This window comes from Candidatus Insignibacter tubulum, from assembly GCF_056790205.1.
Genome location: NZ_CP199715.1, coordinates 403,699 through 865,071, shown reverse-complemented (window position 1 = coordinate 865,071; position 461,373 = coordinate 403,699). Strand labels below are relative to the sequence as shown.

General features: G+C 30.5%; 377 protein-coding genes, 18 tRNA genes, 3 rRNA genes and 7 pseudogenes (2 of these 405 cut by a window edge). 208 read left to right on the top strand and 197 right to left on the bottom strand.

The features are described from left to right. From ligA to queA, 3 genes are all read right to left on the bottom strand, one after another. Nucleotides 1-1,889, bottom strand: the 5' portion of a protein-coding gene (ligA, locus tag ACUBP5_RS03620; protein WP_482168277.1) for an NAD-dependent DNA ligase LigA. Its footprint begins 145 nt before the window's first position; the window shows 1,889 of its 2,034 coding nt (coding positions 1-1,889); it begins with the start codon at nucleotides 1,887-1,889; its stop codon lies beyond the left edge, outside the window. Nucleotides 1,890-2,433: 544 nt separating this feature from the next. Then, complete coding sequence (rlmN, locus tag ACUBP5_RS03615) at nucleotides 2,434-3,501, bottom strand: dual-specificity RNA methyltransferase RlmN (protein WP_482168276.1); 1,068 nt, start codon at nucleotides 3,499-3,501, stop codon at nucleotides 2,434-2,436. 16 nt (nucleotides 3,502-3,517) lie between these two features. Continuing rightward, nucleotides 3,518-4,579 carry a tRNA preQ1(34) S-adenosylmethionine ribosyltransferase-isomerase QueA gene (gene queA / locus ACUBP5_RS03610; protein WP_482168275.1) on the bottom strand — a complete coding sequence of 354 codons (1,062 nt, stop codon included), beginning with the start codon at nucleotides 4,577-4,579 and terminating at the stop codon, nucleotides 3,518-3,520. Nucleotides 4,580-4,981: 402 nt separating this feature from the next. Between queA and ACUBP5_RS03605 the strand changes: the two genes are divergently transcribed. From ACUBP5_RS03605 to rrf, 5 genes are all read left to right on the top strand, one after another. Next, nucleotides 4,982-6,509, top strand: a 16S ribosomal RNA gene (locus ACUBP5_RS03605). A 107-nt stretch (nucleotides 6,510-6,616) separates the two neighbouring features. Further along, a tRNA-Ile gene (locus ACUBP5_RS03600) sits at nucleotides 6,617-6,690 on the top strand. A gap of 11 nt (nucleotides 6,691-6,701) precedes the next feature. Continuing rightward, nucleotides 6,702-6,775: transfer RNA gene (locus tag ACUBP5_RS03595), tRNA-Ala, on the top strand. 55 nt (nucleotides 6,776-6,830) lie between these two features. Further along, a 23S ribosomal RNA gene (locus tag ACUBP5_RS03590) occupies nucleotides 6,831-9,711 on the top strand. Between the two features lie 53 nt (nucleotides 9,712-9,764). Beyond that, nucleotides 9,765-9,874 (top strand): 5S ribosomal RNA (gene rrf, locus ACUBP5_RS03585). The 16S, 23S and 5S rRNA genes sit together here with 2 tRNA genes alongside, the layout of an rRNA operon. Nucleotides 9,875-9,919: 45 nt before the next feature. Here the strand turns inward: rrf and ACUBP5_RS03580 are convergent. From ACUBP5_RS03580 to ACUBP5_RS03545, 8 genes are all read right to left on the bottom strand, one after another. Continuing rightward, the gene (locus ACUBP5_RS03580) at nucleotides 9,920-11,641 is read right to left on the bottom strand and encodes a ribonucleoside-diphosphate reductase subunit alpha (RefSeq protein WP_482168274.1); all 1,722 of its coding nucleotides are present in this window, start codon (nucleotides 11,639-11,641) and stop codon (nucleotides 9,920-9,922) included. A gap of 6 nt (nucleotides 11,642-11,647) precedes the next feature. Beyond that, the gene (locus ACUBP5_RS03575; protein ID WP_482168273.1) at nucleotides 11,648-12,619 is read right to left on the bottom strand and encodes a ribonucleotide-diphosphate reductase subunit beta; all 972 of its coding nucleotides are present in this window, start codon (nucleotides 12,617-12,619) and stop codon (nucleotides 11,648-11,650) included. A 1,447-nt stretch (nucleotides 12,620-14,066) separates the two neighbouring features. After that, on the bottom strand, nucleotides 14,067-14,573 hold the full coding sequence (locus ACUBP5_RS03570) for a DUF192 domain-containing protein (RefSeq protein ID WP_482168272.1): 507 nt from the start codon (nucleotides 14,571-14,573) through the stop codon (nucleotides 14,067-14,069). Then, nucleotides 14,570-15,445, bottom strand: coding sequence for a prolipoprotein diacylglyceryl transferase (lgt, locus tag ACUBP5_RS03565; RefSeq protein WP_482168271.1), 876 nt, complete (start codon nucleotides 15,443-15,445; stop codon nucleotides 14,570-14,572). Before lgt ends, ACUBP5_RS03570 begins: the two co-directional genes overlap by 4 nt. A 32-nt stretch (nucleotides 15,446-15,477) precedes the next feature. Then, entirely contained in the window at nucleotides 15,478-15,684 is a 207-nt protein-coding gene (gene yidD / locus ACUBP5_RS03560) for a membrane protein insertion efficiency factor YidD (RefSeq protein ID WP_482168270.1), read from the bottom strand. A gap of 1,106 nt (nucleotides 15,685-16,790) precedes the next feature. After that, a complete protein-coding gene (metG, locus tag ACUBP5_RS03555) occupies nucleotides 16,791-18,839 on the bottom strand; it encodes a methionine--tRNA ligase (RefSeq protein WP_482168619.1) in 2,049 nt (682 codons plus the stop codon). 150 nt (nucleotides 18,840-18,989) lie between these two features. Continuing rightward, entirely contained in the window at nucleotides 18,990-19,754 is a 765-nt protein-coding gene (locus tag ACUBP5_RS03550) for an exodeoxyribonuclease III (protein ID WP_482168269.1), read from the bottom strand. 9 nt (nucleotides 19,755-19,763) lie between these two features. After that, nucleotides 19,764-21,446, bottom strand: coding sequence for a DUF6909 family protein (locus ACUBP5_RS03545; protein WP_482168268.1), 1,683 nt, complete (start codon nucleotides 21,444-21,446; stop codon nucleotides 19,764-19,766). 86 nt (nucleotides 21,447-21,532) lie between these two features. On the opposite strand from ACUBP5_RS03545, the gene rsmA reads away from it, so the two are divergent. Together rsmA and ACUBP5_RS03535 are read left to right on the top strand one after the other, a co-directional pair. Continuing rightward, nucleotides 21,533-22,294, top strand: a complete 762-nt coding sequence (gene rsmA / locus ACUBP5_RS03540; protein ID WP_482168267.1) for a 16S rRNA (adenine(1518)-N(6)/adenine(1519)-N(6))-dimethyltransferase RsmA — start codon at nucleotides 21,533-21,535, stop codon at nucleotides 22,292-22,294. 56 nt (nucleotides 22,295-22,350) lie between these two features. Then, nucleotides 22,351-23,235, top strand: a complete 885-nt coding sequence (locus ACUBP5_RS03535) for a bifunctional 5,10-methylenetetrahydrofolate dehydrogenase/5,10-methenyltetrahydrofolate cyclohydrolase (RefSeq protein WP_482168266.1) — start codon at nucleotides 22,351-22,353, stop codon at nucleotides 23,233-23,235. A gap of 615 nt (nucleotides 23,236-23,850) precedes the next feature. Here the strand turns inward: ACUBP5_RS03535 and hisIE are convergent. From hisIE to hisG, 8 genes are read right to left on the bottom strand one after another with little or no spacing between them, the layout of a single operon-like run. Continuing rightward, on the bottom strand, nucleotides 23,851-24,480 hold the full coding sequence (gene hisIE / locus ACUBP5_RS03530; protein ID WP_482168265.1) for a bifunctional phosphoribosyl-AMP cyclohydrolase/phosphoribosyl-ATP diphosphatase HisIE: 630 nt from the start codon (nucleotides 24,478-24,480) through the stop codon (nucleotides 23,851-23,853). Beyond that, nucleotides 24,477-25,253: an imidazole glycerol phosphate synthase subunit HisF gene (gene hisF / locus ACUBP5_RS03525; RefSeq protein WP_482168264.1), complete on the bottom strand. Its 777-nt coding sequence runs from the start codon at nucleotides 25,251-25,253 to the stop codon at nucleotides 24,477-24,479. The genes hisIE and hisF overlap by 4 nt, the downstream gene beginning before the upstream one ends. Before the next feature lie 6 nt (nucleotides 25,254-25,259). Further along, nucleotides 25,260-25,979 (bottom strand): 1-(5-phosphoribosyl)-5-[(5-phosphoribosylamino)methylideneamino]imidazole-4-carboxamide isomerase, encoded by a 720-nt coding sequence (gene hisA, locus ACUBP5_RS03520; protein WP_482168263.1) that lies wholly within the window; start codon nucleotides 25,977-25,979, stop codon nucleotides 25,260-25,262. Between the two features lie 13 nt (nucleotides 25,980-25,992). Next, nucleotides 25,993-26,586, bottom strand: coding sequence for an imidazole glycerol phosphate synthase subunit HisH (gene hisH / locus ACUBP5_RS03515; RefSeq protein WP_482168262.1), 594 nt, complete (start codon nucleotides 26,584-26,586; stop codon nucleotides 25,993-25,995). Beyond that, nucleotides 26,583-27,722 carry a bifunctional histidinol-phosphatase/imidazoleglycerol-phosphate dehydratase HisB gene (gene hisB / locus ACUBP5_RS03510; RefSeq protein WP_482168261.1) on the bottom strand — a complete coding sequence of 380 codons (1,140 nt, stop codon included), beginning with the start codon at nucleotides 27,720-27,722 and terminating at the stop codon, nucleotides 26,583-26,585. Before hisB ends, hisH begins: the two co-directional genes overlap by 4 nt. Next, nucleotides 27,719-28,792 (bottom strand): histidinol-phosphate transaminase, encoded by a 1,074-nt coding sequence (gene hisC / locus ACUBP5_RS03505; RefSeq protein WP_482168260.1) that lies wholly within the window; start codon nucleotides 28,790-28,792, stop codon nucleotides 27,719-27,721. Before hisC ends, hisB begins: the two co-directional genes overlap by 4 nt. Before the next feature lie 35 nt (nucleotides 28,793-28,827). Then, complete coding sequence (gene hisD, locus ACUBP5_RS03500) at nucleotides 28,828-30,111, bottom strand: histidinol dehydrogenase (RefSeq protein WP_482168259.1); 1,284 nt, start codon at nucleotides 30,109-30,111, stop codon at nucleotides 28,828-28,830. A gap of 16 nt (nucleotides 30,112-30,127) precedes the next feature. After that, the gene (gene hisG / locus ACUBP5_RS03495; protein ID WP_482168258.1) at nucleotides 30,128-30,982 is read right to left on the bottom strand and encodes an ATP phosphoribosyltransferase; all 855 of its coding nucleotides are present in this window, start codon (nucleotides 30,980-30,982) and stop codon (nucleotides 30,128-30,130) included. Between the two features lie 984 nt (nucleotides 30,983-31,966). On the opposite strand from hisG, the gene hflX reads away from it, so the two are divergent. The 10 genes from hflX (at nucleotide 31,967) to ACUBP5_RS03445 (ending at nucleotide 44,402) form a co-directional block, all read left to right on the top strand. After that, the gene (hflX, locus tag ACUBP5_RS03490) at nucleotides 31,967-33,199 is read left to right on the top strand and encodes a GTPase HflX (RefSeq protein WP_482168257.1); all 1,233 of its coding nucleotides are present in this window, start codon (nucleotides 31,967-31,969) and stop codon (nucleotides 33,197-33,199) included. 216 nt (nucleotides 33,200-33,415) lie between these two features. Further along, nucleotides 33,416-35,824: a heavy metal translocating P-type ATPase gene (locus ACUBP5_RS03485; protein ID WP_482168256.1), complete on the top strand. Its 2,409-nt coding sequence runs from the start codon at nucleotides 33,416-33,418 to the stop codon at nucleotides 35,822-35,824. An 88-nt stretch (nucleotides 35,825-35,912) separates the two neighbouring features. Next, nucleotides 35,913-36,032, top strand: a complete 120-nt coding sequence (ccoS, locus tag ACUBP5_RS03480) for a cbb3-type cytochrome oxidase assembly protein CcoS (RefSeq protein WP_482168255.1) — start codon at nucleotides 35,913-35,915, stop codon at nucleotides 36,030-36,032. Between the two features lie 43 nt (nucleotides 36,033-36,075). Continuing rightward, nucleotides 36,076-38,289 carry a cytochrome-c oxidase, cbb3-type subunit I gene (gene ccoN, locus ACUBP5_RS03475; protein WP_482168254.1) on the top strand — a complete coding sequence of 738 codons (2,214 nt, stop codon included), beginning with the start codon at nucleotides 36,076-36,078 and terminating at the stop codon, nucleotides 38,287-38,289. 17 nt (nucleotides 38,290-38,306) lie between these two features. Then, on the top strand, nucleotides 38,307-38,483 hold the full coding sequence (locus ACUBP5_RS03470; protein ID WP_482168253.1) for a cytochrome oxidase: 177 nt from the start codon (nucleotides 38,307-38,309) through the stop codon (nucleotides 38,481-38,483). 5 nt (nucleotides 38,484-38,488) lie between these two features. Beyond that, nucleotides 38,489-39,346, top strand: coding sequence for a cbb3-type cytochrome c oxidase N-terminal domain-containing protein (locus tag ACUBP5_RS03465; RefSeq protein ID WP_482168252.1), 858 nt, complete (start codon nucleotides 38,489-38,491; stop codon nucleotides 39,344-39,346). 173 nt (nucleotides 39,347-39,519) lie between these two features. Then, nucleotides 39,520-40,932, top strand: a complete 1,413-nt coding sequence (gene ccoG, locus ACUBP5_RS03460; protein WP_482168251.1) for a cytochrome c oxidase accessory protein CcoG — start codon at nucleotides 39,520-39,522, stop codon at nucleotides 40,930-40,932. 4 nt (nucleotides 40,933-40,936) lie between these two features. Further along, entirely contained in the window at nucleotides 40,937-41,389 is a 453-nt protein-coding gene (locus tag ACUBP5_RS03455) for a FixH family protein (RefSeq protein WP_482168250.1), read from the top strand. Next, nucleotides 41,332-42,126 carry a sulfite exporter TauE/SafE family protein gene (locus ACUBP5_RS03450; protein WP_482168249.1) on the top strand — a complete coding sequence of 265 codons (795 nt, stop codon included), beginning with the start codon at nucleotides 41,332-41,334 and terminating at the stop codon, nucleotides 42,124-42,126. The genes ACUBP5_RS03455 and ACUBP5_RS03450 overlap by 58 nt, the downstream gene beginning before the upstream one ends. 8 nt (nucleotides 42,127-42,134) lie before the next feature. Beyond that, nucleotides 42,135-44,402, top strand: a complete 2,268-nt coding sequence (locus ACUBP5_RS03445; protein WP_482168248.1) for an NADP-dependent malic enzyme — start codon at nucleotides 42,135-42,137, stop codon at nucleotides 44,400-44,402. A 598-nt stretch (nucleotides 44,403-45,000) separates the two neighbouring features. Here the strand turns inward: ACUBP5_RS03445 and pnuC are convergent. From pnuC to ACUBP5_RS03415, 6 genes are all read right to left on the bottom strand, one after another. Next, nucleotides 45,001-45,612, bottom strand: a complete 612-nt coding sequence (gene pnuC / locus ACUBP5_RS03440; RefSeq protein ID WP_482168247.1) for a nicotinamide riboside transporter PnuC — start codon at nucleotides 45,610-45,612, stop codon at nucleotides 45,001-45,003. Between the two features lie 3 nt (nucleotides 45,613-45,615). Next, nucleotides 45,616-46,233, bottom strand: coding sequence for a 4'-phosphopantetheinyl transferase family protein (locus ACUBP5_RS03435; RefSeq protein ID WP_482168246.1), 618 nt, complete (start codon nucleotides 46,231-46,233; stop codon nucleotides 45,616-45,618). 75 nt (nucleotides 46,234-46,308) lie between these two features. Next, complete coding sequence (locus ACUBP5_RS03430; RefSeq protein ID WP_482168618.1) at nucleotides 46,309-46,407, bottom strand: hypothetical protein; 99 nt, start codon at nucleotides 46,405-46,407, stop codon at nucleotides 46,309-46,311. Beyond that, nucleotides 46,404-46,766 (bottom strand): regulatory protein RecX, encoded by a 363-nt coding sequence (locus ACUBP5_RS03425; RefSeq protein ID WP_482168245.1) that lies wholly within the window; start codon nucleotides 46,764-46,766, stop codon nucleotides 46,404-46,406. The genes ACUBP5_RS03430 and ACUBP5_RS03425 overlap by 4 nt, the downstream gene beginning before the upstream one ends. Before the next feature lie 512 nt (nucleotides 46,767-47,278). Beyond that, a complete protein-coding gene (locus ACUBP5_RS03420; protein WP_482168244.1) occupies nucleotides 47,279-48,046 on the bottom strand; it encodes a zinc ribbon domain-containing protein in 768 nt (255 codons plus the stop codon). 5 nt (nucleotides 48,047-48,051) lie between these two features. Next, on the bottom strand, nucleotides 48,052-49,155 hold the full coding sequence (locus ACUBP5_RS03415) for a Nif3-like dinuclear metal center hexameric protein (RefSeq protein WP_482168243.1): 1,104 nt from the start codon (nucleotides 49,153-49,155) through the stop codon (nucleotides 48,052-48,054). Nucleotides 49,156-49,481: 326 nt separating this feature from the next. On the opposite strand from ACUBP5_RS03415, the gene lipA reads away from it, so the two are divergent. Further along, a complete protein-coding gene (gene lipA, locus ACUBP5_RS03410) occupies nucleotides 49,482-50,390 on the top strand; it encodes a lipoyl synthase (protein WP_482168242.1) in 909 nt (302 codons plus the stop codon). A gap of 203 nt (nucleotides 50,391-50,593) precedes the next feature. On the opposite strand, the gene ACUBP5_RS03405 is transcribed toward lipA, so the two are convergent. Beyond that, a tRNA-Ala gene (locus tag ACUBP5_RS03405) sits at nucleotides 50,594-50,667 on the bottom strand. 298 nt (nucleotides 50,668-50,965) lie between these two features. Here ACUBP5_RS03405 and ACUBP5_RS03400 point away from each other — a divergent pair. Next, on the top strand, nucleotides 50,966-51,391 hold the full coding sequence (locus ACUBP5_RS03400; protein ID WP_482168241.1) for a SufE family protein: 426 nt from the start codon (nucleotides 50,966-50,968) through the stop codon (nucleotides 51,389-51,391). A 153-nt stretch (nucleotides 51,392-51,544) separates the two neighbouring features. Here ACUBP5_RS03400 and ACUBP5_RS03395 read toward each other — a convergent pair whose 3' ends face one another. Beyond that, nucleotides 51,545-52,291 (bottom strand): enoyl-CoA hydratase/isomerase family protein, encoded by a 747-nt coding sequence (locus ACUBP5_RS03395; RefSeq protein ID WP_482168240.1) that lies wholly within the window; start codon nucleotides 52,289-52,291, stop codon nucleotides 51,545-51,547. Between the two features lie 386 nt (nucleotides 52,292-52,677). Between ACUBP5_RS03395 and ACUBP5_RS03390 the strand changes: the two genes are divergently transcribed. Then, a tRNA-Leu gene (locus tag ACUBP5_RS03390) sits at nucleotides 52,678-52,761 on the top strand. A 468-nt stretch (nucleotides 52,762-53,229) separates the two neighbouring features. Then, nucleotides 53,230-53,772, top strand: a complete 543-nt coding sequence (locus ACUBP5_RS03385) for an NAD(P)H-dependent oxidoreductase (protein WP_482168239.1) — start codon at nucleotides 53,230-53,232, stop codon at nucleotides 53,770-53,772. 25 nt (nucleotides 53,773-53,797) lie between these two features. Here ACUBP5_RS03385 and ACUBP5_RS03380 read toward each other — a convergent pair whose 3' ends face one another. Then, the gene (locus ACUBP5_RS03380; RefSeq protein ID WP_482168238.1) at nucleotides 53,798-54,427 is read right to left on the bottom strand and encodes a thiamine diphosphokinase; all 630 of its coding nucleotides are present in this window, start codon (nucleotides 54,425-54,427) and stop codon (nucleotides 53,798-53,800) included. A gap of 68 nt (nucleotides 54,428-54,495) precedes the next feature. Then, nucleotides 54,496-55,168: pseudogene (gene lptB / locus ACUBP5_RS03375) on the bottom strand (LPS export ABC transporter ATP-binding protein). Between the two features lie 1,643 nt (nucleotides 55,169-56,811). On the opposite strand from lptB, the gene folE reads away from it, so the two are divergent. The 17 genes from folE (at nucleotide 56,812) to ppk1 (ending at nucleotide 78,584) form a co-directional block, all read left to right on the top strand. Continuing rightward, nucleotides 56,812-57,402 (top strand): GTP cyclohydrolase I FolE, encoded by a 591-nt coding sequence (gene folE, locus ACUBP5_RS03370; protein WP_482168237.1) that lies wholly within the window; start codon nucleotides 56,812-56,814, stop codon nucleotides 57,400-57,402. Nucleotides 57,403-57,448: 46 nt separating this feature from the next. Continuing rightward, nucleotides 57,449-59,221 (top strand): cysteine--tRNA ligase, encoded by a 1,773-nt coding sequence (gene cysS, locus ACUBP5_RS03365; protein ID WP_482168617.1) that lies wholly within the window; start codon nucleotides 57,449-57,451, stop codon nucleotides 59,219-59,221. 323 nt (nucleotides 59,222-59,544) lie between these two features. Next, on the top strand, nucleotides 59,545-60,654 hold the full coding sequence (atpB, locus tag ACUBP5_RS03360) for a F0F1 ATP synthase subunit A (RefSeq protein WP_482168236.1): 1,110 nt from the start codon (nucleotides 59,545-59,547) through the stop codon (nucleotides 60,652-60,654). Between the two features lie 36 nt (nucleotides 60,655-60,690). Beyond that, nucleotides 60,691-60,918, top strand: a complete 228-nt coding sequence (atpE, locus tag ACUBP5_RS03355; protein ID WP_482168235.1) for an ATP synthase F0 subunit C — start codon at nucleotides 60,691-60,693, stop codon at nucleotides 60,916-60,918. A 53-nt stretch (nucleotides 60,919-60,971) separates the two neighbouring features. Beyond that, the gene (gene atpF, locus ACUBP5_RS03350; RefSeq protein ID WP_482168234.1) at nucleotides 60,972-61,460 is read left to right on the top strand and encodes a F0F1 ATP synthase subunit B; all 489 of its coding nucleotides are present in this window, start codon (nucleotides 60,972-60,974) and stop codon (nucleotides 61,458-61,460) included. A gap of 15 nt (nucleotides 61,461-61,475) precedes the next feature. Further along, entirely contained in the window at nucleotides 61,476-62,018 is a 543-nt protein-coding gene (gene atpH / locus ACUBP5_RS03345) for an ATP synthase F1 subunit delta (protein WP_482168233.1), read from the top strand. Nucleotides 62,019-62,044: 26 nt separating this feature from the next. Then, nucleotides 62,045-63,628, top strand: coding sequence for a F0F1 ATP synthase subunit alpha (atpA, locus tag ACUBP5_RS03340; protein WP_482168232.1), 1,584 nt, complete (start codon nucleotides 62,045-62,047; stop codon nucleotides 63,626-63,628). An 8-nt stretch (nucleotides 63,629-63,636) separates the two neighbouring features. Beyond that, nucleotides 63,637-64,494, top strand: a complete 858-nt coding sequence (atpG, locus tag ACUBP5_RS03335; protein ID WP_482168231.1) for an ATP synthase F1 subunit gamma — start codon at nucleotides 63,637-63,639, stop codon at nucleotides 64,492-64,494. Between the two features lie 496 nt (nucleotides 64,495-64,990). Further along, the gene (trpS, locus tag ACUBP5_RS03330; protein ID WP_482168230.1) at nucleotides 64,991-65,959 is read left to right on the top strand and encodes a tryptophan--tRNA ligase; all 969 of its coding nucleotides are present in this window, start codon (nucleotides 64,991-64,993) and stop codon (nucleotides 65,957-65,959) included. 358 nt (nucleotides 65,960-66,317) lie between these two features. Next, a tRNA-Ser gene (locus ACUBP5_RS03325) sits at nucleotides 66,318-66,404 on the top strand. 849 nt (nucleotides 66,405-67,253) lie between these two features. Continuing rightward, complete coding sequence (locus tag ACUBP5_RS03320) at nucleotides 67,254-68,231, top strand: polyprenyl synthetase family protein (protein WP_482168229.1); 978 nt, start codon at nucleotides 67,254-67,256, stop codon at nucleotides 68,229-68,231. Nucleotides 68,232-68,368: 137 nt separating this feature from the next. Then, nucleotides 68,369-70,681 (top strand): type I DNA topoisomerase, encoded by a 2,313-nt coding sequence (gene topA, locus ACUBP5_RS03315; protein ID WP_482168228.1) that lies wholly within the window; start codon nucleotides 68,369-68,371, stop codon nucleotides 70,679-70,681. 100 nt (nucleotides 70,682-70,781) lie between these two features. Beyond that, the gene (locus ACUBP5_RS03310; protein WP_482168227.1) at nucleotides 70,782-70,997 is read left to right on the top strand and encodes a hypothetical protein; all 216 of its coding nucleotides are present in this window, start codon (nucleotides 70,782-70,784) and stop codon (nucleotides 70,995-70,997) included. A 1,134-nt stretch (nucleotides 70,998-72,131) separates the two neighbouring features. Continuing rightward, nucleotides 72,132-75,155, top strand: a complete 3,024-nt coding sequence (gene secDF / locus ACUBP5_RS03305; protein WP_482168226.1) for a protein translocase subunit SecDF — start codon at nucleotides 72,132-72,134, stop codon at nucleotides 75,153-75,155. Nucleotides 75,156-75,219: 64 nt separating this feature from the next. Continuing rightward, nucleotides 75,220-75,489 carry a Sec-independent protein translocase subunit TatA/TatB gene (locus ACUBP5_RS03300; RefSeq protein ID WP_482168225.1) on the top strand — a complete coding sequence of 90 codons (270 nt, stop codon included), beginning with the start codon at nucleotides 75,220-75,222 and terminating at the stop codon, nucleotides 75,487-75,489. A 112-nt stretch (nucleotides 75,490-75,601) separates the two neighbouring features. Continuing rightward, on the top strand, nucleotides 75,602-76,069 hold the full coding sequence (locus tag ACUBP5_RS03295) for a phosphatase PAP2 family protein (RefSeq protein ID WP_482168224.1): 468 nt from the start codon (nucleotides 75,602-75,604) through the stop codon (nucleotides 76,067-76,069). A gap of 442 nt (nucleotides 76,070-76,511) precedes the next feature. Next, nucleotides 76,512-78,584, top strand: coding sequence for a polyphosphate kinase 1 (gene ppk1 / locus ACUBP5_RS03290; RefSeq protein WP_482168223.1), 2,073 nt, complete (start codon nucleotides 76,512-76,514; stop codon nucleotides 78,582-78,584). A 271-nt stretch (nucleotides 78,585-78,855) separates the two neighbouring features. Here ppk1 and rpsA read toward each other — a convergent pair whose 3' ends face one another. The 4 genes from rpsA to aroB form a co-directional block, all read right to left on the bottom strand. Further along, on the bottom strand, nucleotides 78,856-80,676 hold the full coding sequence (gene rpsA, locus ACUBP5_RS03285) for a 30S ribosomal protein S1 (RefSeq protein ID WP_482168222.1): 1,821 nt from the start codon (nucleotides 80,674-80,676) through the stop codon (nucleotides 78,856-78,858). Between the two features lie 266 nt (nucleotides 80,677-80,942). After that, nucleotides 80,943-81,395 (bottom strand): RsmD family RNA methyltransferase, encoded by a 453-nt coding sequence (locus tag ACUBP5_RS03280; RefSeq protein ID WP_482168221.1) that lies wholly within the window; start codon nucleotides 81,393-81,395, stop codon nucleotides 80,943-80,945. A gap of 135 nt (nucleotides 81,396-81,530) precedes the next feature. Further along, a complete protein-coding gene (gene gyrA / locus ACUBP5_RS03275) occupies nucleotides 81,531-84,008 on the bottom strand; it encodes a DNA gyrase subunit A (RefSeq protein WP_482168220.1) in 2,478 nt (825 codons plus the stop codon). Nucleotides 84,009-84,060: 52 nt separating this feature from the next. Beyond that, entirely contained in the window at nucleotides 84,061-85,146 is a 1,086-nt protein-coding gene (aroB, locus tag ACUBP5_RS03270) for a 3-dehydroquinate synthase (protein ID WP_482168219.1), read from the bottom strand. Between the two features lie 877 nt (nucleotides 85,147-86,023). On the opposite strand from aroB, the gene priA reads away from it, so the two are divergent. The 3 genes from priA to ACUBP5_RS03255 all read left to right on the top strand — a co-directional run bounded on the left by priA (nucleotide 86,024) and on the right by ACUBP5_RS03255 (nucleotide 90,578). Further along, nucleotides 86,024-88,504 carry a replication restart helicase PriA gene (gene priA, locus ACUBP5_RS03265; protein WP_482168218.1) on the top strand — a complete coding sequence of 827 codons (2,481 nt, stop codon included), beginning with the start codon at nucleotides 86,024-86,026 and terminating at the stop codon, nucleotides 88,502-88,504. A gap of 56 nt (nucleotides 88,505-88,560) precedes the next feature. After that, the gene (locus ACUBP5_RS03260; RefSeq protein WP_482168217.1) at nucleotides 88,561-89,181 is read left to right on the top strand and encodes an O-methyltransferase; all 621 of its coding nucleotides are present in this window, start codon (nucleotides 88,561-88,563) and stop codon (nucleotides 89,179-89,181) included. Between the two features lie 80 nt (nucleotides 89,182-89,261). Beyond that, nucleotides 89,262-90,578, top strand: a complete 1,317-nt coding sequence (locus ACUBP5_RS03255; protein WP_482168216.1) for an NAD(P)/FAD-dependent oxidoreductase — start codon at nucleotides 89,262-89,264, stop codon at nucleotides 90,576-90,578. Here ACUBP5_RS03255 and ACUBP5_RS03250 read toward each other — a convergent pair. The 4 genes from ACUBP5_RS03250 to dnaN all read right to left on the bottom strand — a co-directional run bounded on the left by ACUBP5_RS03250 (nucleotide 90,559) and on the right by dnaN (nucleotide 96,308). Next, nucleotides 90,559-91,611, bottom strand: coding sequence for an isochorismate synthase (locus tag ACUBP5_RS03250; protein WP_482168215.1), 1,053 nt, complete (start codon nucleotides 91,609-91,611; stop codon nucleotides 90,559-90,561). The genes ACUBP5_RS03255 and ACUBP5_RS03250 overlap by 20 nt on opposite strands. 13 nt (nucleotides 91,612-91,624) lie before the next feature. Continuing rightward, the gene (locus tag ACUBP5_RS03245; RefSeq protein WP_482168214.1) at nucleotides 91,625-92,041 is read right to left on the bottom strand and encodes a PaaI family thioesterase; all 417 of its coding nucleotides are present in this window, start codon (nucleotides 92,039-92,041) and stop codon (nucleotides 91,625-91,627) included. A gap of 683 nt (nucleotides 92,042-92,724) precedes the next feature. Continuing rightward, on the bottom strand, nucleotides 92,725-95,145 hold the full coding sequence (gene pheT, locus ACUBP5_RS03240) for a phenylalanine--tRNA ligase subunit beta (protein WP_482168213.1): 2,421 nt from the start codon (nucleotides 95,143-95,145) through the stop codon (nucleotides 92,725-92,727). A gap of 32 nt (nucleotides 95,146-95,177) precedes the next feature. After that, nucleotides 95,178-96,308, bottom strand: a complete 1,131-nt coding sequence (gene dnaN / locus ACUBP5_RS03235) for a DNA polymerase III subunit beta (protein WP_482168212.1) — start codon at nucleotides 96,306-96,308, stop codon at nucleotides 95,178-95,180. Nucleotides 96,309-97,308: 1,000 nt separating this feature from the next. Here dnaN and aspS point away from each other — a divergent pair. The 4 genes from aspS to thrC all read left to right on the top strand — a co-directional run bounded on the left by aspS (nucleotide 97,309) and on the right by thrC (nucleotide 104,603). Beyond that, nucleotides 97,309-99,066, top strand: a complete 1,758-nt coding sequence (aspS, locus tag ACUBP5_RS03230; protein WP_482168211.1) for an aspartate--tRNA ligase — start codon at nucleotides 97,309-97,311, stop codon at nucleotides 99,064-99,066. A gap of 775 nt (nucleotides 99,067-99,841) precedes the next feature. Further along, nucleotides 99,842-102,292, top strand: coding sequence for a bifunctional aspartate kinase/homoserine dehydrogenase I (thrA, locus tag ACUBP5_RS03225; protein WP_482168210.1), 2,451 nt, complete (start codon nucleotides 99,842-99,844; stop codon nucleotides 102,290-102,292). A gap of 21 nt (nucleotides 102,293-102,313) precedes the next feature. Then, nucleotides 102,314-103,249, top strand: a complete 936-nt coding sequence (locus ACUBP5_RS03220; protein ID WP_482168209.1) for a homoserine kinase — start codon at nucleotides 102,314-102,316, stop codon at nucleotides 103,247-103,249. A 40-nt stretch (nucleotides 103,250-103,289) separates the two neighbouring features. Next, the gene (gene thrC / locus ACUBP5_RS03215) at nucleotides 103,290-104,603 is read left to right on the top strand and encodes a threonine synthase (protein WP_482168208.1); all 1,314 of its coding nucleotides are present in this window, start codon (nucleotides 103,290-103,292) and stop codon (nucleotides 104,601-104,603) included. A gap of 13 nt (nucleotides 104,604-104,616) precedes the next feature. On the opposite strand, the gene ACUBP5_RS03210 is transcribed toward thrC, so the two are convergent. After that, nucleotides 104,617-105,876 (bottom strand): DNA recombination protein RmuC, encoded by a 1,260-nt coding sequence (locus ACUBP5_RS03210; RefSeq protein ID WP_482168207.1) that lies wholly within the window; start codon nucleotides 105,874-105,876, stop codon nucleotides 104,617-104,619. Between the two features lie 701 nt (nucleotides 105,877-106,577). Here ACUBP5_RS03210 and ACUBP5_RS03205 point away from each other — a divergent pair. Both ACUBP5_RS03205 and ACUBP5_RS03200 read left to right on the top strand, forming a co-directional pair. Beyond that, nucleotides 106,578-107,639 (top strand): NADH:flavin oxidoreductase/NADH oxidase, encoded by a 1,062-nt coding sequence (locus tag ACUBP5_RS03205; RefSeq protein ID WP_482168206.1) that lies wholly within the window; start codon nucleotides 106,578-106,580, stop codon nucleotides 107,637-107,639. Nucleotides 107,640-107,832: 193 nt separating this feature from the next. Continuing rightward, nucleotides 107,833-110,289: an alpha-ketoacid dehydrogenase subunit alpha/beta gene (locus tag ACUBP5_RS03200; protein ID WP_482168205.1), complete on the top strand. Its 2,457-nt coding sequence runs from the start codon at nucleotides 107,833-107,835 to the stop codon at nucleotides 110,287-110,289. On the opposite strand, the gene ACUBP5_RS03195 is transcribed toward ACUBP5_RS03200, so the two are convergent. Next, on the bottom strand, nucleotides 110,286-110,696 hold the full coding sequence (locus tag ACUBP5_RS03195) for an NUDIX domain-containing protein (RefSeq protein WP_482168204.1): 411 nt from the start codon (nucleotides 110,694-110,696) through the stop codon (nucleotides 110,286-110,288). The two genes, ACUBP5_RS03200 and ACUBP5_RS03195, sit on opposite strands and share 4 nt — an antisense overlap. 1,020 nt (nucleotides 110,697-111,716) lie before the next feature. Here ACUBP5_RS03195 and ACUBP5_RS03190 point away from each other — a divergent pair. From ACUBP5_RS03190 to ACUBP5_RS03180, 3 genes are all read left to right on the top strand, one after another. Beyond that, on the top strand, nucleotides 111,717-113,009 hold the full coding sequence (locus ACUBP5_RS03190) for a UDP-N-acetylmuramoyl-tripeptide--D-alanyl-D-alanine ligase (protein ID WP_482168203.1): 1,293 nt from the start codon (nucleotides 111,717-111,719) through the stop codon (nucleotides 113,007-113,009). A gap of 99 nt (nucleotides 113,010-113,108) precedes the next feature. Further along, nucleotides 113,109-114,113 carry a pyruvate dehydrogenase (acetyl-transferring) E1 component subunit alpha gene (gene pdhA / locus ACUBP5_RS03185; protein ID WP_482168202.1) on the top strand — a complete coding sequence of 335 codons (1,005 nt, stop codon included), beginning with the start codon at nucleotides 113,109-113,111 and terminating at the stop codon, nucleotides 114,111-114,113. 60 nt (nucleotides 114,114-114,173) lie between these two features. Next, nucleotides 114,174-115,418, top strand: coding sequence for a dihydrolipoamide acetyltransferase family protein (locus ACUBP5_RS03180; protein WP_482168201.1), 1,245 nt, complete (start codon nucleotides 114,174-114,176; stop codon nucleotides 115,416-115,418). Nucleotides 115,419-115,687: 269 nt separating this feature from the next. Here the strand turns inward: ACUBP5_RS03180 and ACUBP5_RS03175 are convergent, their stop codons facing one another. From ACUBP5_RS03175 to ACUBP5_RS03155, 5 genes are all read right to left on the bottom strand, one after another. Next, nucleotides 115,688-116,725, bottom strand: a complete 1,038-nt coding sequence (locus tag ACUBP5_RS03175; RefSeq protein WP_482168200.1) for a DHH family phosphoesterase — start codon at nucleotides 116,723-116,725, stop codon at nucleotides 115,688-115,690. Nucleotides 116,726-116,727: 2 nt separating this feature from the next. After that, entirely contained in the window at nucleotides 116,728-117,249 is a 522-nt protein-coding gene (locus tag ACUBP5_RS03170; protein ID WP_482168199.1) for an IS1096 element passenger TnpR family protein, read from the bottom strand. A 71-nt stretch (nucleotides 117,250-117,320) separates the two neighbouring features. Continuing rightward, nucleotides 117,321-118,736 (bottom strand): CCA tRNA nucleotidyltransferase, encoded by a 1,416-nt coding sequence (locus ACUBP5_RS03165; RefSeq protein WP_482168198.1) that lies wholly within the window; start codon nucleotides 118,734-118,736, stop codon nucleotides 117,321-117,323. 7 nt (nucleotides 118,737-118,743) lie between these two features. Next, complete coding sequence (locus ACUBP5_RS03160) at nucleotides 118,744-119,322, bottom strand: L-threonylcarbamoyladenylate synthase (RefSeq protein ID WP_482168197.1); 579 nt, start codon at nucleotides 119,320-119,322, stop codon at nucleotides 118,744-118,746. A gap of 586 nt (nucleotides 119,323-119,908) precedes the next feature. Beyond that, the gene (locus ACUBP5_RS03155) at nucleotides 119,909-120,724 is read right to left on the bottom strand and encodes a 2,3,4,5-tetrahydropyridine-2,6-dicarboxylate N-succinyltransferase (RefSeq protein WP_482168196.1); all 816 of its coding nucleotides are present in this window, start codon (nucleotides 120,722-120,724) and stop codon (nucleotides 119,909-119,911) included. An 83-nt stretch (nucleotides 120,725-120,807) separates the two neighbouring features. On the opposite strand from ACUBP5_RS03155, the gene ruvX reads away from it, so the two are divergent. Genes ruvX through ACUBP5_RS03140 form a run of 3 tightly spaced genes read left to right on the top strand, consistent with a single transcriptional unit; the run spans nucleotide 120,808 to nucleotide 122,219 of the window. After that, entirely contained in the window at nucleotides 120,808-121,221 is a 414-nt protein-coding gene (gene ruvX / locus ACUBP5_RS03150; RefSeq protein ID WP_482168195.1) for a Holliday junction resolvase RuvX, read from the top strand. Further along, complete coding sequence (gene def, locus ACUBP5_RS03145) at nucleotides 121,218-121,784, top strand: peptide deformylase (protein ID WP_482168194.1); 567 nt, start codon at nucleotides 121,218-121,220, stop codon at nucleotides 121,782-121,784. Before ruvX ends, def begins: the two co-directional genes overlap by 4 nt. Before the next feature lie 6 nt (nucleotides 121,785-121,790). Continuing rightward, entirely contained in the window at nucleotides 121,791-122,219 is a 429-nt protein-coding gene (locus ACUBP5_RS03140; protein ID WP_482168193.1) for a DUF5606 family protein, read from the top strand. 21 nt (nucleotides 122,220-122,240) lie between these two features. Here ACUBP5_RS03140 and rplT read toward each other — a convergent pair whose 3' ends face one another. The 6 genes from rplT to ffh form a co-directional block, all read right to left on the bottom strand. Then, complete coding sequence (gene rplT / locus ACUBP5_RS03135; protein ID WP_482168192.1) at nucleotides 122,241-122,585, bottom strand: 50S ribosomal protein L20; 345 nt, start codon at nucleotides 122,583-122,585, stop codon at nucleotides 122,241-122,243. 47 nt (nucleotides 122,586-122,632) lie between these two features. Further along, the gene (rpmI, locus tag ACUBP5_RS03130; protein ID WP_482168191.1) at nucleotides 122,633-122,830 is read right to left on the bottom strand and encodes a 50S ribosomal protein L35; all 198 of its coding nucleotides are present in this window, start codon (nucleotides 122,828-122,830) and stop codon (nucleotides 122,633-122,635) included. A 4-nt stretch (nucleotides 122,831-122,834) separates the two neighbouring features. After that, entirely contained in the window at nucleotides 122,835-123,332 is a 498-nt protein-coding gene (gene infC / locus ACUBP5_RS03125) for a translation initiation factor IF-3 (protein WP_482168616.1), read from the bottom strand. A 75-nt stretch (nucleotides 123,333-123,407) separates the two neighbouring features. Continuing rightward, nucleotides 123,408-125,330, bottom strand: a complete 1,923-nt coding sequence (thrS, locus tag ACUBP5_RS03120) for a threonine--tRNA ligase (protein WP_482168190.1) — start codon at nucleotides 125,328-125,330, stop codon at nucleotides 123,408-123,410. 616 nt (nucleotides 125,331-125,946) lie between these two features. Then, the gene (gene glpK, locus ACUBP5_RS03115) at nucleotides 125,947-127,452 is read right to left on the bottom strand and encodes a glycerol kinase GlpK (protein WP_482168189.1); all 1,506 of its coding nucleotides are present in this window, start codon (nucleotides 127,450-127,452) and stop codon (nucleotides 125,947-125,949) included. Between the two features lie 558 nt (nucleotides 127,453-128,010). After that, on the bottom strand, nucleotides 128,011-129,360 hold the full coding sequence (gene ffh / locus ACUBP5_RS03110; protein ID WP_482168188.1) for a signal recognition particle protein: 1,350 nt from the start codon (nucleotides 129,358-129,360) through the stop codon (nucleotides 128,011-128,013). A 644-nt stretch (nucleotides 129,361-130,004) separates the two neighbouring features. Between ffh and gyrB the strand changes: the two genes are divergently transcribed. The 3 genes from gyrB (at nucleotide 130,005) to truB (ending at nucleotide 134,143) form a co-directional block, all read left to right on the top strand. Further along, on the top strand, nucleotides 130,005-131,951 hold the full coding sequence (gyrB, locus tag ACUBP5_RS03105; protein ID WP_482168187.1) for a DNA topoisomerase (ATP-hydrolyzing) subunit B: 1,947 nt from the start codon (nucleotides 130,005-130,007) through the stop codon (nucleotides 131,949-131,951). 822 nt (nucleotides 131,952-132,773) lie between these two features. Beyond that, nucleotides 132,774-132,995: a DUF3098 domain-containing protein gene (locus ACUBP5_RS03100; RefSeq protein ID WP_482168186.1), complete on the top strand. Its 222-nt coding sequence runs from the start codon at nucleotides 132,774-132,776 to the stop codon at nucleotides 132,993-132,995. Between the two features lie 440 nt (nucleotides 132,996-133,435). Next, a complete protein-coding gene (truB, locus tag ACUBP5_RS03095; RefSeq protein WP_482168185.1) occupies nucleotides 133,436-134,143 on the top strand; it encodes a tRNA pseudouridine(55) synthase TruB in 708 nt (235 codons plus the stop codon). Here the strand turns inward: truB and ACUBP5_RS03090 are convergent. From ACUBP5_RS03090 to ACUBP5_RS03060, 7 genes and pseudogenes are all read right to left on the bottom strand, one after another. Beyond that, nucleotides 134,126-134,632, bottom strand: coding sequence for a ribosome maturation factor RimM (locus ACUBP5_RS03090; RefSeq protein ID WP_482168184.1), 507 nt, complete (start codon nucleotides 134,630-134,632; stop codon nucleotides 134,126-134,128). The two genes, truB and ACUBP5_RS03090, sit on opposite strands and share 18 nt — an antisense overlap. 147 nt (nucleotides 134,633-134,779) lie before the next feature. Continuing rightward, a pseudogene (rpsP, locus tag ACUBP5_RS03085) lies at nucleotides 134,780-135,109 on the bottom strand (30S ribosomal protein S16); the annotation flags it as partial. A gap of 341 nt (nucleotides 135,110-135,450) precedes the next feature. Continuing rightward, nucleotides 135,451-135,798: a hypothetical protein gene (locus tag ACUBP5_RS03080; protein WP_482168183.1), complete on the bottom strand. Its 348-nt coding sequence runs from the start codon at nucleotides 135,796-135,798 to the stop codon at nucleotides 135,451-135,453. Further along, nucleotides 135,779-136,225 carry a hypothetical protein gene (locus ACUBP5_RS03075; RefSeq protein WP_482168182.1) on the bottom strand — a complete coding sequence of 149 codons (447 nt, stop codon included), beginning with the start codon at nucleotides 136,223-136,225 and terminating at the stop codon, nucleotides 135,779-135,781. The genes ACUBP5_RS03080 and ACUBP5_RS03075 overlap by 20 nt, the downstream gene beginning before the upstream one ends. A 62-nt stretch (nucleotides 136,226-136,287) precedes the next feature. After that, entirely contained in the window at nucleotides 136,288-136,758 is a 471-nt protein-coding gene (locus tag ACUBP5_RS03070) for a hypothetical protein (RefSeq protein ID WP_482168181.1), read from the bottom strand. After that, nucleotides 136,712-137,662, bottom strand: a complete 951-nt coding sequence (locus ACUBP5_RS03065) for a hypothetical protein (protein WP_482168180.1) — start codon at nucleotides 137,660-137,662, stop codon at nucleotides 136,712-136,714. The genes ACUBP5_RS03070 and ACUBP5_RS03065 overlap by 47 nt, the downstream gene beginning before the upstream one ends. Before the next feature lie 37 nt (nucleotides 137,663-137,699). After that, nucleotides 137,700-138,728 (bottom strand): annotated as a pseudogene (locus tag ACUBP5_RS03060) (glycosyltransferase family 117 protein). 129 nt (nucleotides 138,729-138,857) lie between these two features. Here ACUBP5_RS03060 and ACUBP5_RS03055 point away from each other — a divergent pair. Next, nucleotides 138,858-138,928, top strand: a tRNA-Gln gene (locus ACUBP5_RS03055). A 33-nt stretch (nucleotides 138,929-138,961) separates the two neighbouring features. Here the strand turns inward: ACUBP5_RS03055 and ACUBP5_RS03050 are convergent. Further along, the gene (locus ACUBP5_RS03050) at nucleotides 138,962-139,438 is read right to left on the bottom strand and encodes a thermonuclease family protein (RefSeq protein WP_482168179.1); all 477 of its coding nucleotides are present in this window, start codon (nucleotides 139,436-139,438) and stop codon (nucleotides 138,962-138,964) included. Nucleotides 139,439-140,385: 947 nt separating this feature from the next. Between ACUBP5_RS03050 and ACUBP5_RS03045 the strand changes: the two genes are divergently transcribed. Beyond that, a complete protein-coding gene (locus ACUBP5_RS03045; RefSeq protein WP_482168178.1) occupies nucleotides 140,386-140,514 on the top strand; it encodes a hypothetical protein in 129 nt (42 codons plus the stop codon). 41 nt (nucleotides 140,515-140,555) lie between these two features. After that, nucleotides 140,556-142,055, top strand: a complete 1,500-nt coding sequence (lysS, locus tag ACUBP5_RS03040) for a lysine--tRNA ligase (protein ID WP_482168177.1) — start codon at nucleotides 140,556-140,558, stop codon at nucleotides 142,053-142,055. A 302-nt stretch (nucleotides 142,056-142,357) separates the two neighbouring features. Here lysS and ACUBP5_RS03035 read toward each other — a convergent pair whose 3' ends face one another. After that, entirely contained in the window at nucleotides 142,358-142,915 is a 558-nt protein-coding gene (locus tag ACUBP5_RS03035) for a thioredoxin family protein (protein ID WP_482168176.1), read from the bottom strand. A 421-nt stretch (nucleotides 142,916-143,336) separates the two neighbouring features. On the opposite strand from ACUBP5_RS03035, the gene lipB reads away from it, so the two are divergent. Beyond that, nucleotides 143,337-144,050, top strand: coding sequence for a lipoyl(octanoyl) transferase LipB (lipB, locus tag ACUBP5_RS03030; protein ID WP_482168175.1), 714 nt, complete (start codon nucleotides 143,337-143,339; stop codon nucleotides 144,048-144,050). Nucleotides 144,051-144,263: 213 nt separating this feature from the next. Here the strand turns inward: lipB and hisS are convergent, their stop codons facing one another. Both hisS and ACUBP5_RS03020 read right to left on the bottom strand, forming a co-directional pair. Next, a complete protein-coding gene (gene hisS, locus ACUBP5_RS03025) occupies nucleotides 144,264-145,664 on the bottom strand; it encodes a histidine--tRNA ligase (RefSeq protein ID WP_482168174.1) in 1,401 nt (466 codons plus the stop codon). Nucleotides 145,665-145,897: 233 nt separating this feature from the next. Next, nucleotides 145,898-147,268: an Nramp family divalent metal transporter gene (locus tag ACUBP5_RS03020; RefSeq protein ID WP_482168173.1), complete on the bottom strand. Its 1,371-nt coding sequence runs from the start codon at nucleotides 147,266-147,268 to the stop codon at nucleotides 145,898-145,900. A 126-nt stretch (nucleotides 147,269-147,394) separates the two neighbouring features. Here ACUBP5_RS03020 and ACUBP5_RS03015 point away from each other — a divergent pair, with 126 nt between their 5' ends. The 8 genes from ACUBP5_RS03015 (at nucleotide 147,395) to ACUBP5_RS02980 (ending at nucleotide 159,531) form a co-directional block, all read left to right on the top strand. Then, nucleotides 147,395-148,057 carry a metal-dependent transcriptional regulator gene (locus ACUBP5_RS03015; protein WP_482168172.1) on the top strand — a complete coding sequence of 221 codons (663 nt, stop codon included), beginning with the start codon at nucleotides 147,395-147,397 and terminating at the stop codon, nucleotides 148,055-148,057. Between the two features lie 351 nt (nucleotides 148,058-148,408). Then, nucleotides 148,409-149,791, top strand: a complete 1,383-nt coding sequence (mnmE, locus tag ACUBP5_RS03010) for a tRNA uridine-5-carboxymethylaminomethyl(34) synthesis GTPase MnmE (protein ID WP_482168171.1) — start codon at nucleotides 148,409-148,411, stop codon at nucleotides 149,789-149,791. A gap of 824 nt (nucleotides 149,792-150,615) precedes the next feature. Then, nucleotides 150,616-152,865: an ATP-dependent helicase gene (locus ACUBP5_RS03005; protein WP_482168170.1), complete on the top strand. Its 2,250-nt coding sequence runs from the start codon at nucleotides 150,616-150,618 to the stop codon at nucleotides 152,863-152,865. A 520-nt stretch (nucleotides 152,866-153,385) separates the two neighbouring features. Then, complete coding sequence (locus ACUBP5_RS03000) at nucleotides 153,386-154,012, top strand: DUF4290 domain-containing protein (RefSeq protein WP_482168169.1); 627 nt, start codon at nucleotides 153,386-153,388, stop codon at nucleotides 154,010-154,012. After that, entirely contained in the window at nucleotides 153,999-155,300 is a 1,302-nt protein-coding gene (murA, locus tag ACUBP5_RS02995; protein WP_482168168.1) for a UDP-N-acetylglucosamine 1-carboxyvinyltransferase, read from the top strand. Before ACUBP5_RS03000 ends, murA begins: the two co-directional genes overlap by 14 nt. A 163-nt stretch (nucleotides 155,301-155,463) precedes the next feature. Then, complete coding sequence (locus ACUBP5_RS02990; protein ID WP_482168167.1) at nucleotides 155,464-156,687, top strand: bifunctional folylpolyglutamate synthase/dihydrofolate synthase; 1,224 nt, start codon at nucleotides 155,464-155,466, stop codon at nucleotides 156,685-156,687. Between the two features lie 49 nt (nucleotides 156,688-156,736). Continuing rightward, a tRNA-Val gene (locus ACUBP5_RS02985) sits at nucleotides 156,737-156,811 on the top strand. A 425-nt stretch (nucleotides 156,812-157,236) separates the two neighbouring features. Next, a complete protein-coding gene (locus tag ACUBP5_RS02980; RefSeq protein WP_482168166.1) occupies nucleotides 157,237-159,531 on the top strand; it encodes an inorganic phosphate transporter in 2,295 nt (764 codons plus the stop codon). Between the two features lie 344 nt (nucleotides 159,532-159,875). Here ACUBP5_RS02980 and ACUBP5_RS02975 read toward each other — a convergent pair whose 3' ends face one another. Further along, a complete protein-coding gene (locus tag ACUBP5_RS02975; RefSeq protein ID WP_482168165.1) occupies nucleotides 159,876-160,394 on the bottom strand; it encodes a CvpA family protein in 519 nt (172 codons plus the stop codon). Nucleotides 160,395-160,480: 86 nt separating this feature from the next. Between ACUBP5_RS02975 and ACUBP5_RS02970 the strand changes: the two genes are divergently transcribed. Together ACUBP5_RS02970 and pheS are read left to right on the top strand one after the other, a co-directional pair. Next, a complete protein-coding gene (locus ACUBP5_RS02970; protein WP_482168164.1) occupies nucleotides 160,481-160,882 on the top strand; it encodes a hypothetical protein in 402 nt (133 codons plus the stop codon). Between the two features lies 1 nt (nucleotide 160,883). Beyond that, nucleotides 160,884-161,903, top strand: a complete 1,020-nt coding sequence (gene pheS, locus ACUBP5_RS02965; protein WP_482168163.1) for a phenylalanine--tRNA ligase subunit alpha — start codon at nucleotides 160,884-160,886, stop codon at nucleotides 161,901-161,903. A 963-nt stretch (nucleotides 161,904-162,866) separates the two neighbouring features. Here the strand turns inward: pheS and ribD are convergent. Beyond that, nucleotides 162,867-163,901, bottom strand: coding sequence for a bifunctional diaminohydroxyphosphoribosylaminopyrimidine deaminase/5-amino-6-(5-phosphoribosylamino)uracil reductase RibD (gene ribD / locus ACUBP5_RS02960; protein WP_482168162.1), 1,035 nt, complete (start codon nucleotides 163,899-163,901; stop codon nucleotides 162,867-162,869). Between the two features lie 665 nt (nucleotides 163,902-164,566). Here ribD and ACUBP5_RS02955 point away from each other — a divergent pair. Then, nucleotides 164,567-165,523, top strand: coding sequence for an outer membrane beta-barrel protein (locus ACUBP5_RS02955; protein ID WP_482168161.1), 957 nt, complete (start codon nucleotides 164,567-164,569; stop codon nucleotides 165,521-165,523). A 169-nt stretch (nucleotides 165,524-165,692) separates the two neighbouring features. On the opposite strand, the gene lepB is transcribed toward ACUBP5_RS02955, so the two are convergent. Together lepB and dapB are read right to left on the bottom strand one after the other, a co-directional pair. Further along, on the bottom strand, nucleotides 165,693-167,204 hold the full coding sequence (lepB, locus tag ACUBP5_RS02950) for a signal peptidase I (protein WP_482168160.1): 1,512 nt from the start codon (nucleotides 167,202-167,204) through the stop codon (nucleotides 165,693-165,695). 26 nt (nucleotides 167,205-167,230) lie between these two features. Further along, nucleotides 167,231-167,941 (bottom strand): 4-hydroxy-tetrahydrodipicolinate reductase, encoded by a 711-nt coding sequence (gene dapB, locus ACUBP5_RS02945; RefSeq protein WP_482168159.1) that lies wholly within the window; start codon nucleotides 167,939-167,941, stop codon nucleotides 167,231-167,233. A 1,723-nt stretch (nucleotides 167,942-169,664) separates the two neighbouring features. Here dapB and ACUBP5_RS02940 point away from each other — a divergent pair. The 3 genes from ACUBP5_RS02940 (at nucleotide 169,665) to ACUBP5_RS02930 (ending at nucleotide 170,619) form a co-directional block, all read left to right on the top strand. Beyond that, entirely contained in the window at nucleotides 169,665-169,916 is a 252-nt protein-coding gene (locus ACUBP5_RS02940) for an LptF/LptG family permease (RefSeq protein WP_482168615.1), read from the top strand. Between the two features lie 140 nt (nucleotides 169,917-170,056). Next, the gene (locus ACUBP5_RS02935; protein ID WP_482168158.1) at nucleotides 170,057-170,398 is read left to right on the top strand and encodes a hypothetical protein; all 342 of its coding nucleotides are present in this window, start codon (nucleotides 170,057-170,059) and stop codon (nucleotides 170,396-170,398) included. Further along, entirely contained in the window at nucleotides 170,341-170,619 is a 279-nt protein-coding gene (locus ACUBP5_RS02930) for an LptF/LptG family permease (protein WP_482168614.1), read from the top strand. Before ACUBP5_RS02935 ends, ACUBP5_RS02930 begins: the two co-directional genes overlap by 58 nt. Nucleotides 170,620-170,870: 251 nt before the next feature. Here ACUBP5_RS02930 and ACUBP5_RS02925 read toward each other — a convergent pair whose 3' ends face one another. Beyond that, nucleotides 170,871-172,385: a trypsin-like peptidase domain-containing protein gene (locus ACUBP5_RS02925; protein ID WP_482168157.1), complete on the bottom strand. Its 1,515-nt coding sequence runs from the start codon at nucleotides 172,383-172,385 to the stop codon at nucleotides 170,871-170,873. Between the two features lie 102 nt (nucleotides 172,386-172,487). Between ACUBP5_RS02925 and dapF the strand changes: the two genes are divergently transcribed. The 4 genes from dapF (at nucleotide 172,488) to ACUBP5_RS02905 (ending at nucleotide 177,401) form a co-directional block, all read left to right on the top strand. Continuing rightward, nucleotides 172,488-173,267: a diaminopimelate epimerase gene (dapF, locus tag ACUBP5_RS02920; protein ID WP_482168156.1), complete on the top strand. Its 780-nt coding sequence runs from the start codon at nucleotides 172,488-172,490 to the stop codon at nucleotides 173,265-173,267. A gap of 404 nt (nucleotides 173,268-173,671) precedes the next feature. Next, nucleotides 173,672-175,339, top strand: coding sequence for an apolipoprotein N-acyltransferase (gene lnt / locus ACUBP5_RS02915; RefSeq protein ID WP_482168155.1), 1,668 nt, complete (start codon nucleotides 173,672-173,674; stop codon nucleotides 175,337-175,339). A gap of 73 nt (nucleotides 175,340-175,412) precedes the next feature. After that, nucleotides 175,413-176,039 carry a recombination mediator RecR gene (recR, locus tag ACUBP5_RS02910; RefSeq protein ID WP_482168154.1) on the top strand — a complete coding sequence of 209 codons (627 nt, stop codon included), beginning with the start codon at nucleotides 175,413-175,415 and terminating at the stop codon, nucleotides 176,037-176,039. 87 nt (nucleotides 176,040-176,126) lie between these two features. Next, nucleotides 176,127-177,401, top strand: a complete 1,275-nt coding sequence (locus ACUBP5_RS02905) for a dihydrolipoamide acetyltransferase family protein (RefSeq protein ID WP_482168153.1) — start codon at nucleotides 176,127-176,129, stop codon at nucleotides 177,399-177,401. Between the two features lie 277 nt (nucleotides 177,402-177,678). Here ACUBP5_RS02905 and ACUBP5_RS02900 read toward each other — a convergent pair. Then, nucleotides 177,679-177,752 (bottom strand) — tRNA-Ile (locus ACUBP5_RS02900). Nucleotides 177,753-178,146: 394 nt separating this feature from the next. Here ACUBP5_RS02900 and rbfA point away from each other — a divergent pair. Further along, a complete protein-coding gene (rbfA, locus tag ACUBP5_RS02895; RefSeq protein ID WP_482168152.1) occupies nucleotides 178,147-178,506 on the top strand; it encodes a 30S ribosome-binding factor RbfA in 360 nt (119 codons plus the stop codon). Between the two features lie 3 nt (nucleotides 178,507-178,509). Beyond that, nucleotides 178,510-179,724 carry an ABC transporter permease gene (locus tag ACUBP5_RS02890; protein ID WP_482168151.1) on the top strand — a complete coding sequence of 405 codons (1,215 nt, stop codon included), beginning with the start codon at nucleotides 178,510-178,512 and terminating at the stop codon, nucleotides 179,722-179,724. On the opposite strand, the gene ACUBP5_RS02885 is transcribed toward ACUBP5_RS02890, so the two are convergent. Continuing rightward, a complete protein-coding gene (locus ACUBP5_RS02885) occupies nucleotides 179,703-180,791 on the bottom strand; it encodes a M42 family metallopeptidase (RefSeq protein WP_482168150.1) in 1,089 nt (362 codons plus the stop codon). The genes ACUBP5_RS02890 and ACUBP5_RS02885 overlap by 22 nt on opposite strands. Before the next feature lie 630 nt (nucleotides 180,792-181,421). On the opposite strand from ACUBP5_RS02885, the gene menA reads away from it, so the two are divergent. From menA to ACUBP5_RS02865, 4 genes are all read left to right on the top strand, one after another. Then, nucleotides 181,422-182,309, top strand: a complete 888-nt coding sequence (gene menA / locus ACUBP5_RS02880; RefSeq protein WP_482168149.1) for a 1,4-dihydroxy-2-naphthoate octaprenyltransferase — start codon at nucleotides 181,422-181,424, stop codon at nucleotides 182,307-182,309. A 43-nt stretch (nucleotides 182,310-182,352) separates the two neighbouring features. Further along, entirely contained in the window at nucleotides 182,353-183,054 is a 702-nt protein-coding gene (locus ACUBP5_RS02875; RefSeq protein ID WP_482168148.1) for a metal-dependent hydrolase, read from the top strand. Nucleotides 183,055-183,134: 80 nt separating this feature from the next. After that, nucleotides 183,135-184,103 (top strand): o-succinylbenzoate synthase, encoded by a 969-nt coding sequence (locus ACUBP5_RS02870; protein ID WP_482168147.1) that lies wholly within the window; start codon nucleotides 183,135-183,137, stop codon nucleotides 184,101-184,103. Nucleotides 184,104-184,117: 14 nt separating this feature from the next. Then, nucleotides 184,118-185,143 (top strand): acyl-CoA synthetase family protein, encoded by a 1,026-nt coding sequence (locus ACUBP5_RS02865; RefSeq protein WP_482168146.1) that lies wholly within the window; start codon nucleotides 184,118-184,120, stop codon nucleotides 185,141-185,143. A 13-nt stretch (nucleotides 185,144-185,156) separates the two neighbouring features. On the opposite strand, the gene ACUBP5_RS02860 is transcribed toward ACUBP5_RS02865, so the two are convergent. Beyond that, entirely contained in the window at nucleotides 185,157-186,380 is a 1,224-nt protein-coding gene (locus ACUBP5_RS02860; RefSeq protein ID WP_482168145.1) for an NADP-dependent isocitrate dehydrogenase, read from the bottom strand. A gap of 499 nt (nucleotides 186,381-186,879) precedes the next feature. Between ACUBP5_RS02860 and typA the strand changes: the two genes are divergently transcribed. Together typA and pncB are read left to right on the top strand one after the other, a co-directional pair. Further along, nucleotides 186,880-188,682: a translational GTPase TypA gene (typA, locus tag ACUBP5_RS02855; RefSeq protein ID WP_482168613.1), complete on the top strand. Its 1,803-nt coding sequence runs from the start codon at nucleotides 186,880-186,882 to the stop codon at nucleotides 188,680-188,682. A gap of 115 nt (nucleotides 188,683-188,797) precedes the next feature. Continuing rightward, entirely contained in the window at nucleotides 188,798-189,973 is a 1,176-nt protein-coding gene (gene pncB, locus ACUBP5_RS02850) for a nicotinate phosphoribosyltransferase (RefSeq protein WP_482168144.1), read from the top strand. Nucleotides 189,974-190,930: 957 nt separating this feature from the next. Here the strand turns inward: pncB and rpmH are convergent. Beyond that, complete coding sequence (gene rpmH / locus ACUBP5_RS02845) at nucleotides 190,931-191,086, bottom strand: 50S ribosomal protein L34 (protein ID WP_482168143.1); 156 nt, start codon at nucleotides 191,084-191,086, stop codon at nucleotides 190,931-190,933. 506 nt (nucleotides 191,087-191,592) lie between these two features. After that, entirely contained in the window at nucleotides 191,593-191,982 is a 390-nt protein-coding gene (locus ACUBP5_RS02840; RefSeq protein WP_482168142.1) for a hypothetical protein, read from the bottom strand. 1,696 nt (nucleotides 191,983-193,678) lie between these two features. Between ACUBP5_RS02840 and ACUBP5_RS02835 the strand changes: the two genes are divergently transcribed. From ACUBP5_RS02835 to ACUBP5_RS02795, 9 genes are all read left to right on the top strand, one after another. Beyond that, nucleotides 193,679-195,067: a bifunctional UDP-3-O-[3-hydroxymyristoyl] N-acetylglucosamine deacetylase/3-hydroxyacyl-ACP dehydratase gene (locus ACUBP5_RS02835; RefSeq protein WP_482168141.1), complete on the top strand. Its 1,389-nt coding sequence runs from the start codon at nucleotides 193,679-193,681 to the stop codon at nucleotides 195,065-195,067. Between the two features lie 276 nt (nucleotides 195,068-195,343). Continuing rightward, nucleotides 195,344-195,907 carry an elongation factor P gene (gene efp, locus ACUBP5_RS02830; RefSeq protein ID WP_482168140.1) on the top strand — a complete coding sequence of 188 codons (564 nt, stop codon included), beginning with the start codon at nucleotides 195,344-195,346 and terminating at the stop codon, nucleotides 195,905-195,907. 310 nt (nucleotides 195,908-196,217) lie between these two features. Further along, the gene (sucD, locus tag ACUBP5_RS02825) at nucleotides 196,218-197,090 is read left to right on the top strand and encodes a succinate--CoA ligase subunit alpha (RefSeq protein ID WP_482168139.1); all 873 of its coding nucleotides are present in this window, start codon (nucleotides 196,218-196,220) and stop codon (nucleotides 197,088-197,090) included. 616 nt (nucleotides 197,091-197,706) lie between these two features. After that, entirely contained in the window at nucleotides 197,707-198,375 is a 669-nt protein-coding gene (locus tag ACUBP5_RS02820) for a ZIP family metal transporter (RefSeq protein ID WP_482168138.1), read from the top strand. A gap of 77 nt (nucleotides 198,376-198,452) precedes the next feature. Next, nucleotides 198,453-199,085 (top strand): peroxiredoxin, encoded by a 633-nt coding sequence (locus ACUBP5_RS02815; protein ID WP_482168137.1) that lies wholly within the window; start codon nucleotides 198,453-198,455, stop codon nucleotides 199,083-199,085. 120 nt (nucleotides 199,086-199,205) lie between these two features. Beyond that, nucleotides 199,206-200,546 carry a tRNA (N(6)-L-threonylcarbamoyladenosine(37)-C(2))-methylthiotransferase MtaB gene (gene mtaB, locus ACUBP5_RS02810; protein WP_482168136.1) on the top strand — a complete coding sequence of 447 codons (1,341 nt, stop codon included), beginning with the start codon at nucleotides 199,206-199,208 and terminating at the stop codon, nucleotides 200,544-200,546. A gap of 460 nt (nucleotides 200,547-201,006) precedes the next feature. After that, nucleotides 201,007-201,984 carry a 6-phosphofructokinase gene (gene pfkA / locus ACUBP5_RS02805; RefSeq protein ID WP_482168135.1) on the top strand — a complete coding sequence of 326 codons (978 nt, stop codon included), beginning with the start codon at nucleotides 201,007-201,009 and terminating at the stop codon, nucleotides 201,982-201,984. A 22-nt stretch (nucleotides 201,985-202,006) separates the two neighbouring features. Continuing rightward, a complete protein-coding gene (gene gap, locus ACUBP5_RS02800; RefSeq protein WP_482168134.1) occupies nucleotides 202,007-203,011 on the top strand; it encodes a type I glyceraldehyde-3-phosphate dehydrogenase in 1,005 nt (334 codons plus the stop codon). A gap of 90 nt (nucleotides 203,012-203,101) precedes the next feature. Beyond that, nucleotides 203,102-204,019 carry an ATPase gene (locus tag ACUBP5_RS02795; protein ID WP_482168133.1) on the top strand — a complete coding sequence of 306 codons (918 nt, stop codon included), beginning with the start codon at nucleotides 203,102-203,104 and terminating at the stop codon, nucleotides 204,017-204,019. Here the strand turns inward: ACUBP5_RS02795 and ACUBP5_RS02790 are convergent. After that, the gene (locus tag ACUBP5_RS02790) at nucleotides 203,977-204,420 is read right to left on the bottom strand and encodes a type I restriction enzyme HsdR N-terminal domain-containing protein (protein WP_482168132.1); all 444 of its coding nucleotides are present in this window, start codon (nucleotides 204,418-204,420) and stop codon (nucleotides 203,977-203,979) included. The genes ACUBP5_RS02795 and ACUBP5_RS02790 overlap by 43 nt on opposite strands. Nucleotides 204,421-204,448: 28 nt before the next feature. On the opposite strand from ACUBP5_RS02790, the gene holA reads away from it, so the two are divergent. From holA to mdh, 27 genes are all read left to right on the top strand, one after another. Next, a complete protein-coding gene (holA, locus tag ACUBP5_RS02785; RefSeq protein WP_482168131.1) occupies nucleotides 204,449-205,462 on the top strand; it encodes a DNA polymerase III subunit delta in 1,014 nt (337 codons plus the stop codon). Between the two features lie 194 nt (nucleotides 205,463-205,656). Beyond that, nucleotides 205,657-206,598 (top strand): thioredoxin-disulfide reductase, encoded by a 942-nt coding sequence (gene trxB, locus ACUBP5_RS02780; RefSeq protein WP_482168130.1) that lies wholly within the window; start codon nucleotides 205,657-205,659, stop codon nucleotides 206,596-206,598. 349 nt (nucleotides 206,599-206,947) lie between these two features. Then, nucleotides 206,948-209,032: a phosphate acetyltransferase gene (gene pta / locus ACUBP5_RS02775; protein ID WP_482168129.1), complete on the top strand. Its 2,085-nt coding sequence runs from the start codon at nucleotides 206,948-206,950 to the stop codon at nucleotides 209,030-209,032. Further along, the gene (locus ACUBP5_RS02770) at nucleotides 209,029-210,222 is read left to right on the top strand and encodes an acetate/propionate family kinase (RefSeq protein ID WP_482168128.1); all 1,194 of its coding nucleotides are present in this window, start codon (nucleotides 209,029-209,031) and stop codon (nucleotides 210,220-210,222) included. Before pta ends, ACUBP5_RS02770 begins: the two co-directional genes overlap by 4 nt. 17 nt (nucleotides 210,223-210,239) lie before the next feature. Then, nucleotides 210,240-214,586 (top strand): DNA polymerase III subunit alpha, encoded by a 4,347-nt coding sequence (dnaE, locus tag ACUBP5_RS02765; protein WP_482168127.1) that lies wholly within the window; start codon nucleotides 210,240-210,242, stop codon nucleotides 214,584-214,586. A gap of 131 nt (nucleotides 214,587-214,717) precedes the next feature. Further along, on the top strand, nucleotides 214,718-216,463 hold the full coding sequence (locus tag ACUBP5_RS02760; RefSeq protein WP_482168126.1) for an argininosuccinate synthase domain-containing protein: 1,746 nt from the start codon (nucleotides 214,718-214,720) through the stop codon (nucleotides 216,461-216,463). Further along, a complete protein-coding gene (gene argC, locus ACUBP5_RS02755) occupies nucleotides 216,456-217,427 on the top strand; it encodes an N-acetyl-gamma-glutamyl-phosphate reductase (protein ID WP_482168125.1) in 972 nt (323 codons plus the stop codon). The genes ACUBP5_RS02760 and argC overlap by 8 nt, the downstream gene beginning before the upstream one ends. A gap of 11 nt (nucleotides 217,428-217,438) precedes the next feature. Continuing rightward, entirely contained in the window at nucleotides 217,439-218,581 is a 1,143-nt protein-coding gene (locus ACUBP5_RS02750; RefSeq protein WP_482168124.1) for an aspartate aminotransferase family protein, read from the top strand. Next, entirely contained in the window at nucleotides 218,574-219,668 is a 1,095-nt protein-coding gene (gene carA / locus ACUBP5_RS02745; protein WP_482168123.1) for a glutamine-hydrolyzing carbamoyl-phosphate synthase small subunit, read from the top strand. Before ACUBP5_RS02750 ends, carA begins: the two co-directional genes overlap by 8 nt. Then, a complete protein-coding gene (gene carB, locus ACUBP5_RS02740; RefSeq protein ID WP_482168122.1) occupies nucleotides 219,665-222,898 on the top strand; it encodes a carbamoyl-phosphate synthase (glutamine-hydrolyzing) large subunit in 3,234 nt (1,077 codons plus the stop codon). Before carA ends, carB begins: the two co-directional genes overlap by 4 nt. Then, nucleotides 222,899-223,855 (top strand): Rossmann-fold NAD(P)-binding domain-containing protein, encoded by a 957-nt coding sequence (locus tag ACUBP5_RS02735; RefSeq protein WP_482168121.1) that lies wholly within the window; start codon nucleotides 222,899-222,901, stop codon nucleotides 223,853-223,855. It abuts the gene before it with no gap. After that, the gene (gene argB / locus ACUBP5_RS02730) at nucleotides 223,855-224,631 is read left to right on the top strand and encodes an acetylglutamate kinase (protein ID WP_482168120.1); all 777 of its coding nucleotides are present in this window, start codon (nucleotides 223,855-223,857) and stop codon (nucleotides 224,629-224,631) included. Before ACUBP5_RS02735 ends, argB begins: the two co-directional genes overlap by 1 nt. Further along, nucleotides 224,622-225,692: a M20 family metallo-hydrolase gene (locus tag ACUBP5_RS02725; RefSeq protein WP_482168119.1), complete on the top strand. Its 1,071-nt coding sequence runs from the start codon at nucleotides 224,622-224,624 to the stop codon at nucleotides 225,690-225,692. The genes argB and ACUBP5_RS02725 overlap by 10 nt, the downstream gene beginning before the upstream one ends. Before the next feature lie 69 nt (nucleotides 225,693-225,761). Beyond that, complete coding sequence (trxA, locus tag ACUBP5_RS02720; RefSeq protein ID WP_482168118.1) at nucleotides 225,762-226,082, top strand: thioredoxin; 321 nt, start codon at nucleotides 225,762-225,764, stop codon at nucleotides 226,080-226,082. A gap of 67 nt (nucleotides 226,083-226,149) precedes the next feature. Then, nucleotides 226,150-226,223: transfer RNA gene (locus ACUBP5_RS02715), tRNA-Asp, on the top strand. Between the two features lie 587 nt (nucleotides 226,224-226,810). Continuing rightward, entirely contained in the window at nucleotides 226,811-227,641 is an 831-nt protein-coding gene (locus ACUBP5_RS02710) for a prephenate dehydratase (RefSeq protein ID WP_482168117.1), read from the top strand. Next, nucleotides 227,638-228,792, top strand: coding sequence for a pyridoxal phosphate-dependent aminotransferase (locus ACUBP5_RS02705; RefSeq protein ID WP_482168116.1), 1,155 nt, complete (start codon nucleotides 227,638-227,640; stop codon nucleotides 228,790-228,792). The genes ACUBP5_RS02710 and ACUBP5_RS02705 overlap by 4 nt, the downstream gene beginning before the upstream one ends. Before the next feature lie 447 nt (nucleotides 228,793-229,239). Further along, on the top strand, nucleotides 229,240-230,340 hold the full coding sequence (locus ACUBP5_RS02700) for a chorismate mutase (protein WP_482168115.1): 1,101 nt from the start codon (nucleotides 229,240-229,242) through the stop codon (nucleotides 230,338-230,340). A gap of 565 nt (nucleotides 230,341-230,905) precedes the next feature. Beyond that, nucleotides 230,906-232,519, top strand: coding sequence for an acyl-CoA carboxylase subunit beta (locus tag ACUBP5_RS02695; RefSeq protein ID WP_482168114.1), 1,614 nt, complete (start codon nucleotides 230,906-230,908; stop codon nucleotides 232,517-232,519). A gap of 126 nt (nucleotides 232,520-232,645) precedes the next feature. Beyond that, the gene (gene clpB, locus ACUBP5_RS02690) at nucleotides 232,646-235,249 is read left to right on the top strand and encodes an ATP-dependent chaperone ClpB (RefSeq protein ID WP_482168113.1); all 2,604 of its coding nucleotides are present in this window, start codon (nucleotides 232,646-232,648) and stop codon (nucleotides 235,247-235,249) included. A gap of 443 nt (nucleotides 235,250-235,692) precedes the next feature. Then, complete coding sequence (gene prfB, locus ACUBP5_RS02685) at nucleotides 235,693-236,781, top strand: peptide chain release factor 2 (protein ID WP_482168112.1); 1,089 nt, start codon at nucleotides 235,693-235,695, stop codon at nucleotides 236,779-236,781. Between the two features lie 143 nt (nucleotides 236,782-236,924). After that, nucleotides 236,925-238,316, top strand: a complete 1,392-nt coding sequence (locus ACUBP5_RS02680) for a type III PLP-dependent enzyme domain-containing protein (RefSeq protein WP_482168111.1) — start codon at nucleotides 236,925-236,927, stop codon at nucleotides 238,314-238,316. Between the two features lie 2 nt (nucleotides 238,317-238,318). Next, on the top strand, nucleotides 238,319-239,170 hold the full coding sequence (gene speB, locus ACUBP5_RS02675; protein ID WP_482168612.1) for an agmatinase: 852 nt from the start codon (nucleotides 238,319-238,321) through the stop codon (nucleotides 239,168-239,170). A gap of 15 nt (nucleotides 239,171-239,185) precedes the next feature. Further along, complete coding sequence (cmk, locus tag ACUBP5_RS02670) at nucleotides 239,186-239,878, top strand: (d)CMP kinase (protein WP_482168110.1); 693 nt, start codon at nucleotides 239,186-239,188, stop codon at nucleotides 239,876-239,878. 26 nt (nucleotides 239,879-239,904) lie between these two features. Further along, nucleotides 239,905-240,636, top strand: a complete 732-nt coding sequence (gene fabG / locus ACUBP5_RS02665) for a 3-oxoacyl-[acyl-carrier-protein] reductase (RefSeq protein ID WP_482168109.1) — start codon at nucleotides 239,905-239,907, stop codon at nucleotides 240,634-240,636. A gap of 11 nt (nucleotides 240,637-240,647) precedes the next feature. Further along, the gene (gene menD / locus ACUBP5_RS02660) at nucleotides 240,648-242,348 is read left to right on the top strand and encodes a 2-succinyl-5-enolpyruvyl-6-hydroxy-3-cyclohexene-1-carboxylic-acid synthase (RefSeq protein ID WP_482168108.1); all 1,701 of its coding nucleotides are present in this window, start codon (nucleotides 240,648-240,650) and stop codon (nucleotides 242,346-242,348) included. A gap of 543 nt (nucleotides 242,349-242,891) precedes the next feature. Continuing rightward, nucleotides 242,892-243,848 (top strand): malate dehydrogenase, encoded by a 957-nt coding sequence (mdh, locus tag ACUBP5_RS02655; protein WP_482168107.1) that lies wholly within the window; start codon nucleotides 242,892-242,894, stop codon nucleotides 243,846-243,848. Between the two features lie 165 nt (nucleotides 243,849-244,013). On the opposite strand, the gene ACUBP5_RS02650 is transcribed toward mdh, so the two are convergent. The 4 genes from ACUBP5_RS02650 to panB form a co-directional block, all read right to left on the bottom strand. Continuing rightward, entirely contained in the window at nucleotides 244,014-245,258 is a 1,245-nt protein-coding gene (locus ACUBP5_RS02650; protein WP_482168106.1) for an AI-2E family transporter, read from the bottom strand. Nucleotides 245,259-245,309: 51 nt separating this feature from the next. Continuing rightward, nucleotides 245,310-245,534 (bottom strand): FtsB family cell division protein, encoded by a 225-nt coding sequence (locus ACUBP5_RS02645; RefSeq protein ID WP_482168105.1) that lies wholly within the window; start codon nucleotides 245,532-245,534, stop codon nucleotides 245,310-245,312. 131 nt (nucleotides 245,535-245,665) lie between these two features. Next, nucleotides 245,666-246,277 (bottom strand): uridine kinase, encoded by a 612-nt coding sequence (udk, locus tag ACUBP5_RS02640; RefSeq protein WP_482168104.1) that lies wholly within the window; start codon nucleotides 246,275-246,277, stop codon nucleotides 245,666-245,668. A gap of 221 nt (nucleotides 246,278-246,498) precedes the next feature. Then, complete coding sequence (panB, locus tag ACUBP5_RS02635; RefSeq protein WP_482168103.1) at nucleotides 246,499-247,317, bottom strand: 3-methyl-2-oxobutanoate hydroxymethyltransferase; 819 nt, start codon at nucleotides 247,315-247,317, stop codon at nucleotides 246,499-246,501. A gap of 509 nt (nucleotides 247,318-247,826) precedes the next feature. On the opposite strand from panB, the pseudogene rfbB reads away from it, so the two are divergent. The 4 genes and pseudogenes from rfbB to secA all read left to right on the top strand — a co-directional run bounded on the left by rfbB (nucleotide 247,827) and on the right by secA (nucleotide 253,528). Continuing rightward, a pseudogene (gene rfbB, locus ACUBP5_RS02630) lies at nucleotides 247,827-248,839 on the top strand (dTDP-glucose 4,6-dehydratase). 48 nt (nucleotides 248,840-248,887) lie between these two features. Beyond that, nucleotides 248,888-249,760 (top strand): glucose-1-phosphate thymidylyltransferase RfbA, encoded by an 873-nt coding sequence (rfbA, locus tag ACUBP5_RS02625; protein ID WP_482168102.1) that lies wholly within the window; start codon nucleotides 248,888-248,890, stop codon nucleotides 249,758-249,760. A gap of 182 nt (nucleotides 249,761-249,942) precedes the next feature. Then, nucleotides 249,943-250,164, top strand: coding sequence for a DUF2795 domain-containing protein (locus ACUBP5_RS02620; protein WP_482168101.1), 222 nt, complete (start codon nucleotides 249,943-249,945; stop codon nucleotides 250,162-250,164). A gap of 73 nt (nucleotides 250,165-250,237) precedes the next feature. Next, nucleotides 250,238-253,528, top strand: a complete 3,291-nt coding sequence (secA, locus tag ACUBP5_RS02615) for a preprotein translocase subunit SecA (RefSeq protein ID WP_482168100.1) — start codon at nucleotides 250,238-250,240, stop codon at nucleotides 253,526-253,528. 713 nt (nucleotides 253,529-254,241) lie between these two features. Here secA and rpe read toward each other — a convergent pair. Both rpe and ACUBP5_RS02605 read right to left on the bottom strand, forming a co-directional pair. Further along, nucleotides 254,242-254,889, bottom strand: a complete 648-nt coding sequence (gene rpe / locus ACUBP5_RS02610; protein ID WP_482168099.1) for a ribulose-phosphate 3-epimerase — start codon at nucleotides 254,887-254,889, stop codon at nucleotides 254,242-254,244. Between the two features lie 13 nt (nucleotides 254,890-254,902). After that, nucleotides 254,903-255,718, bottom strand: a complete 816-nt coding sequence (locus tag ACUBP5_RS02605) for an enoyl-ACP reductase FabI (protein WP_482168098.1) — start codon at nucleotides 255,716-255,718, stop codon at nucleotides 254,903-254,905. 177 nt (nucleotides 255,719-255,895) lie between these two features. Between ACUBP5_RS02605 and ACUBP5_RS02600 the strand changes: the two genes are divergently transcribed. Next, a complete protein-coding gene (locus tag ACUBP5_RS02600) occupies nucleotides 255,896-257,161 on the top strand; it encodes a citrate synthase (RefSeq protein ID WP_482168097.1) in 1,266 nt (421 codons plus the stop codon). A gap of 80 nt (nucleotides 257,162-257,241) precedes the next feature. On the opposite strand, the gene ACUBP5_RS02595 is transcribed toward ACUBP5_RS02600, so the two are convergent. The 5 genes from ACUBP5_RS02595 to idi all read right to left on the bottom strand — a co-directional run bounded on the left by ACUBP5_RS02595 (nucleotide 257,242) and on the right by idi (nucleotide 259,305). Next, complete coding sequence (locus tag ACUBP5_RS02595; protein ID WP_482168096.1) at nucleotides 257,242-257,439, bottom strand: hypothetical protein; 198 nt, start codon at nucleotides 257,437-257,439, stop codon at nucleotides 257,242-257,244. A gap of 216 nt (nucleotides 257,440-257,655) precedes the next feature. Beyond that, entirely contained in the window at nucleotides 257,656-257,844 is a 189-nt protein-coding gene (locus ACUBP5_RS02590; protein WP_482168095.1) for a hypothetical protein, read from the bottom strand. Nucleotides 257,845-257,895: 51 nt separating this feature from the next. After that, on the bottom strand, nucleotides 257,896-258,138 hold the full coding sequence (locus ACUBP5_RS02585) for a hypothetical protein (RefSeq protein ID WP_482168094.1): 243 nt from the start codon (nucleotides 258,136-258,138) through the stop codon (nucleotides 257,896-257,898). 345 nt (nucleotides 258,139-258,483) lie between these two features. Then, nucleotides 258,484-258,648, bottom strand: a complete 165-nt coding sequence (locus ACUBP5_RS02580) for a TRAM domain-containing protein (protein ID WP_482168093.1) — start codon at nucleotides 258,646-258,648, stop codon at nucleotides 258,484-258,486. A 132-nt stretch (nucleotides 258,649-258,780) separates the two neighbouring features. Next, nucleotides 258,781-259,305, bottom strand: a complete 525-nt coding sequence (idi, locus tag ACUBP5_RS02575) for an isopentenyl-diphosphate Delta-isomerase (protein WP_482168092.1) — start codon at nucleotides 259,303-259,305, stop codon at nucleotides 258,781-258,783. Between the two features lie 65 nt (nucleotides 259,306-259,370). On the opposite strand from idi, the gene ACUBP5_RS02570 reads away from it, so the two are divergent. After that, complete coding sequence (locus ACUBP5_RS02570; protein WP_482168091.1) at nucleotides 259,371-260,606, top strand: cation:proton antiporter; 1,236 nt, start codon at nucleotides 259,371-259,373, stop codon at nucleotides 260,604-260,606. 141 nt (nucleotides 260,607-260,747) lie between these two features. On the opposite strand, the gene htpG is transcribed toward ACUBP5_RS02570, so the two are convergent. The 5 genes from htpG to ACUBP5_RS02545 all read right to left on the bottom strand — a co-directional run bounded on the left by htpG (nucleotide 260,748) and on the right by ACUBP5_RS02545 (nucleotide 268,247). Further along, entirely contained in the window at nucleotides 260,748-262,625 is a 1,878-nt protein-coding gene (gene htpG / locus ACUBP5_RS02565) for a molecular chaperone HtpG (RefSeq protein ID WP_482168090.1), read from the bottom strand. 86 nt (nucleotides 262,626-262,711) lie between these two features. After that, a complete protein-coding gene (gene miaA / locus ACUBP5_RS02560) occupies nucleotides 262,712-263,629 on the bottom strand; it encodes a tRNA (adenosine(37)-N6)-dimethylallyltransferase MiaA (protein WP_482168089.1) in 918 nt (305 codons plus the stop codon). A gap of 279 nt (nucleotides 263,630-263,908) precedes the next feature. Continuing rightward, nucleotides 263,909-264,970, bottom strand: coding sequence for a chorismate synthase (aroC, locus tag ACUBP5_RS02555; protein WP_482168088.1), 1,062 nt, complete (start codon nucleotides 264,968-264,970; stop codon nucleotides 263,909-263,911). 86 nt (nucleotides 264,971-265,056) lie between these two features. Further along, nucleotides 265,057-266,739, bottom strand: a complete 1,683-nt coding sequence (locus ACUBP5_RS02550; RefSeq protein WP_482168087.1) for a DEAD/DEAH box helicase — start codon at nucleotides 266,737-266,739, stop codon at nucleotides 265,057-265,059. 152 nt (nucleotides 266,740-266,891) lie between these two features. Continuing rightward, nucleotides 266,892-268,247, bottom strand: a complete 1,356-nt coding sequence (locus ACUBP5_RS02545; RefSeq protein ID WP_482168086.1) for an MATE family efflux transporter — start codon at nucleotides 268,245-268,247, stop codon at nucleotides 266,892-266,894. Between the two features lie 372 nt (nucleotides 268,248-268,619). Here ACUBP5_RS02545 and prmC point away from each other — a divergent pair, with 372 nt between their 5' ends. Next, nucleotides 268,620-269,492: a peptide chain release factor N(5)-glutamine methyltransferase gene (gene prmC, locus ACUBP5_RS02540; RefSeq protein WP_482168085.1), complete on the top strand. Its 873-nt coding sequence runs from the start codon at nucleotides 268,620-268,622 to the stop codon at nucleotides 269,490-269,492. Nucleotides 269,493-269,760: 268 nt separating this feature from the next. Here the strand turns inward: prmC and ACUBP5_RS02535 are convergent, their stop codons facing one another. The 6 genes from ACUBP5_RS02535 to ACUBP5_RS02510 form a co-directional block, all read right to left on the bottom strand. Beyond that, complete coding sequence (locus ACUBP5_RS02535) at nucleotides 269,761-270,636, bottom strand: sigma-70 family RNA polymerase sigma factor (RefSeq protein ID WP_482168084.1); 876 nt, start codon at nucleotides 270,634-270,636, stop codon at nucleotides 269,761-269,763. A gap of 79 nt (nucleotides 270,637-270,715) precedes the next feature. Further along, nucleotides 270,716-272,848 (bottom strand): polyribonucleotide nucleotidyltransferase, encoded by a 2,133-nt coding sequence (gene pnp / locus ACUBP5_RS02530; RefSeq protein WP_482168083.1) that lies wholly within the window; start codon nucleotides 272,846-272,848, stop codon nucleotides 270,716-270,718. Between the two features lie 84 nt (nucleotides 272,849-272,932). After that, complete coding sequence (gene rpsO / locus ACUBP5_RS02525; RefSeq protein ID WP_482168082.1) at nucleotides 272,933-273,202, bottom strand: 30S ribosomal protein S15; 270 nt, start codon at nucleotides 273,200-273,202, stop codon at nucleotides 272,933-272,935. 325 nt (nucleotides 273,203-273,527) lie between these two features. Further along, a complete protein-coding gene (locus tag ACUBP5_RS02520) occupies nucleotides 273,528-274,058 on the bottom strand; it encodes a ribonuclease H family protein (RefSeq protein ID WP_482168081.1) in 531 nt (176 codons plus the stop codon). 6 nt (nucleotides 274,059-274,064) lie between these two features. Next, complete coding sequence (locus tag ACUBP5_RS02515) at nucleotides 274,065-274,811, bottom strand: lysophospholipid acyltransferase family protein (RefSeq protein ID WP_482168080.1); 747 nt, start codon at nucleotides 274,809-274,811, stop codon at nucleotides 274,065-274,067. Nucleotides 274,812-274,980: 169 nt separating this feature from the next. After that, nucleotides 274,981-276,132 carry a M14 family zinc carboxypeptidase gene (locus tag ACUBP5_RS02510; protein WP_482168079.1) on the bottom strand — a complete coding sequence of 384 codons (1,152 nt, stop codon included), beginning with the start codon at nucleotides 276,130-276,132 and terminating at the stop codon, nucleotides 274,981-274,983. A gap of 628 nt (nucleotides 276,133-276,760) precedes the next feature. Between ACUBP5_RS02510 and lon the strand changes: the two genes are divergently transcribed. From lon to ACUBP5_RS02495, 3 genes are all read left to right on the top strand, one after another. Next, nucleotides 276,761-279,166, top strand: a complete 2,406-nt coding sequence (lon, locus tag ACUBP5_RS02505) for an endopeptidase La (protein WP_482168078.1) — start codon at nucleotides 276,761-276,763, stop codon at nucleotides 279,164-279,166. 43 nt (nucleotides 279,167-279,209) lie between these two features. Beyond that, nucleotides 279,210-280,442 carry a diaminopimelate decarboxylase gene (gene lysA / locus ACUBP5_RS02500; protein ID WP_482168077.1) on the top strand — a complete coding sequence of 411 codons (1,233 nt, stop codon included), beginning with the start codon at nucleotides 279,210-279,212 and terminating at the stop codon, nucleotides 280,440-280,442. 420 nt (nucleotides 280,443-280,862) lie between these two features. Beyond that, nucleotides 280,863-280,948, top strand: a tRNA-Ser gene (locus ACUBP5_RS02495). Between the two features lie 461 nt (nucleotides 280,949-281,409). Here the strand turns inward: ACUBP5_RS02495 and ACUBP5_RS02490 are convergent. The 4 genes from ACUBP5_RS02490 to recF all read right to left on the bottom strand — a co-directional run bounded on the left by ACUBP5_RS02490 (nucleotide 281,410) and on the right by recF (nucleotide 284,475). Then, nucleotides 281,410-281,685, bottom strand: a complete 276-nt coding sequence (locus ACUBP5_RS02490; protein WP_482168076.1) for a hypothetical protein — start codon at nucleotides 281,683-281,685, stop codon at nucleotides 281,410-281,412. A gap of 186 nt (nucleotides 281,686-281,871) precedes the next feature. Further along, complete coding sequence (locus ACUBP5_RS02485; protein ID WP_482168075.1) at nucleotides 281,872-282,120, bottom strand: hypothetical protein; 249 nt, start codon at nucleotides 282,118-282,120, stop codon at nucleotides 281,872-281,874. A 940-nt stretch (nucleotides 282,121-283,060) separates the two neighbouring features. Continuing rightward, a complete protein-coding gene (locus ACUBP5_RS02480) occupies nucleotides 283,061-283,387 on the bottom strand; it encodes a DciA family protein (RefSeq protein ID WP_482168074.1) in 327 nt (108 codons plus the stop codon). Further along, nucleotides 283,384-284,475 carry a DNA replication/repair protein RecF gene (gene recF, locus ACUBP5_RS02475; protein ID WP_482168073.1) on the bottom strand — a complete coding sequence of 364 codons (1,092 nt, stop codon included), beginning with the start codon at nucleotides 284,473-284,475 and terminating at the stop codon, nucleotides 283,384-283,386. Before recF ends, ACUBP5_RS02480 begins: the two co-directional genes overlap by 4 nt. 115 nt (nucleotides 284,476-284,590) lie before the next feature. Between recF and ACUBP5_RS02470 the strand changes: the two genes are divergently transcribed. The 6 genes from ACUBP5_RS02470 (at nucleotide 284,591) to ACUBP5_RS02445 (ending at nucleotide 290,806) form a co-directional block, all read left to right on the top strand. Continuing rightward, entirely contained in the window at nucleotides 284,591-285,313 is a 723-nt protein-coding gene (locus tag ACUBP5_RS02470) for a tetratricopeptide repeat protein (RefSeq protein ID WP_482168072.1), read from the top strand. A gap of 5 nt (nucleotides 285,314-285,318) precedes the next feature. After that, nucleotides 285,319-285,801: a 6,7-dimethyl-8-ribityllumazine synthase gene (gene ribH, locus ACUBP5_RS02465; protein WP_482168071.1), complete on the top strand. Its 483-nt coding sequence runs from the start codon at nucleotides 285,319-285,321 to the stop codon at nucleotides 285,799-285,801. A 31-nt stretch (nucleotides 285,802-285,832) separates the two neighbouring features. Continuing rightward, nucleotides 285,833-287,638 (top strand): DNA mismatch repair endonuclease MutL, encoded by a 1,806-nt coding sequence (gene mutL / locus ACUBP5_RS02460; protein ID WP_482168070.1) that lies wholly within the window; start codon nucleotides 285,833-285,835, stop codon nucleotides 287,636-287,638. After that, the gene (locus ACUBP5_RS02455) at nucleotides 287,635-288,336 is read left to right on the top strand and encodes a rhomboid family intramembrane serine protease (RefSeq protein WP_482168069.1); all 702 of its coding nucleotides are present in this window, start codon (nucleotides 287,635-287,637) and stop codon (nucleotides 288,334-288,336) included. Before mutL ends, ACUBP5_RS02455 begins: the two co-directional genes overlap by 4 nt. Nucleotides 288,337-288,640: 304 nt before the next feature. Then, complete coding sequence (locus ACUBP5_RS02450) at nucleotides 288,641-289,342, top strand: LOG family protein (RefSeq protein ID WP_482168068.1); 702 nt, start codon at nucleotides 288,641-288,643, stop codon at nucleotides 289,340-289,342. Between the two features lie 309 nt (nucleotides 289,343-289,651). Then, nucleotides 289,652-290,806 (top strand): acyl-CoA dehydrogenase family protein, encoded by a 1,155-nt coding sequence (locus ACUBP5_RS02445; protein ID WP_482168067.1) that lies wholly within the window; start codon nucleotides 289,652-289,654, stop codon nucleotides 290,804-290,806. A gap of 22 nt (nucleotides 290,807-290,828) precedes the next feature. Here ACUBP5_RS02445 and prfA read toward each other — a convergent pair whose 3' ends face one another. Together prfA and ACUBP5_RS02435 are read right to left on the bottom strand one after the other, a co-directional pair. Continuing rightward, nucleotides 290,829-291,908, bottom strand: coding sequence for a peptide chain release factor 1 (gene prfA / locus ACUBP5_RS02440; RefSeq protein ID WP_482168066.1), 1,080 nt, complete (start codon nucleotides 291,906-291,908; stop codon nucleotides 290,829-290,831). Nucleotides 291,909-292,613: 705 nt separating this feature from the next. Next, entirely contained in the window at nucleotides 292,614-293,009 is a 396-nt protein-coding gene (locus ACUBP5_RS02435) for a DUF4293 family protein (protein WP_482168065.1), read from the bottom strand. Nucleotides 293,010-293,180: 171 nt separating this feature from the next. Here ACUBP5_RS02435 and rho point away from each other — a divergent pair, with 171 nt between their 5' ends. The 10 genes and pseudogenes from rho to ACUBP5_RS02385 form a co-directional block, all read left to right on the top strand. Continuing rightward, on the top strand, nucleotides 293,181-294,782 hold the full coding sequence (gene rho, locus ACUBP5_RS02430; protein ID WP_482168064.1) for a transcription termination factor Rho: 1,602 nt from the start codon (nucleotides 293,181-293,183) through the stop codon (nucleotides 294,780-294,782). A gap of 186 nt (nucleotides 294,783-294,968) precedes the next feature. Further along, on the top strand, nucleotides 294,969-296,366 hold the full coding sequence (locus ACUBP5_RS02425; protein WP_482168063.1) for an anthranilate synthase component I family protein: 1,398 nt from the start codon (nucleotides 294,969-294,971) through the stop codon (nucleotides 296,364-296,366). Next, a complete protein-coding gene (locus ACUBP5_RS02420) occupies nucleotides 296,367-296,951 on the top strand; it encodes an anthranilate synthase component II (RefSeq protein WP_482168062.1) in 585 nt (194 codons plus the stop codon). A gap of 3 nt (nucleotides 296,952-296,954) precedes the next feature. Continuing rightward, nucleotides 296,955-297,941 (top strand): anthranilate phosphoribosyltransferase, encoded by a 987-nt coding sequence (gene trpD, locus ACUBP5_RS02415; RefSeq protein ID WP_482168061.1) that lies wholly within the window; start codon nucleotides 296,955-296,957, stop codon nucleotides 297,939-297,941. Between the two features lie 14 nt (nucleotides 297,942-297,955). Next, a complete protein-coding gene (gene trpC, locus ACUBP5_RS02410) occupies nucleotides 297,956-298,735 on the top strand; it encodes an indole-3-glycerol phosphate synthase TrpC (RefSeq protein ID WP_482168060.1) in 780 nt (259 codons plus the stop codon). A gap of 4 nt (nucleotides 298,736-298,739) precedes the next feature. After that, nucleotides 298,740-299,165 carry an META domain-containing protein gene (locus ACUBP5_RS02405; protein ID WP_482168059.1) on the top strand — a complete coding sequence of 142 codons (426 nt, stop codon included), beginning with the start codon at nucleotides 298,740-298,742 and terminating at the stop codon, nucleotides 299,163-299,165. A 4-nt stretch (nucleotides 299,166-299,169) separates the two neighbouring features. Beyond that, the gene (trpF, locus tag ACUBP5_RS02400; RefSeq protein ID WP_482168058.1) at nucleotides 299,170-299,781 is read left to right on the top strand and encodes a phosphoribosylanthranilate isomerase; all 612 of its coding nucleotides are present in this window, start codon (nucleotides 299,170-299,172) and stop codon (nucleotides 299,779-299,781) included. Then, on the top strand, nucleotides 299,778-300,971 hold the full coding sequence (trpB, locus tag ACUBP5_RS02395; RefSeq protein ID WP_482168057.1) for a tryptophan synthase subunit beta: 1,194 nt from the start codon (nucleotides 299,778-299,780) through the stop codon (nucleotides 300,969-300,971). Before trpF ends, trpB begins: the two co-directional genes overlap by 4 nt. Further along, on the top strand, nucleotides 300,968-301,732 hold the full coding sequence (trpA, locus tag ACUBP5_RS02390; protein WP_482168056.1) for a tryptophan synthase subunit alpha: 765 nt from the start codon (nucleotides 300,968-300,970) through the stop codon (nucleotides 301,730-301,732). Before trpB ends, trpA begins: the two co-directional genes overlap by 4 nt. Nucleotides 301,733-302,123: 391 nt before the next feature. Further along, a pseudogene (locus tag ACUBP5_RS02385) lies at nucleotides 302,124-302,259 on the top strand (lipoyl synthase); the annotation flags it as partial. Between the two features lie 138 nt (nucleotides 302,260-302,397). On the opposite strand, the gene ACUBP5_RS02380 reads toward ACUBP5_RS02385, so the two are convergent. The 3 genes from ACUBP5_RS02380 to rplU form a co-directional block, all read right to left on the bottom strand. Then, nucleotides 302,398-302,472: transfer RNA gene (locus ACUBP5_RS02380), tRNA-Arg, on the bottom strand. Nucleotides 302,473-302,544: 72 nt separating this feature from the next. Beyond that, nucleotides 302,545-302,796, bottom strand: coding sequence for a 50S ribosomal protein L27 (gene rpmA / locus ACUBP5_RS02375; protein ID WP_482168055.1), 252 nt, complete (start codon nucleotides 302,794-302,796; stop codon nucleotides 302,545-302,547). A 72-nt stretch (nucleotides 302,797-302,868) separates the two neighbouring features. Next, on the bottom strand, nucleotides 302,869-303,195 hold the full coding sequence (rplU, locus tag ACUBP5_RS02370; RefSeq protein WP_482168054.1) for a 50S ribosomal protein L21: 327 nt from the start codon (nucleotides 303,193-303,195) through the stop codon (nucleotides 302,869-302,871). A gap of 304 nt (nucleotides 303,196-303,499) precedes the next feature. Here rplU and ACUBP5_RS02365 point away from each other — a divergent pair. Further along, nucleotides 303,500-303,572: transfer RNA gene (locus tag ACUBP5_RS02365), tRNA-Arg, on the top strand. Nucleotides 303,573-303,930: 358 nt separating this feature from the next. Here the strand turns inward: ACUBP5_RS02365 and ychF are convergent. Beyond that, nucleotides 303,931-305,022: a redox-regulated ATPase YchF gene (gene ychF, locus ACUBP5_RS02360; protein WP_482168053.1), complete on the bottom strand. Its 1,092-nt coding sequence runs from the start codon at nucleotides 305,020-305,022 to the stop codon at nucleotides 303,931-303,933. Between the two features lie 61 nt (nucleotides 305,023-305,083). After that, nucleotides 305,084-307,279, bottom strand: coding sequence for a RecQ family ATP-dependent DNA helicase (locus tag ACUBP5_RS02355; protein ID WP_482168052.1), 2,196 nt, complete (start codon nucleotides 307,277-307,279; stop codon nucleotides 305,084-305,086). Between the two features lie 504 nt (nucleotides 307,280-307,783). Between ACUBP5_RS02355 and tatC the strand changes: the two genes are divergently transcribed. Beyond that, entirely contained in the window at nucleotides 307,784-308,578 is a 795-nt protein-coding gene (tatC, locus tag ACUBP5_RS02350) for a twin-arginine translocase subunit TatC (protein ID WP_482168051.1), read from the top strand. A 9-nt stretch (nucleotides 308,579-308,587) separates the two neighbouring features. Then, nucleotides 308,588-309,154, top strand: a complete 567-nt coding sequence (locus ACUBP5_RS02345; protein ID WP_482168050.1) for a Smr/MutS family protein — start codon at nucleotides 308,588-308,590, stop codon at nucleotides 309,152-309,154. A 114-nt stretch (nucleotides 309,155-309,268) separates the two neighbouring features. Here the strand turns inward: ACUBP5_RS02345 and ACUBP5_RS02340 are convergent, their stop codons facing one another. Further along, complete coding sequence (locus ACUBP5_RS02340; protein ID WP_482168049.1) at nucleotides 309,269-310,597, bottom strand: OmpA family protein; 1,329 nt, start codon at nucleotides 310,595-310,597, stop codon at nucleotides 309,269-309,271. 52 nt (nucleotides 310,598-310,649) lie between these two features. Next, nucleotides 310,650-311,108 (bottom strand): SsrA-binding protein SmpB, encoded by a 459-nt coding sequence (smpB, locus tag ACUBP5_RS02335; protein WP_482168048.1) that lies wholly within the window; start codon nucleotides 311,106-311,108, stop codon nucleotides 310,650-310,652. A 55-nt stretch (nucleotides 311,109-311,163) separates the two neighbouring features. Between smpB and ACUBP5_RS02330 the strand changes: the two genes are divergently transcribed. The 3 genes from ACUBP5_RS02330 to ACUBP5_RS02320 are packed head-to-tail and all read left to right on the top strand — an operon-like array spanning nucleotide 311,164 to nucleotide 314,721. Beyond that, complete coding sequence (locus ACUBP5_RS02330; protein ID WP_482168047.1) at nucleotides 311,164-312,801, top strand: ABC-F family ATP-binding cassette domain-containing protein; 1,638 nt, start codon at nucleotides 311,164-311,166, stop codon at nucleotides 312,799-312,801. A gap of 36 nt (nucleotides 312,802-312,837) precedes the next feature. After that, nucleotides 312,838-313,692: a transketolase gene (locus tag ACUBP5_RS02325; RefSeq protein WP_482168046.1), complete on the top strand. Its 855-nt coding sequence runs from the start codon at nucleotides 312,838-312,840 to the stop codon at nucleotides 313,690-313,692. Between the two features lie 57 nt (nucleotides 313,693-313,749). Further along, nucleotides 313,750-314,721: a transketolase family protein gene (locus tag ACUBP5_RS02320; RefSeq protein WP_482168045.1), complete on the top strand. Its 972-nt coding sequence runs from the start codon at nucleotides 313,750-313,752 to the stop codon at nucleotides 314,719-314,721. Between the two features lie 283 nt (nucleotides 314,722-315,004). Here ACUBP5_RS02320 and argS read toward each other — a convergent pair whose 3' ends face one another. Both argS and ACUBP5_RS02310 read right to left on the bottom strand, forming a co-directional pair. Next, a complete protein-coding gene (argS, locus tag ACUBP5_RS02315; RefSeq protein WP_482168044.1) occupies nucleotides 315,005-316,777 on the bottom strand; it encodes an arginine--tRNA ligase in 1,773 nt (590 codons plus the stop codon). A gap of 36 nt (nucleotides 316,778-316,813) precedes the next feature. Continuing rightward, nucleotides 316,814-317,884, bottom strand: coding sequence for a branched-chain amino acid aminotransferase (locus tag ACUBP5_RS02310; protein ID WP_482168043.1), 1,071 nt, complete (start codon nucleotides 317,882-317,884; stop codon nucleotides 316,814-316,816). A 532-nt stretch (nucleotides 317,885-318,416) separates the two neighbouring features. Here ACUBP5_RS02310 and ACUBP5_RS02305 point away from each other — a divergent pair. Further along, entirely contained in the window at nucleotides 318,417-319,178 is a 762-nt protein-coding gene (locus ACUBP5_RS02305) for a type III pantothenate kinase (protein ID WP_482168042.1), read from the top strand. A gap of 281 nt (nucleotides 319,179-319,459) precedes the next feature. Here ACUBP5_RS02305 and ACUBP5_RS02300 read toward each other — a convergent pair whose 3' ends face one another. The 3 genes from ACUBP5_RS02300 to ACUBP5_RS02290 all read right to left on the bottom strand — a co-directional run bounded on the left by ACUBP5_RS02300 (nucleotide 319,460) and on the right by ACUBP5_RS02290 (nucleotide 321,758). After that, nucleotides 319,460-319,882 carry an HIT family protein gene (locus tag ACUBP5_RS02300; RefSeq protein ID WP_482168041.1) on the bottom strand — a complete coding sequence of 141 codons (423 nt, stop codon included), beginning with the start codon at nucleotides 319,880-319,882 and terminating at the stop codon, nucleotides 319,460-319,462. Continuing rightward, on the bottom strand, nucleotides 319,883-320,359 hold the full coding sequence (greA, locus tag ACUBP5_RS02295) for a transcription elongation factor GreA (protein WP_482168040.1): 477 nt from the start codon (nucleotides 320,357-320,359) through the stop codon (nucleotides 319,883-319,885). It lies immediately after the preceding gene. A gap of 523 nt (nucleotides 320,360-320,882) precedes the next feature. Continuing rightward, nucleotides 320,883-321,758, bottom strand: coding sequence for a NifU family protein (locus tag ACUBP5_RS02290; protein WP_482168039.1), 876 nt, complete (start codon nucleotides 321,756-321,758; stop codon nucleotides 320,883-320,885). 599 nt (nucleotides 321,759-322,357) lie between these two features. On the opposite strand from ACUBP5_RS02290, the gene ACUBP5_RS02285 reads away from it, so the two are divergent. Next, a complete protein-coding gene (locus ACUBP5_RS02285) occupies nucleotides 322,358-322,684 on the top strand; it encodes a nucleotide pyrophosphohydrolase (RefSeq protein ID WP_482168038.1) in 327 nt (108 codons plus the stop codon). Between the two features lie 9 nt (nucleotides 322,685-322,693). Further along, nucleotides 322,694-323,944: a 3-phosphoshikimate 1-carboxyvinyltransferase gene (locus ACUBP5_RS02280; RefSeq protein ID WP_482168037.1), complete on the top strand. Its 1,251-nt coding sequence runs from the start codon at nucleotides 322,694-322,696 to the stop codon at nucleotides 323,942-323,944. 93 nt (nucleotides 323,945-324,037) lie between these two features. Here ACUBP5_RS02280 and ACUBP5_RS02275 read toward each other — a convergent pair whose 3' ends face one another. Further along, nucleotides 324,038-324,667, bottom strand: coding sequence for a C40 family peptidase (locus ACUBP5_RS02275; protein ID WP_482168036.1), 630 nt, complete (start codon nucleotides 324,665-324,667; stop codon nucleotides 324,038-324,040). Between the two features lie 459 nt (nucleotides 324,668-325,126). Here ACUBP5_RS02275 and rpsT point away from each other — a divergent pair, with 459 nt between their 5' ends. The 4 genes from rpsT to metK all read left to right on the top strand — a co-directional run bounded on the left by rpsT (nucleotide 325,127) and on the right by metK (nucleotide 328,071). Further along, nucleotides 325,127-325,399: a 30S ribosomal protein S20 gene (gene rpsT / locus ACUBP5_RS02270; RefSeq protein ID WP_482168035.1), complete on the top strand. Its 273-nt coding sequence runs from the start codon at nucleotides 325,127-325,129 to the stop codon at nucleotides 325,397-325,399. Between the two features lie 4 nt (nucleotides 325,400-325,403). Further along, nucleotides 325,404-325,475, top strand: a tRNA-Glu gene (locus ACUBP5_RS02265). Nucleotides 325,476-325,553: 78 nt separating this feature from the next. Continuing rightward, nucleotides 325,554-325,967, top strand: a complete 414-nt coding sequence (locus ACUBP5_RS02260) for a hypothetical protein (RefSeq protein ID WP_482168034.1) — start codon at nucleotides 325,554-325,556, stop codon at nucleotides 325,965-325,967. Nucleotides 325,968-326,817: 850 nt separating this feature from the next. Beyond that, nucleotides 326,818-328,071: a methionine adenosyltransferase gene (gene metK, locus ACUBP5_RS02255; RefSeq protein ID WP_482168033.1), complete on the top strand. Its 1,254-nt coding sequence runs from the start codon at nucleotides 326,818-326,820 to the stop codon at nucleotides 328,069-328,071. 181 nt (nucleotides 328,072-328,252) lie between these two features. Here metK and ACUBP5_RS02250 read toward each other — a convergent pair whose 3' ends face one another. From ACUBP5_RS02250 to asd, 7 genes and pseudogenes are all read right to left on the bottom strand, one after another. Then, nucleotides 328,253-329,245, bottom strand: a complete 993-nt coding sequence (locus tag ACUBP5_RS02250) for a glucosaminidase domain-containing protein (RefSeq protein WP_482168032.1) — start codon at nucleotides 329,243-329,245, stop codon at nucleotides 328,253-328,255. A gap of 711 nt (nucleotides 329,246-329,956) precedes the next feature. Beyond that, a complete protein-coding gene (locus tag ACUBP5_RS02245; protein WP_482168031.1) occupies nucleotides 329,957-330,070 on the bottom strand; it encodes a putative porin in 114 nt (37 codons plus the stop codon). Nucleotides 330,071-330,131: 61 nt separating this feature from the next. Next, complete coding sequence (locus ACUBP5_RS02240) at nucleotides 330,132-330,281, bottom strand: putative porin (protein ID WP_482168611.1); 150 nt, start codon at nucleotides 330,279-330,281, stop codon at nucleotides 330,132-330,134. A gap of 110 nt (nucleotides 330,282-330,391) precedes the next feature. Then, nucleotides 330,392-330,853: a putative porin gene (locus ACUBP5_RS02235; protein ID WP_482168030.1), complete on the bottom strand. Its 462-nt coding sequence runs from the start codon at nucleotides 330,851-330,853 to the stop codon at nucleotides 330,392-330,394. A 154-nt stretch (nucleotides 330,854-331,007) separates the two neighbouring features. Next, nucleotides 331,008-331,376, bottom strand: a pseudogene (locus ACUBP5_RS02230) (putative porin). A gap of 727 nt (nucleotides 331,377-332,103) precedes the next feature. Next, entirely contained in the window at nucleotides 332,104-332,901 is a 798-nt protein-coding gene (locus ACUBP5_RS02225; RefSeq protein ID WP_482168610.1) for a TrmH family RNA methyltransferase, read from the bottom strand. Nucleotides 332,902-333,024: 123 nt separating this feature from the next. Further along, nucleotides 333,025-334,026, bottom strand: coding sequence for an aspartate-semialdehyde dehydrogenase (gene asd, locus ACUBP5_RS02220; RefSeq protein WP_482168029.1), 1,002 nt, complete (start codon nucleotides 334,024-334,026; stop codon nucleotides 333,025-333,027). 232 nt (nucleotides 334,027-334,258) lie between these two features. On the opposite strand from asd, the gene ACUBP5_RS02215 reads away from it, so the two are divergent. Beyond that, nucleotides 334,259-335,119: a YicC family protein gene (locus tag ACUBP5_RS02215; RefSeq protein WP_482168028.1), complete on the top strand. Its 861-nt coding sequence runs from the start codon at nucleotides 334,259-334,261 to the stop codon at nucleotides 335,117-335,119. After that, nucleotides 335,119-335,688, top strand: a complete 570-nt coding sequence (gene gmk / locus ACUBP5_RS02210) for a guanylate kinase (RefSeq protein WP_482168027.1) — start codon at nucleotides 335,119-335,121, stop codon at nucleotides 335,686-335,688. Before ACUBP5_RS02215 ends, gmk begins: the two co-directional genes overlap by 1 nt. 1,005 nt (nucleotides 335,689-336,693) lie before the next feature. On the opposite strand, the gene clpX is transcribed toward gmk, so the two are convergent. From clpX to ACUBP5_RS02195, 3 genes are all read right to left on the bottom strand, one after another. Continuing rightward, nucleotides 336,694-337,926 carry an ATP-dependent Clp protease ATP-binding subunit ClpX gene (clpX, locus tag ACUBP5_RS02205; RefSeq protein WP_482168609.1) on the bottom strand — a complete coding sequence of 411 codons (1,233 nt, stop codon included), beginning with the start codon at nucleotides 337,924-337,926 and terminating at the stop codon, nucleotides 336,694-336,696. Nucleotides 337,927-338,039: 113 nt separating this feature from the next. Continuing rightward, nucleotides 338,040-338,708, bottom strand: coding sequence for an ATP-dependent Clp endopeptidase proteolytic subunit ClpP (gene clpP, locus ACUBP5_RS02200; protein WP_482168026.1), 669 nt, complete (start codon nucleotides 338,706-338,708; stop codon nucleotides 338,040-338,042). A 55-nt stretch (nucleotides 338,709-338,763) separates the two neighbouring features. Next, nucleotides 338,764-340,089, bottom strand: a complete 1,326-nt coding sequence (locus tag ACUBP5_RS02195) for a trigger factor (RefSeq protein WP_482168025.1) — start codon at nucleotides 340,087-340,089, stop codon at nucleotides 338,764-338,766. 278 nt (nucleotides 340,090-340,367) lie between these two features. Here ACUBP5_RS02195 and ACUBP5_RS02190 point away from each other — a divergent pair, with 278 nt between their 5' ends. Genes ACUBP5_RS02190 through ACUBP5_RS02170 form a run of 5 tightly spaced genes read left to right on the top strand, consistent with a single transcriptional unit; the run spans nucleotide 340,368 to nucleotide 344,273 of the window. Further along, nucleotides 340,368-341,807 carry a lipopolysaccharide biosynthesis protein gene (locus ACUBP5_RS02190; protein WP_482168024.1) on the top strand — a complete coding sequence of 480 codons (1,440 nt, stop codon included), beginning with the start codon at nucleotides 340,368-340,370 and terminating at the stop codon, nucleotides 341,805-341,807. After that, nucleotides 341,800-342,240 carry a dUTP diphosphatase gene (gene dut, locus ACUBP5_RS02185; protein ID WP_482168023.1) on the top strand — a complete coding sequence of 147 codons (441 nt, stop codon included), beginning with the start codon at nucleotides 341,800-341,802 and terminating at the stop codon, nucleotides 342,238-342,240. The genes ACUBP5_RS02190 and dut overlap by 8 nt, the downstream gene beginning before the upstream one ends. A gap of 14 nt (nucleotides 342,241-342,254) precedes the next feature. Then, entirely contained in the window at nucleotides 342,255-343,262 is a 1,008-nt protein-coding gene (locus tag ACUBP5_RS02180; protein WP_482168022.1) for a sugar phosphate nucleotidyltransferase, read from the top strand. A gap of 48 nt (nucleotides 343,263-343,310) precedes the next feature. Next, on the top strand, nucleotides 343,311-343,997 hold the full coding sequence (locus ACUBP5_RS02175) for a murein hydrolase activator EnvC family protein (RefSeq protein ID WP_482168021.1): 687 nt from the start codon (nucleotides 343,311-343,313) through the stop codon (nucleotides 343,995-343,997). Nucleotides 343,998-344,039: 42 nt separating this feature from the next. Continuing rightward, nucleotides 344,040-344,273 carry a Sec-independent protein translocase subunit TatA/TatB gene (locus ACUBP5_RS02170; RefSeq protein ID WP_482168020.1) on the top strand — a complete coding sequence of 78 codons (234 nt, stop codon included), beginning with the start codon at nucleotides 344,040-344,042 and terminating at the stop codon, nucleotides 344,271-344,273. Between the two features lie 529 nt (nucleotides 344,274-344,802). On the opposite strand, the pseudogene ACUBP5_RS02165 reads toward ACUBP5_RS02170, so the two are convergent. The 3 genes and pseudogenes from ACUBP5_RS02165 to sucC all read right to left on the bottom strand — a co-directional run bounded on the left by ACUBP5_RS02165 (nucleotide 344,803) and on the right by sucC (nucleotide 350,840). After that, nucleotides 344,803-347,329, bottom strand: a pseudogene (locus ACUBP5_RS02165) (ATP-dependent Clp protease ATP-binding subunit). A gap of 620 nt (nucleotides 347,330-347,949) precedes the next feature. After that, nucleotides 347,950-349,620 (bottom strand): DNA polymerase III subunit gamma/tau, encoded by a 1,671-nt coding sequence (gene dnaX / locus ACUBP5_RS02160; RefSeq protein ID WP_482168019.1) that lies wholly within the window; start codon nucleotides 349,618-349,620, stop codon nucleotides 347,950-347,952. 14 nt (nucleotides 349,621-349,634) lie between these two features. Then, nucleotides 349,635-350,840 (bottom strand): ADP-forming succinate--CoA ligase subunit beta, encoded by a 1,206-nt coding sequence (gene sucC, locus ACUBP5_RS02155; protein WP_482168018.1) that lies wholly within the window; start codon nucleotides 350,838-350,840, stop codon nucleotides 349,635-349,637. 80 nt (nucleotides 350,841-350,920) lie between these two features. Here sucC and ACUBP5_RS02150 point away from each other — a divergent pair, with 80 nt between their 5' ends. The 5 genes from ACUBP5_RS02150 to ACUBP5_RS02130 all read left to right on the top strand — a co-directional run bounded on the left by ACUBP5_RS02150 (nucleotide 350,921) and on the right by ACUBP5_RS02130 (nucleotide 353,799). Beyond that, complete coding sequence (locus ACUBP5_RS02150; protein WP_482168017.1) at nucleotides 350,921-351,094, top strand: hypothetical protein; 174 nt, start codon at nucleotides 350,921-350,923, stop codon at nucleotides 351,092-351,094. Beyond that, entirely contained in the window at nucleotides 351,042-351,722 is a 681-nt protein-coding gene (locus ACUBP5_RS02145) for an ABC transporter ATP-binding protein (RefSeq protein WP_482168016.1), read from the top strand. Before ACUBP5_RS02150 ends, ACUBP5_RS02145 begins: the two co-directional genes overlap by 53 nt. Then, complete coding sequence (locus tag ACUBP5_RS02140) at nucleotides 351,719-352,483, top strand: TIGR02757 family protein (protein ID WP_482168015.1); 765 nt, start codon at nucleotides 351,719-351,721, stop codon at nucleotides 352,481-352,483. The genes ACUBP5_RS02145 and ACUBP5_RS02140 overlap by 4 nt, the downstream gene beginning before the upstream one ends. Nucleotides 352,484-352,546: 63 nt before the next feature. After that, entirely contained in the window at nucleotides 352,547-353,215 is a 669-nt protein-coding gene (locus ACUBP5_RS02135; RefSeq protein ID WP_482168014.1) for an alpha/beta hydrolase, read from the top strand. A gap of 20 nt (nucleotides 353,216-353,235) precedes the next feature. Then, the gene (locus tag ACUBP5_RS02130; protein WP_482168013.1) at nucleotides 353,236-353,799 is read left to right on the top strand and encodes a hypothetical protein; all 564 of its coding nucleotides are present in this window, start codon (nucleotides 353,236-353,238) and stop codon (nucleotides 353,797-353,799) included. A gap of 425 nt (nucleotides 353,800-354,224) precedes the next feature. Here the strand turns inward: ACUBP5_RS02130 and ACUBP5_RS02125 are convergent, their stop codons facing one another. The 5 genes from ACUBP5_RS02125 to ACUBP5_RS02105 all read right to left on the bottom strand — a co-directional run bounded on the left by ACUBP5_RS02125 (nucleotide 354,225) and on the right by ACUBP5_RS02105 (nucleotide 356,575). Continuing rightward, entirely contained in the window at nucleotides 354,225-354,398 is a 174-nt protein-coding gene (locus ACUBP5_RS02125) for a hypothetical protein (RefSeq protein ID WP_482168012.1), read from the bottom strand. 364 nt (nucleotides 354,399-354,762) lie between these two features. Then, complete coding sequence (locus ACUBP5_RS02120) at nucleotides 354,763-354,972, bottom strand: hypothetical protein (protein ID WP_482168011.1); 210 nt, start codon at nucleotides 354,970-354,972, stop codon at nucleotides 354,763-354,765. Nucleotides 354,973-355,498: 526 nt separating this feature from the next. Beyond that, nucleotides 355,499-355,936, bottom strand: a complete 438-nt coding sequence (locus ACUBP5_RS02115) for a hypothetical protein (protein WP_482168010.1) — start codon at nucleotides 355,934-355,936, stop codon at nucleotides 355,499-355,501. Next, nucleotides 355,864-356,139: a sugar phosphate nucleotidyltransferase gene (locus ACUBP5_RS02110; RefSeq protein ID WP_482168608.1), complete on the bottom strand. Its 276-nt coding sequence runs from the start codon at nucleotides 356,137-356,139 to the stop codon at nucleotides 355,864-355,866. Before ACUBP5_RS02110 ends, ACUBP5_RS02115 begins: the two co-directional genes overlap by 73 nt. A 124-nt stretch (nucleotides 356,140-356,263) precedes the next feature. After that, on the bottom strand, nucleotides 356,264-356,575 hold the full coding sequence (locus ACUBP5_RS02105) for a sugar phosphate nucleotidyltransferase (RefSeq protein ID WP_482168009.1): 312 nt from the start codon (nucleotides 356,573-356,575) through the stop codon (nucleotides 356,264-356,266). Between the two features lie 595 nt (nucleotides 356,576-357,170). Here ACUBP5_RS02105 and ACUBP5_RS02100 point away from each other — a divergent pair. The 5 genes from ACUBP5_RS02100 (at nucleotide 357,171) to pgi (ending at nucleotide 363,535) form a co-directional block, all read left to right on the top strand. After that, nucleotides 357,171-358,391, top strand: a complete 1,221-nt coding sequence (locus tag ACUBP5_RS02100) for an ammonium transporter (RefSeq protein WP_482168008.1) — start codon at nucleotides 357,171-357,173, stop codon at nucleotides 358,389-358,391. Nucleotides 358,392-358,633: 242 nt separating this feature from the next. Continuing rightward, entirely contained in the window at nucleotides 358,634-359,749 is a 1,116-nt protein-coding gene (locus ACUBP5_RS02095) for an Mrp/NBP35 family ATP-binding protein (RefSeq protein WP_482168007.1), read from the top strand. 8 nt (nucleotides 359,750-359,757) lie between these two features. Continuing rightward, nucleotides 359,758-360,003, top strand: coding sequence for a NifU family protein (locus tag ACUBP5_RS02090; protein ID WP_482168006.1), 246 nt, complete (start codon nucleotides 359,758-359,760; stop codon nucleotides 360,001-360,003). 12 nt (nucleotides 360,004-360,015) lie between these two features. Further along, nucleotides 360,016-361,845, top strand: a complete 1,830-nt coding sequence (locus ACUBP5_RS02085) for a 2-oxoacid:acceptor oxidoreductase subunit alpha (protein WP_482168005.1) — start codon at nucleotides 360,016-360,018, stop codon at nucleotides 361,843-361,845. 34 nt (nucleotides 361,846-361,879) lie between these two features. Beyond that, nucleotides 361,880-363,535: a glucose-6-phosphate isomerase gene (gene pgi, locus ACUBP5_RS02080; RefSeq protein WP_482168004.1), complete on the top strand. Its 1,656-nt coding sequence runs from the start codon at nucleotides 361,880-361,882 to the stop codon at nucleotides 363,533-363,535. Nucleotides 363,536-364,313: 778 nt separating this feature from the next. Here the strand turns inward: pgi and ACUBP5_RS02075 are convergent. The 3 genes from ACUBP5_RS02075 to ACUBP5_RS02065 form a co-directional block, all read right to left on the bottom strand. Beyond that, a complete protein-coding gene (locus tag ACUBP5_RS02075) occupies nucleotides 364,314-365,990 on the bottom strand; it encodes a glutamine--tRNA ligase/YqeY domain fusion protein (protein ID WP_482168003.1) in 1,677 nt (558 codons plus the stop codon). Between the two features lie 322 nt (nucleotides 365,991-366,312). Beyond that, complete coding sequence (locus ACUBP5_RS02070; protein ID WP_482168002.1) at nucleotides 366,313-368,643, bottom strand: transglycosylase domain-containing protein; 2,331 nt, start codon at nucleotides 368,641-368,643, stop codon at nucleotides 366,313-366,315. Nucleotides 368,644-369,198: 555 nt separating this feature from the next. Continuing rightward, complete coding sequence (locus tag ACUBP5_RS02065; RefSeq protein WP_482168001.1) at nucleotides 369,199-370,239, bottom strand: PSP1 domain-containing protein; 1,041 nt, start codon at nucleotides 370,237-370,239, stop codon at nucleotides 369,199-369,201. Between the two features lie 96 nt (nucleotides 370,240-370,335). Here ACUBP5_RS02065 and coaD point away from each other — a divergent pair, with 96 nt between their 5' ends. Continuing rightward, nucleotides 370,336-370,809 carry a pantetheine-phosphate adenylyltransferase gene (gene coaD, locus ACUBP5_RS02060; RefSeq protein WP_482168000.1) on the top strand — a complete coding sequence of 158 codons (474 nt, stop codon included), beginning with the start codon at nucleotides 370,336-370,338 and terminating at the stop codon, nucleotides 370,807-370,809. Nucleotides 370,810-371,050: 241 nt separating this feature from the next. Beyond that, a complete protein-coding gene (gltX, locus tag ACUBP5_RS02055; RefSeq protein ID WP_482167999.1) occupies nucleotides 371,051-372,583 on the top strand; it encodes a glutamate--tRNA ligase in 1,533 nt (510 codons plus the stop codon). On the opposite strand, the gene ACUBP5_RS02050 is transcribed toward gltX, so the two are convergent. From ACUBP5_RS02050 to ACUBP5_RS02035, 4 genes are all read right to left on the bottom strand, one after another. After that, the gene (locus ACUBP5_RS02050) at nucleotides 372,580-373,875 is read right to left on the bottom strand and encodes an aminopeptidase P N-terminal domain-containing protein (RefSeq protein ID WP_482167998.1); all 1,296 of its coding nucleotides are present in this window, start codon (nucleotides 373,873-373,875) and stop codon (nucleotides 372,580-372,582) included. The two genes, gltX and ACUBP5_RS02050, sit on opposite strands and share 4 nt — an antisense overlap. 252 nt (nucleotides 373,876-374,127) lie before the next feature. Further along, on the bottom strand, nucleotides 374,128-375,573 hold the full coding sequence (pyk, locus tag ACUBP5_RS02045; protein WP_482167997.1) for a pyruvate kinase: 1,446 nt from the start codon (nucleotides 375,571-375,573) through the stop codon (nucleotides 374,128-374,130). A 200-nt stretch (nucleotides 375,574-375,773) separates the two neighbouring features. After that, nucleotides 375,774-377,030, bottom strand: coding sequence for a beta-ketoacyl-ACP synthase II (fabF, locus tag ACUBP5_RS02040; protein WP_482167996.1), 1,257 nt, complete (start codon nucleotides 377,028-377,030; stop codon nucleotides 375,774-375,776). A gap of 39 nt (nucleotides 377,031-377,069) precedes the next feature. Then, nucleotides 377,070-377,330, bottom strand: a complete 261-nt coding sequence (locus ACUBP5_RS02035; protein ID WP_482167995.1) for an acyl carrier protein — start codon at nucleotides 377,328-377,330, stop codon at nucleotides 377,070-377,072. 1,050 nt (nucleotides 377,331-378,380) lie between these two features. On the opposite strand from ACUBP5_RS02035, the gene ACUBP5_RS02030 reads away from it, so the two are divergent. The 4 genes from ACUBP5_RS02030 to dnaG all read left to right on the top strand — a co-directional run bounded on the left by ACUBP5_RS02030 (nucleotide 378,381) and on the right by dnaG (nucleotide 382,294). Then, a tRNA-Met gene (locus ACUBP5_RS02030) sits at nucleotides 378,381-378,453 on the top strand. A 777-nt stretch (nucleotides 378,454-379,230) separates the two neighbouring features. Next, nucleotides 379,231-379,410 carry a hypothetical protein gene (locus ACUBP5_RS02025; RefSeq protein WP_482167994.1) on the top strand — a complete coding sequence of 60 codons (180 nt, stop codon included), beginning with the start codon at nucleotides 379,231-379,233 and terminating at the stop codon, nucleotides 379,408-379,410. Between the two features lie 46 nt (nucleotides 379,411-379,456). Next, nucleotides 379,457-379,771, top strand: a complete 315-nt coding sequence (locus ACUBP5_RS02020; RefSeq protein ID WP_482168607.1) for a protein-L-isoaspartate O-methyltransferase family protein — start codon at nucleotides 379,457-379,459, stop codon at nucleotides 379,769-379,771. A 612-nt stretch (nucleotides 379,772-380,383) separates the two neighbouring features. Beyond that, nucleotides 380,384-382,294, top strand: a complete 1,911-nt coding sequence (gene dnaG / locus ACUBP5_RS02015) for a DNA primase (RefSeq protein ID WP_482167993.1) — start codon at nucleotides 380,384-380,386, stop codon at nucleotides 382,292-382,294. Between the two features lie 283 nt (nucleotides 382,295-382,577). On the opposite strand, the gene ACUBP5_RS02010 is transcribed toward dnaG, so the two are convergent. Next, the gene (locus ACUBP5_RS02010; protein ID WP_482167992.1) at nucleotides 382,578-385,706 is read right to left on the bottom strand and encodes a cytochrome c biogenesis protein; all 3,129 of its coding nucleotides are present in this window, start codon (nucleotides 385,704-385,706) and stop codon (nucleotides 382,578-382,580) included. Between the two features lie 143 nt (nucleotides 385,707-385,849). Here ACUBP5_RS02010 and ACUBP5_RS02005 point away from each other — a divergent pair, with 143 nt between their 5' ends. After that, on the top strand, nucleotides 385,850-386,809 hold the full coding sequence (locus tag ACUBP5_RS02005) for a polyprenyl synthetase family protein (RefSeq protein ID WP_482167991.1): 960 nt from the start codon (nucleotides 385,850-385,852) through the stop codon (nucleotides 386,807-386,809). Nucleotides 386,810-386,840: 31 nt separating this feature from the next. Here the strand turns inward: ACUBP5_RS02005 and ACUBP5_RS02000 are convergent, their stop codons facing one another. Both ACUBP5_RS02000 and recA read right to left on the bottom strand, forming a co-directional pair. Continuing rightward, the gene (locus ACUBP5_RS02000) at nucleotides 386,841-387,614 is read right to left on the bottom strand and encodes an MBL fold metallo-hydrolase (protein WP_482167990.1); all 774 of its coding nucleotides are present in this window, start codon (nucleotides 387,612-387,614) and stop codon (nucleotides 386,841-386,843) included. A gap of 19 nt (nucleotides 387,615-387,633) precedes the next feature. Then, on the bottom strand, nucleotides 387,634-388,629 hold the full coding sequence (gene recA / locus ACUBP5_RS01995; protein WP_482167989.1) for a recombinase RecA: 996 nt from the start codon (nucleotides 388,627-388,629) through the stop codon (nucleotides 387,634-387,636). A 745-nt stretch (nucleotides 388,630-389,374) separates the two neighbouring features. Here recA and nth point away from each other — a divergent pair. Then, the gene (gene nth / locus ACUBP5_RS01990) at nucleotides 389,375-390,001 is read left to right on the top strand and encodes an endonuclease III (RefSeq protein ID WP_482167988.1); all 627 of its coding nucleotides are present in this window, start codon (nucleotides 389,375-389,377) and stop codon (nucleotides 389,999-390,001) included. On the opposite strand, the gene ACUBP5_RS01985 is transcribed toward nth, so the two are convergent. The 5 genes from ACUBP5_RS01985 to ACUBP5_RS01965 form a co-directional block, all read right to left on the bottom strand. Beyond that, complete coding sequence (locus tag ACUBP5_RS01985; RefSeq protein ID WP_482167987.1) at nucleotides 389,998-390,369, bottom strand: DUF3127 domain-containing protein; 372 nt, start codon at nucleotides 390,367-390,369, stop codon at nucleotides 389,998-390,000. The two genes, nth and ACUBP5_RS01985, sit on opposite strands and share 4 nt — an antisense overlap. A gap of 34 nt (nucleotides 390,370-390,403) precedes the next feature. Continuing rightward, nucleotides 390,404-391,330 (bottom strand): SPFH domain-containing protein, encoded by a 927-nt coding sequence (locus ACUBP5_RS01980; protein WP_482167986.1) that lies wholly within the window; start codon nucleotides 391,328-391,330, stop codon nucleotides 390,404-390,406. A gap of 26 nt (nucleotides 391,331-391,356) precedes the next feature. After that, complete coding sequence (locus tag ACUBP5_RS01975) at nucleotides 391,357-391,686, bottom strand: SUF system Fe-S cluster assembly protein (protein ID WP_482167985.1); 330 nt, start codon at nucleotides 391,684-391,686, stop codon at nucleotides 391,357-391,359. A 69-nt stretch (nucleotides 391,687-391,755) separates the two neighbouring features. Next, a complete protein-coding gene (locus tag ACUBP5_RS01970) occupies nucleotides 391,756-393,129 on the bottom strand; it encodes a M16 family metallopeptidase (RefSeq protein WP_482167984.1) in 1,374 nt (457 codons plus the stop codon). 51 nt (nucleotides 393,130-393,180) lie between these two features. Further along, the gene (locus ACUBP5_RS01965) at nucleotides 393,181-394,461 is read right to left on the bottom strand and encodes a M16 family metallopeptidase (RefSeq protein ID WP_482167983.1); all 1,281 of its coding nucleotides are present in this window, start codon (nucleotides 394,459-394,461) and stop codon (nucleotides 393,181-393,183) included. Between the two features lie 644 nt (nucleotides 394,462-395,105). Here ACUBP5_RS01965 and ACUBP5_RS01960 point away from each other — a divergent pair. The 6 genes from ACUBP5_RS01960 to ACUBP5_RS01935 are packed head-to-tail and all read left to right on the top strand — an operon-like array spanning nucleotide 395,106 to nucleotide 403,478. After that, nucleotides 395,106-396,446: a c-type cytochrome gene (locus ACUBP5_RS01960; protein WP_482167982.1), complete on the top strand. Its 1,341-nt coding sequence runs from the start codon at nucleotides 395,106-395,108 to the stop codon at nucleotides 396,444-396,446. 28 nt (nucleotides 396,447-396,474) lie between these two features. After that, nucleotides 396,475-399,591: a TAT-variant-translocated molybdopterin oxidoreductase gene (locus ACUBP5_RS01955; protein ID WP_482167981.1), complete on the top strand. Its 3,117-nt coding sequence runs from the start codon at nucleotides 396,475-396,477 to the stop codon at nucleotides 399,589-399,591. A 24-nt stretch (nucleotides 399,592-399,615) separates the two neighbouring features. Further along, nucleotides 399,616-401,016, top strand: coding sequence for an NrfD/PsrC family molybdoenzyme membrane anchor subunit (nrfD, locus tag ACUBP5_RS01950; RefSeq protein ID WP_482167980.1), 1,401 nt, complete (start codon nucleotides 399,616-399,618; stop codon nucleotides 401,014-401,016). Beyond that, nucleotides 400,997-401,533, top strand: a complete 537-nt coding sequence (locus ACUBP5_RS01945; protein ID WP_482167979.1) for a DUF3341 domain-containing protein — start codon at nucleotides 400,997-400,999, stop codon at nucleotides 401,531-401,533. Before nrfD ends, ACUBP5_RS01945 begins: the two co-directional genes overlap by 20 nt. Then, complete coding sequence (locus ACUBP5_RS01940; protein WP_482167978.1) at nucleotides 401,530-402,135, top strand: c-type cytochrome; 606 nt, start codon at nucleotides 401,530-401,532, stop codon at nucleotides 402,133-402,135. Before ACUBP5_RS01945 ends, ACUBP5_RS01940 begins: the two co-directional genes overlap by 4 nt. Before the next feature lie 20 nt (nucleotides 402,136-402,155). Further along, nucleotides 402,156-403,478 carry a hypothetical protein gene (locus tag ACUBP5_RS01935; protein WP_482167977.1) on the top strand — a complete coding sequence of 441 codons (1,323 nt, stop codon included), beginning with the start codon at nucleotides 402,156-402,158 and terminating at the stop codon, nucleotides 403,476-403,478. A gap of 665 nt (nucleotides 403,479-404,143) precedes the next feature. On the opposite strand, the gene ACUBP5_RS01930 is transcribed toward ACUBP5_RS01935, so the two are convergent. Beyond that, complete coding sequence (locus ACUBP5_RS01930) at nucleotides 404,144-405,661, bottom strand: GH3 auxin-responsive promoter family protein (protein WP_482167976.1); 1,518 nt, start codon at nucleotides 405,659-405,661, stop codon at nucleotides 404,144-404,146. Nucleotides 405,662-405,797: 136 nt separating this feature from the next. Here ACUBP5_RS01930 and ACUBP5_RS01925 point away from each other — a divergent pair, with 136 nt between their 5' ends. After that, nucleotides 405,798-406,502, top strand: a complete 705-nt coding sequence (locus ACUBP5_RS01925; RefSeq protein WP_482167975.1) for a DUF2797 domain-containing protein — start codon at nucleotides 405,798-405,800, stop codon at nucleotides 406,500-406,502. A 36-nt stretch (nucleotides 406,503-406,538) separates the two neighbouring features. Here ACUBP5_RS01925 and ubiE read toward each other — a convergent pair whose 3' ends face one another. Next, nucleotides 406,539-407,216: a bifunctional demethylmenaquinone methyltransferase/2-methoxy-6-polyprenyl-1,4-benzoquinol methylase UbiE gene (ubiE, locus tag ACUBP5_RS01920; RefSeq protein WP_482167974.1), complete on the bottom strand. Its 678-nt coding sequence runs from the start codon at nucleotides 407,214-407,216 to the stop codon at nucleotides 406,539-406,541. A gap of 195 nt (nucleotides 407,217-407,411) precedes the next feature. Here ubiE and ACUBP5_RS01915 point away from each other — a divergent pair, with 195 nt between their 5' ends. The 3 genes from ACUBP5_RS01915 to ACUBP5_RS01905 all read left to right on the top strand — a co-directional run bounded on the left by ACUBP5_RS01915 (nucleotide 407,412) and on the right by ACUBP5_RS01905 (nucleotide 410,099). Continuing rightward, nucleotides 407,412-408,494: a 3-oxoacyl-ACP synthase III family protein gene (locus tag ACUBP5_RS01915; RefSeq protein WP_482167973.1), complete on the top strand. Its 1,083-nt coding sequence runs from the start codon at nucleotides 407,412-407,414 to the stop codon at nucleotides 408,492-408,494. A 56-nt stretch (nucleotides 408,495-408,550) separates the two neighbouring features. Continuing rightward, nucleotides 408,551-408,814 carry a type B 50S ribosomal protein L31 gene (locus tag ACUBP5_RS01910; protein ID WP_482167972.1) on the top strand — a complete coding sequence of 88 codons (264 nt, stop codon included), beginning with the start codon at nucleotides 408,551-408,553 and terminating at the stop codon, nucleotides 408,812-408,814. Nucleotides 408,815-408,905: 91 nt separating this feature from the next. Continuing rightward, nucleotides 408,906-410,099, top strand: coding sequence for a putative sugar nucleotidyl transferase (locus ACUBP5_RS01905; protein ID WP_482167971.1), 1,194 nt, complete (start codon nucleotides 408,906-408,908; stop codon nucleotides 410,097-410,099). 9 nt (nucleotides 410,100-410,108) lie between these two features. Here ACUBP5_RS01905 and ACUBP5_RS01900 read toward each other — a convergent pair whose 3' ends face one another. Then, a complete protein-coding gene (locus ACUBP5_RS01900; protein WP_482167970.1) occupies nucleotides 410,109-410,825 on the bottom strand; it encodes an RsmE family RNA methyltransferase in 717 nt (238 codons plus the stop codon). Continuing rightward, nucleotides 410,825-411,850, bottom strand: coding sequence for a tRNA (adenosine(37)-N6)-threonylcarbamoyltransferase complex transferase subunit TsaD (gene tsaD / locus ACUBP5_RS01895; RefSeq protein WP_482167969.1), 1,026 nt, complete (start codon nucleotides 411,848-411,850; stop codon nucleotides 410,825-410,827). The genes ACUBP5_RS01900 and tsaD overlap by 1 nt, the downstream gene beginning before the upstream one ends. A gap of 59 nt (nucleotides 411,851-411,909) precedes the next feature. On the opposite strand from tsaD, the gene ACUBP5_RS01890 reads away from it, so the two are divergent. From ACUBP5_RS01890 to ACUBP5_RS01865, 6 genes are all read left to right on the top strand, one after another. Next, nucleotides 411,910-416,472 carry a translocation/assembly module TamB domain-containing protein gene (locus ACUBP5_RS01890; protein ID WP_482167968.1) on the top strand — a complete coding sequence of 1,521 codons (4,563 nt, stop codon included), beginning with the start codon at nucleotides 411,910-411,912 and terminating at the stop codon, nucleotides 416,470-416,472. Between the two features lie 128 nt (nucleotides 416,473-416,600). Beyond that, complete coding sequence (locus tag ACUBP5_RS01885; protein WP_482167967.1) at nucleotides 416,601-417,092, top strand: Lrp/AsnC family transcriptional regulator; 492 nt, start codon at nucleotides 416,601-416,603, stop codon at nucleotides 417,090-417,092. A gap of 1,140 nt (nucleotides 417,093-418,232) precedes the next feature. Beyond that, complete coding sequence (locus tag ACUBP5_RS01880; RefSeq protein WP_482167966.1) at nucleotides 418,233-419,639, top strand: HD family phosphohydrolase; 1,407 nt, start codon at nucleotides 418,233-418,235, stop codon at nucleotides 419,637-419,639. A 121-nt stretch (nucleotides 419,640-419,760) separates the two neighbouring features. Next, nucleotides 419,761-419,846: transfer RNA gene (locus tag ACUBP5_RS01875), tRNA-Ser, on the top strand. Between the two features lie 9 nt (nucleotides 419,847-419,855). After that, nucleotides 419,856-419,930, top strand: a tRNA-Pro gene (locus tag ACUBP5_RS01870). 15 nt (nucleotides 419,931-419,945) lie between these two features. Further along, a tRNA-Arg gene (locus ACUBP5_RS01865) sits at nucleotides 419,946-420,022 on the top strand. Nucleotides 420,023-420,314: 292 nt separating this feature from the next. On the opposite strand, the gene ACUBP5_RS01860 is transcribed toward ACUBP5_RS01865, so the two are convergent. Both ACUBP5_RS01860 and ACUBP5_RS01855 read right to left on the bottom strand, forming a co-directional pair. Beyond that, nucleotides 420,315-421,499 (bottom strand): pyridoxal phosphate-dependent aminotransferase, encoded by a 1,185-nt coding sequence (locus ACUBP5_RS01860; RefSeq protein WP_482167965.1) that lies wholly within the window; start codon nucleotides 421,497-421,499, stop codon nucleotides 420,315-420,317. A gap of 606 nt (nucleotides 421,500-422,105) precedes the next feature. Beyond that, a tRNA-Leu gene (locus tag ACUBP5_RS01855) sits at nucleotides 422,106-422,189 on the bottom strand. A 364-nt stretch (nucleotides 422,190-422,553) separates the two neighbouring features. On the opposite strand from ACUBP5_RS01855, the gene ACUBP5_RS01850 reads away from it, so the two are divergent. Then, nucleotides 422,554-423,714 carry a cysteine desulfurase family protein gene (locus ACUBP5_RS01850; protein ID WP_482167964.1) on the top strand — a complete coding sequence of 387 codons (1,161 nt, stop codon included), beginning with the start codon at nucleotides 422,554-422,556 and terminating at the stop codon, nucleotides 423,712-423,714. A 675-nt stretch (nucleotides 423,715-424,389) separates the two neighbouring features. On the opposite strand, the gene menB is transcribed toward ACUBP5_RS01850, so the two are convergent. Then, nucleotides 424,390-425,190, bottom strand: coding sequence for a 1,4-dihydroxy-2-naphthoyl-CoA synthase (menB, locus tag ACUBP5_RS01845; RefSeq protein WP_482167963.1), 801 nt, complete (start codon nucleotides 425,188-425,190; stop codon nucleotides 424,390-424,392). Between the two features lie 160 nt (nucleotides 425,191-425,350). On the opposite strand from menB, the gene ACUBP5_RS01840 reads away from it, so the two are divergent. Then, a complete protein-coding gene (locus tag ACUBP5_RS01840; protein ID WP_482167962.1) occupies nucleotides 425,351-425,770 on the top strand; it encodes a hypothetical protein in 420 nt (139 codons plus the stop codon). A 37-nt stretch (nucleotides 425,771-425,807) separates the two neighbouring features. Here the strand turns inward: ACUBP5_RS01840 and nhaD are convergent, their stop codons facing one another. The 5 genes from nhaD to rpsF all read right to left on the bottom strand — a co-directional run bounded on the left by nhaD (nucleotide 425,808) and on the right by rpsF (nucleotide 430,547). Beyond that, complete coding sequence (gene nhaD / locus ACUBP5_RS01835; protein ID WP_482167961.1) at nucleotides 425,808-427,100, bottom strand: sodium:proton antiporter NhaD; 1,293 nt, start codon at nucleotides 427,098-427,100, stop codon at nucleotides 425,808-425,810. A gap of 500 nt (nucleotides 427,101-427,600) precedes the next feature. Further along, complete coding sequence (locus ACUBP5_RS01830) at nucleotides 427,601-429,151, bottom strand: glycine--tRNA ligase (RefSeq protein ID WP_482167960.1); 1,551 nt, start codon at nucleotides 429,149-429,151, stop codon at nucleotides 427,601-427,603. A gap of 225 nt (nucleotides 429,152-429,376) precedes the next feature. Further along, on the bottom strand, nucleotides 429,377-429,847 hold the full coding sequence (gene rplI, locus ACUBP5_RS01825; RefSeq protein WP_482167959.1) for a 50S ribosomal protein L9: 471 nt from the start codon (nucleotides 429,845-429,847) through the stop codon (nucleotides 429,377-429,379). 19 nt (nucleotides 429,848-429,866) lie between these two features. Then, entirely contained in the window at nucleotides 429,867-430,169 is a 303-nt protein-coding gene (gene rpsR / locus ACUBP5_RS01820) for a 30S ribosomal protein S18 (protein ID WP_482167958.1), read from the bottom strand. A 12-nt stretch (nucleotides 430,170-430,181) separates the two neighbouring features. Next, the gene (gene rpsF, locus ACUBP5_RS01815) at nucleotides 430,182-430,547 is read right to left on the bottom strand and encodes a 30S ribosomal protein S6 (protein ID WP_482167957.1); all 366 of its coding nucleotides are present in this window, start codon (nucleotides 430,545-430,547) and stop codon (nucleotides 430,182-430,184) included. A 647-nt stretch (nucleotides 430,548-431,194) separates the two neighbouring features. On the opposite strand from rpsF, the gene ACUBP5_RS01810 reads away from it, so the two are divergent. Both ACUBP5_RS01810 and ACUBP5_RS01805 read left to right on the top strand, forming a co-directional pair. Beyond that, a complete protein-coding gene (locus ACUBP5_RS01810; RefSeq protein ID WP_482168597.1) occupies nucleotides 431,195-431,797 on the top strand; it encodes a LemA family protein in 603 nt (200 codons plus the stop codon). 374 nt (nucleotides 431,798-432,171) lie between these two features. Then, a complete protein-coding gene (locus tag ACUBP5_RS01805; protein ID WP_482168596.1) occupies nucleotides 432,172-432,954 on the top strand; it encodes a TPM domain-containing protein in 783 nt (260 codons plus the stop codon). A 743-nt stretch (nucleotides 432,955-433,697) separates the two neighbouring features. Here the strand turns inward: ACUBP5_RS01805 and ACUBP5_RS01800 are convergent. The 4 genes from ACUBP5_RS01800 to ACUBP5_RS01785 form a co-directional block, all read right to left on the bottom strand. Then, nucleotides 433,698-436,331 carry a valine--tRNA ligase gene (locus tag ACUBP5_RS01800; protein ID WP_482168595.1) on the bottom strand — a complete coding sequence of 878 codons (2,634 nt, stop codon included), beginning with the start codon at nucleotides 436,329-436,331 and terminating at the stop codon, nucleotides 433,698-433,700. 528 nt (nucleotides 436,332-436,859) lie between these two features. After that, entirely contained in the window at nucleotides 436,860-437,192 is a 333-nt protein-coding gene (locus ACUBP5_RS01795) for a hypothetical protein (RefSeq protein ID WP_482168594.1), read from the bottom strand. A 5-nt stretch (nucleotides 437,193-437,197) separates the two neighbouring features. Next, nucleotides 437,198-437,533, bottom strand: a complete 336-nt coding sequence (locus ACUBP5_RS01790; protein ID WP_482168593.1) for a phage holin family protein — start codon at nucleotides 437,531-437,533, stop codon at nucleotides 437,198-437,200. 42 nt (nucleotides 437,534-437,575) lie between these two features. Beyond that, a complete protein-coding gene (locus ACUBP5_RS01785; RefSeq protein WP_482168592.1) occupies nucleotides 437,576-437,851 on the bottom strand; it encodes a YtxH domain-containing protein in 276 nt (91 codons plus the stop codon). Nucleotides 437,852-438,762: 911 nt separating this feature from the next. On the opposite strand from ACUBP5_RS01785, the gene murB reads away from it, so the two are divergent. Together murB and ACUBP5_RS01775 are read left to right on the top strand one after the other, a co-directional pair. Further along, nucleotides 438,763-439,788, top strand: coding sequence for a UDP-N-acetylmuramate dehydrogenase (murB, locus tag ACUBP5_RS01780; RefSeq protein ID WP_482168591.1), 1,026 nt, complete (start codon nucleotides 438,763-438,765; stop codon nucleotides 439,786-439,788). A 426-nt stretch (nucleotides 439,789-440,214) separates the two neighbouring features. Beyond that, nucleotides 440,215-441,060 carry a purine-nucleoside phosphorylase gene (locus ACUBP5_RS01775; protein ID WP_482168590.1) on the top strand — a complete coding sequence of 282 codons (846 nt, stop codon included), beginning with the start codon at nucleotides 440,215-440,217 and terminating at the stop codon, nucleotides 441,058-441,060. Nucleotides 441,061-441,431: 371 nt separating this feature from the next. On the opposite strand, the gene eno is transcribed toward ACUBP5_RS01775, so the two are convergent. The 35 genes from eno to gpmI all read right to left on the bottom strand — a co-directional run. Then, nucleotides 441,432-442,721: a phosphopyruvate hydratase gene (gene eno, locus ACUBP5_RS01770; RefSeq protein WP_482168589.1), complete on the bottom strand. Its 1,290-nt coding sequence runs from the start codon at nucleotides 442,719-442,721 to the stop codon at nucleotides 441,432-441,434. A gap of 98 nt (nucleotides 442,722-442,819) precedes the next feature. After that, on the bottom strand, nucleotides 442,820-443,317 hold the full coding sequence (gene rplQ, locus ACUBP5_RS01765; RefSeq protein WP_482168588.1) for a 50S ribosomal protein L17: 498 nt from the start codon (nucleotides 443,315-443,317) through the stop codon (nucleotides 442,820-442,822). 10 nt (nucleotides 443,318-443,327) lie between these two features. Further along, a complete protein-coding gene (locus ACUBP5_RS01760) occupies nucleotides 443,328-444,323 on the bottom strand; it encodes a DNA-directed RNA polymerase subunit alpha (RefSeq protein WP_482168587.1) in 996 nt (331 codons plus the stop codon). Between the two features lie 28 nt (nucleotides 444,324-444,351). After that, nucleotides 444,352-444,966, bottom strand: coding sequence for a 30S ribosomal protein S4 (gene rpsD / locus ACUBP5_RS01755; protein ID WP_482168586.1), 615 nt, complete (start codon nucleotides 444,964-444,966; stop codon nucleotides 444,352-444,354). Between the two features lie 28 nt (nucleotides 444,967-444,994). Beyond that, a complete protein-coding gene (gene rpsK / locus ACUBP5_RS01750) occupies nucleotides 444,995-445,381 on the bottom strand; it encodes a 30S ribosomal protein S11 (protein ID WP_482168585.1) in 387 nt (128 codons plus the stop codon). Between the two features lie 35 nt (nucleotides 445,382-445,416). Further along, entirely contained in the window at nucleotides 445,417-445,794 is a 378-nt protein-coding gene (gene rpsM, locus ACUBP5_RS01745) for a 30S ribosomal protein S13 (protein WP_482168584.1), read from the bottom strand. 2 nt (nucleotides 445,795-445,796) lie between these two features. Then, the gene (rpmJ, locus tag ACUBP5_RS01740) at nucleotides 445,797-445,913 is read right to left on the bottom strand and encodes a 50S ribosomal protein L36 (RefSeq protein WP_482168583.1); all 117 of its coding nucleotides are present in this window, start codon (nucleotides 445,911-445,913) and stop codon (nucleotides 445,797-445,799) included. A 17-nt stretch (nucleotides 445,914-445,930) separates the two neighbouring features. Next, nucleotides 445,931-446,170: a translation initiation factor IF-1 gene (gene infA / locus ACUBP5_RS01735; protein WP_482168582.1), complete on the bottom strand. Its 240-nt coding sequence runs from the start codon at nucleotides 446,168-446,170 to the stop codon at nucleotides 445,931-445,933. 14 nt (nucleotides 446,171-446,184) lie between these two features. Continuing rightward, nucleotides 446,185-447,564 carry a preprotein translocase subunit SecY gene (gene secY / locus ACUBP5_RS01730; RefSeq protein WP_482168581.1) on the bottom strand — a complete coding sequence of 460 codons (1,380 nt, stop codon included), beginning with the start codon at nucleotides 447,562-447,564 and terminating at the stop codon, nucleotides 446,185-446,187. A 12-nt stretch (nucleotides 447,565-447,576) separates the two neighbouring features. Further along, on the bottom strand, nucleotides 447,577-448,026 hold the full coding sequence (gene rplO, locus ACUBP5_RS01725) for a 50S ribosomal protein L15 (protein ID WP_482168580.1): 450 nt from the start codon (nucleotides 448,024-448,026) through the stop codon (nucleotides 447,577-447,579). Between the two features lie 16 nt (nucleotides 448,027-448,042). Then, nucleotides 448,043-448,237 (bottom strand): 50S ribosomal protein L30, encoded by a 195-nt coding sequence (gene rpmD, locus ACUBP5_RS01720; RefSeq protein ID WP_482168579.1) that lies wholly within the window; start codon nucleotides 448,235-448,237, stop codon nucleotides 448,043-448,045. A gap of 3 nt (nucleotides 448,238-448,240) precedes the next feature. Then, on the bottom strand, nucleotides 448,241-448,765 hold the full coding sequence (rpsE, locus tag ACUBP5_RS01715) for a 30S ribosomal protein S5 (RefSeq protein WP_482168578.1): 525 nt from the start codon (nucleotides 448,763-448,765) through the stop codon (nucleotides 448,241-448,243). A 23-nt stretch (nucleotides 448,766-448,788) separates the two neighbouring features. Next, a complete protein-coding gene (rplR, locus tag ACUBP5_RS01710; protein WP_482168577.1) occupies nucleotides 448,789-449,139 on the bottom strand; it encodes a 50S ribosomal protein L18 in 351 nt (116 codons plus the stop codon). A 12-nt stretch (nucleotides 449,140-449,151) separates the two neighbouring features. Next, the gene (gene rplF, locus ACUBP5_RS01705; RefSeq protein ID WP_482168576.1) at nucleotides 449,152-449,700 is read right to left on the bottom strand and encodes a 50S ribosomal protein L6; all 549 of its coding nucleotides are present in this window, start codon (nucleotides 449,698-449,700) and stop codon (nucleotides 449,152-449,154) included. A 9-nt stretch (nucleotides 449,701-449,709) separates the two neighbouring features. Next, entirely contained in the window at nucleotides 449,710-450,111 is a 402-nt protein-coding gene (gene rpsH / locus ACUBP5_RS01700) for a 30S ribosomal protein S8 (protein ID WP_482168575.1), read from the bottom strand. Between the two features lie 21 nt (nucleotides 450,112-450,132). Next, nucleotides 450,133-450,402, bottom strand: coding sequence for a 30S ribosomal protein S14 (gene rpsN, locus ACUBP5_RS01695; protein WP_482168574.1), 270 nt, complete (start codon nucleotides 450,400-450,402; stop codon nucleotides 450,133-450,135). A 4-nt stretch (nucleotides 450,403-450,406) separates the two neighbouring features. Beyond that, nucleotides 450,407-450,958, bottom strand: a complete 552-nt coding sequence (rplE, locus tag ACUBP5_RS01690; RefSeq protein ID WP_482168573.1) for a 50S ribosomal protein L5 — start codon at nucleotides 450,956-450,958, stop codon at nucleotides 450,407-450,409. A 14-nt stretch (nucleotides 450,959-450,972) separates the two neighbouring features. After that, on the bottom strand, nucleotides 450,973-451,281 hold the full coding sequence (rplX, locus tag ACUBP5_RS01685) for a 50S ribosomal protein L24 (RefSeq protein WP_482168572.1): 309 nt from the start codon (nucleotides 451,279-451,281) through the stop codon (nucleotides 450,973-450,975). An 11-nt stretch (nucleotides 451,282-451,292) separates the two neighbouring features. Continuing rightward, a complete protein-coding gene (gene rplN / locus ACUBP5_RS01680; RefSeq protein WP_482168571.1) occupies nucleotides 451,293-451,661 on the bottom strand; it encodes a 50S ribosomal protein L14 in 369 nt (122 codons plus the stop codon). Nucleotides 451,662-451,667: 6 nt separating this feature from the next. Then, on the bottom strand, nucleotides 451,668-451,922 hold the full coding sequence (gene rpsQ / locus ACUBP5_RS01675; protein WP_482168570.1) for a 30S ribosomal protein S17: 255 nt from the start codon (nucleotides 451,920-451,922) through the stop codon (nucleotides 451,668-451,670). 20 nt (nucleotides 451,923-451,942) lie between these two features. Beyond that, the gene (gene rpmC / locus ACUBP5_RS01670; RefSeq protein ID WP_482168569.1) at nucleotides 451,943-452,134 is read right to left on the bottom strand and encodes a 50S ribosomal protein L29; all 192 of its coding nucleotides are present in this window, start codon (nucleotides 452,132-452,134) and stop codon (nucleotides 451,943-451,945) included. Between the two features lie 24 nt (nucleotides 452,135-452,158). Further along, nucleotides 452,159-452,581: a 50S ribosomal protein L16 gene (rplP, locus tag ACUBP5_RS01665; protein WP_482168568.1), complete on the bottom strand. Its 423-nt coding sequence runs from the start codon at nucleotides 452,579-452,581 to the stop codon at nucleotides 452,159-452,161. A gap of 15 nt (nucleotides 452,582-452,596) precedes the next feature. Then, complete coding sequence (gene rpsC / locus ACUBP5_RS01660; RefSeq protein WP_482168567.1) at nucleotides 452,597-453,301, bottom strand: 30S ribosomal protein S3; 705 nt, start codon at nucleotides 453,299-453,301, stop codon at nucleotides 452,597-452,599. A gap of 6 nt (nucleotides 453,302-453,307) precedes the next feature. Then, the gene (rplV, locus tag ACUBP5_RS01655) at nucleotides 453,308-453,709 is read right to left on the bottom strand and encodes a 50S ribosomal protein L22 (protein WP_482168566.1); all 402 of its coding nucleotides are present in this window, start codon (nucleotides 453,707-453,709) and stop codon (nucleotides 453,308-453,310) included. 7 nt (nucleotides 453,710-453,716) lie between these two features. Beyond that, complete coding sequence (rpsS, locus tag ACUBP5_RS01650; protein WP_482168565.1) at nucleotides 453,717-454,001, bottom strand: 30S ribosomal protein S19; 285 nt, start codon at nucleotides 453,999-454,001, stop codon at nucleotides 453,717-453,719. 9 nt (nucleotides 454,002-454,010) lie between these two features. Next, entirely contained in the window at nucleotides 454,011-454,835 is an 825-nt protein-coding gene (rplB, locus tag ACUBP5_RS01645; protein WP_482168564.1) for a 50S ribosomal protein L2, read from the bottom strand. A gap of 10 nt (nucleotides 454,836-454,845) precedes the next feature. Further along, nucleotides 454,846-455,136: a 50S ribosomal protein L23 gene (gene rplW / locus ACUBP5_RS01640; protein ID WP_482168563.1), complete on the bottom strand. Its 291-nt coding sequence runs from the start codon at nucleotides 455,134-455,136 to the stop codon at nucleotides 454,846-454,848. 7 nt (nucleotides 455,137-455,143) lie between these two features. Further along, nucleotides 455,144-455,773 carry a 50S ribosomal protein L4 gene (gene rplD, locus ACUBP5_RS01635; RefSeq protein ID WP_482168562.1) on the bottom strand — a complete coding sequence of 210 codons (630 nt, stop codon included), beginning with the start codon at nucleotides 455,771-455,773 and terminating at the stop codon, nucleotides 455,144-455,146. Beyond that, complete coding sequence (gene rplC, locus ACUBP5_RS01630) at nucleotides 455,764-456,390, bottom strand: 50S ribosomal protein L3 (protein WP_482168561.1); 627 nt, start codon at nucleotides 456,388-456,390, stop codon at nucleotides 455,764-455,766. Before rplC ends, rplD begins: the two co-directional genes overlap by 10 nt. 25 nt (nucleotides 456,391-456,415) lie before the next feature. Beyond that, nucleotides 456,416-456,721: a 30S ribosomal protein S10 gene (gene rpsJ / locus ACUBP5_RS01625; RefSeq protein ID WP_482168560.1), complete on the bottom strand. Its 306-nt coding sequence runs from the start codon at nucleotides 456,719-456,721 to the stop codon at nucleotides 456,416-456,418. Nucleotides 456,722-456,744: 23 nt separating this feature from the next. After that, on the bottom strand, nucleotides 456,745-458,844 hold the full coding sequence (gene fusA / locus ACUBP5_RS01620) for an elongation factor G (RefSeq protein ID WP_482168559.1): 2,100 nt from the start codon (nucleotides 458,842-458,844) through the stop codon (nucleotides 456,745-456,747). 2 nt (nucleotides 458,845-458,846) lie between these two features. Further along, nucleotides 458,847-459,323: a 30S ribosomal protein S7 gene (gene rpsG / locus ACUBP5_RS01615; RefSeq protein ID WP_482168558.1), complete on the bottom strand. Its 477-nt coding sequence runs from the start codon at nucleotides 459,321-459,323 to the stop codon at nucleotides 458,847-458,849. Nucleotides 459,324-459,354: 31 nt separating this feature from the next. Beyond that, entirely contained in the window at nucleotides 459,355-459,735 is a 381-nt protein-coding gene (rpsL, locus tag ACUBP5_RS01610; RefSeq protein WP_482168557.1) for a 30S ribosomal protein S12, read from the bottom strand. Nucleotides 459,736-460,088: 353 nt separating this feature from the next. After that, nucleotides 460,089-460,892, bottom strand: coding sequence for a type I methionyl aminopeptidase (gene map, locus ACUBP5_RS01605; protein ID WP_482168556.1), 804 nt, complete (start codon nucleotides 460,890-460,892; stop codon nucleotides 460,089-460,091). 332 nt (nucleotides 460,893-461,224) lie between these two features. Then, nucleotides 461,225-461,373, bottom strand: partial view of a 2,3-bisphosphoglycerate-independent phosphoglycerate mutase gene (gpmI, locus tag ACUBP5_RS01600; protein ID WP_482168555.1) — the end only. It continues 1,378 nt past the right edge of the window; the window shows 149 of its 1,527 coding nt (coding positions 1,379-1,527); the start codon falls outside the window, past its right edge; its stop codon occupies nucleotides 461,225-461,227.

The following is a 461,373-nucleotide window of genomic DNA, read 5'->3' as shown; positions in this document are numbered from 1 at the left end:
TTACTTACTCCCTTATAAATAATACCACCATGCTCAATAATCATTTGTTCAGCTGTTTCTCTAGTAAAATGAGAGAGTTTCCCAGTAAATAAAAAATATTTTCCGCTTATAAATCCTTTATTTACAATAATTTTTTGATTTTTTACTTCAAAATTTAAACCAGCTTTTTCAAGTCTTTGAATAAGTTTAATATGCTGAGGTTTTGAGAAATACAGTCGTAAGCTTTCAGCAATTTTTTTGCCTACATCTTTAATAACAGTTAATTCTTCATAAGTAGCGTTTATTATAGATTTCATGTTTTTGAAATGAAAAGCTAGCTTATATGAAAGGACCTTACCTATATAACGTATACCAAGAGCATAAAATACTCGTTCAAAAGGTATGTCTTTAGAATTATTTATACTCTGAATAATATTATACGCAGTTTTTTCAGCCATACGTTCAAGGGGAAGTATTTGTTGATAGGTTAATTTATATAAGTCTGCTACATTTTTAAGTAAACTAGCTTTATAAAATAGTTCAATAGTCTCTATACCTAGACTTTCTATATTCATAGCTTTTCTACTTACAAAATGGTTAATTTTACCTTTAATTTGTAAAGGACAATTGTCTTCATCGGTGCAATAATAGACCGATTCTTTAGGCTTCTTAATTAAGGATGCGCCACAAGCAGGACATACTCTAGGATAAACTACAACCTTTGCCTCATTAATTCTTTTATCTATGTTAATAGCTACTACTTTAGGAATAACTTCACCTCTTTTTTCTATAAAGACATGGTCACCATAATGCAGATCCAATTTTTGAATAATATCTTTGTTATGTAAAGAAGCTCTTTTAACAATTGTGCCTTTAATCAATATGGGCTTAAGATGAGCTACTGGCGTGACAGTTCCTGTGCGACCAATCTGGAAACTTACATCTATGAGCTCGGTGCAAACACGTTCAGATGGGAATTTATAGGCTATAGCCCAACGAGGAGATTTTTCCGTGTAATCTAATAAAGCTTGCTGATTATAAGAATCTACTTTAATTACTACTCCATCAGTTTCATATGGGAACTCATGCCGTTTTTCTCCCCAATATTCTATAAAACTAAATACTTCAGTAATATTTTTACAAAATTTTCCCGATAAAGGAACTTTAAATCCCCATTCTCTAGCTTTTTTAAGGGACTGATATTGTGTATAAAATGAGAGATTATCTCCTTTGATTTCGTAGATTAGACAATCTAAAGGTCTTTTAGCAACTTCTGCACTATCTTGTAATTTAAGTGTTCCACTGACTGTATTCCTAGGATTAGAATATGGAACTTCTCTTTTCTCTATAAGTTCTTTATTCATTTTTTCAAAACCTTTTAAGGGAAGGATAATTTCGCCGCGTACCTCTAATTCACTAGGGATTTTTCCATAAAGTTTCAATGGGACAGAACGTATAGTCCTGACATTAGAAGTTATCTCATCACCTTGTTGGCCATCTCCGCGCGTAACAGCGTGACATAAACTACCATTTTTATAAATAAGATTAATAGAAACTCCATCATATTTAAGTTCGCAAACATATGAAGGAGGATTTATAAGAGTTTTTAAAATATGTTTTTCCCATTCAATGATTTCTTGTTTACTATATGCATTATTTAGAGAATACATCCTGTATTTATAGATAAATATGGGAAATTTTTTAATAAGCCCTCCTCCTACCCTTTGCGTAGGGGAATTTATACTTTTAAATTGAGGGTATTGATTCTCAAGTTTAGCGAGTTCACGTATTTTCATATCAAACTCTATATCAGATATGATAGGCTGATCTAGTACATAATAATTATGATTATGCTTAAGGAGTTCATCGCGAAGCGCGTTTATTTTATTAAAAATATACGTTTGATCCACAGATAAAAAATATTATTAGAATTTAAAGATAAGATGGTCAGATATAAAATTTAATAAAAATATTAATTATTTCATACTCTTTATATAAAATCTAAAACATGTTTAAAGTGAGAAAAATAACTAGTTTATCATTAATCTTATTGAAGATAGATTATATAATCTATAACTGTAGCTTATGTAGATTCTCTATGAATAATCTTGAAAGATTTTGTATCTTTTTTTTACAAAAAAAAAGAAAACCGTAATAATTTAGAATCTTACGTATACCTAAAAATAAAAAACTTTAATTATAAATTAAAGCTTAATAAATAAGATGATTATTTTTTAAAATTAAAATTTTATTTTTTGATATATAAGTAGTTTTAAAATTTTTTATGATATTTATTTAAAATTATACTTAACTTATTTTTATCATTATAAAAGTTTTCTTATAATATTTCTTTAAGAGAAAGTATTTCATAATAATATTGTTTAATAGTATAAATAGTACATATTTTTTGATTAGCTGCTAATAATTTCGTTCTTTTTATAAAAAGAACGAAATTTATAAATTAGATAATGTAGTTAAGGCCTGTTTATTAGCAAGTTGCCCACAGGCTGCATAAATATCTTTACCTCTACTACGACGTATATTTACTAATATGCCATTACTTTTAAGGATGTTCATGTATTGTTGTATTTTTTTCTCATTTGCTTTTTTAAATTTTGTTTCTCCGATTGAGTTATATTCTATTAGATTTACTTTAGAAGGAATCATTTTACAGAATTTTACCAGTGTTATAATATCTTCTTGTTGATCATTAATGCCTTCCCATATAATGTATTCAATAGTAATCCGATTCTTTGTTTTTGTATACCAATATTTTAAAGAGTCTAGTAATTCTATAAGAGGGAAATTCTTGCTAAAAGGCATAATTTTATTTCTTATTTCTTCCCTAGCTGAATGTAAAGAAAGGGCTAGTTTAAAGTCCGGGTTATTATTAGCTAACTTTCGGATCATTTTTGGGATACCTGAAGTGGATAAAGTAATACGACGTGCGCTAATATGCAGATTTTTACAAGTTATAATTTTTTCAATGGCTTCTATTATATTATTGTAATTTAATAAAGGTTCACCCATACCCATAAATACGATATTACTTAAAGCTTTTTTAAAATACTTTCTACTTTGCTCATCTAGAATTTGTACCTGGTCATATATTTCTCCTACTTCTAGATTTCGCATAAGTTTTAGTTGAGATGTGGCACAGAAAGTACAATCTAAACTACAACCCACTTGTGAAGATATGCAGCCAGTAAAACGATTTGTAGCAGGAATTAATACTGATTCTATATTTTTCCCATCGTATAACTCAAGTCTGTTTTTTAATGTGCCATCTATACTAGATTGGACCTCTTTTAATTCTAAGGATTGTATGTAAAATCGCTCTTCAATTTTTATTCTTAAATTTTCTGGAAGATTACTCATCTTCTGTATTTCTTTAACATTTTGATGCCATAACCATTCATATATTTGCCTTGCCCTAAATGGTTTATCATTAAATTCTTTAATAATCAATTGGATTTGCTCTATAGAGAGTTTACGTAAATCTGTCCTAATAGAATTAGACATTCAAACAAATATATAATTACAATATAAGCATAGCATCTCCATACGAATAAAATTGATATTTTTCCTTTATAGCTGTTTCATAAGCTGTCATAGTTAAGTTATATCCTGCAAAGGCTGAAATCATTATTAATAAAGTAGATTTAGGCATATGAAAATTGGTAATCATACAGTTAGCAATATTAAAATTGTAAGGTGGAAATATAAATTTATTTGTCCAACCATGAAAGGGATTTAAACGATTGCCCACTGATACAGAAGTTTCTATAGTTCTCATTACTGTAGTCCCTACTGCACACACGCGTTTTTTTTGTTCGATACCTACATTAATAATTTCACAAGCTTTTGGATGAATATGACATTCTTCGGAATCCATTTTATGTTTAGAAAGATCTTCTACTTCAACTGTAGCAAATGTTCCTAATCCTATATGTAAGGTGATCTCAGTTAATAAGATCCCTTTAATTTCAAGTCTTTTTAATAAATGTTTAGAAAAATGTAAGCCAGCTGTCGGGGCTGCTACCGCCCCTTCTTCTTTAGCATATATAGTTTGATAGCGTTCAGTATCATTTTTGTCTACAGATCTTTTGATATACTTAGGAAGAGGAGTTTCCCCTAGATTTCTAAGTTGTTTTTGAAATTCTTCATAGGTATTATCTGATAGAAAACGAAGTGTTCTACCCCTAGAAGTCGTATTATCTATGACTTCTGCTACCAAGGTGTTAACATTTTCAGAGTCCCCGCCAAAATAGATTTTGTTCCCGATACGTATTTTCCTTGCTGGATCTACAAGTACATCTAAAACTTTATTATTACGGTCTAATTCTCTTAATAAAAAGACTTCAATTCTTGCTCCCGTTTTTTCTTTATTTCCATATAATCTTGCTGGAAATACTTTAGTGTTATTGAGAATAAGGACATCCCCCTCGTTAAAGTAATTAATAAGGTCTTTGAAAAATTTGTGTTCTATTTTCCCTGTTTTTCTATCAATAACCATTAATCGTGCTTCATCTCTTTCTTGAGAGGGCCTTTCTGCAAGGAGTTTTTCCGGTAACTCAAAATCAAAATCAGAAGTTTTCATCTATTAATATTGTAAATTATTTTTTTAGCAAATATACAATCCTATTAAAACTAGAATAAAAAATCTTGATTATGAATATAATAAGTTCTATTTATTATAAATATTTAAGTTTATATTTTTTACTGTGTCAAAAAGTAGTTTTCTTGTATATTCGTATATTTTAAGAACTGATAAAGAAATTTCTTCAGTTAAAGAAGAGGTTTTTAAGACTCGTATATTTAGTATTAAAAATATTTTGTTGAATAAAAAAAAATATCTTACATTTGCAATATTGATTTAAAGAAGGATGATTTATTATTAATTAAATCATAGGTCGTTCATTTAAAAAAAAAACTAAAGTTTAAAATAATAAATAAGAGCCTTGTGTGTTTACTTGAGGAAGATTACCTTCTAATTACAATAACAACGAAGAGTTTGATCCTAGCTCAGGATGAACGCTAGCGGCGGGCTTAACACATGCAAGTCGAGGGGCAGCGTAAAATAAGTTTACTTATTTGGCGGCGACCGGCGAACGGGTGCGTAACACGTATGTAATCTGCCTTTTGCTGGAGCATAGCTCGGAGAAATCCGAATTAATACTCCATAGTATAAGATATCCGCATGGATATCTTATTAAAGTTTTTTATGGCAAAAGATGAGCGTGCGTCCGATTAGTTAGTTGGTGAGATAATAGCTTACCAAGACTTCGATCGGTAGGGGGCCTGAGAGGGTGATCCCCCACACTGGTACTGAGACACGGACCAGACTCCTACGGGAGGCAGCAGTGAGGAATATTGGTCAATGGAGGAAACTCTGAACCAGCCACGCCGCGTGCAGGAATAAGGCCTTATGGGTTGTAAACTGCTTTTGTATGAGAATAAAACTTTTTACGTGTAAAAATTTGAAGGTATCATACGAATAAGTGTCGGCTAACTCCGTGCCAGCAGCCGCGGTAATACGGAGGACACAAGCGTTATCCGGATTTATTGGGTTTAAAGGGTGCGTAGGCGGTTTATTAAGTCAGTAGTGAAATCTTGCAGCCTAACTGCAAAATGGCTATTGATACTGGTAAACTTGAGTAAGGTTGAGGCAACTGGAATGTGTGGTGTAGCGGTGAAATGCATAGATATCACACAGAACACCGATTGCGAAGGCAGGTTGCTAAACCTTTACTGACGCTGAGGTACGAAAGCGTGGGGAGCAAACAGGATTAGATACCCTGGTAGTCCATGCTGTAAACGATGATCACTAGCTGTTGGATTTATTTTCAGTGGCCAAGCGAAAGTGATAAGTGATCCACCTGGGGAGTACGATCGCAAGATTGAAACTCAAAGGAATTGACGGGGGCCCGCACAAGCGGTGGAGCACGTGGTTTAATTCGATGATACGCGAAGAACCTTACCAAGGCTTAAATGTGCTACGAATAAACTGGAAACAGTTTAGTCTTCGGACGGAGTACAAGGTGCTGCATGGTTGTCGTCAGCTCGTGCTGTGAGGTGTTGGGTTAAGTCCCGCAACGAGCGCAACCCCTATTGTTAGTTGCCAGCGGGTAATGCCGGGAACTCTGACAAGACTGCCGATGTAAGTCGAGAGGAAGGTGGGGATGACGTCAAATCATCACGGCCCTTACGTCTTGGGCCACACACGTGCTACAATGGCCGGTACAGAGAGTTGCCATTGGGCGACCAAGAGCTAATCTTTAAAGCCGGTCCCAGTTCGGATTGGAGTCTGCAACTCGACTCTATGAAGCTGGAATCGCTAGTAATCGCGTATCAGCCATGACGCGGTGAATACGTTCCCGGGCCTTGTACACACCGCCCGTCAAGCCATGGAAGTCGGAGGTGCCTAAAGTCAGTGACTGTAATAAGAGCTGCCTAGGGTAAAATCGATAACTGGGGCTAAGTCGTAACAAGGTAGCCGTACCGGAAGGTGCGGCTGGAACATCTCCTTTTTCAGAGAAAAGTTATTTTCTAAGGGTAAGCACATAAGGTTTTTATTTTTTTTATAATATATTTCCTACAAAGGAATAAAACGAAGCCATTCGACTTCTTTTTTAAGAGTCTTGTAGCTCAGTTGGTTAGAGCGCTACACTGATAATGTAGAGGTCCGCGGTTCAAGTCCGCGCTAGACTACGCGAAGAGAAGGGGGATTAGCTCAGCTGGCTAGAGCGCCTGCTTTGCAAGCAGGAGGTCATCGGTTCGACTCCGATATTCTCCACAAAAAGTTCTTTGACATATGAAATTAACAAATGAATCTATATTTTTTTGATATAGAAAAACAAATTAAGAGCGCATGGTGAATGCCTTGGCTATGAGAGGCGATGAAGGACGTGGTAAGCTGCGATAAGCTGCAGGTATCGGCAAACACGATTTAATCTGCAGATTTCCGAATGGGGAAACCTTCCATATTGAAGATATGGAATCATCTTTATTGATGAAGCAAACCTAGGGAACTGAAACATCTAAGTACCTAGAGGAAGAGAAAACAAAAGTGATTCCGTAAGTAGCGGCGAGCGAACGCGGAAAAGCCCAAACCATTAAAGTTTAGGCTTTAATGGGGTTGTAGGACTACAATGTGAACTGAAATTTTGTAGTGGAATGATTTGGAAAATTCAATCATAGAGGGTGAAAATCCCGTACATTAAACATATTTCTATCTAGTAGAAATCCTGAGTAAGGCGGGGCACGTGAAACCCTGTTTGAATCTGCCGGGACCATCCGGCAAGGCTAAATACTCCTCATAGACCGATAGTGAACTAGTACCGTGAGGGAAAGGTGAAAAGTACTTCGAATAGAAGAGTGAAATAGTACCTGAACCCATGCGCTTACAAGCGGTCGGAGCCCTTTCGTAGGGTGACGGCGTGCCTTTTGCATAATGAGCCTACAAGTTAATTTCACTGGCAAGGTTAAGCAGTTCAGCTGTGAAGCCGGAGCGAAAGCGAGTCTTAATAGGGCGAAGTAGTCAGTGGTATTAGACGCGAAACCGAGTGATCTACCCATGGGCAGGTTGAAGCTATGGTAGTACATAGTGAAGGACCGAACCGGTTGACGTTGAAAAGTCTTCGGATGACCTGTGGGTAGGGGTGAAAGGCTAATCAAACTCGGAGATAGCTCGTACTCCCCGAAATGCATTTAGGTGCAGCATTATGTTAAGTATTATAGAGGTAGAGCTACTGATTGGATGCGGGGGCTTCGCCGCCTACCAATTCCTGACAAACTCCGAATCCTATAATATGTTTCATGGTAGTGAGGGCATGGGTGCTAAGGTCCATGTCCGAGAGGGAAAGAACCCAGACCAACAGCTAAGGCCCCTAAGTATATACTAAGTTGATCAAAACAAAGTTCGCTTGCATAGACAGCTAGAATGTTAGCTTGGAAGCAGCTATCCATTTAAAGAGTGCGTAACAGCTCACTAGTCGAGCGAGCGAGCGTGGATAATAATCGGGCATAAGTATATCGCCGAAGCTATGGGATCAAAAAAGATCGGTAGGGGAGCATTGTAAATGACGTCGAAGCTGTTTTGTAAAAAACAGTGGAGTTTTTACAAAAGAAAATGTAGGTATAAGTAACGATAATGCGGATAAGAAATCCGCACACCGAAAGACCAAGGGTTCCTCAGCTATGTTAATCAGCTGAGGGTTAGTCGGGGCCTAAGGCGAATCCTAAAGGTATAGTCGATGGATAAGCGGTTAATATTCCGCTACTTGCTTTTATTGCGATGGGGTGACGAAGTAATGAAATCGTCGCGTGCAGACGGAATTGCACGTTAAAATAATCGGGTATAACATATATAGGCAAATCCGTATATGTTGCTCAGTTATGATAGTACCATAAGCCTTCGGGTGCGTGGATAGTACGGCTAAAAACTTCCAAGAAAAACCTCTAAGCTTCAGATAAAAGCAACTCGTACCAAAACCGACACAGGTGGTCAAGGAGAGAATCCTAAGGTGCTCGAGTGAATCACGGCTAAGGAACTAGGCAAAATAGACCTGTAACTTCGGAAGAAAGGTCGCCTTCCTTTTGGGAAGGCCGCAGTGAAAAGATCCAGGCGACTGTTTATCAAAAACACAGGACTCTGCTAAATCGAAAGATGATGTATAGGGTCTGACACCTGCCCGGTGCTGGAAGGTTAAGGAAGAGGGTTAGATCTTTGATCGAAGCTCTTAACTGAAGCCCCAGTAAACGGCGGCCGTAACTATAACGGTCCTAAGGTAGCGAAATTCCTTGTCGGGTAAGTTCCGACCTGCACGAATGGTGCAACGATTTGGATACTGTCTCGGCCGTGAGCTCGGTGAAATTGTAGTATCGGTGAAGATGCCGATTACTCGCAATGGGACGAAAAGACCCTGTGAACCTTTACTATAGCTTCGTATTGACTTTGGATAAATAATGTGTAGGATAGGTGGGAGACTTTGAAATATTGTCGTCAGGTGATATGGAGTCGTCCTTGAAATACCACCCTTTGTTTATCTGAAGCCTAACTTGGCAACAAGGACAGTGCGTGGTGGGTAGTTTGACTGGGGTGGTCGCCTCCAAAAAGGTAACGGAGGCTTTCAAAGGTACCCTCAGCACGCTTGGTAACCGTGCATAGAGTGCAATAGCATAAGGGTGCTTGACTGTAAGACTTACAAGTCGAGCAGGTACGAAAGTAGGATATAGTGATCCGGTGGTTTCCGCATGGAAGGGCCATCGCTCAAAGGATAAAAGGTACTCCGGGGATAACAGGCTAGTCTCCCCCAAGAGCTCTTATCGACGGGGAGGTTCGGCACCTCGATGTCGGCTCGTCACATCCTGGGGCTGGAGAAGGTCCCAAGGGTTAGGCTGTTCGCCCATTAAAGTGGCACGCGAGCTGGGTTCAGAACGTCGTGAGACAGTTCGGTTTCTATCTATTGCGAGCGTTAGAAGCTTGAGTGGACCTGACTCTAGTACGAGAGGACCGAGTTGGATGAACCTCTGGTGTATCAGTTGTGTTGCCAAGTGCATAGCTGAGTAGCTATGTTCAGATGAGATAAGCGCTGAAAGCATATAAGCACGAAACTCACCACAAGATTAGGCTTCTTATAAGAGACGTTGAAGATTACGACGTTGATAGGCTATAAGTGTATAGGCAGTAATGTCATAGCTGAGTAGTACTAATTTCTCATAGTTTTCCATTGACAAGAGTATAGTTTTTATTTGTTAATTCGTATGTTAAAAATATATAAAATTTGGGTGACTAATGCAACGGTGATCACCTCTTCCCATCCCGAACAGAGAAGTTAAGACCGTTAGCGCCGATGGTACTAGATAAAACTGGGAGAGTAGGCGGTTGCCCGTTTTTTTTTATAAAAAAAGCCTCTATGCAGAGGCTTTTTTTATTTTATTAACTCTCACATAATAAACATTCTGAATATAAATCTCGCATTTTAGTTTCCGCACGTAATATACTTTCGCTTCTATAATAATAAAGGCTTTTTAACCCATTTTTCCAAGCTTCTATATGTACTTGATTAATAAATTTTGCCGGTGCATTTTGAGGAAAGGCTAAATTAATACTTTGAGCTTGATCTATATAATTCTGGCGAAGGTTTGCTTGTCGTATCAATTCTAATTGATTAATCTCTTTAAAGCATTTAAAAACGTTTTTTTCTTTTTCACTAAGAGCTTCAATATTTTGACAAGATCCTTTTTCACTAACAATATGATCCCATATTTCAGGAATATTTAGCTCTTTTTGTTTTAATATAGCCTCTAATTGAGGGTTTTTGCGAATATACATTCCTTTAGAATCATCATCTATATATATATTGGCTGCAATAGGTTCTATACCCTGTGAAAGGCCACCTGCTAGTTTTGCAGAACTTCTATTAGGTGCAATTGCTGTTAATGTAAGATTACGTTTGCCTGTACCTTTAGTCCATTTAGATTCTCCGTATATCTTAGCAAGATAAATGGTAGCTTTTTGAGCTTCCATTTGGATTTTTCCAAAAATTTTTTTTGTCAAAGCATTAGCTTGTAAAGAGATAAAAGGTATCATTTTTGATTGCAAATAAGAATGCCATCCCAATGATCCTAATCCTAAGGCTCGACTTTTTTCAGCAAAACGAACAGCATCTTCTATTCCTTTTATATAACGCCCTTTTTCAATAAATTCTTGAATTACAGCATCAAGAAACAGTATAGCGTAAAGGATTACATCTGTATCTTTCCATTCATCATATTTGTATAAATTCATTGAAGAAAGACAACAAACTAAAGTATGGGTTTCATCTGTAGGAAGCATAATTTCTGAACAAAGATTACTATGCCATATTCGAAGGTTATTTTCTTTCCAATTTTTAGGAATATTTTTATTAGCATTATCAATAAAGAAAAGATAAGGCTCACCTGTTTTTACACGCTTTTTAAGCGTATTAAGCCATAATTCTCGTTCATATCCTTCTTGTTTTATTACTTTTTCCATGAATACATCTGAAATCACGGTTCCTTGATGGATATTATGACATTGGCGATTTACATCGCCTTTAGGTTCTCTTATTTCTAAAAAATGAGCATACTCTCTATGTTCAATATCTAAGTATATAGCAACAGCTCCTCTACGCGTACGACCTTGTTTACTTGCAACAATAGTGCTATCATAAGATTTGATAAATGGGATAATTCCATCGGAAGTCCCTAAATCCCCTTCTTTAATCAAAGCCCCAGTTGGGCGCACTTTGCTGAAATCATAGGCTGTGCCTCCCCCATGTTTACTTAGTATAGCCATTTCGAGATTTTTTCGATAAATCTCATACATACTATCTCCTATACGACTTGAAAAACAACTGATGGGCAGACCTTTCCCTGTTCCTAGATTAACCATTACAGGAGTAGAAGGGATTAGCCATCCTCTCCAAAAAATGTCAAAAAACTTCTCTTCGAGAGAGGAATCTTTATGAATTCTAGCAGCAGTTCCTGCAATTCTTTTATAGGCTTCAAAGGGAGTTTCATCTTTTAATAAGTACCCTCCTTTTATGGTATTTAAATAAAGTTCATTATTTCCCCAAAGTGGGAAATCTTTTTCAACTTGCCATCCCATTTTTTTAGCTATAGGGTGTGTCTTCATAAAGCTTTAAAACAGATTTGCTGTATTCCAATCCATATTAGGCTTGCTATAGCCTGTTTCTCTATTGTCAAAAAAGTCGGTTTGTTGCTCACCAGATACAGTAATATAAAACCAGTTCATTTCTTCTAATAGTTCATAATGTATTTTATATTTCTCATTAAGACCAAGCTCAAGTAGCTTTCTATTAGCACGATCTTTCATAAAGTTTTTAAGTTGTAATTTATTTATTGTCGGCAGATCTCCTCTTTTAAAAATCTGATCTATAAATAAAAATTCATTATTTAATGTTAACTCAATCCCTTCATAAATAGAATTCTCTATAGATCCTAATAGGGGACTATTTTCTTTACAAAGAACTCTAAATATTTTACAACCTGCTTCTGAATGCAATGATTCATCTCGTATAGAAAAGATCATCTGCTGTCCGATCCCTTTTAAACGATTTGATTTCCTAAAGGAAAGAAGGACCGCAAAGGAAGAAAAAAGCTGAACACCTTCAGCAGCAGCTGAAAATAAAGCTAAACTTCTTGCAATAATTTCTAACGGATAATCTTGATTTTTATCATAACGTATATCCATTAGCATACGTAGTTTTTTCATCGTTACCTCATCCTCAAGAAAAGCATCAAAATCATCTAAACCTAAGGTGTCATTTAAATAAGAATAAGCTGTGGCATGTATAGTTTCAAAAGCTCCAAAAGTCTGTGCCATAATTTTAATTTCAGGTACAGGGAACCATTCAGGTACCATTGCAGACCAATAATTTCCTACTTCAGTTTCAGTTTGTGTAAAGCCCTTTAAAATCTCACCTATTACAGATTTTTCTTTTTCAGAAAGATTCTCATTCCAATCTTTTACATCAGATTGCATATTAATCTCTGTATGAAGCCAGTGAGCGTTCTGTTGTTTAAACCAATAATCATATGCCCATTGATATTCAAAAGGTTTAAAGGCTAAACGTTCTTTGGTAATACTCATAATATTTTAGTAAATATTTAACTATTTTATTGATTTTTTTTCACAGAATAAGTTTTATATTGACATAATTTTATATATAACTATATAATTACAAAAAACCTATTTTTGAAAGAAACAAATTTATTGTTTCTTTCAAAAATAAATGATGTTGATATCCTAAATTTATTTGCATGTATTATCAATAAATTCAGGTTACTAAAATGGGGTTAATCTCTTCATCTAAATGCTAATCTAATATGGCTTTGTAATTGATGCTAATTTAGTGAAAGAGCTTTTAGTATTTTTTTAATAGAGTATTTAATATCACTTATCTTTTTAGTGATACTTATTATAATTTTTTATAAAAATATATAAGTCCTTGAAATATACTTTCCTATTTAAAATTTATCTTGCATTCTCTCATATATATCAAAAACAATGGCCTACCTAAATTCGTAACTTAATATAAGAAAAGTATTACTATGCTTGATTTAAGCTCTTATTATTTTTTTAGAGTTCTTTTCTATTATTTAGAGCTAATAACAAAATTAATGAATATTGATTCATAAGATATACTTGAAGAATACCATTAACTTTAGTTAGGTAGTAACTATAAGATAACCTATGAAGTAAACCTATTTTTTTATTGTTATATATTTAAAAAACATCTCTAACTAAATATTTCTTATTAAGAGGTATTTCTCAAATTGTAGATGTGGTATATAGAATTTCTTTCATATTCCATATAAAAATATAGAATAATAATATTTGTATTAACAAAAATTAATAAAAAACTCAAAATATATCAAAGGATTTGATTTTATCTAGGTTTTTTAACATATTCCCTATTTCTACTAAATAAAAAAAGTATATACTTAATAAAGTAAGTAAAATATTTCTTTAATAGGACTATTTATGAAAAATCTTTTAGGATCTATTTTTTAACAAAAATAGATAACCGTTTATATGAAAGGATCAGATTTTAATATTTATCTTATTAGCTAAGATTATCTATCATTTATATTACGTATTAATAATATATATTTATTAAACTATTATCTATAAATGAGAATAAAGAGAATTAATTAAATTTATAAAATATTTTTTTATCATACTATCATCTTTTTTAGTACTATTTTTAACGTGTTTTACTAACAAAATTTATTATTAGAAGTGATATTCGTTTAATTTTTATATGTAAATATTTTATTACTAACAGAATTTTAAGATTACATATATTTTCCTAATTTTTAATCACGTTGATTAACAAAATTGAATCTAATATTGATTTTTTATCAAAAAAAATAAGCAATATATTATATAATAAGTTATAATAATAAAATCTTTGTGAATAAATCTAACTATTATAATACTAGTTACTCTTATAGATTAGCTAACTGTTAAAAAAATAACTTTCTGATACTTTTATGAACAGAAAATCATATTTAATAATTCTAAGCAATTATTCCTAATGTGTATAATTTTCTTTTAAGTATATTTTTGTTATACCTTCTTTTATTCCCCATTTATCAGCCATTCCACCGTTCACTTCAAGTACGAATTTTACAGGGCCTTTAGAGGGCGTGACCATATTTTCTGAGAAAGCTGGAACGTCCCTTGCGATGTTCAATACCGTACAATCTTCTTTTATATAAATTATATCTAATGGAATACGTGTATTTTTCATCCAAAAATTACTCTTCTCTGATTTATCAAATATAAAAAGCATACCAAAGTTTTCATCCATAAAGGAACGATACATCAACCCTTGACTCCACTGAGCATTATTAGTGGCGAGTTCAACATCTAGTTTTTTAATGAGGATATTGCCATTTTTTAAAAAAAGTTCTCCATTTTTAATAAACTTTATCTCTATATTTTGATTTTGTGTTATCGATGACTCTGGAATATTTGTCTTTTGACAACTTGTAAATAATATACTAACAAGAAATATTTCTGAAAATATAGTTTTCATGATATGTTAAATTTTCTTCTGCTAGCGCTTAATATAAGATAGATCCCTGTAATTATAAAAGGAATGCTAAGAAGTTGGCCGGTATTCAATATTGTTGTATAAAGCATCTCTTTTCCTTGAGGTTCTTTAACAAATTCAATTAAAAATCTTATTGACCATAGTAGTATAAAAAACAATCCAAAAATATAGCCTAAAAAATATTTTTTATCCGTTTTTAGATATATGAAATAGATTATGATAAAAATGCATAGATATCCTAAAGATTCATATAGTTGGGCTGGATGTCTAGGAACTAATTTACTACCATATTCTGAACTCATTTGAACAAATTTTATTCCCCAAGATAAATTTGTAGGTTTCCCTACAATTTCAGAATTGAAAAAATTACCGATACGTATAAACGCTCCTCCTAAAGCAATAGGTATACAGATTCTATCACATATCCATAAAAAGGGTTTTCGAAGAATAAACTTATTATAGAACCAACTTGAAATGATTAACCCCATTGTAGCGCCATGACTTGCTAATCCATGATAACCTATAAATTCATAACCTTTTAAAAGACCTAGAAAATAAGATTTTTTATCTTCTCTAACAGGGAATATAGCTTCTATCCAATGGTCCTTATAATAAGGAAAATTATAGAAAAACACTTCTCCTAAACGAGCACCTATAACTGTTCCCAATATGGAATAAAGTAGCAATGGCTCGAGATATTTTTTATTTATTCTTTCCCTATGATAGATTTGACTCAAAATATTCCTACCGCATAAAAATGCGATTATGAAAATAATACTGTAGACGTGTATCGTAAAATAGGGGATTTCTATTATTTTAATAGGATCCCATATTATATATTGAAAATTAATCATTTATAAATATTTTTACGTAATGGGCTATAACCTTATTTACTCCAAGGATGACAACAAAAAACTCTCTTGAGTCCTATAAAAAATCCATAAATTCCATGCGCTTCTAAAGCTTGCATAAAATAGGTGGAACAACTTGGCACAAAACGGCAATTCTTTCCAATCCATGGAGAAATTATCCATTGATACAGTCTTATTGAGACAATAAAAGGCCATATAATTATTTTTGCAAAAGTGCTCATTTTTTAATAAAAATAGTTTTTTTATAGTTAAAATATTCAATTCTTGTCAAGAAGTAATTAATAATATCTTTTTTAGATTAAAATATATAGGCCAAATTTATAAGATTACATATAAAGTCAAGTCATATATTTTATATGTAATCTATAGAATTATTACAAATATTATTTATATAAACTAGCTTTCCTAAAATATTTTTTGGGTCTTTATTAGTACAAGCAACAAACAATTAGCTCCTCTTTGCTAAATGAGATTCTAAAAAGGAATTCTTATTCAAAATGTGGTAGTGATAAATTCCAGATTAAAAAGAAGTCTGAGAATTTATTGAAAAATAAAAAGTTCGCTATCTCCTTTCTTAATTAATATTCCAATGCTTTTTCTCAATAAAATATACTAACACCTTAATAAGATCCAAAGATTATTTTTATATAAGTTAGTAAAGTGAATATAAAATTGATTAAAGGTTAGCCTTAACTTAACCCTGCGTTATCCCTAGTTTTGTTTTTTAGTTATCAATTTTATATACTATTCACATTAACTAATTAGTAAGAATAATATACTAAATTTTTCTTCTTCAAGTTAAGAAAGAATAATTTTTAGGTTGTTATACTTATATAAGTAAAAGATTTTTTTTTAAAAAAAAAGTGGATTAAATTAGGTTAAAAACTAGTATAATACTTATCATAATACCTATTCCATAATCTTTGAAGGGTAAATAAAATTTCAAGTAATTCCTAAATAAGGAACTTCTTGAATCAAGAAATAGATTTTACTAAAAAACAATATTGTTAAAAGTATAATAAAATTTTAACAAAAAGAAGAAAGATCCTCTTCGAGAGGAGATATTATTTCTTTAGAAGATTTATTACTTTCTGTAACAGAATATAGAAAAATATTCTCTTATATAAAAAAAATAATAGTTTTTTATTAAGTTTGTTTCTAATTTAGAATTAAAAATATGTGATGATACTCCTTAAAATGTGTTTATTAAGCATATAAATAAGAAAAATTTTTCTTATAGTATTTATTTTTTTAAGTTATTAGCTTTTATATTATTTCATCTCTTTCTCTCTTATAGAATATTTTTTTTCTTAAAGTAAAGAACTAATTAATTTATATAAGCCCCATTTTCTACTTGTTCTTCCGGTACTATAAACACAAGTTTTTTGTTAGCATTTTTAGCCATTAACAGCATTCCATTGCTTTCAATTCCTAGGATTTTACGCGGTACTATATTTGCTACTATCGTTACCTGTTTCCCGATAATTTCCTCAGCGCAAAAGCTATCGGCAATACCTGATACGATGGTGCGAACGTGAGTTCCCATATCTACCTTAATTTTTAGTAGTCGAATAGATTGATCTATTTTTTTAGCATCTATTATAGTACCTGAACGTAGATCAATCTTTAAAAATTCTTCAAAGTTTACATAAGAAGAAATTTCCTGAGTAGAATGGTTTTTCTCTGAATGGACAGACTCTTTCATAAGTTTTTTTCGTTGTTTATCAATAGCTAAATTTTCAATTTTTTCAAATAATAACTCCGGTTCTCCTAGCAGGTGTTGAGGTTTTAACCATTCCGTAATTTGTAAATTATCCCATGGAATAGGAGAAAGTCTAAGCATCTTAATTAATTTTTCATAAGTTTTAGGCATAAAGGGTTCAGATAATTGGGTAAGTACCCCGGCTATTTGCAAGGATATATATATCACGGTTGATGTCCGTTCATAATTTTGATTATGCGTCTTCCATGGTTTTTCGTCAGACAAATATTTATTCCCGATTCTTGCAATTTTCATGAATTCGTTCAAAGCATCCTTAAATCTATAATTTTCTATTAAATCTCCTATGCGTCTAGGAAACTTTTTTAAATTTTCAATTATCTGATAATCATGCTTATTAAATGCTTTTGGTACAGGTACTTTATTAAAGAAATATTTTTTAGTGAGTACACCGGTACGATAAATAAAATTTCCCAATGTTCCAACCAATTCTGAATTATTATGTTTCTGAAGATCTTTCCATACGAAATTATTATCTTTGTTTTCGGGCATATTAGCAGTTAATACATATCTGAGTACATCCTGTTGACCGGGGAAATCGTTAAGGTATTCATGCAACCACACAGCCCAATTTCGCGAAGTTGAAATCTTTTCATTTTCCAGATTTAGGAATTCATTAGCGGGGATATTCTGGGGAAGTATATAATCACCATGCATTTTAAGCATAATAGGGAAAATAATACAATGAAATACAATGTTATCCTTCCCAATAAAGTGGATTAGCGAGGTGTCCTTATCTTTCCAGTAAGATTCCCAATTTATCCCTTGGATTTCAGCCCATTCAATTGTTGAAGAGATATATCCTATGGGGGCATCAAACCATACATATAATACTTTCCCTTCAGCTCCTTTAATAGGCACAGGAATGCCCCAGTCTAAATCACGAGTGACTGCGCGAGGTTTTAATCCATCATTAATCCATGATTTAGCTTGTCCATATACGTTAGTTTTCCAATCTGTTTTATGTTCTTTTAAAATCCACTGTATAAGAAAATCTTCGTATCTATTTAACGGTAAATACCAGTGCTTAGTATTCTTAAGAATAGGTCTATTCCCGCTGATAGCTGATCTAGGTTCGATTAGTTCCTCAGGACTGAGAGTACTTCCGCATTTTTCGCATTGATCACCATAAGCATTTAAATTTTGACAAATCGGGCAAGTCCCTATTATATACCTATCAGCTAAAAATTGAGAAGTTTTTTCATCGTAATATTGCTTAGAAGTTTTCTTTACAAAAACTTTTTTCTGATAAAGTTTTTTAAAAAAATCGCTTGCTACTTTATAATGTATGTCAGATGAAGTCCTTGAATAATGGTCAAAAGAGATGCCAAATTTTTCAAAACTCTTTTTGATCATAAAATGATATTTATCTACTGCTTCTTTAGGGCTTATCCCCTCTTTTTTAGCACGTAAGGTAATGGGGACTCCATGTTCATCAGAACCACAAATAAATATCACCTCTTTTTTTTTAGAGCGAAGATAACGCACGAAAATATCTGCCGGTATATATACCCCTGCTAGATGCCCAATATGAATTGGCCCATTAGCATAGGGAAGAGCTGCAGTAACAGTATAGCGCCTTGCTTTATTATTCATTAAAAGAGTAATTAAAAACCTATTCAAATTTAGCAAAACATTTTTGTTGAAAAATATTTGCCTATTATTAATAATTTTTATTTAAAAACTTATTGACCTTCAAAAAGTATAAGAATTATATTTTCATCTCTTCCCCTCTAAAATATCAAATTAAAATTGAATTTCTAGCCAAGTAGGACAATGATCAGAGTGATTCACTTCAGCTAAAATAAAGGCTTTCTGCATGTATAGCCGTATAGGCTCGCTTACCATTTGATAATCAATACGCCAACCTTTATTTCTAGCACGTGAATTATTCCTATAACTCCACCAGCTATAATGATTACCCTCACTTACGAAGTGTCTAAAACTATCTGTAAAACCTGATTTGATAAAACGACTTAACCATTTACGTTCAACAGGCAAAAAACCTGAAATATTTGCGTTTCTTATGGGATCATGAATATCTATATTCTCGTGACAAATATTATAATCTCCACAGATTATTAACTTAGGATAAATCTTTTTTAGCTCTTGAATATAGTCATAAAAATCTTCCATAAATTGGAATTTAAAGTCTAAACGAGTTTCCTTATTTGAACCCGAAGGAAGATAAAGGCTTATAATAGAGCATTCTTTAAAATCTGCACGCAATACCCGTCCTTCGATATCCATATAATCTATACCTGTTCCATATTCTATATGCATAGGAGATTCCCTTGAAAGAAGGCCTACACCGCTATACCCTTTTTTTTGTGCAGGGAACCAGTATTGGTAATAGCCTAAATCATCAAAAGCTTTGGTTTCTATCTGGTCAATATCCGCTTTGATCTCTTGTATACAAAACACATCGGGTTGTAATATATTTATCCAATGGAGTAACCCTTTTTTAATCGCTGAACGGATACCATTAAGATTATAACTAATAATTTTCATAAATTAATCTTATTTTCTCAAAAGAATTTGTTCAAGGATTTTTTGTGTAATCAAATAGGTAGGTTTTACTCCATTTAGGCCTAGGCCTCCTGAGGATAAAGTACTCCCGCTTTCGAGTGGATTATCTGAAGCGTAGTAAGCATATCGCAATATCACATTCTCATAAAGATTTCTTCGAATATGTATAGCTGATTGAATCGCTTTTTGATAATGAGCGCCTTCCATTTCCAAGCCTATAGCCTTCCAGCTTGAATTCTTAAAATATTTTAATAGGTCTTTATTCTGCAGAGAAGTCCCTAATACGGTAATCATTAACCCCTCGAAAACTCCAAGACGAACGCCCTTAAAATCATTACCTGAGAGAGAATTTTTTATTGGATAATTATCTGCAGATCCCTCAAATATATGTGCATGAGGGATCATAATATCTCCTTTTTTGCCATTTAATATACCTGCTTTCCCCATGACAGATATTGATTTAATATTCATTCTATATGATAGCTTTTCATTTTTAAAAGGTTTTAAAAGCTCATCCATTATCTCATAGGCTTGCTCACCAAAAGCATAGTCTATGACAATAAGTAGATCTTCTCTATGGGGCTTTTCTATGTATTCAAAGACAGTTTCGTTAAGATCTACTTTCTTTAAATCGATAATCTGAACATTAATATTAGCTCCTGAGCAATCATTAATGATAATAGTCCCATTGGTTTCTGCATATTTTAAAACTATTTGACGTAGATCATGATTCCCAGTTTGACTAAGTTTTTTGTAAATTTCTAGATTGCTTTTATTTTTAAAATCTCTTCCTAACGCCTTACGTGCGTATATACTGTTAATTACTCCATGCATATTAGCACTAATAATATGTAGTCCACGAGATAGTTCGTGCTTTTTTTTAAGCATCTTTTTAAGATTATCAGCCCATACTTCGCCATAGAAATGATGCCCGATACGTTCACGAAGCGTAGGACTAAATGAAATCAGGCGTTTTTTATCACGTAACGATTCATTGATGCTAAGTTGCCCTAGATAATAAATAATTTTAAAAAACTGTTTTTTATTATGATTCTTAGAAAAATGTGCTTCGGCTTCTAGAGTTTCCTGAAAAGTACGTCCAAGCAAAGTACATAAGTGAATCAGACCTATATTTCTTTCTTTTATAGAAAGAGTTTTATCATTTAAAACAATATGTTCAAGGAATTCCCATTCACGTGAGATTTTTTTAGTGTTTTTTGTATAGGCTTTATTCATAATCTTTTGCCCCTCTATGAATAGAAAAGTCAAATGGGTAAGTAAATCATATATTTCTGAACGACCACGAGTAATTTCAATATTCATCTGATGTTCATCGATTCGATAGCAATTCCTACGTCTTTTTGGAGGTATAATAGTCTGGAAATGAGTATGTAAATAGCTTTCATATGTAGTTAAATGAATATATTGACAACTTTCTATCCCTAGAGGGAGTCGATCCATAATATATATTAATCCTTTTAGTTCGACCTTTTCTTTATCTATTAGATCTCCATAAATTTCAGGCCGAAGTAGTAATAAGAGATCTTTTAGACTTTGCCCTGAAGAACCGTTAGGTTTATAAGAGCCTCTATTAAAAAGATAACGCATAGTTACTTGTAAGCGCTCTATAGCATTGCTCGATTGTTTAGCTTTAGATAAAGAAGGCCTAGACATAATATTATGGATATCTTACAAATTTAATCTTTGTTGTTTATTATTTTATTTCTTTACTATATTTATGTTATCTGTGTTAAAGAGATATGTTAAACGTTTATCCTAAAAAACATCTAGGTCAGCATTTTCTTACTGATCATAATATTGCTAAAAAAATTGTAAAAAATCTTTCTTTTAGATCTTACTCTTGCGTAGTGGAAATAGGGCCGGGTATGGGAGCCCTAACACGATACCTTATTAAGAATACTTGGGATCTTTTTTTGATAGAAATTGACAAAGAAGCAGTAAGTTATCTTCAAAAAGAATTTCCTTTTCTTCAGTTGCGTATAATACAAGAGGATTTTTTAAAGTGGAACCCTTCTTTTCCCTCTTTTGCTATCATTGGCAATTTCCCTTATAATATTTCTTCACAAATTCTATTTCGAGTTTTAGAATATCGTAATTCTATTCCTGAGTGTGTAGGCATGTTTCAGAAGGAAGTAGCTGAGCGAATAATGGCTAAATCTGGTGGAAAAACTTATGGAATTCTTTCAGTTTTAATCCAAACTTTTTATCAGGTGGATTATCTTTTTACTGTTAGTGAACAAGTATTTTTTCCACGACCTAAAGTAAAATCTGCTGTGATCCGTTTTTATAGAAAATCTCCTATGCCTAAGCTAGCAGAAGATATTTTTTTTAAAATAGTGAAAAGCGCTTTTAATCAAAGGAGGAAAAAACTCCGAAATGCCCTTAAGCCTTTGAAATTACCATATTCATTTTACGAAATACCTATTCTAGATCAAAGGGCAGAGCAACTTTCTGTAGAGGAGTTTATCGAACTAAGTCAAAAGGTAGAATTTATTAAATAATTTTTTTTTTAGAAAAAAACTCTCTTTACCTTTATTGTTATTAAAAATCTCTGTATATGACCAAGCTTCTTGATGGAAATGCTTTAGCCTATGAGTTTCGTAAAGAGATTAGCATCGAGGTAAATCACCTAAAAAAATCAGGTTATGATCCGCCACATTTAGTAGCAATTTTGGTTGGTAAAGATCCAGCTAGTTGGACTTATGTTCGCAACAAGATAAGAGATTGTCAGGATGTAGGCTTTCGCTCCTCGCTAAAGCAATTGTCCGAAAATGTTTCCCAAGAAGATTTATTATTTATTATTCACGAACTTAACTGCGATAGATCGGTAGATGGTTTTATCATACAACTCCCCTTACCTAACCATATCGATACACAAAAAGTAATATTAGCCATTAATCCAGATAAAGATATTGATGGGTTTCATCCGATGAATATAGGGAAAATGATACTTGGTATAGAAACTTTTTTCCCTGCCACCCCTTTAGGAATTCTTAGCTTGTTCCAGAAGTATGCTATTGATGTACAGGGTAAACATACGGTTATTATCGGACGAAGTGCTATTGTAGGTAAACCTATGAGTATTCTTATGGCCCGTAAATCTATACTTGGTAACAGTACCGTTACACTTGTTCATAGCTTTACTCCTGACGTAGCAAAATTTACACTTCAAGCTGACATAATTATCACAGCCTTAGGTGTCCCAAAATTTTTAAAATCTAATATGATTAAAAAAAATGCTATAGTGATTGATGTAGGTATTACTCGTATGAAAGATAGTTTTTCTGTAAAAGGTTACAGATTAATAGGGGATGTTGATTTTGATAGTGTATATGGGAAGGCTTCATACCTTAGTCCGGTACCTGGGGGGGTAGGCCCTTTAACACGAGCTATGCTCCTAAAAAATACTTTATTTGCTTTAAATAGAAGAATAATATCTTGAATATAATCTTTACGGCTATTATAAATAAAGTATTACTAAATTATGTTATCTGTTATGGAAACTTTTATTTTCTAGATGGTTAGAAAATATTATATATAGAGAACTCTTTTTATCTAGACTTATGGTATTACTGCTAGTGTTAGTATTAAGAAGGTAACTATATAAGGTAACTATATTATTGCACTAAGAAGTATGTTTTTCCTTTATATTAAAAGATATTCGTAGATATGGGTTGTGTCCTTTTAATATATATATAATTGTTATTAAAGAATAACCCTTATAAAATATAATTTACTTATAGCAAAATTTTTAAAAGATAAACAGTAATGAGTCTTAATATCAAAGCTTTGCAATGTTAACTTATAAATAGTTATTTTTAATTAGATTTACTATTTAAATATAGTAAGAAATATATTCAGCCCTTCCTTTATATTTTTTTAGGTATAAGGGGTCTATCTGTTCAAAAACTAGTGTATCGAAAATAATCTGATTTATAATCGACTTGATTTTTTACAATTTTTAAATAAAACAGGGTAATAAATATGTAATATACTATATGTATTTCCGTTTATATATATGCAATTTTATAAGAATTAATTAACTTAATTAAAAAAACTAGAATGGGGCATGTGATTTATCTCTATTTTTGAGTATTTCTTCTACTTCTTTAAGTTTAAAGCCTTTTGCTTGTAGCAAAATTAAGTAATGAAATAAAAGATCAGCTGCTTCATTTAAAAAAAGATCTTTGCTCTCATCTTTTGATTCTATTATGAGCTCTACGGTTTCTTCTCCTACTTTTTGTGCAATTTGATTTATACCTTTATCAAAGAGCTGAGCTATGTAAGAATATTGAGATTTTTGTTTTTTTTTATCAGATATAATTCTTTCAAGTTGGCTCAAAAAACTATAATATTTTTCATTATTCTCATTCCAGCAGCTATCATTTCCTTTATGACAAACAGGACCTAATGGTTCAGCTTTGATTAACAGCGTATCTTTATCACAATCTAGCAGAATTTTATGAACAATTAAATAATGTCCACTTTTCTCTCCTTTTGTCCAAAGTCTTTTTTTAGATCGACTATAAAAAGTTACTTGAAGATTTTGCAATGTTTTCTGATAAGCTGCTTTATTCATATAGCCAAGCATAAGTACCTTTGAAGTATGATTATCCTGAATAATTGTGGGTAATAGACCTTCAGAGAATTTTTGAAAGTCGATAGTTTCTATAGAAGGTGATATCATTTTATACAAGTTATAACAGGGCGGATAGAAATACCTTTCTTTATTAGATATTGTTTTAAAGTCCAAATTTCAATTTCGTTGTAATGAAAAACAGTAGCAGCTAGAGCTGCATCAGCTTCTCCTTTTTTAAAAACATCGTAAAAATCTTCTAATTTACCTGCTCCTCCAGAAGCTATTATGGGAACAGAAAATTTTTTAGAAAATTCACAAATTATTTCTAATGAAAATCCATTTTTTGTGCCATCTTGATTCATCGAAGTTAGTAAAATTTCCCCAACACCTCGATCTATAGCTTCTTTAGCCCAATCGATGGCTCTTGTTAAAGTTTTTATACGACCTCCATTAAGGTAAACCCACCATTGTTTTTTCTCATAATGTATATCTATAGCTAATACTACACACTGACTTCCAAAGCGATGAACAAGTTCACTAATAAGTTGAGGCCTTTTAAAAGCGGCAGTGTTCACCGATATTTTATCTGCTCCAGCATTTAGTAGTATTTCCACATCTTCTATCGACTCGATCCCTCCTCCAATGGTAAAAGGAATGTAAAGTTCTCTTGCAATTTTTTTAACAAGTGGGGTAGTTGTTTCTCCCCTTTGCGATCTACTATCTCCAATATCAAGAAAAACTAGCTCATCTGCACCTTCTTCAGCATAGCGTATAGCTAGTTCTACAGGGTCCCCTGCATCTTTGAGTTGTTTAAAATGGATTCCTTTAACTGTTCTTCCATCTTTGATATCTAGACAAGGTATGATTCGTTTACTAAGCATTTATAATTAGTTTATAAAATTTTTTAGATCTGATAACGAAATCTTATTTTCATATAACGCTTTCCCTATAATTACCCCTTGACAACCTATAGCTTCTAATTCTTCTAGATCTTTTATTTGACATACTCCACCACTAGCAATTAATTTTAAATTAGGAAATTTTTCAATGATCTTTTGATAAAGATCTAAAGAAGGCCCTGATAAGATGCCATCTTTAGAGATATCTGTACAAAAAATTTGGGTTGCACCATCCTCCATTTTTTTATATATGAAATCCCATATGGGGATCTTAGTAATTTCGTTCCAACCATTAATGGCGATGTGTTCTTTTTTTACATCAGCCCCGAGAAGAATTTTTTCGCTTCCATAGCATCTGATCCAGTTCTTAAAGAGTTTAGGATTTTTTACAGCTATGCTACCTATACTAGCCATATAAGCTCCGCTTTCAAAAACCGCTTTTAGATCTTGATCACTCTGAATACCTCCTCCAAAATCAATTAATAAACGGGTATGGGTAACTAATTGTTCTAAAATATTCCAGTGAATAATTTTTCCTTGCTTAGCTCCATCAAGATCTACTAGGTGTAATCGTGAAATACCAGCTTGTTCAAAATGTAAAGCTACTTCTAGTGGATTAGAATTATATATTATTTTCCGGGTATAATTTCCTTGGCTAAGACGTACACATTTCCCATTGATAAGATCTATAGCTGGGATGATTTGCATCTTTTTAAGATTTTTATAATTTAATAAAGTTTTGGAGAATTTTTTGACCTTGTTTGCCTGATTTCTCCGGATGGAATTGCAAGGCATAAAAATTATCCTTTTGCAAAGCAGCGCTATAGGGGAAAAAATAATCTGTTGAGGCAACAGTATATAAATTTAAAGGTGAATAATAGCCATGTACGAAATATTGATAAGAGTTTTCTCCTATTCCTTTAAAAAGATCACCTTGGATATTAAAAAGTTGGTTCCAACCTACATGAGGTACTTTAAGTCTAGAATTAACTAATTGATTGAATTTTTTTATCGAAATATTAAAAATCCCCAGACAGGGAGTGTTGTTTTCTTCTGAATGAAGGCAGAGTACTTGCATCCCTAGACATATACCTAAAACAGGTTGCTTTAAATTAGTGATCACTTTATTAAGTCCTGTTTTATAAAAGTACTCCATGGCTGATTTAGCTTCTCCAACACCTGGGATCACTATTTTATCAGCACTTTGAATAATTTCTTTTTTTTCACTAACGATAGCTTGCAGACCAAGGCGTTCAAAGGCAAATAACACTGACTGTAAATTCCCAGCAGGATATTTTATAATCACAATCTTCATAAGATTCCTTTAGTAGTAGGTAACTGATCATTACAAGAATCGCGCTGAACAGCCATTCTCAAGCTTCGGGCGAAAGCTTTGAATACCGCCTCTATTTTATGATGTTCATTTATACCTTCTGCCCATATATTAATACTACAACTAGCTGCGTCAGCGAAGGATTTAAAGAAATGTAGAAACATCTCTGTAGGCACATCTCCTATTTTCTCACGGGAAAAATCAACTTTCCATACTAATTGACTCCTTCCTCCTAAATCCAGAGATACTCGTGCCAAAGAATCATCCATAGGTAAAAGAAAGCCATATCGCATTATGCCTTTCTTATCTCCCAATGCTTTTTTGAAAGCTTCACCAAGAGCAATACCTGTATCTTCAATAGTATGATGCTCATCAATGTATAGATCTCCATGTACTTTAATACGTAGATCGATCCCTGCATGACGACTGATTTGCTCAAGCATGTGATTTAGAAAACCTAATCCAGTATAGATTTCAAAAAACCCTTTTCCATCGATTTGGATTTCTATTTCTATCTCTGTCTCTTTAGTATTACGTATATAATGACAACGACGAAGACCAAATTTTAGATACGTATAAACTTCCTTCCAATGAATAGTCTCTAGAACAATAGAATCTTTTAGCTCCTCTAAAGAAACTTTAACCTCTTCCTGTCCAAGAAAAGTGTTCTTATTTAGCCATAAAGCTTTACACCCCATATTTTTAGCTAAAATCACATCGGTAAGTCTATCGCCTATAACAAAAGAATGGGAAAGATCATAAATAGAAGAAAAATAATCCGAAAGCATTCCTATGCCTGGTTTTCTCGTGGGAATATTTTCCTTTGCAAAAGTGCGATCTATACAGACGTTTGAAAAATGGACACCTTCTCCTTCAAAAGTTCGTATAATATGAGCATGGGGCACTTTAAATTTATCTTCTGGAAAACTTTTAGTTCCTAGACCATCTTGGTTAGTGACCATTACGAGTTCATAATCAAGCTCAGAAGCTATACGAGCCATATAGGAGATCGCTCCGGGATAAAAAATCACTTTTTCAAGTGAATCGATTTGATATTTCATAGGGATTTCTTCAACTAAAGTACCATCTCGATCAATAAACAATAGTTTCTTTTTCATGATTTTCGGTAATTTTCAAGAGCTTCTATAAGTAACTGGTTTTCTTGGTGAGTACCTATAGTAACCCGCAGACATCCTTCACAAAGGATCTCTTCTGAGCGATCTCTTAAGATAATATTTTTTTGAATTAGATAATTGTATATTTTTTTCGGATTATTAGTTTTAATAAGCAAAAAATTAGCTGAACTAGGATATATTTTCTCTATAATATCAGGAAATTGTAAAAAAGAATTCATTAAAAAAAATCTTTCTTTTTTCAAAGTTTGTATTTTTTCATTTACTAAGTATTTTGCTTCGATAGCCTTTATAGCTAGCTCTTGTGTAGAACCACTAAGGTTATAAGGCATTTTAACCTTATTCATCCATTGAATAATCTTTTTATAAGCTAAAGCAATACCTACCCGTATGGCAGCCATTCCCCAAGCCTTAGATAAGGTTTGTATAACGATAAGATTATTATAGTTATTTAATATTTCAATAAAGGAAGGTTTTTGGGAAAAATCTCGATATGCCTCATCAATAACTATAATACCTGTAAAGCACTCTAAAATCTTTTTAACGTCTTCTTGATAAAGATCATTTCCGGTAGGATTATTAGGTGAACATAAAAAAATTAATCTGGTATAGGTATTGATATTTGAGAGTATAGAAGGAAGATCTAATTGAAAATTTTTCTGAAGTGGAAAATTTCTTACTTTAATATTATTAATCTTTGCACATACTTCGTACATTCGATAGGTAGGAGGACATATAATGACATGATCCTTTCCAGGTCTACAAAATATTCTATAGAGCAAATCAATTACTTCGTCACTGCCATTTCCTAGAAAGATTTGATCAGGTGAAATGCCTTTTAAAGCGCTTATTTTTTCTTTGAGTTTTTTTTGGAGAGGGTCAGGATAACGATGATAATTATTTTTCAGAGGTCCTCCATAAGCATTCTCGTTAGCATCTAGATATATGTTAGAGAGGGAAGCGGGGCCTGTAAAATCTTCTCTTGCGGAACTGTAAGCCTTTAGCAAACGTATGTTTCTCCGTACAAGTCGGTCAATATTAAAATTATTACTCAATCTTTTTATCTTAATTCTAACTTTTTTTAAAGTTGTTATAATTTTAGACGCTTAGCAATAGCCTCCCAATGACCTATTAATCCTTCTCCTTCAGCCATATATTTTATAGTAGTTGAGAGGGTTTCTAACCCTTCTTTAGAAAGCTCTTGAAAAGTTATTTTTTTCACAAAACTCTCTGTTGAGAGACTATTATATGACCTTGCATACCCATTTGTAGGTAGGGTATGATTCGTGCCTGATGCATAATCCCCAGCACTTTCAGGAGAGAAATTCCCTAAAAAAACAGAACCTGCATTTTTCACTTTATCAGCCCATTTTTTAGGATTTTTACAATTGATGATTAAATGTTCTGGTGCATATGCATTGATAAGATCCATGCCTTCCTCAAAATCTTTTACTACAAGAATAAAAGAATTTTCTAAGGCTTTTAGAGCTATCGATGCTCTGGGAAGTTTAGTGATTTGTTTGTTTAAATGATCTAAAACTTTTCTGCACCAGTTTTCTTCATCACTTATTAACAATACTTGGCTATCTATTCCATGTTCAGCTTGTGATAACAGATCAGAAGCAACATAAGCAGGTGTAGCGGTGGTATCAGCTAGCACCGCTAATTCTGAGGGACCTGCAGGCATATCTATTGATATCCCTTCTTGTAGGATAAGTTTTTTAGCAGCTGTTACATAGGGATTGCCTGGACCAAAAATCTTATATACTAAAGGGATGCTTTCAGTTCCATAAGCCATAGCAGCAATAGCTTGTGCTCCGCCTATTTTATATATCTTTTTTATTCCTAATTTATCAGCAGCATATAACATAGCTGAAGATAGTTTCCCTTGTTCGTCTGGAGGGCTACATAATACAATATCCTTGCAACCAGCTAGTTTAGCGGGAATACCCAACATAAGTACAGTAGAAAAAAGAGGAGCCGATCCTCCAGGTATATATAAGCCTACCTTTTCAATAGGTATATTTTTTCTCCAGCATTGCACACCATTTGTAATTTTTATAATAGGTTCCTTTAGAATTTGATTCTGATGAAAGGATATGATATTATTGCCTGCCTCAAAAAGTGCCTTTTTTAAGTTTTCAGGTGTTTTTTTGTGAGCGTCGTCTATTTCTATCTGACTGACCTTAAAATCTTTCAGGGTTACTTTATCCCATTTTTCAGTATATCTCTTTAAGGCCTTATCACCTTGTTTTTTTACATCTTTAAGTATAGAACATACTTTTTTGGAAATTTTTATATTTCCTTGAATTGGTCTTTTGATAATCTCAAACCATTTTTCCTTAGCCGGATGAAGATAAAAGGGGATTTTCATAAAAAATAATTTTTCTTTATGGGATCATCTTTGTAATGGGTGATACCAGTAGATCTTGCGCTCCATATGCCTTAAGTTTTTCAATGGTGTCCCAAAGGTTCTTCTTTTGAATTACAACATGTACTGCTGTCCAATTTGGATCAGCTAATGGCAAAACAGTAGGGCTTTTTTCTCCGGATAGAAAATTCAATATATTTTCTAGATATTCATTGGGTGTATTCAACATTACGTATTTATTATTCCTAGCTCTTTTAACAGCTTGTATTCTAAATAATAAACGCTCTGCAAAGGACTTTCTTGAAAATTTTATACGTGGAGAGGCTATTAAAAGAGCTTCAGATTTTAAAACACATCCGATCTCATATAGACCATTTATAAAAAGAGTCTTACCGCTGCTTACCAGATCACAAACAGCATCAGATATACCAATACTAGGAGCTATTTCTACAGCCCCGCTAATAGTATGGATATCTGCTTTAATATACTGTTTATCTAAAAAATTTTTCAGAATATTAGGATAACTTGTAGCAATGCATCTATCAGCTAAATCCTCTAAAGTTTTATAATTAGAATTTTTTGATACGGCTATAGATAATCTACAATTCCCAAACCCAAGTTTTTCTTTAATATTTAATTTTATTCCCTTTTCTAAAAATACATTTCTCCCAACGATACCTAAATCTACAATATTATCTTCAAGGTATTTAGGGATATCATCATCACGTAAAAAAAATATTTCTAAAGGGAAATTTAAAGCAGTGCTTTTAAGTTTCTGATTTAAGTCCATATCAATTCCACACTCTTTAAGAAGAGTAATTGAATCCTCATGTAAACGGCCGGACTTTTGTAGAGCTATTCTAAGATGTTTCATAACGCATAATTAAAGATTACCTTAGATAAGGTCAAGCTTTAATTAAGATATTTTAAATTGATAAAAAAACTATATTTACAAATACCCATCGGTAACTTTTGATCAAAATAGGTATTGTTTACGATATATGTAACTTTGCTTTGTTACTAGCTTACGATAGCAAATCTATAAAATATTTTTTTAACAAGAATAACTCTTTTTTTAAGTCTGAAAGCTAGATTTTTTCTTTAGATATGCGTTTTATACATTTTGTTTTAGTTGAATATTTCAAAAAACCTATTGATATAAAATTGAGCTAAATAACTTAAAAATATTTAAGTTCATACTCTAAAGTATACATGTTACATTTTATATTATAACTCAACATTTTTATTAATATGAAAAATATTTTTTTATTGATAAAAAAAAAATAGCAAATATTTTTCATCATGACTAGAGTAGGTAAGAAGAGGGGAAGTTAATTAGCTAAAGCGTTTTTAATATCGCGAAAAATAAAATTTTAAGATTATTTTAATAATATTGAATGTAGGATAGAAAAAAAAAGTGTTGAGAGGCAGTTATTTTTTTTATTTTAATAAATTAACATTTTTATATTTTTTAACATTTTAGCAGTTAAATCATAGGGTATTTTAGTTCTTTTTATCTTTAAAATATTATCAATAACCCTTAATTTACAAGATTTTATGGAAAAAAAGAAAGAATCCTTTTTATGGAAAACTATATATAATTAAGTGATATCATTTATCTTCTTTGTATTTTATAATATATATTCTTTTTAAAAAAAATACTCTCTACAAAAAAGAGAGTTACAATTTTAATATTGCCTATATCATAAAATGATAAATGATATTCTTTTTATTTTTTGAAATTGATTTATTTCATCTAAATTGCCAATAGACTCTACTATAAACGTCTCTAATAACTATAGATGATTTATCCATTAAGTTTTTTAATAAAAACGTTTTTATATTGTAGATATATATAATGATAGAGAAAAAATGGACTCAATACAAGAAGGTGATACTAATTGGGTTAATCATTAATTTACAAAAAGATGAAAAATCACAAGATTCCCTCGATGAGCTGGAACTTCTTGCACAAACAGCACAGGCAAAAGTTTATGCTAGATTCACTCAAAGACTTAATTGTCCAGATACAAAAACTTTTATAGGTACTGGTAAGCTAAAAGAAGTTGCATTTTACGTAAAACAGTATTCAATAGATACTATCATTTTTAATGATGAACTTTCTCCATTACAATTGAAGAATCTAGAACGATTTCTTGATATAAGGATCATAGATCGTACTCAATTGATTCTCGATATTTTTGCTCAACGTGCAAGAACTTCTTATGCCCGGACACAAGTAGAACTAGCTCAATATAAGTATCTTTTGTCGCGTCTAACTCGTATGTGGACTCACCTTGAACGTCAGAGAGGGGGTATTGGGTTGCGTGGTCCGGGAGAGACCGAAATAGAAACGGATCGTCGCATGGTCCGTCAACGCATTGGGTTACTTCGTAAAAAACTATCAAATATTGATAAGCAAATGACTATTCAACGTAACCACCGTAATAAACTTGTACGAGTAGGCATTATAGGTTATACTAATGTTGGTAAATCTACTTTAATGAATAGTCTAAGTAAATCAAATGTTTTCACTGAAAATAAGCTTTTTGCTACTTTAGATACTACTGTTCGAAAAGTAGTTATCAAAAATATACCTTTTTTATTGTCCGATACAGTAGGTTTTATAAGGAAATTACCTACTTTGCTTATTGAGTCTTTTAAATCCACCTTAGATGAGGTTAGAGAGTCAGATATTTTACTTCATGTTGTAGATATATCTCATCATAGTTTTGAAGATCATATACAGTCAGTTAATGATACTCTTTCTGAGATTAAAGCTATCGGTAAACCTACAATTATTATTTTTAATAAAATAGATCACTATTATCTTACAAAAAAGACTGATTATGATATAGAAGATAAAACCAAAGAACCCGTTCCTTTTAATGAAGTGAGAAATTTTTTTTTGACAAAAAATATAGAGAATGCTATTTTCGTTTCAGCTCGTACAGGGCAGGGGATGATAGAGTTAAAGAAATTGCTCTATCAAAAGATAAAAGAATTACATATTCGACGTTTCCCTTATAATAATTTTATATATCCCATATATGATGAGGAAGAATATCAATCAAATCTCCCCCCTATTTAATCCTATTAATTCCAATTTTTGGAATCTCATCGTATTATATAATGATTTTTCTATATTGCTAATAGAAAGTAATTTTTTAATTCACTATAAGGTTAGGTGAATTGAAAAATAGTTCGTGGGTTCGTACTTTCGTTTTATAGACTAATTCTAAAAAATAGAAAATACTTTATAATAGAAAATTAATCCTTTGTTAAATGAATAAGAAAATTACTTTGAATGCTAAATTACAATTGTTTTCACTGTAATCAAGAAACTTTAGATAATCTACGAATCTTTGATAAGGTGTTTTGTTGTCAGGGATGTAAAACTGTCTACGAGATCTTATGTGAAAACGGCCTAGAAAAATTTTATGAACTTAATCATTCTCCAGGTGTTGCCCCTCATAAAAAAAATAGGCATCAATTTGATTTTCTTGATACAAAACACATTAGAGAAAAATTGGTTGATTTTGATGATGATCAAATTACCTCAGTATCCTTTTTCATACCTTCTATACATTGTAGCTCTTGTGTATGGTTATTAGAAAATCTACATAAAATACAAACTTCTATAGTTTGCTCAACAGTCAATTTTACTGCTAGAACTTTATCTGTGGTTTTTAAAAAAAAAGATTATACACTAAGTAGATTAGCCTATTTTATTAATTGTATGGGCTATAAACCGGTATTTAATCTAGAAAATATAGAAAAAAAAATATATAATGATAGAAATTTACTTTATAAAATAGCCATTGCTTTTTTTAGTTTTGCTAATAGCATGTTACTAGCTTTCCCTGAATATTTAAGTGATCATGATGATATTTGGCTAAGAAACAATCAATATTTTTTTCGCTTACTTATGATGTTCCTTTCTCTTCCGGTAATGTTTTACTCAGCTATAGATTTTTTTCGTTCAGCCTATAATGCTTTACTAAAAAAAAAATTACATATTGATGTGCCCATTGCTTTAGGCATGCTAGTCCTTTTTTTACGAAGTTCTTATGAAGTACTCCTAGATTTAGGAGCAGGTTATTTTGATAGTTTTTCCGGGTTAGTATTTTTTATGTTACTCGGACGAGCTTTCCAAATTAGGACTTATCGTTCTTTAGCTTTTGATAATGATTATAAATCATTTTATCCTATTGCTGTCACACGTATTAGGAATCAAAAAGAGGAAAATATTTTGTTATCTGATCTTCACAAAGGTGATCGTATTATTATACGTAATGAAGAAATAATTCCAGCTGATGTTATACTTATAAATGGTGAAGCATTTATTGATAATAGTCTTATTACTGGAGAATCATATTTGAAGTTATATAAAATAGGAAGCCGAATCTATGCAGGTGGATGTCAGCGAGGAGAAAGATTAGAAGTAGAAGTGATTAAGGAAGTTAATCAAAGTCGTCTGATCCAATTATGGAGTCATAAGGCTTTTAAAAAACCAAAAACGTACTTTGATACTCTAATTAATAGATGGAGTTATTACTTTACGTTAATTATAATAGTTCTTGCTGTTTTTGCAGGTTGTTATTGGTATTATTTTGATGAGGAGCACATTTTTCAAGTAGTCTGTGCAGTTTTAATTGTAGCTTGTCCTTGTGCATTAGCATTGTCTACACCTTTCACATTAGGGTATCTAATGCGAATCTTATCCCAAGATGGCTTTTATGTTAAAGATATTTCTACAATAGAACGTATAAGCAAAGTTGACGCATTAGTCTTTGATAAGACTGGAACTCTAACAGAGAGTGAAGCTGCGAAAATTGACTATAATGGGATTCCCTTAAATGAAATCCAACGTTCAGCTTTTGCTGCTTTATTTAGAAATTCTAGACATCCTCTTAGTTGTTCTTTATACTATCATCTAAAAAATGAATCATCTGTACGAAAAATTAACAATTTTCAGGAATTTCCTGCAAAAGGGTTACAAGCTTATGTAGATAACCTTTTAATAAAGGCAGGATCAGCTGATTATGTCGGATATATACAAAAAGAGATAATAGAAAATCGTACTCAAGTATTTATTTCTATAGAAAATCGTGTTTTAGGGTGTTTTATATTTTATCATCGTTACCGGCCAGGATTAAAAAATATTTTTAAATCTCTGATTTATGATTATCGGTTGTCTCTCCTTTCAGGAGATAATAATACTGAAAAACCTTTCTTAAAATCACTCTTAACTATAGATATCGAAATGTTATTTTGGAGGGACCCACAACAAAAGCTCGATTATATTAATCAATTACAGAAAAAAAATTATAGTGTAATGATGTTTGGAGATGGGCTAAATGATTCTGGCGCTCTTAAACAGAGCGATGTAGGCGTATCTTTATTTGAGAGCGTAAATAATTTCTCGCCTAATTGTGATGTGCTTATGAAAGCAACTAAATTTTATAAAATTCCTTATTTTTTAAAACTCTCTAAAATGGGTATTCGATTAGTCAAGATTTCTTTTTTAATTAGTTTATTATATAATATCATAGGTCTAACTTTTGCTGTAAGTGGTCATCTTAACCCAGTAATAGCAGCATTACTAATGCCTATTAGTTCAATATCTGTAATATTATTTTCTACCTCTTTTACTTGGATAGGAGCCTGGTGGTTAAGACGAAAAGTAAATTGGGATAAATATAAATATAAATAAAAGCCTAAATTTATTTACATTCTTTCATAATAATTAAATAAAGATTTTCAAACCTTATCTTTGTAATAATATGGATATATTGCTCTTGATGATATTAGCAAGCGTTTCTTTAGGAGTAGTTTTTTTGATTATATTCATAATCAATGTCAAAAATGGACAGTTTGATGAAGATGAATCTCCAGCTATAAGGATTCTTATAGATGACTAATTTTGTGAAAAAGAAAAAAAACTAAATTTTATAGTATACAAAAATGTATGTTCAAAAATTTTATTACGATAATCAAATCGTAAGAGCTTTTTTATATGCCACTATTTTTTGGGCGCTTGCTGGCTTTACGGGAGGGTTGGTTGTTGCTTTAATGCTTTTTTATCCCGAATTGCCGGAATTTCTCCTCGGAGAACATCTTAAAGATTCATTTGGTATGCTCGGCTATGGCCGTTGGCGAATGCTACATACTAATACGGTTATTTTCGCTTTTGTTGGCAATGTCATTTTCACCGGTTCTTACTATTCATTGCAGAGATTGCTTAAAACACGCATGTTTAGCGATATGCTTAGCTGGGTGCATTTCTGGGGATGGCAGCTCATTATTGTGTTTACCTGGATTACATATATTCTAGGAATAAATACGAGTAAGGAGTATGCTGAACATGAATGGCCTATAGATATTCTTATTGCAGTAGTTTGGATCCTTTACGGGATAAATATGATTGGAACTCTTTTTATAAGAAGAGTTAAGCATATGTATGTAGCGATATGGTTTTTCATAGGCACATGGGTAGCTGTTGCTATGTTGCATATTTTTAATAATCTTGCTATTCCCATAGCGTTAAATTCTCTAAAAAGTTATTCAATATATGCAGGAGTACAAGATGCCTTGGTCCAATGGTGGTATGGCCATAACGCTGTAGCTTTCGTATTGACTACCCCTATACTAGGGTTGATGTATTATTACATACCTAAGGCATCGGGACGTCCTGTTTTTTCTTATAAACTTTCAATAATACATTTCTGGTCACTTATATTTATTTATATATGGGCTGGACCTCACCATTTAATGTATACTTCTCTTCCAGGCTGGGCTCAGATGCTCGGAACGATTTTTTCTATTATGCTTATCGCCCCTTCATGGGGGGGTATGCTTAATGGATTACTTACCCTTAGAGGGGCTTGGGATAAGGTACGAGAGGATCCCATATTGAAATTTTTCGTTGTCGCAATCACCTGCTATGGCATGTCTACTTTTGAAGGCCCTATGCTGGCTACGAAGACTTTAAATTCTATTGGGCATTTTACTGACTGGATTATTGCTCATGTACATATTGGAACTCTTGGATGGAATGGATTTATGGCTTTTGGGGTTATTTATTGGTTAGTTAAGCGTCTTTGGAATACAAAACTCTATTCAACTGCATTAGCTAATATTCATTTTTGGTTTGGGATTTTAGGTATTATTTTTTATGTGATTCCTCTTTATTGGGGAGCTATAGTTCAGGCTGAAATGTGGAAAGAATTTAACCCTGATGGGACCTTAATGAATAAAAATTTTTTAGATACGGTAACTACTTTAGCTCCTTTTTATAAAATGCGTTTTATAGGTGGAAGTTTTTATCTGATAGGCACTTTTATAATGGTATATAACCTTTACCGCACAATTAGAATAGGACATTTCATAGCTAATGAACCTGCTGAAGCTATAAATTTGATGAATAGTTTTAAAAAGAAAAATGATAGCGGAAAATCTCACGAGTGGTTAGAGCGAAAACCTATACAGTTTACTATTCTATCTTTACTTGTAGTAGGGATAGGGAGTGCAGTTGAGATTATTCCTACACTCATAATTAAGTCTAATATTCCTACAATAACTAGTGTAAAACCCTATAGTGCTTTAGAACTCGAGGGGAGAGATATTTATATCCGTGAAGGTTGTAATGCTTGTCATTCGCAAATGATACGTCCTTTTAGAGACGAAGTAGTACGTTATGGAGAGTATTCTAAGGCAGGTGAATTTGTTTATGATCATCCTTTCCTTTGGGGGTCTAAACGTACAGGACCTGATTTAGCTCGCCAGGGAAGGAAAAATCCTAGTTCATGGCATTTTAAACATATGTATGATCCACGTTCTACTTCTCCAGGTTCCATTATGCCTAGATACTCTTGGCTGATCTACCGTCGATTAAATACTGAGGCTACATTAGCAAAAATGCTCACTATGGTAAAATTGGGAGTGCCTTATACAGCTGAGGATATTGATCATGCCTATAAAGATATGAATGCACAGGCCTCTAAAATAGTTGCGAGTATTTATAGCGAATCTCCCGATATTAAGGAACAAATCATTGCTCAGGAAAATCTTGAAGGAAAAAATTTTATCCCCCTTGAAAAGAGGGAAATCATAGCGCTTATTGCTTATTTGCAACGTATAGGTATAGATATTAAAGCTTCAAAAGTAAAAAATCCTTAGAACTGATAAATAAGAATATGATTGGATTTTTTAAAAAATATCTTAGTCAAGTCCCTTATGCTGATTTATTTCAATCACTAGTCTTGGTTATTTTATTTCTTATTTTTCTTTTTACAGTATTTTTTATTTGTCGAAAACCTGAAAAATACTACAATGAGATTAAAGATCTTCCTTTGAAAGGAGATGAAAAATAATCCTTATGAAACCTAGAGTTCCTGCTTTTATAACTATCCCTTTTGCTATTTTCGTTATAGCTTTTGTGCTTTATGTATTCTCTGGGGAGAATATAGTTCATTTTATTCCTTTGTCAATTATTTTTATCTCTTTAATTTTGCTATTGATATTAGAAGCAATCAATAAGTTAATTTATCATCAAAAGCTTAAATTTCTTCCTGAAGAAAAACGTAATAAACTTATTAAGCAAAATCAACAAAATTATTTTCTTAGACTCTACAAAAGTGGGTTCCTAGAGACTAAAGAACAAGAAGAAGATGTTATAGTTATAGATCATGGATTCGATGGGATTTTAGAGCTTGACAATAGATTGCCTTCTTGGTGGGTTAATTTATTTTATTTGACCATTATGGTTGCTATTGTTTATTTTTTCGCTTACTTATTCACTTATTTTGCACATCCTGAAAAAGAATATCAATTAGCTTATGATAAACAAATATCTGAGATACAAGCATATGAAAAATCCCGCCCTCAAGTGACTCTTGAAACAGCTCGCTTTGATGAAAATCTTATCGAACAAGGAAAGATACTGTTTAATGAAAACTGTGCTACTTGCCATGGAATCAATGCAAGGGGGAACATAGGGCCTAATCTTACTGATGACTACTGGATTAACAAAGAGGAAAAAAATTTATTTAAGAATATCTTTCATATAATATGGTATGGAAGTAAAAATAATCCCACAATGCGATCTTTTGGAGTATTAGGGGAGATCAAAGGAAATGACATACAAAAAATAGCCAGTTATATCTATTCTATCAATAGAAGCACTCAAAAACCGCCTAACAGTAAAGTCTCTGAAGGTAAAAAAGTAATCTGGTAAAATGCCAGGATAAATTCAAATGATTGAAAACAATTTATAGTTCCGAAAACTATACTATCTACGCTATAATCGTTTTTTAAAAAAATCTTAATATACATAATATCATTAATTTTAATAAAATCTTGATAATTATCTATAAAGTATTAAAAAAAATCATATAAAATCTTAATATAATGATTCAAAGTAAAGATTTTCGTGATCATATTAATACTATGGATCAAAGAGGCTTTCGTAAGTGGCTATATCCCCGAAAACCTAGGGGAAGGTACTATCGTAGGCGTACTGTTCTTAGTTGGGTTCTAATGTTATTTTTTTTCTCAGCACCTTTTATTAGGATACAAGGAGATCCTTTTATAAAATTAGATGTATTTAACAGAGAATTTTTCATTTTTTCATTTCATTTTTATCCGCAGGATTTCCCCCTTTTTGCCTTATTTACCATTATCACTATAGTATTTATAATCCTTTTTACAATAATATATGGTAGAATTTTTTGTGGTTGGTTATGTCCTCAAACCATTTTTTTAGAAATGCTTTTTCGGAAGATAGAGTATGCTATAGAAGGTGATAAAGGCGCGCAAGAGCGTTTAAATCGACAAAAGTGGAATAAGGTAAAAGTTAGAAAAAAACTCTTAAAATGGTTAATTTTTTCATTTCTTTCCTTATTTATGTCGTATGTATTAATTACTTATTTTCTAGGTTCCGATATGCTTTTTAAGGTTATAAAAGAAGGCCCATTAAAGAATTCAGGGGTATTCCTAGTGATTTTTATTAATGCATGCTTTATTTATTTCGTATATAGCTGGTTTAGAGAACAAGCTTGTACTTTGGTTTGTCCTTATGGACGTCTTCAAGGCGTTCTGATTGATAAATATACCATGGTAGTAGCCTATGATTATAAAAGAGGAGAAGGCATTGCTGGTCGTGCTAAGTTTAAAAAAGGAGAAAATCGTCAAGACCTAGGTAAAGGAGATTGTATTGACTGTAATCAATGTGTAGTTGTATGTCCTACAGGTATAGATATACGTAACGGTACGCAACTTGAATGCGTTAATTGTACTGCTTGCATGGACTCTTGTGATGAAGTTATGGATAAGATTGGTAAACCTCGTAAGCTTATACGTTATGCCTCGTCATATAACATTTCCACTCGTAAAAGCTTTCGATTTACATTTAATTTATTTGCTTATACGGCTGTTTTAATAGCACTTTTAAGTATACTTATTACACTTTTAGCTTTTAGGCCTCCGATAAAAGCTAAAATTTTACGTGTTCCTGGATCAGAGTATAGTATTCAAGGAGATAAGATTATAAATTTTTATGAATATACTATTATAAATAATAGTTCAAAAACTGTTAATTTACATTTTAAAATTCTTTTTTATAAGGGTGTAATATATTTGTTTTATGAGCAAAAAAGCATAAAATTACGAAAAGGAGACAACTATCATGGAAAGTTTAAAATCATACTCCCCAAAAAGGAAATTCATCAGACTAAAACAAATCTACGTATAGGGATATATGATCAGAGAGGATATCTTATAGAAGTTTATAATACGGTTTTTCTTGGACCATTTAAATTTTAAAATTATGAAAATACGATTTCGTTGGGAAGTTATTCTTACCACTGCGTTAGTGTTTTTTATAGGTTTTATACTCTATATAGCTTTCGTTCGTCTAGATGTAACTAGCCAGTTGGTTTCTGAACATTATTATGAAGAAGGAATGAGATACCAGGATATTATTAATGAACGAAATAATGCGGATGCTTTATCTGAAAAAGTATATATCGAAGTTTTATCTAAGGGTATAAAAATTCACTTTCCTAAAGTTTTTAGATCTTATAATACTAAAGGAAATTTAAATCTATTGCGCCCTTCTAACAAACTTTGGGATGTTAATATGATTCTTAATATAGATCCCCAAGGGGAATATCTTATTTCTGAGAAAGTACTTAAGATAGGTGAGTATGTTCTCCTTATAAGATGGGATTCTGGAATAAAAAAATACTTTATACAGCAGCCTATAATATGGAAACATTAGTTATTAGCGCAGCATTTATTTTAGGTGTAACTGGTAGTTTGCACTGTTTTGGCATGTGCGGCCCTATCGCCTTTGCTTTAGCTATAGACCGTAAGCAAAAATCAAAAATGTTCTTTCAGAATCTTTCATATCAATTAGGACGTATTTTTTCTTATACCCTCCTAGGGTTGGTTTTCGGTGCAGTTGGTTATGGTTTTTCTCTGGCTAGATTTCAAAAATTACTTTCAGTAATTTTAGGTATGACCATCATGATTTCCGTATTCATATCCGATAATTTTTTTACCAAAATCTATCATCTTAATTCTTATAGACGATTATTAAGTAAACTTCGTTTAGTATTAGGTTTTTTTATAAAGAAAAAAACTTTCTTGGGTCTTTTTATTACAGGCATTCTTAATGGGATTTTACCTTGTGGTTTAATTTATATCGCTCTTGCTAATGCTATAACTAACGGTAAAATATTTTATGGAGGAGTCTTTATGTTGTTTTTCGGTTTGGGTACATTACCTTTGATGTTTACTACAGTTATTTTAGGAAATTTTATCGGGATTCAGTTTAAGAAAAGAATATCAAAGTTCATGCTTATTATAGTATTTTTTGTAGGTACTTTAATATTACTGAGAGGTCTTCAGCTGGATATACCTTATATTTCCCCATCAAAAAACACCTTATATCTGCATAAAATACCCCCATTGAATGGGGAGGCATGTCATTATCAAAAACACGTTGTTAAATAATAATTATTATGAACAAAGCTGATCAGATTGCACAAGAAGCACTGGAATACCATAGTCGTTTCCCCGCGGGGAAAATTAGAATAGCTCCTAGCAAAAATTACAGCACTCAAAGAGATCTATCTTTAGCATACTCTCCAGGAGTAGCAGCCCCTTGTATGGAAATTTATAAAGATAATCAAAAAGTATATGAGTATACCTCTAAAGGTAATCTTGTAGCTGTCATCACAAACGGTACAGCAGTGCTAGGACTTGGAGATATAGGTGCTCTAGCATCAAAACCAGTGATGGAAGGTAAAGGGTTGCTATTCAAAATATTTTCCGGTATCGATGTATTTGATATTGAGATTTCAGAGTCTGATCCTGAAAAGTTTATTCAGGCAGTTAAAGCTATATCTCCTAGCTTTGGAGGTATTAATCTAGAAGATATTAAAGCTCCAGAGGCCTTTGAAATAGAACGTCGTCTTAAAGCCGAATTAAATATTCCGGTGATGCATGATGATCAGCATGGAACAGCTATTATTTCAGGTGCTGCGCTTATTAATGCATTAGAACTCGTAGGGAAAAAAACAGAAGAAATTAAGGTAGTAGTTAATGGCGCCGGAGCAGCAGCAATTTCTTGTACACGTATATATAAGCAATTAGGGGTTAAATCAGAAAATATCCTTATGTGTGATAGTAAAGGTGTTATTCGTATAGAGAGAAAAGATCTCAATAAAGAAAAGCAGGAATTTGCTGTTGATACTTCTATTGAATCTTTATCTGAAGCTCTTAAAGGGGCAGATGTATTTATAGGTCTTTCGATAGCAAATGTATTAAGTGAGAAAATGCTTTTAACTATGGCTAAAGATCCTATTGTATTTGCAATGGCTAATCCGGATCCTGAAATTCCTTACGAATTAGCCATAAAAATACGTCCTGATGCTATTGTAGCTACCGGGCGTAGTGATTATCCCAATCAGGTAAACAATGTATTAGGATTCCCTTATATATTTCGTGGAGCTCTAGATGTTCAAGCAACTACCATCAATGAAGAAATGAAATTAGCAGCTGTTTTAGCACTTGCTGATTTAGCAAAAGCTCATGTGCCTCAACAAGTAAACATTGCATATAACCAAAAAGATATTTCTTTTGGTCGTGAATATATAATACCGAAACCTTTCGATAATCGTCTGATTACACATATCGCCCCTGCCGTAGCTAAGGCTGCAATAGAATCAGGAGTAGCACGTAAAGAAATCACTAATTGGGATCTTTATAAGGAACATCTTCTCGATAGAATGGATAATACAGATAGCAAAATACTTCGAATGGTCCAAAATCGTGCCCGTTCTTATGCAAGGAGCATAGTTTTTTGCAATGGAGAGGAATATAGTGTGATTAAAGCAGCTCAAATCCTTAAACAGGAAGGTATTGCCCATCCTATACTTTTAGGGAAAAAAAATCGTATAATTCAGTTGATGAAAAATTATAATATGGACGAAGAGTTATGTATTATTGATCTTGAAAAACATCATAATAGAGAAAAAATAGAACGTTACGCTGATATTTTCTGGGAGAAAAAACAACGTAAAAGCATTACGCTTTATGATGCACGTAAACTTATGCAAACTCGCGATTATTTCGGCGCAATGATGGTAGATCAAAACGAAGCAGAAGTAGTGATAACAGGTTATTCAAGAAGTTTTTTCCTTAGTCTTAGGCCTATATTACAGGTTATAGGAAAATCCGAAAATACTCATAAAGTAGCTGGTATGATGATTTTACTTACTAAGTGCGGTCCTCTTTTTTTAGCAGATACTGCTATAATTCCTAATCCCAGTTCTAAAGATTTAGTTCATATAGCTCTTATGGCATCAAAAATGGTTAGGGCTTTTGATATAGAGCCAAATATAGCTATGTTATCTTTTCAGAATTTTTCTTGTTCTTCAAAGACTTCTAGAAAAGTGACCCGAGCTGTAAATTATCTGCATGAAAATTATCCAGATTTATCTGTAGATGGAGGGATACAGCCTGATTTTGCTTTAAATGAGTTACTAACTTTAGAAAAGTTTCCCTTTTCTAAACTGTCGGGTAAACGCGTAAACGTATTTATTTTCCCAAATTTAGACTCCGGGAATATTACTTATAAATTTATACGTGGTTTAGGAAATATACAGATGATTGGTCCATTAATGTTAGGAATGCGGAAACCAGCACACGTAATGCAGATGCAATCTAGTGTTGAAGAAATTGTACATCTAGCCTCTTTTTCAACTATGAATGTACAACTTATATAGAAAAACTATTTTATATGATTAGATATAAGTTTAATAAATCTTTTAACCCTTATTTTTTTATACAAAATATATTACAATAATAAGATGTTATACTAAAGAAATATGCATATAGCTTATTCTTATGTTAAGAATAAGCTATAAAAGTTTTTATATGTTTAGAGATATAAAATAAATCTATATTCTTAAAAGGATAGTTCCTAAGTCAACGATATACGAAAATATATTAAATACACAGTCTTAATATCTTAAGACATATAAACAAAACTATATAGAATACTATATTTTCTATATAGAAAATATAGTAAAACTTTATTTGTATTAAGCTTTTAGTAGATAGGGAAGCTAAAATATATAGTAGCATAATCAATGTAATATCCTTAAAAAAGGATCCCGCGTTATAAATTATCTAATCAAGAGAGGTATGATTAAAAACAACTATTTTATTACACTTAATCTTAAGTTTTTTCACTTAACACATGTGTATATTACATCTTAAGCCTTCCCCCTTATTGAGGGGGGATAGATTATCTTTTCTTATAGTTCTATTTTAATATAAAATATTTAAAAATAAATATTCTATTAAACTTCTTTAAGAAATTTAAGTAATTCTTTTCCAGAGAAAATAGCCACGGAAGGCTAAGCAAGTAAATATAGCAAATTGTATGCCAGTTATAGGTAATCCCTTTATAAAATAAAGGGGGACTGAAATACTATCACCTATAATCCAAAACAGCCAATTTTCAACCTTTTTTAAGGATAGCTGATACATACCTGCAAAAAACATTGGGGTTATAAAAATATCCATCCAGACATAGTTATAATTCATTTTACCAATGAAATAATAAATACCTGCTGTAAATAAGAAAGTAATAATCCAAAGAAGCGCAGTTTGACAGAGATCTTTTCGATTGGAAAAAGTTATGCAAATATTTTTATTAAGTCGATTTTTAGTGCTCCATTTATACCATCCATAAAGATTCATTAAGGTATAATAAATATTAATAATAAATTCTCCATAAAGAGAGTATATAAAAGTAATATATATGTATATACTTGAGCTTATAATGCCGGCTGGGTAAACCCCTATATGGACTTTTTGTGCTAAAATTACACTTATAATCCCCAATAATACAGCTATTATTTCCAGGACTATATTAATAAAATCAGATCCTTTATAAGGTTCTATAAAAAAATTAATAAAATCATTCATAATCTATAGTACATATACCAGACAAAAATCATTTATTTTTGTATAAAAAGCTTTATATTCAGTAACTTTAGCCCCATCTAAGGTATAGCAACGAATATATTCATCTTCTAATGAAAAAGGCATTACTCGATAATTTCTAGAAATATGACTTAGATTCCCTCCATTTATTTTGTAAAGACTTTCTTTAATCCCCCAAATGATATGTAAGTAATCTTTTATCTGATGCTTTTTAATAAAGTAAGCTTCTGAAAAGTGTAAAAATTTTTTGCTTATGTATAAAATTTTTTTTCCCGTTTCTTTTTCTAAATCTATACCTATTGCTTTTTTGCTTAATGCAACTACACCTCTCTCATAAGAATGACTCATAGATATATAAGGCCCTTTAGCTAAAAAGGGCTTCCCTTTACTATCATAAAAAACATCAGAATATTCACCAAGAGCTCTAAAAGCGCAATAAACAGCTAAAAATTCCAGTTGACGTTTAGGGGATCGATTCTCATATATTACCTTATTTCTCAAGCTCAACGGATATCTTGAAAAGATATCCTCGGGATTTTCATTAAAGTGCCATATAGCAATTTTTAGATGGTGGTTATTTATAATAGTTCTTATTAAGGGCATCCCTTTGATAGATAATCTTGACTTTTATAGGAAAGTAAATGTATTTAAATTTTCCTAAAATAGGAAAGTAAAAGTTTAATCCTTAATAGAAATATATTTTTTCAGGGCGTTATAAATAGATTCTTTTTCATGACCTTTTCTTAATAAAAACTGATAAACTTTTTGATATCTTATAAAAAGATTTTTCCCGTTAACAATATGGATTTTTTTTTTAATAAATTATTAAGAGCATTATTAAACGCTTTATTCCCTATTGTTTGAATTTCATTCTGAATGACTCTTTCCTCTACGCCTTTTAAACGTAGTTCCTGAATGATTTTTTTTCGACCCCATTGTCTATATAATAGTTTACCTTGAATAAATAATTTTGTAAAACGTTCTTCATTGAGTAAGTTATTTTTAATTAAATAATTTATAATTTCTTTTTTTTGAATTTCCTTTAATTCATAATTGTTTAATTTTTTATTAATATCCCAGTGACATCTTTCTTGATAATTACAGTAACGTACTAGATTTTTTTTAATATTTTCCAATTGTAGGATTTTTTTATAAAATATCATTTTATAGAAGAGGTGGAATAAAAAATATTTTTTTATTGTTCATATTAATGGAATTGATTTTATTAAAGTTTCTAGATTAGAATAGAAACATGTTATCTAACATATATATTATATGTCTGTTCACTTTTACGGTACAGTAATTTACTACATTAGTAGTAATAGTAATGTTTATAAAACATAAATTTAACCCAATTTCCTCCTTAAGATTAAGGCTATTTTCTCCTTTTATAGATATAAAATTTTATTAAAAAATTATGGATTATATGCTTAAAATAACGTAATTAAAAGGATTCATATAATTTATAATATAAAGACTTAAGAATTCATAAATCCACAGATAAATTTTAGGTAATTTTTTTTTTTGTTTATATCCCTCTTACTAAAATCTAATTATAATACCAAATATCTTAGTTGTTAAGATATTTATCTTTTCGACAATTAAAAAAGAAATATTAAGGATTAAATAATGCTCCAATTTTAGCATTCTACAAAATAATTTTTTGGCGTTCTTCATAAGCTAAGACTGCATCGATAAGTATACGACCACTATGTTCGTCAACCACTACTTTTTTTCGCTGAGCTATATCAAGACATTTTTGTGGAGGAATAGTAAAAAAAGATCCACTTGAGGCGCCTCTTTCTACTGGTACAACAGCAAGACCATTCTTTGCTCTAGATCTAATACGTTTATATAAATGTAATAAACGAGGATCTATATTCTTTGAAAGAATAAGAGATCTTTCTAGTAAATTACTATGTTGTCGTTTATGATCTTGTAAAATATGATCAAACTCTTTTCGTTTTTGACAAATATGCTTTTGTTTTTCTTTATAAAGAAAATCTAACTCTTTTATAAGTTCCTTTTTCTGATTAATAATAAGCTGAAACTCTTTTACTCTTTTATTAGCAAGCTCTATTTCAAGCTCTTGATATTCAATCTCTTTATTAAGATATCCAAGCTCTCGATTATTACGCACTTTATCTTGCTGAGTATGATATTTTTTAATAAGAGTTTCAGCATTTTTTATAATATCTTTTTTCTCTTGAATATTTTTTTCAAAAACCTCTATTTCTTGTTGAATTTCACAATTTTTAGATTGCGCGTTAGTTATCTCATTATCAAGCTGTTGTATCTCTATAGGTAGATTATCTATAAGTAGATTTATCTCATCTATACGAGAATCTATGAGTTGCAAATCATATAAGGCTCTAAGCTTTTCTTCTACATTTGTCTCGTGTAATTTAATAGACATATCCATTAATAAAAGTAATGTACCGGATTGGTACGCATATTTGATCGCAAAACAACAAATTTAGGAAATTTTTTTCTTAAAACATCTACAAGCAAATCTTTGGTGAACTGTTCAGATTCATAATGACCTATATCAAGAATAAAAATCTGATTATTAGCTTCAAAGAATTGATGATATTTAAAATCAGATGATATAAACGCATCTGCCCCTTTTTCCTTAGCCAAGGATAACGCAAAACTTCCTGATCCTCCTAATACAGCAATATTTTCTATAGGACGATTTAAAAAAGGAGAGTGCCGTATACAAGAGACACTCATGCGTTCTTTAACAAAACTTAAAAACATTTTTTCACTCAAAGGTTTAGATAAACGTCCTATTTTCCCAACTCCTATATCGCAATGATATAGATTATTACTTAACTCAAAAATCTCATAGGCTATTTCTTCATAGGGATGATTCACTAATAAAGATTTAATCACAGAGGATTCAAGATGAATCGGAAAAACTACATTTATGGAAACTTCTTTTTGGTGATGAAGTATCCCTCTTTTTCCATAAACGGGTAAGGATTGTTCGTTCCCCATAAAAGTGCCCCATCCGCTTACATTATAACTGCAACATTCGTAATTTCCTATACTACCTGCACCTGCTTTAAATAACTTTTCTCTTAACTCATCAGCACGTTCTTCAGGGACATAAGTGGTAAGTTTTTTAAGAACTCCCTTACGAGGTATAAGCACTTGAGAATCCACTAAATCTAACCGCTGACAAATATAATAATTTGTACCCTGAGGATGATTATCTAGATTAGTATGGATAACATAAATAGCAATTTCATATCTTAAAGCCATCATAACAGTACGCTCAGAAGAATTTATTAGCGTAAGTCGTTTTAACCCTTTAAAAATTACGGGATGAAAACTTACAATTAACCTACAACCCATTTCATAGGCCTCTTGTATCACAGATTCAGTAGTATCTAAAGTTACGAGAATTTTAGTGCTCGTCCAATTAGGATCACCTATCAGTAACCCTACATTATCAAAATCTTCAGCATATACTCTGGGCGCCCAAGAATCTATTATATTACAAATATCTCCAATTTTCACGAAAATTAAGGTTTTAAAAATTAAAATTAACTCTTATATAAACTATCCTAGTTTAACGAAAAGTTTATAATACTGCAGCAATTTTTTTTATATACCTATTAAAGAGAATAAAACCTCTCTATAAATCATATATATATATAAAAGTAATATATTAAATAATTTTCTAAAATTTTTAGAGATAAACATAACTGATATTTAAAGTCTACTCTTCTAGAGTAGAGAAAAAAATACGTAAAAATCTTATTAATCGGTAAATAATTTCTTTAAAACTTCATAAATTTGCTACTCTAGTCTATATCTTGATATATTCTATATGTTGTTTATATATGAGTGACTCTATAAAATATAATTTTTTATCGTCTGATAAGAACGAGATTATAGAAAAGCCCGTAATAAAAAAAAAACCTCATTGGATCCGCGTTAAGTTACCTATAGGAAATAATTATCAAAAACTACGTAATCTTGTAGACAATTATGAACTTAATACCATATGCCAAAGTGGGAATTGCCCTAATATAGGTGAATGTTGGACAAATGGGGTGGCAACTTTTATGATTTTGGGGAACATTTGCACAAGATCTTGTGGATTTTGCGCCGTAAAAACAGGACGTCCAGGAAAATTAAACTGGGAAGAGCCAGAAAAAGTAGCTCGCTCAATCAAACTAATGAAAATCAAACATGCTGTTATCACTTCTGTAGATCGAGATGACTTAAAAGATATGGGGGCTTTGTTTTGGAAAGAGACCATCCGTGCTATTAGACGTTTAAACCCTCAAACTACTATAGAAACACTTATACCGGATTTTAAAGGACAAATCCATCTTATCGATAAGATCCTTCAAGAACGACCTGAGGTAATTTCTCATAATGTAGAGACTGTGCGCCGGCTTAGTAGAAAAGTACGTGTTCAGGCAAAATATGACCGAAGTTTAGAAGTACTAAGATATATGAAAAAAAATGGTCAATCACGCATTAAAAGTGGTATTATGTTAGGTCTTGGAGAAAGAGAATTAGAAGTATTTGAAACTATGGAAGACCTTAAAAAGGTAGGAGTTGAAATTATTACTATAGGACAGTATCTTCAACCTACAAAAAAACACTTAAATGTAGAAGAGTTTATTACCCCTACACAGTTCAAAAAATACGAAAATGTTGGAATAAAAATGGGATTTCTATATGTAGAAAGTGGTCCTTTAGTACGTTCTTCCTATCATGCAGACCGTCACGTTAATTAGTTTTGTAATATCTAAAAAAGCATAAGAAATTTACAAAATTATATGATTAACTTTTATCTATTTCTATAGATCAATATCCAGCTTTACCATAATTACTATAAAATAGTATACTTTTAAAATGAGTTATTTTAAATATATGATGTGATATTTTATAACATTTTAAATGTTTTATTGCTTGTAGAATTGATAGTATTTAAATTAAGTGGAGACGATGGGGATCGAACCCACGACCTCTACAATGCCATTGTAGCGCTCTTGCCAACTGAGCTACGTCCCCTTAAGAAGGGGGAGTCTATATTTTTTAGTTTTTTATCTATGTAAATAGAGATATTATTTGTAAGAATATTTTTTGACTAGTTTATAATCTTATCTAAATCTTAATCCGCTAGATATTAAAATAGTATTATTTAATAATTATTTTAGGCAGGTTATTCCTATGTAATATATAGAAGCTTAGTGATAAGTTGCTAGTTAAAAATTTCATTTCATAATGTTTATTTTATATAAAAATCACCTATTTTTTTCTATAAATATAACCCTAATAAACTTCTTGTAAATTTGTTACAAAATAATAAATGGGACAAAAAGACATGCAAAAGGTTATTCAGGAGGTAGTTGAAGAATTTGCACTATTTGACGATTGGGAGGAGCGTTATGAATATCTTATAGAATTAGGTAGAAAACTCCCAAAAATGCCTAATAATTTGCGTATTCCAGATAATCTAATCCGAGGATGCCAAGCTAAAGTATGGCTTTATGCCTATAATAAAGAAAACAAAATTTTTTTTCAAGGTGACAGTGATGCTATTATTCCTAGAGGTATTATAGCTTTAATGTTACGGATCTATTCAGATCGATCTCCCGATCAAATTATTCATTCAGATTCTGAATTCTTGTCGAAGATTGGATTTAATTTATTCCTTTCTCCTATTCGCGCTAGCGGTATGGAAGATATTTTTAAACAAATTAAACAATACGCTTTAGCTTTAAAAGCGCAGTAATATATAAAAAATTTCTATTAGAAGATAGAAAATAAACAAGATCCTTACTCCTATAAAGATAAATCGTTTATATTTTAAATCCATTATAGATTTAAAATGATATTTATATATCATATAAAGTAAATATCTAAATTTAAACGGAAGAGGTATTCTTTATGAAAGTATTTTTTTTTGGGCACTTTGTCTTAAAGTGAGTTCAGCACTCAAACGTGCTCTTTTTTTTAAGAGTCTAACCCAATTATGGATATCCCCATAAAAAATAGATTTTATTTTAGCTATCGAAAAACTATCGCAGTTGGCTAAAAAATCAGCATGTTCTTTTAATATCTCAGATAAATCTTTTTCTGGATGGATAACATGGTCTACAAGACCTGTATTTTCACACCATATTGCCCCTTGCCATTTTTTAGGATGAAACGCAAGTTTCATATAATGAGCTTTCCCAATGCGATTAACAATTACAGGTTCGATTACTAAAGGCGCTAACCCTATTGAGAGCTCACTTAATCTAACTAAGATAGAAGAATTTCCGATAACACAATCACAAGCGGCTAATAATCCAACAGCCCCTGCAATGGCTTTTCCAGAGAACCCAGCTAAAATGGGTTTCTGAGATCTAATCATACTAATGAATAAATGAGAAAAATTCATAAAAAAAGCTATACCCTCTTCTAGATTCGAGATACGAGTGAGTTCATCGAGGGAAGCCCCTGAAGAAAAAATATCTGAGCTAGCACTTTGCAATACTATTGTTTGTATACATTCCTGTTCGCTTGCTTGATCAATAGCTTTTTTAAGATTTATCAGCTGTTCAGAGGAAAAGGCGTTTGCTTTAGGGTGAAAAAATTTAATCCAAGCTATACCTTCGCAATAATTAATACGTACATAAGGTTTGTCCATAAAACGGTATTGCAAAAAAACTAAAATTATTCCTTAAAAATCTAAATTCTACTGATTTTTGATAAATCTTGACAAGATATATTAATACAATAATAATAAAGTTTTAGTAAATAAAAAATATATCCTTCAGGATATATTTGAAAAAAAAAAGTTATTAATTATCATATAAGATATAATAAACTATATAAATCAATAATATTGTGATATATGTTGCTTTTTTAGTAAAAGCTTAGTTATTTATCATTATACACAATTAATATATTTTACATATTATCATAATTAGATTATCTACTTACTCACTAATCAGTATTAGTTATCTAAATACGTTGACTTAGAATTTTTTTTTGATAATTTTTTTAAAATAAGATACTTTTGTGATGTTTTTAGCCCATGTGGTGGAATTGGTAGACACGCCATCTTGAGGGGGTGGTATCCGGTAGGATGTGCTGGTTCGAGTCCAGTCGTGGGCACACTGTGCTATATAAAACTTTGATTAGCTTTTAATGAAGTTTTTGGAATATATAAAAGAAATTTTATTATCTGAGTGAATAGCATTCTTAATTTTTAAAAAAAAGGGAGGGGCTATTATATTTTTATATAGAGTCGATTTTAAGAAAAAACTTAGAATATTAAAATCTGTGTATATCTATATTCCTGGGTATTTAATTCCTTAAGAAGGAAATGGCATCATAACTTAATAGAACTTTCCTAAGAAAATATTACTTAGGATAAATCTAAAAATGGATCATTTTAAAAATGAAATAATAATCCTATATCTATTTTTAATAGTAATAGGCTTCTACAATTTTAAAAATTTATATCACTATATATAAAAAGATTACTAAATCTGATTATTATCATGATATATAACTATAAAAGTGTTTTTTCTCTGAAAAAAAAAATTACGCTAAAATCTTTAAAAGATACAAAAAATAACGATGCGAAAAAATACCCTGTTTTTATTTGCTTATCCTGAACTAAAGAATTCCATATCTAATAGAAGGATTAAAGAAAGCATAGCTTTGCTAGAAGGCGTTGAAATACGTTCCCTTTACGATTTATATCCCGATGGTCAACTTGATATAAATGTCGAGCAAAATTTGCTTATTAAAGCAGATTTAGTAATTTTTCAGTTCCCTATGTTTTGGTTCAGCACACCTCCTATTCTAAAAATTTGGCAAGATCATATCTTAACACCTGGGTTTGCCTTTGGCAGTGAAGAAAAAGATTTTAAATTAAAAGGTAAAAATCTATTACTTTCTTTTACTACAGGGGGAAACAAAGAAAAATATCACGCTGGGAATACCTATAACTATACTTTTGATGAACTTTTACGTCCTTTTCAAATGATGGCCTATTTCTGTAAAATGATGTATAGTGGATATATACAATCTAATGGAAGGCCTGCAGAGGCTAAAAAATTAGATAGGGAAATAACTAAACACATTACAAGATTGAGCACATTTATTAGAAATTTATAAAGGATTTTTTTTTAAAAAAAAAATATTAATGTTCTACAAATAGCAATAGTGAACCGGATTTATAATTTATTTTTACTTGGTTTTTAATGGCTCTATTACGTATACCTATTCGATGAGTAATATTGAGGGATTCATTATTAAGAGGATATTCTAATCCTTGCGTAATAATATCTCTAGCTTCTGGAAAAGGTAATAGAGAGATCAGTTTTTCTTTACAACCTTTAATTTTCGTAAATCTTTCAGCGAAAAAATAGCAATGGTATTTATCATAAAATCGTAATGATAGTTTTTGGCTATACTTGAATCCTGTAGAGAGATTTCCTAAAAAATGATCTTGTTCTTTACCGCTAGCTCCCCAGATATCTACATTTTTAAATCCTTCTTGATAGATAATTTGAAGTGCTTTTTCAAAATCTGTAAAATTCTGATCGGGAGTATGAATAAACTTAATATCATTTGTAAAATCAAGTATTTCAAGTGAGTCCCAATCTCCATTTACTACATCGGCACGTATACCTTTTTGTTTTAAATATTGATAAGCACCGTCAGTAGCAAATATTTTTTTATAGTCTCTCTCTTTTTCTTTAGGAAAGATAGAAGGAAGAGTCCCATTTATAAATAAAGCTATTTTAGGATCTTTATATCGGTGATTCATAAAAAAAATCAAGAATTTTTCTTAAAAATGAATTTATTATCTAGATAAACTTTTCTTGCTACAGGATCCTAAACTAATTCTTCAGCAGTTCCGTGTTTAAGAATATTACCTTCAAACATTAAATAAGTGCGATCAGTAATAGCAAGAGTATCCTGTACATTATGATCGGTAATGAGAATACCTATATTTTTCTTTTTGAGTAATGCGATAATCTTTTGAATTTCTTCTATTGATATCGGATCTATCCCTGCAAAAGGTTCATCAAGTATCAGAAATTTTGGATTTATTGCCACTAATCTCGCAATCTCAGTTCTCCTCCGTTCTCCTCCCGATAAAATATCTCCACTATTTTTACATATATGCTTTAAATTAAACTCTTGGAGAATTTGTTTAGTTTTTATTTTTTGTTCTTCTCGTGAAGAACGAGTCATTTCAAGAAGGCTTGAAATATTATCCTCAACTGAAAGTTTTCTAAAAATAGAAGGTTCTTGTGCTAAATATCCTACACCTTTTTGAGCACGTTTATACATAGACGTTAAAGTAATATTTTTTTTCTCCTAAAAATATTTTCCCTTCTGTAGGTCTAATTAAGCCTACAAGCATATAAAAACATGTTGTCTTCCCTTCTCCATTAGGTCCTAGTAACCCTACGATTTCTCCCTGATTTACTTCTAATGAAACATTTTTCACTATCTCTCTTCTTTTATAAACTTTACTTAAATTTTGGCCTATGAGTTGCATATGTCTCGTCTATAGAAGCTAAGATCATTATTAATGGTCTATATATAAATCTATGATATCAAAAGTAATAGTTAATCCCAATATATAAAAAACAACTCATTCAAAGCAAAAAATATGAGAAATTCCACGCTTTTTGAAATACTTACAAAGGTATAGCAACTAAATATACAACCCTAATACAAAAGAGATTATGAAGTTTTTTAATAAAGGGATTTCCCTAAATTTAGTTATTTTAAAGATTGGACAAAAATAAGTCAAACTAAATAGTCCCTACAAGAAAAATCAAGCTAAGCGTTTTGAAAAGAAAGTTGAATTTAAAATAAAGTGATAAGTAACGCTAGCTCTAATAAGAGCTAAGAAATTAATTTTACTAGAAATAAAGTTCAGATTTTGAATACATTTTTAACTTCTGGCTGAAAAATAAACTATGGTTGTTACATAAAAAAGTAAGCTTGATAACCAAAATAGTTTTTAGGTATTTCATTATCTCTTGTATATAGTTTGTTAAGGAAGTAATAGATATGCCTACCCAATAACTCGTTGCTAACGAAATAGATGTAAAGCTTATTATATTGTATATATAAATATTATTATAGAGTTTATTTAATATATCTATATTAACTAACTAGTCAGGAGAACCTAAATTTTTTTAAAAAAAATGTTATAAAACTTTATATTTCATATGAAAATTCTAAAAAGAGAATAAGTTATAACATATTTTAAGATTAAAATATAAAGAATTAGGGTAAAATTGGTAATTCTTTATCATATGAAAAGAAAGAAGTGCATCTAAAAATATATTAAAGTTTATGAATTACTATTTGATTTATATTTAAATTCTTAGGCCTTTTATTCACCTCATTTTCTATAGGTCTGTAGAAAAATATTTTTTTCCAGAAGACAAGTTTTTTTTGAACTATAACTAATAGTCACTTTCTTTTATTGTCCAATAATTCAGTAATTATAAAATAATGAGCAAATTAGCTATATATGAAAAACTTTTTTTCCTGAAAAGGAATTAAAACAAATCTAAACTTAGATATATAAAGTACTTTAATTGATTCCAAAGTGTTATAGAGATCTCTATTAGTAATTCACTGCATAAAAAAACCTTAGGTAAAAAAAATATACTTTTTAACTTTGAGTAATTTTTGATAAAAATTCTTTCTCTTCTAAGCACTAGTTTTCCTGATGATTATATGATGTGTTATATATACCTTTATTATTAAAATAAAATCGAGTGCCCTTAATGCTAATTATGTATGAAGTTTACTGCTATAAAGATTAATCAATTTTTTTAGAAATATTTTAACCCAAAGGTTATCCATTGATCGCTATTTTAACATAAATTATCTTTTTTAAAAAGATATATGATTAATATTCTTCACCATATTCTATATTAAAAAAAAGAATATAGCCTAAGTAAATAACAGATTATTGCATAATTTTATTCTTTTTTTTTTAAAAAAAAATTAACCCAATTATTTATAAATCTTAGAGTTTTAAAAAGTAAAAAACGGCCTCAATTTTATAACTTTGTTTATTTAGTTTTATTGCACATGGATAAATTAATAAACGTTTCTTACGACGGAGAAAAAACTTAGATTTTTCATATAATATATAGCAAGAGTAACGCATTCAAAATGGAAGATAAGGAAAAAATTCAACGCATAGAGTCTCATTTTAGAGAAATTATGAAAATACTTGGATTAGATCTTAAAGATGATAGTTTATGCAATACACCTAGGAGAGTAGCTAAAATGTTTGTAAAAGATATTTTTTACGGTCTTGATCCTGAACGTTTTCCCCAATCTTCTACTTTTAAAAATAAATATAAATACAACCAAATGCTTGTGGAAAAAAATATCGTACTCTATTCTACTTGTGAACATCATTTCTTACCTATAGTGGGACGAGCTCATGTAGGTTATATTTCTAATGGGAAAGTTATAGGACTTTCAAAAATTAATCGTATTGTTGATTACTATGCTAAAAGACCGCAAGTACAAGAACGTTTAACTATGCAAATTGTTCATTCTATACAAAAAATGCTAGGGACTCAGGATGTAGCTTGCGTAATTAATGCAAAACATCTTTGTGTAAACTCGCGTGGCGTTCGTGATATTGAAAGTAGCACCGTAACAGCTGAGCTCGAAGGAGTTTTTAAAACAAATGCAAACACGCGTAGAGAATTTTTACACTACATGGGAGCTAACCATTCATTTGGTCTATAAAAAAAATCAAAGATCTTTAAGTAATTATATTTTTACTAAATACATTATGCAAAATCAGCCTGTTAAGAAACAGGAAATAAGGTTATATAATTCCCTTAGCGGGGAAAAAGAAATTTTTAAGCCCATAGTGGATGGAACTGTTGGGATATATACTTGTGGACCTACAGTTTATAGTCAGGTCCATATAGGTAATTGTCGCACTTTTATTTCTTTTGATATAATAGTTCGCTATTTCAGGCATTTAGGCTATAAAGTACGTTATGTGAGAAATATCACCGATGTAGGACATCTCGAAGATGAAAGTGGAGAAGAAGGTGAAGATAAAATTTTGAAAAGAGCTCGTATTGAGTCTCTTGAACCTATGCAATTAGCACAGAAATACACTCGCAATTTTCATGATATGCTTTCTTTATTTAACGTTGAATATCCTGATATAGAGCCTACTGCTGCAGGTCATATCCCTGAACAGATTAAAATTGTCGAAAAACTTATTCATGATAAACTTGCTTATGAAATAGAAGGCTCTGTCTATTTTGATCTATGGGCCTATTCTAAACTGGTTAAGACTAATTTTGGATATAAAGAATACGGGGTTTTAAGCCGTCGAAAAATAGAAAATCTTTTAATCAATACGCGTACTTTAGAGGGCCAGAAAGGGAAAAAACACCCTCAGGATTTTGCTCTTTGGAAAAAAGCTTCTAAAAGCCATATTATGAAATGGTCCTCTCCCTGGGGGGAGGGCTTCCCGGGTTGGCATATCGAATGTACTGCTATGAGTAATAAATATTTAGGAGATGTTTTTGATATTCACGGGGGTGGTATGGATTTAAAATTTCCTCATCATGAGTGCGAATTAGCACAAGCACAGGCCGCTTTTAAAAAAAATCCTGTAAACTATTGGGTACATCCTAATATACTTACTCTAAACGGTTATAAAATGAGCAAATCAACTAATAATATACTTTTACCCTTACACCTTTTTAGTGGAAATACTTCTTTAAAAAAAACATTTCCACCTGAGGTTGTCCGGTTTTTTATGTTACAGGCTCATTACCGTAGCGTTTTAGATTTTTCAATTCCAGCTCTTATCATCGCAGAAAAAGGCTATTATCGCCTTATGAAGGCTTTCACAGATATAATTCATTTAAAACCAGATAAAGATAAAACTTCTTTGAAGTCTTATGACAAGACTGATTATTTTAATATCCATGCATGGAGACAGCGCTGCTATGATGCAATGAATGATGATTTTAATACTCCTCGTTTAATTGCTCATCTTTTTGAGATATGTCCCTTAATTAATTCAGTTTCACAAGGTAGAACCTCTTTAAGTTTGCCTAAACTAGATCTTTTGAAAACGACCATGCAAAATTTTATTTCAGAGATTCTTGCAGTAGATACTATCTTATTAAAATCATCCGTTTTTAATCAAGACTACTCTAAAGTAGAAATAACTAATAATATAGATTTTCCAAAAGGCATATTAAAAAAATCTTTAAGGAAGAAATTAGGCTTAACCAATTTTTCATCAGGTCATAGTTTAAAAAAAATTCCTGGAGATAATCTAGATGACTTTTTTATAAAAGATAATCCATTAGAATTCTATTCAATAAATAGTCATAAAATTGATTATGATGTTTTTAAGAAAATAGTTGATCTTCTCATAAGAACTCGTAATTATGTTCGTAAACATAAAAACTGGGCACTTTCAGATGAAATTCGAGATCAATTTTTATCACTAGGATATACTCTTTGTGATAATCCTGATGGCATTACAACTTTAAAAAAAACTCATATAGACTCTCCTGATTACTTTTAATATATAAAAAACATTATTGCTCTCTACACGTGTTATAAATCCCGTATAGGGAATACATATTTTTTTTTTAAAAAAAAGGTCATCAAAATCTCAAAAAAATCTAATGTTAATTTTTTATAAATGAACCACCCTTTGGGTTAACTATTAATTTTTTTTTTGGATAAAAATATTATATGATTTTAACAAAAAACAAAGTTATTACTGCTTCAATCATATAGTCTTCAATTAGATATTTTTTCTTCATTTATACAGATTTCCCTAGGCTTTTCATTAATTTCAAACTTATAAAATAAAACCATAAACAACTTAAAAAATTAATGAAAATGATTTTTTATTTATTAATTTTTGCAATTAAAAATGGTTTAAATTTACATACTTCAAAATTAGTTGCTTTGAAAGATAGTATTGTTATTTTTTCTTTCTTATTTGTATTTTTTGCTTTAGGCTATTCTAAATCTATCGATATAAGTCCCCATAAAGAAGATCGCTTGAATCCTGGTAAAATTATTCTTGAGCATATATGTGATTCACATGAATGGATTTTTTGGGGTAGTGGAGAGAGAATTGTAAGTCTTCCCTTACCTGTGATTTTATGGGATCAAGGCTGGCGTATATTTTTATCTTCTTCATTTAGATATGGCAGGGGAATAGTACATCATGCTAATTCTCATTACCGTATGGTTCATGAAAAAATCTACAAAACTAACTATTATGGATTTTTACATATAGATAATTCAGGACGAATTCTTAATAGTAAACCTATTGATATATCAATTACTAAAAATGTCATGGCTACTTTTTTATCTGTATTAATTATATGTGTTGTCTTTTTTAGGATGCCTTCCTCTTATAAGGAGTATCTACCTGGATCTTTATTGTATAAATTATTGGAAACTTTAGTGTTATTAGTAAAAGATGAACTAGCTATACCTAATATAGGTACTGAAAAATATCGTCTTTATCTCCCCTTTTTACTTACAATATTTTTTTTTATACTTGTTAATAATATTCTAGGATTGTTGCCTGCGGCTCCTAATGTTACAGGCAATATTAGCACTACATTGGTTTTATCGATAATGACATTTATAATAGTTAACATAACAGCAAAAAAAGCTTACTGGAAGGATATTTTCTGGATGCCTAACGTACCTATTCCTGTACGTTTTTTACTTGCGCCTATAGAGTTTGTAGGCATTTTTATAAAACCGCTCACTCTTTGCATAAGGTTATTTGCTAATATGACTGCGGGTCATATTATCATATTAAGTTTTATTTGCCTTATTTTTATTTTTAAAAGTATATTTTCTGCTGCGTTTGCTATCCCTTTTGCTTTGTTTATCTTAGCGCTTAAAATACTTGTAGCTTTTTTACAAGCTTTTATATTTACAGCATTATCTGCTTTATTTATAGGAATAGCTGTGAAAGATCATTAATTACATGAGATATAATATTAAATCAATACATTTATTATGGATGCTAATCTGACATACTCAGGTTTAGCTGCAATTGGAGCAGGTTTAGCCGCAATTGGAGCAGGGTTTGGAATTGGGAAGATAGGAGCCTCTGCTATGGAGGCTATAGCTAGACAGCCTGAGGCTTTTGGTAAAATACAAAGTGCTATGATTATAGCGGCCGCTTTAGTTGAAGGTGCTGCCTTATTTGGCATAGTTACTGCTCTTTTAGCTGTGTTTAAATAACTATATTCTTTAATATAACGTAAAATTGTGATTTATTTTTAACCAATAAGTATATGGATTTAGTTACGCCTTCTATAGGACTTATTTTTTGGCAAATAATTCTTTTTATTATTTTACTTTTTCTGCTTGCTAAATTTGCTTGGAACCCTATTTTACAGCTTATAGAAAAACGTCAAGAATACTTATTAAATTCGTTGCAATTGGCAAGAAAAACTCAACAGGAAATAAGTTCGTTTGAGAATGAAAAACAGAATTGGATTAAAAAAAGTCGTATAGAACATGATCTCCTTATTGAAGAAGCTAGAAATTTAAGTAATAAGATGATACAACAGGCTATAGAAAAAGCGCAAGGCGAATGCCAGAAGATGTTCCTTCAGGCAAAGGATAATATTGAAAATCAAAAAAAGTTAGCTTTAATTGATATTAAGAATTATATGGCTGATCTTTCTATAAAGATTGCTGAGAAGCTTATTAAAATAGAACTTAAACGAGATCAAGAACAAGAAAAGCTCATTTCTAATTTAGTTAATGATTTTAAATAGTTCCCTTAAAAAAAAGTGATACAAATTAAAATATCAAGGCATTATGCAAAAGCGATTTTTAATTTTGCTTTATGTACTAATGAGCTAGATCTCCTTTATAATGAGATAAGTCAAATTTTAACTCTTATTAATCAAAATGATAATTTATATTCTGTTCTTATAAACCCCTTGTTATCTACCGAGAAAAAAAATAGAATTTTACGTTTATTATTTAAGTCTTTTTCTAAAACGACGCTTAATTTTTTACAACTCATAAGTTTACATAAAAGGACTTCTCTATTAAAGATTATTGCAAAACTTTTCTTAAATGAGTATAGGTTAAAAAAACAATGGACAAAGATAAATATTATTACAAGCATACCCTTAAGCGATGAACTTGAGGGGATAATTATCAATAAATTATTTCAGAAAGAAAAAATACAAAAAAAATATCTTCTTTCTAAAGAAATAGACTCAAGTATTATTGGCGGTTTTATAGTCCGTATAGGGAGTAAAGAATGGGATATGAGTATTAGTGGAAAGATACGTAGACTACATAAAAGCCTCAAAGGATTATAAATATCTAAAAAAAAAACTGAATTTAAGTGATAGATATAAAAGCGGCTGAAATTTCAGCTATACTCAAAAAAGAATTGGCTAATTTTAGTTTCCGAGATCAGGTATTAGAAACTGGTGTGGTTCTACAGGTAGGAGATGGTATAGCACTTATTTATGGATTAGATAATATAGGTTATGGGGAGCTTGTGGAATTCTCTGATAGCAACCTTGAAGGTATTGTACTTAATCTTCAGGAGGATTATGTAGGAGTAGTCCTTTTAGGCCCATCTCAAAGAATTCGTCAAGGAGATCGCGTAATACGCACCAGACGCATTGCTTCTTTAAAAGTAGGAGAGGGTATGCTTGGCCGTATAATAAATACTTTAGGCCATCCTATAGATGGGAATGGCCCAATAGAAGGGCCTTTATTTGAACTTCCTTTAGAGCGTAAAGCCCCTGGGGTAATCTATCGTCAACCTGTATATGAACCCTTACAAACGGGGATAAAGTCTATAGATACTATGATTCCTATAGGTAGAGGTCAACGTGAATTAATTATTGGTGATCGTCAAACAGGGAAAACGACGATAGCTATAGACACCATTCTTAATCAGAGAGAGTTTTATGATAAAGGAGAACCAATCTTTTGCATTTATGTGGCTATCAGCCAAAAAGGATCAACTCTAGCAGGTATAGTTAATACTTTGGAAAAGTATGGTGCTCTAGCCTATACAGTAGTTGTAGCAGCTAATGCATCAGATCCTGCTCCCATGCAAGTATTTGCGCCCTTTGCCGGAACAGCTATAGGAGAATATTTTCGAGATACAGGCCGTCCCGCATTAATTATTTATGATGATCTTTCAAAACAAGCTGTAGCATATCGTGAGATGTCTTTGCTTTTAAGACGTCCTCCGGGAAGAGAAGCTTACCCAGGAGATGTTTTTTATTTGCATTCGCGTTTGCTGGAACGTTCTGCTAAAATCATACGAGATGATAAATTAGTGCTTTGTATGAATGATTTGCCTGATTCTTTAAAAGATAAAGTAAAGGGAGGTGGCTCACTTACAGCTCTACCTATTATAGAGACTCAAGCGGGTGACATATCAGCTTATATACCTACGAATGTAATTTCAATTACTGATGGACAAATTTTTCTTGATACCGATTTATTTAATGCTGGCACTCGGCCGGCAATTAATGAAAGTATATCGGTTTCCCGTGTAGGAGGGGCTGCACAGATCAAATCTATGAAAAAAGTATCTGGAACACTTAAACTTGACCAAGCTCAATTTCGTGAACTTGAGGCTTTCTCAAAATTCAGCTCTGATTTAGATCCAGCTACTTTAGCTATTATTAACAAAGGTAGACGAAATATAGAGATCCTTAAACAACCATCAAATCACCCTTATAAAGTAGAAGATCAAATAGCTATCATTTATGCTGGAGTCAAAAATCTTTTGGAAAATATACCTATTGAAAAAATTAATAAGTTTGAAAAAGAATATCTTTCTTACCTAAATCTTCATCATTCTTCAGTTATGAATTCTCTAAAAGAAGGATTTTTTGATGAGAAACTTACAAAAGTTCTTAAGAGTGTAGCTATCAAGATTAGCACTAAATATTTTACCTGAAAAACAGTATGACTAATTTAAAAGAAATACGGGGAAGAATTAATTCAGTAACTTCTATCATAAAGATCACTGGAGCTATGAAAATGGTTTCGGCAGCTAAACTTAAAAAAGCTAAAGAGGCCCTTTTAAAAATTCAACCTTATACTAAGAAAATAGAAGATTTAATAAATATTATCTCTTTTAAAAGAGATTTAGATAAAATTTCTTTTTTTTTTAAAAAAAATCAAGGTAAACCTAAATTAATTATTGCCGTTAGTTCCAACAGGGGGCTTTGTGGCGGGTTTAACGCATCGGTTACTAGAATGATAATTTCTCAGATGAACGCTTTTTTACCTACTCCTTATTTACTTACTATAGGTAAGAAAGCTAAAGAGATATTGGATACTCGTTTTTCAATTTATCAGGATTGCAGCACTCTCTTAGATCCTATTTCTTATTCTCAAGTATCTTTGCTTTGTGATACATTAATAAATAGTTTTATTCAAGGTTCCTTTCATTCGATCCAAGTAGTATATCATAAGTTTAAAACTGCAACTCTTCAGCAACTTATAACTGAGCAAATATTACCTATTACTATTTCTTCAAATACTTTAGGTAAGTCACAAACTAACTATTTAATAGAGCCTTCAAAAATATTTCTTTTTAAAAACCTCCTCTCTAAGAAGGTGAAGATTCATTTTTTCAATATACTTTTTGAATCTTATATCGCTGAACATAGTTCTCGTATGAATGCTATGCATAAAGCTACCGATAATGCCTCTTCACTTAAGAATGAATTATTTATTGCCTATAATAAAGCTCGTCAGGCAGCTATAACTAGAGAGATTCTTGAAATTATAGGAGGATCTGAAGAATCGCTTATTTAGAAATAAAGAAAAAACTAATAATAGATCTCTTGATTGAAAACTTAAAAAAAAAGATATCTAAAATCTTGTTAAAATTCTTATATCAAAATTTTTATCTATAAATTTTATATAGAAGTTTATTATCAATGAGATAGTTTCTAGATAAAACTTATGTATATACTTTAATATACTACTTTAAAGTAATGGATCTTACTATATTAAAATATATATATTTTTACTAATCTAGTATTAATAAATACTCTAAGAGAAAGGCTATCATTCATCCCGAACTATATTGTTATATTGTTAAAAATAATCTCTCTTCTGAGAAAAAAAAATAATCGTTCTGGACATTTTAGAATCTTATTAGTAAGAAGAAATCCAAATTTTTAAGGTTTTATTAGTAATTTTAATAAAGTATTTCCATAAAGAGAAGATTCTATTATAGACTTAGGAAGAGAGATTTTTAGTTTATTTACGCAAGCAAATTTTTCTATAAATTTTTAAATATTTAAAAATGCCGAGAATATTAACTGGAGTACAAAGTACTGGAGTTCCGCACTTAGGTAATATTTTAGGGGCTATTTTACCAGCTATTGAATTCTCACGTACTTACTCGGAGCCTTCTTTTATATTTATTGCAAATTTGCATTCGATTACTCAGATTAAAGATTCAAAAAGGTTAAAGGAAAATACCTATCAAGTAGCTGCTGCTTGGTTGGCATGTGGACTTAATACAGATAAAACAGTTTTTTATCGCCAATCTGATGTTCCCGAAGTTACTGAGCTTGCCTGGTATTTAAATTGCTTTTATCCTTATCAGCGTCTCAATTTAGCACACTCTTTTAAAGATAAAAAGAATTATCTTAAAGATATAAATTCAGGTTTAGTCACCTATCCTATGCTTATGGCTGCTGATATTCTTTTATATAAGGCTGATAAAATTCCCGTAGGGAACGATCAATTACAACATTTAGAAATAGCACGCGAAGTAGCTCAACGATTTAATAGCAAAATGGGAGAAATATTTTCGCTTCCTCAGGCTATAGTGACTAAAGATTTTTTATATGTGCCTGGTACTGATGGTCAAAAAATGAGTAAATCTAGAGGGAATATTATCAATATTTTCGCTTCTGATAAAGAACTGCTAAAACAGGTAATGAGTATTCAAACTAATAGTATCCCTTTACAAGACCCTAAGGATCCTAAAAAAGATATTATCTTTGCTCTTTATAAGAGGTTTGCTTCTCAAACTGAAATCTTTCGTATGAAAGAAAACTACCTTGCTGGAGGTTATGGTTTTATGCAAGCAAAAGGAGTTTTATATAACCTTTTATTAAAATATTTTGCTAAAGAACGTCAAAAATTCAATTATTATTTGCATAATAAATCTCTTTTAGATAAAATTCTTTTAAACGGAGCTCAATCAGCTTCCAAAGTAGCTAAACAAACCTTAAAACAAGTCCGTCATGCTCTAGGATATTAATAAAATTAGAGTAGTTATATATTTAAAGTTTTATTTGATATAATATCCATTATATAATCTTTTTAAATAGTTTTTTTAAAAAAAAATAGCTCTCTATATGAAAAATTACCTAGTAACTATTTATAATCTCAGTTTTAGAAAATGAATGTTGTTTTTCTTATATATCATATAAGAAACGTTACGGAATAATAGGAAGTTCTTAATTCTTTTAAGACCTAATATATTAGCCAATAAAAAAATAATTAATAATTTTATTATCAAACTTATTTTTTTACATTTAAATGATCTAATTAATATAAAAGAATAATCTTATCAAAAGGAAGAAAATAAAATGACTAAATTTTAGCTATGAAACTATGGAGAGATGGCCGAGCGGGTTAAGGCGCACGCTTGGAAAGCGTGTTTACTAGAGATAGTATCGAGGGTTCGAATCCCTTTCTCTCCGCACAGAGTATTAAAGTACTCTTTCCTAGAAAGAGTTAAATATACGTTAACATATACATTTATTCTTAATAAGATAAAATCTTTAAGTTCCTATTATTAATATTATTTACTCTAGTTTCTCCTATATAGTCTATATTAATATGATTATTTTATCGTCCAAATTCTTAAAATAATTAGAAAATAAAAATGTTGTCTATTTAATCATCATATTTTTTTTCTGATATTCTACAATAAGATAGAAATATTTTTCCCTGGTTCATAAATAAAGATATCTAGTTTTTTACATATAGTCTTTATAATAAGAACTCTTTTTATACAGGTAAGTATTTAGTCTAGGAAATATAAAAAACATAAGAAACAAGTATCTATAAAATTGTTATGTTTTGAGATAGGCATTAGTATTTTAGTTCAGTTGAGCTACTTTAATTTTTATCTCCTAAAATATCTTAGTTTATAATCTTGTTATTTTCCTCTTAAGTTTTTTTAAAAGATTAAATATTATAAGTTATTCATAGATTTTATTTTTGAGATATTTCAATCTTTGAAGTTAATTCTTTGATTTTTTTTACTAAAAAAAAATAAGAATTCTTATTATAAGAATTCTTTTAGAGTGAAAAAGCAAAATAATCCTATGAAATAAGAAATTAAATCTATCCCTTATCAAGGACATAACTTTTTTTTTTAGTAGATGACTAAAACTAGTCTTTATTTCTATCTCTTTTGATAAAAGAGACTAAAAAATTCCCATTACTAATAAAATTATACATAATATATAATTTTAGATTTTTTATGATAGTTAGATTTTATCAATCTAATCTATGATTTTGTAAAATATATTTTTTATATATAAATGAGTAAAATAATCGAAAAAATTCGTAGCCCCATTGCTGAAGAAATGGATTTGTTCGAAAAAAAGTTTTATGAACAAATGCATAGTAAAATAGTTTTTTTGAATAAAATTACTAATTATATTATTTATCGAAAAGGAAAACAGATGCGGCCTATGCTTGTCTTTCTCGTAGCTAAGATGCTTGGAAGCCCGACAGAAAAAACTTATTATGCTGCGGTTCTTATAGAACTGATTCATACTGCTACTCTAGTACATGATGATGTAGTAGATAATAGCTATATGCGACGTGGTTTTTTTTCTATTAATGCTCTTTGGAAAAACAAGATTGCAGTACTCGTAGGTGATTATCTACTCTCTCTAAGCATTATGATTGCTACAGAAAAAGACCATTCGGATTTATTAAAGATTGTTTCAAGGACTATAAAACAAATGAGCGAAGGGGAACTACTTCAGATGGAAAAATCTAGAAGACTAGATATCACTCAAGATGTTTATGAAAAAATTATACGATATAAGACTGCTAGCTTAATAAGCTCATGTTGTGAGTTAGGCGCATGTTCAGTAATATCAGATAAAAGTATACATACTCAAATACGTTATTTCGGAGAGTTTATTGGACTAGCTTTTCAGATTAAGGATGATCTTTTTGATTATGAGCAAACTTCTATAATTGGTAAACCTATAGGCCTTGATATAAGAGATCGGAAAATGACGCTTCCTTTGATTTATGTTATAGAAAAAAGTGATCTAAAAACTAGAAGATGGCTTATAGATTCTTTAAAAAATTATAATAAACGAAAAGATCGTTTGCAAGATATCATAGCACTAGTTCGTAAGCAAGGTGGGTTAAAATATGCTACCAAACGAATGAGTGAACTCTATAAAAAAGCTCTAGAAATACTTGATAAGTGCCCTGATAACCCTTCAAAAGAAGCTTTAAAATTAATGGCAAATTATGTAATACATCGTAAAAATTAAATAAAGATGATAACCCATATATAAAGGTTATATATGAAATATTTTTTTTTTAAAACATTGATTTTATGCAGTTTATTTATATGGAATAACATCATGTTAATTTTTAAATTTTATTTTTGTAGATATATTTAAATAAGATGGCAAAAAATCTAGTTATTGTTGAGTCGCCGGCAAAGGCTAAAACTATACAAAGTTATCTTGGGAAGGATTTTAAAGTAGCCTCAAGTTTTGGGCATATATCAGATTTACCTAAAAGAGGCATGGGTATAGATGTTAAAAACAATTTTAAACCTCTTTATACAGTGCCATCTGATAAGAAGGAAATCGTTAAAAAACTTCAATTTCTAATTAGCAAATCTGATACTGTATGGTTGGCTTCGGATGAAGATCGAGAAGGAGAAGCTATAGCCTGGCATCTTTACAAAGAGCTAAAAATAGCTGATAATAAATTTCGTCGTATTGTTTTTCACGAAATTACAAAGAAAGCTATTATACAGGCAATAGAAAATCCACGTGCGATCAATAAAAATTTAGTAGATGCACAACAAGCACGAAGAGTACTTGATCGTTTAGTCGGGTTTGAACTTTCTCCAGTGTTGTGGAAGAAAATTAAAACTGGGCTTTCGGCTGGACGTGTTCAATCTGTAGCAGTACGCTTAATTGTCGATCGTGAAAAAAATATACAATCTTTTAAAGCAGAAGAATTTTATAAAGTTAAGGCCCTATTCCTATCAAGGAAAGGAGAACCCTTTAAGGCGGAACTTGAAAGTACTTTTAAAAATAAAGAACTTTCAGAGACCTTTCTACAAAAATGTATAGATACTAAATTCAGCATTTACAAAGTTGAATTTAAATCTAGTAAGAAAAGTCCTCCGATGCCTTTTACTACATCAAGTCTTCAACAAGAAGCCTCTAAAAAACTAGGTTATTCCGTAGCATGCACGATGCAGGTAGCACAACAGTTATATGAAGAAGGATATATTACCTATATGCGTACAGATAGTTTAAATCTTTCAGAAGAAGCTATTATCGCAGCTAAAAATTATATTATTACTCAGTTTGGAGAAAAATATGTTCACGTAAGGAGATATACCACTAAAAATAAATCTGCGCAAGAAGCTCACGAAGCTATACGACCTACGGATATAAATAAACTCAAGGTAAGTAATAAAATAATGTGCCAGCGCCTTTATGAAATAATATGGGACCGAACACTTGCTGGACAGATGTCTGAAGCTCATTTAGAAAGGACTATTGTATATATTCATACACCTGATCCAGCTAATTTCATAGCTAAAGGGGAGACTATAAGCTTTGATGGTTTTTTAAAATTGTATAATGGGAATCAGGATACACTTACTGAAAACGAGCTTAAATACCAATTACCTAAACTTAAAGAAGGAGAAGTACTAAAGAATGAAAATATTACTGCTATACAACGTTTTACTAAACATCTTCCACGTTATGGAGAAGCATCATTGGTAAAGACCTTAGAGAAGCTTGGTATAGGGCGTCCTTCAACTTATGTTCCTATTATCTCAACCATTCAAAAACGTAATTATATAGAACTTTTAGATCTAGATGGTAAAGAACGCACTTACCAGATTTTAATGCTCATTAAAGGAAAAATTTTAAAAATACAAGAAAAAGAAATTGTAGGTACAGAGAAAAAAAAGCTTATCCCTACTGATATAGGAGTAGTAGTAAACAATTTCCTAGTAGAGAATTTTCAACAAATTCTAGACTATGGATTCACTGCTAAAGTAGAAAAAAGCTTTGATAAAATAGCTCAAGGGGAAGAGATATGGAATAAATTAATTGAAAGATTTTATTTTAAATTTCATTCAACGGTTGAAAATGTCACTAAAATAAGCGATAGGAGCTATGGAGAACGATTTCTTGGTATTGATCCTAAATCAGGTAAAAAGGTTTTCTCTAGGATCGGTAGATTTGGTCCAATAGTTCAAATAGGCCAAGTAGAAGACCAAGAAAAACCACGCTTTTCATCTTTGCTTAAAGATCAACATATAGATAATATTTCTTTAGAAGAGGCTTTGAAATTGTTTGAGCTACCTAGAAAATTAGGAATCTTTGAAAAAAAAGAAATAATAGTAAATATTGGACGCTTTGGGCCTTATATTAAATATGATGAAAATTTTATTTCAATCAAAGAAAAAAGCAGCTATTGCCCTTATAAAATTAATCTTGAACAAGCCATAGAACTTATTAAAGAAAAAGAAAAGGAAAACGAAAAAACTCTTATTAGATGTTTTCAACAAGTCAATCCACCAATAGAATTGGTCAAAGGACGTTTTAGCCCTTACCTTCGTCAAGGTAAATTCAATTATAAAATTCCTAAAAATGTTTTACCTGAAAATCTTAGTCTTGAAAAATGTAAAGAAATTATCCTTCAATCTGAAGTTAGAAAAGATAAAAGAAAAAAGAAATGATTATAGATTTTTTAGATTCAAAAAATCATATTTTAAAAACATGGCAATAGAATTCACATATTTTCTCACTATGTGATTCATTTATAGCTTTTGATGGAGAGTGATTGATAATGTAAGGTTAGCCTTGATTTCTATAGGAGAAAATAGAAATTATAAGGAAAAAGTAATCATATCTACTGATATGGATAAAATTAGGAGTGCTCTTTATAAATTATATATTGGTCATTGGAAAGAAAAAATATGGGATATGGGACATATCCCTAAGGGATCCTCTCCAGAGGATACCATATATGCTTTAGAACAAGTAAGCAAATAGTTTCTGAAAAAAAATATCTTACCCATATTTATTGGAGGAAGCGATTTGCTTACTTATGCACAGTATAGACTTTATGATGGACTTGATCAAGTTATGGAAGTGGTACGCGTGGAAATTGCTTTAATTTAGATATAAATAATTTAAGTTCTTTAAATTCATATAATCACTTGACTCATATTATGAGTTATAATACACAAAAGCTATTTAATTACTATCATCTAGCGTATCTTAACAAGATATACTGGGTTGAAAAATCGAATAAAATCCATAGGAATTTTTGGTTATCAATCTTCATGAGATATTTATGACCAAAGTGCAAAACTCATCGCATAAATGATATGGTATTTTATAGAAGGCTGTTTTCTTAAGATCTCCAGATAAGCCTTTCGATGATGAAAAAAATTATAAGCGCTAAATGGTGAAATTTTAGATCGCTGATGGAACAACTATAAAAGATATCAATAAAATGAAAAAGAGTTTTTTAGATCTCGAAGCTATAAATTTAAGATTATAATATTCTCTAAATGAGATTATTATTTTCACGTATATATAAGTGCCTATATTTAAATAATAAAATCATATAAATTATTATTAAATAAGATCTTAATTTATTGGAAATCATTTTAATATGGAATATATAATACTAATGTATATATCTAAGTATGAGATAAATTTTGCTCTAGGATAAACATCTTCTTTTTATAAGGCCTTAAAATGTATTTTACTTAATACATTTATAAAATTCATACAGATTAACTAAATATCTATTAAGTAAGATATTCTTTATGCTAAATTAGCATAAAGAATGCTAAATATTTCCTTTAGGAAATTTAAGATTATTAATTTATAATTAATTATAACATTAGGATATTATATCTTGTTAAGTAGAGTTTAATAAATATACTCTGAATTATAACACTTTTTTCTAAAAAAAAGAACCTTGATCAAGAATTTTCTATAATATAGAGGGGATACGGAAAGAATATATAAACTTTTTATCTGCTCTTATGTTAAACATAAGAAGATCTAAGTTTACTTTTACTTTATTTAAAAGTATTACTATAAAAATATTTTTTGTATGCTCTTAAGATTCTAAAGAATTATATTTGCTCGTTAACTCTAAACCGTAAGGTAATGAAGGGAAAAGGATTTGTTGCATTTACATCTATAGTATTTTCATTAATTTGTCTATATTATCTAAGTTTTACCTATTTTTCTTATAAAATAGAAAAGGAGGCTCTTATCTATGCTAAGGGAGATCCCAAAAAAGAGCAGCAGTATCTGGATTGGATCTCAAAAAAAAAACATAATTTTTTATTTCTTGAATATAATTATATAGATTCTAAAAATCGTGCACTCAATTTAGGCCTTGATCTTAAAGGAGGTATTAGTGTAATACTCGAGGTTCCTGAACGGGATTTACTTTTAAAAATCTCAGAAAATTCAAAGAATCCTATTTTTTTAGCTGCTATTAAAAATGCTGATTATATACAGCATAAAACTAATAGATCTGTAGATTATCTGAAATTATTTTTTACTGCTTTTCAAGATCAAAAAAAAAGATATAGATCTAATATTAACTTAAGCTCGATTGAAATATTTGGTAAGAAATCTCTAATAGATCAAATCAATTATGATAGTCCAGATGAGGATGTTGAAAAAGTTATACGGCAAAAAGTAGAATCTTCTATGGCTACTGCTTACTATGTTATTCGCTCGCGAATAGATAATTTTGGAGTAGTACAGCCTAATATACAACGTATAGAAGGATCAGGACGTATTTTAGTAGAACTTGCGGGTGTAAGAGACATAGAACGAGTTAAGAAATTATTACAGAGCACTGCTGAGCTTGAGTTTTATCAAGTATATAGACCACAAGAAGTATATAACTATTTTAAAATTCTTAATAAACGGTTTTTTCTTTCTCAAAAAGAACCTATTTCTACTCATTCTTCCTCTATACGAGTTATAAATAGAGTAGAGGAGATAATCAAAGAAAAAAAATCTGTTGAAGAAAAAACTTTAGATAAGACAAAGAATAAAACCTTTTTCGAATTATTAAATAAACAAGAAGCATTCCTTTCAAGCGATTTAGCTATTGTAGATGAGGAAAATATAAAGCATGTTAATGCAATACTTAACGATCCTATCGCTATACAGCTTAGACCTATTTATTTGCGAAATGTGAAATTTCTATGGTCAGCTAAACCAAAAAATATATATAAACAAAAAGGATCCGAACTAGACACTGGTAATAAAAGGCAATTTATTCTATTTGCTATCCGTACTCAAGCAGATGGTACCCCTGCTATGAGGGGAGATATAGTTATAAATTCTGAAAGATCTTTTGATCAATTTAATAATAAGGTTATAGTAAATATGCGGATGAATCCTAAAGGTTCCGCAGAATGGAGGCGTATCACCAGAGAAAATCTTGAAAAAAGAATTGCAATAGTTCTAGATAATATGGTTTATACAGCTCCGGTAGTTAATTCAGTGATTCCCGATGGGCGTTCGCAAATTTCAGGAGATTTTAGCCTACAAGAGGCAGATGATCTGGTTAGTGTGCTAAATGCCGGAAAATTACCTACTCCAGCTAAAATTATACAATCTGAAATAATTGGACCTTCACTAGGCAAAGAATCCATTCAGAGTGGCTTGAATTCTTCGCTTATTGCCCTAATAGTAGTGTTTATTTGGATGCTAATATATTATACTACAGCAGGTTTTTATGCTAACTTAGCGATTATTTTTAATCTTCTGTTCTTATTTGGTATACTTATTTCTTTAGGAGCAGTATTAACTCTTCCAGGAATAGCAGGAATTGTTTTGACGCTAGCTATGGCTGTAGATGCTAATATCTTGCTTTATGAACGTGTAAAAGAGGAGCTTCATAAAGGTAAATCTCTCAGAGAGGCCATTAATGAGAGTTACAGTTTTAGAGGAGCACTATCTTCTATTATAGATGGGCAGGTTACTACTCTTTTAACCGGTATAATATTATTCACCTTTGGTAAGGGGCCTATACAGGGTTTTGCTACTACTCTAATTATTGGAATTTTTACCTCTATCTTTTCAGCTATATGGTTGGCTAGATGGTTCATAGAATATCATTATTCAAAAGTTAAGCATATTTCTTTCTTTAGTAAATTTACTGAGTGTTTTTTTAAAAATATCCATTGGGATTTTCTCTCAAAACGTAGGTATGCTTATATTTTCTCTTCAATTCTCATGTTTATAGGATTAATCTCTATTTTAAGTCGAGGCTTAAATCTTGGAATAGATTTTATGGGTGGACGTACCTATATTATACGGTTTGATCATACTGTAATACCTGAAAAAATTACTGAAGCAATAAGTAAAATACTTATTGAGAATAATCAACCTTCATTACCTGAAGTAAAAGTATTTGGGAAAAATAATCAGTTAAAAATAACTACCAAGTACAAGGCAAGCGAAAATAATCCTCAAATTGACGATGAAATTGTAGGTAAGATCTATAAAGCTTTAAAACCCTATATACCTACATATTTAAGCTTACAAGATTTTAAAAACCCTAAAAATGAACAATCCATAGGAATTCTATCTTCGTTAAAGGTAGGCCCAACCGTAGCTAAGGATATTACCCAAGGAGCTTTTTTATCGGTGTTTTTCTCTCTTATAGGAATCTTTATTTATATTCTTATACGATTTAAGAAGTGGCAATTTAGCCTTGGAGCAGTAATCTCTTTATTACATGATGCCCTTGTAGTACTAGGAGTATTTTCTATATTTTATGGATTTTTGCCTTTCTCTCTAGAAATCGATCAAGCATTTATCGCTGCTATATTAACAGTAATAGGTTATTCTATTAATGATACTGTTATCGTTTATGATCGTATTCGTGAGTATATCAGTGAAAATCCACGAAGATCTTTTCGAGATATGACTAATGAAGCGATCAATAGTACATTAAGTCGTACAGTAAACACCTCTTTAATTACTATTTTTGTTCTTTTAGTAATTTTTATATTCGGTGCAGATACTATACGTAGTTTTACTTTTGCTCTTTTAGTAGGAATCGGTTTTGGGACTTATTCATCAGTTTTTATATCTGCTTCATTAATGTATGATTTTATAGAAATAGAACTAAAAAAAGCAAATAAAATTGTCTCTTGAGAAGAAATTAGAGAAGGTTATTTTTTTCTAAATTTTATAACTTTGGATGATGAAATTAGAATATATGCCTTTTTTGTTTATTAGTTTTGAACAAAGTTTTATTATACTTTTTATCGCTTTGATAATTTTTGGACCTAAGAAAATCCCAGAGTTTGCGCGCTCCTTAGGGCTTATATTAAGGCGTATTAGAAATATAAATCAAGAGATTAAGCAACAAATATGGGAAGCTTCAGAGGAAAGTGAGGATATAAAAAACAAAATGAAGCAAAATGTTAATACTATTACAAAAGAAATAGATCATAGTTTGACAGGTTCAATTAAGCGTGATGATTAAAATTATAACTTTTTTTAAATCCTCATTTTTATACTTTGATAAGTATCTGCTAATCTATATAAATCATCTAGGAGCGCCTTTTATGGATAATTTTTGGATATATCTTTCTAGTATGCAAAGTTGGATATCTCTTTATATTTTACTTATTCTTTTGTTTTATCATATATGGGGATGGGAAAAAACTTTTATTATTGTTTGTTTTATAGGAGTCCTCATTATAAGTACATATCAAAGTGCTGCTTTGTTTAAGCATCTCTTTAAGAGATATCGTCCTTGCTATGAGCCTGAATTAGCAGGTAAGATTATATGCTTTAATGAGATGTCTAATGGTTTATATGGTTTTTTTTCTGCTCACTCAGCTAATCACTTTGGCCTAGCTATATTTCTTATGAAACTATTTAGTAGTGTTGGGAAACATATTAATGTTATTCTTATTATATGGGCTTCACTTGTAGCTTATAGTCGTATTTATCTGGCAGTTCATTATCCTTCAGATGTATTTATTGGGATGTTAATTGGCTTTATTTTTGGCTATTTTTTTGGGAATATATATCTAAAAATATTAGGACATCCTTCATGATAAGAATTCCTTTTTCTATAGATTAGACTTTATTTTTTTTTGACTGGAAGAGCTTATCATCCTTTAGTAGGATTTAAATAATTATCATAATATGGATTTCTCATAGATGTTAGATAAATGAGGATATTAGACCGTATGCTATAATTCATTTATTTTTATTCATATTTTAAGACTTTATCTAATAAAGGGAAAGTATCTATTTAAATCTTTTTTTTTTAAAACATCTAAGAACTAATGCTCTTTCCTTATATAAATTATCTTAAAAGTGGAGATTATTGTTATTTATAATTTTCCCTTTAAACTATTCTGTAAATTACTTTGATATAGTATATCCCACAAATTATTTACCTACTTTTTAGTAGACTATTTATACATTTCAAAATCAGTGATTAGAAAAATAATCTGAGATTATATATATGAGAAAATAAATCAAATCCAATTTATGAGTTATAAGACAAATTTTTTTTCAAAAAAAGAGAAAAAAAATCAAATGTATATCAATCGCGATATTAGTTGGCTTCGTTTTAACGCTTGCACCTTACAAGAAGCAGAGGACCCTGAAGTCCCGCTTATAGAACGATTTCGTTTTTTAGGTATTTTTTCTAATAATCTTGATGAATTTTATAAGGTACGTTATGCAAGCATTCGTCGAGCAGCTTTGCTTAGGGACAAAAAATATAATAATATTGTTAATGATCAAGCTCCAAAGGATCTCCTTAAGGAGATTAACACTTTAGTAAAAGATCATATGGAGCATTTTGAATATCTATATCATCGTATTTTATGTGATCTTGAGAAAGAAAATATTTTTATAGTTACTGAGCATTCTCTTTCACAAGAGCAAAAATACTTTATAAGTGATTTTTTTCATGAAAAACTTAGTCACTTAATAGTGACGTTTATCTTAAATGATCTCAATGAATTTCCTCATCTTACTGATGATGCTTTTTATTTTGCGATAAAGATGTCATGCCCACATAAAAAATCAAAATATGCTCTTTTAGAGGTGCCTACTGATAGATTTTTACGTTTTATCCAATTGCCTTCTGATGTCTACTGTCAACATTTTATCTTCTTAGAAGATATCATTCGTTATCATCTTAAAGAGATATTTTCTATATTTTGTTTTGATAGCATCGATGCTTATGCTATCAAAATTACAAGAGATGCAGAACTCTCTATCGATAATGATCTTTCTAGGAGTTTCCTAGAAAAAATTGCTCGAAGTGTAGAAAAACGTAAGAAAGGTGCTCCTGTTCGTCTAACATATGATAAAAACATTCCTTATGACACCTTAGATTATTTAACAGGGAAAATGGAACTCGATGAATATGATAGCATGATTCCTGGTGGAAAGTACCATCATAGAAAAGATCTTATGAATTTCCCTACTTGTAAGAATTATCTTTGTTATGATAAGATGATCCCTTTATCACCTAAAGTTTTTGATTACGTTAATAGCTATTTTTCATTATTAGACGTTTCGGATCAACTTTTATGTACACCTTACCATAGTTTTTCGATATTTGTTAATTTTTTGCGCCAAGCTGCTATTGATCCGAAAGTACGTATCATTAAAATTACAATATATCGAGTTTCGGATGACTCTCAAGTGATGAATGCATTGATTAATGCAGCTCGTAATGGGAAGAGGGTGATAGTAATGATCGAACTACGTGCTCGCTTTGATGAAGCCCATAATATTTGTTATGCTAGAAAATTACAGCACTATGGAGCAGAAATAATCTTTGGTGTAAAAGGCTTAAAGGTACATGCAAAGATGTGTTATATAGAGCGTATTTCAAGGGGAATTCTTAAACAATATGCTGTTATTTCAACAGGAAATTTTAACGAGCAAACAGCCTCTTTTTATACCGATTTTACACTATTTACTTCCGATTTGCGTATTTCCAAAGAAATTGAAAAAGTTTTTGAATTTTTTGAGGCTAACTATAAGTCTTTTAATTACAAACACTTATTACTTTCACCTAATCAAATGCGTTCTAAATTAGAGATTTTAATTGAAGAAGAGATTAAAAACTCACAAAAAGGATTGCCAGCATATATTAATCTAAAGATGAATAGTCTATGTGACAGATCATTAATTGATCATTTATACAAAGCTTCAAAATCTGGGGTAAAAATTAGAATACAAGCTCGTAGCATTAGTTCACTTATCCCTAAACTATCTGGGATAAGTGAAAATATAGAAGCTATTAGTATTGTAGATAGATTTTTAGAGCACTCACGATTTTATTGGTTTGCTCATGGAGGAAAGAATCTTATATATATTTCTTCAGCTGATTGGATGTCACGCAATCTTGATTTTAGGGTTGAGCTCTCCGTACCTGTTTATGATCTATCTTTAAAAGATATTTTGATGAATACTTTTGAGTATTCTTTTAAGGACGATACTAAAAAAAGAAATTGGCCTAATTTGCAAAAAGATCGATCCAAACAGACTTATTTTCGTGCTCAAATTGAGACCTATCGTTTTCTTAAAAACACAAATTAAATCATAAAAGTTAATATATAAGAATCTAAAAATTTATATTCTCTAATTAAGAATCGTGACAATATAGAGATATATATTTTTAAAAAAATGACATTTACCTATACTCGTGTGTAAAAGTGTTTTAAACTAAAAAAATCATTCATGTAATGAAATTTATAATATTTTTTTATATATATCTAATAGGTTAAGTATTTTTTTTATAAAAGTATTAGTTGGTATAAAAAAAAGAAAAGGGATCAACATCCTTTCTTTTTTTTTATAAAAAAATATTTTAGCTATTATTTTTTTCCATTTGTATTTTTAATTGAGCAAGTTTATCAAGATCTCCTAAAGTAGACTTTTCAATTCGTTGTTTCTTTACTGCTTCTTCAACATGCTTCTTTTCTTCATCTTGAAATGTAAGAGTATGAGATACTACTATTCTCTTTAATTCTTTATTAAATTCTATAACCTTAAAAGACAATTTTTCTCCCTTTTTAGCGGGTGTTCCATCTTGTTTTTCAAGATAGCGTAATGGGACAAACGCATTAATATCCTCTTGATTTTCAAAATGGATAGTTGCACCTTTGTCAAATAAATCGATAATTGTCCCTATATGAAGACTTCCAAGAGTATATTTTCTCTCATAATTTTCCCAAGGGTTTTCACTTAACTGTTTATAACCTAGATTTAAACGTCTGTTATTTACATCGAGTTCGAGCACAACAGTTTCTATAGAATCGCCTATTTTAAAAAGTTCTGATGCATGTTTTACTTTTTTTGACCAGAGAATATCTGAATTATGCATCATCCCATCTACACCTTCTTCAAGTTCTATAAATATACCGTAATTAGTAAAATTACGTATGATGCCTGTATATCTTGACCCTATAACATATTTATTATCAATATTAATCCAAGGATCAGGTGTAAGCTGTTTCATACCTAACGACATTTTTCTTTCCTGACGATCAAGAGTGAGAATAATACCTTCGATGATATCTTCTATTTTTACAAAATCTTTTGCTAGTCTCAATTGACTTGACCATGATATTTCAGATACATGTAAAAGAGCTTCTACTCCTGGATTATTTTCTATTTCTACAAATGCTCCGTATTCTGTAATAGCTGTTACTCGCCCTTTTACTCTATCTCCGAGTTTTAGGGTTTCATCTAAACTCTCCCAAGGATGGGGAAGAAGTTGTTTAATCCCAAGTTGTATGCGGTTTTTTTCCTCATTAAAATCCAATATCACAACCTTCACCTCTTGACCTAATTTAAGTACTTCTGAAGGGTGATTGATACGTTTCCATGAAATATCGGTATGATGCACTAGTCCATCTACACCTCCCATATCGCAAAAAGCACCGTACCCTGTAATGTTTTTTACCATAGCCATAATGACTTGTCCAGGTTGGAGTTCTGACATGAATTTTTTCTTTTGTTTTTCAATATCTGCCTCTATAAGTGCTTTGTGAGATACTACGATATTTTTAAACTCATGGTTAATTTTTATAATTTTAAATTCCATAGTTTTATTGTAAGTCTCAGTAAAAAAAGCCTCAAAATTTGAAAGCGGCTTACGATCGATTTGAGAGCCCGGCATAAAAGCTTCTATATGATCAAGGACTTTAACAATCATTCCACCTTTAGTTCTACCAGTAACTTTACCTGTTATGATTTCACCATTTTTATAGGCTTCTTTAGCCCGCTCCCAAGCACGTAGAGTTTTAGCTTTGCGATAAGAAAGAATAAGTTGACCTTTATACTCGCGTTTTTCTACCATTACATCTATGATATCACCTACTTTAGGTTCAATATTATCGCGAAATTCGTTTAAGGAAATAACTCCCTCAGATTTAAAATTTATATCTACTATAACTTCTTTTTCAAGAAGCTTAGTTATTTTTCCTTTAAGAATTTCATGCTCATTTATAGTATTAAGATTTTCGTTATACAGAGCTCTTATTTTTTCTCTCTCTTGTATTTCTTCATATTTTATACCACTTTCATGAGCAATCCAGTCAAAGTACTCTAATGCAACATTTTCGTTATAATACCTATTTTTCTTAGATGTGATTTTTTGTTGAATTTCTTCTGTCTGTTCAGACATGTTATCCAGCGTGTTTTTGTATCCTGATCTGCAAGTCTCTTAGAATACCCCTATACAATAGGATAAAATAAGTAAAAATCAGAAGAGAGTTAAATTATATATTAAAGGTTTTTTTGTATTCACCTTCCTTTGAAGGAAGGACCTTTGCAAATTTAATTATTTTATTTCTTTTTGAAAAAAACTCATATATGTTTGTCCATATCTTCTTATGGAATGTAAGTAAGAAGGCATATCAGGAATAGTCCATCGTCCTGAATGTTCTAGTACTAAGCAACCTTTTTTTTTATCCAGTTTCTCCTATAAAGAATAAGATTAGTCAAATATTGTAATTTTTCATCTGAAAAAATATAAGGTGGATCAGCAAATATTATATCGTAAGCTTGTGAAGGATTTTTTTTTAGAAAAGTAAAAACATTCTCTTGAGAGATTTTACATTGCTTTGTAAGCTGAAATTTTTCTAAGGTATTTCGGATATATCTTATACAGTTATAATTGCTATCTATAGCTTGTATTTCTTGCACACCTCTTGAGGCGAATTCATATGTAATATTACCTGTTCCACTAAATAAATCTAATACTCTAATCTCTTTAAGATTCCATCTATGCGATATAATATTAAAAAGCCCCTCTTTAGCTCTATTAGTAGTAGGACGTATAGGGTTTTTTTTCAGAGCAAAAAGTTTTCTGCCTCTTAATTTCCCAGAGATGATAGAAGACATTATAGGATATATATTATAGTTAAGGTACTAATTTTTTTTTTTTACTAAAGTAGTGATTTTAATATTAAAATAAAGAAATAGATGATTTTTTATATTATAATTGATTTTAAAAGGTAAAAAAGTACTATATACTTTTTATTGTGAATCTTCTGTAAGATTGCTATTAAGTTTTATATCCTGAATAACTTTAGCCACTGCAGCAATCTCATCGCCTTTTCTTAAATCGATCAAACGTACTCCTTGAGTGGCTCTACCTATCACTCGTAAATCTGATACTGGTATACGAATGGTTATCCCTGACTTGTTGATAATCATTAAATCATTATTATCTGTCACATTCATAATTGCAACTAATTCACCTGTTTTTTTGGTAATGCTAATTGTTTTAACTCCTTTACCTCCTCGGTTAGTGATGCGGTAATCCTCTAAAGAAGAACGTTTCCCATATCCTTTTTCTGAAACTACTAGAATATCTTCTTTGTTCCTTTTTTCTACACATACCATACCAATAACTTTATCATACTTATCTTTTAAACTGATACCTATCACTCCTGAGGCCGTGCGGCCCATAGATCGTATCTTTTCTTGTGGGAAACGAATAGCTTTTCCACTTTTTATCGCGATAAGTATCTCGCTTCTTCTATTAGTAAGCTTTGCCTCAAGCAAAGTATCTCCCTCTCGTATACTTATGGCGTTAATCCCGTTTTGTCTCGGACGTGAATATTTCTCAAGGGAAGTTTTTTTGATAATACCCGCCTGGGTAATCATAATTACATCATGTTGTGATGTGTAGTTTGGATCGGTAAGGTTGCCGCTTAAAATAAAAGCCCTCACTTTATCATCCCGATTTATTTGAATAAGATTTTGTATTGCACGTCCTTTAAACGTCTTTGATCCTTGAGGAACTTCATAAACGCGGAGCCAAAAACATTTACCTTTTTCGGTAAAAAAAAGTATATACTGATGGTTTGTTGCTATGAGCAGATGTTCAACAAAATCTTTTTCTCGGGTGCCCGCACCACGATTACCTATACCTCCACGTAATTGTCGTTTGTACTCGGAGAGAGGTGTTCGCTTAATATAACCTGCATGAGATACAGTTAAGACTACCTGTTCATCAGCAATCAGATCTTCTATAGTTACTTCCCTTCCTGAATATTCAATTTGGGTACGACGCTCATCCTTAAATTTTTCTTTAATTTCAATTAATTCTTCTTTAATAATTTGCATTCTAAGGCGATCGTCCATAAGGATTTCTCTAAACTTTTCTATGGCTTTTAAAAGTTTGTTATACTCCTCTTTTATTTTTTTATGTTCAAGACATGTAAGGCGTTGCAATCGCATATCTAGAATAGCCATTGCCTGAACTTCAGTGAGTTCTAATTCTGTAATAAGTCCTTCACGAGCATGATTAGGATTTGTAGAGCTTTTAATTAAAGTAATCATATGATCTAGTCTATCTAGTCCAGTAAGAAATCCTTTTAAAATATGAGAACGTTCTTGTGCTTTTTTTAACGCATATTGCGTACGTCGGATTACGATTTCATGCCTATGATCTACAAAATAACGTATAAGATCTCTCAGATTAAGTTGCATTGGACGTCCCTTGACAAGTGCAATATTGTTTACGCTAAATGAAGTCTCAAGAGAGGTATACTTAAATAAATTATTTAATACTACATTAGGAACGGCATCTTGCTTGAGTAGATATACAATACGCATCCCCTCACGATCAGATTCGTCACGTATATTAAAAATCCCCTCTAGCTTCCCATCTTTAATTAAATCTACTGTTTTACTTATCATCTCAGCTTTATTCACTTGATAAGGGATCTCCTCCACAATAATACATTCTCTATTTTGAATTTCTTCAAATCTAACTTTAGCTCTTAAAATAATACGTCCACGTCCAGTGGAAAAAGCCTCTTTAACACCGTGATAACCATATATAATCCCTCCTGTAGGAAAATCCGGAGCCTTAATATATTGCATAAGATCTTCTACCTCAATAGTAGGATCATCGATATAAGCACAAATACCTTCTATACATTCACGGAGATTATGCGTAGGCATATTAGTAGCCATTCCTACTGCAATTCCTGATGATCCGTTTACCAATAAGTTGGGAATACGAGCGGGCAAAACAGTAGGTTCTCGCAGAGAATCGTCAAAGTTAAATTGAGTATCTACCGTTTCTTTTTCAATATCGTTAAGCATTTCCTCTGATATCTTTTGAAGACGAGATTCAGTATAACGCATAGCTGCGGCAGGATCGCCATCTATTGATCCAAAATTGCCTTGCCCATCAATGAGTAAATAACGCAAAGACCAATTTTGAGCCATGCGAACCATAGCATCATAAACTGAGCTATCTCCATGAGGATGGTATTTAGCGAGGACTTCTCCCACCACGCGAGCAGATTTTTTATACGGTCTACTTGATAGCATTCCTAATTCATACATGCCATAGAGTACACGTCTGTGTACTGGTTTTAATCCATCTCTTACATCAGGAAGAGCTCTTGAAACTATTACCGACATCGAATAGTCGATGTAGGAAGTTTTCATTTCATCTTCGATATTAATAAGTATAAGTTTTTCTCTGTCGATCATCTTTGATTTATAAATGTTTTTTTATACTTGGTTAAGTATAAAATGCTGTTCCCTATAAATTTTGCTTTTTTAAAGCTTTAAAACTCTCTTTAATAAGATTTTCTGGTATTTCATGGTCATAGCTGCATGTACCAATTTTTGAAAGTAAAGCAAAACGAATTTTACCCCTAAAATTTTTCTTATCATGATGCAAATGCAATAATATTTCTTCTAAATCGATATGATTAATTTCTGATAAGGGATATATACTTAGTAAAGTTTGAGTTATTTCTTCATATTCTGATTTTAAAAGTCCATTGATTTTCCATGAAAGCCAGGTCTCACAAACCATTCCTAATGCTACAGCTTCGCCATGTAAAAGGAGCTTATGAGTTTTGAGAAAACAACTTTCAATAGCATGTCCTATAGTATGTCCAAAATTAAGTATTTTTCGTATCCCCTTCTGTTCATAAGGATCTTTTTGGATAATATTATTTTTGATTTCAGTGGAAATCTTTATATATTTTCTTAAAATAGAAGATGAGTATTTAGATTGCTTTTTTATTATTTGCCAAAGATTTTTATCAGCAATTAGCCCATATTTAAAAATCTCAGCTATTCCGGATTTAAGCTCACGTTCAGGTAAGCTATTTAGGTAATTCTCATCAAGAATTACCATTTCTGGATAGGAAAATAACCCTATTTCATTTTTAAGGTGATCTAGATCAATTCCGGTTTTTCCTCCTATGGAGGCATCTACCATACCTAAAAGTGTAGTAGGGATATTTATAAAGGCTATACCTCGTTTAAAAACCGAAGCGGCAAATCCACCCATATCGGTAATAACTCCTCCACCTAGGTTTATTAGTAAACTATTTCGATCAATCTTCCATTGGCTTAATTTTTTCCATATGTCAATACAAGTGTCGATATTTTTTTCTCTCTCTCCTGCTTTAATACAAAGTATCTGTGCTTTTTGCCCCAAAAAAGGGATGTACTTGATTAAACGTGGTAGACATAGTATATGGGTTTGAGTATCTACAAGAATAGAAATATTTGAATATATACTTTCAGACTCAGCTATTATTTTTTCAAGTTCTCTGTAACCTTTTTCGTAAAAATATATCGGATAACAAACAGTCTTTGTAAAATCTTTCACTCTTATAAAGCTTTAGTGCTAAAATACGTATTTTTATTCTACGTATTTTTATTCTCTATCTTTAAGTTTATTAATTATAATAGAGAAAAATGGCCTTTTTAAAAATATTATTCATATTGTTTCTCAACTTAAATCTAATAGAGAATTGAGAAAAGAATATTGGTTTTTAAAATATAGTATTAAATAAGTTTATATAATTGATAAACCCCTACTATTTTAGTCAGTTTTGTAGTGGAAAAACTAATACATAGTATTTGAATATAGTAGCAAAATTAGAGCAAGTAAATATATAAAGAGTGCTTAATTCTTTCATTGAGGGGCAGGGCAAGAAGTTGATTTATATAAAATTTATTATTAAATACTTACTAGTTAATTTATCAACTTATCGACAAAAACCTTAGTTCTTATTTATCACTTTTCGCCACCTATATTTAGTCAAAGAAATAATAAAAAAATATAATAAAAATAAATACATCATATTCAATCCCCTAATAAATGTATCGATAAGATCGTATTGAATAATTTTTAAATGTACTTTAAAAGAAAATTTTATCATTTGGTTTAAAATAGTAAGAGATGCTTGTATGAGAAAAACGGGATCATATTAGATATGATGATACCATTAATCTTATTAAAGATATTACCGATAAAAATTATAATACTGCCTATATAGGATTAATGACATATAATCCTATATCTATGCTTTATATATCTTCTTCAATCAAAAAAGTTGTATCCTCTTCGCGAGAGTTTTATAAAAGAAAAAGGGATATATGAGTAAAATAGATAGAGTAAAATAGAAGAACGGGTTGTTAAAAATGCGTAAGTTTAATTGTAATACATTATTTAATAATTTAAAAAATAGTATTTTAATACAGTGAATTTTATCCGTTATTTTGTAGATCTTATATTGCCATTTTCTTTTGAAGGTCTTTTTACTTATAATCTGCAAGAGAATGATTTTAAAGTCATACAAATCGGTATGCGTTTAGCTGTACCTTTTAGGGGAAAGGGGTTATGTACTGGAATTGTTTTTAGAAAGCATACAAAAGTACCGGAACTCTATAAAACACGATCGATATACCAAATATTAGATAATCATCCTATTGTTACATTAGATCAACTTAAGCTATGGAAATGGATGGCTAATTACTACATCTGTAGTTTAGGACATATTTATCAAGTAGCCCTTCCAAGTGTTTTCAAATTACACAGCAAAACGCTTATTAGTAAAAGAAAAGAGATAAATCCTGAGAAAGAAATCCTTTCTGAAAAGGAAAAACAACTTTGGAGGGCTCTTGAAAGGGTAAGTAGTATTTCAGTTGATGAAATATCTAAACTTATAGAAAGCAAAAAAAGTACATTACCTCTGGTTAAAAAAATGTTGGATAGAGAATTAATTCAAATTCACGAAAGACTTATAGAAAAATATAAACCCAAAAAAGAGAAGTATATTTTTATACATCCTGAACTTGAGAAAAAATCAAAAAGACAAGAGCTATGGTCCGAGGTTTTTTCTAGGATTGAGAAAAGTCCTCGGCAAAAACAAGGTTTAATGTTTTTTCTTTCTTGCAAAGCTAAAGAGGATAATCCTATTAAACAGTCTGATTTTTTAAAAAAATCAGGTATTTCGCGAGAAGTTTTGCAAACTTTAATTGAAAAAAAAATTTTATTTAGTCAGACTTTATTTGTAGATCGTGTGAATAATCAAATTTCTTCTAACTCCTTATTAAAATCACCTGAGCTTACAGTAGCCCAACAAACAGCTTATGACGAAATAACTTGGTGTTTTAAAAAAATGGAAACGGTAGTTTTGCATGGAGTAATGGCTAGTGGAAAAACTGAAATTTATATTCGATTTATAGAAAAAACAATTAATCAAGGGAAAAACGTGCTCTATCTCTTGCCTGAAATTGCCTTAACTACTCAGCTTGTAATGAGACTTAGAAAGCATTTTGGGGTTCATATGGCTATTTATCATTCAAAAATTCATCAAAACGAACGTGCCGAGCTGTGGAAGAAAATTTTGTTAGGGGAATATTCTCTCGTTATAGGGGTACGTTCAGCACTATTTTTGCCTTTGTCTTCTCTTGGATTGCTTATTATTGACGAAGAACATGAAGCAGGATTTAAACAACAAGCCCCTCCCCCCTATTATCATACTAGAGATACTGCTTTGATGTGGGCAAAGATACAGGGGGCTAAAACTATTTTAGGTTCGGCTACGCCATCTTTAGAGACTCGATATAATGCTCAGATAGGCAAATATGCTTGGGTAAATTTAAAAGAAAGGTATGGTCTTAGTAAGCCTCCTGTTATAGAGTTGATTGATCTTAAAAAACAATATCATCGTAAATGTGTACGTGGTATTTTTAGCCAGGAACTCTTAACAGCTATTGAAGATACTATTAGAAAAAAAAAACAGTTTTTAATATTTCAAAATAGGCGAGGTTACGCTTCGATAATACAGTGTGAGATCTGTGGGTTTATTCCCGAATGCACTCATTGCGATGTTAGTCTTACATATCATCTTAATAGGCAAATTTTACTATGCCATTATTGTGGATATTCTCAGGCAAATCCTAATCATTGTTTTATGTGTAATAGTTTAAATCTTGATAATAAGGGGTTTGGGACGGAACAAATAGAAGAACAACTAAAATTGTTTTTCCCGAATATACGATTAAGCCGTATGGATACAGATTCTATGTATAAAAAATTTGCTTATGAAAAACTTATAGCTAAGTTTCAATCGAAAGATATTGATGGCCTTATAGGGACTCAAATGCTTGCTAAAGGCTTAGACTTTCAAGAAGTAATACTTGTAGGCATCATGCGTTCTGATCAGCTTTTAGCATATCCAGACTTTCGTGCAGAGGAGCGAACTTATCAAATGCTGAGTCAACTTTCTGGAAGATCGGGACGCCGTGAGTTAACAGGTCGAGTACTTATACAGACTTTTCAAAGTAATCATCCCATACTTAAAGAAGTGATTGAGCAAGACTATGAAAGTATGTGTCAAAGGATCTCTCAGGAAAGAGAGCGTTTTTTTTATCCTCCTTATAGTAGATTAATTGAGATTACCCTTAGTCATAGTAATATATCAAGAGTTTCTCTTGCTTCAGTAGAGCTTGGTAAATTACTCCGAATTTATTTCGGTCATCACTTATTAGGCCCTGAAACTCCTGCTATAGGACGAGTTAAAGATAAACATTTATCTAGGATGCTTATTAAGCTCTTACCCCAGAAAGAGATATTAGTAGGAGGACGCCATTATATTTGTAAAGCTCTTAAGAATTTTTATACTGTAAAAGCCTGGCGTTCTATTAAAGTTATCGTGAATGTAGACCCTATTTAAATTATATACTCTAATTATCAATAGTTATTTTTTATATTTAATATGTTTTATATAATATGGAAGAATATATTCTATCGAATAGTGAGAAAGAGCCATCTTTACTTAGGGCGCTCTCAAGAGAAACGCATTTAAAAACACTTAATTCAAATATGCTTAGTAGTCCTTATCAAGGACGTGTACTTAGTATGTTGGCTCGTTTGATTAAACCGATAAATATTCTCGAAATAGGGACTTTTACAGGTTATTCCGCGCTATCCTTAGCCGAAGGCCTTTGTCAAGAAAAAGGCAAACTTATCACTATAGATCGCAATGAAGAGCTTGCTTATATATCAGAAAAGTATTTTAAGGCTTCTAAATATTCCCATCAAATTCACCAAATTTTTGGTGATGCTCGTAAAGAAATTCCCGTTTTGATGGATATTTTTGATATAGTTTTTATCGATGCCGATAAGGAAAGTTATAAACATTATTTTGATATGGTGTTGCCTAAAATGAGAAAAGGAGGCTGTATTATATCTGATAATGTCCTGTGGCATGGAATGATATCAAAAAAAAATCTTCTTGATAAGAAAACTTCTGTTTTAGATTCTTACAATAAAAAATTACAACATGACCATAGAGTAGAGGCGCTTATTTTACCTGTTCGCGATGGGTTGAGCATAGCATTTGTAAAATAATTATTTATCATAAGATTTTTTATGATTATAATTAGATATAACTATGTTTTAACTTTGCATATGTTTTTAAACATAACAATATGAATATTCCTGAGAGTAGTTTGAAAAGAGTAATTATTATAGGTGCAGGATTTGCTGGGGTACAAATTGCTAAAAAACTCCGTAGAGATAAATTTCAAGTAGTTTTAATAGATAAAAATAACCACCATACTTTTCAGCCCCTTTTATATCAGTTAGCTACGGCAGAATTAGAGTCTAGCTCTATCGCGCGTCCCATACGGGCTATGATTAAAAAAACTAAAAATTTTCATTTCCGTCTCGGACATATACATCGTTTTGACCCTAATATCAGAAAAATATACTCTGACTCAGGAGAGGAATTATCTTATGATTATTTGATTATAGCTACAGGATCACAAACGAATTTTTTTGGAAATACAAGTATTGAACAACATGCCTTGCCCATAAAATGCGTTGCTGATGCTCTAAATTTACGTAATTTAATACTTCAAAGATTTGAGCGTGCTTTGTTTAGCAATGACGTTCAAGAGCGCAATCGTTTAATGACTTTTGTTATTGCTGGGGGGGGGCCTACAGGCGTAGAGCTTGCTGGAGCGCTAAGTGAACTTAAAAATTTTGTATTGCAGAAAGATTATCCCGACTTAGATATAAGTCAAATGGGGATTCATTTAGTTCAGGCAACCTCTTCTCTTCTTGATGGAATGTCTAAAAAATCAGCCGAAGTTGCACTATATTATTTGAAGAAACTCGGAGTTAACGTCTGGTTTAATTGTCCAGTAAAAGATTATGATGGAAATATTGTTCATATGGGGAATAAAACGATATCCTCCGCTAATCTTATATGGACAGCAGGCGTAAAAGGGGCTTTAATAGATGGATTCCAATCTAGTTCTATTGAACGAAATCGTCTAATAGTAGATGCTTTTAATAGAGTAAAAGATTATGATAAGGTTTTTGCTATAGGAGATATCGCAGCTATGAGAAATGATAAACATTTTCCTAACGCTCATCCGATGACTGTTCAGCCCGCTCTTCAGCAAGGAGCTACTTTAGTAAAAAATTTAAATAGCCTAGCTGATGGACAAAAGATGAAACCATTTCAATATATAGATCATGGATCTATGGCTATTATTGGACGTAACAAGGCTGTCTGCGATCTATATGGATTTACATTCAGAGGTTTTTTAGCATGGCTTACCTGGATGTTTATTCATTGGATTTACTTAACGGGATTTAGGAATCGAATAATAGTATTAATTAACTGGATAATTCAATATTTTCAACGTAATAAGAAGAGTATCCGTTTAATTATAAACTTATATTCTAAAGTTCAATCAAAGAATGAGAAGAATGATATTAAATTAGTGAAGAAGTAAAAACAAGTTGTGATAAGATATTTTCTATTTTAAGTTCGGTTTCAATCCATTCCTTATTAGGAATGCTTTTAGCCATAATACCGCTTCCGGCATAAAGCGTGATTTCTTTTTTATAAATTTTGGCGCAACGAAGGTTAACATATAGGGATATGTTCCCTTTATTCAAAATTCCGAGATATCCTGTATAGAAATCTCTTGGATGGCACTCATTATCTCTGATAAATTCTAAAGCAATATTTTTTGGGAAGCCACATATGGCAGGAGTAGGATGTAAATCTTTAATAAAATTATTAATATTAGTCTGTTTCCGAAATGAAAAGTTAATCAAGGTTTTTAAGTGCTTAATATGCCCTAAAATATAGCTTTTAGTATTATGTATAAAAATATTAGCGTGATAATTTTTTAGAATATTTTTAATATACTCGATGACTATATAATGTTCTTCTATTTCTTTTATATCCCATTGAGTTTCATTTTGATTGACTTTTATTGTACCTGCAAGAGCTACTGTCTGGAATTGATTACCTTCACTTTTTAATAATAATTCAGGAGTCGCTCCTATCCAAATACCATATTTAGTATCATACCATAAATATGTAAAAGCGTTAGGATAATTTACAATAAGATTTTGAAAGCTTTTTTTTATAAAAATCTTCTTCTCAAGAGAAATTTTTTTAATGCGTGATAATACTATCTTTTGGAGTTGTTCAGATTTAAGTTCTAAAAGTGCTTTTTGTATAATTTTTAAATACTCTTCCTGAATTTCTCCAAAAGAGTTAGAAAAATATAGATTGTTATGAATAAAAGATTCTTGTAGCTTTGCATAAAAAACTTTGTCAGGATAAATGTAAATTTTTTTTTCATGATTAAGAGTGCTGATAAGAAAACATTTTTTTAGCCCTTTAATTTTTGGGTTATGGATATAGAGTTGAAGTTTTTTACTTTTAGGTTCCCTAAAAATGACGAAACGTTTACTTTTTTGATAAGCTATACAAGCTTTCTTATAAAGATGTCTAAGTGATATTTTTTTCAACAGTTATCAATTTTTATCTAAATAAGATAATATTAGTCATTTTACAATAAGCTATAAGCAATTTATCTTCATCATGTACATTAATTTGTATTACGTGTGTGCTTCTACCTAGATGGAGCATTTTAGCTTGTGCAAATAGGATCCCTCTTCTCTTTGATCGTATATAACTAGCAGAAATTTCTATTCCCATTGCATACTGGATTTTTTTATCTATATAAAGTAATGAAAGCATACTAGCTGTACTTTCAGCAAGGACTACTATAGCTCCTCCATGTAAGTAGCCCATAGGTTGATGTACAACTGAATCAATAGGCATCCGTGCCAGCAAAAAATAGTCACCCCTTTTTATAAATTTAATATTAAGGGTTTCCATAAGTGTATTTTTGCTTAAGTTATTAATTAGTTTAAGCTCGCTTACGTAAGGATTCATAGAATAGATAAATTTTACATTTATAAATTTATAAAAACATACTTTTTAAGTAAAATGGGATCGAAATTATGCTATTCTTAATATTTATATTTTTTTTTAGATAAATATTTTATTATAAATACATTACTCTTAGTAAGAGGGGTAAAGCTATTTATCCTACCTTTATTTTAGGTACAAGCATATTTAATGAAGGCTTATGAAGCCTATTTTTTTTAGTATCTGTAAAAAGGGCTGATACAAAGAATTAATTCTTTGGAGTAGAAATACAAGATTTTTTTTTTTAAAAAAAGACTTTACAGTATAATATGCATTATTTCTTCTATAGCTAAATGAAAAAGAAAGTATAACTAAGTAATACAACTATTTCCAGTATTTAATATCAGCTTTTAGTATAGTCATTTTATGCTCTTTATACATAAAAACTGTTACTTCATAGTATTTGATCGTTTATATCACTTTTTAAGTAAAACAGTATATATAATATTTTTTTTATAACCTATTGTGATATAAATTTATGTGCCATCAACTGCAAATAGCAGCCTCATATAATGAGGTAAAAAATATAAATGCCCGTATCCTGTACGTAATAACATTACCTTGTTTATGGAATATAGAAAAAGTATTTATAATAGTGAATTATATGAATTCAACCCATATTATAAAGGTAGTTTTTTTGTAAATTATTATCTGAATTCCGCATCCAGAGTCTTACGAAGTATATAGCGAATGTTTCCCATAACTGTTTCTATACGATCATTAGTTAGCGTTTGCTTTGTATCCTCGAAATAAAAACTTAGTGCATAAGATTTTTTACCTATTGGGAGTTGATTCCCTGTGTATACGTCAAAAAGCTTTATATCTTTTAATAATGTTTTCTCCGTTTTTTGAATATTTTTACAGAGTTTCTCAAACGTTACAGATTCATCAATCAAAATAGCTAAATCCCTGCGTGCTTGCGGATATTTAGACGGGTTATAAATATGAGTTTTGTTTTCCTGAAAGATTTTAACTACTGATTCCCATGGGATCTCAGCATAAAATATTTGTTGATCTATATTGAAATGCTCTGATATCTCTTTTTTAACTTCTCCCATAATAGCTATAGTTTTTTCTTGACAAGTTATTAAAAGACCTTGCTGGAGCAGAGGATGTTTTATAAGTTGCTCATCAAGCATTTGGACACGATTCTTTTTTAGTAAAGCTTCCACAACGCCCTTCAATTCGAAGAATAAAAATGAATCCTTTGAGCTCAACCAATGTTCTCTTTGTCCCTTATTAGTGATAATAATAGATAAATAGGGAATTTCTATATATTTTTTATCCTTCTTAGTATAAGTTTTTCCCCATTCAAATAGTTTAAGAGAGGTATTTTTCCTACTGATATTATAATAAATACGCTCCATAAGGCCAAATAAAAGACTCTGGCGCAATACAGCTAGTTCCTCGCTTATAGGATTAATAATTTCAATAGCTTGATTTAAAGAATTATTTATAAATTTTTGATATTTATAATGTGTAAGTGATAAATTGATTACTTCGTAAAAACCTTGTGCACTTAATATCTTAGAACTGTTATCCTCTAGTTCCTCAGAAAGGGAGACATCTTGAGAAATTAAGGAAAAACGAAAATGTTCAGGCGTCTTTATTAAGTTATAACCATAAATTCTTAAAATCTCCTCAATCAAATCCACCTCACGGGTTATATCGACTCTATAAGAAGGGACAGAAACTATTAGTTTTTCTTTTTCTTCTTTAATAATAGATATCCCTAAAAGGAGAAGGATTTTTTTAATTTGTTTCTTAGGAATGATTTCGCCTATTAAATGATATATCTTTTCATAACGCAGCTTTATCCTTGCATTTTGCACTGGATTAGGATAAAGATCTATAAAATAATGTATCTTACTAGAAGTAGTTTCTCTAATTAAGAGAGCGGCCCTTTTAAGGGCGTATACTGTCTGTTCAGGATCAGTTCCTCGTTCAAATCTAAAGGAAGACTCAGTTTTTAATCCGTGTCTTTTAGCACTTCGTCGTATACTTACTCGATTAAAGCATGCACTCTCAAGAAAAATATTTTGCGTTTTTTGTGTAACACCTGAATTTAACCCTCCTAAGATCCCGGCTAGGCAAAGTGGTTTTTGAGCATCAAAAATTGTTAAATCTTCCTTATCAAGTATCCGTTCTACTGAATCTAGTGTCTTAAAATGTTGATTCTCTTGAGGAGTTTTTATATAAATAGTTTTGCCCTGTATAAAATCAGCATCATAAATATGAAGAGGTTGTCCAAGCTCATACATTACAAAATTAGTAATATCTACCAGGTTATTAATAGGCTGTAAACCTAAACCCTCTAAACGTTTCTTAAGCCAAAAAGGAGAATGAGTTATTTTTACCTCTTTAATTAAACAACCGCTATAGCGTATACATCGATCGGAAGATTTGATGTAAATAGAAAAATCTAACGCATCTTCTTTAAAAGAAAAATCTTTTACTTCAGGTTTGAGCAATTCAGCTTTATATCCTCTAGCTTTTAGAGCTAAATGCAAGTCCCTAGCTACGCCCCAGTGACTCATAGCATCAGCCCGATTAGGAGTAAGACCTATCTCAATAAGATAATCCTCATCTGCTTTAAAAAGTTTTGAGGCTAGAGTCCCAATAGGGATCTCACTATTAATTAATAAAATACTCTCTGAGTTATTTTGTATAGCTAATTCCCTAGCTGAGCAAATTATCCCTTGAGATTCTATACCTTTGATGATAGTCCCCTTTATATATGTTTGATTGCCGTTTCTGTCAAGTACGCAAGCGCCGATAAGAGCTACGAGTACTTTTTGATTCACCGCTAGTTCAGGAGCTAGACAGATAATTTGAACATCTTGGTTTTTTCCGACATCTACACGCGTTACTTTAAGATGATTAGCATTGGGATGTGGTATAAAAGATGTTATTTTTCCTACAACGACTTCTTTTAATAGTGTATTTGAAATTTGAAATTTTTCATAATTTTCCACATTTAGTCCGATATCAGTAAGTATTTGGCAAAGTTGATGAGGATCAAGATCAGAGATTAAATATTGTTTAAGCCAGTTATAGGATATTTTCATGAATTTTTTTCTCCTTTTAAAAGAAGATGATATTAGTAGTTATTGAGCATTATTGGCATTACCAACATAACAAGTTCTTCATCTTCTTCTTTATTTTTTAATGGTTTTAATAATCCAGCCTTTTCGGGAGTCGACATTTCAAATAAAATATCCTCAGTATTAATATGAGAAAGCATTTCTATTAGAAATTTTGAGTTGAACCCTATTTCTATATCCTTACCCGTATAATCGCAATTTAAATGTTCTTGTGCTTTATTTGAAAAATCAGTATCTTCAGCATACATTTGAAGTTTATTCCTACTGAGATTAAGGTGAATTTGGTAGGTGGACTTATTTGAAAAAAGTGTTATACGTTTGAGTGCGTTTAAAAACTCTGCGCGTTTAATACTTAGTTTTTTATCGTTATGTTTAGGTATAACCTTATCGTATTCAGGATATTTCCCATCAATAAGTCGACAGATAAGGGTTTTATCATTAAAAATAAACTGTGTGTTAGTTTCATTGTATTCTATAGTAACCTCTTCATCATCAAGCATATTTTTGAGTATTTGGAGTGGTTTTTTTGGAAGAATAAATTCGGTAGTTCGTTCGGTTTTTAAATTTTTTCTTACGTATTTTACTAACTTATGAGAATCGGTTGCTACAAAAGTAGCTCCCTCGGGATTAAACTGAAAAAGTACTCCAGTCATTGCTATCCTAAGTTCGTCGTGACTGCTGGCAAAGATAGTTTGATTAATAGCTTTTGCGAGCATTTTAGGTCTCATTGTTAAACGTATAGGTTGATCTAAGACAGGTGTTTTAGGGAACTCTTGCCAATTTTGTACTGCTAGTGAATAATTACCTTGTTCTACAGTTACTTCAAGATTATTTCTATCTTCTTTTAAAGAGATGGTAAGTGGCTGCTCGGTAAAAGTTTTTAACATATCAGTTATTAACCTAGCTGGAACAGCAGTTTTTCCTGAATTCTTTCCAGAGTTCTCTGACGTTACGTTTATATAACTGATTAAAGTAGTTTCTAAATCCGAAGCGGTAATTTTAAGCTCATTTTTTTCAAGTTCGAAAAGAAAATTATTTAAAATTGGCAATGCATTATTATTACTTACCACTGCGTTTAGCATATGAAGTTGTTTTAGAAGTTCTGAACTTGATACGATAAATTTCATGAAACTGAATTTGATTACAAATGTATTTAGTTTGTAAAATAAAGATTTCTTTTTTATACTACTTAAAAAATCTTACAAACTTAATTTATGCTCATAATCTTATAAAGTGAATTACATAAACTTAAAATTAGAAGTCTGCTCTTAATTTATAAATATTAAAAGTTATGTATATCAAGTATATTTTTTCTAAATATATCTTAAATAAGTATACAAGTTTTACAAATAGATCTTTCTGTAAGTATATACTTCTTAATTGAAGATTTCTATATTTCATATGTTATTGAAATATCTTTAATTAGGAAGTTTTACTAACTTAGTTTGTTATATAAATTTTACTTGTTTGATTTATCAGAAATATTTTTTAAAAATTTTATTCTAACATACCCTTTTAAATCTTACTAAAAGTCACTCAGCATTTATTTATCACATGTTTTTCTTTATAAGAAAATTTAAATTCACTCTTAGGAAGGGCTAGTAGAAATGCAAATTTTATATGTCATAAATAACTCTATATAATCATTAAATACTTTTTCATATTAGATACATCATTATAAAAAAGTATTTAATGATTATACTCTTTTTAAAAAAGAATAACTTTATTAAAGCATTGCTCTATTTTGTGTTTTGGAAAAATTACTATTTTAATTATCCTATTATGATTGAATAGTATTTTTTTTGCCAATTAGATGATTTTTTTTAGAATTAAATTTGTAATTACTTTTAGCTAAAAAAAAAATCATGATGTATCATCTGTTTTTTACACCAATTTTAAAAAGATCTGTTTTTTAAGAGTTTTTTTTATTTATTATTTAATTAAATTTCTTATTAAGAAAAAAAAATAATGCAAATAGGTTAAAAAAATATTTTTTTTATAAAATCTACTGTTTTTAGTATCTAAAAAATCTGATAGTTATTAAGGCCTATATAACTTTATATTAAGTTTATAACAGAAATCTAATTTTTATGTGATTATGACTTTCCTTAAAATATATATTCTAAAATGTACAGAACTCATGATTGTGGAGCGCTTAGTAAAGAGAACATAGGCGAAAAAATAGCTTTATGCGGCTGGATTCAATCTATAAGAAATCTAGGATCAGTGAGTTTTATAGATCTAAGAGATTATTATGGCATAACACAGTTAATCTTTTATAAAGGAGATCCGTTAAAGGTACAAGCTGATGAATTAGCGCGTGAATTTGTTATTCAAGTCCATGGAATAGTGGTAGAGAGAGCTTCTAAAAATTTAGAAAATTCTACAGGGGCTATTGAGGTTATAGTCTCTAAACTTAGAATACTTAATTCATCCCTTACACCTCCTTTTACGATAGAGGATCAAACTGATGGAAACGAACTTCTTAGAATGCGTTACCGTTATCTTGATATTAGAAGGAATCCCATAAAAAATAAACTTCTTTTACGTCATAAATTAGCTCTAGAAATCCGAAATTATCTCTCTAATTTTGATTTTATAGAGATAGAAACTCCCATGCTAATAAAATCTACACCTGAGGGCGCTAGAGATTTTGTTGTGCCTTCTCGGATGCATCCAGGACAGTTTTATGCCTTGCCACAATCACCACAATCTTTTAAACAATTGCTTATGATTGGAGGTATAGATAGGTACTTCCAAATTGTTAAATGTTTTCGTGATGAAGATTTGCGTGCTGATCGTCAGCCTGAGTTTACACAAATAGACTGTGAGATGGCTTTTGTTGAACAGGAAGATGTATTAATCTTTTTTGAAAATTTTATAGTTCATTTATTTCAAAAAATACGTGGAGTTAAATTATCTACTCCTTTTACCAGAATCTCTTATGACCAATCTATGCAGACATATGGCTCAGATAAACCTGATCTCCGTTTTAAAATGACTATCGAAACGTTGACTGATTTAGTCAAAGGTAGAGGGTTTACTCCTTTTGATACACAGGAGCTCACTATAGGTATAGTTGTTCCTAATATTGCATATTATACCCGAAAACAATTAGATGAGATCACCTCCTGGGTAAAAAAACCCCAAATTGGTTCTCAGGAGCTTTTTTGGGTGAAATATCTCGAACAAGAGAACTTTAAGTCATCTATAAATAAGTATTTTAGACAGGATGATTTTAAAACATGGGCTCACAAATTGAATGCTAAAGTGGGTGATGTATTATTTATACTTGCTGGGGAAACAAAAGAGGTGCAAAAACAGCTAGGCCAATTACGTTTAGAGATGGGTCGAAGACTTGGGTTACTTAATTCTGATAAATTAGCTCCATTATGGATTGTAGATTTTCCTTTACTTGAGGAAGAAGATAATGGGAACTATCGTGCTAAGCATCATCCTTTTACAGCTCCAAAAGAAAAAGATTTATTTCTTATAGAAAGTTCTCCACAAAAAGTATGTGCGCAAGCTTATGATCTTGTAATCAACGGGAGTGAGATAGGGGGAGGTTCTATTCGTATTTGTCAAAGCGAACTTCAAGAACATATTTTTTCACTATTAGGGTTTTCAAAGGAAAAAGCTTATAAGCGATTCGGATTCCTAATTGATGCTTTACGATATGGCGCACCCCCTCACGGGGGTATTGCTTTTGGGTTCGATAGATTAGCCGCTATATTAGCAAAAGATGAAAGTATACGTGATTTCATAGCTTTCCCTAAAAACAATTCCGGAAGAGATGTGATGATTGAGAGCCCTTCAATACTTGATACTGAACAATTACAAGAGTTAAGTTTGCATTTAAAAAAAGATATACCTATAGAGCCCTAAAATCAACACTTTCTTATGTCACATTTACTGTAAAAAGAATCTAGTTAGCAAAAAAAACTTATTTCCAATAGTAAAAATCAATTAGTATTTACTTTGCTTAAATAAAAAAGAAACTTATCAAAAAAAATGTCTATATGAGCTTATAGAAAAAAAAATAATAAAATATTATATTTACTAATACTTTAGTATCTCAAATAAATATTTTCCTAATATTATAAATATTTTAGATAAAACTTATGCAAGTTCTGATAGATCCTTTTTTAAGGATAAATTATTTAGTTTAAATCCCCTTTTATTATATTAATATAAAGAAAGTAAGCTTGCAAATAATTAAGGATTTAATTTTTTATACTGAATAGTATATAAAAAATATTTTCTTTTTAAAGAAAGTCTACAATTGTATTAGAGTAAATACAAAATACTTTTTTTTCATAAAAATTTTCAGGGTTCATCCCTTATCAAGATAAGGATAACATAATTAAGTTATTATAGTTTTAAAAACTAGTTTTGTTTTTTATATATAATCACAAGTCTAAAAATAAGGAACATAAATTGTAAATTATATATAAAAACTATATTTAAAAAATGATATCTTTCTGCTCTCTAAAAATTAACATTTTAGAATTTCTATTTATCAGGTATGATATTTAATAATAGATAAGAGTGAAAATTAAATTATAGAAAATATAAATTTTACTATACCTGTCTTTAATATTATTTATTATTAATAAATAAGAGCTGTTTTTTTATATTATTAAAAAATTACAAAATAAATATGAAAGTTCTTAAATTTGGTGGCACTTCTGTAGCAAACTCTAGTTCTATAGAACAAATATGTTATATTCTTAAAAATCGAAAGGTATCAACACCTTGTATAGTTATAGTTTCAGCTCTATCTGGTATTACTAATAAATTGATTAAATGTGGGAGATTAGCTGCTTCAAAGGATGAGAAATACCGCGTTCTGCTTCAAGATATCGAGATAAGACATATGAATGTCATACGTGAGTTATTCCCTATTGTCCGTCAAAGCGGATTAATTAGTCAAACAAAAAAATATTTTAATGAGCTGGAAGTTTTTTGCGAAAGTATTTTTCATTTACTAGAGCTCTCTAAACGTTCACTTGATAAAATTATGAGTTATGGAGAGCTTATTTCTTCTTTTATTATATATGAAAAATTAAAAGAATTGGGGCTAAAGAGTATTTGGAAAGACAGCAAAGATCTCATCGTTACCGATGAACGATACGGGAATGCACAAGTAGATTTTATTAACAGTTATCATCGTATTGAAGAATTTTTTTTGAAAATATCGTCTGACTATTATACAGTAATGCCTGGTTTTATAGCCGCTTCGATTACTCAAGAAACTACTACTCTAGGACGTGGAGGTTCAGATTATAGTGCATCTATTATAGCCGCAGCAATCAAAGCTGAAGCATTAGAAATATGGACTGATGTAAGCGGCGTTATGACTGCTGATCCAAAATTAGTTTCTCAAGCATTCCCTATTGAAAAACTTTCTTATAAAGAGGCTATGGAACTTTCCCATTTTGGAGCTAAGGTAATTTATCCGCCTACGCTACAACCTGCTATGGAAAGAAACATCCCTATTTTAATCAAAAATACTTTTTCTCCTCAAGAAAAAGGGACTTGCATAGATAAGTATGATAATCGGCTGATAAAATCTATGATTACAGGCATATCGGGTATGTCTGATATAGTTCTTATTACTTTAGAAGGAAGCGGTATGATAGGTATACCAGGTTATTCTAAACGTCTTTTTTCTGCTTTAGCATATCATGGGATTAATGTGATTTTTATCACTCAGAGCTCTTCAGAATATTCAATCACTTTAGGCATACAAAAAGACGATTTGATATTAGCTAAAGGTAGTATAGATAGTGAATTTGCTGAAGAAATTTACCAAAAGCGTCTTTTACCAGCTTTTGTGGAAAAAGATCTATGTATTATAGCTGTTGTTGGGGATGATATGAAAAACCGTCATGGCACCTCAGGTAGAATGTTTAGTGCTCTAGGTAAGAATAGCGTCAATATACGAGCTATAGCGCAAGGATCTACTGAAAAAAATATCTCGGCTGTCATTTCAAACAAAGACTTTAAAAAGGCTTTGAATACCCTTCACGAAACTTTCTTTGAAAAGCCCGCTAAACAAATAAATCTCTTTATTGCCGGTTTGGGACAAGTAGGGAGTAAGTTACTAGAACAACTACATAGTCAGAGAGACTATCTCTTAAAAGAACTTAAATTGCAAATACGAGTTATTGCTATTTGTAATAGTAAGAAAATGTATTTTGAAGAACTCGGAATAGATCTGAGAAACTGGGAAGAAAAAATAAAAGATAAAGAGCCAATGGTATTGGAAACCTTTATCAAAAAAATACGCTCACTCAATTTACGTAATAGCATTTTCTTAGATAACACTTCTAGTAAAGAAGTAGCCCAGGTATATGATCAGTTTCTTGCAAAAGGTATCGGCGTAGTCACCTGCAATAAAATTGCTTGTGCCTCTTCTTATACATTTTACAAAAACTTAAAAGATTTATCACGTTGTTTTACGGCTCCTTTCTTTTTTGAGACTAACGTAGGGGCAGGTCTACCTATCATAAGCACATTGAATGATCTAGTCCATAGTGGAGACAAGATTCATTTAATAGAGGCAGTTTTATCAGGAAGTTTAAACTTTATATTTAATACATATGAATCAAATCGTACTTTCGCCGACACCGTACGTGAGGCTCATAAAAAAGGATATACGGAGCCTGATCCTCGCATTGATTTAAGTGGTATAGATGTTATGAGAAAAATTCTTATTTTGGTTAGAGAGTGTGGAGAATCTATGGAATTAGAAGATATTGTGCAAAAAACCTTTCTTCCTAATGACTGTATAAAAACAAAAAGCTTAGAGGATTTTTATGAGGCTTTGACTCAAAATGAGGATCATTTTGTGAAATTGCGTGAAAAAGCCCAAAGTAAGGGGAACAGACTGCGTTTTATGGCTACCTATACTGATAAAAAAGCCTCTGTAAGCCTACAAGATATAGGTCCTAAGCATCCATTTTATGAACTCCAAGGAAAAGATAATATGATTCTTTATACGACACAACGCTATGCCCAACAACCTCTTGTTATCAGAGGTGCTGGTGCAGGCGCTGAGGTAACAGCCTCCGGAATATTTTCAGATATTATTAAAGCTTCCAGATAATATTCCCCCTCCCTTATATTTATGCAAAATTCCGTTAAAGTCTTTGCTCCTGCTACCATCGCTAATATTTCGTGTGGCTTTGATGTTCTAGGGATGGCTCTGGAAGGACTAGGTGATGAGATAATCATTAGGAAATCTAGGCAAACAGGTATATATATACATAAAATTCACGGCGCTGATCTCCCTAGAGATCCTAGTCGAAATGTGGTAGGAGTATCTATTCAGAGTCTTTTAAATCAATTACCTAATTTTGATCAGGGCTTTGAAGTAGAGATATTTAAAAATATTCATCCTGGAAGTGGTCTTGGTTCAAGTGCAGCTAGTGCAGCAGGCGCTGTAGTAGGTGCTAATGTTTTATTAAGTAACCCATTCTTACCTACTCAGTTAGTGCGTTTTGCTATGGAAGGAGAACGTTTAGCTAGCAGGAGCGCTCATGCAGATAATGTAACACCAGCTATTATAGGCGGGATCACTCTTGTAAGAAGTTATCATCCTTTAGATCTTGTTTCACTTCATACCCCCAAAGAATTATGGGCTACAGTTCTTCATCCGCAAATAGAAGTAAAAACTTCCCAAGCAAGAGAAATTTTGAAAAAAAACGTTCTTATGAGTAATGCTATTCGTCAATGGGCGAATGTAGGAGCATTAGTAGCAGGTCTTTATCAGGAAGATTATTCTCTTATCAGTCGTTCACTAGAGGACTTTATCGTAGAACCTGTGCGATCGATGTTAATTCCGGCTTTTCAAGAACTTAAAATTGAATGTAAAGCTTCCGGGGCTCTTGGTGGAGGTATATCAGGATCAGGGCCATCAGTATTTATGTTGAGTAAGGGAAGAGAAAAAGCTCAAATAATCGCCCAGTGTATGAATAAAGTTTATGCTAAACTAGATTTAGAGTATAATATATATATATCTTCTATTAATAACCAAGGAGTTAAATGGGAATTTATTGATTAATTCAATAATATTTTAAAAGCAAATAAAATTTTATAGAAATATGCAGTATCATAGCTTAAAAAATCCAAATCACCATGTTGGATTCCAAGAGGCTCTTATTAGAGGATTAGCACCGGATAAAGGTTTATATTTTCCTCAGAGCATTCCCAAACTTCCGAAACGATTTCTTAAAAATATTTATGATTATGAAATACATGAACTTGCCTTTAAGGTTATTTATCCTTATATTCAAAATGCCCTTAAAAAAGAGGTTATTTGGAAGATCATTGAAAAAACACTCACTTTCCCTTTTCCATTAACAGCTATAAGTGAAAACTTATATTCGCTTGAGCTTTTTCATGGACCTACTTTAGCTTTTAAAGATGTAGGATCTATGTTTATGGCAGGTTGCCTAGGTCATTTTCAAAAAAAAAATGATAATCCAATTACCGTATTAGTAGCTACTTCAGGAGATACGGGAGGTGCAGTAGCAAGGGGATTTTATAAGGTTCCAAAAGTAAAAGTAGTAATTCTATATCCGTCAAAAAAAGTAAGCGAGTTACAAGAAAAACAGCTAACTACTCTTGGGGAAAATATAGTTGCTCTGGAAATAGAAGGCAACTTCGATGATTGTCAAAATTTAGTTAAGCAGGCATTTCTTGATGAATCTCTACAAAAAAAATGCTTTCTTACCTCGGCAAACTCTATAAATATAGCACGGTGGTTGCCACAAATGTTTTACTATTTTATTGCGTATCGTAACTTAACTCATGAATTATCTAAAAAAAGACTTATTTTTTCCGTTCCTAGCGGGAATTTTGGAAATCTATGTGCAGGTATGCTAGCAGCTCAAATGGGACTTCCTATCGAGCATTTTATTGCCTCTACTAATAGTAATGATACAGTCCCACGCTTTATGAAAAGTGGGGTCTACTTGCCAAAGTCAGCAATAACTACCCTTTCAAGTGCAATGGATATATCAGATCCGAGTAATTTTGCAAGAATCTTACATTTGCATCCTAACTTAAAGGATCTTAAAAATAGGATGTCAGCTAGATCTTTTACAGATTTTGAGACGGTTGAAACTATGAAAAAAATTTGGGAGGATCAAGAATACATGCTTGATCCTCATGGAGCGGTTGCTTATCTTGGACTTAAGGAATATATAAAGGATAAAAATTTAGGAGAGAATACTATAGGAATATTTCTTCAAACAGCTCATCCAGTAAAATTCATAGATAGAATTCCTCAGGAATTATGTAATAAGATAGTTATTCCTAATATTCTGAAAACACTCCTAAAAAAGGATAAAAAAGTACAAAAGCTGTCTAATAATTATGAAAATTTTAGAGATTATTTGTTAAATATTAGTTAATCTTTTCTTAAGATTATTCCGGATTAGTAAGAAATTTTTGAGTTTTTATTGTCTCAGAACTTTCAATATTTTTAAGCTTTCTTTCAATGGCTCGTGTACGTTTTCCCATGACTTCTTCAAGTTGGGTTGAAGCTGTATGTAGATTATTTTGAGCTTTTTGAAGTAGGCCTCCAAATTTTTGGAATTCGGTCTTTACAGTACTAAGAATCTCCCATACCTGACTGCTGCGTTTTTGAATGGCAAGTGTACGAAATCCTATTTGAAGACTGTTAAGCAAAGCAGCTAAGGTAGAAGGTCCAGTAACTAATATTTTATAAATACACATTAACTCCTCTAATAAAGCAGCTTTTTTTACCACTTCTCCATATAGACTCTCGAAAGGCAGGAAAAGAATTCCAAAGTCTGTAGTATGCGGAGGTTCAATATATTTTTCATTTACTTCTTTTGCCATTTTTCTAAGAGTATTCTCAAGATTTTTCTGCGCTATCTTAATAGCACTATTTTCTGGATTGTCATAGGCTTGTTGTAATTGTTCATAAGCATCTTTAGGAAACTTCGCATCTATAGGAAGCCATATATTTGTTTTATTATCAGATCCGGGTAATTTTATAGCAAACTCTACTGTGAAAGAAGATCCTTTTCGAGTAGTGACATTCGCCTGATATTGTTCAGGCGCCAGTAGTTGCTCTAGTAGCATAGAGAGTTGCATTTCACCAAATCCTCCTCGCATTTTCACATTGCTGAGAATTTTTTTTAATCCTCCAACATCCTGTGCTAGATTTCGCATCTCACCCAACCCCTCTTGTACTGCCGATAGCTGTTTTCTTACAGTTTCAAAAGAACGACCTAGGCGTTCGTCTAAAGTTTTTTGAAGTTTTTCATCTACCATTCGACGCATTTCATCGAGTTTCCCACCTGTAATCAGGATAAGTTTTTCTTGTTCTTTTTCTAAATTATCTAACTTATCCCGTTGCATATCTTTTAATGTTTCGATATCTTTTCCCAGTTCTTCTGTGAGTTGTTGACGAAATTGCATTAATGACTCACTAAGTTCTTTTCTACTTTCTCTGGCGGAATCGTTAAATTCTTTGCGATGAAATGTAAATTCTTGTTTAAAGGAAGATTCTAGTTTGATTAAAAGATTTCCTATCATATCTACACCTTTAGAAAGACTCTGTAAAGGCATCAACTCTTTTTTTTGTAAATAATTAATGGAGACAAATATTAAGCATATCACTAATAGTGCTATAAGAATGTAAATAATTATTTCCATTTATTTTTGAATAAATATGATATTTGCCACAAAAAATATTTAGATGCAAAGATCTATATTTTTGATATGCTATAATTAGTAATTTATTCTTCTATATAAAAAATATACCCTGTTACAATACATAATACATATATAATATAAAAATTTCACTTAAAATACTATAATTATTTCAATTAGCGTTGTGAATTAAAAATCAATTCTTTACAATATTTATTAAATAAATTAGGATATATACCTTTCAAGTAAACCTTAAGTTAAATATATCTGATACTTAATCAGCAAGTTAGTATCTAATCAACTAGATCATTTTTTTTATTTTTTTAGATAGTTATTTTGATTAAAATTAGATAGTATTTTTTTATAATAAGTGAGATTTTATGTTAGTTTTTTTTTAAATGCTTAAGCTAAGCATAGGCCACTTAAAGTGATTTTTAATGAGTAAGTCTATAACCTGTAGATATTTTTTGCATTTTTTTTGCTAAAATATTATTTCTAATAGTTGATTTTTATAGTAGACTTTCTTTTACAAGGTATTAGACAATATATATATGATTAGAATATTTATAATGTATCAGAACATAAAATTAAGCTTAATTAAGAAAACACCATATTTTTGATAATTTTACATTCAAACAATTTTTTTTATGAGACTTTTTAAAAAAAAGTTAAATAATCTTATTTTTTTATTAAAAATTTCTGTTATGTCTATTTTATTTACTCCTTTGCAAATAAAAAATGTTCGATTGAAAAATCGTTTAGTTCAATCACCTATGTGTATGTATATGGCCAAAGAAGGTAGGGCTAGCTCTTGGCATTTTACTCATTACGGCACTCGTGCTATTGGAGGGATCAGTTCTATTGTTCTAGAGGCCACTGCTATTTCGCCTGAGGGCCGTATTACTCATGGGGATTTGGGTATATGGGAAGATGAGCATATAGAAGGTCTTTTAAAGATAACAAATTTTCTTAAAGAACAAGGAGTTATTCCTGCTATACAACTAGCACATGCTGGACGGAAGGCCTCTTGCGATCTTCCCTGGAATGGCGGGAAACAGCTAACTTTAGCTCAGAAAGGCTGGGAAACGCTTGCGCCTTCTCCTATCCCTTTCTATAAAAACGATCGTATACCTAGAGAAATTAGAGAAAGTGATATTTTAAAAATTTTAGACGATTTTAAATCGGCTGCTCTTAGAGCGCAACAAGCTGGGTTTGAAATTATAGAAATTCATGCTGCACACGGATATTTGCTTAATACATTTCTTTCTCCTATAACGAATATTAGATTAGATAAATATGGAGGTTCTTTTGATAATCGTATTTCTTTTCTCCTTCAAGTCATTGATAAAATACAAAAAGTATGGTCAAAAAACCAACCTCTCTTTGTGAGAATTTCCACGGTGGATTATAAAAAGGATAGTTGGACAATAGAGAATAGTTTGCGCTTATCTGATATACTTTCTCAAAGAGGAGTAGATCTAATAGACTGTTCGTCTGGTGGAGTATTTTCTAATGTTGATGCCCCTTTAGGACCGGCTTATCAAGTTCCTTTTTCAGAATGTATTAAACATCAAGTAGGAATACTGACTTCTGCTGTTGGTTTTATTGATCAAGCCTTTCAGGCTGAAGAAATACTTTTAAAAAAACAGGCTGATCTTATCTTTTTAGGTAGGAAGCTCTTACGAGAACCTTATTTTCCTTTACAGGCTGCGCGAGAGCTTGGTGTGAAAACACAATGGCCTTTACCTTATTTAAGAGCTTTATAAGTTTTTCTATGATATTCTTTTTTTTAATAACTAATCCCTATAATCGGGGAATTTAAATTATAGGAGTAAGTGTAGAAACGTATGGCTTATATTTAAGGGATAAACTAGTTTAGTATAAAATTTTATAAATCTATGATAGATCTTTTATCGAATTATTAAATTCGATTACTTTTAATATAGTAAAATATTTTTAATGCGATCAGAAGAACTACCAATCTATAATAATTTATCTTTTGAAGAATTTCGTCAATCAGTATTAAACGATTATCTACTCGCTTGCACTAGTAGAGAAATGAGTCTTCTTGGGCGTAAGGAAGTTTTAAACGGCAAAAGTAAATTTGGAATATTTGGCGATGGTAAAGAATTACCACAACTAGCAATGGCCCGTGTTTTCAAAGAAGGAGACTTTAGATCAGGATATTATCGTGATCAAACTTTTATGATAGCTATAGGGGCCCTTAAGGTAAAGGCCTTTTTTGCTCAACTCTATGCACATACCGATTCTAAAGTAGAGCCCTCATCTTCTGGAAGAATGATGACGAGTCATTTCGGTACGCCTTTATTAGATGAAAAAGGCCATTGGCTAATACTTTCAAAACAGAAAAACTCGATTTCTGATATTTCTCCTCTAGCTTCTCAGATTCCAAGATTACTCGGATTAGCTCAGGCTTCAAAAATTTATAAAAATTCTCCTTCTTTAAAATCTCATTCGCTGCTTTTTTCGAATGATGGTAATGAAATTGCTTTTGGAACTATCGGCAATGCAAGTACCTCTGAAGGTTTGTTCTGGGAAACTTTTAATGCCGCAGGTGTTCTTGAAGTTCCTATGATTATTTCAATATGGGATGATCACTATGGAATTTCAGTTCCTGGAAAATATCACAACATTAAAAAAAGTTTTTCTCAAATGTTAAGAGGCTTTAAACGTACAAGTTCTGAGCGGGGTTTTGAAATATTTTCTGTAAAAGGATGGGATTACGTTGCTTTAGTTGAAACATATGAATGTGCTGAAAAGATCGCTCGCGAAAAACACGTACCTGTATTGATCCATGTTACCCAGCTTACTCAGCCTCAAGGACATTCGACATCAGGCTCTCATGAACGCTATAAATCTTCTAAACGTCTTGAATGGGAACGTTCTCATGATTGTTTAAAAAAATTTCGTCAATGGATTCTTGATTTTGAACTTATAAATAATGAACAATCATTTAAAATAACTACTTGTGAAGTACTTAACCAGATAGAGATAGATGCTAAAGCATATGTTAGACAGGAACAAAAAAATGCTTGGATTGCTTTTCAAGAACCCTTTATCAGTTCTAAAAATACAGTTTTAAAGTTAATAAAAGATTTTTATGAACAAGTTTCTGATAACCATAACAAAAAGATACTATCGTCGATTTTAAAAAAACTAGATTCAATAATACATCCTAGTAAAAAAGGGTTATTTTCTGCAATCCGTAAGGCTATTTATCTAACTTCTTATGTTTCTGTTGATAAAAAGTTACCTCTTATTAGATGGTATCAAGAAAATCTAAAAATAGAAAAAGAAAATTATTCCTCTTATCTCTATAGTCGATCAAGTCTATCGGCTTCTAGGATTCAAGGAGTTGCTCCTGTTTATTCTAGCACATCTATGGAATTAGATGCTCGTATTATTTTAAGAGATAATTTTGATTTTTTACTTAAAAAGTATCCTCAACTACTAATTCTTGGTCAAGATGTAGGTAAGATGGGTGATGTCAACCAAGGGTTAGAAGGTCTTCAGATTAAATATGGTGAGATGCGTGTAGGAGATACAGGAATACGTGAGGCTAGTATGATTGGACAAGGAATTGGGCTCTCTATGCGAGGATTACGCCCTATTGTTGAAATACAGTACCTCGATTATATATTATATGCACTTCAATTAATGAGTGATGATATAGCTACTATGCAATATCGTACTAAAGGGAAACAAAAAACACCTATCATAGTCCGCACGCGTGGACATCGTTTAGAGGGTATTTGGCACTCAGGCTCTTTAATCGGGGGAATTATAAATTTTTTGCGAGGGATGTTATTTCTTGTTCCACGTAATATGACCAAAGCAGCTGGTTTTTATAATATGCTTATGGAAGCAGATGATCCAGCGCTTGTTATTGAATGTCTTAATGCGTATCGTGCCAAAGAAAAAATTCCTGAAAATATAGGGGAATTTAAAACACCTGTAGGACAAATTGAGTGTACTAGGTTAGGAGAAGATATAACTTTAGTTAGTTATGGTTCTACTTGGCATATTGTTATGGATGCTGCAGATGAATTAGGTCAAAAGGGTATAGCGGCTGAAGTTATTGATGTTCAGTCGTTAATTCCCTTTGACCTCTCGCATGATATTGTCAAAAGTTTACAGAAAACTCATCGTCTAGCTGTTATTGACGAAGATGTCCCAGGAGGTGCATCAGCTTATATCTTGCAAAAGATATTACAAGAGCAAGATGGTTATTATCAATTAGATAGTCAACCTATCACTATTACTGCTCAAGAACATCGCCCAGCTTATGGATCTGATGGTAATTACTTTTCAAAGCCTTCAGTTGAAGATGTAGTGGAAGCTGTTTACGCCTTAATGCATAAGGCAATCCCACAAAAATATCCTTTACTTTATTAAATGACTTTTAAAAGTTCAATCACTTTTTTATCCACTTCGAGCGTCATCATATCTTCTCTTAAATCTTTCAGGGCTATCCAGTGAAGTTTTTGTATTCTATTTTCCATTATCTGTAACGCATTTATATTATGTGTATAAACTTTATAATATACAGATATGAGTTGTTCATTTTTTATAAAGGATGAAGGTTGGAAAAAATCAGTCGTATAAAGATGTTGGTCAATCTTTATTTTCAAATTTAATTCTTCAAGGAATTCTCTTTGAATGGTTTCTTTAGGACCTTCACCGAATTCAAGGCCACCTCCTGGGAACTTAATAAGCATTTTACCAGCATAAGGTTCTTCAAGCAATAAAATTTTTCCTACTTCCTTAAGTATTCCATATACCCTTATATTAAATTGTTTCATAATTATATATGTTCTTATGCTATTAAGAGCTTATTTAACATTTCTTTTTATCTGATGAGTTCGATCATATTTTACAATAAATATTGTCATTTATAAACTTTTGTATATTTATCTATTTTGAATAGTAGATAAATAAAAGTTGACTGTTAATAGTTAATTTATAGAATTTTTAAAAATCATTGGAGATGAAATTCTTCCTATATAGGAAAAATCTATTTTTATAGTTACTTTTCTTATCCTCTAAAAGGAAACGTAAAAATATTTATACTAGTACTATATTTTTTTCTCTTAAGAAGAGATTTTTTTTAAATTATTAAATACATCAATTCCGTTAACATATTATTTAGCGTAATCTATACTTAGTATAAGAATCACTCTTATAATTAAGAATGTACTCTATCTATCATCAATTATCAGAGCTATTAGTATATAACATAACAAATTAAGGATAATAATTATTCTTAAATATCAAAGAGAAATTATATTGTAATAAAGACTTAATATTAAGTAATATTAAAATAAATTTCATTTTATAATTTTAGATAGGATCTAGAATTCTTTTAAACTATTTACCAATTATAAAAAACATAAAAAAAATGATCTAATAATATATTCTTTTCTTACATATACACAAAAAACCTCATTTTATAAAATCTCAATTTTAAAACCTGGATCTAACCCTTTTTTCTAAGGGTATAGAAGAGTATAATAGAAATGACTAAGGCTATTCCTAATTTTTTGTTAGGAATTTTAACATATAATTTACATGCCTTATAATTTTGGCTTTATATAGGAATAGATAAAATATTGTATCTCTTTGAGATAGATAATTGCCATTTATTAAAATAATTATCTAAATGTGGAAGAAAAACTTTCTTTCAAGTATATTGCAATAAGCAATATTTTGATCATAAAATATCCAAATTAATATGATATAGTTAGACAAGTGAAATATATAATATATATAGAAAGAAAAAATCTATACCACTAATTGATTTTTAATCATTTTATTTTGTTAGCATGTATACTAATATAAATATTTTATATAAACTTTTCTTAAAAAGTAAATCAGTCTTTATAGACAGTAGATATGTAATAAAAGGAAGTTTATTCTTTGCTTTAAGAGGGAATAGATTTGATGGAAACGATTTTATAGAAGAAGTACTTTCTAAAGATGCTCATGCAATCATTACAGATAATATTTATCTTACGTTCTCTTCCCAAGAGAAAATATTTTATGTTAAAAATGCAGTCTATGCTCTACAGCAACTCGCTAGTTATCATCGGACCCATTTCCATATTCCAGTAATTGCTATTGTTGGGAGTAATGGTAAAACTACTACTAAGGAGTTAGTAGCAACAGCGATTTCAAGAAAATATAAAACTCTTTTTACTGAAGGTAATTTAAATAATCATATTGGATTACCACTTACTCTTTTAAAGCTTTGTAAAACTCATGAAATAGCGGTGATTGAAATTGGAGCTAATCACCCTGGTGAAATTAAAACACTATGTAACATTGTACAACCCAATTATGGGTATATTACCAATTTTGGTAGTGCACATCTCGAAGGATTTAAAAGTAAGGAAGGAGTTATTAGAGCTAAATCTGAACTTTATGACTATTTAAAAAAACATGAAAAAATAGCTTTTGTCTGTGCTGATGATCCCCTACAAATGCAAAGGAGCGAGGGTCTTTCACGTTGTTTTTTTTCTAAAACTAAAAGTATAGGTGTAAAAATAGAGTTTTTAAAAAATACCGATAGGGGGGTATCTTTAATTTTTAATCAAATGCTTATTCAAAGTAATATATATGGAATTCATAATTTTACAAATCTTTCTGCAGCAATAGCTATTGCTGATTATTTTAAAGTTCCTATTGAGGAAATCAAAATATCTCTTGAAAGCTATTATCCATACAATAACCGTTTTGAGTTTTTAAAAAAGGGGTCATCGCATATATTTTTAGATGCTTATAATGCTAACCCAAGTAGTATGGAAGCAGCCATTGCTCATTTTGAATGTCTAAGAGGAAATAAAATTGCCATATTAGGCGATATGCTTGAACTAGGTATTTATTCATATTGGGAACATTTGAAAGTAATTAAAAGATTACAAAATACCGATATAGTCCAATTTTTTTTGGTAGGCCCAGCATTCTCAATGGCTGGAATTAATCAAGATAGGATACGATGTTTTGATAATAGCCATGCGCTTGAAGATTTTTTTAAAAAAAATCCTGTATATGCAGATTATTTTTTAATCAAAGGATCGCGAAAATGGGCTCTTGAAAAATTGGTATATCTTCTTTAGAGAGAAATGTGAGTTTGTGAAAAATATGAGTTTGTGAAAATGTGGTATAAGGCTTAACTTTGTAAGATCAATTCCTTGATATGACTTAAGTTATTTAAAATGAAGAAAATTACTAAGGATACCTACTTAAAATGGTTTACCGATATGTCTTTTTGGAGAAGATTCGAAGATAAATGTCGCTCACTATATCTTAAGCAAAAAATAAGAGGTTTTTTGCATTTATATAATGGACAAGAAGCTATCCCTGCAGGGTTGGCGCATGCTATGGATATAAATAAAGATCGTATGATTACTGCTTACCGATGCCATATTTTACCTATGGCTATGGGAGTAGATCCTAAAAAAATCATGGCTGAGCTTTGTGGAAAAATCACCGGTACTTCTCACGGTATGGGTGGCTCTATGCATATCTTTAGTAAAGAGCATCGTTTTTATGGGGGGCATGGTATTGTAGGAGGACAAATCCCTTTAGGGGCAGGTATTGCCTTTGCTGATGATTATTTTAATAGAGGTGTTGTTACACTTACCCTTATGGGTGACGGTGCTGTACGTCAGGGATCGCTTCATGAAACTTTAAATCTAGCAATGACTTGGAAACTACCAGTAGTTTTTATTTGCGAAAATAACCAATATGCTATGGGAACTTCTGTAGAGCGAAGTACCAACTTACAAGATATTTATAAAATCGGGTTATCTTATGATATGCCATCAGCTCCTGTAGACGGAATGGATCCTATTAAAGTAGCTGAAGCTGCTAATGAAGCTATAGAGCGAGCCCGTTCAGGTAATGGACCTACCTTCTTAGAAATTAAGACTTATAGATTTAGGGGCCATTCTATGTCAGACGCTGAACCTTATCGAAATAAGGATGAAATCGAACAGTATAAAAAACAAGATCCTATTTTAAGAGTAAAAGAAATTTTATTAAAAAATCAATGGGCTCATGAAAATCAACTTAATATAATAAATGAGCAAGTTAAAGAAAGAGTAGAGGAATGCGTTCGTTTTGCTGAGGAATCAGATTTCCCTCCGGTGGATTACATGTATGACTTGGTATATGAGCAAAAAAATTATCCTTTTTGGGATAGAGTATGTCATATTTAAAATCGGAACCATATTTAATAAGCTAAAATAGCCCCTAAAAATATAGAAATAAAAAAGCATATGGCAAAACTAATCACTATGCCTCGTTTGAGTGACACTATGGAAGAAGGCACCGTAGTAAAATGGCATAAAAAGCTTGGAGATAAAGTTTCTGAGGGTGATTTACTTGCCGAAATCGAAACAGATAAAGCCGTTCAGGAATTTGAATCAGAATACGATGGCTATCTTCTCCATTTAGGTGTACCTGAAGGTCATAGCGTTACTGTAAATAGTACATTAGCTATTATAGGACCTAAAGGGACCGAGGTAAAAAGTATTTTAACTTCTCTTAAAGCAAGAGATTCCGGAACTCAAGATCAAGTATATACTTTATCTCTAGATAAAGATAATATCTCTATAGAAAATAGAGTTACTAATGCCCAAGCTCGAATTTTAGCTTCACCTTTAGCTAAAAAAATAGCAAAGGAAAGGTCTATTTCGCTATCTGAAATTAAGGGGAGTGGCGAGAATGGCCGTATCATTAAAAGAGATATAGAAAAATATCAATTATACTCTCTGCCAGAAAGCCAAGATTTAAAATATTTACCTAAAAGAATACCTATTCCATGTCGTTATACATCTCAAGCTCATGAAGTTCCTAATTCATCTATGCGAAAAGTAATTGCTAAGCGTTTGAGTGAATCTAAATTTATCGCTCCTCATTATTATTTGATAATAGAAGTGGATATGCAGAATGCTATCGCCTCAAGAGAGGCTATTAATGCAAGTATAAAAGAGGGAAAAATATCTTTTAATGATATGGTGATAAAAGCTTCTGCTATGGCTTTAAGGGAACATCCTCAAATCAATACTTCATGGAAGGAAGATAAAATAATTTATCATAATGACATTAATATTGGAGTTGCCGTAGCTATTGAAAAACATGGTTTGTTAGTCCCAGTTATAGCTGGAGCTGATTATAAAAGTCTTCGTGAGATATCTTTTGAAGTAAAAGATAAAGCTACTCGTGCTAGATCAAGTAAATTGAAGATAGAAGAAATGAATGGAAGCACTTTTACGATTTCTAATCTCGGTATGTTTGGTATAGAAATGTTTACCTCTATTATTAATCAACCTAACTCCTCTATACTATCAGTAGGTGCTATTTTAGAAAAACCTATTGTAAAAAATTCTCAGATCATACCTGGAAATCTTATGAAACTTAGTTTAGCTTGTGATCACCGTACAATAGATGGAGCTATAGCAAGTGAATATTTACAATCTCTCAAGAGATTTTTAGAAAATCCCGTTATAATGATCGCCTGATAGGAAAAGAATTTTGTTTGAAAAATTATATGTTGATTCATTATTTGAGTTATATTTTTTTTATATAAAATAAGTAAGGTGTAGATCCACTCATAAGCAAATAAAATATTTTTTTTAATTTTTAAAATGTCTAGATTAAATTTCTTCACATAGAAACTTATGAAGCTATTAATTAAAAATTATTAGTATTATCTACTCTAGAAAAAATATATTAATTATGCTATTAAACAACAACTATAAATGTATTTAATAAGATAAAAATTATACTTTTAAAAAAGTTGCCCCCTATATAAAAGTAAAATATTTAAAAAACGTTCTAGAGTAGATTTTAAGCTTTCTTTTGAAATTCCACCCGCAGCATTTAGATGTCCTCCACCTTGAAAATGTTTACTAGCGAAACTGTTAACGTTAAAATCACCTTTTGAACGAAAGGAAATCTTTATAATTTTCTTAATACAATCTTCAATAAAAAGGACTGAAAAAGAAATGTTCTTTAAATTTAATCCATAGTTAACAAAACCTTCGGTATCCCCTTTTTGCAAATTATGATCTTGAATATCTCCTGAGTTTACACACATATAGGCTGTATTGTATTTAGAAAGAATTTTCATTCCTTTAAGGGCTTTTATTAATAATTTTATCCGTTCAGGAGTATATACAGCATATAATCGATCTTGCATCTCTGCTATATTTACACCTTTTTCTATAAGATGTGCAGCTATAATATGTGCCTCAGAAGTAACTGAGGGAAAACGAAAAGAACCTGTATCGTTAATTATAGCTGTATATAAACAGGATGCAATATCTTGATCTATATAATCTAGATGCCCCATCTGCTCTATTAATCTAAATATAAGTACTGCTGTAGCAGGGGCTGAAGGATCTGAAAGCATTAAATCAAAAGTATCTGGAGTAAGATGATGATCAATAAGAATTTTAAACGCAGGTGATGATTGTAAAAAAACATCTAGAGGCTTAACTCTTGAGAGGGTATTAAAATCGATAAGAAAAATAATGTCAGCCTGATAAATTTTTTCCTCTATCTTATTCATGCGCTCTTGAGCAAATACTATTACTTGATTAATATTTGGCAACCAATACAAAAAGTCAGGGAATCCAGTTGGAGAAATTATATTTACCTGATGCCCTAATTTTTGTAAGTAAATAGATAGAGCTAAAGAAGCTCCCATAGCATCTCCATCAGGATTTTTATGAGGTATAATAAGAAATTTTATAGACGGGCCATTAAATTTCTTTTTAAGATGAATTAAATGTTTTTTACAATTCAAAAAATTTTTATAACCCATGATTAAAGATTTTCCTCATAGTATTCTTCCTGGCTATCTTTTATCTGAAGACAGTTAAAAAAATTATCAAAATCCTGCTGTTCTACTATACACTTTTCTTTAGTAGAAGGAGTAAATATCTTTTTTATATTTTTTAATGGAATTTTTCCCTCTCTCTTTACTGTAAGAGGATAATTAAGCACAGGAGGTTTATTTAGAATTTCTACTAACTTGAGAAGGAAATATCGCATGTTAGTAAAATCATAAATGTATATAAGTTGAACTTCTTCTTTCCCTGAAAAGGCTTCTTTTATGTTTATATAAGTTATACTAATATATAGTTGATTATTAATATAATCTTCTATAGTAATCTTTTTAACTAAGTTAATATCTTTATCTACGTAACAAAAATATTCGAACTCTTGACTATATAAACTAAAGGGGCTTTTGATCCCCTCATGAAGATGCCAAAGTGTCTGATTATCTTTTATATCTATATAAATCTTTTCTTCAGTGTCCAAAGAAATTCGTATTCTATAAATCATTTATTTATATTTTGATTATAGCCAATTCATAAATCTTAACGAAGAGAGGAACATAAATATTACGATTCTATTTAATTCATTTGTTCAAGACCTAATTCTTTACCTTTTTTATACATAAAACAAAATATAGATTCACGATCGGTAGATACCTTCCCATCTAATATAGCTTCTTTTATAGCATTTTTTATAATACCTACTCTTGAAGAAGGGGGCAAGTTAAATATTTTCATGATCTCCTCTCCTGAGATAGGAGGTTGCCAATTACGTATCCTATCTTTCTCTTCAAGTTGACGAAGTTTTCTTTCCACTAATAGAAAATTATTATGATAACGGCGCTGTTTTTCTGGATTTTTAGTAGTAATATCTGCTTTACAGAGCAACATAAGATCATCTATATCTTCACCTGTATCAAACAATAATCTGCGTACTGCCGAATCAGTAGCATCATGACTTACTAAGGCTATAGGTCTAGAACTATATTGAATAATTTTTTGAATATATTTAATAGGTCGAGTTGGCAATTTAAGACGCCTAAATATAGTAGGAATCATACGAGCACCAACAAATTCGTGAGCATGGAAAGTCCAACCTGTATTAATTATATATTTTTTAGTAAGAGTCTTACCTATATCATGTAATAATGCCGCCCAGCGAAGCCATAAAAAATTCGATACCTTACTTATATTTTCGACTACTTCAAGTGTATGAAAAAAATTATCTTTATGAGAATATCCTTCTTTTTCTTGCACACCTTTTAATGCGCAAAGTTCTGGTAATATCATAGAAAGTAATCCAGTTTCATGTAAAAGATTTAACCCAATAGAAGGATTAGGGGAACACATAATTTTTTGAAATTCCAACATAATACGTTCAATAGAAACAACAGAAAGACGTTCACGATTCTGGCATATAGCTTTAAAAGAAGAAGCTTCGATAACAAAATTGAGTTCACTAGCAAAACGTATAGCTCGTAACATACGAAGTGGATCATCGGAATAAGTTATCAAAGGGTCTAAAGGAGTTTGAATAACCTTTTTTTGAATATCAGTTAACCCACCAAACGGATCTATTAAATTCCCATAATTATAGGCATTAAGACCAATAGCCATAGCATTAATGGTAAAATCTCTGCGATTTTGATCATCTATAATAGAACCATCTTCAACAATTGGATTTCTACTATCACTTCGGTAAGATTCCTTACGAGCACCCACAAATTCAATCTTTTGATCATTATATTTAAGCATAGCCGTCCCAAATCGTTTAAATATACTAATCTTAGGTTGAGGATTGAGATTTTGAGAAACTTGTATAGCTAATGCTATACCATTACCGGTAGTTACTACATCTATATCCCTAGATAATTTTTTACTGAGTAAAAAATCTCGAACATACCCTCCAATAACATAAACTTCTTGTTGAAGTTGTGAAGCTGAGCGGCTAATAGTATTAAATAGGCTTTTCTCAATAGCCTGGGTTAAATCCATAAAATTTTCATTTACGTAGTATCTCCCAGGGTTTATCTTCATAGCACCTTATAATGGTAGATAAACCACTTGTAGGAATTAATTGATCTTTTTGAGGCAAATCTACAATATAGTCTACCGCTTCCAAAATATCTGAACTAATCTGACTATAAGATAAAGGTGTAGGATCCCCTGAAAGATTAGCTGATGTAGAGGTCAAAGGACCCCCAAAGGTATTTATAAGTTCTCGGCAAAAAAGATTTTTTGTAATACGTACAGCTAGGGTGCCATCGTCAGCAGAAAGAGCAGAGAATATACCTATAGGATTATCGTAGACGATAGTTAAAGGATGAGAAAATTCTTCCATAAGTTGCCAAGCCTGTTTAGGTACTTTAACTATACGCTTGAGCATTTGATAAGAACTTACTAATAAAATTAGAGCTTTTTTAGGATCTCTACATTTTATTTTATAAAGTTTTTGGAGAGCTTTTATATAAAGTGGGTTACAGCCTATTCCACACACTGTATCTGTAGGATATAAAATGACACCTCCTCGCTTTAAAATATCATAACTTTTTGAAATCTCTTGTAAGAATTGATCAAGCATAATATAGTTTTTATCTTATTAAGATTATTATAACAACAATATTTTTTTTGTAAAAAAAATAAAGAGATTATCTAATTTTGAGAAAAAATCATAGATTATCTCTACATCTCTTAAGAGATAGTCAAACAACCTTATATTAAAGGGAGAAGATATAAACACATAATATATGTGTATATAACTAAAATATATAAAGTTTAACTAAATAAATCGAAAAAAGGCATCTATATCTAGAGATGGAAAAAATATGAATTTATTTTTGTCTAAAAGATCAAAAATAAATAAGAAACATTAGAAATGTTATAACCCAATAATTATTTAATAATAATATCATATTATTAATCTTTTTACCTATATAAAAAATTAGAGAGATTATTCCTCAATAATTATTAGAACTTATTAATTATCTTAAGCATATGATCTCTCAGAGAGAGAGAGATAGTAAATTAAGGGATCCATTTAAAAAAAAAATATATTCCTATAAAAGGGGAATCAGATTTACGATGTAGTTTTATCTAATTTAAACCCTAAAATATTAGGGAAACTACTATTATAATAGTAATTATGGATATAATGAAAATAAAAAGGACTAAACAGATAATTCATATTCACGAAGCACCTGGTTTAAAGAGGTCTTTTTATTAGTACTTTCTTTACGTTTCCCGATAATAAGAGCACAGGGTACTTGGTATTTCCCTGCAGGGAATAATTTGGGGTAAGTGCCTGGAATCACAACAGAGCCACCGGATATAATTCCTTTGGTTTCTATGGCGGATGAACTACTTACATCTATAATTTTTGTAGATCCCGTTAAAACTACACCTGCTGCTAAGACAGCTTCTCTTTCTACAAGGACACCTTCTACTATAATGCATCTCGAACCTATGAAAACATCATCTTCAATAATGACAGGAGCTGCTTGTAAAGGCTCTAAGACTCCTCCTATACCTACACCTCCACTTAAGTGAACACGTGCTCCGATTTGTGCGCAACTACCTACTGTAGCCCATGTATCTACCATAGAGTTTTCACCAATATAAGCTCCAATATTAACATAAGAAGGCATTAATATAACTCCTTTAGAGATATAAGACCCATAACGAGCAATAGCATTAGGTACTACACGAACGCCTTGTTTTTTATAATCCTTTTTTAAAGGAATTTTATCGTAAAACTCTAAAGGACCTAATTCCGTTTGTTTCATGTCCGATATGGTAAAATACATTAAAATAGCTTTTTTAATCCATTCATTAATATGCCAATTTCCCTTTGTAAACTCGGCTACTCTTAACTTTCCTATATCAAGTTGTGAAATAACTTCATATATTGTATCTCTAGTTCTAGATAATAAACGTTTTTCAGGATTTTCCCATGCGATTTCTATATATTTTTTCAGCTCTGACATCTTTATAAGATTTTTTACTACAAAAGTAAAAAAGCAAAAGATATACGAGTATATTTGTAATGCATATTTAAAAGAAAATTGAATTGTCACGCATATTAGCTATAGACTATGGAAGTAAAAGAACAGGATTAGCTATAACTGATCCGTTATCGCTTATTGCATCGGGATTAGAAACGATAGCTACTGAGGAATTGATATCTTTTTTTAAGAAATATACCGTTAAGGAATCTATACAAACTGTAGTAATTGGAGAACCAAAATTATGGAATAATCATCCTTCTTACATAGAGAAGGATATTCAAGAATTTATTAAAAAATTTTGTGATCAGTTCCCTGATATTCACATTGAACGTGTAGATGAAAGATTTACTTCAAAAATAGCTCAAGATACTCTAGTTATAAGTGGATTTAAAAAAAAAATACGGCGAAATAAAGAGATTATAGATAAGGTTAGCGCTATATTAATTTTACAAACATATTTGGATAAAAAAAAATGATTTTGCCTATCGCTCTATATGGAGATCCTGTATTGAGACAAAAAAATAAAGAAATTAGAGATTCCTTTATTGATTTAAAAAGCTTAATCTCCAATATGTTTGAAACAATGTATCAAGCTGATGGAGTTGGGTTAGCTGCACCTCAATTAAGTTTAAACATAAGATTATTTATAGTTGATACCTCTTCTTTTATAGGGGAAGATACTCTTGAGTTCATAAAACATTTTAAAAGAGTATTTATTAATCCTAAAATTATTAAAAGTCATGGCTCATGGAAATTTAAAGAAGGCTGCCTGAGCATTCCAGGAATCAGAGAAAATATAGATAGACCTGAATACATACAAGTAAAATACTATAATGAGAACTGGGAAAAATGTGAAGAAACCTTAAAAGGGGCGCCTGCAAGAGTAGTACAACACGAATATGATCATCTTGGTGGAAAATTATTTATCGACTATATTTCGCCTATGAAACGACAAATGATAAGTAAAAAACTAGAAAAAATTTCGAAAGGTATGATTCATCCTGAGTATAAAGTTAAATTTTATAAACAATTACGTTAACAAAATATGGATATATCAAAAATTATTAACATATCAGGGAAACCAAGCTTATATAAGCTTATTTCACAAACCCGAAATGGGGTTATAGTTCAATGTCTTACAGATAATAGACGTTTCCCTATCTCTTCTAAGAGTAAAGTAACTCTGATTGAAAATATTAGTATATATACTACTGATGGTAAAGAAGTTAGTCTAAGCGAAATTATAAAAAAAATAAGAGATAAAGAGAAAAATGGGGTTCCTTTAAACATTAAAGAAAACCATGAGATATTATACAAACATTTTAAAGAAATCTTACCTAATTGTAATGAAACCCGTCTTTATAAGTCGGATTTGAGGAAGATATATCGTTGGTATAATATCTTAAAAAATACTGGATTTATTCCTATGGAAAATCTTAAAGAAATGAAAGCAAATGATGAGGCATCCTCTTAAAAAAATGTATTTAAGATCTTATTATTTCACTTTTTCGACTACTGTCTTAAAAGCTTTTGGATGATTTAAAGCTAAATCAGATAGTACTTTACGATTAAGATTGATTTTCTTTTCTGATAGTTTTCCCATAAATTGGGAATAGGAGAGACCATATTCTCTAGCTCCAGCGTTAATCCGATGAATCCACAAACTTCTAAAGTCTCTTTTCTTTCTCTTGCGTCCTATATAAGAATACTGAAGAGCTTTCTCTACAGCATTTTTCGCTACGCTGAATACTTTACTCCGTGCCCCATAATAACCTTTAGCAGCTTTAAGTATTTTTTTTCTTCTGGCTTTTGCAGCTACCGCATTGACTGATCTTGGCATATTGATTTTTTCTTTTTAAAATAGAAGAGGTGAAATCTTATTTAAGATTAACCTACTAATAATTGTTTCCTTACATTTTTCTCATCAGCTTTTTCTACAATGGAAAAATGAGTTAAACGATGCTTGCGCTTAGTAGATTTTTTTGTCAATATATGATTTTTAAAAGCATGTTTTCTCATTATAAGACCGGTTGCAGTAAGCTTAAAACGCTTTTTAGCGCTAGATTTAGTTTTTAGCTTAAACATTATTTTATTTCTTAGGAGTTAAAATAAGGAACATTCGTTTCCCTTCCATATAAGGCATTTGTTCTACCTTTGCGAATTCTTCTAGATCACGAGCTAAACGCAGTAGTAATATCTCCCCTTGATCTTTATAGACTATAGAACGACCTTTAAAAAATACTAGAGATTTGACCTTAGAACCTTCTTCTAAGAACTTCCTAGCATTTTTTTTCTTGAATTCATAATCATGTTCGTCAGTTTGTGGACCAAAACGTATTTCTTTTACTGTTACTTTAGTTTGTTTAGACTTAAGTTGCTTTTGTTTTTTCTTTTGTTCATAAAGAAACTTTTTGTAATCAAGTATTTTACAAACAGGAGGATCTAGTTTAGGATTAACTTCTACTAAATCCAACCCTAAATCCTGAGCAATAACTAAGGCTTCGTCTATAGAGTATATACCATTCTGCACATTATCTCCTACAAGACGTATATCACGAACCGTAATACGGTAATTGATCCTATGAATATCTTGTTGATTTTTAGGCCGGTAATTAGATCTTTTTTTTAAAAATTTTTTCTGTAATGCGATGATTATCTGATTTTAATGATTATTTAATTGGGGCTTTATTAAAGCCAAAAAATCCTTTATAGGATAACCCCCTATATCTCCTTTTTTATGTTCTCTTACAGAGAGCGTATTAGAGCCCATTTCCCTATCTCCTAACACTATCATAAACGGAATCTTAGATATTTCTGCATCCCTAATTTTCTTGCTTGTTTTTTCATTACGGATATCGATAATAGCTCGAATAAAAAATTCGGATAGCAAATTTAAAATTTTTTTGGCATAAGTACTATGTTTTTCGCTAATTGGAAGGATTATTACTTGAACAGGCGCTAACCATAGTGGAAAATCTCCTGCTGTATGTTCTATGAGAATAGCTATAAATCTTTCTAAGGAACCAAGAGGCGCTCTATGAATCATAATAGGTCGATGCCATTGATTATCCTCTCCTTTATAATACATATTAAATCGTTCAGGTAGATTATAATCTATCTGAATAGTACCAAGCTGCCAACTCCTATCTAAAGCATCTTTAACGATAAAATCAAGTTTTGGCCCATAAAAAGCCGCCTCTCCGTAAACTATCTCTATAGGTAAATTTTTATTTTTTGCCGATTGAGTAATAGCGTTTTCAGCTTTTTGCCAATCATCATCTGAGCCTATATATTTATCAGGTGTTTTTAAGTCTCTAAGAGAAATTTGAACTTTGTATTTTTTGAATCCAAGGGATTCAAAGATGTATAGGACTAGATCTATAACGTTCTGGAACTCTTGTAAAAGTTGATCAGGTGTACAAAAAATATGTGCATCATCTTGAGTAAATCCTCGTACACGTGTCAGGCCATGTAGTTCTCCGCTTTGTTCATATCGATATACTGTGCCAAATTCAGCAAAACGTTTGGGAAGATCCCGATACGACCATTGCTGCGAACGATAAAGTTCGCAATGATATGGGCAATTCATAGGCTTTAACAAAAATTCTTCTCCTTGATTAGGGGTAGACATAGGATTAAAACTATCCTTTCCGTATTTAATCCAGTGACCTGAAGTTATATAAAGATCCTTATGTCCAATATGAGGCGTAATTACCATTTCATAGCCTACTTTTTGCTGTATACGTGTCAAAAATTCCTCTAAAGTTTTTCTTAAAGTAGTTCCTTTAGGCTTCCAAAGAGGAAGACCTATACCTACACGTTCTGAAAAAGTGAATAAGTCTAGTTCTTTACCTAATTTTCGATGATCACGTTTTTTAGCTTCCTCTATTTTAGAGATATACTCATCAAATTCTTCCTTTTTGGGGAAGGAAATCCCATAAATTCGTGTAAGTTGCTTATTTTTTTTATTACCACGCCAATAAGCCCCTGAAGTATTTAAAATTTTAATAGTTCTTATCCAAGATGTATTTGGTATATGACCTCCATGACATAAGTCTACGAAATCCTCATGACGACAAAAAGTAATTGTGCCCTCTTGAAGATTTTCTATAAGTTCAGTTTTATAAGGATTTTTCTTATAAAATTTTAATGCCTCAAGTTTGGAGACCTGATATACTTTAAAAGTTGATGCTTCTCTAGCGTGCTTAAGTATTAGAGCCTCAATCTTAGGAAAATCTTTTTCTGAAAAATTATCGTCATTTAGGTCAACATCGTAATAAAAACCATTCTCAATAGGTGGACCTATCGTAAGTTGAGCTTTAGGATATAGCTCTAAAATAGCTTGAGCTAACAGATGAGCTGAAGAGTGCCAAAAAGCTTTTTTGCCTAATGGATCTTGCCAAGTATAAAAAATAAGATGCCCATCTTCAGTTATTGGGATAGAGAGTTCTACTTGACGTTTATTAAACGTAGCAGATAATACTTTTCTAGCAAATGCTTTGTCTATATCATAAGCTATCTCAAATGGAGTTATCCCTGATAGATACTCCTTTATTCTTCCATTAGGAAATGTAATCTGAATCATTTATCTTATAGAAATCTATTTAAAAATTGCAAACATAAAACTATTAGTGATAGTCAAACTGTTTTTAAAATGATTTATCATTTTTTATAAATAAAGCAGTTTGTATACTATACCAAGAAGAGGATACCTAAATAGGGATCCAGGTTATAGGCTAATTGTAGGCTTATTATGTATTAGGAATAGGCATAAAACATTATACAATTCTTTAAACTTAAATTTTCGCATAGGATTAATAACATTTCTCCTATAAGAAATTCAACACTCTAAACTACTAATTCTATAGGTAAAGCATCTAAGGCGTCTAATTTCTTATGTATATTTTATCCTATACCATTTCAGTTATAGTAAAATAAAGTATAGAAAATACTAATATGAAAGTTTATATAATTTCGCTAAAAAAAAAATTAACCAGCAATTTTTAATTGCTTAGTTTAGATGCATTTCATTATAAGAAGTGGATACTATAATGGCAATAAAAACAGCTAATGCCTAGCCGATAGTATTTATCATTGAACTCGAGTCTTTCTGTTCGAAAAAATTCTACGTTTATCACTATACCATTTCCCAATATAATAAGTAATATAGTACCTACAAGTTCTAAATAAAAAAACACTAATTATATAATTTTTTTGGTATAATAGCTCCAAGATTGTGTAGCTTTTACTGCTGTAGACCAAGCACGTAAACGTTGAACACGATTAGGCATTTTCTTAGGGTTAAAAATATGTCCTATTCCCCATTGGGATTTAATTTCTTCAATGCTTGACCAATAACCTATAGCAAGGCCTGCTAAATAAGCAGCACCTAAGGCTGTAGTTTCTAAATATTTAGGTCTAATGACCTTAGTATCCAAGATATCTGCCTGAAATTGCAATAATAGTTTATTATTAGAACCGCCTCCATCGACACGTAATTCCTCAATAGAAATACCTGAGTCTATTTCCATAGCTTGCATAACATCCATGCTTTGAAAGGCAATACTCTCAAGTGCAGCACGCGTCAAATGAGCTGCGGTAGTCCTGCAAGTAATTCCTACTATAGTCCCCCGTGCATATTGATCCCAATAAGGCGCCCCTAACCCTGAAAAAGCAGGTACTAAATAGACACCTTGAGTGTCGGGGACTGAATTGGCAAATTTTTCAGATTCTGAAGATTTTGATAAAATATGCAACCCGTCTTTAAGCCATTGAATAACCGCTCCACCGATAAAAACACTTCCTTCAAGGGCATATTGTATTTCATCCTTGATTTTCCAAGCTATGGTAGTAAGAAGATTATTCTTAGAAAGAATAGGTTTATTGCCTATATTCATAAGCATGAAGCACCCTGTGCCGTAAGTATTTTTTACCATACCTACTTCAGTACACATTTGACCAAAAAGAGCAGCATGTTGGTCCCCAGCGATGCCTGTTATGGGTACTCTATGCGGTAGTATGCTAATATTAGTAACCCCATAGAACTCACTAGAAGACTTTACTTCAGGTAAAATAGATTTAGGAATATTAAAAAGTTCCAATAATTCTTCATCCCAGAAAAGGGTATTAATATTAAAAAGCATAGTTCTTGAAGCATTCGTTATGTCGGTAACATGCACTTGTTTATTTGTAAGGTTCCAGATAAGCCAAGAGTCTATAGTGCCAAAGGCTAATGTATCAGATTGAGCTTTTTCTCTTGCACCGGGAATATGATCTAGTAACCATTTAATTTTAGTAGCTGAGAAATAAGAGTCAATTATTAATCCGGTTTTTTCTCGAATCTTATTTATCCAGTGCTGTTTTTTAAGTATATCGCAATAATCAGAAGTTCTATGATCTTGCCAGACAATAGCATTATAAATAGGTTCGCCGGTATTTTTATCCCATAGCAATGTAGTTTCACGTTGATTAGTAACACCGATAGCTGCAATATTCTTATCATTTATGTTAGCTTTTATTAGAGATTCTGTGATAACAGCTGCTTGAGAAGACCAAATTTCTTTAGCATCATGTTCTACCCATCCAGGATGAGGATAGATCTGCTTAAATTCTTTTTGTGCTATAGAAATAGATTTACCAAATCTATCAAAAATAATTGCTTTAGAACTTGTAGTCCCTTGATCTAAGGATAAAATAAAATTATCCATATATATATTAAATTAATTTTTTACAATACTTAAAACTTATATCTTCTTCTAAAATTTGATTCTTTACAGGTTTAGCAAAAAATTAAACCGATGAGTTATGTTATAATAACTATTTTTATCTAAATACTATTTAAAATATATAAACCTGAATATTTATCTTTAGTTAAATAGATTATAATTATGCTAATTATGATCTATCTAGATATAATAAAAAATCTATTTTACAGTATACCTCTTATTAATTATATGATTAAATAATTACTATATAGATTATTAGTATCTTTTATAGATATTCTCAATATATAAAAAATCTAAGCGTTTAAACATCTTTCTCTATTGTCATTTAATAAAAACCCTAATCTCTTTGAGAAGAATCGTTTTGTCTCATTTATAGGGATCTGATATTTAACCCTATCCTTAAATTGTAAAGGAACTTTTAATAAATATCTTCCATAATATTATTATATTCATTTATTAAACTATATCTATGAAGTCAATGAAAAAATTGAAAAATATTAAATTTTACATAAAAAAAAGATATTTGTCTTTCTATATTTATTATTTCTCTACTATTTTACTACTTTTTATATGGGCTACATTTTTTAATAATTCCCTTCCTGAAGGAGTTTGCATTTGACGCATTAATTGGCTAATATGTTCAAATTGTTTTAATAAACGTTGTACTTGCTCAAATTTTGTTCCTGAACCTTTAGCGATTCTCTTTTTTCTATTTATATCGATGATTTTAGGATGCTTGCGCTCTTGAGGTGTCATGGAGTAAATAATGGCTTCAGCTGATTTAAACCCATCTTCTTCCAAATCAATATTCTTAGCTATCTTTCCCATACCTGGAATCATTCCTAATAGATCTTTCATAGGTCCCATTTTTTTGATTTTCTTAATTTCTTTAAGAAAATCATCGAAGCCAAAATTATTTTTAGCTAGATTTTTATAAAGTTTTCTTGATTGTTTCTCATCAAATTGCTCACGAGCCCTTTCTACTAGAGATAATACATCTCCCATTCCTAAAATACGATCAGCCATCCTTTTCGGATAAAATATATCTAGTGCATGCATTTTTTCACCATTGCTGATAAATTTAATAGGCTTATTCACTATAGCACGAATACTTAAAGCCGCTCCTCCTCTCGTATCTCCATCAAGTTTAGTTAGTATCACTCCCTGATAATCTAAAACATTATCAAATGCTTTAGCGGTATTTACCGCATCTTGCCCTGTTGTGGCATCTACTACAAAAAGAGTTTCGTTGGGATGAATATGTTCATGAATAGCTTTAATTTCATTCATCATAATTTCATCGATAGATAATCGGCCAGCAGTATCAATAATCATAACATCATAAGAGTGGGTATTTGTATATTCAAGAGCTTTTTTGGCAATTTGGAGTGGATTTTTACTTTCTTCTAAAGCAAAAATAGGGACTTGGATCCCTTCTCCTAAAATTTTGAGTTGCTCAATAGCAGCAGGCCTATATACATCCGCGGCTACTAAAAGAGGCTTTTTATGTTTTTTGTTTGCTAAAAAGTAAGCAAGTTTTCCACAAAAAGTAGTTTTCCCACTACCCTGTAACCCAGCAACTAAAATAATCGTAGGTGTTTTTGAGATATTAAGACTAATATTTTCACTTCCCATAAGCTGTATGAGCTCATCATGCATGATTTTAATCATTAATTGGCCAGGTTGCAATGAAGTAAGCACTTTCTCGCCCAAGGCTTTTTCTTTTACTTTATTAGTAAATTCTTTAACTACCTTAAAACTAACATCAGCATTTAATAGCGCGCGTCTTATTTCTTTGAGAGTTTCAGAAACATTAATTTCTGTAATTCTTCCTCTTCCTTTTAGGATATGAAAAGCCCTATCGAGGTGTTCTTGTAAATTATCAAACATTTTATTAAATTATAATATATAGCAAAACTAAGTAGTCTTTAAAAGATCATATAGAGATATGATATTTAGTATATAATAATGTTTTATTAATATCGTATAATGCCTTTCTTAACCTATGAGTTAAGAACTAAAATGCATTAACTAGCGTTATTTAATATATTTAATTAGTAATATCCTAAAGATGAGGATCATTATTAATTATATTCTAGGAGAAAAGCATTATCATATTTTTTTTTTTTAAAAACTAAAAATAGTAAAATAATCATATACCAGTAAAACAAAAAATAGATAGACGTAAGTAATCAACGTTTTAAGACTACTATAGTAAAATAAAATTCTAAAGATTCTGTGCTTCAAAGGAAATCTTGCTATCTTAGCAGGATATAATTATTCCAAGTGTTACTTAAGAGTAAAAAATAAAAGTCAATGTATATAAAAGTTTATTTAATCATATTAAAACACTAATTAAGTAAAGTATACGATTATATAAAAATCACAAAAATATAGAACCTCAAATTTTCTAATAACCATTAGAAAAATTTTACTGAGTTTTTATTTTTTTATATAAAAAGTGATATGAGAAAATCGTAGAGCAAAAAAAGAATAGTTAAGTTTCTAACTCAGGCACTTAAAAGCTCTATCTTATGGATAAAAAAATTCTCAATAATTATAATGCCGATAGTATTCAATCTCTAGAAGGAATTGAACACGTGCGACTTAGGCCTTCAATGTATATAGGTGACCTAGGTCTTAGAGGATTACATCATCTGGTTTATGAAGTAGTAGATAATTCTATAGATGAAGCCCTAGCAGGGCACTGTGATAAAATATGGGTGACCATTCATAGTGATAATTCTATTCGGGTACTTGATAACGGGCGAGGCATCCCTGTTGATGTTCATAAAAAAGAAGGTAAATCAGCACTTGAGGTAGTTATGACTAAAATAGGGGCCGGAGGAAAATTCGATAAAGGCTCATATAAGGTGTCTGGAGGTCTACATGGCGTAGGGATATCTTGCGTAAACGCTCTTTCAAGCTATCTAACTGCGAAAGTTTACAGAAATGGGAAAATATATTATCAAAAATATGCTTCCGGAAAAACAATAGATGAAATTCAAGTCATAGGAGAAACAGATCGACGCGGTACGGAAATACATTTTCAAGCCGATCATACAATATTTAAAGTTATCGAGTATAATTATGATATGCTAGCAGCTCGTTTACGAGAGTTAGCTTTTCTTAAAAAAGGCCTTTCTATATTTCTAAGTGATGAAAGAACCAACTCTAAAGAAATGGAGTCTCCTCGCAAGGAAACTTTTTTTTCGAAAGGAGGATTAAAAGAATTTGTCTTATTTATCGAAGGCTCTCGAGAATCTCTAATTGAAGAAGTTATATGTATGGAAGGCGAGCATGATAATATATCTGTTGAAGTTGCTATGCATTACAATACTTCATTTAATGAGAACATTTACTCTTATGTCAATAATATAAATACCCAAGAAGGGGGTACACATCTATCCGGATTTCGTAGAGCTCTTACACGCACATTAAAGAAATATGCTGATGAATCAGGAATTTTATCTAAAGAAAAAGTTGAAATTATAGGCGATGATTTTCGTGAAGGACTTACAGCAGTAATTTCAGTAAAAGTCATAGATCCTCAATTCGAAGGGCAAACGAAAACTAAACTAGGTAATAATGAAGTGAGTGGAGCAGTGGATCGGGTTGTGGGAGAAATGCTCAATATTTATTTAGAGGAACATCCATCAGAAGCCAAAAAAATTGTTGAAAAAGTACTTTTAGCAACAAGGGCGAGGCAAGCCGCAAAAAAGGCTAGAGAAATAATCCAAAGAAAAAATCCTATGAGTGGTGGAGGACTACCAGGGAAATTAGCTGATTGTTCATCAACTGATTCAAAAGCCTGTGAAATCTATCTAGTTGAGGGAGACTCAGCAGGAGGAACTGCTAAACAAGGACGTGATAGAGAATTTCAAGCTATATTGCCATTGCGAGGGAAAATACTCAATGTAGAGAAAGCTATGCAATATAAAGTATTCGAGAGTGAAGAAATAAGAAGTATATTTGCAGCCCTTGGAGTTTCTATAGGAACTGCAGAAGATAGTAAGGCTCTAAATACCGAAAAATTACGTTATTATAAGATTATAATTATGACCGATGCTGATATAGATGGAAGTCATATTTCTACACTTATATTAACTTTCTTTTTCCGATATATGAAAAATCTTATAGAAAATGGATACATTTATATTGCTACCCCGCCACTTTATTTGGTAAAGAAAGGTAGCAAACAGTTCTACTCCTGGGATGATAAAGAACGTGATAGGAGAATCATTGAAGAGTTTGGAGAAAACAAAGGGGTTAACATACAACGTTACAAAGGATTAGGAGAAATGAATGCTGGACAACTATGGGATACGACTATGAATCCTCAAAACCGTACGCTAAGACAGGTCACTATAGGAAACGCTACTGAGGCTGACCGCATATTTTCAATGCTTATGGGGGAGGACGTGTCCCCTCGTAGAGAATTTATCGAAAAAAATGCTGTTTATGCAAATATAGATGTGTAAAAAAATACAAATCAACTGATAATAACCTATAATTTTTCTCGGATATATTATATTATACCAGGCTTTGCTCCCTATTTACTATAGGGATGATATATAGATAGCTATTTATAACAAATTATTAGGGTTGTTAAGTTTATTGTTATTACAAACAATTTTTATTAAACTTTTCCATTAAAAAATGAGCTTAGATAAACTTAGCTAAATCCATTAGCTAGGTTAATTAAATTTTTTAATCTATATTAAAAATAATATATTATCATAAATATTAGGGAAGTATATAAATATTTGCTAGAAAGAATTATATTTTTCTGTAAAGATCCATTTGAGCTAAAATACATTCCCTTATCAATGGGGCTAACTATTAATTTTAAGATTATGTTCGACCTAAAATATTGCCTGATATTATTGAAGTACTTAGTAAGTAATACTATCATAGGTAAAAAATAGTATATCTAAAAAGATCCGATAGATAAAATATACTTAATAAGTATTAAAAAAAAAGGTTAGTTTATAAACTTTTTCTAATTAAAGTTTTTTAGGGGCATGTTATTATTATGCCATGATTTTTTAGCTCTCGTAGTTTATATATTTATAGATTAGTTATTTAAAACTTTTTTTCTTAAAAAAGGGTAGTTTACTTATTATAAATTCGTTACAAGTTTTTTTTTAGTAAGTATAAATATATTTATTTTCTTATTGAGTCCTTATTTCCCATGTTTGGGAATTTTAAACTTAAAAATACTAATTTTACCATTCATAAAAAAAAAATGTTAGGGGAATACTAAAAATAATTTTATTTTCAGAAAAAAAAACTATTACCTTATGTTAGTAGGGTTATTGCTAATAATTTTAGGATTTACACTTATGAGCGGAGCTAATGCTAATACAAATCCAGAAAATATTTATGATAAAAATTATTTTAATGAAACTATTTTTAGCTTTCGTCGCATAAGATTAGCTCCCTTTTTTATCATTATAGGATTTATAGTTCAAATTATATCTATTTTATTGCCTAATAACCCTACAGATAGTAAAAAAATATAAAATTATATAGTATTTTTTTCTAAAAAGCCTTTAGATAGTTTGTCTCTTTTACATGTTAGTAATAATGGTACTATCACTTTCTTTAAAAGAATTTTTACTAATTATTTATTGTCATAGTTATGATAATTTATAGTGATTTATTATATACTTATATATTGTAAAAGCCTATTTAAAACTGAGAGAAGTATTATATATATAAACTTGAGAATAATTAGGCTATATTTTTATTTTTTGTATATATACTACTATATTTAATAGATATCTCAAAAAAAACTTATAGACTTATCTTTAAAGGATTATATATTAAATATTCGACTATAAAACTTATAATTAAGTAATTAGAATTTTGCTAAAAAAAATGTTGTTAAATCTTTTTACTATTATTATATTGTATTTAAGAAATATTATATTTTTTACTTATTATTTAATACTATTTTTAAATGTCCTATTATAGAGCTGAATTTTTTCAAAAAGGTCAAGTTTTACTTATAGATAAACCTTTAGGATGGACATCATTTAAAGTAGTAAAAAAAATTCACTTTAAGATTTGTAAATTTTGTGATTTAAAGAAAATTAAAATTGGACATTCAGGAACTCTCGACCCGAGAGCTACTGGACTTTTAATTATATGTATAGGTAATGCAACAAAAAAAATCTCTAGTTTGCAAAACTACTCCAAAATTTATACTGGAAGGTTAAAATTAGGGGCTACTACTCTATCTTATGATACTGAAATGGAGGAAAATCATAAATTTCCCATTGATCATATTACAAATAAAGATATTTATGAAGCTGCGAAAAAATTTGTAGGTAAAACACAACAATATCCACCTATTTTTTCAGCGATCCAACAAGGAGGTAAGAGACTTTACCAATTAGCACGCAAAGGACTTGAAATACAAGTAAAACCTAGAGAGATAGAGATTTTTCAACTAAATATATCCTCTATAAATATACCCTATATCGACTTTATCGTACATTGCGCAAAAGGCACTTATATAAGATCTCTAGCTCACGATTTTGGCAAAAAACTTCAAAGTGGAGCTTATTTAATTATGCTAAGACGTGAGCAAATCAATGGATACTCAATAAAAGATGCCAATAGTGAGATTTTAACAAACTCATGGCCTTCAAATATAAAGATCTAATAACCCTTTCGGACAATTTAATAATATAAAACGTTTCTTATAATTTATCTCTACAATAAACTCTTTTACCATAGGAACCCATATTTGGACATCTTGAAACCTTAGTTCTAAAAGTTTCTGAGAAGATTGTTCATTAATTCCAATAAGAATCCCTACATGGCCTTTATGAATATCTTGGACGTTAAACCCTATGAGGGTTAGATCATCAGAACTCTTTTCAATTACAAAAGAGCTTTCTCTCTCTAGAGAGAGGTAAAGATAATGATGAGCTAAATCTTCTTTCTGAATATTATCTCCAAAAAATTGGATGAGTAAATGATCATTAGAAAATATCTTATAATCTTGAACAAAAAAAGGCACTTTAAGTGCATCGATATCTATAAATAAAAAAGGTTTATTAAAAGATTCAGTTATTTTAATACATTTTGTATGAACTATCCAGTATCCTTTTAAACCATGCCTACGAAGAATTTTTCCAAAAAAAAACACTTTATACGTTTTTATCAGGAATTTGCTCAATCATTAAATATACTTTTCTTAATATTATGTTTTTAATAAATTAAGATTAAATTTTTCAGCATCATCTGCATAAGTTTTTCACCTAAATTATTTTTTTTATTTTAACCCTTCTAAATTCTTATCCTTAATCCATTTCTGAAAACGTCTTTCAACTTCATCATTATTAAAAGCACCTTTTCTTGCGCCCTCAAGAAGATGCCTCTTATAGAGGACTCCCATACGGGAGAGTATAGATCTAGCTGTATGGGTAGGCTGAGCTCCTTTTTGTAACCAATAGATAGCTTTTTCGAGTTTTAACTTAACTGAAGCAGGACAAACTAATGGATTATAAGTGCCTAGTTTTTCAATGAATTTCCCATCTCGTGGTGCACGCGCATCAGCTACTACGATATGATAAAAAGGCTTAGACTTTCTTCCATGTCTTTGAAGACGAATCCTTGTAGGCATATAAATATTTTGTTTTAAGGAACATATCTTAAGTTAAGAGATAGCAAATTTATATAATTTATAAGAATTATATTAAATTATGTTGTTTTCTATATTTATTAATTTAGTCATATTATGAAAAGAGATTGTGCTATCTAAAGCTCCCATTCTTTATATTTCTGTTTTTTAGATGTAGTCCATAATACTAAGATAACGAGGTTTTTTTGTTATGAGCTTATATGTATCCCTAGTCTCTTTACATTTAAGGTTGATTCCATACAGAAATGTTTTTAGTTTTAAAACTTTCTTCTCGAAGAAAAGAAGAAAACTAGAATTTTTATTTCTGATATTTGCCTATTATTTTATTTATTATTTTCCTCTAAAACTACATCGTATCTTTCAAGTTTTGAAATTATACTATTATAAATAATGATTAAATTTTTTAAATCTTGATCATATAAAAAATAACCTGAGATTTTTCTAAACTTTTTTATGAGTTGCTTTATACGCAAATCTATTTGCCTACATGATTTCTTGAGATAAGAGATAGCTATTTTAGGATAGTTTATTTCAAAATAAGCTTGCGAGATTTCATCGGATAAAAAAGCATATTTATACATAGTGTGTAACATATCATTATGTATACAATATTTATGATTAATAGGCAATTCTAAATAATAATCTATTTCTTCAAGAAGATTTTTTTTCAAATGATTCTATAATTGTTTTTGCTTTACCTATATTTTTAATTCTTATATAGGAAGCGGCAATTTCTATTAGAGAAGAATGCTCTTCGTAGAGTTTTTGTGGGCTCTCTCTCTCGAGAAGATTCATAATTTCCTGAGCTTTTTGTTTTTTATCTTCAGCAATAAGAGCTCTAGAGGTCCTATTTACAGCATTTAGATATGTTAAGATATTACGACGACCATTATAATCCGTATAAGCTCGAGGATCTTTAAGATGGCCCCAGTGAAATTTTTTAATGATTTTATACATAGCCTCTGAATTTACGTATCCCCATTCTTCTTTAGCATTTTGAGGCGTTAGTATAGGTGCTAATTTGTAATGAAACCCCATATATTGAAGATAATTATTTAAATAAAGTGTATTAGCTTGATTATAAATTCCCCCCTGCACTAAAATATATAGGACGATCCCACTGATAATTAGCCAATATATCCAGTAGGATTAAATCATTTTTATTTAAAAAAAAAAGGTTGATTTTCTTTTACGGGAAATTCTAAAATAAGTTCCGAAACCATCCTATGAGCATCCTCAGGTGCTACGATTCCATTTTTAAGTACTGAATCTTTATTTACTGGAATGATGATTTTATTGGTAGGCAAAAAATCTATTTTTGATTCGTTATCTATTAGAAACTTCTTTTTAAGCATATGTTTTTTTTCATCATCTCTAACCAGCCATTCTATGGCTTCTTGAGCTGTAATAGTTTGATCTGAAGGAAAAATTGCTATGGCATATCGTGTGCCTTGACGGTAGTGCTTGTATTTAAGGGTCATAGTTATAGGGAGCGAGCGATTAAATTTCCGTTGTACCTGATCAATATTCCATGAAGCACCTAATAAAGTATAATTAAGAATGCGTACATCATTGCGATAATTTTCACTCTCTTGTAAAGACCATAGTGGATATGTATCGTATATCTCCATATACGAATAAAATAGACTGATTGCCCATAGTATCCAAATAATTTCTTGCAATATCCCTTGGTAAAGTTTGGTAAGAACGATCATGATCATCCCAATTTTGTTCTGCTATACGTATAGGAACAAAAATCAAAATTCCAAAAATTGTTAAAGCTAAGCTCAAAGAATGATTTTTTTCTTTAAAGCAATAAAAAATAGATACTACCCCTAATCCTATCCAAATAGCAAAGGCATAAAAAGCACTTACTAGAGCATAATCGCGTTCCCTAATTTCAAAAGGTTTTACGTTAGTATAAATGATAACTCCCACGCTAGTAAGCAAAAAAATAGACATTAGTACATAAAAATCTCCAAATTTTTTCCGTAACTGAAAGAACATCCCTGCAAATCCTAAAATTAGGGGTAGTCCATAGTAAGTATTATTTGCTTTATTATCCTGAAAATGTTTTGGAAAATTTTTCTGTACACCTAAATGTATCTCATCTATAAAAGAAATACCACTTTTCCAATTACCCTTAGTCACTTCATAATTTCCTTGTAAATCATTTTGACGTCCAACATAATTCCAAAAAAGATAACGCAAAAACATATAACCTATCTGATAATCAAGAAAAAATAATATATTTTGCCCTAAAGTAGGCTTTCGGTAAAGCTGTATCTTTTGATTTGTATATATATCTGTTCGGATATACGTTTTAGCCTTCCCAGTCATAGCCTGATAATTTTCTATGACTTCTGGTAAGCTGCTATACATTCTCGGGAAAATACCGAGATGTCTAGGATTAAATTTATAAGAAACCTGTTGATCGATAATTATATATTTTCCTGATTTTATATTTATTTCATAAATAGGTCCTTTTTCTTGATATCCGATAATACCCTCTTTATCTAAATAAGCCGTATACATTTCCCCGTATAATATAGGCCAGTTGCTATATTGTCCTTCACGTGTATAATAATTTCGTATGGCAATAGAAGTTATCTGGATTATTTAAATTAATAGGAGTATTAGCAGCGGCACGTATGGGAAATAAAATCCATGATGAAAAACCAATGAAACTATAAATAATGCAAAGAACTAGTATATTTAAAAAAACAAGTCCTTTTTTATGAGTGTATTGAATAAGGAAGGAAAAAAATAATATAATAAAAATAGAAACAGCTATAATTCCCGAATTAAATGGTAATCCTATAGTATTAACAAAAAAAAAAATTTCGACGTATCCAAATAACTTTATGATAAATAGGAATATTCCTTTAAAATAAAGGTATAAAATAACTAATAATATAAGATTAACTATAATAAAATTCTTCTTTGTAGGGATATAAATTTTATAATAATAGATTAAACCAAGTGCTGGTATTACCAATAATACCATAAAATGTACACCTACTGAAAGGCCAATGAGGAAACAGATCAGTAAAAGCCATTTACGCGAACTATAAGGATCTTTATCATTTTCCCAACGACACATTATCCATAAAAGAAGTGCTGTAAAAAACGATGCCATAGCATACACTTCTGCTTCTACCGCTAAAAACTAAAAAGTATCGCCAAACATAAAACTTAAAGAACCTATCACACCAGCGCTAAAAACAACAATTTGTTCAGCAAGTCCCATATGATATTTACCATTAATAGATAAGCTTTTGATTATGAGTTTACGAGCAAAATGCGTAATAGTCCAAAACATAAAAAGAATAGTAAAAGAACTGAAAAGTGCTGATTCTATATTGAGAATAAGAGCATATTTAGTAGAATTACCAAAAGCAAGGAGTGAAACTAGAGCGCCTATTAGCTGAAAAGTAGCTGCGCCTGGAGCATGTCCTACTTCTAGTTTTGTTGAAGAGGCAATATATTCTCCACAGTCCCAAAAACTTAATACAGGTTCAACTGTAGAAATAAAAATATAAGAGGATATAAAAAATAAAACCCAACCTAAAAGGTTATTGATTTTTCTAAAAGTTTCCATTTCTAGCAATTCATAGAAATAAAAATAAAATAAAAGATTCCATATATTTTTAAACTAAATATTAAGTAATTTTTTATTTGTAATAAAGTAAAAATAGTAATAACTTTGTTATTCTATGCCCTTATTTAAGGACCTGTAGTGTAACGGTAGCACAGCAGATTTTGGTTCTGTTAGTTAGGGTTCGAATCCCTCCGGGTCTACACTTTTTTACTCGGTTTATGAAATCTTAACTATTAATCCCTCTCTCTTTTTTTATTTCTTCCCCTCCATAAATAAGGATCAATAGGGTTATAATCACTCCATAGACCTTTACCTATTTCTTTAGCTCGATCTTGAAGATATTTATAATTCTCATTTTTCGAGAAATGCCATGTCCATGCAAGTCCTGCCTTTAGAAGTTCTTGTGCGAGATCTTTATTTTGATCGTAAAAGACATAACCAACGATACGGCCATATATATCGTTTTTTGTTTTTTTAACTTCAACTATCTTTCCAAATATTTGATAAGAAACGAATTGCTTAGATTTTATGCCAAATGCCTGTCCCTTTTCTGGGGCATCAATATCAGCTATTCTAATCTTGTAAAGATGCTTATCTTGTGTTAAAAGATAAAAGGTGTCTCCATCGAGAACTCTAACTACTTTTCCTCTAATTTGAGCTAGAACGATAAGAGAGAAAAAGAGCGCAAATAAGAAAATAAGTTTTTTCATTATATTTCAGCTTTATTTTCTTTTAACATAAAAAAAATAAACAATATAAAAAAGTCTTTCATAGTAGTATTTTATCGAAGGCTTATAGAGTGATAAAAATTGGTGGAATGTTTTTTATATCATTTTTATATCTATTTGCTAGTATATATAAAAATAAAACTCTGCACTACAGTTTATTTTCTTCTCTTTAATATACATATTAATAGGACATATTACATACTTAAATATTAGTATATAGGTTTTACGGTATGGTTATTTTTAAAATAATATCGCTTTTGACTAAACTTATATAAATCATATTCAATCAAAAAAAAATAATAAAAACATAATTAAGAATTTTTAAAACTATCTTATGATAAAAGATTATTAAAAAACAGTAATAAAAATTATAATATAATATCAGTATATTGCTTATCAAATAATACAGTTAATTAATATCAAAAAAAAACTATGAAATATTATAATGCTTTTAAGTTAATATTTATAATAAAAACTCTCAGCATTATTTATAGCTTTAGACACGGTTGTTTTTTTATATAAAAATATATATTAATACATGCTATAATTAGCAATTATATAAATTAAAATATTTAAGTGAAGTACTTTAGGCCTTTTTATAACTAATATAAATATCAGTAATAGTCTCAATTACTTCTTTAAATACTTATTCTTTAATTTAGAGGAAAAACATATTCTATTATTAATAGAAATGATAAAACTGCTAAAAAATAGAGATACACATTGTATCTTTTGTCAGTTACTTATATCTATCTATAACTAGATCCCTTCAATTATTTTTGAATTAAATCGAATTAAAAGATAAATCTAGTTTATATAAAATTATCTATTACAAATAGATAGACTTTTTTTTTATAAAAAAACCGGATTATTTAATTTTTTTTTTGAAAAACTTCCGTTATTTTTGAGCTATAAAATATATTCATCCTATGTCTTTATCTGAACAGGAGATCGTGCGTAGAAATAAACTTGAACAAATTCATGCGCTAGGCATAGAAACTTACCCATCATCGACTTATAATGTAAGTTCATGTATCAAATTTCTTGTTTTTTTTTGAAAAACTTCCGTTATTTTTGAGCTATAAAATATATTCATCCTATGTCTTTATCTGAACAGGAGATCGTGCGTAGAAATAAACTTGAACAAATTCATGCGCTAGGCATAGAAACTTACCCATCATCGACTTATAATGTAAGTTCATGTATCAAATTTCTTGTTAAAGATTATAAAGAAAATCAAAATGCGCGTATCGCAGGTCGTCTTATGCGAATAAGAGTTATGGGTAAAGCTTCTTTTGCTGAACTTGAAGATTATAGTGGATCAATACAACTTTATATCACCCGTAATAATATCTCAGAGAATTCTGAAAAAATAGCCTATAACGTCTTGTTTAAAAAATTACTAGATATAGGTGATATCATCGCAGTGGAGGGCTTTTTATTTAAAACCCGAATGGGTGAAATTACCTTGCATGTTCAAAATCTTAAACTTCTTAGTAAATCTTTAAGGCCTTTACCACAAGTAAAAACTGATGGGAATAATAAAATACATGATTCTTTTTCTGATACCGAGCAACGTTATCGCATGCGCTATGTAGATCTTATTGTCAATAAATCGATAAAAGAAATATTTATTAAACGAAGCTCTATTATACAATCAATTAGATGCTTTTTAAATAGACATGCTTATATTGAAGTAGAAACTCCTATACTTCAGCCTATTGCAGGAGGAGCAAATGCGAGGCCTTTTATGACTCATCATAACGCTTTAGATACTCCATTATATCTTCGCATCGCTAATGAGTTATATCTTAAGCGATTGATTGTAGGGGGATTTAACGGGGTGTATGAATTCGCTAAGAACTTCCGTAATGAAGGCATGGATCGGATGCATAATCCAGAATTCACGATACTTGAATTATACGTTGCTTATAAAGATTATTATTGGATGATGGATTTTATAGAAAGATTACTTGAGGAATTATATATTTCTTTCTATAGAAATACAGATATGAATATAAATGGTCAAATTATTTGCTTTAAAAGACCTTTCCCTCGTATACCTATTTATGAGGCTATCAAAAATTATACAGGCTTTGATATAAGCTATATGGATGAGGAATCACTTAAAGAAGTATGTAAAAAATTAGATATAGAAACAGATAAAACTATGAGTAAAGGTAAACTCATAGATGAAATTTTTGGAGAAAAATGTGAAAAACATTATATCCAACCTACATTTATCATCGATCATCCTATGGAAATGAGCCCGCTAGCTAAAAGACATCGTAAAAAAAAAGGATTAACTGAACGTTTTGAACTTTTTATTAATGGGAAAGAAATCGCTAATGCTTATTCTGAACTTAACAATCCAATTGATCAGTTAGAACGCTTTAAACAACAGTTAAAGTTAGCTGAAAAAGGAGATGCCGAAGCTATGTTTATTGACTATGATTTTTTACGTGCTTTAGAATTCGGTATGCCTCCTACTGCAGGTATAGGAATTGGTATAGATCGATTAGTTATGTTATTTACAGAACAAACTTCGATTCAAGAGGTATTACTTTTCCCACAGATGAGGCCTGAAAAAAAAGACTAGAATAATTGTTCTTATCATAAATTAATACTTAAAAATTAGCAATTAGGTTTTTACTTGCTATATTTATCTATAGCATAGATATTAATTAAATACATTTGAAATAAATATACTTGTATTGCATTTATATTAAAATTTAATATTATAAAGTATAATTTAGTTTCTTCTAGAGTTAATTTCTGCCATCTCCTCCCTATCATGCTTTTCTAATAACCTTAGAAAGGGCTTTAATTAACTGGTTTATTACAAATAAATAATCTCTGAATCTTTGAATTTTTCAGTTTTATTAATAATTAACTATACTATCAATATTTCCATTTTATATTACATCCCATGCTTGGTTTTTGCTTAACCGAAATTTTTTTACCGTTTAATAGTGCATCTATCGCTTTACGAAGATCTTTTCCTGTAACTTCAATTTGATTGCCTGGTCGTGAGTCATCTAGTTGTCCCCTGTAAACCAGGTTACCAGTAACGTTAAAGAGAAAAAAATCCGGAGTACAAGCTGCTTTATAAGCTTTAGCTATTTTTTGAGTTTGATCAAATAAATAAGGGAATGTATATCCTAAGCTCTGAGAAATTTTTTTCATCTCTCTAGGAGAATCCTCTGGAAAGTTTTCTATATCATTTGAATTGATTGCTATTATTGATAACCCTTTATCTTGATAATATTTACCTAAACATACGAGTTCTTTATTAATGTGTTTTACAAAAGGACAATGGTTACATATAAATAGAATAAGAGTGCCCTTATCAGAGGGAAAGTCTTGTAATGATCTTTTACCTCCCGATATAGGATCATAAAGCTCAAAATCTATAATTTTAGTTTCTAAAGGGAGCATAGTAGAAATCGTACGTGCCATATTATTGTTTTAATAGTGTAATGTAAAATACATTAAAATATAGTTTAGAAAAAAAAAATAATATACTTTTTTTATAATTTATATGCTTGCTTTTTCTATCTAATAGAAGTCTAATAGGAATTTTAGTGTTATTTGCTTAAAATAACACCTTTTTTTATAAAAACTTGTTTCTATTAGCAAAGAATTAAAAACTATATTATTATAAAGTATTTATATAGTTAAATTCAAATAAAAAAATATAATTAATGTGTAATATATTTATATGATATAAATACATAGTAATCTGCACTTAGCAGAGTGATATTTCATTACTATACTATACTTAGTAAGTATTTTATTTTCTAATTTAGAAGTATATAGTTAATAAAAAGATTTCTTCTTTTAGAAGAAAGTTATTATTAATAAAAATACTATGGGTAAAATGGGTAAAATTATTTGGACAGAAGATTTAGGAATCTCAGATTATCTAGAGGTTTGGGAATATCAAAAACGATTGTTTCAAGAGATGATTGATAAAAAGCTCCGTATTTACCCAATAAATTTTTCTTCTTTACAAACAACTGTTGGTCATCTTCTCTTTACTGAGCATTTTAACGTTTATACTTTAGGAAGAGGAGGAAAAGAGGATCATCTTTTACTATCTTCTGATGTTTTAAAAAAACTAGGAGCTAGCTTTTATAGAATTGATAGAGGAGGAGATATTACGTATCACGGGTTGGGGCAGATGGTGGTTTATCCGATACTTGATCTAGAATATTTTTTTAGAGATATTCATAAATATTTGCGTTTTTTAGAAGAAGTTATCATTCGCCTTTTGAACAACTATGGACTTCACGCAGAAAGATCACATAAAGAAACAGGTGTATGGCTAAATGTAGGTAAACCTTCTATGCGCAAACTATGCGCTATAGGCATTCGTATGAGCCGCTGGGTGAGTATGCACGGACTAGCACTTAATGTAAATACTGATATGAGTTATTTTAGATATATTATCCCTTGTGGGATTAAAGGGAAAGGCGTGAGCTCAATGCACTTAGAACTAGGTTATTCCATTTCTATGCATGAAATAGTTCAGAAGTTTAAAACTATTTTTCAGGAGGTATTTAAAGTATCTTGTCTTACAAGGTCTTTTTAAAGATATCTTTAAGAGTTTTTTTTTAAAAAAAAATGTTAATATTATACTATTTAGAGAAGAAGAGTCTGTATTAAGATAACAACGGTAAATATAATTTTTTAAGGCAAGAATGAATATTTTACTATCATCGGTTCTATAACTTTTAAAGTTCTTGATTTTATAGAGACTATTATCTACCCCTATAAAGGAACTACTTCAAATTTTATAAAACCTTTATTTCATAATCTCAAAATAATCCCTTGCTACTTGATCAAGAGTCTTATAGAGTGTTCGACTACCGTTTATAAGGTCCTTAATTAAAATAGCTCTATCATTAATTTCATTATCGTTGAGGAGTGCTATCCAACGTATTCCTCTTTTTTCAGCATACTTAAATTGTTTGCTTAATGAGATTGCCTTAGGATATAATTCTGAGGGAATATTTTTTTTTCTAAGGATCTGGATCTTACGTATAGATTCAAGAGCTTCTAACTCTCCAAAATTTGCAAATAAAATAGGCGGTATCTCTATTTTTTTTTTGTTAAAAAGATCAAGAATTTCCATTGCAAGATATATCCTATCAAGACCAAACGACATACCTACTGCTGAAAGATTTTTCATTCCAAAAATTTCGGTAAGTTTATTATAACGACCACCACCACCTATAGAATTAAAGGTTATATTCTCAGGTAAAATTTCGTACACAGTCCCAGTATAATAATCTAACCCTCTAGCGAGCTTTATGTTAAAGCATAATTTTGCACTTTTCATTCCGATCTCTTTTGTTTTTTTCCAAATAAAATCTAGCTCCTTTAAAGCCTTATTCCCTATTTTAGAGTGGATAAGAATTTTAGATAACCTTTGGTATTGGTCTTCAAAATCTGTGTTTCCTCTAAAGATTAGCATTAGTTTCTCTAGTGTTTTTTTGCAAATTCCTTTTTCTAACATCTCTTGATATACATTTTCTGCTCCGATTTTATCCCATTTATCCAAAGCTCTTGTGAAGCTTATCCAATGCTTTTGCTCAAGATTAGCGCTCTGAGCTAAGGCAGCAAGGAGTTCTCTATGATTGAGTTGAATAATAACTGCTAACTTAAGTTCTGTAAAAACTGCGTCATATAGCTGTAAAAATTCCACTTCCTGCCAAAGAGAACCTAAGCCTATTATATCAGCATCACATTGATAGAATTCTCTAAAACGCCCTCTCTGGGGTCTATCAGCCCGCCATACAGGCTCTATTTGATATCTTTTAAATGGGAAATGGATATCATTTCTATGCATAACTACATAACGTACTAATGGTATAGTTAAGTCATATCGTAATGCTTTTTTAGTTATATTTGGTAATAGGGTATGTGTATTAAAATATTCTAAAACAGAATGTTTTTGATTATCAAAATCTCTAAGAGAATTTTTCATAAAATCTCCTGAATTTAAAATTTTAAACATTAAACGTTCGCCTTCTTCGCCATACTTCCCTGTAAGTATAGATATATTTTCTAACGATGGTGTTTCTATAGGAGAAAAACCAAATAATTCGAAATGTTTTCTTATAACCTCTATAAGGTAATAACGTCTGCGAGTTTCTTTAGGAGAAAAATCGCGAGTGCCTTTTGGAATGTTAGGTTTTTCCATATTAAGTTCTTTACAGAAATGTAAAAAAAACTACCCTCTCTCACATCTTATGTAAGAGATATAGACTAGATGTGAAATTTAAAAATTAATCTATATAGTAAACAGGTCTTTATAACATATAAAAGTTATAACTATTCTGTATAAAAAGTTTTTCTAGTTTTTGATATTTCATGGATAAAATAAGATTATTCTTGTATATTTTTTACTTCTATCTGAAAAAATTCTGTTATGATTTATAGCAATATTTCACGAAAAAAGCTTACAAGAGTGGTTTTTTTAAGATTGTCATAAAGTAAGAATAAATTTAAAGCAAGTATTACTACAGTAATAGTCCATGCTGCTATTTTTAAAGAAATTCCATTGGAAAATTTTCCCATTTTTTTTGAACATCCTGTAAAAGTGACCAAAGGGACTATAGCAAACCCCAATTGCATTGATAAAATTACTTGACTTAAAATTAATAAGTCACGAATCTTTTCCTCTCCATAAAAAATAGCTACTATCATAGCCGGTATAATAGCAATTAGTCTTGTGATTAATCTTCTGATCCATGACTTAAAGCGAATGTTTATAAACCCTTCTATTATGATTTGCCCTGCTAAGGTACTTGTAAGAGTAGAATTCTGCCCTGAAGCGAGCAGGGCTAAGGCAAAAAGAACTCCTGAAAGCCCTGATCCTAGCAAAGGAGAGAGCATCCTATGAACTTCCTTGATATCATCTATATTTGTATATCCTGCTGTATGAAAAGTAGCTGCAGATAATATAAGTATAGCTGCATTGATAAAAAAAGCTAGTGATAGAGCTAATACGCTATCTATGGTAGCATATTGAATAGCCATTTTTTTCCCCTCAAAATTCCGAGGATAGTTTCGCGTTTGTACAATACTTGAATGAAGATAAAGATTATGAGGCATTAATGTAGCCCCTAAAATACCTATAGCAATATATAAAGCACTTGGATCCATTATAATCTTAACCTCGGGTATTAATCCTTTGAGAAGAGGGAAAATTTCTGGATTTGATCTTATAATTTCAAAGCTAAAGCACAGTAATATCGTAAATATTAAAGCAGCTACTATCCCTTCAATATATCGAAAACTTTTATACTGAAAAAGTAGGATGATAAACACATCAACTGTAGTAATAACCACTCCCCATGATATTGGTAACCCAAAAAGGATATTAAGAGCTAAAGAAGAACCGATAATCTCAGCTAAGTCACAGGCAGTAATAGATAGTTCACATAGGATCCAAAGAATAAAATTTACTCCTGGACTATAGTGATCTCTACAAGCTTGAGCCAAATCTCTTTCTGCTACTATTCCTAATTTTATAGAAAGATATTGGAATAAAATAGCAAAAACGTTCGAGATTAGAATCACGGATAATAGCATATAGCCAAAACGAGCGCCTCCAGCAATATCGGTTGCCCAATTCCCTGGGTCCATATACCCTACGGCGATAAGTAGGCCTGGACCAGTAAAAGAGAGCAATTTTTTTAAAAAACCTGCTTTTTCTGGTATATCAATTGATGAAAAAGATTCTGAAAGAGAATCTATTTTAGATTTTCTTTCCCAACCCTCTTTAGAATTATATGATGACATTCAGTGTTTAGATATTACTGTGTAAATATAGGTAAAATATACGTTATGGTTTATTTTAAAAATTAGGTATAGCTAATTTTTTTTAGATGAATTGTTTATTTTTACTGATTTAAGATTTTTTTTCTTATGATAGCACATTCAAAAGAAAATTATTTAAAAGTGATTTATCAACTCACTTTAGAAGAAACTAAAGTTTCGCCAGTTATTATTTCTGAGAAACTAGGAGTTAGCCCTTCATCTGTAACCGATATGATTAAAAAACTATCCGCAGATAACTTTGTCCTTTATGAAAAGAAAAAAGGAGTTCGTCTAAGTGAAAATGGACACGATATAGCTATAGATATAGTACGTGCACATCGTTTATGGGAATGTTTTTTATCAAAAAAATTGCATTACAGTTGGGATCAGTTACATACTATTGCTGAAGAACTAGAGCATATAAGAGCTCCTGAATTACTTACACGACTAGAGAATTATTTAAATCATCCATCTTTTGATCCACATGGCGATCCGATCCCATCATCTAATGGATCCATAGTTGATTCAAATAACCAAGCCCTTTCTAGCATGGAACCGGGTAATTTAGTACGTTTAACAGGGGTAAAAAAAGATACTACTGATTTTTTGAAATATCTTCAAAAACTCAATATCTGTATAGGAAGTTCTATAAAAGTTATTGATCGCCTAGATTTTGACGGATCTTTTCTTATATGTTGTGAGGGTAAAATTTACGCAAATATTTCCCAATATATTGCTAGCCACCTTTTTGTTGTTATTTTAGAGCCTTGAGGAGAAAAAACTAAAGTTTTTTTTGCTTTTACATATTAAAAATTTCTTAGATAGAGAGCTATAAAATAATAATCATATTATGGATTATTTTAGAGAAGATTCACTTTTAAGTTTAAAAGTTGAGAGAGTCTATAATTAAGATAATTAGAAAATAAGGATTTTTTTTTTAAATCCAATTTAATTTCTTTCTGTAATCAGAAATCTTTTTTTTCTAAAAAATAAGTAGCCTTATTTTAATGCAAATTAGTAAATTGTCAAAGGTTTTTTAAAAGTATGAATTTACTATCCTGATTATTTGCCTTTTTACAGGATAGATTATTACCTAATGAGCATAAGTATATTCTTTGCAAGATGTTAGATAAAGATACCATTATAGCTTTAGTTACCCCTGATGGCCGAGGAGCTATAGCTGTGATACGTATTTCCGGGCCACAAGCTTTTTTTATTATCGATAGCATATTCCAAGCTTTGGATAAAAGTAAAAAAATGATAGATCAAGCTTCCCATACCCTACATATAGGGTATATCCTTGATAAGGATAGGCTACTTGATCAGGTGCTAGTGGCGTTGTTTAAAACACCAAATTCTTATACTGGAGAAGATGTTATAGAAGTTTCTTGTCATGGCTCATCTTATATCGTACGTGTTATTATACAATTAATTATACAAAAAGGTGCTCGTATAGCTAGTGCTGGAGAATTTACAATGCGAGCTTTTTTAAACGGGAAAATAGATCTTTCTCAAGCTGAGGCCGTAGCAGATTTAATAGCCTCTGAGGCAGAAGCTGATCATACCTTAGCTATGCATCAGCTCCGTGGAAGCGTTTCAGATAAGGTGAAATCTCTTAGGTCTGATTTTATTAACTTTGCTTCTCTTGTCGAATTGAATTTAGATTTTTCTGAAGAAGATATTGATTTTGCCGATAAATATGATCTTTTAAAATTACTTGAAAATATTGAAAAAAACATTAAATTATTACTGGATTCTTTCACTCTTGGGAGTGCTATTAAACAAGGTATTTATGTCGCTATTATCGGCGCACCAAATGTAGGTAAATCCACTTTGCTTAATACTTTATTACAAGAAGATCGAGCTATTATTTCAGATATTCCTGGAACTACTAGAGATGTTATAGAAGGTCAAATAATAATTAATGGTATACGTTTCCGATTTATCGATACGGCAGGAATTCGTCAGACTAAAAATGAAATCGAGTCTCTTGGAATCCAAAAAACTATAGAAAAAGTAAAACAGGCTCAAGTAATTCTTTATGTCTTTGACAGAGTCAATTTTAATAAAAAAGAATTTTTGAAAGAATTTAAACGGTTCTCTAAATCTTATATTGATAAAGATAAAACTCTTTTTCTTATAGCTAATAAGTCAGATCTCTTCACGGAGAGTTTTTCCCAGAATGGGTTTTATGAGACAATTTTTTCTATCTCAGCAAAGAAAAAAGAAGGAATAGATAAACTTTTAGAAGCCTTATCCAATTTAGTAAATTATAAACCCCTTGGGAATCGTACTATGATTACGCATAGTAGACATTATAACTCATTACATGGCACTTTAAAAGCAATACATGCTATTAAAGAAGCTATTAATGGGAATATATCTGGAGATTTATTCTCAATAGATATTAGAAACGCACTTGATTATTTAGGAGAAATAAGTGGAGAGATAAGCAATGAGGAATTACGTGGAAATATTTTTTCCAAATTTTGTATTGGGAAATGACTACTATAAAAATAACTACAACTAATAAACAAAAAAAAATAAGTAATTATTAATCAAAATTTTTAAACGGTATACTTCCGTAAAAAAAAAAGATATAAAATGATTTTTTTTTGAGAATCAAAATATATAATTGTATGTTAGATAACTAAATAATTATAGTTAGTTATAATAAAATTCTCTAAACTTAGAGAAAAATTATATTTAATTTCTACATGAAAAATTTTCTATAACATTTAAAATTAAAGGACTTTTAGTCCAACTTAATGAGGGTACCAAAAGAATACTTTTAAAATATGATAGGCTAAAAGTCTCACTATATTTAGATGTTAATCCTATATAGGATTAACATCGGAACTTATATATGTATTATAGTAAATTATTATACTATACTCAAAATAAATAAAAATAATAGAGCACCACCTAAATCTTGGTAAGGAGCTTTTAACTAAAAAATTAGCTACCTAATTCTGTTTTATTTCTTTAGCTCTTAGCTAAGAAGAACTGAAAATTTTAATAAGTAAAAGAGTAATCGTAGTCTTTCATTTAATTACTAAAAATTATTAAAGGTAATATCATATATTATTAGTTACTTGAAGAGTTTTTTTTTAAAAAAACAGTATATTTTCTTCATAGTTTTTTAAGATCTTAAAAAGATACTTTTTTAAAGTATATACTTGTAGGTAAGTATCAAATTTTCCCCTAGGAATTAAGATATTAAATATTAATATTTAATATTTGATTTAATTTTATCCAGGTAGAAGATATAAGACAGAGAACATTTTTGTATACATTTTAACTACATATTTGTGATAAAAACCCATAGTATGCCTGATCTTAATTCTATTCAATCACAAATAGTCACTAGAATTAGTGGTCCGATGATGGTTATTTCTGGAGCTGGTTCGGGGAAAACGCGCGTGCTTACTTATCGCATTGCTTACCTTTTAAAAAAAGGTATTGATCCTTATAATATTCTTTCTCTAACCTTTACCAATAAAGCTGCTCAAGAGATGAAACAACGTATTGCAGATTTGGTAGATTCTATACAAGTAAAAAACGTTTGGATGGGCACGTTTCATTCTATATTTTCTCGAATACTTCGTATCGAAGCTTCATATTTAGGATATTCTTCGAATTATACTATTTACGATCAACAAGATGCTGAAAATGTTATTAAAAAGATTATAGAAGAATTTCAACTTGAAAAAGATCTTTATAAGCCTAAAGTTTTACTCTCACGGATTTCTCAACTAAAAAATAATTTAATTACCGCAAGATCGTACTTTGATAGTTCTGAACTACAAGAATATGATTCGAAACGGTTACGGCCTCGTACGGGAGATATTTATAGCTCTTATGTAGATCGTTGTTTTAAGTCAGGTGCTATGGATTTCGATGATCTTTTACTATATACCAACGAACTTTTAACACGGTTTCCCGAAATTTTATATAAATACCAAAATTGTTTTAAATATATTATGGTCGATGAGTATCAGGATACCAATCATCTGCAATACCTTATTGTAAAAGCTTTAGCTGCGCGTTTTGGAAATCTATGTGTAGTAGGTGATGATGCGCAAAGCATTTACTCTTTTCGTGGGGCAAGTATTCGTAATATTTTGAATTTTCAATCCGATTATCCTGATGCTAAAATCTTCCGCATGGAGCAAAATTATCGTTCTAGCGGTCATATCGTTCAAGCAGCTAACGAGGTGATTTCTTATAATAAAGAACAGTTAAAAAAAAGGATTTGGACCCAAAATGAAAATGGAGAAAAAATTGAACTCTATATAGCCATCTCAGATGGAGAAGAAGCCGCTTTTGTCGCTAATAAACTTTCTGATATTAAAAAGTTTTGGCGGTTAAAATATCAGGATTTCGCTGTTCTTTACCGTACTAACGCTCAATCTCGCGTATTAGAAGAAGTATTTCGTAAGAAAAATATTTATTATCATATCTATGGCAGCCTTTCGTTTTATCAGCGCAAGGAAATCAAAGATCTAATTGCCTATCTTCGTCTATTAATTAACCCTAGAGATGAGGAAGCTCTTTTACGTATTATCAACTATCCCGTTCGTGGTATTGGACAAACTACGGTTAACAAACTTATGATGTTAGCCTCTGAAAAAAACAAATCCATTTATGAATTACTTCAAAATCCTAAAATTCTTCCTCTTAATAAGAGGATTATTACAATACTAGAAGAGTTTATTGTAATGATCAAATATTGTGCTCTGAAGTTGCCTCAAGGAGCTTATGCTGTAGCTAAAGAGGTAATTAAAAACTTTGGCTTGATTAGTAAAGTTTATAAGGATGATACACCTGAAAGTATTTCACGTTGTGAAAATATACAAGAATTTATGAGCAGTTTACATGTATATGTCGAGGAACAGACTCAACTCGCTGGCGGAGATATATCTTTAGCATCTTTTTTAGAAAACATAGTTTTAGCTGATGATACCGATAGAACAAACGATCAAGAGAGAGATCGTGTTTCTTTAATGACTATCCATCTCTCAAAAGGTCTTGAATTTCCAGTAGTTTTTATCGTGGGTCTAGAAGAAAATCTTTTTCCTTCTATATTTAATCTCACTACTCAGATTGATCTTGAGGAGGAAAGACGATTATTTTATGTAGCCTTAACTCGAACTCAAAGACAAGCTATACTTAGCTATTCTCTCACGCGTTATCGTTGGGGAAGACTTATAGAGAACATACCAAGTCGTTTTATCGAGGAAATTTCTCAGGATCGTTTAACTAAATTAGGTATACAAAAACAAAAATTTTCTCCTTCTATTAATCCTCAACTTTTTCAAAAGTCATCTTCTTCTAGTGATTCTTTAAAGAATATTTACAAAGAGAAACTTCCTCTAAAAGAGACCTATAACAAAGACCTTAGAAATCATATATCTCTCTTAAGAGAAGGTACACGTATTAGTCACAATCGTTTTGGAGAAGGTAAGGTGATGGAAATTAGAGGGAATGATTCTGATAAAATACTAATCGTTCATTTTGATCAAATAGGGGAAAAAAAACTTTTATTAAAATTCGCTAAAATTGATATAATTTCATGAGGATAATAATTAGTAATTATACTTATACTATTATACTAAGGATAACAGGTTAGTTATTACTTTTAGTTTAAAGTGAGTTATAATTGATACTATCTCGGCGTTGATTTTTATTTTTTTTTTAAGCATATATATCAGCATATGATTACTTAGAGTACCCGTTTTAAAAGTAATAGATAATTTGATTAAAAACTCTCGTTTAGTTAAATTATAGATTATTTAAGAATATATTAAAATATAGAAGCTATGTATAAACCATATGGTTATTATAACCCATTTAAGATTTATAATGAAGTAGATATATTAGTTTGGATACCTATTTATGTCCTCTATTCATGCTAAAGAAAATTAGCCAGTAAGTATTTCCTATTTTAAATACCAACTTGTCCTAGACTTTTAAAAATACTTATTAAGATTCTCTTAATATAGAGGATAAAATATCATAAATTCTAATAAACAAATTATGTAATTATTAACCATAATACGCTACTTTTGATAAAAAAAATGATCACATTTAAATTTTATGGAATATAATACTGATCGTCCAAAGATGATGATCCCTGAATATGGTCGACACATTCATAATATGATCTGGTATGCAACGAGGATAAAGGATAAAAATGAACGCAACCATTGTGCTTGGAGTATTATTAAAATTATGGGAGATTTAAACCCCCACCTTCGAGATGTTCCTGATTTTCAGCATAAACTATGGGATCAGCTCTTTATTATGTCTCAATTTAAATTAAAAGTAGATTCACCTTTTCCTCAACCTGAGCCTGAACAGTTTAAATGTCTTCCTAAAAACGTTCCTTATCCTAAATATCTACTTGAGGCTCGTTATTATGGAAAAATTATACGAGATATGATTACCGTAGCAGCAGAATGTTCAGATCCCGATAAAAAGGAGGGTCTGATATACATTATTGCTAACACTATGAAAAAAAACTACATAAAGTGGAATAAAGATACAGTAGAGGATAGCATAATTTTTGAAGATATACGAAAATTGTCGGCAGGAAAAATTGTAGTCGAGACTTTGACAGATTCTTTACTTGAGAGCGAGGATATTATTCAAAATGGGAAAAGACGTAATAGGAACAATCCTTATAAAAAAAAGAAATATTTTGGGTCTAATGGGGATATTTGAAATTCAAGGAGGCTTCCGCCTCAAAGGGGAGGTAATTCCGCAAGGATCTAAAAACGAAACCTTACAAATTTTATGTGCTACACTCTTAACATCAGAACCCGTACGTATTAAAAATATACCTAAAATTCAAGATGTTAAACATTTAATATGTATTCTTGAAAATCTAGGAGTTAAGATTTATAAGAATTCTCATAATGATTATACTTTCCAAGCCCAAGATATTGAACTTGAGTATTTATCTACAGTAAAATTCCAAAAAAAAGCTCATGAGATTCGCGGATCTATTATGATAGCAGGTCCTTTATTAGCTCGTTTTGGTAAAGTTTTTATTTTCCAACCAGGAGGCGATAAAATTGGACGGCGTCGATTAGATATTCATTTTCAAGGTCTTATCGCATTAGGAGCTCGTTTTGAGCGTACCAAGAATTATGCTTATAAACTTCATGCAGAATATCTTAAGGGAGCGTATATCCTTTTGGAAGAGGCCTCTATTACTGCAACAGCAAATGTCTTGATGGCAGCCGTATTAGCTAGGGGGACAACCACTATCTATAATGCTGCTTGTGAACCTTATATTCAGCAGCTATGTAAAATGCTTATTTCTATGGGAGCATTTATAGAAGGAATAGGCTCAAACTTGTTGATTATAAAGGGAGTGAATGTTTTAGGAGGATGCTCCCATAAAATATTACCCGATATGATAGAAATCGGTAGTTGGATAGCTTTAGCAGCTCTTTCTCGTTCTGAAATAAGAATAAAGAATGTAACCTGGAATAATATTGGAGTAATCCCAAATAGTTTCCAAAAACTCGGCATAACATTATATCGTCAACAGGATGATATTTATATCCCTTCTCAAGATCACTATTGCATTCAAAAGTTCATTGATGGTTCTATACTGACACTTTCTGATGCCCCTTGGCCTGGCCTGAGTCCAGACCTTCTTAGCGTACTTTTGGTAACAGCTACTCAAGCTCAAGGAAGCATATTAATTCATCAGAAAATGTTTGAAAGTCGCTTATTTTTTGTTGATAAACTTATAGAGATGGGAGCGCAAATAATTCTTTGCGATCCACATCGTGCTACAGTTATAGGGATGAATCATAGTTCTCCTTTACAGGGATCAAATATTAGTTCTCCTGATATAAGAGCAGGGATCGCCTTACTTATTGCTGCGCTTTCAGCACAGGGTAAAAGCACCATATATAATATAGAACAGATAGAGAGAGGTTATGAACGTATCGATGAACGCTTACAAGCGTTAGGTGCTAAAATTAAAAGATTATAATCTTCATAATATGCTATAGAATAGCAATCTGTTGTTAAGATAATGTGAATAAAATTAACTGATATAATTATTTCTTCTTATTAAAGAATCCTTTAATGAAAATATTAAAGGAGGATAACAGGAGGGAGTGAAGTGCTTATTTTTTAATTTTAACTTCATACTTATGAACTATATACAAACACTTAAATGGATTTTAAGTAATCTTCCTGCATATCAAAGACAAGGAATATCTGCTTATAAGCCAGGATTAGGTCGCATTTTAAAATTTTGCCAATACCTAGGTAATCCCCAACATAACTTTGCTAGCATCCATATATCGGGCACTAATGGAAAAGGGTCTACCTCTTGTATGCTAGCTTCTATTTTGCAAGAATCTCGCTATCGAGTAGGCTTATTTTCTTCCCCTCATTTAAAGGATTTTCGTGAACGTATTCGTTGTAATGGTCTTATGGTTTCTAAGAAGTTTGTTAGTGATTTTATAAATCGTCATAATAAGGTTATCAAAGAATATGGACTTTCTTTTTTTGAAATGACTACTGCTATGGCTTTTGATACTTTTCGCAAACGAAAAGTAGATATTGCTGTTATAGAAACAGGACTTGGAGGTCGTCTAGACTCTACAAATATTATTTTACCCAATCTCTCTATTATTACTAATGTTAGTTATGATCACACTGAAGTGCTAGGTAATACTCTTGAACAAATTGCCTTGGAGAAGGCAGGAATTATAAAAAAAGGAATTCCTGTAGTTATAGGGGGTATATGTATTGATACAGTACGGGATGTTTTTCAGACAATTGCTAAAGAGAGAAATTCTCCTATTTATTTTGTAGAAGAGTCTTTGACAGAAAAGTTATATTTTACTCCTTTAAAAGGAAATTATCAGTATTTTAATCAACAGACTGTTCTAAAAGCAATAGATATTTTAAGAAAAGAATTTTGGAAAATTTCTTCTAGAAATATAGCAAATGGATTTAGAAAAATTATTAAAAACACTATGATTAAAGGACGATGGGAGTACCTATCGCACTTGCCACTTATTATAGCTGATATTGCTCATAATGAAGATGGGATTCGTAAGGTAGTTGAACAACTCACTCAGTATTATTATAAGGATTTACGATTGATACTAGGATTTGTTCGTGATAAAGAAATAGAAAAGATATTATCTCTCTTTCCAAAGAATGCGATATATTATTTTTGCCAGCCTTCTTTAGATCGAGCTTTTACTATAGAAGAGTTACAAAATTTAACTCAGAATATCTATGATAAAGCTTACTATTTTAATAATGCAAATGAAGCACTTATTCAAGCTAAAAAGGAGGCCCATAAACAGGATCTTATATTTGTAGGTGGGAGTACATTTGTAGTAGCTGATATTATTTGATTTTGTTAGTTGATAAAAAGCTTTTATATTTGTAATCATCATTTTTACAGGGCGATTAGCTCAGTTGGTTCAGAGCACCTGCCTTACAAGCAGGGGGTCACTGGTTCGAACCCAGTATCGCCCACTGAAAATCTTTCTATAATCTATCATGTATGATAGATCGTTTTAATATTATAATACTTATTCTTTTTCTTTAATCTTTTCATCTCCCCATCTCTCCTCCCAATTTTTTTTTGGGTAGGTCGGGATACGTCGTATTACACGTATATTTCTTATAAAACTATATTTTTTTAGGAAACTTTTTAATTAAAAGTAAAATGATAATCTTCTATAAGAAAATAGAGATACTCATTTATAAAAAAAATATTTAATAATGAGAAGAATTAAGTGCTATTAGAATTATTTTATGTCTTGATATAAAATGTATAAACTATATAGTTCTATGCTCTCTCTAGAGAGAGAAGATATTATCTCATTATATAATATAAAACCCTTATAAAGGAAAATTATTTAAATGTACTTTTATGTAGTCAAAAATTTAAGGAATCAATGGAATATTTTTTTTCAGTAGCTCTTGTTATGATATTTGTATTTGCTGTTTTCGATATTATTGTAGGGATAAGTAACGATGCGGTAAATTTTCTTAATTCAGCTATAGGTTCTAAAGTAGCATCACGTAATACTATAATGATTTTTGCAAGTGCTGGTATAATTATAGGGACTTTTTTATCAAGCGGCATGATGGAAGTAGCCCGCAAAGGGATCTTTAATCCTGGGGCGTTTTATTTATCGGATTTATTTTGCATTTTTATAGCAGTAATGATTTGTGATGTTGTCCTTTTAGATTTATTCAACACTTTAGGATTACCTACTTCTACTACGGTTTCTTTAGTATTTTCTTTATTAGGAAGTTCACTAAGCATTGCGCTTATCAAAATTATCTCACCCTTAAGTCAGGATACATTATATCATCTGGGAAATTATATTAAAGCTGAACGAACCTTTACTATCATATCTAGTATATTCCTTTCCATAGGTATCTCATTTATCACTGGAATGATAGTTCATTATTTCATACGATTGATGTTCGGATTTAATTATAAAAAGAGAATTAAATACGTAGGGAGTCTTTGGTCAGCTATAGCACTTAGCAGTATGACCTATTTTCTAATTATAGAAGGGGTTCATAGTGCCTTAAAAGGCCTGGATCCTAAAGATATTATTATGGGAACTACTATCTATATAGATAATTTTATAAAATGGATAGACGCTCACTTTTATATATTTATCAGCATTTTGTTTATGAGTTGGCTGTTTATTTCTCAATTTTTTCTTTCCCTGGGTTACAACATGTTGAAATTTATTGTGCTATTTGGAACTTTCTCTCTCGCTATGGCTTTTGCTGGAAACGATCTAGTAAATTTTATGGGTGTTCCTATGGCAGGATTTGAATCTTATCAAATTTGGTTAAATGCTGGGAAGCCTGATCCAGATAGTTTTAGTATGAAAGTTTTAAATGGGAATATTCAGAGCTTACCTATAATGCTACTTGTAGCAGGAATTATTATGACATTGACTTTATGGTTTTCAAGAAAAGCACGTACAGTTACTGAAACTGAGATTAATCTAGGTCGACAAGAAGAAGGTACTGAAAAATTTTCTTCTAACACTCTAGCACAAATTATCGTAAGGGTATTCTTAGTAGTAGGAAATTTTTTTTTCAGTTTATTTCCTAAACGTACACTTGTAAAAATCGGACGGAATTTCAAACAGAAAGAACAAAATGAGAACGTAGCCTTTGATTTAGTTCGAGCCTCTGCTAATCTTACTATATCAAGTGTTATAATTGCAATAGCCACTATAAAAAAACTTCCCCTATCAACTACTTTTGTTACTTTTATGGTAGCTATGGGCACCTCTCTATCCGATAGAGCATGGGATAGAGAAAGTGCTGTATATCGAGTAGCAGGAGTTCTCAAAATTATTGGTGGATGGCTCTTAACTGGAGTAATTGCCTTTATTGTAGCAGGAATACTTGCCCCTCTTATCTACCAATTTAAAATGTTGGCTCTCTTCAGCGCAACAGTATTAGTAATATTTACTTTTTATAAAAGTAATAAAGAACATAAAAAAATAGAACTAAAAAAAGTTAGAGAAGAAACTCATACGATAGATATAGATGAATTAAACTTATTTAAAGCTTTAAGAAAGATTTCAGATCGTTTGAACATAATAATAGAAAATGCTGAGCATATTTATGAAAAATCTATAGAAGGAGTTTGCAGTGAGAATTTAAAAATGCTTCAAAAGGAAAGAAAATTATATGAAGAGTTGCAAGATAATTTTACTGCTATGCAAAATACGATTGTCAAGGTTATTAAAAAAACCAAAGCTAATGAACCTTCCACTGGAAAAATATATATTAGAACTTACGAAAAGGTACAATTAATAATCAATGCTTTAGACATTATTTCACAACGCTCCTTAAATCATATTATTAATAGTCATAAACCATTAAAATATAAACAAAAAATAAGTATTTTGCGTTTAAAAAAGAATATGCTCGAATATATGAATTCGATAAAAATCATTCTTGAAACAAAAAAATTTTATACTTATAAAACACATTCGCTTAAGAATAAAATTATAGATGATATAGATGAACAATTAGACTCCCAAATAATGGGCATAGTGAATAAAAAATATGGTTCTAAAAACAGTACTTTGATATTTACTATTCTTTTAAAATCTAAAGATCTTTTAGAAGTTTTTGAAAAAATATTGCATCTCTATAATAGAGTTTATAAAGAGTTTAATTTAATAGAAACTACACTTAAAAAATGATCGCTCAATTAAACTGATAACTAAACAAAATTTTTTAGATATATATTAAGATATAAATCTTATTCTATAGATTATAGAACTTTAACTTTTTTATTAAAATCTAGTAAAATATCATCTAATTAGCTTACTATAGTAGCAAGGCAATAAGGCTTTCTCTTAAGATAGAGAACCTTTATTTATATAGTGCCCTGCTCAATAATTCATTATAATAAGGAATACACACTTCTTTCTTTAGAAAAGACTATAACTTCCATATGTAGAGTTATTTATTATGTATTATAAAGCATTATATATGATATATCTTTCAAAATTCTCAATAATAAAAAACAGTACTATTATAGTAGCTATATTAGTATATTCATAGTATTTTCAATCTTTGAAAAGATCTCCGATACCTTATCATATAAAAAATGATTGAAAGAAAATATTTTCTGTAAAAGAATAGAATTGTTTAAATAATCTGAGGATATCAAAGATATGTAGTTATTTAACTTACTGAATAAAAATACAATTATCGCCATATATAAAAAGGATTTTATCAAACCTAATAATGCTCCAAAAAACCTATTGATAAAATAAGTATAACTAATACTCATAACATATGAGATAAGAATTTTTAAAAGATGTACAGACCAAAAAATAAGTAAGAATGAGAGAATCAAAGAAATCAGATAATTATATTGACCATTTATTACTGATGTTTTTTTTAATAAAGGCGCAATAAATATAGCGAGTTTATCCATACCATAAAATCCTAAAATCCATGATAAACAATAAGTTATTTGGGTAATAATACCTATTCGGTATCCGCGATAAATCCCTAAAATAATAGGGATTATAATGATAATGTCTATCCAGTTCAAAATGTTTTAGTTATTATTTTTAATAAAAAAAAAGAAACACTTACTAAGATAAATAGATAAATAAAATTATAATTTATTTTTGTCTTATGAAAGAGATAGAAAAATCAATAGACGCAAAAAAATGGGAAGAAATTTTATATTATATGAGTAAGCGCTTTTCACCTAAAGATTTAATTACTCTTGAAGGCATCCTGTTCCTCATAGGAATACAAGTACTAGGTCAGGGAAGACTTGAATATAAAAAGGATGAAAAACTACATATTATACATATAGCTGTATGTCATCTTTTAGAACCTTGGGGATATTATCTCTATGAAGGAAGAGATCAACAAGGTTGGCCTCATTATAAGGTTTACGATGCCCTCCCATCGCTAAAAGAAGGTGAACAAATTATTCTCATTAAAAAATCTATCATTCATTTTTTTGATCAGGAATGTTTGTTGTATAAAAACTTTCGTAAAATAGAAATCCAACGTCAAATTGCTTAAAATGAAGCAAAAAATTCATGAAATACAGAGAGATATTAATGTGTTTATATTTGATGATAAAGAAAAAATTGAAGTTTTTAAGGCTAAATACATAGGTAAAAATGGACAAATTACTTCTCTTTTTAAAGAACTTAAAAAATTTTCTGTTGAGGAAAAAAAACAATTAGGAAGTAAATTAAATGATCTTAAGAATCATGCGCATAATAAAATTATAAAAGCTAAAACTTATTTTTTACAACATATAAAAAATAGTGAAAAACTTGAAGATCTAACTAAGCCTGGCATTTGCTATAGTCTAGGAGCACAACATCCCATATCAATGATAAAAAATCGTATTTCTAAAATTTTTCATCATATCGGATTTATAACAGTTCACGGACCTGAAATCGAAGATGATTGGCATAATTTTACTGCCTTAAATTTATCTGCTTGTCATCCAGCGCGTGATATGCAAGATACGTTTTTTATCGAAAAAAATCCTGATACGCTTCTTCGAACACATACTTCTTCTGTGCAAATTCGTTATATGGAAAATCATCAACCACCTATTCGTATTTTATCACCTGGAAGAGTATATCGAAATGAAGTAATCTCACCACGTTCTCACTGCATGTTTCATCAAATTGAAGGTCTATATGTGGATACACAAGTATCTTTCGCAGACTTAAAACAAACGATTCAATATTTTACTACTAAACTTTTTGGAAAGTCTCAAATTAGATTAAGGCCTTCTTATTTCCCTTTTACTGAACCTAGTGCTGAGGTAGATGTATATTGGGGATTAGAAACTGAAACCGATCGACGAATTACTAAAGGCACTGGATGGCTAGAAATTATGGGATGTGGAATGGTTGATCCAAAGGTATTCCAAAATATAGGTATTGACGACGATAAATACTCAGGTTTTGCCTTTGGCATGGGTATAGAAAGAATTGCACTGTTACTCTATAAAATCGGAGATATACGTTTTTATTTTGAAAATGACTTACGTTTTCTTAGTCAATTCCATAGCATTATTTAAAATAAAGGTTTATATTTTTATTATATTAATTTTATTAACTACAACTTTTTTTTCAAAAGTTATATATTAACTCATATAATTTATAATTAAAATTTTGTAGCTGTTTTTTTTTATAGAACTTAAAGATTACCTCATACCTTTATTAGTGTATTGAGATCCTAATAATTTCGAGGCTAAGCGTATGGATAACATACAGTTAGCTCTTTATAAAAGTAAAAAAAGGACCTAAGGAGGTTTATATAAAAAAACTATTTACTTTAACCCTAATAATTTTCAATTTATTGGAATACTTTCTCTTTATTTGTTAGGTCTTTTTATAAAGATTACATTATGCAATGTAATAAGAGAAGGCTATAATGATTTTATAGATATTGCTATTGTATATAAAAAAATAACCAGTCTAAAACTGGGTATTTTATCGAGTATGAGTCTATTTGCTTCCCGATTCCGATAATCTTTTTAAAGATTTGAATAATTTTAGTTTTTTACGAAAATTAAGTAATAATATAAATTTTATTTATTTTTAGGATGAATTTTAGAATATATATATCTTATTTTCCTCTGCGAGGAAAGAAAGTAATAGAAAACAATACATCTCATTTATATAATATATCTAAGGGACAGATATTAAGTTATAATCCCCGTTGCAATGAGGATCCATTTATATTTTTATAATATATGAAAATGAAATGATAAATGTTGAGAACATTTTTTAAAAATATAAGATTGTATAAAATTGTACTTAATAATTAAGTTTACTTTTTTAAGATTGTAATTATTTAATTATCTGAATTGAACGATATTCTACCGAATATAACTAGCTAGAATATGACAATAATAACAAATTTTTATAAATTCTGTAAACCAAGGGGCTAACCTATTTAAATTATTATTTTTTTTGGATAAAATAAGAGTAGTGTATGGATTTTATTTTTATTGATCATTTAAGAAAATCTTTTTTTATTATTTTACATCATTAGGGACTATAATCAAAAGCTGATCATCGTAGATATCTTTTCGTTCCTTAATTTTCCCTTGCACTAAGGGCGCTAATAATCCATTTTTTAATTTTTTTTTAGCGATAAATATTCTTGCTTCATCCCATAGTTTTTTTTTAACAAAACTTTCTATAGTTTTTTTACCACCTTCTACTATAAGTGACTGTATATTATTATAATATATTTTTTTTAACAATGTTTCAATAAATTTTTCATCAAAAGAAATTTGTATAAATCTCAATTTATTTTTATCATTAGGAGGGGTTTTTTCAGTAAAAACCATAGTGGGCTGTTTTTGATCATATAGATTTAAAGAATAAGGTAAGCGAAGTTTTTTATCTAGTAAAATACGCCATGGATTTTTCCCGTACCATTCTCGAACATTTAAGTTAGGATTGTCATTTTGGGCTGTTTGTGTCCCGATAAGTAAGGCGTCCTCTTGGGTTCGCCAAATGTGAGTCAGTTGACGTGAATAAATATTGCTGATCCAGAAAATTTCTTCCACGTTTTTTTTATGAGTTGGTGCATCTATAAAACCATCCTGACTTTGTGCCCATTTTAAGATTATATAAGGCCTTTTTTTTTCATGGAAAATTAAAAAACGCCGATTAAGTGCGCGACAATACTTTTTAAGTACCCCTTCAATAACCTCTATCCCGGCCGATCTAAGTTTTTTGATACCAGTTGTATTTACTTTTTCATAAGGATCTTGAGTGCCTACAATCACTCTTGGAATTTTTTTTTCGATGATAAGATCTGCACATGGGCTAGTTTTCCCTTGATGTGAACAGGGTTCTAGTGTGACATATAGAGTAGAAGTACTAAAATTCAAAGGGTTTTTCACTGAGTTTATTGCTATAACTTCTGCATGCGGTCCTCCGCTTTCATAGTGCCACCCTTCTCCAATAATTTTCCCATCTTTTTCTATTACACATCCCACCATAGGATTAGGGCGCGTAGTGCTTATTCCTTTTTTAGCTAAAAATAAGGCTCGTTTCATAAATACTTCTTGATTTTTTTTCATAGAAATTAAATAAACTATCTCTTATTTAGAGATAAACATAAAATAAAAATATATAGATTTAAAGTAATAGTTACTAATAATTAATGATATGGCTAATATTAATATAATTAGTGTTAAATCGGGGAAAATCTCTTATAGAGAATTTAAATTAGGAGTGCGTTACTATCTTGTAGTAGATTATAAATATAGCAAATTAATTTAATAGTTTAGTCACCTTTGCTTCTAATCAAGAATTTTATCTTAGAGTTTTTATTTTTAGGGATTTATTAATAAATAATCGTTTTGATTTATGATTTAAGAATATTTATCTCTAATAATACTTTAAATATAATTAATATTCTTTATATTTTTTATAAAGTGCGTTCTATTAAAATAAAGGCTAAACTGAATTTTCCTACCCAATATCCAATAATTATTGGTCAACCCGATTTCATTTCTCTTACATATTTTTTTTAAAATATTCTATTCTTAATTTAAGATATGGATTATCTTAAAGTTCCTTAAGGATAAGGGACTTAGTTATTAAATTATGGTTTAATTGTTTTTATACAAACAAAAAAGTATTGATATTAATATATTTATTATAGAAGATTTTTATTATAACATTAGATTTGTTTACTTTTGAGAAAAAACTTATTAATATGAATAAATTATTTATGACTATGGCTTTAGCTATAGGTATTCTTTTATCATCTGAGGCTCAGATTATATCATCTAGGGCGGCTCGTAGGGCTCAGATTACATCGTCTGACGATCGGGTTACATTATCTGATGATGATGCTAGCATTATATCATCTAATGATCAGATTAGATCATCTAAGAATAAAATTATAAATCAAAAAATAGAGAGGACTATATCCTCTTCTCGGGAAATATTTAAACATATTAATTTTGGTGTAAAAACAGGATTTATGCTTTCTAAATATTATATTTATAAGGATCCTAATACTAAGGATAATAGTATTAAGGAGGCTATTTCTAAGGAATCTGAGGTTAAATATGGTGGATCAGCCAATAGTCCTAAGACTTTAAATAAACCTTATTCATCAGATTTTTTTTTAGGTGCTTATACAAGGTATAATTTAGATGATGATATTTCTGTACAACCTGAGGTTTCGTTTTATATTCATGAAATCGATAATAAATCTATTAAAGATATCTTGAATGATATTTATTTCGATATTCCTCTTATATTTAGATACCGTTTAGAAGATAGCTTTGTTCTTGAACTTGGTCCTCAAATAGGATTTAATCTTAGAAGATTTAATAAGGAGAAAACTTCTGATGAGAAAACTTCTGATGGGAAAACTTCTGATGGGAAAACTTCTGATGAGAAAACTTCTGATGGGAAAACTTCTGATGAGAAAACTTCTGATGGGAAAACTTCTGATGGGAAAATAAAAACAGATAAAATTGATTTTAATATAGCTATAGGAGGAACCTATGATATAGGTCAATTTTTTAATATTTCTAATCTAGGTATCTCTGCAAGATGTGCTATAAGATTAATAAACGCTAATAATGTCAAATTTGATGATATTGGTAATTTTTTAAGTAAAAGTTGGACACTTAATATAGGTCTAGCTTATGGTTTTTAAAAGAATTTTATTTAGTATTATTATTTTAAGTTCCTTATTTTTCTCATATTTAAGAGAATTATTGGTTGGTATATAGTTAGAATAAGCATATCTTAGTTCTATAAAAGGGAAGGATCTATCGAATGATAGATCCTTCCCTTTTATAGGGAAGTATCATTTCTAAAGAATTTTATAGTTTTTCTTTTTTTTTATATCTTAAAAAAGAATATGTAAAGTAAAGTACTAGTATAAGTAAACCATAAGATAGATAAGAAGTTTTCATATGAGTATTTTGATTTGTAAATGTCATAATCCGTTCTAATCTTAACTTCCATTTGAATAAATTAAGAGGTTGATCTCTATCCCAGTCGATACTAAGCCAAGTGAAAACGGGTTTTCCTACGATATGATCCTCTGGAACAAACCCCCAATAACGAGAATCTAATGAATTATGTCGATTATCTCCCATCATAAAATAATAATTCTGTCCTATAGTATATTTTTGTACCAGCTGGTTATCTATAAAGAATTTATCTTTTAGACCTTCTAAAATGTGTCCTTCATAACGAGTGATAATATCTCGATATTGAGATATATTCTTTTGTGATAGTTTTATAATATCCCCTTTTTTAGGGATATATAGTGGTCCATAGAAATCACGATTCCAAAATGAATTTTTAGGGAAAATATCTGTTTCTATAATTTCTCTTGAAAAGAGGTATTTTTCTATAGAACTTACATTATGCATCCTCTTTAAGATTTTAGCATTTTCATCGGTGAGCATAATTTCATAAATAGCCCCTCCACTACCATTTTCTTCAATCATCTTAAAATCTTTAATACCCATATGATTTATTAAAAAATCTTCACTTAACGGCATTTCCTTCGTTTGTACTATATAAGCGTATTGTTTTTCAGTATTTTTAGGTAGTATATCAAATTTTTTATTAATTTTAACTTCACCTGATTGGATCTCTAAAGTATCTCCTGGAAGCGCTATACACCTTTTAATATAATGATCTTTACGATCCGGTGCTTTTTGAGGATCGATAGGAAAATTAAATACTACTATATCCCCTCGACTAATTGGAGTGAATGCCGGAAGTCTTATATAAGGTAAACGTATATTATCGATATATGAACGTATTGATATAATAGGAATAGTATTATGCATAAAAGGCAATCCTATAGGAGTCATAGGTATCCGAAGACCATAGTGAAGCTTACTCACAAACATAAAATCGCCTACTAATAAAGTTTTCTCCATAGAAGAGGTAGGTATAACAAAAGGTTGTATAAAATAAGTATGTATAAAAGAAGCTAAAACCACTGCAAATAAGAGAGAAGATAAAGTAGTTTCCTTCCTATTTTCTATACCCGTGAAGTGTATTTTGCGGAGGTAATTTATATAATATATGTAAAAACCCAACGTTATAATTACTAATAATGTATCCTTATTATTTCGCTTTCCAAAACATCGTATGAAATCTACCCACAATACAAAATAAAGAACCACACAAATAATAGGGATGAAAAACAATAGGACCCACCATAGTGGTCTTTTAATAATTTTAAGAATAGTGACCAGACTATATACAGGTATTGCTGCTTCCCATGATTTTCGTCCGGCTTTTTTATAAAGTCTCCAGGTTCCTAAAAAATGTATTATTTGTAGAATAGCAAAAACAAAAATATACTTCATATCTATCTTATTTTTTTTATAAAAGGTTATACACCAATATTTAAAACATCTTTCATAGAAAATATTCCTTTTTTCCCAATCAGCCACTCAGCTGCTATAACGGCCCCTAGAGCAAAACCTTCTCGAGTATGAGCCTTGTGATGTAAACTTATTTCGTCTATATATGAATGATATAATACAATATGTGTACCTGGTATTTTATCAAGACGCTCTGAGATAATTGGTAGCTGTTCATCTTCTTTTTTTTCATGTCCCAGAACCCACTTTTTAGCAATTCCTTGTTTTATAAGAATTTCAGCTAAAGTAATAGCTGTTCCACTAGGAGCATCTTTTTTTTCAATATGATGAATTTCTCGAATTATAGTTTTATAATCTTTGTAAGGCAACATTAATTTTGCGAGTTTTCTATTAATTTCAAAAAAAATATTAACCCCTATGCTGAAGTTAGAAGAATATAAAAGAGTGCCTTTTTTTTCTTTGCATAGTTGATATATGACATCGCGTTTTCCAAGCCAACCAGTAGTACCGCAAACTACGGGGATAGTATTTTCTATGCATACCTTAACATTTTCAAAAGCGGATTTAGGATGACTAAATTCTATAGCTATTTGAGCCCCTTTTAGGGATTTAAAATCAGGAGTTTTATCACTCCTAAGTATTATTTTATGCTTCCTTTCTAAAGCAATTTTTTCTATGGTTTTACCCATTTTACCATATCCAATTAAAGCTATTTTCATTTATTTTTAAATTTTATGTTTAAAGAAATTCTCGCAAGATAGTCCATGTTTCTTTGTGAGATGAATGATGATAAAATGATAAAAAAATCCTTTATAATATAATTCGTAAAAGTGCGCATCTACTATCTGTATCTATAATATTAAGTGCATAAAACTAAAACAAATAGAGTGATACTATTATAATAATATAGTATTCTAATTTTTCCCCTTATATGTAGACTTTTGAATATCATATTCGCCCCCCCCATTTTTTAGGTTATCTCAAAAATCTACTATAGGAGTGATTGTAATTTTTCTTATATATAAGTAATAACATAAGGACTACTAATCTCTAAAAGTCCTTTTAAAGTGATTTTACAGTATGTTTTATTATAAGCCTGATCTAATTCCGATAATACTGTGAAATAAATAGCGGCCTAATAGGAGGCGCCTATAAAGAAGAGTCAATATTTTTATTTTAATATCAGGTAAAGTTTTCTTAGTTATATTTTATGATTATACAAAAAAAGACAGTAAAATAAATAGTGGCCAATTTTTCCGTACATAGAATTTATTTTAGATATTTTATAATTAAATATAATATAAAAGGAATAATAATTACCCCCCTATAAAGTCGGAGTTTTTTTTTTATCTATCTGTTCATATAACTCTTGAATAAGAATCTCCTTTTTTTAAATTAAATGTTGATAAGAAATTACGATTTTCAATAACTTTTTAAGTTCTTTATATCTGAACATTATATCTAATAAAGGTACTCCTATTTTGTTATTATATATGTGCATAGATGGCCTATTTAATTTAAAATCAGCATTTTATGCTATTTCTAATACTGCGAGTTGAGTTAAAAAAAATATCTTATGATAAGATTTTATCTATTTTATAGAATAGCACAGATTTATATTATTTTTCCCCATTATATTTTATAATTTATTGCTAGAAGACAAGCTAATTTTTACTCTCTTTGAGGGATTACGTTTCCTACTTTAATAATAAGTTTGACTTAAAATATGAATATTTAAAATTTACTTTTAGCAAAATTGATAATTTTTTTTTACGATCAATAAATAAAAAATACTTTATTAGTATTATTGATATAATTATATTATTAGAATTAAGTTTTTTATAAATATTTTATATTAAACTATAACTTTTATAGTAGTAAATAGGGAATTTAATTTTTTAAGTCAATAAAAGCTAATTATTTCTTAATAAAGATATTTGTTAATAATCTTATAGAAGATTTAAGATTCATTGTAAATAATTACTTACAATTTTTTCTTATAAAGTCAGGCGAAAATGGATAGTTATACAAACCATGATCTTTTTAATTTTAATAGACATCGAAATAGGATTATATATATTTAGGATTCTCCATATACATAAAAATTAGTTAATAAGATATTTTTTACAAATTATATATTTAGATAGTTATCAATCACTTTTTTATTCATGAATATATAGGAATTTAGTACTTATATGAATAATTTTTTAATTTCGAACTGTATAAAAAAAAAGATTATTAAATAACTCTCTATCATCATATATAGTTATTTAATTTGAAATGTTTAAGTTTTTATTGAGTTATCAAATACGTTTATGAAAATTTTGGATCGATATATCATTCGAAATTTTTTAGGCACATTCTTATTTATTACTTTATTTCCACTTTTAATTTCCGTGGTTATTGATCTTTCTTAAAGATTACACCGTCTTGAAGCACATCATGGATCAGTTAGAGAAGCTTTACTTTACTATTATCCGGTATGGGCGGCTAGGAAATATTTTTATGCCAATAGGTGTCTTTATATCTATTATATTTTTCACTTCTAGATTAGCTAATAATACCGAACTTATAGCTATCACTGCTGTAGGTATAAGTTTTTATAGACTGACTACGTCCTTATCTATTAAGTACATTTTTTATCTCATTAATTTCTTTTTTATTAAACCATTTTATCTTACCTATTACCAATAGCATAAAAAATGATTTTTAATACTGATACCTTCTCAGTGTACAACATAAAGTCAATTATGAACGTTACCGTAGGGTAAATGCTTATATAGCTGAGGGAGAATATGTATTTATTGATAATTTTTCTAAAAAAACGCAGAGTAGTGGCGAATTTGTTTATCAAAAATTTAAGGATAAAAAACTTTTATACATCCTTTCAGCTGAAAGGGGATCCGATTAAAAAAATATACTATCTATATAACTATATAGAATGTTATATAAAAAATCCTAAAGATAGTTTTAAAACAGGCCAGGAATTTAAAATTAAGCTTCCTTTAACTCCTAAACAACTTTTACCTGAAGAATATACAGCTGAAGTTATGAATACTCTTGAACTAAGAAGAGTTAAAATAAAAATGAAAAAAGAAAAGGTACTCTTTATACTAATATATTCCTTAACGAATACTATCAACGTACTATCTTACCTTTTCCCATTTTTATTTTAACTCTTCTAGCCTTTTCTCTTTTATCAGAAAAACGTTATGGTGGTATAGGAATTAATCTAACTTTAGACATGGTAATTTCCTTTATATATATTTTTTCTATGGAAGTATATAAAAGTTTTTCTTCTAAATATTATATATGGTCTTTATTAGCAGTATGGTTACCAAATATATTATTCGGAATAATAACATGCTTTTTCTATATTATACGCAGCAAATATTAATATTTAGTATAAATTTTATATTTATTTTTTTTATCAAAAAAACGAGTTATTACTAACTAATAAATAGTCCATATAGAATTATTTAATAAAAAATATTTTCTTTAAGTCTTATATTATAATTTTAATTATATACAATCATATATAGATAATCGGGTTGCTTTCTAAAAACAGAGAACTTTACTTATTCTAAGTAATTAGAAATTATACTAGTACTAAAATTGTATGAGAAAAAAAAAATATTAACTACAAAATCAATTTATCCTAAATCTTTTTACACATATAGCCCTATAAGAGTTAATCCATTTTATAGTTATATCTCTTATATGTCCTTTTAGGATATTATCTATATCAGAGACTTTTCTTACTTTCTTATGATTAATCGATAAAATAACATCATTTTTTTTTAAGCCTATATTATGTAGATAACCAGGACTTATCTCAATTACTCTTATGCCATAGTTAATGCCAAGTTTATATTTACCCAAACCCTCTAATGGAGAGAACTTTGCACCTAATAATTCAGAAGAACTTATTTGCTCTAGTGTACTGTGTTTTATATTCCCTTTTTCATTTTTAAGAGTTATAATTAAACTAATTTCTCGATTATTTCTTAAAATGTATAAATTAATCTTATCACCAGGTCTTTTCCTTCCTATGATAGCAGAGAGATCAGCATAGCTTTTAATAGTATTTTTATCTATACGATTAATAATATCTCCTTTTTTAAGACCTGATTCGATCGCACTACTATTTTTTAACACATGTATAACCATTATACCTGTATTACTCATAATATTTATTTTTCTCATTTTAAAATAAATATTACGTTTGTCTTCATCAGATAAATCTAATACTTTTATCCCGATGAAGGCACGTTGTACTACTCCAAATTCTTTCATATCTTGGATTACTTTCCTAATTATGTTAGAAGGGATAGCAAAGCCATAACCTATATAACTACCTGTTTTAGACGCAATAGCTGTATTCATCCCGATAAGATCTCCATTAATATTTATTAGAGCTCCTCCGCTATTCCCTGGATTGATAACTGCATCAGTTTGTATGAAAGACTCTATCGGAGAATTAGATTTAAAAATATCAAGATTTCGTCCTTTAGCACTCACAATACCTGCTGTTACCGTAGAATTAAGACTAAAAGGATTACCTATAGCTAGGACCCATTCACCTATTTGTATTTCATCAGAGTTAGCAAAATTTAAATAAGGAAGGTTTTCAGCTTCAATCTTAAGAAGCGCTATATCACTATTTATATCTTTCCCAATGATTTTAGCTTCATAAATTTTTTGATTATTAAGTTTAATCTCTATCTTCTTAGATCTATCTATCACATGATAATTAGTCACTATATATCCTCTAGGAGAAATGATAACTCCTGAACCATGCACAATAGACATTATATTTTTATGATTATTTATAGATCTTACTCTTCTCCGAAATCTCTTTGGAAAATTAAAAAAAAAGTCAAAGGGATTGATATACTCTCGTGGGCGTATCTTGTTTGAATAATTCTTTATGTTAACCACCGCATCAACTCCTCTAGTTGTTACTTTAGTAAAATCAGGATATAGTGCTGTTGATCTTATCGCATTAAAGGTTGGATTTGGGATTACTTTATCTACAGTAGTTGAGTAATTTGAGTTACCTATAAAAGGTTTTTGTTGATTAAAACATTTCTTATATACAAGGATACTTAAGCCCAAGCTAGATAAGACTATAACAAATCCAGAAAATAATATTTTTTTCATAAATGAATATTTTTTTACACGCAATATATAAAATGTAAAAAATTTTTTAGAGCTATTAGCAAATGTTAAATTAGTTTCTCATATTTTCAAATGAAACTATTAATGCAAATAGATTTTTATAAATATCAAGGCACGGGTAATGACTTCATTATGATTGATGCTCGTTTACTTTCATTTCCTGAAAAACCCTCTTTAATTTCAAAACTTTGTCATCGACGTTTTGGGATAGGAGCTGATGGATTAATATTAATCAAAAATGATATCAATAATTCAGACTTCTTTATGAAGTATTTTAATTCTAACGGTCATCAAGGTAGTTTATGCGGCAATGGTGCGCGTTGTGCTGTAGCTTTTTCAAAAAAGCTAGGAATTATTGCTAAAAATACTTATTTTAATGCCGAAGATGGAGGGCATTATGCTTCGATTGATAAGAATTATGTTTCTCTAAAAATGAAAGATGTTTCTACTATTGAAACCCACCCTGAACATGTATTTATAAATACGGGCTCTCCCCATCATATCGTTTTTGCTCAGGACATAGAAAGTATCGATGTAGCTAAAGAAGGAAGTTTAATTCGTTATAGAATACCTTATTTTGATCAGGGGACTAACGTTAGTTTTGTTAAACTTCTTAATAAGAAAAGTTTGTGTATTCGCACTTATGAACGTGGAGTAGAAGAGGAAACCCTTTCTTGCGGAACGGGTATAACAGCAGCAGCTTTAGCTGCTTATTATAAAGGTTATATTAAGTACAACTCAGTAAAGGTTTATAGCCGAGGAGGGACTCTGTCAGTCAATTTTCATGAAAAAAAAGGAATTTTTACTGAAATATGGCTTCATGGTCAAGCCCTTTGTGTATTCCAAGGTGTTATAAGTGTATAAAAAAACTACTTTTCTATTTATTGCAAGGTAGTTTATTATAACTGCTTAAGTTTTTTTTATTGTATAATAAATATTATATCCTTTTTATCAAAAAGTACTCTTAAACTTCACCAAGTTCTTTATTAATATCATAAATATATGATAATAAGCAAATAATAAGTTATATCGATCTTAGTTTATAAAAAAAATAAAATTTTATTAATTATATAATAACATCATGATAATACTATCTCATAAAAGTATATAACTATAAAATATAATATTGTTTAAAACTGGAATTAAACAAATAATTCATGATTAAAAATAGCACATCTTAAATCAAAGCTAAAAGTAAACGATATATCTCTTTTTCATTATATGATATTATTATGGGAATAAAAATATCTACGCTAAAAAGTTGTATTATGGCTATCATCTCGGGCATATTAATGGCACTTGCATGGCCTAGTTCTGGATGGGCACCATTATTATTTATAGGGTTTGTGCCTTTATTATGGATGGAAGATGTTCTTAAGGCTTCGGATAGAAAGTGTGATAGATATTTAATTTTCCCTTTTGCCTTTATTTCCTTTTTACTTTGGAATGCCATATCAGTATGGTGGTTACACTATGCACGACATCCTGACGGTTCTTATGCTTGGGAAGTTTACATAATACCAGTATTAATTAACGCCTTACTTATGTCTATTGTATTCCAATTTTATAATTGGTCAAGAAACAAAATAGGGAATTCTATGGGACAGATATTTTTAGTATGTCTATGGATAAGTTTTGAGAAATTGCATCTCCATTGGGAGTTTGCTATGCCTTGGATTAATATAGGCAATGGAATGGCTCATTACTATAAATGGATTCAATGGTATGAGTATACAGGAACTTTAGGTGGAACTGCTTGGATATGGATCATCAATTTGAGCTTTTTTAATACATCTAGAAACTATTATTTAAATAAAAATAAAAGAATACTATATAGTAGATTATTTTTTAACTTATTAAAAATCCTTCTCCCTATAGGTTTTTCATATATTCTTTATACTTCTTATCAAGAACGCGGTAGTAAAATTCAAGTAGTAGTACTACAGCCTAATATAGATCCCTATAAAGAAAAATATAGGGGATCAGAAAGTACTATTATTAAAGATCTTATTAAACTAAGTCAAAGTAAACTTAGAGAAGATACTCGTTTTTTAGTAGCGCCTGAAACAGCTTTTCCCTATCCTATTCATATGAATATTTTATTAGAAAATCTACCTATTAAATACTTTTATAAATTTGTATGTTCGGTACCTAATTTAGCCTTTGTAATAGGTGTGGAAATTTTTACTCAGTATAAATCTAAAAGAACTACAAGTGAGAGCACTTATCTTTCTAAAGAATCCAACCTTTGGATTGATAGTTTCAATAGTGCTATACAGGTAGATGCATCAGGAAATTTTTTAGTTTATCATAAATCTAAATTAGTACCAGGAGTAGAAATTTTGCCTTATAAAAAAATTCTTGAACCTATTTTAGGGAATATACTATTGAATTTCGGAGGCACGATAAAAGGACTAGGACATCAAGCAGAGCCATCTATTTTTAGACATCCTTACGAACGAATATCAGTTGCTCCAGTAATATGTTATGAATCGATTTTCGGAGAATATGTTTCAGCATATATCCTAAAGGGAGCACAGCTAATTTTCATTCTTACTAATGATGGTTGGTGGGGCAACTCAGATGGACACAAACAACATTTAGCCTATGCGCGTTTACGCGCTATAGAAAATCGTCGTGCGATAGCACGTTCAGCTAATACAGGTATTTCAGCCTTTATTAATCAAAGAGGTGATATTATTTCAGCTTTTTCTTATGGTAAGAAAGGTGCTCTTATAGAGAGTATTTATGCAAATGATAAACTTACTTTATATAGCCTTTATGGAGATTTCATAGCTCGTTTCGCGATTTTTCTTGCAAGCATTTTTTATATCTATACTCTTTTTACAAATAGTTTAAAGAGTATATTCCGTTTTTTCTTATGGTTAAGAAAAAAAAGTTTTTTAGTATTCAGACAATTTAGATGCTCTAAGTAAACTTAAATTTATTAAAAATAAATATTAAGTCTATTTTTAATCTCGATAGAACTAAATTATAGTATTTTTCTTTATGGAGTATCCAAGTAAAATTTTCGAAAAAGCTGTATATGAAATGAGTAATTTGCCCGGTATTGGGAAACGAACAGCACAGCGATTGGTAGTACATCTTTTACAATATCCAAAAGAAAAAATTAAAGCGCTAACACTTGCACTAGAGGAACTGATCGAAAAAATTCATCGTTGTAAAGAATGCTATAATATTTCAGATGAAAAAATCTGCCAGATATGTTCCGATATATATCGTGATAAACAAATAATTTGCGTAGTAGAAGATATACGTGATGTCATGGCCATTGAAAATACTGGGCAATATAAAGGAGTATATCATATTTTAGGAGGTAAAATTTCCCCTATAGAAGGTATAGGGCCTGCTCAACTTTATATACAAAGTCTTCTTCAAAGATCTCAAAATACATCAATAAAAGAAATTATTTTTGCTCTAAGCAGCACCATGGAAGGAGATACTACTGTTTTCTATATATATAAACATATTAAACATCTAAAGTTAGAAATATCTGCTATTGCTAGAGGTATCTCCGTAGGAGATGAACTTGAGTATACTGATGAGATTACCTTAGGTCGATCTATATTAAATAGAATCCCTTATAAAGATCTGCTCTATGAAAAAAGGGATTGAAATCCCCCTTTTATAGGGACTATTAAAAAGAATTAATTCTTTAAAATAAATATATTTTTAATTTTGAGAAAGATTTAGAAAAAATATATGGCTGAATATTATCTTAATTTACCAACTATGGGCGAGAGCGTAATGGAGGCTACTATTATTAGCTGGCTAAAAAATGAAGGAGATCCCATAAAAGAGGAAGAAATTTTAGTCGAAGTTGCTACGGATAAAGTAGATTCTGAAGTGATATCTCCAGTAAGTGGTGTTCTAAAGAAGAAGATGTTTTTAGATAATCAAGTGGTCAAAGTTGGTCAAGTAATTGCTATTCTAGAAATTGAATCAGAAAGTGAAGTCACAGAGCCTAAAAATCACCTAAAAGAACCCATCTCGAAACAAGAAGAAATATTGAATTCTTTTTCTGAGATAGATACTTTAGAACTGTCAAAAAAACTTTCGGAAAAAAAAGATGAAAAGTTTACTTTTTATTCTCCCTTAGTTCGTTCTATAGCTAAAAAAGAAGGAATTTCTCTTAAAGAGTTGTCCCAAATAAAGGGGGAAAAAGGATGCCTTACTAAAAATGATATACAACTTTATCTTAATCAACGCTCTAAAAAAAAAACCTCTCCAAGATCCGAACTATCAAAAATTGGGATTTCTTCTTCACCAGAAGAAGAAGAGATTATAGAAATGGATCGTGTTCGAAAACATATTGCCCAGCATATGCTCGATAGCCAATCTATATCAGCCCATGTAACTTCTTTTATAGAAGTAGATATGACAAGAATAGTACGCTGGCGTGAAAAAGTTAAAGAAGATTTTAAAAAACGAACGGGTGAAAAATTAACCTTTATGCCTTTTTTTGTAAAAGCGGTGGTATTATCTATTAAAGATTTTCCACTTATTAACAGCATTGTTGAAGGAGACTATATTATACGTAAAAAAAATATTCATATTGGTATAGCTACAGTCTTACCTAATGGTAACTTAATAGTCCCAGTTATTAAAAACGCACAAACTTATAATATTGTAGGCCTTGCTAAAATTATTAATGATTTATCAGTTCGTGCGCGTGAGGGCACCTTGAACCCTGATGATACGCAAGGGGGGACCTATACTATTAGTAATATAGGAAGTTTTAAAAATATATTTGGCACTCCTATCATTCATCAACCGCAATTAGCTATACTGGGTATAGGATTTATAGAAAAAAAACCAGCTATTATCGAGACAAATGAAGGAGATGTTATTGCTATACGGCATAAAATGTTTTTATCACATTCCTATGATCATCGAGTGATAGATGGCGCCTTAGGAGGGGGCTTTATTAAGCAAATAGCGTATTATTTAGAGAATTTTGATATTAATGATGATTGATATAAATTAATATTACTTAATATAATAACTATAAAATAAAGGCCCGTTATATAGCTATCCCTTTTCGATTTAGATGCTGTTAGGTAATATATAATATAAATATGTGCTACGTTTAAAAACTTGCAAATGATCCTTCCTATATTAAGGTTGAATGTTTTGTATCCAGCTAATTATATCCAAACTTAGATATAAAATGAATTTTTTGTTGCTTTATTAAGTCAAATTACCTTTTGATAGAACTATATAATTTTTGTAAAAAAAAAGTATAATAAGTGAGTGGTCCCAGCTGGATTTGAACCAGCCACCACCTGATTATGAGTCAGGTGCTCTAACCAACTGAGCTATGGGACCTTAAATAAACTACAATTTTACGATAAACTTTTATAACTTGCAAGTTATAGAATATAAGAACATTATTTTTTGCTTTGCAAATATTTTTTTTTTACTAAAGTTTCTTTTAAGCTACACTCGTAGTTATGAAAATATTAGACTATAGGTATAATATGAAAAAACTAACTTCTTAACTTTATTTATATCAATACTCAAGATAAAAAGTGCATTTTTATAAGAGAGATTTTAAAAATAGACTTCAATTACAAGAAAATTAGTTTAAAAGCTTATCTTTAAAAAAGGAAGATATCAAAGGATTAATAAATATTTAGTAGATGATTTAAGAGGGAATAAATCAGTAATATATTACCCTCATAGGATATTGTATAAAAAATGCTTAAAAAGCATAAATTAAATGGAAGATATTCGAAAAAAAAAAATTACGTCCCTTATTTATAAGGGAATAGCTGAAATACTCCACTATGAAATAAGTGATCAAAAAGGACTTATTAGCGTAAGTGAAGTGCAGATAAGTTCTGATTTATCTTCAGCTAAAATCTATCTAAGCATTTTCCCTATAACGGAAAAAGAAAAAATTTTATTACATATTAATGAGCAATTAAAACATTATAAAAATCTTCTTGCGAAGCGTATTCGCCGACATCATATAAGAAAAGTTCCCAATCTTAATTTTCATTTTGATAATTCACTTAATAATCTAGAAATTATAGATCGTGAACTATACGTAAGAAAAGAAAATCCTATTAAGTTTTAATAGGTGTCACGAATATCTTTTTATATAGCAAAGCGATATTTTCTCTCAAAGAATAATACACAAACAGTAAATATTATTAGTTGGATTGCTGTTTTGGCATTGGTTGTAGGCAATATGGCCTTAAGTATTTTTCTCTCTATATTTTCAGGATTACAAGCCTTTAATGAAAATATATATAAAAAGATTAGCCCTGATATTAAAATAGAGCCAAAAAATGGCAAATATTTTTATAGTGTTCCTTTTATTATCAATAAAGTTAGAAATATTAAAGGAATCATTAATCTTTCCCAAACTATAGAAGAGAAAGTGTATTTACTATATCGTAATTATAATCATTTAGCTTACCTTAAGGGTGTAGATTTAGATTACAATAAAGTCCTGCCTTTTAATGAAAATTTGCTACTTGGGAATCATGATTCCCTTTATTTTATAAATTCTATATGGGCTGGGTTAGGCGTATCTCAACGACTTTCTTTAATGCTTGAAGATTATGAAAATCCAATATATATTTTATCCCTTAAGCCAGGCAAAGGACTTATCAACAGAAATTCATTTTATAAAAAACAGGCTATTACTACAGGTATCTTCCATATATTGGAAGATATTGATGAAAAATATATTTATAGTTCGCTTGAATTTGCACAAGATTTATTCGATAAAAGAGGTTTTATTTGTTCTATAGAAATTAAAGTGAATCCTCAATATAGTTTAAATAGAATAAAAAAAGATCTCTATAAAATTATAGGTGATCAATTTACCATAAAAACACGACAAGAACAACAAGAAGCGATTTTTAAGATGATTAACATCGAGAATCTCATTCTTTATTCACTGCTATGTATGATTTTAATTATTACAAGTTTTAGTTTAATTGCAGCTATTATTATATTGATTATTGATAAAAAAGAGCAAATTCGAACTTTATGGGATATGGGAATGTCATTATATGAGATAAGAAATGTGTTTTTTTATGTAGGAAGTTTTATTGTTTTAAGTGGATGGTTATTTGGGACTTTTATAGGCTATAGTCTAGCTTTGGGGCAAAAGAAATTTAACTGGATTATGATAAATGAATACATTGCCTTCCCTATAGTATTTACTACTAAAAATTTTATATTTATCAGCCTTACAGTTTGGATAATAGGCTTAATGGCAACTTACTGCGCTTTAAAATTAGGGATATCAAAAAGATATTTTTATAGGTATTTAAAATCATGATCTGGTCGTATACATTTAAGACTTTCGAAAATAAGTTGAATAACATTTTGTACATCTTTTTTATGAACCATTTCCACTGTAGTGTGCATATAACGCAAAGGCAGGGAAATCAAAGCTGAAGTAACTCCTCCATTAGAATAGGCGAACGCATCAGTATCGGTCCCAGTATAACGCGAAGATACTAGGCGTTGAAACGGATATTCATGACTCTTAGCTACTTTAATGATAAGTTCGCGAAGTTTATTTTGTACTGATGGAGCATAATTAATAACTGGCCCTAATCCACATTTAATATCTCCTTGTATTTTTTTATCCATCATAGGAGTAGAGGTATCATGGGTGACATCGGTTACTATAGCTACATTAGGACGAATACTTTGAGTAATCATCTCGGCACCTCTTAATCCCACTTCTTCCTGAACAGCGTTCACTATATATAGCCCGAAGGGCAAATGAATTTTTTTTTCTTTAAGTTTTCTTGCTACTTCAGCTATTATAAAACCACCAATTCGATTATCTAAAGCACGACAAACAAAATAACAATTGTTTAATTCGAAAAAATTTTCCGGATAGGTGATTACACATCCTATGTGTACTCCTATTTCTTCAACTTCTTTTTTATTTGTAGCTCCGATATCAATAAAAAGATTTTTTACCTCGGGACTCTTTTCTTCCGAGGATTTACGTGTATGAATAGCAGGCCATCCGAAAACCCCTTCGATAAGTCCTTTATTTGTTTGAATTTGCACCCGTTTTGAAGGAGCGATCTGATGATCTGAGCCTCCGTTACGTACCACATAAATCAATCCATTCTCATCTATATAATTAACATACCAAGAGATTTCATCAGCGTGTGCTTCTATAACTACTTTATATTGTGCCTGAGGGTTAATTACGCCTACTATAGTACCATAAGTATCTATGGTAACCTTATCTACATAAGGATTAATATAGTCCTTCCAAATTATCTGTCCTTTACTTTCATAACCAGTGGGAGAAGGAGTATTTAAATAATTTTCAAGAAATTTTAAGGATTCTTCTTGGAATAATTTTTCCGATGAATTCATAAAATTGAGTTTTTATCAAAATTAGTAAAAAACTGTTTATTGATTAAGGTTTTAATTTTTTTTTTCTATGCATTATTTTTTGAGTATAAGCAGTAAAGACTAAATTAAAGAATTAGATAAAATAAAGAATTTAAGCTTCTATAACGGTATAAAAACACGGTGATTATGAATTAATTCATTGTAATAGTTCCTCCTTAAGAAAGGAATATTTTCTCTTCCTATAAGGAAGAGAAATAATTGCAATATTTTTTAGATACTTTTCTTTTATTTTTAATCCTGAGTCTTTATAAACTCCTAAATCAGGATTATTGTATTTTTAACAAAATCTTATTGCTTTTTATATATTTTCTGAAAAATGCATTACTATAACCTAATTTCTTTTTTTTTTACCATGATAAATATGGTTATGAATATTTTAATCGCTTAAACTAGATATACATATGGATATCAATATAATGAAATTTCATCCAGAATTAATAGGAATCTATCTATAATTAAGAGAGATAGATTATTTATAAGTCTTTTTTAAAAAGATCAATATAGTTTTGATCGACTTCATAAAATGTGTTAAATTGACAGCATGAAATTTATAAATTCAGCTATATTAATTCTATAAGTAGATATCAGATATTGCATATACGCTACCGGTTGCATACTTTACCTTTATCTTTATCAGGTATATTCCTTTCCTATTTGACTGCATATTCAAGAGGCTATAAAGGATTTTATATTTTTTTAATGGCTTCTTTAACTGCTTTATTTTTACAAATTTTAGCCAATCTGGCTAATGATTATGGGGATGGAATAAAAGGGACTGATGATGTATTACGTGTAGGCCCTAAGAGCACTATACAATTAGGTATAATATCTCTCTCTTCCATGAAGAGAATCCTATTTTTTTGGGGAGTTTTAAGTTTTATTACAGCGATACTCTTGATTTATTTTTCCTTTAAAACTTACTTAGGGCTTATTCCTATATTCTTTATATTCACTATATGTGCCTGTCTATTCGCTGCAATTAAATACACTATAGGAGAAAATGCTTACGGTTATAAAGGTTGGGGGGATTTATATGTGTTTGTATTTTTCGGATTAATATCCGTACAAGGGAGTTATTTCTTATATACTCATATATTTGATTGGGGTGTTTTGCTTTTAGCATCTGCTATAGGGTTATTAAGTGTATCAGTTCTAAATATTAACAATATGCGTGATATTGAAGGTGACACCAAAAATGGTAAGCATACCCTTGCAACTAGAATAGGCCTAGAAAAAGCTAAAATATATCATATTTTTCTAGTAGTTTCCCCTTTTATATTAAGTAGTATTTTTGTTAGATATAATCAATATAAATCTGTATATATATGGACTTTTTTGATATTGATCATTCCTATTTTTTTTCATTTAAAAAGAATTTTTTCTATTACTGATTCAAAAAATTTTGACCCTGAGATTAAAAAAATAGCACTTCTTACGCTTTTTTATGCTTTTATTATTGGATTTGGACAAATGTTTTAATTTTTTCTTTAAAAGAAAATAATTTTTTAAATTAAAATTGCTAATGAAAATCCGTTTTTATACTCATTCTACGTATTCTATAGAATGTTGGGGGAAACATCTTATTGTAGATCCTTTTTTTACAAATAATCCAGTTTTTTCTAAAAAATCTGATCTTATTGAAGATTATTTGGGGAACATAGTAGCCAATTATGTTTTAGTGACTCATGCGCATTTTGATCATATTTCAGATGTAGTTCATATAGCTGCTCGTAATAATGCAACGATCATTTCAAATTTTGAAATTGCCTATTATTTCGAGAAAAAAAGAGTTAAAAACACCTTTGGAATGAATTTTGGTAGTTTTAAATCTTTTGATTTCGGAAAACTTAAATATTTATGGGCGGCCCATTCTAGCGTATTCCCCGATGGTTCTTGTGGAGGACATTCCGGGGGTTTTTTATTAAGCTCAGAAGATAAAAATATTTATCTTGCTGGAGATACTGGTCTTACTCAGGAAATGAAATTACTTTCTCTATTTGTAAAAAAAATAGATTTGGCAATTTTGCCTATTGGAGGTTTATTTACAATGGATATTGATGAAGCTATCATAGCTTCGGATTTTATCAAGTGTGATCAAATATTAGGTGTACATTATGATACATTTGAAACTATTAAAATAAATCATCAAGAGGCTTTAGAAAAATTTGCTACTAAGGGTAAAAATCTTATTTTATTAAAAAGAGATGAGCAAATTAATATTTAAAAAAAAATGAAGTAATCAAAGCATATTACAAAAAATATATTCTTAATTTTCTTATACCTTCAGAAACTTCCAGAGGAATATTGTGGAAACGTGTAAGTTGGTTTATTTGTATTAAAAAACAAAGATCCTTTGGAATAGGAGAATGTGCCCCATTGCTTGGATTGAGTAGAGATAATATTACTAATTATGAAGAAAAAATTCAATGGGTCTGTGATAATATTGATAAAGGAATGGATGAGCTATGTCAGCAATTACGAGCTTATCCTTCCATTGTTTTTGGGTTAGAACAAGCCTTTTTAAGTTTTAAAAGGAATGACTTGGTTCTTTTCCCTTCTGATTTCACTTTAGGAGTTAAGGGTATTAGTATTAATGGACTTATATGGATGGGCTCTATAGAATTTATGCAAGCTCAACTAGATCACAAAGTTCAACAGGGATTTAAATGTATAAAAATAAAGATAGGTTCCCATTCCTTTAATAAGGAATATGATTTTCTTGCTAGAGCTCGAGAAAAATATCCTGATATAGAGTTACGTCTTGATGCTAACGGAGCCTTCTCTTCTCAAGAAGTCTTACAAAGACTAGAAAAGCTATCATCGCTTAAAATTCATTCTATAGAACAGCCTATATCCCCTGGTCAAATAGAGCTGATGGCTAAACTCTGTCAACAAACACCTATACCTATTGTATTAGATGAAGAACTTATAGGAGACTTTTCCTATAAAGGAAAGAAAGAATTACTTAATAAAATAGCACCACAGTATTTTGTATTAAAATTGAGTTTATGTGGAGGTTTTACTATGGCGAAAGAATGGATAGATATTGCGAAAGAAAAAAATATCCGCCTGTGGATAACTTCGACTCTTGAGAGTAATATTGGACTAAGCGCTATAGCTCAGTGGACATATTTATTAGGGAGCTCCTTATCTCAAGGGCTAGGAACGGGTAGTCTATACAGTAACAATATTCCTTCTCCTTTATCTCTAGATGGTCAGTTTCTGTATTATAAATTTAAGTCATTATGGGATTTAACAACTTTAATTAAATAAATATTATATACATTATGTGGATAGATTTTAGTCAAGGGATGCCTAATATATCAGCTCTTAAAAGCAGATTTTCTGAAAATTGGCAACAGTCTATTTTTTATTTTCTCGAACAGTGGTATAATCAAGAATCTTTTATTTTAGTACGAACTTCAGGTACTATCAAAAAGTCTAGAGAGATTTCTATTAAAAAAGAATATATGCGCAATAGTGCTATCATGAGCGGGAAGTTCTTTAAGCTTGCAATGGGAGATAAGATACTTTTATGTTTGTCTTCTGAATATATAGCGGCAAAAATGCTGCTAGTTCGTTCAGCTGTTTTAGGGTTACAAATTTATTGTGTAGCTCCTTCTTCGAGACCTTTACAAAATTTAAGATTGTCATTTGATTTTGCATCCATGGTCCCTCTACAGCTTTTCAATAGCTTTAATGATCATCTTTGTCAGATAAAAAAGCTTTTAATAGGAGGAGCTCCTCTCACTACAGCCATGGAAAATACTTTGGATAAAGTTAATACTTCTTGTTACGTTTCTTATGGAATGGCTGAAACACTTAGCCATATAGCTTTACGTATAGCTAATGGCCCTTATAAGAGTCAGTATTATACTATCTTACCAGGAGTGCATATTGAAGTAGATCAAAGGAGGTGCTTAAAAGTCTTCTCTCCTTTTATTATGGATCATCCATTTCAGACGAATGATTTAGTATACATAAAAACTCCAAATTGTTTTAAATGGCTAGGACGTTACGATTATATAATAAACAGTGGCGGAATAAAAATTATTCCTGAGGAATGGGAAGCTAAACTTGAAAAATTCATTTCTAGACGATTTTTCCTTTCTTCTTTATCTGATAAGTCTTTAGGAGAAAAGCTCATAATGATTATCGAAGGCGAACCCTTTGATATTAAGCTTCCCGATGAACTATTTTTTAAGGGCAAGGATGTTTTTTGCAAACCTCAAGAAATTCACTTTGTTCCAAAATTTATTGAAACATCTTCTGGCAAAATTCGTAGGAGATACAGTCTAAATCAAAACGGTTAGCTCTCTTAAGTGTTTAAGAAAGAATTAAATATAGATTTTTCTCAAGAACGTTTATAAACTCTTCTGTTATAAGATAATTCTCTCTTGAGATTTTATTCCCATGTATAATAAGAGCAAGATCTTTAGTCATTTTCCCGGTTTCTACTGTAGAAATACATATTTGTTCTAGTTTATCGCAGAAATCATTTAATTTTTCGTTACCATCAAGTTTAGCACGATGTTTTAACCCTCTTGTCCAGGCAAATATTGAAGCTATAGGATTAGTAGAAGTTTCTTTACCTTTCTGATATTGGCGGTAATGACGTGTGATTGTTCCATGAGCTGCTTCTGATTCTATAATTTGTCCATCGGGCGTAAGTAATACTGAACTCATCAAGCCTAAAGAACCAAAACCTTGAGCTATAGAGTCAGATTGCACATCCCCGTCATAATTTTTACAAGCCCAGACAAAACCTCCTTCCCACTTAAGTATAGAGGCTGCCATATCATCAATAAGTCGATGTTCATAAGTAATATTTGCTTCTTCAAATTTTTTTTGAAACTCATTTTCATAGACCAATTGAAAAATATTTTTAAAACGGCCATCATAAGATTTTAGGATAGTATTTTTAGTAGAAAAGTATAATGGCCATTTTTTTGCTAACGCCTGATTAAAACAGGAACGTGCAAAACCGTAAATAGAATCATCCGTATTATACATACCCATAGCTATGCCAGGTCCGTCAAACTCATGTATATGATAAATCTCTGGATTTCCCTCTTTCGGAGTAAAGACAATGCTAAGGGATCCTTTCCCTTTAATAAGAAAATCAGTAGCCTTGTATTGATCAGCATATGCATGTCTTCCTATGCATATAGGTTTCTTCCATCCTGATATGAGTTTAGGAATATTGCTAATGGGGATAGGTTCTCTAAATACGGTCCCTCCTATGATATTTCGCAAAGTACCATTAGGCGAATCCCACATTTTTTTCAGGTTAAATTCCTTCATACGCAACTCATCAGGTGTAATAGTAGCGCATTTTATTCCTACTTTATGTTCTTTTATAGCTTTAGCAGCTTGTATAGTTATTTGATCATTTGTTTGATCTCGATACTGGATACATAAGTCGAAATAATTTATCTTAAGTTCAAGATATGGAAAGATTAATTTTTTTTTAATATATCTCCATAAAATACGGGCCATTTCATCACCATCTATTTCTACTATAGGGTTAATTACTTTTATTTTTTCCATAGGTAATAAGGACTTTAATTATAATTAAATAGACTTAAAGATTTGCTTTTGCAAAGCAAAAATAACTACCTATCGCGTTCTATTCTATTGTCAATAGAATAAATGTTTCCCATTTTTTCATATATCCTTGCATTAAGGATCTATCACTATAGGTTTCTCTATAAAAAATCAACTATTATTTAATCAAAATTATTATTTTTTTTAAAAAATGATTAATCCTTGGAGAGGAAGCAATGTCTTTTTACATTTAATTTCATAAACGTATAATATATAAAAAGTTTTTTATATACTATGTACCCCTCCCTCCCTCCTTTTTTTTTTAATTAGGAGAAAAATATATAAGTTCTGATAGAGATTTTATTATCTTTTTATAGATAATAAATTACAATAATAAATATCAACTTATCATCTATCTATTAACTAATTTTTATCGTAAAAATAAGCAGATGATAAAAAAAATATTAATTTTGCTAACTTTTTTTAGTTAATTAGTTTAATGATTCCATCTCTTAGAAATATTGCTATTATAGCACATGTAGATCATGGCAAAACTACTTTAGTAGATAAAATTCTTCATAGTTCTAATCTCTTTAGAGATTGTTATCAAATACAAGATCTAATATTAGATAATAATGACCTAGAGCGAGAACGTGGTATTACCATCGTTTCAAAAAACGTTTCTATAAAATATAAGAATACCAAAATTAATATTATAGATACCCCTGGGCATGCTGACTTCGGTGGTGAAGTAGAGCGCGTTTTGAAAATGGCTGATGGGGTTTTATTATTGGTAGACGCTTTTGAAGGGCCTATGCCTCAAACTAGTTTTGTTACGCAAAAAGCGCTCTCTCTCGGATTAAAGCCTATAGTAGTTATTAATAAAGTAGACAAGGAAAATTGTAACCCTGAAAAAGTATATGAACAAGTTTTTGAGCTTTTTTCTCATTTAAATGCCACGGAAGAGCAGCTTGATTTCCCCGTATTATACGGATCTTCAAAACAAGGATGGATGAGTTATAGCTGGCAAGAACCAACTAGAGATATCTTTGCTTTACTTGATGCTATTTTAATCCATATTCCGGCGCCAGAAATAAGGGAAGGTCCTTTGCAAATGCAAATTACATCACTTGATTATTCTACTTTTGTCGGACCTATCGCAATAGGACGAGTGATAAGAGGTTCGATTAAAGAAACGATGCGTTTAGCCTTAATAAATCCCAAAGGGGGAATTAGCAAATCGCGTATTAAAGAGTTATATATTTTTGATGGGTTAAACAAAACTAAGACGTCAGAGGTATGCTGTGGAGATATATGTGCTGTAGTAGGAGTGGAAAATTTTCAAATAGGAGATACGTTAGCTCATGAGGACCATGCTGAAGCATTGCCTCATATTAAGGTAGATGAACCTACGATGAATATGCTTTTTACTGTTAATAATTCTCCATTTTATGGTAAAGATGGAAAATTTCTTACTTCCCGGCATTTACAAGATCGTCTTTATAAAGAAACAGAAAAAAATCTAGCCTTGAAGATCACGCCTACCGATTCTTCAGATGCTTTTTTAGTCTGTGGACGTGGAGTACTACACCTTTCTATTCTTATTGAAGAGATGCGTCGTGAAGGATATGAATTTCAAGTAGGACAACCCCAGGTAATTACCTCGAATATCAATGGTAAAAAACATGAACCTATAGAATTACTCATAGTAGAGGTTCCACAACAATATTCTGGTAATATTATAGAAATTGCCACTCAACGCAAGGGGGAGTTACTTGTTATAGAATCCAAAGGTGATTTGCAACATTTAGAATTTAGGATACCCTCACGTGGGGTAATAGGATTAAGAAATCTATTTCTAACTGCTTCATCTGGACAAGCAATATTTACCCATCGTTTTGATACCTATGAAGCTTGGAAAGGGGAGATCCCTTCCAGGGCTCTTGGATCTATTATATCTATGGATAAGGGGATCTCTACGATATATCGTATTGATAAACTTCAGGGTCGAGGAAAATTTTTTATTGCTCCGGGGGAGGAAGTATATGAAGGAATGATCATAGGTGAGAATTCGCGTAATAATGACCTAACGGTTAATGTTACCGAATCAAAACAATTGACTAATTTTAGAACTACTTCTAAAGATGACTCTGCTAGAATTTTTCCACCTATTCGTTTTTCTTTAGAAACTGCACTTGAGTATATTAAAGATGATGAATATGTTGAAATTACTCCTAAGAATATACGTTTACGAAAAATTCTTTTAAAAGAAAGCGAACGGTTGACTGCCAAAAATCGCCGTTAGAATATAGCTTTCTTTATTATTTATCTATCTAAATAGTTAATTCTTATTAGTAAAGTACTTTATACCCTGTATAAAATATTGCATATTTACCTAAAGATTAGAATATACTTTTTTTATGTCAAGATCTTTAAACTTAGTTTCATTATTAGATAATGATTTTTATAAGTTTACCATGCAAAATGCAGTGATAAAGCATTTTCCTTGTGCTAAGGTTTGTTATAATTTTGTAAACCGCGGAAATCATTCCTTTCCTAAGGGGTTCGGACAAGTTTTAAAAACAGTAATCGAGGAAATGCATACACTTAAACTTACCAATCAGGAGTGTGACTATCTTGAAAAACATTGCCCTTATTTTGATCCCACTTATTTAGAATTTCTTAAAAGTTATCGTTATAATCCTTCAGAGGTGAATGTTATTCAGAGAGGAAATGATCTTGGAATCACTATTGAGGGATTATGGTATCGTACTATTTTATGGGAAGTCCCTATTATGGCAATGATTTCGGAGCTTTACTATAAGATGAAGGCGTTGCATAGAGTTCCTGATGAGGAAATTATACGTATTACACGTAAAAAAATATTAGGGTATAAGGCCATTAATGTATCTGTAGCTGAATTTGGAACACGTAGGAGGCATTCATATGAGGTACATAAGTTAGTGTTAAAAATTTTAAAAGGAGAAGGTAAGAACTCTTTTATAGGGAGCAGTAACGTGCATTTTGCACATCTTTTTAAAATGGATCCTATTGGAACACATGCTCACGAATGGTTTATGTTTCATGGAGCTAAATATGGTTTTAAAATGGCTAATCGGATAGCTTTAGAAAACTGGACAAATGTTTATCGTGGTGATCTTGGAATAGCACTATCAGACACCTATACGACAGATTTTTTTTTTAATAGTTTTGATAAAAAATTCGCTAAGCTTTTTGATGGAATTCGTCATGATAGCGGAGATCCAATAATCTTTGCTAAAAATGCTATAAAGCACTATAAACAATTTAAAATTGATCCTATAAGTAAGACAATTGTATTTTCTGATGCATTAAATCCAAAAAAGGTGGCTACTATTGCTAAGTATTGTCGTTCCCGTATAGGAATGTCTTTTGGTATAGGTACGAATTTTACTAACGATGTAGGACTTATTTCGATGAATATAGTTATTAAAATGACCCAAGTATTTTCTGAAAATAAAACATGGACTCCAGCAGTGAAACTCTCTGATATTAAAGAAAAATTGAGTGGTGATCCTGATATGATAGAATTAGCCAGGCGTTTTTTACATTTATGATCTTATATATGAAAACTTATTTTTTTTATATAGAATAGAAATTATCAAAAAAGTGAATTATAAATTCTTCAATTAAATCTATAAGTTCATAGAAAAAATGTAAATATATTTTTGACTTCTTAATATTTAAGAATGTCATGAATTAAAAAGTCAATTCTATCGGGGATCATATCATTAATTAATGCTCATTTTTAATAGCTGTGTAATCTAATAATAAAAATATACTGTATATAGGCAGTCATAATAACTTTATTTATAACTAAATAAAGCTTTAAGTGGCTATTCATTGCATCCTAATATCTATGTTAGTTTATGGAAATATAGAAATATATTATAATCAGAGAGTCTGAATAAAGTATAGTTCAATCAGATATCTCTGTTATATATCGGATATCTATTATTAAATAGATTATCTATTATATAAACATCTAAATGGACTCCCTAACAGTAATAGGAGAAACCTTTTGAGGGGTTGATTCGTTATATTAGTGTTTAATTCAGATGGAGAAAATAAGTTTTTTTATGTATTTTTCAGATCCTGAAATATATTAGTCTAGATAGACTATTGTTTATGCTAAAAACTAGAGGCAAAAATTATATGTAATAATATAACTGCCTTTCACAAACTAGGAAGAAAAAGTAAATTATCTTTTATAATCAGGGTTTCTATACTCAATATATTCTTTACTCTAAAAAAGTCCATTTTATTTTACTTATTCGCATCTTTATATAAGATAACGTTATAGACGTTCCCTCAAATAAATGGTTATGCATAAGAACAATCTATATAAACTGATCCTCCAAGTTATTAGAGAGTATTAGTTATATCCCCTCTTCCCCCCCCCTCCCCCCTATTCAATAATAGGGGAGTACTGCCTATAGTATTAATTATAATAAACAAAAACTTCATTTAAATAAATAACTTTCTAATATTTTGTTAAATATAGTTTATAGACTTTAACGTTTGTATACCACCTTGCTTATTGATAGTTCTTTGCGTCCTTTTGCACGGCGTCTAGATAATATTTTACGACCTGACTTGGTCCCCATTCGCTGCATAAATCCATGAGTATTTTTTTTTTTTCTTGTTGAAGGCTGATAAGTCCTTTTCATTTTCGTAGTATGTTCTTTACAAAATGTAAACTTACGACATTAGTAGGAAACTATAGTACAGTTTTTTAATATGCTTTTAAAAATGGTAAGCTTTTTAATGTTCATGCTACTATATCTTGTTTTTATAAGTATAATCATAAACTTGGAATTATAACTATATTATTTATCTTTTATAAACTTTTTATAAATTATTAAACTCTAAAATATATCTTTATAAAAAGAGGATTTACTAAGATTAAGTAAACTTACTATTTATAACTTATACTAAAATAGTATTATCTATATAGACATCCAATTTTGATGGGATTTTGTATAAAGTCTGTAGTCTTTTTATTTATTATCCTTAAAGGTAAGAAATGCTTGTTTGCAAGATAAAAATGAGAACTAATTTAGTTTAGTTAACTCAAAGTTAATAACCTTAAGAAATTTTATCATAAGCAATATAGTATATAGGTCATAGTCTATTACCCTTAATAGTAAGATTATCTTATTAATAATTAATTTTCTTATATCACTCTTATCTTTTCTACAATAGCCTTTTTTGTTTGATTTTCAATTTCAAAAATATAAGTTTTACCATTTACCTTGTCAGTATAATAAATTTGATATATAGGAAAAGGTTTTTTTCTCGGTAAGCTTCTTGAAAAATAAATTTCCCCTAACGTAAGCACTTTTTGTTTAATAAAATTTAACTCAGCGCAGAATTTAAATTCTTTGGGTAAAGAGTTATAGCATTTTTTATGAATAACAATTTCTTTCTTAGAGATCTTATTTAAGACTCTACTATTAGGAAAATAAGAACATGAAAATATACGGTTTCCAAAAAAACCTATTATTATAAGCGTTCCGATACCTGTACCTAAAAGAAAAATTTTTAAACGTTTTATAAAATTCATGACCAAAAAAAAATAAATTAGGTAAAAATTAAATTAACGTTTTTTATAACTTTTTAATAAAATGTCTTCTTGTTACTAAAAAAAAAAATATTTGTCAATATTAAAATTATTTATCGAAACTACTCTATTTTTCTCATAAATTAGATAATAAAAGTTAATGATTGTTTAGATGGCAATCAGACTACTATAGTAAATAATATATTTTGCTAAAAAATTTTTAATCCCATATTATAAGGCTCTATATAAATTTAGTTTTAAACCGAGAAGTTAAGCCCTATTTAATATAATTAAAATGGATTTATAGCATATGATTATCTATAATTATTAACATAATTTTATGTATTAAAAAAAATAAAGTGACTTACTTCTAGTTTTTTTTTTAAAAAAGGACTTATTCCAAATCAATTTTCTAATCTCTAGAGTTTTTAATTTGTTATTTTAGAACCTCTATATAATAATAATATCGTCTCGTATGCATCGGTGCATTATGTCTAATGCAAAAAGTTATCTATATGCTTAAAATGAAAAAATCTTAATTACTAAAAAAAGAAGAATATGCTAATATCTATAATTACTCTCATGATATCGGTCATGACTCTTTCTCAATGCATTAAAAAAAATCTATAATTTAATGGTATTCATCATGATGATATATCAAAAATTTGTATAGGCTATTTTAATACATATTTAGTTGATCGTTTAATTAATATGTTAAATGTTTCGGATAATGAGTTGGGTTTTTTTGAATATAAAAGCATACCTTCAATAGAAAAATTTCCCATTGCGAATATGCTCATATGTTAGCAATTTTTTTTCATAAAGCCAGTTTCAGAAACTTAAAAACTGCTTATTTAATTTTTAAGCGTACTAAAAAATAGATCCTCTTAGGAGAGGATATAAAGACTTCAATACCTTTGATATTCTTTAAGGAAAGAGCAATATACTCATAATATTACTCTTTTATTAATATTACAAATGCTAATAAATCAAAACTTTAAGCGTAAAATTTTCTAAAAAGCCCTTATTAAGGGGAATAATATATCAGTCCAAAAAAAATTGCGAACTCTAGAAGGAGAGTATTTGTATATCAATAAAAAGTAGAAAATTTAGTATATAATCCTAAAAAAGATCCTATAAAAATTCTAATAAAAAAATGGATATATTAGTAATATTTTACATAGATCTTTATTTTTAAATAGCAAAAATATTTTATAATCTATAGATAAATATTACCTTCTTTATTTAAAAGAATAAAAAATTTTCTTCTTGAAAAGAAATATTCTTAATGCTGATAACATTTATTAAGTATCTTCATGAGAAGATAACCCCGTCATAAAAGGATAAATAATAAGAAAGATAGAACATACTATGAATAGATAAAGAAAAATTTAATAAAGGAGTTATATTTTTTACTTGATTTTAAGTATTTTTATTATAATCATTTTTCTATGAAATCATAATGACCATTATTTATAAAAATTATCTCCTAAATAAAATACTTTATATCTTTTTTTAGGGTAAAAGATCTTATAGTGTCATGTGTTAAATATGATAAGATATATAATATAAATTTTTATTTTTTCATTAAGCCTATGAAGTTTCTTGAAAATACATAGTAAAACTTTATATATAGTTTTAAAAAACTTATATAACTAATTGATTATATTTTTTTCAAAAAAATAAATCTCTAAATAAGATGTTTCAGAAACAAAAAACTTTATTAAAAAAAACTCATTTAAAAGGATACGGGATTACAGTTAAAGAGGTTAATGTTAACTTTAATCCTGCTTCGGAAAATACAGGGTTTGTCTTTATACGTATAGATCTTATAGGGAAACCCCAGATTAGGGCTCATATAGATTTAGTTAGATATGATTACCGAGGTATCTATATTGAAAAAAATAAAACTAGGATAATTAATGTAGAGCATGTACTTGCTGCTCTAGCAGGATCGGGGTTAGATAATGTTATTATAGAAATCGATTCCGAAGAGCTTCCTATTATGGATGGTTCAGCTTTACCTTTTCTTAATGCTCTTGAAAGAGGAGGTAAGATAGAACAGACAATGATTAGGGACTATTATGAACTTTCAGATGTTATATGCTATAATGATATAGAAACGGGAGGTAAAATTATAGCCATACCTTCAAAGGATTTTGAACTCTTAGTAATGGTTGATCTTGGAATGGAAGTGTTAGATTCTCAAAACGCTGTTCTTTCAGATCTTTGTGATTTTAAGAAAGAAATCGCCCCGGCACGAACGTTTTATTTTTTTCATGAAATTAAAATTCTTTTAGAAGCTAATTTAATTAAAGCTGACAACCTAAAAAATGCTATCATATATATAAATAAAAATATTGATGAATTACAAAGCTTAAAACTTCAAAAAATATTTCAAAAAGAGAATTTAAAAATACTCCCTAATGGGATGTTAAATAATTTGGAATTAAATTATACTAATGAAGCGGCACGACATAAACTTTTAGATATAATAGGAGGGTTAGCTCTAGTAGGTAAACCCCTGAAAGCTAAAATTATAGCTTATAAGCCCTGTCATAAAATCAATATAGAATTTATTAAAGAGCTCTATAGTAATATAAAAGCGAACAAGGAACATCCTCCACAATTTGATCTAAACAAAACTATTTATGATATTAAAGATATTATGAGGTTTTTACCTCATAAACCGCCTTTTTTATTAGTTGATAGAATTATAGAGATTACAGATGACTATATTATAGGTATTAAAAATATTACTATAAATGAGCCTTTTTTTACTGGTCATTTCCCTAAGGAACCTGTCTTTCCAGGAGTATTGCAATTAGAAGCTCTGGCTCAGACAGGAGGTATTTTCGTCCTCAATAAAAAAAAAGATCCACAGGCTTACTCCACTTACTTCCTAAAAATAGATAATGTACGTTTTAAACAAAAAGTTATTCCTGGAGATCTTTTGATTCTCAAAATGGAATTACTACAAGATATAAGAATGAATATAATTTATATGCAAGGGAGGGGATATGTAAATAAAAAAAAGGTTGTAGAAGCTCAGATAGTAGCTCAAATAGTAAAAACTAAAAATCTTTAGTTTTTAAGTTAAAAAAACTTAATATCTAAATTTAGATAAGGCCTCAAACTAGGACCAATTACTATGATATTTTATAAACTCTTTTTCTACTATATACTAATATATATTAAAAAGCAGATGTTAAAATATTATTATTTGGTTATTAAAAAAAAATCCTTAGATTTATCAAAAACTTTGAATGATATCTCTTTATATAGATTACATAAAGATAAAGGATGAGGAGTATTATACTAAAATAGTATTCGAATAAATTTTTAATTATATTTAAAATAAAATATGGCATCTACTGCAGAGATCAAAAAAGGTTTGTGCATTCGTTTTAATAACGACTTTTATAAAATCGTGGATTTTCTTCACGTAAAACCAGGGAAAGGTCCTGCCTTTGTTAGAACTAAACTTAAAAGTTTAACTAATGGTAAGGTATTAGATAATACTTTTTCATCTGGATATAAAATAGAAAAAGTCCGTATAGAATCGGATAATTATCTTTATCTCTATAAAGATGAGATTGGATTTTATTTCATGAATACCAGAGATTACCATCAGATTCAACTTCCTAAAGAATTGATTATTAAAGATCGATTCTTAAAAGAAGGCATGGAAGTAACGATTAGTTTTGAACAAGAAAATAATATACCTCTAAGTCTAGAAATGCCTATAAGTGAAATCTTTAAGGTCATCTATACCGAACCTGGGCTTAAAGGAGATACTGCTACAAATACCACTAAAGCAGCTATTCTAGAAACAAATACGGGAATACAAGTCCCACTCTTTATTAACACAGGAGATTTTATTAAAGTGAATATTCATGAAGGCCTCTATATCGAAAGAGCTAGATAATTATGATTTTTTCACAAACTTATCTATTAGAAAAGCTGATTAGGATCATAAAGACTAAAAGTTCGAGAGATATTAATTTTTTTTTACCTCTAAACAGTTTTAATAAAATTTTTAGGATAAAAAACAAATTGTATTTTACTTATCATTCTAAATGATAAAATTAGGAATCTTCTGTTTTGGATTATATATACAAATAAATAGAACTTTTTTATGATTTTTTATAATACCTTTCTATATTATACCTAAAGAAGTTCCTCATCCTACCTCCTCTCCTTCTCTATCTAGTAGAGATATATTAAAATAATGGATTATGAGTATATTAGTTAATAAAAATTCACATATTATTGTTCAAGGCTTTACTGGGAAGGAAGCAACTTTTCATTCTAAACAAATGATTCAATATGGCACCAAGATAGTAGGTGGAATTACTCCAACTAAAGGAGGTCAAAAACATTTGGAAAGACCTGTTTTTAATACGGTATCTCAAGCAGTAAAGGCTACTAATGCCAATATAAGTATTATTTTTGTCCCTCCAGCCTTCGCTGCTGATGCTATTATGGAAGCTGCTGATGCACAAATATTTTTAATAGTCTGTATAACAGAAGGTATACCTTTGTCTGATATGATTCAAGTAAAGCGATATGTTCAAGATCGTAATTCACGTCTTATCGGGCCTAATTGTCCCGGTATCATTACTCCCCAAGAAGCAAAAGTGGGGATTATGCCAGGTTCTATATTTAGAAAAGGAAGTATAGGTATTGTATCCAAATCAGGAACGCTTACTTATGAAGCAGCCGATCAGGTTGTAAAGGCTGGTTATGGTATTTCTACCGCTATTGGTATAGGAGGAGATCCTATTATCGGCACGACCGTTCAAGATGCAATGGCTCTTTTTATGGAAGATCCCCAAACCGACGGGATAGTAATGATCGGTGAAATAGGGGGGACGCTTGAAGTTGAAGCTGCACGTTGGGTTCAGAAAATGGGCAATAAAAAACCTGTAATTGGATTTATCGCTGGGCAAACTGCTCCTAAAGGACGTACTATGGGACATGCTGGCGCTATAGTAGGTTCAAAAGATGATACTGCTGAAGCTAAAATGAAAATAATTCAAGATTGCGGGTTATATGTAGTAGCTTCTCCGGCAGAAATAGGCATGACTTTAGCAAAAGTTATGTCTTAGAGTTAGAGGGGTTTTATCTGAATGTTTCTTACCATTTATTAACCTTTTATTAGGTATAGAACCCGATTTTTTGGGATGATAACGACTCATATTTACGGGAAAAAACATAATTTAAAAAATATCTGGCTTAATATTCATAGAAATTAATTAAATAATAATTATAATCTACCATTACTTAGAAAATTTGTCAGGTTATACTTATACTAATTTTAAGTATATTAAAAGCCCTATAAGATAGGGCCCTCTTCCTAACTCGGGATATTATAATTAAAGAACTATAAATTCTTAAATGCCATATAAGAAGAAAAGTATTGTTATTGATATACTTGAATATAAAAAATTAACTCTAGTCTACTTAACCCCCCAAGTTTTTAACCTAGCTTGTAAAGCTAGGTTAAAAAATGACGTTGTTCCTTTATCTTTTTTTTTAAAAAAATCTACTATGCTGGATTGAGTTAATCTTAGTTCTAAGATTAAAAAAGTAGATAAAATTCATGTAATAAGACATTATAAAAAAAATATCATAAGAAATTTAAAATAATAGAATAATGACGATATCAATTAATTTAAAAGGGGAACAACGCAGCTACTTGTATTTGTTAAGATTTTAATACTTATGATTTATATATTACTTTTTCTGCCAATTTTTATTGGTATACTGATTACAAAATGGATTAAAACTCATAAAATAGGCACTAATGGTATTTTAAGCTTTAGTAGTGCTTATTTATTTGGGACAGTTTTTAATCATCTCTTTCCTGAAGTATATAGAAATAATAATCAACAAGAGATAGGTTTTTTTATTCTTGGCGGAATTCTTACTCAAGCGCTTATTGAAACCATTACCAAGGGTATAGAACACGGTCATATTCATCATACAGGAAAAAATCATTTTCCTTATGGAATGTTCTTAGGTCTTTTCACTCATTCTTTACTCGAAGCCATAGCTATAGATTCAAATCATTATGGGTTACTTTATGCTATTTTAATTCACAAAATACCTGTAGTAGCTATTTTATATTTTTTTCTTGCAAATGCATTTGAAGATAAAAAAAAAATATGGAGTTTGATGGTTATTTTTAGTCTATCGGCGCCTTTAGGGGTATGGATTGGGGGACTTAAATTATTTAGTCGATATGAAACTTATATGAATGCTTTTGTAGGAGGTATTTTTATTCACATCGCTACGGTGATCTGGTTTGAAAGTTCTGATGGCCATCAGATGAGTTATATGAAATTACTACTTTTTTTATTAGGGATAGTTTTATCTTATCTTATTTCGTAAATCTTTATTTTTAAATCTTTTTTCTTCTATGAAATTGATTTAAATTAGACTAAAGAATTATTTAATACAATATACTTATGGTTTCACTAATTGGGGGGGAAGCACCTGATTTTAAAACAAACGCTGTAATATCAGGTAATAAGATCATTAATGATTTTACTCTTAGGCAATTCAGAGATAAAAAATATGTATTATTATTTTTCTACCCGAAAGATTTTACTTTTGTTTGCCCGACCGAATTACATGCTTTTCAGGAAAAATTAAGTGAGTTCGAATTAAGAAATGTACAGATTATCGCTTGTTCTACCGATACTGAACAATCACACTGGGGATGGCTACAATTTCGAAAAGATCAAGGGGGTATTAAAGGTATTACGTATCCTATAATATCTGATACTAATAAAACTATAGCTCATAATTACGGGGTACTTGCTGGTAAATGGTTTTATGATGATCATAATCAACTTAAGGTCAATGGTGAGCTTATTGCCTATAGAGGGTTATTTTTAATTGACAAAGAAGGCATAGTGCGTCATCAACTTATCAATGATTTACCTTTGGGTAGAAGTATACAAGAGGCTCTTCGCGTAGTAGATGCCTTACAATATTTCGAGGCTAATGGAGAGGTATGTCCAGCTAATTGGGAAAAGGGAGAAAAAGGGATGAAGGCAACCCACGCATCAGTAGCTCATTATTTATCTAATCATTGATCCACAAATAGATCCTAAATAATAGATCCTAAATTAGGGTTTCAAGTCCCCTTCCCTTGTAGGGGAAGGGGACTTGAAAATAAAAAAAAATATTTATAGGATGAGTCTTAGTTTTCAACTATGCAACAAATTATCACTTCTATAAATCGAGTGGCTTTTTACACACTAGGATGTAAATTAAATTTTGCTGAAACTTCAACTCTTTCAAGACAATTTTCAGATCAGGGTTATATTTGTGTTAACTTTAGAGAAAAGGCCGATATTTATGTGATTAATACTTGTTCAGTAACTGAAAATGCTGATAAAGAATTTAAATATATAGTGCGATCAGCTCTCAAAAATAATCCAGATGCTTTTATCATAGCTACTGGTTGCTATGCTCAGCTCAAATCTCAAAATATAGCCCTTATCGAGGGAGTTGATTTGGTATTAGGGGCAGCTGAAAAGTTCAAAATTCTCAATTATCTCTCAGATCTTTCAAAGAAAACCGTAACAGAGGTACATTCATGTGAAATAGAAATGACTGATTTTTACGTAAGTTCTTACTCAATGGGAGAACGTACACGTGCCTTTCTTAAAATTCAGGATGGGTGTGATTATAAATGCAGCTATTGCACTATTCCGCTAGCTCGAGGTATATCACGTTCGGAAACATTAGATAATGTGCTTAAAAATGCTTCTAAAATTGCCCGTAGTGGTATTAAAGAAATAGTGCTTACCGGAGTGAATGTAGGAGATTACGGAAAAGGAGAGTTTGGGAATAAAAAACACAGGCATACTTTTCTTGAACTTATTAAATCGTTAGATCGTTTAAAAGAAATAGAACGTTTACGAATTTCTTCCATTGAGCCTAATTTACTTAGTGAACAGATTATAGAATTTGTTGCCTCAAGCGAAAGATTTATGCCTCATTTTCATATTCCCTTACAATCAGGAAGTGATTATATCTTGAAAAAGATGCGTCGTCGTTATATACGCAAATTATATGCTGATAGAGTAAATAAAATAAAATCTCTTATGCCGCATGCTTGTATCGGAGTAGATGTCATCGTAGGGTTCCCAGGAGAGAATTATAAGCATTTTATGGAAACGTTTGATTTTTTAAGTGATATTGAGATCTCTTATTTGCATGTATTTACTTATTCTGAGCGCACAGGTACTGAGGCGGTTAGTATAAAAGAAAAAGTGCCTACTGCTGTTATGCATAAGTGTAATAAAATTCTTAGAGGGCTATCTATAAAGAAAAAACTTCAATTTTATAAAAGTCAAATAGGGGAAATAGGTGAAGTACTATTTGAGAAAGAGAACAAAGCTGGATATATATATGGGTATACGAGGAATTATATTAAAGTAAAAGCTCCTTGGGAACCCGAGAGGGTAGATAGCCTAGAGAAAGTTCGTTTAAAAACCTTAACCCCTGAGGGGATAATGCTAGCCGATAACTTAGCTATTTCAAGATGAAAGAAATTCTTTCATCTTAGAAAGAGGATTCCTTTAAGAAAAGATATAAATATAACGTCATATTTTAGCATATATATGTTCTTTTTTTATATTGTTTTTTTTCACATAGATATAACTATATCACCTGCTTTATAATAAGTGAAGATGTTATATATTGTGTGTTTTTAGGGGAAAATTTAGCTAACTAGAGAGGAAGTTTTTGTTTTTCACTATGATAGTTTAATTCTTATATTAAAGACTTATGTACTTTGAAGTATATCAAAAAATGTAATGTTAGTTTTTAACTAGTAAAAGTAGCTCTCTGAGTAATTAGTTACATCACCCTTATTATCTATATCTTGTTCAGGGTAAGATTGAATTAGATGGGACGATCTATTGATCTTAATTCTTAAATATTTAGTTTTGCTTTCCGAAATTTTTATTTATAGAGAATTTAAATTTAAGGCTCTTAAGTTATATTATGATGCTAAAAAAAATAGGAGTAATGACCTCTGGTGGAGATGCTCCTGGGATGAACGCCGCAATTCGCGCGGTAGTGCGTGCGGCAACGCATTATGAGATACAGTGCATTGGCATTAGATTGGGCTATCAAGGAATTATTGAGGATGACTTGCTAGATCTAGGCGCCAGAGATGTTAAAAACATTATCCATCGTGGTGGAACATTTTTAAAAACTGCACGTTCTAAGGAATTTATGAGCGTCCAAGGTCGTAAAAAAGCTTATGAAAATCTAAAAAAACATCAAATTGAGGCTTTTATAGTTATTGGCGGAGATGGTTCATTTACCGGAGCTAAAATATTCGGCGATGAATATGATATCCCAATTATAGGTATACCAGGGACTATAGATAACGATATTTATGGAACTGATTTTACAGTAGGTTACGATACGGCTTTAAATACTGCCGTAGAGGCTATAGATAAAATAAGAGATACTGCTACCTCACATAATAGAATTTTTTTTGTAGAAGTAATGGGCCGAGATGCGGGTTTTATCGCTTTAAATAGTGGGATTGCTGCAGGGGCACTTGATATTTTAATTCCTGAAAAAGAGTATAATTTCGATCAACTCTTTACTTCTATAGAACGCGGAAATAAAGAGGGTAAATCTTCAAGTATTATCGTTGTGGCTGAAGGAGAGAAGCTAGGGGGAGTATATGATTTAGCTGAAGCTACGAAGATGAAATATCCTGATTATGATATTCGAGTTTCTATACTTGGGCATCTACAACGTGGAGGTGATCCAAGTTGCTATGATCGAGTGTTAGCAAGTCGTCTCGGAGTAGCTGCAGTCGAATCCCTTATTAGTGGAGGCCGAGATCTTATGGCGGGGATCAAAGGTAATGAAATCATTTTTACACTCTTTGAAGAGGCGATTCAAAAACATAATCAAATAAATGAAAACCTCATAAAAATAGCAGATATCATAGCAATATAAAATATTAAAATAACAGATAAATATGTCAATCATAAAAATTGGTATTAATGGATTTGGAAGGATAGGAAGTCTTGTTTTTAGCGCCGCTTTTGCGCGAAAAAATTTTGAGATAGTTGCTATTAACGATTTGATGGCTCCGGATTATTTAGCTTATATGTTAAAATATGATTCTGTACATGGAAATTTTAACTTAGATGTAGAAGTGCAAAATAATTACTTGATTATCAATGGGAAAAAGATTTTAATTACAGCTGAAAAAGACCCTTCTAATCTTAGATGGTCCGAAGTAGGGGCTGATTATGTAGTAGAGTCTACAGGAATTTTTCTTACTCAAGAATTAGCAAGCTCTCATTTAAGATCTGGGGCTAAAAAAGTAATTTTATCAGGACCCTCTAAAGATGATACACCCATGTTTGTCATGGGTGTAAACCTTAAAACCTTAAGACCAGATCAAAATATCATTTCCAATGCTTCTTGCACTACTAATTGTTTAGCTCCTTTAGCTAAAGTATTAAATGATAATTTCGGTATTCTTGAGGGGCTTATGACTACTATACATTCTGCTACTGCTACGCAAAGAGTAGTAGATGGACCATCGATGAAAGACTGGCGCGGAGGTCGCTCAGCTTTACTTAATATAATCCCTTCTTCTACTGGAGCAGCAAAAGCTGTGGGAAAAGTAATTCCTGAACTTGATGGGAAGCTTACTGGAATGGCTTTTCGCGTGCCTACTGCTAATGTTTCTGTAGTAGATTTAACTCTACATTTAAAAAAGAATACTACTTATCATCAAATCAAAGCAGCGATACAACTAGCCTCTAAAAATGAGTTTAAAGGTATTATTGGCTATACTGAAGAAGCAGTAGTTTCTATGGATTTCAGGGGAGATACCCGTACTTGCATATTTGATGCTGATGCAGGTATTATGTTAAATCCGAAGTTTGTAAAACTAGTAGCTTGGTATGATAATGAAACTGCTTATTCAAATAAACTTATAGATCTTATAGAATACATGAGTCAACTCTAAATTATAAATAACAGAATAAATATAAAACAGGCCCCTATTATTTTAATTAAACTAATTGAATAAAATGAACAATTTTTATTTCTTTCTATTATGATAGCCATAATTGATAGTGGATCTACTAAAAGTGACTGGTTGATTGTAGATCCTCAAGGAATAGAGCAATTTAGGACTAAGACTATCGGGATGAATCCTTATTTTGTAAATAGTGAATATATTGTTGATGAAATAAGAAAAAATCCAAATCTCATAAAAGAGGCTCTAGGGATTTCTCATATATTTTTTTATGGCGCAGGTTGTTCTACCCCCCAATATAATAAAGTAGTAGAAAAAGGATTAGCACAGATTTTTAAAAAATCTAAAATTAGAGTTGAACATGATCTTTTAGCAGCAGCCTATTCAGCTTACCGAGATAATCCAGCCATTGTGTGCATATTAGGGACCGGATCAAATTCTTGTTATTTCGATGGTAAAAAACTCTATGAAGAAACACCTTCTTTAGCTTTTATACTAGGTGATGAAGGAAGTGGTAGTAATCTGGGGAAACGTATTATTAGAGCTTTCTTTCTAAAGAAAATGCCTAAACGCCTATCTCTAGCTTTTCAGGATTGCTTTAATTTGACTTTAAAAGAGCTTAATAAAAATATTTATCATAATAAATTTGCTAATGCTTATTTAGCCTCCTTTAGTCGTTTTGTTATAGACCATAAACATGAACCTTTCATACAGAAAATTATTTATGATTCGCTAAATGAGTTTATGATCAATCAAGTTTTAGTATATCCACAAGCGAAGAGTGTAGAACTTAACTTTATAGGATCTATAGCTCATTTTTATGAAGATACTCTTGCAGCTGTAGCTTCTGAGTATCACCTTAAAATAGGTGAGATTATTAAAAATCCTATAGATAGCCTTATGCGCTATCATACAATGCATATCATTCCGAAACTGAAACTTTCTAGAAATGCTTATAAAATAAGCTGCGCCTCAGGAAGTGTTTTAATAAAATAAAGCTTACCGTTAGACTCATTGATTTGGCAAAAAAGATGTTGTATGCCATTAGTAAGCATTAAATAGGGGCACTTTAATTGAAAATTATATTTAATTATCTGATCAAAAGTTTTTTGTGTAAGTGAGACATGAGGGGCTTTACATTCTATAAGAATTAGGCCCCCTTCTCTTTGGAAGACTACTAAATCAGCACGTTTTTTTAAGCCATTGAACATAATCAAAGGTTCAACTTTTATAGAGATTAAGGAATATTTTTTTTCTCTGATCAAAAAGTGTAGCACATGCTGACGTACCCATTCTTCAGCACTTAGATGAATAAATTTTTTTCTGCTAATACAAAAAATAAAAGCTTTTCCTTTTTTAATTCGGTATCTAAAAGAATAGTTTGGAAAATTTAACATTATCATGAGACAAAACTTTTAAAAATATATGGAATCACCTGAAGCGTATATTATTAAAGAATTAACAGAGAAAAAATATAGACCTATTTATTTTTTAATGGGTGAAGAGCCTTACTATATTGATCTGATAAGCAATTTTATAGAAAAAAATGTTCTTTCTGAAAAAGAAAAAGCTTTTAATCAAACTATTCTTTATGCTAGTGAAATAGACGTATTTAATATTTTAGAATATGCTAAACGTTATCCTATGATGAGCCCTTATACAGTGCTTATTGTTAAAGAAGCTCAATTCCTCTTAAAAAGCATAGAAAAATTAGTCGATTATATAGAAAACCCTCTCAAGAGTACTATTTTAGTGATTTGTTATAAAAACAAATCTCTTGATAGACGTTCTAAACTCTGTAATCTCATAGAGAAAAATGGGATACTCTTTGAGAGTAAAAAATATCGTGAATATCAAATTCCTGGATGGATTAAACATCACCTATATACTATGAATCGACATATAAGTATAAAGGCACAACATTTTTTAGCCGAATATTTAGGCACTTGCTTATCTAATCTTGCTCATGAATTAGAGAAAATCCATTGGACTCTTCCTGAGGGGGAAGAAATCACTTTTGAGACCGTATCTCAACATATAAGCATAAGTAAGTATTTTAATTCTTTTGAGTGGCAAAAAGCTATTGCTGAGAAAAATTTTCCCAAAGCCCAACAAATCGCATGGCACTTTGGGAAAAATCCAAAAGGCTATCCTTTAGTTTTTTTAATTAATACAGTTTTTAGATTTTTTATAAATCTAGCAAAATACCATCTCAGCATACCTAATCATCAAGCTCATCTTGCGAAGGTGTTAAATATATCTCCGCATTTTATAGGGGATTATGAAAAAGCAGCTCATGTTTACCCCTTAAACAAAATTCTCAAAATTTTTTCCTATCTCCGTCAAGCCGATAGGCAAGCAAAAGGGATAAATTCTTCTATTAAGACTGAGTTGGGAATTTTGCAAGAACTAACCTATAAGATTTTTTTAAATGAATAAGCTTGAATTGTTCATTCAAAAAATATTTGAAATAACATAAAAATTAATATTTCGAATATAAAGTACTATATTAATACAATATCTATATCTTTTGATGATTACTTAAAATAAGTAAGTGAAGTTAAATTTTTTAAAAAAAAAACTATTTATCTCTCGTCCTTAGATTAAATACCTTTGTAGAAAACCTTTATTTTATGTCATCGTATTTTATTTTTGATTGTATCATTATTGGTTCTGGACCTGCAGGTTACTGCGCTGCAATATATGCCGCTCGTGCTGATCTTAAGCCTATAGTATATGCAGGCCCTGAACCTGGAGGACAGCTTATAAGAACTAGTGAAGTGGATAATTATCCGGGATATCCCCAAGGAGTTAGTGGTTCTAAGTTAATGGAAGACCTCAAAAAACAGGCCGAACGTTTTAATGCTCTCATTAAACTAGAAACTATAAGTAAAATTGACTTTTCTAAAAATAAGGGAGGGATCCATATTTTATATGCTGAAAATCACGAAGAGATACATACTAAGGGTGTAATTATAGCTACGGGAGCAAGTCCTAAATATCTAGGCCTAGAGAGTGAAGAACGTTTAAAAGGGAAGGGAGTTTCCGCTTGCGCGACTTGTGATGGATTTTTTTATAAAGGAAAAGTAGTAGCTATTATCGGAGGGGGAGATACAGCTGTAGAGGAGGCAATATATCTTTCAAAACTTTGCAGAAGAGTTTATCTCTTGGTGAGAAAAAACCAATTAAAGGCTTCAAAAGCTATCCAATATCATATGAAAGATATACCTAATTTAGAGATTCATTTTCACCACGAGGTTATAGAGGTTATAGGCAAGAAATTTGTTGAAGGTGTCCGGTTAGTTAATAATCAAAACCAAAAACAAAAAACTCTAGCTATAGATGGGCTTTTTTTAGCTATTGGCCACTATCCAAATACCGAAATATTTAAAAATCAACTTGATTTAGATAGATTAGGCTATATAATTACCGAAAAATCGAGTACAAGAACAGCTATTCCCGGGGTTTTTGCTGCTGGTGATGTTCAGGATCCTATATATCGTCAAGCTATTACTTCAGCCGGAAGTGGCTGTATGGCAGCATTAGATCTAGAGCGATACCTATTATATGCTTAGGAGAATAATATCTCATCATTCAAAATAAATTAAATAATTATAAATGTGCTTATTAGATTTATAAATAGTATTTGTGAAAAACAAATAATTATGTTATTATAAGTTATATATCTATATAATAGTAACCTTTTAAAAAAGGTTATAGTATTCTTAATATAATAGAGAGAGTAACCCGTAATTATAATTACATCATTCTTTATAGAGATTCTTATAGACCATTTATTACTATAAGAAATAATTAGTAAGCATTCTAAAAATAGTATGCCCCATATAGCCTAATTATAAATATATTTATTTTTTACCTTAAAACGGTTTTTTAAAAATTAACCATAAATATTTCATACGTTATATGAATCGATCTATATTTATATTCACTACAGATCTTAATAGTGGAAAATTCTTAGTTTCCCTTGGTATTATACAGGCAATTATAAAAAAAACCACGCGTGTAGCTTTTTTTAGGCCTCTTATTGAAGAAAATGATAATTACCAGAGAGATGACCGTATTATTACAATAATTAATTACTTTCAATTAAGCATGAAATACGAAGAAGGCTTTGGTTTTAAGCGTGATGAGGCCATTAATCTTTACAACTCGGGTAAGAAAGCTCAACTCTTTGATCAGATTTTTAGTAAGTATAAAAAGCTTGATGAGAACTACGATTTCGTAGTAGTAGAAGGGACTAACTTTTCAGTTAAAAGCAATTCTTTTGACTTTGAGCTTAATAATGCAATAGTCAAAAATTTCAATTTACCAGTAATTATTGTGCTAAACGGTGAGGGGAAAACAGCTAGTGTTCTTGCTCAGCATATACTTATAGAAAAAAATAACGTAGAGGAAAAAGTGGTTATGATTATAATTAATAAAACCTATATCCTCGATAGAGAATTACGTCTTTACTTAAAAGATAACTTACCTTCAGATATTGTTATAGCTACCTTGCCGCCTGAACCTTTTTTAGAAAAACTTACTCTTATAGAGCTTAAAAACAAGCTAGGAGCAGACCTTGTTATAGGGAAAGATAAGGATTTGAATAAAATCATAATGACCTTTATTGTAGGAGATATGCAACTGGATCATTATCTTGAACGTATTTGCGAGGATTGCCTAGTAATAATCCCTGGGGATCGAGCTGATATGATTTTCATTACTTTTATGGCTAATATATCTTTATCTTACCCACCTGTAGCAGGTATCCTTCTCACTAGTGGACTTCTCCCTCAGAAAAACATACTAAACCTTATTAAAAGTATTCCTTATGTTATTCCTATTTTATCCATCCCCACTGGCACTTTAGAAGTTATGCAAAAAATGGTTAATATAAAACCTAGCATTTATCCTAATGACATTAGAAAAATTCAAGGTAATATTGAGTTATTTAAGAGATATACTAATAATATTTTAATTGAGAAAAAAATTACCTCTTTTCAGTCATATTCTCTTACTCCCCAAATATTTCGGTATAACTTGATAAAAAATAGCAAAAAAGCACAAAAACATATTGTTCTACCTGAAGGTATAGAAGAACGCATTTTACATGCCGCCTCTCTTTTTGTCAATGAGGAATTAGGGACACTTACCCTTTTAGGGTCACCTAAGAAAATCCTTGATGAAGTTCATCGCCTTGGGCTTTTTTGGGATGAAAATCGTATTTCTATTATCGATCCTTATTCTACGCTTTATCATGAGGATTTTTCAAAAACTTTATTCGAGTTAAGAAAGGCGAAAAACTTATCATATGTTCAGGCCAAAAATCTTATGCTAGATGCTTCTTATTTTGGGACTATGATGATTTACAAAGGCCTAGCTGATGGAATGGTCTCGGGATCTATAAATACTACTGCTCACACCATACGACCAGCACTTCAGTTTATTAAAACAACTCCAGGGGTAAAAACCGTTTCCTCAGTTTTTTTTATGCTTTTAAACAATCGCGTGCTATTATATGCAGATTGTGCTGTAGTACCTGATCCAGATCCTGAGCAACTAGCTGATATTACAATTGCTTCAGTTAAAACAGCTCAGAATTTTGGTATAGATGCAAAAATAGCTTTGCTTTCGTATTCTTCAGGAAATTCTGGATCGGGTCAACAGGTAGATAAAGTAAGAAAAGCCGTTGAAATAGTTAAACAAAGGAATCCTGCATTATTTATTGAAGGTCCTTTACAGTATGATGCTGCCGTTGATTCAACTATAGGAAAACAAAAAATGCCTCACTCTCTAGTAGCTGGACAGGCCAATGTGTTAATCTTTCCAGACCTCAATACAGGTAATAATACCTATAAAGCCGTTCAACGTGAGACTAAAGCTATAGCGATAGGACCTATTTTACAGGGACTTAATAGACCTATAAATGATTTAAGTCGTGGAGCTACCGTTGAAGATATTTACAATACTATTATTATTACCTCTATACAAGCATCAAACTCATGAAAATATTAATCATAAATTCAGGAAGCTCTTCTATTAAATATCAACTTATTAAAATGCCTCAAAAAAAACTCTTAGCTAAAGGGCTTATAGAGCGTATAGGTATAGAAGGAGGATATATTCGACATCAATATGTAGATGATGAAAAACGATGGAAAGAGTTTAAAGTTCCTTTTCAGGTGATAGATCATATACAAGGTTTAAAAAAAGTACATGCTCTGCTCTTAGATGCTATTATTGGAGTAATTAAAAAACCTAGTGATATTTCAGCTATTGGGCATAGAGTAGTACATGGAGGGAATACTCTTACTAAAACTGTAGAGATCACTAAAGAAGTAAAAAATGAAATTCGTAAGGTTTTTCCATTAGCTCCTCTACATAATCCAGCGAATCTTATGGGCATAGAAGTAGCTCAAGAAGTATTTCCTAAAGCGAGACAGTTTGCTGTCTTTGACACGGCGTTTCATCATACTATTCCTGAAATAGCTCATCGCTACGCTTTACCTGAATATTTTTATAAAGAGCATCATGTGCGTGTTTACGGATTTCATGGCATCAGCCATCAATATGTATCTCGAACGACTCTTTCTTACCTACAAAATCCTAAGGCTCGTATTATTACGCTCCATCTAGGCAATGGTACTAGCGTAGCAGCCGTTAAAGCAGGTATTTGTATAGATACTAGTATGGGATTTGGCCCTAATAGCGGTCTAATCATGGGCACACGCAGTGGAGATCTAGATTCAACTATCCTCTTTTACTTATTAGGCAAGGGCTATACTTTCGAAAATCTTTCTGATATTTTTAATAAACAAAGCGGTATGTTAGCACTTTCAGGGAAAAGTGATATGCGTGATATAGGGGAGGCTTATAAAAAAGGAGATCCTAAAGCCCAATTATCTTATGATATATACGCTTATCGTATCAAAAAATATATAGGTGCTTATATCGCTGTCATGAATGGTCTTGATGCAATTGTTTTTACGGGAGGTATAGGTGAGAATGATGTTTTAATTCGTGATATAGTCTGCACTGATATGAATTTTTTAGGTATAATACTCGATAGAAATAAAAACAAAATGGGACAAAAGGGGATTAGGGAAATACAAACTCTTGAGAGTTGCATAAAAATATTAATCCTTCCCACAGACGAGGAAATGGAAATAGCTAGAGAAGTTTATTCTTTACTCTAAAAAATATATTATAGCCTATGTATTTAATTTTTGATACCGAGACTACTGGTCTTCCAAATAATTATAATGCTTCCTTTAAGGATATCGAGAACTGGCCTCGTATGGTTCAGCTTGCCTGGCAATTACATGAGACTTCAGGTGAACTTATTGAAGCCAAAGATTTTATTATTCGACCTAAAGGGTTTGATATCCCCTTTAATGCCTCTAAAATACATAGAATTACCACAGAAAGAGCGCAAAGAGAAGGAATGCCTCTTGAGGAGATATTAGAGATTTTTCAGATAACACTCTCAAAAACTCATTTTCTTGTAGGACATAATATAAGATTTGATATCAATATAGTAGGATGTGAATTTTTCCGATTAGGATGGACATCTACTTTACTAGAAAAAAAGATTATTGATACTAAAGAAGAAGCAGTAGATTATTGTGCACTAACTGGAGGAATAGGTAGGAAATTTAAGTGGCCTAATCTTACTGAGCTTCATCAAAAGCTTTTTGGCGCTATTTTTTCTCAAGCACATAATGCTGTAACAGATGTAGAAGCTACTGCACGTTGTTTTTTAGAACTCTTACGTTTAAAGATTATATCGGCTGAAAAGTTTGGCATAGATATCTCTGCTATTGAGGAATTTAGGAAGAAGAATATCCAGATAATCCAGCATACAAATAATTATCTTAACCAAGAGAAAATTATTAAAGATAAAAAGCATCAATATATTCAAGAGGTAAAACCTCTAAAAAACGAGTTGCAAAATCTAAAGCTTAAGAAAAAATTTGTGCATTTACATAATCATACCGCTTTTTCTATTTTATCAGCTACTACTGATATTCCTTCTCTTATAGATCGCGTTTTGCAATGGAATATGGCTTCGGTAGGAATAACTGATAGCGGGAATATGATGGGGGCTTTCTATTTTCTAAATGCTATAGAAGCTGCTAATGCGCGTATTCTTAAAAGAAGCGATAAGGATCATAATTATACTCAGATTAAAGGAGTTATTGGCTGTGAGCTCTTCTTATCAGAGGATTACCTCCAAAAGAAGTTTACTAAAGATCAGCCTGATCGTCGTTATAAACAAGTATTATTAGCTAAAAATAAAAGGGGATATCACCATCTCGCTAAGCTCTGCTCCGAAGGGTATATCAAAGGATACTACGCAGGATGTCCTAGAGTTGGTAAAGAGCTTATCGTAAGATATAAAGAAGACTTAATAGCTCTCACCGGAGACCTGAACGCAGAAATCCCATATACCATTCTCAATAGAGGAGAAAGTCAAGCCGAAGAGATTTTTAAATGGTGGCATGAACTTTTTAAAGATGATTTTTATGTAGAACTTCTCCGTCATGGTTTACAAGAGGAAGATCATGTAAATGAGATCTTGCTTAAGATGGCTCGAAAATATGGCGTAAAGTATATTGTGCAAAATAACACTTTTTATTTAGAAAAAAAAGATGCTAATGCTCATGATATATTACTTTGTGTACGTGATGGAGAAAAACAGTCCACTCCTATAGGAGTGGGTAGAGGACATCGATTCGGACTTGGTAATCAAGAGTTTTATTTCAAAAATTCTCATGAAATGATCGAATGTTTTGCTGATATTCCAGAAGCTTTCGATTATTTAGATGAATTAGTTGAGAAAATCGATACTTACTCTCTTAATCGAGAGATTCTATTACCTAAATTTAAAATTCCTATAGATTTTATAAATCCTTTAGATGATAAAGATGGTAAAAAACGTGGAGAAAATACTTATTTACGCCATCTAGTTTTTGAAGGTGCTAGAAAGCGTTATAAAAATCTTAATGGAGCTTTGATAGAACGTCTAGATTTTGAACTCAAAACAATAGAAAAGATCGGCTATCCAGGATATTTTCTTATAGTTCAAGATTTTGTAAAACAAGCTAAAAAAATGAATATATCTGTAGGGCCTGGACGCGGCTCAGTAGCTGGATCATTAGTAGCTTATTGTACAGGTATTACTAACATAGACCCGATTAAATATGATCTTCTTTTTGAACGTTTTTTAAATCCTGATCGTATCTCCTTACCTGATATCGATATGGATTTTGATGATCGTGGACGTGATCATATTATAGAATGGGTAGTAAATAAATATGGGAGCCATCAAGTAGCACAGATTATCACTTATGGATGTATGGCCGCTAAGTCAGCCATACGCGATACTGCACGTGTTCTTAATCTTCCCCTTACTGAGGCTGATCGTTTGGCTAAAATGATGCCTACTATTATATCTTTAAAGGAACTTTTAACTCATAGTCGTACCCAACTTAGTGAGAAACTTAACTCAGAAGATCTTGAAAGGGCTTTAAAATTACAACAGATATGCAAAAAAAAGAATTCTGAAGCAGAGGTCTTACAGCAAGCTAGTATTCTTGAAGGATCGGTGCGTAATACCGGAGTACATGCTTGTGGTATAATTATTACACCTTATGATATTACAGAATATGTCCCCATGTCCATTTCAAAAGATTCAAATTTATTACTCACGCAGTTTGATAATAATGTAGTTGAGAGTGCAGGGTTACTTAAAATAGATTTTTTAGGACTTAAAACTCTGACTATTATTAAAGATACTGTAGAGCTACTTCAAAAGAAACGAGGAATAAAACTTCATATAGATCAAATTTCCCTTGAAGATCGCAAAACTTACGAGCTTTTTCAAAAAGGGGATACTATAGCTGTTTTTCAATACGAATCTTTAGGGATGCAGCGTTATATGCGTCAGCTCAAACCTGACACTTTTGACGATCTAATTGCAATGAACGCACTTTACCGTCCAGGCCCTCTGCAATATATCCCAAATTTTATTGCTCGTAAGCATAAAAAAGAACCTATTGTTTATGATCTTCCTGAAATGGAAGAGTTTCTAAGCAATACCTATGGTATTACTGTTTATCAAGAACAAGTTATGTTACTAGCCCAAAAACTTGCTGGTTTTAAAAAAGGCGAAGCTGATATATTACGCAAGGCTATGGGTAAAAAGCAAAAGCATATACTTGATAAGATGAAAACCCAATTTATAAAGGGAGCCTTAGATCGTGGATATTCTGAAAAAATTCTCAATAAGATCTGGCAGGATTGGGAAGCTTTTGCCTCATACGCTTTTAATAAGTCTCACTCTACCTGTTATGCCTATCTCGCTTTTCAAACTGCTTATTTAAAAGCTCATTATCCTGCTGAATATATGTCAGCTGTTTTGAGTAATAATATGAGTAATATTAAAGAAGTAAGCTTTCTTATGAAGGAATGTAGACGTCTAGGAATTTCAGTCCTTGGTCCAGACATTAACGAAAGTCAACATGCTTTTTCAGTAAATCAACAGGGGGCTATTCGTTTTGGTCTAGAAGCAGTTAAAGGGTTAGGGGGGGCTGCAGTAGAGACTATTTTAGTTGAGCGTAACAAAAATGGTTCTTATAGTTCAATTTTTGATTTAGTTAAACGTGTAGATTTACGTATCGTTAATAAAAAAACCTTCGAAGCTCTTGCCCTTTCTGGGGCTTTTGATAGTTTTAAATACATTCACAGGGCACAATATTTTCATGAAGAAAATGCTTTGAGTACGCTTGATAGAATCCTTCGATTAGGATCTAAATATCAGGAAAATAAAAAACATTCTCAAACCTCGCTTTTCGAAGAAATATCTAATACTTCTCTTATAGAACCTTCGTTACCTGATTGCGCTCCATGGACTAATATCATAAAACTCTCTAAAGAAAAAGAGGTGATTGGCGTTTATATTAGCGCACATCCTTTAGATGATTATCGTTATGAAATATGGGCTATAAAAGGCATTTCTTTAGAAGAACTCAACGCTAATGAGACACAATGGATAGGTAAGGAGTTTTATCTTTATGGCATCATTGTGCGTGCTGAAAGTAAAATTGCTATAAAGAGCAGAAAACGTTATGGTGTATTTACTTTAGAAGATTATCAAGAAACACGTGAATTTAGAATTCTAGGAGAAGCATATATGAAATTTCATCATCTATTCATTCCTAATACTTTTATAGCTATAAAAATCTCCCTAGATCGCTGGAGAGGTGGGGAGCTCCGTATTCATTTTTTACAAATTCAACTACTTAGTGAAGTATTTGAAAATCTTAATAAAGATCTTCATCTGGAAATTGATCTAGAAAAGCTAAGTAATAAGATGATCATACATATAGATCATGTCATTTCAAAGTACAAAGGTACGGGAAAACTTAAGTTAATAATACTAGATAATAAAGAAAAAATCTGTCTTAAAATGTCCTCTCGAAAATATAGAGTCCATCTTGAGCGAAATCTATTTATGGATCTAGAGAAAATACCAGCCCTTAACTTTCACCTTAAATAAATTTTTACCCTTAAATATTTACTAAATTTACCTGCACTAGTAAACATATTTATGTTATATGAGTTTTTTAATTTATAAAAATACGAATTTCTAAAAAATATGGCTAACTTATCAGACACTTTTTCCTAAAAGTGAATATCCAGGTTAGAATTGCTCAAAGCGATGATGTCACTTACGTTTTTCTTATTTGCAAGCAAATAGAGGAATCTGCTAGAATTCGAAGGACTGGCATTGCCAAAAGAGATCCTGAGTATCTTAAAAAAAAGATGAGTGATGGTGACGCTGTTATAGCTTTCTGTGATGATCATATTGCTGGATTTAGCTATATAGAGACCTTTCAAAATGAGGAATTTGTAGCTAATTCAGGGATGATCGTATTTCCTAAGTTCCGTCAACTTGGTATAGCTAAATTGATCAAATCGAAAATTTTTAATCTCTCGCGTAAAAAATTTCCTAAAGCTAAAATATTTAGTATTACTACTAGTGCTGCCGTACTAAAAATCAATAAGGCTATAGGATTTAAACCAGTATCTTTTAAGTATTTAACTCAGTCTGAGAAATTTTGGAAGGGCTGTCGAAACTGCACTAATTATGATATACTTATTAAAAATCAAAAAAAGATGTGTTTATGTACAGGGTTATTATATGATCCTAATGAAAAAAAGCCTGGGAACAACCTGCTTCCCGGAGAAAAAATTTTACTCGCTTATAGCGGTGGCTTAGATACGTCATATTGTTTAAAATATCTTATAAACGAGGGATATGAAGTTCATACTGCCTTTATTAACACAGGTGGCTTTAATCCTAAAGAACTTTATGATATTGAGCAAAAAGCCTATGATATAGGAGCAAGATCTCATCACAATATAGAAGCTTTAAAAGATTACTACGAACGTTGTATTAAATATTTAATATTTGGTAATATATTACGTAATAATACCTATCCTTTATCGGTAAGTGCCGAACGTATTCTTCAGGCTATTAAAATTGCTGAACACGCTAATCATATCGAGGCTAGGGCTATTGCACATGGGAGTACGGGAGCTGGGAATGACCAGGTACGTTTTGATTCCGCTTTTCAAATACTATGTCCTAATAAACTTATTATTACTCCTATACGAGATAGAAAGATCTCGCGAAAAGAGGAAATGGATTATCTTAAAAGATATGGATTAAATATTCCCTGGGAAAAAGCACGCTATTCCATCAACAAAGGTCTATGGGGTACTAGCATAGGTGGAGAAGAGACCCTAAATTCAGATAAAGACCTTCCTCATAATGCTTATCCTAGTACTTTAGAGGAAAGTAGTTTTAGGAGGATTCAGCTTGAATTTAAAAAAGGCGAACTTGTTGCTATTGATGGGGTAAAAGCCGATCCACTCAAGAATATTATAATTCTTGAGAAGATTGCATCACGTTTTGCTATAGGCCGCGATATTCATGTAGGTGATACTTTAATAGGGATTAAAGGACGCATAGGATTTGAAGCGGCTTCAGCCATGATCATTTTAAAAGCACATCATCTTTTAGAAAAACATGTACTTACTAAATGGCAGCTATACTGGAAGGATCAACTAAGCAATGGCTATGGTATGCTTTTACATGAAGCACAGTATTTAGATCCGGTAATGCGGGACATAGAAGTTTTTTTAATAAGATCTCAAGAGAGAGTTAGTGGAAAAGTTAATGTAGATTTATATCCTTATAGATTTGAGTTAAAGGGAATTGAATCTGATTTTGATATGATGAAATCGCAAGTCGGACAATACGGTGAAATCAATGAATCCTGGAGCGCTCAGGACGCTAAAGGTTTTATTAAGATATTTAGCAATCAAATGAAAATATATCACGCGCTCACACCTACTGATAATGATTAAAATAGGAATATTAGGAAGCGCTGGTTATACTGGGGGGGAGCTTCTGCGCCTTTTACTTTACCATCCTTATGCGAACATTAAAAGCTTAGTAAGTACAAGTCAATATGGGAAGACTGTATCTTCCTTCTACAAGGACCTTCTAGGTGATACTAATCTGGTGTTTTCAGATAGTCTAGATCCTGATATTGATCTGGTTTTTCTTTGTCTAGGGCATGGCCATTCTAAAAAAGCACTTAAAGGAATTCCTAATAGTGTCCGCATTATCGATCTCAGTCAAGATTTTAGACTCTCCCAAAATACATATTTTGATAATAGAAATTTTATTTATGGGTTACCTGAATTAAATATGGATCTTATTAAAAAGGCTAAAAATATAGCTAATCCAGGTTGTTTCGCTACTGCTATACAACTCGCTTTGTTACCGCTTGCTAAAGCAGGATTGCTTAAAGAGGATGTTCATATTAGCGCTATTACAGGCTCTACCGGCGCAGGTCGAGATTTAAGTATGAGTTCACACTTTAGTTGGCGAGCTCATAATGCTTCTGCTTATAAAATATTTACTCATCAACATTTACGTGAAATACAAGAAAATTTACTCAGGTTACAACCTGATTTTTCAGGTGAGCTTTTTTTTGTGCCTTATAGGGGAAATTTCACCCGAGGTATTTTAGCTACGTTATACACCCGTTTAACTATTCCTCTTGAGGAAGTTTATCAGCTTTATGAAAATTTTTATAAATTCCATCCTTTTACATATATATCTTCAACTTATTTAGATATTAAGCAAGTAGTAAATACTAATAAGTGTTTATTGCATCTTTCCCGAGAAAAGGGCTGTTTAATTATCAGCAGTGTGCTTGATAACCTCTTAAAAGGCGCTTCAGGACAGGCGATTGAGAATTTTAATCTTATTTATGGTTATAATCAAACGACGGCATTGCATCTTAAGCCTATCGCATTTTAAAGTAAAAAAAAATGGACTTATTTAATGTTTATCCTAGCTTACCTATAGAACTCGTTGAAGGTAAGGGCGTGTTTGTTTTTGATAAGCAGCAAAGGGAATACCTTGATTTTTACGGTGGACATGCTGTAATTTCTATAGGCCATAGTCATCGAGATTATATTAAGGCTTTGAATGAGCAAATTAAGTGTATAGGTTTTTATTCTAATTCAGTTAGAATTTTTAAACAACAAGAGCTTGCAGAAAAATTAGGCATACTTTCAGGATATGAAGATTATCGCTTATTTATATGTAATTCAGGAGCTGAGGCAGTAGAAAATGCCTTAAAAATTGCCTCTTTTCATAACAAAAAAAAGAAAGTCGTTGCTTTTAAAGGAGCTTTTCACGGACGAACCAGCGGAGCAGTAGCTATTACGGATAATCCTAAGATCATAACTCCCTTTAACGATATGCATGAGAGAATTTTTTTAGAATTCAGAGATTTTAATAAAATAGAGAGTGAATTAAAAAAAGGTGATGTATGTGCAGTAATTATTGAGGGCATTCAGGGGGTAGCTGGGATTATTGACCCTGGTATAGATTTTTTTCGTTTTCTCCAAAAGGTATGTTTTAAATATAAGGTTATTCTAATACTTGATGAAATTCAAAGCGGTTATGGACGAAGCGGAGATTTTTTTGCCCATCAACGATCTGGTATCCGTGCAGATCTAATTACAGTAGCTAAGGGGATGGGTAATGGGTTCCCTATCGCCGGAGTGCTTATTGCTCCTTATTTTAAGGCTACTTATGGGATGTTAGGGACTACGTTTGGTGGGAATTACCTGGCCTGTACAGCTGCCTTAACGGTTTTGCAGATTATAGAAAAAGAGAATCTTATTAAGAATGCCAAAAATATGGGAGAACTGCTTATAGAAAAATTAAGAAATATTCCTCAAATCAAAGAGATAAGAGGTCGTGGTCTTATGTTAGGTCTTCGTTTTGATTTTGCTGTAAATGCCTTAAAAAATAGTCTTTTAAACAGAGAAAGAGTTTTTGTAGGTGTTGCAGCAGATACGCATATTTTACGTCTTTTGCCTCCTCTTATTCTTACATGTGAGCAGGTAAAAAGTTTTATTGAAAAATTAAAAAAAACTTTAGTTTATCTTAACTATGAATAGTTCTAAGGCACATTTATTTCTTGAGGATGGGAGTGAATATATCGGTTATCATTTCGGCGCGTCTTTATCAGTTGCTGGGGAGGTCGTTTTTAATACAGCAATGACAGGTTATACCGAAAGTTTTACCGATCCCTCTTATAAAGGACAAATTTTAGTACATACGTATCCTCTTATAGGCAATTATGGCATTCCATTAGGTCAAAAGCTTGAATCTATTGATGAATTTTATGAATCAGAAAAAGCTCATATCAGCGCTTTGGTCATTTCGGAGTATTCAAAGAATCCTCACCATTGGAATATCTTTTATACGCTTTCACAGTGGCTTGAGAGAAATCAGATTCCGGGGATCTATGGCATAGATACACGGTCGCTTACTAAAAAACTTCGTGAAAAAGGGTCAATGTTAGGAAAGATTATCATTGATAATGATATTCCTTTTTACAATCCTCATAAGGAAAATCTTGCAGCTCAGGTTTGCATCCCAAATAAAACCTTTTATGGCAATGGAAAATATAAAGTATTACTTGTAGATTTTGGAGTAAAAAATAATATTTTACGTTGTTTACTTAGTAGAAATTGCACTGTAATACGTGTCCCATGGGATTATGATTTTACTGTTGAATCTTATGATGGTCTCTTTCTATCGAATGGCCCTGGTAATCCTAAAACATATCAAAAAACCATACAGTATCTACAGTATGTCCTTAAGAAGGACCATCGTCCCATTTTCGGTATTTGCTTAGGTCATCAGCTCTTAGGATTAGCTGCTGGATGTGATACTTATAAACTAAAGTATGGGCATAGAGGTCATAATCAACCTATTTTATTTGAGTCAAGTGAAAGGGCCTATATCACTTCTCAAAATCATGGATATGTTTTAAATGAAAAAAAATTACCTAAATACTGGAAAATTCTTTTTAAGAATCTTAACGATCATTCCTGTGAGGGATTAATACATGAATTTAAACCTTTCTTTTCAGTTCAGTTTCATCCTGAAGCTTCAGGAGGTCCTAGGGATACAGAATTTTTATTCGATTGGTTTATACAGCGTATAGAAAAATATAAAGTTAAGGAAGAAATTCAATGAAAAAAGTACTTATTATAGGTTCAGGTGCCCTAAAAATTGGCGAAGCGGGAGAATTCGATTACTCGGGAACTCAAGCACTCAAAGCTTTAAAAGAAGAGGGGATAGTAACGATTTTAGTAAATCCAAATATCGCCACAGTCCAAACTTCTGAGGGGATAGCCGATAAAATTTATTTTTTACCTATTCTTCCTGAGTTTATAGAGAAAGTTATCCAAAAAGAAAGGCCTGATGGGATACTGTTAGCTTTTGGTGGACAAAGTGCGCTTAATTGCGGTATAACACTTTTTAAAAGCGGTATTTTAAAAAAATATTCTATTAAAGTATTAGGCACGCCAGTTGAGTGTATTATAGAGAGTGAAGATCGTGATCTTTTTCGTGCCCGACTCGATAGTTTACAAATAAAAACCGCACGAAGTAAAGCAGTAAATTCAATTCAAGAAGCTTTTATCGCAGTTAGAGAAATAGGGTTCCCTGTGATTATTCGAGCTGCTTATGCCTTAGGGGGACTAGGTAGTGGATTTGCTCATAACTTTAAAGAGCTTAAAAAGCTAGTTGAGAAGGCTTTATCACGTTCTTCTCAAATACTTATCGAAGAATCTTTAAAGGGTTGGAAGGAAATAGAGTATGAGATAGTGAGAGATCGTTATGATAATTGTATTAGCGTATGCAATATGGAAAATATTGATCCAATAGGGATACATACAGGTGAGAGTATAGTAGTAGCTCCTTCTCAAACTCTGACTAATAGTGAATACCAAAAACTTCGTGATCTTTCTATGATTATAGCTAGAAATTTTAACATATTAGGTGAATGTAATGTGCAATTTGCTTTCTCTAGACATTCTGAAGAATATAGGGTTATTGAAATTAATGCTAGACTTTCACGTTCTAGTGCTCTAGCTTCAAAAGCTACAGGTTATCCCTTAGCTTTTATAGCAGCGAAACTATCTTTAGGTTATGGGTTGCATCAATTAAAAAACGCTATTACTAAAACTACATCGGCTTTCTTTGAGCCTGCACTAGATTATGTTGTTTGTAAATTGCCACGTTGGGATCTCAAAAAATTCTACGGAGTATCCCATAATATAGATAGCAGCATGAAAAGCGTAGGAGAGGTAATGGCTATCGGAGTTTCTTTTGAAGAGGCATTTCAGAAAGGATTGCGTATGCTAGATATCGGCTTAGAAGGGTTCATAAATCTCAAAGGCAATAAGAAAGTAGATAAAGAAAACCTTGAGGAAATCTTACAAAAGCCTACCGATCGAAGAATAGAGGCTATTGAAGAAGCTTTTAACCTCGGATATACAGTGGAGAAACTATATGAGTTAACTTATATTGATCCTTGGTTTCTTTATAAATTGCGTAATATTCATCAAACTAGAGAGCTTTTAAGTCAATATAAAATATCGGAACAAATTCCTAGAGAACTTTTACATATAGCAAAAAAACAAGGTTTTTCAGATCTGCAAATTATTCAAATTCTTCACCCTAAAAGTAATGATACGACCTCTCTAGTCTGTTCTTTGAGAGAACAAAGAAAAACACTAGGTATTATCCCATATGTACGTCAAATAGACACTTTGGCTGCTGAATATCCAGCCCAAACGAATTATTTATATATGAGCTATCATTCTTCACATCACGATATCAACTATGATAGGACTCATTTATCGGTTGTAGTTTTAGGGTCGGGAGTATACCGCATAGGTAGTAGTGTAGAATTTGACTGGTGTTGTGTAAACACCCTAAAAAGTCTTCATAAGGAAGATTACCAGTCGGTTATAATTAATTGTAATCCTGAAACTGTAAGCACAGATTTTGACGAATGCGATCGCTTATATTTCGAGGAAATCAGTTTAGAGCGGGTTTTAGATATTCTCGATATTGAGAATCCTAAAGGTACGATAGTCTCCATGGGAGGTCAAATTCCTAACGGTCTGGCTTTAAAATTACATTTACATGGTAAAAAACTTCTAGGCAATTCAGCCTCATCTATAGATAAAGTAGAAGATCGTTATAAGTTCTCTAAGGTCTTAGATACCTTGGGTATATCACAACCACGCTGGAGGGAACTCTCAAAACTAGAGGCGATATATGATTTTATAAAAGAAGTAGGCTATCCTGTACTTATTCGACCATCTTATGTATTATCAGGTGCAGCTATGAATGTAGTATATCATCCTAATGAACTTGAACATTATTTAAAAGAAGCTATCGAACTTTCTCCAGAGCACCCAGTAGTAGTAACTCAGTTTATTGAAAATGCCATAGAAATTGAATTTGATGCTATAGCTTCTCAAGGGAATATAATTTATCATGCTATTTCTGAACATGTAGAATTTGCTGGTGTACATTCAGGGGATGCTACTTTAGTATATCCTACTCAAAATATATGTATATCTACTTTAAAAGAAATAGAGCAAACTGCTTGTAAAATATCTCAACATTTTAAAATCTCAGGTCCTTTTAACATCCAATTTCTTTCAAAGAATAATCAACTTCAAGTAATTGAATGTAATATTCGTGCCTCAAGGAGTTTCCCTTTTGTTTCTAAGGTATCAGGTTTTAATATGATTCAACTTGCCACTAAAGTGATATTGGGTAAAATGCCTTATAAATTATACAAACGGGATTTTCTTACTTTAAATCATATAGGGGTTAAAGCCTCTCAATTTTCTTTCTCACGACTCAGGAGGGCTGATCCGGTTCTAGGTGTAGAGATGGCCTCTACTGGTGAGGTAGGGGCCTTCGGAAAAAGCTTTAATGAAGCTTTGATAAAAGCTATGTTAGCTGTAGGTTATACTATCCCTAAGAAAAATATTTTAATCTCAGGGGATCCCTCTCACTCAAAAATAGATCTTTTAGAAGTAGTAAAATACTTAATAGAAAAGAATTATCATCTTTTTGTTACTAACAAAATGTATAATTCTCTTAATAAATATAATTTGTCTTCTATATATTTACACTGGTCGAATATGATGTCATATTCTAATATACTAGAACATATTAGAGAAAAAAAATTTGATTTGATTATAAATATTCCAAAAAATTTAAGTAAGTCTAAGTTTGATAATGACTATTTCATTCGGCGTACGGCGGTGGATTTTAATATACCACTTTTAACTAATGCACGTTTAGCTCTTGCTTTTATACGTGCTTTTTGCCAAAGTGATTCTAGAAGTCTAGCAGTAACTGAGTGGAAAGATTATTTCTTAGAAAAGTCAATCTAAATGAACCGATTTTTTAGTATAGAAGATGTATGCGATATGCATAGTTTAGTGAAAGAAGCGCTGATTCTTAAAAAAGATCCTTATGACCAACTTATTGGGAAAAACAAAACTATTGGGCTGGTATTTTTTAATCCTAGTTTACGCACACGCCTAAGTAGTCAAAAAGCTGCTTTTCATTTAGGATGTGATCTTTGGGTACTAAATATAGATGGTAATTCCTGGAAAATAGAGATGGATGGAGGGACTATTATGGAAAATAGCCAAGAGCATATCAAAGAAGCTATAGGAGTTATGAGTCTTTATTGTGATATTTTAGCCGTACGTACATTTCCTGAACTCAAAAATAAGGAATATGATTATCAGGAAATTCTATTTAAAAAAATAGAACGCTACTCTCGCGTTCCTATAGTAAGTTTAGAGAGCGCTACACGTCATCCTTTACAATCTTTAGCTGATGTTATGACCATTGAAGAGATGCGGCCTTATCAAAAAAAAATCAAAGTAGTGCTTAGCTGGGCCCCTCATCCAAAGGCTTTGCCACATTCCGTTCCAAACTCCTTTTTAGAATGGGCTTATAAACTTAAAAATATAGATCTGGTAATAACCCATCCTAAAGGTTATGCATTGGATAGAGAATTCACAAAAGATATTTATACTACATATTATCAGAATGAAGCCTTTACAGGAGCAGATTTTATTTATGCAAAAAATTGGAGCTCTTATCATAATTATGGACAAGTACTCTCTAATGATAATCGCTGGATGGTCACCAAAAATAAAATGGCACTCACTAATAGTGGTAAATTTATGCATTGCCTTCCTGTAAGGAGAAATATAGTAGTAGAAGATGCTGTTTTAGATGATGTAAATACTTCCGTAGTTCTAGAACAAGCGCAAAACCGTATATTTGCCGCTCAAGTGATTTTTAAAAGAATCCTAAATAGATACATTAAATAATGTTGCATATTGTTAAAATAGGAGGTACAATCATAGATGATCCTTATTTATTAAGCATATTTCTCGAAAACTTTATAGCCCTTAAGGGAAAGAAAATCCTCATACATGGAGGAGGAAGCGCTGCAAGCAGATTTTCAGAAAAGATAGGGGGGGTAATCCCTAAAATTATAGAAGGTCGTCGTGTTACTGATGCTCAAACCCTTGATATTGTTGTAATGACTTATGCAGGACTTATCAATAAAACTCTTATAGCAAAGCTACAGGCTATAGGTTGCAATGCGCTAGGAGTATGTGGAGCTGATGCTAATTTGCTATTTGCTACCCAAAGAGTTTCTGGAGCTATAGATTATGGTTACGTAGGTGATATTAATGAGAAAAATGTTAATATATCATCTCTTATAAGGCTCTTAGATTTAGATTTAGTGCCTGTATTTTCACCTATTACCTTCAGTACAAAAGGTAGTTTACTTAATACTAACGCTGATACTATAGCTTGCGCTATAGCAGCTAGCTTAGTTAAAAAAGGAAAAGTAATCTTGCAATATTGTTTTGAAAAAAAAGGAGTATTAAAAGACCCGAAGAAAGAAGATTCTTATTTAGCTGAGATCACTTTTTCAGAATTTCTGAATCTTAAACAAGAACATGTTATTAGCAGTGGAATGATTCCAAAACTTGAAAGTGCTTTTGAGGCCCTTAATAAAGGAGTGTATCAAGTAAGTATAGGGCATCCAACTTTTTTAACCCATCCTAAAGATAAAACTATCTTATGTCTATAGATTTATCACAGCTTAAATCACGTTCGATTCAATGGCTAAGTCAACTTATTCAAACACCTTCCTTATCTAAGGAGGAAGATAAAACCGCTAAACTTTTAATGTCTTTTTTAGATGAGTATGGTATAAAGTCTCATCGCAAGTACAATAATATATGGGTAGAAAGCCAAAATCATCCACAAAAGGTCCCGACAATTTTATTAAACTCGCATCATGATACAGTAAAACCAGGTAAGAATTGGTTAAAAGATCCTTATAAAGCTTTTTTCCAAGATGATCGTCTTATCGGGCTGGGGGCAAATGATGCTGGAGCTTCAGTAGTAGCACTTATGAGTGCTTTTATTTATTTACAACAGTTACCCACCTTACCTTATAAGCTAATTCTTTCCATTACAGCTGAGGAAGAAATATCCGGAGAAAAAGGTATTAAATCACTTCTACCTAAATTAGGAAAGATCGATTTAGGTATTGTAGGTGAGCCTACTAGTATGGATGTAGCCATTGCTGAAAAAGGAATTATCGTATTAGATTGTATTGCCCATGGCAAAACAGGTCATGCAGCTAGAGAAGAGGGGTTAAACGCCCTCTATATCGCCCTAGAAGATATTGCTTGGATGCGTCGTCATAAATTTGAAAAAATATCTGAACTGCTAGGGTCTACTAAACTTAGTATTACTCAAATACAAGCTGGTAATCAACATAATGTAGTCCCTGATTTATGTAAATATGTAGTAGATATTAGAACTAATGAACTATATCGTAATGATGAAGTGATTAATACTATTCGGGAAAATATTCACTCAGAAATTACGCCACGTTCTTATCATCTAAATTCTTCTAAAATATCTCCAGAACATCCTATTGTACAAAAAGCTTTAGCTATAGGAAGAAAAACCTACGGCTCTCCAACTTTATCTGATCAAAGTATAATGAGCTTTGATACTATCAAAATAGGAGTGGGTGAGAGCGCTCGTTCACACACACCTAACGAATTTATATTGGTTTCAGAAATAGAATCTGGGATAGATATTTATATAAATTTATTAAAGGATTTTTCCTTTTAGGATCTATTTTTTAAAGAGGCAAGTAATTTATTATAAATTTAGATCACAAAAAACCAAAGATCAATAATTATGACGCGAGAAATAACAGATAAAGAATTTAAATCTTCGGTACTTGAATCAGATAAACCTGTTTTAGTTGATTTCTGGGCTCCTTGGTGTGGTCCCTGCAAAGGATTATCACCTATTCTCAATGAGATTTCTAATGAATATAAAGACAAGGCTTTAATATTTAAGATAAATATAGATGATAATCCTAAAATCGCTTCGACTTATAGTATTCAAAGTATTCCTACCCTAATGTTTTTTAAACATGGGAAAGAAGTAGATAGGAAGGTAGGATTAGTCTCTAAAATAATTATTAATGATCAACTTAATAAAATGATAAATTAAATGTTTAAAAAAAAAATATTTTTTCTTAGAACTTTAATAAAACATTGTATATTCGCAATCTGAAACAGGTCTGGTAGTTCAGTTGGTTAGAATACGTGCCTGTCACGCACGGGGTCGCGGGTTCGAGTCCCGTCCAGACCGCGTTTTTAAAATTTAAGAGATAAACTCACTAATAATTTTATCTTTTACATTTTTATTTTCTATATTCTTTTTTATCAGCAACAAGTCCCCCATATGGGGGACTTGTTGCTGATAAAAAATTATTAATGAAGATATAATGTTTTTTAACACTACTGTTTATATAAATTTTATAATTAATCTTTTTATAATCTCAAAAATTAGTGAGATAGGGATTATTATGTCTCATTATAAATTACGTTTAGTGTTTTAATAGAGTATAGTTCTTAAATACCAAAAGGTCTAATGATCTTTTGATATTTAAGAACTATTTATTTTCAAAGTTTCTATGTTATAGAAATACATGATAATATTTGAGTTTATTCGAAATAAATAAATATCTCAAGACTTAAATAATTGTAAAAGCAAAAAACAATTATTAGTTTTGTTGATAAAACAAGGGACTGAATATTTATAGTTTATAAATATTCAATATATAAGGAACTTTTTTATTTGAACTCCCAAAAGGGAGCTTTGTTATACTATTTAATATTTTTTATCAAAAATGCAAAGCCCCGAAAAAGGGATTTTTTTATTTTTAAGGAATTTACATGAAAGTAATTGCTATACAAGGCATAAAAGGGTCTTTTCATCATATTGCCGCTATAAAATATTTCTATAAAAATCCTTTTAAGATTTTAGAATGTGATAGTTTCAAAAAACTAGTAGAAATGCTAGTTTTAAACAAAGCAGATTTAGGTGTAATGGCTATAGAAAATTCTATAGTAGGTAGTATTCTTACCAATTATAATTTAATTTCTGAAAATAATATTAAGATTTTAGGGGAGATTTACATACATATTGAGCAGCATTTAATGGCACTTTCTGGACAAAGAATAGATACTTTGCATGAGATTTCTTCACATCCTATGGCATTACAACAATGTTCCGATTTTTTTCATAAGTATCAACATATTAAGATGTCTGAATGTTCAGATACAGCTCAAGCGGCTTATAATATCGTGAAAAAACATTTAACCTCTATAGGCGCTATAGCTTCTTCGCAGGCGGCAAAAGAGTATAAACTAGAAATTTTAGCTCAGAATATTCATAATGTACCTAATAATTACACGCGTTTTTTAATTATCAGTTTCTTAAATAGTCAAGAAATTATAGGTAAGTTTGATAAAGTCTCACTAAATTTTAAGATTCCTAATCAAATTAGAAGTTTATCAAAAATACTAAATATTATTTCAGAAAAAAATATAAACATTATTAAGTTACAGTCAGTCCCTATTATAGAAAGACCTTGGGATTATTCTTTTTATATAGATTTACTAATTAAAGATCTAGATGCTTATGCATGTATCAAATCAAAATTTGAAAAACAAGAATGTAAATTTTCGATACTTGGTCAGTATAAAAACGGATGGAACTTATGAATATTTTCCCTGCTATACGAACGCATACCCTTAAAGAATACTATTTTTCTAAAAAGTTTAAAGAAATTGAACAGCTTAAAGCTCAAGGAAGAGAGATTATTAATCTGGGAATAGGTAATCCTGATGGATATCCTCCATATCATGTGATAAAGAGAATGCAACAAGCATCTGAGAAAATAGAAGCTAATGGATATCAAAGCTATATTGGAATAAAAAAACTTCGTGAGGCCTGGTCTGATTGGTATAATAAAAATTATCAAGTTTCTCTAGACGCTGAAGAAGAAGTTTTACCACTTATGGGATCTAAAGAAGGTATTATGCACATTAGCATGACATATGCTCAAGAGGGAGATCAAGTATTAATCCCCGATCCTGGATATCCTCCTTATTCTTATATAACGCAACTTGCTGGAGCTGAGCCGATTTATTATTTGCTTACGGAAAAGAACTATTGGTTGCCAGATTTAGAAAATCTTGAGAGAAAAGATCTATCTAGAGTAAAAATAATGTGGGTAAACTATCCTCATATGCCTACAGGAGCTTCAATAAGATTGAACGATCTAGAAAAGATTGTAAATTTTACTCAAAAACATGGATTACTTTTAGTATATGATAATCCTTATAGTTTTATTCTTAATCAATATCCGATAAGTATTTTTCAAATTGAAGGCGCAAAAGAGAATTGTCTTGAACTTCAGTCCTTAAGTAAAAGTTATAATATGGCTGGATGGAGACAAGGTATGCTTGCAGGGAGAAAAGAGTATCTTACAGAGATACTAAAAGTAAAAAGTCAAATGGACTCAGGAATGTATCTTCCTCTTCAAATAGGTGCAATAAAGGCTCTTCAATCTTCAAATGAATGGTTTAAGCAACTTAACTTAGAATATCAAAAACGAAGAGATATTATTTGGGATATTTGTAAAGTTCTCAAATTAAATTATAATACAACAAGTGCTGGGTTATTTGTATGGGCAAAACTAACTACCGGAGAAGAGGATAAAATATGGAGTGATAAACAACTTTATGACAAAAATGTATTTATTACCCCAGGTAGCATATTTGGTAAAAGTGGATGTGGTTATGTACGATTTTCTCTTTGTTCTTCCCTTACCTTGCTTGAGAAAGCAAAAAAACAACTTTTTTTATCATGAGTCCATCTCAGTATTATAGAATTTACATTGATAGATGGATTAATAGTGATATTTTTCAAAAATTTTGATTTTGATAAATGTATTATAGCTAATTAAATTTATTATTTATAGAATGTTAATAAATAATGCTATAAAAAATATATTTTTAGACTTTTTATATGCCTTATTTATGATGAAACTACTATGCTAGATACCATATAAATATGAAACAGATCAAGTAGCATCTTAATATTATAAAATATATCGATTTATTATAGCTGCTTATCCCATCATAGAAACTAAGTCTCAGGCTTAAATTCAAACTCAAGAGAAATTTTATTATAAAATAAATTATCCATTATTTTATGATATTTAGGAGAATACTCCAAAGCTATTATAAATTTAAAGAAAAAGATATCAATGTTACACATATTGATATCATTAGTTTAATGATTAAAAATAAAAACTATGCCCCCTAAACTTAAAGATCTTCATCAAGATTGGATTCTTAGCTTTAAAAAACCTTTGATTATATCAGGTCCGTGTAGTGCCGAGAGCGAAGAACAAGTGTTAAAAACGGCTATGAAAATGGACACATCTTACATACAGGTTTTTCGCGCTGGAATTTGGAAGCCTCGTACCAAACCTGGTGGTTTCGAAGGAGTAGGTGAAATAGGCCTGCGTTGGCTTCAAAAAGTAAAACAAGAAACAGGCATGTTTATTGCTACGGAAGTAGCTAATGCAGAACATGTAAAAGCTGCCCTAGAACATGATATCGATATACTTTGGATTGGCGCTAGAAGCACAGTAAATCCCTTTACGATTCAAGAAATTGCTATAGCACTAAAAAATACAGAGAAAATTATATTAGTAAAAAACCCTGTACATCCAGATTTTGATCTTTGGATAGGCGCACTCGAGAGACTTATAGCACAAGGGATAAAGAAATTAGGGGTAATACATCGTGGATTTTCAGCTTATAAAAAATCACAATATCGTAACCAACCTAATTGGCAAGTAGCCTTAGATTTTAAAGGATATTATCCTAATATTCCTATATTATGTGATCCTTCACATATTTGCGGAGAGAGAGAAGGAATTATGACAATTGCACAACAAGCGTTTAATTTTGAATATAACGGTCTAATAATAGAAACACATCACAATCCAGATGAAGCTTGGAGCGATGCTAATCAGCAAATTACTCCTGAACGTCTTCTAGAAATTCTTAAGGGAATAAAATTTAGAGGAAAAGATAATTCGCAAGATATTGAATATCAAAAAAAATTATCTGGCATAAGGACTCAAATTGATGATCTTGATCAAAATATATTTGCTCTACTAGTTCAAAGATTCCGATTAGCTGAAGAGGTGGGAAAGCTAAAAAAAAATTATAACATAGCTATATTTCAACCTAAACGCTGGGAAAAAATTACTGAAAGACTAAAAAGTTTTACTCAAAGTATTGGTCTTTCTAAGGAATTTGCTGAATCTTTTTTTAAGTTAATTCATCAAGAATCTATAAATATTCAAAATAAAATTATGCAAGATATCGATCATAAAAACTAATTAGGGCCTCTCTATTTATACACTAAATAAACAATTAGCATGTAATGGATACTACTATATAATCAGAGTAGCACTATAAAATTTTAGAATTATAAATTTTATAAAAATTATATGGTAAAGTAGTATACCTATCGCTAGGTTTTTTTATGATTACCATTAATAAATGAACATATTTATCTATAAATATAAAAAAAGTCATAGAATAATTGTTTCCTTACAAAGCTTATTAAATTTTCCTAATGTTATCTTTTCTATTAAATGAGAATTAAAACTCTGTATTAAATATCGGATATAGGTATTTTAGTAACAGAGGGAAATAATATTGATCAAAAAAAACGAAAGCTCTATTGGCTCTCCTTGATTAAAAATATACGTAATCCACCAATTAGAAGACAATTAATTTTATTAGGAGGGGGAAGGGGGGGGTAGGTAGGGAGTTACATACTATTTTTTAGTGCCTTTATCTATAGGGTATTCATATATTTTTAGTATAAGGGTAATATTTAAACATTCTTCTTGATATAAAATCAAAATTCATAAAAAACCACTCCAAGTAAATTGATTAATGAACAGGCTCTTTAAAGAAAGAAAAACTCACTACGAATCTCTCATATTAAAACTTAATGATCGTCTTACAAAAATCTATGAAGGGACAGGAGAAGAGAAAATTAAAAAGCAAAAAGAAAAGGGAAAGATGTACGTTAGAGAGCGCATTAATTACTTGCTAGATACTCATCCAGATTCTATAGAGATCGGAGCCTTGTGCAGTTATGAAATGTACAATGAACAAGGAGGTTGCCCTTCAGCAGGCGTCATTGTAAAGATAGGTTATATAAGCGGTCATCTTTGTATAATAGTAGCCAATGATGCTACAGTAAAGGCAGGATCTTGGTTCCCTATGAGCGTCAAAAAAAATTTAAGAGCTCAGGAAATAGCTATTGAAAATCATCTACCTATTATCTACCTAGTAGATAGCGCTGGAGTTTATCTCCCTTTGCAAGCAGATATTTTCCCTGATAAAGAACATTTTGGACGCATTTTTCGCAATAGCGCACGCATGAATGCGTTAGGTATTATCCAAATTGCAGCAGTTATGGGTAGCTGTGTTGCCGGCGGAGCTTACTTACCTGTGATGAGCAATGAGATAATTATGGTTGAAAATACATCTAACCTTTTTTTAGCAGGTCCTTATCTAGTTAAAGCCGCTATAGGAGAAATTACTGATAATGAAGGCCTAGGGGGAGCCTCTATCCATTGCGAGCTATCGGGAATCGCTGATTATAAGGTGAAAGATGACAAGGAGGCTCTTGATAAAATCAAAAATATAATGGAGAAAGTAGGTGTTGGGGGAAAAACCGGATTTAACAGAAAAACCCCTCTTCCCCCACTTAAACCTATAGAGGAAATATATGGGATTATACCTATAAGTCGCACAGAACCGTACAATATGCACGAAGTTATCGAACATCTAGTAGATGAAGGCAAATATGATCAGTATAAATCACTTTATGGCAAAACACTAATCTGTTGCTATGCCCGTATAGAAGGATGGGCTATAGGTATTGTAGCAAATCAGCGTAATCTGGTCAAAGATAAAAAAGGTGAGATACAATTTGGAGGGGTTATTTATTCTGATTCAGCTAACAAAGCAGCACGATTTATCATTAATTGTAATCAGAAGAAAATACCGTTAGTGTTTTTACAAGATGTTACAGGATTTATGGTAGGATCTCGATCTGAACAGGGGGGAATTATAAAAGATGGCGCGAAAATGATCAATGCTGTAGCTAACTCAATAGTTCCTAAATTTACTGTCATAATAGGAAATTCTTATGGAGCAGGCAACTACGCTATGTGTGGGAAAGCTTACGATCCACGTTTAATCCTTTCGTGGCCCTCTGCAGAATTAGCCGTTATGGGAGGTCTACAGGCTGCTCGAGTATTATCACAAACACAAAATTCCCATGGAAAATCTCATGATGACAAAATCCTTAATAAAGGACAATTCTATACTATTCAGAAGGATTATCAAAAACAAAGTTCCCCTTATTACGCAGCTGCTCGTTTGTGGAGTGATGCCATCATTGATCCTGTTGAAACCCGTCTTTGGATAAGTAAAGGTATTGAGGCAGCCGAAAATGCACCTATTAAAACCCGATTTACTATAGGTTTAACTTAAAAACCCGCACATGCTTTATCTAATTATATTACAATATTTTATTATCTTTACTTTATTGAGACCCCCTGCATAGGGGTCTCAATAAAGTTTTTTACAAAAAAACTGATAAGAAATAGTATCTGTCTTATGAATCTAAATAAATTCACAATAAAATCACAAGAAGCCCTAAAAAAGGCTCAAAGTATTGCTCAGGATCGAAATCATCAGATAATTGAAAATATCCACCTTTTCAAGGGTATTCTCGACACTGATGATAACATAACTCCTTTTTTATTAAAAAAACTTCAGGTAAATATTCAAAATTTAGAACAAGAACTTGATCGACTACTAAATGAGTCCCCTCGCATAAGTGGAAACAGTAGCCAAAATTGGAGTTCAAAAGTTATACAAACACTCAACCAAGCCCAAATACTATCAGAAAAAAACAAAGATAATTTTATCTCTGTAGAACATATTCTATGGGCTATCTTTCAGGGAAAAGATAGTGTAGCAGCCCTTTTAAAAGATCAGGGAGTCACTGAGAATGATTTTGAAAAGTGTATAGAAGAGATTCATAAAAAAAATGGTCCAGTTCAATCACAAACTTCAGATTTTATCTTTAATGCCTTAGAAAAATACGCTAAAAACCTAAATAAAGCTGCTCGCCAAGGCAAACTCGATCCAGTGATTGGACGCGATGAAGAAATTCGACGAGTTTTGCAAATTCTATCGCGTCGTACTAAAAACAATCCCCTTCTTATAGGGGAACCCGGGGTGGGAAAAACCGCAATAGCTGAAGGTCTAGCACATCGCATTATAAATAGAGATGTGCCTGAGAATCTAAAAGAAAAACATGTTTTTTCTTTAGATATGGGTGCTTTAATAGCAGGAGCTAAATATAAAGGAGAATTTGAGGAACGATTAAAATCCGTAGTAAAAGAGGTTATTCAGTCTTCAGGGGAAGTAATACTCTTTATCGATGAAATTCATACTTTAGTAGGTGCTGGAGGTGGTGAGGGTGCTATGGATGCAGCTAATATCCTTAAGCCTGCTTTAGCACGAGGAGAACTACGCGCAATAGGGGCTACTACTTTAAGTGAATATCAGAAATATTTTGAAAAAGATAAGGCATTAGAACGTAGATTTCAGCAAGTATATGTAGATGAGCCTGATTTTGAATCAGCTATAGGCATCCTAAGAGGAATTAGGGAAAGATATGAAACACATCATAAAGTACGAATTAAAGATGAGGCAATTATCGCTTCTGTAGAACTCTCACAACGTTATATAAGCGATCGTTTTCTTCCCGATAAAGCTATAGATCTCATGGATGAGGCTGCTTCTAAACTCCGAATGGAAATTAATTCTAAGCCTGAGTCACTTGATATTCTCGATCGTAAAATTATGCAACTCGAAATCCAAATAGAGGCTATTAAACGTGAAAATGATGATAAGCAAGTAGCCTTACTTAAGGAAGATCTAGCACAACTTAATGAAGAACGTAAAGAGCTCAATGCCCAATGGCAACACGAGAAGGAACTTGTAGAGGGGATACAAAAAGCTAAGGAGAATATAGAACATTTTAAAATAAAAGCTGAGCAAGCTGAACGGATAGGGGATTACGGGAAAGTAGCTGAGTTAAGATATGGCAAAATAAAACAAGAAGAAGAAAAAGTAAAGAATCTTGAAGAACAGCTACATAATAAAAATAAAGGGAAAAAAATGATTCAGGAGGAAGTCACACGAGAAGAAATAGCTGAAGTTGTTTCCCGTTCAACTGGCATACCCGTAAGAAGTATGCTACAAAGTGAACGTGAAAAACTTTTAAATTTAGAGAGCGAATTACACAAAAGAGTAATAGGTCAACAAATAGCTATAGAATCTATTTCTAATGCTATACGACGATCGCGTGCAGGACTTCACGATAAAAAACGCCCTATAGGTTCCTTCCTTTTCTTAGGCACTACGGGAGTAGGGAAAACCGAACTTGCTAAAACTTTAGCTCAGTACCTTTTTGATAATGAAAACCATATGGTACGTATCGATATGAGTGAATATCAGGAACGACACGCAGTAAGTCGCCTCATAGGCGCCCCTCCAGGTTATGTAGGTTATGATGAAGGAGGTCAGCTTACCGAAATAGTTCGCCGTAGGCCTTATTGTGTAATTTTACTCGATGAGATTGAAAAAGCCCACCCATATGTTTTTAATATATTATTACAAGTACTTGATGATGGACGGCTTACCGATAGTAAAGGACGAACAGTAAATTTTAAGAATTCTATCATTATCATGACTTCCAATATAGGATCTGAGATGATTTATGAGTATTTTGAGGAGGAAGATTATCAAAAAAATTATGAAAGTACAGAGGGGATAAAAAGAGATGTATTAGGATTATTAAAAAAAACTATACGTCCCGAGTTTATTAACCGCATAGATGAAATCGTACTTTTCAGCCCATTATCTAAAAAAGAAATCGCTGATATTGTGCGTTTACAACTCGAAGAACTTACTAAACTCCTAGCTCATAAAAATATAACTATACAGGCAAGCGAAGAAACTATAGTGTATTTAAGTGAAAAAGGTTATGATTCTTATTTTGGTGCACGCCCCCTTAAGCGTCTGATTCAAGATAAAATACTTAATGAACTATCTAAAGAAATGCTCACAGGTGAAATTTCTGATGGAAGTGTTTTATTAGTCGATTATTTTAAGGAAAAAGGTATTGTCTTCCGAAAAATTTCATGAGAATTTACAGAAATTAAGTCTCTTCTTTATCCTTTAAAAGGATCATAATAATTTTTATAACTTGCAACTATAACTACTTTTTTATCAAATTTATAATTTGATTATCAATCGTATGGATTGATAATTTAAAAACTTTAAGAAAAATAATTATAAGTTTCGTTTTATGATAGTTATATATTTCTTTAAAGAAAAATTTTTTAAAAGAGAAATAGTTATAACAGAGAAGGAAATATTCATTACTAAATTATTAATTATCTATTTATTTATTTTAACCATTTAAAATAAGTAAACTATATTTAAGTAATATTTTAAAATCCAAAAAAAATCTCTCACGGTAAAAGGATAATATAATTCATTACCACTATACAATTTTATTGTATCCATAAAATCTTATAATACATGAACAGCTTATTTTAAGTATATATTTAAAAAATATTTAATTTATGATTACCCAAGATGAAATTAGGGATCTAGCTGAGCGTGTAAAAAAACTTTATCAAAGTCTTGATATTAAAGGTAAAGATTTAGATATTATCAATGAAGAAAAAAAAACTGTGGCTCCTGATTTTTGGAATGATACGCTACAAGCACAGAGTATTTTAAAAAATTTACGTTTTAGTAAAAAATGGGTGGAAAATTATCAACAAGCTAAAAAATCTCTCGAGGATCTAGAAGTGCTCTATGAGTTTTTTAAAGAAGGACAATGCAACATTGAAGAATTAAAAAATCAGACTAAAAAAACTCAAAAAATTCTCTCAGATATTGAATTTAAAAATATGCTCTCTGAGCAAGAGGATCCGTTAGGAGCAGTGCTTCAAATATCTTCTGGTGCCGGAGGGACTGAAAGCTGTGATTGGGCAGCTATGCTTGTACGTATGTATTTAATGTGGGGAGGGAAAAACGACTATAAAATTACTCAAATCCATCACGTGACAGGCGATGTAGTTGGTATAAAATCTATAACCTTAGAGTTTGAAGGTGATTATGCTTTTGGATATCTTAAAGGAGAAAATGGAGTACATCGTTTAGTGCGTATATCTCCTTTTGACAGCAATGCTAAAAGACATACTTCTTTTGCCTCTGTCTATGTTTATCCGCTTATAGATAGTAATATTAAAATAGAAGTAAAAAACTCTGATATTCTGTGGGAAACTTTTCGCTCAAGTGGGGCAGGAGGACAAAATGTAAATAAAGTAGAAACAGGCGTTCGTTTGCGGCATCATCCTACTGGTATTGTCATTGAAAACACCGAATCTCGCTCTCAACTTCAAAATAAAGAAAAAGCTTTACAACTTTTAAAATCTAGAATCTTTGAAATAGAGTTGCAGCAACGCCATGCTAAGCGAGATGAAATAGAAGCTCAAAAAAGAAAAATAGAATGGGGATCTCAGATACGAAATTATGTAATGCATCCTTATAAAATCGTGAAAGATCTACGAACAGGATATGAAACTTCTTCTATAGATGCTGTAATGGATGGCGAAATTGAAAATTTTATGAAAGAATTTCTAATGATTTCAAAAAAAAAATAGCCCCTCTCGCTTACTAATATTAGTTAAAATATTAAGCATTACTTTTAAGTAAAATATATTTATAATTTTTTAATTTTTACTAGATAAAGTAATAATTTTACGTCTTTATAAAAATATATATATAATATTTATATGGTTCATAAATGAAAATTCGCTATTCAGAACTTATTGATCAGACTTTTGATTTTCCCACCAAAGAATTTAAAATCAAAAAAAATCAGCTCGAATTTCATGGTATACCCCTCATGAAACTGATAGAAAAAAATGGGACCCCATTACAATTTTCTTATCTCCCTAAAATTTCTCGAAATATTTCTCAGGCAAAAAAATGGTTTGAAAAGGCAATTATCAAAAATAATTATAAAAATCGATATACCTATTGCTACTGTACTAAAAGTTCTCATTTTTCTTTTGTGCTTCATGAAGCACTTAAGAATAGGATCAGTCTCGAAATTTCTTATACCTATGATATAGATATAGTTCGCAATCTTTATAAAAAAAGGGAAATTGATAGAAATATAGAGGTAATATGCAATGGATTTAAAACATTGGGTTATGTAAAAAATATCGCTTACTTGATTAACGAAGGATTTACAAATACCATTCCTATCCTCGATAATGCTCTAGAAATTGAACAACTTGAAGCAGAAATCAATCGACCTTTTAAAATAGGTGTACGGATTGCCTCAGAAGAAGAGCCTAAATTTGAATTTTATACCTCACGTTTAGGTATTGGTTATAAAGATATTATTCCTCTCTATAATGCAAAAATCAAAAATAATAATCAAGTAGAACTTAAGATGCTGCATTTTTTTATTAATACTGGGATAAAAGATACTTCTTATTATTGGAATGAACTTTTTAAATGTTTACGTATTTATGCTCGTCTTAAAAAAATTGCGCCTGAGCTTCAAGCGCTTAATATAGGAGGAGGATTCCCTATAAAAACTTCTCTTTCTTTTGATTACGATTATGAATATATGATCAATGAAATTGTTTTTCAAATCAAAAAGTTCTGTGAAGAAGAGAATGTAGAAGAGCCTCATATATATACAGAATTCGGCGCCTACACTGTAGGAGAGAGCGGGGGTATTCTATATAAAGTCCTTAGCCAAAAAAGACAGAATGATCGTGAAAAATGGAATATGATTGACAGTTCTTTTATGACTACTTTACCCGATACTTGGGCTATAAGTCAGCGCTTTATCATGATGGCTATTAATCGTTGGGAGGATGCCTATGAACGTGTTTTTTTAGGTGGCCTTACTTGTGATAGTGACGATTATTATAATTCAGAACAACATATGAATGCTATTTATCTTCCTTACTTTCATGAAAAATATTCGCTTTACATAGGTTTTTTCAACACAGGAGCTTATCAAGACACAATAGGTGGATATGGGGGGGTACATCATTGTTTAATCCCACAAGCAAAACATATATTAATCAACCGTGATGCGCAGAGAAAACTTACTTATGAGGTTTTTAGAAATGGACAGACTCCACAAGAAGTTCTAAGTATTCTAGGTTATTAAAAATAGATATGAAAACATTTGCAGGAATTTCTAGAGAATATGCCAAATTTAAGAATGCTAAAATTGTATTAATTCCCATACCTTATGATAACACTAGTACTTGGGGGAAAGGAGCTGATAAAGGTCCTAAAGCTTTTTTAGAAGCTGCTGAAAATATGGAGTTATACGATATTGAAACTGACTCTGAAGTTTATAAGAGAGGCATATTTATAGCACCAACTCTTAAAAAGAACAAGAACGTTCAAGAAATGGTAGAAAATATTTATATAACTACTAAAAAATATATCTCTTATAGAAAATTTGTTACTTTTATAGGAGGAGAGCACTCTATTTCTATAGGCAGTTTGCGTGCTTTTAGAGATCGATTCCCAATACTTAGCATTTTACAACTCGATGCGCATGCAGATTTAAGAAGAAATTATCAGGGCACACCTTATAATCATGCTTGTGCCTTATACGAAAGTAGTTATAAAGGCCCCTTAGTTCAGGTAGGTATACGAAGTATGGATATCGAAGAAAAAAAATACATACAAAAAGGAAAGATTTTTTACGCTCATTCTCTTGATGAACAAGGTAATTGGATGCAAAAAGCAATCGATAATTTAACTGAAAAAGTATTTATTACTATAGATATTGATGCATTTGATCCTTCTATAGCACCTTCTACCGGAACGCCTGAGCCTGGAGGATTATTATGGTATGTTTCTTTGAAATTTTTACGTAAAGTTTTTGAACAAAGACAAGTAGTAGGATTTGATATCGTAGAACTTGCTCCTAATGCTCAAGAACGCTCTACAGATTTTCTAGCAGCTAAACTTTATTATAAATTATTGAGTTATCGCTTTGAATTATAAGTAACCTTACTTATTATGATAAAAAAAATTATTATAGCTATAGATGGACCTTCCTCTAGTGGAAAGAGTACTTTAGCATCTCAGTTAGCTAAAATGCTGAATTACATCCATGTAGATACAGGTGCTATGTATCGTAGATTAAGCTTATTTTTTCTTGAAAGAGGACTTCTTAAAGAAGGTACGCTAGATAAGCGTATGTTAATTGCTTCACTTAAAGATATTAATATTAAATTTCAAATTAGTGGTAATTTAGATCTTGATAAGATTGATTTTAATGCAAAAGAGGCAGAAAAAAAACTCCATAGTATGGAGATTACCGAAATAGTAAGTTCAGTGGCTGAACTCCCTGAGGTACGTGAAAAATTAATGTATCTTCAAAGATCATCCGGTAGAGAAAGAGGTATTGTAATGGATGGAAGGGATATAGGAACGGTGATATTTCCCAAAGCTGAGCTTAAAATTTTTCTCAACGCTCCCTTATCCGTTCGAGCTAAACGCCGCTATGAGGAAATATACCAGAAAAATCCAAATATCAGCTATTCAAAGGTCTTAAATAGTATATTTATAAGAGATAAACGTGATACTAATAGAAAGATTGCTCCCTTAAAAAAGGCTCAAGAGGCAATTGAGATTGACAATGGTTTATTAAGTATGCAAGAGCAACTCTCTTTTATTTGTAATCTTGCAAAAAAAATTATTGAGAATTAGATAAGCTGAATTTTAGCTATTTTTTTATGAAAATTTTAGAAGGCAAAACTGCTATTATCACAGGAGGATCACGAGGTATTGGAAAAGCTATTGTTGAACTTTTTGCTCAACAATCTGCGCAGGTTCATTTTACCTATAGTCACTCTATTAATAAAGCTCATGAAATTGAGGAATCTTTTAACCCTTATGTAAAGGGTTATCAACTAAACGCTACCGACGAACAAGGCACACATAAGCTCGTGGAACAAGTAGTGAAAGAATCTGGAAGGTTAGATATTATAGTTAATAACGCTGGGATTACTCGGGATCATCTTCTTTTACGTATGAGTCGAAAAGATTGGGAAGAAGTTTTATATACAAATCTCACCGCATTTTTCTTTCTTACGCAAGCAGCTATTAAACCTATGATAAGACAAAAAAGCGGATCGATTATTAATATAAGCTCGGTAGTAGGGCTCACTGGAAATGCTGGACAATCTAATTATGCTGCTTCAAAATCTGGTATACTTGGCTTTACCAAATCTATTGCTAAAGAACTAGGTTCTAGAAATATTAGATGTAATGTTATTGCTCCTGGTTTTATTGCTACTCAGATGACTTCATTGAATGAAAAAGTTATTGAAAATTGGCTGAACGATATTCCCTTAAAAAGGGCTGGTACTCCAGAAGATGTTGCTAAAGCAGCTCTTTTTCTCGCTTCAGACCTATCTTCTTATATAACTGCTGAAATACTTAATGTTAATGGAGGAATGTATTAAAAAATAAATATATGTCTTCAACTCATGCTATAGTAGAAGGAATCGCTGAAATACTAAAAGCCAATAATATCCTATATGCGGTGCTTTCACCTGGATCAAGGAATGCTCCTATTATTATTCATTTTACATTAGATCCCTCTTTTAAAACATATAGTATAGTAGATGAGCGCTCTGCTGGATTTTTTGCTCTAGGTATGGCCCAAGAGTTAAAAAAAGCTGTTATACTTAATTGTACTTCAGGTTCAGCTCCTACTAATTACTACCCATCTATTGTAGAAGCGTATTATCAGAGTATTCCTTTAATTATTATCACTGCTGATCGTCCTAGAGAGTTTAGAAATATTCGCGATAACCAAACTATTCAACAAGAAAATCTCTATGGAGAGCATGTTGTTAAATTTGTACAGCTTGATGAAAATTTTTCAAAAAAAGGTTTATGGTATAATGATTATTTAGTAAATCAGGCAATTAACTCCGCACTTTTATTTAAAAAACCGGTACATATTAACTTGCCAATTCCTGACCCTCTTTATAAAGTAAAAAATAAAATTGATCGTCATCCTAAAATTATTACAATACCTTCTTTTAAGTCTTCTATAAAAGATTCTTTATTAAGGCCATATCAAAAAATATGGGAAAGTAGTTCTAAAAAAATGATCCTTATAGGCCAGAGAAATCGTTCTTTATGTCTTGAGAAGATTTTAAAAAATCTAATTCTAAACGATGAATCTTTAATTATATTAACAGAGACTTTATCAAATACATACGGGATAGATTTTATAGAGTCTATAGATCCTATAATATATTCTATAACTGAAAAAGAGAAACAAGATTTTTATCCTGAATTACTAATCACTCTTGGAAAGAGTATTATCTCTAAAGAGATTAAAAATTTTTTAAGAAATGCTACTCCTAAGTACCACTGGCACGTTGAGGAAAACGCTTTTTCGGAACAACCACCGGATACTTATTATGCGCTTACTACTTATTGGAACTTAGATGCAGAAACTTTTTTAAAAAAATTACCTAAGGCTTGCGTAAATTCAAATTTTCGTAAAAAATGGACTATTCTAAGTAAGAAGTGCGAAAAAAAACATAAAATATTTCTTTCTAAAGTAAATTTTTGTGATTTAAAAGTTTTTGAAATAATTCTTAAAGCTATTCCTAAAAAAAATTTATTATATCTCGGTAATAGTACACCAATTCGTTATCAACAACTTTTTAAAAGAAAAAAAAATGTAATATCTTATGCTAATCGCGGTACATCTGGAATCGATGGCTGTGTTTCTACAGCTATTGGAGCAGCAGTAATCTCTCCAAAACCCATAGTATTAATCATAGGAGATATTAGTTTTTTTTATGATAGTAATGCTTTATGGAATATATATATACCTAAGAGTTTTCGCATTATATTAATTAATAATGCAGGGGGTGATATATTTCGATTTATTACTGAATCCAATCAATTATCTTCTGTCGAAGATTATTTTGTAAAAACTCATAGCTTAAATGCTAAGTCGCTTTGCGCGATGTATCTATGGAATTATATGTATGCTGATACAGAAATTAATTTAAAAAAAAAATTAAAAAAATTTTGGGAGCCTATAGAAAATTATTTTCAAGCAAGTTTACTTGAGATAAACACTGGGAAATTAAATAATGCTGATGAGCTCAAAAAGTATTTTTCAAATTTCAAGGAAAATTCAGAATAAACTTAATAAGCATTTTTTCTAAGTATTATTTAACTATGATTATATAGTTTTTACTCAGAATTATAGTTTAATATTATAAAATTTTAGATAATTTCTCAGCCTATGAGAAAAAACATATTAAAAATAATAAGATGTTTTTTACGACTTTAGATCTTTAAGTATTCTATCGATAAGAGATCTGTATTTTATTTTGTTTTAAAATAAAAGGGGTTAGACTTTTTTATATAAAAAATCCCTCTTAGTATAAGTAAAAATAGATCTGTATATTAGATACCTTTAATGTGTTGATATATTATAAAAAAAATAGATATTAAAACCATAATATATATTTTTTATATGCTCTATAATTATAAATTATATCATAATTATTATTATATAATAATATAATTCAATAATTAATTAGGATATTTAAATATGAAAAAGAATATGATTATAAATGTTATTTGCCTTTTTTAATGAAAAAAAGCAGAATTGTTCATTGTTTATCATATCTCTTTTTTAGTATTTTCATCCTATTTAAAAAAATAAATATAATAAACTAATATGAAAATTACTGTTATAGGCGCTGGAAATGTAGGGGCTACTTGTGCAGATGTACTAGCTCATAAAGATATCGTAAAAGAAATTATATTGTTGGATATTAAGAAAAATTTCGCTCAGGGGAAAGCTTTAGATATGCGGCAATCTTCTTCTGTAAATAATTACAGTACTCAAATTTTAGGTGTAATGAATGACTATACGTATACCGAAAATTCTCAAGTGGTTGTAATTACGTCAGGATTACCTAGAAAGCCTGGTATGAGTCGAGATGACCTCATTAGCATTAATGCTAATATTATACAATCGGTAATAAGTCAAGTCATAGATTATTCTCCTCAAGCTAAAATCATTATTGTGTCAAATCCCCTTGATATAATGACTTATGCTGCTTATTGTACCGCTATTAAAAAAGGCAAACATCCTGAATGGGCTTCAAAAAATATATTTGGGATGTCAGGTGCTCTCGATACAGCCCGTTATAAGGCTTTCATAGCAGATGAGCTCAAATGCTCGCCACAAAACATTCAGGCAATTTTGCTTGGTGGTCATGGAGATACTATGGTTCCTTTACCTCGTTATACTACGGTATCAGGAATTCCAATAATCGAGCTTATAAAACCACAAAAGCTTACCTCTATTATAGAAAGGACAAAAAATGGAGGAGGAGAGATTGTAAATCTTTTAGGCACTTCAGCCTGGTATGCTCCAGGAGCCTCAGTTGCGCAAATGGTAGAAGCGATTATTAAAGATTCTAAACAAATTTTATCTTCTTGTACTCATCTAAATGGAGAATATGGATTGAAAGACATTTATTTAGGTGTTCCCGTAGTCTTAGGAGCTCAAGGTGTCGAACGTATTATTGAACTTGATTTAAACAATAAAGAAAGAGAGGATTTTCTTGCTTCTGCAAGACAAGTTAAAAAAATGATAAATGTATTAGAGGACATGAAGCTCTTTTAAAAATTTTACATAAAAAATATTATATAAAAATATATATGTATATATATTAATTTTATTGAAATAGAGAGAATTTTTAAAATATGTAAACTGTTACTTTAGTTTTGTTGTTCATATCAGATATTAATAACTTTTTATAAGTAAAAAGGATATATTATTATATAATTGTTATATAGTGTTTCTATTATCTTTTACTTTAAAAAGCTCTTGAGTCCACTTATATTCTTTAAAAAATTCCCAAAGTCCTACCCGTATTACCGTGTAAATAGGAACAGCAAAAATCATTCCAGATATATTGAATAATATCCCACCAATAAGTATAACTAAGAAAATCTCTACTGGATGAGATTTTACGCTCTTTGAATAAATTATAGGTTGGTTAAAAAAATTATCTATTACTTGAATTAAAATATAAAATAACATAATACGTATAATCTTAGGGATAAGATCCTCTTGAAAATTAGCCCCTTCTTGTATAAGACTACTCATAGATAAAAGAGAAAAGACCAAAGCGCCTACAAGTGGCCCTAAATAAGGGATTATGTTTAGCAGAGCGCAAAGAAAAGCTATAACTAGCGATTTTTTTATACCAAAAAGCAGTAGTATGCTCATATAAAGTATGAGCATAATAGTTATTTGAAGACTCAACCCAAAAAAATATCTTCTTAAAAGCGATTTTATTTTTGTTCCAGTATCCTTATATTTTTCTCTCTTTGATTCTGGGAAAAAGCAGAACAGTAAGTTACTAAAAAATATTCTATCCTTTATAAGGAAGAAGGTTAAAAATAAAATTGAAGAGGCATTAATAAAGAAACTACCTATAGTTGTTATAAAGGCATTTAAATATTCGGGTAGTATACTATAATCTATTCGAGAAAGCAACTCAACTTTATTTATATTTGATAAAATATTAATGCCATAATTTTGTAACCAACAGTTTAAAAGAAGATATTGTTTATTAATAGTTTCTCGAAACCCAGCGGTATTTAATAAAGAAAGATCTTTAGCTTGATTTATAATAGTGGGGATTATAATTCCTAGGATCCCTAGGAAAATTAACATAAATAAAATTATGGCGACTATTGCGCTTAAACTTACAGGTAATTTTAACTTCTCATTAAGAAATTTCACTATAGGTGTTCCTATAATAGATAAAATTATAGCACAAATCAAATAGAAAAATATTTTTCTGATTTCCCAAAGGAAATAACCTAAAATGACAATTATCACAATACCTAAAAATGCTTTTATCATCTCTATAGCAAATAGGTTATTATTTTTATCCTGATATGTCATTTTATCGTTTTCTTTGTTTCCCAACTCTTCAATACTGTTTTTAATGCAAACTTTATCTTTAAAAAGATAAGACCATGTTCTTTCTAAGAAAAGAAACAATATCGATTTTTTTAACATATTTATATAATTTATTTCATTTTTGATCTATCTGAAATATTCTTAGAAAGACTATCCTTTTTGCGATACGATAAAAACATCTTCTTGATCACGTTTCATATAAAAATTTTCTCTCGCAAATCTTTCTATATAATCTGGATCAGATTTAGCTTTCTTTAGCCAGTTTTTTTCAAAATCTATTTGCGATTGTAGATAATATAGTTTCTTCCGAATTTCGACGCTTTCTTTATATAAGTTATAATGTAATAATAGAGAATTTGTATCAAAAAAAAACATCCATATTAAAAAGCATACACTTAAGAAAACAAATTTATATTTTAGAAATAGATATTTACTGATTTTATTTTTTTCTTCTTTAGAAGAAAGTGAAAAGTTAAGATTAAACATTTTTTATTGATAGATTAATTTTATTTTCTTATTTTATTCTCAATAGCTGATTTAACAAGGCTTATAGCTGCTTCATTATGATACATGTTAGGTATAATAATATCAGCATAGGATTTGCTTGGCTCAATAAACTGCTCGTGCATAGGCTTTAATGTTTCCTGATATCGGCATAATACTTCTTTTAAATCACGTCCACGTTCTAAAATATCTCTTTTTATACGTCTTATCAAGCGTTCATCCGCATCAGCATGTATATAAATTTTCATATCAAAGAGTTCTCTAAGTCTAGACTGAGTAAGCGCTAATATTCCCTCTACAATAACTACTTTTTGAGGTTTAATAATCACATACTCTGATGTGCGTGTATGGGTTATAAAACAGTATATTGGCTTTTTGATGACTTTTCCTGCCTTAAGAAGTTTGATGTGTTTAACTAGTAGCTCAAAATCTATTGAATGAGGATGATCAAAGTTAATTTTTGTGCGTTCTTCAAAAGATAAATGAGTATTATTATGATAATAATGATCCTGAGATAGAACTATAACTTCTTGAGCAGGTAAATAATTTAAAATTTTACTTACAACAGTAGTTTTTCCTGAACCCGTTCCACCTCCTACGCCTATAATAAGCATTTTAATAATTTAAGCATGTAAAAAAAAGTACATTTTTATGTAAAATTATTTTTGAATAAACTAAAAATTTTAAAATATTTTTTTTTATACAATACGTTGACTTAAAGTTCTAAGATAGGATTTACGCTATATTAAGAGAAAACTATGTTATTTTTGTATAGTTTTTGCTTATGATAATTTGTAGAATTCTTTTTAAAGTAGTTTAAATAAAACTATACCGTTTATTCATATTGTTCATTACTATTTGGGAAATTATTTGTTTTTATATCTTTTATAAAGTTTTTTACTGCTTTGACAATCTGATTATGTAGATCTAAGTAAGGCCGTACAAATTTGGGCCTGAAGTTTTCATCCATTCCTAATAGATCATTAATTACTAGTACTTGTCCATCTAAATAAGAACCTGCTCCTATACCTAGGATAGGGATATCAAGAGTAGTGCTCACTTTTTTAGCTAAAGTACTTGGAATTTTTTCTAAAACTAGAGCGAAACAACCTGCTTGGTATAACCTTTGCGCATCCTCAAGAAGTTTTACAGCTTCTTTTTCATCGCGAGCGCGTACTCCATAACTTCCTAAGTTATGGATATGCTGAGGCATAAGTCCAAGATGTCCCATTACGGGAATACCTGCAGAAATAATATTTCTTATAGCTTCTTCAATTTCACTTCCTCCTTCGAGTTTAACCGCTTCTACTTTTGCCTTTTTAATCATCCGTGTAGCCGATTTAATTGCTTTATTAGGAGTGTTATAACTGCCAAAAGGCAAATCAGCTACAACTAAAGATCGACTCACAGCACATGTTACACATGTAGCGTGATAAATCATTTGATCTAAAGTAATAGGTAAAGTATTAGGATATCCTGCCATAACATTAGCGGCCGAATCGCCTACGAGAATAATATCAACGCCTGCCTGATCAAGCAATCTTGCCATAGAGTAATCATAGGCGGTAAGCATACTTATTTTTTCTTTTTGTATTTTTTTATCCTGTATATTTTTTATATTAATTTTTTCATCTCTTTCTGTATAGAAGCTCATTGTAAAAATTTTTAAGAACTCTGTAAAAATAGGAGTTTTGTTTGTACATTTACGTTTTTTGATTTTTTTTATGTAAAAAATGCTATTTGAAATGGCATATAGGTTTTATCAAATAGAAACTTATAATAATTAAGTAAAAGAGATCTTTAAAAACGATAAAATATCTGATCCTGTAGTTTATAATTTCTAAAAGACTATATAATAAACTAATTTATCGGCTCTGATTTTGACATGAGTTTAAACCCTCAATTTTTTAAAAAACTAAATTTTCATGATCTTATATGATTCATGATAGGAATATAAGAAAGTATTACATAAATAATTTGATGAGTTATATAATAAATATAAAAGGGTTTTTAATTACATTTCTATTTATTATTAATAATAAAATTTTAAAAGCGACAACTTTCATATTAAATTTATTGTGAATAAAATTATAAATAAGATATAACAAATTATTTTTTTTGCCTTTTAACCTTTAAAAAAAATATAGGACTGTCTAAATAGTAATATCTGCTAGAAAAAATATATTAATTACCAGAGGTGCAGGTTTTATTGGATCACATGTAGTCCGACATTTTATATGTAAATATTATCATTATAATATTATTAACATTGATTCTCTCACTTATGCGGGTAATAAAGAAAATTTAAAGGATATACAAAATAGTTCCAATTATACTTTTGTAAAAGCTGATATCAAAGAGCGATATGATATTTGCAATATTTTCCAATACTATAAACCTCATGCTGTAATTCATCTAGCAGCTGAAACTAATGTAGATCGCTCAATACTTTCACCTGAAGATTTTGTTGAGACTAATATATTAGGTACAACTAATTTACTTCAACAGGCCTTATCTCTTTGGAAGAATGATCTTGAAAATAAGCTTTTTTATCATGTTTCGACAGACGAAGTTTTTGGTACGCTAGGACCAGAGGGATTTTTTACTGAAAAAAACTTCCTATGATCCACAATCGCCTTATTATGCTCCCAAGGCCGCTTCAGATCATATGGTGCGTGCTTTTGGGAATACATATGGGTTGCCTTTTGTCATTTCAAATTGTTCTAATAACTATGGCCCTAATCAATTCCCTGAAAAGTTAATTCCTTTATTTATTAATAATATAAAAAATCAGGAACCGATCCCTATTTATGGAAATGGTAACCACACGCGCGATTGGTTATATGTAGGAGATCATGTACAGGTTATTGATCTTATTCTCCATAGAGGTAAAGTAGGGAATTCCTACAATATCGGTGGCTATAATCAATACTCTAATATTAACTTAGCACTCTTGATATGTAAAGAAATGGATTATAAATTAAACAGGGAACAGGGGAGTAGTGAAAATCTTATCCGTTTTGTGACGGGATCGTCCTGGACATGACTTAAGATACGCTGTAGATATCTCAAAAATAAAAAGAGAATTTGGATGGACTCCTTCTATCCCATTTGAGGAAGGTTTAAAATTTACAATAAACTGGTGTCTTAAAAACGGAAACTGGTCGAAGAATTAAATTTCTGTAATCTACTATCGGTGATAGTATGAAAAATATTTATTATTTATGAAAGGAATTATTCTTGCAGGAGGTAGAGGAACTCGTTTATATCCGTTGACTATATCGGTAAGTAAGCAACTTATGCCGATATATGATAAACCTATGATTTATTATCCGCTTTCTACTTTAATGCTTATTGGTATACGTGAAATATTAATAATTACTGTTCCGAAAGATCAGAAAACTTTTCAAAAGTTATTAGGGAATGGTAGTGATATAGGATGTAATTTTTCTTATAAAGTCCAGAAAAAACCTAATGGACTAGCACAGGCCTTTATCTTAGGAGAACGATTTATCGGGAATGATTCGGTAGCGCTTATTTTAGGAGATAATATATTCTACGCATCAGATATAGGGAAATTATTTTGCAGTAAAATCAACCCTAAAGGAGGCAATATTTTTGCTTATAGAGTTGAAAATCCCAGTTTATATTGCGTAGTTGAGTTCGATTCTTTAAGAAAAGCAATTTCTCTTGAGGAAAAACCTAAGAAACCTCGCTCAAATTATATTGTTCCTGGTCTTTACTTTTATGATAACTCAGTAGTGGATATTGCAAAAAATATCCACGCTTCTAAACGTGGCGAATTTGAAATATCTTCTATAAATGCTGTTTATTTAGAAGAAGATACTTTGCAGGTATTAATAATTAATAAAGGAGATGTATGGATTGATACTGGGACTTTTGATTCTCTTTTAACCGCTGGACAGTTTATAGAAATTATTGAAAAAAGACAAGGCTTCAAAATCGGATGTATAGAAGAAATAGCTTTTCAAATGAAATATATAACAGCAGATCAACTAGTAAAATTGGCTTATAAATATAATAAAAATAGTTACGGTATTTATCTAGAAAGCATTGTAAAAAATAGTTTTAATTAAACCGCATAAAAAGACATTATAAATGTATGGACAACTTCAATTAGAGTTTAAATTTAGAGAATAAATAAAAGTTTTAAAATATATTTTAAAAAGCTGTTTATATTTGCGGGTTTCATTTTTTGAAATCTAAAAAAAATTTTATATAGTAATAAGTAAGCATTCATTTTAATATAATATTTTTTATGTATTGGACATTAGAATTAGCCTCTTATCTTGAGGATGCTCCTTGGCCAGCTAACAAAGATGAACTCATAGATTATGCTATTCGTAGTGGAGCTCCTTTGGAGGTAGTTGAAAATCTTCAACAGCTAGAAGATGATGGAGAAAGTTATGAATCGATAGAAGAAATATGGTTAGATTATCCTTCTAATGAAGATTTTTTTTTCAATGAGGATGAATATTAAGTTAGAGTATAATAATAATACACTACTTAGGCCTTATACGACTTTTATTATTATAAATAGATAATTTGATCAAATGAATTTCTTAAATAAGATATTAAAAAGTTTCTTAGGGAATAAGAATGAACTAGATATAAGAGAAGCTAAAAAATATCTAGAAAAAATTAAAGAATTTGAACTCAAAATAAGTGCTCTCTCTCATGATGAATTGCGCTTAAAAACTTTAGCTTTTAAAGCTTATTTAAACAAGCGTATTAAAAAAATTTCTGATCATATAACTTCTTTGCAAAATCAGGTATATCTGGAAGAGGATATTGATTTAAAGGAAAAACTCTATGAAGACATTGATATTTATAAAAAAAACCGTTATGAACTTGAAGAAAAAGTTTTATTAGAGCTATTGCCTGAGGCTTTTGCAGTAATTAAAGAAACTGCTAAACGTTTTAAGGAGTATTCAGAAATCAAAGTTCAAGCTACAATCTTTGATAAAGAATTGGCCACCTGTAAACAGTACGTAAGTATAAAACAACAACAAGCATTTTGGAAAAATATTTGGAATGCTTCGGGAAAAACTATTATATGGGATATGGTCCATTATGATGTCCAACTCATAGGAGGAGTTGTTTTGCACCAGGGAAAGATTGCCGAAATGGCCACAGGAGAGGGAAAGACTCTTGTAGCTACTTTACCTATTTATTTAAACGCACTCAGTGAAAGAGGAGTACATGTAGTTACTGTTAATGATTATCTCTCCAAACGAGATTCTGCTTGGATGGCGCCTATTATGGAATTTCACGGTCTTAGCGTAGATTGTATAGATCAATATCCGCCACATACAGCTATGAGGCAGAAGGCATATGCCGCTAATATCACCTATGGTACCAATAATGAATTTGGATTTGATTACTTACGTGATAATATGGCGAGTTCAGCAGAAGATATCGTGCAGCGTGAACTTAATTATGCTATAGTCGATGAAGTTGACTCGGTATTGATAGATGATGCACGTACTCCATTAATCATCTCTGGCCCTATTCCACAAGAGGATTATCATGAATTTGATGTAATTAAACCTAAAATAGAACGTATTGTTCAGCAACAACGGTTAGAGTTAAATAAAACGCTTATCAAAGCTAAAGAACTCATAAAATCTGGTGATAAGAAAACAGGTGGTTTTAAAATTTTGCAGGTATACAGAGGATTGCCTAAATATAAACCTCTTATTAAGTTTCTTAGTGAAGAAAATATTCGAGTAATTCTTCAAAAGACAGAGAGCCAATACATGCAGGATAACAATAGAGAAATGCATAAAGTAGATACTAATCTTTATTTTATTATAAATGAAAAAAATAATACGATAGAACTTACCGACAAAGGTATAGATTTCCTTTCAAAGGATATATCAGATTCAGATTTTTTTATCCTTAGTGATATAGTTACGGAGATTACTAATATCGAGAATAATCAGCTATCTAAAGAAGAAGAAAATAAAATAAAAGAAGAGCTCTTAAGAAACTTTTCTGTTAAGTCAGCTCGTCTTAATACAGTGAATCAATTATTAAAAGCTTATACGCTTTTTGAAAAAGACGTGGACTATGTAGTTCTCGATGGACAAGTGAAAATAGTGGATGAGCAAACTGGTCGAATTATGGAAGGACGTCGTTATTCCGATGGATTACATCAAGCTCTCGAGGCAAAGGAAAATGTTAAAATAGAAGCAGCAAGTCAAACTTTTGCTACTATTACTCTACAGAATTATTTTAGAATGTATAACAAACTTGCAGGTATGACTGGTACAGCTGAAACTGAAGCCGGAGAATTTTGGCAAATCTACAAGCTTGATGTAGTAAGTATACCTACAAATCAGAGAGTTAACCGGATAGATTATGAAGACCTCGTATTTAGGACTAAACGCGAAAAATATAATGCTCTTATCAATGAAATACTTAAGCTCTCAAGTCAAGAAAAACGCCCTGTTCTTGTAGGTACTACCTCTGTAGAGGTATCTGAGTTGCTTGGAAAAGCTCTAAAACTTCGCAAAATAAACCATAATGTACTAAATGCTAAACTTCATGAAAGAGAAGCTGAAATTATCGCAGAAGCTGCTAAATCAGGGATGGTAACTATAGCCACTAATATGGCAGGTCGTGGAACGGATATTAAACTCTCTAATGAGAGTAAAGAGGCAGGAGGGCTAGCTATATTAGGGACTGAGAGACATGATTCGCGAAGAGTAGACAGACAGCTTCGTGGACGTTCAGGAAGGCAGGGAGATCCTGGTAGCTCTCAATTTTTTGTATCCTTGGAAGATAGCTTAATGCGTCTTTTTGGCTCAGATCGCTTAGCTAGCATAATGGACCGTCTTGGCCTTAAAGAAGGTGACATAATACAACATTCTATTATTACGCGTTCTATAGAACGCGCCCAAAAGAAAGTTGAGGAAAATAATTTCGGTATTCGAAAACGCTTACTAGAGTACGATAATGTAGTGAATAAACAACGTGAGGTTATTTATAAAAAACGAAGAAATGCTCTATTAGGAGATAGACTTCCTATAGATATATCTATCATTCTTTATAATACTGTACAGAGTATCATTTCTTACATTAAAGATTTTGAGCATTTCCAAAGTGAATGGTTTAAATATTTTGCGATAGAAAGCTCTATAAATTTAGATAGCTTTAAATCGCTTAAAGAGAAGGAAATGATAGAATTTCTTTATAAAAGAGCTACTAATGCTTTTAAGGTTAAAAGTGAAAATATTAAACAAAAGGTTCTCCCAATTATCACAGATATTTATCAAAATCAAAGAGATAGTTTTGAATTTATACAAATTCCTTTTACAGATGGTAAAAAAATCTTAGTTGTAAAATCAGACCTTAAAATAGCTTATGAAAGTGGTGGAGAAAGTTTGATTAATGAGTTCGAACGCTGTGTTATTCTTACCATTATAGATGATAAATGGAAAGAACATCTTAGAAAGATGGATGAGTTGAAAAGTTCTGTTCAAAATGCCATTTATGAACAAAAAGAACCTTTACTTATTTATAAAGGTGAGGCTTTTAATCTATTTCACAGTACGATGAATGAAATAAACAGAGAAACTGTTTTTTTCCTTTATAATGCAGATTTGTCTAGAGATAATAATAGTATAGAAGCTCTAGATTCTGAAAATGATTCCTCTAAACTAAAAAAACACAAAGATCAAACATCTTCTTCTAAACTATATCAAAAAGAAAAGAAAAGATCTCGTAATGATCGTATATGTATACGTCATATAACTACAGGTGAAATTCGAAATATAAAATTTAAACAAGCAGAATCTTTTTTAAAAAAAGGACAATGGATACTTGAAGAAGTATTATAAATAATAAGCAGAAATAAAAATATATTGTAGCATAATAAATTATGTAATTTATAGTTACCTCGATTCCTGAGATACATGGGAAAGTCAATGCTGCTATAGATACTACAATTATATTATAGTGTTTTAGTATCGACTATATTCTTAATATAGGATCTGCTGGAGATATTAAAACAAATTTACGTATTGGAGATTATTACTGTTTCCACTAAAACTTGCTATCATGATGCTAATTTAGCAGCATTTAGCTATAAATCAGGAAATTACCAAATTGCCTATATTTTTTAAATCAGATCCTAACTTTGTAAATCAGGCTATGAGAATAGGGAAATATATAGGATTGCGATTTTTTTTTTAGGACTTATATGTACCGGAGATACATTTATATCAATACTTAAGCAAGTAATAAAAATTAGAAAGTACTTTCTCAAAGCGATTGTATGTGGAAAATGTAAGCAGTCTCCATCGCTCAAATTTGTCATATCTATAATCGACCGTTTATATATCTTCGTTTACTATCGGATACAGTTGTTTTTTCCCTAATACTAATTTTAGTAAGTTTATTAATGAAGCAGGTAAAAAATCTGCTCTTTAGTAGCATACTTGATATTTGAATGCAGTTAGAAATACATATGAAAATTAGACAAAAGGAAAAATATGTAAAATTGCTATAAAACAACATATTTAAGAGTTTTTAAACTAGTTAAAAAAAACGTTTATTTTTTCATTTGGTAAATCCTTTCTAAAGGATCAGGGGAATTAAAAATATAATTACCAGCTACAAGGACATCAGCTCCTATGTCGAAAAGTTTAGTGGCATTTTCTTGATTTATTCCTCCGTCAATTTCTATAAGGACAGAAGCTTTTTTTTCAGAGATAAGTGCTCGAGCTTTAAGAAGTTTCTCCATGGTTTGTTCAATGAATTTTTGACCTCCAAAACCTGGATTTACGCTCATTAGTACTAAAAGATCTATTTCTTTAATAATATCTTTAAGTAAACAGACTGGAGTATCTGGGTTAATTGCTACTCCTGCTTTCATGCCAGTCTCTTTTATCTGAAAAATCGTTTTATGTAAATGATTACAAGCCTCATAATGCACTGATAAAATATCAGCGCCCGAAATTTTAAAATCATTAATATAACGTTCAGGGTCTACAATCATTAAATGGACATCTAAGGGTTTTTGAGTATATTTTTTAACAGTTTTAATTATAGACATCCCAAAGGAAATATTTGGGACAAAAGAGCCATCCATTACATCTAGGTGAAGCCAGTCCGCTTGACTTTGATTAATTAACTCTATGACAGATAATAATTGAGAAAAATCTGCTGATAAAAGCGAAGGGGCAATTCGTTTTTTCATTAAAGATTTTTTATTATTTAGATATGAATTTTTCTAGAACAGCTTCACTTACTCCAGTAGCTGAGAATCCTCCATCATGATAAAGATTTTGCATAGTTACCCCCCGAGTTAGATCAGAGAAAAGGGTAACTATATAATCAGCGCATTGATAAGCGCTAGTATTTCCTAGAGGAGAAATACTCTGAGCATATTTCATAAAAGCACTGAATAATTTAATTGCCTCACCTGCCTTAGTAGGGGTAGGTGACTGTGAAACTGTGTTAACGCGGACTTTATATTTCTTTGCCCAGTGATAACCAAAGCTTCGAGCAATGCTTTCCAAATAAGCTTTGTGATCAGCCATATCATTATAATCAGGAAAAACACGCTGAGCTGCTATATAAGTAAGAGCCACAATAGATCCCCATTCATTGATAGCTTCCTTATCCCAGGCAGCCTTCATTATCTTATGAAAAGAAACAGCTGAAATATCCCACCCTTTTTGTAACCAATCATATTGAGAATCAGTATATCTTCGACCTTTACGTATATTTATAGACATGCCTATAGAATGTAGAATAAAATCTATTTTTCCACCAAAGTACTCGAGGGTCTGTTCAAAAAGTTTAGTAATATCTTTCATAGAAGTAGCATCAGCTGAAATAATAATAGCATTAGTATTTTCAGCAAGTTTTTGAATTTTTCCCATACGTATAGCTACAGGGGCATTACTTAAAACAAAAGAAGCGCCATTTTGATGAGCTCGCTCAGCTAACTTCCAGGAGATAGAATTTTCATCTAAAGCTCCGAAAATAATGCCCTTTTTCCCTTTCAGTAAATTATAAGACACGGCAAAAAATTTTTACTAAGATAACCTAAATTCCTAATGTATGTGGTAACTTAGAAATGTATATCGTAGACATATCAGGGAACAACTATAAAATATAGCATAAAATTCTAGTAAAAAAATAATTTTATCTAAAAAAGATATATAAATTTATAGTTTATAAGAAATAAGTTTTTAATCATGCAGCAAAACTCTATTATTTCTATTGAAGGCAAGAATTATAATCTGCCTATTATTGAAGGAAGTTTAGGCGACAAGGCTTTAGATATTAATCGTCTTCGCGTTGAAACAGGCTATATTACTTTAGATTCTGGGTTTAGAAATACTGGTTCTACAAAAAGTGCTATTACCTTTCTTGACGGAGAAAAAGGGGAATTGCTATATAGGGGGTATCCTATAGAAGAACTAGCGGAAAAATGCACTTTCTTAGATGTTTGTCATTTATTAATTCAAGGGGAATTGCCTACTGTAGAACAGGCAAAAAAATTTCAGTTAGAAATTGCTAAATTTCAATTAGTTAACGAAGAACTTTTTAAGATCTTAGATGGATTTCCACGTTCCGCTCACCCTATGGGAATACTTTGTTCACTTACTTGCGCTTTAACTGCCTTTAACCCCGATGAGATAAATATTCATTGTAGCGAAGAACTCGAAAAATCTTTATTAAAATTGTTAGCGAAGTTCCCAGTACTCGCTGCCTGGACTTATAGAAAACGCCAGGGCCTTATTCATACATATCCTGATAATCAACTAGATTATTCTTCAAATTTGTTGAAAATGCTCTTTTCTCTACCTACAGAGACTTATGAAATTAACCCTATTATTAGTAAGGCACTAGATAAACTTTTAATTCTTCATGCTGATCATGAACAAAACTGCTCGACCTCTACTGTACGTTTGGTAGGTTCGGCACAGGCAGGTTTGTTTGCTTCGGTATCTTCTGGAGTAAGCGCTTTATGGGGACGCTTACACGGAGGAGCTAATCAAGCAGTTATAGAAATGCTTGAAATCATTTCTAAAGATGGAGGTAACTTAAAAAAATGGATTGAAAAAGCTAAGAATAAAAACGATCCTTTTCGAATGATGGGATTTGGACATAGAATTTATCGGAATTTTGATCCACGTGCAAAAATCATCAAGAAATATACTAAAGAAGTTCTTAATCAATTAGGCATTAATGATCCATTATTAGACTTAGCTATGAAACTAGAGGATATTGCTTTAAAAGATGATTATTTTATTGAACGTAAACTCTATCCAAATGTAGATTTTTATTCAGGAATCATTTACCGAGCTATGGGAATCCCTAATGAAATGTTTACTGTAATGTTCGCTATAGGCAGATTACCTGGATGGATAGCCCACTGGAAAGAAATGCGACTTAACATTGAACCTATAGGAAGGCCAAGGCAAATTTATATTGGTCATACTAGAAGAACCACTTAGTATAAACTATTTCTTATAAAAAGGTTATAATCCCTATTTTTTTTTTATAACTCATTTAGGGAAACTTTATAAAGAAATAGTTAATTATTTGTTTCTAATAATACCACATTTTCTATATACTGTGTATTAGGGAATATATCTATAGGTTGTATTTTTACTATTTTATGAAAATCCTTGATGAAAGCTGTATCTCTAGCCTGAGTAGCTGATTTACAACCAATATATATGATCTTTTTTGGCATAATTTTTAGTATTTGTTCAATGACTTTTCTATGCATACCCTTTAAGGGGCGGATTTGTAATAATTAAATGAGGGTTACCATGTTGAGAAACAAAATCATAATTAAAAATATCTTTTATATCCCCATAAAAAAAATGACAATTTTTAATATTGTTGAGTGCTGCATTTTCTTTATACTTATCAATGGCTTAAGGCACTTCTTCAATACCTATAACTCTTTTAGCATTTGCGGTAATAAACTGAGCTATAGCTCCTATCCCGGTATAAAAAAAACAATTTCCTCACCATTTAACTTAGTATAATCTCTTACTATTTCGAATAGCCGTAAGGCTTGACTTGAATGAATTTGGGGAAAAGACTTAGCATCTATTTTAAAACATATATGTCCAAGAATCTCATATGAATAAGATGAACGACCGTAAAACAGTGCATTTAAGATCATAAATAGCATCACTAGGCTTATCGTTAACAACATATAATAAGGAACTTAATATTAGGAAATTTTTGTTTTAAAAAAACAAAGTAATGCTTCGCGTTTTTCTTTATTCTCATTAAGAAATTGCAACAATGTCATAACTTCACCTATAGATGTATGATGAATCATAAGATTTTTTAAGAACCCTTTTTTCTTAAAATTATAAAAAGACAATTGCGCTTGCATAGTATAATATTTAACTGCCTTCCTAATTTCTTCGGAAACTTTGGCATGTAAATGACATTCTTTTAGATCAAGCACTTTATCCCATCTACCGTTAATATGGGGACCTAATGAACGTTTATCAAAAATATTTATGCCATCCTTTTAACTTTTTTCTCTGGACTTAGCCAGTGTACAGCAAAGAAAGAAAATTCCATTTTATTGCGATAACCATAGTGATCCTGAGAAACTAAAACAGGTAAAACTTTAGGATAATTAAACCCTGCAATACGTTTAAAATGATCATTAACTTGCTTTTGTTTGAAAAATAACTGAGTTGTATACTTTAAATATTGCCATTTACAATCACCACATATGCCAAAATGGATGCATTTTGATGTTATACGCTCTTGAGATAATTTATGAAAACATAAAACTAATCCTTCATAAAAACGGTTTTTTTTGGACTTCTACATCGATAATATCGCCTGGAACAGTATTTTTTACAAAGATCACATAATGATCTTTTGTTTTACCTATATATCTTCTTCCATCATAAGCTATATTTGTCAATGGAATTTTATAAAATATTTTTTTAATATTTTTCACTTTTGTTATAAGACTATATTTTTACTAAAAAAATATGTTCACAATAATAATATATGATTTTTACCGTTTTTATAAGAGTCCTTATTATTTAAATAAAGAATAGAGATATGCTTTGTTATAATTTCTATAGGTTTACATAATTAATTCCTTTATATATTTCTCTAAAATAATTTTAAGCCATACCGTATAATTGTTAGGGAATATCTTAACTGATTTTTGCAGTTCATATATATCAATCCATTTCCAGGCAGCAACTTCATGGTCATTTAATGCAGGAACATCGTTATAATTCCCAATAAAAACATGATCAAATTCATGTTCTATAATCCCATTTCCAAAAATAGCTTTATAGGTAAAGCAAAATTTCTTATACAAGAGACAATCAAAACCCATTTCCTCTTTTAATCGTCGGTGAACTGCTGTTTTAGTATTTTCCCCCTTATGTGGATGACTACAAGTAGTATTGGTCCATAGCAAAGCTGAATGGTATTTTTTAAAAGCACGTTGTTGTATCATTAAATGACCTTTATCATTAAAAATAAATACAGAAACAGCCCTGTGTAACCTCCCCATTTTATGGGCTTGGAATTTTTCCATAAAGCCAATAAGCTGATCATTAATATCTACTAATATAACTTGTTCTTGATCTTTTATCATATAAGATTTTAGTTATTCAAATGTAACTAATATGGGTTAATTTCGTTATTCTATAATACGATTATATGAATTACAGCACATTGATATCTATCTTCTGTTTACTTATCATTGCTTCGTATCTTTTTGATATGGTAGCGCGGAAAACTAAGTTTCCTTCGGTGATTTTATTGATATTATCAGGTATGATTCTTAAAGCTTTAGCTAAATCTTTTAATTATGAAGTTCCAGAACCTTTTATGAAAGAAATTTTACCCATTCTAGGGAATATAGGCTTAATATTAATAGTTCTTGAAAGCGCTCTTGAATTAAAAATAACTTCTAAAAAAAGAGGACTTATCCTACGAAGTCTTTTAGCAGCTTTAATAATCTTGATTTTAACTTCTTTAATTATAGCATATGCTTTTTACTTATTTTCAGACTATAAAGTTCCTTTTCTAGTATGCATACAACATTCTGTGCCTTTTGGAGTCATTAGCAGCGCAGTGGCTATTCCGAGTGTAAGCGTTTTAAAAAGATCAAAAAAAGAATTCATTATCTATGAATCAACTTTTTCAGATATCTGGGGAATAATTATATTTAATTTTATTCTTAGTAATGATAGTATAAATATTAGTTCCCTTGGACAACTAGGATTAGATATTTTTCTGGTATTTATCGCATCATTAGTAATAACTTATCTTTTACTAAAGTTAATAGATAGAATTAACCATCATGTAAAATTTTTTCTTATTCTTTCAATTCTTGTTCTTACCTCCCTTATAGGGAAATATTATCATTTACCTACTTTAATCATTATATTTTTCTTTGGATTATTCCTAAAAAATACCCAACGGGTTATTCCTCATAATATAAGGAGATATATACCTATTGAAAAGGCACAAGAGGATTTACAGCAATTTTTTGTATTAACCGCTGAAAGCGCTTTTTTAATTCGTACTTTTTTCTTTTTATTTTTTGGTTTTTCAATTAATCTTGAACGACTTACTCATTTAGATGCCTACTTATATGGTAGCGCTATTTTATTGATTATTTTTGCTACTAGAGGGCTTTATCTAATTTTTACACAACGTTTCGAAATAACACCAGAATTCTTTATATCTCCAAGAGGATTAATTAGTATTTTATTGTTTTTACAATTTTACGAACATTTAAATACTCGTAATCATCTTGATTTTTTACTAGTAAAAGAAAATACTTTATTGATCGTTATTTTGGGATCTATGTTGATAATGATGATAGGTATCGTAAGATTTAGGAGAAATAAAAAGGAGAATACATCCCAACCATCTTCACACGATTAAGTTATCAGATTTAAATATATCAATCCATTTAAACGTAAGTGTTAACTTTTAATAAGTGGAAAATTTTAGTTTTTCTTAGTTTAAGATAAGAATTACTACAAAAGGCCTTTTTAGGCCTTTTGTAGTAATTCTTATCTTAAACTAAGAAAGCATTTGTTCAAATGAACGTAAAATAAATTTGTTTAAAGCTTCTCCATGAAGTAAATTTTGGGAAATCATAGCGAGTTCAAGAGCGTTATTAATCATCTTTTTTCTATTATTATGATCTTTTTGATCTAATATTTTTATGATTAGCTTATGATTAGTGTTAACGATTAGATTATATAACTTAGGAAGTTCACTCATCCCTAGCGTTCCGCCGCCTGTTTGACTCATCTCTTTCATACGACGCATGAACTCTGGAATGGTAATAATAAAAGGAGTATCATCGCTAGATAAATTTTCCAATACTAGAGTGAATTTATTTTGATCTATATTTTCTTCAAGAAGTTTTTTAAGATCTTCTTTTTCATTTTCAGAAAGTTTTGATGAAGTGTTTTCTTCTTTTTTAATCAGCTTATCTATAGAGTCTGAATCTACACGAACAAAAGAAATATCTTTATGTGTTCTTTCTAATTTTTGAATCAAATGTGGAATTAATGGACTGTTTAAGACCAAAATTTCATATCCTTTAGCCTTAGCACTTTGAATATAGCTGTATTGCGCTTCTTTATTTGAAGCGTATAAATATATAAGCTTATTATCTTTATCTCTTTGAGAAGATTTAATTTTTTCAGTAAACTCATCAAAAGTGAAATAATGACTATCCACACTAGGATACAAAGCAAATTTTTGAGCTTTTTCAAAAAATTTATCTTCACTTAGCATTCCATATTGTATGATGATCTTACTATCTTCCCATTTTTCTTCAAAATCTTTACGATCATTCTTAAAAAGATTTTCTAATTTGTCAGCTACTTTACGAGTTATATAACTTGATATTTTTTTTACCGCAGCATCCGCCTGTAAATAAGATCTGGATACATTTAAGGGAATGTCTGGAGAGTCTATAACGCCACGGAGCAAATGTAAAAATTCCGGAACTATACCTTCTACATTATCTGTTACAAAAACTTGATTTTGATAAAGTTGAATTTTATCTTTTTGAATCTCAATTTGGTTTTTCAATCTTGGAAAATAAAGAATTCCCGTTAGATGAAAAGGATGATCTATATTTAGATGAATCCAAAATAAAGGATCCTCAAATTGCATAGGATAAAGAGAACGATAGAAATTTTTATAATCTTCCTGTTTTAGTTCAGCTGGTTTTTTAATCCAAGCAGGCATAGGATCATTAATGATATGATCTACCTTTATTTTTTCTTCTTTATTATCCTCTATTTTTTTTGTTTCTTCTCTTTCACCAAATTTAATAGGTACGGGCATGAATTTACAATACTTATTAAGTAACTCTTGAATTCGATACTCTTGGGTAAATTCTTTACTATCTTGATTAAGATGCAAAATCACTTCAGTACCACGTTCTTTTTTATCGATAGTTTCCTTGAGTGTAAATTCTGGAGAACCATCGCAACTCCAATATACTGGAGAACTTTTTTTATAAGATTTACTTAAAATTTCTACTTTGTTAGATACCATAAAAGCTGAATAAAAGCCAAGACCAAAATGTCCAATAATACCTTGTGTTTTATCGCTTTTATCTTTATATTTTTCGACAAATTCTTCAGCTCCAGAAAAAGCTATTTGATTGATATATTTTTCTATTTCCTCCCCTGTCATTCCTATTCCCTGATCGATGATATGCAAAGTATTCCTTTCTTTATCGATTTTAATTTCGATTTTTAAATCCTCTGTACATTCACTAGCCTCTCCTATTTGAGCAAGGGTTTTAAGTTTAAGAGTGGCATCTGTAGCGTTAGAGATAAGTTCTCTCAAAAAAATTTCATGATCTGAATAAAGAAATTTTTTGATAATTGGGAATATATTCTCCGCTGTAACATTAATAGTTCCACTAGCCATATTTATAATTTTTTGTTTTTATATCCTTTAAAGAAATTAACAAAGGTTATACCATATATAAAGTATAAGATACTATGTCAAAATTATTAATAATTTTTTCTCTCTTTAAGATTTTTAATAATAAAAGCTAAAATTTTATCATCTTCTCCAGGAGAAAACCAGTTTATTTGTTGATCTTTTCGATACCATGTAAGCTGTCTTTTAGCGTAGCGACGGGTATTTTTTTTAATCTCCTCAACTGTATTTTCCATTGTATTTAACCCCTCTAGATAAGCAAATAGTTCTTTATAACCCACAGTTTGTAAGGCATTTAAATGTTTATAAGGATGATATTTTTTAGCCTCTTCCAAAAATCCTTGTTCAAGCATTTTATCTACACGTCTATTAATTTGTAAGTAAAGTTGTTCACGAGGTATATGTAATCCAATCTTTATTATGCGAAAATCGCGTTTGATCTTTAGTCCCTTAATAAAGGATGAGAATATCTGATCACTCGAGCGAATTACGCTAAGAGCTCTAATAATTCTATGAGGATTATTGATATCTATTTGTTGATAATAAAATGGATCTAATCTCTCAAGTTCTATTTGCAGAGGTCTAAGTCCTTCTTTTTTAAGAATTTCATGTAATGCCTTTGTAATTTCTACAGGCACCCTTGGAAAGATATCTAACCCTTTAGTAAGCGCTCTCTCATAAAGCCCAGATCCACCTACCATGATAACTTCTGAATATCGAATAAAGAGTTTTTCTAATTTTTTTAAAGCATCCACCTGGAAATCCCCAGCTGTATATTTTTGATGAATGCTTAAATGTCCAATAAAATGATGTTTAATTTTCTTAAGACTATCTCTATTTGGAGGACATGCTCCTATTTTAAGTTCTCTGTAAAATTGTCGAGCATCACAAGATATAATCTCACTGGCTATATTTTTAGCTAGGACTAAAGAAGTAGCGGTCTTTCCAATAGCAGTAGGACCTATAATTGCAATAAGTGTTCGGGACATCCCTATTATTTATAAATCCTCAAATTATTTAGATGAAATTTACTTTTATATTTTACTATTAAAGACCTTTAATCTCTTTCCATAGCAAAAAAATATTAATATGAAATCTATACATTCTTTATAAGGGGAATCTAAAAGACTTTTACCTTTAGGTATATAATAAAATACTTTATAACATGCCATCTATAAGTTTTTAGATCATATAGTTATAGGTCTTATTAAGAAATAAGATTAACTATGTATCCCCCCCCCCTCCTCTATATAAAAACTCTTAATATATTAAATTCTAGAAATTTTATTAAAAAGCCAGTAATCTGCTAGTACAAGAGCTGCCATAGCTTCTACGATAGGTACAGCTCTAGGTACAACGCAAGGGTCATGTCTGCCTTTCCCTTCAATAAAAACTTTATTCCCATAACGGTTAATACTATTTTGTGAACGCATAATAGTAGCTACGGGTTTAAAAGCTACACGGAAATAAATATCCATTCCATTAGAAATACCTCCTTGTATACCTCCTGAAAAATTTGTAGTGGTTTCTTCACTATGGAAAATATCATTATGCGTAGAACCTCGCATTTGCACTCCATAAAAACCACTACCATATTCAAAGCCCTTAACAGCATTAATAGAAAGCATAGCCTTTCCTAAATCAGCATGAAGTTTATCAAAAACAGGCTCACCTAATCCTGCAGGAACATTTTTAATTATACAACTTATAATGCCCCCTATAGTATCTCCTTCCTTTCTAATTTTTCTGATAAGATTTATCATTTCTGAGGCAATATTAGCATCAGGGCAACGTACAGGTGTATCTTCAACACGTGAAAGATCTAATTCTTTATAAGATTTTTTTAAATTAATCTCGCCTACAGAAGAGACAAAAGCACAAATTTGTATATTATTAAGCAGCTGCTTCGCAATGGCACCTGCAACTACCCTAGCAACTGTTTCGCGAGCTGATGAACGTCCTCCTCCCCTATGATCTCTTATACCATACTTTTTATCATAAGTAAAGTCTGCATGTGAAGGGCGATAAGAATCTTTAATATGATTATAATCCTGAGATTTATGATCTTCATTGTAAATGATAAAGCCTATAGAAGTCCCAGTTGTAATACCCTCAAAAATTCCTGATAAAAAATTTACCCTATCAGGTTCTTTACGTTGAGTTACAATATTAGATTGACCTGGACGACGACGATCAAGCTCGCGCTGGATTTGTTGAAAATCTAAATGAATTCCGGCAGGACAACCATCTATAACGCCCCCTATAGCCGATCCATGACTCTCTCCAAAACTAGTAAGCTTAAAAAGCTTTCCAAAAGTATTTCCCGCCATATATAAAAATTCAAAATCTTAAGAAAATGCAGTTTTAATTAAGAATACTTTAATCTTTTAAAAAATCATTACACATACATTTTAGTTCATAGGTTCTTGATTTGCTTCCTGAATAACGTATTCTTTTTTTTTTTGAAGCTTATGGAAGAATCATCTTTATTTTTAAGTTGTGCTGACAGATATTTACCTTGATATACGATTTTATTAAGACTAGATATTACTTTTTGCTGATAATTGCTATCGATTTCAAAAAAAGAATTTTTATCTAAAACTTGAATGTTCCCAATATCTATATTTCGTGTACGAGTAGCCTTATTAATAAGGCTTATAAGGTTAAGTTTAGTTAACCCATCTTTAGTGCCTATGTTAATAGAAACTTTTGAAAAACATAACTTTTCAGAATTACGTTTATGAACTCTACGTTCGGTAGACCTAAAGTCAGGTGATAAATTAATATCTCTAGCATTTTTGTAATAGGAAAGAAAACGGTTAAATTCCACTGAAGCAAACCGTTTAATAAGTTCTTGACGATCAAATCCCGAAAGTTTTTCATAGATAATAGGCAAATAACTCTCTATAGAATGATCATCTACTATCACTTTAGTAGTTTTATTAATAAGATGAAATAACTGTTTTTCGCATATTTCCCGACCTGTAGGTATATTAATATGTTTAAATGTTTTGCCTATTTTTTGCTCTACTTCTTTTAAACGCCTGCGTTCTCTAAATTGTATAATACATATAGATATTCCATGATTCCCAGCACGGCCCGTGCGTCCACTGCGATGTAAATAAGTCTCATTATCGTCAGGAAGATTATAATTAATCACATGTGTTATATTATTTATATCTAATCCTCGGGCAGCTACATCCGTAGCTACGAGTAATTGTAAACGCTTTTCTCTAAATCGCTCCATAACTGTCTCTCTTTGTGCTTGTGAGAGATCTCCATAAAGAACATCGGCATTATAACCATCTCTAATCAAATGATCAGCTACTTCTTTAGTTTCTCTTCGAGTACGACAGAAAACTATACCGTAGATATCTGGATTTATATCAATAATACGTTTAAGAGCTAGATACCTATTTTGGCTATTTACCATATAATAAACATGTCTTACATCATCTGATCCCACATTACGTTTCCCTGTGCTTATTTCGAAAGGATCATTAAGATAGTCATTTGCAATTTTATTCATCTCACTAGACATAGTAGCTGAAAATAACAAAGTCTGTCGTTCAGAAGGGAGTTCATGAATAATATTATCTAATTCCTCCTTAAACCCCATATTGAGCATTTCGTCAGCTTCATCAAGAATTAAATAGCGAATACTAGATAGTTTTATTTTTTTACGCTGAATCAAATCTACTAGCCTTCCGGGAGTGCTGATTATAATTTGTGATCCTTTTTGTAATGCTTTAATTTGAACATCTATGTTAGCTCCTCCATAAATCGGAGTAATTTTAATATAAGAAAGATATTTAGAAAACCGTTGAAAATCTTGTGTAATTTGCAAACATAATTCTCTAGTAGGACAAAGAACAAGAGCTTGAGGCTCACTTTTATCTGGCAATATTTTTTGTATGAGCGGCAACCCAAACGCAGCGGTTTTACCAGTTCCCGTCTGTGCTAATGCAACTAGATCGCCTTGAGAATGTAATAGATAAGGTATCGATTTTTTTTGCACAGCAGTAGGCAATTGAAACCCCAATTCATCAAGAGCACTAATGATTTGAGGGATCAATCCTATTTCGGTGAATTTATTCATAAGTAGTAGTTGGTTTCTAATTCAGACTTAGACTATGTCTGTATGGAAAAAGGTAAATTATATCAAAAGGAGCGCTGTTTTCAGAAGAAAAAATTGAGCATGAATTTAATAAAAAAAAATTACTTTTCAATTAGGTTATTATTTTAAAAGACTTAGATATTTATACATAAACTTCTCAGAAGAGTATTACTTTTATATTTAAAACGCATAATCAATAAAAAAGCAGATAAGGCAAGCCCAATCCCTAACCCAATCCATACACCAAAGGCTCCCATATTTCTTTGAATAGAAAAATACCAAGCTAAAGGTATTGCTACTATCCAATAAACAAAAAAAGTTAACCACATAGGTATTTTTACGTCCTGTAACCCCCTAAGCGCACCTAAAGCTACACTTTGTATACTATCGAAAAACTGTAATAGTGCTGCTACAACAATTAAGTCTGAAACTATACAAGCCGTTTCTATACTCTTTTTTTTAATAAAAATATATGGAAGAAAGTGACGTAAAAGTATAAATATAACTCCGCAAGTGGTCATAAAAATAATACTCATAAAAAAGACTGACCAGCCAGCTTTTTTAAGTTCAATATAATTTTTTAGAGCTTTTTGATTGCCTATGCGTATAGTAGCTGCAACAGAAAAACCTACTGAAAGCATATAAGTGGCTGAGGTTAAGTTCATATTTATTTGATGGGCAGCCAGTTCTTTGGCTCCTGATATCCCTATTATAAAAGAAGCTACCCCAAAGGCACTTACTTCAAAAAACATTTGTAACCCAGAAGGTATCCCCAAAGAGAGTATTTTTTTGAAATATTTTTTTTGAAAAATGATAGGTTTTAATTCTCTATAGTATTCAAGTACTATTGGAGATTTCTTAAGAAGAAATATCATACCAATAAGTAAGACAATACGTGCAATTAGAGTAGAATAAGCTGCTCCGATAATGCCAAACTTTTGTAAGCCACAATAACCATATATAAGTATATAATTTAAAATAATATTAATTAAAACAGATATCCAAGTAACTATCATACCAGGAGTGGTTAAAGAGAGGCCTTCAGAAAATTTACGCAAAAATTCAGCGAGCATCCACGGAATAAGCGATAAGGAGATAATATTTAAAAAAGGACGAGCTTCATAAATGATATCTTTAGGTTGATCTAAAAAGGGAAGAATAGGAATAAACAGACAAATAATCAAATACATCGATAAAGAAAGAAAAAAACTGATAACCAATCCATGGGTTAAAATGATGATACCTTCTCTTTTATTATTTTGGGTATCTACTTCGACGATTAAAGGAGAAAGAGAGGAGGCCATGCCTATACCAAAAACCATGGCTATAAGAAATACTGAGTTAGTTAAAGCTACAGCACCCAAAGCCTTATTCCCAAGTGATCCAACCATAATATTATCGACAATATTCAGACTAATTTGACCTAACTGACCTAAAGCTATGGGAATAATCAAATTTGTATTTTTTTTAATATGAGTTAAAAAATTCATAAATTTTGATCTAATCAAACTAACTAAATTAAATTCTTTAATAGAATACACCCAAAATCTTCTTGAATTCTACTAAAAAATAATAAATTAATTTTCTTGCTTCCTATTTAAAATTATCACTTTTAGCCTGTATATGAGGCTCTAATATAGAGTGCTTATTATAATAAATAAGCAAAAAGTTAGATTAGACATAAAATAGATAAGATAGAGTTATTTTATAAATAAATCTGGATTTTATTTAAGCATAATTACGAACGTTACCATAAATAAAATAATTAAATATTATATATAAATAGTATTATTTATGTATAATTATAATGAAAAAATCTAAAAAATTTATAGAAATGATTTTTTTAACCCTATTTTTATCTAATGAAAAAATCTAAAAAACTTATAGAATGGCAATACATATATAAAGAAGAGCTACAAAAAAATTACCCTGAAATTAGGGAACGTGAACAAATATTTTTTTTAATAGCTATGCATATATTGTCATGTAGTAAGACTAAAGTTCATCTATCTTTAATTGAAAAAAAAGTTATTTCATTTACTCAAAATAAAAAATTTAAATATTTATTAAATGAATTAAAAAATTATAAACCTATACAATATATATTAGGAAGCACATTTTTTTTTAACTTAAATCTTAGATTAAATAAAAATGTGCTAATTCCTCGCCCAGAAACCGAAGAGCTTGTTCATTGGATACTTATGACAACTCCTAGAATATCTAGACTACGCATTTTAGATATAGGTACTGGGAGTGGATGTATAGCTTTAAGTTTGAAAAAAGAACTTCCAGAGTCGGATATATATGCTTTAGATTCCTCTTTAGCAGCACTCAAATGTGCGCAAGAAAACGCTCGGTTGAATAATATATTTGTACATTTTTATCAGATAAATATTTTAGAAAAATTTTCTGAAGAATTGCCTTTATTTGATATCATAGTAAGCAATCCCCCCTACATACGCCCCTGTGAGAAAAAACTAATGGCTAAAAATGTATTAAAATATGAACCTTTAATAGCTCTTTTTGTAACTGAGGAGCAGCCTTTGATTTTTTATGAAAAAATTGCCTGTTGGGGTATAAATAAACTCTCCGAACAAGGAGTACTTTATTTTGAAATCAATCAATATTTACTAAATGAGAGCCTTAGTCTTCTTAAGAAAATAGGATATAAAAATATCGAACTAAAAAACGATTCGCAAGGGACCCCTCGCATGATAAAAGTTCTTTTAAAATAATATTTTTTATCACATTATAAAATAATTATACGTTGATAACGTGTTACTCTATGTTTTATAACTACAATTTTTATCAAAAAATAATAGAGTTTTATAAAAATTTTTCAACAGAAAATTTGATCTTACAAAAAAGACTTACCATATTATTTCATACTCTACTTTAAAGTAATTACTTGAAATCTTTCAGTATAATTCTAATTATATTCTAAAGGAATAATTAAACTACCCTACTATTCTAACCTTTTTTTTATATAAAACTCTAGAAGTTTTATTCACTATATATATCAAGATAAGCTTTTAGGATTCGACTACGAGAACTATGACGAAGCTTTCTACAAGCTTTATCCTTAATTTGACGTACACGCTCTCTAGTAAGATTATGCTCCTGGCCTATTTCTTCTAGAGTGCGAGGCGGCTTACCATCTAAGCCAAAACATTTTTCAGTAATATCCCGTTCACGATATGAAAGATTACTCATAAGTCGTAATATATCAATACGTAAAGACTCTTGAATCAAAGATTCATCAGGACGAGGTGACTCACCATATCGAACTACATCATATAAATTAGAATCTTCTCCTGGGACTAAGGGAGCATCCATAGAGAAATATCTTGAAGAATTTTTTATAGATTCTTTTACATCGTCTTCGTTCATATCTAGCATATCCCCAATTTCCTGTGCCGATGGGGTCCGTTCGTACTTCTGTTCAAGTTGTGCAGAAGTTTTATTTACTTTACTCATTAAAGCACATTTATTCATAGGGAGTCGGACCATTCGAGAACATTCAGCAATAGCTTGCATAATAGATTGACGACACCACCAGACTGCGTATGAAATAAATTTAAACCCCTTGGTAGGGTCAAACCGTTTCGCCGCCTTTATAAGGCCTAAATTTCCCTCATTAATAAGATCTCCAAGACTTAATCCCTGATTCTGATATTGTTTACTAACAGATACTACAAAACGTAAATTAGCTTTTACCAACTTATTTAGAGCTATCTCGTCTCCTTCTTTAATACGTCGGGCGAGTTCTACTTCTTCTTCGGGAGTCAATAAGGACTCTTTCCCAATTTCATGAAGATATTTATCTAACGAAGGTGTTTCTCGATTAGTAACTTGTTTAGTAATTTTAAGCTGTCTCATAAAATGATATTATTCAATAAAAACTTAATACTAAGATAATAAGAAATTTCACTGGAAAAATGCGTAAAAAATATTAAACTTATTTATGTTCTCTAGAACGAGATAAAAGTACTTTTCTAGATATTTTCATTTTGCCGTTTCGTTCGTCTATACCCATAAGTTTAACTTGTATTTTGTCCCCTATTTTTAGAACATCTTCAACTTTGTTGAGATGTTCCCAATTAATTTCTGAAATGTGAAGCAAATAGTCTTTTCCAGGAACTATTTCAACAAACGCACCAAATTCCTTAATTGATTTAACCTTTGCTTCATATATTCCTCCTATCTCAGGAATAAAAGTAATATCTTTAATACGCTGTAGTGCTTGATATATTTTTTTCTGATCCTTACCTAAAATTTCTACAATTCCTAATGCTCCTTTCTCTTCAATGGCAATTATAGTGTCAGTATCTGTCTGAATTTCTTGTATAATCTTCCCTCCAGGGCCAATAACTGCACCTATAAATTCTTTTGGAATAGTAATAAGGTCCATTTTAGGAGCATTGGGCTTTATAGACGTTCTAGATTGAGATAGAGTTTTTAGCATTTCTTTTAAAATATGTATGCGTCCATGATAAGCTTGCATCAATGCCTTCTTTAGTACTTCAAAAGAAATGCCCTCTATTTTAATGTCCATTTGACACGCAGTAATTCCTTTCTCCGTTCCTGCAATTTTAAAATCCATATCACCAATGTAGTCTTCATCGCCCAAAATATCTGAAAGAATTACCTCTTTATTCGTTTTTTTATCTATAATTAACCCCATAGCAATACCTGAAACTGGACTTGTAATGGATATTCCTGAATCCATAAGCGCAAGAGTTCCAGCGCAAATCGTTGCCATAGAAGAAGATCCATTAGATTCAAGAATATCAGATACTACACGAATAGTGTAAGGCGTATTTGAGGGAATACTATTTTTTAGTGCACGCTGTGCTAAATTCCCATGCCCAATCTCACGACGCGAGATGCCTTTCAAAGGTCTAACTTCTCCGGTAGAAAAAGGAGGGAAATTATAATGTAAATAGAATTTTTCCTGTTCAGCTTTAATAGCATTATCTATACGATTAGCGTCTATAGAAGAGCCTAACGTGACTGTAGCGAGTGATTGAGTTTCACCCCTTGTAAATAAAGCTGATCCATGTACACCGGGAAGATAATCTACGTGAATACATATAGGACGAATTTGTGTTGAAGAACGCCCATCCAAACGTAAGTTTTCATCAATTAATAATCTACGAATGGCCTCTTTTTTAACATCAGCGTAGTAATAGGAAATTATACTTTCTTTTCCTTTATAATCTTCTTCAGAAAATAAATTTTTTACTTCATTAAAAATTTCCTCATAACATTCAGAACGTCTTTTTTTATCAACATAAGATTTTGAAGCTTTATAAAGTTTATCATAAAATCTTGTATGAATCTTTTTATAAATTTCAGAATCTTGCTTATTGGGAGTATAATTTCTTCTCAAGAAGGATCCTTTAATCTTTGAAACTAAACGTATTTGAGCCTCTATCTGTCTTTTTATAGCCCAATGTGCTAATTCTATAGCTTTTAACATTTCTTCTTCAGAAATCTCTCTCATTTCGCCTTCTACCATAATAATAGACTCTTCAGAGCCACCTATGATCATATCTATATCTGCTCTCAGAATTTGGGTTAAACTAGGATTAATAATAAACTTTCCTTCTAAACGTATAATACGAACCTCAGATATTGGGCCATTAAATGGGATATCTGAAATAGAAATTGCAGCTGAAGCGGCTAAAGCAGCTAAACTATCAGGAAGAACTTGATCGTCATAAGAAAGTAAAGAAATCATCACCTGAACTTCTGAATGGAAATCCTTTGGAAACATAGGACGCAACACACGATCTACAATGCGCATAGTCAAGACTTCTTCATCTGAAGGACGCCCTTCTCGTTTTATAAAACCGCCAGGAATCTTGCCTCCAGCAGAATATTTTTCTCTGTAGTCAACAGTGAGAGGTAAAAAATCTATTCTTTCTTTTACTTCTCTAGCTGCTACAACCGTTGCTAAAAGCATAGTATCTCCCATTCTTACCACTACAGCTCCATCAGCTTGTCTAGCAAGAAGACCTGTCTCTATGCTGATATCACGTTGATTTTCCAGAACTATTTTTTCTGAAAAAATATTTGATGACCTCATTATAATATATTTTTATCTGCTAACTAAAATGGGGACTTCCTATTGCCCCCATTTTTTTTGCTGCTCAAAATTAAGATACTTCGACTATTTTCTTATGCCTAACTCTTTTATAAGATTACGATAATTATCTATACCCACATTTTTAATATAGTTGATCAATCTACGACGTTTACCTACCATATTAAGAAGTGCCTTTTGAGTGTGGAGATCTTTTTTATGATTTTTGAGATGTTCTGTAAGATATTTTATACGATACGTTAAAAGAGCAACCTGCCCCTCAGCAGAACCTGTATTATGAGGCGATTGGCTAAATTTCTCAAAAATTTCTTTTTTTTTACTAGTTATTAAATTCATAAAGTCTTCGATAAATTGAAGCTTATTGATTAAGACATATGGAGGCCAAGTTATAAAAAAAAAATAATATGAAACTATACGTTTACTATATATGTTCTAAACTTTTTTAAAAAAAAAATACTTTATAATATCAGAATATTATCATAATATAATAATTTATTGATGTATAAGAAAAATAATTATAGATTATTAAAATCAGACCTCCCTTATTATAATTACCGATATTTAAACTATAAAGACCGTGTACAGTTTTATATAGAACAGGATGATATACATTGTGAAAATTATAGCTTTATCTAAGTAATAGAAAAAAACAATTTCTGCATTAAGGAATATCTTTCCCTTTATAGGAAAAGAATATATCTTGTTTTAATATTTGGGAATGCTCGTAAATATCATCTATTTTGAAAGGGCCATTTTTAGCTGCTTGAGTAGAAATATAATCACATTTTTCATTTTCAGGATGATTATTATGGCCCTTAATCCATTTAAAAGATATTTGATGTAAAAAATAAAGTTTAAGAAACCGTCGCCATAAATCAGAATTTTTTTTCCCTTTAAAATTAGATTTTTCCCAAGAAAAAACCCAGGATTTGTTAACTGATTGGCTTACATATTTTGAATCGGTAAAAATTACTACTCGTGATTTCTTTTTAAGATATGTTAATCCCGAAATGATACCCCATAGTTCCATACGATTGTTAGTGGTAAAACGAAAAGCCTCGGAAAATAGTTTTTGATAGCCATTATCAGGCATCTTCATAATTAAACAATAGCCCCCTGTACCTGGATTACCTCTGGAAGATCCATCTGAATAGATATGTATTAACGGAAGAGTTTTTTTATAAGGGTTCAAAGAATATTATTTTTTTTGAGCAAAATTCCTCAACTGGGTTTTAATAAGTTGATAACATCTATTTTTTAAAGAGATTTTATCTAACAGAGTCATTCCTTGAGTTAAAATAGGCTCATGTCTCTGAATATATACTCTACCAGGACCTCCTTTAAAAAAACAATGAGGGAATCTTTGTGCTATTCCATAAATACTAAAAATCAATAAAGGGACTTGTTTTTCTATAGCTAAGGCGAATGCACCATCTTTAAAACTCGCTAATGAATTATAATTATTAGACACCCTTCCTTCGGGAAATATACAAATGTTATAGCCTAAATCAATCCTTCTTTTAGCTTCTTTTAAAGCTCTTATACCGCTAAAATGACTTTTCCTATCTACAAGAATATTACTTTTTGCATACACATAACCAAAAACTGGAATTTTTGAAAGCTCAATTTTTCCTATAAAAACCATTGGAGACCAGTCTATAAGAGCGTAAAGTAACATAATATCCATAACTGAACTGTGGTTACTTAGGATAACATAAGGTTGATATTTATCAATACAGGTTTGTTTTTCAATTTTATAAACTATACCCATAAGCCAAAGATTGCAAATTCCCCAAATACGATGTAAACGATAAGCTAAAGGATAATGTTTTTCCTTAAAAAGGAAAAGAACGGATATTATTCCTAAAAAAGGGACTAAAATAATGTTAATTACTATGAACCATAAACGCCATAAAAAAACTAAAATTCCTTTTATCAAATACATTTATAAAAAATCACGATAATTATCCCTATAGGAGAGGAGGAGGGGATACAAAAGTAATTTTTTTTTTATGCCTAAAAAAAAACTCAAAATAAACTTAAATATTTTAACTGTATCTCAAATGTAATAAACATTTTATAAAAAAAAAGAATTTGGGGTTAAAAATGATCTTTCATCCTATTGAAACAAGTTTAAAATTAACTTTTTCTCCAAGTTCAGGATAAGTTTTTTTATTTTCCCCTAAGTAAATTTTTCCTTGAGCAAAAATTTCTTCTCGAGCAAAAAAATGACTTAGATCGCCTATTTGTACGATATATTCTTCAATTACAAGACTATTATTAGTTTTATCATAAACTTCTTGAGAGATAATTCCGATATCAGCCTGAATAGCGATGCCATTTTTTTTTAATTGAATTCCTCTGTATATTATATCTAATAAATTATGATTATTTGCTGGGATAGCAAAGTAATCTTTGTAAAGGGACACAAAACTATCTGAATGAGCAAGGGAATAAAGTCCTGCTAAAATAGCTAGAGCATTATATTTACGCGCTTTTTGTTTTTGCATATCCTTGTAATGGTATCCCGCTTCGAAAAGCACACAAGGGTATCCTATTTGTTGAAAATAATCTCCAGTAGCTGTGGGATAAAATTCATCAGTATAACGTCCTATCATTCCTGGTAAAATACTCTGAAGAGATATAGCTATAGAAGCAATAAGTCCCATAGTCTCTTTCCTTCCTTGGGTAAGGGTGCGAGAAAAATCCTCAGAAGGTGCTAAAAAAGAAAGTACTGCTGGTTTTGAAGTAGCTCCTACATGAAAAAGGCTTCGTTGATCATGTAAATTAAATAAGAATTTTGGAGAAGAATCTAATACTTGTTGAAAAAGAATTTTTGTCTCGGGACAAGCTAAGGCACAAGCATCTCGGTTTAAATCAATATTGATAGCATTACGACGCTTAAATTTCTCGGCTCCATCAGGATTAAGCATGGGAATAAAAGAGATCTTAAGTTTATCCCTAATAAACAGGGAAAGAGAATAATCTTGGGATAAGAATTTCCATACATCGAACATAGCCAAAGATCCAGTTGATTCATTACCATGCATTTGAGACCAAATGAAAATTTTTTTTTGACCTTTGCCTAAACTAAGCTTAAATATTTGTCTTTTTTCCACTGAAAAACCTATAGAGTTTACTTCAGAAACCTTTTGACAAAAATCTAAGTGACTTATTAACTGATCATATCTAAAAATTCTGGAATTTAAAGTGAATTCTTTAAAACGATCATAGCTTTTATTTAACAGATTAATATCAAATATCATATATTTTTTTTTAAAAAAAAAAATCGTGTAATTTAGTTATATATAACAATTTATATGTTATAAATGGAACAATATATCTTTATCCAAAATATGTAATTTTTATATATTATAAATAATTTTATAATTCTTTAGTATATAGTAATAAATAGATAAAATTCTGGTTTTATAATAAGATATATCTGCATTTATATTTTTCTCTAAAAAATAAATCCAGTGATTATTTCTTATAGAGTTAAAGTAAACTTTTAATAAAAAAAAGAAAAAGTTATAAATCAATAGGAGTTAGTTGAGAATAAAAAATATTGTATTATTATGTATAATAATAAGTTCATTTAGGAAATAATCAAAAAAAAATATATATAAACTTGCAAGTTTATTCAAATCATTTGATTCTTGTAGGATAAAAAATTCATCATTTTATATTTCTTGGCATAACTATTGATAATAAATAATCTTAAAAGGGATTAAAAACATATATCATATAAAACTTTATATAAAGTTAAAAGATTTACGTTGTGAAGGTCCTTCATAATAAAGTATCGCTTGACATAAAATTACAATTATACAGACATGTTAACCCGACATTGTGTAGGTATTATTTTATAGGTTAAGAAGTTAATAATTAACCATGTTAATAAAAACTATTTTAGAGGTAGATTTAGAATCTGAAGAAGAAGAATTTATAACAGTTATGAATAAAGATCAAGAAGAGCCGTTGCTCAAAAATAATATACCTGAAAATCTCTCTATCTTACCATTGCGAAATGTGGTTTTGTTCCCAGGAATAGTTATTCCAATCACTGCAGGACGCAATCGCTCTATACAGCTTCTTCAAGAAGCTTATCGAGGAGATAAAATCATAGGAGTTATTACGCAAAAAGATATAAATGTTGATAATCCTACTGAGAAGGATCTTCATAATGTAGGAACAGTTGTAAAAATATTTAAACTTCTTGAAATGCCTGATGGCAGTACTACAGTGATTCTTCAAGGTAAATGTAGATTCCAAGTTAAAAAATTTATCCAACAAAAACCTTATTTAAAGGCTGAAGTAATTGCTTTTGAAGAACTTAAAGTTTCTTCTAATGATAAAGAATACGCTCCTTTAGTAGATTCTATAAAAGATCTAGCTATAAAAATTACACAAGAAAATCCTAATATTTCTCCAGAAATAAATTTTGGGCTGCGTAATATTGAAAGTTCTTCTTTTCTAATTGACTTTATAGGAGCTAACATAGGGCTTTCGATTAAACAAAAACAAAGTCTTCTAAGCGAGAATGACTTAAAAAAGAGAGCGATGAAAGCATATCGTTTTCTAAGTATAGAACACCAACAAGTACGACTTAAAAACGATATTCAATCGCGTGTTCGTAGTGATATGGATCAACAACAACGTGAGTATTTTTTACAACAGCAAATCAAAGCTATACAGGAAGAATTAGGAGACATTTCTTATGAAAAAGAAATAGAAGAAATGCGTCTTAAGGGAACTCGTAAAAAATGGACTAAGGAAGCTGCTGAGCAATTTGAAAAAGAATTATTAAAGCTACAACGTAGCAATCCCCAAATGCCTGATTACACTGTACACCATAACTATATAGATCTAATGCTTGATCTTCCCTGGCAAAAATATTCTAAAGATTATTTTGATTTTAACAGAGCACAAAAAATTCTTGATAGGGATCATTCAGGTCTTGAAAAGATAAAAGAACGCATTATCGAACATCTTGCTGTACTAAAATTACGTGCCGATATGCGATCGCCTATTTTATGTTTTTACGGCCCCCCCGGAGTGGGGAAAACCTCTTTAGGTAAATCTATTGCAGCAGCTTTAAAACGTAAGTATGCACGTATTTCTCTAGGAGGTATGCATGATGAATCTGAGATTCGTGGCAATCGTCGTACGTATATAGGTTCCATGCCTGGACGTTTGTTACAGTCAATAAAAAAAATAAAAACTTCTAATCCAGTATTTGTATTAGATGAGATAGATAAAATAGCACATGGTGTTCACGGAGATCCATCATCAGCTATGTTGGAAGTATTAGACCCAGAACAAAATACTACTTTTTATGATAATTTTTTGGAATTAGGTTATGACCTTTCTAAGGTGATGTTTATAGCTACGGCTAATTCACTTTCAAATATACAACCTCCTTTATTAGATCGTATGGAAACTATCGAAATAAACGGATATACCCTTGAAGAAAAAGTTGAAATCGTTTGCAAACATCTTTTGCCTAAAGAACTTAAAGAACATGGGTTAAAAAAAACAGATTTATTGCTTGGTAAACAGCAAATTGAAAAAATTGTTGAAAGTTATACTCGCGAGTCAGGAGTAAGGGGACTAAAAAAACAAATTGCCAAATTGGCACGTCATATTGCCAGAAATATTGCTACTAAACAAGATTTTTCAAAGCGTTTAAGTATGGAAGGTATAGAAAAAATATTAGGAGTTCCTCAAGAACCAGAACGTTATGAAGGGGATAGTATCTTAGGAGTAGTTACAGGACTAGCATGGACTAGTATAGGAGGTGATATCCTTTATATTGAGTCTATCTTATCTAAAGGGAAAGGAGTATTAAGCCTTACAGGGAATTTAGGAGATGTTATGAAAGAATCTGCTACTATAGCCTTGCAGTATATTAAAGCGCATTATAAAGAATTTGGAATAGACCCTAAACTTTTTGAAGAACAAAATATTCACATACACGTTCCTGAAGGAGCTGTCCCTAAAGATGGACCTTCAGCAGGTATTACAATGCTTACCTCTTTAGTTTCAAGCTATAGTGGTAGAAAAGTAAAACCCTATCTAGCAATGACTGGTGAAATTACTTTACGTGGAAAGATTTTGGCTGTAGGGGGTATCAAAGAGAAAATACTAGCAGCTAAACGTTCTCGCATTAAAGAAATTATTCTCTCAAAAGATAATGAGAAAGATGTTTCTGATATTAAAAAGGACTATCTTGAAGGATTGACTTTTCACTATGTAAGGGAAATAAAAGAAGTTATTGATATGGTATTACTAAGATAGTAAACTTCTTTAAAATGGGATTAAGTGTAAATCTTATAAAGATATGAAAAAATCTAATATAGATCCGGAGTTTGACAAGTATTTACTATGTTTAGTGGAAACATATGGGACTCCATTATATGTATATGATGCCGATAAAATAGTTGGTCAATACGATAATATGATCCAGGCGTTTTCGGATATAGAAAAGGTAAATATACATTATGCTTGCAAGGCTAATACGAATTTGAACTTACTACGGCTTTTAAAAGAGAAAGGGAGTGGCCTTGATACAGTTTCCATTCAAGAAGTAGAATTAGGGTTGTTGGCAGGATTTAAGCCCCAAGACATTATTTATACCCCAAATGGGGTATCACTCGATGAAATTAAAAAATCTAAGGAATTAGGCGTACGAGTTCATATAGATAATCTTTCTGTTCTAGAACATTTTGGACAAGAATTTTCTTGCTCTTATCCTATAGGGATCCGTATTAATCCACATATTTTCGGTGGAGGGAACGAAAAAATATCTGTAGGTCATATAGATTCCAAATTTGGGATTTCTTATTATCAATTGCCTCATATTAAGCGAATTATAGAAATTACTAATCTAAAAGTCGAAGGTCTTCATATGCATACAGGTTCCGATATTCTAGAAATAGAGGTTTTTCTTAGAAGTGCGGATATTCTTTTTGAAACATCACTAGAGTTTAAAGATTTGAAATACATAGACTTTGGTAGTGGATTTAAGGTCCCATATAGATATGGAGATATACAAACTGATATTAATATCTTAGGAAAATCATTAAGCAAAAAATTTAGGAATTTTTGCCATCAATATGGTAAAGAACTATCTTTGATTTTTGAACCAGGAAAATTTCTAGTAGGACAAGCAGGATATTTTTTAGTTCGCGTTAATGCTGTTAAACAAACTATGTCTTCAGTTTTTGCATGTGTAGACTCAGGATTTAACCATTTTATACGTCCGATGTTATATAATGCTTATCACCATATAGAGAATCTTTCTAACCCTTCAGGTCGAATGCGTATATATAACGTGGTCGGGTATATTTGTGAATCAGATACTTTCGGATTAAACCGGAGAATTAGTGAAATACATGAAGGGGATGTACTATGTTTTAGAAACGCAGGAGCTTATTGCTTTTGCATGTCTTCTAATTATAATTCCAGATACCGTCCAGCAGAAGTAATGCTTTATAAAGGAAAAGATTATCTAATACGAAAAAGAGAAACTTTTGAAGATCTACTTCGAAATATAGTGGAAATAACTTTCTAGATGTCAGATAAAGTATACTATTTACAACTTTTTACGTATTTATATGATACGTAAAAAAAATGTTATTTAACCTTTTTTTTAGATTACATATAGGTATCATAAATAGGGAAAATTCCTAGCTATAACTTAATTTATAATCTCATTAAAGATTATTTTATCTCCTCTATTTTTTTAGAGGATATTTTATTAAAAAATTTCTTATACAAGATATATTTTTGTTTAATTTTATCAAATTTACTAAAAAAATAATTTCTCATTATTCCTATAATCATTTATAGGGAAAGTATAATACTTATTTAGTAAGTATGCCTCATCTATAGTTATAGATTAACAACTCTAAAAAAAACTTAATAAACGAATATAATAGTTTAAAAAACTTTGAAACTATTTTTAAACGACTTATTTTTGCCAGAATCTCTTGGAGAGATGGCAGAGTGGCCTATTGCGGCGGTCTTGAAAACCGTTGAGATTAATTATCTCCGGGGGTTCGAATCCCTCTCTCTCCGCAAAAAAAGTATTTAAAATCCTTCAAAGGACGTGATTACCTTCTTATAAATCTCAAAAAGATTATAAGAAGGTAACTGACCTCTCTTTTTATTATATCTTATGATATAAGAATAAAGCAGGATTTTTTTCTTATCCCTGTAATATTACTTATATACAGAACTGTTTTTAATAAACACATATATAAAAGAACTTAGATATAAAGTATAACAACTATATATATTAAGAATAAAAAGGACTACAGATAGGGTTAACTTATTTTAAGTATGACTTCTTTAGAAGAAAGTACAATCATCCTCCTATTCCTAATTTTTACTAGGATATAATTACTAAAGATAATAAGATAATCTAAATATTCTCAGATTATAAAATCTATTTTCTAATAGAGAATATATCCCTCTAATTGTTATAATAGAAGGATATATTCTCTATTAGAGAACTAATCACTTTAGTCTTGAAACGATTATCTATTCTTTTTAGGAGTAGTCGATGCTGCAGTCGATGCTGTAGTCGATGCTGTAGTCGATGCTGCAGTCGATGCTGCAGTCGATGCTGTAGTCGATGCTGTAGTCGATGCTGTAGTCGATGCTGCAGTCGATGCTGCAGTCGATGCTGCAGTCGATGCCTTATCGTAAGGGACCATCTTATTAGTACTTTCATAAGGATTATTCTTGTCAATACAAGAAAAACATAAAGTAGCTAACACTACAGCTAAAGGCGTAAAAAATAATCTTTTCATAAGATTTAATTATAATAGTTAACTTAAAGTACAATCACCCTCTTATCCCTAATTTTTACTAGGATATAATTACTAAAGATAATAAGATAATCTAAATATTCTCAGATTATAAAATCTATTTTCTAATAGAGAATATATCCCTCTAATTGTTATAATAGAAGGATATATTCTCTATTAGAGAACTAATCACTTTAGTCTTGAAACGATTAATCTATTCTTTTTAGGAGTAGTCGATGCTGCAGTCGATGCTGTAGTCGATGCTGTAGTCGATGCTGCAGTCGATGCTGCAGTCGATGCTGCAGTCGATGCTGCAGTCGATGCCTTATCGTAAGGGACCATCTTATTAGTACTTTCATAAGGATTATTCTTGTCAATACAAGAAAAACATAAAGTAGCTAACACTACAGCTAAAGGCGTAAAAAATAATCTTTTCATAAGATTTAATTATAATAGTTAACTTAAAGTACAATCACCCTCTTATCCCTAATTTTTACTAGGATTTTTTATTGAGATATATCATGCAATGATAATTAAGATAATCTATAATATTTTCAGGTTATAAAATTTATTCTTAAAAATAAAGACATCCCTCCTTATTGTTATAAACATAAGGATATATTCCTACAAAGGAACTAATACTTAAATTCATTGAAATTATTATAAATCCATTTATAATAATTTCAATGAATTTAAGTATTAGTTGTTTTAGAGTCAATTATTTTAACTGGATCTCTTTCATCAATACAAGAAAAACATAAAAAAGCTAATACGATAGCTAATTGTATAAAAAATAGTTTTTTCATATTTATAACTGAGTTTATAATTAATATCCTTTAACCCCCAACAGGCGAAAAACAGGATAAATATAAGCATATTTATCTTTTAAAATATCATAAATTAATATAATTTTTATTTAAACTTTAATATAGACTACAATACATGTTTGTTATGGCCTTCCGTTTCTTTTCTCTATTAAGATTAATTAACTGGATTATTATAATAGAAAATTCATAATAAATCTAAAAATTGAATTAATAGTGACTACAAAGAGTAAGAATGAAGGGAGGCAGTATTTCTACTATGAATCTTAGATGACTTTTAATAAATCATTTATGATAAATATTTTTTTTTTTTAAAAAAAAAAAGACGAACAGTTACATAAAAGCACAATACTAATAACAGTATGACAGAGTAAATCTATTCTTTAAATTAATAAAGAATAGAGTTTATTAGCTCTGATAAATTTTATTTTTTAACTTAGAGAATCCTGACTTCTTTTTTAAGAGCTATTTTAAAATATATACGTTAATATTTAATAATAAAATAGCCATATATATATGGCTACATAGTAAAAAAATAAATAGCAGTTTACTTACTATAAAAGATTAATATAAAAATTAATTAAGAGAGTTATTTGATAAAACATAATGTCTTTAACAAAGACATACCCTAATTTTTTATTAATTCTACCTATAATTTCTTTTTTTCTATAAAATAGATCCTGACGGAGTTCTGGAGCTTTTAATTTAACATGTATTACTTGATCTTTTATAGAAATTTTTTCAGTATAATGACGTATAAATCTTCCCATGATTTCTCCCCATAGAAATTTTGTTTTAGTCTCTATAAAGCCTTTTTGTAGATTATATTTAATCAAAAAAGAATGTAAAGCTTCTTTTATAGTCTGTCGATTTTTTTTCATCTCTTGATTTTAAAAATTTTATACAACTTATTTATTTTGCTCATGACATTACACATACGTTCGACATGGGTATCAGAAATAAAAATCTGTCCGAAATGTTCTTGGTTAACTAATTCTATAAGATGATTAACCCGAACTTCATCAAGTTTATCAAAAATATCATCAAGTAAAAGAATAGGGGAAATATTACGTTGTTTTTTTATAAAGTCAAACTGGGCTAATTTCAGAGCGATCAAAAAAGATTTTTGCTGACCTTGTGAACCAAATTTTTTAATAGGTAATTCTTTAATTAAAAATTCTATATCGTCTTTATGAACACCTACTGAGGTATATCCTAGAAAAAGATCTCTTTGAAATTCTGCTCGTAATGATTCGTAAAGATTTATATGATTTAAAGTGCTTTTATACTTTAGGGAAACCCTTTCATTTTGAGCAGAGATTTTTTGGTAATGCTTTTGAAAATCAAATTTAAAATCTTGAATAAATTTTTTTCTTTTTTGATAAATTTTGTTTCCTTTTTCTTGCATTTGATAGTTATAAATATCTAGAAGTTCATTGTCCCCAGCAGTAGTAGGTTGCTTAATCATTTGCTTAAGAAGAATATTACGCTGGATAAGTACCTTATGATAACGTAAAAGTAATTCAAGATAGGGTTTATCTGATTGTGATATAACATTGTCTATAAATCGTCTACGAACTTCACTCCCTTCATTAATAAGATTTCGATCATAAGGTGAAATCACTACTAAAGTATATTCTCCTATATGCTCTGTAAGGCGTTCATATATTTTTTCATTTTTTTTTAAAATTTTTTTTCCGCCTTTCCTTAGACTACAACTAACAGATTCTTCTCTATTCCTTTTCTCAAATATACCTTCGATTAGAAAGAAGTATTCTCCAAATTTTATATTTTCTTGATCATTCAGACTGAAAAAGCTTTTCCCAAAAGCAAGATAATGAATAGCATCTAAAAGGGTTGTTTTCCCAACACCATTAAAGCCTACGAAACAGTTGAGATTTGAAGAAAATTTAAAAGTCTCCTCTTTTAAATTTTTAAAATAAAGTACGTGTATTTTTTTAAGAAACATTTGGTTTTACTAATCATTTTAAGCAAATTTAGTGATAAAATCACCGTATATTTTATCTAAAAAATATATTGTTTTGCATGGAAAAAATTAACTTTACTAAATTTAATTTAACAAGATGTCTGATAGAAAATCATCTGAAAGTAACTTTACATTTTTAAGCTTTTTAAAAAAAATCAACCAGGTTATTATCTCTAACTCTAAGATTTTTTTAGAGCAACCTCTCAAAAAATTTTTTTTCTTATTAGGTATATTATTACTAATTTTCATAGGCTACTTCGCCTATGAAAGATTTTATTTAGAGGCTCATCAAGAAAAAGCGCTAAATCATCTTTTTTACGCACGCCAATATTTTTTGCGTGATGAAATAAAAAAAGCATTAGGGGGAGATCCCTCTCTAAGAAATGGAGGATATATGGGATTTGTTGATATTATTAAAAATTTCCCTTCCACTCAAGCAGCTAATATTGCATATTTTTATGCAAGCCTTTTAAACTATAAGCTTGGAAATTATGAGAACTCGCTTAAGTTATTGAAATATTTTTCAGCTAAAGATAACTTTCTTTTTCCTATAAAATATGGTATGATGGCTGATACTTATGTTCAGTTACATAAAAATAATCAAGCCTTTAATTATTACATAAAAGCGATTCAATCTAATGATAATAACATTACAACTCCTATTTATCTTTATAAAGCTGCTATTCTATCCTTTAACATTGGTAAATATAAAGAAGCGCAAAATTGTTTTTTTAAACTCAAAGAGGAATATCCTAAGAGTGCTTTTGTAGAAGAAATAGATAAATATTTATCATTAATAAATGTAAAATTACAAAAATAAATACCTTGAAAATTCCTCCTGTTTACACTTTTAAAAAAAACCTTGATATATCCAAATTTAAATTTGGGACTATAACTGCTTCTTGGAATAAGGATATTACTGAAAACCTTCAAAAGGGGGTTCATAAGGGATTTATTGCCAGAGGAATTTGTCAAGAGAATATTTTTCATTGGGAAGTCCCAGGCAGTTTTGAACTTATTTATGCAGCAGATAAAATATGTAGGACACAATCTATTGATGCCCTTGTGACAGTAGGCGCTATTATAAAGGGGAAAACTAAACATTTTGAATATGTTTGCCAGGCAGTATCTCAAGGAATAAAAGATATTAATCTTCGTCATGACATACCTGTTATTTTTTGTGTGCTTACTGATGAAAATAAACAGCAATCTTTCAATCGTTCTGGAATAAATACAGGAAATAAAGGAATCGAATGTGCAAACACTGCTATAGAGATGGCAATATTTAGAAAATATATTATCTTATAAGTTTATTAAAACTATCTCTCTATATCATTTTATGTCAGATATTATACACTTATTACCAAGTTATGTGACTAATCAAATTGCTGCAGGGGAGGTAGTTCAGAGACCTGCTTCGGTAGTAAAAGAGTTGATCGAAAATTCTTTAGATGCTAACTCAAAATTTATTGAACTTGTTATTATAGAGTCTGGAAAATCTCTTATTCAAGTAGTTGATAACGGTAAAGGCATGAGTGTTGCTGATTCTCATAAGAGTTTTGAGAGGCACACTACGTCTAAAATACAAAAGGCAGAAGATCTTTTTAAGATCCGGACTATGGGTTTTCGTGGAGAGGCCTTAGCATCTATAGCTGCTATTGCGCAAATAGAAATGTGCACACGTAAAAAAGAGGATGAATTAGGGATATGTTTATTTATTGAAGGAAATAAGATTAAAGAAGAATCGTTTATACAAATGAATAAAGGAACGTCTATCTTAGTAAAGAATATTTTTTATAATGTTCCAGCACGGAGAAATTTTCTTAAATCAACTAAGATAGAGTTTAGTCATATCTTAGAAGAGTTTCACAGATTAACACTCTCGCATCCCAAGATTAGTTTCCGCATGTATAATAATGGTCAACGAATTTTCGATCTTGCCTGTTCTTCACTTAAACAACGCATTAAAGAAATTTTTGGATATAAAATAAATGAACAACTTATTCCAATAAGTGAATATACTGGGAAAATTAGTATAGAAGGATTTATTACTAGGCCCTCCTATTCTAGGAAATATAGAGGTCAGCAGTTCTTTTTTGTTAATCATCGTTTTATTAAAAACCCTTATTTACATAAAGCCATTTTAGATGCTTTTGATGGGCTTTTACCACCAGCTCATCATCCTTCTTATTTTATTTTTTTAGAGATTTCTCCTGAGCATATTGACATTAATATACACCCTACTAAAACCGAAGTTAAATTCGACGATGAATCTTCTATATATATAATTCTTCGAGCTGCTGTAAAACGTGCTTTAGGTCAATATCAAATAGTATCGACTTTAGACTTTGAAAAAAATATGAATTGGGAAGTAGCTTCCTTTGAAGAGGAAGGACTTATTAAAATACCTAAAGTTACTGCAAATCTTGATTATGATCCTTTTAAATCTGATAATTTTACGTTAAAAACACCTCTTAAGAAACAGCATGGAGTATTATCTACTAAAAATTTATATGAACAGATATGTTCATCCTGTATATCCTGGGAGCAGGAAAATATTAGTTCCGAACCAACGATTTTTGATAGAGAGCTAGCTAGTAATATTATAGCTTTTCAGTTGCATAAAAAATACATCTTAACTGCTCTATATTCAGGACTCATTATTATCGATCAGCATCGTGCTCACAAAAGAATACTATATGAGTCCTTTTTACAATTGTCTGATAAAAAAAATAAAGTCAGTCAAAAACTTCTATTCCCCATAACTCTTTGTTTCTCAAATACCGAAATTTTAATTATTAAACAGTTTGAGAAAGATTTACTTGATATGGGATTTATCTTAAATTTTCAAAATGAAACATTTTTAATAGAATCAATTCCTGTTAATATGGATCAACATCAAATAAATGATTTTTTTCAAGAAATACTTTCAGGCAATATTCCTGATACAACAAATCAAAAAAAGCTACTAGCATATACTATGGCTCGTTCTGTAGCTATAAAATATGGAGTAACGTTACTATCAGATGAGATAAATCATTTAGTTCATAAACTCTTTGCCTGTAAAGAACCTAATTTTACTCCCTCAGGAGGAAAAATTTTTATTACTATACATCTTGATTTTATTGAAAAACAATTCAAATGAACTTAATATCTTATTCATCTTCTAATTTGGTAAAATATATTGTATATATTAATGCTATACTATATATAGCATTTTTTGTCTTCCCGCAATATCATATTGATGATATACTAGGATTGTATAATCCTTTTGATATGCGTTTTAGATTTTACCAACTTTTTACACATATGTTCATACATTCACGAATTTTTTTTTTACATATCTTTTTTAATATGTTAGCTCTATGGATGTTTGGAGTTCAAATGGAACGACTTTTAGGAAGTATCAAGTTTTTAGTCCTTTATTTTATTTCTGGTATTATGGGAGCAATTTTTCAAATTGCTTTTAATATTAGTCTTATTTACAGTTATACAAATAGTTTAGATATATTATATATCAGCCATGATGCTAGTATTTACAATTCTTTAAACGATAACCAACATAAAATTCTACAATTGGCTATGTATTGTCCTATAATGGGCGCTTCTGGCGCAATAGCAGGTATAGTAGGTGCTTTTGCTCGATTTTTCCCCGACAATAAGATTTTTATTATCCCTTTCCCTTTTCCGATAGGCGTTCGCAAGGCACTGGCATTTTTTATTATTATTAGTTTGATTCTATCGTTTATTAATTACTCTTCTGGAATAGCGCATTTTGCGCATATTGGCGGTACATTGACAGGCTATATTATAACGAATTATTATTTTCTTAGAAGATTTTAGAAATCAAAAGAAACAAAGTTTAAAATTTATAACGAAGAAATCATAAATCAATTACGGGAGAAAAATAAATAGATTAATAAAAAAAAAATATTTAGAAGTTATAAATTTGGATATAAATATTGATATAAGTAATTACTATATAAAATAGCGATTTCTCTTTTTTAGAGAATGGGTATTATCTAATCCCTTTTTTTAGCTTATTCACATATTCAGAATTAGATATTATATCTATATCAATAGATATATCATATAATTTCCTATTTTAATAATTAGATTTTTATCTAAAAAAAAAATATGGGTTTTTATGAAAAAAAAAATTATTTCTAATAAAATAACTGATATAACTCAAAAAAATATTTATAATATTAAATCTAATGATGTTTGGTCTTTGCTTAAGATTATATCTGAGTTTGTGCAAGGATACGAGAAAATGGCTTATATGGGCCCATGCGTATCTATTTTTGGATCTGCACGTACTCCATCAAATGATAAGTATTATAATCTTACTGAAAAAATTGCTTTTTTGCTCGCTAAACGAGGTTTTGGAATTATCACCGGAGGTGGTCCAGGAATTATGGAAGCAGCTAATAAAGGAGCTCACAAGGGTAACGGACCTTCAATAGGTATAAATATTAAGTTACCTTTTGAAGATCATGGTAATGCCTATATAGATCCTGATAGATGTCTTTTTTTTGATCATTTTTTTGTTCGAAAGACAATGTTTATAAAATATTCTCATAGTTTCATAGTTATGCCTGGCGGTTTTGGCACACTTAATGAACTTTTTGAAACTATAACGCTTATTCAAATAAATAAAGCAGCTAAGTCTCCTATCATTTTAGTAGGATCTGAATTTTGGAGCGGCCTTATTCAGTGGATTCGAGATAGGTTGCTCTCGATAAAAAATATAAGCGAAGAAGATTTAAAATTATTTTGTTTAATAGATACTCCAGAAGAAATTATAGAACATATAGAAGATTTTTATGAAGAAAATAGATTTTTTTAAAAAAAATACATAAAAAAGCCTTCTATTTAATTTTATATGCATTATTTTTTATATCACAATACAAGAAAACTCTTTTCAAGAATTTATCATTTTTCTGATAAAGAATTTGCCGATTCGGTTAATGCTTTTATTTAAGAAAATTAGGAAGTTTAAAACTTACTATCTTCTTATTTTAGTAAGTATTCTAACTTTTTCTATGAAAGAAAAAAGGAAAGAGCAATTCTAATTAATGTAAAATATTAAATTTATAACAACCATTTTAAGATTTCTAGCATATCATTTATATTTGTTTTCCAAAAATAGAAGCAGATGGTAAGCTTTTACATACCTAGTTCTGATAAAGAATTTACCGATTCGGTTAATAATTTTGTTCAAGAAAATATTGCTCCTTATACTAGAGAGTGGGATGATAATGAGGCTTTCCCAAGGAGTCTTTTTTTACAGATGGGAGAAAAAGGTTATACAGGCGCACTAATCCCTCAAAAATATCATGGTAGCGCCTTTTCCTACTTTGAATACATAAGTATCATTTTAGAAATTGCTAAAAAAGATCCATCCATAGCACTTTCTATAGCTGCTCATAATTCTCTGTGTAATAATCATATATTATCATTCGGTAGTGATGATCAAAAAACTCGTTGGTTACCTAAATTAGCCTTAGGTGAACATATGGGCGCATGGGCTCTTACCGAGCATAATACAGGATCTGATGCTAAAAATATGTCAACTACAGCCCATAAAGACGGAGATGAATGGATATTAAACGGCCAAAAAAATTTTATTACACAAGGAATTAGTAGTGATGTATTAATAATTATTGCTCGTACGGGAGAAAAAGGAGATCATCATGGCATAAGCACTTTTATACTCGATAGAAACACGCCAGGGTTCTCATCAGGAGAAAAAATAAAAAAATTAGGTATGCATGCATCTGAAACTGCCGAGCTGTTTTTCGATAACTGCCGTCTATCGGAAGATCGTTGCTTAGGAAAAATTGGAGAAGGTTTTTTCCAGGCGATGAAAATTCTAGATGATGGCCGAATATCAATAGGTGCCATAGCATTAGGCATAGCTAAAGGAGCTTTTGAAATAGCTTTAAACTATGCTCAAAAAAGAGAACAATTTGGGAAACCTATTGCAAAATTTCAGGCGATATCTTTTAAGTTAGCGCAAATGGCTACTAAAATTAAAGCAGCTGAACTATTGCTTTATAAAGCTTGTGATAATAGACAAAAAGGACTTTCTATCAACCTTGAAAGTGCTATGTGTAAATATTATGCCTCAGAAGTCGCTGTAGAAATTGCTAACGAAGCGGTCCAAATATTAGGCGGGTATGGTTATACCCGAGATGCTATAGTAGAAAAATTTTATCGTGATGCTAAACTTTGCACTATAGGCGAAGGTACTAGTGAAATTCTACAGCTAGTGATATTCAAAAATCTCATTAAAAATCTTTTAACTTAAGGTTAAAAATATTATTTTCTTCTTACTCTTTGAGTCGTTCAGAATTTTCAGCTATTCTAAGCGCATCAATCATATCCTGAATTTTCCCATTCATAAATTCATCGAGCGAGTGTATGGATTTATAGATACGATGATCTGTAACTCTTCCCTGAGGATAATTATAGGTACGGATTTTAGCTGAGCGGTCTCCAGTAGAGACCAAAGATTTTCTCTCAGTAGCACGCTCCTGAGCTTTTTTAGTTAGCTCTATATGATGAATACGTGCGCGCAAAACGCCTAGAGCTTTCTCATAGTTTTTATGTTGTGATCGCTCCTCCTGACATTCTACTACTACTCCTGTAGGGATGTGTGTTAGACGAACGGCTGACTCAGTTTTATTCACATGTTGGCCTCCTGCTCCGCTTGAACGAAAAGTATCACGTTTAATATCATTAGAATTAATTTCGATCTCCACAGATTTTACCTCAGGTAAAACTGCTACGGTAATAGCTGATGTATGCACACGACCTTGTGATTCAGTCTCAGGAATTCTTTGCACTCTATGTACACCTGATTCAAATTTTAAAATACCATAAACACCCTCTCCCCTAACATTTAGGATAACCTCTCTATATCCTTTTGCAGTAGACTCTTGAGCGTTTATAATTTCATAGTTCCAGCCACGTTCTTTAAAATACATACTATACATACGTAATATGTTTTCTACAAAAATACAAGCTTCATCTCCTCCTGTACCTGCACGCAATTCTAAAATGACATTTTTATCATCTTCGGGATCTTTAGGAGTTAAAATCCACTGAATCTGAGACTCTATTTGTTGAATCTCTCGTAATAATTTATCCTTTTCTTTTTGTGCCATTTCTCTAAATTCTATAGTCTCTGAACTTTGAGAAATAATTTCCTTAGCCTCTTGTAGAGCCTTATATTTTTTCTTGTATACCTGATAGATATGTACCACATTATCAAGTTCTTTATACTGGCGAGAAAGCTGAATATAAAGTTTTTGATTGGAAATAACCTCCGGCTGAATAATTAGATTAGAAATTTTGTCAAATCGTTGTTTAAGCTCGGCAAGTTTTTCTGTTAAGGAACTTATTTTCATCTTTTAAGATACGTTTATCTACAAATATAATCAAGATTTCTCGGAGAGAATATTAGCTATGAGTATAGCTAAATTGGCTCATATATATAATTATACATAAAAAGAAAAATTCTTATCTTAATCAACTAATTTGATTTAGTATGCAAAATCAGTTTCTGATATATATATAAAACATTATAAAGTATGTTCATATAACTCTCTTTAGAGAGTTATATGAACATTATATATAAATCTTTACTTTTAATTAAAAAAGGGCCTTAAGGTTTTTTAATTATTATATGATATTTTAGAATACGTCAATGTTTTCTTTATTTTAGAAAAGTTAAGTAACTATAAACTTTTTTTAGATTAATTGATAATTTTAGTTTAATAAAGAAAATACATAAATAAAATTACGTATAGTATCACGTATAAAATATAAATACTTACTAATTCCTATAGTCTAGAGCTTTTTTAGATTTAAATTGTCTCTCATCACTTATATAATGTTGCGCCGCTATGTTCTAAAAAAGTTAAGGATATAGAATACAAAAAACTACTATTATATAATGCTATTGTAAACAATCTATGTAATTGTTATTTGAAATGCAGAAAAATTATAAATTTGATATGAAAATTTTAATAGACAAAAAATAATTATGGAATATAATATATTCCATTGTTTTTAAATGTTGCAAAAACAATGCAAAGATGTAAAAAGTCTGATTAACGTATTCGATCAGCAGATTTTACTAAGAATTCATCGTTATCTATAGCCCTACTAGCTAATAGAAAAAGAATAATTAAGACAATAAAGACGAAAATGAGATATACAAAAAATAATAACGGTCCTTGAGAAAGGAAATAAAAGAAAATAAAGATAAACGAGGCTATATTAATAAGTATATTAAAAACGTTTAATTTCAGTTGTAGTCGTCTTTTTCTAAAAGATAGCAAAGTCAAAAAAGATAAGGCTCCAGAAAAGGAAAAAAAATACTTTTTAAGTAGCGAAATCCTTACCCATTCTGGAGCTTTTACAAAAATCTGGAAATCATAAAAAGCTAAAAAAAAAGCAATAACTAAGGTAAAAAGCAAATAAAGAGTCTGAATTCTATAGAACATAATTGTATAGTAACTGTATAATATTAGACAAATTTACAAAGCTTTTTCACACAATTATAAATTAATTAGTAATATTACATCTTTCTAATACTTGCGCTGCAGCTATTATTCCGAGCTTCTACACATCACAGAAATACTTTTAAGATTAAAAATATAACTATTTCAAATTCTATGCTTGATACCACTGAGTTAAAAGAAAAGAAACTTATTGAATTGCAAGAAATTGCACGTTCTTTACAACTAAAAAAATGGGCTCAACTAAGAAAAAACGAACTACTAGAAAAAATCGTTAACTATAACAATACTAAAAATAAGGAAACGTTTACTAAGTCTAGGCCTGTATCGATAGCTATTGATAGTTCTTTTGAAACTAAAAAGCCTTTAAAAAGAACCTATTTTGATCAGAAAAAAACTCATTCCGAAGGTCAATTTTTACGAAATCAAAAAAATCGTTTTATTCACAATCATTATACTACTAAAGATAATAATCAAAATGTAAAAAATCACGATGAGATCCATAAAGGATATAAAAAATATAATGCACAATCATCTTCCGAGTGGCATAAAAACGAATCTACCGATACTTCTTCTAAAAACTTTGCATTAAACGTTAATACGATACATAGACAGAATAAATATAGAGCAACATATTATGAATTTGAAGGGATCGTAGCGAGTGAAGGAGTGCTTGAGATCATGCCTGAAAATTATGGGTTCTTAAGATCCTCAGATTTTAATTATCTTTCGTCTCCGGACGATATATATGTTTCACAATCTCAAATTAGGCTTTTTGGTCTAAAAACTGGAGATACAATAAGAGGAGAGATACGTCCACCAAAAGAAGGAGAAAAATACTTCCCTTTAATTAAGATTATAGAAATAAACGGCAGAGCACCATCTTATGTTAGAGATCGAGCTTCATTTGAGCATCTAACGCCTTTATTCCCTGAGGAAAAGTTTAAACTTTCTGATAAAAACGCTACTCTCTCGACACGTATTCTAGATCTCTTTGCACCTATAGGAAAAGGCCAAAGGGGGATGATTGTAGCTCCGCCTAAAGTAGGCAAAACTATGCTTTTAAAAGATATCGCTAATACTATAGCAGCTAATCATCCTGAGGTGTATCTAATTATTCTGCTGATAGATGAACGCCCTGAAGAAGTAACTGATATGCAAAGAAGTGTAAAAGCAGAAGTAGTAGCCTCTACCTTTGATGAATCTGCAGAAAGACATGTTAAAGTAGCAAACATTGTATTACAAAAAGCTAAACGTATGGTAGAATGTGGGCATGATGTAGTAATTCTTCTTGATTCCATTACCCGATTAGCACGAGCATATAATACAGTAGCTCCTGCTTCAGGGAAAGTTCTATCGGGAGGAGTAGATGCTAATGCCTTGCATAAACCTAAAAGATTTTTTGGAGCTGCTAGAAATATCGAGGACGGAGGATCGTTATCTATTATCGCTACAGCTATGATAGAGACAGGTTCAAAAATGGATGAAGTAATTTTTGAAGAATTTAAAGGAACAGGGAACATGGAGTTACAACTTGATAGGAAAATAGCTAATAAAAGAATATATCCTGCTATAGACTTAGTTTGTTCAAGTACACGTAGAGATGATCTATTATTAGATGCTACTACGCTTCAAAGAATGTGGATTTTACGTAAACATCTGTCAGATATGAATTCTATAGAAGCTATGGAATTTTTAAAAAACCGGATATCTAGAACCCAGAGTAATGAAGAATTTCTCATTTCTATGAATAGCTAGTGAAATATAGAGTGACAAATTTCTAGCTTTTTGAGTTTTTTTATTAAATTTGAGCCAGACTGTTAAAAAAAAATACTGAAGTATTGCATTGATATATTGTACTCATAAAAGACTGCTGTATCATCTTTATCTTACTTAGAAGAGCTTATCATATGATAAGCTTTTTTTATATAAAAATATTTAGATATGTTTATTTTTAAAAGCTTTCAAAAAAGTATGCTGGCTGACATCACAACTCCAGTAGAACTCTTCCTAAAATTAAGAGATATTTTCCCTAACACTTTGCTCCTTGAATGCTCTGATTACCGGGCAAAAGAAAATCATTCTTCTATTTTGTGTATAAATGCAGTAGCTGAGATTTGGGTAGATGATAAATTTGTAAAGAGTCGCTATCCAAATCATACAGAGGAAAAAATAAAATTAAAAAATGGGATTAATGCCCGTGAACTACTAGAAGATTTTATAAAAAAATTCCAATCAAAAAATAATATTCTACCCCATTCAGGGGTATACGGTTATATCGCTTATGATAGTATTCCTGAATTTGAGGATATTCATTTTAAAGCACCGATTAGAAAAGAATCAAAAGTACCCAAAATTCGTTTCAGTTTTTTTAAGCATCTGATTATCTTTGATCATTTTCACAATACACTAACTATTATCGCTCATACATTTTCAGATGATGAAAATCCTAATATTGATCAAATTATACATCTGATTAGCAATAAGAATGCTAGAGTATTCTCTTTTAAAGGTATTGGAGACCCCTCTTCTGATCTTACCGATCAAGAATACATATCTATGGTTTCTAAGGGGATCAAAGCTTGCAAGCTAGGAGAAGTTTTCCAAATTGTGCTCTCTAGGCAATATTCCCAAAAATTCAAAGGAGATGAATTCAATGTGTATCGAGCATTGCGCTCTATTAATCCTTCTCCTTATTTATTCTATTTTGATTATTCCGATTATAAGATATTTGGTTCTTCTCCTGAACCTCATTTGATTATCAAAGGAGATAAAGCTTATATATATCCTATAGCAGGCACAATACCTAGGTCAGGAGATGATGAAAGAGATAAAATTTCAGCTCAAACCCTGACAAAAGACCCTAAAGAAAATGCTGAGCATGTCATGCTAGTAGATTTAGCTAGAAACGATTTAAGTCGAAATTCATCAGAAGTTAAGATAGAACGCTATAAGGAAATTCAGTATTTTTCACATTTGTTACATATGGTTTCTAAAGTATCAGGGAAACTAGCTAAAAACAGCTCCCTTATGAAGGTATTTGCAGAGAGTTTCCCAGCAGGAACCTTATCAGGAGCACCGAAGTATAGAGCGATGGAACTTATTGATGCTCTGGAAAGTTGCTCTCGTGGAATTTATGGGGGTGCACTAGGTTTTTTTGGTCTTAATGGAGAAGTTAATACTGCAATTATCATTCGTACTTTTCTAAGTAAAAATTATACGCTTTTTTTCCAAGCAGGTGCTGGAATAGTGGTAGCTTCAAATGAAGAAAAAGAATTTCAAGAAGCAGCTAACAAACTCAAAGCACTTAAATCGGCTATTGTTTTAGCTGAAAATATTTAAATGAAAATGAAAAGAAAGAAAATATTGGTAATTGATAATTACGATTCATTCACTTATAATCTAGTGCATTTGCTAAAGGAACTTACAGAAGATGATATAGAGGTTTTCCGTAATGATCGAATTGCTTTAGAGAAAGTAGAATCATATGATAGGATAGTACTATCTCCTGGACCGGGACTTCCCAAAGAAGCTAATATTCTAAAACCCTTAATTAAGCACTATGCTTCTACTAAAAGTTTGTTAGGCGTTTGCTTAGGTCAACAAGCTATCGCTGAGGTTTTTGGGGGAAAATTATTAAATACTCAAAAAGTATATCATGGTGTTGCTAGCAAGATAAATATTATTGACAAAAAGGAAAAAATATTTAAAGGGTTATCTGAACCCATAGAAGTAGGTCGCTATCACTCTTGGGTAGTATCTCAAAAGGATTTTCCAAAAGATCTTATCATAACAGCAAGAGGGCCTGAAGGTGAAATCATGGCTCTTCGTCATAAAATTTATGATGTAACAGGGGTGCAATTTCATCCTGAATCGATATTAACTCCTCAGGGTAATGTGATAATGCGTAATTGGCTAAGTTCTTAAAAAATGACAGAGATCCTCACATATTTATTTAATCAAAATACACTTAGCTATCAGGAAGCTAAAAACTTATTAATCAATATTGCCAAAAATATTTTTTCTCCCTACCAAATTGCTGCTTTAGCTAGCATTTATAATATGCGAACTCCTGATATAGAAGAAATAAAAGGATTTCGCGAAGCGTTGTTAGAGCTATGTATAAAGGTAGACCTAAACGGGGTTAATGCAATAGATATAGTAGGGACCGGAGGAGATGGTAAAAATACGTTTAATATTTCTACCCTAGCTTGCTTTATAGTAGCAGGTGCAGGTGAAAAGGTAATCAAACATGGTAATTATGGTATATCTTCTGTAACAGGCTCTTCAAATCTTTTAGAATCACTCGGTTATATATTTACTGATGATATTGGACGTTTACAAAAAACTCTTGAAAGGGCTGGAATATGTTTTTTACATGCCCCTTTATTTCATCCACTATTTAATAATATAGCTTCTGTACGGAAAGGCATTAATACGAGAACCTTTTTTAATACCCTAGGTCCTTTACTTAATCCAAGTGATCCGAAACATCATTTTATTGGAGTAAATAATCTTGAGATAGCCCGGCTATATCATTATCTTTATCAAGATGATAATAAAAGTTATTCTATCATTCATAGTCTTGATGGTTATGATGAGATTTCTTTAACTGGAATTTTTAAATGTTATGACTTAAAGGGGGAATATTTATATTCTCCCGAAGAACTAGGGTTAACCAAGGTTTTCCCAGAATCCCTTATAGGGGGAGCAAATAACTACGAAAATAAGCGTATATTCGTAGATATTCTATCAGGGAAGGGTACTGCTTCTCAAAATGAGGTGGTATTAACGAATGCCGCTTTCGCTTTAAGAGTAATCAAACATGAGCCTTTTGAGGTAAGTTATTTACGGGCAAAAGAAAGCCTTGAGAGCCAAAAAGCAAAAAAAAGTCTCGAAAAGCTATTAAGCATTTAATAAATTTTTATGACATGAATATCCTTAAAAATATACTTATCACTAAGCAAAAAGAAATTAACAAAGAGCAACAAGAACGGCCTATTAAATTACTTGAAAAAAGCCCTTACTTTGAAAGAACAGTTTATTCTTTATCTAAAAAACTTAGAGAAAATACTATAGGAATCATCGCTGAATTCAAACGAGCCTCTCCCTCAAAAGGGATCATCAATAATAAAGTTTTAATAGAACAAGTAACTAAGGGTTACGAAAGGGCAGGAGCTCTTGGGATTTCTATAGTTACTGACAAAATTTATTTTAATGGACAAGATAAAGATTTAACTAAAGCTAGAGAGAGCGTTACACTCCCCATTTTATGTAAAGACTTTATTATTGATGAGTATCAAATTATAGCCGCTAAAGCCCTAGGAGCAGATCTTATACTATTAATTGCAGAAGCTCTCTCAAAAAAAAAACTTAAGGCACTTGCTAATTTGGCTAAAGAACTAGGTCTTGAGGTGATTATGGAACTTCATTCTAAAAAAGAACTTGATAAGATAAGTGAAAATATCAATCTTATCGGGGTAAATAATAGGGACCTTAAGACTTTTTCAGTAGATATTAAACATTCTGTTGAACTTTCTAATCAACTGCCCAAGGATTGGGTAAAGATTTCAGAAAGTGGACTTTATAAGCCGGAGAGTATAGCTTATTTGCAGAGGTTCGGATTTAAAGGGGTTCTTATGGGAGAGTGTTTTATGCGTTCTGAAGATCCAGGTAAACACTGCGAAGAATTTATTAAAAAAATTAATTAAAATCATGAAGAAATTATCATATCTTATCTCAGTAATGCTTTTATATGTTTTGGCAAGTTGTTCAGGAATAAAAAATTTCGTTATTTTTCCTCAATCTTATAAAAATCAATGGATATTAGAAACAGGGAATGCTAATATCAAAAATAATAACGTTTATTTAGCCTTTAATAAAAAAAAAAATTATGATTTCAAAGGGTTTACAGGATACTCTTACATATCAGGAAAGTATTATATGATAAAAGGATTTATTCGATTTTCGAGAATAGTTTCTGGAAAAAAATGTTGTCCTGAAAACAATAATATAAATTCTTCTTTTATTTCCCTGCTTTATAAAGCAGATCAAATACGAATCAAAAATAATATGCTCTATCTTTATAAGGGAAAGATATTATTACTAAAGTTTAGAAAAAAAACACGTAATAAAATATAGATTTTTGAAGATTAAAATATGTGGAATGAAATTTGCTGAAAATATCGCCGAGATATCTAAGCTTAACCCTGATTTTATGGGTTTTATATTTTATCGTAGATCTCGACGATTTATGAAGGGAACCCCAGCTAATAAATATCTAAAAGGCATAAAAAAAGTGGGGGTTTTTGTTAAGTCATCTCAAGAGGAGATTAAAAAACAAAGCGAGAAATACAGCTTAGACTATTTACAACTTCATGGGAATCAAACTACCAAGTTTTGTGAGAATCTTTATAAGAATGGGATGAAAATAATTAAAGTATTTGCTATAGATGACAATTTTTCTTTTAAAAGCATAGAAAATTATATGTCAAGCACTGAATACTTTCTTTTCGATACAAAAACTCCTGAATATGGAGGAAGTGGAAAGAAATTTTCCTGGGAAAAGCTTTCTGAATATAATTTTGATATCCCTTTTTTCCTAAGCGGAGGCATTGCTCCACAAGATGCTGAAATCCTAAAAAAGATTTCCCATCCACAATTCTTCGGAGTAGATCTCAATAGTTGTTTTGAATATGATACGGGATTGAAAGATTTTTTTAGACTTAAAAAATTTATGGAAATTATGCGCTCATGAATTTCCCTTTAATAGATAGAAAAGGCTTTTATGGAGATTTTGGTGGAGCTTTTGTTCCTGAAATATTATGGCCTGATATTGAGTATCTACAGAAAAATTACCGTAAAATTCTTAATGAGAAAGATTTTCAAGTAGATTTTCAAAGATTACTTATAGATTATGCAGGGCGCCCTAGTCCGTTATTCTTTAGTAATAAACTATCTAAAAAACATAAAGCTAGGATTTATCTTAAACGAGAAGATCTTAATCATACAGGAGCCCATAAGATTAATAATGCAATAGGACAAGCTTTGCTTGCTAAAAAGCTTGGGAAAAGCAATATTATCGCGGAAACTGGAGCAGGGCAACATGGAGTAGCTACTGCTACTGTTTGCGCACTCTTGGATCTTAAGTGTACAATATTTATGGGAGCAATCGATATAAAAAGACAGGCTCCTAATGTAGCAAGGATGAAAATGTTAGGAGCTAAGATAATTCCAGCTTCTGGAGGCAATCAAACTCTTAAAGATGCGGTTAACGCTGTACTACGTTACTGGATTAATAATCCTAATGCTTATTACTTAGCTGGATCAGTAGTAGGGCCACATCCTTATCCAGAAATGGTCGCCTATTTTCAATCAGTTATTAGTGAAGAGATTAAAAAGCAACTTCTTGAGAAAGAGGGTCGAGAAAAGCCGGATTATGTTATTGCTTGCATAGGAGGAGGAAGTAATGCAGCTGGAGCTTTTTATCATTTTCTAACAGATCTTTCTGTATCACTTATCGCTGTAGAAGCAGCAGGGTTAGGAATAAATACTGATCAAACAGCAGCTACTACTGTAAAAGGTTCTAAAGGAGTATTACATGGAAGTATGACATTAGTGATGCAAAATAAGGATGGACAAGTTATAGAACCTTATTCTATATCAGCAGGTCTAGACTACCCCGGTATTGGACCGATGCATGCTTATTTATTTCAAAGCCAACGCGCTAGATTTTTAAATATTACGGATAAAGAAGCCTTAAAAGCAGCTTATGAATTAGCTCAACTTGAAGGAATTCTGCCCGCACTAGAAAGTGCGCATGCAGTAGCTGCTTTATCAAAATTATCTCTCAAAAAAGAAGATCTAGTGATTTTAAATATCTCAGGGAGAGGAGATAAAGATATGGGAAATTACATTAAAAACATCAATCAATTTTCAAGAGGATGAATGCTATAGATAAACTTTTTAAGAATAAAAAAAATATTCTCAGCATTTATTTTACCGCAGGTTATCCAAAACTAGAGAGCACACAAGATTTGATAAAAATTTTGCAAAAAAATAAGATAGATCTTATAGAAGTGGGGATGCCCTATTCAGATCCTTTAGCTGATGGTCCCACTATTGAAAATAGTAATCAGAAAGCACTGAAAAACGGTATGCATATCTCTCTATTATTCTCGCAACTTAAAGCAATTAAAGATGATGTTTTAGTTCCATTGATTCTTATGGGTTATTATAATTCATTTCTAACATTTGGACCGGAAGCTTTTTTAATAAATTGCAAACAGGTAGGTGTATCAGGTATTATTCTACCTGATCTGCCTGTAGAAGTTTATGAAGAAAAATACCAAGATTTATTTATAAAATATGATATCGCCTTTATTCTTTTGATAAGTCCAAAAAGTTCTAATACTAGGATCATTAAACTAAGCAAGATTAGTAAAGGTTTTTTATATATAATGTCCTCTCTAGCTACTACAGGAGTTAAAAATAGTTTTGAAAAAGAACAAATAGATTTTTTTAAACGTATCAGAAAGTTAAACTTAAAAATTCCAACTCTTATAGGTTTTGGTATTTCTAATAAAGATTCATTTTCTCTAGCGTGTAAATATGCCCATGGAGGAATAATTGGAAGTGCTTTTATTAATATCCTCAAAGAAAAAGGCATAGAAAAAAAAATTGAAACATTTATAAAATCTATCGTTTAATATGATTATAATGTTACTATAAAACTATATAAAATAATAACTATAGATAAAAAACTTATTATAGTAAATATTTTATTAACTACTCTAATTAAGGTAATATTAAAAATCTGAACTGACTATTCCTTACTATTTTCTCCTTTTATAGATATAAAATTTTATTAAAAAATTATGGATTATATGCTTAAAATAACGTAATTAAAAGGATTCATATAATTTATAATATAAAGACTTAAGAATTCATAAATCCACAGATAAATTTTAGGTAATTTTTTTTTTTGTTTATATCCCTCTTACTAAAATCTAATTATAATACCAAATATCTTAGTTGTTAAGATATTTATCTTTTCGACTTGAGTTGCCTCTTTCTACTAGTAGAACAGAAAAATCATTATATATGAAAAAAAATGGTCAATCACGCATTAAAAGTGGTATTATGTTAGGTCTTGGAGAAAGAGAATTAGAAGTATTTGAAACTATGGAAGACCTTAAAAAGGCAGGAGTTGAAATTAATTACTATAGGACAGTATCACTAATCTTAGTAGGTATATTAATTTAATAATATATTTTATGTTTCTCTTATATATTTAAAGATCATGAATTTATCCCCATACTACTCGAAACAAATAAGCTTTAAGAAAAGGATAATAGAAGATATAACGGTTATGTGACCGGAGCGGGGTTCGAACCCGCGACCAACAGTTTAGGAAACTGCTGCTCTATCCTATCTGAGCTACCCAGCCAACTAATACTATAGCCCCCCCCTATTTTTAAATAATACTGTCATATTTAATGATTAGGGCAATTCATATTGGTCATATAGGAATGATAGATATATAAGATCGGTTTTTCTTCTTTTTAAATTTTACTATGCCCTTTTGGGTAGCATGTAGGGTATGATCTTTACCCATGAATACATAATCTCCCGGATGATGCCTTGTGCCACGCTGACGAACTATGATACTTCCAGCTTTAGCTTTTTGTCCTCCGAATATCTTTACTCCTAATCGCTTGCTTTTTGAATCGCGCCCGTTTCTCGAGCTCCCTACCCCTTTCTTATGAGCCATAAGACTTACTTTTTATAGATTATATACTCAGTATCTTCAAAATACATCTGATTTTTTTTATATAGTTTATGTTTACTTTTCAGACTCATCCTTCTCTATAGAAAGGATCTCTACCTTAGTAAATTTTTGCCTATGTCCATGTTTGAGTTTATAGCCCTTTCGCCTTTTTTTCTTAAAAATGATTACTTTATCTGCCTTTAGATGTGCAAGAACTTTCCCTTTTACATGCATTCCCTGTATAACAGGGAGGCCTATCGTAATTTGACCCTGATCATCAAAAAGAAAAATTTTATTAAAAATGATCTCGTCTCCCTCTTTTTGTTTTAAATGAGGGACATATACAAAACGACCCTGAGAAACTTTATATTGTATCCCCGATATTTCTACAATTGCATACATTGATGCACAATTTTTTTCTATGTGCCAAATATACAAACTTTGACTTTATAAAATAGATATTTCTAAGTTAATATAATACAACTATATATTTTTAAAAATGAGAAAACTAAACAATTATATAAGCTGTCAATAATAATATTTGCTATTTCTTTAGATTCAGATAGCTTTATAGATGGTTTTTATAAAGATAAATGCTTATCTATAAAATAAGATATAAAAAATTTCAATATATATTTTGCCTTTATAATAAAATGTTTTTTAAACTAATTATTGCTTAATTTTAAGTTCTACTTTAAAGTAGAAGGGCCTTGTAGTTTAATCGGAGAGAACATGGGATTCCGGTTCCCATAGTGAGGGTTCGGCTCCCTCCAAGGTCACAGTATTTATTACTTATTATACTTATATGAGTAAGTAATTAAATATACTTCAAAAAAGTATGAATAGTTTTTTCATGGGTAAATATATATATATTTTTATCTCTCATTTTATTCTAACGATAATATATATAATAAAAATGTTGAGGGAGATTAGAAAAATAAAGAATATGATTAATATAAAAAGCCTATGTTAATAGGTTTTATTAATTTAGATTCATATTATAAATAATTTCTAGTAAAAAAAAATAAGAAGCAGCTTATTTTATATAGTGTAGATAACTCTATATTATATAAATAATAATTATTATCTAGTTTTTGTTATTAACAAAAAATTATAAAATAAATAGATATAATATAATTAGATATTAAAACGAAAATGTATAATATCCCCATCTTCTACTAAATACTCTTTACCCTCTATAGATAGATATCCCGCTTCACGAGCTTTACTTTCAGAGCCAAAACGAACAAAATCATCATAGTGAATTACTTCAGCTCGAATAAACCCTTTTTCAAAATCGCTATGAATAACAGAAGCGGCCTGTCTAGCTGTCCATCCTTTGTGGATAGTCCAGGCACGCACTTCTTTCGTCCCTACTGTAAAATAAGTTTGAAGTTTAAGTAAACAATATATTTTGTGAATTAATTTATTCACACCTGGTTCTTGAAGATTAAGATCTTTAAGAAATAATGTCCTTTCTTCATAAGTAGTCAACTCAGCAATATCAGCTTCAGTTTGAACAGCTAGCATTAGCATTTGAGCCTTCTCAGAAATAGCCATAGATTGTACTTTATTTATATGGTTATTTCCTTTTATCAAACTTTTTTCATCAACGTTACAGACATATATTACAGGTTTAGAAGTTAAAAGTTGTAGATTTTTTAATTGTTCTTGCTCTTCTTTAGGGAAAGAAAAACTTCTAATATTTTCCCCATTATTAAGGACCTTGGAAATTTTCTCAAGGAATGTTAAAAATTTAAGTGCGGTCTTATCTCCTGCTTTACTTATTTTTTTTACTTTTTCTAACTTCTTAATAATAGTATCTAAATCCTTAAGCTGAAGTTCAATATCTACAATATCTTTATCACGAATAGGGTTTATATCTCCTTGTACATGTGCAACATTAGGGTCCTCAAAGCAACGTAATACATGGACAATAGCATCAGTTTCACGAATATTAGCTAAAAATTTGTTTCCTAATCCTTCACCTTTATGAGCTCCTTTGACAAGACCAGCAATATCTACAATTTCTATTGTAGTAGGTATTACATTTTTAGGATGGATTAATTCCTTAAGTCTTATAAGACGATTGTCTGAAACTTGAATAAAACCTATGTTAGGTTTTATAGTACAAAAAGGGAAATTAGACGATCTAGCTTTATTATTTGAGAGAATATTAAAAAGAGTGGATTTCCCAACATTAGGTAATCCTATGATACCACATTTCATTAAAAAACTAATTACTTAATAAAATTAAAACTTTATAAAAATAAAATAAATACAATATTCTCTAATTAGCTACTTCACTGGTGAAGTGTATACGTAAAAGTCGCATTTCCTCTTCAGTATATTCCTGAGCAAAAAAGGCTAATGCATCGCTTATTTTATCAGATTCGGCATTGATAAAATATTTAAAGACCTCATCGATATGATCTTGATCAAAATTATCCTTAAGATGATATGTAATATTCAAACGAGTGCCCTGATAAACAATACTTTCCATTTCGGAAATAAGTCCTTGTATACTTAATCCTCTTGCCTTTGCAATATCCTCTAAATGTAGTTTACGATCGATATTTTGAATAATAAAGACTTTATGAGTAGACTTGTTAACTAATTGTTTTATTACTAAATCTTCAGGACGAATAATTTGATTTTCTTCTACATATCTTGAAATTAAATCAATAAATTCCTTACCCCATTTTCTTGCTTTTCCTTCACCTACTCCATAAATTTTTTGTAATTCTGGAATACTAATGGGATAATGTATAGCCATATCATTAAGACTTGATTCTTGAAATATAGTAAAAGGGGAAATTTTGTTTCTATAAGCAATTTTTTGTGTTAGCTCCTTTAAAAGCTTAAAAAGTCTTTCATCAAAAGCTTCAATAGATGTTATAGAGTTTTTTAGATCTGTTGATTTTTGTATTTTATTATAGTCATGATCCTCAAATATCTCAAAATAATAAGGCGATTGCAAAAATTCTTTACCCTTATAGTTAATTTTTAAGTTACCGTAACTTTCTATCTCTTTTCTTATAAAATTATGTACAAGGGCTTGCCGAATTAATGATTTCCAAAAAAGCTCACCTTTTTCTTTACCTAGACCAAAAAAATGTTTTTTAGATAAGTTATTAATTTTAATTACTACGCTAGATCTTCCAAGAAGCACTTGAATAAGATCTTTTGTTTTGAGTTTTTGTTGTGTTTTTTGAATAATATCCAATAATTGAACGAGTTCCTTAGTAGCTTCTATCTTTTTTTTTGGATAACGGACGTTATCATCCATATCTGCTCCCTCACCGGTACTCATATCAAAATCTTCACCGAAATAATGTAACAGGTATTTCCGACGAGAAATTCCTGTTTCAGCATAAGATGTTACTTCTTCTAGCAACTGTGTAGCAGTTTCACGCTCAGCTACATTTTTATTAGACATAAATTTTTTTAACTTTTCAATATCTTTATAATCATAAAAAGCAATACATTCACCTATGTCTCCATCACGTCCAGCACGTCCCGTTTCTTGATAATAACTCTCTAAACTTTTAGATATATCATAATGAATCACAAAACGGATATTAGGCTTATCAATACCCATTCCAAATGCTATAGTAGCCACTATAACTTGTACCTGTCCCGATAGAAACATATCCTGATGTTTATTACGTAGTTTTAGATCTAACCCAGCATGGTAAGAGACAGCGTTGATACCATTAAGGCACAAAAGTTCAGTAAACTCTTCTACCTTTTTTCTACTAAGACAATAAATAATACCTGATAAAGTACTTGGACGCGATTTAACATATTTAATAATTTGCTTATCTATATTTACTTTGGGGCGTACTTCGTAATAAAGATTTGGGCGATTGAAAGAAGCTCTAAATACTTTAGCGTAATTCATACCTAAATTTTTTTGTATATCTTCTTGAACTTTAGGAGTGGCTGTGGCTGTGAGTCCTATGATAGGTGCCACTCCTACACGTTCGATTATAGTACGTAAATTACGATACTCGGGGCGAAAGTCATGTCCCCATTCGGAGATGCAATGAGATTCGTCTATAGCAAAAAAAGAAATGTTAATATTTTTAAGAAAATGCAAGTGTTCTTGCTTAGCAAGGGTTTCTGGCGCCATATAAAGTAACTTTGTAGTACCTGAGAGAACGTCAGTTATTACTTGTTTAACTTCAGATTTATTCAAGGAAGAATTTAGTACATGTGCTATACCTTTATGAACAGATATTCCTCTTATAGCATCTACCTGATTTTTCATTAGTGCGATTAGTGGAGAAATAACAATAGCTGTTCCTTTGCTAATTAAAGCGGGTAATTGATAACATAAGGATTTCCCCGCACCTGTAGGCATAATTACAAATACATTTTCTCCTTGTAACAAGCTATCTATAATCTGTTCTTGATAACCTCTGAAATTATCAAAACCAAAATATTGTTTAAGAGATAATCTTAGATCTATTTTATCAGACATATATACAAATATACCTATAAAACTATCTTTTTTTATTAAAATTAATAAATATGATACTCTTAACAAGAAAATCCTTGAAAAAGGATCAATCTACTAAAAATTATGGTCTCTTTTCATTTTATAGAACTATGTTTAGAATTTATATTTTCTAAACATAGTTATTAACTATGGAGAAAATAGGGTTATACTCTCTTCTAAAAAAAAAAAATCATAATTGACTTTAAAAGAATTTATTAGCAAATGATTATGTTATTAAATTTAGGGGATAGGAGGCTCTATCATAAGAATTGTAAAACTTTAACTGGGAATAGTCAAATATATATTCAAAGAAAAAATACTGTTAAAAATTGTAAAATCGTAAAAAAATATTATTCAGCTTAATAAAGCTATAACTATTATAGTTAAATAATTTAATAGTTATAACATAAATGAGGAGGAAATGATGGAAGAGAATAATATGGTATTATTAATTTTATAATTTACTTAAAATAAGGTTATATACTTATGAATCGTTTTACAAAAAAAGAAATGTCTTTTTTATCACATCTTGAAGAGCTAAGAACCCATATTTTACGAGCCTTGCTCGCTATCATCTTTAGCACGTGTATTGTTATGATGAATAGAACTATAGTGTTTGATCATATTTTATTCGCACCAGCTAAATCCGATTTTATTGCCTATAGTTTTTTACGCTCTCTTAAAGAGCTTTTTTATCATGAAAATTTAATGATATTACCTGTTGATCTTCATATCCAAAATAGAAAACTTTTAGGCCAATTTAATACCTATATATGGGTAAGTTTATTAGGAGGAATTATACTATCGTTCCCTTATGTATTTTATGAAGTATGGCGTTTTATTCTTCCTGGACTATCAGTAAGAGAAGTCAAGTATTCACAATATATTATTCTAAGTGCTTCTGTTTTATTTATATCTGGAGTCTTATTTGGTTACTTTATATTATGCCCTATGACTATCCAATTTGGATATAGTTTCCGTATTAGTCACTTACCCGAAAATATATTTGATTTAGCTGACTATATTTCTATAGTAACCTACTCTGCATTATCTATGGGGTTAGTCTTCTTATTCCCAATAGTAGTGTTTTTTTTAACGAAACTAGGTTGGATTAACCCTATTTTCTTGCGTAAATATAGAAAACATGCTTTACTACTAATGCTCGTAATTGGAGCTGCTATTACGCCTTCAGACTTATTAAGTATGATAATAGCTACTATTCCACTTATTATACTTTACGAACTTAGTATACTTACTTGTATAATTGTTTCAAAAAAATAAGATACGTATATGAAAGATATTTATGAATATACTTACTTTTTTAAAGTAGGAGACTATGTATCGGTAATAGATGAAAATATTACCGGCGTAATAGTTAAGATTGTAGGATCTAAAGTTTGGATTCTTACTGAATCAGAATTTGAATATTGTTATGAAGCAAAAGAATTGATACGAGGTTATAATAATTTTTTTAATGAACTATGTATCCCACGTTTTCCCCCAAAAATTAATAAAATAGTAAAAACGGAGAGGAATCATCTTAAAAAACGTAAAGAAAGAATTTTAGAAGTAGATTTGCATATAGAAAAACTACTTAATTATCCTAAAGAATATGAAAAAAGAGAATGGCTACCAATTCAGATAATTCAAGCAAAAAAAATACTTAAAGAGTCTATGAAAAGAAACCTTAAACAACTGATTTTTATTCATGGACAAGGAGAAGGAATTCTCAAAAAAGCAGTACATGAATTATTAGACGCATATCCTAATATAGAATATTTTGATGCCCATTACAGAAAATATGGGGTAGGTGCAACGGAAGTATATATTCATTACAAGAAGCAAATTTGTGAATGAAAACAAAAAATAATAAAAACGACCTCTTTTTTGACGGTCGTTTTTATTAAAAAATAAATTAAATACCTACTCCTCTTTTTAAAAAAAAAGTTTAAGATTTATTATGGAGTTACTTTATTTTTTAAGTTGGTCTTTTAATTTAATATTCTTAGGAGTATTTAAAAATGCACCCTTTTTAAGGACTTTATTAGAAGTTTCACTTTTATGATCGTTGACTTCTTCATCAATATTAATATCTTTCTTCTTACATACTCTAATACAATTATAACCAATAGTATTTCTATCACCTATTAAACATTTAACTAATAGTCTATCTGCATCAACGCCGTTTTGAATTAAAGCATTTTTTATTGCATTAGCTCGTCTTACAGAGAGTTTACATTTATAAATAGGGATTGTCTTATTATCATCAGAATAACTATATATATAGAAACAACTACCTGCAATCTCTTTTTGGTTCAAAAGTTTAGCTATACATTTTATGTATTTACTAGATGCAGGATACATAACATCTTTATTTGAATAAAAGAATACATTTTTAATGAGATCATTTATTCTAGCTATTTTTTTATTATATTCAATTGCAAGCTTAGAATCTACATCTGAATTCATAACTGAAGGAGATTTAGAATCTACATCTGAATTCATAACTGAAGGAGATTTAGAATCTACATCTGAATTCATAACTGAAGGAGATTTAGAATCTACATCTGAATTCATAACTAAAGGAGATTTAGAATCTACATCTGAATTCATAACTGAAGAAGAGGTATAATTAATAGCTGAATCTACAGATGAAGAAGGGTCGTTAGATTTTTTTTTGAGGGGGATCCGTACTACTACCCCGGCAGCGTATTGGAAATAATTAAGATAGTCTTTCCTAGCTTGGACTACAATGTTATAGCTAACGCTTAAGTTTAACCCAATTCTATTGGTAACCCATATGTTAAGTCCCATACCTAAATTAGGGCCCAAAAAATGCTTCCTATTATTTACATAAATAATTTCTTCAACACTTTTTTGTTTACGATCTTTAATAATTATACTTATATCTCTTTGATTGTGTTTGTTATAACTAACCCCTATCCTAAAATACGGATTAAACCAATAATCCTCTTTAAAAGGATAAATCCTAATTCCTAATCCAAACTTTATAAAGATTGCTTTAAAATTCCATCTTAAATTGTTAAGATAACAAATATTCGATTCAGCATCTGCAGAAATATTTTTTTTAAAATTGTAACTAATTTCCCACATTGAAAAAGGTTTTGGACTCCCAATGTTTTCTAATTTTAACCATTCATTTAACGGGCGATATATGGGTTTATGATCAATAGCGTGAGTCCCCACATTGATTAACCATTTGTTATGTTGATCTTGAGCATTCAAGGCATTCCAGGCAAAGAGGAACAACCCAGCAACAAGAAGCTTAATTTGTTTCATAATAAACTATTTATTTTTTGTTAATTTCCATACAGTCAAAGGTATATAAAAATTACCTATACTTCAAAGCAGCATCTCTCTGAATTTTCATTTCTCTATTCTTTATAATGTGGCGTTTATCATATATTTTTTTCCCTTTTGCTAAAAATATCTGAAGTTTAGCAAATCCCTTTTCGCTAATAAATAATCTTATGGGAATGATAGAAAGAGCAGATTCCTTAACTTTACGATTTAATTTCCTAAGCTCAGTACTATTTAGCAAAAGCTTTCTCTCTCTACGAGGCACATGATTAACATGAGTAGCCCATCTGTACTCAGCAATATACATATTTATAATATATAATTCTCCATCTTTGATTTGGCAAAAGCTTTCTGTTATGGAAGCATGGTTACCTTTGATAGATTTAATTTCACTACCTAGCAAAACCAATCCAGCAGTATATTGATCTAAAAGCTCATAGTTAAAGTAAGCCTTTCTATTTTTAATATTTACAATTGTCTTTTTTATCATCAAAGAAATATCTTTATATTAAGTACTTTTGCACAAATTTAAAAAATCACCGAAAATGCTAACAGTATCAAAGCTATCATTACAATTTGGGAAAAGAGTACTCTTTGATAACGTAAATATTAAGTTCACAAAAGGGAACTGTTATGGTATCATCGGCGCTAACGGTTCAGGAAAATCTACCTTTTTAAAAATTTTATCGGGCGAAATGGATCGAACTTCCGGTCAAGTTTATATAGAATCAGGTAACCGTATGTCTGTATTGAACCAAAATCACCAAGCTTTTGATGATAATAATGTGCTGGAAACAGTAATTATGGGTAATAAAAAACTTTATAAAGTTAAAAAAGAAATAGAGACATTATATAACAAAACGAATTTTTCAGAACAAGATAGTATTAAAGCAGGTGAATTAGGAACTATTTATGAAGAAATGAATGGTTGGAATGCAGAAGCCGATGCTGCTGCATTGCTTTCCAATCTTGGCATTAAAGAAGAAATTCATAATAAAAAATTAAACGAACTCGAAAGAAAAACAAAAGTACGTGTATTACTCACACAGGCCTTATTTGGAAATCCAGATATACTGATACTCGATGAACCTACAAATGATCTCGATACAGATACTATAAGTTGGCTTGAAGACTTCTTAGGAGGATATGAAAATACAATTATTGTAGTATCTCACGACAGGCATTTTTTAGATGCTGTATGTACACATATTTGTGACTTGGATTTTTCGAAAATACAACTTTTTACTGGGAATTATACTTTCTGGTATCAAGCGAGTCAACTAGCTAATCAGCAACGTTCTCAACAAAATAAAAAAACTGAAGAAAAACGAAAAGAACTTCAGGACTTCATCCGAAGATTTAGCTCAAATGTATCTAAGGCCAAGCAAGCAACCTCTCGTAAAAAAATGCTAGATAAATTAAATATAGATGAAATAAAACCTTCTTCAAGACGATATCCAGCTATAATTTTTGAGCAAGAGCGTGAAGCTGGGGATCAAATTCTCGAAGTAGAAAAACTATCTCAATTCGATCAAGAGGGTCCACTTTTCCAAAAAGTATCCCTAAAAATAAATCGTGGAGATAAAATTGCCCTTATTTCAAAGAACAGTAAAATACCTTCAGCTTTTTATGAAACTATCTCAGGCAAACTTCCACTTGAAAATGGAAGTTTTTTATGGGGAATTACCACTAAATATTGTTATTTACCAGTAAATTATGACGAACTTTTTCAAAATGACTTAGATTTGGTCAACTGGCTAAGACAATATTCACAAAAGGAAGAAGAACATAATGAAGAATATCTACGAGGATTTTTAGGAAGGATGCTTTTTAGTGGAGATGAAGCACTTAAAAAAGCTAGCGTACTATCAGGAGGTGAAAAGATGCGCTGCATGTTATCGAAAATGATGCTTATAAAAGCTAATGTATTAATGCTTGATGAACCTACAAATCATCTTGATCTAGAATCTATAACAGCTTTAAACCACTCACTAAGGAATTTTAAGGGTACATTTTTAATCAGCTCTCAAGATCATGAATTGCTTCAGACAATTTGTAATCGTGTAATAGAGTTAGGTCCTTTAGGATATATTGATCGTCAAATAGAATATGATGAATATCTCAACGACCCTAAAATTAAAGGACTTAGAAAAAATATTTATTTAAGAAATAAATTAAACTAGGATAAATTATATTTGTGTAAAATAAGTTCTTAGTATATGATTCCTATTGAATCCTTAGAAAGAATCTGTACACAGACTCGCAGAGATGTTCTGCGTATGGTACATAATGCAAAGTCAGGTCATCCTGGCGGTGCTTTAGGAGCTACAGAGTATTTTGTAAGTCTTTTTTACCAAGTTTTGCGCTATGATCCAAAACATTTCCACATGGAAGGGAATAGGGAAGATCTATTTTTCCTTTCCAACGGGCATCTCTCTGCTGTATTATATAGCATCTTAGCGCGAGTAGGTTATTTCCATATTGATGAATTGACTACTTTTAGAAAAATAAATTCTAGATTACAAGGTCATCCCAGTCCATGCGAAGGATTACCTGGTATTCGTATTGCGTCAGGCTCCTTAGGACAAGGGATGTCTGTAGCTATAGGAAGTGCACAAGCAAAAAAACTTGCTAAAGACCCTTTCTTGATCTATAGCTTACATGGTGATGGAGAGCTAAACGAAGGTCAAAACTGGGAAGCAGTGCTCTATGCTGGCGCTAAAAAAGTAGATAATTACGTTGCTACTATAGATTACAATAATCAACAAATTGATGGTTCTACCGAATCAGTTATGCCGCTAGGAGATCTCAGAGCAAAATTCGAGGCTTTTGGATGGTATGTGCTTAAACAAAATCAAGGCAATCAACTTGAAGAAGTAATATATAGCCTTAAAAAGGCTAAAGAAGAGTGCGGAAAAGGCAAACCTATATGTTTAATTCTAAATACGGAAATGGGCTATGGGGTAGATTTTATGAGCGGAACACATCACTGGCATGGGAAAGCGCCAGATGATAAACAACTTGAAAAAGCCCTAAAACAATTACCTGAAACTTTAGGAGATTATCCTATATGATAAAGGTTAGTAGATAAAAATACACATTCTATAAAATAGTAACTACATTTATAAATTATGAGAACCTATAAAAGTGAAGGGCTAAAAGAAACCCGAGCAGGCTTTGGATCTGCCCTTTTAGAACTGGGTAAAAGAAATAAAAATGTTGTAGCGTTATGCGCTGATTTGACTCAGTCTTTGTCAATGACTAAATTTTCTGAAGCTTTCCCTGAACGTTTCTTTCAAGTAGGTATCGCTGAAGCCCATATGATGGGAATGGCAGCTGGACTTGCTATTAGGGGTTATCTCCCTTTCACAGGAACTTTTGCTAATTTTTCTACAGCACGTGTTTACGATCAAATACGTCAGAGCATAGCTTATTCCAATAAAAATGTAAAAATATGTGCTTCACATGCAGGACTTACCTTAGGAGAAGATGGAGCTACTCATCAAAGTCTTGAAGACATTGGAATGATGAAAATGCTACCAGGAATAATAGTAATTAATACCTGCGATTTTAATCAAACTTATGCTGCCACGTTAGCTATCGCAGAACATCTAGGTCCTGTATATTTACGTTTTGGAAGACCCGCAGTACCAAATTTTACAGATAAAGATCAAGAATTCCATATAGGTAAAGGATTGCTTCTTTCGGAAGGGGATGATGTAACCATCATATCTACAGGTCATTTAGTGTGGGAATCTTTAGAAGCAACTAAATCACTCTTAAAAGAAGGAATATCTTGTGATGTCATTAATATTCACACTATTAAGCCCTTAGATGAAACGCTTATAGTTAATTCAGTAACTAAAACTGGTTGTGTAGTTACTGCTGAAGAACATAATATTTTGGGTGGGCTAGGTGAAAGTGTAGCTAGATTATTAAGTACAAAACTACCTAGAGTACAAGAATTCGTTGCAGTGCGAGATACTTTCGGAGAAAGTGGACAACCAATGGAACTTATGGAAAAATATGGTATTGATAAAAAAACCTTAATTAATAAAATCAAGAAAGCAATAAAAAGAAAACATGAATTTCTATATTGTTAAAATATAAGCGTTTTTTCTTAAAAATACTAATGAAACCCTAGATTTTTTCTAAAATTGTAGAAAAATATATAAGTTTATAGTTTTAATATACTACTTAATAGTAAAGTTCTCATTATTATCATAATGATAGCCTATCTGATAAAATCAACGTTTTAATTTATATTAATATCTTTTTATAATATTCTGTCAGTATTTATATATATTCATAGCTAGCTAGCTATATCCCCCTTACCTAGGAAGGGGGATTGAACTTTTATATTCTTAGAATTATAACACTTTAAAATTACATACGATCCGGTACATTAATCCCAAGAATTTTCATTGCTCCTTTTAAAATTTTACCAGATACTATAGAGAGTTTAAGGTGAAAAATAACCTTTGAAGTATTATCATTTCTAAGAATATTTACATTTTGGTAAAAATCATTGAAAGATTTTGCTAATTCATAAGCATAATTTGCTATTAGTGATGGATTAAGATTTTTAGCAGCATGGCTTATAATATAAGGATATTGTTCAAATATCTTTAATAAAGATTTCTCATACTCTCCTAATAAACATATTGATATGTTAATATAAACAAGATCACCAGCCTTTTTTATAAGTGAATAAATGCGAGCGTAAGTATATTGTATATAAGGACCTGTATTGCCTTTAAAATCTATTGAGGCTTCTGGATTAAATAATATCCGTTTTTTTGGATCTACTTTTAAAATATGATATTTTAAAGCGCCTAACCCTATGGTCTCAAAAAGAGACTTTTTTTCTTCTGAAATAATATTTTGGTGCTTTCCTAAATTCTGGCTAAGTGACTTAGCTATTTGATGCATTTGATTCATAAGATCATCTGCATCTAGTATATTACCTTCACGGGATTTCATCCTCCCAGAGGGGAGATTTACCATTCCATAAGAAAGATGGAAAATATGATCGGCCCATGCATAACCTAACCGTTTTAGAATAAGGAATAATACTTTAAAGTGATATTCTTGTTCTTCTCCTACAATATAGATAATAGATTCTATAGGATACTTTTCAAAACGCTCTACAGCTGTACCTAAATCCTGGGTAATATACACTGACGTTCCATCTTTTCTTAAAAGAAGTTTTCGATCGAATCCTTCAGCAGTTAGATCAATCCATACTGAACCATCTTTCTCACGAAAGAACGCTTTTTTTTCAAGTCCTTCTTTAATAATCCGTTTACCTAGCAAATAGGTGTTACTCTCATACTGTGTATAGTCAAAATCAATACCTAAACGTTTATAAGTTTGCTTAAAACCCTCATATACCCAATGATTCATTTTATTCCAGAGCTCTATAACTTCAATATCACCCATCTCCCAAAGACGTAATAATTCATAAGCCTCTTGCATGATTGGAGCTTCTTTTTCAGCTTTAATTTTATTATAACCTTGTGCGCATAGATCATTTATCTCATTACGATAGGCTTTTTCAAAAATTACATAATACTTCCCTACAAAATGATCTCCTTTTAACCCACTACTTTTAGGAGTTTCACCCTCTGAAAATTTTTTCCATGCTAGCATTGATTTGCAAATATGAATGCCTCTATCATTAATAATTTGAGTTTTGATTACTTTTTTACCAATAATTTTAAACAACTGAGCTATTGAATGCCCCAGAAGATTATTTCGAATATGCCCTAGATGTAGTGGTTTATTAGTATTAGGAGAAGAATACTCTATCATTAGATGACGTTTCTCAAAAGATTTTATAAATAAAAAATCATTTTCAAAAAAATATTGTAAAAGTTTACAATAATAATCGTTAATGCACTCGAAATTTAAAAAACCCTCGATAAGATAAAAAGTCTCTACTATAGGTGAATGTTTCTTGACATAACAACCTATATCATTCCCTATTTGATCTAAGGGGGTTTTAAGTTGCTTGAGCAAAGGGAAAAGTACTAAAGTAACATAACCAGAGAATTCTTTTCGAGTAAACTGTAACTCAAGTTCTATATAATCTATATTATATATATGCTCAATAGCTTTATGTAAAATATGTCTAAAACGTTCAAGAGTGGGTTCCAATATAGAAGATATCTTAAAAAATTTAAATATTTGTTGTTAAACATCTGTAATAAAACTCTCAAGAGATGCTCTCCAGCCGAAAGGATCTATAGACCGATTATATTGAATCTCCATTAAATATTTTTTAAGACGTGATCCAAATGATTCATCATCAGCAATTACAGGTAACGAAAAATCTTTACCTTTACAACCTATGTTTCTATAAGGTTGTACAACTACAGCTGTTCCCGTGCCAAAAGCCTCATTTACATATTTTTTTTCAAGATTTACCAAAAGTTCAGCTAAGGTAATTTCACGTTCTTCTACTTCTATTCCTTTATAACGGGCTAATTCTATGATGCTCTTACGCGTTATGCCTCCTAATATTTTATCACTTAACGAAGGTGTAATTAGTTTATCCTTTATTCTAAAAAAAACATTCATGGTGCCAGATTCTTCAATACTATCATGATTTAATGAATTAGTCCACAATATTTGATCATAAGATTGTTCATTAGCTAGACGAGTAGGATAAAAAGCTGATGAATAATTAGCCGCTGCTTTAGCAAACCCTATGCCGCCTTGTGCGGTGCGGCTATATTCCTGCTCAATCTTAACGCTAAGAGGTCGTGAATAATATTCGCTCACAGGAGTACAAATGATAATAAACTTAAATTCATTTGAAGAAACTGCTGCTACTTTTGCCTCAGTAGCTATCATAAAAGGTCGTATATAAAGAGCTTGTCCGTAATTCTTAGGCACCCAGGAACGATCAAGATCAACTAATCTAGCAATTCCTTCTAAAAAAACATCTTCAAGAAAAGAAGGCATATTTAATCGTTCAGCGGATTGGTTAAGACGTTTTATATTTTCTTCGGGACGAAAGAAAAAAACTTCATCATTTTCATCCTTATAAGCTTTCATCCCTTCAAAAACAGCTTGTCCATAGTGAAAAACCGAAGCAGCAGGCGATAATGTTAAAGGGGATAAAGGCTCAATACTAGGAGCTTGCCAACTCCCCCTTTGGTAAACACAGCAAAACATATGGTCTGAAAGTTCAGTACCGAAAGAAAGCTTTTTTAAATCTACTTTAGATATTCTCGAACAGGAAGACTTATTAATGAACATGATTTTATTTTTCAATAGGGAAAGATAAAGATAATCATTTTAATTAAGCCTTTATATAACAGATATAGAAGTAAATAAAACTAAAATATTTATAACGTAAATGTTTTTTTGTTTTTATCAGAGACTTTATTATTTATAAAGAAGACATTAAAAAATACTAATATTAAATTATTAATAAAATAAACTTTTATCAATACTTTAATAACTTATTTTAAGTTCTAATTAAAATATAAACTTATTATAGAGTTTTTCTAACTAAGTTATATGTAACTTAAGATTTTTAATTATCAAGAAGCATAATTTAGTTATCTTATAATTGATATAGAGATAAATCCCAAAAAGGATTACTTTTTAAAAGCCATGCTTTTAACTATTCAGTATCACTCCCTTTTTCCTTATTATAGAGATTTATATCAAAATTTATATAGTAATCTAAAATTAATAGATAAATACTATTATCAATTATAAATTAGTTTTTTAGCATGAATTTAAATAAACATTTAACTTAGTCGTCTTTTTTATACTATATATTATGTTATTAATAATTAATATAGGCAATTCTAGCTTACAATTTGGATTCTTTGAAGAAGATAGTCTTAAGTGTCAAAATTTTTCGATTATTAATAGCAAAGCTCCTAGAAGTTCTGATGAGTACGCTATTCTTTTTGAGAGTTTTTACCATCGTTATGGTATATCTTATAAAAATATTAAGACTATTGTTATAGGATCTGTAGTCCCATCCTTAACTTATATTATAAGTAATTCGTTAAATTCCATACATCAATTTACTCCATTGATAGTTAACAGATATTCAGACTCATCTGTTAAACACCATTCTCATGAGATAGGAACAGATCTATATGCCAATGCTATAGCAGCTTATGAGCTATATAAGAAAACCTCTCTTATAATAGATTTTGGGACAGCTCTTAGCTTAACTTGTGTAAATAGAGATATGCAATTGAAGGGAGTTATCATAGCACCGGGCGTAAATAGCGCGCTTAATTCTCTAATACAAGACACATCTAATTTGCTAAGTGTAGAACTTAAAAAACCAACTAATGTATTAGGGTTATATACAAAAAACTGTATTCAAAGCGGAATGATTTATGGCTATCTTAGCATGATAGAAGGCTTAATAGAACTTATAGATCTAGAACTTAAAGAAAAATGTTATGTTATTGCTACAGGTGGCATGGCCCATATATATGGGCCCTTAACAAAGAAAATTCATAAAATTGACAAATTTCATACCCTTAAAGGTCTTGCGCTTTTAGCTAGATTTAGTATGTAGTTTCTTCCCTACTAACTAAATTTAGTTGGCATTTATTCTAAAATAATTACTATATAGATATATAGTATACAATAATAGAATATATGATTTCGTCACTGACGATAGTATCGATATTGAGGTTAAGACTTTAAGAAAAAAAATATTTTATACTAATTTTTCAGTAAAAAAAATAGAAATTATAACTCTCTTTAGATAAATATTTTATAGTTAAAAATATCATAAAGGATAAATACTTATTGTTTATTAAGAAATAAATAAAAGGAGACTACTATAGGTAGTATTTAGCCTAAAATAAATCTTCCATAATTTAAGTTATAAGCTTTTTTAAGTTCTATAGATATCTTTTTAAATTCTTCTGAATTTAGAGATATTCTTGGACGAGAAAAGTCAAGATCTGATTCACAGTCTATAGGAACCAAATGAATATGAGCATGAGGCACTTCAATCCCCATTATGGCCATACTGATCCTCTTAGCAGAAATTACCTTTTCAAGTGATTTAGCCACTTGGTAGGAAAAGTTCATTAAAGCAGTAAAATCACTGGGAGAAAGATCAAAAACTTTATCGGTTTGTTTTTTTGGAATGACCAAAACATGTCCTATTTTAATCGGAGCAATATCTAAAAAAGCCAAGTGTGAAGAATCCTCAGCTACTTTGTAAGATGGTATTTCCCCCTTAATGATTTTTGTAAAGACTGAATTCATTTAAAAATCTATCTTTAATACTTTTAAAAGTAGTTTATTACCATTAGGTAAAACAATATGAGCTATATCCCCTACTTTCTTGCCAAGTAATCCTTGAGCTATAGGGGTATGAATAGATATTTTTCCCATCTTTAAATCTGTTTCACTTTCAGGCACTAATGTATAAGATTGACTTATACCTTGTGTAAGGTTTTTAATTTGAACTGTAGAAAGAATGGAAACTTTGGAATGATCTACCTGAGAGCTGTTTATAACACGTGAATTAGATATCTTTTCTTTCAAACGCGCAATACGCATCTCCATAAGTTCCTGAGACTCCTTTGCTGCATCATACTCGGCATTCTCCGATAAATCTCCTTTATCACGAGCTTCAGCAATTTGCATTGATATTTTAGGACGCTCCAAAACTTGCAATCGTTCAAGTTCTTCACGAAGTTTTTTTAATCCCTCCTCAGTAACGTATTGCACTTTTGTCATAGTGTTAGTTTATTATACAATAATAATCCGAGAACAACTATATTTAGGCCTCTCAGCATTATTTAAACAAATATACTTTTTTTAAGTATGAGTGAAAAAAAACAAATTTTAACTTTTACTAGAAAAATAATATTTCATATAGTAATGAGTAATTTAATAATATTAGGCTATAATTATAATAACGAAATATAGAGGTCAAATTATATGGTTTTTTTATAAACTTTATAAGTAAAAAAAAAACTTTTTCATTTATAATGTAGTTATATTTAGTTATAATATAATAAATTTATTGCCCTAAATATACTAGGATGAGAAACCCATGAGAAAAAATTGTTCATTTAATGAAACATCTATAAATTATAACTAAGAAACAGGTAGTACTCTATATTTAGAGTGTAAAATAAACATCCAAATCTTAATGAAATATAAATGATAAATATAGGAAGTTATTTCCTTACTATTTTTCTATAATTTATAGTTAAAATTTATTTTATTATTCACTATTTTTATTAGAAAATATGACTCATCCGTTAATCGCTTGTACATGCGCGACTTTACCTGGTAACATTTTTTTGAGTAAATTTTCTATCCCTTCTTTAAGAGTAACCATAGAAGAAGGACAACCACTACATGCTCCTTGTAGTAACATATTAACCGTTTTAGAACCTGTATCAAAAGAAATCAATTGAATATAGCCTCCATCTTTAGTTACCATAGGTTCTACGTATTCCTTTAAGATTAATGAGATCTCTTCCTCTATATCTGATCTAGGCCGATAGGGGATCTTAATAAGATGATCTTTTAAGGCTACCTCATCAACTACTAATCCTCCATTTTGGAGATATTGAGTTATATAATCCCTAAGTTCTAACGATATATCATCCCAAGCAGTATAAATATCTTTAGTTATAGAGATATAATTATCCATAAAAAATAACTGTCTGATAAAAGGAAATTTAAAAAGCTCTATAGCTAATGGAGATATGTAGGCTTCTTTTTTGTTTTTGATTTCTAGCATTTTAGAAATCAAATAACGGTTAGTTATAAATTTAATAACATTAGGATTAGGTGTAAGCTCAATATATACTGATACGCATACTTTTTTAGGATTTTCAGTTATAATAGCTCTATAACCTAATTTGAAATAACTATCTATAGTATTTCTTAACTCTTCGATAAAATCTGATTCCCAAAAAGATTCTGAAGTTTTTTGAAGAGCTATAAAATTAGCAGTAATAAATATTTTCTTAACCATCGGATATTCAAGTAATTGCCTTGAGAGAGGAGAACAATAAGTGGAAGATATATCTTTAAATTCATAACTTCCTTGAGTAATTATCTCATCTGATACAAACTTAATGATATTAGATGATGTCGTATTTTCTACGTGTATGTTCATTACAAGAATTATCTATTTGCGACTATGTAAAGTAACCACTTTTATGCAGTTGACTAAATTAAAAATTATTATTTAAATTGATGTTATAATCAAATTTTGGCTTATTATATTCTATAATCTCGCTTCTCCCTACCCTACTTTCTTCTGACCTTCCCCCCCCCAAAAAAAAAATAATTATTGTGTGATGCTTATAAAGGAATATAACGATATACTATATAAACGACATCTTCTGTTATAATATGTTATGCTTATCTTCTTGGTTAAGAATTTATGTTAATTAACATTACCATAAACTTTAAAAGTTTTTTATTAAAGTTATATTTTTCACCTATACGACTGATAATAATCCTATTAGCGCCTATTATTTAAAATGATAACCTATACTTTAGCAAAGTACTTTCTAATTTTAATCTCAATCTATCTCATAATACTTTCTTATGATATATATTTTTTTTTTAAATATGACATATTAAATTGGCTTTCTAACTTCTTAGAAAGTTTATTTTATATTTCCTTTTTAAGGAAGGACCTTGAAATATAAAATAGTTACTATTAATACTTGAAAAGTATGTGCTTAATTTCTATATGTTAAATAAATTATGAACATTAAAGATGCGCAAAAGACTGTTGATAATTGGATAGCTACTTATGGAGTTCGCTATTTCGATATACTTACAAACATGGCTCAACTTACTGAAGAAGTAGGAGAGGTAGCTCGAATTATCTCTCGAAAATATGGAGAGCAATCTGAAAAGGGCATAGATAAGAAAAAAGATCTTGGAGAAGAACTATCAGATGTACTTTTTGTTTTGTTATGTTTAGCTAATCAAACAGGAATTGATCTTACTAAGGATTTTTATAAAAGACTTCAATTCAAAGCCAATAGAGATTTTCATCGTCATCATACTAATGATAAACTTAAATAAGTAGTTATTATGGCTTATCTAAAGTTGAGCAAAGAAGAAGTTTCGGTAAAAGGAGAAATATCTATAGGAGGCTCTAAAAGTGAGTCAAATCGTTTGCTTATTCTTAAAGCACTTTTTCCTGATAGTATTTCTATTGAAAATCTTTCAAAATCAAACGATACATGTACATTACAAAATGCTCTCTGTGGAAAAGAAATTTTGAATGTTAATCATGCTGGAACGGCTATGCGATTTTTAACTGCTTATTGCGCCACTAAGGCCAATAAAATATTTATACTAGAGGGATCTAAACGCATGCATGAACGTCCTATAGCGATTTTGGTAAACGCTCTAAGAAAACTTGGTGCTCATATTGATTACTTAAAAAATGAAGGCTATCCTCCTTTAAAAATTTACGGAAAATCAATTACTGGAGGCCATATATCTATAGACGCTCATATGAGTAGTCAATACATCAGTGCTCTAATGTTAGTAGGGGCTGTTTTTAAAAAAGGCTTACACATTATGCTTTCAAAAAAAATAACTTCTGCTCCTTATATTTTTATGACCTTAGAATTATTGCGTAAAGCAGGAATTTCTGCTATCTGGGAAGACCGTGAAATTCTTATAAAGTCTGCTATTACTCCTACTCTTCGTAAAACTAATTTTTTTGTTGAATCTGATTGGAGTTCAGCGTCTTATTATTATTCTTTAGCTGCAATTTCAAAAAAAAGCTATATTCGCTTAAAGACTTATAAAAATATAAGTTTACAGGGAGATTACATGCTAAAAGATATCTATAGACGTTATTTTGGGGTTCAAACCGTTTTTGACGGAAATACTATTTGTCTAATCAAAGATCCTTTATATAGGATACCTGATTATTTTGAATGTGATCTTAATGAATGTCCTGATATTGCTCAAACTATTGCTGTGAGCTGTGCTGCTTTAAAAATTAGATGTTTGCTAAAAGGATTAGAAACTTTAAAAATTAAGGAAACTAACCGTTTATTAGCAATGCGAAATGAGCTATCGAAAATAGGAGTTCAAGTATATCTTACGGATGATTCTTTAGAGCTTGTTCAATTTAAAAATTATAAAAATATACCTTTAATCCTTACTTATAATGACCATCGCATGGCGATGGCTTTTGCTCCTTTTGCATTGCAAAATCCGCTAATTATACAGGATCCAAAAGTAGTTGAAAAATCTTACCCGAATTTCTGGAAAGACTTTAAAAGTTTAGGGTTTAATTTAGATAGCATCTCTATTATTAATTAGTAAACTAACTATATATACAATAGAACGTAACTATTATAATATTATATAGTATGTAATGGGAGGATCATTATTTTAATGATTTTTAAAATGTGTTTACGTAATAATACGTCGAGCCATGACAAACGTTTTCTTCCAGAAAGATTTATCCAGATTTGAGATCATTACCCCATGTGATTGAGAAGCATGTATGAAAGAAACACCATGTTTATTTTTCTCTAATACCATGCCCACATGCGTAATTTTTCGTTTTTTACAGCGTCCACGATCCATAGAAAAGAATAGTAAATCGCACTTCATTAAATTATCCTTACTTACGTTTTTACCTGCTTTAGCTTGCATATTTGAGATTCGTGGTAAAGTTTTATAAGGCTCAAAGGCTTGTTTTACAAGCGCAGAGCAATCTATCCCTTTTATCGAATTCCCCCCATAACGATATGGGGTTCCAAGATATTTTTTAGCATTTTTAACGATATTATTTATAATCTTATTATAAGCAATAGTCCCCTTTATAGGCATTGATCTATTGTTTAAATTCGTGAGATTGGGAGGGAGTTTATTTTTTCTAGCTTTTTTTAGATTCTTGTAAAGAACTATTTTTTGATGTCTATTTTTTACATCTGATAATTTATGAGCTATTTTTAAATGGCTAATAAACGAAAATAACGTAATGCTTGTAATAAAATAAGCTACTATCAAATAGTAGTAATTGAAGTATTTTTTCATATTTTTTAAATCTTAAAGGTAAGATAAAAGGCTCCGATGCTAAAGTAAAAAAAAAACACTTTTAATTTATAGATTTTTCTACTCTAGAAAAATAAATAACTTCTACTTATTATGGCATCTTTGATAAGGTAAAGAATAATATAACACACACAGTGTATAATTTATAATGATATATCTAAGGAATTCAGCATTTTAAAAATTGTATTTTTTTTTACTCAAATGCTTAGAAATATAATATTGATTACAATAATTTTTGATACAGTTTTAGCATATGATATCTAGTTACATATCTTGAATAATTTAGAACTCATTAATTTTTAACTCCTAATATTTTTATCAAAATGATAAAAAATTTGGATTTAACTATTTTCTTTGCTTATTTTTGCATTCAGGGAGCAAATTGTACTACAGAAAACAAGTATCCTGTCCCTATGGATTAAATTTTTAAGATTATGATTAATGGCAAATCACGCATCAGCAATAAAGAGGCTACGCCAAAATAAAAAAAATCGTTTGCATAATCGATATGATCATAAAAGCACTCGTACTGCTTTAAAAAAATTTCGCCAAAATTTAGGCCGATCTCATCAAGAAAAAAGTGAAGAAACGCTCAAAGTAGATCAGGGAGTTTTATATTCGTTACTTGATAAGCTAGCTAGAAAAAATATTATTCACAAAAACAAGGCATCTAGACTTAAAAGTCAAGTTGCTCGTGCTTTAGTGCCAAAATAAGAGCGGCCCATTCGTCTATCGGTTAGGACATCAGATTTTCATTCTGAAAAGAGGGGTTCGATTCCCCTATGGGCTACGTTTTTTTTTTAATGATTCTTGTATATTTAGTCTTAATTATAAAAGTTTAAGTATTTTTTATTTATACCATTATATTATGAATTTTATCTTGACTGTTCATCACTATATATCTTTCGTCTTACTTTTTGTTATGGCATTTACTATTTTTTACGTATTTTTTAAAAAACTACGGGCTTTATCAGAAATCAGAAAACTTACTTTCGTTATGATTTCTCTTTTGCATTTTCAGTTAATTTTAGGGTTTTTACTAGTTTCCAGATATGTTTTTTTGCTATGGCACATGAATTTATCTATTAAAGAAATAATGGCTAGCACGTATATTCGTTATCAAATAATAGAACATCCAGTAATTATGCTAATTGCTATAATGTTAGCTACTATTGCACATATTCTCTTAAAAAGAAATGCTTATAATAAAGGAATTTTTTTACTTTTGATTGCCTTCATATGTATGCTCTCTTGTCTTCCTTTTAAAAAGCTTTTAACTTGATTTAATTTTACTTTAGGTTTCTTTATTAAGAACTATAATCGTATAGAACCTATGAAAACGGGTTATCTATTAAATAGTTTTAGTATATATATAAGTTTATATAATCTTAATTAGTGTTTTTATAGGTTCTTATAGATCATCTTGCAATTCTAAAAAATAGTTTATATCTTAATTAATTATGTTAAATGATAAATTTTTGTCTAATGAATACTTTTTTGTAAAAACTTATTATATGATATAATAGGCTATTTGATTTTTTTTTTAAAAAAAATCCTAGATATAGAGCTATTTAATGGCCTTATAAAGGCAAAGTTAGAGAAACTAGAGAGTAATAGAGAGAGGATAATAATATTTAAATATTTTTAATATGGAGATAACCTACTAAATAAGGGAACTATAAAAGACTAATATTTTTTTTTATTCCAAAAAATATAAATATTATAGGATTGTAAATATATAATGTTAAGATATAAGTTTAGCTATATTAAAATATAGGATTACTTTCTATTTTTAGTATTATTTAGCTTCTAAGTTATTTAGAACACAAAGCTTATTAAAGAAATTTCTCAAAAAGATGGTAGTCTTGTCTAAGACTATAGATAATGAATAATGAACTAGGAGAAAAAAAAGGGATTCAAATAATATTTTACATTATTGCTAATATATTAAAATATATGAATTAAGATTTTTTTTAGTGATAAAATAATTATATTCATTATAACTGATAAACAAGAAAATATTTGACTGATTATAATCTCTTTAAAAATCCTAAAATGGCATTTTATATAATCGCATCGGATTTTTCTTCTCCTTATTAAAATATAAAATATTAAGTTTTTAATGCCTTTTTATGTCTTATTTATTTACTAGTGAATCGGTCTCTGAAGGACATCCAGATAAAATAGCTGATCAACTATCAGATGCCCTATTAGATCAGTTTCTTGCTTTTGATCGACATGCGCGCGTAGCTATTGAAACTTTAGTAACTACAAATCAAGTCGTGTTTGCAGGAGAAGTATACTCAAAAATATGGGTAGATATAGAGCGAATTACGCGAGCGCTTATTAGAAAAATAGGTTATACTAAAATTCAATATAAATTCGATGCTGATTCTTGCCGTATTCTTTCTATTATTCATAAACAGTCGCCTGATATTTTTCAAGGTCTAATTAAATCAAATAAAGAAGAACAAGGAGCCGGTGATCAAGGCATGATGTTTGGATATGCTACTAAAGAGACTAGTAATTATATGCCATTAGCATTAGATCTTTCTCATAAATTATTGAAAAGTTTATCTGTTTTACGTCGCGAAAATGATCAAATGCGTTATTTATGCCCTGATGCTAAAGCGCAAGTAACACTAGAATATACTGATGATAATATTCCTATACGTATAGATACTATTGTTATTTCTACGCAGCATGATGAATTTGATACTCAGGAAAGGATGCATAATCGGATAACCCAGGATATCCACAAAATTCTTATTCCTAATGTAAAGGGGAAATTACCTGACCAACTTCAAAAACTTTTTACCAAAGATACTTGCTATCATATAAACCCAACAGGGAAATTTATAATTGGAGGGCCCCACGGAGATGCTGGTCTTACTGGAAGAAAAATTATTGTAGATACCTATGGAGGGAAAGGTGCACATGGTGGAGGAGCCTTTTCAGGGAAAGATCCTTCTAAAGTAGACCGTTCTGCAGCTTATGCTGCACGTTATATGGCTAAAAATTTAGTAGCGGCGGGAGTAGCTGATGAACTTTTATTACAAATCTCCTATGCTATAGGACGTGCCGAACCTACAGGAATTTATATAAATACTTATGGTACTTCTAAAGTAGATATGATAGATAGCCTTATTGCTAAAAAAGTATCACAATTATTTGATTTTAAACCCTATGCTATAGAAAAATATTTAAAACTGCGTGCTCCAATATATGAAGAAACAGCAACCTATGGACATATGGGGAGACTACCTAAATTCATCAAGAAATTTTTTACTGATGATCAAAACCAAATTATAGAGAAAGAGGTAGAACTTTTTACTTGGGAAAAATTGGATAAAGTTTCTATGATTAGAAAGACATTTAAAATTTAGATTGTACCTTAAGAAAGTATAAATATCTACTATTATGCTCTCATAGTATAAGCTTCGATAATATTTTTTATCAGTTTATATCTCATTTTTTCCTCTAATTTTTTTAACGATTAAAAATATTTTCTTTTTAAGAATGTATATTAGATATGGCATTATGATTCGTTATACTTATATTTTCTCTTTATCTCAATAATAAAATATCGCCAGCTTTAGGTTCATAAAAAGGGTTAATTTTATTATAATAATACAATTTTTCTAATTGTATACCTAGTTTTTGTGAGATAAAATACATAGTTTCTCCCTGTAAGACTATATAAAAATCTTGGACTCCCGAGGGATTTTTGCGTTCAAGGAAAAAATACTGACCAGGTAAAAGTGGACTTTCTTGGCTAATATCGTTATAATATGCTAAGCGTTTAACAGAAATGCCATAAATCTCTGAAAGAGACTCAATACTATCCCCCTTTTTTATAATAATATATTTAAGACCACCATTTTCATTATAGAGTATGCGGTCCTGATAAGAATGTTTTTTAAGAGTACAATTATTAGTAATTGGACAATTAAAATAGTTTGAATCTGAATTATTTTTAGAATTCTCTATTAGATCATTATTAAATTTTATAGCTGCTATATGAGTTTCGATACGATTCTCAATTCCTTGAGAATACTCCTCATCAAAACGCCAAAGTTGGTATTTTTCTATTTGTATAATCAAACGTTCAGCATAGTCTGCTATGGTAGCATACCCTGCTGATTTAAGTTCCTTTGCCCAAGATTTATAATCCGTTTTAGGGAATAAAAAGAGTTTTTTATAACGAGATCTTTGAAGAAACTCAGAATGATCGCGAAAAGAATGGAAAGGTGAATCATATTTTCTGAAACACTCCTGGGAAACATCATCATCGTAATAAATTACTTTACCTTTCCATTCTTTTCCACATTTAATCCCAAAATGATTATTAGCATATATAGCTAATGAGCTATTCCCACATGAGGATTCCAAAATTGCCTGCCCTAGTTTAATACTAGCTGGAATACCAAATTTTTCCATTTCTTCAACCGCTATTGCAGCATATTTTCTAATATAATCAGATATAGAATAACTTTCTTTTTGGGCGTATAGGGAAAAAGAACTTAAAAAAACAAAAAAATTTAAAAACACAAATATCATAACCTAAAAATTTAATTTATATTTTTTTTTAATTCGTTTATTTATTATTAAAACTATCTATTTAGTAATCTAACTGTATTTTATATATAAAATTTTAAGATAAGGCCTTTTTAACATAAATTCCCTTTTAATATTATATTACTAATCCTATATACATCATCCTTAATATATATGATTTTAAAAAGGACAGTATTATTTTTTTTTAAAAAAAAAACTGTCAATAAAATTGATTTATTGAAACTCATAAAGTTAACTAATTCATTATAACTTTAGTATAATCACTGAAGTGATTACTATTCCTTATAATTCTTTAGAAGAATATTTATTTACCTTACTAACTAATTAAGTAGCTGTTTAAAAAAAAAAGAGTATAAAATTGATAAGAAAGAAATTATTGAAAACACGCTGAAAAAGCACCTATTGGCCTATTATTATCCATATAATAAATTATAGACGATATTCCCCATCCCTTTTAGAAATTTCTTTTTAAAGGCGTCTAAAAAATAAAAGTCTATTTAAAGAAAATAAGTTTTGTTATACAATATATAAATCAAAATACACTACTACCTATTCCAGGTAGTTAGTTCTAAAAGTATAATTTTTATTTAAAATCGTTTTTCAAAATATTTTCACCTAATTATTTTAGACATATAATTCCTATTAAATATTTTTTTAGAAAAAAATCCTTTACTTTACTTAAGTAAATAGATTTCACGAAAGACCTATTCGCCAAATAAAATTCATAGCTGGATAATTAGGTGCGCTAAAATAATTACAAGTTCTTTGTCTAGCATTAAAATGTTGAGCAAGCAAGTAAAATTGCACACGAAATATCTTAAAATTTAAGAAATAATCTAAAAATGTATATCCTCCTATAAGTTGGGAGTTACCTTAGGTAAGGTAAAATAAACTCGTTGAGTACTAGAAGAAATATTCTAGATTTAGATATAGAGAAATAATTTAAAGCAATTCCTGTCTGTAAATACAATGATTTATTAAAAAACACATCTTCATAATATAAAGAAGCACGAGCTATGAAGTCAGGGAGTAAAAGTACCTGATTACCTAAAGTAACTTTCTGATATTGTACCCTATTCTACAATCCTAATTTCCCTAGCTTGATAATAAAGGATTGAGCCTGTATCATCAAAGTTTTAGTTTTTGATTATATTGAATAGGATGTCCTATATGATTAAAATAAACATACTGCCCCACATCATATAGATTGATATAAAGATTAAAATACTTTCTTAACAGCAAGAATAAATACAAAGAACGACTATCTATAGCCTTGATATTTGGGATGCTGTAATTATAATTTACATAGAAACTTTTGTGAAACATTGCATTAAAATCCGGATGAGTGGCACTAACCGAAGTATAGAATCCGCATTTGATATTTCTTGCTAAAGAAATTTCAGCACTTGTATTAAAAATAAAATCGTGTCTGAATTTTCCGCTTAAAGCATAACTACCATCTGTCTTAAAAATACACTTACTATTACAATGATATTGAAAATCTGCAATAAGAGATAATATATTAACTTGAATTTTTACTACTTCCATCTTTTTAGAGATGGAAGAGTAGTTTAAAAAATCATATTGCAATCCACTTTCTAAGTATCCTTTTTTTTTATACAGTTAGGGTAAGTTTATTACTAATCCTATTATAATCTGCTTTATCTATACGAGCTTCCTCTAGATATACTTCTGAGGGGAAAAAACTTTCTTGATCTTTTCCCTGATATTGATAATTTTTTATTTAGCGACTAAATTCATGCTTTATAAAAAAAATAATATATGAAGTTTTTTTTTCACTTAAACAAAAAAGATCCAGTGACTGTTTTAAGTAAAAACGCTTAATTTTAAATTGACTATTAGCATTTTTTAAATTGATTGCAATATTTTTTGTATTTTTAAATTCGGCTTGACAATTAAGAAAATTCGATACACTTTGTATTCCCGAATTTTCATGATTATTTATATCCTGATTCAGAAAATGAGTCCAAGTTTTATATTGCTCTTAAGGCGTTCTATAATTAAATGTAATAAGACAAATATGATTGTCTGATAATTCTCTTTGATAATACCCTAAAGAATGTAAAGAGCCGTATTGTAGTGAATAATTCATTCTCTCATGAGGACTTTGAGTGAAAAAAATTGAAGTATATGTCCTTTATTTATAGCTCTTTTATAAAAAAATCTCGGTTAAAGGAGTTTTAACATCAAAATAGCGTACCTTGTAAGGTAATATTAAAGCATATTGTAGGATATATTAGAAAGGCAGTAATTTTACCCGTTATTTTAACTTTAGAGAGTGTATATTCCCATTAAAATAACCATAAGCAGATTATTATTTTTTATAGCAAATTATTTAGAATATTATATCAATTAAAATGACAAATTAGTTATTTGTTCATAATCTTAATTACAAGATTAGATATCTCATTATGCAATGATATTCAAATATTTTCTCGGGAAGAGATATCCTATTATAACAGGATATATATGATAGTATATAGGTAGTATTATAAGAAAAAAAAAAATATTATGATAAATGCAAATAGGCTCTTAAATAGGAATTTAATTAAAAAAATAGTTTTTTGATTAAACTGTATGGTATCTAAAGCAATTTTTAGCAGTACGATTTTTTGTTGAATACTCTTTTAAAAAAAACTTCTTATATAATGTTACTAGATTTTAAAAAAAAATCTAGTATAAACGACTGAATTACAGCTATATATCTTCTAAAAGATGCATGAGTTAAATATTTTATCACTAAATATTTCTAGATAAGAAGGGATAATTATTTATCAATGATATAAATAAACACTCTAAGTATTAGCAATTGCATATCTTCATGATTTTTTATTGAACTTTAGAAGTCTTTGTCGTACTGTTTCGAATAATATAACAGCTGTAGCATTGCTTACATTTAGAGAATCTATCGTATCATGCATAGGAATCCGCAAAAAGATATCTGTTACTTGTCTCATCTTTTTTGAGATACCTTGAGATTCTGCGCCTATAATTAAAGCGATCCCCAAGCACAAATCACTATTGTATAAGCTTAAGGCATTTTTTTCTAGGACGCTAGCTATCAAAGTTATTTTACGATTCCTTAACCAAGGAATAAATTCTTTGAAATCAGCATTCACTATTTTTTGGGTGAAGACTGTACCTAAGCTCGATCGAATAACGTTAGGATGGAAAATATCGTTTTCAAAGTTGCAAAGAATTACGCCTTCTACGGCTGTAGCTTGAGCACTTCGAAGAATAGCCCCTAGATTTCCGGGTTTTTCAATATTTTCGAGTACGAGTAATAAAGGATTATTACTTATGTTAAGATCTCTTAGTTTAAGATATGATCGGTGAAAAACCCCTATTGCTCCTTGGCTACCCCCTCGGTAAACTGCCCTTTTAAAGGCACTTACACTAATATCAGTTACTTTAGGAAAATTTTTGGAAATAACTTTTTCTTTACAAATAGTTTTACATAAAAAAAGTTCTTTAGGCAAATATCCCCCTTGGAGGGCTTTTTGAATTTCTCTTACACCCTCTACAACAATAAGATTTTGTTTAATACACAAGCTAGATTTTTTCTGCATTTTCAGAAGGTTCTTTATTCTTGCATTTTTTTCGCTTGAAATATTCATGTTCACAAACTTTATTCTCAATGTGAAATTTTAATTTTACCTTAAATTTCTTATATATGGCTTTGATAGTTATATATCATATAACTTAGCATTTATAAAACTTTAGAAGAGTAAATTTTGGAGTTAATATTTTTTTGAAATTAACCCTTGCGCAACTAAATATTCAGCAATTTGCACAGCATTTGTTGCCGCACCTTTACGTAAATTATCTGCTACTATCCATAACTGTAAGCTCTTTTTTTGTGAAAAATCTCTTCGCAATCTACCTACAAATACTTCATCTTTACCATGAGCATAAATAGGCATTGGATATAGATTATTTTGAGGATCATCCTGTACGACTAATCCAGGGGTATTTTTAAGTATTTCACGCAGCTCTTGGAGCTGAAACTCTTTCTCAAAGGTAATATTAACGCTCTCTGAATGCCCTCCGATAACAGGGATGCGAACTGCTGTGGCAGTTAACTCCATATTATTTGTATCCATAATTTTTTTAGGTTCATGCATTAATTTAAGTTCTTCCTTAGTATATCCATCTTTTTCAAAAGCATCGCAATGAGCAAGTGCGTTTTGGTGAATAGGATGTGGATAAACACGCTGAGCATTTATCCCTTTGATCTCTGCCTTAAGCTGATCAACTGCTTTTTTACCAGTTCCCGTAATAGATTGGTAGGTAGAAATCAATACGCGTTTTATACCATATCTTTTATTTAAAGGATTAAGCACCATAACCAATTGTATAGTAGAGCAATTGGGATTAGCAATAATTTTATCGTTTATTGTAAGTATATGTGCATTTATCTCTGGGACGATAAGTTTTTTAGAAGGATCCTTCCGCCAGGCGGAAGAATTATCTATAACAGTGGTGCCTATTCTAGCAAATTTAGGAGCCCACTCTCTAGAGATATCTCCTCCAGCTGAAAATAAAGCAATATCTGGATTTAAACTAATTGCGTTATTAAGACTTATAATTGAATACTTATCTTCTTTAAAAGATATTTTCTTCCCTATAGAAACACTCGAGGCTACTGGGATTAACTGTTCTATTGGGAAGTTTCGTTCATTTAGAACTTTTAACATAACGCGACCTACCATACCTGTAGCTCCAATAACAGCAATTTTCATAAAAAGATTTTTCACTTACTACAAATATCATAAATATATTTTTTAACCTATGTATTTTGATTTTTTCTATGGTTATATATATTACTAAGCAATATATTTTCTGTTAACTTGATAAGTTAACAGAAACGTTTTTATAAAATATGATATTTTTGTTCTCATTATCTATGTTATATTCATAAAACAATTACAATACTTTTAATTATAAAAATATGTGTTTTAAAATTTTCCTCCCATGATTGAATCTATGACAGGATTTGGTCGTGTGGAAAAAGAAGTATTTGATAAAAAGATCACCATAGAGATCCGATCACTCAATAGTAAACATCTTGATATAAATATTCGTTTGCCGTCCATTTATAGTCATAAAGAGTGGTTTCTCCGTAAGAGGGCTAGTACCTTTTTTAAAAAAGGTAAAATTGATATAAATTTTCATTTACAATCTATAGGATCCTCCCCAAAATATTTTCTAAATACAGAAATTATACGTTTTTATATAGAATCTTTTAAGGAAATAGCTCCAGGATTTGAAGAAATTAATTATTTATCACTTGCTATGAAAATGCCTGAAGTACTAAGCATCCCTAATAAAACACTTCATGAACAAGATTGGGATTTTATAAAATGTTTATTTGATGATGTGTTTAGTTCAACTAAGGAAGCTCGTAAAGAAGAAGGAAAAATTTTAAATGATGATATTTTATATCGTATTAAAAATATTTTGTATTTTCTTCATCAGATTTTTCCGTTTGAAAAACAACGCAAAAAGATCATCGAAAAAAGGATACAAAAAGCATTTCACTCTCAAAATATTTCATTAGATCAGAGTCGATTCGAGCAAGAATTAATTTTTTTTCTTGAAAAAATAGATATTACCGAAGAACTCGTTCGTTTAAAAAAACATTGTGAATATTTTATTCAAGTAATCAATTTAGAAGAGTCTCAAGGAAGGAAATTAAATTTCGTCATACAAGAAATCTCTCGCGAGATCAATACACTTGGGGCTAAATCTCAACATATTGAAATACAGAGATTTACTATATTGATTAAAGAAGAAGTAGAAAAAATTCGTGAGCAATTGGCTAATGTTATATAATGAAAAATGGTAGAATTATTATTTTTTCAGCCCCTTCGGGAGCCGGAAAAACCAGTATAGTTCACGGGCTACTTAAATCAATGTCAAATGATCTTGGTTTTTCTATTTCGTGTACTACACGAAATCCTCGCAAAGGTGAGGTCAATGGGAAAGATTATTATTTTTTATCCTCGAAAATGTTTCAAGAGAAAATAAATCAAAATGCTTTTGCCGAATGGCAGGAAGTATATCCAGGATATTTTTACGGAACCTTAAAAAGTGAAATTAAGCGCCTATTATTACAAAATAAACATGTTGTTTTTGATATAGATGTCCAAGGAGGATTGAATTTAAAAAAAATATATCTTCATAGTGCTTTAGCAATTTTTATACAACCTCCTTCTCTAAAGGAACTTGCAAGACGTTTAAAGGCAAGATCTAGCGAAAGTTATGAAGATTTTTATATACGTTTGCAAAAAGTTGAAAGTGAAATTACTTATTCAAAGCTTTTTGATCGAGTTATAATCAACGATAACTTTTATACCGCTTTATACAGGTCAAAGAAATTAGTGGAAAATTTTATTCTCTAGATTGAGAACTCTTATCTTTATTAAGATAATCGTTGTTTTACTATTTATATTTTTTTATGCTTTAATAAAAAAAAGGTACTCATAATATAATAAGGTCTCTTACATTTATAAATAATACCATTCTAGTCTTTAAGAATGATTTATTAAATAATAAATTTTATATTTAAAACGTTCTTTTTACTCTTTTGACTTTTGATCCTATCAAAAAAACGGATACCTTTTTATATCCTTTTATTTTTAAAACTCACTTAGAAACATATGTAGTATAGTATCAATTCTATTATGAGGAGCAATTTAAATCAGGCAAAATATTAGGAAGAAGATTATAAAAAGATTTTTTAATGCATATAGTTTTATAGGATATAAATTATTATGTATGATATTTTTTTTTTTTTAAAAAAAAGTGTTTTATAAAAATTATATCTTATTTAACAAGTGAAAATATACATATTTTAGAAGATTTTTTTAAAAAAAAATTAATTTATAATCTATATATCTAAAACATTAATTAATGATCTTTTGCCAAATTTATAATAAATAACTTTTCTTATTCTATAAATGTTTAAAGTTTTTTACACTACTAAAAATAAACTATATGTTCTTTTATATAGTGTGACTTTTAGCATGAAAGCAATAGGATAATTAAATCCTTTTAAAACTATAGTTTAATACCATACAGTATATTTGCAAATATTATATAGTTTGCTATTATTAAATAAGTAGATAACCTATTATAGGTTATCATGTTGAGTCCATTTTTATGGAATAGCAGATATTGGCTCAATATAAAATTTATTATACTACTATCAACTTTTTGCTTTTAAAAAGTTTATTATAATCCTTTAATAAAAGGATTCTCAACATAATCCTTTAATAAAAGGATTCTCAACTTAACCTATCTAAAATAGATAGGTAACCCGTAAAGTCACATAGTTAGACTTCTATATTCAAATTATCTTTAATAAAGTGCATGGAATATCCTATTATTACAAATGGATAACCCTTTTAAGGCTTTTTATAATTACTAAATAACTTTCTATTATTTAACTTATTCTTTACATCTATTTCATCAACTTTCAGAAAACTTTCATTTTGTTTAATATCATACATAAAATCATTGAAAATTATTTCACAAATTGTTCTTAACCCCCTTGCTCCAAGACCAGTAGCAATCGCTAATCTCACGATTTCATTTATAGCCTTATCTGTAACTTCTAATGATATCTTATCTATCTCAAAAAGTTTTTGGTATTGCTTTATCAAAGCATTTTTAGGTTCAGTCATGATTCTATAAAGCGCTTTCTCATCTAGAGAATGCATATAAGTTATAACAGGGAGCCTCCCTATTAATTCAGGAATTAAACCAAAAGTTCGGATATCTACGGCAGTGATATATTTTAAAAGCTCTTCTTGTTTTACTTCAATATATGAAGTGCTCTGATAGCCTATAGATGAGAGATTAAGACGATTAGCAATAATATGTTCAAGACCATCAAAAGCTCCTGCAGCAATAAATAAAATATTACGAGTGTCTATCGGAATCATTTTCTGATCAGGATGTTTACGCCCTCCTTGTGGAGGAACATTTACTATAGATCCCTCAAGAATCTTTAAAAGTCCCTGTTGTACTCCCTCTCCCGAGACATCACGTGTGATAGAAGGATTGTCTCCCTTACGTGCAATCTTATCAATTTCATCGATAAACACTATACCTCGCTCAGTAGCTGATACGTTATAATTAGATGCTTGTAATAAACGTGTTAATATACTTTCTACGTCCTCCCCTACATATCCAGCCTCAGTAAGAATTGTGGCATCTACTATAGTAAAGGGGACCTGTAAAAAACGAGAAATACATCGTGCTAAGAGAGTTTTCCCAGTTCCTGTAGGACCTGTGATAAGTACATTAGATTTTTCAATCTCTACTTCCTCCTCTTCTTGGGATAAATTATAAGATAATCTTTTATAGTGATTATAAACAGCCACAGATAAGATCTTTTTTGCTTCGTTTTGACCAATCACATATTGATCTAAGAATTCCTTAATCTCCCTAGGGCTTTTAAGATTCAAATAATCTTCAAAAAACTGTTCTTTTTTTTGATAAATTTTTTCATGAACCATTTTATGGGCTTGTTGTATACATTGAACACATATATATCCTTCTGAAGCTTCTAATAATAAATTCGATTCATCTTTTCTGCGTCCGCAGAATATACATTTAGGATCTTTTTTCATGATTTATAACTACTATTTCTAAATGTAAATATTTTTAGAATCATATAAAGTGTAAATCCAATATGTGATTTTGATTTATATAATTCTAGTAACCTAGAATAGGTTTCTATTTTTATTTATACCTGAGGTTTTCGTATTAATACTTCATCTATCATCCCGTAGTTTTTAGCCTCATCTGAGGTCATCCAATAATCTCTGTCCGAATCCTTTTCTATTTTTTTTATACTCTGACCCGAGTGAATTGAAATGATCTGGTAAAGTTCTTTTTTTAATTTTGAAATTTCACGTGCGGTGATCTCTATATCAGAAGCTTGACCACGAACTCCCCCCATAGGTTGATGTATCATAACTCGTGAGTGTTTTAAGGCTGAGCGTTTGCCTTTAACACCTGAACAAAGCAAAACTGCAGACATAGAAGCAGCCATACCAGTACATATAGTAGCTACCTCTGGCTTAAGAATTTGTATAGTATCATAAATACCTAATCCTGGATAAACACTACCTCCAGGCGAATTGATATAAATTTGTATATCTTTAATAGAATCAATTGATTGTAGAAATAAAAGTTGTGCTTGAACAATATTGGCTACTTGATCATCAATTGATGTCCCTAAAAAAATAATGCGATCCATCATTAATCGCGAAAAGACATCCATCTGAGCTATGTTTAGTTTCCGTTCTTCTACTATATAAGGAGTCATAGAGTTAATATAACGATCTAGTGTAAGACTACTTATTAACTGATTCTTTATCGCATATTTTCTAAATTCATTATTATCAAACATATTATTTAACTTATCTCATGATTAATTATAAGGCTTTTCCCTAGTTATGATCCTTTTAATGCTTATGTTGAGTGAGAATTTTAAGAAAGTCAACTCGGGAAATATCTTTATCTTTTAAAGATAGTCTGAGTTTTAAAGCTTCTATTAATCGTTTTTGGAAAAGGCGTTCGTAAATTTTTAAGGATTCTTCTCTATCTTGAGTGATTTCATTAAAAAGTTTACTTGAAGTAGTCTTATCAATGGTATTTTCCCCCTTCTTGATATTTATCAAAGAAAGAGTAAAGTCTTCTAATTCTTTAGTATTAATACTTATATCAAGTTGCTCTCCAAGTTTGTTTTTAAGTAATTGATAACGTACCCCCTTCTCAACCTGTTCATAGTCCTTAAGGAACTGATATGATGAGATTTTCTCTTTTTGACCCTGCCTCATAGAACGTTGCAAAAAATCTGAAGGCAAACGAAATTTCGTCTGATTAAATAATTGATCGAATATCAAATGCATAAAAAATTTATCTGCTTCAATAGAATAAGCCTGTGAAATATTTTTTTTAATCTTATCATAAAATTCTTCTATAGATTCTACTAATCCTGGAGCAAATACTTTATTAAATAAGGTCTTATTTAAGCTAGCAGGCTGAGTACCAAATATTTGATCAATAATAAAATATGTTTTAAAATGTTCAGTATTAATACTTCTTGTAAAATGTCTCCACTGCTTTTCAATTGGGAATAGTTCAAAAGTATTTACTTCAATACGATCACCTACTTTTGCTTGTAAAAACTTAGTAAAAGTATCTTTTGAAAGATCTCTGAGGAATAGGGTATGATTTTTTACCTTATCTTCTTTTGAAGAATCAAGAGAAATAAAAGGTGATATAGTTCCATATACATGGTCTTCTTGAGTTACAACAAATTCTCTGGGAAAAAATTCTCCGAAATAATGTTGTAAATATTCTATATGCTCATCTATGTCATTTTGCTCTACTTTAATATGATAATAATCAATATTTATATCATCTAAATTGATATTAAACTTAGGTGCAAGCCCTATTTCAAAAGTAAAAGAAAATTCTTTATCTTCTACGTTAATAACATCTTGTTCTATAGGCAAAGGAGGTCCTATAATTTGTAAATGCTCTTTAGCAATATAGTCGTTAACTACTTGTTCAGTAAGTTGCTTTACTTGATTATTAACTAATATTTTATAATATTGTTTTCGAATGATAGCATAAGGAACTTGGCCTTTTCTAAAACCGCGTAATTGGGCTTTTTTTCTATAATTACGAAGGGTTTCCTCTACTTTATCTTTGTAATCTCTCTCATTAATTGATATAGTCAACACTAGAATAAGCTCATCTAAATACTCTTGGTTAATATTCATTTTTATGATCTTTTCATGAGCAAATATATAAATATTAAAAACAGGGCTCTATATTATTAGTTATTGAAGAACAAGACTAACCTTAGAAGACTTCTAAAGCTGATAGAGACTTATTTATTCATCAGATATCTTTGTCATATAAAACAGTAAAATTTGAATAAATCAATTATATTTTTGCTAAAATGGGTAAAATCATAATAAATTATTTAATATAAGTACAACTTAAAAACTGGAATTTTATAATTTTAGATTCTAATCTAATTATTCCTTTTATTCCTTTGTATAAAAAAATTTTTGGTGAGACAATTGTCTATGGAATAAGTGCAGTGCTTCCCCGCGTGATTAATTATTGTTTTCTAAAGTTTTTTACAAATGTTTTAGCAGGAAAAGACTTTTCGCTATACATAGATATGTACGCTTTGTCTTTTTTATTAATCAACCTACTGACTTTTGGGCTTGAAAGCGCTTATTTCCGTTTTCTGCATAAGCAGAAAGATGTTGATAGCGATAAAATTTTTTCTAGCGTGATGATCAGTCTTTTGCTTATTTCGCTAATCTTTTTATTTCTTGGCATTTTTTTCGTAAAAGAAATTTCTTATTTAGCAGGTTACAGTACCCACAAGGAATATTTCTTGATCTTTTTTCTAATCATTTTTTTCGATATATTATCTAGTATACCTATGGCATGGTTACGTATGCATTCAAAAGCATTGCGTTATGCATTTATACGTATTATTAGTGTAGTTATACAAGCATTTATAACATTTTTGTTACTAATTGGAAATAACGAATTTTCCATAATCCATTTAAAATTTTTAGAAACTATTAAAGGATATACCGATAAACCAGGTTACATATTTTTTGCTAATATGTTAGCCTCAATGATAAGCTTTATAGCCTTAACTGATGTATTTATAAAAATTCGTCTTAAAAAATTTAGTTTAAAAACAGCCCTGGAAATGATAGTCTATGGTATTCCTATTATGATTGGATCTTTATCATTCGCTATAAATGAAAATCTAGATAAAATCCTTATTAAAAGATGGCTTTCAGATGAAATCAATAGTGCTTATTCGGCATGCTATAAAATAGCAGCTCTTATGGCTCTTTATTCTACTACTTTTAGAATGGGGATAGAACCATTCTACTTTATAAAAGCTAAAGAAGCTGATGCAAAAAAAGTTTATAGCGAACTTACTTATCTTTTTACGTTATTTGGAATTATCTTTTTCGTGCTCCTTTGGAGCAATCTTAACTGGATTATTAATTTGATTAACTCCGATTATCAAAGCACCAGAAATATAATCCCTGTTATAATGATGGCTAATCTATTTCTAGGAATCTATATAAATTTTTCTATAGCTTATAAAGTAAAAGATCAACCTATAGTTAGCGTTTACATATCCCTTTTTGGAGTTTTAGTCACTATTTTATCAAACTTATTATTGCTCCTTCCAAAAGGAAGTTATATGGCCCCAGCTTGGGGAACACTAGTTTCTTATGGAAGTATGATGTTAATCTCTTATTGGTGGGGGCAAAGATACTATAAGATAAACTATCGGGTCTCTCGCATTTTATGCCATATTGTTTTAGGGATTATATCAGGTTATTCTCTTGGAGAAATCATTCAATATTATAACGTTATAGGACAATTATTATATTTGTGTATCGTTTTTTTTATGGAAAAATCAATATTGATAAAAATATTATATGGATAAACTAAAAATAAAAATACGAAATGTCTCTTATAATAAGCTCCCTCAATATAAAACTAAAGGAGCTGCTGGGATGGATCTTCAAGCGCACTTAACTTGCCTATTATTCCTAGACCCCATGGAATGGAAAGCCATACCAACAGGACTTTATATAGAACTGCCTAAAGGATATGAGGCTCAAATTAGAGCACGAAGCGGCTTAGCCTTAAATAATGGTATAGGATGTCTCAACGCGCCAGGCACTATCGATAGTGATTACCGAGGAGAAATAAAAGTTTTGCTTATAAATCTTTCCAAAAAGACCTTTCAAATAAGACCCGGTGATAGAATTGCTCAAATAGTTATTAAGCAATATAATCAAATTGAATGGGAAAAAGTGAGGGAATTTAAAAAGAGCTTACGGGGAGAAAAAGGGTTCGGTAGTACAGGTATATAGAAGAATTAAAATTTATGAAAATAATAGTTCCCATGGCAGGTAAGGGATTACGACTCCGTCCACACACTCTTACTATCCCTAAACCTTTGATCCCTATTGCAGGAAAACCTATTGTTCAAAGACTAGTAGAAGATATTTATAAAATACTTAAAAAAGAAGTTAAAGAACTAGCGTTTATCATCGGAGATTTTGGATATGAAATAGAAAATAAACTGCTTAATATATCTAAAGAACTTAGTATAAAAGGTATCATTTATTACCAGGAAAAACCCTTAGGGACAGCACATGCCTTACTCTGCGCGCAGAAATCTTTAAAAGGGCCTGTAATTATTGCTTTTGCTGATACTCTTTTTAGAGCAAATTTTAGTTTAAAGACTAAAACTGAAGGTATTATATGGACATCCCAAGTATCAAATCCACAGTCTTTCGGAGTAGTTACATATGATAAAAATGGATATATAACAGGATTTATTGAAAAACCTGAGAAATTTGTTTCTGATCTAGCCATTATAGGAATTTATTATATAAAAAAAGGAGAAAAATTAAAAAATGAACTTAAGAACTTAATAGATAAAGACATAAAAGGTAATGGGGAATACCAACTTACTGATGCATTGGAAAACATGCGAAAAAAAGGGGTTTTATTCTCATATAAAAAAGTAGATAAATGGATGGATTGTGGTAATAAATCAGCTATTATTAACACTAATACTAAAATACTTGAATTTGAACATATAGATAAATCTCATTACTGCTCTAACACTATCATTAAAAATAGTCTTATTATAGATCCGTGTTTTATAGATGAAGGAGTAATGATTGAAAATAGCAAAATAGGCCCTTATGTATCGATAGGCAAGCATACTCAGGTAAAAAACAGTAATATAGATACATCGCTGATACAAAATAACACGGAAATCATTCATGCTAATTTATCGAATTCTATGATTGGTAACAGCACTCATTATCAGGGTGTTATTAGAGAAATAAGCCTAGGAGATTATTCTATATTTGATTTTTAAATCTAATCTATGTACAAGAGGGGGTCAACTATAACGATATATTCTCGAATGCATAATGTTTTATTTTTCATATGGATACTGTTATCTATAGGAACAATACAGAAAATATGCGCTCAGAAAAAATCACAGTTTCAAAAAAAAAAACAAGTTTTAAAAAGTAAAATTAAAAAGATCAATATAAAAAATCAATTAACTAAATTCAAAACTAAGAAAGAAGTTCTAAAAAAAAAATATGTCGAGATTAAGAATAACACTAAACGGAGGAAACTTTTAAATAAAAAAAATGTTGATAAAGAATTTTCTAATAAAGAACTTCTTTTAGCAAAAAAATTTGCTCTTAATAAGGGCCATCTCCCCTTTCCTGTAAAACAGGGATCAGTGGTTAACTATTTTGGGAAGCAGCCTTATCCAGGCCTAGAAGGAGTATTTATAGATAATGTTGGTATAGATATTAGAACCCCTAAGGGGGCTAAAGCAAAATCAGTATTTGAAGGGACTATAAGAGAGGTATACTTGATAAAGGGAGAAGGAAAAGCCTTATTAATAAAACATGGTAATTATTATACAGTATATAGTAATTTACAAAAAGTATATTTACATAAGGGAGATAAAGTAAAGAAAAATCAAGATTTAGGGGAAATATGCACTAATCCTAAAGGAAATACTTTTTTAAATTTCCAAATTTGGCATAATATTAAAAAAGAGGATCCATTACATTGGATTAAGGATTTATAAAAAATACTATTTTTACATCAAACATTGTAAAAAAAATATACTATGACATCCCCAGTTTTAGCAAATTTTGGTGCTAGTCAATTGCTCATAATTGCTGCACTCGCTCTTTTTTTATTTGGTGGGAAAAAAATTCCTGAACTTATGAAAGGACTAGGAACTGGCTTAAAAGAATTTAAAAAAGCTACTCAAAGTGAAGATGTAGAAGATAAAAAAATCGAAAAAAAGGATTCAGATAACCCTGATGAAAATAAAAAAGATCTCACTGTTTCAAAATAATATTCTGATATATATCGTTATTTAACATTTATATTTTTATATATACATCTATAATATTTTGTTTTATAGATAATTAGATAATTTATGAAAATGATAGATCCTTTCAAATATTTTAGAATTAATCTAAAATTAGAGCTGTAAACAAAATAGTTAATCTATATTTGTATATGCTTTAAATTAGTTTAAAGCATATCTTAGAATAGATATCAAAATATAAATATTATTATAATATAATTGAGTTTTATTCTATTATTAGTAGATATATCTCTAGAATAGAGACAAAAAATATTTATACTTGCTGAGTTTTATATTTTTCTATTCTTAAAAAGAATGTTAAAGAAGCATTATGCCCTCCCTTTATCTTTACAGGGAGGAATTATTATATATATAACAATATAGTTATATATATGCATAACTAATATAGTTATAAACAAGCATTTTATTAAGACGATATTTTTTTATCCATGAGAGAAAATTCTAGCATAAGGACATCCCCTCCTATCTTTCAGAATAATTCAAAGAAAAATCTTTATGAAGAACTTTTAATTGTATCTTCCTTTACAATAAATAAACTTTGTTTCTGTTTATCTAAATCTATAAAAATAGAATCTCCCTTATAAACCTTTTCATTTATAATTTGTTCAGCAATTAAATCTTCAATAAACTTCTGTATAGCACGTTTTAAAGGACGTACTCCATATTCTTTATTATAGCCTTTATCAACAATAAATATTTTTGCATTTTTAGAAATTTGTAAATTATATCCTAATTGAAGTGTGCGGTCAATAAGCTTTTTTAATTCTATATCAATAATTTTATAGAGATCTTCATACTTTAACGAATTAAAAATAATGGTATCATCTATACGATTCAAAAATTCCGGTGAAAAATCACGCTTTAAAGCATTTTTTATAACTCCCTTTAAGTGTTCATCAATATTTTTTTCTCTCGCTGAAGTACCAAAACCTATTCCTGCTCCAAAATCTTTAAGCTCTCGTGTACCTATGTTAGAAGTTAAAATAATAATAGTATTTCTAAAATCTATTTTCCGACCTATACCATCAGTAATATAACCATTATCAAACAATTGCAATAAAAAATTAAACATATCTGGATGTGCTTTTTCTATCTCATCAAATAAAATTACTGAATAAGGTTTACGACGAATAATCTCAGTAAGTTGTCCACCCTCTTCATAACCTATATATCCTGGAGGTGCACCTACTAGCTTTGATATAGTAAATTTTTCCATGTATTCGCTCATATCTATACGCACTAAAGAATCTTCATTATCAAATAATTCTGTAGCTAATACTTTTGCTAATTGTGTTTTCCCAACACCTGTTTGTCCTAGAAAAATAAAAGTTCCTATAGGACGATAAGGATCTTTCAATCCTGTTCTATTACGTTGTATAGCTTTGGTTACCTTATCTATAGCCTCATCCTGTCCTATAATATATGTTTTAATAAGCTCAGACATATGAGCAAGTTTTTTCATCTCAGCTTGTACTACTCTACTTACAGGTATTCCACTCATCATAGAGACTACCTCAGCTATATTCTCTTGATAGACTACTTCACGATGCTTATTAGATAGCTCTTCCCATTTCTTGTAAACTTCAGTTAGTTCTTTTTCTATATTTTTTTCTGTATCTCTAAGATGCGCGGCTTCCTCGTATTTTTGATTTTTAACCATTTTAGTTTTTTCGTTACGAAAAACTTCAAGTTTTCTCTCTAAAAAAAGAATTTCTTTAGGTACTTTATTAATATTTTTTATATGTACTCTAGAGCCTGCTTCATCAAGCGCATCAATAGCCTTATCAGGCAAATAACGATCAGTAATATAGCGTGTAGTAAACTGTACGCAAGCATTAATAGCATCATCTGCATATTCAACATTATGATATATCTCATATTTATTTTTTATGCGATTAAGAATCTCTATAGTTTCTTTCTCAGAAGTAGGTTCTATAATAACGTTTTGAAAACGTCGCGCTAAGGCGCCGTCTTTTTCTATATACTGTCTATACTCATTTAGAGTAGTAGCTCCGATACATTGAATCTCGCCTCTAGCTAAAGCAGGCTTAAAAATATTAGAAGCATCTAAAGAACCTTGGGTGCCTCCTGCTCCTACTAGCATATGAATCTCATCAATAAAGAGTATGATATTTCTGTTTTTTCCAAGTTCATTCATACAGGCCTTAATGCGATCTTCGAACTGTCCTCTATATTTGGTCCCAGCAACTAAACATGTTAAATCAAGTGTAAAAACTCTCTTATTATAAAGTACTCTGGAAACTTTACGATGTACTATACGAAGTGCTAATCCTTCAGCTATGGCAGATTTCCCAACTCCTGGTTCTCCGACAAGTAAAGGACTGTTTTTTTTTAGTCGGCTGAGAATCTGGCATACTTCGTTCTACCTCCTTATCACGTCCTATTACAGGATCCAGTTTGCCATGTAAGGCCATTAATGTAAAATCACGTCCGAAATTATCTAAAACTGGAGTCTTACTTTTTTTATATTCTCCAGGAGAATAAGAATCTCCTTTATATGAAAAATTTGTTTCTATTCCCTCATCAGCATAAACAGCTTTTGGCATATAATTTTCTTTTAACCCATTATGTTGAAGTTTAGCTTTTCCCATAACTCTTTTATAATCCACGTTAAACTTACTTAAGAGTTTAGTTATTCGATCATTTATATTACGTAATATACATAATAGCAAATGAGCTGTATTAATTTTTGTAGATCCAAATAGTCTAGCTTCTAGAAAAGTTATTTTTAAAATACGTTCTACTTGCTTTGTCATTGCAACATGATTAGTATTTACTACTATAAATGGACGTTCAGGAGCTAAACCCTCTATCTCTTTCCTGAGATCTAACAAATCTACCTGTAATAAATGAAAAATATCTATAGCTTTACCCTCTCCTTTGCGCAGTATACCTAATAATATATGTTCTGTACCTATCCGTTCATGATTTAAACGTAGAGCTTCTTCTTTACTATATACTAAAACATCTTTGAATTTCGATGAAAAATTATCATTCATGATATTTTCTTTTGCTTAATTAAATTTATTAAAAATAATTTTTTTTATTTATTAAAATTCATTAATTACAACTAATAAACTTTTTTTACTATTTAAATTAAAATAAAAAAATAGTCCTTTTTATATCATTTATTTAAACTTTGTTTATGCTTTAATATATATACTATATTTTGACGATTTAATTTTATAATATAATTATAGATTGTTTACTAACAAGTCAGATATATTTTTCAGACTACTTATTATAAACTTTATAAAATACGTTATAAAATGTCTTATAACGTAAATATTTATACAGTCAAAAAAAATTAGAGAGGGGCTGTGAATTATTATATATGGTAAAATAACAAAGATTATAAGATTAGTATCCTTAGACTTAAATACTATCTATAAATTGGTAATTATATGCCTTATTGCTCCCTTTTTAAAATATTTAAAAAATATATTTTTTTTCTGTAATAGGGTTGATATTTTAATAGTAAAGAACTATTCTCAATAAAAGTTATCATTTAGATTAACTAAGGTTCATATCACTAACTAACTAGATAGTAATAAAGTTTTATTTGGTTTTTACTATTGGAAATAGAGTTTAAGGGGGGCATTATGTATTGATCATATCATCAATTATAAAAATCTAAATCTAGATATTCTTTAAGTTTTTTTAACTGAGGATTTTTTTTTTGTAAAAAAGCAAATTTTTCTTCAGGTGTATAAATTATCTTTTTTTTATCATAAACTCTAATACAAGTCTCTAAAGAAAGATGAGAATTATTCATATGATCACGCAAATATTTTAGTATAGATTCATGTACTCTGGAAAACTCAATAAGCGCTGCTTTTGATACAAAATATAATACCACATTATTTTTTAAAATTTCATATTTTACAGTGCTTAATACGTGTTTAAGAAAAATATTTTCAGCAGGTATAAAATCTTTTAAGATAACCTCCCAAGTTTTTATAAAATCTTCCTTTGAGAAAACTTCTTTAGCTAAAGGCCTACTTTCTACAGAAAAAGGGTCAATAACCTCTGGCGTAAGAGCCTCTTGAATACTAAAAGCTACTGGATGGGATTCTTTAACAACAACCTTCAGATTATTTTTAGATTTAGCAATATTAGATATGGATAAGGAATGTTTATTTTTTATATGTGTAGAGATTTGTTTAACACAATTTTCTTTTTGAAAAGAATTTATTTCATTATTTTTTTTTTTATTTTGAATATCCCGATTTGGGAAAGAAGCTAATTGCATCAAGGAAATCTCAAATAATAAACGGGGGTTTATACTTGATTTACAAGTTATTTCTGCGTGCTGACAAATTTGAAGAGCCTTTATCAAAAAATCTGGTGAGATATGAGAAGCTTGCTTGATATACTTATCTTGCATAATTTTAGGAATTTCTATTAAAGATAGACTTTCTGAATGGGAAGCCACCATAAGATCTCTTAAGTGTTCGGCTAAACCGGAAATAAAGAGTCTACCATCAAAGCCTTGTTGCAATACTTGGTTAAAAAGTATTAAAATACCTTTAATATCCTGAGAAAGGATAAGATCCACAGATTTAAAATAATATTCTTTATTTAAGATTCCCAATTGTTCTCGAACTTGATCTGCTGTTAAATTTTCTCCAGAAAAACAAACAAGACGATCAAAAATCGAGAGAGCATCACGAAGAGCCCCATCAGCACGTTGGGCAATCATATAAAAAGCTTCTTCTTCTACTACAACACCTTCATTATAGGCAATTTTCTTTAGCTGTCGATAAATATCTTCTAAAGAAATGCGCCGAAACTCGTACACCTGGCAACGTGAAATAATAGTTGGAAGAACTTTGTGCTTTTCAGTAGTAGCTAAGACGAAAATAGCATGTGGAGGAGGCTCTTCCAGAGTTTTTAGAAAAGCGTTAAAAGCTACCTGAGATAACATATGTACCTCATCTATAATGTATACTTTATATTTCCCTTGTTGGGGAGCAAATCTAAATTGATGTGTAAGAGCACGTATATCATCTACTGAATTATTCGAAGCAGCATCAAGCTCAAAAATATTAAACTCATTAGAGATATTATCTAGAGTATTTTGATATAACCCATTTACTTTCTTAGCTAGAATCCGAGCGCAGGTAGTCTTTCCCACACCGTGAGGACCACAAAATAAAAGGGATTTAGCTAAGTGCCTATTTGTAATAGCCTTATCTAATGTATTAGTAATAGCTTCTTGTCCTATTACATCTTTAAAAGATGTCGGTCGATACTTCCTAGCTGAAATGATATAAACTTCGTCTTTCATATTTTTAATATGCATTAACTCTCTCTATAAGCAAGCTCTTCCCTAATTTTCTCAGCAGCTTCTTTCAAGGTTATGACTGAATGTATTTGTAAATTGCTCTGATCTATAATCTCTTTAGCCTTATCAGCATTAGTTCCTTGTAAGCGTACAATGAGCGGAATATGAGAAAGCTCTCGTCTATTTTGACACGCATCAATTATACCCTGAGCTACACGATCACAACGAACAATGCCTCCAAATATGTTGATTAAAATAGCTGAAACAGAGGTGTCTTTTAAGATAATTCGAAAAGCTTTTTCTACACGCTGTGTATCGGCCGTCCCTCCTATATCTAGGAAATTAGCTGGAGCACCTCCTGATAGTTTTATCATATCCATCGTAGCCATAGCTAACCCAGCACCATTGACCATACATCCTACATTCCCCTTAAGTTTTACAAAATTTAAGCCTATTTCTGAAGCTTCTGACTCTATAAGATTTTCCTGATCCATATCTCTCATAGAGGCATATTGTTCTTGTCTATATAGAGCATTGTCATCTATCACTACTTTTGCATCTACAGCCATAATTTGATCATCTGAAGTTTTTAACATCGGATTGATCTCAAAAAGAGAAGCATCTGTAGCTATATAAGCCTTATAAAGAGCTCTAATAAAGAAGACACATTCTTTAAACGACTTACCACTTAATTCTAATTTAGAAGCTATTTTTCTAGCTTGAAAGTCTTGAATTCCAAAAGTTGGATCAATATCTTCAGTAAAGATTTTTTCAGGTTTCTTTTTTGCTAATTCTTCAATATCCATTCCTCCTTCACTAGAGTATACAATAATGTTTTTCCCTTTTGAGCGGTCCATTAAAATAGATAAATAATACTCTTTATATTTAGAGTCTCCCGAATAATATACGTTTTGAGAAATTAGGATACGACGTACTATTTTCCCTTCTTTTGGAGTTTGCGGAGTTATCAAACGCATGCCTAAAATTTCGGAAGATTTATTCCTAACTTCATCAAGAGATTTAGTAATCTTTATACCTCCACCTTTGCCTCTACCACCTGCGTGAATTTGTGCCTTTATAACTAAAAGGTTAGATTTACTTTCCTCAGAAATTTTTTTTGCTGCTTCCAAAGCTTCATCTACACTAAAAGCTACTAGTTCTATGGGAACTTTCACTCCAAATGAACGAAGAATATCTTTCCCTTGGTATTCATGTAAGTTCATGATACAATCTTGTAAACTTTACAAAGGTAGGAAAAACATTTTTATAGAATTTTTTATTTTTAAATTTGGTGTTTTTCATTATGATTCAAGCAAGAGGTATTTACAAATCTTTTGGATCTTTAGAAATACTTAAAGGTATTGACATAGATATAAAAAAAGGCGAAATAGAATTTTTTATTTTTAAATTTGGTGTTTTTCATTATGATTCAAGCAAGAGGTATTTACAAATCTTTTGGATCTTTAGAAATACTTAAAGGTATTGACATAGATATAAAAAAAGGCGAAATAATTTCTATATCAGGCAGTTCAGGAACAGGGAAAAGTACTTTGATCCGAATATTAAGCAGTTTAGAGGAACCCACTCTACGCAAAAATATAAAAACAGAACTAAAATTATTTGGGAAGGATATTTATTTGCTTTCAAATAAAGAGCTTTCAAGGATTCGTAATAAAGCTATAGGATTTATCTTTCAATCCCATAATCTTTTACCTGAATTTACAGCTCTAGAGAACGTATGCTTGCCAGGTTATATAGGTAAACGAGAAAAAAAATCCCTACAAAAACAAGCGAAAGAGTTGCTTAAACAACTAGGGCTTGGGAAACGATTAGAATATAAACCAGAAACCCTATCAGGTGGGGAACAACAACGTGTAGCCATTGCTAGAGCTCTCATTAACCATCCAAAAGTGATTTTTGCCGATGAACCATCAGGAAGTTTAGATTTAAAAAATGCTCAAGAACTTCACAATTTATTTTTTTCCTTACGTAATGACTTTCAGCGAACTTTCGTTATAGTGACCCATAATCCCGAACTTGCAAGCAGAGCCGATAGAGAAGTTAGCATATATGAAGGGAAGATTTTTTTTAGAAAAAAAACGTGAAAAATTCACAATTAAAGGAATTTCTTGAAAAGAAAACAGAACAATATAATACAGCCTCTTTTATTGATTCAGATCCTATACAAATCCCTCACTTGTTCAAGAAAAAAGAAGATATAGAAATTGCTGCTTTTTTAACTGCTATCATTTCCTGGGGACAACGCAATGCCATCATTAAAAATGCATATAAATGGATCCAGCTTATGGATAACAGTCCTTACGAATTTATTATAAACCATAATTTTCAGGATTTAAAATGCTTATCTTATTTTAAGCATCGAACTTTTCAGTTTACCGATACAGTTTACTTCTTAAGAGCTTTGCAGAATATTTATAAAAAACATAAGGGTCTTGAAGCAGTGTTTAAAGCAGTTCCAGAAGAAAAAAATACACAAAAAGCCATTTTACGTTTTCGTGAAATATTTTTCTCCATAACTCATGAAAAACGGACAGAAAAACACCTCTCCCATCCTGGGAGAGGTTCCGCGAGTAAACGACTTAATATGTTTCTACGCTGGATGGTTAGAAAAGATAACAGTGGAGTGGATCTAGGCATATGGGATCATATTTCTCCTTCACAGCTCTCTTGCCCATTAGATATACATTCAGGGAGAGTAGCAAGAAAACTTGGCTTACTATCTCGAAAACAAAATGATATTAAATCTGTTATTGAACTTGATCGAAGGTTAAGAAGTATGGATAAAAAGGATCCTGTAAAATATGATTTTGCTCTTTTTGGACTAAGCATTTTCGAAAATTTTTAAGACTATAATTTTTTATATAGTTTTGTCTTAACTATTTATAGCTTATAAAAATCTTGCAAGATCATGCAACTTATAGAGAGTCTTTCTCTCAAACATATTCTGAAAAGACCATTAAAACGTACTGAAAAGCCTCCTTTATTTCTAATGATTCATGGTCATGGAAGTAATGAACGTGATCTTATCACACTCACAAAAGGACTTCCAGCAGAGTTTTTTATCATTAGTATACGTGCTTCTTATAGTATAGGTAAGGATAGTTATACCTGGTATAATATTGAGATATCAGCAGAGGGTATTTATTCGAATAATCATCAAGCATTAAACTCCCGGAATAGGATTATTAATTTTATAAACGAAGCTATTTCAACATATAATTTAGATTCTAAAAATGTATGGCTATGTGGATTTAGCCAAGGGGCCATCTTAAGCTATGCCGTTTCTCTTTTAAAGCCCCATATGATAAATAAGGTAATCGCTTTAAGCGGATTTTTACATCAAGAGCTTCTTGATGAAGATATGAATAAAGATTTCTCTTCTCTTGATTTTTTCATATCTCATGGAAAATACGATAAAATTATTCCTATAAGTCAAGTAAAAGGGGGTTTAGAAATTCTAAAAAAATATCATATTTGCTATTCTTATAAAGAATACGAAGAGGGACACGAGTTAAATGAAGAAAATTATAAAGACATGCTTAAATGGGTTAATTATAGTCTAAATCCATCCATTTAGACATAAATAACAAAGTAAATATGCACAAATATTCAAAAATACTTATTGCTTCATCCCTATTTATCAGCGCTATTTTTGCTTTAAATAAAAGAGAACCAGGGTGGAGTGCTCTGTTACTATTTCTTAGTATAGTAGTTGTTTTTTTATTTTTCAAAAATGAATATTTATTGTTAGCTTTTTTTAAAGCTCGAAAACAAGATATAAAAGGGCTAGGGAAATGGTTAGCTTACATCAAGAATCCTGAATATCAACTTATCAAAAGCCAACAAGCTTATTATTATTTTCTCAGTGGTATATTCACCTCTAAGTCAAATATTAGGCAATCAGAAATATATATGAAAAAAGCCCTAGAAATAGGGTTAACCTTTAACCATGATAAAGCTATAGCAAAGCTAAATCTATCAGCGGCTGCCCTTACTAAAGGACGTAAAAGAGAAGCTGAAATTTTACTCTCCGAAGCAAAACGATTCGATGGCGCAGGTCTCCTTATTCAGGAGATAAGAATTATGAAAGAGCATATAAAAAAAAATAATAGTCGCCGTTTTTATGACCTAAATATATTCCAGGCACGAAAATATTTCTAATAAATATCTGATTAATATATTAAGATAGGATTATGGAATTTTTGAAAGGAATTCCAAAAATGGACTATCCAAACTACTTATTAATATAACCTCCTTTATAGGTTTTTTGATATTGGAATTTGTTTATTATACAAGGACGTGAGTTAGTACTAATAGAGTCAATAAGATTTTTATTCTACATAAGTCGCTCTAATATATCATAAGTTATATCAAAACCTATTAATTTATATTTATTGGATATTCTTTTATCATCAACTCCTAAATCTTTCATTACTTTTAGATTCATTTGGGTATTGTTATTAACATGATATTTCATTGTAAAAACCATTTTATAGTTTTTAAGCCAGAGTAAATTATCATAATAAACAGGATTATATCCTATACCTATAGGAAAAATTTTGCCAAACTTAAAATGTCTAATGCCATCAATAAAAAACTGACCCTATATTAGGGTCATCACTAATAAGAACAGTGATAAAAGGATCTACATCAATAGGAATTTTTGAGAGATCATAAACATATGAAATTTGTATTTGAGGATCCCATTTTAAGATCTTATTGCGTAAATAATCTACTATAATTTCTTGAGAGGGGGGCACTTAGTAAGTATATTTTCTGGGACTTTAGTGAATAATATTTAATCTTTTGTAAGATAGGATCAGCTAAAAATTGATCCCTTACATTAGCCTGAATAACATTAGAATAAGCGTCTAAATATTCTAATGAAGAAAATAGAGAGATTATAGGAATTTTTTGTTTCGAGAGTTTATTTGCTACTTGTTCTATATCAGATCTAAAGAAATAGCCTATTATAAGATCTACTTTAGAAAGAGTATATGAATTTAGGAAAAAATCTATTCTACTTTTTTGATTTTCCGTATCAAAAAGTTTAAGATTAATAGATTTATTTAAAGAAAATAAATCAATAGCATACTTATCTCCAGTATAAAGATCAGTTGCATATTAGCTAATTTTCTGATCTATTTTAGAGATGCTAGCAGATAAAGGTAATAGAATTACTATATTAAAATCCTCTTTTGAGGGAGCTTCTATTATAATATCTTCTGAACTAACAAGTTTATTGATATGATTTGAAGTTTTTTTTAAGATCATTCCTGCTTTTAATCCCGATTTAAGTTTCGTATTATACTGCAATATCTCTCCAAAACTCAATTTATATATACGTATGATAGCAAAAGTATCTCTATTTCTTGCTAAATATTTAATAAAGATTCTATTAAAAGATTTCTGATAATTATTTTTTTCTCATGATAGAAAAATTCTTTATCAGTTATTTTTAGACATAATGTTTTTTTTCTATAAAATGAAGGAATAAATAAGAGTCTATTTTTTTTAGTTTTTTTTTACTTGAGAATTTACTTGTAAAAGTGCTTGCTGATAAATTCTAAATTGGTTATTAAAGTCATATAGAGCTAGAGTTCTCTTAGGTTGTTCCTCATAAAAAATGATCCTAACCTAGAGAAGTAGATAATATCCTCTAAATTAGATAGAGCATTTGATTAGGCAGTTCTACTGATATTAATATTGTATTTCTTGCTAAGATTATAGAATTTATTTTTTTATCCTTGATATACAATTTGTACACAAATTGTATATCAAGGATAAAAAAAAGATAAATATTAGGAAAATATTTTTTATGCCCATAAATAAAAATAATAAAATATATAAGAACTTAATTTTATAAAAAGCCCTCTCCAGCATTTATTTTTATATCATTAGTATAAAACTTGATCTGTCGCTCATTCCCTTTTTTGCATATGAGCAAGGCTTTTTCCGTATCGACTATTATATAATCATTTAACCCGTCTATAACAGCGGCCTTGTTTTTTTGAATAAAAACTATATTATCTTGGGCTTCATAAAATAATATTTTTCCTCCAATAGAAACATTTCTATTTTCGTCTTTAGATTTTTTCTCATACAGCACCCGCCAGGTCCCGATATCCCTCCATCCGAAATCAGATTTGATGATATATATATTTTGAGCATGCTCTAGTATCCCATGATCGATAGAAACACACTGAAGATTTGGGAAAATAGTTTCTATGTTTTGAGCTTCTTTTGAATAATTGAGCGTATTAACAATTGATAAAAACGAATTGAATATATCAGGCAAATATGCTTAAAAGCGTTAATAATGGTTTTTGTATGCCATACAAAAATGCCAGAATTCCATAGAAAATTACCTGATTCTATAAATCTTTGAGCCATTTCTACAGTAGGCTTCTCAATAAAAGTTTTTACTTCTTTCAAAGAATTTGAATTTTCACTATAAAATTGAGCGTATCCATAATCTGGATCAGGACGATTTGGGGGAATCCCTAAAGTGATAATAATCTCATTTGAGAAGCTTTTAGAAAAGCGTAAGCGAGAATTCTTAAAAAGAGAACTCCTTCAAGGATAATATGATCTGAAGGTGCAATAAAGAGAACAGCTCTCTCATCTAGAGCATGAATCTTAAATGCTGCATAAGCAATACTAGGGGCCTATTTCTTGTAATAGGCTCTAGTAATATATTAGATACTTTAAAGTTAGGAAGCTGATCTAAAACAAGCCCTCTATAATCTGAATGGGTAACCAAAAAAATATTCTCTTTACGTATAAGACTTACTCTGGCGAAAGTTTGTTGTAAAAGGGTTTTCCCGGTTCCTAATATATCATGGAATTGCTTTGGGTAAGTTCTTGTACTAATAGGCCAAAAACGACTTCCTATGCCTCCACATAAAATTACACAATAATAATGACGATTATCCATAAACTTACAAAATACTTGTTACATAAGTGTGTATTATATAGTTTTTTTTAGTGAAAAAAATACGCTTACTAAATGCATATCTCTATATTTAAACTAATAAGTAATAAATATCAAATCTTCTTCCATAGACTATGCTCCCCAGTCTTATATTATAAGCCTTATAAAGATTTTTAGACTTTAAATAGACAGTAAAACGATCAAAAATTATATAAATATTAATAAATTTCTTTGTCTTAACAAAGACAAATCAAGTAATTTTATTACTATCCACGGATGATAAATCTTAAAAAAGATAGAGGAGGAGGGAGAAATAGTTAGACTAAGAGTTCCCAAATGAAAAATTTAAACTTTATTAAAGCAATAAATAGCGAATTTTATATATTTGAAGTATAATACTCTATTAATATAATTTGAGTTTTTCTATACTTTATATTAAAAATATTTAAAGTCTATAAATGATGAATATTAGTTTATTTTTAATAAAAACTAATATTAAAAAGTTAAAACATATAAATTTAACAAAGTAAAAAAGGTTTTATAAGGCTATAAAACAGTAAAAAAAAATTAAATACGCTTTTAAACTATATTTAAAATTATGGAAATACTCTCCTTTACCATTAGCAATTTATGGATAATGGTATGTATCACTTTAGTATTTATTATGCATTTAGGCTTTGCTATGCTTGAAATTGGGTTGACCCGATCAAAAAATACAATTAATATTCTTTTTAAGAATGCTGCCGTTATTGTTATAGGGTTACTTGCTTATACTTTTTTAGGTTTTGGTATGATGTATTCAGGCCCCCAAGGTGGGTTTTTTCATTTTGGCGGGCTTGGTCTTAATGTTCCAGATAATTCCGGTAATCCAATGTATAATTCAAACTATACTTTCTGGACCGGATTCCTTTTCCAGGCTATGTTTGCCGCAACAGCTGCTTCTATCGTTTCTGGTGCAGTAGCTGAACGAATTAAACTCAGCGTATTCCTTTGTTTCTCTTTATTATATGTTACTTTTGTTTACCCGGTAGTGGGTTATTGGCATTGGGGGAAAGGCTGGCTATTTAACATAGGTTTTTATGATTTCGCTGGATCTACTATAATACATTCAGTTGGAGGTTGGGCAGCTCTAATAGGTATTCTTTTCCTTGGCCCACGTATTGGGAAATACAATGGGACATTATCTGATATTCAAGGACATAGTATTCCTTTAGCGATCTTAGGCGTGCTTCTATTATGGTTTGGATGGTTTGGATTTAATGGAGGTTCTGTGCTTTCAGCTGACGCAGGGAAGGTTTCTAAAGTCTTGGTAATCACCACATTATCCGCTGCTTCAGGTGTGGTTGGGGCTTTTTTTACTTCTTACTGGCTTTTCAAAACATATGATATTATAATGTTTATTAATGGAATTTTAGCCGGCCTTGTAGGAATTACTGCTGGAGCAGACATTGTAAGTGTTACAGATTCTCTCATAATTGGAGGGATTTCTGGTATATGGGTAGTTTTAGCTATAATTGGCATGAATAAACTCAAAATAGATGATCCGGTAGGAGCTGTCCCTGTTCATTTAGTATGTGGTTTATGGGGAACGCTTGCTATAGGTATTTTCGGAGAAAAGTCTAGTTTAAAACAGCTATTTATTCAGATTACGGGAATTTTTTCAGTCGGCCTTTTTTGTATTTTAGGAGCCTGTATAATATTTATTATTTTAAAAAAGTTTATTGGGTTACGCGTAAGCGAAAAACAAGAACGAGAAGGATTAGATATTCATGAGCATGGTATGCATGCTTATCCGGAATTTCCTATAAATAAACATTAATAGAAAGTTTTATATCAAAAAAAAACTAGATTAAAAATCTAATCCATAGATATTGCGTTCAACATAAAAAAAATAATCCTCATATAGAGTAAAATAAAATATTTTAAATATTTCATTGGGTTATGGTTTTTCTACAGATAGATTACTAAATAGTAATGTTTTATAAAGAGAAATAAAAGAGATGAATATTCAATGGATTAACTTTGTATATTTGTGTAGATACTTATGTTAAGTGCGCTTCTATGCCTAGAAATAAACTTATAAAGATCTTATGTTCTCTTAAACTTCCGGGAAGTAAGGATAATATAGTTGAAGATAGGACTATTGAAGATCTATCGGTTAAAGGAGATTCGATATTTATAAAATTGAATCTTAAAAATCCGGCAATGCATCTAAGAAAAAAAATCGAAAATGATATTATAAATAGTATACACGAAAAGTTTAATCCCGAAGCGTTAGTAAAGTTTAATATACAAGTGAAATCTAATAAATCACTTTCAATACGTGGAGTAGGAATACATGGGGTTAAGAATATTATAGCAATTGCTTCAGGTAAAGGAGGCGTAGGCAAATCTACTATATCTTCAAATATTGCTATTTCTTTAGCTATAATGGGATTTAAAACAGGGCTTTTGGATGCGGATATTTATGGGCCTTCTATCCCTGTCATGTTAGATCTAGAGAACTCACGCCCTTTTTCTATAAATATAGAGGGAAAAGAAAAAATCATACCCGTAGAAGTTTATGGAATCTATGTGCTTTCCCTAGGATTTTTTACCGATTCTAACAAGGCGGTAATTTGGAGAGGACCTATGGCAACTAAAGCCTTACGACAACTTATACGTGATGCACATTGGGGGGATTTAGACTTTCTTATTATAGATCTCCCCCCAGGCACTGGGGACGTTCATCTTTCTTTAGTACAAGAAATTCCATTGACCGGGGCTATTATTGTAAGTACACCACAAAAAATTGCTTTAGCTGATGTCCGCAGATCTGTAGCTATGTTCCAAATAGAGTCAATTAACGTACCTATTTTAGGTATTATTGAAAATATGGCCTATTTTTCTCTTGATATACAGCCTGAGATTCGATATCCCATTTTTGGGAATAAGGGAGTTCAGGAATTTGCTGATAAGATGAAAATATCTTTTCTAGGTGAAATACCTATCATACAAAGTATACGAGAATCTTCTGATATCGGCAGACCGGCTGTTTTACAAAAAAATACCTTTGCCTCATCCCTATTTAAAGATATTACAAAAAATATGATCACGCAGCTCAACCATAGAAATAGTTCTATACCTCCTACCGAGGCTCTTCATATTAATACTGTAGATGGTTGCAAACCTAAATAAGTTTTTTCATGCAAAAACAGTTGTTAGATAATATTTTAAAAGCTCTTGATGAAATCCAACCTTTTTTAAAAGCCGATGGAGGAGGTATTGAGTTGGTAGATACTGATGGGAAAATAGTCCGTGTAAGATTTATGGGAAGTTGTATAGATTGCGACGTAAATCAAATGACTTTAAAAAGTGGTGTGGAGATGATCATTAAAAAATATGTTCCTCAAATTGAGGAAGTTATAACTGTTAGAGATGCTATATCTTAGATATTATATACTTTGAAAAAAGTACTTGAGCAGGTTACTATATTATTTGCAGGTAATTCTGGAGATGGAATCCAACTAATTGGAGACCAATTTACTAAAACTTTAGCTTCTCTTGGTAATTCTATAAATACTTTTTCAGATTTTCCTGCTGAAATACGCGCCCCTCAAGGTACTATTTCGGGTATTTCAGGTTTTCAAATTCATTTTGGTAGTATAGAAATATCTTCTGCGGGTGATCTATGCGATGTACTAGTAGTGATGAATGCGGCAGCACTAAAAAAATATCTTTCTTCATTAAAAAAAGGCGGGATTATTATTGCTAACACTGGTGGATTTTCTTCAAAAAATATAAAGTTAGCCTGTTATTCTCAGGATACTAATCCTCTCGAAAAACTCTCAGACTATTATAGAGTACACAAAATCGATATATCATCTCAAGTACATAAAGTTCTAAAAGATATAAAACTTAGTAAAAGATATCAAGAACTCTCTAAGAATATGTTCGCTCTAGGCTTTATCTATTGGCTCTATAGTTCCCCTTTAATTTACACTGAACGTTTTCTTAAACAGAAATTTAAGAAAACTCCTAATCTTCTCTCAGCTAATCTAACCCTTTTGAGAGCAGGCTATAACTTTGGGGAGACCAACGAGACTTTTACTGAACATTTTGTAGTAAGAGCTGCTAAAATGCCATCAGGAACTTATCGAAGTATTACAGGGAACCAAGCATTGGCGCTTGGGTTAGTCTCCGCTGCTCTTAAGGCTGATTTAAAGCTATTTTATTCGGGTTATCCTATAACTCCTGCTTCAGATTTATTACATTATTTTTCCTCTTATAAAAATATGGGAGTTAAGAGCTTTCAAGCTGAAGATGAAATTGCCGCTATTACTTCAGCTATAGGGGCATCTTATGCAGGTAACTTAGGAGTAACTGGAACCTCAGGACCAGGTATGGCTTTAAAGCAAGAAGGATTAGGTCTAGCTTTTATGCTAGAATTACCGTTAATTATTATTAATGTTCAGCGTGCGGGACCTTCTACAGGGTTACCTACTAAAACTGAACAATCTGATCTTTTTCAAGCTCTTTACGGACGTAATGGCGAAGCCCCTATACCTGTACTAGCTCCTCGTTCTCCTTCGCATGCTTTTGAGATAGGATATCGTGCACTAAAGATAGCAGTAGAATATATGACACCTGTGATTTTGCTCAGCGATGGCTACTTAGCGAATGGTTCAGAGTCTTGGCGATTTCCTAAAAAGGATGAACTCGAGTTGATTTATCCTACTTATCCTAAAGAAAATAATAGTGAATTATTCCTTCCTTATCAACGTGATGAAAAAGGTGCTCGTCAGTGGATATCCCCAGGTAAAGTAGGTTATGAGCATAGGATAGGTTCACTTGAAAAAAAAGATGGGAGCGGAGAAGTTTCTTATGAGGCTAAGAATCATGAAAATATGGTACGTTTACGTCAATCTAAAATTAATCATATTCAAAATATACTTCCTGTACAGAATCTTGATTCAGGCAGAAGACCCGGAAAAATTTTGATATTAAGTTGGGGATCTACTTATGGAACTATTCGCGAGGCTATGAAGTCGCTTTTAATAGACGGCTTTGAAGTAGCGCATGCGCATATAGAATATCTATATCCGTTTGCAAAGGAATTAGAAATTCTTTTAAGGGATTTTAAAAAAGTACTTATACCTGAGCTTAACAATGGGCAACTCATCCATTTGATCCGGGATCAATTTTTGATTGATGCTAGTTCTCTTACTAAGATACAAGGGGTGCCTTTCACTACGGCTGAAATTTATAATAAAGTTCGTTCGCTCATTATTTGAATTTTTAATTTTACCTAATTAATTTATCACTTTCATGTCTTTAGAAAATATAGATCCTACTCAAACACTAGCATGGAAAAAATTGCAAATACATTTTGATAATGAGGCTAGAAAATGGTCTTTAAAAGAACTATTTAATAGAGATTCTAAGCGTTTTGAAAATTTCAATATTTGCTTTGAAGACATTTTTTTAGATTATTCTAAAAATTTAATCACTTCAAAAACAATGAAGCTTTTATTTCTCTTAGCTAGAGAAATGCTTCTACCCCAAGCTATAGAAAAGATGTTTTCAGGAGATATAATTAACCAAACTGAAAGACGTAGTGTTTTACATACGGCTTTACGTAATTTTTCAAGTAGATCTATATATATAGATGGGATTAATATAATGCCTCAAATTAAGACTGTTCTTAATCAAATGAAAAAATTCTGTAATAGTGTTCTTAACGGTAAATGGAAGGGATATACTAATAAATCTATTACTGATATAGTTCATATTGGTATAGGTGGATCAGATCTTGGGCCTTATATGGTAGTTGAGGCACTTAAGTATTACAAAACGCCTCTTAAAATGCATTTTGTCTCAAATATAGATGGAACGCACTTAGCTGAAACTCTTATAAGAGTATCTCCTGAGACGACTATTTTTATCATTGCTTCAAAAACTTTTACCACTCAGGAGACTATAACCAATGCTTTTACTGCTCGCCAATGGTTTCTTGACCATGCATTTTTACAAGAACATATCGCTAAACATTTTGTGGCTTTATCTACAAACATTGATCAGGTGCGTTCTTTTGGTATTGACCCAGAGAATATGTTCTGTTTTTGGGATTGGGTAGGGGGACGTTATTCTCTTTGGAGCGCTATCGGACTAAGCATATCATTAGCAGTAAGTTATGAGTATTTCGAGGAATTACTTAAGGGTGCATATTTACTCGATTGTCATTTTCGTGAGACTCCTTTTGAAAGAAATATTCCAGTGATCCTAGCCCTTTTAGGAATCTGGTATAATAATTTTTTTAATGCCCAAACTCAAGCAATATTCCCTTATGATCAATATCTTCACCGCTTTGCCGCTTACCTTCAACAGGTAGATATGGAAAGTAATGGTAAATCAGTTGATAGAGGAGGAGTTAAAATAAAATATCAAAGCAGTCCTATTATATGGGGAGAGCCAGGTACTAACGGACAACATGCTTTTTATCAACTTTTACATCAGGGGACTAAGTTAGTCCCATGTGATTTTATAGCTGCAGCTAACCCTATTCACTGTTTAGGAGATCATCATCAAAAACTTCTGTCTCATTTTTTTGCGCAAACGCGAGCTCTTGCTTTTGGAAAAACTTTATCTCAAGTACAAGCCGAGCTAAAATTTAAAGGGAAAAGTCCAAATGAAATAGCTTTTTTAAGTCCTTTTAAGACTTTTAAAGGTAATCAACCAAGTAATTCGATTATCTTTAAAAAACTTACTCCTAGAACTCTAGGTAGCCTATTAGCTATATATGAGCATAAGATTTTTGTACAGGGTGTGTTGTGGAATTTATATAGTTTTGATCAATGGGGCGTAGAATTAGGGAAGGAACTCTCTCAAGAGATTCTTCCTTTTTTAAAAAATCAGTTATTATTGGCAAATTTTGATAGCTCTACTAATGGTTTACTTAATATATACAAAAAATATAGCCAATGAAGTTTATATAAAATTTTAAATTTTTTATAAGGCTGATCATACATTATATGATCAGCCTACTTTTACCATAGCTTATATACCTCTCTAAAGATTATTTTATTCAAGTATTCTCTTTTTAAGAGAAAGGATTAAACTCAGTATATATATTCTATTTCAGAATAATTTGAGTAACTCTAAATTTAGAGAGTAAAAATTATTCTTCTTATTTATTTTTATTGTTTATGTGAATGTAACTTAAATAAGTTCGATTTTATAATATCTTATAAAAAGATATAACTTAAATAATAATAATAATAAAAAGTATTTTTCATCCTGAATTATCTCATATATAATATATTTTTATTTTTTTATCTTAACCTTTGTTTAGTACAAAGTTTTTAAACTTAAAAAACTAACCAAGTTAGTTAAAGGTATAGTAATTTTAAATGAGATAAATAAAAAATGTTAATATTAGGGAATAGGGTTTCTTTAATTCCTTTTATTATCTTCTTATTAGCAAGATAAGAGTATCAAAATAATATTATTTACTAGAATAAACAAATAATCTGCAAATAATACTAATACTATACCATTTATTAATGGTATATTTTCTTTATAACTAGGTATAGATATATATTATTTGCCCTTAAAATTAAGGGGGATCTTTTTACCAGTTAATCTATCTATCATTATATATACCTATATCTTTATATGCAACTTTTTTTTTAAAAAAAAAAATATAAATAACATCTATTAGATATTATTTATAATCTCATATCCACCTGGATATGAGATTTATCTACCTGGTGTTTTTTTTACTTCTGTTATCCTTAAGTGTTACAATTCTATTAAAAATAGGTTTTTCTCTAGAACTTTCTATATCTACGCAGAAATATCCCATGCGCTGGAATTGGAAACGTTCTCCTTCCTTTGAGTTTTTAAGAAAAGCTTCTGCATAACCCTTAATAATCTTTAGTGAATTAGGATTTAAAAAGGTCATAAAATCCACTTTTTTAAATGCCTCTGGATTAGATTCTAAAAATAATGGTTCATATAATCTTATCTCAATAGCGATAGCTTCATGAGCTGATAACCAGTGTAAAGTGCCTTTTATTTTTTGTAAGCTCTCCTTTGTACCGCTACCTGATAGACTTTGAGGATCATATTGGGCATATATTTCTATGATTTTTCCCTCTTTATCTTTCAGCACTCCAACTCCTTTAATAATATAAGCGCTTTTTAAACGAACTTGAGTACCTAAGCTTAATCTAAAGAATTTTTCATCTGCTATTTCCATAAAATCTTCTCGTTCAATGTATAAGTTTTTTGAGAAGGGTATTTTGCGTACTCCAGTTTTTGCTTCCGGATTATTTTCTGTTTCAAGCCATTCAGTTTGATTTTGTGGATAATTTTCAATAATGAGTTTTATAGGATCTAGCACGGCCATAACTCTTGGAGCTGTTTTATTGAGCTCTTCACGAATACAAAATTCAAGCAAGGAAACTTCAATTATATTTTCACGTTTAGCAATCCCTATACGATGGCAAAAATTCCGTATAGACTCAGGAGTATATCCACGGCGACGCAACCCACTAAGAGTGGGCATACGTGGATCATCCCAGGAAGTGACTACTTTTTCCTGTATAAGATATTTCAGTTTGCGTTTGCTCATTATAGTATGACTAAGATTAAAACGTGAGAATTCAAGTTGTTTAGGTCTTATTTTCCCTTTTTCACAGATTTGATCAAGATACCAATCATATAAGGAGCGGTGATTATTAAATTCGAAAGAACATAGTGAATGCGAAATTTGCTCTATATAATCTGATTGACCATGTGCCCAGTCATAAGTAGGATAAATACACCATTCCTTACCAGTATGATGATGCACTTTTTTAAGTATTCGATACATAATAGGATCTCGCAAATGCATATTGGGGGACCCCATATCAATTTTTGCTCGTAATACACAATGTCCCTCTTTAAATTTACCTACTTTCATACTTTTAAATAATTCTAAGCTTTCCGAAGAAGGTCTTTCCCGATAAGGGCTTTCTATGCCTTTTTCAAAAGGAGTTTTACGCTGAGCTATGATAGCTTGCTGAGATTGTTCATCTATATAAGCTTTACCCTCTTGAATAAGTTTTTGAGCCCAATAATAAAGCTGATAAAAATAATCAGATGTATAACATTCTTTACTCCAGCTAAACCCTAACCATTGAATATCTTTTTTTATTGACTCAATATAAATCTGTTCTTCTTTAGCTGGATTAGTGTCGTCAAATCTAAGATTAACAGGGGATTTATAGATTAAGCCCAATCCGAAATTTAAACAAATGGCTTTGGCATGTCCGATATGCAAATATCCGTTAGGTTCTGGAGGAAAACGAAAGAGAAGATTTTTCCCCAAAAAAAATCCTTTTAAATCTTCTTGAATAATTTGTTCAATAAAATTTGAAAAATTAGGAGAGCTCATATTACATTAGTTTCTATTGTATTTTAGCAAAGCTATCTAAAAATAATCCATTTTATCCTTAATGTAATATGGGAAAAGAATATATAATTAAAATTATCTGGAGGGTATTTTTTTTATAAAAAAATTTGAAATATAGTTTTTTAAAATTATATTCCTATATGTCTATTTTATATAATCTTAGTAGTTATTTTTAACCTGTATATTTTTTGTGAAAAAAGTAAATAATGATAATCCATATCTGTTCTACCTAAATTTTTATTAAAAATATACCCTTTTATATTTATTTATAAGTTTACTTGTTGTTTTTTTTTTTTTAAAATATTTAATCATTATAATTCAAATGATCTTTTTGATTAAAGTATTGATCTATTTTTAGATTATTGCCTTTGAAAGTAGAAATATTATCATATGATCCTTCATATTCAGTAGAAATATTATCTGATCCTTCATACTCATAAGCATCACAATTATCCCAGTAGGGGTCCATATTAAAAGGTTTCTCAAAGTATTCTTCTTCACTATAATTTAAGTCTAAATCTTCATATATACTTCTCATATAGTAAGCCCAGATGGGGAGCGCCATATTTGAACCCTGACCAAGAGTCAAGGTTTTAAAATGTGTAAATCGATCTTCCCAACCTACCCATATTCCAGTAGTCAGTCTCGGAACCATGCCGATAAACCATCCATCAGCCTGATCATTTGTAGTACCTGTCTTACCCGCTACTTCAGCTTTGATATTATACTGGCGTAAGCGATGAGCTGTCCCAAAATCTACTACTCCCTGCATTAATCTAATCATAATAAAAGCAGTTTCTTCATTTAATACCTCATGAATATATGAATGTGTTTCTTTAATAATTTTTCCATATCTATCCTCTATTCTAATTAATAAATGTGGTTCGACATATACTCCATGGTTATTAAAAGTATTAAAAGCAGTTGTCATTTCATAAGGAGTAATATCAGCTGAACCAAGAGCTATAGATAAATTATTAGGTATAATTGATTTTATACCCATTTTTTTAGCAAGATCAATAATAGGGTTAGGGGTAATCTGATAAATAAGACGTGCTGAAACGGTATTTACTGAATATGCAATAGCTTCTTTGAGTGTGAAATCCCCTTCGTATTTATCACTAGCATTCCTAGGCTCCCAATCTTTTAATTCAAAATGTTCACCTGAAATTTTTTCACAAGGATTATAATTAAACTTATTAATCACTGCTGCATAAAGAATAGGTTTAAAAACTGAACCTACCTGTCGTCTAGTTTGTGATACATGATCATATTGAAAGTGATTAAAATCTACTCCTCCAACCCAGGCTTTAACATATCCATTTTCAGGTTCTATAGAAATTAGACCAGCTTGAATAATACCCTTATGATATATAATAAAATCACGAAGTGAAATTAAAACTTCTTTATCCCCCCCCCAAGTAAATATATTTCTAAGTTCAGGACTTGTTATATTTTTTATAATATTCTCATCTGAGACTCCAAGTTTTTTTAATTTTTGATAAATTTTATCTTTGCATACAGAAGCAAAAATTATTTCATCTCTTTTTTGAGGACTTATCCCTATAAAAGGGGTTATAGGATTATTTTTCTGTTCATTATCAAAGTAATATTGCATTTGTCTAAGATGCTTTTTAACAGCTGATTCAGCATATTTCTGCATTTTAGCATCTATAGAAGTATAAATTTTTAACCCACTTGTATAAAGATTAATATCTTCTTCAGTTTTCTCTAATTCATTTAAATTCTCTTCAATTTCTTTTTTTAGGAATTCTGTATAGTAAGTTATCAATCCAGTATGTTCCTGGATCTTAAAGTTTATATATAAAGGCATTTTTATGCTACGCTCATATTCATAAGAGCTTATAAAATTGTATTTTTTCATCTGTAAAAGAACTAAATTCCTTTGTCTTTTAGAATAATCTGGGTGGATCTTTGGATTATATAAATATGGATTCCCAAACATACCTACTAAAGTGGCAGATTCTTGTAAATTTAAATTACTAGCACTTTTGTTAAAATAAGTCCAAGCAGCAGATTCAATGCCTTTTGCACCGTTAAGAAAATCAAATTTATTAGTATACATGGCTATTATTTCTTCTTTTGAATAACGTCTTTCTAATTGTATTGCCATTATCCACTCTAATAATTTTTGGTAAACTCTTTGAATTTTATTTTTGGATGAGCGACCTGTAAAAAGCAACTTGGCAAGTTGTTGGGATATGGTGCTAGCTCCACCTTTATATCCAAAAAATAAAATAGCTCTTAAAAGTGATCGTCCATCGATACCTGAGTGATCTCTAAAACGAATATCTTCTTTAGCAATTAAAGCATTAATAAAATTTTCAGGTAACTGTTTATATGTGATTAGGATACGGTTATCGTAATAAAATTTCCCAAGTAATTTATTATTAATATCATATATCTCAGATCCCACTTCCATAGTAGGATTTTCTATATCTGCCGTACTCGGCATATTATAAATCCATCCTTTACTAGCAACATAAAAAAATACAAAAAAACTCGATAAGATTATAAGTAATATCATCCAGAAATAACATGCTATTTTACATACATAATATTTCTTGTTATGTTTAGATATTCTTTTAGGAGGTAAAGTTGGAATTTTTTTCATGATTTAAACAGTTGCGTTTTTTGCTATAAACAAATTATCATTTTAAATTATTTTGTCTAATCATAGAATATAGAAAAAACTATCTCAATAATCCCTGTATATAAAATACTTAAAGTTTCAAAAATTGAATTTCAATTTTTTATTTTCTTTATTGCTTCCCCATTTTAAAAGCCCTAATTATTAGTGATAACTAAATAACATTATTCTCTTTTTAATTGTTTTTAATTTTATAAAATCATATCTCTGTATCAATAATACAGTATTTAAATACCTATAATTTAGAATTATTAATGCTATATTTTATACTATATAATAAATAATACTTACTTATAATACTTACTTAGGAAGGAGATTTAAGAGAAAATTAAAATAGACAGGGTTTTAGTCATGCTGAATAGCATGCTTTTCTAAACTTTACGTTTTTAATAATTACATTATTATAGATAAAAATTTATGAGAATTGAAAAAGTAGTGGAATATAAATATTTTTATAGATTTCTTATCTATAAGTTACTTTCATAAAAGTAATCTAAATTATTATTTTCTAATAATGAATTATTCATATAAGACACTTCCTTTTTTTTGATTACATAATTCCTCAAGAGAGGGAGCTTTTACCCCTTTACGGTTTATCTCGACTGCCCTTTTTGCTTGAGATAAACTCAACTCAAAAATTTTTTTATAATCCTGTCTATATATATACCATAATTGCTTTTTGAATATATCTATCTTAATGCATTGTGCAATGTCTTTCTCAGTTTGAATTTTCTTATTTATATCAGGGAACTCTTTAAGAGCGTCTAAATACATATCTAATTCAAAATTTAGACAACATTTTAATTTTCCGCATTGACCAACTATTTTTTCAGAATTGATTGAGAGTTGTTGATACCTCACAGCTGAGATATTCACATTTTTAAATTTTTTAAGCCAACTACTACAACATAATTCACGACCGCAAGATCCTATCCCCCCTATTTTAGAAGTTTCTTGTCTATAACCTATCTGTCGCATTTCTATCTGAACAGAAAAAGTAACAGCAAAAATTTTTATGAGTTCTCTAAAATCTACCCTATTATCAGAAGTATAATAAAAAACCGCCTTACTGCCATCTCCTTGATATTCTACATCAGAAATTTTCATTGGTATTCCTATCTCTTTTACAATAGCTTTAGCTTTATGTAAAGTGGGCGCTTCTTTCTCTTTAGCTCTTTCCCATATGGAAAGATCTTCCTCTGTAGCTTTACGGTAAATATTTCTAATATCTGGAGACTTTTTATATAACTGGCTACTTTTCATTCGTATCCTAACAAGTTCCCCATTTAAATTTACAGTACCTATATCATACCCATTGCTAGATTCTACTACTACTTTTTGGCCTACTTTTAAAGGCAATTTAAATATATTTCGATAAAATTCTTTACGTTCATTTTTAAAACGTAATTCAACAATATTAAATTTCCCTATAGGACTATCTGGAATATTCGCTAGCCAATTAAAAGTAAAGGATCTAGCACAACTATTACTATGGCAATTACCGTTATTTTTACACCCATATTTCGCAATTTCTGAGCAATTTTCACATTTTTTAGGCATCTTTATAGTTCATCATTTAAATACAAAATTAACCTTTTTAAAACAAGCTTATATATAATTTATTTATTAGTTTTAATCATTAATTTAATGATAATTATGTTTGAAAAAATTGCTGTTTTTCCTGGATCTTTTGATCCTATAACACTTGGACATTATAACATCATTGTAAGAGCATCGACTTTATTTGATCGAATTATAATTGCAATAGGCGAAAATGCTAAAAAGGAATATTTGTTCACACTTAAAAAACGTGAAAAATGGGTAAAATCAGCTTTATCAGAACATCCTAAAATAAAAATTACCACTTATCAAGGGTTAACTGTTAGTTTTTGCCAAAAAGTAGGAGCTCGTTTTATCATAAGAGGGCTAAGAAATACAATTGATTTTGAATTTGAAAAAGCTATTGCTCATACAAACCAGATATTAACCAATAATAAGATTGAAACCATATTTTTAATGACTTCTTTAGAAAATTCTTTTATCAGTTCAAGTATTGTAAAAGATGTAATTAAAAATGAAGGAGAGTATAAAGATATGGTGCCGGCTTCAGTAAATTTACTCTATGAATAAAGTTTATAAAAAAAAATAGGTTCTAAATATAGAACTATAATTTCTTTAGAAGAAAGAAAAAATTATATCACAAAATTATATAAATATAACTATAAATATTATTTTTTTTTAAAAAAAAAACTCATAATAACACAAATTATTTATTATTAGTAAATAGTATTTTCTTTTGTAGAAATTCCTTAAAAAGAGTTTTGCAGAAATGCTCCATGAATTTTAATTTCGTTTAGAAAAACAAGTTAATATGAAGAAGTTAAGAGTCCGTTTTGCCCCAAGTCCTACCGGGGCGCTACATCTAGGTGGGTTACGAACAGCTCTTTATAATTATTTACTGGCAAAAAAAAATGGGGGTGATTTTATCTTACGAATAGAAGATACTGATCAGAATCGTTTTGTTCTAGGTGCTGAAAAATATCTATTAGAAGCTCTTAACTGGTGTGGGTTGATCCCAGATGAAAGTCCATATCATAGAGGGGAATATGGACCTTATCGGCAATCTGAACGAAAATCTATATATGCTATTTATTTTCAATATCTTATCGAAAAAGGTCATGCTTATTATGCTTTTGACACAGAAGAGATATTAGATGAAAAAAGGAAAAAATGCCAAAAGCAAGGAGCTATATTTGCTTATAACGCTAAGACAAGGTTACAAATGCAAAACTCACTTTCGTTAACAGCCCAACAAATAAAAAATCGTATAGATAAGGGGGATCCATATGTTGTTAGATTTAAAACACCAATTAATAATGAAGTCTTAACCATACAGGATCAAATACGAGGAGAAATTAAGATAAATACAGATAATATTGATGATAAGGTTCTTGTAAAATCTAATGGGGTACCTACTTATCATTTAGCTAATGTAGTGGATGATCATCTCATGATGATAACACATGTTATACGAGGTGAGGAGTGGTTATCCTCATTACCATTACATTTGCTCTTGTATAGAGCTATGGAATGGGAAGCACCTTACTTTGCCCATTTACCTTTAATTTTAAAGCCTCAAGGTAAAGGAAAACTCAGCAAAAGAGATATAAATATGGGCTTCCCTATTTTCCCAATAAAGTGGATAGACCCTCAAACTGGAACGATAAATTATGGATATAGAGAAGAAGGTTATTTCCCTGAAGCTTTTATAAATATGCTCGCTCTTTTAGGATGGAATCCTGGAGATGAGCGAGAAATTTTATCCTTAAAGGAATTAATAGATCTATTTTCTTTAAATCAGGTGAGTAAATCTAATGCTCATTTCAGCAAAGAAAAAGCCGAATGGTTTAATCAACAATATTTACAGCGAAAATCCTTAAAAGAGCTTACAAAGCTATTCGAAAAAGAATTAAAAAAACATCAAATCAATTCAAAACAAGAATATAGCGAGAAAGTAATAAAAGCCGTTAAAGAACGGGCTCATTTTATCCACGATATATGGGAAATGTCATCCTATTTCTTTATTGCCCCAGTAGAATATAAATATAAAGCTTTTAAAAGAATATGGAAAAAAGAAAGTCTTTATATTGTAAAACATTTAATCAATCATTTATCAAATCAGCAGGATTGGAGTTTTCACAGGCTCAAAAAAGATCTGGAAGATTTTGTGCGCATTCAAAAAATAAATTTTACTAATCTTATTCAATTGTTACGATTGGCTTTAGTTGGAGATTTAAAGGGTGTTGATATATTTTTCATCATGGAAATGCTTGGGTTAGAAGAAACTATTGCGAGAATAAATAGATTTATAGAAAAAGCATCTAAGCAAAAAAATCTTATCTAAGATTGATTCATCAAGTCTTCTATTTCTTCAATTTGTATAGGAATATCTTTCATCATATTTTTAGGAGGTCCGTTTTCTTGAATTACATAATCATCTTCAATACGAATTCCTAAAGATTCTTCTGGGATATAAATACCAGGCTCTATCGTAAAAACCATACCCGGCTGAAAAGGATCCGATAATATTCCATAATCATGGGTATCAAGACCTAAGTGATGTGAAATTCCGTGTATAAAATATTTCTTATAGGCCTGAGATTGTGCAATTCCATTTTGCACATCTGCTTTGTCAAGCAGATTTAGACTAAGTAATTCATCCGTCATAATATATCCTATCTCCTTATTAAAATCATACCAGTTATTTCCCGGAATAAGCATTTTTTCCGCTTTATTTTTTACTCTTAAAACGGCATTATATACTTTGCGTTGACGTTCACTATAGCGTCCATTCACGGGTAAGGTGCGTGTAAGATCAGCATTATAACGGGCGTAACAAGCTCCTACATCCATAAGTAAAAGTTCTCCTTTTTGACATTGTTTGTTATTCTTAGTATAATGAATGATACATGTATTAGGACCACTAGCAATAATAGGCCTATAAGCAAAACCACTTGCTCGACGTCTTAAAAACTCACAAACCCATTCTGCTTCAATTTCATATTCCCATATTCCGGGTTTTACAAAAGTGAGTGCCCGTCGAAATCCCTTCCCAGTAATGTCGCAAGCTATTTTTAGCTGATCTATTTCTTCAGGCTCTTTAATTGATCTCAACCGTTGTAAAATAGGATTACTTCGTTTATAGATATGAAGAGGGAACTTTTTCTTTATTTTTTCTATAAATCTTCTCTCAATGATTTTAACTTCATATGTATCTAAATCTCGATATTGTTCATTAAGATTAAGATATACATTCTCTACCTGACTCATTAAATTGTTTAAAATAAGATTAAACTGATCTAACCAATAGATAGTTGCTATTCCTGATATTTCAAATGCTTGTTCTTTATCAAGTGTAGATCCTTCCCATAATATGCTTTTCCGGCTCGATTTCTTAAGAAATAATATTTCCCTATCTGAACTTTGATAAGCTTTAGGGTAAAGTAGTAGAATACTATCTTGTTGATCTATACCTGAGAGATAAAAAATAGTATTACTTGAAAGGTAGTTTCTTATCATGCCTATAGGGCATACATCGCCGTAATTAAAAATAGCTAACGAATTTGGAGTTAGATATTTACTAAATTTTCTACGATTTTTGATAAATAACTCCTTAGGAGAGGAAATATATTTCATTATTAAACCTTTTTCTACAAATTTTAAACAAAAAAAATAATTAGTAGTGCCTATAAAAAGTTTATTTAACTAAACTAAGTTGCTTAACTATTATCACCGTAAGATGAAGAATATTTAAGAGGAGGGAGAGAGAAAAAGTGATTATTTAAAAATACTATTTTTATATATTGTTGCCATTCGATTTTTTTTGAGCTCTTTAACTATATTTGATATCCTGCAAAATTAGACGTAAAATATAGTTTAGGAAGTTATTTATCTTATCTCAGATAGTCTTATAGTATTACTGTGACCTTTCTCAACTACAGGCATAGTTGAAAGATTTACTACATAGTCGCCTTTTTTTAAAAATCCATTCTTTATAGCCATTTGATTAATATCATTTATAGTTTCATCAGTGTTTACAAAACGATTATAATAGAAAGCAATAACACCCCATAGAAGATTAAGCCTACGAATAATATGTTTGTTATTAGTATACGTAAGAATATATGTTGGAGGTCTATGAGAGGAAATCTGAAAAGCATTATATCCTGTATGTGTAATAGTGACTATTGCTTTAACTTGAGCTTGTTCAGCAAGTTTAGTAGCAATATAACATATACGATCAGTAATATGTTTTTCACCTTTTTTGTGCATTAAGGGGTCATAATGAGGCACATTAATCCTCGGATCATCTTCTGTATGCTGAATAATTTTACTCATTTGTAAAACTACCTCTAACGGATATTTACCTACAGAGGTTTCAGCACTTAACATAACTGCATCGGCACCGTCTATAACAGAATTAGCAACATCATTAACCTCCGCTCTTGTAGGAGTAATGCTTTCAAGCATACTCTCCATCATCTGCGTTGCAATAATAACTGGAATTCGCCCTATTTTAGCCTTATCTACCAATTTTTTCTGTAGTAATGGGACCTCTTCTATCGGAACTTCTACCCCTAAATCTCCCCGTGCTACCATTAATCCATCGGCATGCTTTACGATTTCATCTATATTGACTATAGCCTCTGGCTTTTCTATTTTTGCAATAACAGGAATGGTATGCTCGCTATGCATTTTTATAAAATTTTTAATATCTAGCAAATCCTCTTTTTTTCTTACAAAAGAAAGAGCTATCCAGTCCACGCCGCATTTAAGAGCAAATTCTGTATCTTTTTTATCTTTTTCGGTAAGAGCTGGCAAAGATAACTGAGTATTAGGCAAGTTTACTCCTTTTTTAGATTTTAATATTCCCCCTTGAATAACAATAGTATGTACTTCATTTTCTCCATTAGTATCGGTACATTCAAGGACTAATTTTCCGTCATCTAATAAAATTCTTTCACCTACTTTCACATCCCTAGGAAAATTTTGATAAGTCATATGTGCTCTATTTTGATCTCCTATTATAGGCTTAATAGTAAAAGTAAATTTAGCGCCTTTTTCAAGAAAACTATTTTCCTTTATTTCTCCAACTCGGAGTTTTGGCCCCTGTAGATCAGCTAGAATAGCGGTGTTAAATCCATGTTTAAGATTAATTTGATGTACTAAATTAATACGCCTAAGTGCTTCTTCATGATTAGCATGTGAAAAATTGATACGTATTACGTTTACACCTAAAAAAATCATTTTTTTTAAAACTTCCTCTGAATCAGAAGAAGGTCCTATGGTAGCTACTATTTTAGTTTTATTATGTTTGATAAACGTTGTGGTCATAAAAATATTTTTTCTGATTTTAGAAAATTGGAGTCCAAAAGAAAATGCTATGTTTCATTAACTTAATAATCCTATTTTAAATTAATCTCAAGTCTTATTTCTAAAAAATTCTTGCATAAAAACAAATAATAATAAAAAACTAAAAATCTATCTAACTCTTGTATCAAATAATACTAAGGTGTTGAATTTCCCTTCAATTGCTAAATATTTTTAAATAAAAGGGATACATTATGGCCTCCAAATCCAAAAATATTACATATACTTACTTTTACTATCCTTTTTTGTGCTACATTCAATGTAAGGTTAATTTTTGGATCAATATGTTTAATTTTATCATCAAGCTCAAAATTATTAATTGTAGGAGGCACCTCATTATAAACTAAGGGAAGTAAAGAAGCAATAGATTCTATAGCTCCTGCCGCGCCTAAGAGATGGCCTGTCATGGACTTAGTAGAATTAATATTGATTTTTGATATATGATCACCAAATAAATTTTTAATAGCTTTAATTTCAACTAAATCTCCTAAAATGGTAGAAGTACCATGAGTATTAATATGATCAACGTCTGTAACTTTTAATTGTGCATCTCTAAGTGCATTTCGCATCACCTTAATTATTCCTAATCCCTCAGGATGAGGAGCTGTAATATGATAAGCATCTGATGATAGTCCGACACCAGCAAGTTGTGCATATATTTTTGCCCCTCTAGCCTTAGCATGTTCATATTCTTCTAATACAAGACACCCAGCTCCCTCTCCTAAGACAAATCCATCGCGATCCTTATCGAAAGGTCTTGAAGCAGTTTTATAATCCTCATTTCTAGTAGATAGTGCATGCAAAGCGTTAAATCCCCCTATACCGCTTTTAGTGATTGCCGCTTCAGAACCTCCAGCTAGTATAATTTCAGCCTTGCCCAATTGAATTAGATGATAAGCATCTACTAAAGCGTTTGCTGAAGATGCGCAAGCAGATACTGTAGAATAATTAGGCCCTGTTAATCCATATTTAATTGAGATTAACCCCGGTGTAGTATCTACAATCATTTTTGGAATAAAAAATGGGTTAAACCTCGGAGTTCCATTACTCAAGGCATAATTAGAAATTTCCTGTTCAAAAGTCGAAATTCCTCCGATACCTGAACCCCAAACAACTCCTATCCTATCCTTATTTTCTTTTGAAAAATCTAAATTAGTGTCTTTTAGGGCCTCATCACTACTTATAATACCAAATTGAGCGCAAGGATCTAATTTCCTACTTTCTCTTTTGTCAAAGAAATCTTCTGATTTATACCCCTTAATCTCACAAGCGAACTTTGTCTTAAACTTTTGAAAGTTAAAACGAGTAATGGGAGCTGCTCCACTTACGCCCTTAATGAGGGATCTCCAATAAGAATTTACCCCTACCCCGATAGGGGTAATAGCTCCAATACCAGTAACAACTACTTTTTTCAGTTGCATTATTTAGAAAAACTTAGATGCTTTTTAATGAGTGAATCTTTAAGATTCTGATTTAATAGATCCAACAGATTTTTCTATGTATTTTACAGCCTCTCCAACGGTTGAGATGTTTTCAGCTTGGTCGTCAGGAATGGAAATTTGGAACTTTTTCTCAAATTCCATAATAAGTTCAACGGTATCTAAAGAATCAGCGCCTAAATCTTGGGTAAAATTCGAATCAAAATTTATATTTTCTTTATCAACGCCTAATTTTTCCACGATTATATCTATAACTTTTTCTTGAACATCTTTGTCAACCATCTTATTTTAAGATTAAATTTGGCGCTAAAATAATAAATTTGACGAACTAAATTGTTTCCTAAGTATTACAATGATTAGTTTAAATTAAGATCTCATAAAAAAATACAAGATTAAATATCTAATTATCTGCCTGTTATAAATTAATAATTCCCCTATAGAAGGCAGAGATTATGTTTAATCTTTGCCTAGGAACTATACTTCCATAGTATAGTCCCATAATTATGGGATATAAAATTTATGATTAATAATTATTGTATACTCGAAGGTGAGTTGCTTAGTGACTTATCCTAAATAAGTGGAATACTACTAGTAAATTGAAACTTTCAATTCTTCTCTTAATATTATAAGAGATTTAGAATATAAATGCTTAAAATACATACATAATGTATCTCTTTATTAATCAAATAGTAAAATATTAAATAATAAGCATAATATCTCATTATATATAGAATCTATGTATAGATCTTTTTATAGGAAAACTTATAGTGTAATCCAGAATAGTTCATTCATATTATTTCCAGGTTTTTTAATATATATAGTAGTATCTAGTTAACTTATTTCTATTTAGTTAAAAATAGCAATATAAAATATCTCTATTTTATAGGTAGATGCGATAATATAAAGGCAAAAAAAAATAACCGGGACTAAAATTTCCACTCCATATAACGATTAAGCTTGAACTAAGCTAAGTTAAACTTATACTTTTTTCTTAGATAGAAGAGAAAACTTCTAACTAAACTAAAAGATAATTGTAATATTACATTAATACCTATTGATATAATTCAACCCCTTTTAATTAAATTAATCTCATTTACATAAGAGAAGACTATACTTTCTTTCTCAAGATATTACGTTCCTCAAAATATAAATCCTCCGTTACTTAAGATTATTCTATTTATCTCACGAGCTCTATATATAAAATAGAGTAAATTTTTAATAAATTAACTACTCTGTATTATATAACTTAACATTGAGTATAAAATTTGATGATTTTTCTTTAATCATATAAATTTAAATTCTATAAAAAAAATAATTATATTTGTATCACTCCGCGGGGTGGAGCAGTTGGTAGCTCGTCGGGCTCATAACCCGAAGGTCACAGGTTCGAGTCCTGTTCCCGCTACAAATAAATATCTTTCTCATTATTAATGTCAGTTGACAATAGACTTGTTATAAGTCTATATGACCCTGTTTATTTTTTTTATCTCACGGATTCGTGAAATTTAATAGATCATTTTAAGTAATTAGAGCCCCCCCTATTTAAGGGATACTTAGGCGTTCTTCCTGTATAATAAAATTTATTATTCTATTATTAAAATCTAGAAAAGAAAGGAGGTTAGATTAGGATGTTTCTATATGTTTAAAAACTTTTAATATGATTATATTCTTTACTAAATATTACTAGATATAGATTATAACTTATTATTATATCATTAAAAACGATTTTATAAAGTTTGAGAGATTTTATATTCTTATAAACTAATATTTATCCTTCTACATTTTTCTTGTTTATTTTAAGATTTAAAAAAATAACTATAGCTCTATAAAAAAGTTGGAATATAATGGTTCCTCTCTCTTCTTTTAATTACTATAAAAACATGATTAAAATATTATATATTTTTTATCTAAAAATTATTTTGTTTTAAAAAAGGGACTAAGGTCTCTAAATTTCATTAAATAATGGCACTAGAAGATATATTCTAATAGCACTTGATTTAGCCTTTATGCTGAAATAAAGTATGGATGACAATAATAAAATATTAATAGTATATAATTTCCTGCCTACTAGTTTTTCAGTAAGTTTATAATTAGCTATTAAGATATAGCGAGAAAGTTTTTATTAAAATATTTTTTTTTTGGTGAAATTGGATGTTTAAAACATTTGTAGGAATAGTTAAATATGCTTGATTATTTTAAATATTTTGGACAGATAACTAAAATGGTAGAGACTTTATATATACGTATACATAATGAAAGAGTACTTGAAGCCATCTTACGTGTTCCTAGGAATCTTTTCATAGATTCGGCATTTGAAAATCATGCTTATACCTTAAAGGCAATTTCTATCGTATCCGGATAAACTTTATCAAATCCTTATACGGTAGCTCTACAAACAGAGCTTATTTATCCACAAAAAGGAGAAAAAAAATCTTGAGATTGGCGCAGGTTCAGGCTATCAAACTGCTATCTTACTGAAATTAGGCATTAAAGTATATACTATAGAACGTCAAAAAGAACTTTTTATCCAATCAAAACGATTACTAAAAAACTTTGTTATTATCCTAAATGCTAGATCTTTGGAGATGGATTTAAAGGACTTCCTGCTTTTTGCGCCTTTTGATAAGATCATAGTTACAGCAGCAGCCCCTTTTATCCCTAGGGATCTAAAAGAACAACTTTATAGTAGGAGACATCATAATTATTCCTATGATACAAATTAATAAATAACAAAAAATGAAAATCATACTAAGAGAAAATCAAGAACGTTGTAAAGTAATTCCTATAGGAAAAGCAAATTTTGTTCCTTGCTTAAAAAAAGGAAATTATAAAAAATTATTAATGTCTCCTTAAAGACCGCCCTTTCTTGCATATACACATACAAATATTAAAATAAGATTTTTAATCTTACATAATTATAATTGGTGTTCTGTATAGATGTTTTTAATAGCTATATACTCTCTTTGCAATGAGAATATCATCTCTTATGGATAAGTAAATTTATTTTTATATTTTTTTTTTAAAAAAAAATTACAAATAAGCTTGATTTATCCTAATCTATAGGATAAATCAATACATATTTTTTGATTAAATTTTTAATTAATTTTTTTAGACATATATTAAAATGCTATCTAATATTCATTTTTAATAAAAAAATTGATATTCTATACAAGTATATTTTTAAAGTGCATAAGATTCTTTAATCTTTAAACTTTCGTTAAAGAGCACTTAAGGATAAGTGCATAAAGTAGTAAATATAAATGCAATCAACCCTTCAAATAAGAAGATAAAAAATATTGTATTTTCTCTATGTTATATATAATCTAATTTTCTATATGATTTCTCAAGATACTGTAGATAAAATTTATTCTTGCGCCTTAGTAGAAGAAGTCATAGGAGATTTTTTACAGCTAAAAAAAAGTGGAAGTAATTATAAAGGACTAAGCCCTTTTTCAAACGAACAGACGCCTTCTTTTGTAGTTTCCCCAGCTAAACAGATATGGAAAGATTTTAGCTCTGGAAAAGGTGGAAATGTAGTAAGTTTTCTTATGGAACATGAACACTTCACCTATATTGAGGCACTCAAATATCTAGCAAATAAATATAATATTGAATATAAGGAAGAAAAAATATTTTCTTCTGAAAAGAAACAAATAGAAAATGAAAAAGAAAGTATTTATATTATACATGAATATGCAAAAAATTTTTTTGAAGATCAATTAAGAAATAGCGAGGAAGGAATTAATATAGGATTGAATTACTTAAAAGAGCGTGGCTTCAAAGAAGAGATCATTCAAAAATTCCAACTTGGTTATGCTCGAGCAGATAGTAGACACTTTACTAAAAAAGCTCTTAAAGAAGGTTTTTTACCAAAATATCTAAAAAAATCTGGACTTAGCATTTCTAAAAATGAGGATCTTTTTGATATATTTCGAGGACGAATTATTTTCCCTATTCATAGTTTTTCAGGCAGAATACTAGGTTTTGGTGGTAGAATCATCAATCCTACTATTTACCCTTTGGCAAAATATATTAATTCTCCTGAGAGTAATATTTATAATAAAAGTCAAGTTATATATGGGATTCATCAAGCTAAGCAAGCTATTCTTAAACAAGGGATATGTTATTTAGTAGAGGGCTATACTGATGTAATTTCTTTATATCAATCAGGTGTACAAAATGTAGTAGCCTCTTCTGGAACATCCCTTACAGTAGATCAAATCCTTATGATTAAAAGACTCACGTCTAATATCATTTTACTTTATGATTCAGACTCAGCTGGGATAAAAGCAGCCCTCAGAGGGATAGATATGATTTTAGAACAGAATATGAATGTAGAAGTAATTTTATTCCCCGAAGGGGAAGATCCTGATTCATTTGTTCACAATCATAGATTCTTAGATCTTTTATCTTTCTTTAAAGAGAATCGTCAAAACTTCATACAATTTAAAACTAATTTCCTCATAAAAAAAGATAAAAATGATCCTACAGAGCGTGCTCTATTGATTAGGGAAATAGTAGAGAGTATTTCAAAAATATCAAACTTAATCCGTAGAGAAATATATATAAAAGAAACAGCTAGAATACTAAAAATAAGCGATCAAGTGCTTTTTCAAGAGCTAGCACAAATAGACTATAAAAATCGTAAGGTAGATAAAAAACAACTCGAACAAAAAAATGTCTCTACAAAAATCCAAATTTATCAAGAATCTAATGATATAGATCCTCTTAAAATCCTTGAAGAAGAGCTTATCAGGTTAATGCTGTTTCAGGGCAATCATTTAATTACGCCAATTAAAGACTTACAGAAAGAACGAAAAATAATTCAAGAGATCATTGAGCATTTTAATATAGAACATTTGGAATTCTCTAATGCATTTTATCAGAAAATTTTTAAAGAAATTCAAGAAGGTTTTTCAAAAGGCGAATATAGAACAGCAGGGTATTTTCTTCAATCAAATGATGAAGAGATAATACGTTTTGTATCTTCAAAATATCAAGATCCCGATGAGCTAGCATGTTTTGATAAAAAAGGAATTCACGTAACATCTAGGGAAAAAAAACTAACTCATCATTTTCAACAAACGCTATTACGTTATAAATCACACTATATATCAAAACTCATTCAAGAGAGACAAGATAACCTAAAAAAAGAAAATAAGAACTCAAACTATATAAAAAAAGAACTTTGCAAATTGATCGATCTAAAAAATCAGATAAATAAAAAACTAGGACGCGAAGCATGAAGAAATTGATTATGATAATATGAATAACTTAGTTCTCTTAAAAATATACTTGGCTATGTCTTGAACTTTATATTATTATATATACAACCCAGGCTAGAAATTATAGTTTTTTTTTTAAAAAAAAAGTTACTCCTTATGGAGTTATAATAAAGTATTAATTATAATACGTAAAGAAAATTATATTTTGTAATATAATTGTAAAAAATTGCTCTCCATACTCCAAAAAAAAATAATAAATGTAACCTTATAGTATAGTTTTTATATAAAATTTGGTAAAATTGATTTATGATCTTTTAAAAGATTTACAAGTATGATATTTAGCTATAGCGGCAATGATGGAAATGAAAGAGAGCATATAGTATATCCAAAGAGGAATAGGGATAGGATCCCCCTTAGCATAAGAATGTAACCCTGATAAATAGTAATTTACCCCAAAATACGTCATTATAATACAGCCGAAAGAAATAATACTCGCAAGATTAAAAGCAAAAGCTCCTCTTAATCCTTTGATTAATCGCATATGTAATACAAAGGCATAAAACATAATACTTATAAAAGCCCAGGTTTCTTTAGGATCCCAACTCCAGTAACGCCCCCAACTTTCATTAGCCCATACTCCTCCTAAAAAAGTCCCCACACTTAATAGAAACAATCCAACTGTAAGAGTCATTTCGTTGATTATAGTCAATTCTTGAATAATGTTCCCATAAATAGATGGCTTAGAAAAAGCTAGTAAATTATATAATATCAATACAGTAAGCCCTATAAATGCTCCTATGGAAAAAAAACCATAGCTAGAAGTGATTATCGCTACGTGAATTATTAACCAGTAAGATTTGAGAACTGGAACTAAATTAGTGATTTCAGGATCCATCAAATTACTGTGAGCTACACCTAATAAAATCGTAGCAGAAAGAGAGGCAAGAGCTGGAATAAAAAAATTACTCCGATGATAAAAGATCCAACCAGCTAAAAGCATACACCAGCTAATGAAAGTTGCTGATTCATAAGCATTGCTCCAAGGAGCATGACCCGATATATACCATCGCAACCCAAGACCTATAGTATGAATAATAAAAACTAAAGCTAGGATAGCCGAAATAATACGAGATAAAACTCGTATTATAGAAAAACGGAAGAAAAGTCTACTAAAGGTTAGAAATAATAAAATAAAACCCAATAAAGCATAGGCTAGCATGACTTTATAAAAAATATTTATTTTATTATAAAATATCTCAGCTCTTACTTTAAAGAGCGATGGTAAAACTTCATGTCCATATTTTTGTTGATAAAAATTGATCCTATCAAGCCGCTGATCTGCTTTTTGCCAATCACTAGGTTTTTTAATCTGGTTAATGGCTATAAAATAATCATTTATCATCTTAAAAAAGATAGGGTCAATTTTCATATCCGGTCGGATCCAGCTACTCCAAGTATGATTAGGATCTCTAGGAATAGGGAAAATACGTAAATATAGTCCTTGTAGAATACCCGATAATATATATATACGTTCATTTAAATTTATAATAGCTTTATCATATTTATTACGTTGAGCTGGATTTTTTAAAAAAGCCTTGTTATAATCTCTTTGTAATACAAATATCACTTGGTTACTAACCGGATCAAAATGATAGAGATTGATAAGTGACGTACAATTATATTTATCTGTACGAGTGATTTTTAATAATTCATCTCCCCCATCACTTTCTACCCTAATAAAAGGAGCATGGGTCCAAATGATCGGATTCTGATAAATAGATAGTAGCCAACGTGAAGCACTCCAAGAGCCTATACGATCTTGTTTATAGATTTTTCTAAGCAATTCGAGAGCCATGGTATGTATAGGTTTAATACGCCCTTTTTGATCTTGAACAAGACAGCTATTAAACTTATCCAAATGTGATCTAGATATCTCTGGATAATATCGTACAATTTCTGATAATTCTATTTTTTTAATAGAAAAAGGTAGATGTTGAGCATGAATTTTTATAAAAAATGAAAATAAAAAAATCAAAAATATAAGCCCTGAACTTGATATTTTAAGAAAAGACCCTTTTAATTTCCAAAAACGGGTTCCAGGCCAAAAAAGAGTTAAAAACATACCTAAAGATAACATTATATAGCCTATATAAGAGATAAGAGTACCCCAGTAATCATGGTTAATAGAAAGATGTGTGCCCTTGGCATCTGGATCATAACCTGACTGAAAAAATCGATAACCTTTATAATTTAAGACATTATTCATAAAAATTCGCTTGTTTTTATGAATGTGCCCATCTATAATTGTCAACTCACTTGCAAAAGAAGAAGGACTTAATGAACCTGGATAATACTCGAGTTCAAATCGATTTAAACGCAATGCAAAAGGAATCTGCATTAAAACAGATCCGTACCCTATAGAAATATGCTTATCGCCTAAAAAAAGCTGACCATTATTCTCTATCTCCCCTTTTTTACCAAAAAACGTGAGTGTTTTTGAAAGATTCCTATTAGAAATTTCTATTGTTATAGCATCAGGGGATTGATCCTGTTGAGATTTAGTTGCCGATATATATTTTAAAATACCATAGCTCACTGGCTCAGGGACCATCCATTGTATAGATCTAATCTGGTAAAGGGTTCTTAACTGTAATTCATAACGTACTCCATTTTTAAGAATTCCCTTAGCTCCTGTAGTCATGACAGTATATTTTACCTGGAAAGGAGAAAGTATATATAGTTTCCCGTTTTCTTGATATATTTTTATCACTTTCGAAGTAAATCGTCTTCCGAACCCAATGGAAATTGGCCCTAATTCTTTTAGATGATCTTGCTTAAGATAACTCTCTAAACGTCCTTTTTTAGAGCTGGTGATAATTTTAATGAAAGGCTTGCCATTGGGAGTTTTGATAAATCTTTCACAAGCACCTGGAATATAATCAATGATTTTTAATTTAAAGATGTCTTGTTGAAACTTAAATTTACCGTAAAACCTACTATGTAAAGGCGCTAATAAATAAGGAACGATATAAGTACTTAAACTATCTCGTCCTGAGATTTTAACCTTAATAAAGGTCTTATTAGAAACTATTTGATTAGAAATAGTTCCTTCACGAATGGACATCATCCCTTCAAAGCCGATATATCTTGAAATAGCGCCTCCTATAAAAATACATATAAAAGCAAAATGAAAAATAAGTAATGGCCATTTATCTCTCCTCCAGAGATGATATCGTCTGATATTGCCGATAAAACACAATATGAGAAGTATCATGATAGCCTCGAACCAACTAGCTTCGTAAATCAAAGCTTTAGCCGTAGCAGTATTATAAATTTCCTCAAGAAAAGTTCCCACTGCCATAGAAAGCGCAAAAACCAGTAAAAAAACTGCCATAGTACGGGTAGAAAACAACAGATTAAAAGCTCGTTGCATGAGGGTTACTTTAAAGTAAAAGTAGGAAAATATTACTCTAAATAAAAAAATATTGAGAAAGACTTAAGATCTCTTAACCCCAATTACATTTGTATAGCAGAAAAATCCTAAATTATAAACTTCTCTCTATGGAGAATATTGCTATGAAATCTCTATTAAAATATAAAATGCTTATTGACCGTTATATTATAAAAAATCGTTTCGAACAAACTGCTGAAACTATTTATAACCCTATTAATTATATTTTATCTATACCCGGGAAACGTATTCGTCCATCACTTTGTTTATTAGCTAACGAGATGTTCAAGGGAAAATTATCTATTGCTTTAAAACCTTCTATAGCTTTTGAATTTTTTCACAATTTCACTCTTATTCACGACGACCTTATAGATAAAGCATCATTGCGCAGAGGTAATTTGAGCGTACATAAAAAATGGGATGAAAGTACAGCGATAATCTCTGGTGATCTTTTACTCATTAAGGCTTATGAACTTTTGGGATCGCTTGATAAAGACCTTTTTTATAAAGTGGTGAAAGAATTCTCAACTATGGGTATAAAAATTTGTAGAGGACAACAAATGGATATAAATCTCGAGAATAATTTAGAGGTTAGATTTGATCAATATCTTCAAATGATAACCTATAAAACAGCAATGATCATGGGATCAGCACTAAAAGTAGGAGCTTTACTCGCTAGGGCTGATGAAAAACAAGCAAATTACTTATATAAAGTAGGAATAAATATTGGAATAGCTTTCCAAATGCAAGATGATCTTCTTGATGTATTTGGACAACCTAAATACATAGGGAAAAAACATGCAGGAGATATTTACTCTAATAAAAAAACCATTCTTTATTTTAAGGCACTTGAAAAGGCAAAAAAAAACGAAAAAAAAGAATTACTGCATTGGTATGCAATTAAAACAGATAGCAGAGATAAAATAGATGCTGTGGAAAATCTATTTAAAAAATTATGTCTTAAAGAAGAAGTAGAAAAAGATCTAATTCAATACCAAAAAAAAAGCCTAATATATCTTTCGAGAGTTATGGTAAATAAATCAAGAAAGGAGAAACTCATGTCATTTTTAGAAGAATCGATTTAATTTTTAATTATCGATAAAAAATATATAATTATTAGTATGAACATTCTATAGATAAGCTATCATAAGCAGGGAAAACACCAGATGGTAATTTTTTTACCAGATCTTTATAAAAACCTATTTCATAACTCATATGAGTAAGATATGTTTTTTTAGGAGATAGTTTTTCAATCACAGCTAGCGCTTCAGATAAAGAAAAATGAGAAGGATGCTCCGGGATAATTCTTAAAGCGTTTATTACAAGAAGTTCAAGATCCTCTAAAGAAGCCATAGTAGTATCTGTAAGAGCGCTAGCATCAGTAATATAAGCAAAATTTCCTATACGATATCCTAAGATCTTTAAATGATTATGTTGTACATCTAAAGGTAGAATACTAAATCCTTCAATATGAAAAATTTCCTGACTTTTTATAGAGAAAAGGGAAAACTTAGGTTCCCCTATAAACTCTTTCTTTGAAAGAAGATAAGAAAAACGGATTTTAATATCCTCTATAACTCTAGATAGAGCATATATAGGGATAGGTCTACGAACTTTAAAATAAATAGGGCGTAGATCATCTAGACCTGCTATATGATCATTATGTTCATGAGTAATTAAAAGAGCATCTATATGAGTTTTATTATTTTGTAACATTTGCATACGAAAATCAGTACCGCAATCTATAAGTAGACTTTTGTTATTCTTCTCTATAAGAATAGAGCTTCTTGTTCTTCTATCCCTTAAATCACTTGAGAAACATACAGGATGAGAAGAACCTATAACAGGCACACCTTGTGAAGTGCCTGTCCCTAAAAAAGTGATTCTCATATCGTAAAATCTTCTAGTCTTAAATATCTAAAGCTTGTTCTATCGCTTGTTCTATTTCTTTACATAGTTCATTTTTGTCTTTAAGAAGTTCTTTAACCGTATCTCGACCCTGACCTAAACGTGTTTCAGCGTAACTGAACCAAGAACCGTTTTTTTTAACAATACCCATTTCAACAGCTAAATCAAGGATTTCTCCCGTACGGGATATTCCCTCTCCGTACATAATATCGAATTCAGCAGTTTTAAAAGGTGGAGCGACTTTATTTTTAACTACTTTTACACGAGTGTGATTCCCTATGGTTTCTTCTCCATTTTTGATCTGTGCTCCGCGACGGACATCTAAACGGATAGATGAATAAAATTTCAAAGCATTTCCTCCAGTAGTAGTTTCAGGATTTCCAAAGATTACTCCTATTTTTTCTCTTAATTGATTGATAAAGAAAGCCGTACATTTTGTTTTGCTTATGCTAGAGGTTAACTTTCTAAGTGCCTGAGACATCAAACGTGCCTGTAACCCTATTTTAGAATCTCCCATTTCCCCTTCAATCTCACTGCGTGGCGTAAGTGCAGCTACTGAGTCAATAACAATAATATCAATAGCTCCTGATCGAATTAGATTATCTGCTATTTCAAGAGCTTGTTCACCATAATCGGGCTGAGAAATAATAAGCTCCTCAATATTAACACCTAGTTTTTGCGCATACACACGATCAAAAGCATGTTCGGCATCTATAAAAGCGGCTAATCCTCCATTTTCTTGAGCCTCCGCTATTGCATGTAAAGCAAGAGTAGTTTTTCCAGAAGACTCTGGACCATAAATCTCGATCACCCGGCCTCTAGGATAACCTAATACGCCAAGCGCTCGATCAAGATTTAAAGAACCTGATGGGATGACTTCTATTTCTTCTATTGCAGAATCTCCCATACGCATAACTGTACCTTTGCCATAGATTATATCCATTTTATCAAGAACTAACTGAAGTGATTTTTTCTTATGTTCTAAATCTTCACTCATAATTTATATATTTTATTGTTAATCTAGAATTTGTAATGTGTGATTTTTAATATTGATTTTATTAATAATAGGGAATATTATAATCTTTTTCATAAAAAAAAAAACTTTTAGGCCTCAGACTCTAAAGTTAGAGTCACTTGCTTATCTTGATTATTAAAAAAATGATAATTTTTGCTATCTTATCCCTTTGATAAGATAGAGTCTACACTTATCCTAAGTAATTTTTATAATCCTGATCTTGAAAACACTTATAATGACATCTCAAATTGAACACTATATGAAGTATAACTAAGATTGTTTGCTTTTAAATAGGGGAGCATAATTAATTTATTCTATAAATAATCCTCTTTATTTATTATTTACTTATACCTAATTAATTAGATGTAAATTATGTGTTTTATTACTAATATATAGAGTATATTTATACTTGTGCACAAGTATAAATATACTCTATATGAATTATTAAACCCTTCTTATTATACTACTCATCTATGGATCTACTCATTAAAAGTAATAATCGTCTAATAAAGAGATTAGTATTGTTTTGGACAATACTAAATTTATATAAACCATAGTTTACTTATCGAGATAAGGATAGTAATAAAAATTCCTAAAATAATAGTTTTTAGCTTTTGAGAGAAAACATTATCTTTAAAGCTAAAGGGAAAATTCAAAGATTTTTTTTAAAAAAAAATACTCTTTTTAGTATTTAAAAATCTTAGCTTAAGCTACTTTAAATCATAGTATGAAAGAAAAAATCGACATTATCATTAAAATTTTGGAATCGCTATATCCTTATCCTTTAATTACATTACAACACAAAAATTCTTTTACCTTACTAATCTCTGTTATACTTTCAGCTCAAAGTACAGATAAAAAAGTTAATGAAATTACTCCCATGCTTTTTAGTAAAGCTGATACACCATTTAAAATGGCTAAAATGGAAATTGAAGAGATCAGTTATCTAATTAAAAAAATAGGATTACATAATACCAAAGCTAAAAATATTAAAGCTATCTCGAGTATCCTAATGGAAAAATACAACGGAGAGGTCCCAAGAAGTTTTAAATCACTAAAAGAATTACCAGGAGTAGGGCACAAAACAGCATCGGTTGTAATGTCCCAAGCCTTTCATAAATCAGCTTTTCCTATAGATACACATATTCACCGACTGATGCATCGCTGGGGATTAAGCAATGGGATCAGTGTTAAGCAAACTGAGAAAGATGCAAAAAAACTATTTCCTAAAGCACTTTGGAATAAACTTCATTTACAAATCATCTATTATGGTAGAGAGTATTCCCCGGCTCGTAAATGGGACCTTAAAAAAGATCCTATAGCAAAGGCTCTTTTAGAAAAACAATCTCACTAAAAAGGCAAATCGTCAAACTCATTTTCGGAAGCTGTTCCAGCTCTATCTGACACAGGAGATATAGAAGGCGAATTCATCGTCAACGGATGAAGAGTTTGGATTTTTTCTACACGCCAACCTTGTATAGAGTTGAAATATTTAGTTATCCCTTCAGGATTTACCCACTCTCTCCCGCGTAGATTAATTGAAATTTTTATCTGGTCATTTACTGAAAGTGTATCAAGCAATTCTGTTTTATCCTGAACAAACTCTACTAGTATATGTTGAGGATACTGTTCTTCAGTGATAAGCACTAACTCACGTTTTCTAAATCCACTAGTAAAGGTTTGAGTATCAAATATTTTTTTTACTCTTCCTGATATTTCCATAATTAATTAATAGTATTTAAATCATATGTTATCTTTATTCAAAACGCTTTTTTACTGAACTTTTCATGGCGTCGGTAATTTGATTAGAGGCACTGAAAGAGGTAATCATAGTATTTAACATTTCACTAGCAGATCCGGGTGAGTTAGGTAGTAAAATTAAATTTGTATTAGTGTGCTCACCTATTGATTGAAGTGTATCGTAATGTTGTGTTACAACGATCAAAGCCGAAGCTTCTTGCGAACTTATACCTACACTATTAAGTACTTCAACCGATTCAAGAAGCCCTTTAGCTATCTCTCTCCTTTGATCAGCTATGCCTTTCCCCTGAAGTTGTTTGCTTTGAGCTTCAGCTTTAGCTTTAGCAACAATCTTAATACGTTCAGCTTCTGCCTCATACTCGGCAGCTACTTTTTCACGTTCGGCAGTATTAATGCGATTCATAGCTTGCTTAACCTGTTCATCAGGATTAATATCTGTCACTAGAGCTTTAATAATAGAATAACCATAATTATGCATAGCCTCATCCAATTCTCTTTTAACAGCTAAAGCAATGTCATCTTTTCTCTCAAAAACATCATCAAGACGCATTTTAGGGACTTCTGCGCGAACTACGTCAAAGACGTAAGCAGTAATTTGCTCATGAGGATTTTCTAGTTTATAGAAAGCGTCATAAACTTTATTTTTAATCACATTAAATTGTACTGAAACTTTAAGATGAACAAATACATTATCTTTAGTTTTAGTTTCTATAACTACATCAAGTTGCTGTATTCTCAATGAGATAACCCCTACCACTTGATCAAGTAAGGGAAATTTCAATTGCAACCCAGCTTGACGAATATATAAAAAACGACCTAGACGTTCTACAATAGCGGCACTTTGTTGTTTGACAACAACAATCATATTTAACCCTCCTATCAAGAGTAATGAAAATAATATAAAAAGAAAAATAAAACTCATATTAATATATTTATGTTAAAAAATATCTAAAGCATACCTAATTCTAAGCGGGCTTCTTCGCTGAGCATTTCATTGCTCCAAGGAGGATCAAAAGTAAGAACTAAATCTACCTGGCTAATCCCGTCTATAGCTTGAATATTTTGTTTTACTTCTTGAGGAAGGCTTTCGGCTACCGGGCAGTTTGGTGTAGTTAAAGTCATAATAATCTTTACCTCTGCTTGATCGCTTAATTGAATATCATAAATCAGCCCTAATTCATAAATATCTACGGGAATCTCAGGATCATAAATAGACTTTAATACGGAAATGATACGTCCTTCAAGGATATGGATTTGCTCTTTTGTAAGACATATCATAGCTTTTATACTTATTTAGAATAAATTTAACAAATAACCCTCTTTTTAAGGGGGGGGAAGGGTTATTTGTTAAATAGGATTGCCAAATGTATCAAGTAAAAAAATAGGATATCCCATCTGTTTTATTAAAGGATAAATTTTTTTTAAATTCCCTACTATAAGTATGTAAAAATGCTCAGGAATATATTTTTTGGCTGATTGGGTAACTTCAGATGCATTGATTAATTGTAAGTTTTTTAAATAATTCTGGTAAAAATTCTTAGGAAGCGACTCAGTAATTTCTTCTACTATAAAGCGGGCTGCAACGTAAGGGCTCTCTAAAGAAAGAATAAAATTTCCTATCATCTGATTTTTAACTAGATTAAGATCGTTTTCTTTTATAGGCTCTTTTATTTTTTTTATCTCCTTTAAAAACTCTTTAACAGCTAGATGAACTACCTCATTACGTACTTGTGCAGTTGCTATAAAACATCCAATATCTTTCCTTGGAATAAGACTTGAGTAAACACTATAAGTATAACCCTTATCTTCTCGCAAGTTTAAAAAAAGACGCCCTTGCGCTCCTCCACCTAAGATTTTATTAGCAATAATAGCAGAGAAATAATCCGACGCTGACTTCTTAAAATTAATAGCATTCCCTATGCTTATCACAGCTTGTGTTGAAGAAGGCACATCTACTAGATTAATCTGTATTTCTGGAAGGCATGATTTTATCTTGTACTTTTTAGAATAACCTTTCTGTTTTCCCCAATTTGAAAAATATTTTTCTGCTAAACGATAAGCCTCTTGTTCACTTATATCTCCAACAAAACTTAAGTAAGCCTTTTCTGGTCCAAAATATTTCTTGTAGAAGATACGAAAATCTTCTAGCTTAATTTTTCTAAGACTCTCATAAGTTGGATATTCTGCATAAGGGTGAGTGTTCCCATAGAAAATCTTTTTTTGAATGCGTTCTGAAACTGCCTGAGGCTCTCTCTCTTCTATTTGAAGTTGAGTAATACTTTGCTTAACCAATTTTTCAAGCTCTTGAGTATTATTAAAACTAGGCTCAAGTAGCATCTCACTCATTAGAGCTATAGAAGGCTCAAAATAACGTTTGAGCGATGAAAGATATATGCTAGAAAAAGAATAATGTAATGTCGTCCCCATTTGATCAATCTGCTGATTGAATTCCTCTTTAGTATGTTTTTTAGTGCCTGCAGCAAGCATTTGACCAAAAATATCTTTTAACCCTATCTTATCCCCTTGAAGTACAGGGCCGTGATCAAAAATAAGAGATACTCGAACAATAGGTAATTTATGATTTTCTACACATAATATAGTTAATCCATTTTTTAAAGATAAAATTTTAGGTCTTAAGACATTTAATTCGGGAGTAGGGCCTGCCTTAGGGGGGAATTTGCGATTTATATTAGCAAAGCTCTCTACTAAAGGATTAATCATAAAGAAAAAGATTATTAAATAACGAAATATCATAATATAAATTTAATAGTATTAAGGCTTTGGAATATCGTAGAGACGAACACGTTGACTCCTATTAAGATATTTATTAGCTATACGTTGTATATCTACGGCTTGGATAACTTGGTATTTTTCTATAATTGTATTAATCATATTAGTATCTCTATAATATAGATGGTAACTAGCTAAATTCTCAGCTATGGATCTCATAGAAATATTGCTATTGATAAAATGCTTCTCGAGGAAATTAATCTGTTTTTGCAATTCCTCTTTTCCCATGCTTTCTTTTTTTAACTGATCTATTTCTTCATCAAGAGCTCTAAGCAATTGATCTGGGGATATGCCTAAATTGGCAATAGCATAGATAATAAATACCCCATAATCTTCCATATCGCAAATAAAAGTTCCTGCGGAAGAGGCTAATTGTTTTTTATTAACTACATTTCTTGCAATACGCGAACTTTCTCCATTTGATAGAATTTGATCGATCATTTTTAACGTATAAGAATCTTTATCTGTTTTTTTAGGGATTCTATAGGCTAATATGATCGCAGGTACTTGAGTGTTTTTATCTTCATAAATCGATATGACCTCAGAGGTAATAGGAGCCTCGCTAATATTAGGCCTTATAATATTCTTTTTGCCTTTGGGTATTTCTCCGAAATAAACATTCACCCATTTTTTAACAAACTCTATATCGAAATCTCCTGAAATAGTTAAAATAGCATTGTTAGGTACATAGAAAGTTTTATAAAATTTTTTATAATCCTCTTTTTTAGCTGCATCTAGATCTTCTATATAGCCGATAATAGGGAATCGATAGGGATGTTTTTTGAAGAGCAGAGACGGTATTTTTTCCTCAATAGCGAGACTATAGGGTTGATTATCAAAGCGCATACTCTTTTCCTCTTTTACCACTTTTCTCTGAATATCTATTCCTTTTTGATCTACGCGAGCATGTAACATTCGCTCGGATTCTAGCCAAAGCGCAAGATTTAATTGGTTCGAAGGGAGAGTTTCATAATAGTATGTATAATCTTGTTGAGTATAGGCATTACTATGCCCACCGTTACATGAGATATACTTAAAAAACTCTCCACGATTGATATTTTTAGAGCCTTCAAACATTAAGTGTTCGAAAAAATGGGCGAATCCACTACGTCCCGGTAATTCATTTTTAGATCCCACATGATAAAGCACAGAAACCACGACTAAAGGATGTGAACGATCCTGATGTAAAATAACATGTAACCCATTATTTAAAGTATATTCTGTAAATTTAATCTGGGCATTCGAAGAGATAAGTGATAACATCACGAATAAGAATATAAAAAAAAAATTCATAGTGGAGCTTCGTTTTTCTAATGTTAGAGATGAAAGAATACTTTTACAAAAGTATGAAATTTTAATAGAAAGCTCACTTAAAGTAATATTTAGATCTATTATAAAAAACCAAAACAAAAAAAATAGCTTTTTATATTTTAGTAAATCTAAATATTACGCTTTATTTATCTTCTCGAGAAGATAGCGATTATTATTCAATATAGATTCTGGGAGAAGGTAGTGATGTAATTATTAGTGATGTAACTAAAGAAAAGTTATAATGCTTAAGTCTTTTAGACTAGTGTCAATTTATAAATACGTTAACTTTTTTGTTCTTTAACTTAACTTAAATAATAAATGTATTAAAGCTTATATTAATTAACTTAAGTAACAAATTTATTTGTTGTAATCAACACCACTATTGTAATTAACGCTACTCTTAATCAAATAATAAGTAAAACTGTATAACTAATAATTATGAATTTTTTATTTTTAGAATGATTATAAATTTAGTGCGTAACCTCATAATTCTTAAAAAGAGCTCGTATACATTTCTCCTTTATTTTACTTTTGTTATCATTAGTAAAAAGCTAAATGTGAATTATAAACGCACCTTAGCCATTTTTTCCATTTAAATGAAAAAATTAGTAAAGGAATTCAAACTATTAATTATTTTGGTTTTTTCCGCCTCTATCACTTTCCAAGTGCTTAGAGCACAGGAGGAAATTAAAGGAAATACTAAAAACGGAGCCACTCTTTATAAGATCAACTGCACCGCCTGCCATGCTATTGATCTTACCAAAAGACTCATAGGCCCTGCCCTATCAGGGGTTACTGAAAAAAGAAGTCGTGATTGGCTTCATAAATGGATTAAAAATAATAAATCTCTGAGAAAGAGCGGCGATAAAGATGCTCTATCTATTTATAAAGAATATGGCGAGATAGAGATGAATATTTTTCCTCAACTTTCAGAAAATGAGATTGATGATATCCTTTCGTTTATAAAGAATAGTCCTAGATTATCTAAAGATGAAAAAAGCTCTGTTGAGGAAATATCTAAGATTTCATATGATTTGAGTAATAACTTTATAAGATTATTATTAGCAGGATTTATCGTATTATCGGTCATATTATTATTAATCCTTATCAGAATATACGCGCTTGTTAATCTTATGAGCGTAAAAACTCCTGATGAATGCAAAATAAGTAAGAAAAAAATATCTATAAATATTCCCAAAATTCTTGAAAAATATAGAATTTTATGTTATGTTTTAATTAGCCTACTTTTCCTTTTATCTTTTTTTGAAATATGGAATTTTTTAATGACTATCGATGTAAATAAAGATTATCAACCTAATCAGCCTATTTATTTCTCTCACAAGATTCACTCAGATATTAATAAAATTGATTGCCAGTATTGCCACTCAAGCGCAAAATATAGTAAAATATCTGGGATCCCATCTACTAATGTATGCATGAACTGTCATATAAGTATTCAAGAATATAAGGGAGACTATGTAGAAAAGGAGAAAAGCAAAGATTTTTATACCTCTGAAATTCAGAAAATATATAAGTCTATTGGATGGGATCCTAATACACGTACTTACTCAGCGGAAACTCAACCCATTCAATGGGTACGTATTCATAATATGCCAGATTTCGTTTATTTTAATCATTTACAACATGTAGTAGTAGGAGAAGAAGCTATTAAAAAAGCAAAAAATGTAAATGTAGTTTGCAATGCTTGTCACGGAGAAGTACAAAAAATGGATAAAGTTAAAATGGCTAATGACTTTACTATGAGCTGGTGTATTAATTGCCATAGAAATACAGAAATAAACATGAATAATTCCTATTATAGGGAATATTTCGACAATCTACATGAAAAACTAGAAAAGCAGTATGGTAGGGGTTCTAATTCAATCACTACTGTAGATGCCGTAGGCGGTATAGAATGCGGAAAATGTCATCATTAATTTTTTAAAAAAAATATAGCTGACTGCTATGGAATCAAAGAGAAAACACTGGAGAGGATTGCCTGAACTGCAAAACGAGAATCTCAGAGAAGAATTATCGAAAAAAGAGTTCCCTCAAGAAATTCCTATGGAGATTTTTCTCTCTACTCAAGATATACTTGAGACAAAAAAAACCACACGCCGAGATTTTCTTAAATGGATGGGATTTGGGACAGCCTCCGTAGCACTATCAGCTTGCAAAGGGCCTGTAATTAGATCTATCCCATATGTAGTAAAACCTGATTCAATTACCCCAGGAGTACCTAATTATTATTCTTCAACCATGTTCGATGGGTTTGATTTAGGAAGCGTGTTATTAAAAACTTGTGAGGGAAGGCCTATTAAAATAGAATCTAACGCTAGCGCTCCGCATTTTCAGAGCTTGTCGGCTAGGATACAAGCTTCTCTCCTTTCTCTATATGATAACGAACGTTTAAAAGGGCCTTCTATTAAAGGTAAACCTGTATCGTGGGGCACGTTGGATAGATATGTTATAGATAAACTTAAAAAAGTAAGTGAAAGTGGTAAACAAATAGTTTTGCTATGTTCTTCCTTCCCAAGTCCTTCAACTAAAAAATTGTTCTGGAATTTTTCCCAAATTTATCCTACAGCACGTTTAGTTACTTATGATGCTTATTCTTATTCAGATGCTATTGAGGCCACAGAAGAAATCTTAGGTGTAAGAGCACTTCCTTCTTATGATCTTTCAGATATTAAATTAATCGTGTCTTTTGACGCAGATTTTTTATCTCACTGGAGCCCAGAGAGCCTAGAAAAAGCTTACTCAAAAGCTAAAAACCCTACCTTAAATATGCTGCATCATATCCAGATAGAAAGTAATATGAGTATTACTGGAGCTAATGCAGATAGACGTATTGCCCTTAAACCTTCAGAGATAAACGAAATTCTTGCTGAGGTATACAATGCACTCAAAGGATATTCTAAAAATGCAACAGCACAAAAAATTTCCCAAGAAATCAAAAAGGCTGGCTCTAAAGCAGTAGTTTTTGCTGATGGGAGCAAACAGGCATATGCTTTAGCCTTACTTATCAATCAACATATTCAAAGCATTGCACTTAAAAAAGATAGTTTTTTACTTCTTAAAGAAAGTAACGATAAAGTTTTTAAAAGATTTATTCAAGATCTAGAACAGGATCATGTTGGAGCGGTTTTAGTAAACGATACTAACCCAGTATATAGTTTTTTTCAAGCTAAAAAATTAAAAGAAACATTAAAGAAAATAAATCTTACTATATCTTTTGCTATTAAAGAGGATGAAACCTCAGAGGTGATGAAAGTTTGGGCGCCCAAACATCATTGGATAGAAAGCTGGGGGGATATGCATCCTATAACGGGTATGTATACTCTGATGCAGCCAGCTATCCAACCAATATTTAATACACGTGGATTACAAGATTCTTTAATTATATGGAGTAATCTTGGTGAAAAAGGGCATTCGATCCTCAATAAAGAAGACTTACTAAATTATTATGGAAGTTATAATGGGAAAAATCCTACTTATTATGATTTTTTAAGAAGCTTCTGGGAAAAAAATATACTACCTAAAGCTAGGGTAAATTCTTTTAATAAAGCTCTTTTTGAAGGGTTTGTAAAAGTTCCTGAAGAGACATTAACTCACTCTAAAGTTGTCGATGTAAATCCTTATCTTAATCTTATTGCTAAAACCTCTAAAAAAACAGGATTTGAACTAAGACTTTATACAAAAACATCTATTGGAGACGGAACTCAGGCAAATAACCCTTGGCTACAAGAATTACCAGATCCTATCACTCGAACTACATGGGAAAATTATATTACCCTTTCACCTAGTGATGCTAAATATTTGAGTATTCGAAACTGGCATATTGGGGATGGAGCGATGAATGGAGATTGTGTAGATCTTAAGATGGGTGATATAGATATTAAGCAAATTCCTGTATATATTCAACCTGGGCAGGCCAAAGGGTCTATAGGTCTAGCTTTAGGTTATGGACGTAAAAAAGGTAAAATAGCCCTTGAAGCAAAGGGTGTTAATGCCTATCTACTTTATAAAGATTTTAAGCTCTCTCAGGAGGAAATTCAACTTAAAAAATCCGATAAAATACATGAATTTGCTTGTGTTCAATTACAACATACCTTAGCAGGTCGAGCTTCTATTGCAATGGAGACTGATTTAGAAACTTTTTTAACCAAATCAAAGGAAGTTTGGAATCAGGAAGAAAAAATAAACACCTATAAAGGGGAATTACCTCCCGATAAAGTCACACTATGGAAAGAAAGGGATCGAACTCAAGGCCATCACTTTAATCTATCTATAGATTTAAACGCTTGTATTGGTTGTGCTTCTTGCGTTATTGCTTGTCATGTCGAAAATAATGTTCCAGTAGTAGGCAAAGATGAAATTCGTAAATCAAGAGATATGCATTGGTTACGTATTGACCGATATTTTTCTACCGAGGAAAGTTTTGAAAGTCTCGCTAAAAAGGGGCTTTCTCAAAAGAATATGTTTTCAGAGCCAAAAATGTACAAGCACTTACTCGATCCTGAGACTAACCCACAAGTTATTTTTCAACCTGTAATGTGTCAACATTGCAATAATGCGCCTTGTGAGACAGTTTGTCCAGTATCAGCTACCATGCACAGTAGCCAAGGTCAGAACATGATGGCTTACAATCGATGTGTGGGAACGCGTTATTGTGCAAATAATTGCCCTTACAAAGTGCGCCGTTTTAACTGGTTTAACTATGCAGAAAATAATAAGTTTGATTTCTATATGAATAACGATCTTGGACGAATGATCTTAAACCCTGATGTAGTGATTCGAAGTCGAGGAGTGATGGAAAAATGTTCTCTTTGTATTCAGATGACACAAGCTACCATACTAAAAGCAAAAATCCAAAAACGAAGGGTTAAAGATCATGAATTCCAAACTGCTTGTACTAAGTCTTGCCCAACAGAAGCTTTAACGTTTGGAGATATAAACGATCAAAATAGCGAAATAGCTCAAAAACTCAAGGAGGATAGAACATATAAACTACTAGATTTTATTGGGACACGACCAAATGTCTTTTATCAAATAAAGATAAGAAATTTAAAAAAGTCTTAATTTAACCTATTATAAATAAGAACTATGTCAGGTCATTACGAAGCCTCTATAAGAGAACCTTTGATTTTAGGAGATAAAACCTATAGTGATATTACAGAAGACATTGCGCGTCCTATAGAACAAAAATCCGGAAGTATGTGGTGGATAGCTTTCAGTATAGCTCTTATAGCTTTTGCATGGGGTCTAGGTTGCATTTTTTATACTATAGGGACAGGTATCGGAGTCTGGGGGCTTAATCGTACGATCAACTGGGCATGGGATATTACCAATTTTGTCTGGTGGGTAGGTATTGGACATGCTGGAACTTTGATTTCAGCTGTGCTTTTACTCTTTAGACAGAAATGGCGTCTTTCCATTAACCGCTCAGCAGAGGCTATGACAATTTTCGCGGTAATACAAGCTGCACTATTCCCCATTATCCATATGGGGCGTCCTTGGGACGCTTATTGGGTATTCCCTATTCCCAACCAATTCGGAACACTATGGCCTAATTTTAATTCTCCTTTACTATGGGATGTTTTTGCTATCAGCACCTATTTTTCTGTGTCCACTGTATTTTGGTTTATAGGATTAATCCCAGATTTTGCTATGATTCGTGATAGAGCTAATAAACCTATTCAGAAAAAAATTTATAGTCTATTAAGTTTTGGTTGGGGTGGTAAGGCTAAACACTGGCAACGTTTTGAAGAGCTATGTCTAGTGCTTGCTGGGATATGTACTCCCTTAGTATTTTCAGTACATACTATAGTTTCTTTTGATTTTGCTACATCTGTTATTAAGGGATGGCATAGTACAATTTTTCCTCCTTATTTTGTGGCAGGAGCAATTTTTTCAGGATTTGCTATGGTACAGACTCTTTTAGGTATAGCACGTAAAGTGCTTAGTTTAGAAGATTATATTACTAAGAAACATATCGAATATATGAATATTGTGATCCTTATTACCGGAGGGATGGTAGCCGTGGCATATATCACAGAATTTATCCTAGCTTGGTATTCGGGAAGTCCTTTTGAAGATTTTACATATTTTTCTCCAGGTGCTGCTACGGGACCTTTTTGGTGGGCATTTTGGGCATTGGTAATTTGTAATATTTTGATACCTCAAGCATTATGGTTTAGATCGGTACGCCGAAGCTTTTTTTGGTCATATGTTATTTCCATTTTCATTAATATAGGTATGTGGTTTGAACGTTTTGACATTATCGTTCTTAACTTAAGTCATGATTATCTTCCATCTAGCTGGACAGGATTTTCACCATCTTTTGTAGATATTGGAATTTTTATAGGCACCAATGGTTTTTTCTTTATACTTTATCTCCTTTATGCTAAAACTTTCCCGGTAATTGCACAAGCAGAATTAAAAATGATTATAAAATCATCAAGCGAGAAATATAAAAAAATAAGAGATGAACAAGGGTATCACTAAGATCTACGGACTTTACGATGACGATGATCTTATGATTGAAGGTATTAATGTTTTACGAGAAAATAAAGTGTCTATTCATGAAGTATACACTCCTTTCCCAGTACATGGACTTGATAAAGTACTTGGGCTTAAAAAAACAAGAATATCCGACTTGGCTTTTCTGTATGGTCTATTTGGAGTTATTTTTGCCTGTATACTTACTTGGTATACTATGATTCACGACTGGCCACAAGATATCGGAGGAAAACCAGCTTATACCTGGTATATGAATATACCTGCTTTTGTGCCTATATTGTTTGAGTTGACTATATTTTGTACTGCACATTTTATGTGTATAACTTATTTAGCCCGATGCAGACTCTTTCCTGGAGCTTTAGAACAAAATCCTGACCCAAGAACTACCGATGATAAATTTCTAATAGAACTACATGCTCCCCTAGAAAAGGTAGATGAGCTGTCGCATTTGTTTAAAGAAAGTGGTGCGATAGAGATTTCCATTAAAGAATTAGTTCCATGAAAAAGATATCAAATTTGCATAAAGTATTCTTGATCCTTATTTCTGGATATATATTTGAGAGCTGTTCTGATAAATCTGAGCCAAAAAGAGTATATATGCCTGATATGTATTACTCAGAAGCTTATGAACCTTACGCAAGTACTGTACGTCCTTATAGAGAGAAAAACAATGAGGTCCCCTTTTTTAAGAAAAGAGGTAACAGTACTTCCTTAACTCCGGTAAGTGGTACAGTTCCTAAAAATGATGATGGGACTCTCCCCTATTCCATTCCCAACTCAAATAAGGGATATGAAACTTCTCTCAAAATCTTAAGTTCGCCCTTGAATTCAAACAATAAGGCGATAAATCTAAAAAGAGGAAAAGATATGTATCAAATAAATTGCGCTATATGTCATGGCGATATAGGTGATGGTCAAGGCGAGTTAGTAAAAAATGAAAAAATTTTAGGAGTTCCTAATTATAAAGATCGCCCTATAACCATAGGAAGTATCTATCACGTAATTATGTACGGAAGAAATAATATGGGATCTTACGCTTCCCAGCTTATCCCAGAGGATCGCTGGAAAGTAGCTGAATATGTTATGCAGTTAAAAAAACAATAATCTCAGAAAGATTACTACTAATGTATCAATACAATCTCACATTAAAAAACGTATCTATTGCTTCAATACTTATTGGCTTAATATTTATAGCTATCGGATTTTATCAAGAAATCTCTATGAATAAAGAAAAGGTTCATAGCTTTGTCAAAGCACACCCGAAAAGATTTTATACTACATCCAAAAATATCGATGTACAAGAGTTAAGAAACCTTGAAGTCGAGAATATGCATAATTGGGTACAACAGATACATAATCGACCTTGGTCAGCCCTTTATATGGCAGCTTTTTATTTTACGGGTATATCTTTAGGTTCATTATTCTTTTTAGGTATCCAACATGCAGCACAAGCAGGTTGGTCAATAGTAGTAAGTCGTGTAATGGAAGGAATAGCTTCTTTTATACCCTACGGGGGCTTGCTTATTTTATTGATACTTATCCTTAATGGGATAGGCAGTGTACATATGTTTCACTGGATGAATTCTTCTTTATCAGATATTAAATCAGCTAATTATAATGAATTAATAGCTAATAAAGAGCCATTCCTAAATATCCCTTTTTATATATCACGAAGTATTATTTATGTAAGTGGTTGGAGCTTTTTTATGTTTTGGCTTAAGCGAATTTCAAAGAAATTAGATCAAACATACCATATAAAAGATTATTATAAATTACATGATGTAGCAGTTAGTTTCATAATTTTTTTTGCCCTTAGTTCCATGATAATGGGATGGGATTGGATCATGTCTTTGGATCCTCATTGGCTTAGCACTTTATTCGGTTGGTATGTATTGGGATCTTATTGGGTATCAGGCATTACTGTCGTTACTTTAACAGCTATCTATCTTAAAAATAGAGGGGATCTTCCATTATTTAATGATAATCATTTGCATGATCTTGCTAAATATATATTTGCTACTAGTCTTTTATGGACATATTTATGGTTTGCTCAATTCTTGCTTTACTGGTATGGGAACATTCCTGAGGAGATAGTTTATTTTAAACAACGTGCAGATCAGTATAATTATATACATTTTTTAATGCTTATTCCAAATTTTTTACTTCCGCTATTAGGACTTATGAGCAGCGCAGCTAAAAGAAATCCTAAAATAGTAATTACTTATGGAAGTATTATCCTTATTGGACATATTATGGATATATATAATATGGTTATGCCAGGCAGCGTAGGAGGATTTTATGGTTTTGGTATGCCCGAAATAGGTAGTCTATTTTTTGTAGGTGGATCATTTTTGTTAATTGTATTTCAAGCATTGAACAAAATAAATCTATCTCCTAGAGGGAATCCGCTTTTTCACGAAAGTGAAATTTATAAATATCCTTTCTAATTTATATAATATATTAATAAATAAAATTTTACTAGAATTAGTAATTATACTTTATCTTTTAATGTTTTGTACGTTACAAATAACAATAGATATATCAAAAAAGTTTTTTATACACAATTTTATCTTATTTTTTTAGATGCGTATTGTATAATACATATATTTCTCTTTTTGAGAATGGTAAATCAAAAAATGATATTCAAAATATTTTATATTATCTTAATTTATATATGCAAAAAGGAAAGTTTTTTTTACTTATTATATCCAATGATATAGTATAATTTTATATATACCTATATATACTTATTAGTTTTAATAACTTTCTATAGAGCCTTTACTATTTGTAATAAGTTATGAATTCTAATCATCCTTAATAATAAAGAGATCCCCATATAAATTTAACTAGTAGTTTATTTATGTATAACTTTTTCATAAACCTTATATAAAAAACTCTTGCTTTTGCAAAATCAAAAAACGCCCTAGAAAGGAACCTATAAGATTTTTATAGTTCAATTTTTTTAAAATTTAGAAGAAAAACTATATCCTAAAATAGGATTTCTATTTACTTTTTCTTACGGTAAAACTATACTTATTGAAGTATCATATCCATACAAAAATATTAGGAATCCTTTCTTTCAAGTAAAAATTTATAAATTTTAGTTTAACTTTTATTTATTAAAATCTAGACTAAGCAGTGATTCTAAATATTTCCTATCATTAGATAATCTAGGAACCTTATGTTGACCTCCTAATTTTGAATGAATTTTTAGCCAGTGATAAAAAAGGCCCTTTTTAGCTACTTGAATTACAGGAGGTAATAAAGTTATATTTTTATAGCGCTTAGCTTCATAATCTGAATTAATTTCTTTTAAAGTTTTATCTAGCGTTTCTCGGAAATGTTCTAAATCATAAGGATATTGCTCAAACTCTATAATCCACTCATGAGCACCTGAAGATTTACGATCCATATAAATAGGACCTACAGTATATTCATTTATAGTTGCTCTAGTTTCTAGACAAGCTCTCTTAAGAGCCGATTCAGCATTCTCTATAATTAACTCTTCACCAAAAACATTAATATAATGCTTAGTACGACCTGATACGACGATTTGATAAGGAGATAGATCTACAAAACGTATTGTATCTCCTATAATATATCGCCACAAACCTGAATTAGTAGAAATAACCAATATATAATTAATATTGATCTTCACATCTTCAATAGGGATAAAGGGAGGATTTTGGCTATCAAGTCTATCTATAGGGATAAACTCATAAAAAATACCGTGATCTAACAAAAGCAACATGCCTTCTTGTTGGGATTTATACTGAAAAGCAAAAAAACCCTCTGAAGCATTATATATTTCATAATAATTAATAGGCCTTAAAAAAAAGCTATCATATTGATTAATATAAGGGTTAAACCCTATACCACCATGAAAAAAGACCTCTATAGACGGCCATATATTATCAATATGACTCTTTTTGGAGCGTTCAAGTAGTTTATTTAAAAAAATTAGCATCCATGAAGGCACCCCAAATAGACTTCTAATATCTTGATCTATGGTATTATCAATAATAGTTTCAAGCTTTAATTCCCACTGGCTTATTAATACTGCTTTTTTACTAGGAGTACTACAAATATTAGCCCAGAAGGGAAGATTTTTAATAATAATAGAAGAAATATCTCCATGATATGTATTATAATCTTTATAAAGTTCATAACTTCCCCCAAGACGTAACCCTTTCCCTGAGAATATTCTAGTATTAGGATGATTTTCTATATACATAGTTAGCATATCTATGCCTGCCTTATAATGGCAATTATATAATGAGTCTTTGGTTATAGGGATAAATTTACTTTTAGCATCAGTGGTGCCTGAGGACTTAGCAAACCATTTAGTCTTGCCAGGCCATAATACATCAGGTTCTCCCTTTTGCATACGTTTTATATGAAAAGCTATGTCTTCATATCTACATAAAGGAACCCGTCTTGAGAATTCTTTGTAATTTTTACAATCTTTAAACCCGTATTTATGTCCAAATTCTGTATCTCTAGCTTTATTAAGAATAGATAGTAATAATTTATCTTGTGTATAGGTTGGATTCTGTATAAAATTTTTAAGCTTTTTGGAACGTTTTTTTACAAAATATTTTATAAAATTTCCTATCAAATTGTTTATCATAAATAAGTCCAGATTTAGACTAATAAAAAACAAAATTACATTAAAAATGAAATTATTTGGGGTAATTAAGAAAATGAGAAGCGAAAATTACAAACCTATAAAGTACTATTTAATTTTAAATAATCACTTTCTCTGTATGCACCAACATATAGGTAAAATAATATTTATAGAACACCTTTATTATAATTGTCTCGGATGTGGTAAGGATCAAGAAATTTACCGACAAGGTTTTTGTAAACACTGCTTCTTTACTTTACCTCAGGCAAATGCTAGTATACTTAGGCCGGAACTTAGTACTGCGCACTTAGACATAGCTCAACGAGATCTCGAATGGGAAAAAAAATTTGAGCTTCAGCCTCACATCGTATATTTAGCACTAACTAGTAATATAAAAGTAGGAGTAATGATAGAGAAACAAGTCCCATATCGATGGATAGACCAAGGGGCTGTAGCTGCTATTGCATTCGCTTCTACTCCTAACCGTTACCTAGCGGGTCTTATAGAAATAGCTATGAAAAAAAAAGTTTCAGATAAAACCTCTTATCGAGCTATGTTGAAAAATATTCACCCAAAGATAGACCTGGGGGAAAAAAAGAATTTACTATATGAATCCCTCCCAGAAGGAACTCAAAAATATTTTATAAAAAATAATATGGTTTATACCTTTACTTATCCTGTAATATCATATCCAAAAGAGATCAAAAACATTCACTTAAAAAAAATATCTTTTCTAAGAGAAAAACTAGTAGGAATAAAAGGACAATATTGGATTTTTGAAAATCAATCAGTACTAAATATTCGTGCTCATGAAGGTTTTTATGTAAAAATAGTATTAGAATAAATGTTAATACAATTTTTATCTATACTTATTTAAGTTTTACATATTTTTTTTTCTAGCTATGTAAATGGTAGCAATTCCAAAGGTCAATGGCAGTAACTGCACATCATGAAATCCTGTTTTTAAAAGTATATCTTCCATATCCTTTCCACAAGGGAAGGAAGTAATAGATTCCTTAAGATAAGCATAGGCATTCCTATCTTTTGAAAATAGATTGCCTATAAAAGGCAAGATGTATTTAGAATAAAAATAATATAACTCCTTTATAGGAGAAAAAATGGGACTGGAAAATTCTAAAATCAATAAATGACCCGAAGACCTTAAAACACGATACATTTCACATAATCCAGATGATAGGGTTTCAAAGTTTCGAATACCAAAAGCCACAATAACGGCATCAAAATTATTTTCCTTAAAGGGCATGCGCTCTACATCAACATTAAGAATTTTTATACGACTGTCTAATTTTTCATATATTATTTTCTTCCTTGCCAGATGTAACATTTTCTCGGAAAAATCAACAGCTATTATATGAGCTTTCGGATTTTGACGAGCGCTCAGAATAGCTAAATCTCCTGTACCACTAGCAACATCTAAAATGTGATTAGGGACAAATTTATTTAAATAAAAAACTAGTTTTTTGCGCCATTGTACATCGATACCAAAAGAAAGTATACGATTAGTTAAATCGTAATAAGGAGAAATTCTATCAAACATCTTCTTAACTTGCTTCTTTTTAGTTAGATAAGAATTTTTATAAGGTTTAATTTTTTCGTGTTTCAATTAATTAAAATAAATTTTATGTAAGGATACACAAATATATTTTTTATAAAAATTATTTAATAACTAGATTAAAAATAAGAAAGTTTTGTTTTTTATATTTATTTTTCACTTTTAATATTTTCATTAAGAATGATTCGATCTATCATTAAAGGCACAGGGCATTATTTACCAGATATCATCGTAGAAAATTCAAAATTTTTAACGAATACTTTTTTCGATAGTAAGGGGAGAGTAAACCAAAAAGAAAATGATAAGATTATTAAAAAATTTCAAGAAATTACAGAAATAAAAAGACGTAGATATGTAAAACCGTCTATGCTAAATTCTGATATAGGTACTATAGCAGCGCAAAAAGCAATCTTAAATTCCCAAATTGATAAAGATAGTATAGATTATATCATAGCAGCCCATAATTATGGAGATATTCATGCAGGCTCACACCAATCTGATATAATGCCTTCTATAGCTGCGCGAATAAAACATAAATTGAAAATTCGGAACTCTCGTTGTCGCCCCTACGATATGATATTTGGATGTCCAGGCTGGATAGAAGGTCTGATTTTAGCAGATCAACTACTAAAAAGCACATACGCTAAAAATATACTGGTTATAGGCTCTGAAACGCTCTCTCGAGTAATAGATCCTTATGATCGTAATGCTATGATCTTTTCCGATGGAGCAGGAGCAGTACTTTTATGTGCTCATAAAACTGAGAGAAATATAGGTATTATTAACTATGGCTCACAATGTGATAATAACAAAGAATTTCACTATCTCGTAAACGGCTCCTCTATTAATCCTGATTCTAAGAACTCTAGAATAAATATTCGCATGAACGGTCGTAGGATTTATGAATATGCTTTAACCGTAGTCCCTAATCTATTAAAAAAGATCATAGATGAGGCCAATATTTTAATTGGTGATATTCAAAAAATATTAATTCATCAGGCTAACGCAAAAATGAACTATGCTATTTTGAAAAAACTACTCGAAGTTTATGGGGAAAATTTTAATGATGATAGTTGTAAAAAATTAATGCCTATGACCATACAGGAATTAGGTAATTCTTCAGTAGCAACAATACCAACGTTGCTAGATAAACTACTCAAAGGGGAACTTAATGGACATAATATTCAAACTGAAGATATCATATTACTAACCTCACTAGGAGCTGGCATGAATAGTAATGCGGTTATCTATCGTTTACCTTAGTAAATTATTACTTTTGATAAAGTTTTACCATAAATTTTTTTAAAAAAAAAAATACCATGAAAAAAGGGATTCATCCAGAAAATTATAGACCCGTTGCCTTTAAAGATATGAGTAATGAACAAGTGTTCTTATGTCGTTCTACCACAGAAACTAAAGAGCAAATAGAATTAGAAGGCGTAGAGTATCCACTAGTTAAAATTGAGATATCTAGTAGCTCTCACCCATTCTATACTGGAAAAATGAAATTTGTTGATACTGCTGGACGGGTAGATAAATTTCGCAATAGATATGCTAAATTCGAAAATAAAAATACTTCATAGTATTAAAGAGGCTTTTTATATTTTTTTTTTAAAAAAAAAATATAAAAAACAAATAGTTATAATTAAAAGAATCTTTTAATTAAAAATACTTATGAAGTATATATTGCAAGATGGCCCAGAATGGCATAGTCTTTTACCACTTACACTTATGCGAGCGGTATCTGATATCCGAATAGGAATGTATACTCTTAAAGAGCGTTGGGAAATGTGGCTAGATCAAAAATCTCTAATTGCCACACAAGAATACCTTTCACAAAAATATGTAACGAAACAAAAAGATGTTGAATATCTGATAATTAATCCAGCTTATATTCCTAATGAGGAACTTATTAAATGTTTACTTAGCTTGAAAAAAAATGAATGTCTTATACAGGGCAAAAACGTAATCGCTAAGTATAAAAAAAGATATAAAGAGAAAAAAAAGTATCTATCTATTATTCCCTATCCACATGCGCTAGTACATATAAAAGATCCATGGGATATATTTTTAAAAAATGACGAGATAATTAAAGCAGATTTTAATCACTTAATTAAAAATCGTGAAAATAATTTCATTTTACATCAAAGTAATTTCGTGTTCCAAGAACAAGACATATTTATCGAAGAAGGTGCTTGCATTGAATGTGCTACACTTAATGCCAAAAGTGGACCGATATATATAGGGAAAAATGTCCAAATTATGGAGGGCGCTCATTTAAGAGGACCTCTCGTTCTTGGAGAGGGGGCTCAAGTAACTATGGGTGCTAAAATATACGGTGCTACAACTATAGGTCCCTTTTGCAAAGTAGGAGGAGAAATAAATAACAGTGTATTTTTCTCTTACACTAATAAATCCCATGAAGGGTTTATAGGTCAATCAGTTATCGGAGAATGGTGTAATATTGGAGCAGGTACAAGCAATTCTAATTTAAAAAATAATTACTCAAGAATTAAAGTATGGAACTATCAAAAACAAAAATATTTCCTCACCAAATTACAATTTTGCGGGTTGATTATGGCAGATCATTGTAGAACTGCTATTAATACTTCACTAAACACTGGTACAGTATGCGGTATAGCCTCTCAAATATTAAGTCATGGCTTATCGCCAAAATATATCCCTTCTTTTTATTGGGGAGGGGGATTACAAAATGTAGAGATCTATAACTTAGAAAAGGCTTATCAAAGTATTGAAAAAATGATGAAACGACGAAATGTTAATCTTAGTAAAACTGATAAAAAAATACTCAAAAATCTCTTTAATATAACTTTAGAAGATCAAATGATTATACAGAAGGAATGCTAAAATACTTACTTACTCCTCAATAAGTGTCTTTAAGGTATGCAAAGCTGAAAGAGCTGCTGTCTCTACTCTCAAACGGAATTTACCAAGACTTATCCCTAGCCAGTTTTTATCTAATGCATTACGTATTTCCTCAAAGGAGAAATCACCTTCAGGTCCAATTAAAACAGTATAATTTATAATCGAAGGATGTATAAGGCCTTTTAAAGGAACTCTAGGTAAGAGTTCATGACAATGAGCAATAAAAAATCCACTAGAACAAATAGGAACATTAGTAAGAAAACACTCATAAGAAATAAGTTGATGAATAATAGGCACATAAGCCCTGATAGATTGCTTCACTGCAGAACGAACAATTTTTAAAGCACGTTCATGATGAAATCGCGTCCGAAGCGAACGCTTCGATATCACAGGTGTGATTTCAGAGACACCTAGTTCAGTAGCTTTTTCTAAAAACCATTTAAAACGATCTGTAGATTTGGTCAATGCAACAACTAGATGTAAACTATAAGGTAATTTCCCATATTCAGGAAAATGCTCTACTATATCAGCTTCTACCTTATCTTTTAAGATAATATTCAAGCGAGCTCTCCATAAATCTCCAAGACCATTGGTTAAAAATATATACTCTCCAGAAGTTAAACGTAAAACCTTAGAAAGGTGGTAAATTTCTTCATAAAAGAGAGATACTTGAGAACTCGAAGTTTTTTCTCCGAAAAATAAATACATTAACTATCCCATTCACAACATGCTGAGACTAATATATCAAATTTATCAAAAAACTTGCGCTTATATTTTAACTGAGCGGTCATAGCAATCATAGCAGCATTATCAGTAGCATATTCTAAAGGAAGAATATGTAATTGCCAGCATTTTTCTTCTGAAATCTTTAAAGATCTATAACGAAGGTATGAATTAGCCGAAACGCCACCAGCTAAAGCTAATTGAGAAAGATTATTTTGATGCATTGCTTGTAAAGTTTTATCTAGCAATATAGTGACTATAGAATGTTGCACTGAGGCACAAAGATCATAAATATTTTTTTTAATAAAATCAGAATCTGATTTAAGTTGGTTTCGTATAAAGTATAAAAACTGTGTTTTAAACCCACTAAAACTAAAATTCAAACTGTTTACACGAGGCTTTGAAAAATGAAATGCAATAGGATTCCCCCATTGGGCATAGCTATCAATCCATGCTCCTCCAGGGTATTCTAACCCTAATATTTTAGCAGCTTTATCGAAAGCTTCTCCAGCAGCATCGTCAAGAGTCTTTCCTAAAAGCGTCATTTTAAAATAATCCCTTACCAGTACTATTTGAGTATGTCCTCCACTTACGGTTAAGCATATAAAAGGAAATTTTGGAAAATCTCCCTTATCTTTTTTTATAAAATGTGCTAAAATATGCGCTTGGACGTGATGCACTCCTATAAGAGGAATCTCTAAAGCCATGGCTAAAGATTTAGCAAAATTAGCTCCTACTAAAAGCGATCCTATTAACCCAGGCCCCCTAGTAAATGCTATAGCATTGATTTGTTTTTGATCTATATTTGCTAGAGTACTGGATCGTCGTACTAAAGAAACAATATCTTTTTGATGAAATCTAGAAGCAAGTTCGGGGACCACCCCTCCATAAGAAGTATGTATTTGTTGCGTACTGATTATATTTGACAGTACTGAATTACCTTGCATAAGTGCTACAGCCGTATTATCACAAGAGGATTCTATAGCAAGAATAATAGGGTCTTTTTTCATGATAAGCAAAAATAAGAATATTCAAAGTGTATATATCTTCTCTAAAAGGTCTATTTTGTATGGTAAGATCTTTGTCAAAAACTTGGTTAAAAGTTCTAACTTACTGTATATTTATTTTTCTTTTTTTATATCTTAGTATTATTGCTATTATTAATACTCCATCTGTTCAAACTATAATTGTTAAAAAATCTTTAGCATTTTTAAATAAAAAATTCGGTGTATCAATATCTGTAAAACATATAAGTATTAATTTTCTAGGAGACCTTTATGCAAAGGGAATAAAGGTCTTAGATCATCATAAAAATACATTGATTTATGTAAATAATCTTAAAGGAAGAACAAAACTCATAAAATTAGTTTTTCACCCTGAACAGATATATATTTCAGATTTAAAAATATATAGTCCTGTAGTTAATATTGTTACTTATTACGGAGAAAAAAAAAGTAATATATATCAGCTCATTGAAAAACTTTTCAAACAAAAACAAATATTTTCAAAGACATTATTTAAAAAAAATATAGAAATAAAAAATGGATATTTAGCTGTTTTTAATCATAACCTTAAATCAAGTCAGGCTATATTGCTTAATATAAGCAATATAATGGCAAAAGTACAGGATCTTAATATTCAAAGGGAAAGTGTATCAGCAAATCTGTGTTATTTGCAAAGTAGAGTAAAATATCATCAAAGTGTATTTGAGCTAGTCAATTTTTCAACAAAGGCGAGTTTTTCCCCTAAATCTTTGATTTTAGAAAAAATTGACATAAAAACTTCAAAAAGTGTTATTAAAGGTTCATTAAATCTAAACTATGAGAATATAAAGGATTTTAAGCATTTTAATGAAAAAGTGCATATTAACTCTAAGATCCTTCCAGGATCAAAATTAGGAGCTGAAGATCTACGTCTATTTATTGACTTATGGCCTAATAAGTCTAAGATAGAATTTAGTGGGAAAATTTTAGGCAAACTAGTAGAAGAACTAGTTTTAACTGATGTTCAATTTCAGTGCGGGAGTAATAAAATTATAAGCGATAAAATAAATATTTTTAAAATTACTTCTTTAAAAAATTTCTTTATCACTCAAAAAAAAGGATTTATAAGCACTTCTTATAATGGACTTAGGAATTTACTTTCGGATCAAATAGCTATAAAATTTATAAATTTTATAAAGAATTATGGAAAACTCAGTTTATATGGAGGATTCTATATAGATTATAAAAAAGTTAAAGCAGAGGGAACGCTTAGAAGTGAAACTATAGGAAGTGTACATATAAAAGTAGAACTAAATGAATATAGGGGGAATTCCATACTATATAAAGGTAAAATAGCAGGTGATAAACTGCATATTGCGTACTTAACTAACAATAAAAATCTGCAATCCATAAGTGGAATTCTTAAGTTCGAGGGAACTTCTTTAAATATCAAGGATTTAAAAATAACATTTAAAGGAATATTCTCTGAAATATTACTTTACGATCAATTATTGCATAATCTATATATAGATGGGGAATTATGTGGGCTATTTTTCAATGGGACAGTAGATATTAACGATATTAAAGGAAAAATACATTCTGATGGAGAATTTAATTTTTCACAAAAAAACCTGATGCTAAATGCAAAAATAAATATTGAAAATCTTGATCTTAAGGCTCTTAAACTAACTAAACAAAGTAAATCCCTAATAAGTACCAAAGCACAAATACAACTTTCGGGTCTTAATATAAATGATATAGAAGGATCTATATCCATGTATCAGAGCTCTTATAAAACGGATAAAAAAACATTTAAAATTTCTAAGATTAAACTTAAGGGAATAAAAGAAGGAGATAAAAGAACAATGATTCTTGAAGCTACTGATATGATCAAAGGTGAAATTACAGGGAATATGCCATGGCATATATGGCCCCGCTTTATAAAAAGTGAGATTCAATATATAATTAACAAACAGAGAAAATATATTTTTGAAGAAAATAACTATTTGGCCTTTAAATTAAAGGTAAAGAGTACATTTATAGAAATCTTCAGTGAAGATTTCAGCTTACCATCAACAAATGAATTTTTCGGAAAGATTGGATTTAGAAATAATATAAAGCTCAATTTTAGAGTTGAAAAAATAAAATTAAAAGATATTATCTTTGAAGATATTAAACTAACTACTGATGAAACTATATCTCAATATTTACAGTTAAAAGTAGGTAAAATAACCTTAAAAAGAATCATCTTAAAAGAACTATTAATTCTAGGTTTCTTTAAAGAAAGGTTACTAAAAATTAATAGTAGTTTTGTAGCTCAATGGGAAGATAATAAAGAACAACGATTCGAACTAAATTTCTATAAAAAAGGTAACTGGGGTGGAGAACGATGTTTTTCCATAGGATTATTACGTTCGAAAGTATCAATCAATGGATTGAACTGGTGGATTAATGAAAAAGATGATACTCGAACTCATAAAATAGACATAGATCTAAATAAAAATACTTTTTTAGCAAGAAAAATAGAATTTACTGCCTCTGAAGGGCAACATTTAGAGTTATCAATTGTAAATTTTAAGAATTGGAATTATAAATTAATTCAAGGGAAGATTAATAACGTGCAAATCAAACGAGTACTGCCTAAAAAATATAAAGATAATATTATAATAAATGGGTTAGTAAATGGCAACTTTTCAATAGATAACTTTAATAATATCCTTAAACCCAATATAAAACTAAATATTAGTAAAATTTACATAGGGAACAAAGTTTTTGAAAGTATGGAAATTGCTAGTTATTATATTGAGAATAACAAAGACTATCTGCTCAAAGGAAAAATAAAAGATAAAGGGACTGAGATACTCGATATTTATGGAATTATTAAAAATAAAAATCCAGAAAAAACACAACTTGATTTAACTCTTACTAGTAAGGGATTCCCTTTTAGTCTTATAGAGGGGTTCTTAGGAGACATTTTTAGCGATGTTCACGGGAGTGCACAAGGGGAAATAAAAATTACTGGATCATTTGAGAACCCAGTATACGAGGGTACTGTAAAATTACATAAAGCAGGATTTAAAATAATCTACTTAAATACAGCTTATAAATTAATTGACGAACCTATATTAAGGTTCTCGGCCAATTCTATAAAATTGGAAAATTTTTGTTTAAAAGATTTACAATATAAAACTCAAGCGCGTTTGAGGAGAGGAGAATTATACCTAAAAGATCTTAAATGGAATTTAAATCTTTCTATAGAAAGCGAATATTTACTTCTATTTAATACTTCTTCTATGCACAATAATTCTTTTTATGGAACTCTATTCATCACTTCGATGCTTAATAAAAGAGATAAATATCCCCCTAAATTATTAGAAATCAATATTTTAGGAGAAGCTGATAATATAAAAATTCAGGTAAAAAATGCTAAAATTGTCGGTCCTTCTCGACTATATATTAATATTAATAAGAAAAATAAGGATACTAAAAAAAACCCGAGTTACATTGAATTTATTGATATCCATAAAATGCCTATTGAAGGAGCTATTAAAATCAATAGACATGATATATCTATTGAAAATAATAAAAATAAAAAATTCTATGTAGAAATAGAAACTTTTATCGACCCTGATGTATACATAAAGTTACTTATGGATAAGTATGGAGATAATTCGATAAATGTCAAAGGGGAAGGTATGATTCGTTTAAAAATATCACCTGATAGAGATCTTCAAATATCTGGTAGCCCATACGAAATAGTTAGTGGAATATACCAATTTTCTATTGAGCAAATTCCTTTTATGAAGCTTGATAGGAAATTTAATATTAAGCCTAAAGGGCTTGTTATCTGGGGTGAAACTATTAATGATGCGACTTTAAATATTCAAGCATCTTATTCAAAAATAGTGTCTAACGTAAGTGAATATCTACATTTAGATAATACGATAAATATATCTAATCTTCTTACCGAACTTAATATTTATATATCTGGCAATTTGCTTAAGCCAAAGATTAAATTTGAAATAAAATTCCCTGATGCTTCTGAAGACATACGTTATAAACTTTTTGAACAACTTAATACGGATAATAAGATTTTTATACAATTTAGTTCAATATTATTGTTCGGTAAATTCTTTTTAAATACTAAAGATATTGTTGAAGATGGGTTATCGTCAGCCTACGACATAGTACTTAAACAACTGGGGACTATACTGTCGAGGATATACGACTCCTTAAGTATTAATTTAGAGTATATTCAAGGTAATAATAGAATAAATACTTCTAATAGTTTTAATTCTTCAATATCATATGACATTAATAAAATATTTAATATAAAAGGTACATTTAGGATTCCTTTAAACACTATTATAACCCAACAAGAATTAAATGCTTTTAGGGGGGATATTCAGTTAAATATAGATATTAGTAAAGCCTCTGATAAAAGCTTAGTACTTACATTATTTTCTAAACCAAAAACTTTTGTAGGAGAAATAGAAAATATAGAACCCACTACCTATTCTTCCCAAACTTATGGAACAGGTATTATATATACAACAAAATTTGATAGTTTTAAACAGTTTATACAAAAATATCTCCCGAAAAGAAAGTCTAAAATATCTTCAAAAAAGATACCTATAAAGAGGTCTTAATTTATATATTATTAAGGTTTTTCTTAAAAGGGGCATTACTAGATTATTCTTCAACAGGAAGAATACTTTTTTTTCGGCTGGTTTTTTAATAATTTTGTGTTAGAAAAAAAGAACCATAAAATAAAATCATGTCTTTAATAGATCAATTCGACGAAATAGACAAGCAAGTAGCGATTAATTTAATGAAAAATAGTCGTATGCCTGTAACTAGAATTTCTAGAGATATTCCTAGCGTCTCTACGGGGACCATTCGTCAACGAATGAATAAAATGGAAGATATCGGAATTATTAAAGGAAATACGCTTTTAATTAATTATGAAGAACTAGGGTTTAGAGTTAAGGCTTTCTTGGGTATTGTAACACAATCTCCTGAAACAGAGAATGTCAAAATTGATCTTGAAAAGATTCCTAATATCGTGCAACTTTATATTACTTCTGGTAAGTATAACTTCTTTTCCAAAATTATCGCTAAAGACACTAATAATATGATGAATATTTTTCTAGAAATAGGGAAGATAAGAGGAGTTGTAGGTACTGAATCCATGCTTTGCCTTCAAGAAAGTATTAATGACGAAAATAGATTATTATTAAGCTTACTAGATAAATCTTCATTTAGCTAAAACGATTAAAAATAGATCACTCTTAAAGAGATAAAAAGCTTAAATTGATAGGGGCATATATTGAGCTCAATATGAGTAAAATAATTGGATAATAATTTTTCAATTTAATCTGTTCTTAATATCTTAGTTTAAGAGATTAAGAACAGATTAAATAATATATATAAAACACTATAAAGGGCATAAATATTTAATTATGCAGTTTTTTATAAAATAGTTAAGCATAAATCTATTATAATTACTTGTTAATTTCTTTTTACTATTATCTATAGTAAAATTTATGTGCTTCTATAACAAAAAAAATATTTTAACTATCTTATATCCTAAAAAGGATTTCTGTCTTTTAAAATATTATTTTTAATCATTAACCTTCTTCCTCATTAATAATAAAATATTCTTCTCTATTTATAGAGAAGAATTAGTTAGCCCTTAAAATAGTTGTATTTTCATTAGTTTAATTAAAGTTTTTAACATATTTATCTCTTACTATATAATACATTGATTGTATATAAAAATATTCTCTGAAGAGAATATTAAAAATTAAGATTATTTTCTTTATTATACATAATTGCGAAATACATTAAGACTTATTTTTATTTTTTATGATATCTCCACTTTAAAAAGTAGAGAATATATCTTTTTTTTTACACCTCTGTAATATGTCTATAATAAAAAATTAAGATTTTTTTTTAAAATCATAAAAAAACAAGAAGAAAATGCTCAGATTGTTCACACTATTACGTAAACAGCATAAATACATTATTTACAGTATATTTCTTTTTTTATTTTCAATATTATGGCTGTTGTATATATATATTAAAAAACAAGATTTTAAATATGATTTTTTTAAAAGACAGATATGGAATTATAAAGACTTATGTGCCCCTAATTTCAAAATTATTAATACAGAAAAAAGAATTAACGATAAAAATCAAAAATATTATTTTCAAAATAATACATATCTATCTTTAGATATTCAGAAATACTTTAATAAAAAAATAGCTTTGTTAAATAATCCATTCCTAAAAAAAAAAAAAAGACTTGGAATCATCAAAAATATTTATGATAAAGGCTATATAAGTACATCTTTATTTTTATCCTATTATTAAATATAATATCATTGTTGATGTAATTAAATCAGATATGTATTTCACAGATGGTGTTAATTCTACAATTTTTAACTTTAAAAATAATTTACAAAAAATACCTTTGATAAATGATGATAATTTTCAAAAACTCTATACTTTAAAAGAAGTTTATGACAAAAAATTATTGTTTGAAGGAAGTAATTATTATTTAATAATAGGTTATTTTATTCTTATAAGCATAGTATTAGGTATATTTTTTTCTTATTTCTTCTATCTAAGAAAGGAAATATATAATAATATAAATGCTATAAGATTTTTAATAATTTCTATCCTATGCAATATTACTATTACCATTATAGTAGCTAGACAAGAATTAAATTTTGTCTACATAATTCCTTATTGTCTTATGCCGATCGTAATACGGTTTTTTTTTGATCTTAGTACAAGTTTTATTACACATTTAACGACTATTATTCTTTTAGCTCCTATTTTGCCTCAAAGCTTTAATTTTGCGTTTATTGAAATTACTGCAGGAGCTATAAGCTTATTAAATCAAGCTAAGATTTATAAAAAAATGAATCTTTTTATCATTTCTATAAAAATCTTAGCAATCTATATAATATCATTTTATGGGTTAATATTAATAAGAGATGGCACTTTAAATACATTTACTTATGAATATTTTTTTATATTTTTTACAAGTTCAATGTTAGTGCTTTTCGCACGACCGATAATTTACTTTTTTGAAAAAAAAATTGGGGGTACTTATAATCTATCTTTATTAGAGCTATCTGATACAGATGGTGCATTATTTAGATTTTTATCTCAAAAAGCTCCTGGAACGCTTCAGCACTCATTGATTGTAGCATATTTAGCAGAGGAAGCTGCTAGAGAAATAAACGCTAATTTTCTTCTTGTAAGAATTGGTGCAATATACCACGATATAGGGAAAACAGAAAATCCTAATTTTTTTATCGAAAATCAAAAAAACATAAATCCCCATAAAAATCTTACTGCTGAAGAGAGTGCTCAAATAATTTTAAAACATGTCAATCTAGGGATAGAGTTAGCAAAAAAATACAACCTACCTAATAAAATTATAGATTTTATTCGAACTCATCATGGCAATACAATAGTATATTATTTTTATAAGAAATATAAAGAACAGAACCCTAATAAGAATATAGATATCAGTCATTTTAGATATGATGGACCAAAACCTTTTTCTAGGGAAATGGCTATTCTAATGGTTTGCGATAGTGTAGAAGCAGCTTCAAAAAGTCTTCAAACTCCATCTGGAAGAAATTTAGAAAATCTTGTAGAAGAGATAGTTAACAAACAGATGAATGATAATCAATTCTCTAACGCTAATATTACATTAAAAGAAATTCAGCAAATTAAAAATATTATAAAAAAGAAATTGATTAGTGTCTATCATACCAGAATAGAATATCCTCAGTAATTACCTAATTACAAAGAAATCTACTAATTCTTGTTTATTTAAAAGATCCGCTCTACATTTACTAGTAATTTTATTACTTATATATTTAATATAGTAAATAGAGTATACAAAGAAATATTTAGGAGAGTTGCCGGAGTGGTTAACGGAGCAGTTTGCTAAACTGTCGGCGGGAAAACTGTCGCGTGGGTTCGAATCCCACACTCTCCGCGTTTAAAACGGGGTGTAGCGTAGTCAGGTTATCGCGCCTGGTTTGGGACCAGGAGATCGCAGGTTCGAATCCTGCCACCCCGACATAAAAAAGATATGGATCACGTAGCTCAGTTGGATAGAGCAACTGCCTTCTAAGCAGTTGGTCGCAGGTTCGAATCCTGCCGTGATCACCAAGTGATTGCTATTTAATATTTAAGTTTTATTTGATAGTTATACAAAATTCCTTAATTCTCCTAAGGATGATCATAATATAAGATGATCATAATATAAGATGATCATAATATAATTATAAGGGAACACATATTATTCTAGATTTTATTTAGAATAAATAAAAAAAAAATACCTCCCCTTAAATATTTTTTCTTAAAGCACTATCAATACATCTTTTAAAGTCTTTTAAAACACAAAAGAATTTTACTATATTATTTATAATTTAAAAGGTATTATTTAATACTTTTATCTGAATTAAGATAATGCTCGACGAATCCTTAAAAAGGCCTCTTCTAACTTTTCTTCAGAAGTAGCGTAAGAAATACGCAAGCATTTTTGATCTCCAAAAGGAGAACCTTCTACAACCGCTACATGAGCTTTTTCAAGTAAATACATAGCTAACTCTGATGAGTTACAAATTCTGATTCCAGAAAAAAAATTTCCGAAAAGCTCTGAAACTTCTGGAAAAGCATAAAAAGCTCCTTGAGGAACATTACAATGGAATCCATATAATTCTTGAATATTATCTAAGACTAAATCACGTCGTTTTTTAAAAGCCTTAATCATATAATTAATACACTGGGGATCTGCCTTTAGAGCACTAATGGCGGCTTGTTGTGCAATAGAGTTAGCTCCTGAGGTGGTTTGCCCTTGTAATTTATCGCAAGCCTTAGCTAACCATACAGGAGCGCCTATATAACCTATACGCCACCCCGTCATAGCAAATGCCTTAGAAAGGCCATTTAAAGTTACTGTTTGATTATAAACTTCTGGAAATTCAGCAATACTTGTATAAGTCCCCGAATAGTTAATATACTCATAAATCTCATCAGATATTACAATAAGCTGAGGATATTTAGCGAAAATTTTCACTAGTTTCCTAAGTTCTTCACGAGTATAAATACTACCAGAGGGATTACAAGGAGAACTAAAAATAAAAATCTTAGAACGAGGGGTAATATAAGACTCAATCTGCTCTGGTAAAATTTTAAAATTATTCTGTAAGGTTGTCGGAATGATCACTTTTTTAGCCTCACAAAGATTAGCCATTTCATAATAACTTACCCAGTAAGGACTTGGAATTATAACTTCATCATCCGGATTTAAAAGCGCTAGAAAAATATTAACTATCGACTGTTTCCCTCCAGTTGAAACAACTATTTGCGAGGGTTCATAATGCAATCTATTATCTCGAAGAAATTTTTCACATATTGCTTCCTTAAGCTCTATACAACCAGATACAGGTGTGTAATAATGGTGACCTTTATCTATAGCATTTTTAGCTGCCTGTAAAATAAAATCAGGAGGTGAAAAATTAGGCTCTCCCACGCTTAAATTAATTACATCATAGCCTTGCATTTTAAGATCCCTAACTTTAGAGGACATAGCTAAAGTTTGCGAATAACTCATATTTTCAAGACGACGAGAACCCCTTTGCATAATCTTTCTTTTAAATGAAGAACAAATCTAATAAATTCAACACTACTTTTTAATTTTCCTTTACTTTTATGTATAAGTATAAAAAATAATTCCTAAAATTTAAATGAGAACATACGGCATTTATGGAATTAAAAATTTTTATGAATGTAGAATGCCTAATATTTTCTTATTTCGAATAATCTACTGACTTTATTATTTTTTTTTTTAAAAAAACCCTGTCTCCCTTATCCTCCTCTAGGAATATAATGTAAAAGAGATTCCTTTTATATTCTTTATTTTCCTTTATAAAATGAGGGGACTCAATAGCCTATTTCCTAGCCATGAGAACTAGAAATGTTAGTTTTAAAGTTGTAATCAGTTTCTTTTCAATCTAACTTAGTAATCATTTTTGATATTTCTATAAACTCTTAAAGTGCTTATAGTATATAAACTTTATATAAAAAAATAAGACTTATTAGTTTTATCGATTATATTTTTTTTTTTGATATGATCAAAAGTATAAGAAACTACATGATCTATAATGGATTAAATGTATGCACAAGAATAGCTAAAAGACTTGGAACTAGAATACATAGTATACGGATACTATTTTAATCCTAAAATATGTGCCCAGGACGGGAATCGAACCCGTATGATATGAATATCACTAGATTTTGAGTCCAGCGCGTCTACCAATTCCGCCACCCGGGCTATAAACAAATAGAAACTTTAGAAGTTACTAATTATTTAAATTAATTGAATTCAATATTTGACTGAATGCTTTTTTATCTAAAAAATCAAAATGTTAAAAGAAAATTATATCATTATTTTTTTAAGTAGTACTATAACAAGGCTATATACCTTATAAGTAATATCTGTCTTTTCTTAATGATCGCGAGTAAAATACTATCATTCTAAATATCTATACATAAAATTAATAGGTAGCTACATTAACTAATGTAGGTAAAATCTGAATTAGATAATATAACTACTTGAAAATAGTCTTTATTTTTGTCTTTTTATACAAATTTTAGAAATTTGGTTTTTTAATTATTATTCGATAGAAATTTTACAATTGGGAGATATATATTTAGATTATGCTTCAACTGCTCCTATGCGGACCGAAGTAGCAGATTTTATGACAGAAAACTTAAAAAAGTTTTTTGGGAATCCGTCTTCTTCACATAAGCTAGGTAGGTTAAGTCGATCAGCCATAGAAATGTCGAGAAAGTCAATTGCTAGATCTTTAAATGCTAATACTTCAGAGATTATTTTTACATCAGGTGGCACAGAATCGAACAATATGATTTTGACATCAGCAACTCAATTTTTAAAAGTTAAACGTATTCTTACTTCGTCTCTTGAACATAAATCAGTTTTAGAAACAGCCCAAAGATTAGCTGAATTTCAAGGTATAATAATAGAGTTTATTGCGCTTAAGCCTAAGGGTATTATTGATCTAGAAGATCTTGAAAAAAAACTGAAAACTTCTTCATTTATCACTTTAGTGAGTTTAATGCATGCGAATAATGAAATTGGGAATATTTTACCCTTGTTTCAAGTCAGTGAAATTTGCAAGAAATATAAAGCCTGGTTTCACTCTGATATGGCCCAGACTATTGGACATTATCATTTAGATGTAAAAAAATTAGGTGTAGATTTTGCCTCTTGTAGTGCTCATAAGTTTTATGGGCCAACAGGTGTGGGTTTTTCTTTTATTCGAAATAATTCCCTTTCTAAAGGTTTTATCGTAGGAGGGCCTCAAGAGCGAGGGTTACGTGCAGGTACTGAAAATATACATGGTATCTTAGGTATGGCTAAAGCATTAGAGTATGCTTTAAAAGAGCTTAAAAAAGAACGCACGCATATAGAATCGATTAAAGAATATACTATTTTTTTAATTCAAAAAGCTTTACCACAAGTCCGATTTAATGGACTTTCAGCAGATTTATATAAAAGTCTTTATATGACTTTAAATATTTCTTTACCTATAAGAGACGATATGTTAAGTTTTAACCTTGATTTGAAGGGAATTATTATTTCACAAGGAAGTGCTTGTCTTTCAGGATCTTTAACCCCTTCACATGTTATTCAAACAATATTAGGACAGATAAATATAGAAACCCAAACATCATTGCGTATTTGTTTTGGATATTCTAGTACTAAAGAAGAAGTAAATACACTTATAGCTGTTTTAAAAGAATATCTGCAAAATATTACCATTGAAAAATACTGATATTTTATCCCTATTTCTCTATAATGATAGAGATATATTTAGATTCTAAATATAGAAGATTACTAGATAATTGTTGTCGTTATAATTTTTTTTTACTAAAACAATCATAATAGCAAATGCCTTTCAATTATTAAAGTTAGTTCAAAATGGGAAAAAATACCTGAATAATTTAGCTGAAATTATTATGTCTCTATGATAGACTATATAATTATAACCTCTGTGTTTATCAATAGTTTATTAGTTTTTACTATTTTTTTTTTTTGAGTGAGAGTTTTTTTATAGAAAATTAAAGGAGCATATTATATTATGCTCCTTTAATTTTCTATAAAAAAACTCATAAATAAGAGCTATTTTTAGTCCCGATAATATATTTCTAAGTAGAGACTAAGATTTCTTATCATTTTTTGATCATAAATATCTAAACTTAGATAAGCGATGATAACTTATAAGTAATAAAAACTAACTATTAAGTAAAAAAAAATAATAATTCTATATGCATATATAGAATTATTATTAAATTAATAATTTAACTTAAATTTTATGAGTAAAATAGATAATACGCTATACAATATAGCGTAAAGATATGCTAAAATAGCATAATTAATTATTTATAGCTATAACATTAACTATCCTAATTAAGGAGATTTACTTATCTTTTTATCTTAAGGAGATCTATTAAGGAAATTTTGGAAAATTTTTAAAATTTGGTGATCTTTTTTCAAGAAAAGCTTTTTTGCCTTCTTGCGCCTCTTGTGTTAAGTAATACATTAAAGTAGCATCTCCAGCAAGTTGCATTAACCCATGTTGACCATCTAAGTCTGCATTTAAACATCGTTTAATCATACGCAAAGCCATAGGGCTATGTTTTTGTATAGTTCTACACCACTCAATAGTTACAACTTCAAGGTTTTTTTGAGGAACTACTTTATTTACTAACCCCATATCAAGAGCTTCTTGTGCACTATATTCCTTACAAAGGAACCATATCTCTCTTGCCTTTTTCTGACCTATATGCTGAGCTAAATAGGACGATCCAAATCCTCCATCGAACGAACCTACCTTTGGGCCTGTTTGTCCAAAACGAGCATTCTCTGAAGCTATTGTTAGATCGCATACTACGTGCAATACATTACCACCACCTATAGCATATCCATTAACCATTGCGATTACAGGTTTAGGTAATTCACGTATTTTTTTATGTAAATCTAATACATTCAAACGCGGGATACCATCTTCTCCAATATAACCACCAATGCCTTTTACCCTTTGATCTCCTCCGCTGCAAAAAGCTTTATTCCCAGCTCCTGTAATAATTACCACATCAATATCTGCACGCTCTCTAGCTATATCCATAGCATCAACCATTTCAATAATCGTCTCGGGTCGGAAAGCATTATGTACTTCAGGTCGGTTAATGGTAATCTTAGCAATACCCTGATTAAACTCAAACAGAATATCTTTATAATTATTTATCATTTTACAGTTGAAATTTAAAATAAGTTTTATTTAAAAAAAAAATATTAAAAAGATTTAAGTATACTTTTTTCCTTAGAAAAGTTAATATCACTTAAAATTATAAAAGAGATTATAATTATATTTGATATGAAAAAATGACATTAGAATAATGTTGAGAAACATGTTAGCTATATCTTTAGGATTATTCATGGGTATTGCTGTGATGTTTTCTGGAAGTGGAATGACTAAAGACTGGTTCCAGCAAACCTCTGTCTTATCATTATATCAATGGCAAGAAATTATACTACGAGCACCTAGTTTTTTTTTTATCATTCTAATCATATTTTATGTCTTAGGATCATTAATAGGAGGTATTATCACTGCTGTTTTCGTAAAAACAGCTAAAGAAGCTTACGCTTTCCTAATTGGGATTATATTATCTATTTTTTTATTCTTATATATTTTTTTTTATAAAATGCCTTTATGGTTTGAGATAATTGCATTCTTTATATTTTTCCCAACCGCTTGGTTGGGCGGGAAACTCATAGCATATCTTTACCAAAAACACATTTATATTACCTATTCCAAAAAAAGGGAATAAGATCATTTAAATATAATTATAAACCCTTTTGACTTCATTAAATAATAAGCCAAAAGTAACCTCCTAGATACCCTAGGAGAGCTATCCAAGAAACCTTTTTAAGGTACCAAAAAAAATTAATTTTTTCCATCCCCATAGCAGCTAACCCAGCTGCAGATCCAATAATAAGTAAGCTACCTCCTGTACCGGAAGCATAGGCTATAAAATGCCAAAACATGTCATCGATAGGATATGAAAACATCCCTAATATCACTGCTACTAAAGGGATATTATCTATAATAGATGATATCCCCCCTAAGATAATCACTATGGTATTAGGAGAGAATAATCCTTTATTAAGCCAATTTGCGAAATGAAATAATATACCTAAAGATTCTAATGCGCCTACAACTAATAAAATTCCAAGAAAAAATAAAATATTTGAAAAATCTATTTTACCTAAAGCCTTAAATACGTAAAATTTACGCAATAAGGGAGTATTATTATAACTGTTTGAAAATTTTATATATTCTGCTACGATACATACTATTATTAAAGAAAAAACCATCCCAATATAGGGAGGGAGGTGAATTAAAACTTTAAAAATAGGGGTAAATAAAATCATAGAAAGTCCTAAATAAAGAATTAATGAGCTCTTTTCAAATTTTTCGGTGGAAATTTTAGAACGATCTAATACTATTCCCCCTTTAAAAACAGACATAAAAGAAGCTATAAAGGTTGGAATTACCATAGATAATATTGAAGGAATAAATACATATTCTATAAGTTTTTCAGGGGTAATTTTATTAGAAATCCAAAGCATCGTAGTAGTTACATCTCCAATAGGGGACCAAGCACCTCCAGCATTAATCGCTATAATAAGTATTCCTATATAAGGCCTACGCTCTTTAGAATTAGGAATAAGTTTTCGTAAAATAGTTATTAGAATGATAGTAGTAGTAAGATTATCAATTATAGCTGATAAGAAAAAAGCTAGTGTGTTAAGAATCCATAAAAGTTTAGTTTTTTTTTGTGTCTTTATCGCTATTTTAAGAAAATCAAAACCTAAATGCATATCTATGATTTCAACAATAACCATAGCACTGACCAAAAAAATGAGTATTTCAGATGTTTTTCTTAAATGATGAAGAAATAAAGAATTAAAATAAGTTAGTTCTAAAGTTTTTAAAGTAGTATCTATTTTAAAAACCGGTAAAGAACCCATATAAATAAGTGACCAACAAAGTATAGCCATAGCTAAGGCTGATATAGATTTGTTTAAACGTAACGAATATTCGAAAGCGATAGCCATATAGCCTAAAACAAATACAATGATAACAGCTGTATACATAGAATTATGTAGGTTAAGATTTGTAATTTCTCTTTTTATAAAGAGAGAAAATATCTATGAATTTGAATTATATATACTAAATAGACAAAAAAATAGGTCTAAAAATGAATAAAATATCTTTTTAATCTAAAAATTAGATATATAAGTTTCTTATAACTCTAAAACTAAAAGATATTCAAATACAAAAATAAAAAGTATTCCTACTGTAATGAAAGAGATTAAGATAAAAAATATATATAAGGATATATAATTTTTATACTTATATAGAAAAAAGCGTAGGCTAAATAATTTTTTCTCTATAATAGAGACCTCTAATTGATAGTAGTAGCTTATAATTTTTTTGTAAAGTCATCCATATTATATCTCTAAAAAAAAAATAGAGTAAAAATTGGCTTACTAAACGCAAACAAGTGTTTTTTTGTTATGTTAAGCATAACATAGAGTAAATAGTTTTTAGTCCTCTTAAGAGGATAGGGGAAAAGAAGCAAAATAATTATACTTTATCTTAAAACGCTCTCTTTTAAAATTTTTACCATACTAGTTTGCATATTAAGGAATAAACTAAGTTGATTTATTGGAATACGCTCTTGTCTCATGCTATCTCTATAACGGACTGTAACTGACTGATCTTTAAGACTATCATAATCTAGAGTAAAACAGAAAGGAGTGCCAATGGCATCCTGATGCCGATAACGTTTACCTATAGATTCTTTTTCTTCATAAAGAAGAGAATATTCCCATTTAAGTTCATGAAAAATTTTCTCAGCCATTTGAGGTAACCCATCCTTTTTAACTAAAGGTAAAATAGCAGCTTTGATAGGCGCAATTGAAGGAGGTAATTTCAAAACCCAACGATCACTTCCATCTTCGAGTACTTCCTGAAAAAGACAAGAAGAAAATACCGCAAGAAATAAACGATCAAGTCCTACTGAAGTTTCTATAACATAGGGAATATATCCTTCTTTTTTATCCGAATCAAAATATTGCATTTTTTTTCGTGAAAATTGTTGATGATTTTTTAAATCAAAATCTCCACGTGAATGAACACCTTCTAATTCTTTAAAACCAAAGGGGAAACAAAATTCTATATCAGTAGCAGCATTTGCATAATGCGCTAGTTTTTCATGATCATGAAACCGATACTTTTTTACTCCTAATCCTAAGGCTAAATGCCACTTCATCCGTGCCTCTTTCCAATATTCATACCATTGCATCTGCTCATATGGAGATATAAAAAATTGCATTTCCATTTGTTCAAATTCACGCATACGGAAAATAAATTGTCGTGCTATAATTTCATTTCTAAAGGCTTTACCAATTTGAGCAATACCAAAAGGTATTTTCATACGTGCACTTTTTTGTACTTGAAGGAAATTTACGAAAATTCCCTGAGCTGTTTCAGGACGTAAATATATAGGTTCGCTTTGAGTAGAAAGAGAGCCTATATGAGTCTGAAACATTAGATTAAATTGTTTTACTTGAGCCCAATTTTTTGATCCTGTTTCAGGATCTGAAATACCTAATTCATCAATTATATTTTTGAGTTCGGCTAAATCCTCTTTCTTTAAAGAATAAATCATACGTTCTATGATTTCCTTTTTTCGTTTTTGATAATAAGCAATTTTTGAGCTAGTAGCTAAAAACCGGTCTTTATCAAATGCCACGCCAAAATGGTCTTGTGCTTTTTGAAGTTCTTTATTTATTTTTTGTTGAAGTTTTTCACAAAAATTCTCAATTAAAATATCAGCTCTATAACGACGTCCGCTATCTTTATTATCGATCAAAGGATCATTAAAAGCATTGATATGACCAGAAGCCTTCCAGGTAGTGGGGTGCATTAATATAGAGGCATCAAGACCGACAATATCTGTACGTAATCCAGTCATAGCTTTCCACCAATAACTTTTGAGATAATTCTTAAGAGATATTCCATAAGGACCATAATCATAAAGAGCACTTATACCTTCATATATTTGACTTGAAGGAAAGATAAACCCATAAGTTTTAGCATGAGAAATAATACACTTTAACCAATCTTGAGGCTTCTTCATACTTTAATTTTAACTGCCGAACAAAAAATAATAAAATAAAAGTTCTATAATTATGTTCTGAAACATCACAAAAAATAGCTTGAAAAAGGGAAATTTAGCACTCGGTGAACATATAAAAAAAATTAAAGAAATAAAATTATCCCTCTCTAGGAAGTAAGACTATCAAGCAAACAACCTAATCAAATAAATTAGTGTCATAAGAGATATATTTAATAATAAAAAAGATCAATCTTTTTCATTAGAATCTTTAATAGAAGTAATTAATTCGAAAGAAAGCATTGCTTCAAGTTTGAGATGTAATCGAATTTTGGCCTTATACTTTCCAAGTACCTTAATAGTATTTCCAGGAATAAGAATATTTTTTTTATCTATCTGAAAGCCTTGTTTTGTGAGCTCTTCAGAAAGATATTGATTATTTATCGATCCGAATAACTTACCTTCTGATCCAGCTTTAACCACAATCTTGAGGTGAATATTATGTAGTTTTTGAGCTATTTTATCAGCTTGTTTTAACAAGTCAGTTTCTTTTTTAGCACGCTGTTTTAAAATCTCTTGAATCTGTTTTTTAATTGATGTAGTAGCTAATTGAGCATATCCTTTTGGAATTAGATAATTTCTAGCATAACCAGGTTTTACGCTTATCTCTTCATATTGAAACCCTAAATTTTCAACATCTTTTTTTAAAATAACTTGCACGTTAGATATATGTTTTAAATTATTTAAGACCATCGGTTACAAAAGGGAGAATTGATAAATGTCGTGCCCTTTTTATAGCCTGACTTAGTCTAATTTGAAATTTCTTAGATATCCCAGTAATACGGCGAGGTAGTATTTTCCCTTGTGGATTGAGAAACTTAAAAAGAAAGGCTGGATTTTTATAATCAACATATTTTATACCATACTTCTTAAAAAGACAATATTTCTTACGAGGCTCCTCATCTATTTCAAGTGGAGCTAAATAACGAATTTCCCCCTCCCCTCCTTGTTTAGCTTGTTGTGCTAGTTCATCCAAAACCATATTTTAAAGTTTTTATTTTTGTTCATAAAATTTTATCTTTTGACGACGCTTTTGCGCATATTCGATACCATGTTTGTCAAGCCTTATACTTAGATAGCGTAAAATACGTTCTTCTCGTTTAAAATGAAGTTCAAGAGAAAAGATAATACCTTTTGATTCGACTTTATCTTCATCTATATGAAATTGTATTAATTCATAATAACCAGTTTTTTTTTTATCTATAGGATAAGCTAGCTTTTTAAGTCCCCAGGACTCATAATGATCTATTTTTACATTATTCTCTTTAAGAAAATCTTGAGTTTTTTTTACTGTTTCCTCTACCTGAATTTGAGATAGAACGGGAGTTAATATGAAAACAGTCTCATAGTATTTAGACATGAACTTCAAATATTTTATATTAAAACGCAATCTGTACAAAGGTAAGTGTTTCTACTTAAGTTACGAAACTAACTAAGTTTTTTATTTCTCAATATAATCTGAAAAATATACTTATACTCTCAGTAAATTATATATCTATAAACCTTGTCTTTAAGCAGGATATAAGATTTATAGGTATATATTAAAAACTCTAATTCTATAATCTGATATTAATCAGCCTCTATGCATAAAAGAGACTAAGATATTAATTCATAATTAGGGAATTTAATAGATTAAGGCTACCCTACAACTTGGTGTATATTGTTTTGACGATATCTTTTGTATAATTTTATATTAATATAATTTATAATTGACAACAAAATATAAATTAGAATCAGTAAAAAACCTAACCAGACTAAAAAAATAAAATTTTTTCTATAAATGATAAAATAAAATAATTTACTAATTACTATACTTATGAAGTGCTCTATTATATGACTATATCTGTCTTAAAATTATTATAAATAGGATTAAAGATTTTTTTATGTATCAGGAAAACTTAGAAATTATATTATTGAGAATGCATTCTTGAAAAAATGCTAGTTAATTAAGAAGCAAATAAGAAAAACATAAAAATTCTATTAACTTTGCTCAAAAAAATAAACCTTATGAAAAAAGGATGTCTTACTATAATTCTTGTAATTTTAGGAGTTATAGCTATAACAATATTTTGGGGGGTAGGTAAATACAATTCCTTAGTAGGACTTAATGAAAGAGTGAAAGCTCAGTGGGGGCAAGTTGAGAATGCTTATCAGCGTCGTTCAGATCTTATTCCTAATTTAGTTAATAGTGTAAAAGGCGCTGCTAATTTTGAAAAAAATACTCTTACACAAGTTATTCAGGCACGTGCTCAAGCTACTTCAGTCAGAATAAATACTGATAATCTTAGCCAGGATCAAATTAATAAATTCCAAAATTCCCAAAATGGACTTAACAATTCTCTAAGTAGATTGCTAGTAAGTGTAGAGAAATACCCTGAATTAAGAGCTAATCAAAATTTTTTAGAATTACAAAGTCAAATAGAAGGCACTGAGAATCGCATTAATGTAGAGCGTAATCGATTTAATGAAGAAGTAAAGATTTTTAACAGTACGCGTAATAGTTTCCCGAGTATCTTTATCGCTAACTTTTTTTTACAATTTTCTGAAAAAGGATATTTTAAATCACAAAAAGGAACTGAAAAAGCTCCTATAGTAGATTTTAGAGAATAACCTAGTTATAGAATATATCTTCATATAATAAGGATGAACATTATCATTTTTCATAGTCCTCAGAAGAAGGGAAAATTGTGTATTCCGTATGAAAAATATAACATAAATAAATACTATAATAAAGAATCTTAAGTCTACAAGAAACAAAGATATTTTTCATAAAACTTAATTGATAGATACTTATCCTGTGCAATAGTGGTACTTCTTTATATGACTACTGATCATAAAAGCCTAAGTCTAATAAGACATGAGGAAGACGTTTATCAATTTCTTTAGAAAAAAAATGCAGAAGACTATTAAGAAACTATACTAATATTCTTCAAAAAGAAAGACTTGTATTAAAGATCTTAGCATAGATATTATCAATATAATCAATGAATTATCCAATAGCATTTCGAAGTATTAAATCTGTGTTTTGGTTAGTACTTTTTATATATTCAACCTGCAATCTTTGGGCTCAATTCAATATTCCAAAACCTCCTGCAAAAATTTATCCAGTAAATGACTATGCTCAAGTTTTGAGTTTACAAGAACGTAAAGTTTTAAATAATAAATTAATTAACTATAGTAAATCTACTTCAACAGAAATAGTACTTATTACACTGGAAACTCTAAATGGAGAAGATCCCAATCTTTTAGCGACTAATTGGGGACAAAAATGGAGGATAGGTCAAGAAAAACAAGATAATGGTATTATCGTTTTATTAAGTGTTCAAGATAAAAAAATAAGTATACAAAATGGTAGAGGTATAGAACCTTATTTTACTGATATAAAATCTAAGCACATTATTAAAAATGAACTTATACCTCTACTTAAAAAAAATAATTACTATGCAGCTCTTGACAAAGTCACAGATGTTATATTTAAGGTTCTAAAAGGTACTTATAAGAAAACTAAGTCTTCTTCAGAAAATTATAAATGGAACGGACTACTATTTTTTGTTTTATTACTCCTGTTTTTCCTGTTATTCTTCCGAGGAGGTGGAGGTAGAGGTTCAAGAAGATCCTTAATAGGAATAGGTGATATACTCACAAGCCTAATACTTTTAGGAGGCATAGGTAGAAAAGATAACGGAAGCTCTGAAGACGTAGATAGTGACGAAAGCTTTGGAGGCGGAGGTAGTTTCGGAGGCGGAGGTGCTAGTGATAAATGGTAAACAATATACTATAGTAATAGCTCTTAACTTTTTAGTTACTTAAATTGTACTTACTATCCTTAAGCTTCTTATAGAGCATAGTAATATGCTTAATACTAACTCTTTTAAGAGTCGCTTTCATTTTTCAAATGAAGGGAGGGCAGAAGAAAGGGAAAGAGTATATGTAAAAAACTCTAAAAACTAATTTTTTGCTTAAAATACTCTTTTACACTATTTATTAATCTTGAAAATTTTAGAAGGTAGGAGTAAACATAGCCGACAAATTTAAGAATGACCGTACTATTTTATCATCTAAGCCATTTTTTTAAGAAAAAAATGATAAAAATAGACGTTCAGTAAATTAATATCATATCAGAGAAACTAAAGATTAACTATAACTCTATAACCATTTTATACCCCCCCTTTTAAGGGGGGGTATAAAATGGTTATTATAAATCTCTCAACAGAGACATTAGATTTTTCAGTATAAACATTATTTATTATAAATTTAATGGATATAGTCCTTTTAGATTTTCTAATAGAAAAAACTAATATTATAAATGATCTTGAAAAATTTTTCAGATTATAAAATCTGAAGTTTTTAAGAAAAAAGATGGCTATCTATGTTAGATGATATCTTAATCGAGAGTAAGATCTTCTCATTTGAGAAAAATGACATTATTGCATCTAATAAGAAATTATTAATTATAGCGATGTTATATTTATTAGTAATTTATAAATTTTATCCTTATATAGTAGGGTAATCATTCAAATTCTCTAAGTCGTGATTGTAGCATTCTTATTTTTAATATTGTATCAGCTTCTTTCTTATGTTCGAGAGCAACTACATCTTTAGGCGCTTTGCGCATAAATTGCTCATTACAAAGTTTTTTACGTACCATAGTTAAAAAAACTTCTTGATATTTAAGAGTTTTTTGTAGAACTCTAAATTCTTTAGTCCTGTTAATTTCCCCTTTAAAACAGACAAAATATTCTTTTGTATCTAATAAAAAAGAAAACTGATATTGATCAGGTTTTTGTTGAATATATAAAAGCTTACAGGGATGCGCCATCTTATATACTACCGGATCAAATTTAGATCCAGCATTTTTAGGGTCTGTATAAATGGAAAGCAAGACTTTTGAAGAAATTTTATACTGGGTTCTTAAAGCACGCAACTCTCTTACAAGAGTAACCGCATAATTAAAATCAGATAGAATTTTATGATTAAAATTCATCTGGGTAATCCATGGGCTGATAATAAGTGCTTCACTTTTAGATCGAGTTCGAATCTGTTGCCATATCTCTTCAGTGATAAAAGGCATATAAGGATGGATCAATTTGAGTAAATTTTCAAAAAAAAGCAAAGTTTTTAAATAAACAATTTTAGAAACACCTATCTCTGGTGACAAAGGCTTTATAATTTCTAAATACCACGAACAAAAATCTTCCCATATTAATTTATAAATAAGTTTAAGTGCTTGAGAGATTTCATATTTTTCAAAGTGTTTTTCTACCTGTGCAAAAGATCGATTGAATTGGCTCTCAAACCATAAAATTATAAGATTTTCGAATGTCGAAAGTGAATTTTCAGTAGCTTTTTCCCAGCTTTTTATTAAACGAAATGCATTCCAAATTTTATTAGCAAAATTTCTGCCTTGTAGACAAAGTTCCTCCTTAAAAAGGAGATCATTCCCAGCTTGTGTACTAAGTAACATGCCAACACGTACGCCATCTGCGCCATATTTATGAATCAATGTTATAGGATTCGGAGAGTTACCTAAAGATTTAGACATTTTTCTACGTTTATCATCTCGAACAATACCAGTAAAATAAACATTTTCAAAAGGTTTTTCGGATCTAAAAAAGTAACCAGCCATAATCATACGCGCTACCCAAAAAAACAAAATATCAGGACCGGTAACTAAATCTTTTGTCGGATAATAATACTTAATATCTAAGTTATCCGGATGAAAAACTCCATCAAATACTGAAATAGGCCATATCCAAGAAGAAAACCATGTATCCAAAACATCTTCTTCTTGTTTTAGCTGATCTAAAGATAGATCTTTACAAGAGGGGTTTTCACGAGCTAATTTTAAAGCCTCTTCTTGAGTTTCAGCTACTACATAATCTTGTGGATTAGAGCCGAAATAATACACTGGTATTCGATGACCCCACCATAGTTGACGTGAAATATTCCATTCACGTATATTTTCCATCCAATGATAATAAGTGTTTTCAAACTTTTTAGGATAAAAACGTATCTCTCCGTTTCTTACTGCTTCAAGAGCTCTCTCGGCCATAGATTTCGTTTTTAAAAACCATTGCATAGAACGGCGAGACTCAATAACAGCTCCTGTACGTTCAGATAAGCTTACCTTATGAATTAAGGGCTCTTCTTTTACTAAAATGTTTTTCTTTTTCAGTTCTTTTATAATTTCTTTACGAGCTTCAAATCTATCTTTCCCTTGATAATGGAGCCCATTTTGATTTAAAGTGGCATCCTGGTTAAAAATATCTATGAATTTCAAATTATGCCTTTGTGCTAAAAGTTGATCATTCATATCATGAGCTGGAGTAATTTTAAGACAACCGCTCCCAAATTCTTTATCTACGTACTCATCCTGAATTATAGGTATTCTATTACCAGTAATAGGGACTAAAACTTCATGATCCTTTAAATTTGTATAACGTTTATCCTTTGGATGTACAGCAATAGCCGTATCTCCAAATAAAGTTTCAGGGCGTGTTGTAGCAATTATTAAATACTCTTTACTTTCTACAATAGGGTATTTGATATAGTAAAGGGTTTCTTTACGTTCTTCATATATTATCTCTTCATCAGAAACAGTAGTTTTAGCTTTAGGATCCCAATGAACCAATTGATAATCTCTATAAATTAGTCCGCGTTGATACAAATGAATAAAACAACGAATCACTGAGCGAGAAAGCGATTTATCCATCGTAAAACAGGTTCGCTCCCAATTGCAGGAACAACCTATTTTTTTAAGCTGCTCAAGAATAATTTTTTTATGTTTGCGAGTCCATTCCCAGGCACGTTGAATAAAAATCTCTCTTTTAATTTCAGACTTAGTTATTTTTTCCTCCTTAAGCTGTGCCACTATTTTTGCCTCAGTAGCGATAGAGGCGTGATCTGTTCCTGGAACCCAACAAACATTATATCCTCGCATGCGAGCACGACGTATGAGCACATCTTGTAATGTATTATTAAGCATATGTCCCATATGAAGCGCTCCGGTAATATTTGGCGGAGGAATAACAATAGTATAAGGAATCCTTTGATCAGGAGATGAATGAAAATATTCACCTTTGAGCCAATAGCTATATATTTTCTCTTCTATATATTGAGGAATGTAAAGAGTTGATGATTGCATGATTCTTTAGAAAAAAACTTTTTTAGATCATCTTTCTTTGTAAATATATAACTAAAAATAGTTTAGTTATTCTGTAACAGTTAAAAATAACTAAAAGGGTTCCAATTTATATAGCTTTATGTATTTATTAATATGTTGAGTATTCATATTCAACATATTGAATTTAAATATAAAACCGCCTACAATTGATTATGAAAAAATTAAAAATGGATAATAATAGTGAATGCTACATTCAAATCTAAAATTTTATGTAGATAACCCGTTTATTTTTAGAATTACATTTACTTATTGTAGAAGTACTACACCCAAATAGTCCAAGGATCCTATTTTACCTAATCAATGATGGTAAAATAGAAATAATTTATAATAACTAATCACATAGGAACTTTTAAAAAGGCATTAGAAAAGATATTTTAGTACATTATGTCTCCAAAAAAAATATGTATTAAATAAGTAGCTGCTGAATTAACCCCTCTTCCCCCCCCCCCCCCCCTAATTAAAATTACCTTAGCATAATAAGTTTTTACATTATAATTTTTTATGCCCTAACCATTTTTTTAACTTTATAAAACTAAAAATTGCAACAGCTACTGAGATAGTTTGAAATATAAATCTCGAACGTTTTAAAATTATTAAAATAAATTTGGATATATTAAATAACGAGATTTTTGAAAATAAAAAATTTCCTAAAAAGATTAATATAGATCCTAACCTTATATTAGAAATAATATAATTGAGAGGTGAAATTTTATTTAGTGAAGTTTCTTCCAAGACTGGACTTCTAGAAGATTTTACTTCCCTGTGCATAGAGGCAATGACTTTTTTTAAATCCTTGTAATCTTTAATATTATCATCGTACATATAAACTATTTTTTTTTACCCATAGATATTTTTTTAAATGTTATGCGTGTTAAAAGATTCTTTAATGTATCCTTAATCCAATAAACACGTAAAACAAAAGATACAATTATAACAATTAGATAAATTAATGCCATTATACCAAAACCTAAAACGTAGCTTTTATAATGATTAGAAATCCAAAATGCAATTGTAATACTTATAAAAATAAGTGTCATAAATGAAAGAACAGCAAAAAAGAGACCCATCAATACAGCAGATAAAAAAGATATCATAAAATCTATTAGCTCATATCTAGCCAAATTGAATTTTCTGGAAAAATAAGATTTAATACTTCCAAACATATCTAAACATTTATCAGAATTAATTCTATTTGTAATAGTATTTTAGGTCCCAAGTTCATTTTCTATACAATCATCTACTTTATTAGTAGTAGAACTTTTAGTTTTTACCCACTTGTTTCCAAAATCTGACTTGATATTTTTTACTTTTCTACTAAAGCTTTTAATGAAATTACATAACATATCTTTTAGATCTTCAGTTTTTTCCCCTATTTTTTCACGAATTTTGGAGTTTTTCTTAGGAGCCAATATCATACCGGCTACCAACCCTAAAACCGATCCTATAATAAAAGATCCTAGTGAATTCGCATTTTTACTCATAACAGCATTTATTTGATTTTAAAATAAAGAGTGCTTTTTATCTATTTTTATATAAAAAACAAAAAAAATAACTAAGAAGCACCCATACTCTCAAAGGTACAAACAAAATCTAGCATAATATATATCCCATTCCTCTCTAAAATGGGGTTAACTTTTATTTTAGCTCTCGTGAGATAGCTTAAGTTTTCTAGATATAATTAGGGGATTATAGTTTATCCATCTATATCATATATTATATTACATATCTCTATATATATATTTTATTTTTTAAAATATAAACTTATTTAGGTAACTATTAATTAGTTACTCAAAATTTTGATAGCCTATCTCAAATAGATTAATAAAGTATCATAATAAATTTATAGTATCTGATCATTATTATAGTAGCTCTCTTAAGAGCATTTATTCATTAGTAAACTATGAATATTTACTAAGTTTTAAGAAAAAAAATAATTTTTATTATAAAGATAGTTTTGTATAAAATATAAATACAATCCTATCTATATTTTTCTCTAAAATAGAGTTGCAAGCTCTAAAAAAGTTCGATAAGAAACATGACTTTTTTCTTTATTTTCAATAATATTTATAGACAGGAAGTTTTTTTAAAAAAAACTTGTCATCATCTTATCTGATACTCTATTAGTAGATTTATAGTGTTTAATACTACTATAATGTATAAATTATATATTTACTATAAGTTATAAAAATATACATTGAATAATATTATAGATATTGTTTAGATTAGAAAAAAAGGATTACGACAGTTCCAGTAAAAATATCCATTTTTAATGGAGAAACATAAGATAAGAAAATAGATTTTATCTAATCTGTATGTTTTAAAAGTAAAAAGATAAAAGGGATGATAAAATAGTAAATTTCGCTTTAAAAATTACCTTATTAAATATTTACAGATGATGTTAATATTAAAGGATATTTCACTGAAATCATTTAATAGCTTTGGCGTAGAAGCCACTACGAAATATTTTATAGACCTACAAAAACGTGAAGAACTTAGTCAATTATTTCATAATGAGCAACTTAAAACTATACCTAGACTTATTTTAGGAGGAGGGAGCAATATCCTTTTTAGGAAGCGCTATTTTGAAGGCATTACTTTAAAGGTTGCTTTTAAAGGCATTAAAGTAACTTATGAAGATTTAACAAGAGTAAAACTAGAGGTTGCTGCTGGAGAAAACTGGCATGAATTGGTGAATTATACCCTAGAAAAGAATTGGAGTGGACTTGAAAATCTGTCTTTTATTCCAGGTACCGTAGGAGCAGCACCTGTACAAAATATCGGTGCTTACAATGTAGAAGTAAAAGATGTTATAGAGAAACTTGAAGCTTATGATATAGTTAACAATAAAACAATAATTTTTTCATCAGAAAATTGCCGTTTCAGATACCGAGATTCTTTTTTTAAGAGAGAAGGTAAAAATCGTTTTATAATAATATCAGTACATTTTCATCTTCTAAAGAAATATAAAATAAATATTTCTTACAAAGCGTTGAGAGAAGAACTTTTAAAAATGAATTTAAAAAATCCTAGTTTAAAAGAAATAAGCCAAACGATTATTAATTTACGCATAAAAAAACTTCCTGACCCTAAAATATATGGTAACGCGGGAAGTTTCTTTAAAAATCCTATAGTAAAAAATTCCTTCTATAAAAGATTGAAAAAAAAGTATCCGGATATTATAGGACATATTATTTCAAAAGATCATGTGAAACTTTATGCTGGTTGGTTAATTGAAAGATCAGGTTGGAAAGGGAAACAAATGGGCCATGCAAAGGTTTATCAATTACAAGCTCTAGTATTAATTAATAATGATGGCCAAGCAAGCGGCGAAGATATATATATACTATCAGAGTGTATTATAAAAGATGTTCGTGATCTTTTTGGAATTTCCCTTAGTAGGGAAGTATATATCATTTAATCAAAAAAATATAACTTCATAAAAAAGGAAGTTTTTTTCTTTTATTTAGTATTCCAAATACTTAATGAATTGTTATAAAACAAAATATCCTGTTTTGGGCTTTAATAAAAAACAGATATTTATTTGTTACTGGTGCTTAAAAGTATGCCCCTCCCCACCTATATAAAATTCCTCAAAAAATGTAGTTGATATTAGTATTTTTTTATATTGACTATTATATCTGTTTTATAAAAAAAAAATCATAAATATTATATTGATAATCAATATATTTTTAACGATTTAATAATCAAAACTTCTTCTAACTATAAAAAAATATTATCTGTATATATAGAGAGTTTAGACTCAAAGGAGAATAATCTATTTTATATTCCTACTTTTATAAGAACAAATCAAAAAAAAATAACTTTTATTAAAAAAATCTAGATTATGTTAGATCAACTACAGAAGTTAGAAAAGTATTATAAAAATATAGAAGAAACTCAGCATTACATAAGTAAAATTATTAAGGGAATACCTGAATTCGGTATTATTTTAGGCTCTGGATTAGGTAAGCTAAGTAATGAAATAGATAATCCTGTAATTATTCCTTATGATAAGATTCCTCATTTTCCGAAGACTACGGTAGTAGGACATTCAGGAAAATTAATCTTTGGCGAAATAAAAGGGAAAAAAGTATTAGCGCTCTCGGGCCGTTTTCATTATTATGAAGGCTATGACATGACTGAAGTAGTTTATCCAATTAGAGTATTTGGGAAACTAGGTATAAAAAAAATAATTTTATCAAATGCCGCGGGAGGCGTAAATCCAAATTATAAAGTGGGAGATATTATGTTGATTAAAGATCACATTAACATGATGCAAAACCCCTTAATAGGCCCTAATTTCCATAAATATGGACCCCGTTTTGTAGATATGCATGAGCCTTATGATTTAAAAATGCTTGAGAAGGCAGAAGAAATTGCAAAAGAACAAAATATGATAATTCACAAAGGGGTATATGTAGCTCTGCAGGGACCTACTTTTGAAACACCAGCTGAGTACAAAATGATTCGATATATAGGAGGAGATGCTGTAGGAATGAGCACTGTTCCTGAAGTAATAACTGCAAAACATATGGATATACGTGTTTCAGCATTTTCTGTAATTACGGATTTGGGAGGCTTAGATATAAACGCACCTATAAGTCATAAAAATGTATTAGAATCTGCAGATAAAGCTATGCCTGAAATAATACTGATTGTAAAAGAACTTATAAGTCATATCAACGATTAAATTAACTTAAATTAACAACTTAATTAGTAATATCTAAATCTTACTTTCTTTCGATTACACTATTCAAATTCTTTTCTTTATTATATGTTTAGTGTAAAAAGGGTTATATTTTTCTATCCTTATAGAAAAAACTCTTTAAAAGAAGCTTATAAAAAAGATATACTCTTCTTCAATCTTAGAATTCTTTTTAACTTGTAGCAAAATGGTATTTTTTTCTAAAAAAAAAAGTAGAATAAATATGCTATTTTATCTATCCATTCATACCTCTTAGTTTTTTATTTACTTTATACCTTAACTTATTTATTAATAATAGAATCAAAGACTTACTCTAAGATTTAAGATATTATAAATCAGCCTATATCCTCCTTTCTTTATAAAGTTCTAAAAATTTCCCATTGAGGATAATAAGCTGATTTATTCAGTTGTTCTTCGATACGTAAAAGCTGATTATATTTAGACATACGATCAGATCGCGAAACTGAACCGGTTTTAATTTGTCCGGTATTAAATGCTACAGATAGATCTGCGATAATAGGATCTTCAGTTTCTCCTGAACGATGAGACATAATTGCTGTATATCCTGCTTGTTGAGCTTTCTTAATAGCTGCCATAGTTTCAGTGAGTGTTCCAATTTGATTGACCTTTATAAGAATAGAATTAGCTATCCCTTTTTTTATTCCTTTTTCAAGGAATTTTGTATTAGTAACAAAAAGATCATCTCCAACTAATTGAACTTTTAACCCAATTTTTTCTGTAAGTATTTTCCATCCAATCCAATCATTTTGGTCCATACCATCTTCAATAGATTGGATCGGATACTTTTTACATAAAGTAGCTAAATATTCAGCTTGTTCCTCTGAAGAAAATTTAACACCTCTCTCTCCCTCAAAGATAGTATAGTCATATACTCCATTTCTATAAAATTCAGATGAAGCACAATCAAGAGCTAGCATAATCTCTTTACCAGGTTGGTACCCGGCCTGTTCAATAGCTTCTAAAATAGTATTTAATGTATCTTCAGTCCCTTTAAGATTAGGTGCAAATCCACCTTCATCACCTATAGCTACACTTAATTTTCTATTATACAATATTTTTTTAAGCTGATGAAAAATCTCCACTCCTGCTTTTAATGCCTTAGAAAAACTTTTAAATTCTATAGGCATAATCATGAACTCCTGGAAAGCTATAGGAGCATCTGAATGAGCTCCTGCATTAATAATATTTATCATAGGTACTGGTAACGTAGAAGCACCAAGTCCTCCTATATATCTGTAAAGAGGTATTTTAAGAGCGGAAGCAGCAGCCTTCGCAATAGCTAAAGAAACACCTAATAACGCATTTGCCCCTAATTTACTTTTGTTTGAAGTACCATCTATATTTATCATAAGTTTATCTAAAAAGTACTGATCAAATACAGAATAGCCGATAAGTTCATTAGCTAGTATTTCATTAACGTTTCTTATTGCTTTCATTACCCCTTTCCCAAAATAATCATTGTTCCCATCACGTATCTCTACAGCTTCATTCTCTCCTGTAGAAGCTCCTGAAGGAACTGCTGATCTACCAATAATTTTACCCTCAGTAACAACATCTACTTCAATAGTAGGATTACCTCTTGAATCAAAGATTTGTCTCGCATAGATAGATTTTATATTATTCATAATTCAAAATATTTTTTTTTCTTTAAAAAAAGCCCATCCTTTTATTTTAGTACTATTTTTAATAGCATAAAAACTTATTAAACGTAGAAAAAAAATTATTAATCTTCTTTTTTCAGCGATGGATCTTTTAAAGACTCTTTATGAGGATCTTGTATTATATGGTCCTTCACTTTTTTATAGGTTCTTCTACGACGAGATTGTTTCTTTTTATTTTTTTGGATACTATAAATATGATTAAAATCTACCAATTCTATCAGTGCTGTTTCTGAACCATCTCCTAATCTAAAGCCAGTTTTAATAATACGAGTATAACCTCCCGGTCTATCTAGTATTTTAGGGGCTATTTTTATAAAAAGTTCAGAAATAGCAAACTTGTTTTGTAAATATGAAAAAATAGTACGACGAGAGTGTGTAGTATCTAATTTGCTTTTTGTAATAATAGGCTCTATAAAACACCTAAGAGCTTTTGCCTTAGCTAGGGTAGTATTTATTCTTTTTTGTTTGCTAATGATAAGCGAACATGCCATATTAGACAACATCGCCTTGCGATGCGCTGAAGTTCTTCCAAGATGGTTTATTTTCCTCCTATGTCTCATCGTATTAGATTTACTCTTTACCTAATTTATATTTTGAAAGTTGCATACCGAGCTGTAGATTCTTTGCTGCTAGAAGTCCATTAATCTCATTCATAGTTTTAACTCCGAAATTTCTTACTTTCTTGAGATCATTATCTGTTTTACTCACAAGCTGACCAAGCGTAATAATTTCAGCGGATTTTAAACAATTCTGGGCTCTTACTGAAAGCCCTAAATCTGCTAGATTTGAATTAAGTAATTGTCTCATGTGCAATGCTTCTTCATCATAATCTTCTATCCTTTTACGCTCATTACTTTCTAAAGAGACTCGTTCATCAGTAAAAAGAGCTAAATGTTCAATTAAGATATTCGAAGCTTGAGCAAGAGCATTTTTAGGATGTACAGATCCATCAGTTTTAATTTCCAGAGAAAGTTTCTCGTAATCAGTCTTTTGTTCAAGACGATAGTTTTCTATAGTATACTTAACATTTTTTATTGGAGTATATATTGCATCAATAGCTATAGTGCCTATAGAGCTATTAGATCTTTTGTTTTCTTCAGCAGGAACGTATCCTCTCCCTTTTTCAATTGTAAAGGTAATTGAAAATGGAGTTAATTTCTCTTTATTACAGATAATTAAATCAGAGTTTAGTACTTTAAATCCTGAAATAAACTTTCCAAAATCACCAGCTGTGATTTGCTCTTGATCTTCAAAAAAGGCGTTTACTATTTCCTCTTCTTTATTATCATCGATTTGCTTTTTAAAACGAATTTTTTTACAATTTAGAATAATTTCAGTTACATCTTCTACTATTCCTTTTATTGTAGAAAATTCATGATGTACCCCTTCTATTTTAACTGAAGTAATAGCAAACCCTTCTAGAGAAGAAAGAAGAATGCGCCTTAGACTATTCCCAATAGTAATACCAAAACCAGGCTCTAGAGGTTTAAACTCAAAAATACCCTCATAGTTTGTAGCCATTTTCATTATTACTTTTTCAGGCTGTATAAAATTTAAAATCGCCATATCTTTATAGAATATCTACCTCTTTTTTTTATTTAGAATACCACTCAACAATGAGCTTCTCATTAATATTTTCAGGAATATGCGCCCTTTCAGGTACGGAATGAAAAGTTCCACTGAATTTTTCTTTACTCCATGTTAACCATTTAACTATAGGGTTAGATCTGTTAATAGAGTTCAAAGCATTTTGAATAGCAGGATGATTTTGAGATTTTTCTCTAATTTTTAGTAAATCTCCGGGCTTTAGGAGATAAGATGGGATCTTGATTTTACAATTGTTGACCATAACATGACCATGAGAAACCAGTTGACGGGCTCCCGGACGAGAATTTGAAAGTCCTAACCTGTAAATTACATTATCAAGACGCATTTCAAAGAGTTGTAATAAAACCTCTCCAGTATTACCCTTAATACTTAAGGCATTTTTAAACATTCTTCTACACTGACGTTCTAAAACACCATATGTATATTTTAATTTTTGTTTTTCTGCAAGTTGAATAGAATATTCTGAACGTTTCCCTCGTTTGCGGCTATTACCATGCTGACCAGGGCCGTACTTACGTCGTTCAAAATACTTATCTTCGCCGAAGATAGCTTCTCCAAATTTACGTGCAACTTTAGTCTTAGGACCTTTATATCTTGCCATGAAGTTATATATATATAATAATTAAATATTAAGTACTTCTACGTTTAGGAGGACGACATCCATTATGCGGCAATGAGGTACGATCTATAATGCTAACGATTGAAATAACCTTGCTCAAAGAACGAATAGCAGATTCCCTTCCTATTCCACAACCATTTATAATAACATCAACTTTCCTTAGACCTGCGTTAAACCCTTCTTCAGCAACCTTTTCCGCAGTACGCTGAGCTGCATAAGGAGTATTTTTCTTAGATCCCTTAAATCCCATCTTTCCTGCAGAACAAGAACATATAGCATCACCTTTGTTGTTAGTTAGTGTAATTATAATATTGTTAAAGGAGGAACTTATATGTGCCTGCCCCATAAAATCAACTTCTACTTTTCTTTTTTTAGTAGTTGTAAGTTTTTTTACCATTATGTCTCTACTTATATTTTAAGATCACTTTAAGATCACTTAGTAACCTTTTTCTTATTTGCAACCGTTTTTTTCCTTCCTTTTCTAGTACGTGCATTATTCTTAGTTTTTTGACCTCTAAGCGGTAGTCCAATCCTATGCCTAATACCTCTGTAACAACCTATATCCATTAAACGTTTAATATTTATCTGATGTTCAGAACGCAATTCTCCTTCAGTTTTTATATTATCAAGAATAATTTTTCGTATACTATTAATCTCATCATCAGTCCAGTCATTTACCTTCTTATCCTGAGATACATTAGCTTGTAAAAGTATCTTCGCAGCTGTCTTCTTTCCTATACCATATATATAGGTCAAGCCAATGACTCCTCTTTTATCTCTAGGGAGATCTATACCTGAAATTCTCGCCATATTCAATCTTGCCTTTGTTTAAACTTAGGATTTTTTTTATTGATGATATATAAACGGCCTTTACGTCTGACGAATTTACAGCCATCTCCTCTTCCTTTTAAAGATGTTTTTACCTTCATATTAATATATTTAATACCTAATACCTGTAGACTACTCTACCTTGAGTTAAATCATAAGGAGAAATTTCTGTACGAACCTTATCTCCTGGAAGAATTTTAATATAATTTTTTCTAATTTTTCCTGATATATGCGCTTTAATAACATGGCCATTATCCAAACGAGCCCTAAACATAGCATTAGGTAATGCTTCTATTATTTCAGCATCTTGTTCTATAAAAGCCTTCTTTTTTTTGTTTTCTATTTGTTTTTTTATCATAATTTATGAAGTCATTATTTAATAATTCTCCTACCTTGCATTAACCCGTCATAATGACGATTAAGTAAATAAGCTTTGATTTGCTGAGATATATCTAAAACTACCCCTACAATAATAAGCAATGAAGTTCCTCCATAAAAGAGAGCAAAACTTTGAGTAACTCCAAATTTTACAGCTATAGCAGGAAGAATAGCTATCATGGCTAGCAAAATAGCCCCTGGAAGGGTAATTCTAGATAAAATAGTATCAATAAATTCAGCAGTATCCTTCCCAGGCTTTACTCTAGGTATATGAGCTTCATCTCTCTTTAAAGAATTTGCCATTTGATTTACAGATATAGTGATAGCTGTATAAAAAAAAGTAAACAGTATAATAAGTATTGCAAATATAAGATTATACCAGAAACCATAAATATCTTCAAAAATTTTTCCAACTACATGTAATTTTTCATTTCCGATATAAATAAAAAAACCTGATGCGAATAACATTATAGCTTGTGCAAATATAATAGGCATTACTCCAGCTGATGCAAATTTTAAGGGGATATACTGTCTAGCTTTATACATCATAGATTGAAGATAATAATTACTGGTGCTACCTTGTAAATGTCGTATATATTGAAGAGGAATTTTTCTAATAGCTTGAATGATTAATATAGAGAATAAAATGACCATTAGCCATACCATAGACTCAATAAAAATAATAACTAACCCACCATTTCCTACTTCGATCCGATTACGGAATTCCATAATTATGGATTCAGGGAAACGGGCTATAATACCTACCATGATAATTAACGATATACCATTACCTATACCTTTATTAGTAATTTTTTCTCCTAACCACATAGAAAATAAAGTACCCGTAGTTAACAATATAATAGCCATCCCCCAAAAGATAAGTTTACCATTTAGAGTGTTAATATCTAATAAATAAGCTTGAGGAATAGAAGAATATGGCAAGAAGTTAGTAGTAAGCATAGTTAGATAAGCAGGCGCTTGAACTAAGCATATACCTATAGTTAACCAGCGGGTAATGCGATTAATTCGCTTAAGCCCACTCTCTCCTTCTTTTTGGAGTTTCTGAAAAGAAGGTAGAGCTAAACTCATAAGTTGAACGACAATAGAAGCCGATATGTAAGGCATTATACCAAGAGCTAATATAGATGCGCGATTGAAGGCCCCTCCTGTAAAAGAAGAAAAGATTTGCATAATGCCTCTAGCACTAGTATTTACATTACCCATAAAATTACTGATCTCCTTAGGATCGATTCCAGCTAAAGGCACATAAGATCCAAATCGATAAACCAATAGAAGAAAAAATGTAAATATTATCTTTTCACGCAATTCTTCTTCCTCCCAAATATTTTTAATCGTATTGATAAATCGACTCATAAAAAAAAAGTTTTATAAAAAAACGATTTCTCCACCTGCCTTTTGTATCGCTTGCATAGCAGTTTTACTAAATTTATGAGCAGAGACCTTAACCTTAAAGGTTAATCGACCATTACCTAAAATTTTTATTAATTCATTTTTAGATACTAACCCTTCTTTTTGAAGAATTTCTAGATTAACTTCATTTTTAATTTTTCCTTTTTCTGCTAAAGCTTGCAAAATATCTAGGTTAACAGGAATATAAAATTTACGATATATATTTTTAAATCCAAATTTAGGTATACGCCGCTGCAAAGGCATCTGTCCGCCCTCAAACCCTAATTTTCTAGAGGTTCCAGATCTAGATTTAGCTCCTTTATGCCCCCTTGTTGAAGTCCCCCCTTTACCAGAAGACTGTCCTCTACCAAGACGTTTTTGAGATTTTGTAGAACCTGCTGCAGACTTTAAATTTTCTAACCTCATATAAAATTAATAATATTTAACTTTTTTTTTCTACTTGTAACAGATGCTTTACTTTATTTACCATACCTAGTATCTGTTGACTATAAATATGCTCTACTTCATAATTAATTTTTTTCAATCCTAAAGCCTCAAGCGTTCGTTTTTGTCTTTTGGGACATTTAATTGCACTCTTTAGCTGTATAAGTCTAATTTTAATAGAAATTTTATTCATGAGCTAGCCTTTAAAAATTTTCTGCATACTTACACCTCTCTCTTTAGAGATGGTTTTCAAACCACGCATACTCAAAAGAGCTTTAAATGTTGCCTTAACCACATTTTGAGGGTTGGAAGATCCCTTAGACTTTGAAAGTACATTGCGAATACCGACTACTTCTAAAACAGCACGTACAGCCCCGCCCGCAATTACCCCAGTACCGCTTGAAGCAGGCCTTATAAAGACTCGGGCACCGGAATAACGTGCTTCCTGCTCATGCGGAATACTTCCGTTGAAAGTAGGTATTCTTAAAAGGTGTTTTTTAGCCTCTTCTTCTGCTTTTGATATAGCATCAGAAAGATCTCTAGACTTTCCAGATCCATATCCCGCTACACCTACCTCATTACCAACTACTACAAGAGCTCTATAACTGAAGTCTCTACCCCCTTTAGTTACTTTCACTACCCTATCTACACTAATAAGTTTAGAAACCTTTTTTTCTAGTGTATTAGACTTAACTATTTCTATATTTTTAAATCCAAACATATAATTTTATTTATAATAAATGCTTAGAATTCTAATCCTGCTTCCCTAGCTGCTTCAGCCAATGCCTTTACTCTGCCATGATAACGATACCCATTACGATCAAAAATCACGCATTTGATCCCTGCTTTAAAAGTTTTTTCTGCTAATTTTTTACCTACTATCGCAGCCTTATCCGATTTACTTATTTGCATTTTTAAATGTTTTTCTTCGCTTGCAGATGAAACGATTGTAATACCAACAGTATCATCAATTACCTGAGCGAAAATAGCCCTATTACTTCTATAAACTGATAAACGAGGTCTTTCAGGAGTTCCAAAAATTTTTTTTCGAACCCTATATTTAATTTTTTTTCTTTTTTTGATCTTTGCATCCATTTTAATCTATAATTAAGCGGATTTCCCTGCTTTTCTTCGGATATATTCACCAATATATCTTATTCCTTTCCCTTTATAAGGTTCAGGCTTCCTAAAAGAATGAATCTTTGCAGCGACTATACCTAGTAATTGCTTATCATAAGACTTAAGAATAATCAAAGGATTTTTACCTTTTTCAGACTTAGTTTCAAGTTTTATCTCTGTGGGTAATTCGAATATAATATTATGAGAGAAACCTAAAGTCATTTCCAAACGCTGACCATAAGCAATAGCTCTATACCCTACGCCTACTAATTCTAACTCTTTAATAAAACCTTGGCATACCCCTATAATCATATTATTGATAAGTGACCGATAAAGGCCATGCATAGCCATATGTTGTTTATCTTCAATAAATATTTTTATAAAGAGCTGATTTTTATTTATTTCTACATGAATATCTGAAGGGATTTTCTGATGCAACTCTCCTAAAGGGCCTTTGACGCTAATAATATCATCTTTAATTCCCACACTAATTTTCGTAGGCGGTATTAGAATAGGTAGCTTTCCAATTCTTGACATAATCAATTTTTAATATACGTGACAAACTACTTCGCCACCGATATTTTTCTCTCGAGCCTGTTTGTCAGTCATCACACCATGAGAAGTAGAAATAATAGCTATTCCTAACCCATTTAAAATACGAGGCAACGCATTAGTTGAGCTATATTTTCTTAACCCGGGCTTACTTAAACGTTTTATAGATCTTATAACCGGTCTTCGTGTTCGACGATCATACTTTAAGGCAATTTTAATCTTTGCTTGAAAAGAGCAAGAATCTTGAAATTTATAGCTCAAGATATATCCCTGATCAAATAATATTTTAGTAATCTCTTTTTTAAACTTTGAGGAAGGAATCTCTACTACTTTATGACTAGCGCTTGAAGCATTTCGGATTCGTGTTAAAAAATCAGCTATAGTATCTGTATACATAATTATAAATTCTCGAAAAGTTTACCAACTAGATTTCTTCAATCCAGGAATTAATCCAAAACTTACAAGTTCTCTAAAAGAAACTCGGGAGATACCAAACTGACGAATATATCCTCTTGGACGTCCTGTAAGTTTACATCGATTGTGCAAACGAACTGGCGAAGAATTTCTAGGAAGCTTTTGAATAGCCTCATAATCACCTGTTTTCTTTAGTTGAGTTCGTTTTTTAGCGTATCTATTACAAAGATTCTGACGCTTAATCTGACGCGCCTTCATAGATTCTTTAGCCATGATATTATTTTCTTTTTTTAAAAGGTAATCCTAGATGTTTTAACAATGAAAAAGCTTCTTTATCAATTTTGGTTGAAGTAACAAAAGTAATATCCATTCCAGAAATTTTCTTAATCTTATCAATAGATATTTCTGGGAAAATAATCTGTTCAGATATTCCCATATTATAATTACCACGACCATCAAACCCTTCAGGGTTAACTCCATTAAAGTCTCTAACTCTAGGTAAAGCTATTGTTATAAGACGATCAAAAAAATCAAACATCATATCCCTCCGTAAGGTTACTTTAACCCCTATGGGTATTCCCTTACGTAACTTAAATCCAGCCTCATCACGTTTAGAGAGACAAGAGACTGCTCTTTGTCCAGAGATAGCACTCATTTCTTGAATAGCATATTCTATAATCTTTTTATCAGATACAGCAGAGCCTAGCCCTTGGCTCAATACTATTTTTTTTAGACGAGGGATTTGCATGGGAGAAGAATATTTAAATTCCTCCATAAAAATTAAAGCTTTTTCTTTATATATTTTTTTTATTCTAGATGAGTAACCCATTTTTTCTTTTCTTTTTATGATAAGATCTTTCCCGAGCGTTTAGCCACACGTGATTTTATGCCATCTTTTAACTGAAACCCTATACGCGTAGGCCTACCACTCTCTGGGTCTAAAACAGCCATCTTCCATAAATAAATAGGCGCCTCTTTTTCAATAATTTTGCCTTTTGGGTTCTCAGAGTTAGGTTTTATGTGTTTTTTTACAATATTCACCCCCTGTACATAAGCCTTATTTTTCTTAGGTAAAATCCTATTTACTTCACCTTTTATCCCTTTATAATTACCACTAAGGATTACTACCTGGTCACCTTTTTTAATTTTCATCGTCATCATTGTTAAAGGACCTCAGACGCAAGCGAGATAATTTTCATATACTCTTTGTCTCTAAGTTCCCTTGGAACAGGACCAAAAATACGAGTGCCTCTTACTTCACCTGTCGCGCTGATAAGTACACATGCATTATCATCAAATGAGATATAAGATCCGTCTTTGCGACGGATTTGTTTTTTAGTACGTATAACTACTGCTTTAGATATATGGCCTTTCTTTACATTGCTTGAAGCAATAGCTTCTTTAACAGTTACTACTACTCGGTCCCCTATGGAGGCATAACGTTTATTAGTACCACCAAGCACACGTATAACAAGTACTTCACGTGCGCCTGTATTGTCAGCTACTTTAAGTCTAGATTCTTGTTGTAACATGTGAAACTATTTAGCTCTCTCTATTATTTCAACTAATCTCCAACGTTTACTTTTACTCAAAGGACGCGTTTCCATTACCTTTACAAGGTCACCTTCATTACTGCTATTTACTTCATCATGAGCTGCATATCTTTTTCTCCTTGATATAGCTTTTGTATAAGAAGAATGCTTTACTCGCTTATTTTCAGTAATTATTATTGTTTTATCCATCTTATTACTTGTAACAACTCCTATTTTTTCTTTCCTTAATTTTCTTTTCATAAAAAATGTAATCAATGGATTTACTTATCTAATTTTCTCCGAAATATAGTAAACATCCGTGCTATAATTTTTCTACTATTTCTTAACTGCATTGGATTTTGTAATGGAGAAACTTTATGGTCAAATTTCATACGATTATATTCATCACTTTTATGTTCTAATTTTTCACTTATTTCTTGTATAGATAGATTTTTTATTTCAGATGTTTTCATTTTATATAATAAATGATATATAAATTAATCTTGTGAAAAATCATTAGCAACAATAAATTTTGTCTTCACAGGTAATTTTTGAGCTGCTAGACATAATGCTTTTTTAGCTATTTCTAAAGAAACTTCACTAACTTCAAAAAGAACCCTACCAGGCCGTACAGGCGCTGCCCATAACTCCACTGCTCCTTTACCTTTACCCATACGAACCTCTTGAGGTTTTTTAGTAAGGGGCTTATCAGGGAAGATAGTAATCCATAATTGTCCTTCTCTCTTCATATAACGCGTGGCAGCAATACGTGCTGCTTCAATCTGACGGGCAGTTATGAAATTAGGTTCTAAAGTTTTTATACCAAAAGTTCCAAAAGAAAGACTGTAACCTTTGCTAGCATTTCCTTTTATACGCCCTTTTTGTTGCTTTCTATATTTAGTTTTCTTAGGCTGTAACACGACTATATAAATATTTTATGTTTTTTCGGAAATGGGCCTCATAAGAGGCTTTTGTTTTTTCTTGAGACCTAAGAGCGGGGATAATTCTCTACGCTTTTGATAAATTTCTCCTTTCATAATCCAAACTTTAATACCTATTACCCCATAAGTAGTATGAGATTCAGCTACAGAATAGTCTATATCAGCACGAAGAGTAGAAAGTGGAACGCGACCTTCTTTATAAGATTCTCTACGAGCCATCTCAGCCCCATTTAAACGACCAGATATCTGAATTTTTATACCTTCAGCATCCATACGTCTAGCATCAGAGATAGCAACTCTAATAACTTTTCTATAAGATACTCTATTAGATATCTGATAAGCAAGATCTTTTGCCACTAAACGCGCATCTAAAGGAGCGTGTCGTATTTCGAATATATTTATTTGGATTTCCTTATCAGTGATTTTTTTAAGTTCCTCTTTTAGTTTATCTACTTCATGCCCTCCCTTCCCAATAATAATACCTGGACGAGCTGTAGTAATAGTTATAGTTATAAGCTTTAGAGTACGCTCTATATAAATTCGGGATATACTAGCCTTTGAAAGGCGTGCTTCAATATATCTACGTACATGATAATCCTCGCAAATTCTATCTCCATAATCCCTACCTCCATACCAATTAGAGTCCCATCCTTTTATTATACCAAGGCGATTAGCAATCGGATTTATTTTTTGTCCCATATTAAATTAATCATCATTTCTACTCCCTAAAACAACACATATGTGATTTGATCGTTTTCTAATTCTATGACCTCTTCCCTGTGGAGCAGGTCTTATTCTTTTAAGCATATGAGCGCTATCTACTTTTATTTCTCGTATGTATAATCCAGCTTCCTCAATATCTTTATCCTGATTTTTAACTTGCCAATTAGCAAGTACAGATATTAAAAGCTTCTCAACATAAAGAGAAGCATGTTTTTTACTATATTTTAGAACAGCTAAGGCCTTATTAGCTTCCATATTTCGAATCAAATCAACAACAAGCCTCATCTTACGAGGAGAGGAAGATACATTATTTAATTGGGCGAAAACTTTATGTTTATTACCTTCTCTACGATTCTTAGCACTTGTCCTTTTTCGTGAACCCATATTAAGCTTATCTTATATTTTTACCTTTATTTTTAGAACCCATATGGCCCCTAAAAATACGAGTAGGAGAAAATTCTCCAAGCTTATGCCCTACCATATTTTCTGTGATATAAACTGGTATAAATTGTTTTCCGTTATGAACGGCTATAGTCTGTCCGACAAAATCAGGAGAAATCATCGAAGATCTAGACCAAGTTTTTATAATACTTTTTCTGGACACATCGGCATTTGCAAGAATTTTCTTATGTAATTTATAATTTATATAGGGACCTTTTTTTAGTGAACGCGCCATGTTTTACATTTATTTTGTTCTACTCTCGATAATATAATCACTAGATTTTTTATTAAGATTGCGTGTTTTATACCCTTTCGAAGGTATACCTCTTCGACTTCTAGGGTGCCCTCCTGAAGCCCTTCCTTCACCCCCACCCATGGGGTGGTCTACAGGATTCATAGCTACAGCTCTAGTACGGGGCCTTTTACCTAACCATCGGCTCCTTCCAGCTTTCCCGGAAACCTCTAGTTGATGATCAGGGTTTGATATGCCTCCAACAGTAGCCATACAAGAAGCTAAAATCATTCTAGTTTCTCCTGAAGGCAATTTAACAATAGCATATTTACCAGCTCTAGCAGAGAGCTCCGCATATGAGCCAGCACTTCTTGCAATTTTAGCTCCTTGCCCAGGGTAAAGCTCTATACATGAAATAGTTGTACCTAATGGCAGGCTACTTAAAAAAGTAGCATTTCCAACTTCAGGCATCACAGACTTTCCAGAAATAACCTTCTGTCCGACTTTAAGTCCATTTTGGGCAATAATATAACGTTTTTCACCATCAAAATAATAAAGCAAAGCTATAAAAGCAGAACGATTAGGGTCATATTCTATAGACTTGACTATAGCATATATATCTGTCTTATTTCTTTTGAAATCTATAATGCGATATTTCTTTTTATGACCTCCACCACTATACCTAATAGTCATTTTACCCTTATTATTACGTCCTCCAGAAGAGGATTTACCTATAGTTAATTTTTTTTCAGGAAAAGATTTAGTAATCTCTTGAAAACTATTAACTATTTTAAACCTTTGACCGGGGGTAATGGGTTTTAATTTTCTTACAGACATATAATCCGAGTTAAATATTGGTATAAAAATCTATTGACTCCCCTGATTGTAATTCTACCAATGCTTTCTTCACTTTATTAGATCTCCCCCATACGATACCAACTTTTGTATTTCTACGCATAGCTTTAGGCGCATAGACCATAGTTCGTAGATTTTTTACACATACGCTATAACGAGACTGTACAGCATTTTTAATTTCAACTTTATTAACTTTAGGGTTTACTAAAAAAACATAAACGTTTCTTAGTTCACTATCTGAAGTAGCTTTTTCGCTTATAACAGGCTTAATTAATAGATGCATATAATCCTTATTTCTTTAGATTTTCCTGAATTTTACTTAAAGCGCTCTCTGAAAGAATCAACTCGGAGGCATTAATTAAGTCATACGTGCTTAATTCATTGATTGTTACAACTTTTTTGCCCTGTAAATTTCTGGAGGACAAATATAATATTTTATTTGGTTCTGATAAAACAAATAATGTTTTTTTATCATTTAATTCAAGTGAGCGTAAAATATTAACAAAATCTTTTGTTCTAGGCGATCCAAAAGAAAAATCTTCTAATACTTTCAAGGAATTATCTCTAAGTTTTTGACTAAGTACGCACTTTTTAGCAAGTATTTTTGCGGATTTATTCAACTTCTGATTATAAAGACGAGGACGAGGTCCAAATACTCTGGCTCCTCCCCGAAATAAAGGGTTGTTGATATCTCCTTTTCTAGACCCTCCTGTCCCTTTCTGTTTATGTAGCTTTCGAGTGCTTCCTGATAATTCACTACGTTCTTTAGTTTTATGAGTACCTTGACGCTGAGAAGCTAAATATCTTTTAATTTCTAGATATACTAAATGTTGATTAGGCTCGACTTCAAAAATAGAAGGATCTAATAAGATACTACGACCAGTAGATTTACCTTTGATGTCTAATACAGTTATTTCCATCTTCTAATAGTTAAATATGTATAGTTATGTCCGGGGACAGCGCCTTTTAAAATCATAATATTATGCTCAAGATCTATTTTTAATACTCTAAGATTTTGAACTGTAACTTTTTGCGCCCCCATCCTTCCCCCCATACACATTCCTTTAAATACACGTGAAGGATCTGATCCAGCCCCGATAGAACCAGGAGCCCTTAAACGATTATGTTGGCCATGAGTACGCTCTCCTACACCTGCAAAACCATGACGTTTGACTACTCCTTGGAACCCTTTCCCTTTAGATATACCCGTGATATCAACAAATTCTCCTTCAGAAAAAAGACTTATATTTACCTGATCTCCTAATTTTAAATTATTAATAAAATCTCCATAAAATTCTACTAATTTTCTTTTAGGTGAAACTCCAGCTTTTTTAAAATGACCCTTAAGGGGATTAGAAGTGTTTTTCTCCTTTTTATCATCAAACCCTAGTTGAATAGATTTATATCCATCTTTCTCGAGAGTTTTTATTTGTATGACCGAACATGGGCCTGCTTCAATAATTGTACATGGAATATTTTTCCCATTTTCGTCGAAAAGACTAGTCATTCCAATTTTTTTCCCTATAATACCTGACATTTGCTATTGAAATTTATATATCGTACTATACCTTTATCTCAACTTCCACACCACTAGGAAGCTCAAGCTTCATAAGAGCATCAACTGTTTTAGATGATGAACTATAAATATCTAACAATCTTTTATGAGTAAGTAGCTCATATTGATCGCGAGATTTCTTATTTGCATGAGGTGATCGTAAGACAGTAAAAATCTGTCTATACGTAGGTAAGCATATTGGTCCATTTACTATAGCTCCAGTGGGCTTAACAGACTTTACAATTTTATCTGCGGATTTATCGACTAAATTATAATCGTAGGATTTTAATTTTATTCTAATTTTATGACTCATAATTTAATCAGTGTGATTTGACTTTAAGTGCTAATGCCTTTTACCTTACCTATAATTATATCAGAGATATTCTGTGGAGTATTTTCATAATGCGAAAATTCCATTGTAGAAGTAGCTCTACCTGATGACAGTGTCCGTAAGGTAGTAACATAACCAACCATTTCAGCTAATGGAACTAATCCTTTGATCACTTTAGCATTGTTTCTATCATCCATACCTTGGACTACCCCACGACGACGGTTTAAATCACCAACAATATCTCCCATATTTTTTTCTGGCGTCACTACCTCTATTTTCATGATAGGCTCAAGTAGAACTGGGTTAGCCCTTTTAGAAGCTTCTTTAAATCCAATCTTGGCGGCTAGCTCAAATGATAATTGATCAGAATCTACAGGATGATAAGAACCGTCTAATAGAGTGATTCTTAGCGCATCTATTTCATACCCTGCTAACGGACCACTTTTCATAGCTTGTTTAAATCCTTTTTCTATAGAAGGAATAAACTCTTTAGGTATATTTCCTCCTTTTACAGCATTTAGAAATTCTAGATCATTCTTATTTTCTTGCGCTGGTTCAATCTTAAATATAATATCGGCAAATTTACCCCGTCCTCCAGTTTGTTTTTTATAAACTTCTCTATGTTGGTAATTTACAGTAAGAGCTTCTTTATATTCTACTTGAGGTTGACCTTGATTGACTTCTACCTTAAATTCTCTTTTCATACGATCTATAATGATTTCAAGGTGTAACTCTCCCATTCCTGAAAGTATAGTTTGTCCGCTAGCTTTATCTATACGTACCTGAAGAGTAGGATCCTCTTCAGAAAGTTTTGAAAGAGCCATACTCATTTTATCAATATCAGCCTTAGACTTAGGTTCTATAGCTAGACCTATTACAGGATCAGGGAAAAATATTCTCTCTAAAATAATAGGATTTTTATAATAACAAAGTGTATCGCCAGTTTTAATATCTTTAAATCCTACTGCGGCGCCAATATCCCCCGCTTGAATACTATCGATGGGATTCTGCTTATTAGCATGCATTTGATAAATACGAGAGATACGTTCTTTATTATCGGAACGAGTGTTAAGCACATAAGAACCAGAATTTAATTCACCGGAATAAACTCGAAAAAATGCTAGACGACCTACAAAAGGATCTGTAGCAATTTTAAAAGCTAAAGCAGAAAAAGGTTCTTTTTTACATGGTTTTCTTTTTTCTTGTTGCTGCGTTTTAGGATTTATACCAATAATAGCTTCTACATCTAAAGGCGAAGGTAAATAGTGACATACGGCGTCTAGCATAGCTTGCACACCCTTATTCTTAAATGAGGATCCACAGAGCATAGGAACTACTTTCATCTCAATAGTAGATTTTCTGAGAGCCTGAATCAATTCAGTTTTGGAAATGGAATTAGGATTCTCAAAGAATTTTTCCATAAGAGTATCGTCATATTCCGCAACGGTTTCAATAAGATTTTCACGATACTTGGCAACGATCTCCTTTAGATCTAAAGGTATAGGGACTATTTTATAAGTCATTCCGTAATCATCCTCATTCCATATGATAGCTTGATTGGAGATGAGATCTACCACGCCCTTAAAATCAGCCTCGTTACCTATAGGTACTTGAAGTGGCAATGGATTCCCACCAAGCATATCTCTAACCTGGCGCGATACTCTAAAAAAATCTGCTCCTTGACGATCCATTTTATTAACAAAACCTATTCTTGGAACAGAATATTTATCAGCCTGCCGCCATACTGTTTCTGACTGGGGTTCTACACCATCTACAGCACTAAAAAGCGTTACCATTCCATCAAGAACTCTCAAAGATCTTTCTACCTCTACTGTAAAATCAACGTGCCCAGGAGTGTCAATAATATTAACATTATATTTTTCACTAAGGCAATCCCATTGACAACGAGTAGCAGCTGATGTAATAGTAATTCCACGTTCTTGCTCTTGAGCCATCCAGTCCATAGTAGCAGCTCCATCATGTACTTCACCTATTTTATAGGTTCTTCCTGTATAGAAAAGAATACGCTCAGTAGTAGTAGTTTTACCTGCATCAATATGTGCAGCTATACCTATATTTCGAGTATACTTTAAATCTTTTGACATAGTTAGAATCTAAAATGAGAGAAAGCTTTATTAGATTCTGCCATCTTATGAGTATCTACTCGCCTTTTCACGGCAGCTCCTTCTTCCTTAGACGCAGCAAGAACCTCATAGGCAAGTTTTAGAGCCATACTTTTTTCTTTCCTTTTACGTGCATAAGTAATAAGCCATTTTATAGCCATAAATATCTTTCTATCGGGACGAATTTGCATAGGAATCTGAAAAGTAGCCCCTCCTACACGTCGACTTCTTACTTCTACATGTGGCATTATATTACTTAGCGCGAGTTTCCAAATTTCAAGCTCATTTTTTTCTTTATCTTCATTGCACTCTTTTACTTTTCCCATAGCATCATAAAATATTCTATATGCTAAGGATTTCTTGCCATTTTTCATTAAATTATTAGCAAAACGTGTGACAAGAGTATCCCCGAATTTAGGGTCAGGCAGTAAAGGCCTTTTTTGCGCTTTGGCTTTTCTCATGACTTATGATTATACTACTTCAAGTAGACTACTATTTTTTATCTTTCGGACGTTTTGTGCCATATCTACTGCGCGCTTTCTTGCGTCCCTGCACTCCGGCAGTATCCATAGCTCCACGTAATATATGATAACGTACACCTGGCAAATCTTTTACCCTCCCTCCCCGAATCAGCACAATAGAGTGCTCTTGGAGATTATGACCTTCCCCGGGAATATAAGCATTTACCTCTTTACCATTGGTTAAACGTACACGAGCAACCTTCCGCATTGCGGAGTTTGGTTTTTTAGGAGTAGTTGTATAAACGCGCGTGCACACGCCTCTACGTTGTGGACAGGAGTCAAGGGCAGCAGATTTGTTCTTCTTTTTGAATACTTTTCTTCCCTTCCTTATTAACTGTTGTATAGTTGGCATAAAGCTATATAAGAAAACTGAGTATAAATAATGAGCATGCAAAGCTAGGTTTTTTTATTATGTAAAAAAAACGTATTTGATTTTAGTTATCTATTATGGATATAAAAATTGAGTTTTATATTTATTTGGACTATGTTATTTTTAATAGATGTTTTTATTTATACTTAAATAGTATACAGTTAAGAAGAATTAAAAATTCATTAGCTGATTAGTAATAATTTATTTTTGATAGCGAATAAAACTTTCTATTTTTTGATACAAAAAAAAGATTAAAAAGAAATATAAAACTTTTTATACAGGGAATAGGGAGAGAAATTACGATGAAAATCACGTTTAAACTATATTATAACTAATTACTCTAAAAATGGCATTTCTTCTTCTGAAGAAATGCCAAGGGCATCATAAATATATTTAAAAGTAGAAATCAAAATAGGCCTTCCATTTACTATAGCAACGTCATGTTCAAAGTGAGCCGAAACTTTTTTATCAGCAGTAACAACAGTCCAGCCATCTTTATGAAATTTTACTTTATGTGTGCCTTTATTGATCATAGGTTCGATTGCCAATACCATTCCTTCTACTAATTTTTCCCCACAACCTTTATTACCATAATTAGGTATTTGAGGCTTTTCATGCATTTTTTTTCCTAGACCATGTCCTACAAGTTCGCGTACTACGCCATAACCATATTTTTTAACGTGACTTTGGATAGCATATCCGATATCGCCAATACGATGTCCTTTCCTACAAGCTTTTATTCCTAGATAAAGAGCCTCTTTTGTAACCTTTAATAATTTTTTTATCTCAGGCTTTACCTGACCTACTTCAAAAGTATAAGCATGATCCCCATAATATTCATTCATTAAAACACCACAATCTATCGAAACAATATCTCCTTCAGATAAAACCTTATGATTGGGGATACCATGTACTACTTTATCATTAGGCGATATACATAATGTATTAGGAAAATTATATAGTCCTAAAAAACCTGGCGTACCGCCATGATCACGTATAAATTCTTCTGCTAAACTATCTAAATGAAGCGTGTCAATCCCAGGTCTGATTTCTAAAGCAAGCATACCAAGTGTTTTAGAGACTAATTGAGCACTTTCCTTAATTAAGGAAATCTCATGAGCATTTTTTAAGTACTTCATTTAAAATGTTATTTTATCTTCTTAAATATTCAATTTAGAATTGTAAAATACAAGTAATTGGAAGATTCATTTTGTTTTTAATATCTTAATAAGATATATTTCTTTATACATGAAAATCTATAATTTTCTTCCGAAGAAAAGAAAAAATACAGATTAAATTATTACTTGTTATTTATCAAGTATAATGTTTATTCTCAATATAGTAGGGGTATTCTATAGTATAAGAACCTATTTAGAAGTATTATAATATGAAATGTTAAGATCGGTAATTTTTATTTAAATTTTTAATGGTATATAATAATGTATAAACTTTAATTGCAATTTACAATGAATTAATTTTTAGAAAAAAGTGAAACTCCATTCATTAGTTCAGGTTGCGGCAGCTCCATCCACTCAAGAATTGTTGGAGCTATATCGCTTAATTTTCCATCATTGAGGGAAGGATTTGCTTTTTTATGCATAAAAAAGCAGGGCACTTCAT

Bases quoted from the DNA above. Each gene is read 5' to 3' on its own strand.
- rlmN (WP_482168276.1), bottom strand. From the start codon at position 3,501: ATGTCTAATTCTATTAGGACAGATTTACGTAAACTCTCTATAGAGCAA.
- queA (WP_482168275.1), bottom strand. From the start codon at position 4,579: ATGAAAACTTCTGATTTTGATTTTGAGTTACCGGAAAAACTCCTTGCA.
- ACUBP5_RS03580 (WP_482168274.1), bottom strand. From the start codon at position 11,641: ATGAAGACACACCCTATAGCTAAAAAAATGGGATGGCAAGTTGAAAAA.
- ACUBP5_RS03575 (WP_482168273.1), bottom strand. From the start codon at position 12,619: ATGAGTATTACCAAAGAACGTTTAGCCTTTAAACCTTTTGAATATCAA.
- ACUBP5_RS03570 (WP_482168272.1), bottom strand. From the start codon at position 14,573: ATGAAAACTATATTTTCAGAAATATTTCTTGTTAGTATATTATTTACA.
- lgt (WP_482168271.1), bottom strand. From the start codon at position 15,445: ATGATTAATTTTCAATATATAATATGGGATCCTATTAAAATAATAGAA.
- yidD (WP_482168270.1), bottom strand. From the start codon at position 15,684: ATGAGCACTTTTGCAAAAATAATTATATGGCCTTTTATTGTCTCAATA.
- metG (WP_482168619.1), bottom strand. From the start codon at position 18,839: ATGAATAATAAAGCAAGGCGCTATACTGTTACTGCAGCTCTTCCCTAT.
- ACUBP5_RS03550 (WP_482168269.1), bottom strand. From the start codon at position 19,754: ATGAAAATTATTAGTTATAATCTTAATGGTATCCGTTCAGCGATTAAA.
- ACUBP5_RS03545 (WP_482168268.1), bottom strand. From the start codon at position 21,446: ATGTCTAGGCCTTCTTTATCTAAAGCTAAACAATCGAGCAATGCTATA.
- rsmA (WP_482168267.1), top strand. From the start codon at position 21,533: ATGTTAAACGTTTATCCTAAAAAACATCTAGGTCAGCATTTTCTTACT.
- ACUBP5_RS03535 (WP_482168266.1), top strand. From the start codon at position 22,351: ATGACCAAGCTTCTTGATGGAAATGCTTTAGCCTATGAGTTTCGTAAA.
- hisIE (WP_482168265.1), bottom strand. From the start codon at position 24,480: ATGATATCACCTTCTATAGAAACTATCGACTTTCAAAAATTCTCTGAA.
- hisF (WP_482168264.1), bottom strand. From the start codon at position 25,253: ATGCTTAGTAAACGAATCATACCTTGTCTAGATATCAAAGATGGAAGA.
- hisA (WP_482168263.1), bottom strand. From the start codon at position 25,979: ATGCAAATCATCCCAGCTATAGATCTTATCAATGGGAAATGTGTACGT.
- hisH (WP_482168262.1), bottom strand. From the start codon at position 26,586: ATGAAGATTGTGATTATAAAATATCCTGCTGGGAATTTACAGTCAGTG.
- hisB (WP_482168261.1), bottom strand. From the start codon at position 27,722: ATGAAAAAGAAACTATTGTTTATTGATCGAGATGGTACTTTAGTTGAA.
- hisD (WP_482168259.1), bottom strand. From the start codon at position 30,111: ATGAAAATCCCCTTTTATCTTCATCCGGCTAAGGAAAAATGGTTTGAG.
- hisG (WP_482168258.1), bottom strand. From the start codon at position 30,982: ATGAAACATCTTAGAATAGCTCTACAAAAGTCCGGCCGTTTACATGAG.
- hflX (WP_482168257.1), top strand. From the start codon at position 31,967: ATGATAGAGAAAAAATGGACTCAATACAAGAAGGTGATACTAATTGGG.
- ACUBP5_RS03485 (WP_482168256.1), top strand. From the start codon at position 33,416: ATGCTAAATTACAATTGTTTTCACTGTAATCAAGAAACTTTAGATAAT.
- ccoS (WP_482168255.1), top strand. From the start codon at position 35,913: ATGATATTAGCAAGCGTTTCTTTAGGAGTAGTTTTTTTGATTATATTC.
- ccoN (WP_482168254.1), top strand. From the start codon at position 36,076: ATGTATGTTCAAAAATTTTATTACGATAATCAAATCGTAAGAGCTTTT.
- ACUBP5_RS03470 (WP_482168253.1), top strand. From the start codon at position 38,307: ATGATTGGATTTTTTAAAAAATATCTTAGTCAAGTCCCTTATGCTGAT.
- ACUBP5_RS03465 (WP_482168252.1), top strand. From the start codon at position 38,489: ATGAAACCTAGAGTTCCTGCTTTTATAACTATCCCTTTTGCTATTTTC.
- ccoG (WP_482168251.1), top strand. From the start codon at position 39,520: ATGATTCAAAGTAAAGATTTTCGTGATCATATTAATACTATGGATCAA.
- ACUBP5_RS03455 (WP_482168250.1), top strand. From the start codon at position 40,937: ATGAAAATACGATTTCGTTGGGAAGTTATTCTTACCACTGCGTTAGTG.
- ACUBP5_RS03450 (WP_482168249.1), top strand. From the start codon at position 41,332: ATGGGATTCTGGAATAAAAAAATACTTTATACAGCAGCCTATAATATG.
- ACUBP5_RS03445 (WP_482168248.1), top strand. From the start codon at position 42,135: ATGAACAAAGCTGATCAGATTGCACAAGAAGCACTGGAATACCATAGT.
- pnuC (WP_482168247.1), bottom strand. From the start codon at position 45,612: ATGAATGATTTTATTAATTTTTTTATAGAACCTTATAAAGGATCTGAT.
- ACUBP5_RS03435 (WP_482168246.1), bottom strand. From the start codon at position 46,233: ATGCCCTTAATAAGAACTATTATAAATAACCACCATCTAAAAATTGCT.
- ACUBP5_RS03420 (WP_482168244.1), bottom strand. From the start codon at position 48,046: ATGTCTATTAAATTACACGAGACAAATGTAGAAGAAAAGCTTAGAGCC.
- lipA (WP_482168242.1), top strand. From the start codon at position 49,482: ATGAGTGACTCTATAAAATATAATTTTTTATCGTCTGATAAGAACGAG.
- ACUBP5_RS03400 (WP_482168241.1), top strand. From the start codon at position 50,966: ATGGGACAAAAAGACATGCAAAAGGTTATTCAGGAGGTAGTTGAAGAA.
- ACUBP5_RS03395 (WP_482168240.1), bottom strand. From the start codon at position 52,291: ATGGACAAACCTTATGTACGTATTAATTATTGCGAAGGTATAGCTTGG.
- ACUBP5_RS03385 (WP_482168239.1), top strand. From the start codon at position 53,230: ATGCGAAAAAATACCCTGTTTTTATTTGCTTATCCTGAACTAAAGAAT.
- ACUBP5_RS03380 (WP_482168238.1), bottom strand. From the start codon at position 54,427: ATGAATCACCGATATAAAGATCCTAAAATAGCTTTATTTATAAATGGG.
- folE (WP_482168237.1), top strand. From the start codon at position 56,812: ATGGAAGATAAGGAAAAAATTCAACGCATAGAGTCTCATTTTAGAGAA.
- cysS (WP_482168617.1), top strand. From the start codon at position 57,449: ATGCAAAATCAGCCTGTTAAGAAACAGGAAATAAGGTTATATAATTCC.
- atpB (WP_482168236.1), top strand. From the start codon at position 59,545: ATGATTTTTTATTTATTAATTTTTGCAATTAAAAATGGTTTAAATTTA.
- atpE (WP_482168235.1), top strand. From the start codon at position 60,691: ATGGATGCTAATCTGACATACTCAGGTTTAGCTGCAATTGGAGCAGGT.
- atpF (WP_482168234.1), top strand. From the start codon at position 60,972: ATGGATTTAGTTACGCCTTCTATAGGACTTATTTTTTGGCAAATAATT.
- atpG (WP_482168231.1), top strand. From the start codon at position 63,637: ATGACTAATTTAAAAGAAATACGGGGAAGAATTAATTCAGTAACTTCT.
- trpS (WP_482168230.1), top strand. From the start codon at position 64,991: ATGCCGAGAATATTAACTGGAGTACAAAGTACTGGAGTTCCGCACTTA.
- ACUBP5_RS03320 (WP_482168229.1), top strand. From the start codon at position 67,254: ATGAGTAAAATAATCGAAAAAATTCGTAGCCCCATTGCTGAAGAAATG.
- topA (WP_482168228.1), top strand. From the start codon at position 68,369: ATGGCAAAAAATCTAGTTATTGTTGAGTCGCCGGCAAAGGCTAAAACT.
- secDF (WP_482168226.1), top strand. From the start codon at position 72,132: ATGAAGGGAAAAGGATTTGTTGCATTTACATCTATAGTATTTTCATTA.
- ACUBP5_RS03300 (WP_482168225.1), top strand. From the start codon at position 75,220: ATGCCTTTTTTGTTTATTAGTTTTGAACAAAGTTTTATTATACTTTTT.
- ACUBP5_RS03295 (WP_482168224.1), top strand. From the start codon at position 75,602: ATGCAAAGTTGGATATCTCTTTATATTTTACTTATTCTTTTGTTTTAT.
- ppk1 (WP_482168223.1), top strand. From the start codon at position 76,512: ATGAGTTATAAGACAAATTTTTTTTCAAAAAAAGAGAAAAAAAATCAA.
- rpsA (WP_482168222.1), bottom strand. From the start codon at position 80,676: ATGTCTGAACAGACAGAAGAAATTCAACAAAAAATCACATCTAAGAAA.
- ACUBP5_RS03280 (WP_482168221.1), bottom strand. From the start codon at position 81,395: ATGTCTTCTATCATCTCTGGGAAATTAAGAGGCAGAAAACTTTTTGCT.
- gyrA (WP_482168220.1), bottom strand. From the start codon at position 84,008: ATGATCGACAGAGAAAAACTTATACTTATTAATATCGAAGATGAAATG.
- ACUBP5_RS03260 (WP_482168217.1), top strand. From the start codon at position 88,561: ATGGAAGAATATATTCTATCGAATAGTGAGAAAGAGCCATCTTTACTT.
- ACUBP5_RS03255 (WP_482168216.1), top strand. From the start codon at position 89,262: ATGAATATTCCTGAGAGTAGTTTGAAAAGAGTAATTATTATAGGTGCA.
- ACUBP5_RS03245 (WP_482168214.1), bottom strand. From the start codon at position 92,041: ATGAATCCTTACGTAAGCGAGCTTAAACTAATTAATAACTTAAGCAAA.
- pheT (WP_482168213.1), bottom strand. From the start codon at position 95,145: ATGAAAATATCCTATAACTGGCTTAAACAATATTTAATCTCTGATCTT.
- dnaN (WP_482168212.1), bottom strand. From the start codon at position 96,308: ATGAAATTTATCGTATCAAGTTCAGAACTTCTAAAACAACTTCATATG.
- aspS (WP_482168211.1), top strand. From the start codon at position 97,309: ATGTACAGAACTCATGATTGTGGAGCGCTTAGTAAAGAGAACATAGGC.
- thrA (WP_482168210.1), top strand. From the start codon at position 99,842: ATGAAAGTTCTTAAATTTGGTGGCACTTCTGTAGCAAACTCTAGTTCT.
- ACUBP5_RS03220 (WP_482168209.1), top strand. From the start codon at position 102,314: ATGCAAAATTCCGTTAAAGTCTTTGCTCCTGCTACCATCGCTAATATT.
- thrC (WP_482168208.1), top strand. From the start codon at position 103,290: ATGCAGTATCATAGCTTAAAAAATCCAAATCACCATGTTGGATTCCAA.
- ACUBP5_RS03210 (WP_482168207.1), bottom strand. From the start codon at position 105,876: ATGGAAATAATTATTTACATTCTTATAGCACTATTAGTGATATGCTTA.
- ACUBP5_RS03205 (WP_482168206.1), top strand. From the start codon at position 106,578: ATGTCTATTTTATTTACTCCTTTGCAAATAAAAAATGTTCGATTGAAA.
- ACUBP5_RS03200 (WP_482168205.1), top strand. From the start codon at position 107,833: ATGCGATCAGAAGAACTACCAATCTATAATAATTTATCTTTTGAAGAA.
- ACUBP5_RS03195 (WP_482168204.1), bottom strand. From the start codon at position 110,696: ATGAAACAATTTAATATAAGGGTATATGGAATACTTAAGGAAGTAGGA.
- ACUBP5_RS03190 (WP_482168203.1), top strand. From the start codon at position 111,717: ATGTATACTAATATAAATATTTTATATAAACTTTTCTTAAAAAGTAAA.
- pdhA (WP_482168202.1), top strand. From the start codon at position 113,109: ATGAAGAAAATTACTAAGGATACCTACTTAAAATGGTTTACCGATATG.
- ACUBP5_RS03180 (WP_482168201.1), top strand. From the start codon at position 114,174: ATGGCAAAACTAATCACTATGCCTCGTTTGAGTGACACTATGGAAGAA.
- ACUBP5_RS03175 (WP_482168200.1), bottom strand. From the start codon at position 116,725: ATGGGTTATAAAAATTTTTTGAATTGTAAAAAACATTTAATTCATCTT.
- ACUBP5_RS03170 (WP_482168199.1), bottom strand. From the start codon at position 117,249: ATGATTTATAGAATACGAATTTCTTTGGACACTGAAGAAAAGATTTAT.
- ACUBP5_RS03165 (WP_482168198.1), bottom strand. From the start codon at position 118,736: ATGGATTTAACCCAGGCTATTGAGAAAAGCCTATTTAATACTATTAGC.
- ACUBP5_RS03160 (WP_482168197.1), bottom strand. From the start codon at position 119,322: ATGCTTGATCAATTCTTACAAGAGATTTCAAAAAGTTATGATATTTTA.
- ACUBP5_RS03155 (WP_482168196.1), bottom strand. From the start codon at position 120,724: ATGTCAGAGCTGAAAAAATATATAGAAATCGCATGGGAAAATCCTGAA.
- def (WP_482168194.1), top strand. From the start codon at position 121,218: ATGATTTTGCCTATCGCTCTATATGGAGATCCTGTATTGAGACAAAAA.
- ACUBP5_RS03140 (WP_482168193.1), top strand. From the start codon at position 121,791: ATGGATATATCAAAAATTATTAACATATCAGGGAAACCAAGCTTATAT.
- rplT (WP_482168192.1), bottom strand. From the start codon at position 122,585: ATGCCAAGATCAGTCAATGCGGTAGCTGCAAAAGCCAGAAGAAAAAAA.
- rpmI (WP_482168191.1), bottom strand. From the start codon at position 122,830: ATGTTTAAGCTAAAAACTAAATCTAGCGCTAAAAAGCGTTTTAAGCTT.
- thrS (WP_482168190.1), bottom strand. From the start codon at position 125,330: ATGATTCAGATTACATTTCCTAATGGAAGAATAAAGGAGTATCTATCA.
- glpK (WP_482168189.1), bottom strand. From the start codon at position 127,452: ATGGATAATTTTATTTTATCCTTAGATCAAGGGACTACAAGTTCTAAA.
- ffh (WP_482168188.1), bottom strand. From the start codon at position 129,360: ATGTTTGATAATTTACAAGAACACCTCGATAGGGCTTTTCATATCCTA.
- gyrB (WP_482168187.1), top strand. From the start codon at position 130,005: ATGGATAAAAAAATTCTCAATAATTATAATGCCGATAGTATTCAATCT.
- ACUBP5_RS03100 (WP_482168186.1), top strand. From the start codon at position 132,774: ATGTTAGTAGGGTTATTGCTAATAATTTTAGGATTTACACTTATGAGC.
- truB (WP_482168185.1), top strand. From the start codon at position 133,436: ATGTCCTATTATAGAGCTGAATTTTTTCAAAAAGGTCAAGTTTTACTT.
- ACUBP5_RS03070 (WP_482168181.1), bottom strand. From the start codon at position 136,758: ATGGAGATATACGATACATATCCACTATGGTCTTTACAAGAGAGTGAA.
- ACUBP5_RS03065 (WP_482168180.1), bottom strand. From the start codon at position 137,662: ATGTATACGGCTTATTTAGATAAAGAGGGTATTATCGGATATCAAGAA.
- ACUBP5_RS03050 (WP_482168179.1), bottom strand. From the start codon at position 139,438: ATGAAAAAACTTATTTTCTTATTTGCGCTCTTTTTCTCTCTTATCGTT.
- ACUBP5_RS03045 (WP_482168178.1), top strand. From the start codon at position 140,386: ATGTCTTTATCTGAACAGGAGATCGTGCGTAGAAATAAACTTGAACAA.
- lysS (WP_482168177.1), top strand. From the start codon at position 140,556: ATGTCTTTATCTGAACAGGAGATCGTGCGTAGAAATAAACTTGAACAA.
- ACUBP5_RS03035 (WP_482168176.1), bottom strand. From the start codon at position 142,915: ATGGCACGTACGATTTCTACTATGCTCCCTTTAGAAACTAAAATTATA.
- lipB (WP_482168175.1), top strand. From the start codon at position 143,337: ATGGGTAAAATTATTTGGACAGAAGATTTAGGAATCTCAGATTATCTA.
- hisS (WP_482168174.1), bottom strand. From the start codon at position 145,664: ATGGAAAAACCTAACATTCCAAAAGGCACTCGCGATTTTTCTCCTAAA.
- ACUBP5_RS03020 (WP_482168173.1), bottom strand. From the start codon at position 147,268: ATGTCATCATATAATTCTAAAGAGGGTTGGGAAAGAAAATCTAAAATA.
- ACUBP5_RS03015 (WP_482168172.1), top strand. From the start codon at position 147,395: ATGATAGCACATTCAAAAGAAAATTATTTAAAAGTGATTTATCAACTC.
- mnmE (WP_482168171.1), top strand. From the start codon at position 148,409: ATGTTAGATAAAGATACCATTATAGCTTTAGTTACCCCTGATGGCCGA.
- ACUBP5_RS03005 (WP_482168170.1), top strand. From the start codon at position 150,616: ATGCCTGATCTTAATTCTATTCAATCACAAATAGTCACTAGAATTAGT.
- ACUBP5_RS03000 (WP_482168169.1), top strand. From the start codon at position 153,386: ATGGAATATAATACTGATCGTCCAAAGATGATGATCCCTGAATATGGT.
- murA (WP_482168168.1), top strand. From the start codon at position 153,999: ATGGGGATATTTGAAATTCAAGGAGGCTTCCGCCTCAAAGGGGAGGTA.
- ACUBP5_RS02990 (WP_482168167.1), top strand. From the start codon at position 155,464: ATGAACTATATACAAACACTTAAATGGATTTTAAGTAATCTTCCTGCA.
- ACUBP5_RS02980 (WP_482168166.1), top strand. From the start codon at position 157,237: ATGGAATATTTTTTTTCAGTAGCTCTTGTTATGATATTTGTATTTGCT.
- ACUBP5_RS02970 (WP_482168164.1), top strand. From the start codon at position 160,481: ATGAAAGAGATAGAAAAATCAATAGACGCAAAAAAATGGGAAGAAATT.
- pheS (WP_482168163.1), top strand. From the start codon at position 160,884: ATGAAGCAAAAAATTCATGAAATACAGAGAGATATTAATGTGTTTATA.
- ribD (WP_482168162.1), bottom strand. From the start codon at position 163,901: ATGAAACGAGCCTTATTTTTAGCTAAAAAAGGAATAAGCACTACGCGC.
- ACUBP5_RS02955 (WP_482168161.1), top strand. From the start codon at position 164,567: ATGAATAAATTATTTATGACTATGGCTTTAGCTATAGGTATTCTTTTA.
- lepB (WP_482168160.1), bottom strand. From the start codon at position 167,204: ATGAAGTATATTTTTGTTTTTGCTATTCTACAAATAATACATTTTTTA.
- dapB (WP_482168159.1), bottom strand. From the start codon at position 167,941: ATGAAAATAGCTTTAATTGGATATGGTAAAATGGGTAAAACCATAGAA.
- ACUBP5_RS02940 (WP_482168615.1), top strand. From the start codon at position 169,665: ATGGATCAGTTAGAGAAGCTTTACTTTACTATTATCCGGTATGGGCGG.
- ACUBP5_RS02925 (WP_482168157.1), bottom strand. From the start codon at position 172,385: ATGAAAAAAATATTATTTTCTGGATTTGTTATAGTCTTATCTAGCTTG.
- dapF (WP_482168156.1), top strand. From the start codon at position 172,488: ATGCAAATAGATTTTTATAAATATCAAGGCACGGGTAATGACTTCATT.
- lnt (WP_482168155.1), top strand. From the start codon at position 173,672: ATGGCTATCATCTCGGGCATATTAATGGCACTTGCATGGCCTAGTTCT.
- recR (WP_482168154.1), top strand. From the start codon at position 175,413: ATGGAGTATCCAAGTAAAATTTTCGAAAAAGCTGTATATGAAATGAGT.
- ACUBP5_RS02905 (WP_482168153.1), top strand. From the start codon at position 176,127: ATGGCTGAATATTATCTTAATTTACCAACTATGGGCGAGAGCGTAATG.
- rbfA (WP_482168152.1), top strand. From the start codon at position 178,147: ATGGAAGATATTCGAAAAAAAAAAATTACGTCCCTTATTTATAAGGGA.
- ACUBP5_RS02885 (WP_482168150.1), bottom strand. From the start codon at position 180,791: ATGAATTCATCGGAAAAATTATTCCAAGAAGAATCCTTAAAATTTCTT.
- ACUBP5_RS02875 (WP_482168148.1), top strand. From the start codon at position 182,353: ATGAAAATCCGTTTTTATACTCATTCTACGTATTCTATAGAATGTTGG.
- ACUBP5_RS02865 (WP_482168146.1), top strand. From the start codon at position 184,118: ATGTGGATAGATTTTAGTCAAGGGATGCCTAATATATCAGCTCTTAAA.
- ACUBP5_RS02860 (WP_482168145.1), bottom strand. From the start codon at position 186,380: ATGGAAAAAATAAAAGTAATTAACCCTATAGTAGAAATAGATGGTGAT.
- pncB (WP_482168144.1), top strand. From the start codon at position 188,798: ATGTCAAGATCTTTAAACTTAGTTTCATTATTAGATAATGATTTTTAT.
- rpmH (WP_482168143.1), bottom strand. From the start codon at position 191,086: ATGAAAAGGACTTATCAGCCTTCAACAAGAAAAAAAAAAAATACTCAT.
- ACUBP5_RS02840 (WP_482168142.1), bottom strand. From the start codon at position 191,982: ATGAATTTTATAAAACGTTTAAAAATTTTTCTTTTAGGTACAGGTATC.
- ACUBP5_RS02835 (WP_482168141.1), top strand. From the start codon at position 193,679: ATGTTTCAGAAACAAAAAACTTTATTAAAAAAAACTCATTTAAAAGGA.
- efp (WP_482168140.1), top strand. From the start codon at position 195,344: ATGGCATCTACTGCAGAGATCAAAAAAGGTTTGTGCATTCGTTTTAAT.
- sucD (WP_482168139.1), top strand. From the start codon at position 196,218: ATGAGTATATTAGTTAATAAAAATTCACATATTATTGTTCAAGGCTTT.
- ACUBP5_RS02820 (WP_482168138.1), top strand. From the start codon at position 197,707: ATGATTTATATATTACTTTTTCTGCCAATTTTTATTGGTATACTGATT.
- ACUBP5_RS02815 (WP_482168137.1), top strand. From the start codon at position 198,453: ATGGTTTCACTAATTGGGGGGGAAGCACCTGATTTTAAAACAAACGCT.
- mtaB (WP_482168136.1), top strand. From the start codon at position 199,206: ATGCAACAAATTATCACTTCTATAAATCGAGTGGCTTTTTACACACTA.
- pfkA (WP_482168135.1), top strand. From the start codon at position 201,007: ATGATGCTAAAAAAAATAGGAGTAATGACCTCTGGTGGAGATGCTCCT.
- gap (WP_482168134.1), top strand. From the start codon at position 202,007: ATGTCAATCATAAAAATTGGTATTAATGGATTTGGAAGGATAGGAAGT.
- ACUBP5_RS02795 (WP_482168133.1), top strand. From the start codon at position 203,102: ATGATAGCCATAATTGATAGTGGATCTACTAAAAGTGACTGGTTGATT.
- ACUBP5_RS02790 (WP_482168132.1), bottom strand. From the start codon at position 204,420: ATGTTAAATTTTCCAAACTATTCTTTTAGATACCGAATTAAAAAAGGA.
- holA (WP_482168131.1), top strand. From the start codon at position 204,449: ATGGAATCACCTGAAGCGTATATTATTAAAGAATTAACAGAGAAAAAA.
- trxB (WP_482168130.1), top strand. From the start codon at position 205,657: ATGTCATCGTATTTTATTTTTGATTGTATCATTATTGGTTCTGGACCT.
- pta (WP_482168129.1), top strand. From the start codon at position 206,948: ATGAATCGATCTATATTTATATTCACTACAGATCTTAATAGTGGAAAA.
- ACUBP5_RS02770 (WP_482168128.1), top strand. From the start codon at position 209,029: ATGAAAATATTAATCATAAATTCAGGAAGCTCTTCTATTAAATATCAA.
- dnaE (WP_482168127.1), top strand. From the start codon at position 210,240: ATGTATTTAATTTTTGATACCGAGACTACTGGTCTTCCAAATAATTAT.
- argC (WP_482168125.1), top strand. From the start codon at position 216,456: ATGATTAAAATAGGAATATTAGGAAGCGCTGGTTATACTGGGGGGGAG.
- ACUBP5_RS02750 (WP_482168124.1), top strand. From the start codon at position 217,439: ATGGACTTATTTAATGTTTATCCTAGCTTACCTATAGAACTCGTTGAA.
- carA (WP_482168123.1), top strand. From the start codon at position 218,574: ATGAATAGTTCTAAGGCACATTTATTTCTTGAGGATGGGAGTGAATAT.
- carB (WP_482168122.1), top strand. From the start codon at position 219,665: ATGAAAAAAGTACTTATTATAGGTTCAGGTGCCCTAAAAATTGGCGAA.
- ACUBP5_RS02735 (WP_482168121.1), top strand. From the start codon at position 222,899: ATGAACCGATTTTTTAGTATAGAAGATGTATGCGATATGCATAGTTTA.
- argB (WP_482168120.1), top strand. From the start codon at position 223,855: ATGTTGCATATTGTTAAAATAGGAGGTACAATCATAGATGATCCTTAT.
- ACUBP5_RS02725 (WP_482168119.1), top strand. From the start codon at position 224,622: ATGTCTATAGATTTATCACAGCTTAAATCACGTTCGATTCAATGGCTA.
- trxA (WP_482168118.1), top strand. From the start codon at position 225,762: ATGACGCGAGAAATAACAGATAAAGAATTTAAATCTTCGGTACTTGAA.
- ACUBP5_RS02710 (WP_482168117.1), top strand. From the start codon at position 226,811: ATGAAAGTAATTGCTATACAAGGCATAAAAGGGTCTTTTCATCATATT.
- ACUBP5_RS02705 (WP_482168116.1), top strand. From the start codon at position 227,638: ATGAATATTTTCCCTGCTATACGAACGCATACCCTTAAAGAATACTAT.
- ACUBP5_RS02700 (WP_482168115.1), top strand. From the start codon at position 229,240: ATGCCCCCTAAACTTAAAGATCTTCATCAAGATTGGATTCTTAGCTTT.
- ACUBP5_RS02695 (WP_482168114.1), top strand. From the start codon at position 230,906: ATGAACAGGCTCTTTAAAGAAAGAAAAACTCACTACGAATCTCTCATA.
- clpB (WP_482168113.1), top strand. From the start codon at position 232,646: ATGAATCTAAATAAATTCACAATAAAATCACAAGAAGCCCTAAAAAAG.
- prfB (WP_482168112.1), top strand. From the start codon at position 235,693: ATGATTACCCAAGATGAAATTAGGGATCTAGCTGAGCGTGTAAAAAAA.
- ACUBP5_RS02680 (WP_482168111.1), top strand. From the start codon at position 236,925: ATGAAAATTCGCTATTCAGAACTTATTGATCAGACTTTTGATTTTCCC.
- cmk (WP_482168110.1), top strand. From the start codon at position 239,186: ATGATAAAAAAAATTATTATAGCTATAGATGGACCTTCCTCTAGTGGA.
- fabG (WP_482168109.1), top strand. From the start codon at position 239,905: ATGAAAATTTTAGAAGGCAAAACTGCTATTATCACAGGAGGATCACGA.
- menD (WP_482168108.1), top strand. From the start codon at position 240,648: ATGTCTTCAACTCATGCTATAGTAGAAGGAATCGCTGAAATACTAAAA.
- mdh (WP_482168107.1), top strand. From the start codon at position 242,892: ATGAAAATTACTGTTATAGGCGCTGGAAATGTAGGGGCTACTTGTGCA.
- ACUBP5_RS02650 (WP_482168106.1), bottom strand. From the start codon at position 245,258: ATGTTAAAAAAATCGATATTGTTTCTTTTCTTAGAAAGAACATGGTCT.
- ACUBP5_RS02645 (WP_482168105.1), bottom strand. From the start codon at position 245,534: ATGTTTTTTTTTGATACAAATTCTCTATTATTACATTATAACTTATAT.
- udk (WP_482168104.1), bottom strand. From the start codon at position 246,277: ATGCTTATTATAGGCGTAGGAGGTGGAACGGGTTCAGGAAAAACTACT.
- panB (WP_482168103.1), bottom strand. From the start codon at position 247,317: ATGAGCTTCTATACAGAAAGAGATGAAAAAATTAATATAAAAAATATA.
- rfbA (WP_482168102.1), top strand. From the start codon at position 248,888: ATGAAAGGAATTATTCTTGCAGGAGGTAGAGGAACTCGTTTATATCCG.
- ACUBP5_RS02620 (WP_482168101.1), top strand. From the start codon at position 249,943: ATGTATTGGACATTAGAATTAGCCTCTTATCTTGAGGATGCTCCTTGG.
- secA (WP_482168100.1), top strand. From the start codon at position 250,238: ATGAATTTCTTAAATAAGATATTAAAAAGTTTCTTAGGGAATAAGAAT.
- rpe (WP_482168099.1), bottom strand. From the start codon at position 254,889: ATGAAAAAACGAATTGCCCCTTCGCTTTTATCAGCAGATTTTTCTCAA.
- ACUBP5_RS02600 (WP_482168097.1), top strand. From the start codon at position 255,896: ATGCAGCAAAACTCTATTATTTCTATTGAAGGCAAGAATTATAATCTG.
- ACUBP5_RS02595 (WP_482168096.1), bottom strand. From the start codon at position 257,439: ATGCATAGAAAAGTCATTGAACAAATACTAAAAATTATGCCAAAAAAG.
- ACUBP5_RS02590 (WP_482168095.1), bottom strand. From the start codon at position 257,844: ATGATCTTAAATGCACTGTTTTACGGTCGTTCATCTTATTCATATGAG.
- idi (WP_482168092.1), bottom strand. From the start codon at position 259,305: ATGATAAAAGATCAAGAACAAGTTATATTAGTAGATATTAATGATCAG.
- ACUBP5_RS02570 (WP_482168091.1), top strand. From the start codon at position 259,371: ATGAATTACAGCACATTGATATCTATCTTCTGTTTACTTATCATTGCT.
- htpG (WP_482168090.1), bottom strand. From the start codon at position 262,625: ATGGCTAGTGGAACTATTAATGTTACAGCGGAGAATATATTCCCAATT.
- miaA (WP_482168089.1), bottom strand. From the start codon at position 263,629: ATGTCCCGAACACTTATTGCAATTATAGGTCCTACTGCTATTGGAAAG.
- aroC (WP_482168088.1), bottom strand. From the start codon at position 264,970: ATGGCGGGAAATACTTTTGGAAAGCTTTTTAAGCTTACTAGTTTTGGA.
- ACUBP5_RS02550 (WP_482168087.1), bottom strand. From the start codon at position 266,739: ATGAATAAATTCACCGAAATAGGATTGATCCCTCAAATCATTAGTGCT.
- ACUBP5_RS02545 (WP_482168086.1), bottom strand. From the start codon at position 268,247: ATGAATTTTTTAACTCATATTAAAAAAAATACAAATTTGATTATTCCC.
- prmC (WP_482168085.1), top strand. From the start codon at position 268,620: ATGAAAAAATCTAAAAAACTTATAGAATGGCAATACATATATAAAGAA.
- ACUBP5_RS02535 (WP_482168084.1), bottom strand. From the start codon at position 270,636: ATGAGACAGCTTAAAATTACTAAACAAGTTACTAATCGAGAAACACCT.
- pnp (WP_482168083.1), bottom strand. From the start codon at position 272,848: ATGAGGTCATCAAATATTTTTTCAGAAAAAATAGTTCTGGAAAATCAA.
- rpsO (WP_482168082.1), bottom strand. From the start codon at position 273,202: ATGAATTTAATAACTAGTAAAAAAAAAGAAATTTTTGAGAAATTTAGC.
- ACUBP5_RS02515 (WP_482168080.1), bottom strand. From the start codon at position 274,811: ATGTATTTGATAAAAGGAATTTTAGTTTTTTTATGGCGTTTATGGTTC.
- ACUBP5_RS02510 (WP_482168079.1), bottom strand. From the start codon at position 276,132: ATGATATTTGATATTAATCTGTTAAATAAAAGCTATGATCGTTTTAAA.
- lon (WP_482168078.1), top strand. From the start codon at position 276,761: ATGTTAATAAAAACTATTTTAGAGGTAGATTTAGAATCTGAAGAAGAA.
- lysA (WP_482168077.1), top strand. From the start codon at position 279,210: ATGAAAAAATCTAATATAGATCCGGAGTTTGACAAGTATTTACTATGT.
- ACUBP5_RS02490 (WP_482168076.1), bottom strand. From the start codon at position 281,685: ATGAAAAGATTATTTTTTACGCCTTTAGCTGTAGTGTTAGCTACTTTA.
- ACUBP5_RS02485 (WP_482168075.1), bottom strand. From the start codon at position 282,120: ATGAAAAGATTATTTTTTACGCCTTTAGCTGTAGTGTTAGCTACTTTA.
- ACUBP5_RS02480 (WP_482168074.1), bottom strand. From the start codon at position 283,387: ATGAAAAAAAATCGACAGACTATAAAAGAAGCTTTACATTCTTTTTTG.
- recF (WP_482168073.1), bottom strand. From the start codon at position 284,475: ATGTTTCTTAAAAAAATACACGTACTTTATTTTAAAAATTTAAAAGAG.
- ACUBP5_RS02470 (WP_482168072.1), top strand. From the start codon at position 284,591: ATGTCTGATAGAAAATCATCTGAAAGTAACTTTACATTTTTAAGCTTT.
- mutL (WP_482168070.1), top strand. From the start codon at position 285,833: ATGTCAGATATTATACACTTATTACCAAGTTATGTGACTAATCAAATT.
- ACUBP5_RS02455 (WP_482168069.1), top strand. From the start codon at position 287,635: ATGAACTTAATATCTTATTCATCTTCTAATTTGGTAAAATATATTGTA.
- ACUBP5_RS02450 (WP_482168068.1), top strand. From the start codon at position 288,641: ATGAAAAAAAAAATTATTTCTAATAAAATAACTGATATAACTCAAAAA.
- ACUBP5_RS02445 (WP_482168067.1), top strand. From the start codon at position 289,652: ATGGTAAGCTTTTACATACCTAGTTCTGATAAAGAATTTACCGATTCG.
- prfA (WP_482168066.1), bottom strand. From the start codon at position 291,908: ATGAAAATAAGTTCCTTAACAGAAAAACTTGCCGAGCTTAAACAACGA.
- ACUBP5_RS02435 (WP_482168065.1), bottom strand. From the start codon at position 293,009: ATGTTCTATAGAATTCAGACTCTTTATTTGCTTTTTACCTTAGTTATT.
- rho (WP_482168064.1), top strand. From the start codon at position 293,181: ATGCTTGATACCACTGAGTTAAAAGAAAAGAAACTTATTGAATTGCAA.
- ACUBP5_RS02425 (WP_482168063.1), top strand. From the start codon at position 294,969: ATGTTTATTTTTAAAAGCTTTCAAAAAAGTATGCTGGCTGACATCACA.
- ACUBP5_RS02420 (WP_482168062.1), top strand. From the start codon at position 296,367: ATGAAAATGAAAAGAAAGAAAATATTGGTAATTGATAATTACGATTCA.
- trpD (WP_482168061.1), top strand. From the start codon at position 296,955: ATGACAGAGATCCTCACATATTTATTTAATCAAAATACACTTAGCTAT.
- trpC (WP_482168060.1), top strand. From the start codon at position 297,956: ATGAATATCCTTAAAAATATACTTATCACTAAGCAAAAAGAAATTAAC.
- ACUBP5_RS02405 (WP_482168059.1), top strand. From the start codon at position 298,740: ATGAAGAAATTATCATATCTTATCTCAGTAATGCTTTTATATGTTTTG.
- trpB (WP_482168057.1), top strand. From the start codon at position 299,778: ATGAATTTCCCTTTAATAGATAGAAAAGGCTTTTATGGAGATTTTGGT.
- trpA (WP_482168056.1), top strand. From the start codon at position 300,968: ATGAATGCTATAGATAAACTTTTTAAGAATAAAAAAAATATTCTCAGC.
- rpmA (WP_482168055.1), bottom strand. From the start codon at position 302,796: ATGGCTCATAAGAAAGGGGTAGGGAGCTCGAGAAACGGGCGCGATTCA.
- rplU (WP_482168054.1), bottom strand. From the start codon at position 303,195: ATGTATGCAATTGTAGAAATATCGGGGATACAATATAAAGTTTCTCAG.
- ychF (WP_482168053.1), bottom strand. From the start codon at position 305,022: ATGAAATGTGGTATCATAGGATTACCTAATGTTGGGAAATCCACTCTT.
- ACUBP5_RS02355 (WP_482168052.1), bottom strand. From the start codon at position 307,279: ATGTCTGATAAAATAGATCTAAGATTATCTCTTAAACAATATTTTGGT.
- tatC (WP_482168051.1), top strand. From the start codon at position 307,784: ATGAATCGTTTTACAAAAAAAGAAATGTCTTTTTTATCACATCTTGAA.
- ACUBP5_RS02345 (WP_482168050.1), top strand. From the start codon at position 308,588: ATGAAAGATATTTATGAATATACTTACTTTTTTAAAGTAGGAGACTAT.
- ACUBP5_RS02340 (WP_482168049.1), bottom strand. From the start codon at position 310,597: ATGAAACAAATTAAGCTTCTTGTTGCTGGGTTGTTCCTCTTTGCCTGG.
- smpB (WP_482168048.1), bottom strand. From the start codon at position 311,108: ATGATAAAAAAGACAATTGTAAATATTAAAAATAGAAAGGCTTACTTT.
- ACUBP5_RS02330 (WP_482168047.1), top strand. From the start codon at position 311,164: ATGCTAACAGTATCAAAGCTATCATTACAATTTGGGAAAAGAGTACTC.
- ACUBP5_RS02325 (WP_482168046.1), top strand. From the start codon at position 312,838: ATGATTCCTATTGAATCCTTAGAAAGAATCTGTACACAGACTCGCAGA.
- ACUBP5_RS02320 (WP_482168045.1), top strand. From the start codon at position 313,750: ATGAGAACCTATAAAAGTGAAGGGCTAAAAGAAACCCGAGCAGGCTTT.
- ACUBP5_RS02310 (WP_482168043.1), bottom strand. From the start codon at position 317,884: ATGTTCATTAATAAGTCTTCCTGTTCGAGAATATCTAAAGTAGATTTA.
- ACUBP5_RS02305 (WP_482168042.1), top strand. From the start codon at position 318,417: ATGTTATTAATAATTAATATAGGCAATTCTAGCTTACAATTTGGATTC.
- ACUBP5_RS02300 (WP_482168041.1), bottom strand. From the start codon at position 319,882: ATGAATTCAGTCTTTACAAAAATCATTAAGGGGGAAATACCATCTTAC.
- greA (WP_482168040.1), bottom strand. From the start codon at position 320,359: ATGACAAAAGTGCAATACGTTACTGAGGAGGGATTAAAAAAACTTCGT.
- ACUBP5_RS02290 (WP_482168039.1), bottom strand. From the start codon at position 321,758: ATGAACATACACGTAGAAAATACGACATCATCTAATATCATTAAGTTT.
- ACUBP5_RS02285 (WP_482168038.1), top strand. From the start codon at position 322,358: ATGAACATTAAAGATGCGCAAAAGACTGTTGATAATTGGATAGCTACT.
- ACUBP5_RS02280 (WP_482168037.1), top strand. From the start codon at position 322,694: ATGGCTTATCTAAAGTTGAGCAAAGAAGAAGTTTCGGTAAAAGGAGAA.
- ACUBP5_RS02275 (WP_482168036.1), bottom strand. From the start codon at position 324,667: ATGAAAAAATACTTCAATTACTACTATTTGATAGTAGCTTATTTTATT.
- rpsT (WP_482168035.1), top strand. From the start codon at position 325,127: ATGGCAAATCACGCATCAGCAATAAAGAGGCTACGCCAAAATAAAAAA.
- ACUBP5_RS02260 (WP_482168034.1), top strand. From the start codon at position 325,554: ATGAATTTTATCTTGACTGTTCATCACTATATATCTTTCGTCTTACTT.
- metK (WP_482168033.1), top strand. From the start codon at position 326,818: ATGTCTTATTTATTTACTAGTGAATCGGTCTCTGAAGGACATCCAGAT.
- ACUBP5_RS02250 (WP_482168032.1), bottom strand. From the start codon at position 329,245: ATGATATTTGTGTTTTTAAATTTTTTTGTTTTTTTAAGTTCTTTTTCC.
- ACUBP5_RS02225 (WP_482168610.1), bottom strand. From the start codon at position 332,901: ATGAATATTTCAAGCGAAAAAAATGCAAGAATAAAGAACCTTCTGAAA.
- asd (WP_482168029.1), bottom strand. From the start codon at position 334,026: ATGAAAATTGCTGTTATTGGAGCTACAGGTATGGTAGGTCGCGTTATG.
- ACUBP5_RS02215 (WP_482168028.1), top strand. From the start codon at position 334,259: ATGATTGAATCTATGACAGGATTTGGTCGTGTGGAAAAAGAAGTATTT.
- gmk (WP_482168027.1), top strand. From the start codon at position 335,119: ATGAAAAATGGTAGAATTATTATTTTTTCAGCCCCTTCGGGAGCCGGA.
- clpP (WP_482168026.1), bottom strand. From the start codon at position 338,708: ATGTTTGATAATAATGAATTTAGAAAATATGCGATAAAGAATCAGTTA.
- ACUBP5_RS02195 (WP_482168025.1), bottom strand. From the start codon at position 340,089: ATGAATATTAACCAAGAGTATTTAGATGAGCTTATTCTAGTGTTGACT.
- dut (WP_482168023.1), top strand. From the start codon at position 341,800: ATGGATAAACTAAAAATAAAAATACGAAATGTCTCTTATAATAAGCTC.
- ACUBP5_RS02180 (WP_482168022.1), top strand. From the start codon at position 342,255: ATGAAAATAATAGTTCCCATGGCAGGTAAGGGATTACGACTCCGTCCA.
- ACUBP5_RS02175 (WP_482168021.1), top strand. From the start codon at position 343,311: ATGCATAATGTTTTATTTTTCATATGGATACTGTTATCTATAGGAACA.
- ACUBP5_RS02170 (WP_482168020.1), top strand. From the start codon at position 344,040: ATGACATCCCCAGTTTTAGCAAATTTTGGTGCTAGTCAATTGCTCATA.
- dnaX (WP_482168019.1), bottom strand. From the start codon at position 349,620: ATGAAAGACGAAGTTTATATCATTTCAGCTAGGAAGTATCGACCGACA.
- sucC (WP_482168018.1), bottom strand. From the start codon at position 350,840: ATGAACTTACATGAATACCAAGGGAAAGATATTCTTCGTTCATTTGGA.
- ACUBP5_RS02150 (WP_482168017.1), top strand. From the start codon at position 350,921: ATGATTCAAGCAAGAGGTATTTACAAATCTTTTGGATCTTTAGAAATA.
- ACUBP5_RS02145 (WP_482168016.1), top strand. From the start codon at position 351,042: ATGATTCAAGCAAGAGGTATTTACAAATCTTTTGGATCTTTAGAAATA.
- ACUBP5_RS02135 (WP_482168014.1), top strand. From the start codon at position 352,547: ATGCAACTTATAGAGAGTCTTTCTCTCAAACATATTCTGAAAAGACCA.
- ACUBP5_RS02130 (WP_482168013.1), top strand. From the start codon at position 353,236: ATGCACAAATATTCAAAAATACTTATTGCTTCATCCCTATTTATCAGC.
- ACUBP5_RS02105 (WP_482168009.1), bottom strand. From the start codon at position 356,575: ATGGATAATCGTCATTATTATTGTGTAATTTTATGTGGAGGCATAGGA.
- ACUBP5_RS02100 (WP_482168008.1), top strand. From the start codon at position 357,171: ATGGAAATACTCTCCTTTACCATTAGCAATTTATGGATAATGGTATGT.
- ACUBP5_RS02095 (WP_482168007.1), top strand. From the start codon at position 358,634: ATGCCTAGAAATAAACTTATAAAGATCTTATGTTCTCTTAAACTTCCG.
- ACUBP5_RS02090 (WP_482168006.1), top strand. From the start codon at position 359,758: ATGCAAAAACAGTTGTTAGATAATATTTTAAAAGCTCTTGATGAAATC.
- pgi (WP_482168004.1), top strand. From the start codon at position 361,880: ATGTCTTTAGAAAATATAGATCCTACTCAAACACTAGCATGGAAAAAA.
- ACUBP5_RS02075 (WP_482168003.1), bottom strand. From the start codon at position 365,990: ATGAGCTCTCCTAATTTTTCAAATTTTATTGAACAAATTATTCAAGAA.
- ACUBP5_RS02070 (WP_482168002.1), bottom strand. From the start codon at position 368,643: ATGAAAAAAATTCCAACTTTACCTCCTAAAAGAATATCTAAACATAAC.
- ACUBP5_RS02065 (WP_482168001.1), bottom strand. From the start codon at position 370,239: ATGCCTAAAAAATGTGAAAATTGCTCAGAAATTGCGAAATATGGGTGT.
- coaD (WP_482168000.1), top strand. From the start codon at position 370,336: ATGTTTGAAAAAATTGCTGTTTTTCCTGGATCTTTTGATCCTATAACA.
- gltX (WP_482167999.1), top strand. From the start codon at position 371,051: ATGAAGAAGTTAAGAGTCCGTTTTGCCCCAAGTCCTACCGGGGCGCTA.
- ACUBP5_RS02050 (WP_482167998.1), bottom strand. From the start codon at position 373,875: ATGAAATATATTTCCTCTCCTAAGGAGTTATTTATCAAAAATCGTAGA.
- pyk (WP_482167997.1), bottom strand. From the start codon at position 375,573: ATGACCACAACGTTTATCAAACATAATAAAACTAAAATAGTAGCTACC.
- fabF (WP_482167996.1), bottom strand. From the start codon at position 377,030: ATGCAACTGAAAAAAGTAGTTGTTACTGGTATTGGAGCTATTACCCCT.
- ACUBP5_RS02035 (WP_482167995.1), bottom strand. From the start codon at position 377,330: ATGGTTGACAAAGATGTTCAAGAAAAAGTTATAGATATAATCGTGGAA.
- ACUBP5_RS02025 (WP_482167994.1), top strand. From the start codon at position 379,231: ATGCTTGATTATTTTAAATATTTTGGACAGATAACTAAAATGGTAGAG.
- dnaG (WP_482167993.1), top strand. From the start codon at position 380,384: ATGATTTCTCAAGATACTGTAGATAAAATTTATTCTTGCGCCTTAGTA.
- ACUBP5_RS02010 (WP_482167992.1), bottom strand. From the start codon at position 385,706: ATGCAACGAGCTTTTAATCTGTTGTTTTCTACCCGTACTATGGCAGTT.
- ACUBP5_RS02005 (WP_482167991.1), top strand. From the start codon at position 385,850: ATGAAATCTCTATTAAAATATAAAATGCTTATTGACCGTTATATTATA.
- ACUBP5_RS02000 (WP_482167990.1), bottom strand. From the start codon at position 387,614: ATGAGAATCACTTTTTTAGGGACAGGCACTTCACAAGGTGTGCCTGTT.
- recA (WP_482167989.1), bottom strand. From the start codon at position 388,629: ATGAGTGAAGATTTAGAACATAAGAAAAAATCACTTCAGTTAGTTCTT.
- nth (WP_482167988.1), top strand. From the start codon at position 389,375: ATGAAAGAAAAAATCGACATTATCATTAAAATTTTGGAATCGCTATAT.
- ACUBP5_RS01985 (WP_482167987.1), bottom strand. From the start codon at position 390,369: ATGGAAATATCAGGAAGAGTAAAAAAAATATTTGATACTCAAACCTTT.
- ACUBP5_RS01980 (WP_482167986.1), bottom strand. From the start codon at position 391,330: ATGAGTTTTATTTTTCTTTTTATATTATTTTCATTACTCTTGATAGGA.
- ACUBP5_RS01975 (WP_482167985.1), bottom strand. From the start codon at position 391,686: ATGATATGTCTTACAAAAGAGCAAATCCATATCCTTGAAGGACGTATC.
- ACUBP5_RS01970 (WP_482167984.1), bottom strand. From the start codon at position 393,129: ATGATTAATCCTTTAGTAGAGAGCTTTGCTAATATAAATCGCAAATTC.
- ACUBP5_RS01965 (WP_482167983.1), bottom strand. From the start codon at position 394,461: ATGTTATCACTTATCTCTTCGAATGCCCAGATTAAATTTACAGAATAT.
- ACUBP5_RS01960 (WP_482167982.1), top strand. From the start codon at position 395,106: ATGAAAAAATTAGTAAAGGAATTCAAACTATTAATTATTTTGGTTTTT.
- ACUBP5_RS01955 (WP_482167981.1), top strand. From the start codon at position 396,475: ATGGAATCAAAGAGAAAACACTGGAGAGGATTGCCTGAACTGCAAAAC.
- nrfD (WP_482167980.1), top strand. From the start codon at position 399,616: ATGTCAGGTCATTACGAAGCCTCTATAAGAGAACCTTTGATTTTAGGA.
- ACUBP5_RS01945 (WP_482167979.1), top strand. From the start codon at position 400,997: ATGAACAAGGGTATCACTAAGATCTACGGACTTTACGATGACGATGAT.
- ACUBP5_RS01940 (WP_482167978.1), top strand. From the start codon at position 401,530: ATGAAAAAGATATCAAATTTGCATAAAGTATTCTTGATCCTTATTTCT.
- ACUBP5_RS01935 (WP_482167977.1), top strand. From the start codon at position 402,156: ATGTATCAATACAATCTCACATTAAAAAACGTATCTATTGCTTCAATA.
- ACUBP5_RS01930 (WP_482167976.1), bottom strand. From the start codon at position 405,661: ATGATAAACAATTTGATAGGAAATTTTATAAAATATTTTGTAAAAAAA.
- ACUBP5_RS01925 (WP_482167975.1), top strand. From the start codon at position 405,798: ATGCACCAACATATAGGTAAAATAATATTTATAGAACACCTTTATTAT.
- ubiE (WP_482167974.1), bottom strand. From the start codon at position 407,216: ATGTTTGATAGAATTTCTCCTTATTACGATTTAACTAATCGTATACTT.
- ACUBP5_RS01915 (WP_482167973.1), top strand. From the start codon at position 407,412: ATGATTCGATCTATCATTAAAGGCACAGGGCATTATTTACCAGATATC.
- ACUBP5_RS01910 (WP_482167972.1), top strand. From the start codon at position 408,551: ATGAAAAAAGGGATTCATCCAGAAAATTATAGACCCGTTGCCTTTAAA.
- ACUBP5_RS01905 (WP_482167971.1), top strand. From the start codon at position 408,906: ATGAAGTATATATTGCAAGATGGCCCAGAATGGCATAGTCTTTTACCA.
- ACUBP5_RS01900 (WP_482167970.1), bottom strand. From the start codon at position 410,825: ATGTATTTATTTTTCGGAGAAAAAACTTCGAGTTCTCAAGTATCTCTC.
- tsaD (WP_482167969.1), bottom strand. From the start codon at position 411,850: ATGAAAAAAGACCCTATTATTCTTGCTATAGAATCCTCTTGTGATAAT.
- ACUBP5_RS01890 (WP_482167968.1), top strand. From the start codon at position 411,910: ATGGTAAGATCTTTGTCAAAAACTTGGTTAAAAGTTCTAACTTACTGT.
- ACUBP5_RS01885 (WP_482167967.1), top strand. From the start codon at position 416,601: ATGTCTTTAATAGATCAATTCGACGAAATAGACAAGCAAGTAGCGATT.
- ACUBP5_RS01880 (WP_482167966.1), top strand. From the start codon at position 418,233: ATGTATTTCACAGATGGTGTTAATTCTACAATTTTTAACTTTAAAAAT.
- ACUBP5_RS01860 (WP_482167965.1), bottom strand. From the start codon at position 421,499: ATGCAAAGGGGTTCTCGTCGTCTTGAAAATATGAGTTATTCGCAAACT.
- menB (WP_482167963.1), bottom strand. From the start codon at position 425,190: ATGATAAATAATTATAAAGATATTCTGTTTGAGTTTAATCAGGGTATT.
- ACUBP5_RS01840 (WP_482167962.1), top strand. From the start codon at position 425,351: ATGTTAGCTATATCTTTAGGATTATTCATGGGTATTGCTGTGATGTTT.
- nhaD (WP_482167961.1), bottom strand. From the start codon at position 427,100: ATGTATACAGCTGTTATCATTGTATTTGTTTTAGGCTATATGGCTATC.
- ACUBP5_RS01830 (WP_482167960.1), bottom strand. From the start codon at position 429,151: ATGAAGAAGCCTCAAGATTGGTTAAAGTGTATTATTTCTCATGCTAAA.
- rpsR (WP_482167958.1), bottom strand. From the start codon at position 430,169: ATGGTTTTGGATGAACTAGCACAACAAGCTAAACAAGGAGGGGAGGGG.
- rpsF (WP_482167957.1), bottom strand. From the start codon at position 430,547: ATGTCTAAATACTATGAGACTGTTTTCATATTAACTCCCGTTCTATCT.
- ACUBP5_RS01810 (WP_482168597.1), top strand. From the start codon at position 431,195: ATGAAAAAAGGATGTCTTACTATAATTCTTGTAATTTTAGGAGTTATA.
- ACUBP5_RS01805 (WP_482168596.1), top strand. From the start codon at position 432,172: ATGAATTATCCAATAGCATTTCGAAGTATTAAATCTGTGTTTTGGTTA.
- ACUBP5_RS01800 (WP_482168595.1), bottom strand. From the start codon at position 436,331: ATGCAATCATCAACTCTTTACATTCCTCAATATATAGAAGAGAAAATA.
- ACUBP5_RS01795 (WP_482168594.1), bottom strand. From the start codon at position 437,192: ATGTACGATGATAATATTAAAGATTACAAGGATTTAAAAAAAGTCATT.
- ACUBP5_RS01790 (WP_482168593.1), bottom strand. From the start codon at position 437,533: ATGTTTGGAAGTATTAAATCTTATTTTTCCAGAAAATTCAATTTGGCT.
- ACUBP5_RS01785 (WP_482168592.1), bottom strand. From the start codon at position 437,851: ATGAGTAAAAATGCGAATTCACTAGGATCTTTTATTATAGGATCGGTT.
- murB (WP_482168591.1), top strand. From the start codon at position 438,763: ATGATGTTAATATTAAAGGATATTTCACTGAAATCATTTAATAGCTTT.
- ACUBP5_RS01775 (WP_482168590.1), top strand. From the start codon at position 440,215: ATGTTAGATCAACTACAGAAGTTAGAAAAGTATTATAAAAATATAGAA.
- eno (WP_482168589.1), bottom strand. From the start codon at position 442,721: ATGAATAATATAAAATCTATCTATGCGAGACAAATCTTTGATTCAAGA.
- rplQ (WP_482168588.1), bottom strand. From the start codon at position 443,317: ATGAGACATAGGAGGAAAATAAACCATCTTGGAAGAACTTCAGCGCAT.
- ACUBP5_RS01760 (WP_482168587.1), bottom strand. From the start codon at position 444,323: ATGGCGATTTTAAATTTTATACAGCCTGAAAAAGTAATAATGAAAATG.
- rpsD (WP_482168586.1), bottom strand. From the start codon at position 444,966: ATGGCAAGATATAAAGGTCCTAAGACTAAAGTTGCACGTAAATTTGGA.
- rpsK (WP_482168585.1), bottom strand. From the start codon at position 445,381: ATGGTAAAAAAACTTACAACTACTAAAAAAAGAAAAGTAGAAGTTGAT.
- rpsM (WP_482168584.1), bottom strand. From the start codon at position 445,794: ATGGCGAGAATTTCAGGTATAGATCTCCCTAGAGATAAAAGAGGAGTC.
- rpmJ (WP_482168583.1), bottom strand. From the start codon at position 445,913: ATGAAGGTAAAAACATCTTTAAAAGGAAGAGGAGATGGCTGTAAATTC.
- infA (WP_482168582.1), bottom strand. From the start codon at position 446,170: ATGATAAAAAAACAAATAGAAAACAAAAAAAAGAAGGCTTTTATAGAA.
- secY (WP_482168581.1), bottom strand. From the start codon at position 447,564: ATGAGTCGATTTATCAATACGATTAAAAATATTTGGGAGGAAGAAGAA.
- rplO (WP_482168580.1), bottom strand. From the start codon at position 448,026: ATGAGGTTAGAAAATTTAAAGTCTGCAGCAGGTTCTACAAAATCTCAA.
- rpmD (WP_482168579.1), bottom strand. From the start codon at position 448,237: ATGAATAAAATTTCTATTAAAATTAGACTTATACAGCTAAAGAGTGCA.
- rpsE (WP_482168578.1), bottom strand. From the start codon at position 448,765: ATGTTTGGATTTAAAAATATAGAAATAGTTAAGTCTAATACACTAGAA.
- rplR (WP_482168577.1), bottom strand. From the start codon at position 449,139: ATGGATGCAAAGATCAAAAAAAGAAAAAAAATTAAATATAGGGTTCGA.
- rplF (WP_482168576.1), bottom strand. From the start codon at position 449,700: ATGTCAAGAATTGGAAAGCTACCTATTCTAATACCGCCTACGAAAATT.
- rpsH (WP_482168575.1), bottom strand. From the start codon at position 450,111: ATGTATACAGATACTATAGCTGATTTTTTAACACGAATCCGAAATGCT.
- rpsN (WP_482168574.1), bottom strand. From the start codon at position 450,402: ATGGCTAAAGAATCTATGAAGGCGCGTCAGATTAAGCGTCAGAATCTT.
- rplE (WP_482168573.1), bottom strand. From the start codon at position 450,958: ATGGGTTACTCATCTAGAATAAAAAAAATATATAAAGAAAAAGCTTTA.
- rplX (WP_482168572.1), bottom strand. From the start codon at position 451,281: ATGAAAATTAAAAAAGGTGACCAGGTAGTAATCCTTAGTGGTAATTAT.
- rplN (WP_482168571.1), bottom strand. From the start codon at position 451,661: ATGTTACAACAAGAATCTAGACTTAAAGTAGCTGACAATACAGGCGCA.
- rpsQ (WP_482168570.1), bottom strand. From the start codon at position 451,922: ATGAAAAGAAAATTAAGGAAAGAAAAAATAGGAGTTGTTACAAGTAAT.
- rpmC (WP_482168569.1), bottom strand. From the start codon at position 452,134: ATGAAAACATCTGAAATAAAAAATCTATCTATACAAGAAATAAGTGAA.
- rpsC (WP_482168567.1), bottom strand. From the start codon at position 453,301: ATGGGACAAAAAATAAATCCGATTGCTAATCGCCTTGGTATAATAAAA.
- rplV (WP_482168566.1), bottom strand. From the start codon at position 453,709: ATGGGTTCACGAAAAAGGACAAGTGCTAAGAATCGTAGAGAAGGTAAT.
- rpsS (WP_482168565.1), bottom strand. From the start codon at position 454,001: ATGGCGCGTTCACTAAAAAAAGGTCCCTATATAAATTATAAATTACAT.
- rplB (WP_482168564.1), bottom strand. From the start codon at position 454,835: ATGTCTGTAAGAAAATTAAAACCCATTACCCCCGGTCAAAGGTTTAAA.
- rplW (WP_482168563.1), bottom strand. From the start codon at position 455,136: ATGCATCTATTAATTAAGCCTGTTATAAGCGAAAAAGCTACTTCAGAT.
- rplD (WP_482168562.1), bottom strand. From the start codon at position 455,773: ATGGAAATAACTGTATTAGACATCAAAGGTAAATCTACTGGTCGTAGT.
- rplC (WP_482168561.1), bottom strand. From the start codon at position 456,390: ATGTCAGGTATTATAGGGAAAAAAATTGGAATGACTAGTCTTTTCGAC.
- rpsJ (WP_482168560.1), bottom strand. From the start codon at position 456,721: ATGAGTCATAAAATTAGAATAAAATTAAAATCCTACGATTATAATTTA.
- fusA (WP_482168559.1), bottom strand. From the start codon at position 458,844: ATGTCAAAAGATTTAAAGTATACTCGAAATATAGGTATAGCTGCACAT.
- rpsG (WP_482168558.1), bottom strand. From the start codon at position 459,323: ATGAGAAAAGCCAAAGCGCAAAAAAGGCCTTTACTGCCTGACCCTAAA.
- rpsL (WP_482168557.1), bottom strand. From the start codon at position 459,735: ATGCCAACTATACAACAGTTAATAAGGAAGGGAAGAAAAGTATTCAAA.
- map (WP_482168556.1), bottom strand. From the start codon at position 460,892: ATGAAGTACTTAAAAAATGCTCATGAGATTTCCTTAATTAAGGAAAGT.